This is a genomic window from Haloferax prahovense (assembly GCF_000723845.1).
Lineage (GTDB): Archaea > Halobacteriota > Halobacteria > Halobacteriales > Haloferacaceae > Haloferax > Haloferax prahovense.
In genome coordinates this window covers 2551908-2995841 of sequence record NZ_LK053000.1, presented here as the reverse complement: position 1 = coordinate 2995841, position 443934 = coordinate 2551908, and the positions used below count along the sequence as shown (strand labels likewise).

Below are 443934 nucleotides of genomic sequence, written 5' to 3'. Positions count from 1 at the left end.
AACACGCAGGCCGACCAAGGCCGGTTCCAACAGGCGTTCGAGAACCTGTTTCGGAACGCCGTCGAGCATGGCTCGACGGGCAACCAGACTACGTCTGGTGACGCTGTGGAACACGGTTCCACAGGCAACCGGACTGCGTCCGGTGACGCTGTCGAGCACGGCTCGACAGGCCGCCGGGATGCTCCCGGCGACGCCTCCGCAGACGGGGCGTCGAAGGACGCGACCGACGAACTGACCGTCCGCGTCGGCCCCACCGAGACCGGTTTCTACGTCGCCGACGACGGCCCCGGCATCCCGACCGACGAGCGCGACACCGTCTTCGAACACGGCCACACGACCTCCGAGTCCGGGACGGGTTTCGGGCTCTCTATCGTCGAGAGCATCGTCGAGGCCCACGGCTGGGACATCGAGGCCACCGCGCCCGAACCCGACCTCGGCGGCGCGCGATTCGAGTTCGACATCGGCGGCGTCCGCTCCGAGGTCGAACCGCGCTTCTCGCTCAGCGACGACTGAACCGTCGGCGCGTCCGACTGCCCGTCTCTATTCTTCTTCCAACAGCCGCTTCGTCTCGGCGTGGCGCGCGCGGAACATCCCCTCGAAGCCGACGCCGCCGAAGACGCCCGCGAGGTCGCCGAGCGGGCCGAACGGCAACTCGTACTCCACGCGGTCTTCGAGAATCGTCTCGTCGCCGTCGGCGACGAAGCGGTGGGTGTGGACCCACCGCGAGAAGGGGCCGCCAACCATGTCGTCACGGAACCACGCCGTTCCCTCGCCCGACTCGCGGTCGAGGATGCGCGAGGTCCATCGCTGGCGCGGGCCGACGCCGAACGGTCGCATCGACATCTCGATTTCCGTCCCGGAAACGAGTTCGTCGGGGTCCTCCTCGCCGTCGGGGCCGCGGACCGACTCGATTTCGAGGTTCATCCACGCCGGGGTGAGCGCCTCCAGTCCGGACACCGCGGAGTGGAACTCCCAGACGCGTTCGAGCGGGGCGGCGATTCGGGTTCGACGCTGGTAGACCGGCATACCCGACCGTTAGGCTGGAGACGGAAAAGCGGTGCTGGCGGAATCGGTCGAAAACGGAAGCAAATCGCCGACCGCGAGAGTCGGTGGCCGGTCGCCTCGCGCCGCCTCAGAGGGTGAAGCGCGAGACGGTCGTGCCGGCTTTCGTCAGGTCTTCGTGGGTCGCCGCGGCGACCGTCACCTGGTTCTCGCCGTACTCGATGGCGACTTCGACTTCGAACGTCCCGTCGTCGGGTTCGACGAGTCGGGTCTCGCCGGGCGTCTTGACCGCGACGACGGCGGCGTCGGTCTGTCCGGTGACGACGAGTTTGTCGCCTTTGAAGCGCGTGCTCACGCGGAGCGACGGCCCGTTCGGGCGGTCGGACTCGGCGTATCGCTCGCGGAGGAACGCGGGCGTCTCGACGGGTTCGCCGGCCTCGACGCCGTGGGCGAGGCGGATGAACTGGGCCATCGACCACGCCAGCGGCGTCGCGCTGCCGGTTCCCTCGCCGAACTCCCAGTTGTAGTCGGTCGCGTGTTCGCGGTCCCAGACCTGCTCTGCGAGCATGCGGCCGGAGTTGGCGAAGGCGGCCATCGTCCGCAGCAGGTTGTCCGGCGCAAGGTCGCCCTCCTCGGTCCCGGCGAGCAGTTCGTACTCGCCGCGCTCGCCGGTGAAGATGGGCCAGAGCCGACCTTTCCCTTTGGCGTCGACGGACCACGGCGCGCCCTCTTCGTCGCGCTCGCGCTCGCCGTAGCCGTCGCCATTGTACCGGTAGAACGCCGGCCCGTGGGGCGTGTCGACGCGGATGGTCTCGTCGACTTCCTTCACGGAGTTCCGGATTATCTCGTCGTCGGCGGACTTGATGCCGAGGCGGGTGAGTTCGAGGAAGCCGGCGTCGATTATCTCGCGCTCGTCGAGCGTCGGCCCGTTGTTCGCGAGCGTCCGCAGGTGCCCGGCGTCGGGCTCGCCGTCGCGGGTGACGCGAACGTAGTACGGCGTGTGCGTGTTGCGGTCGGTGCCGGTCCGCGTCGCGGTCCAGTCGTCGACGCGCTCTGTCCAGTCGTCGGCCAGCGCCAGCCAGACGAGCGCGTCCTCGGTGTGGCCCTCGTCCAGCGCGATTGACGCCGCGCAGCCGAGGCCGGCGATTTCGGCCGCGATGGACGACGGCGAGTAACCGGCTTCCTCCTCCCAGCGCTCCTGTGCGGTCGGCGGCCCGTTCCGCGCGACGTAGTCGGCGGAGTACTTGACGTTCTCGTAGTCGTAGGCCACGTCGTCGAAGGCGACGCCGCGTTCTTTGAGCATGTACGCCATCACCTGCGGGAACGAGATGTTGTCCATCTGCTCGCCGCCCCAGCGGGTCCGCCCGTTGAGGTAGGTGTTCTGCGGGATGAAGCCGCGGTCGTCCTGCTGGTAGGTGTAGATGTACTCCAGCGCGTCGATGGCCGTCTCGACGTCGCCGACGGCCTCGAAGACGGTGAAGACCTGGTAGAGGTCGCGCGACCAGACGAAGTTGTAGCCGTACCCCTTGGCCTCCTCGGCGGGGACGGCCTCGCCCCACGGCACCGACGGCGAGGCGAGCCCCGCGCCGAGGTAGGTCTTGTCCTCGACCGCCCGCAGGCTCATGAGCGAGGTCTTGTACTGCGCGGCGAGTTCGCCGTCGTCGTCGACCGAGCCGGGGAGCTCCTTGTCGGCGAGGAACTCGGCCCACGAGTCGGTGTAGGCCGCCCGGGCCGTCTCGTAGCCGCGGGTGAGCGCGCCGGCCGCCTCGCCCAGCGCGGCGGCGGTGTCGGCGTGTTCGGCGAAGCCGAGCGCCAGCGTCTCGCCGAGTTCGTCGCCCGTGCCGATGCGTCCGACGAGCACGACGTTCTCGTCGTCGACGCGCTCTTGGGCGCTCGGGAGTTCGCCCTTCGAGAAGAAGTCCGCGAGGTACCGCGAGCCGGCGACGCCGACGGTGGCCCACTCGAACCGGCCGGCGGCGGTGAGCGCGATGGCGACGCTGTACTCCCTGCCGTCTTGGTCGATGAGAAGCGGTTCGTGGCCGTCGCCGGCGTCGAACGCGCCCGCGTCGCGGGCGACGAGGTGATAGCTCCCGAGTTGGCCGAGGCGGATGCCGCGGTCTTTCGTCCCGGTGTTCGCCAGCGCCGTGTCGGCGATGGTGTACAGCTCGTAGTCGTCGCCGTCGATTGACTCGAACTGCACGTCCGCGAGCATCGCGTCGTGTTCGGGGTCGATGACGTACTCGACGGTGAGCTCCCACTCGTGGCCGCGACCGTCGCCCGTCTCGGTGACGACGTGGCGGAAGACGAGCGCGTCGTCGTCGACGATTTCGGCCCGGCGTTTGACCGTGTCCGCGTGGTCGTCCCGCCGGGTCTCGTTGTGAGTGCGCGCCGTGTACTCGTCGTCGGGGTCGGCGTCGACGACGAGGAAGTCGAGCGTTCGGAGGTTCATCAGGTCGACCCGCGGGAAGCGGACCTCGGTCAGCGCGCCCTCGGTCAGGGTGAACCAGACGCGCGAGGGGTCTTCGGCGTAGTGGTCGGCGACGGTGCCGATGCCGTACTTCTCGCCGGTCGTCCACCGCGGTCGGTTCTCCGGACCGGTCGGCGCGGGCTTCGGCGCTGGGAGCGCGTCGATGTCGGCGAGGATGGCCGTCGTCTCCATTCGGATGGCGTGGGGCCATCCGAGCGGCGTCGCGCTGTCGAAGCTCCCGTCGTCGAACACCTGTTCGGCGAGGTAGCCCGCCTCGGTCGTGAGGGGGCCGTCGGGTTGGAGCAGTTCGTAGAGATTCGTCGCGCGCTCGACGAACCGGCGGCCGTCCTTGCCGATGCGGTCACAGAGGACGCCGAACTTCGCGGCGGCGTTCGCGCCCCACGCGGTCGAGACGGACCAGACCTTCTCGCCGTCCTGTCCGTCGGCGCGCCAGTAGTCGTCCTCGAACCGGACCAGCCCGGCGACGTCGCCGCGGGGGTTGCGGTAGAGGCCCTTGAGCGTCGCAGCCATGTGTTTGACGAGCCGGTTCGCGGTCTTCGATTCGACCTCCTCGATGTCCGCGTAGGCGTCGATGGCGTCGACGAGGGCGAACGTGGCCGAATCGAGGCGGTCGTCGAGTTCGCCGTTCCGATCGATGCGGAGGGCGTAGACTTCGCGCTCTTCGGACCACAGTTCGTCGAGTCCCTCGTACACCGCGGTCGCCTGCTCGGCGGCGTGCTCGCGGAGGTCGTCGTTCACGGGCGCGGTGGCGACCGTGGCGTACGCTTGGAGGAACGTCGCGGCCGTGTGCGTGAACCGGCCGCTCATGTTCTCCCACGCGTTCTGACAGGGTTTCGGGAGTCCGTCGGATTCGAGACTGCTGTCGAGCCCCGAGACGCCAGCCGCGACGGTCGAACGGATGCGCCCGACGAGTTCGTCGTCGAGTTCGTCGCGGCGGTCGGCGAGGAGCGACGCGAGCGCGGCGACGACGCTCGCGGTCTGGTCGGCCTGGTACTCCTCGTCACCGGAGCCTTCGACGCGGCCGTGGGCCCAGCCGGGGGCGACGGTCCCGTCGACGGCCCAGACGCGGTGAGGCCAGGTGCCGTCTTCGAGCTGCGTCTTGCAGTAGAACTCGGCGCTCGTTCCGAGGCGGTCGCCGAGGCCGAGACTGAAGGCGTCGTCGGCGTGCGCGAGCGCCTGCGTGACCTCGGCGTCGTCGCGGAACCACGTGTAGCCGTAGCCGCCGGAGTGGGCGTAGAACGGGTCGAACTCCGGCCCGGCGATGCGCGCGCCGCTGGGCGCGGTCAGAAGCGACAGCGCCCGGAGGTCGGCGCGGACGATTCGCTCGCGCGGCGTCCCGTCGGGGACGAACACCTCGGCCTGCTCGCGGGCGGCTTCTCGGAGCGCGTCGGCGGTCGCGTGCTGGACCGAACAGTATCTGAGGTCGGCGAGGGCGTCGGTCCGAGCCATCTCGTTGTGGTCCGAAAGCTGGGTGACGAGGGTCGTCCGAGCGGCGCGGCCCTCCTGTTCGAGCGGGGCGCTGACGACGACGTCACCCGAGAGGTGGGTGTCCTCGTAGCGGTCGAGGACGGCTTCTCGCGGGAAGTCGAAACTGTCGTCGGAGAGAATCTCGTCGAACCGCTCGGGTATCTGGCCGCGAACGTCGGTGAGGCCGGTCGACGCGGTGACGTAGTCGTGTTCGTTTCGGTGGAACACCTCGACCGCTTGGGTGTCGTTCGGGCCGCCGGCCTCGTGGATGAGACGGCCGACCCGCGTCTCTCGACCTTCGGGGGCGAAGGTGAGAAAGGCGGTCAGGTGGGCGTCGGTGGGAATCGCGCCGCGAAGCTCGACGTGAGTCACGTGGGCGCGACCGAGCGTCAGGTCGTACTGGTGGACGGTGTACTCCCCGGCGTCGTACTCGGTCTCGACGAGGCTCGTCTCCCGGTAGTAGTGCTGCCGCACGGACTCCAACTCGTCGAACCAGTGTGTCTCGCCGTCCGCCTCGATGCCGAACCGAGAGCGGTCGATACCGTAGAGGCCCGAAAGCGAAGCAGAGTAATCCCGGAGAGACCCATCGAGGCCGACGTAGACGAGCCGGTCCCCGTGACCGGAGAACGCCCCGTCCGAGGTCCGACACTCCTCTGGGAAGCGTCCGCCCCGGTCGCGTTTGTATTCGTTTAAGGCGGTCCGAAGTCGCATAGAGGTAGACGAGGGTCTCGAACCATAAGTATTGGCCGCCCATCTTCCATCATTTATGCCTGCAAACCGACGAATTCGGGGGACGCCGAGGCGACTCGGTAGAACCCGTCTCCAACCGGAACCTCGGGTCCATCAGGGGTAAACTCAAAGTCACCCGGCACGTTGATTGTGAGTATGCAACACCCAGGACCGCCGCAGTTCATGGCTGTCGGCGAGTCAGTACAACTCGCACCTCGCGACCCCGACCCCGACGCCGACTACTCGTGGCGGGTTCGGAGCGCGCCGGTCGCCAGCAGTCTCGAACTCGACGAAGACACCGCAGTCGTACAGTTCACGCCCGACGCGGCCGGCCGCTACGTCGTCGAACTCGACGCGCCCGACGCGACGCACACGCTCACCGTCCGGGTCTTCCCCGGTTCCTACCTGCCCGCCGGCTCCGTCAGGAGCGGCGCGAGCGGGATGAGCGGGATGAGCGGCTACAGCGGACAGAGCGGCTCCGCACGCCCGACTGGGTTCAGCGGCGGCGCGTCCGGCTCCGGAAGCGGTGCCGGCGACGCCCAGCGGGGACGGGGAGGTCGGCCGCGCATCAGGCTCGACGCGACCGTCGAAGACGGCGTCGTCGTCGTCCGCGCGGACCCGCAACCGAACCCCGACAGCGACACCGGCCGCGACGACCTCGTGGTCGAGTTCGTCGTCGACGACCGCGACGAGATCGACGACGCGGCCGTCGAGACCGACGGCTGGGAACTCCGGGTCCCGCTTTCGGCGGTCGGCGACCGACTCCGCGTCCACGCGGTCGCCCTCGACGAGACGTACAGCGTGCCCGACACCGTCACCGTCGAGCGCGAGGCCGTCGCCGACGGCGGATTCGCCGAGACGGAGACAGAAGCGGTCCAGACCGACGTAACCGGCCACGCAGACGGCTCCGGTGCGGGAAGCGCGTCCGTCTCCCGCCCCAACGACCCGCCGCAGTGGGCACAGGAGGTGACGCTCTACGAAATTTACGTCCGCGGCTACGCCTCCGATGTCGAGGGCGTCGACAACACCTTCGAGGCGCTCGAAACCAGACTCGACTACCTCGAATCGCTCGGCGTCGACTGCCTGTGGCTCACGCCCGTCCTCCAGAACGACCACGCGCCCCACGGCTACAACATCGTTGACTTCTACGACATTGCGGAGGACCTCGGCACCCGCGAGGACTACGAACAGTTCGTCGAGGCCGCTCACGACCGCGGCATGAAGGTGCTTTTCGACCTCGTGCTCAACCACTCCGCCCGCGCCCACCCGTTCTTCGAAGACGCCTACAAGAACCCCGACTCGGAGTACTACGACTGGTACGAGTGGCAGGAGAGCGGCGAGCCGGGCACCTACTTCGACTGGGAGTACATCGCCAACTTCGACCACCGGAACCTCGAAGTCCGGCGCTACCTGCTCGACGCGGTGGACATGTGGGCCGAGGTGGTCGACGGCTTTCGCTGCGACATGGCGTGGGCCGTCCCCGACACGTTCTGGCAGGAGATTCGCGACCGCGTGAAGGCGAAAGACCCCGAGTTCCTGCTTCTGGACGAGACCATCCCGTACATCGCCGACTTCCACGAGGGCATGTTCGACATGCACTTCGACACGACGCTGTACTTCACGCTCCGGCAGGTCGGCCGCGGCGACGAGCCCGCCGAACGGATTCTCGATGCCATCGAACAGCGCACGCAGGTCGGCTTCCCCGACCACGCGGCGTTCATGCTCTACCTCGAAAACCACGACGAGACGCGCTACATCGTCGAGTGCGGCGAGGACGAGGCGCTGGCCGCCGCGGGCGCGCTCTTTACGCTCCCCGGCGTGCCGATGGTCTACGGCGGACAGGAAATCGGCCAGCGCGGCCGTCGGGACGCCCTCGCGTGGGACCACGCCCGCGACGACATCCGCGAGCACTACGAGCGACTCATCGAACTCCGCGACGAGACGCCCGCGCTCCGGTACGACGGGACGTTCCGCCGCATCGACTACGAGGCCGACTCCGACCGCGCGGTCGCGTTCGTCCGCGACCACGACGACGGCTCGTACCTCTGTGCGCTCAACTTCGCACCCGGTTCGACCACGGTCGACGTCGGCGACCTCGCGGTCGACGCGACCGACGTCATCTCCGGTGACTCCGTCGCCGCCGAGGGCGGTATCCGCGTCGATGACGTGGTCGTCTGCCCGCTCGCGTAACGTCTCTCGCCCCGTTTTTCGACCGTCTCGAATCCCGGATTTCCCATCTCGCGTCCCGGTTCCCGCCCATCGTTCGGTCGCCGCTCCCGCTTCAACTCCACCTCTGCCTCCGTTCGGCCCGACCAGCCCGATTCACCATGAGCACGAACTCCCCCACCCCGACCCTGCACGCCGACCGAACCGACGTCCTCGCCTCGTGGCACGAGGCGGTCGTCGAGAGCAACGACGACGACTTCTCGGCCGCCAAGGCGCTGACGACGAAACTCGGCGCGCACGTTCACGACGGTGTCGTCGAGTTCGGTTTCTGGACGCCGGACCTCGTCGAGGCCGGCGTCTCCGAGGCCGCGGTCGAACTGGAACTCCTGACGCCGCCGGCCGACCTCGACCCCGGCGAGACCGACCAGCGGCGCGTGGCGTTCGACCGCCACCGCGTCCCGATGCGCCGGGTCGGCGAGTACCACTGGGCGGCCGTCGAGGGCGTTCGCGCCGGCACTCGCGACACCCTCGGCGCGCTCTACCGACTCGTCTACGAGGGCGACGACGGCGAGGAGCGAACGGTTCAGGACCCCGTCGCGTACTCGGTCCCGTTCGGGGCGTTCGCGCCCGCCGAGGTGTACGACCTCGACAGGCTGGACGAGACCCGCGCCGACCGCGACTACTTCGAGGCGCTCGGGACCGACGACGAGCGGGTCGCCACGACCGAGGACAGCGGCCTCCCGCGCATCGACCCCGCGACGAGCATGCTCGAAATTCACCCTGGAACCGCCACGGCGCGCGGGTCGCTCGCCGGCCTCGCCGAGGTGTACGAGGGAATCGCCGCGAAACAGCGCGCCGGCGACGACCTCGTCCCGTGGGAGCGCGCCTTCGCCGGCTACGACGGGATTCAGCTGATGCCCGTCGAGCCGCTGACCGAGAACGAGGAGGAACACGACTTCTGGAGCGTCGCCGACGACTCGGCCGCCGAGGCGACGGTCGACGTCGCCCGTCCCGAACTGATAAACTGGGGCTACGACATCGTCGTCAGCGCCTTTTCCGCGCCGAACCCGGCGGTCCTCGAGACCGGCCGTCCGGACGAACTGGTTGACTTCATCGCCGCGTGCCACGACCTCCCGCGACCGATAAAGGTCGTCTTCGACATCGCGCTCGGGCACGCCGACAACCGCGGCGCGGAACTCCTCTCGGACCGGTACGTCCTCGGTCCGGGGATGTACGGCAAGCACCTCGACTACACGGAACCGACCGCGCGCGCCGTCTTCTTGGAGATGCAGCGGCGCAAGATGGACTTCGGTGCCGACGGCATCCGCGTCGACGGCGCGCAGGACTTCACCTCCCACGACCCTGAGACGGGCGAAATGTACCACGACGACGACTTCCTCGCGGAGATGGACCGCGTGACCCAGGAGGTCGCCGGCACGGAGTACCGGCCGTGGATGATTTACGAGGACGGGCGGCCGTGGCCGCGGGAGGACTGGGAACTCGCCTCCTCGTACCGCGCGCTCATCGAGCAACATCCCCACTCGTTCCAGTGGTCGCCCATCACCTTCGCGCACAACACCCCCGCGCTCCTCACCTTCTGGGCGACGAAGTGGTGGCGCGTCCGCGAGGTCGGCGAGTTCGGCGGCAACTGGCTGACGGGCGTCGCCAACCACGACACCGTCCGCCGCGGGACCCAAATCGACCCGACGGTCGAGTTCAACCAGTCGCCGGTCAACCCCTACCTCGGCGACGATTACCCGGAGACGCTGGACGAGGCGTACGACAACGCCGCGTCGTCGATGCTGTTTCACTGCTTCCTGCCGGGCGTCCCGATGGACTTCGTCCACGCGAACATGCGCGCACCGTGGGGCTTCGTCCGCGACACCGACCCGACGTGGAACGTCAAGGTCGTCTCCGACGAGTCGAAGTTCTGCTACTGGCAGGTGCGCGACGAGGACTTCGAGGACGACCGCTTCTTCCGGCGCGTGAAGGGCCTCGGCTTCGATTCCCGCGAGGAACTGTTGACCTTCATGAACGCCCTCTCCTCGGCGGTCGGCGCGACCGACTACGACCTCGACGTGATGGCGGCTATGCTCTCGGCGATGGACCAACCGCTCGGCGACGACCTCTCGGCCGCGGACCTCGAAGCATACGGCGACGCGTGGATGCGCGACGTGCACGACTTCGCGAACCTCGACCACTGGCGCGACGAACAGGACGACGAGCGGACCGCCTTCCGCCTCGAAACCCGCGAGTTCCGCCACGACCGCCCGTGGCTCATCGCCGACCTCGACGACGACGACTACTTCGCCTACCGCCACCCGACCGACGGGACGGTCCTCTACTACGGCTTCCGGACCGCCCCGGACGAGGGTGATAGAGAGCAGTTGCTCTTCGCCGCCAATATGGAGGGCGTCCCCGTCGAGGTGTCGCCAGCGAGGCTCGCCGACGACGCCGCCGAAGACGAGAACGCGCCCGCGATTCCGACCGACGGCTGGGAGCCGGCGTTAGTCGCTCCCGGCGTCGAGGAACCCGACGACTCGACCGCCCCGTCCGACCCGCTCGCGGTCGCACTCGCCAACGGGGCGGCCGTCGTCTGGCGTCGCGACCCGTAACGACCGACGAGAACTCACCACCAGATTCATATTCTCAGAGTGTTTTTGGACGTATGTCCACAGTACAACTCGGTATATTATCGAATAATATTGGTAATATTGTTTCTATCTGGTCCAGTTCTCTAAACATTCGATAAGTGTTTATGGGACATTGTGGGCAGAGTTTTTCAATTAGAACTCTGTGCTATCCGCTACATGATGTCCAAATCAATGCAAGAAAAAGGTAGAATAATACACGATTGTGCTACTGTGTCGGGGGTGGGCGTATGGGTCTCGTAAAGATGACCAAGTGGCGGACGCTGCTTCTCGCCACTATCGGGTTCAACTTCTCCTTCCTCATCTGGTTCTCGTTCGCGCCCTTCACGGGGCCGATGGCGGAGGAGTTCGGGCTCTCGCTCGCGGAAATCGGTATCTTGGCGAGCGCGGCAATCTGGCTCGCGCCCTTCGGCCGCATCCTCACCGGCTGGCTCTCCGATAAGTTCGGCGCGCCGGTGGTGTTCGCTATCGTCCTCGGCTACGTCGGGGTGTTCTCGATGGCGAGCGCCTTCGCCGAGAGCTACACCGTGTTCTTCATCGAACGCCTCATCGTCGCCACGGCGGGCATCACGTTCGTCATCGGCATCCAGCACGTCTCCGAGTGGTTCGAAGAGGAGAACCTCGGCATGGCCGAGGGAATCTACGCCGGCGTCGGGAACGCCGGTGCCGCCGGCGGTGCGCTCATCCTGCCCCGCGTGTTCGGCGCGGACTGGAGCGGGCCGCTCTTCCAGAGCAACTGGCGGGCGGCGTTCTTCTACACCGGTATCGTCTCGATTCTGCTCGCGGTCGCCTACTACGTCCTCGGCGAGGCCGCGGCGACCGACGAGCGTCGGCAGGCGACCGCCGACAACGCGACGCTCAAGCAGTGGGTCCACACGGCCACCCGGTACGGGACCGTCGCGCTCGCGCTCGCTTACGTCATGAGCTTCGGCCTCGAACTCTCGATGAACGGCTGGCTCGCCACCTACTACCGCGAGGCGTTCAACACGAACAACCTCGTGCTCGCGAGCACGTTCGCGGCCACGTTCTCCATCGCGGCCGGCCTGCTCCGTCCCATCGGCGGCTACGTCAGCGACGTGCTGGCGCGCAGGGAGATGGACATCCTGCCCGTGTTCAAGGGCCGCTACCGCGAGCAGTGGACGTTCGTGTCGCTCTCGTTCATCATCGTCTCCATGCTCGCCATGACGCTCGCCGGTCTCTCCGGAGCCGTCCTCATCGCGGTGGCCGCCGGCTTCATGGTCGGCATGGCCTGCGCGTTCGCGGAAGGTGCCATCTTCGCACAGGTTCCGGCGATGTTCCCCAACAGCTCCGGGGCCGTCGCGGGCGTCGTCGGTGGTGTCGGTACCATCGGCGGCATCGCTTACCCGCTCGTCTACTCGTCGGTGCTCCTGCCGAACCTGCACGTCGGCTACGCGCTCGTCGCGGCGACGATGGTTCCCATCGTCCTCCTGAACGCGTGGGTCTACCGCCCGCACATCGCGAAGCGCGCGACTATCGACGGCTTCCTCGGCTCGTCGGGCGCGACCGGCCCGGCGGACGATTGAGTCGCCGACTGCGACGACCGCGACACGTCTGTCCGCGGCACCGACCGCGGACGAACCGAACGAACTCGAACCGAATCACGGTTTCATTTTTCACCCGACGCCAAGCGCCCGAGAGCCCCCGGCTCTCGCTCAGGCGACGCGCGCGTCAGTCTCGACCGAGACGCCGTCGAGGTAGTCGCCGTCGGGACCGACCCACTCGCCTTCGGTCCCACAGTCGGTGGTCAGCCGGCAGACGCGGGTCTCCGGCGGCCAGACGACGCGAACCTCGTCGCCGGAGCGCTCGACCGTCACGGTCTGTCGGTACGTGACCGTCTCGCCGAAGTCGCCGACGTAGGTCACCGCGAGGTCGACCTCGCTCGCGCCCGGCGGAATCGACAGCTGCTGGGGGCCGGCGGCGAGCGGGCGGTTCGTCACGGCCACGCCGTCGGGCGAGAACGACCACTCGACGGTCAGGCTCTCGGCCATCGCCGCGTCGTAGCGGGCGTAGCCCTCGTCGGTCTCGACGCGAATCGACACCGTGTTCGTCCCCTCGGGCGCGCCGAGCGTCGTCGTCGCGTCGACCCGCTCGCCCGACAGCACGTCGAGTCGGGTCAGTTCCGGCTCGACGGCGTCCACCGCTCCGGTCCACGTCCCTCGATAGGTGAACCGGTACGGGGTCCGATTCGTCGCGTCGAGGACCGCGAAGTCCTGTTCGGCCCCGTCGTCGATGGCGTACACCACCGGGCCGTCGAAGCCGGGGTCGTTGCGGAGTGTCTGGAAGGGATGAGCCGACCAGTCGCCGTAGGGGTCGGGGTGGAAGACGAGCGCCTTCGTCTCGTTGCCCGTCGCGGCCGAGTCACCACCGAGTCCGATGCCGCCACCGCTCCCGAGACCGCCGGTACCGACGCTTGGAACCGACGGCGTCAGCGGCGGGTGTTCGAAGCCGGCGTCGAGGAGCGGTTCGTAGGTCGCCGCAAGGTTCTCGGTTCGGAGTCGGTTCTCGTCGTAGGGCTCCCCGACCGCCCCGACCGTCACGCCGCCGGCGACGAGCGCCGAGACGAGGAGCACCGAGAAGACGACGCCCCGGGCCTCCGAGGCCGAAAAGCGGCGGTGGGCCAGCCGGCGGAGGAGGCGAGCGCCGGCGACGATTCCGGCCGCGCCGAACACCGCGAGCGGGACGAGCGCGTCGAAGTGATAGAACGGCCCGAGGAGGTCGATGAGACCGTTTCGAAGGCCGTTGTGCGTCCCCCAGAAGGCGGCGTTGCCGACGAACACCGAGGCGAACACGCCCGCGACGACGCAGGCGAGGGCGTCGTCTGAGAGTTCGGTGAAGGCGCGGTCGCGGCCGCCGAGGCCGTGGTGTCGTCGTCTCGCGCTCCCGCGGAGGTTCCGGCCGGTCTTGTGACCCCACCAGCGGTGGGTCGTGACGCCGAGGCCGAACATCGCGGCGACGGAGCCAAGCCAGCCCATCGGTCCCCAGCGCGTCACGAGCAGGTCGAGCGCTTCGATTGCGGTCTCAACCCCTCGTTCGGGCGTGTAGAAGACCTCGTAGCCGAGGATGGCCCGCTCGCCGAAGCCGATGCCGTCCCGCGGGGCGAAGGCGATGTAGGGGAACGTGAGCGGGTCGCCCGTCACGACGGCGTTGTAGGCGAGCGTCAGGCCGACGAACGCGAGTCCGGGGAGCGCGATGGCGGCGTACCGGCGGAAGACGACCCAGCCAGTCCCCGCGCGGCGGGCTGTCGCGAGCGCCCACAGCGAGTGGGCGATGAACGGCAGGGCGAACAGCACGGCGGTGTAGGGGCGGGCGAAGAACGCCGCGCCGACGAGCGCACCGGCGACGACGGCGTAGCCCGAGGAGTCGCGACGAGCGGCCCGGACGTAGCAGACGGCGAAGCCGAGGTTGAGCATCGTCGTCGGCGCGTACGCGAGGAACGTCGACGAAGTGAGCAGAAACAGCGGCGAGAGCCCGAGCAGCCCCGCCGCGACGACTCCGGTCGTCCGGTCGAACGCGTCGGCGGCGAGCGCGTAGACCAACGCGGCGGACATCGCGGCGATGGCTCCCAACACGAGGTTCGGAAGCCCGACCGCGAGACCGACCGCGAACAGCGCCGGCACGGCCGGCGAGTACTTCGAGTAGAGCTGGACGCCGCCGGGGGCGCTCGGCGTCTCCTGCACCACGAAGAACCACGGTCTGACGGCCTCCGTCAGCGGGCCGGGATAGAGGAACAGCTTGCCTTCGAGGAGCATCGCGGCCTGCGTGAGATAGACGCCCTCGTCGTCGTTGACGGTGTGGTACGGAAAGAGGTCGACCGCGAACCACGTCACGACGAGTCCGACGAGAAGCGAGACGCAGAGCGCTGCGAGTCGTCGACGCGTTCGCGTCCGGTCGATGTCGATGGTGAAGTCGACGTCGAACGCGAGCCCGCGGACCGCGGCTCGCATGCGCCCGACCAGCGGGAGGGAATCGCCCGTGTTCGAGTCTCGTCGACCCATCCTCAGTCCGAGTAGGGGCCGGTTTCGGGGCGCTGTTCGCGCGGGAACCACGAGAGCTCGTGGCCGGCGTCGAGCGTCACCTCGACGCAGCCGTCGGTCGGGACGGTCTCGTCGTGGTTGTGCATACACAGGAGGGTGTCGCCGCCGTGGAGTTCGACCTCGTAGAGGATGGTCGGCCCGAGGTAGCGCTTCCCGACGACTTTGCCGTGACCCTCGCCGCCGTCGCCGCAGGGGTGGGCCGACACGTCGTCCGGGCGGACGAGGATGTCGATGTCGGTGTCGTCGTACTCGGGCGCGAGGCCGTGTATCTGGTCGCGCGCGACCGACCCGAGTTCGGTCTCGACCACGCCGCCGGCGATGCGTCCCGGCAGGAACCCGGCGTAGCCGAGGAAGCCGGCGACGAAACGCGATTCGGGGTGCTGGAACACCTGTTCGGGCTCGCCCACCTGTTCGAGGTCGCCGTCGTTCATCACGGCCACGCGGTCGGAGATGGACATCGCCTCCTCCTGGTCGTGGGTGACGGAGACGGCCGTCACGCCGGCTTCCTTGAGGATGCGACGGACCTCCTCGCGCATCTGGACGCGGAGGTCCACGTCGAGGTTCGAGAAGGGCTCGTCGAGAAGCAGGATGGCGGGCTCCGGCGCGAGCGATCGGGCGAGGGCGACCCGCTGTTGCTGGCCGCCGGAGAGCTCGTCGGGGTAGCTGTCGCCTTGGGTTTCCAGTCCCACGAGGTCGAGGAGGTCGCGGACGCGCTCGTCGCGCTCGGCCTCGTCGAGGTCCTTCAGGCCGAAGGCGATGTTCTCGGCCGCGGTGAGGTGCGGGAACAGCGCGAACTCCTGGAAGACGACGCCGACGCCGCGCTCTTCGGGCGCGCGGAAGGTGCCGCCGCCGGAGACGACGTTTCCGTTCAGTCGGACCTCGCCGCCGTCGGGGCGGTCGAGCCCGGCGATGAGCCGGAGCGTCGTCGTCTTGCCGCACCCCGAGGGGCCGAGAAGCGTGAGGATTTCGCCCTCCTCGACGCCGAGCGAGAGGTCGGTGATGACCGACTCGGTCCCGTAGGACTTCGAGACGCCGTCGAGTTCGAGGACGCCGCCGGCGTCCGCGTCCTCGGCCTCGGAGCCGGTGGATTCTGTGCGGTTCGAGCGGTCGGTGGTCGTGAGTGTGCTATTTGACATCGTATCCCTCTTGGGTGATGATGACGAGCATCGAGAGCCCGGAGACGAAAAGCAGGATGAACGCGGGCACGACGGCCTGGCCGAAGTAGCCCTGCTCGTAGGCCGTCCAGATGTGCGTCACGAGCGTGCTGAACCCCGAGGGGCGCAGCAGGAGCGTCGCGGGCAGTTCCTTCATCGTGGTCAGGAAGACGAGCGCCGCGCCGCCGAACAGGCCGGGCGCGACGAGGGGAAGCGTCACGTGACGGAACGCTCCCGACGGGGTCTCCCCGAGCGTCCGCGCCGCCTCGGGGAGCGCGGGGTCGACCCGGAGGAACGACGCCCGGAGCGACCCGATGGCCTGCGGGAGAAAACGGATGACGTACGCGAACACGAGGAGATAGAGCGTCTGGTAGATGGGCGTCGCGTACGAGCTACCGAAGTAGACGAGCGCCAGCCCGAGGACGACGCCCGGCACCGCGTAGCCGACGTAGGTCGCGCGCTCGAAGACGGAACTGAGCCGCGAGGGGTGCCGGGCGGCGAGGTAGGCGACCGGCAGGCCGGCGAGCGTCGCCGCGCCCGCGGTCGCGGCCGCGACGAGGACCGAGTTGAGCGCGTACTCGGGCTGGAACGCGAGCGAGCCACTCGTCGCGGCGACCCCCTGCGCGAGCCACGTAAAGAGGATGCCGAGCGGGACGAGGAGCGCGACGGTGGCGACGAGCGCCGCGAAGCCGAGCGCCGGGTACTTCCACTTCCCGAGCGGCATCGGGCTTCCCGAGCGGCCGCCGGTCGTCGTGCGCTCGTCGCCGCGAATCTGCGATTCGAGGGTCAAGATGAGGAGCGTCACGGCGATGAGCTGGAGCGACAGGAGCGTCGCGGTGTCGCGGCCGAACGTCCCGAACTCCACGTAGATGACGCGGGTGAACGCGTCGAACTTCATGATGGCCGGCGTGCCGAAGTCCGAGAGGACGTACAGCGCCGTCAGGAGCGAGCCGGCGGCCACCGCCGGGCGAATCTGCGGGACCGTCACCCGTTTGAACGACTCCCAGCGGGTGTGGTTCAGGGTCCGCGCGGCGTCGATGAGCGTGGTGTCCATCGACTTGAGCGCGGCCCGGGTGGTGATGAACACGTACGGGTACGTGTAGAGCGTCAGCACCAAAACGGCACCGGGTAGTCCGTAGATTTCCGGGAGCGACTCGACGCCGAGCGGGGCCAAGAGCCGCTGGAACGCGCCCCGCGGGCCGAACGCCGAGACGAACGCGAACGCGCCGATGTAACTCGGGATGACGAGCGGCAGCGAGACGACGACGGTCCAAAAGCGTCTGAACGGCAGGTCTGTCCGGACGGTCAGGTACGCCAGCGGGACGCCCAGACCGATGCACGCGGCGGTGACGAGCGTGACGAGGACGGCGCTGTTCAGGAACACCTCGACGGTCGTCGGCCGAGTGACGAGCGCCAGCGCCTCGGCGAACCCCACCTCGAGCGCGGTCTTGACGAGCCACAACAGCGGGACGACGACGGCGGCGGCGACGGCCCCGCTGGCGACGGTCAGGCCGAGCGGTTGCTCGTCGTCTCCCCCACCGGTCCCCGTCTGCTGTTCGGTCGCCATGAGTGAGCTACCTCAGAGAACGCCCACCTCACGCAAGAGTTCCACGGTTCCTTCGAGGTCCGAAAGCTGCGTCAGGTCGAGGCCCTCCGGCGGGCTGAGTTCGTCGATGCCCGGCAGCTCGCCGATGGGGTCGACGCCCGAGACGAGGGGGTACTCGAAGGTCGTCCGCGCGAAGTAGTCCTGCGCTTCGGCCGACAGCAGGTGGCGAACGAAGTTGCTCGCCAGTTCGGAGTCGTCGGCGGTGTCGAGGACGAGCGCGCCCGCGACGTTGAAAATCGAGCCGGCGTCGCCCGCGGTGAAGGCGGTCGAAAGCGGCGCGTTCGGCCGCCCGGCGAGGATGCGCTGGATGTAGTAGTGGTTCGCGAAGCCCGCGCCGATTTCGCCGTCGGCGACGGCCTGCGAGACGAGGAACTCGTCGTTGTACTCCGTGACGCCGAGGTCCTGCATCCCCTGCAGCCACTCTCTCGTGGCCTCCTCGCCTTCGAGGACGCGCATCGCCGTGATGAACGCCTGGAACGAGGAGTACGTGGGTGCCCAGCCGATGTTGTCGCGGAACGCCTCCGTGTCCGGGAAGGCCATGATGTCGTCGGGAATCCCCGATTCGTCGAACTGGTCGGTGTTGAACGGGACGGTCCGGGCGCGACCGGAGGTTCCGGTCCACTGCCCGTCGGGGTCGTGGAACTCGTCGCGGACGAGGTCGAGCACCTCGCTCGGGAGGTCCTGGGTTCGACCGGCGTCCTTCAGCGCGCCGAGCGACCCGGCGTTGACCGAGAAGAACACGTCCGCGGGACTGTTCTGTCCCTCGGTCTGAATCTGGTTGACTAACTCGGTCGCCGAGTTGTACCGCGGGCGGATGGTGAAGTCGTCGTAGTACTCCTCGAAAAAGGAGATAAGTTCGCCGACGAGCGCCTTACCGCGGCCCGAGTAGAGCGTGAGTTCACCCGACAGGTCCGGCATCTCGGCAACGGACACGCCGCCGCTTATGTCGCGGTCGCCGAACGGGGAGCGCCCGGAACCGATCTGTTCGACCTCCCCGCCGGTACCGGACTCGGTCGTCGTCTCCGTCTCTTCGTCGCCGCCGGTACAGCCGGCGAGCGCGCCGACCCCGAGGGCCGCCGTCGTCGCGATGAACCGGCGACGACTGTGGCCGCGAAGCTCTCGGTCGCGTTCTTGCATACATTGATTTAGGTCTCCCTAAACCATTTATACCTGCCGATTCGTCGGGAAAATCGAGCAAATCGCCGGACAAAGAGACGATGGTCGGTCCGGCGACGCGCGGCGGCCGGTCAGCAGTCGGCCGGTTGGTCAGCCGTCGGTCAATCAGTCGTCAGCCGGCGCGGCGGCCCGCGGCGCGGCGAGGGCGTCGAGGCAGTCCAGCCAGTCGCGCATGTGCTCGCCGACGTAATTGAAGAAGTCGCCGTTGCGGTAGTCGGACCAGTCGCCGTCGGCGAGGGCGTCGGCCATCGCCTCGAAGACGCCGGCGTAGCTGTCGGCGTCGTCGCCGACCGCGTCGACGACCTCCCAGAGGTGCTCGTTGAGTTCGAGGCCCGGCACCTCGTTGTTGAGGTCGTCGAACGTCGGGCGGGCGGCCTTGTTGTGCTCGCAGAGCGGGTAGCCGGTGAGCACGTCCTTGCCGAGCACGTCGGCGGCGCGCTTGAGGAACACGCCCGACCAGATGTCGTCGAAGCGGCCGACCTCCCACTCGTTGTCGTCCATCGGGAGCTGGTAGAACGCCGGGATGACCTCGCGCTCGAACGCGAGGTTCATCGAGCAGACGGTGAGGTACTGCCCCTGTTCGGCCACGAAGTCGCCGTCGAAGTCGTCGAAGTCGGTCCGGGTCTGGGCCTGTCCCTCGAGGTCGCCGTCCATCAGGATGCGGACCGCGTCGAGGTCGGGGACGTTCGTCCACAGCCCCTGCGAGGCGACCACGTCGCGGAGTTCTCGCGTCCCGGTCTCGACCGTCTCGTCCATCGCCGAGTAGGGGTACCCGCGGGGGTACAGCCCGTGCTCGTCGGCGTTCTGGTAGAGGACGTTCACCCAGCGCTCGTCGCTCGACACCGACTCCACCTCGTCGGTGCGGTCGAGGTTCGCCATGTGGCGGCCGAAGAAGTCCCACTCGTCGTGCGGGAGGGTGTCGTCGTCGATGAAGACGCCGTAGTCGAACTCGGGGTGCGCCCACATGTACAGCAGGCCGAAACTCGTCTGGGCGTGGCTGGCCGCCGGGACGAGATGCGAGTACTCCGAGACGTCGTGTTCGTCGTACCACTCCTCGCGGGCGGCCCCGTCGAAGACCGCGCCCGAAACGCCCTCGTCGTCCAGCATCGACTCCATTCCCTCGGCGTCGCAGAAGTCCTCCGTGACGAGGAGGACGAAGAGCCGGTCGAGGTCGAACCCGTGTTCGCGCGCGTTGTCGAAGTACGACCGCATGCACTCGTACTCCCGAATGGTCGGGACGACCACGCAGATGTCCGCGTTCATTGCTCCTATGAATTTAGGCTTCCCAAAAATAGCTGTTGGTTCCGAATAGCGGGCCTGAAATGGCGATGTAGTGATAATTAGTTCGGCGGGTCGGCGAGGGCGGGCGATTCACGCCCGTCTCGCTGCTTCAGGCCCGCGTTCCCGCCAGCGACTCCAACAGCAGGACCGCCGTATCCTTCGCCAGCGGGTCGTTCGCGTTCCCGCACTGCGGCGACTGCACGCAGGAGGGACAGCCGTCCTCGCAGTCACAGTCGGAAATCAGTTCGGCGGTCTGTCGCATCAGTCCCTCGGCGATGTCGTAGCCGGCGCGCGTGATACCGACCCCGCCGGGGTGGCCGTCGTAGATGAAGATTGTCGATTGGTCGGTGTGGCTGTGGTACGGCGTCGAGAGCCCGCCGATGTCGCCGCGGTCACAGAGGAGCCGGAGCGGAAACAGCGAAATCATCCCGTGTTCCGCGGCGTGGATGCCGCCGTTGAAGCCGTAGTCGCGCCCCTCCGCGCGGTCGCTCGATAGCTCCCGCATCTCCGCTTCCACGTCGCCGGGGACGGTGAAATACAGCGCCTTCGTTCGCAGGCTCGTCTCCGGCAGGTCGAGCAGTTGCTGGCCGATGGTCGTCCCGCGCTTCGGGTCGCGACGCTCGAACCCCGTAATCTGCTTGCGCATCGTCACCTCGGCGAACCGGACCTCCACGTCGGACCGCGTCGACAGCGGCTTCGACAGGATGTCCCGTTCGACCGTGATGTGCTTGTCGTGGAGGACGCGGGTGTAGTAGTCCGCCCACGTCGGCTGGAGTCGTGCCACGTCGCGGTCCAAATCGAGCTCCGCGACCTCGTACGTCTGTCCCTGATGGTGGTAGACCGCGCCGGGATGGGCGTCTCGAAGCGCGTCGTCGAACGCCAGCGTGGCGATGGTCTCGTCGTTCCGCGAGTCCATCAGTTGGACCTCGCGGTCGGTGATGGTCCGGAGGCTCATCGCGTGCTGCGGGCTCTCGCTTCCGTCGTGGGTCCACCGGAGCCCCTCGTCCGTCTCCCGGCGCGCCAGCGTTCCGTCGGCTTCGAGGCCCGAGACGACGCCGGGGAACGACCCGCCGAAGTACGACTCGTCGCCGGTCGAGAGCCAGTTCTCGGCGGCGGCGCAGGCGACGTGCGAGGGGAGCAGGTGGTCGTTTTCCGGGTCCGAGACGGCCCGCTCGGGGTCGCCGTCGAAGAACTCCGCGGGGTGGTTCAGCAGGTACTGGTCGAGTTGGTCTTCGCCGCCGACGAGGACGACCAAGGCGGGCCTATCGCCGCGACCCGCCCGTCCGGCCTGTTGCCACGCGGACATCCGCGTGCCGGGGTAGCCGTCGATGAGCACCACGTCGAGCCCGCCCACGTCGACGCCGAGTTCGAGCGCGTTGGTGCTCCAGACGCCCGTGATGTCGCCGTCGTGCAGGCCGGCTTCTATCTCCCGCCGCCGGTCGTGAGTCAGGGAGGCCTGATACGCCGCGATTTCCCCCGCGAGCGCGTGTTCGCCGCGGCTTCTGAGGTCGCTCGCGCTCTCGGAGGCGTACCGTTCGGCCGCCTGTCGGGCGCGGGTGAACGCCAGCGTCTGGTGGCCGCGGGCGACGAGGTCGACGAAGAGGTTCTTGGTCTCGACGTGGCCCGAGCGCCGCCGCCCCGACCCGCCGGCCTCGGGGTTCTCGTACTCCGGCGGGTTCCACAGGAGCCAGTTGGTCTCGCCGGTCCCGCTCGTGTCCTCGTCGACGAGCGCGAAGGTGTCCTCCCGCTCGCCCGTGATGCGCGCGGCGTGCTCGACGGGGTTGCCGATAGTGGCCGAACAGCAGACGAACTGCGGGTCGGAGCCGAACCGCTCGCAGACGCGCTTGAGCCGACGGAGGAGCAGCGCGACGTGGCTCCCGAACACCCCGCGATAGCCGTGGACCTCGTCGATGACGACCGTCTCCAGCGAGGAGAAGAACCACTCCCACAGCCGACGGGCGTGCGGGAGAAGCGCGTAGTGAACCATGTCGGGATTCGAAAGTAGGACCGTCGGCATCCGCTTTCTGACCTCGCGCTTTTCGGACTTCGACAGCCGGCCGGTGTACTGGTCGACCGAGACGCGGCTGCCGAAGCCGAGGCCGCGAGCGAGGTCCGACAGCGTGTCGAGTTGGTCGGCGACGAGCGCGTTCTGCGGGCCGAGATAGAGCGTCCGGCCGCCGTGGTCCATCGCCCGCTCGAACGCCGGCACCGTGTACGCGAGGCTCTTGCCGCTGGCGGTCCGCGTCGCCAAGACGACGTTGTTCCCGTCGCGGACCGCCTCGACCGCCTCGGCCTGATGGCGGTAGAGTCGGTCGATGCCGCGGTCTTCGAGGGTCGACGCCAGTCGCGGTTCGAGGTCCACGTCGACGAAGGCGGGCTCGCGCGCTTCGAACCGGCGGTGAGACCGAATCTGCCCCTCGTAGTACGGTCTGGTCCGGAGCCACTCGATGAGGTCGTCCACACGCCTACTGCGGACGTGGCCGCCCTAACGCTGTCGCAGTTCTGAGGTGGTAGCACGAGCCACGGTAGCCGCGCCGTTTTTGTTCTTCGCGTCCCGACGGAAGCGCATGAACGAATCCGCGGACGCCGTCCTCATCTACGACGGTGAGTGCGCCTACTGCTCGGTCGCCGCGTCGGCGCTGAAGCGCCTCGACGACGTGGAAGCGATTTCGTGGTACGACGACGCGGCGCAGGCGTTCCTCGACGCCCAGTTCGCGGACGTGCCGTTCGCCATGGTCCTCGTCGACCGGCGGGAGAGCCGCGTCTACGCCGGCCGCGCCGCCGCGAAGGAACTCACCGACCGGGCCGGGATGCCCGGCCTCCTCGGCAGTCTCGTCCGCGACAACTACGACAGAATAGCGAAGGTCGTCGGCGCCGCCAGCGGTCGCGGCCGCGACCCCGACGACGTCCACAGCGTCTACGACCTCGACGCCGACGCGGCCGAGCTGTTTTCGTCCCTCCTCGACAACGCCGAACCGCGACCCGCCGAGCTTTCGTAGTCGGGGCGACGCACTCCGACCGATGACCGGCCCGAAGAACTCGACCGACGACGACCCGAGGAACTCGACCGACGACGACCCGAGGAACTCGACCGACGACGACCCGAGGAACTCGACCGACGACGACCCGAGGAACTCGACCGACGACGACCCGAGGAACTCGACCGACGAGAATCCGACAGTCCACACGCTCGACCCCGCCGTCCTCGGCACCGACGACGACCCGCTGGCCCTCGGTTCTCGGTCGCCCGCCGGAACGTACGCGCTGGTCTTCGACGCGCCCGCGGCGACCATCGACGTCGGCGCGTTGGGCGAGCACCGCGTTTCCGCCGGTGCCTACGTCTACGTCGGGAGCGCGTTCGGAACGGGCGGATTGCGACGCGTCCTCCGCCATCGGCGCGTCGCGGCCGGCGACCACGACGCTCGCCATTGGCACGTCGACTACCTCGGCGGCCATCCGGCCGTCGAACTCGCGCGCGTCGTCTGCGTTACCGACCGCGACGTGGAGTGCGCGGTCGCGACCGAACTCGCGTCCTCGCTCGGTTCGACCCCAATCGAGGGCTTCGGCTCGTCGGACTGTTCGTGCGACGCGCACCTCGCGCGCGGTGACTCGGTCGAGACGGCGACACCGCTCGTCGAAGCAGCATTTCGAAGCAAAATGTGAAGGGGGATGTCTCCCCCCTCTGACGCCCGAACCGGACCGGGCACCCCGGTTCGGACGAAAAGCCGGTTGTCAGAGGCACCCCGGCATACCCTCATACTGCTGCTACACGCTTTACTTCACCCATCGCATCACTCAGTCATACCGTGACTTGGCATATATAAATACGATGTTTCTTTATATTCTTGTGGCCGATTCTCCTGTTCTTTAAGTAGTACGACGTTCATGTAGCTCGACATGGTTCGGTCCGAGGCTGACGAGGTGTTCGACGTGCTCGCGTCGCGGGCTGACGTGCTCGAGGCCGTCGTTCGCCAGCCTCGGACCACCGCGGAACTCGTGAGCGGGCTCCCAGTGTCGCGCTCGACCGTCGACCGCGGCCTCCGCGAGTTAGAGCGCGCGGGCTTCGTCGAGACGAGCGACCGCGTCCACCGCCCGACGCTCGCCGGGCGAATGGCGCTCGACACGTACTCGAACTTCGTCGAGTGTTTGGACGACATCGACGCGGCCGCCGCAGTGCTCGACTCGCTCGATTCGGACGCGCCGCTCGCGCCGGTCTTCCTCGACGGCTGCGAGGTCGTCGCCACCGATGACGGCCTCGGCCCCGTGCTCTCGAAGCTCACGTCCTTCGTCGAGGGCTCGACGTCGATACGCGGCCTCGTCCGCGGGGCGCTTCCCTCGCAGGTCGACGCCTACCACCGGGCGGTCGTCGAAGACGGCACCCCGGTCGACCTCGTCGCCACCGACGACGTGGTCCAACGGCTCGTCACCGCCTATCGGCCGCAGCTCGCCGAGGCGTGGTCGGTCAGCTCCTTTTCGCTCCGGTCGGTCGAATCGCTTCCCTACAGTCTCGTCGTCTCCGACCTCCCGGACGGCCCCGTCGCGTTCCTGGTCGCGTACTCCGAACGCGGCCTCGCGGGCGTCGTCTACAACGATTCGCCCGCGGCGGTCGCGTGGGCCAGAGAGCGCATCGAAGACTGTCGGGCGGACGCCTCGTCGCTCCCCCGACCGCCGGTCGACGGGGGCTGACGACCCCGCGGCCGCGGCCGATGTCCGCGAGACCCCAACGACTTACGGGAGCCACCGCGAAGGAGTCCCAATGACGACGACGTTCCCCGAAATCCCCTATCTGGAGTGGATTGTCGACCGGGCGGACGAGGCCGCCCACGACCTCGCGACGAGCGACCTCGGGTCGTCCCGGCGCGGCGACGACCTCGTCCCGCCGGTTCTCTCCGGTCGCTCGGACCCCGAGGACGCGACGCTCGCCGGCCAGCTCGCGGCGCGCTACGGCGTCTCCGAGTCGTCGGTCCTCGTCACCGCGGGCGCGACGAACGCGAACTTCCTCGCCGCCTGCGCGCTCCTCGGCCTCGCGACCGGCGAGGAAGACGCCGAAGAAGAAGACGACGAGCCTGACGCCTCGCGCCCGCAGGTGCTCGTCGAAAAGCCCGGCTACCAGCCGCTCGTGGCTACGTCCGAAGCGCTCGGCGCGCGCGTCGACCGCTTCGTCCGCCCGCCCGAGTACGACTACGAACTCGAACCCCACCGCCTCGACGGGGCCTCGACCGACGCCTTCGCCTACGCCATCGTCACCAACCGCCACAACCCGTCCGGCAAACTCACGCCGCGCGCCGAACTCGCCGAGGTCGCGTCGGCCGCGGCCGACGCCGGTGGCTACCTCCTCGTCGACGAGGTGTACGCGCCCTTCGTCGACCCGGCCGCCGACGGTCCCTTCGGAGGTATCACGGCGTCGGGCCTCGACAACACCGTCGTCACCGGGTCGCTGACGAAGTTCTACGGCCTCGGTGGGCTCCGAGTCGGCTGGATTATCGGCCCCGAAGAAGTCGTCTCCCGCGCCCGCTCGGCGTCGATGTACCTCCCCGCGGTCGCCGAGCCGAGCACTACACTCGCCCGGCGCGCGCTCCACCACGGCGACGAGATAGAGGCCGCCGCCCGCGAACACCTCTCGGCGAACCACGACCTCCTCGCCACGTTCGTCGCCGAGCGCGACGAACTCGACGGCCGCATCCACGCCGGCGGGACGTTCGCCTTCCTCGACCACGTCTCCGCCGACGGCGACGCGGTCGCCGACGCCGCGTGGGACCGCGGCGTGCTCGTCGTCCCCGGTCGCTTCTTCGACGCGCCGGAGTCGTTCCGCATCTCCCTCGGCGGCGACCCCGAGGCGATGGAAGCCGGACTCGCCGCCTTCGGCGACGCGCTCGACGACCTCGCCGAGTAACTCGGCCACCGCTCCGACTCGTACCTCCCGGCGGCGCTTCCGGTCTACTGCTCGGTCTTCTCGATGAGCGGGTGCTGGAGGTAGTCGTTGACCTCCACGTCCGCGAGCGACTGGAGGCCCCCGACGCGGGCCATCCTCCGCAGGCCCAGTTCGTCGACCTCTTCCGGGGAGACCGAAAGGACGTGCGCGAGCATCCGGTCGATATCGAGGCGTCTCGCCGCCATCGCCCGGTGGTGGCCGTCGACGAGGAGCGTCTCGGCTCCGTGGGAGACGACGATGAGCGGCTCCGCGAGACCGTTCTGGAGTTCGTACTTCCGGCCTTCGAGTTCGTCGCCGTACACCTCTCGCTGAGTCGGAATCAGCGAGTCCACCTCGACTTCGCGCTCGGCGACACTGATTGACGCGTCGTGGGTCCGTTCGAGCATCTCGCGGGTGCTCTGGACCTTGGAGGGCGTCGTCCGCTCGATTTGGCTCCGCACCGCGTCGCCGTTCGAAAAGAGGCCGAGCAGCACCCGGTCGTCGTCGACAACGGGGAGGAACTGGTGGCCGGTGCGGAAGATGACGCGCGCGGCGTTCTTCACCGTCATCTCCGGGCGGACGACCACGAGGTCGCGGCTCATCACCGACTCGACCCGCACGTCGCCGTTGACCTCCAAGAGGTCTATCGCGCCGACGAACCCGAGGAGGTGGTCGTCGCCGTCGACGACCGGGAGGCCGCCGTACTGCGGGCCGGCCTTGAGTCGGTCGACCACGTCGGTGACCCACGCGTCGGGCCCGACGGTCTCCACGTCGGTCGTCATGTACGCGTCGACGCGAACGTCGTCGAGTTCCATCGGTGTCATTGGTGGTTCACTCGCATCTCGGTCGTCCCGCGGTTGACCGCGGAGCGCCCTAAACGTATCTGCGACGAAAAACGAGGTGGGACGACGACCGGCGTCGCGTCCGAGTCGGGCCCGCGATGCGCGCCGTCGGAGCGCCGCCGCGGCGTCCGCGTTACGCGTCGATGGCGCGCGCGAGCACCTCGACCGGGTGCGGCGGATCGTCGTCCGCGCCGTCCATGTCTTCGAGTTGGGTCCGGCAGGACGCGCCGGGGGCGACGACCACGTCGCCGGGACTCTCGGCCACTTGGCCTTCGAGGATGTTCCCGATGGCCTTCGACATGGAGTAGTGTTCGGCCTCGTAGCCGAACGAGCCGGACATCCCGCAGCACGTCGAGTCCAGCGGGTCCACCTCGAAACCGGCGCGGCGGAGGACGCCCACCGCGTGGTGGTCCTTCTTCGTGGACTTCTGGTGACAGTGGCCGTGGTACGTCAGGTACTCATCCTGCGGGAGGAACGACAGCGACTCGTCGAGCCGGAACGCGTCGACGTACTCCATGACGCCGTAGGCGTTGGTCGCGACGGTCTCCACGTCGTCGCCGGAGAGCAAGTCGAGGTAGTCCGACTGGAACATCACCGCATCGGAGGGTTCACAGAGGACGATATCCCATCCCTCTTCGACGTAGGGCGCGAGGACCTCGACGTTCTGCTCGGCGTCGGCGCGGGCCTTGTCGAGAAAGCCCTTCGAGTGCGGCGGCCGACCGGAGCCGGCGACGCCCTCCGGAATCCGAACGTGGACGTTCGCGGCCTCCAGCGCCTTCACGGCGGCCTTGCCGACCTCGGGGTGGTTGTAGTTCGTGTAGGTGTCGGGGAACAACAGCACCTTGCGGTCGGCCTGCGCCTCGGTGATGTCGGCCGACCCGCGGCTCTCGAACCAGTCCACGAAACTCGTCGAGTGGAATCTCGGGAGTGAGCGCTCCTTGGCGATACCGACGGTCTTCTCCATGACCGTCCGCGCGCCCGGCACCTTCGTCGCCGCGTTGGCGAGCGGGGCGAACGCCGACCCGAGCTTCGACAGCGAGTCGATGTTTGCAAAGAGCTTGTCGCGGAGGCTGGAGCCGTTGCGCTGGTGGTACTCGTGGACGACCTCTGCTTTCATCTTCGCCATGTCGACCTCGCTCGGACAGTCCTTCGAACAGCCCTTACAGCCGACACAGAGGTCGAGCACCTCGTCGACGAACTCGTCGGTGAACATCTCGTCTTCGGGGAGCCCGCCGCTCATGGCCTGCCGGAGCATGTTGGCGCGGCCGCGGGTCGCCTGAATCTCCTCTTCGGCGGCGCGGAACGTCGGGCACATGACGCCGCCGACCGTGGACTGCTGGCCGCGACAGCCCGCACAGCCGTGACAGAGTTCGACCATGCCCTCGAACCCGTTGTCGTTGTCCCAGTTCAGCGCCGGTTCGAAGCCGGCCTCGAACTCGTAGTCGGGCGAGAATCGGAGGTTCTCGGTCATGTCGTAGTCGCCGCAGATGTTCCCCGGGTTCAGGAGCCAGTCGGGGTCGAACGCTGTCTTGAGGTCGCGGAAGACGTTCCAGAGGTGGTCGCCGTACAGTTTGCGATTCCACTGGGTCCGCGCGCGGCCGTCCCCGTGTTCGCCCGAGACGGAGCCGCCGTACTTGACGACCAAGTCCGTCACCTCGTCGGCGATGGCCTCGAACGTCTCGACGCCCTCGACCGTCTTCGTGTTGACGAGCGGGCGGATGTGCAGGACGCCCGGCCCCGCGTGGGCGTAGTACGAGGCGAAGGTGTCGTGTTCGTCGAGGATGGCCTGGAAGTCCGAAACGTACGCCGGGAGGTTCTCCGCCGGGATGGCGGTGTCCTCGATGTACGCGATGTGCTTTTCGTCGGTCGTCCGACCGAGGAGAATCGGGAGCCCCGACTTGCGCATCTTCCAGAACTTCGCGCGGGTGTCGGCGTCGTGGGCCTCCATGAAGTCGGTTGCGCGGCGCTCCGTTTCGGTCACCGAGGCCGAGCCCTCGTCGGGGTCGAACTCGGTGCCGGCGGGGTCGATGACGCGGTCTTCGATGAGGTTCGCCACCTTCTGTTTGCCGTCCTCGTCGGAGTCGGCGTAGAACTCCACGAGGAGCGTCGAGTCCGTGCCCTCGGGGAGCATGCCGACCACGTCCGCGAACTCGGCGGTGTCGCGAGCGAGGTCGAGCAGCACGTCGTCCATGACCTCGACGGCCGCCGGCTCGTGTTCGAGAATGGGCGCGACGTCGTGCATCGCGTCGATGACGTCGTCGTAGGTGAGAAGCGCCACCGACGCGGTGTTCGGAATCTCCTCCAGCGAGACGGTCGCCTTCGTCACGATTCCGAGGGTACCCTCGCTCCCGGCGATGAGCCGACCGAGATTGACGCGGCCGGCCTCCCAGTCCTCGTCGATGCCGGTATCGTCCGGCGTGCGGCGCTCGCCGCGCATCTCGTCGACGAGCATGTCGAGGTTGTAGCCCGAGACGTTGCGCTTCAGGTCGGGGAAGCGCTCGGAAATCTCGTCGGCCTCCTCGTCGAGTATCCGCGCGACCTCCGCGTGGACGCGCGCTTCGAGGTCGCCGTCGGGGTCGCCGGACTCGCGGAGTTCGTCGACGCTCACCTCGCCGAACGTCGTCACCGTGCCGTCCGCGAGAACGATTTCCAGCTCTTCGATGTAGTAGTCGGTCTTGCCGTACTTCAGCGAGTGCGAGCCGGTGGAGTTGTTGCCGATTGCGCCGCCGAGCGCGGAGCGGTCGCCCCACGCCGGGTCGGGCGCGAACTTCAGACCGTGGGGGGCGAGTTCCTCGTTGAGTTCGCCGAGGCGGACGCCCGCTTCGGCCGTGGCCGTCCGCGCCTCTGGGTCGATTTCCTCGACGCCGCCCATGTGGCGGACGAGGTCGAGGACGACCGCCTCGTTGACGGTCTGGCCGGCGAGGCTCGTGCCGCCGCCCCGGGGGAGGACGGGAATTTCGCGGTCGGCGCAGTACTCCATCACCGCCGCCACGTCGGCGGTCGAGGTCGGCATGACGACGCCGATGGGGACTTGCTCGTACGCCGATGCGTCGGTCGCGTACAGTGTTCTCGTGTAGGTGTCGAAGCGCACGTCGCCCTCGACGAGGGACTCGAGGTCTTCGACCAGCCCCGGCCGCTCGACGTCGTCGCTGACGTAGTCGTAATCGCCAGCGAGCGCGGGGTCGGTGGCCGGTTCGTGCGTGTTGGATGCCATTGATTAGCTCTGTCGTATGTCGGTTTGCGTGAACGGATAAAGACACCCGGTGACGGGTGTCGGTCCGGGTCGCGCGCGGTTGGTTTGCGCGTCGATTCGCGACCCGAACCGAGTCGGTTCGGTCCGGTTCGAGTCGGGCCGGGACAATTCAGGTCGGTCCTGTCGGGACCCCCGTCCGGTCAGAACACGCCCGGGAACAGCACGTAGCTGAACAGGAGCGTGAGGACGCCGGTCGCGGTCCCGTAGTACAGAAGCGGGATGAGTTCGAGGCGGATGACGCGACCCTCCTCGCCGACGAGGCCGACGACCGCGAGCGCGGCGACGACGTTGTGGACGGCGATGAGGTTGCCGATGGCCCCGCCGACCGCCTGCGCGCCCAGCATGACGGTCTTCGGCGTGCCGATTTGGTCGGCGACGCCGTACTGGAAGGTGCCGAACAGGATGTCGGAGACGGTGTTCGACCCCGCGAGGAACGCGCCGAACGCGCCCACGAAGGCGGCGAAGAACGGGTAGGCACCGCCCGCGATGCCGGCCATCCCCTCCGAGAGGACGATGAGCATGCTGTCGGTGCCCGTCGCGTTACCCGACTGGAGCATTATCTGGACGGTCGCCACGGCGAACAGCAGCGCGATGACCGCCGGCGTGACTTTCTCGATGGTCTCGGCCCACGTCGCTTTGACCGCCGCCGTGTCCATGTCGTGGAGGCCGATAGTGACGAGATGGACCGCGAGGAACACCGCACCGGGCAGGTAGAGCAACTGGAAGTCGCCGGTCAGGTCCGTGCCCCAGATGTTGGCGTACTCGAACACGAGATTCGACGTGAGGAAGCTCGTCAGCGGGTCGAACACGCGGGTGACGACGAGCAGGGCCGCGACGAGGACGTACGGCGTCCACGCCTTCCAGAGCGACATCTGCTGGACGACGCCGCCGTCGGCGGCGACCGCGCCGCCGCGCTCGCTCGTCTCGCCGGGCTGGATGTCGCCGACCCAGTGGTCGGGCCACTCGGTCTGCGGCGCGAAGTCCCACTCCTCGTCGGGGTGGAAGAAGCCGGCCTTGAGCGCGGAGACGGTGAGCAGCAGTCCGACCATCGCGCCGACGAGGCCGGGGAACACCGGTCCGAGGAAGTAGGCGGTCAGGAAGTACGGCACCGAAAAGGACGCCCACGCGAACAGCGTGAGGGGGAGGACTTCGAGCGCCGGCTTGATGGAGCGCTCCTCGCCGAAGAAGCGCGTCATCATGGCGACGCCGATAAAGGGGAGCACGACGCCGACGACGACGTGGTTCATCGCCGCGAAGACGGCGATTTCGGACACCCACTGTTCGACGCCCATGCCCTGCGCGTCGAGCGCGTTCGTGATGACCGGCACGTCGTCGAAGATGTCTATCATCCCGATGATGAGCGGCGTGCCGACCGCGCCGAAGGTGATGGCCATGAGGTTCCCCGTGAGCGCGACCACGACGGCCGCGAGCGGCGGGAAGCCGAGGCCCACGAGGAGCGGGCCGACGATTGCCGCGGGCGTGCCGAAGCCGGCGGCCGCCTCGATGAACGAGCCCATGAGGAACACGAGCAGGACGACCTGCACGCGGCGGTCCTCGCTGATGGAGGCGAAGCCGTTGTTGATGGCGTCGAAGGCGCCCGTCTGCTTGAGCGTGTACAGGAGCAAGATGGCCCCGAAGACGATGTACAGGATGTTCGAGGCGGTGATGAAGCCGTTGATGGTCGACGCGATAACCCACTGCGGCGTCATGCCCCAGCCGAGGACGCCGGCCCCGATTGCGACGAGCCACGCGACGGGCATCGCCCGCGTCGCGGGCCAGTACCGCCCGACCATCAGATAGGCGATGGTGATGAGCGGGAGCAGAGCGATGAGCGCGTCGGTCGCGTTAACCATGCCGCACACCCCCACAGTTCGTTCCAGCCTGTGCCGTTCCAGATTCGTGCCTGATGCGGTGCATCGTGGAATCCGCTACACAACTTTTGTGATAAATATCTATCGTTCGTCGCTATTTATGACATATCTGGTTTCGGTCGTCTTCCCCGGAGTACACAACCCAGTACACTCGTGGATACTGCGCCAAATACGCGGTTAAACGCCGATTTACGGTCTTACATGGTCTATTCTGTCTGTTCGGGTTCGGAGCCGAAATCGAACCCTCGACTCTCGAAACGACCACTTCACACGTGTTTCTCGGCCATAACACACGAATGAATCGGAAGTACACTCGTGTGCAAAGGCTTATGCAGTCGTGTGAAAAGGACATCTCATGGACGATGAGTCTCGCGCGCGCTCCCGAAACGAGCACGGACAGTACGTGGGACGCATCTCGCTGGACGCCGTCTTGGAGGTGTTCGAGGCGCGCGACGACGCGGCCCGTCCGCTGACCGCCACCGACGTGATGGAGGCGCTCGACTGCTCGCGGCGCACCGCGCACAACAAACTGAACGAACTCGAAGAACGCGGCGACCTCGCCACTCGAAAGGTCGGCGCTCGGAGTCGCGTGTTCTGGATTCCGATGGCCGCCGACGCGGACTCGACTGTGGGACGGGCCGCGGGTTCGACCGACCCGGGCTCTTCCCCTGAAACCGCGGTTGCGGGCGAGGCCGACGACCCCGACGGCCTCGACCACCCGCCCGCCGTCTCGTCCGCCATCGAGCGCGCCGACCTGCCGGGGAGCGGCCCGATGCTGGACGCCCGCCGCGAGGCGCTGTCGGCGGCGTACCAGTACCTCACGGACCACCCGGAGGCGAAGAAGGCCGACTTCCTGCGGGACGTGTACCGAGACTACCCCGCCGGCTTCGAGTCCGCCGAGGGTTGGTGGAACGCGATTCAGCCGGCGCTCAAGCAACTGCCCGGCGTCGACCCGCCGGAAGAGCGCGGCCACATCTGGCACTTCCTCGGCGGGTAGTCCGGTTTTCGAACGCGACAGCCACCCTACGAATTTATACACCATCGGGCCACAATCCCGGCAAACGCATCGATGTCAAGGGATTCGCCGTCCGATAGTGCCGTTCCGGGGTGTCTCGTCTCGTGAGCGACGGTCGCCCCGGTTCAGACGCGGACGCGTCCGCGCGGTCGGACGCCCCCGCCGATTCGGACGATTCAAACGGGGAACCCCCGGAGTCCGCCTCCTCGACGGAACCGAGCGTCGCCGGCGGCGACGACGTCTACGCCTCCGAGGTCGAGGGAAAGCAGTACCGCGGCACCTGGTATCTCCCGCTTCGCTACGAGGAGTTGGAGGAGTCAGACGACTCGGAGGACTACCCCGAATCGGGTGAGGGCGGGTCGTTCCGCCTCGCCGACCTCCCGCGGGTCCCTCGCGTCGGACACGTCGTCGGCCCCTCGGCCATCATGCTCGGGGCGTCGCTCGGCAGCGGCGAGACGCTCTTTTGGCCCGTGTTGACTGCGCAGTACGGTTGGGGGGTCTTCTGGGCGTTCGTCGTCGGCGTCTTCACGCAGTTCCTCATCAACACGGAGCTTCAGCGCTGGACGCTCGCCACCGGCGAAAGCATCTTCCGCGCGTTCGCACGCGTGGGGTCGTACTGGCCGTGGGCGTTCCTCGTCGGCGGCCTCATCAGCCTCGGCTGGCCCGGCTGGGCCGCCGGCGCGGCGCAGGTCGCCACGACGGCGCTCGGACTGGACGGGTCGGTCGCACTCTTCGGCGCGTCGCTCGCGACGTGGAAGCTCGTCGCCGCCGTCCTGATGGGCGTCATCTGGCTGTCGTATCAGGTGTCGTCGGTCATGTACAACGCCGTCGAGGTGTTCCAGATCGGCCTCCTGTTCGTCGCCATCGGCGCGGCTCTGCTGCTCGTCGCCGTCACCGGCTCGTGGGTCGAGTTCGCCGACCTCCCCGCGGCCGCGGGCTCGGTCGGGACGCTCCCCGAGGGGCTCGACATCGCGGTCTTCCTCGGCGGCCTCGCCTTCGCCGGCGCGGGCGGCTACCTGAACCTCTCGCAGAGCCTCTGGATGCGGGAGAAGGGCTACGGTATGGGCAACTATCAGGGGCGCGTGAAGAACCCGCTCCGCGGCGACGACCCCGAACCCATCGAGCGCGACGGGTTCGCGTTCCGTCCGACTCTGACGAATCTCCGTCGGTGGCGCGGCTGGTGGCGCGTCGTCCAACTCGAACACCTGCTCACGTTCGTCCTCGGCTTGCTCCTCGTCGCCCCCGCGCTGATGAGCGTCGCCATCCGCTACGCGTCGGGGTCGACCGCCAACGCCATCCAGATGTGGCTCGGAGACGTCGTCCCGCTGCTCGGCCCGGTCGGCTCCGTTCTCGTCTTCGCCGTCCTCTTCGTCGCGCTGTTCACCACCGAGTACGCCATCGTCGAGTCGTTCGTCCGCAACAGCGCCGACGCCCTCTACGAGTCCTACGGCCGGGAGGCCGGCTGGGACCTCCCGAAGCTGTTCTGGCGGCTCCTCACCGCCTTCTGCGTCTGGGGCGTCGTCATCATCCTGCTTTTCTCCTCGCCGTTCGAGGGTCAAGAGCCGTTTTTCTTCCTCGTCGTCGGGGCCGCGATGTCCGGCGTGATGATGTGGCCCTACACCGCGCTCGTCCTCGTGATGAACACGACTCGGCTCCCCGAACACGTCCAACCCGGCTGGGCGCGCGTCGTCGGTATGTGGTGGGCGACGGGCTTCTACGGCTACTTCAGTGTCCTCCTCATCGGGACGTGGCTGACCACCGTCGGTCTCGAGACGTTCCGGACGGTTCCGACGGTCCTCGGGAGCGGCACCGGCGGCTACCTCCTCTGGGCTGGCTACTTCGTCGTGCAAACGTACGCGGTGACGAAGTCCACCGCCGGTAAGCGCGAGGCGGCCGGAACGGTCGCCGACGCGGACGAGGCGGCCGGCCGGTTCCCCTAACTCTCATCCTTCATAATTAACCGACAGCGAGGTGTCTGAACCCGAAGAACGATTATGTAGAACGCGCTAGCTCAACGTATGTCAACCGGCACGGTTGCGACGTTCGAGGACTCGCTCGAACGACTCGAAGTAGGCTGGACACACGCGTCTTCCGATAGGCTGGCGGACGTGCTCGAAGGACTCTGTTCGGACCCGACTATCGGCGTGGAACTTCCGTACGACGGCGTCGAGCTCCCCGGCTGGGTGAACACCGACCCGACCCCCGCGGACCTCCGCGAGGCGAACGCCGGTATCACGGCCGCGGGACTGGGCATCGCGGACTACGGGAGCGTCGTCGTGCAGGGCACGCCCGACGGCATCGAGCCGGTGAGTCTGTTCGGCGACCTCCACGTCGCCGTCCTCCGACGGTCGGATATCGTCCCCGGCATGCCCGAGGCGTTCGACTGGCTGGGCGAGGAGTTCCGCACGGGACACTCCTCGGCCATTATCGCCACCGGCCCCAGCGCCACCGCCGACATGGGCGCGCTGGTGAAAGGAGCGCACGGTCCGAAGGAAGTCCACGTGGTGATTCTCGATGAGTAAGGCGCGCGAGGCCAAGGCGGCGAAGATTCGACAGTTGATGGAGACCGAGGGCGACGCCGTCGGCACGAGCACCCGCGGGTTCAACGAGGGTCGCTACCAGTCGGTCCAGACGCTCGACGACTACGAGGGGCTGAAGTCCGAAGCGCGGGCCATCAAGGAAGACGCCATCGAGCGCCTCCCCGAACTCATCGACCAACTGCGCGAGACCGTCGAGTCCAACGGCGGCACGCTCTACATCGCCGACGACGCGGCCGACGCGAACCAGTACATCCGCGAGGTCTGCGAGGACAAGGAGGCCGAACGCGTCGTCAAGTCGAAGTCGATGACCTCCGAGGAGATAGAGGTCAACGAGGACCTCGAAGCCGCCGACATCGACGTGGTCGAGACCGACCTCGGCGAGTGGGTTTTGCAGGTCGCAGACGAGTCCCCGTCGCACATCGTCGCGCCCGCCATCCACAAGTCGCGGGAGGCCATCGCCGACCTGTTCAACGAGACGTTCGACCCCGACGAACCCCTCGAGACCGCGGAGGAACTCACGATGTTCGCCCGCGAACAACTCGGCGAACTCATCGAGGGCGCGGACGTGGGGATGACCGGCGCGAACTTCATCACCGCCGACACCGGGACGATGGCGCTCGTCACCTCCGAGGGTAACGCCCGGAAGACGGCCGTCGTGCCCGATACACACGTCGCGGTCGCCGGCGTCGAGAAAGTTATCCCGACCGTCGAGGACCTCCGTCCCTTCGTCGAACTCATCGGCAAGTCGGGAACGGGACAGGACATCACCTCCTACATCTCGCTTCTGACCCCGCCGGTCGAGTCGCCGACCGTCGACTTCGACGCCCCCGACACGCCGCTTTCGGAGACCGAGACGGACCGCGATTTCCACCTCGTTCTCATCGACAACGGGCGGTTCGACATGCGCGAGGACGACCAACTGCGCGAGACGCTCTACTGCATCCGGTGTTCGGCGTGTTCCAACGTCTGCGCCAACTTCCAGCACGTCGGCGGCCACGCCTTCGGCGGCGAGACCTACTCCGGCGGCATCGGCACCGGCTGGGAGGCCGGCGTCGAGGGCCTCGACAGCGCCGCGGAGTTCAACGACCTCTGTACCGGCTGTAGCCGGTGTACCACCGCCTGCCCGGTCGAAATCGATATCCCGTGGATAAACACGGTCGTCCGCGACCGGGTCAACCGCGGCGAGGTCTCCGAACTCGACTGGCTCGTCGAGGGGCTCACCCCCGACGAGGAACCCGGCGGCGTCAGCCTCCAGAAACGCTTCTTCGGCAACTTCGAGACGGCCGCGAAGGTCGGGAGCTTCTTCGCGCCCGCCTCTAACTGGGCCGCCGGACTCGGCGTCTCCCGCGACATCATGGAGCGGTTCCTCGGCATCGACGCCCGCCGCGAACTCCCCGCCTTCCAGCGCGAGACGCTGAAAGACTGGTTCGAGAACCGGACCTCGCGGGTCGACGACCCGGTCCGGACCGCCGTGCTCTATCCCGACGTGTACACGAACCACGTGCAGGTCGAACGCGGGAAGGCCGCGGTCCGCACGCTCGAAGCCCTCGGTGTCGACGTAATCGTCCCCGACGTTCGCTCGTCGGGCCGCGCCCCGCTCTCGCAGGGCATGATTTCGACCGCGGAAGACCACGCCCACGACGTGTACGCCGGCCTCGCGGAGCACATCGACGACGGCCGCGACATCGTCGTCATCGAGCCGTCTGACCTCGCGATGTTCCGAACCGAGTACGAGAAGTTCCTGCCCGAGAAGTCCTTCGAGCGCATCTCGGAGGTCAGCTACGAGGTCATGGAGTACGTCTTCGGCCTACTGGAACACGGCGCGGACGCCGACGCGCTCTCGACGAGCGAGGGAGAGGGCGTCGCCTACCACAGCCACTGCCAACAGCGCACCCTCGGCCTCGAAGGCCACACCGAAGCGGTCCTGTCGGACCTCGGCTACGACGTCGCCACCTCCGACGTGGAGTGTTGCGGCATGGCTGGCTCGTTCGGTTACAAGTCCGAGTACTACGAACTCAGCGTCGACGTCGGCTCCGAGCTACAGGGGCAGTTCCAGACCGACGAGAACAGAGACCGCACGGTCGTCGCCAGCGGCACCTCCTGTCTGGAACAGCTCGATTCGCTCCTCAGCCGGCCGACGCAACACCCGATTCAGCTGGTCGCGCCGCGGCGGTAACGCGCCCCCGTTTCGGTCCCCGCCTCGGCCGTCGCCCGCGACGCGAGGAACGCCATCTTCTCAACCGAACAACACGTCTTTGTCCGGCGATTTCTCGCCGGCGTCGGACGCCCGTCTGCCGCGTGTCTGCGCCCCGAGCCGTGGGCTACGAACAATTAAGACCCGGCATCCCATGTTGGCGGATATGGACGGGACGCCCGAAGAGATTACGACGCTCGTAGGCCGGGAGGTCTACTCGAACAACGGTGTGTTCGTCGGCGAAGTCGAAGACGTCCGCCTCGACTTGGACCACGAGACGGTCACCGGTCTCGCGTTGACGGCGCTGAACGACGAACTGTTCCGCAATCAAATCGAACCCGGAAAGGGCGTTCTCATCCCGTATCGGTGGGTCCGCGCCGTCGGTGACGTCATCCTCATCAACGACGTCATCGAGCGCCTGAAGAATCCCGAAGAAGACGAAGAGTCGCTCGTCGTCTGACGTTCTAGCTTCCGTTTCCGCTCTCGCCGCCCTCCACGCCCATCGCACGGAAGAGCTTGCGCTTTACCGCTTCCTCGGTGAGTTGGAGGAGCGTGTCGCGGTTGTCGTCGTTGGATTCGATGCCCGTGAAGATGCCGAGTGGAATCTCGACGGACCCCTGCGTGGAGTGGCCGCCGGCCTCGCCGATGCCGGTGAAGGCGTCGCTCAGAATCTTCCCGATGTTCATGCGGATGTCCTTCGACCGCGCCGCGAGATAGATGGTGTCGTCGGCGATGCCGAAGACGGCGGTCGTGGTGATGCCCTCCAGGTTGAGGAGGTGCTGGGCCGCCTGCGTCAGCGCGTCGCGGTCGCGGATGAACCCCGCGTTCGAGACGAGGTGCGAGCCCTGCACGTCGCGGTTCTGGATGGCCTCGGCGAGCACGTCCAGCGTCTCGGGCGACATCGACGGCGACTCGACCTTCTCCAGCGTGTCGTGGTCGGCGAAGGGGTAGAGGTACGCCGCGGCGGTCAGGTCCGCGGGCGTCGTATCGCGCTTGAAGTCGAGCGTCTCGGCGCGGATGCCGTAGAGGAGCGCCGTGGCGACCGCCTGCGACGGGCTGAGGTCGAACTCCTGGATGTACTTCGTGAGAATCGTCGAGGTCGAAGAGACGTTCGGCCGCACGTCGGTAAAGCGGGCGTCGATGCCGTCGTCGGGCTCGAAGTGGTCGATGAACACCGTGATGTCGGCGTCACCGAGGTCGGGCATCCCCGACTTCATGTGGTCGACGAGCGCGACCGCGCCGTACTCTTCGAGCGGCTTCGAGTCGGCCCGCGGGGTGAGTTCGATGCCGAGGATGTTCACGAACGCCCGGTTCTCCTGGTGTCCCATGTCGCCCGAATAGAGGATGTCGGCTTCGACGTCGTACTCGCGGGCGATGGCCTGTAAGGCGACCGCCGACGCGAGCGAGTCGGGGTCGGGGTTGTCGTGGGTGAGGATGGCCATCCCGTGGTCGGTGTCGCGCAGGAGGTCGGCCAGTTGGCGGGCTTTGTATTCGAGTTCGCCGGACTCGACGCTCCGAAGTGCCGAGTCGGCGATGACCTCGGAGGGATTGATGACCACGTCGGCACCGAGTTTCGTCAGTTCGTCCTCGGAGACGGGGTCCGACGCGCGGACGACGATGAACTGGTCTTCGCCGCGGTCGCGGATGGTCGAGACGGCGGCCTTGTTGGCCTCGACGTCCGACGAGAGGATGAGAATCACGTCGCGACCGGTGACGGCGCCGGCCAGTTCCGGGTCGGTGATGTCCGTCGTCTGCGCGTTCAAGTCCTGGTCGCGCAAGGCTTCGACGCGGCTTTCGTCCTTGTCGAGGATGAGGACGTCTTTTCCCTCGTCTGTCAGTTCCTCGGCGACCGCGTGCCCGACGCTCCCACAGCCGAGTATCGCGTACGTAGACATCGAGGAAATGCTGACCCCTGCGCTCATCGTTGCCCGCTACTCCGGTCGGCCGCCACTTAACACCCACCGTTTGTTCGTTGTTTCGTGCGTGTGCGTCCCTGCCGTCGTCGTACAGAAAGGAAAGTCATTTTACCTACCGGCAGTTACGAGAGATTGCAAGGGCCGGTAGCTCAGTTAGGCAGAGCGTCTGACTCTTAATCAGACGGTCGCGTGTTCAAATCGCGTCCGGCCCATTCCTTCATCTCAGACCAACTTCGGCAGTCGGGACTCCGGCTCGGTCGTTCGTGTCGGATAACCGACTCGGTCGCCACCCTCGGGTGTTTTATGTCCCGCTCCGAACGCTACCGAGTATGAACCAGAGCGACAGGACCGAAGTGGTCCTCGTCTTCATCACGCTTCTCGTCGCCGTCGTCTTCGGGCTGGCTACAGGCGTCGGGGAGCGCTTCGACCCCGACCGGTTCGTCGCCGCGCTCACCCCGGACTTCGGGGTGTTGTTCGGGGCCGACGTCGTCGCCGGTGCGGTGCTCGTGACGCTCTTCGGCGGCCTCGCGGTCGGCGCAAAACTCCTGTTCGATTCCTGACTCAGCGCCCGAGCACGACCCACGAGTTCCCGCGGCCCGGCGAGGGCGCGAGTCGAAGCGGGAACTCCGACCCCACCGTCGCCGAGGCCAGGCGAGCCCGAAGGTCGGAGGTCGCACACGCCACCACGGTGCGGAGCTCTCCGGTTTCGGCCACGCGGACGGTCATCGCCCCGTGGTCGTTCATCTCTCGCTCGACTCGGATGAGGCGCGTCTCCACACCTCTCGCCACCGTTTCACCATCCACCAGTTCCATGGTAACATGTCTCTTTTCGTGAGGGATAAAGCTCACCACCGTTATCCGGGGGCTTTAGGTCATCTTCGTCGACGGCCGGTTCCGGAACTTCTTTTCACCGGTTAGCCGCACACAGCCCATGGACCGCACCCGTCTCAGGTTTTGGACGCTGTATCTCACTCGGTTCGCCGGCGGTTTCGGCTTCATCACGCTCGTCACCCTGCTCCCGAAGTACATCAACGAACTCGACCCGGGTGCGGTCGCCGTCCCCGAACTCGCGCTCGGCGGGCTCGCGCTCGGCGGGTTCTCCCTCTCTCGCGGCTTCGTCATCGGCATGTTCACCACCGGCTTCACGCTCGCCCAGACTATCGCCGTCGTGCCGCTGTCGTGGGCCGGCGACCGGTACGATAAACGCCTCGTGCTTGCGGGGACGGTCGGCCTCGGTGCGGTCGTCTACGCCGCGTTCCCGCTCGTCGACTCCAGTCTCTCGTTTATTCTCGTGCGGGCCGCACAGGGGGTCGCCGTCACCGGCGCGGGGCTGATGTCGCTCGCGCTCGTCGGCGAACTCGCCCGCGAGGGGACGCGCGCGAACCACATCGGGAAGGCGAACGCCGCCCGCTTTGCGGCCTCCATCCTCGGAAGCATCAGCGCCGGTATCCTCTACGACCTGTTCGGCTTCACGCCCATCTTCATCGTCATCACGATTCTCCTGACCATCGCCGTCGTCGCCATCTGGGTGTTTCTCCCGCCGGACGAGACCCCGCGTCCACGGCTTTCCGTTCACGGACCTCGCGCTCAACGAGCGCATCCTGACGATGGCGACGTTCCGCGTCCAGTACGCCGTCGCGGTCACCCTCGTCCGGACGTGGGTGCCCATCTACGCCGGGGTCTCCGCGGCCTCCGGCGGCCTCGAATACGGCGGCATCGCCGTCGCCGCCACGGTCGTCGCCGAGAAGTTCACCAACATGCTCTGTCAGCCGTACACCGGGCGCATCTCCGATTCGTACGGCCGGGCGCGGTTCGTCTTCGTCGGCGGCGGCCTCTACGGCCTCATCGCGCTCGCCGTCCCCTTCTCGCCCGCGGTCGGCGAGGCGCTCGCGCTCCCTGCCGCCGTCCCCTTCCTCGGTCCGCTTTCGCCCGCGTTCCTCCCGCTCGTCGGCCTCGCCGGCCTCCTCGGCGTCGCAGACAGCCTCCGCGAACCGGCCAGCATGGCGCTGTTCGCCGACGAGGGCTCCGGCGGCGCGGGGGTCGCCAGTAGCTTCGGCATCCGCGAACTCCTCTGGCGGCCCGGCAGCGTCGTCGCGCCCCTCCTCGGCGGCTACCTCATGGCCGAAGTCGGCATGGAGTGGGTGTTCTTCGTCGGCGGCGCGTCGGCCATCACCGGCGTCCTCGCCTTCCTCGCCGCCCTGACGTGGTCCCACGGGACCGACGCGCTCACGACGTGGTAGGGCTCCGCGTTTAATCTCTCGCGTCCCTTCTTTCTCTCATGTCCGACGACGCGCCGCCCGCGACGACCCGCGACCGCCCGATGACCGAACCGAGTTACGGCATCCCCGAATCGGAAGAGGGGCTCTTGGAGTGGCACCTCGTCGAGACCGCGTTCGCCGACGGCGAGGTGTTCTGGGCCACGACGACCCGCCCCGACGGCCGACCGCACGCCCGCCCGGTCTGGGGCGTCTGGGTCGACGGCGCGTTCCACTGCGGCGGCGGCGAGCGGACTAGATGAGTCAGAAACCTCGCGCACGACCCGCGCCTCTCGGTTCACACCGAAAGCGGAACCGACGTGGTCATCCTCGAAGGCGCCGCCGAGCGACTGGACGCGGAGACCGCCGACGAGACCACGCTCGCCCGCATCGACGACGCCTACGAGGCGAAGTACGGGATTCGCCACGGGACGCCGGTGTTTCGGATTCGACCCGAGCGCGTGCTGGCGTGGTCCGGCTTTCCCGCCGACGCGACGCGGTGGCGGTTCGAGTCGGCCTGAGCGCCGTCGTCTCGTTCCGCTTCGATTCGTCTGTTTTCCCCGCGAATCGGATTTCATATCGCGCTATTTAATTTATTAGTTCGAGAGGCCGGTCCCGGTACCACTCCGCCCGTTCTCACGCTCCGACACGCGGGCCTAGGGTCATTATCGTGTCACTCGTATCACACGGCATGGACCATCTCGAAACCCCGGCGGTACACCGGTTGTTGACCTCGCCCGCCGGCCGACTGCTGACCTCGCGACCGTTCGAGGCGTTCAAAACTCGCTCGCTCCCCCGCGAGTTCGGCGTCGCCCGCGCTCGCGCCGCGGCCGACGTGGCGCTCTCGGACGGGCCGGAAGCGTACCTCCGCGAGGTCGGTTCGCCGCCGGCACCGCACCTCCACGACCGAATCGAACGCGCCCTCGCGCGGTACGCCCGCCTCCGCGGCGCGTACGACGAGACGATGGAGCGCTGGGACAGCGTCTTCTGGGGCGACGACGAGTCGACGCCCGACGAGCGCGTCGCCGTCGAGCGCGAGCGCCGCGAGGTGTCGGAACGGCGGGCCAAGCCGACCGGCATCTTCGGCTTCCTCCCGAAGGAACACCTCGTGCCGCCGGTGAAGTTCGAGACGCCCTCGCCCGAGGACGCGCGAACCCGCTGGCACCACGAACTCGCCGAACCCGAGCGACTGTACGGCTTCGCCGAGTCCAGCGCGGCCGAGGAGTTCCCTCGAGTCGAGCGTTCTGCGACGGTTCGAGGGCCGGGAACCGTCGAGTATCTGCTTCGCTTCCGGTCGCCCTCGCCGCACCTCAGCGACCGGGCGTCTGCGCGGGTGTACGAACCCGTCGACGCCGCCGACGACCTGCCCACGCTCGTCTTCCACTCCGGCTGGGGGATGTTCGACGACCAACTCACCTACTGGCCCGAAGAGGAGTACGTCGCCCGCGCGCTCGCCCCCGAGGGGTACCGGGTCGTCCTCCCCGACGCGCCGTGGCACGGCCGGCGCGAGCTACTCGGTCGATACAGCGGCGAGCCCTACATCGCCCGCGCGCCCGTCGGCCTGTTCACGCTCTACTCGGCGGCTGCGCTGGAGACCGCCGTCCTCACCGACTGGGCGCGGACCGAGGGCGCGCCGGCCGTCGGCGTCGGCGGCGTCAGCCTCGGCGGAACCGTCGCGCTCCACGTCGGGGGCCGGTGCGGCGACTGGCCCGAGTCGATGCGCCCCGACCTGCTGTTCCCCGCGGGGATGCCCGGCGCAATCGACCAGACGCTCCTCGCGGGGGGACTCACGAAACTGCTCGACATCGACGCCGCCCTCGACGCGGCAGGCTGGGCCGGCGAGGCGCTCCACGAGTTCGCGCCGCTGTTGAACCCGCCCAAAGACCCGTGTCTCGCGCCCGAACGCGTCTTCCCGTTCGTCGGGGCTCGCGACGAGATGGCTCCCGCGTCCACGGCTCGCGCGCTCCTCGACGAGTGGGGCGTCCCGAGGCCGAACCGCCGCGAGTGGGACTGCGGACATTTCGGCGTGCTCGCGAACCTCATCAGAGACGAGTCGTTCCGAACGACGGTCCGGCGAGAGTTGGACGCGGCGGCGCGGAACCGCCGGAACAGAGAATCAGTTACTGCCTGAGTCGGTCGCGTTCCTCACTCCGCGTCGGCGAGGAAGTCGGGTTCGGGGCGCTTTTCGTCGTACTCGCTCCGGAGGTGGTCCCGGAACGCCTCGACGCTCACGTCCTTGGCCTCGCGTTCCTTGCGGTCGCGGACGGAGATGGTCCCGTCTTCTTCCTCGTCGCCGCCGACGATGACCATGTACGGGACGCGGTCGGTCTGGGCCTCGCGAATCTTCCGGCCGAGCGTCCACGAGCGGTCCTCGATGTCGACCCGGAAGTCACCGAGTTCGTACTGGAGCTGCTTCGCGTAGCCCATCTGGTCGTCCGAGATGGGCAGGATGCGGACCTGCTCGGGCGCGAGCCAGAACGGGAACTTGCCGTTGAAGTGCTCGATGAGCACCATGAAGAAGCGCTCGTAGCTGCCGTAGAGCGCGCGGTGAATCATCACCGGCTGGTGGTCCTCGTTGTCCTCGCCCGTGTAGGTGAGGTCGAAGCGGTCGGGCATGTTGAAGTCGAGTTGGACCGTCGGGCCGTCCCACTTGCGACCGAGGGCGTCCTTGAACGCGAAGTCGATTTTCGGGCCGTAGAACGCGCCGTCGCCGGCCTCGATGCCGTAGTCGATGCCGCTGTCGTCTAAGACGGCGCGGAGTTGCGTCTCGGCCTGCTCCCAGATTTCGTCGCTTCCGACGGACTTCTCGGGGCGCGTGGCGAGCGCGACCTCGGCGTCCAGTCCGAACGTGTCGAACACCGACAGGATGTTGTCGATGATGAGGTTGATCTCGTCTTCTATCTGGTCGGGGCGGACGAACAGGTGGCCGTCGTCGATGGTGAACGACCAGACGCGAGAGAGCCCCGATAGCTCGCCGCGCTGTTCTTTGCGGTAGACCTTCCCGTCTTCGAAGTAGCGCACCGGCAGGTCGCGGTAGGACCACGACTGCTGGTCGAAGATGGTCGCGTGGCCGGGGCAGTTCATCGGCTTCAGGCCGTACTCCTCGTCGTTCACGTCGAGGAGGAACATGTCGTCGACGTAGTTCTCGTAGTGGCCCGACTTCTTCCACAGCTCCGTCCGGAACAGGTGGGGCGTCTCGACGGGGTCGTAGCCCGCGTCGAGGTTGAGCTGTTTCGCGTAGTCCGCGAGTTCGTCGAGGATGCGCTTGCCGTTCGGCTGGTACAGCGGCAGGCCCGGCCCCGTCGTCTCGTCGATGGCGAACAGGTTGAGTTCCTGTCCGAGCTTCCGGTGGTCGCGCTCCTTGGCCTCCTCGCGCATGTCGAGGAACGCTTCGAGGTCGGACTCGGACTCGAACGCCGTGCCGTAGACCCGCGTCAGCGTGTCGTTTTCCTCGTCGCCGCGCCAGTAGGCCGCGGAGATGTTCAGGAGCTTGACCGCGCCGATTTCGCCCGTCGATTCGACGTGCGGGCCCTTACAGAGGTCCTCGAACTCGCCCTGCTGGTAGAACGACAGTTCGTCGTCGCCGGCGGCCTCCGTTTCGAGGATGTCGCGCTTGTAGGGGTTGTCGGCGTACTTTTCGAGGGCCTCCTCGCGGTCGACGAGGGCGCGCTCGATGTCGAGGTCCTCCTCGATGATGTCGCGCATCTCGTCTTCGATGGCTTCGAGTTCCTCCTGTTCGAGGTCGACGCTCGTCACGTCGTAGTAGAAGCCGTCGTCCGTCCACGGGCCGATGGTCAGTTTGGCCTCGGGGTGGAGCCGCTGGAGGGCCTGCGCGAAGACGTGGGCCGCCGAGTGGCGGAGCACGTCGAGATACTCGTCGGACTGGTCGGTGACGATGACGAGGTCCGCGCCGTCGTGGAGCGGCGTCTCCTTGTCCACGAGTTCGCCATCGACGACGCCGGCGACGGTGTCCTTGCCGAGGCCGGGGCCGATTGCGAACGCGGCGTCTCGCACCGTCGCACCCTCCTCGACGGAGAGTTCCGTTCCGTCGGGGAGGATGACAGCGATATCACTCATACGCGCACGGAACGGACGGGGGAGAATAAGTGTTGTTGAGACGAGCGCGAGCGACGCCCGCTCGCGACCGATTTCGTGCGGGTTGCTAGCACGACAGAGGGTGGGGTCGACGGTCCGACGTGGCCCCGTCGACGCGCTCGCCGCCTCGCCTTCGGTCCCGCCGTTTCGACCCAAAGTACCAATTGGGTCGCACGCGGACCCTGTGGGTATGCGACTTTCTCGACAGAGCGGGGTGTTCATGCACGTCACCTCGGTCCCGGGGCCTCACGGCATCGGCGACCTCGGCGACGGCGCGCGCGCCTTCGTTGACTTCCTCTCCGACGCCGAACAGTCGATGTGGCAGTTCTGCCCCCTCGGGCCGACCGAGCCGGCCATGGCGAACTCGCCGTATCAATCGTCCTCCTCGTTCGCCGGCAATCCGCTTCTCATCGACCTCACGGACCTCGTAGAGCGCGGATGGCTCACCGACGACGACCTCGAACCCGTTCCCGACTTCGACCCTCACGCCGTCGATTACGAACGCGTCGGCGAGTACAAGCGCTCGCGGCTCCGCACCGCCTTCGACCGCTTCGAGGCCGAGGCCGCCGAGGACGACCGCGCCGCCCTCGACGCCTTCCGCGAGCGCGAGGCCGGCTGGCTCGAAGATTACGCGCTGTTCGCCGCCCTGAAAGACGAGTTCCAACGAGCGTGGATAGACTGGCCGACCGAGTTGAAGACCCGCGACCCCGACGCGCTCGCCGACGCCCGCGAGGAGTACGCCGACGAGATTCGCTACCGCGAGTTCGTCCAGTTCTGCTTCGACGAGCAGTGGCGCGCCCTCGCCGACTACGCCGACGAGAAGGGCGTCACCCTCGTCGGCGACCTCCCCATCTACGTCGCCCTCGACAGCGCCGACGTGTGGGCCGCCCCGGAGGCATTCGACCTCACCGAATCGAACGAACCGGCCGTGGTCGCCGGCGTCCCGCCGAACCCGAACGACTCCGGCCAGCGCTGGGGCAACCCGCTGTACGACTGGGAGACGCTCCGCGAGAACGGCTACGGCTGGTGGCTCGACCGCCTCCGCCGCCTGTTCGACCTCGTGGACGTGACCCGCATCGACCACTTCAAGGGGTTCGACGAGTTCTGGGCCATCGACGCCGACTCCGACGACCCCGGCGACGGCGAGTGGCGCGACGCCCCCGGCCACGACTTCTTCGAGACGGTCGAGCGCGAACTGGGCGACCTCCCCTTCATCGTCGAGGACCTCGGCTTCCTCGACGCCTCGCTGGTCGACCTCCGCGACCGGTTCGCCTTCCCCGGCATGCGCGTCCCGCAGTACGCCGACTGGTGCAGCGAGGGCGACATGTACCAGCCGATGCACTACCCGGAGAACTCGGTCGCCTACACCTCGACCCACGACACCGACACGTTCGTCGGCTACTACCGCGACCTCGACGATCGCACCCGCGACTGCCTCCACTACAACATCGGCGCGGACGGCTCGGAGATTCACTGGTCCATCATCGACGCCGTCTGGAACTCCGCGTCCGTCCTCGCGTTCACGACGACGCAGGACCTCCTCGGTCTCGGCTCCGAGACCCGCTTCAACACCCCCGGCACGCAGACCGGCAACTGGGAGTGGCGCGTCACCCGCAAGGGCCTCGACGACGGCGTCGCCGACCGCCTCGCGAACCTCACGGACCTCCACATCCGCAACTGAGGCCGCCGCCCCTCGCCTCGGTTCGACTACACCTTTTTCAGTCGCCCACCCGACGGCAACGGTATGTCTCGCCGCCTCGGCCTCGGCGCGTTCGCCGCCGGGCTCATCGCCGCGGTTCTCTCGGCGCTCGTCCGCGCGACGACCCCCCTTTCGGACTTCGACGTGCCCAACGCCGACTTGCTCCTCTCGAAGGGGCTGTCCGCCGCCGCGGTCGCGCTCGTCGCCTACGGCGTCTACCGGTTTCTCGCCGCGTTCTTCGTCGGGCGCATCGCCGACCGCCGCCGGGCCCACGACGTTCGGAACGTCCTCCGACTCACGCTCGGCGGGGTCGCGCTCGTCGGCGTCCTCGGGGCGTTCACGGAGCAGTGGCTCGGCCTGTTGGTCTCGTTCGGCGTCATCGGCTTCGCCGTCACCTTCGCGCTCCAACAGCCGATTCTCTCCTTCATCGGCTGGTTCTACATCCTCGCGAAGCGACCGTACGCGGTCGGCGACCGCGTCAACATCGGCTCGGTCTCCGGCGACGTGGCCGAGGTTGACTTCCTCGTCACGACGCTCTGGGAGACCGGCGGCACCCTCGCGTCGAACCAGCCGTCCGGTCGGACCGTCACCGTCCCGAACTCGCTCGTCCTCTCGTCCGAGGTCGTCAACTACGGCGCGCTGTTCGACCGCGTCTGGACCGAGGTACCCGTGCAGGTGTCCTACGAGACGGACCTCCCGTTCGTCCGCCAACTCCTCTTGGACGTGGCCGACGAGGAACTCGGCGACGACATGGACGCCGCGATGAAACGCTACCGGGCGAGGCTCGCCGAGTCGCCGCTGGACCTCGACGTGGCCGGCGGCCCGACCGTCAACGTCGCACAGGAGGAGTCGTGGGTCGTCTTCCGACTCCGCGTGCTCGTCCCGCCGACTCGCGCCCAGCGCGTCAAAAACCGGCTCTACGAGCGCATTCTCGACCGACTGGGCGACCACCCGGACCGCGTCAGCTTCCCGGTGAGCCGCAACCGCTGAGCGCGACGTGGGTCGCCGTGACCCGCCTCGCCGCCGCCCCGTCTCGATTTGTCGCCGTCTCGACCCGTCGTCCCGTCTCGTCCGCCGGCATCGAAACCCGCAAATCCCCCGCGCCCAACGTCGAAGCGATGGAGACGGGTGTCATCGACCTCGCGAGCCTCGACGGAGCGTTCGACCTCCAATCGACGCTGGAGAGCGGCCAGTCGTACCTCTGGGACCGCCCCGACGGCCGGATGTACGAGCGCGACGCGGCCCACGGCGGCGACGCGTGGTACCAGACGGTCGTCCCGCCGCTCGACGGCGTCTCCGACGAGTCCGCCGTCGTCAGGGTCCGCCAGACCGACGGCGCGCTGGAGTGGGAGTCGAACCTCGACGCCGTCCCGCTTCTCACCCACCTGCTTCGCCTCGACGACGACCTCGACGCCATCGTCTCGGAGATGCCCGACGAACCGCTCGTCCGGCGGGCCTACGAGGCGTACCCGGGCATGCGACTCGTCCGAGACCCGCCGTTCGGCTGTCTCGTCTCGTTCATCTGCTCGGCGCAGATGCGCGTCTCGCGCATCTTCGGGATGCAGTCGCGGCTCAGAGAGTCCTACGGCGAGCGGGTCGAGTTCGACGGCGAGACGTACTTCGCGTACCCGACGCCCGAGCGTCTGGCCGAGGCCACCGAAGACGAACTCCGCGACCTCAGCCTCGGCTATCGCGCGCCCTACGTCCGGCGGACGGCCGAGATGGTCGCCACGGGCGAGGCGACGCCCGCCGAGGCCCGCGGCCGCGACTACGAGGACGCCCGCGACTTCCTGACGACGTTCGTCGGCGTCGGCGACAAGGTCGCGGACTGCGTCCTGCTGTTTTCGCTCGACTACCTCGAAGCCGTCCCGCTCGACACGTGGATTCGGTCGGCCATCGAGGAGCACTACCCCGACTGCGACCGGGGGAACTACGCCGACACCTCGCGGGCCATTCGCGAGCGCCTCGGCGGTCGCTACGCCGGCTACACCCAGACGTACGTCTTCCACTACCTCCGCTCTGGCGGGGAGTGAGCGGGCGGGAGACAGAGTGGCAAGAAGGTTGATACCCTTCGGCACACAACCTCATCGTAACCATGGACTGCAGAGTCGTCGTCGAGGCCGCGGTCCCGGTGTACGACGTGGAAACCGTCGACGAGGCGGTCCGAATCGCCATCTCGAAGACCGGCGAGATGCTCAATCCCGACCTGAAGTACGTCGAGATTAACATGGGCTCTCGGAGCTCGCCCGGCGGCGAGGAACTCCCTCCCGCGTTCATCGCCGCGGACGAGGCGCTCGTCGCCCTCGAACTGGAGATGACCGTCTTCAACGTCGAACAGGAGGAACACGCCTCGCGCATCGCCCGCAAGGAGATCGGCCAACGCCTCGAAAATATCCCGCTGAAGGTGCTGTCGGTCGAACGAGTCGACGACGATTCGGTCGAGACGGACGGCGAGGGGGACACCCGCGCCGAGACCGGCGCTTCGGACGACGACGACGCGCTCGTCGACTTCGACGACCTCGTCGACGACCGCTGAAGCACGGCTTATCGTCGTCGCGGAGGGGACGTCCCAGCGCCATCGAAAGCCCGTGACGACGCCTCACCTCCGTCAAAACGTTATTTCTGCCCGCGAGCGGAACTCATCCATCGGTTCGGCACGGCGGTCGCTCGGGAGCGTCGTCGCGCGAGAGAGCGGCGCGGTCGCTCTCGGATGTAGGGTCGTAGAGGAGAACGCGTTTCTTTTCTCGGTTCAGTCGGCTTGCGGTGCGAGCGGCTCTGGTTCGGCCTCGTGCATCGCTCCGGTGATTCCCTTCGCCAGTTTAAACACGGCTGCTTTGTGGTCCGTCTTGGACTTGTGGATGGATGTCGGTCGTACGCCGAGTTCGTTGTACTCGACGAGACTGATTTCCTCGTCCTCCCAGGCCTCAATCTGGGTGTGGACTTCTGCGAGCAGACCGTGCAGGTGGATGAGTTCCTGCTTCTTCATGAGCAACCACGGCTTGAGACCGGAGGGATATAGTATTATCTTGAGTCACGTTAGCATCCGACTCCCTTAAACCGCCGATTATGGGGGTCTCAGCGGAAATTTCGTGTTCGAACGTTTTCAATTCGTTTGTTGTTTCGCCCCCTCGATAGCGAGCGTCGGCGGAATCTCACGAGTGGTTTATATAGCTATGTAGGGCGCGCGCCGAGCGCCGGTCGCGCGCGCCGGGGGTCGTGAGAATTTTACCCCGGCGTACGCGTACTGTCGCGCATGGACTACGACGACCAACTGGACCGCGCGCTCTCGGAGTCGCCGGACGTCGCGGAAGGCGGCGACCGCTTCAGCGTTCCGGAGCCGACGGTCCGCCAGGAGGGGAACGTCACGGTCTACGAGAACTTCGCGGCGACCCACGACCGCCTCGCGCGCGAGGCGATGCACGTCCTGAAGTTCTTCCAGACGGAGTTGGGAACGAGCGCCCAAATCGACGACAGAGGTCGCGCGCGGTTCACCGGTGAGTTCCGCCAGCGCCGCATCGCCGACGCGCTCGACGAGTACGTCGAGTCGTTCGTCCTGTGCAGCGAGTGCGGGTCGCCGGACACGAAGTTCGTCACGCAACAAGGTGCCGACGTGCTGAAGTGCGACGCGTGCGGCGCGCTCTCGTCGATTCCCGACATCTAAAAAACGGACGCCAGCCGGGACCGCCCCGGTCGTGAGACGACCCTCTCTCGCTCCTCGCTACTCGAACTGTTTGAGCGTCTGGAGGTCGCGCTCCGTCCGCATGAACTCGGCCGTGCGCCGCGTCGCGCCGCATCCCTGACACGAGTAGTTGTCGCGGTGAGCGGGGAGATCGGTCGGATTCGTCTCCCAGTCCTTTCCACATTCGGGGCACAAGAGTCGGACGAACGCTTCAACCATACCCCGTATATGCTTCGGGGGTGCGGATAAATGTTGTTACGGTTTAGCACGACCGAGAAAAGTGCGGGCCACCGAGCCCACCGAGCGGTTACGCGAACAGGGTACCGTCTTGGACTTCGAGCAGCTCCTTGTAGCGGTTGCGGATGGTGACTTCGGAGATGTCTGCGACCGTCGAGACCTCGCTTTGGGTCACCTTCTCGTTGGTGAGGAGGGCGGCGGCGTAGACGGCGGCGGCGGCGAGACCGACCGGCGACTTGCCGGAGTGGATACCCGTCTCCTTCGCGTCGCGGAGGAGCTGGCGGGCCTGCCGCTCGGCCTCGTCGGAGAGGCCGAGTTCGCTGGCGAACCGCGGGACGTACTGCTCGGGGTCTGCGGGCTTGATTTCGAGCTTCAGCTCGCGGACGACGTAGCGGTACGTCCGGGTGAGTTCCATCTTATCGACGCGCGAGACCTTCTCCAGTTCGTCGAGCGAGCGGGGAGTGCCCGCCATCCGGGCCGACGCGTACAGCGCCGCGGTGGCGACGCCCTCGATGGAGCGGCCGGGGAGCAGGTCGTCGTTGAGCGCGCGGCGGTAGATGACCGAGGCGGTCTCGCGGACGTTCTCCGGGAGACCGAGGGCCGAGGCCATGCGGTCGATTTCGCCGAGCGCCTGCTTGAGGTTGCGCTCCTTGGAGTCACGGGTGCGGAACCGCTCGTTCCACGTGCGGAGTCGCTGCATCTGCTCGCGCTGGCGGGGCGAGAGGGACTTGCCGTAGGCGTCCTTGTTCTGCCAGCCGATGTTGGTCGACAGCCCCTTGTCGTGCATCATCTTCGTCGTCGGCGCGCCGACGCGGGACTTGCTGTCGCGCTCGGCGGAGTCGAACGCGCGCCACTCGGGGCCGCGGTCGACCACGGTTTCCTCGACGACGAGGCCGCACTCCTCGCAAATCGTCTCGCCGTGTTCCTCGTCGGTGACGAGGTGGCCGCTACACTCGGGGCAGACCTGCGCTTCGTCCTGCTGTTTTTCGTCTCGCTCCGACTCGCGGGGACGGACGTCCCTGGCCTTTGCGTCGGTACTGTAGGTTCGGGTGGTTGTGGTGTCGCTCATGGTGGGGTGGAAGGCGCGGATACGTCTCGGCCGGGAAGACCACAGAAGACGAAAGAATAATCCGGCTTGGACTGGCCTTACCATCAGTAAGTCCGAAAAGCATATAAACCTTTCGCCGAGGTTATGCGGGTCAATCGCACGATGTGGGGGGATTTGTCGCCATCTCGCCGACGCGAACCGAGCGCCAGACGTGAGCAATCGGGTAGTATATCTCTTTCGTCGCTTAGAGCCAGCTCTCCCGTCGGAAGTAGACGAGCAGGACGGCGGAGACGAGCGCCATGCCGAGCATCGTCGCCGGGTAGCCGTAGGCCCAGCCGAGTTCGGGCATGTTGAACGCCGACGCGCCGGGGTCGAAGTTCATACCGTAGATGCCGACGACGAGCGTGAGCGGGAGGATGATGGTGGCGACGACGGTGAGCGTCTTCATCACCTCGTTCGTCGACTGCGAGAGCGTGTTGAGGTAGATGTCCCGCGCGCCGCGCGCGAGGTCGCGGTACGTCTCCGTGAGGTCGACCAACTCGACGAGGTGGTCGTACACGTCGCGGTAGTACTTCTCCGTCGACTCGCGGACGTAGTCGGGGTCGCCGCGCGCGAGCACGCCGACGGCCTCCCGCGTCGGCCACACGGTTTTCCGGAACGACAGCAGGTCGCGCCGGACCGCGTTCAGCCCCTCGAGCACCTCCGGGTCGGGACCCTCGAGGATGATGTCCTCGATGAGTTCTATCTCCTCGCCGACCTCGTCCAACAGCCCGAAGTACTCGTCGACGATGCGGTCGATGACGCGGTAGGCCACGAAGTCCGGCCCGAACCGGAGCATCCGGGGCTCCTCCCGCTCGATGGCGTTCCATACGTAGTTTATCGGTTCCAGTTCCCGGCGCGTCAGCGTCACGAGCCAGTCGTCGCCGAAGCAGAGCCCCACGGGTCTGGTCTGGACCTCCTCTTCGAACACCTGTTCGCCGGCGCGGAGCGTCGCCACCCGGACGACGACGAACGTGTACTCGTCGTACTCCTCGGCCTTCGGGCGGGCGTCGTTCCGAACGTCCTCGACCGAAAGCGGGTGGACGCCGAACGCCTCGGCGACGCGCTCGAACTCCTCCGCGGCGGTCGTGCGAACCCACGTGGTCCCGTCGGCGTCGCGCGCGGCGTCCAACGCGGTCTCCTCGTAGGCCGACACGCCGTCGTCGCCGTAGACGAGCGCCGAAATCACCGCACGTCACCCCCGATGGCCCAGAGCGTGATGCCGACCATGACGGCCGTCACCGAGAACGCCCGGCCCGGGTAGGCAACGAGCGACCCGACGCCGTAGCCGACGACGCCGAGCGCCGTCACCGCGATACCTGCGGTCCGTACGCGAGTCATGAAACCATCGACCCGCGGCGACGAGAAAAAGGCTCGCCCGAGGCGGCTTACGCTTCAGACGGGTGTTCGACCGACCGAATCAGTTCGAGGACGTTCTCCTCCTCGCCGTCGAGCTGTTGGGGGTACAGCCCGATTGCGATGACGAAGTCCTCGTTGTGCTGGACTTTCGTCACGTGGACGTACACGTCGACTTCCTGCCCGCCGAACCGCGCGGTGGCGCTGTACTTCGTGACGTTAGTCGTCTCGCCGAGCATCTGGACGTTCCGCGAACTGACCTGCTGGACGTCGCTGAGGCCCTGATACCGGTTGTCGACGAGGCGGATGAGGTCGTCGTTCGAGTAGTCGCCGATGGGGTTCCGGGGCTGGCCGGCGACCTCGACCGCGGGCGTCGAGATGACGCTGAACGAGCCGAGTTTGGCCTCGCCGAAGAAGCCGAGGTCCAGCGTCTTCTCGTACGTCGTGATGTGGTTGCTGGCGGCGATTTTACGCTCCTGCCCGCCGAACGAGAGCGTGCGATTCACCGCGAACGTCTCGGTCCCGTTCGTCTCGTAGCCGGCGTTCTCGGCGACGGTCGCGTCCGTCGTGGCCGGTTCGGATTCGAACGTCAGCGTCTCCTCGCCCGTCAGAAAGCCGATACAGCCGCTGGTGAGCACGAGCGCGGCGAGCGCGAGCACCGCGACTACGCGTCTGGAAGTCATTGCCCCGCCATTTCCCCTCGCCGGGCATAAGTTCGGTGGCCGGGCCGCCGCACCCTCGGCTCGGCCTCGCGGAGCAGTCCGCGGGTTTCTGCCTCAGTCATCGAGGTTCCGCGACTCGTTTTCGCGGCGAATCACGCGGCCGCTGTAGAGGTAGTAGGCGGGCGCGACGAACGGGAGCGCGAACGCCGCGCCGAACCAGAGGTGCCGCGACGCGCCCCAGTCGATGCCCTGCCCGCGGAGCGACTTGATGTCGGCGCGGACGAGTCCCGCGTAGAAGACGTGGGTGACGAGGTAGACTGCGAACGCCGGCTCCGGCCCGATGTACAGCGAGACGCCGGTGAACATGACGAACCCGATGGCGTAGATGACCGGCAACACCCCGCGGTAGCGGCCGCGCGCCGGGCGCTGTTTCTGCTGACGCTCGCGCTCGACCGCCGTCCCGCGGCGGTACTCGTCGGTGCTCATGTCGCTACGGTGTGCCCCGCGGGGAAAAAGTGGTTCGCTCAGCCGAGGTACTTGACGTCGACCTCGTGGGGACCGTCGTCCGTCGGGAGCGCGACGGCCTCGCGGAGGTGGTCGCGGACGGCAGAGCGCCACGCTCGGACCGTCTCCGTGTGGCGCTCGTGGTGAGCTTCGACCTCGTACGGCTCCGGCCGCGTCTCGTCGGGTTCGGGGTACGCGGGGGCGTCGTCGCCGACGAAGACCCGCGGGTCGAGGTGTATCGGCTCGGGGTCGGCGTAGTCCGAGGCTTCGCCGCCGGTTCGGTGAATTCGCGCCCGCATCCGCCCGTAGAACGGCGGGGTGACGCGGAGGACGACGGGGTCGTCGCCCCGGCGGTTCGCCTCGAGGGCGGTCACGAGGTCGTCGGTCGTGACTGCGAGCGAGCGGACGGCGCTCGGGTCGGACGACCCGCGCGCGTCGTTCAATCTCCGGCGCGTCGGCGGCTCGTCACGGACCTAGGCCGCAGTTCGCCGCTACACTCCGGACAAGTCGAGCGGTACGACGCGGCGCTCACGGTCGTTTGACACTCACGACAGACGTACGAAGCGCGTTCCATCGAGCATTCGTACGAGACATGGTGTGTTAAAACTTACCACGGCGTACCATGAGCACCGAACCGCGCCCGCGGGTCCGTGTCCTTTTACCCGAACGGGGCGCAATCCGCCAGTATGACAGACGCATGGTTCGCCGGCGCGGACCCCGACGACCCCGAATCTGGGGCGACGCGAGTCCGAACGGGCCGCGCCTCCGCCCCCGCCGACTGGCCGGCCGAGGCCGTCGACGCCGGGTTCGCCGCCGACGAGACCGACTACTACGCCAAACTCCGCTCGGCGACGCTCGCCGCCGCCAGTGAGGCCGTCGCGGAGCGCGAGCGCGCCGACGACGTGCAACTCGCCCACGCCGTGCGCGCGATGGACGACGCCGAACGGACCGCGAACGAACTCGCCGAGCGGGTCGTCGAGTGGGCCGGCACGCTCTACGAGACCGTCCCGCGCGGCCTCGACGGCGTCCGCGACATCGCCGCCCGCGACCCGAAGACCGCCGCCGAAGAGCGCGTCGTCTCCTACGCAACCCGCGCGGTGGACCTGCTCGACGAGCGCGACGACCTCCGGGCGTTCATCGAAGAGCGCGCGCCCACGACCGCGCCGAACCTCGCCGAGATGGCCGGCCCGGTCCTCGCGGCGCGGCTCATCGCGCTTGCGGGCGGCCTCGAAAGCCTCGCCAAGAAACCGAGCGGAACGGTCCAAGTACTCGGGGCCGAAGACGCCCTCTTCGCGCACCTGAAGGGCCGCGCCACGTCGCCCAAACACGGCGTCATCTTCACTCACGAGTACGTCCGCGGGACGCGCCCGCAGGACCGCGGGTCGGCCGCCCGCGCGCTCGCCGGGAAGCTCTCTATCGCCGCGCGCATCGACCACTACTCGGGCGACTACCGGCCGGACCTGCACGCCGAACTCGCCGACCGGATGGCGACGATTCGCGCCCGCGCCGACGAGGAGGCCGACGAATGAGCGACGATTCCGCCGCCGGGGCCGAGGCCGACCTCCCCGAAGGCGTCGAGCGCCGGACGTTCGGCGGCCGCGAGCGCCTCTCGACCCGGGGCGCGCAGGTCTACGGCGAACCCGTGGACGCCGACGGCTGGCGCGCGTGGGACGCCGGGCGCTCGAAGCTCGGCGCGATGCTCGAACTCGGGATGGACACGGGTCTCGTCGGCGACGAGTCGGTCCTCTACCTCGGGGCCGCCTCGGGAACGACCGTCTCGCACGTCGCCGACTTCGCCGGGCCGACCTACGCCGTGGAGTTCGCGCCGCGCCCCGTCCGCGACCTCGTCGGCGTCGCCGAGGACCGCACCAATCTCTTCCCGCTCCTGAAGGACGCGCGCGACCCCGAATCCTACGCGCACGTGGTCGAATCCGGCATCGATTGCCTCGTCATGGACGTGGCGACCCGCGGGCAGGCGACCGTCGCCGTCCGCAACCGACAGTTCCTCGCGGACGACGGTCGGCTCCTGATGGCCGTCAAGGCGCGGAGCGAGGACGTGACCGCCGAGCCGGACGACGTGTTCGACGACGTGGTCGCCGAACTGGAATCCGCTTACGAAATCCTCGACACAGCCCGTCTCGACCGCTTCCACGCCGACCACCTCGGAATCGTCGCCCGGCCGAAGTAGACGGGCGGCGGCGTCACCGTCATCGCTCCGTCTGACGACCGTTCCGAGAGACCTGATTTTCGCCCGTCACTATCGTCCGATTCGCTTGCCCGCGGTCGTGCGACGCGTTCGCCGGCTCCCACGGTGTTTTTAATTCGGCGCAACTTACGCCGTTGCGATGGAACTAGGGTCGGCGGACGCCTTCGACCGAATGGGGACGCTCGGCGTCGAAGAGGAATTCTACATCGTCGATGCCGACGGCCGCCCCACCTCGGGTATCGACGACTTAGTCTACGGACCGGAGCCTCCGGAACCGCTCGCCGGACGACTCGACCACGAGCTGTTCAAGTTCACTATCGAGACGCAGACGCCGCTCATCGAGGCCCCCGACGAGGCCGGCGCGGCCGTCGAGACGGTCCGCGAGGCGCTCGTCGACCACGCCGCTGACCACGGCTACCGCATCGCCGCGGCTGGGCTCCACCCCGCCGCCAAGTGGCGCGAACTCGACCACGCGACGAAGCCCCGGTATCAGGCGCAACTCGACCGGATTCAGTACCCGCAACACCGGAATACGACCGCCGGCCTGCACGTCCACGTCGGCGTCGACGACGCCGACAAGGCCGTCTGGGTCGCCAACGAACTCCGCTGGTACCTCGCGCCCCTGCTCGCGCTCTCCGCGAACTCCCCCTTCTGGAACGGCTTCGACACCGGCCTCGCCTCCGCCCGCGCCAAGGTGTTCGAGAACCTCCCGAACACCGGCATGCCGACCGCCTTCAACGACTTCGAGGACTTCCTGCGCTTCGAGCGCCGGATGGTCGAGTACGGCTCGATAGACGACCGAGGCGAACTCTGGTACGACGTGCGCCCCCACACGGGCCACGGGACGGTCGAAATTCGCACCCCCGACGCCCAGACCGACCCCGAGCGCGTCGCCGACTTCGTCGAGTACGTCCACGCGCTCGTCTTGGACCTCGCCGACCGCTACGAGTCCGGCGAATCGGGAACGACGGTCCGCCGGGAACTCCTCGACGAGAACAAGTGGCGCGCGACCCGCTACGGGCGAGACACCGACTTCGTCGCCCCGGATTCCGAGGGCGTCGTGAGCCTCGAATCGTTCGTCGAAAGCGAGTCCGACCGCCTCGGCGTCGACGGCCTCCGGTCGCTTCTCGACGCCGAATCCGGCACCGCCGTCCAGCGACGGATTCACGGGGAGTCCGGGCTCGACGCCCTGTGCGAACACTTGACGCTGGACTGAGTCGCACGCCGACGACCGACAGGAAACATTTTTTAGCGCCCCAGTTTTGACCTTTGCCGTAGCACAAATGTCTGCGGACCAGAGCACAGAGGGGAGCGCGGAGTCGACGGACGAAGAACACTCGGGCGGCGCGGCCGACTGCGCCGTCTCCGAGTTCGACGATGGGTTGGTGGACCTGCTCGCGTGGATTCTCGACACGGAGACCCGCGCGCGAATCTACGTCTACCTCCGACAGCACCCCCACTCGACGAGCGAGGAAGTCGCGGAGGGGACCGGCCTCTACCCCAGTACGGTTCGGGAGGCGCTGGCCGAACTCACCGACGACGAGACGGTCGAGCGCCGCAAGCGGAAGAGTTCCGGCGCGGGCAACAACCCCTACGAGTACGTCGCAATCGCGCCGAGCGACCTCGTGAAGGGCGTCTCCGGACAGGTGCAAGAGCAGTTGAACGCCGTGTTCAACCTCGACCGCCACCTCGGTACCGACCGCACCGACGAGACCGAACCGGTCACGATTACGGTCCGCGAGGAGTAGCTCCGCAGTCTGCCGGCTGCTGCGGTGACTCGCTCGATTTCGGGGGCCCTTCGCTCGCCGCGGGTGCTCGTCCGTTAGGCTAACCCGACCCGCTTAAGTCGCGCCGCACCCACCGCGAGAGTATGCACGTCGCGCTGGGCGGGACGTTCGACCCTGTCCACGATGGACACCTCGCGCTGTTCGAGCGAGCGTTCGAATTGGGTGATGTCACGGTCGGACTCACGAGCGACGAACTCGCACCGAAGACGCGACACGTCGACCGCTACGTCCGGCCCTTCGACGACCGCAAGGCCGACCTCGAAGCCGAACTCCGACCGCTCGCCGAGGAGTACGACCGCGAGTTCGAGGTCCGCGAACTCGACAAACCGACCGGCATCGCGACCGAGGAGGGCTTCGACGTCCTCATCGTCTCGCCCGAGACGCGGGGCGGCGGCGAGCGCGTCAACGAGATTCGAGAGGAGAAAGGTCTCAAACCCCTCCGTATCGAGGTCGTCGAGCACGTCCCCGCCGAAGACGGCGAGCGCATCTCCTCGACCCGCATCGTCTCCGGGGAGATAGACCGCCACGGCAACCTCACGCCCGACCGCGAGGGTCGCGGTCGGACGCCCCCGAGCGACGAATAGTTTTCACGCTCACGGTCGTATCGTCGCCCATGCGACACCCGCTTTTCGCCAGCTTCGCCGTCGGCGTCGTCGCCGCGGTCCTCGTCGGCATCGCCGTCACCGAGCTGGCCGCTCGGTGGATTTTCTTCTCGCTCTTCGTCGGTATCCCGGCCGGCCTCGTCGCCGGGATCCTCGCCGTCGCGGTGACCTACGCGGTCTTGACCCGGCGGATGGCACCGACGCGCTCCTCGGAGTGACCGGCTACCAACTCGGAGGTCGGAAGCCGGCCTCCCGCAGGAGGTCCTTCCAGCGCTGTTGGATGCTGAGCCGCGACACATCCATGGCCTCGGCGACGGCGGTCTGCGAGCGCTCCTCGCCGGCGATGAGCGCGCCGGCGTAGAGGCTGGCGGCGGCGACGGCCTTCTTCGAGCGGTCCTCGTCGGGCAACTGCGTGAGAAACATGTCCGAGGCGTACGAGCGGGCCTCGCTACCGAGTTCGAGGCCGTCGGCGGCGGCGTCGATGCGGGCCAGCCACTCCTGATTGTCTCGCTGGTCTCGGGCGCTGTACATGGTCGTCGTTGCGGCCGCGGGAGCATAATCCCCGCGGCGAGCCCTCGTGACGTTTATATATCGGTGCGGGAAATGTCAGGCCGAAGGGCGAGCGTCGCCCGATTGCGCGCGGGTAGCCAAGTGGCCAAAGGCGCAGCGCTTAGGACGCTGTGGTGTAGACCTTCGCAGGTTCGAACCCTGTCCCGCGCATACCGTCTCGAACACCGTGAGAGACGTGTATGCAAGCAGAAGGGTTCGACCCCTACGAGACGAGCGCGGCGAGTCTCGGTCCGGTTCGAACCCTGTCCCGCGCGCTTTCTGTTGAAACTCGTCGTCGCTGATAGCGTTGAGACCGTGGCGAGTGGGGGGAGTGGGGAGTTCGAAAACAGCAGATAGACCGCCACTCCGGGGCCCGAGCCTTCGTCATCGAATTGTGTGCTCGCGGACCTCGATACTCCCGTTTTCAAGGACGGTGAGTTCGAACGACTCCGTGGTACCGACCGGCCGTTCCCACTGCACCGTTCCGTTCACCGCGACGGAGACCGTCTGGCGGGTCGGCTGCAACTGGTCGGTCAGGTCGAGGCCGCCGTTTCCACCGTCGTCGGAGAGCGTCTCATTGAACACCTCTTCACCGCCGGCTGCGACAGCAACGCGCCCTGTAAACCCGGCCTCTGGATAGAGTGACAGTCGGGTCTCGGGTGTCCGGTCGGTGAGCGCCCCCGTCCGCTCGGGCGTCGAGGTCGACTCAGTCGGAGACTGTGTGGTCGCCGCGGACGGAGACGTCGTTTCGGCTGTCGTCGTGTCGCGGGCCCCGATTCCCGAGCACCCCGCGAGAATAATCAGAAGAGTCGTTAGCACGACAGAGGTCGAGTTACGCATCTCTCTAATCACCAACATCACAACAGGCTGTCAAACCTCTTGTGGGGCCACCCAGACGCGGGGGATTCAAACAGAACGCCCTCTCATCCCGCCGCAGTCCCGTACTCCACGCTTAAACACCCCGAATACGTTCGGAGGAAATATTACCACCGAGCCGTCCAACTCCCCGACGAATGCCTGCGCAGTCACTCTACGCTCGCCTCGGCGGCCACGAGGCCGTCGAAGCAGTCGTCTCGGACTTCTACGACCGCGTCCTCGCCGACGACTCGGTCGCGCACTACTTCGACGACATCGACATGGTCGAACAGCGCGCCCATCAGGTCAAGTTCATCAGCGCCGTCGCGGGCGGTCCCGTCGAGTACGACGGGGCCGACATGCGGGCGGCCCACGACCACCTCGACCTCTCGGGCGAGGACTTCGACGCCATCGCCGAACACCTCGCGGCCGCGCTCGACGAAAACGGCGTCGCCCCGGAAGACGCCGATGCGATTCTCGACGAAGTCGCCGCGCTCAGAGCCCCGATTCTGGGGCAGTAAGCTCCGTTCGGCTCCATTCGGGGAGAATCAGTCGCCGGTTTCGACCGGCCGAATCGCGCACGCCACGCGTCAGACGCGACACAACCCTTTTTCTCACCCGGTGTGTCTCTCCACCAATGGCGGCGTTATCCGAGTTATTGGGCGACCTCGTGGCGGACGTCGATGGGCTGTTTCTGTTCACGCCGAGTCACTCCCACTACGAGCAGTTCGCTGAGACGGACGTTCCGACGGTGGTCATCGCGCCGGAGAACACGGTCGAAGCCGAGACGTTCGTGGAGCTGCCCCTCCAGTTCCAGAACGTCAAGGACCGCATCCGCTTCGGCGTCGAGGGCGCGATGGAACAGAGTATCGTCGAAGCGGGAGATACCATCGCCTGCAACGTCGGTGTCTTCGGCGGCGACCTCGACTCGCTCGTCCGGGTTCGCGTCGAGGAGAACATGCGGTCGGGCATCTACGACCTCTTTGCGAACTCCAGGGCGGACCCCGGCGTCATCCGCGACGTGTTCGAGGTAGCCATCGAACTGGGTAAGAAGGGGCAGAAGGGCGAACCCGTCGGCGCGTTGTTCATCGTCGGCGACGCGGGGAAGGTGATGAACAAGTCGCGGCCGCTTTCGTACAACCCCTTCGAGAAGTCCCACGTCTACGTCGGCGACCCCATCGTCAACGTGATGCTCAAGGAGTTCTCGCGGCTCGACGGCGCGTTCGTCATCTCCGACTCGGGGAAAATCGTCTCGGCGTACCGCTACCTCGAACCCTCGGCGGAGGGCGTCGACATCCCGAAGGGGCTGGGCGCGCGGCACATGGCCGGCGGCGCCATCACCCGCGACACCAACGCCACCGCCATCGTTCTCTCGGAGTCCGACGGACTCGTCCGGGCGTTCAAAGGCGGCAAGATGATTCTCGAAATCGACCCGGAGGCGTACTGAGATGCCGGGGCCCGTTTCGGCGTCCCTCGTCCACTCGTCGGCCGGTCCCGAGCCAGCGTCCACAGCAGCATCCGCGTCCGCGCCCGTATTCACGTTCGAGTCTGCCGCCCCGCTTCAGACGGTCGGCGGCGCCGTCGACGACATCGTCCGGATAGTCGGGCTCCGGTTTCTCGGCGTGCTCGCTATCCTGTTTCTCGGGTTGGTGCTCGCGTACGTCGCGGGGACGCTCGTCCGTCGACTCCTCATCAGCGTCGGCGTCCCCGAGGCCATCGAGGGAACCGCCTTCGAGCGGACCGCCCGCGACTTCGAGACATCGACGGTCGAAATCCTGTCGTGGCTGACGCGGTATTTCGTCCTCGGCATCAGCGTCTTCGCCGCTCTCTCGTTCGCCGGGGTCAACTACGCAGACCGCTTCTGGGGGCTCGTTATCGCCATCCTGCCGCAACTGTTCATCGCCATCTTGGTCCTCATCATCGGCGTCGTCGTCGGCGACAAGGTCGAACTCCTCGTCGCCGAGCGGTTCCGCGCGGTCAAACTCCCGCAGGTGAACGTCCTCCCGTCGCTCGCCAAATACACCGTCTTCTTTCTCGCCACGCTGGTCGCGCTCTCGCAGGTCGGCGTCGCCACGCTCGCGCTCATCGTCCTCCTCGCGTCGTACATGCTGGGGCTCATCGTGCTCAGTGCCGTCGCGTTCCGCGACCTACTCCGCTCGGGCGCGGCGGGGACGTACCTCCTTTTCACCCAACCGTACAGCATCGGCGATGAAATCGTCGTCGGCGAGGTCAGCGGCGTCGTTCAGGAACTCGATATGTTCGTCACCCACGTCGAATCCGAGGACACTGAGTTCGTCATCCCGAATGCCCGTGTCCTCGACAAGGGCGTCGGCCGTGTTCGATAGGTAAACAATCTCGACGACTGATGTTTTCGGAAATTTTGTCATACCGTTACCATAACAGTTTAGAAGTGGTCCGAAGATTGTCTCATATCGGCTCCCCCTGAAGACGATGACGGAGAACCTCCCCACCCTCGACGTTACTGCCCCCTCAACCCGAGCGTTTGAGGTTGCAGAGACGCTACTTCGAGGGTTTCACTTTCAGGATATGCGGGAGACACATCTTCTCAGCTGCGACTTCGACGCCGCGATGACCGCCGCGGAGCGTGCGGTACATCATATGTCCGAGGCGTTCGTCGCCGAGTTTCCCGACGTTCCCGCCGAGCGCGCCGAGCGCGCCGGCGAACTGTTCATGCGCGCGCTCTTCCTCCAGGACGAAATCGAAAACCGAGACGCCTTCGAGGCCTGCTTCGAACACGACGTCCCACCCGGAGCGTTCGTCTCGTCCGTTCCCGCCGACTCCGAACCGGACGCGATAAACGACGACCCGCGGTGGCGGGACGTTCGAGAACTCCTCGGTACCGTCTGTGACGAACTCGACATAAACCCGGAATACGCGACGCTCCACACCCGATTTTGGCGACTCCACGGACAGGAGGTCGACGGCTGGGAGACCGTCGCTCGGCGGGCCCACCGCATCAAAGTCGCACGGATGGCCCCCTCGGCCGACGGCGAAACCGTCGATAACCTCGCACAGTATTTCGTCGTCGGCGTCACCCGTCACGACGAGTGGGTCCGAGAGAGCCCCGAGCGCGATGTTTCTTCCGCAATCGACATCGTCGCACACTATTACCAACGGCTGTTCGACCTCAGAGACGAGTCATAAAGGGGTCATAAACCAGGCATAAACGAACACCGTTAGTGAAATACAACTGATACATTTTCGGTGGTGAAACGACCGCCGAAAATAAGTATTGGTGGTAGAATTATCTCTGCAGACCGAACATGGAGGATACCGACCCGGAACTGTATCGCGAGGCTTTCCGAAGTGCGGATATCCCCATGTTGATTGCGGATACGAATTTCGCTTTTCGTGACATTAACGACGCCGGATTGGAGTTCCTCGGCTACGACTACGACGACATCGTCGGCGAGTCGGTCGGACTCATCGCCGCCGACGAGGAGATATACTACGAAATCGTCGAGCAGATGATCGCCGGCGAGACGTGGTCCGGGGAGTTCATGGCGCGGCGGAAAGACCAGCAGGTCGTCTACGGACAGGGGTTCGCCAGCCCGATGGTCGTCGACGGCGACGTGGAGGGGTTTCTCGCCTTCTTCGTCGACACGACCAAACAGCGCCGCTACGAGAACGCCTCGGAGGTGCTCAACCGCCTCCTCCGGCACGACCTCCGGAACGAACTCAACGTCGTCTACGGCTACACCCAGCAGGTCGCCAGCCGAATCGACGACGAGCAGGCGCTGGAGGAACTCGACCTCGTCCAGGAGAAGGTCCTCGAAATCGTCCATAAGTCCGAGCGCGCCCGCGACCTCCGCGAGCACCTCGAACGCTCCCACGACGTGTCCAACCACCCGGTCCGCCTCGACGTGGTGTTGAACAACAAAATCGTCGACGCCATGATAGAGTTCCCGGACGCCGAGTTCGAGTTCGGGTCGTTCCCCGAGGTCGAGGTCATCGGCGACGACCTCCTCGGCGAGGCCATCGAGTGTCTGCTCGAAAACGCGGTCATGCACAACGACAAGGAGACGCCGCGGGTCGAAGTCTCGGCCGACCGCGACGGCGGCTTCGTCATCGTCCGCGTCGCCGACAATGGCCCGGGGGTCCCCGAGGAGCACCGGGACCTCATCTTCGGCCGCGAGGAGTACGACCAACTGCACCACGGCACGGGTATCAGCCTCTTTTTCGCCGACAACGTCATCTCGTCGTACAACGGCACCATCTGGGTCGAAGACCGCGAGGACGGCGAGGGCGCGGTCTTCTGCGTCCGTCTGCAGGAACAGTCCACGGTGGACGACTGACCGCGGGCCGCGGGCCGCGACGACGACCGATTACGCTCCGTCAGTCTCGTCGCCGGACATGGGTCTCGCGGGCACGCCGGCGACCGTCTCTCCCGCGGGCACGTCACGCGTGACGAGCGAGTTCGCCGCGACCTGCGCGCCTTCGCCGATGCGGACGCCCGGCAGGATGGTCGCCTTCGCGCCTATCATGGCGCGCTCGCCGACGACGACCTCGCCGGTCCGGTACTCGTCCTGCAGGAACTCGTGACAGAGGATGACCGAGTCGTAGCCGATGATTGCGTCGTCTTCGATGGTGATGAGTTCCGGCCAGAACACGTCGGGGGTCGCTTCGAGGCCCCACGAGACGCCCGCCCCGACGGTGACGCCGATGCGCCGGAGCGCCCAGTTTCTGACCCGGAGCGACGGCGCGATGCGGGCGACGAGGACGAACACGTAGTTGAGCATCACGCGCCAGACGGGCTTGGCGTCGGTCCAGTACTGCAGCGAGTTCCGCGGGCCGGGCGTCGGGTGGTGCTGGATTCGGTCGTGTCGGCGGGCGTCGCTGTCCGCCGGTGCGGCATCGTCGTCGGTCACGTCCGTCGATTGGGCCGCGGAGGTAAAAGCGCCCTCGCCGCGGCGGCGACGAGAGAACTAGAACATCGGTCTCGCCGGGTCGGTTGCCGCTTACTCGCCGCGGAGTTCGGCCATGTGGTCGATGCGGCGCTGGACGAGCGCCGCCGTGCCGATGTCGTGGCGGATGTGGAAGCCCTCGCCGGCGTCGGCGAGCGCATCCTCCGCGAGCTCCTCCGCTTCGGCGATGCTGTCGGCGACGCCGACCACGGCGAACGACCGGGAGGTCGTCGTGTAGAGGCCGTCCTCGCGGTCGTCGACGCTCGCGTAGAACAGCAGCGCGCCAGCGTCCTCGTCCACTTCGACCGTGATTTCCGCGCCGGCTTCGGGGTCCGTCGGGTAGCCCTCGGGGACGGCGTACTTACAGACCGTCGCGGCCTCGGCGAAGTCGAGTTCGGGTAGTGATTCGCCCTCGCGGGCGGCCGTGAGTACGTCGATGAAGGGCGTTTCGAGGACCGGCAGGGTGTTCATCGCCTCGGGGTCGCCGAAGCGGGCGTTGAACTCGATGACCTTCGGGCCCTCGGTCGTGAGCATGAACTGGCCGTAGAGGATACCCTTGTAGTCGGGGAGCGCCTCGACGACGGCCTCGATGACCTCGACGGCGGCCTCGTAGTCGCCGTCGGCCATGAACGGCAGGGACGGCGTCACGTCGGTGTAGCTTCCCATGCCGCCGGTGTTCGGCCCCTCGTCGCCCTCGTAGGCGCGCTTGTGGTCCTGCACGGCGGGGCTGACGCGGAACTCGCCGTTGGCGACGAACGCCTGAATCGTGAACTCCTCGCCGACGAGGCGCTCTTCGAGGACGACGCGCTCGTAGTCCGAGTCGCGGAGGTACGCCTTCGCCTCCTCGGGCGTCACCTGGTCGCCGATGACCTTCACGCCCTTGCCGCCGGTGAGGCCCGCGGGCTTGACCGCGAGGTCGCCGTCGTAGTCGTCGATGTAGTCGCAGGCGGCCTCCATGTCGTCGAAGGTGGCGAAGTCGGGGTTGCCCGGAATCTCCTCGTCGCGCATGAACTGCCGCTGGAACGCCTTGTCCGTCTCGATGCGCGCTTCGGCCGCCTGCGGGCCGAACGTGTAGACGCCGGCGTCGTCGAGGGCGTCGGAGACGCCCGCCGCAAGGCCGGACTCGGGGCCGACGACCGCGAGCGTCGCGCCGACCGACTCGGCGTAGGCGACGATGTCCTCGGCGGCGGTCTCCGAAATCGTCTCGAAGTCCTCGGCGAGGGCGGCGATGCCGGGGTTTCGGTTGCTGGCGCAGGCGTACAGGTCGCAGTCGGGGGCCAGCGCGCGGGCAATCGCGTGCTCGCGGCCGCCGCCGCCGACGAGAAGGACGGTCTCGCTCATGGTCGCATACCCTGCGCACGGGAGTGTAAAGATTGCTCTTTATCGGCGGCGAAATAGGCACGATTGTGGTTATTCACGGTCGCCAACGAGGGAGACCCGCTGTCCCACCCGCACCCCGAGTCGGCCGCGTCGGCCGTCTCCACGCCGCTTTAGTTCCCGGAGCGCCGACTGCGACGCATGTCCGACCCGGTGGGACGCAACCGACTCGACGAGGAGCAGAGCCCGTACCTCCGCCAGCACGCGGACAATCCGGTCAACTGGCAACCGTGGGACGAGACGGCGCTCGACGCCGCCCGCGAGGCGGACAAGCCCATCTTCCTCTCGGTCGGCTACTCGGCGTGCCACTGGTGTCACGTCATGGCCGACGAGAGCTTCTCGGACCCAGACATCGCCGAGGTGCTCAACGAGCACTTCGTCCCCGTGAAAGTCGACCGCGAGGAGCGCCCCGACCTCGACCGCATCTACCAGACCATCTGTCAACTCGTCACCGGCGGCGGCGGCTGGCCGCTTTCCGTCTGGCTCACGCCCGAGGGCAAGCCCTTCTTCGTCGGCACGTACTTCCCGCCGGAGCCCCGCCGCGGCGCGCCCGGCTTCCGCGACCTCGTCGAGAGTTTCGCCGAGTCGTGGCGGACCGACCGCGACGAGATAGCAAACCGCGCCGAGCAGTGGACGAGCGCCATCACCGACCGACTGGAGGAGACGCCCGACGTACCCGGCGAAGCCCCCGGCTCGGAAGTCCTCGACAGCACTGTGCAGGCGGCTCTCCGCGGTGCGGACCGCGACCACGGCGGCTTCGGTGGCGACGGGCCGAAGTTCCCCCAACCCGGACGTATCGACGCTCTACTCCGCGGCTACGCCGTCTCCGGTCGCCGCGAAGCGCTCGACGTGGCGCGGCAGAGCCTCGACGCGATGGCCAACGGCGGCCTCCGCGACCACCTCGGCGGCGGCTTCCACCGCTACTGCGTCGACCGCGAGTGGACCGTCCCGCACTTCGAGAAGATGTTGTACGACCAGGCCGGCCTCGCCTCGCGGTACCTCGACGCCGCCCGACTCACCGGCAACGAGTCCTATGCGACCGTCGCCGCCGAGACGTTCGAGTTCGTCCGCCGCGAACTCACCCACGACGACGGCGGCTTCTTCGCCACCCTCGACGCCCAGTCCGGCGGCGAGGAGGGCACCTTCTACGTCTGGACGCCCGACGACGTGCGCGACCTCCTCCCCGAACTCGACGCCGACCTCTTTTGCGACCGCTACGGCGTCACGCCCGGCGGCAACTTCGAGAACAAGACGACCGTCCTGAACGTCTCGGCGACGACCGCCGAACTCGCCGACGAGTACGACCTCGACGAATCCGAGGTGGAAGACCGCCTCGAAAAGGCCCGGAAAGCCCTGTTCGCCGCCCGGGAGGGGCGCGAGCGCCCCGCCCGCGACGAGAAGGTGCTCGCCGGCTGGAACGGCCTGATGATTTCGGCGTTCGCGCAGGGGTCGGTCGTCCTCGAAGACGACTCGCTCGCTTCCGACGCCCGCCGCGCCCTCGACTTCGTGCGCGAGCGCCTCTGGGACGACGAGACCGAGACGCTCTCGCGGCGCGTGATGAACGGCGAGGTGAAAGGCGACGGCTACCTCGAAGACTACGCCTTCCTCGCGCGCGGCGCGTTCGACCTCTATCAGGCCACCGGCGACCTCGCCCCGCTCTCGTTCGCGCTCGACCTCGCGCGGGCGACCCGCCGCGAGTTCTACGACGCCGACGCGGGCACGCTCTACTTCACCCCCGAGAGCGGCGAGTCGCTCGTCACCCGGCCGCAGGAGCCGACCGACCAGTCCACGCCGTCGAGCCTCGGCGTCGCCACGTCGCTGTTCTTGGACCTCGAACAGTTCGCGCCGGACGCCGACTTCGGCGACGTCGCGGACGCGGTCCTCGGCTCGTTCGCCAACCGCGTCCGCGGCAGTCCGCTCGAACACGTCTCGCTCGCGCTCGCCGCCGAGAAGGCCGCCAGCGGCGTCCCCGAACTCACCATCGCGGCCGACGAGGTCTCCGACGAGTGGCGCGAGACGCTCGCCTCGCGGTACCTCCCCGGCCTCGTCGTCTCCCGTCGCCCCGGCACCGACGAGGAACTCGACGCGTGGCTGGACGAACTCGGACTTGACGAGGCCCCGCCAATCTGGGCCGGCCGCGAGATGGCCGACGGCGAACCCACCGTCTACGCCTGCGAGAACTTCACCTGCTCCGCGCCGACCCACGACCTCGACGAGGCGCTGGCGTGGTTCACGGCGGGCGAACCCGCAGGTGCGGCCGAAGACGACTGAGACGGCGCTTCCGACTCAGAGCCGCGTTCCGTCGTACCGCCGCCGCAACGACCGAACCGTTTTTGCGACTCGCTCGGCGCGCTCGCGGGTCACGCACGGGACGACTTTCTCACCCGTCGGCGTGTCGAAGACGAGCGTCGTTTCGTCGACGATGTCGAGACGCCGCGCCGAGAGCGCGGAACAGTGGGTCCGACTCCGCCGCCCGTCCAGCGTCGATTGCACGATTGCCGTGGTGTCGAAGCGGTAGGCGTGGTCGTCGGTCTCCCAGCGCTCGTGGACCAGCGACGCCACGAACACACCGACCCGGTCGGCGAGCAGTTCCTGAATCGACGCCACGACCGCCTCGGGGAGCGGCGGCGACTCGCCCCAGAGCATCGACTCGTGGGGAATCGTCGTGAGCAGGTCGTCGCCGCGGTCGTCGAGGAGCGCGAGGCGAAACACGAAGTGCTCTCCGACCATCGTCGTCGCGGCGTCGAGAAGCGCGAACAGCGCATCCTCGCCGTCGCGGTCGAGAGAGAAGACGCGGGTTCCGCCGTCCGGGCGCTCGGGGTCGAGCGCGTCGACTGCCGCGAGCGCACTGGAGCATCGCTCGATGCCGTCTTCTCCGTACTCCCCGTTGAGGCATCTCTCGTCGAGTTCCGCCCGAACCGCGCTTGCGACGGGGACGGCCTCGGCGAACACCGGGACGAGGTCGCGGCGGTAGTCGTCGCTGTCGAGGTGATAGCGCCGTGATTCTTCCCCGTTGTCCGGGCGCTCACCGCGGTCTCCGCTGCGCTTCTCAGACATCTGTTGACTCCCGAGACAGCTGCGCTCGTCGCATCGCATCGCCGTACCCGCGGGTGTCCTATCACGGTTTCGGCGGGATTCGATTGACTCGGGGGATTCGACTGCGTGGGCGAATTGGGTGAGTTCGAGAAAACGAAGAACCGGAACAGACGCTCAGTTCGAGAGCCGCTCTGCGAGGTAGGCCGCAATCGGAACGTCTTCTTCCTCCACGAAGCGGGCGACCTCTTCGCCGTCGAGTTCGACGACGACCGTCGGGATGAGTTCGATGTCGTACTCCTCGACGAGCGGGCCGACTTTCGAGCCGTCGTCGGCCTTTTCGACGGGGTAGTGGTCGATTCGCTCGGCGGGGACGCCGGCGGCGTCGAGGGCCGCCGCGAAGTCGGGAAGCTGTCCGCGGCAGTCGCCGCACCAGTCGCCGCCCCAGACCTTGAACGTGTACTCTTCGGCCGCGAGGGCGTCGACCACGTCGGGGTAAGAGGCCGCGTCCCACGCGGGGTTCGGTTGCATCGTTTCGAGCGTCTCGGCTTCGGCCATGCGCCGGTGTACCGGGCGAGCGGATTTAACGGGTGCGCTCGCGGCGGGGCTCGCCGCCCGCGCTCGGCGGTGGCGCGACGGTTCGGTGGACGGTCCCGTACGCCCCCGAGACGGTGGCCGTATCGTCCGCCTCCGCCAGTCGTTTAGTGTCGCACCGTCAACGGAGGGTCGATGGACGACAGTATCCTCGACGCTATCGGGTCGCCGCTGGTCCGCGTCGACTCTCCCGAGGGGTCGACAATCGCGGCGAAGATAGAGTCGAAGAACCCGGGCGGGTCGGCGAAGGACCGCCCCGCGCTGGCGATGGTCGAGGCGGCCGAGGAGGCGGGCGACATCTCGCCGGGCGACCACCTCGTCGAACCCACGTCCGGGAACACCGGTATCGGACTCGCCGTCGTCGCGGCGGCGAAGGGCTACGACCTGACTATCGTCATGCCGGACTCGATGTCGCCCGAGCGCCGCGAAATCATGCGCGCCTACGGGGCGACCATCGAACTCGTCGAGGGCGATATCTCCGCCGCGAAGGACCGCGCCGACGAACTCGAAGCCGAGGGCATGTACCAGCTCCGGCAGTTCGAGAACCCGGCGAACCCGGAGGCGCACTACCGAACGACCGCCGAGGAGATTCTCGAACAGGTGGGCGACCGCCGCATCGACGCCCTCGTCGCCGGCATCGGCACCGGCGGCACGATTTCGGGCAACGGCCGCCGCCTCGTCGAGGAGTTCCCCTCGATGCGCGTCGTCGGCGTCGAACCCGCCGAGAGCGCCGTCCTCTCGGGCCACGAGGTCGGAAACAACGACTTCCAGGGGATGGGGCCGGGCTTCGTCAGCCCCAACCTCGACACCGACCTCATCGACGACGTGGAAATCGTCGAACTCGCCGAGGCCGAGGCCGAGTGTCGTCGCCTCGCCCGCGAGGAAGGCATCCTCGTCGGTCAGTCGTCGGGCGCGTCGCTCCTCGCGGCCAAGCGCGTCGCCGAGCGACTCGCCGACCCCGACGCGGACGAGGAAGACCGACCGCTCGTCGTGACGGTCTTCTGGGACTCCGGCGAGCGCTACATGTCGACCGGGATGTTCGACGCCGAGGAATAGCGGTCTCTCGACGGCCGGCTCTCACCGACCGAACTCGTCTTCCGCGACTCTGACGACGAGCGTCCGCTCCACGTCTCTGAGGTCGTAGTCGGGAACCGAGCCGTCGACGCGCGTCACGTACATCGGCTCGACGAGGCGACCGTCTTCGACGCCGTAGATGGCGAGGTGGTCGCCGGTGTCTTCCGGCTGGACCTTCCCGTCTCGAATCTGTCGGGCGAGGTCGCGAGAGAGCCACTCGTCGGCCGAGACGGAGGGCTCGCGGACCAGCGAGAAGTCGGCGAACCGGACGAGATACCAGTTGAGATCGTTGAGAAGCGAGACGGCTGCGCCGAGACTGACCGTATCGACCGAAAGCGAGTTGTCGAACGGTTCTGCGATGTCGTAGGTCGAAAGCGCCGCGCGGGCGGTGTCGCGCGACAGCAGTTCGTACTGGAGGTGGACGTCCTCCGCGCCGACGATACAGACCTGCGTCACGTCGAGAGGGAGGGTCCGGACTCGGTAAAGCGGTTCCGGTACTCAGGCGGTCGATTCCCACTCGGCGGCGCAGGACTCGTCGCAAAAGACGACGCGCTCGCGTTCGAGGGTTATCTTACCGGGCTGATCGATGTCTCGCTCGAGGAGGACCTGGTAGTGGGCTTCGCTCATGTCGACGCGGGCGCGGCAGGCCGCGCACCGTTCGACGGTGTCGCTCCAGTCGGTCCGCGACGCCCGGTGGCTGACGCGCCACTCGGGGCCGGGATGGCCGTGACCGGGATGCGATGTTTTCGACATGAGAGAACCCTAGCGCTCACGGTAAATAAAGCCATTTTTGTGCAATTGTTCATTCGAAACGAATCTAAACGTTTGAAGAATCGTGACTATGTTGGTCGTTTGCACGGTCCGTTTGTGCGTCGGTATCGTGTCTCGGTGAGGCTGGTGACAACCGGGTTCAGAATGTGCGCTCGGCCTCCACTCCGCGCTCCCGCGCTCACTCGCCGTCGGGCGACACGACGACCCGCTCGCGGGCGGCCTCGACCGCGAGGTCGAACAGGTCGTCGGGCTCCGCGGCCTCGACGGCCGACAGCGAGGCGTTCGTCTCGGGGAAACTTGGGGCGACGCGCTCGCAACCGACCGGGAGCGTCGAGTCGTCGTAGGTGCCGAGGTCGCGGGCGGCCGCGACGATATCGGTCTTGTCGCGGGTCAAAAGCGGGCGGTGGATGGGGTAGTCGACCGCGGCCTCGGTGACGGCGAGGTTCTCGCCGGTCTGGCTCGATTTCTGACCGAGCGACTCCCCGGTCACGATTGAGTGGGCGTGCTCGTCGGTGGCGACCTCGGCGGCGACGGCGAGCATCGCGCGCCGAAGCGAGAGCATCCGGGTGTCCTCGACGGTCTCCATCAGTCGCTCGACCACGTCGCCGGCGGGGACGACGTGGACCCGCATGTCCGTGTTCGGGGCGCGGCGGGCGATGGTCCGCACCGTCTCGATGGCTCGCGCGCGGTGGTCCGCACCGCCGTAGTCGCCCAGGTCGACGTAGACGGGGACGATTTCGCAGCCGCGGCGCATCAGCTCCCACGTCGCCACCGGCGAGTCGATGCCGCCGGAGACGAGGGAGACGGCTCGCCCCTGCGTCCCGAGCGGGAGTCCGCCGGGCCCGTCGAACCGCCGCACGGAGAGATAGGCCGTCTCCTCGCGGCACTCGATTCGGTAGGTTCGGTCGGGGTCGTCGAGGTCGACGGGCGCGCCGGTCGCGTCGACGACGGCGCTCCCGGCCTCGCGTTCGAGGTCGGAACTTGTGAACTCGTGTTGGTCGGCGTCGCCGACGCGGTCGGCGTCGACGGCGAAACTCGCCCCGTCGGGGTGGTCGGACGCGAGGGTTCGGCAGACCGTGACGATGTCGTCGAGAGTGGGGTCGCAGGCGACGCAGGGCCGCGCCCAGACGACGCCCGGCACCTCGGCGCAGGCGGCCGCGACGGCGTCGGCGTCGGCCGCGTCGCGGACGAGCAGGCGGGACCACTCCCGCTCGACGCGGCCCGAGAGCGAGCGGTCGTCGAGGACCGCTTGGAGGTTCGTCCGCAGTTTAGCCTCCATCTTCGCCCGGACGCTCGAACTCTTCGTGCCCACCTCGCCGTAGCCGACGAGGACGACGTGCGCCGTCTGATTCACGGTCGACGTTCTCCGCGGGAACCCTTCAGCGTCTCGTTTCGCGGGGCGTCCGCGCCCGACTCGACGCGACTCCCTCCGGCGCTATTAGTGTTATATATCTGTACATAGTACAATTTACTGAACCGTAGACAGACGGCGAAACAATATAAACCGCTTAATAGATTTCACCCCGTTTCCCTCTCGTACAACCGCCGACCGCCCCGCGGCCGCTCTCGACGAACAACTGCCGCCACTTCGATGCCCATTCGATGCCAATGACCGACGAGTCGCCAGCCGATATCGACCTCGCAGCCCCGCAGTACTATCTTAACCGCGAGCTGAGCGAACTGGAGTTCCAGTCCCGCGTGCTCAACGAAGCGCTCGACGAACGGAACCCGCTTCTCGAACGGGTCCGCTTTCTCTCCATCTTCACGAAGAACTTAGACGAGTTCTTCATGAAGCGCGTCGGCGGGCTGAAACAGCAGATAGACGCCGGCGTGACGGAGCGGACGACCGACGGCCGGACGCCCCGCGAGCAGTGGGAGGAGGCCATCGACAAGGCCCGCCCCATGTTCGAGCGACAGGCGGCGTGCTACCGCGAGGAGATTCGGCCGGCGCTCGCCGACGCGGGAATCCGCGTCTGCGACTACGACGAGCTGACGCCCGACCAGCGGGCGGAGATGCGCGACTACTTCGAACTCTCGGTGTTGCCGACGCTCACCCCGCTGTCGTTCGACCCGGCGCACCCCTTCCCGTTCATCTCGAACCTCTCGCTTTCGCTCGCGGTCGTCACCCGCGACGACGACGGCGACCAGACGTTCACGCGCGTGAAGATTCCGCAGAACCGCCCGCGACTCGTCGAAGTCGAGACCGACGGCGACGAGCTTCGGTACGTCCTCTTAGAGGAGGTCATCCGCGCCAACCTCGACCTCCTGTTCCCGAACGTCGAGGTCGTCGACACCGCGGTGTTCAAGCTGACCCGGAACGCCGAGGTTCGCCGGAACGAGGAGGTCGCGGAGGACCTCATCGACATGATAGAGGAGGTGCTCGAACAGCGCCGCTTCGCCACCGTCGTCCGCCTCGAAATCGAGGCCGACGCGCCCGACGCCGCGCGGGACCTCCTCGTCGAGCAGTTGGACCTCGACGACCGCGAGGTGTTCGAACTCCGCGGGCCGCTCGACTACCGCGAGCTGATGGACCTCACGGACCTCGACCGCCCGGACCTCTCGCTGGAGTCGTGGACGCCGCAGCCGCACCCGCGGTTTTCGGACCTCGACGCGACCGACGCGGGCATCGGCTCGGGCGCGTCTCCCCCCGAGACAGCCGCCGAGGACGGCGATACCATCTTCGACGAGATTCGCCGCAAGGACGTGCTGTTGCACCATCCGTACCACTCGTTCGGCGACACCGTCCAAGAGTTCCTCGACGAGGCCGCCAACGACCCCAACGTGCTGGCCATCAAGGCCGCAATCTACCGGACGGCGTCGGACTCGAAAATCATCGAGGCGCTCATCGACGCCGCCGACAACGGCAAGCAGGTCGCGGCGATGGTCGAACTCAAAGCGCGGTTCGACGAGCAGAACAACCTCGAATGGGTCCGCCGCCTCGAAGAGGAAGGCATCCACGTCGCCTACGGCACCATCGGGCTGAAGACGCACACGAAGACGGCGCTCGTCGTCCGCGAGGAGGAAGACGGCGTCCGCCTCTACTCCCACGTCGCCACCGGCAACTACCACTCCGGGACCGCGAAGGGCTACGTCGACCTCGGCGTCCTCACCGCCGACCGCGACATCGGACAGGACCTCGTGAAGGTGTTCAACTTCTTCACCGGCCCCTCGTTGGACGAGGAGTTCCGGAAGCTCCTCATCGCGCCCGTGACGATGCGAAACGAGTTCACGAAGTGCATCCGCCGGGAGGCCGAACACGCCCGCGCCGGCCGCGACGCCCGCATCGTCGCCAAGATGAACGCGCTCGAAGACCCCGGCATCGTCGAGGAACTGTACGAGGCCTCGATGGCCGGCGTCGACATCGACCTGCTCGTCCGCGACATCTGTCGGCTCCGCCCCGGTCTGGAGGGCGTCTCGGAGACCGTCACGGTCCGGAGCGTCGTGGACCGCTTCCTCGAACACTCCCGCATCTTCTACTTCGAGAACGCGGGCGACCCGGACTACTACATCGGCTCCGCCGACTGGATGACCCGCAACCTCGACAAGCGCGTCGAGGCCGTCGCGCCCGTCGAGGACACCGATATCCGCGAGCAGTTGCGGTTCATCCTGGAACTCGGCTTCGCCGACAACCGGAAGGCGTGGGAGATGCACGCCGACGGCACCTACGACCAGCGCGACCCGGGCGACGGCCACGAGATTAGCATGCAGAAGATTCTGATGGAGCAGACGCTCGCGGCGTCGAACACGCCCGGCGTCCACCGCGGTATCTCGGCGTCCCACCCCGACGTGCCCGAGACGCTCCTCGTGGAGTCCGACCCGTCGGTGATGGCTCCCCGAGACGGCGCGGCGACTGAGGATGCGGACGAGGATGAGGGCGAGGACACCGAACCCGTCGTCGAGGCGGGCGCGGGCGCGCCGAAGAACGGCGACCCGCAGCACGTCCTCGACGACTTCCCCGAGAAGTGGTACGTGCCGAGCAGTCGGCACTACGAGTACGCGGTTCGGACGCCGGACGGCGACCGCGACTACCGGAAGACGGCCGAGGCGGCCGCGCGACTGGTCGAGAAGTACTACGGCGAGGAGTAATCGCACCGCCCTCGTGGGCGAAGCGGTGTTCTGTTTTCGCGCCCTTGCGAGTCGCGCCGATTAGAACGTGCTGAGTTCGCCTTCGATGGTCCGACGGGTGATGTCGGTCACGTTCGCGAGTTCGCGGTCGACGATGGCGACGACCTCGTCTTCGATGTCGGCGACGGTGACGCCCTCGTCCGTGATGACTTTCGCGTCGGCGACGTGCGGCTCGTCGATGGGGCGGCCGATCTGCGAGAGCAGGCGGACCTGCAGGTCGCGGATGCCGTCGACCTCGGCGACGACCGTCTCGGCGATGTGGGTCGAAAGCAGGTTGTAAATCTTCCCGATGTGGTTGACGGGGTTCTTGCCGGAGGTCGCTTCCATGCTCATCGGGCGGTTCGGCGTGATGAGGCCGTTGGCGCGGTTGCCGCGGCCGACGGAGCCGTCGTCGCCCTGTTCGGCGGACGTGCCGGTCGTGGTGAGGTAGATAGAGCCTTCCTCGTAGTCGTCGGCGGTGTTGACCTCGACGTTGACCTCGCGGTCGGTGTAGTCGGTGGCGAGGTCGGAGACGAACTCGCGGACGCCGTCGACGGCGGCGACGTAGTCGTCGATGTCCTCGATGTGTTTGTCGACCATGGCGGCGGCGACGGTCACGTCGATGACGTCGCCCTCGCGCTTGCCCATGAGCTTGATGTCCTGTCCGAGTTCGGGGTGGTCGTCGCCGTAGGCCGCGCCGTTGAGGGCGCGCTCGGCTTCGAGGACGATCTGTTCCGTCTCGGTCAGGGGGGCGTGGCCGACGCCGAAGCTCGTGTCGTTCGCCATGGGGACCTGTTGGGTCTCCTCGCCGAACACGTCCTGGAGGTCGCCGGAGCCCTCGCCGAGCTTCACGTCGACGATGATGTCCGTGCCCACGTCGAGCCCGGGGATGTTCTCGTTGAGGTACTCGCGGGCGGCCCGGAGCGCCGTCGAATCGACGGGAATCTTCTCGCCGTCGTACTCCTTCGTGGCGCGGCCGACGATGAGGAGATAGATGGGTTCGATGACCTCGCCGCCGCCGAAGGCGGGCGCGGCCGTGCCGGCGACGAGCTGGGTCTCGTCGGTGTTGTAGTGAAGCACCTTACCGACGCGGTCGAGATAGAGGTTCGAGAGGGCGCGGGAGACGCTCTCGGCGATACCGTCGGAGATGGAGTCAGGGTGCCCGATGCCCTTTCGCTCGACGATTTCGACCTCCTGGTCCTCGACCGCGCGCTTGTCGGCGGATTCGAGGCGGATATTTCGGTCGCTCATTGGCGGGACGTACCCGGCGGGCGGTTCTATAACTTGCGGAAACCTTTGGCCACACTCGTATTACCTGAGAGTATGCTCGGGCAGTATCTGCCGAGAGAACGGACGCCTGCGGGAGCCGACGACCCGACTACTCCTCGGGCGCGCCCAGCAGCATCCCGAGGTAGGAGGTCCGAATCTGGTCGTCGGGGTCGAGACCGAGGTCGCGGAGGACGGCGAACGCCCCCTCGCGGGCGTCGTCGAGGCCGGATTCGACCTCGACTTCGACTTCCACGAACTCGCCGAGTCCCGCCACCGAATCGAGCGAGACGGTGTAGCCGTCGAGGGCGAACCGCTCGCGGTCCTTCTCGACGGTCGCGGCGGGGTCGAAGCCGACGGCCTCGCAGATGGCGTCCATCGTCTCGCCGTCCTCGACGCCCGTCTCGTACTCCCGGCGGGTCTTCGACGACTCGTCGACGAGCGGTCCCTTGTAGGTGACGACGGTCTCCTCGTCGGCGAGGTCGCCGCCCTCGTAGCGCGACTCGCGCCGGAGTCGAAGCGCCTCGTCGGTCTCGGCGAAGTCCCTGTGCGGGGCGTCGTAGTAGGTGTCCGTCTGGGCGACGCGGTTGACCTGCTCGGCTTCGGTCGCGTCGAGTCGCTCGCGAACCGCGTCGTGGTCCGCGCGGACCTTGACCTCGACTTCGTACATGCTTCGACCGGCGCGTCCGGGGGGCAAAAACCTCGGTGACTCGCGGCGGCGACCCCTCAGTATCGAGGTATTTGTTACCTTTTATCATGCAAGACCGCGTAGTACGACGGGAGTATGAGCCAAGAGACGCCGAACCCGGCCACCGCAGTAGAACAGCGCGTCGGCGAGGCCGCCGACTACGAAATCACGGGTCGCGTCATCCTCACTGCGATGGCGAGCGGGTTCGTCGGGACGGTGTTGATGCTGCCCGTCCTCGTCGCCATCCCCGAACTGCTCGGTCTCTTCACGACCGAGCCGATTACGCGATTCGCCGGGATGGCGGCGTTCTTCGGCTACGAACCGACGCTCGCTCTCGGGGCCTTCCTCTTCGGCATCGGCGGGGTCATCGTCCTCCCGGTGACGTTCGTCGTCGTCGGGGCGTTCCTCCCGCCGGAGTCGCCGGAGTACCTCCGCGGCGTGTCGTTCGCGACGCTCTACTGGGTCGGGTTCGTCCCGGCGTTTTGGCCGCAGGCCGACGCGTTCGTCATCCTCTCGTTCCTCGTGTTCTCGCTTCTGGCCCACTGGGTGTACGGCCTCTCGCTCGGCTACCTCCTCGACCTGTTCGCGGGAATCCCGCAACACGAGGTCTGAACGGGCGTCACCGGCGGTCGGGTCATCGTGGGCTGTCGTCGCCCGCTGTCGACCGCGCACCGAACTCCACCTGTTTTGTTCTTACTGCCTTTCCCCGTGAGCGACCGGAAACGTCCGCTCGAGGCCGGTCACCACTGACTTCTCCGAAACAATAATCATCACGAACGTTAATTATACTATTTGGGTGGTGTTATCAATGGTCACGGAACTCGTACCGGCGGCCGCGTTCCCGCTCCAGTCGGGGTTAGTCCCGCGAGGGACGCGCACGTTCGTCTTCGAAAGCATCTTCGAGGTGTTCCTGCTCTTGGGGACGCTCGTCGGGGTCGTCGTCGTGGGGTACATGCTCTACAACGCGTACAAGTATCGCTCCGGCTCCGGAAACGGTCACATCGACGACGAGGACCGCCTCGTCCTCGGGGAACTCCCGTCGGGGAGCGGCGGCGGGCGAAAGCTGTTCACTTCGTTTTTCATGAGCATGATAATCGTCGTCTCGCTGGTCTCGTGGACGTACCTGACGCTCCTGTACGTCGAGGAGGGCCCCTCCGACGCCGAGTCGCTCGACGTCGAGGTCGAGGGCTACCAGTTCGGCTGGCGCTTTACCTATCCGAACGGCCACACCACCGACGGCGTGCTCCGGGTCCCCGCTGACCGGCCTGTCCAACTGACGATTACCACCGCGGACGTGTTCCACAACTTCGGCATCACGGAGTTACGCGTCAAGTCCGACGCCATCCCCGGTCAGGAGACCGAGACGTGGTTCACCGCCGACGAGCCCGGAACCTACACCGCCCAGTGTTACGAACTCTGCGGGGCGGGCCACTCCTACATGTCCGCCGAGGTCGTCGTGATGCCACCCGACGAGTACGAGGCGTGGTACGCGAACACGACCGCGGATAACGCGACCGCGAGCGAGTCGAGCACTGACGAATCGGTCGCCGCGAAATCGAGTCTCCGGCCGGCGGTGGTCCCATGAGCGACGCGTCTCCCGGAGGGGACGCCGCGGCCGACGGGGGCCACGAGGTCGCCCGCGGCGGCGACGACCACGGTCACGACTTCCCCGGCACGGGGAGCATCAAGCGCTGGTTCGTCACGACGAACCACAAGGACGTCGGCATCCTCTACATCGTCACGTCGCTTTTCTTCCTCGTGCTCGGCGGCGTCCTCGCGTGGCTGATGCGCATCCAACTGCTCGCCCCGCGGGCGCTCGGCGAGGGGATTCTCGCGCCTGTCGCGTACAACCAGGCCGTCTCGGCCCACGGGCTGTTGATGGTGTTCTGGTTCCTCTCGCCGTTCGCGTTCGGCTTCGCCAACTACGTCGTCCCGCTCCAACTCGGCGCGAAGGACCTCGCGTTCCCGCGGCTCAACGCGCTGTCGTACTGGCTCTATCTGTTTTCGGGCATCCTGTTCGGCGTCTCGTTCTTCCAAGGAGGGACGTTCTCCGGCGGGTGGACGATGTACGCCCCGCTGAACGTCCCGACGTTCACGCCGGACGTGGGGGCGTCGACGGCCGTCTTGGCGCTCGTGCTGTTCGTCGCCTCGGTCACCGTCTCGTCGGTCAACTTCCTGACGACGATGCACCGAATGCGCGCCGAGGGGCTGACGCTCCGGAACGTCCCGCTGTTTAGCTGGACGATTCTCCTGACGGCGTGGATGATGCTGTTCGCCTTCGCGGCGCTTCTGGCGGCGCTCTTGGTGCTCTCGTCGGACCGCCTGCTCGGGACGACCTACTTCGCCATGGAGTCGCCGGCGGGGGCGCTCCTGTGGACGCACCTGTTTTGGTTCTTCGGCCACCCCGAGGTGTACATCGTCTTCTTCCCGGCGCTCGGCGTCATGGCGGAGGTGTTCCAGACGTTCACCGGCCGCCGCATCGTCGGCCGCAAGTGGTTCATCCTCGCGATGGTGCTCGTCGCCATCCAGAGCTTCGCCGTCTGGATGCACCACATGTTCCTGACGAGCATCAACCTCCAAGTCAAGACCTTGTTCATGATCACCACCATCGGCATCTCCCTGCCGTTCGACCTGATGGTGTTCGCGCTCATCTACACGATGCTGAAGGGGAAGATACGCTTCACGACGCCGTTCCTGTTCGTCTTCGGGGCGCTCCTGTTGTTCATCATCGGCGGCATCACCGGCGTCTTCCTCGGCGCGGTCGTCCTCGACTACGAGTTCCGCGGCACCTACTGGGTCGTCGCCCACTTCCACTACGTGATGGTCGGCGGGGTGACGGCCCTCGTCGGCGGCCTCTACTACTGGTTCCCGAAGATGACCGGCCGGATGTACGACGAGTTCCTCGGCAAACTCCACTTCGCCGTCTACTTCGTCGGCTTCAACCTGCTGTACTTCCCGCTTTTCGTCGCGTGGGAGACGCCCCGACGCGTGTTCGACTACGCACCCGAACTCGCGCCGTGGCACCAGCTCGCCACCGTGGGCGGGTTCGTCCTCGGGCTGTCGTTCCTCATCATGTTCTACAACCTGTTCAAGAGCGCCTTCGTCGGCGACCCCGCGCCCGACAACCCGTGGGAGTACGCGACCACAGCCGAGTGGGCCGTCCCGTCGCCGCCGCCGCTTGAGAACTTCGACGGGACGCCGACCTACCGCGACGGTCACCTCGAATTCATCGACGACGGCGAGGTCGCGCCGAGCGAGGAGCGTTCCGGCGGGCCGACCGGTGCGGCCGTCTCCGACGGCGGCGTCACCGCGTCGGCGACGAGAGCGGTCACGGCGGACGCGGAACTGCCGACTGCCGATGCGACCGAAGTCGAGGGTCCGAGTCACGCGAGCATCTGGCCGTTCGTCCTCTCGGCCGGCGCGTTCCTCGTCCTCCTCGGCCTCTCGCCGCTCCAAGACGCCGCGTTCCCCGAGGGGATGGTCGGGGCCGCCTACGCGACCACGACGGTCGCGGGCGGCGTCGTCACCCTCGGGTCGCTCGTCGCCATGGGGCTCGAACCGTTCCGCGGGCCGGTCTTCGAGGAGGGCGAGGCGTGGCCCTTCGCCGGCATCGACAACGGCAAGGTCGGGATGTGGATATTCCTCGCATCCGACGTGGTGCTGTTCGGGGGCTTCCTCGGGGCCTACGTGTTCACCCGGGTCGCCTTCGGCTGGACCGGCTGGGAGCCGATTCCGTCCGACCCGATTCCGGGGCTCGTGAACACCTACATCCTGCTCACGAGCAGTTTCACGGTCGTACTCGCGCTCGTCGCGGCCGAGAAGAAACACAAGTGGGGCCTCGTGACGAGCCTCGGGGCCACGTTCGTCCTCGGCATCGGCTTCCTCGTCAACAAGGGGCTGGAGTGGCAGCACCTGTTCCACGAGGGGCTGTGGCTCTCGACGAACGTCCGCGCCTCGACGTTCTTCCTCACGACGGGCCTCCACGCCGCTCACGTCATCGCGGGGCTCGTCGTCGCACTGTACCTGACCGCGCGCGCCTGGCGGGGCGCGTACCTCGAAGACAGCCGCTCGGTGGAGTACTTCGGCCTCTACTGGCACTTCGTCGACATCGTCTGGCTGTTCCTGTTCCCGCTGTTCTACATCCTGTGAGGTGACAGCAATGGTATCAACGAAACTCTACACGGTGATTTACGTGGTGTTGTTCGTCTCGGCGACCGTCCAGGTGCTGGTCGAGTTCGCCGGGCTGAGTTACTGGCTGGCCTTCGGCGTCATCATGGTCCTGTCGGCCGCGAAGGCGGTGCTGGTCGCGGCGTACTTCCAGCACCTCCGGTTCGAGCCGCGCTCGCTGACGTATCTGGTCGGCATCGGCCTCGTGGCCGCGCTGGCGCTCACGCTCGCGGCGTCGTACTCGCTCCTGTGACCGTGCGAGCCGACTCCCACCCCCGCTGGCGCTCCCGCGAAACCCTCGTCGCGGTCGGCTACGCGCTTCTGTTTTCGGTCCCCGTCGGCGTCGGCGTGACCGTCATGATGACCCGCGTCACCCCCGGCAGACTCACCGACCCGCTCGTCGTCGGTCCCGGTCTCGCGCTCGCGGTGGCCGTCTTCGCGCTCGTCGTCGCCGCCGCAACGACCGGCGAGAACGCGGCCTGACTGGGCGCTATTCGTCTCTTTCTGTGGCTCTGTCGAACTCGTTAGAAACTGATAGAACCCGTGTGACACAGACAGAGGGTGAGTTCAGCACATCAGCTTCATTTCTTTCACACTGAGGAAAACAAACCAGCGTGTCAGTACGTGTTCAAAGTGAACACGGAGCCCTACTGTGGCCCGAGAATTACTTCGGGAGCGAAGATAGTGAGACTGAGTAACCCAATCAACACGAGAATCGCGACGACACGCAATCCGCCTGCCATGTGTCGGCGCTCCGTTGGGAGGGACTCAGCAAGTCCAGACAGAGCGAATCCAACCGCCATAACAAGCGAACTGATGTCGGGAACACCGCGTAGAATATTATAGTAGATATAGATACTTAACATAACGAGCGAGCTAGCAAACAATACGAACGCCTGTGTCCTTCCAGACGGCTCACTGAACACAGTTTGGTCGATGATGGAGGGCATCGGGCGTGTAGTTTCCCGCGAAGGATAAATACGGACTGCATTCTCCCACCTGCAGCAGGGATTTTCATATCTGTGCCGAGCGAACGGTGTCGATGGCTCTGACCGATTCGCGCTCTGTATTCAGCACGGCCGCAGAAAACTATCAGTAACTGAGGACTCCAACAGCGTCTCTTTACCTCCGCCGAACTCGCACGTACCTTCTTTGACTTCGGTGTGGTAACAGTACACATGAATCGGACTACTGTCGCACTCGTGGCCGCCTTCGGGGCCGTCGTTCTCGGTCTCACGGTCCTCCTCGTCTCCGAGGCCGTCGGCGCGAGCGAATCGTTCGTCGTGGTCGGCGGCGTCGTCGCGCTGGCGGGCGTCGGCGTGCTCACCGGCGTCGTGATGCGCCTTCCCGACCCCAACGAGGGAGAACACGGCAGCGGCGACCACGCCTGACCCACTCGCGCCCCGTCACAGGCTGAAACCGACGACCGCGAGCAGGAACAGCGCCGTGAAGACCACGCCGAGTGCGCCCGCGACCTTCAGGTGATAGACGAACAGGTCTTCGTCCTCCGCCTCGACCGCGGCCTCGTACGCCGCGGTTTCGTCGTCGCTCAGCCCTTCGTGGGCGTCGCCGACGTGCAGGTCCCGAAGTCGTTTCCGTCGGAACGGGCGGTCACAGTAGGGACACGTCGCCGCCGCGGTCTCGTCGTCGGGGACGGCGGTTTCGGGGACGACGACCGATTCTCTGCGACCCATGCCGCGACTCACTCTGCGACTCACCCCGCGACACCTCCGACCGTCGGTTGGGCGACGACCCACAGGCTCGCCATCGTGTAGCAGACCGTGACGGCGACGAAGGGGTACTCGCTCCGGAGCGGTTGCAGGCGACCCGGAAAGAGGTCGAACGCGCGGGCGTGGGCCACCCACACCGAAAGCAGGTGACCGAGGACGACGAACGCCAACTGGAGGCCGCCGAACCACGCCGGAACGGCCAGCACCGAGGGGTTCGCAGGCGGCGACAGCGGCGAGGCCGCGACCGCGACCAGCGCGGGCGCGAGTCCGACGACGTAGCCGAGGAAGTGCGCGAGGTGGTAGCCGGCGGCGATGGGGACCAACGCGGGCGCGAACCAACCGGCGACGAAGCCGACGGTCACGTACGTGTCGGCGGTTCGGCGGGCGGCCCGCGCCGCCAGCCGGTAGCCGCCGAGGAAGACCAGAAAGCCGGCGACGATTCCGACGAGGTTTGCGAGCCACGCGGGGGCCGGGCCCGCGGCGTCGAGGACGCGGGCCCACGGGACGGTGACCACGAGGCCGTCGAACGTCGTCACCCAGAGGAGCGCGACGACGAACGCCACGTCGTCGGCTCCCAGTCGCTCGCGGGTACGCGCCAGCCCCGCGCCGGGAACCGAAACCGAGAGGCCGCCGTCGTCGCCCCGCTGGACCGGAGCGAGCAGGCCGTACAGCCGGAACACCCGAGCGACGGGGTCGGCTCGGCGGAACCACGCGTCGCCGTAGACGACCGCGCCGCCGACAGTAAGCAGGCTGTACGCGACGACTACGGTCGCGAGCGCCTGCGGGTCCGCCGCGAGCGGGCTGACGACCTCCAGCCAGACGAGTCCGAGCAGGCCGGCCACGCTCGGCCACGACCCGAGTCGGTTGGGGTACGACCGCGGTAGCCCCCACGTCTCCCCGAATCGACCTCGAAGCGCCGCGCCGAGCGTCCGCCACGGGTTCACCAGCGGCCACGCGTTCCCGACGAGGTAGGTGACCATCGTGAATCCGGCCCACCAGCCGACCCAGACGAGCAGGACGCCGAGGTTGGCGATGCCGACGGGCGGCCCGAACAGCCCGAAGGCGACGACGAGGACGAGCGCGGCGACGCCGAGTAGTTTGAATGCGACCGCCGCGGTTGGGACGCCCCCGGCGAGTCCTCCGATTCGGACGCCGACCCGCTCGAAGGCGTTGAGCGTCTCGTCGTCGGTGACGAACGCCGACAGCAGAAACGAGACGCAGACGACGCCGCCGCCGGAGACGACGACGAGCCAGAACGGGGCCGGAACCGAGCGGAGCGACCCGGCCAGCGAGCCGGCGTGCGCGAGCGCGGGAGCCGAAAAGATGAGCGACGCGACCGCCAGCGCGACTGTCCAGACGGCACCGCGTCGACCCGCGACACCGACCCCAGGGCCGTCGCGCTCGCTCATCGTCGCGCCCGCTCCGCAAGCGACGGTCCGAACGCGAGCAGGGCCGCGGCGGCGACGAACACCAGCGTCGAGATGTCGACCGAGAGCGCCCGGAGCGCGCTCACGACGCCGGTGCCGCCGGCCGCGCCCGCAACGAGACCGCCGACGAGCGGGAAGGTACAGCCGACGCACGAGACGACCCCGAGCGCCCCGGAGAGCGCGCTCTTCGCCGCGTCGAGGACGGCGGCGTAGACGAGGTACGCGAGCGCGAGGTAGCCGGCGACGCGGTACGGGACGAACGTCGCGGAGACGACCTCGCCGGCGTAGCCGACCCGCGGCCCCCACCCCGGCGCGGCGAGCGAGAACTGCCAGCCGGTCGGGTGGTGCGCGGTCGCGGCGTGTCCGTGGCTCCCGCCGAGGAGCGCGGCGAAGTCAACGGACACCAACCCGGCCAGCGACGCGAGGACGAAGAAGTAGGCGACGGCGACCGCGCCGGCGACGAGCCGCGCCCGGCCGCTCGCCCGCGGTGGGTCGGTCCAGAGAACGGCCGCCGCGCCGACGGTTATCCAGACGAACGGGTAGAACAGGTACCGGAGACTCTCGACGCGTTCCGGCGCGGCGTAGAAGTACGCCCCGAGGGCGAGCGCCTCGGCCCAGCAGAGCGTCGCGAGCCACCACAACCGGGGCACGTGTCGGGGGTCGAGCCGCCCCGCGTACGAGGTCGCCATCTCAGAGGAGGCCCACCAGCCTGAGCGCGACGCCGACGACGAACAGCAGGCCGAGCACCCACGACCCGAGGAGCGTCGCCTGCGACCGCGTCAGTCCGCGCCCCCGCGCGGCGTGGTACGTCCCGTAGAAGAGGTACGCGACGACGACGGTGAGCGTCCCGGCGACGAGGACCGGCCCCGCGGCGCTCGTCACGCTCTCGGGGATGGCGCTTCCGCCGACGAAGAGGACCGCCACCGCGCCGAAGCCGAGCGCCGCGAGGAGAAACACGAGCGACAGGACCGTCGGGTCGTCCGCCCAGCGACGGGCGGTGCTCTCGCTCGTGCCTCCCGACGACCGGCCGCCGGTCGGCACCGGTACGTTCGTGACGGAGTAGTGTCGCCAGCCGCGACCGGTCAGAAACACGGTGAGCGCCAGCAGTACGACGCCGAGGACGAACCCGAGGAACAAGCCAGTCTGTGCCATGTGAACACGCCTCGTTTTCTATAACTATTGACAATGATATAAGCGATTCGACCCCACAGCGGCCCTCGGGGTCGAGTTCCCGGGTGTCGGCCGCCTCGAACGCGTCGCGGCGGCGAAACGTGATTCTTAAGGGTCGCACGAGTCACGTAGCGTGTATGAGCGACGAACAGCAGGCGGAGGCCGAGCAGGTCGATGAAGAGGTCGAGTCCGGTATTCAGGACGGCGACTTCGTCCGCCTCGCGTACACGGTGCGAACGATCGAGGACGGCGACGTCGTCGACACGACGGACAAAGAAGTGGCCGAAGAGGCCGAGATCGACGTCGAGGGCTACGAGTTCGAGCCCCGCGTCGTCATCGTCGGTGCCGGTCACGTCTTCCCCGAGGTTGACGACGCTCTCATCGGTGCCGAGGCAGGCGATGAAGGCACCGTCGAGATTCCGTCGGCCGACGCCTTCGGCGAGTACGACGAGGACGAAGTGCGCACGGTCAGCGCCAACAAGATCGACGAGGACGACCGCTACCCCGGCGCACAGGTCACCATCGACGGCGACCAGGGCCGTCTGGAGACCATCATCGGCGGTCGCGCCCGCGTCAACTTCAACCACCCCCTCGCCGGCGAGGACCTCGAATACGAGTACGAAGTGCTCGAACTCGTCGACGACCGCGAGGAGCAGGCCTCCGGCCTCCTCGGCATGTACCTCCAGCAGGCCCCCGAAGTCTGGATTCAGACGGACGAGGTCGAAGAGGAGCAGGTCGTCGAGTCCGACGACGACGAGGATGAGGACGCCGAGCCCGAGACGGAGACCGTCACCGTCGAGAAGGACACGCTCTACATCGAGGCGACGCCCCAGATGACGATGAACCAGCAGTGGATGTTCTCCAAGCAGCAGATTGCGCAGGACATCATGCAGCGGCTGGACATCGACCGCGTCATCGTTCAGGAGACCATCGAGGGCGGCATGGGCGGCATGGGCGGCCTCGGCGGTATGATGGGCGGCGCGGGCGGCGCCGACATCGAAGAGGCCATCGAGGACGTCGACATCGACGCCGACGAACTCGCCGCAGAACTCGACGCCGACGAAGAGTAAGCGAGTCCGCCGCCCTCGCCGTCTCGGCGAATCGGCGGCTTCTTGATACTCGCCTTCCGACCGCCTCGTAGCTATGGCTTCGTCAGACGACGACGCGACGGCCGAGTTCCGCGACCTCACAGACGTGAAAGTCGCACTTGTCGCCGGGCTCTGTACCGTCGCATTGACGCTCTCGCTCAAGTACGGCGCCGGAATCGAGGTGCCGTTCGTCTACCGTCTCTCCCCGCTCGCACCGTACTTCGCCTACGTCTTTTCCCGTGGCGCGGCGCTGTCCGCCCGGACGTGGATGTCGCTCATCGCGGCCGTCACGCTCGGCACGTTCGGGTTCTTCGCGCTCTGAGCGGCGACTCGAGCTCGCTCAGGCGATGTCGCGGCTGGTGTCGACGGTGACGCGCTCCGCCAGCCGGAGCTTGATGGTCTCGTTGAGCGCGCGGCCGCCGCGGAACTTGGGGACTGCGAGCCGGTTGACGATTTCCGAGCCGTCTATCTTCGTGTCCAGGTCGAACACCACGTCGGCCATGTGTTCGGTCAGGTCGCGGTTGTCCGGGACCGACTCGCCTTTCAGCCCGTGGAGGACGGTCAGTCCGCGGGTGTTGACCATGTGCGTCTGCAGGTCGTTGAGGAACTTCCGGTAGCGAGCGCCCTCGCTTCGTTCGAGCACGTCCACCACGTCGATGACGAGGTTCGCGCCCTCCGGGAGGTCGCGGACCAGACTGCTCGCCGTGTCGAGCGGCGCGTCGCCGCCCACGTCGCGCACGGTGGGGTTTCCGGTCGGACCGGAGTTCCGTTCGAGCGCGTCGGTGACGGCCTCGGCCGAACGAATCGTCGTCAGCCACAGCGTCCCCCGCGTGGTCGTCAGTTCGTGTAAGAACAGTTCGGACTGGCTGGCCGGGTCGGCGGCGAGGAGAACGATGCTCCCCGCGGGAATGCCCCCGCCGAGTTGGCGGTCGAGCACGTCGATTCCCGTCGCCAGTCGAGACATACCCCAGTGTAAGGAAGTCGCTCATATTACTTCTTCCCCGGTATCCTGTCGGCGATTCGACGGTACGCGGCCCGAACTGTCGGACGGGTGAGAACTGGCGACGACTCCTCCGGAACGGTCCCGAGCACCGGCGCGCCCACGAGGTCGGACACCGCCTCTGGAGCCATTCGTGACCGCGAGATGACACACCCGACGACGGGGGTGCCGAGCGCCCGCGCCATCGCGGCCGTCTTGGCGGCGTCGCGGAGCGCCGGCGCGCACAGCGGCGACACGATGACCACGGCGTCGGCGACGCGGAGCGGGACGGCGGCGTCGGGACCAGCACCCGCTGGGCAGTCGACGACCGCGCGACGTTCGTCGTCCGCGGCGGTCCGAAGCCACCGCTCGAAGGCCTCGTCGTCGGTTCCGGTGGGTGCCGGGAGCACGGAAACGGTCGAGTCGGTCGGATGCGACCGAACCGAGGGTTCGCACACCGATTTGCCCGAGACGGCGTCCACTCGGCGCTCCACGCCGGCCATCGCGTGGAGGTTCGGCATGTCCCTGTCGGCGTCGACGGCGAGCACCGGGCCGTCGAGCGCGCTCGCCAGTCCGAGGGTCGTGGTGGTCTTGCCGCTGCCGCCCTTGCCGCCCGCGATTGCCAACATAGCCGGGGCTGGCCCCGGCTTGGTACTTGAACCTGCGGCGAAAACGAGCCGCGTCGAGTTGGCCTCAGTCGTTACAGCAGCCGCCGGCCTCGCCGCCGAAGTCGACCGCAAGCGGCTCCGAGATGGCCTCGTTAATCTTCTCCAACTCGCCGACGAGTTCGGCCTGCGCGAGGAGGTACTCCTCCATCACGGGCTCGGAGTGGAGTTCTTCTTGGGCCGCTTGGACCTTCCGGAGCCCCTCCTGGGTCGCTTCGCCCATCTGTCGGGCCACGTTGAACTCCTCGCGGAGCTGGTTGAACTCCGTGATGAGTTCCTGCACGTCGTCGTCGGCTTCGACGGCGGCCTTCGCCTCCTCGTAGGCTTCGTACTTCGGATGGTCGGCGATGGCCTCGCCGAGTTCGCGCCCGAGTTCTTCGAGCCGCGTCGTCTGCGTGCTCATAGCCGCGCGTTGGGGTGCGAGCGGTTTCAACCTGCCGAACGGGGAAGGAGAGGTGGCAAGCGGTCGGCCCTTCGGAGGGCTCAGACGTGGGACTCGACGAACGCGACCACGTCCTGCAGTTCGTCCGGGCTGACGCCGTGGGGCGCGCCGTAGAGGTTCGCGGTCACGTCCACGCCGAGCTCGCGGAGGCGCTCGGCCGCGCGTTCGACCCGCGAGGACGGGATGATTTGATCCATCGATCCGCCGCCGACGAACACCGGCTTGCCGGCGATGCCGTCGGGTTCGAGGTCGGCGTGGGAATCCGCGAGGTAGCCGTGGAGCGCGACGACCCACGCGTAGTCGTCGGGGTCGTCGAGGAGGAGCGAGAGGCTGGTAATCGCGCCCTGGCTGAACCCGAGGAGGCCGATTCGGTCGGGGTCGATGTCGTACGCCTCGACCGCCCCGGCGATAGCCTCGCGGACGAGGTTTCGCGAGCGCTCGAACTGCTCGGCGTGGGGCTGGCTCTGGTGGAGGCCGCCCTCTGAGAGGTCGAGTTCGTACCACGTGTAGCCGCCCTGCAGGCGGTCGGGCGCGCGGAGACTCACGACGTGGACGTGGTCGGGGAACTCCTGTGCGATAGAGAGGAGGTCCTGTTCGTTCGAGCCGCGGCCGTGGAGCAGGACGACGGCGGGAGCCGGGCCGTCGCCCGGTTCCGACGGTTCGACGTGGACGTGTTCGAGGGGGATGTCGGACATGGACGGCGGTAGGCCGCGGCGAGTCTTGAATCCCCGAGTGACAACGGGGTAACCGGGTGACGCCGCCGTCGACGCCGCGGTTCGATTCAGCGTGCGTGCGGGTGTGTGACGCTCATTCGTGGGGAAGCGCGGTGGTTAAACGGCTCCGTCCGCAACGATGGGGCAATGAGTCAGGACGCCACCTCGGAGGGAGACCTTCGAAACACCGGGATGTCGCTCAAGCACGACCGGGAGTGGGACTACGAGCTCGAACAGATCGTCGAAGCCATCGAGGAGCGCGACGCCAAGCGCGTCGGCCTCCAGTTCCCCGAGGGACTGAAGCGCCGCGGCCCGGCGGTCGCCGACGACCTCCGACAGCTCTGCGACGACGACGTGACGTTCATGCTCTCCGGCCAGCCGTGTTACGGCGCGTGCGACCTCGACACCTACCTCATGCGGCGGACCGACGTGTTCGTCCACTTCGGCCACTCGCCGATGAAGGAGTCGGACAAAATCATCTACGTCCCGCTGTTCTCCAACGTCGACCCCTTCCCCATCATGGAGGACGCGCTCGACGACATCGAGGGCGACGAGGTCGGTCTCGTCACCACCGCCCAGCACATGAACCGCTTCGAGGACATGTGCGACTGGCTCGAAGAGCGCGGCTACACCGTCCAGACCCGCAAGGGCGACGACCGCCTCACCTACGAGGGACAGGTCCTCGGCTGCAACTACGCCTCCGCGGACATCCCGGCGGACGACGTGCTCTACGTCGGCGGCGGCAAGTTCCACCCGCTCGGCCTCGCGATGGAACACCCCGACAAGAATGTCGTCATCGCCGACCCCGTGAACAACGTCGTCACCATCGCCGACACGCGGAAGTTCATGAAACAGCGGTACGCCTCGGTCCACAAGGCGATGGACGCCGAGAAGTGGGGCGTCATCTTCTGTACGAAAATCGGCCAGGGTCGCATGGAAATCGCCGAGAAGATTCTGGAGGACAACGAGAACGCCTACCTCATCACGATGGACGAGGTGACGCCCGACAGGCTCCGGAACTTCGACATGGACGCGTTCGTCAACACCGGCTGTCCGCGCATCACAACCGACGACGGCCCGCGGTTCCACAAGCCGATGCTGACGCCGCAGGAGTACCGCATCGCCGTCGGCGACGAACCGCTCGACTCCCTGGAGTTCGACACGTTCCACGGCACCTGGTAGCCCGAGACTCCCGGTGAGCGCCCCGCCCCCGCGTGGCTCTCGCGACGCCGCCGAGACGAGCGTCCTGTTTCGACTCTTCCACCTCGCTTCGGACGTATCCGATCTCCTGACAGTCCGTCCAGAATACCTATACGGGTCGCCATTCCACGGATACGTATGGTCCCTCCACGAACGTCACGAACCGCCCTCCTGAGCCTGCTCGGCGTCCTCGCGCTCGCGGGAACCGCCGCCGCGCAGAACCTCGAGTCCGCACAGCAGCTTTCGCCGGTGTTCCGTGCTGGCGTGAGCTTCCTCATCGACCTCGTCGTCGGCGGCATCCTCGTCGCCGCGGCCCCGGCGTACACCAGAGACGCCATCGCCGAGATTCGGGACGACCCCGGCGGGTCGTTCCTCTGGGGCCTCGGCATCGGCATCGGCGGCCTCATCGTCCTCGTCCTCCTCGCAATCACCATCATCGGCCTCCTCGTGGCGATTCCGGGGTTCCTCGCGTTCATCCTCCTCGGCATCGTCGGCGGTGCGCTCGCGACCGTCCTCCTCGGCTCGCTCGTGACTGGCACCGCCTCCGGCGGGTCGCCCCCGCTCGGCGTCTCGGTCGCGGTCGGCGCGCTCATCGCGGCGGTCCTGTCGCTCGTCCCCATCATCGGCGGCGTCATCCTGTTCGTCGTCGACACGCTCGGGCTCGGCGTCGTCGGGCGCAACCTCATCCGCTCGTGGGTCTGACGCCGCGCCGGCGCTTCTGATTCTGACAGGCGGCTCTCAGGAGCCACCACAACATTGAGGGTACCGGTAGCGAATGGGTCAGACAGATGCCGACGACCCACCTCTCCGTCCTCGGACTCGACGTGCAGCGGGTCGTCACCCCGCTCGAAGCAGGCGACGTCGACGCCGACCGGGTTCGTCTGGTCCGCGACGAGGCCGACCCCGAGCAGGGTCGCGACCCGGACGACTGCGCGCCCGGCGCGCCGCGAGCGAGCGCACACGCCGCGAAAGTCGTCAGCGAACGGCTCGCCGGTCGGGGAACGCTCGACGAAGCACGGCTCCCCTTCACCGGCTCTTTCGCGGAGCTGTACGCCGCGACGACCGACCTGCTCCGCGAGGCCGCCGTGGACGGCGACGTGCGGGTGAACCTCGCCGGCGCGCCCCCGCAGGTCGCCGCCGCCTTCTACGCCGCGCGAACCGCCCTCGTCGACGGCGGCGAGCTCGACCGCGGGACCGTCTCGCTTCTGACCGTCCCCGCGACCGACCGTCCCGACCTCGCCGCCATCGACGACCTCCGGACTCTCGTTTCCGACGTCGAGGCCGCGTCCGACGCGTTCGACGAGTTCCGCCGCGTCGCCGACGGCCCCGCGGCCGCCGCCGTCGCCCGACAGCTCCGAATCGCCCTGTCGGACCTGCGGGACGCGCTCGCCGAGGCCAGCGGCGAGTCCCGACGGTCACGTCCGAACTCCCGCGCCGGCCGAACCGCGGGCGCTCGCGGGGCGCGCTCCAACGGTGACTCGCCGCTCGGCGCGATGAGTTCCTACGTCGGGCGCGCTCGCGAGCAGCTCGCGGACCTCGTCGAGTCCGAGGCACCCCGTCCGGACCCCGAGGACACGCGCGACCCGAACGCAGTGCTCGATGCGCTCGACGCGTGGCTCGACGACGAGAGCCGCCTGCTCGCGGCGGTCGAGGAGAACCCCAGCGAACTGGTCGCCCGCTTCCGAACGAGCTGTGAGGCGCGCTTCGGGAAGTTCGAAGACCGGGCGACCATCGAGCTGTTCGCGTCGCTCGACCGCTTCGAGGCGCACCTCGACGCCTATCTGGACGCCCGGGCGCAGCTCTCGGCCGCCGCCGGCCCGGTCGCCGAGCGGACGACGGCCCTCACCGAACGGGCCGCCGAGGCCGCGACGGGCCTCTCGGAACTCGACGAGGCGGGCCACGCGACGGGCGAGTCAACCCTCGAACTCGACGGCCACGCGCTCTCGCCGCTGGGCGACCTCGAAGCCACAATTCTGTCTGTCCTCGCCGGCGGACCGCCGCGCTCCCGCCAGCGGACGCGTCGCGCGGTCGCCGCCGAACTCCGCGAGCGCGCCGAACACCACGGTATCGTCGCCGGCGCGCGCGACGAGGAGACGTGGTCGGCCTTCGATTCGTTCTGCGTGGGCGTCGCTCGGGATAGCGTGACCGGCGACCGATTCGAAAAGCGGCTCTCGAACGCGCTCGCCCCGCGCCTCGACGTGGCCGTCGAGGGACTCACCGCGAACGGGTTCGTCACGACGCGCGAGCGCGAACGCGGCCGCGACGCGCTTGAACCCACGGACGCGGGTCGGCTCTGGACGTCGACGACCGACTGGGAGTCGTTCCGAGAGAGCGTCGTCGACGACCTGCTCCGCGATTGCGTCGAACGCGACGAGGGCGTCGCGGACGCGTAGCGCGGCGCGACCGGGCTCTCAGACCGCGTCTTCGATGAACGCCACGGCATCCTCCGGCGAGTCGCACGGTTCGAACCCGCCGAGCGAGCCGACCTGCTGGGTTCTGAGCCCGGCCGTGGGGCGGTCGAAGACGTTGGCGTAGCCGATTTCCGAGAGGGTTCCGCCGCCGCCGTCGATGGCGATGACGGCGTCTCCGTTCATGGCGACGAGCGCGTTTCTCGCGTGGCCGAGACCGGTCGCGACGGCGATATCGACGTAGGGGTTTGCCTCGTCACGGTCCTCGCCCGGGAGGACGCCGATGGTCGTGCCGCCGGCGTCTTTTGCGCCGCGGCAAGCTGCCTCCATGACGCCGCCGAGACCGCCGCAGACGACCGTGTGGCCGCGCTGGGCGAGCAGGCGGCCCACGTCTTCGGCGATAGTTTCGACCGGGTCGGGGACGACGCTGCCGCCGACGACGCTCACGCGCACGGCGAACCCTCCGCTCCGCGCTCTGCGGTGTTCGCTCGGCGCCCGTCGTGGTGACTGATTGCTGTGGGCATGGGGTATCGGACCGCGTCGAAGAAGATAAGTGCGGGGCCGCGTCGCCCGACCGGGCCGAACGCGGAGTGTTCGGTCGCGTCAGAACTCGTCTGTTCGCCGTGCGTCGTCGTCCAGCGGGGAAACCGCTTCCCACGCACCGCACGCGCGCATCGTCCGAGCCATCGACGAGAAATCCGCCGTTTGTTTGTGAGTTCTTGACATGGTAATTGATGCCATGTGTGCCTACACTAAATATCTTGTCGGGGTACTACCTTATACACCACATACACCACCCGATTCTATTGCGTTCTACGGTATTTTCACACATATTGCGGAAATTGCGCCGAATTCCGGGACGCGACGGCGGCGGTGTCACGGAACGCGAGGCGGCTCTCGCGGCGCGCCGAACGCGAGAGAGCGCAACGCTTAGTCCCCCCGCGCGAGGACACGTGTCTATGACAGTCAGCGACTGGAGCGACTGGCTCCCACGCGCGGTCGAGTCGGCCGACCCCGAGACGGTGGCCATCTGGTATCTGGGATGCAACGGGTTCGTCATCAAGGGCAGCGAGGGCACGACGCTGTTCGTCGACCCGTACGTCGGCATCGGCGACCCGCCGCGAACGGTCCGCATGATTCCCGTCCCGTTCGACCCCGAGGACGTGGCCGAGGCCGACGCGGTCCTCGCAACGCACGAGCACACGGACCACGTCCACGGCCCGAGTCAGGCCCCCATCCTCGAGAACACGGGCGCGACGTTCGTCGCCCCCGACGACTCGCTCGCCGTCGCCTACGACGACGAGGCGTGGTTCGACGACTACGACCTCTCCGACGACCAATTCGAGGAGGTCACCGAGGGCGACAGCGTCGAAATCGGCGAGTTCACGGTCCACGTCGAGCCCGCCTACGACCCCGACGCGAGCCACCCGGTCGCCTACGTCTTCGAACACGAGTCCGGCACGTTCATCCACGGGGGCGACACCAAGCCCGCCGAGGAGTTCGCCGACATCGGCGAGCGCTACGACCTCGACCTCGGCATCCTCGCGTTCGGGACCATCGGCAACATCCCCGACAAGGAGACGGGCGAGCCGATTCGAACGAAGTGGTACAACGACGAGAACCAGATTATCGAGGCCGCCAGCGACCTCGACCTCGACCGCCTCGTGCCGACCCACTGGGACATGTGGAAGGGCATGACCGCCGACCCGAAGGTGCTGCACCACCACGCAAAGAGCTTCGAGGCCCCGCGCTCGCTCGACCTCGTCGAAATCGGCGACCGCGTCGACCTCTGAGGCCGCGTCCAGAACCGCGTTTCCCGCGACGGCCCTTTTAGCGACGGTCGACACAGACGGACAGTCACCGCGTCGAAACGGTCGAATCGAGAGACTGCGGCGGGGCAGCTCCACGGCCCCCGGTTGTTTTATAATGGATGTCGGGAAAGTGGCGGCCATGAGCCGCGAGTCCGAAGGGGTTACATCGGTTTCCGACGGCGAGGTTACGGTCGAAAAGACCTTCGCCGCCGACGAGTTTCCCGTTCCTGCCATCAAGTTCGTCATCAGTTCGACGCGAGACGAGGCGACCCGAATCCGGGTCATCGACCGCATTCCGGAGTCGTTTCCGATGGAGAGCGTCGGGTTCCACCCCGAGTTCGAGAGCGACAACTGGACGGCCTACAAGGACCACCGCGTCGAGTACGAGCGGACGCTCGAGCCCGGCGAGGAACTCGTGACGGTCTACGGTATCCGCATCACCGACGGCCACGACCAGACGGATTTCCTCGAAGAGCCGACGCTCGAACGCATCCCCGTCGACGGCGGTATCGACCCCGACGACATCGACGACATCCTCGGCGAGGACCGCAGTCAGCTCGTTCGAGACGTGCTCGCGGGGAACCGCGAACCGCTCCACGACGACGAGGTGGCCGACGCGGACGGTGAGGACGAAAGGGAAGTCGTCCTCGAAGAACCCGCCGCCGACGCCGTAGAGGCCGAAGCCGCCGTCGAAGCCGAGGCGGCCCCTGAGGCGTCCGACGGCGCGGAAGTCTTCGACGACGAGCCGACCGACGACGACCTCGCGGCCGCCTTCGAGGGCGGAGACGGCGAGGAAGACGTGGCCGACGAGACCGACGTGGCCGACGAGGTCAGCCAAGCCGACGCCGACGTTCTCGACGCCGACGCGGAAGCCGACGACCCCGCCGAGCCGACCGGCCCGCGCGCGGTCGCCACCGATACCGCGCCGGCCGTGACCGCGCACCTCGAACAGCCCGATGTCGATACCGAGGTCGAGGTTGAGGCCGCCGAAGACGTCGATACCGACGCCGAACCGCCGGTCGGCGAGCCGGGTGAGGTCGACGACGTGGACGCGGCCGGAAGCGCGCCAGCGACCGACGCGGACACCCTCGTCGGCGCGCTCGCCGCCGAGATTCGGTCGGGGTCGGCCGACGAGGAGGACATCGAAGTCCTGCGCGAGGCGGTCGACGCCGAGACGCGCCGGAGCACCGACGTTCGCATCCGCCGCCTCCAGTCGCAGATGGAGGACCTCGCGGCGTACTCCGACGCGCTCGCGGAGTTCATCGACGAGGAGGGAACCGGAAGCGAACTCGTCTCCGAGTTCCGCGCCGAGATGACCGCGTTCCGCGAGGACCTCGACGCCCTCGACTCGATGGTCGACGGCGCGGTCGAGTCGGTCGACGACGCGACCTCTCGGCTCGACGCGGCCGAGGAGACCATCGCCGCGGTCGACGACCGCTCCGACCGCGTCGCCACGCGAGTCGCGGACGCCGAAGGTCGCCTCGACGACCACGACGGCCGGCTCGAAGGCCTCGCGTCCGACCTCGAAACCGCGGACGACACGCTCGACGACCACCACGGCTGGCTCGAATCCCACAACGAGCAGTTCGAGGCCGTCGAGGGTCGACTGGACGACCACGACGGTCGGTTCGAGGACCACGACGAGCGGCTCGAAACCGCCTCGCGGAACATCGACGCCGGCTCCGCACGCCTCGACAGCGTCGAGGAGACGCTCGCCAAGCGCGAGGAGGAACTCGTGACGGTCCGCGAGCGCCTCGACGACATCGCCGGTCGGTTAGACGAGACCGTCGAGCGGCTCGAAGGGGCCGAAAACAGCGCCGCGGAAGCGACCGAACAGGCCTCGACGCTCCACGCCGAGGTCGGCGACATCCGCGAGGACATCGCCGAACTCGACGGGGACATCGTGGAGACGCGCGAGGCCCTCGACGACCGCCTCGCGGACGTTCAATCGCGGGTCGAAGACGCCGCGGCCGACGAGGAAATCGAGGCCCTGCGCGACGACATCCAAGAGTTGAACGACACCGTCGCCGAACTCGAAACCTTCCGCGAGCGCCTCGCGGGAGCCTTCGGGACCGGCATGGGCGGCGGTCCGGCCGCCGGCGACGACGACGCCGGCGACGAATCGGAGTAGCCCCGCCGAGCTCTCTCCCGAGAGACGTTTTCCCGAAGCGCAACCTGTTTAGCGGGCCGTCCCGACGTTCCGATGATGACAGAGACGGTGCGCGTCGCTGTTCCGCGAAAGGGTCGCCCCCTCGAAGCGGTGCTCGAGCGGTTCGCCACGACCGAGAGCATCGCCGAGGTGGCGGACGAAATCACCTCGACGCTCCGATACGAGAAGTCGGTCACGAAGGGCCATACCCAGCCGGAACACGACGTGTACGAGCGACTCGCGGACTACAGCGACCTCTCGGACCCGGCCGCGCCGGAGTACACGCTCCTGCGCGACGACCGAGACGGGATGCCGCGGCGCATCGTCTTCGACAGCGTCGTCCTCGAAATCGACGGAGTCGACATTCACCTCGTCGGGCGCGAGGAGCCGTTCCGCGCCCTGCGGACCCACGAGTTCGGCCTCGGCTTCGACAGCGCCGACCTCGTCCTCGAAGAGGTCGTCAAACTCCGCCCCGACGGTCTCGGGAGCATCGAGGACGTGAACGCCCGCATCGACCCGATGGACACCGACGTTCGGGTCGTCTCCGGCCTCGGCGACACGGTTTACCACACGCTCATGGCCGACCCCGAACTCCTCCCGCCGGGCTCCGAACTCGACCGCGACTTCGTCGCGGATTACGCGGGCGACCTGTGTATCTCGCCGCGCTACGAGCGCCTCGTGGAGGCGGTCCTCGGCACGCGGTGTCTCGACGACGTGACGTTCGCGTACCCGGACGACGCGCCCGAAGAAGAGGCCGCCATCGCGGAGACCGGTATCGGCGTCTACCTCACGATGACCGGGTCGACCGCGCGCGAACACGGCCTCGTCCTCGGCGAACACCTGTTCCCGAGCGAGACGGTCCTGATGGAGAACGTCGCGGAGGCGACGCCGGCCGCCGAAACCGTCAAGCGGGCCATCGCGTCGCCCGAGTTAGAGACCGAACTGAAGGTCTAACTGCCGAGTGACGCCGACGACTCGTTTTTCGCGTCCGCGTCGCCGCAGAACATCAGCGTCGAGAGCGTCCGCACCTCGAAGCCGCCGTCGTCGGTAAGCGAGACGGTCGTGTTCGACGCGTTGCAGTCGAACTGCGATTCTTCGATGGTGACCGTCTCGGTCGTCTCTTCGCCCGACTCGTTCCGCCGAGCGACGCGGAGCGTGACCTCGCGGGCTTCGGTCAGCGACGCGCCGACCCGCGCGCCGGGTTCGAGGCGGTACGCGCCGCCGAAGGCCACCGCGCCCGCGGGCGTCTCGTAGGCGAACTCGACGACTTCGGCCGAGTCGGTCGGGTTCGTGACGGCGAGGCCGTGGGGTTTGGTCGCGTCGGTGGGAAGCGACCCGTCGCCGAGCGCGACCGTGACCGCGTCGTCGGCCGCGAGCACGTGGGGTCCGCAGGCCATCCGGGTGGACGCCCCGGAGACCGAGACACCGCCGTCGCCGGGCGAAAACGCCGTCCACGAGCGGTTACAGTCGAAGTCCTCGGGACCGACCGACTCGGCCGACACGGCGTCCGAGGTGATGTCGGTGACCGTCAGTTCGTAGTCGGCAGGGATGCGAAGCGCGACGTTCACCGTCGCGTCGGTGTCGAGTTCGTAGGTCTCTCTGTGGCCTGCGCCGAGCGGGCGCGACACGTCGATACGGGCGGTCCACGGCTCGTCGGTCGGGTTTTCGAGGCGGACGTGGTGGGGTTTCAGCGCCCCGTCGTCGCTGGCGGGACCGTCGCCGACGACCGTCGTGAGGCGCTCGCCGGTCGCGACCGAGACGGCGTCCACCGGTTCGGGCGTCGGCGTCGGGTCGGGGGTCGATTCGGTCGTCGAGTTCCCGTCGTCCGAGTCGTCTGCACCGTCGCCGGCACTTGCGATACAGCCTGTCAGCGCCGCCGCGAGGCCGGTTCCGGCCGCGGCGAGGAGGGTTCGTCGTTGCACACCTCTCCCAACGCGTCGGGGTCACTTCCCCCTGTGTGTGGCTCAAACGCGCCTTTGAGTCCAGACCGCGCCGAGGCTCACGAGGACGACGCCGACGAGGAGAACGAGTGCGCCGGGTCCGGCGAGGTAGGAGGCGACGAACTCCGCGACGCTCGGTTCGGGGGCGGTCGGAGCCGGCGCGGCGTACCGGACCTGCGGTCGCCGCGCGGTCCACAGCGCCTGCACGGCGACGCTTCCGACCAGCGTGACGCCCACGCCGGCGACTAGCGTCCGGAGGCCAGAGGAGAGCTTCGATTCGGTCCGTTCCGCGCCCGCGAAGAGGACGACGGCCGAGCGGGTCGGGCCGTAGACGGCCATCTCGCGGCCCTGCGCGGAGACCCACGTCGTCACGGGTTCTATCAACTCGGCGTCGACCAGTCGCTCGATGTGGTAGCCGACGGTCTGGAGCGTCGTGTCGAGTTCGTCGGCCAGTTCCGAGGCGGGGCGCGGGTCGTCGTAGACGGCGGCCAGGAGTCGCCTCGCGGTGGTCGACGAGAGCGCCGACAGAACCTCGTCCGCGTCGTCGTCGTCGAGCTCGACGAGAAGCGGCGTCAGGGCTCGGTCTCGAATCGATGCGGCGGCGGGTTTCAACGGGAGCAACGAACTCACGGTCTCGGCCGTCGTTCTCGCTCCGCGGATAAAGAGACCGGCATGAGTCAAGCATCCGTTTGACCCTCTGATTCACCGCGTGAGAATCTCTCTCCCGAAGTTAGTACATGCTAGCGATACGTCGATGGCCGCTCGCGGGGTAGTACGACCGTGAACCAGATTCGAACGAATCCCGCGGAGGTGCGGATATGAACGGCGATGCGGCCCGATACGAGGGCGACCACTTCAAGGCGACTGCCGGCTACGGCGCTCGAAAGCGGAACCTGCAACTCGTCTTCTTCGACGCGCAGTACCCCGACCCGGAGCAGACGGCGGACGGTCACCAGTCGGTCGAGAGTCAGACGGTAAACGCGCTCGAACGCGTAGAAGCGGCCGTCGGACGCTCTGATCTCGACTTAGACGACGTGCTCCGGACCACGGTCTACACGACCGACCTCGACCGAATCGACGCCATCGAGTCGGCCTACGACGCCTACTTCGACGACCGGAGACCGGCGATGACCGTCGTCGGCGTCTCCGAACTCCCGAACGACGTCGCCGTCCAAATCGAGGCGACGGGCGTCAAACGATAAACCTCGACCATCGGATTCAGTATAGCGATATACAGTTTACAAGTAGCGCTTCGAACAGCTCGCAAGCCGCTCAGCGAAGCGAGTAGATATTCGATTCGTACGTCTCACGCACTCTATCGCCCCAGTTGTGGGTGTACGTGTCGATGATGTCGCCGGCAACGTCGCCGCGGAGGTACTTGACGATGCCGCGGTCACCGGTCCGGTCCCGGAGGTGGGTGGTGAAGAAGTGCCTGAAGTAGTGCGGCGTGACGTTCTCCTCGCGGTCGCCGCCCGCCCGGTACCACCCGGCGTCGGCGGCGTGAGCGGTGACGACGTGGTGGACGGCGTCGGGTTCCAGTCGTTGGCCCCAGCCCGATGCGGTGCCGACGAAAAGCGGCTCCGCCGGCGACGGCGAATCCGGTCGAATCGCCAGCCAGCGCAGGAGGACGCCTTCCAACTCCTCGTCGACCGGGACCACCGTCGACCGCTTTCGCTTGTTCGAGGCGGTCCGCGCTTCGCCGTTGGTGACGCTTCCGACGCTCGGGTCGGCGGCGACGTATATCGACGGCCCGCGTCCGTCGAGAGCGGCGCGGGTCGATACACCGGAAAGCGGTGTATCCGCCGCCAGCGACACGTCTCGAAGGTCGAGATTGCACAGTTCGCCGACGCGCATCCCGGTCTTGAGGAGGGTGACCACCAGCGCGTGGTCCAGCGGATGGGCGATTTCGTGGACGAACCCCCGCATCTGCGGGACCGAAAGCTCCCGGCGAGCGGGGTTGGTGTCGATGCGCTCGTCCATCTCCTCCATCACGAGACTCATCGGATTGGAGTCGAACGCGCCGACCTGCGCCATGTAGGCGTAAAATCGGTGGAGGTAGGAGGCGTACGTCGCCACCGTGCTCGGTGCGACGTCGCGGTTTCGCAGGGTGTGTATCCACGCCATGCAGTCGCGGTGGGTCGCGTCGTCGACCGACCGAGCGGTCCCGGAGGGGTTCCGCGAGGGGTCACCGAGGAACGATTCGAACGCTCGGAGGACCCGTTCGTAGGCGTCGCGGGTCCGGTCGGTCTTCCCGTGGTAAGTCATATCCTGCAGGAAGTACCCGACCGGGTCCTCCGCGTCGGCGGGGCGCTCAGCGGCCATCGCGCTCCGCCAGCGTGTAGCCGCCGTGTCGCCCGCTGTACACGACTCGGCCGCTCGATTGCAGTTCCTGCAGCGTCGATTCGAGGCGGTCTTCGATGTCGTCGGTCAGCGCCGAAACGAGGTCGTCCCACGACCGGTGAGTATCGTCCGCGAGCGCCTCGACGATTCGGGCCTCGAACTGGCCGTTATTTTCGTCCTCCTCGTCTTGATTTGAACCGCCGTTCTGGAGCCCCCTTTCTCCCCCGTCAACCCCTGGGGTTGTGGCCGTCTCATCGCCTCTCGTCGGAACGTCGAAATCGCGCCGACCGGCCTGTACCATCGTTCTGACAAATTCGCTCTGGCTCATCCCGAGTCGGTCCGCGTGGTCCTTCCAGATGGCCTTCTGGTGGGCCGGGAGGTAGGTTTGCACCGTCGCGCGGTCGGCCTCGTCGCTCATGGACGGATCGACACGGGGGTCGATATTCAATCTACCGGCACAGTCCAGAATAAGAGATGTTATCCTGAGAAGCACATGTGGATTTCCCGCGGTGGAGTTGAATTATCCTGAATTATGCAACCGTATTTTCGGCGGTTTGCATGTAGTATTCAGGATATTTAGTTGCTCTGGAGAGTCCCGATTTCAGGCGTTTCGAGCGGATCTGAGACTCGGCCAAAATTTGTTGCTTCTGAGAGGTCATAGAACTGCCGATAATATCTCATTTATGCTAAGGAACCCAAATATTAGATGGCATTTCTCGGATTGTTTACCCCCGGAGTGACGTTTCGAGGATGCGGTTCCACGCCGTTCGTTATTTCAATCCAAACCTAACTGAATTATTATAAATCTCCCGAATGACGATGATTCGTCTCCGTTTTATTCTTCAAATTTAGGACCGAATTATTCAAAGAATTTTCTTTATATTATAGTGTGGAATTTACCCGCTCACCGACGCGTCAGACTCGCTCTCTCGAACAAATATATTGCAACATAGATTCATTTGATATTTTCATAGATTATCTCATCTTTCTTCTCCCGAATATATGTCGTCTGTCGCCGATTAATTTCAGAATGGATATTTTGTTATTATACTGGGGTCGCCACGCAGAGCCTCTTCGAATGTTGTTCGATTTGGACACGCAACCCGCCGTCGACGATGATTGTTGAACCATCCGAGAGCGACCCGGACCGATGTCTCCGACGGCCCGATTCGTTCGCGTTTGACGCCGCTACAGCCCTCCATCTTCGAGGCGAGAACGGGAACCCTACTTTCCTTCCACCTCACGCCGAAGCGGCTCTCAAGCGCGCTGTGCCGTTCTCCGGGATCGCTCGAATCGCAGTCTCGGTGACTCGTCAATACGCTCGAATTCGACGGGGGCTGCTCTCTCGACGGCGACGACCCGGTCGAGTGAGCTGTCTCGGATTTCGACTGTGACTCATCGGTTCGTCCGCACGACCCATGCGACCGGCGCAAACCGAACCCCTGGCTGCGATACGAACGCTCGAGCCGCGGGCACGACTTGCCTCTCGCTCTGCGTCGCTGACGGTCAGTACTGTCGACCGTCGGTCTTCCCGATTCTCTCCGTCAGCGTGGCTCGTTCGTTAGCTCGTAGGTTACGGTCTCTCTACGGGTTGCCGATTGTCCGATTCGAGACCTGTATATCTCATATCGCTATATGAAATCCAGATTCTCGGGTTCGACCGATTCCGGAACATTCGGGATTCCATCGAACCCAGCCGATTCGCGTCGGAGGTGTCGGGACAGCCGTACGCTGGCGGCTTTCTCCCAGCGTGCTACGCCTCGACTCGCTCTATCAGTTCGGGGCCGTCGTTAGCGGGGCTGTTCACCCGCGTCGAGACGGGGTACGCCCCGAGTTCGTCGTCGGGGTAGGTGTCGAGGAGCGCCGCCGCCTCGCCGGGGTCGCCGTGGAGCCACGTCTCTTCTTCCTCGGGGTCGAGGACGACGGCCATCCGGTGATGGAGCTCGGAGATGAGGTCGTTCGGCTCGGTCGTGACGACGGTGAACGTCTCAAGCGGCTCCTGCTCGCGCGAGGGGCCGCCGCTTCCGAAGTCGCCGAGGCCGGTCTGTTTCGTCGGCGGCGTCCACCGCTCCCAGAGGCCGGCCATGGCGAACGGGCGGTCGTCCTCGAAGGCGACGCGGTAGGGCTGTTTTCGCCCGCCGCGGTCGACCCACTCGTAGAAGCCGTCGGACGGGACGAGACACCGGCGGGCCTCGTAGGCGTCGGCGAAGCTCCGCTTCTCGCGGACGGTCTCCGCGCGGGCGTTGATTCGGTCGTTGCCGACGCTGGCGCTGTCGGCCCACGAGGGGACGAGTCCCCACTTGAGAAAGCGGAACTCGTCGTCCGCTTCGTTGGTCACGACCGGGAGTTCCTGGCCGGGCGCGCAGTTGTACCGCGCCGAAAGCGGGCGCGTCGGCGTCGCGTCGAACCGCACTTCGAGTTCCTCGGGCGGGGTGAACAGCGTGTAGCGGCCGCACATACCCTCGGCTTCGCGCCCTGCGGGTAAAACGCCCGCGGCGGGGACGTCCCGGGAGCGCGGCCGCCGACCCACGACGACGCATTTAGGGTCGCCGACGCCCCCCTGTCGGACATGCGAATCGAGAACAGCTTCATCCCCGTCCGCGGCGTGGGCGAGCGGACGGAGCGAAACCTCTGGCGGGCCGGGTCGACCCACTGGGACGAGTTCGACGCCTCGCTCGTCGGCGCGAAGACGGGCGACCGAATCGAGACGTTCATCGCGGACGCGTACGCCCACCTCGACGACGGCAACTCGTGGTTCTTCGACGACTGCTTCCCCTCGGGCGAGCGCTGGCGACTGTACGAGAACTTCCGCGACGAGACGTGCTTTTTCGACATCGAGACGACCGGCCTCTCGCCCGAGCGCGACTCGGTGACGACCGTCTCGTTCTATCAGGACGGCGAGACGACGACGCTCGTCAGCGGGGAGGACCTGACCGCCGACGCCCTCCGCGAGCAGTTCGCCGACGCGAAACTCATCGCGACGTTCAACGGCGCGCGTTTCGACGTGCCGTTCCTCGAGACCTCGTTCGACGTCTCCATCGACGTGCCGCACGTCGACTTGATGTATCCGTGCCGGACGCTCGACCTCACCGGCGGGCTGAAACAAATCGAGAAAGACGTCGGCATCGACCGCGACCGCCCGGACATCTCCGGCCGCGACGCCGTCCGCCTCTGGCGCGAGTACGAGCGCGGCGACCAGTCGTCGCTCGATACGCTCGTGTCGTACAACCGCGAGGACGCGGTCAACCTCGAACGCCTCATGGAGACGGTCACCGGTCGCCTCCACGACCGCGCCTGCGAGGGACTCGACGCGGACCTCGCCTGAATCGGTCGCAGAGGCGTGTTTGCGACCGTATTCGGTGAGGGTCGGCGACCCGCGAGCGCGTGCCGGAACCCCGCGCTTTTTTCATCCCCCGAAGCGACGCGCCGCACATGACCGACGACCCCGACGCCGACCCCGAGGCGGACGACCCCGCCGATTCGACCCCGCCGTCCGACGATGCGACCGAATCGACAGACGGCGACGAGCCGGTCGACGCCGACGCGACCGTCGAAGCGGCGGACGGCGGCACAGACGAGCGCGACAACGGCAACGGCGACGAGACCGTCCCCCACGTCGAACTCGACCTCTACGAACTCTCCGTCCGCGTCAGCGGGCAGTCGAACGACGAACTCGACGACGTGGAAGCGTCGGCGACCCGCCTCATGGACTACCTCGTCGACCACGCGAAAGAACTGGAAGACCAGCCCGATAGCCGCGGACTGAGCTAACACCGGCCCTCGCACGCCACGGTTTTGGCAAACCTAAAAGTTCAAGAGCGACCGTCAATAACCCCGTCCAATGACCGAGTACACCTTCGACGACCTCGCGGTCGTGATGGGGACGTACAACGAAGAACAGGCCATCGGGTCGGTTCTGGCGGACATCGACCGAATCACCGACGGGCGCGCCGAAGTCGTCTGCGTGGATGGTTCCGACGACCGAACGCCCGAAATCGCCCGCAAGATGGGCGCGCGCGTCATCGAACAGGAACCGCAGGGGTACGGCGTCGCGGTCGAGGCCGCGGTGCTCGCGCCCGACCGGCCGGTCGTCGTCACCACCGACTGCGACGACACCTATCCGATGGAGTATCTCCCGAAGTTCCTCGACCTCATCAACGACGGCTACGACGTGGTCTCCGGGGACCGAATCACGAAGGGCGCGGAGACGATGCCCCGACTCAACCGCGCGGGGAACATCGCGTTCGCCCGCCTCGCTAGCTTCCTCATGGGCGCGACCGTCCACGACACGACCACCGGAATGCGCGCGTACCGCCGGGAACTCCTCCACGACATCGAGTGGACCGAGAACACGGGGCTGTCGGCCGAACTCCTCATCCGCCCCGCGATGCGCGGCTACAACATCGCCGAGGTGCCCATCCCCTACCGCGAGCGCGCAGGCGAGACGAAACTCGACCCCTTCGCCGGCGGCGCGGCCATCGGGAAGTCCATCGTCAAAGTCTGTCTGGAAGAGCGACTTCGGTTCTGAGCGGCCGCTTCGCTCGTTTTCTCCCTTCAGGCCCGACTCCGAACTGACGACCCCGCGACGGTCGTGCGCATCGATACCTAACCGCACATTTCTCATAGGCGACTCGGTCGAATATCGGGCATGGATTCGACAACGAACCGACGCCGGGTTCTCGCCGCACTCGGTGCCGGTGTCGCTCTGTCAGGCTGTCTCGGAAGTGACCCGCCGGTCGCGGGCGACGACGCGGGAGCCGATGACGCGTCCGAGCCCGCCGAAACAACCGATTCTACCGCGGGCGAGTACTCGGGCCCGTTCGAGCTTCCGGTCCCCGAGGACGAACTCCGCCGGGGCGCGTCGAAAGACGCTATCCCGGCCATCACCGCCCCCGTCTTCGCGGCCGACTGGAGCGGGTTCGACGAGGTGGACGCGACGCTCGACGACGGCGACGAGGTGGTCGGCGTCGAACTCGACGGGATCGCCCGCGCTTACCCGCTCGCTGTCCTGAACTGGCACGAGATCGTCAACGACGGCTTCGACGGCCGGCCCGTGGTCGTGACCTACTGTCCGCTGTGCGGGAGCGCCGTCGTCGCCGACAGACTCGCCGGCGGCGAGCCGACGTACTTCGGCGTCTCGGGCCTGCTCTGGATGTCCGACCTCGTGATGTACGACGACCGGACGAACTCGCTGTGGAGCCAGGTGCTCGCGACCGCGATTCGCGGGGAACTGACCGGCGAGACGCTGTCGCTCCTCCCCTCGACCAGCTCCACGTGGGGCGAGTGGCGAGCGGCCCACCCCGAGACCGAGGTGTTGGTTCCGCCGCCCGTCTCGGGGACGATTCGCGGGCGGCAGACCCGCCAGTACGACGTGAACCCCTACGCGAGCTATCAGCAGTCGAGCGCCATCGGCATCGGCTTCAACGACGCGGCGGACGACCGATTGCACCCGAAAACGTCGGTCGTCGGCGTCGCCGCCGATGGTGTCGCCCGCGCTTACCCGCTCGACGCGGTGGAGCGCGCGGGCGTCGTCAACGACACCGTCGGCGACCTCCCGGTCGTCGTGGCGGCCTCCGCCGAGGGAACCCTCGTCGCCTACGTCCGCCGGGTCGACGGCGAGGCCGTCGCGTTCGAACGCGACGGGTCGGTTCTCGTCGCCGCCGGGTCGCGGTGGAACCTCCTCACCGGCCGGGCGCTCGACGGTCCCCACGAGGGGTCGGTCCTGACGCGGGCCAACGACCGCTCGCCGATGTTCTGGTTCGCGTGGGCAGACTTCAACCCGGAGACGGAGATTTACGGGGTGAAGAACGCGACCGGCGAGGAGGAGTAGTCGTTCGCGCGGCGAGCGCGCGTGATTCGAGGGCGATACGCGGAGAATCGGAGTTTCGGCCGTTCGGGCGGCGGCTACGACGAGTTCAGGATGTCGCGGACGCGCCGGGGCTCGCCGGAGAGGGAGGGCTCCTTCTCGACGATTTTCAGCACCTCGTGGTCGGTCACGTCGGGGTAGGACTTCCCGATGGCCTCCTCGATGAGGGCCTTTTCGAGGCGGAACTCCGTTCCCTCGTAGACCACGTCTACGCCGTCGTCGTCGAAAGAGAGAATCGTCATACCTGTCTTTGTTTTCCGCGAGTAGTTAAATACGCGTCGTCGTCGCGAAACCGGCGGCCCCCGTCGTGTCTGACGGTCGTCTTGCGGACGGTTTATTATGGCACGGGTGTTGGTTCGGAGCGTGTCACTGGGTACGGACCCGCTCGATGCGCTCGAAATTCCCGACGGGACGACGGTCGAGGAACACGACCTCGTCACCGACGGCGACGTGGTCGTCGGCGGGCAGAGCACCGTCGAGTTCGGCGTCCGCGGACAGAACGTCCTCGCGGGCGAGCGCGTCACCTTCGGCGGCGACATCGAGGCCGAGGCCGACTGCCGACTCGACATGCTCGACGACGTGGCCGGAAACGTCCTCGTCGGCAACGACGCCTACCTCGGCGAGCGCGTCCACATCGCCGGCCGCCTGATGGTCTCGGGCGACCTCGACATCGGCGACGACGTCGACATCGAAGAGGGGTTCGAGGCCAACGGCTGGATCGTCATCCGCAACCCAATCCCGACGCTCGTATTCTACTTCATCGTCCTCTCGCAACTTCTCCGACTCGGCGAGGACGAGGCGGCCGACGAACTCGCCGAAACCCTCTCGGGCGAGTCGCCGCACGACCCGCTCGTGATTCCCCGGAACGCCACCGTCTCAGACGACGCGTGGCGCGTCTCGACGCCCGCACACGTCGGGTCAGACTGCCGAATCCACGGCAACATCCGCGCGAAGTCCATCGACCTCGCCGAGGACAACAACGTCTTCGGGAGCCTCCGCGCCCGCGACGACATCGTCGTCGGGAGCGGGACGCGCATCCACGGCGACGTGACCACCCGAAGCGGCGAGGTCCGCATCCACGAGGACGCGCGCGTCCTCGGCGACGTGTCCTGTAACGACCTCGTGCTCGAAGCCGGCGCGCACGTCGACGGCACGATGCGCGCCCGCGGCGAGATGCGCATTCACCGCGATAACCTCCCCCGCGAGGCCGAGTAACCGAATTCGAGACCGACCGAGCGACCGCGGCTCCCCGTGCGCCGCGATAGCAACAGTCGTCGTTTGTGCTTACCCAACGATTAATCCCTCAGGTGGAGAGTGTCGTCTATGGACAATCGACTGAAACTTCTCTCGGTCGCCCTCCTCGTCCTCCTCGCCGGGTGTACCGGCGGCGCGGCGGACGGTGGCGCTGGCGGCGCGGAGAGCGTCTCGCTCGCCGCCGACACGGCCGCCTCCACCGACGCCGAACAGACGGGCGGCGACGACCTCCCGCAGGCCCAGCGGCGGGCGGTCATCAAGAACGGCCGGATAGAACTAACCGTCGACGAGTTCAACGAGTCGCGCGACGCGGTCGAAGCGACCGCCGAGTCCTACGGCGGTTACATCAGCGACTCCAACGAGTACGTCAACCGCCGGAGCGGCGGCACCTACCGCTCGGGTCAACTCGTCGTGCGCGTCCCCTCCGAGGACTTCTCGGCGTTCATGGCCGACATGAAGGACCTCGGCGAAGTCGAGCGCGTCGAGACGAACTCGCAGGACGTGACCGACCAACTGGTCGATATCGAAGCGCGGTTGAGCAACCTCCGAGCGCAGCGTGACCGCCTCCGCGAACTCTACGAGGCGGCTAACACGACCGAAGACGTGCTCGCGGTCGAAGAGCGCCTGACCGAGGTCCAGACCGAAATCGAGCGGCTCGAAGCCCAGAAGCAGTCGCTCGAAGACCGGGTCGCCCTCTCGACCGTCCGCGTCTCGCTGTCCGAGCGGCCGCCCGGCCCGGCGCAGTGGTACGACACGCCGGTCTTACAGGCGTTCTCCGAGTCGGTCAACGGCGCGTTCGTCGCCCTTCGGGCGCTCGTCGTCGCCGTCGCCTACGCGGTCCCGTACCTCGTCGTCTTCGGCGGCCTCCTCGCGATTCTCGGGAGCGGGGTGGTGCTCGCCGGCCGCGCCGCCTACAGGCGACTGACGGACTGACCGCTCGCCGGTCTCTGTTCGTCGCTCGCGCGTCCTCGCACGCGAGCGTTTTTCCGCGTCCGCGACCATCGTCGAGCCATGCTCTCTCTCGCGTTAGCCGGCAAGCCGAACGCCGGCAAATCGACGTTCTACACGGCCTCGACGCTCGCCGAGGTCGACGTGGCGAACTACCCCTTCACGACTATCGACGCGAACCGCGGCGTCACGCACGCTCGCACCCGCTGTCCTTGTCTCGACCGCGACGAGCGCTGTGGCAACTGCGAGGACGGTATCCGCTACGTCGCCGTCGAACTCGTCGACGTGGCCGGGCTCGTTCCCGGCGCGCACGAGGGCCGCGGCCTCGGTAACCAGTTCCTCGACGAGCTGACGAACGCGGACGCCATCGTCAACGTCGTCGACGCCTCCGGCGGGACGAACGCCGAGGGTGAACCCGTCGAGGTGGGGAGCTTCGACCCCGTCGAGGAGGTCGACTTCATCGAGGAGGAACTCGAACAGTGGCTCGCCGGCATCGTCCACAAGAACTGGGAGTCCGTGGTCCGCAAGTCGCGGTCGCCCGACTTCGACATGGACGACGCCCTCTCGGACCTCCTGACGGGCGTCGGCGCGAGCGAGTACGATATCGCCGCCGTCCTGCGCGACCTCGACTACTCGCCGAATCCCCAAGATTGGGACGACGAGGACCGCGTGGAACTCGCCCGCGCGATTCGCCGGCGGACCAAGCCCATCGTCCTCGTGGCCAACAAGGTCGACATCGCGCCCCCGGAGAACCTCGAACGACTCGCCGAGACCGGAAAGCCCGTCATCGCGGCCACCGCGGACGGCGAACTCGCGCTCCGGCGGGCCCGCGAGGCGGGCATCATCGACTACCACCCCGGCGACGACGACTTCGAACTCGTCGGCGACGTGAGCGGCGCACAGGAGAAGGGCCTCGAACGAATCCGCGACCTGATGGGCGAACACGGCGGCACCGGCACGCAGGAGGCCATCGACACCGCGGTCTACGACGTGCTCGACCGAATCACGGTCTACCCGGTCCAAAACGAGTCGAAGTGGACCGACGGCACGGGTAACGTCCTCCCCGACGCCTTCCTCCTTCCGCGGGGGTCGACGCCGCGGGACCTCGCGTACGCGGTCCACTCCGACATCGGCGACGGCTACCTCCACGCGGTCGACGCGCGAGCGAAACGCCGCATCGCCGAAGACCAAGAACTCGAAGAGGGTGACGTCATCAAAATCGTCTCGACGGCGAAGTAACTGTCGTCGATTCGTCTTTTCTGCGGATTTTGTCGCTCTTCTTGGGTCAGTACTCCGTCCGCCACGCCACAGATAAATCAAATGACGCTATATGGAATTGGAGTTCAGCAGCTCACCGACGTACGACAGTCGAGAGTATCGTTCACCGGGGCGTGGCGGTCGCTCGTCCGGGTTTACGCGATAAAAATGGAATCACCGGTTCCTAACCGACTGCGGCTTAGAGGTCTTTGGCGACGCGAAGTTCCGTATCGGTGACCGTCTCCACCGACGCGGCGGGTACTTCGATGTCGTCGCCGTCGGCGTCGCCGAAGCCGAGGCCCTGTACGACTGCCTCGGCGATGTCTGGGTCGGGTTCGACGTACGCGATTTGGGCGTCCGTGTCGACTTCGGTCACGATTCCGATCTGTTCGGCTTCCTCGTCCATGAGGAACTTCCCTTCGTCGGCGGTCGAGAGAACTGACATCCGCCCAATCGTTACTTCCGAATGACATAATAACCTACGGCCCCGTACGAACGCTGATACTTCTCGCCCGCGTACGGAACGCATGACAATCGGTTCACAGGTCTCCGAGGCCGACGCTCGTCGGCTCCCGCTGTCCGAGACGCGGGTGCTTCTCGGCGTCGGACTGGCGATTGCCCTCGTCGCCGGCCTCGTCTTCCGCGTCGTCGGCCAGCTCGTGTTAGTTCCCTCCCGTCCGTTGGTCACGGCTGCGGTGTTCGCGTTGACGGTGCCCGCGATGTGGGCGCTCGCGGTCGGGGTCTTCCGGTGGCGCGGGCTCTCCGGCGGCGCGAAACGGGAGGCCGCGGCGCTGCTCGTCGTCCCGGGCATGCTCGTCGACGCGGTCTCGACGGCGCTGTTCTCGCTCGTCTACCCGAACATGGGGCTCGAAGCTGCGGGGCTCTTCGGCGGGCTGTTGCTCCTGGCGTACGCGACGGTTTTGGTCTCGGGGTTCGTCGGTCGGTGACCCGATTCGGGCCGACGCTTCCATCGTCGAGCCGCCGCTCGGCGACAGTGCGGCTCTCCTCTCTTCTGCTCAGTCACGCGCGACGACGCGAAAAATAGGGCGCGAAGCGGCGGTCCGATTCGGACTCGTCAGTCCGACTCCGACGAGGAGCCGAAGGCGGTCGGGACGCTCACGTCGGCGTGTTGCGAGAGGTAGTACGCGAGCGCGAACAGCGCGACGACGCCGATGCCGAGAAGCGCCAGCGAGCCCACGCCGTAGCCGCTCGCGAGGAACAGCCCCGTCGCGACGGCTCCGCAGAGGACGGCGTACGGAATCTGCGTGTTCACGTGGTCGACGTGGTCCGCGCCGGCGAACATCGACGAGAGGACCGTCGTGTCGCTGATGGGCGAACAGTGGTCACCGAACAGCGAGCCGGTGAGGATAGCGCCGATTGCGCCCGGCAGCGGCGCGCCGAGCTGGTAGGCAAGCGGCACCGCGACGGGGAACATGATACTCATCGTTCCCCACGACGTACCTATCGAGAACGAAATGATGGCCGCGGCGAGGAAGACGACCGCGGGCAGGATTTCTGGCGTGATGACGCCCTCGGCGATGCTGACGACGAACGCACCGACGCCGAGCGCCTGGCTGACGCCGCCGATGGTCCACGCCAGCGAGAGGACGGCCACGGGGAACATGACCATCTTGAACCCCTCGAAGATGGCGTCGCTGACGGCCTCGAGTTCGACGCGGGCGTGGCCGACGAGGATAGCGAGCAGTAGCGCGCACGCCGAGAAGACGCCCCAGAGGATGGCGTCGGCGGTGGCCGCCTCCTTCAGCGCCTCGACGGGTGCAAGCCCGGGCCAGCCGCCGGAGTACAGCAGACCGAAGCCGGTGACGGCGACGAGCGTGACGATGGGCGCGGCGAAGTACCACCAGCGCGAATCGACGTGGTCGGGCGTGACGATGTCCTCCTCGCGCGTCTCGATGAGGGGGTCGGCGTCGTCGCCGAGGACCTTCCCCTCTTCTTTCGCGCGGCGTTCGGCGCGCTTCATCGGCCCGAAGTCCCAGTCCATCACGACGAGGATGAACACGAGCGCGACCGCGAGCAGGCTGTAGAAGCGGAACGGAATGCTCTGGAGGAACACCACGAAGGCGCTCTGGTCGATGCCGAGCGAGGCGAACTGCTCGCGGATGAGTCCGACCTCGAAGCCGACCCACGTCGAGACGACGGCGACGCTCACCACGGGCGAGGTGGTCGAATCGAGCAGGTACGCCAGCTTCTCGCGGCTGATGTCGAACTTGTCGGTGATGGGCCGCATCACCGAGCCCGTGATCATCGTGCTCGCGTAGGAGTCGACGAAGATGAGCATCCCGAGGACGCTCGTCCCCAACGCGGCCTGTTTCCGGGTCTTGATGCGGGCGATGATGCGCTGTGCGAGCGCGTTCATCCCGCCCGAGAGGAATATCATCCCGAGCATCGCGCCCGAGAGGAAGGTAAACAGGAGGAGTTTGCTGTTGAACGACTCGGTCACGTTGTTGATGACCAACTGGAGGGAGTACGCCGCCCCGCCGATGGGGTTCCATCCCACCAGGATGGTCGCACCGATCCAGATGCCGGTGAAAAGCGAGAGGAGCACCTGCCGACTGAGCAGCGTCAGCACGATTGCGAAGAGCGCCGGCAGCAGGCTGATGACTCCCTGCGTCTCTGCGGGCATGACAAACGTTTCGTCACCAGCTCCCGAAGTTAAGGGTTTTCACTTCGAACGCCGAGAATAAGACGTATCGGATGCCGTCCGTTGCCGTGGTGCGGTCGACGAATCGGGCGGTTACGGACGTGCGAGATTCTCAGACGACCGCGTCGTACGCCTCGCCCATTATCTCGATGGCCTCGCGGAGCGACTCGGTGTCGGTCGCGTACGACAGGCGGGCGTAGCCGTGGCCGTGCTCGCCGAACGCCTCGCCGGGGACGATAATCACGCCGCGGTCGATGCACTCGTCGACGAAGCCCTCGGGAACCTCGGGCATGACGTAGAACGCGCCGCCCGGCGACGGGACGGTGAGGCCGATGTCCTCCAGCCCCTCGACGACGAGGTCGCGGCGCTCGCGGAACGTCTCGGTCATCTCCTCGATTCGGTCCTGCGGGCCGCTGAGCGCGGCTTCGGCCGCAAACTGCGCCGGCGCGGAGGCGCACGCCTGCACGTACTGGTGGACGCGGAGCATGCGCTCGACCCGGCGGGGAGAGCCGTACACCCAACCCAGCCGCCAGCCGGTCATCGAAAAGAGCTTCGAGGCCGAGTTGACGACGACGACGTTGTCGGTCTCGGCGAACTCGATGGGCGAGCGGTGTTCGCCCTCGAAGACGGTGTACTCGTACACCTCGTCGGAGATGCAGAGCACGTCGTGCTCGTCGGCGATGCGGGCGAACTCGGCGATGTCGTCGGGCGGCGACACCGCGCCCGTCGGGTTGCCGGGGCTGTTGACGACGAACGCCGCGGTGTCGTCGGTGATGGCCTCTTCGACCGCCTCGGGGTCGAGCGTCAGGTCGTCGCGGAGGGGGACCGGCACCGGTTCGCCGCCGGCGAGTTTGGTGAGCGCGTCGTAGGAGACGAAGCCCGGGTCGGGGATGATGACCTCGTCGCCTTCGTTCACGTGCGCCTCGATGGCGATGTGGAGCGCCTCGCTTCCACCGGCCGTGGCGATGACGTCGCCGGGGTCGAGGTCGACGCCCTGGTCGCGGCGGTGCTTCTCGGCGATAGCCTCGCGCAGGCTCGGGAGTCCCTTGTTCCCCGTGTAGCCGTCCGCCTCGCCGGCCTCGATGGCCTCGACGGCCGCCCGTCGCGCGTGGTCCGGGGCCGGGAAGTCTGGCTGGCCCAGCCCGAGGTTGATAGCGTCTTCGCCAGCCGCCTCGAACACCTTGCGAATGCCGCTGATGGAGATTCGCTCCACTCGGTCGGAGAAGTGCGTCATATCCTATCCCGCGTCGCGGTTCGGGATAGTTCTTCCCACGCACGGTCGCGGTCGACCCGTCGACCCCGTGACATGACCGACGGACAGTAACGGATTTTACTGCCGCTATCTTGGAGGAGGCAATTCAGGAGGACAGACTGTTTCAACCCCGGATACGGTCGTGAACCGGATTTCCATCGGTTCTCGCGCGTCATCTACCGCGTCTATCGTTACCGCGTACGCGCCCGGAATAAGGCGCTGATTCGTAACGATGGCAATGACAGAGGCACCACGCTCGACTTCACTCAGCCGTAGACGATTCCTGCAGGGCTCCGGCCTCGCCGCGACCGCCGGCCTCGCGGGCTGTCTCGGCGGGTCCGGCGGGAGCGGGCTGGACGAACTCAACGTCGCCTACATGCCCATCTACCCGGACATGCAGTACTTCGTGATGGAAGAAGAGGGGCTGTTCGACCAGCTTTCGGTCCCGGTGGCTGGCAAGAAATTCTCCGACGGCCCGAGCATCGTGCAGGCGTCGGCGACGGGCGACTTCGACGTGATGATGTTCGGTATCGTCCCGGCGATGATTGTCATGGACAAGGGCATCCCCGCGAAGATCACCGCGGCGAACATCAAGAACGCGATGCAGATTCTCGCCACCGACGACTTCGCCGCCCTCTGGGAGGAACACGGCAAGGACGCCTTCGCCGAGTTCGAAGCCCGAGAGGGCCGGAAGTTCACCTTCGGCACCTTTCCGCCGGGGTCGGTTCCGGACATCCTGCTCCGCTACTGGATTCAGAACACGCTCGGGCTCGACCCCGAGGAGGACGTGAACATCAAGGGCCTCGGCGGCGCGGCCGCGGTCCAGCAGGCGCTCCTCTCGAACAACATCGACGGCACGAGCATCATGGAGCCCGTGCCGACGGTCATCGAGGCCAACGACGCGCCGTTCCAGCCCATCGCGTGGGCGGGCGACTTCATGCCCGGCCAGCCCGCGGCGGTCACGCTCATGCACGACCGCCTCCGGCAGGACAACCGCGACCTCGCCACGGAGTTCGTCGAACTCCACCAGCAGGCGACGAACTTCGTCGCCGACAACCCCGACACGGCCGCCCAGCACGCGAGTTCGGTCATCGGAGAGAGCGCGCTCCCGGTCGAGACCGCTCGCGCGGCGCTCGACTCTCCCGCGTCGGACTTCATCACCGACCCCCACGATATCGAAGGCGGCGCTGAAATCTTCGCGGACTACGCCCAGACGCTCGGGAAGACGGAAGCCCAGTTGACCGTCGACGAGATGTTCGACTACGGTATCTACGACTCGCTATGAGCAACGACGAAGTCGGCAGCGGCGTCGCCCTCTCGGAGACCGACGCGGACGAGCGACTGCTCGACCGGCTCGCGGGGTTCTCCTCGGAACAGACGGGGCTCGCGGTCGCCGGCTTCGCGGGCTTTCTCGCCGTCTGGTACGTCGCCGCGCTGTTCCAGCCCACGTATCTCCTCCCCTCGCCCGTCGAGGTGCTAGCGGCGTTCGTCGTCGAACTCACCGCGCCGGCGTCGCTGTCGATTCCCTTTACGGGCGCGGAACTCCCGGCGACTCGACTGGTGGTCAAACTGATTCAGAGCCTCTACCACTACGTGCCGGGCCTGCTCATCGGGACTTCGCTCGGCGTCTTCGCGGGCGTCGCCATGGGTTGGAACACTCGCGTCGACAGCGTCTTCACGCCCGTCACGCGTCTCCTCCGGCCGATTCCGCCCCTGGCGTGGATCGGCTTCGCCGTCATCTGGCTCGGCGTCAACCACCAGGGCGCGACGTTCATCGTCGCCATCGGCTCCTTCTGGATTAACTTCTACAGCGCCTACGGCGGCGTCGAGGGGGTCTCGGAGGACCTCAAGGAGGTCGCCGCGACCCTCGGCGTCGACGACGACTGGACGATGATTCGGAAGGTCGTCCTCCCGGCGGCCAGCCCCTCCATCATGACCGGTATCCGGACGAGCATCGGCCAGTGTTGGATGATCGTCGTCGCGGCCGAACTCATCGTCGGCGTCGGCGTCGGCTACGAGATTCTCAACACGGCGCAGAACCTCGCCATGGACGTGTCGGTCGCCTACATGCTCGTCATCAGTATCGTCTTCCTCGTGAGCGACGGCCTGTTCCGCCGGGTCGAACGGCGGGCGCTGGAGTGGAGAGCATGAGCGGAGACGCGAACGCGGGAGCCGACACGACCGCGACCGGCCCCGACGAGACCGCGACGGTCCGGGTCGACTCGCTCGGCAAGACCTACGCCTCCGACCGCCGGACGGTCGAGGCGCTGTCGGACGTTGAGTTCGCGGTCGAGGACGGCGAGTTCGTCTGTATCGTCGGTCCCTCGGGATGCGGCAAGACGACGCTGTTCCGCATCATCGCCGGCCTCGAAGACGCCACGTCGGGCGCGGTCACCCTCGACGGCTCGCCCGTCACCGGCCCCGGCACCGACCGCGGCATGGTGTTTCAGGAGTACGGGCTGTTTCCGTGGCGGACCGTCGCCGAGAACGTCGCCTTCGGGCTCGAGGAACAGGGCGTCGAGGAGCCGGCGCGCTCGGAACGCGTGACGGAGATGCTCGAACTCGTCGGACTCGACGGCTTCGCCGACGCCTATCCCAAAGAGCTGTCCGGCGGGATGAAACAGCGCGTGGGCATCGCCCGCGCGCTCGCGGTCGACCCCGAACTGCTCCTCATGGACGAGCCGTTCGGCGCGGTCGACGCCCAGACCCGCGACATGCTCCACGGCGAACTGCTCGACATCTGGGCGGAGACGGACAAGACGGTGCTGTTCGTCACCCACGACGTAGAGGAGGCCGTCACGCTCGCCGACCGCGTGGTCGTCATGGCCGCCAACCCGGGTCGCGTCCGCGAAATCGTCTCGGTCGATATCGACCGCCCGCGCGAGCGGACCGAAAGCGAGTTCGCGGAATACGTCGAGCGGATTCGCGGACTCATCGGGGAGTAATCCGGGCCTCTACGTCCCGGTTCTCGCGTCTCTACTTCCGCGCCTCGCGCAACTCGTCGATGTGCGCGTCGATGACCGACAGCGTCGCGTCGGCGTCGACGTAGCCCTTCTCGTACTCCTTCATCGCGCTGTTGTAGTCGCTGAGGAACTGTGCGACCGCGTCGTCGAGGTCGTCGCTCATACACGTCCGTAGCCCCGCCATCGGATTTGAACCTTCGGCCCGCGGACGGCGGGACCGGAAGCGCACGGGACTCCGGTCCGACGGCCGCACCGCGGGACCGTCGATTTATCACCGCGCCCCGCCAACGCGCCGGTAGTGACGACCCTCCGCTTCGAGGACGGAACCGTTCACGTCGGCACCGACCTCGATATCTCAATTCCCGGCGTCGAGTCCGACCCCCGAAGCGGCGGCTATCGTGCCCCAGCGATGCGGTACGCCGCGATTCGGGATGCGCTCGACGCGGCCGGCGTCGACTACGACGACCGGGTCACGGCCGCTCTCGACGCCCCCCTCTCGCTTTCGACGACCTACGACCTCCGCGACTACCAGCGGGCCGCTCTCGACGCGTGGCTCGACGCGGGCGGTCGCGGCGTCGTGGAACTGCCGACCGGCGCGGGTAAGACGGTGCTCGCGGTCGCCGCGATGGTCGCCCGCTCGGTACCGACGCTCGTCGTCGTTCCGACCATCGATTTACAGGACCAGTGGATACGAGAACTCGAAACCGAGTTCGACGTGCCAGTCGGTCGGTTCGGCGGCGGCGAGCAGACCCAAGAGGCCATCACGGTCTCGACGTACGACTCGGCGTACCTCCGCGCCGACGACGTGGGCGGCGACTTCGGCCTCGTCGTCTTCGACGAGGTCCACCACCTCGGGGGCGAGGGCTATCAGGACATTCCGCGCTTTCTCGCCGCACCTTCCCGCCTCGGCCTGACGGCGACGTTCGAGCGCCCCGACGGCGCACACGAGCGCGTGGAGGAACTCGTCGGCCCGCGGGTGTACCGCCTCGACGTGGACGACTTGGCGGGCGACCACCTCGCCGACTACGAGGTCCGCCGAATCGAGGTGGAACTCACCGCCGACGAGCGCGAGACGTACGACGAGGCACAGGAGACGTTCGTGAACTACCTGCGCACCTCGGGGCTGTCGATGCAGTCGGGCAGCGACTACCAGAAACTCGTGATGCGCTCCGGGAACGACCCGAGAGCGCGGGAGGCGCTCCTCGCCAAGCAGCGCGCCCGCGACGTGATGATGAACTCCGAGGCGAAGGTGGACAAACTGGCCCGGTTGCTCGCGCGACACCGCGAGGACCGCGTCATCGTCTTCACCGCCTCGACCGACCTCGTCTACCGCATCTCGCGGCGCTTTCTCGTCCCGCCGATAACCAACGAGACCGGCACGAAAGAGCGCCGCGAAATCCTCGCCCGCTTCCGCGACGGCACCTACGACACCGTCGTCGCGGCCAACGTGCTCGACGAGGGCGTGGACGTGCCCGACGCGAACGTCGGCATCCTCCTCTCGGGGTCGGGGTCGGAACGCGAGTTCACCCAGCGCCTCGGTCGCATCCTCCGACCGAAGGCCGACGGTTCGACCGCGACGCTCTACGAACTCGTGAGCGTCGAGACGGCGGAAGAACGGGTCGCGGCCCGGCGTCGGTGACGCGGACGCGGGTCGGCGCGGGTCGGCACCGGCGGGAAAGCGGTCGCCTTCGGAGTCAGGCCAGCGAGACGTTCAAATCGCCGTTGTTGCGGAAGGCGTCGAACTCGAACTCGAACTCGATTGCGAAGTCGGCGCTCCCGGCGGCCGGGACGGCGAGCTCCTGCGACCGAGTCGACTCCTCGTCGCGGACGCTGACACGGGCTTCCACCGTGGCGATTCGCTCCGCTCCGCTGTCGTTGACGACCGTCCCGAAGACGCGGAGGCGGCCGTCGTCGGTCGCCTCGAAGTCGACCTCGGAGATGCGAACCGGCGGTACCTCCGGGGTGTCTCGGGGCTCCCCTGCCGGTGCATCGGGCGGGTTTCGCGGGCCCGTCGCGCCCGGAAGCGACCCGAGACAGCCGGACGACAGGCCGACCGCGACCAGTCCGAGGAGGCGTCGTCGCTCCATACGATGGCGTCCGCCGCGGGCGCAATGAACCTTGTCGTCCGCGTTGTCGCTCACTTCTCGCCCCGCCGCCCGAGTCGTTTTTGTCCCGCGGTCCCGTCGTGGCGAGCGTGCTGACGAAGGACCTGCTTCGCGTGTCGCGGGCGGGCGGCGGCTACCACCCGCAGTTCGCTGACCGGGGAGACCGCCCGCTGGCTGCGAAGGCCATCGGCGTCTTCCGGCGACACGTCGGCGACGCGCGGGCCGACCTCGACGACGCCCTCGCCGACCTCGAAGCCGAGGCCGACGACTTCAAACTCGCCCGCGGCTTCGCGTCGCTGCTCGACCGCGAGGCGGTGTTCGAGACGGCGGCTCCCCTGCCACCGGTCCGTGCCCGCCGCGCCGCGTTCGAGGCCGCGATGGCGGCCGGCGGCGTGACGACGCCCGAGGAGCGGGCCGCGGCGCTCGACCGCGCGGCGTCCTCGCTCGGGTCGTCGCCCGAGGCGGTCGACGAGTCGCTCACGGCCGACCGCGAGGTCGAACAGGTGCTTTCCGAGTTCGACCCGCGGTGGACGCCCGACGAACTGCTCGCGCAGTACAACCTTTCGCTCGCCCAGACCGCCCTGTTCGACGCGACCGAGGTTCGGGTCCGAAGCTCCGACCCGAAGGCCGTCGTCTCGGCGGTCAAGCGCCTCCGTCTCATGTACGAGGTCCGGAAGACCGACGCCGGGCGCGAGGTCGTCGTCACCGGCCCCGACGCGCTCTTTCAGCGAACCAGACGCTACGGAACCGCCTTCGCTCGCCTGCTTCGGTCGGTCGCAACCGCCGGCGACTGGCGACTCGTAGCGACCATCGACGACCGCGGGACGGAACGCGAACTGACGCTCACGAGCGACGACGTGTCAGTCCCCGGCGTCGAGCCGATGGCCGAACCCGGCTTCGACAGCGGCGTGGAGGCCGACTTCGCCGCCCGCTTCCGCGGCCTCGACTTCGACTGGTCGCTCGTCCGGGAGCCGGAACCCCTCGACACAGGGACGAGCGTGATGATTCCGGACTTCGCGTTCGACTACGCGCACGCCGACTTCCGCGTCTTCTTCGAGATTATGGGCTTTTGGACGCCCGAGTACGTCGAAAAGAAGCTGGGCCAACTCGCCGACGTGGAGGACGTGGAACTCGTCGTCGCCGTGGACGAGTCGCTCGGCGTCGGCGAGGACATCGCCGCCCGCGACCACCGTGCCGTCCCCTACTCCGGCTCCGTGCGCGTGAAGGACGTGGTGGACGTGCTGCGCGACTACGAGTCCGACCTCGTCGCCGACGCGGCCTCGTCGCTCCCCGCCGAACTCGCGCCGGACGACGACGTGGTCACCCTGTCCGACCTCGCGGCCGCCCGCGGCGTCTCCGTTGACGCGCTCGACGACGTGGCCTTCCCGGAACACGAACTCGTCGGGCGGACCCTGGTCCGGCCCGCCGTCCTCGACGCGCTCGCCGGGGAAGTCGAGGCGGGGATGTCGCTGTCGACGGTCGAGTCCGTCCTCGACGACCGCGGCCTCGACGACGCGAGCGCGGTCCTCTCGCGACTCGGCTACCGGGTCGAGTGGGCGGGGCTGACCGGCGGGACAGTCAAAGAGAAGTAGCGGTGCGCCGCACCGCGCCCCGGTCGCTGCTGGCTATTTCGGTTTGACGAGCTCTTCTTGCCGACCCTTCGGGACCGTCGAGCGGAGTTCCCCGTGGAGGTAGAGCCCGACGCCGAGGGGTTCGAGCTCGCCGGCGATTTCGTGGGCGGCGGTGAGGTAGCCCCAGTCACCCTCCCACCGGTCGAGCTGTTGGTCGTGGCCGTCGACGAACGCCTTCGCCTCGCCGGGGCTCAGTTCGATGACGTTCTTCGTCGCGTCGCCGCAGAACCGCTGGACCGCGTTGGTCGAGGGCTTCCAGTGGCGCTGACGGGTCCGCAGGATGCGCATTCCGAGCCCTTCGACTTTGATGGGGTCGACGACCTCTCCGTGGAACGCCCAAATCTTGCCCGCGCCCTTCTCCCAGAACGTGTAGCCGTCGAAGACTGCCGGGGCGACGCCGAACCGCTCTTCCCACCAGTCGACGACCTCCTCGCGGGAGGGCCGCCCCTCGACGACGCGGTCGTCGGCCGTCGGCGGCAGGCGGTCGAACTGCTGGCCCCAGTTCTCGTCGGGGGCGGTGTCGTCGCTCATGCGTTCACCTCCAGTTTGGCAGTGAAGAAGCCGCCCGTGTCGTTGTGGTGCGGGTAGACGCGGCGGGCCTTGGTCACCGACGGGTCGTACTCGTCGCCCTCCCACTCGGTGATGCCGGGCGCGGTCTCGAAGCCGTCGGGGACGTCCCACTCGACGACCTCGCAGTCCTCCCGTTCGAGGACGAAGTCGAGGATGGCCTCGTTCTCCTCGGGCGCGAAGGTACACGTGGAGTAGATGACGGTGCCGCCGGCTTTCGTCACCTGCACGGCGCGCCGGAGAATGCCCTTCTGGATGCCGGCGACGCTTTTGACGTGGTTCATCGTCCACTCGTCGAGCACGTCGGGGTTCTTCCGGCAGGTGCCCTCGCAGGAACACGGGGCGTCGACGAGGACGCGGTCGAACTGCTCGAACGACCCGGACTTCTCCGGGGTCCGCTCGCCGAAGGGCTTCATCGAGAAGTTGCGGGCGTCCTGATTCGACACGACGAGGTTGGTCACGCCGAGGCGTTCGGCGTTGTGGCGGAGCGCCGACAGCCGCCCGAGGTTGTTGTCGTTGCCGACGAGGACGCCCTCGTCGTCCATCATGGCGGCAATCTGGGTCGTCTTCGACCCCGGTGCGGCGCAGGTGTCCCAGACGCGCTCGCCCGGTTGCGGGTCGAGGGCGATAGCCGGGAGCGCCGACACCTCCTCTTGGCCGTGGAGCCAGCCGTGGAAGTACGGCCAGTTCGTCCCCGGGCTGCTGTCTTCGAGCTTCAGGATGCCGGGGTGCCAGTCGGTCGGTTCGTAGGCGACGCCCTCGTCGTCGAGCGCCTCGCGGGCGCGCGTCACCGTCGTCTTGATGGTGTTGACGCGGACGACGGAGGGAAGCGGCCGCTCGCAGGCCGCGAAAAAGGCCTCCTCGTCGTCCACGAGCGGCGCGTACCGCTGGAGCGGGTTCATGACACTCGATTCCGCGGGGGCGCGCTTGTCGGTTTCGGAGTCGTCGGGTGACGGGTCCGGGGCCGACGGGAGGCGACGCCGGACGGTTCACGGACGCGGGCCAGTCGGCCGATGACGACGCAGTCACCCGTCGGATTTACCTCGCCCCGGCGACCATGTTCACGTATGGCACGCATTCGCGTCCTCGCGGAGGAACTCACCGACGAACTGGAGTCGCCGACGCTGGTCGAAGGACTGCCGGGCGTCGGGTTGGTCGGCAAAATTGCGGCCGACCACTTGGTGGAGGCGTTCGACATGACCCACTACGCGGACGTGTTCTGCGAGGGCGTCCCGAAGGTTGCGGTCTACATGAAGGACGACCCGACACTCCACCCGCCGGTCAGGCTCTACGCCGACGCGGAGCGGAACCTGCTCGTCCTCCAGAGCGACATCCCCATCCGGCCCGACGCGGCGACCGGACTCGCCAGCTGTCTCGGCCCGTGGTTCGAAGAACTCGGCGTGCTCCCCGTGTTCCTCTCGGGCATCGCCCACGAGAAGTCCGAGGACGTGCCCGCGCTCTACGGCGTCGGCACCGACGGCGCGACGTCGCGGCTCGAAGACGCCGGCATCGACCGTCCGACGGAGACCGGCCTCGTCTCGGGACCGACGGGCGCGCTCCTGAGCAACGCCGTCTCGGTCGGCCGCCCGGCGCTCGCGTTGGTCGTCGAGTCGGACCCGCAGTTCCCTGACCCCGAGGCGGCCCGGGTCATCATCAAACGGGGCATCGAACCGCTCGTCGGCGTCGAGGTCCCCGTGGACGACCTCGTGGACAGCGCCACCGAGATACGGCAGGCGAAAGAGCAGTTGGCCCGTCGGATGCAGCAGTCCGACGAAGAGAGCACGCAGGCCCGGCCGCTCGGGATGTACCAGTAAGGTCGCTGTCGGTCGATGGCGGCGGGTATCGATCCGCGCGGCCGCCCCACGGTGAGAAACGTTTCGGCCGGCCCGCAGTCTACACGTTTAAGCCGCGCCGGCCACTTCTCCCGCCCATGAGCGACGACCCTGCCGAGTCGGCCACGGACGCGAACGCAGAATCCGAGCCCGACGCGGCACCCGACGCAGCGGCGCAGGCGGCCGAAGACGCGGCGACGGACGCCGAGGGCGAGGCGTCGAGCGGCGAGTCGGCGGCCGCGGACCCCGACGCGACGGGTGACGGGCCGGCCGTCTCCGACCGCGTCGCCGAGTACGACGACGACCTCGCGGCCGAGGTCGCGACGCTCGAAGCCCGCGTCGCCGACCTCGAAGCCGAGCGCGACGACGCCGAAGCGACGGCCGAGGAACTCCAGTCTCGCCTCAAGCGCACGCAGGCGGACTTCCAGAACTACAAGAAGCGCGCGAAGAAGCGACAGGACCAGATAAAAGAGCGCGCCACCGAGGACTTCGTCGAGCGCGTCGTCACCGTCCGCGACAACCTCGTCCGCGCGCTCGACCAGGACGAGGACGCCGACATCCGCGGCGGCCTCGAATCGACGCTCAAGGAGTTCGACCGCATCCTCGAAGACGAGAACGTCGAAATCATCGACCCCGAACCGGGGACGGACGTGGACCCCAACCGCCACGAGGTGATGATGCGCGTCGACAGCAACGAGCCGGCGGACACCGTCGCCGACGTGTTCCAGCCCGGTTACGAGATGGCCGACAAGGTCATCCGCGCCGCGCAGATCACGGTCAGTAAGGGCGAGTAGTCGCGAGCGACACAGCTGTCTCCCCGCGACCGGCCACGGTGACCTGACGCGCCGCCGATCCGGGGAGGACTTTTGTTCTCACCTCGCAATCACTACGGCATGCGACTTCGTTCCCGTCGGCGGCGGCCGACCGTGCGCGTCACCCAACACGGTGACCCCGGCGACGACGACCTGCTTTTCGTCCTCGGATGGGGCAACAAGCCGGGTCACCGGAGCGTCGAGTGGCTCCTCGACCGCCTCACTTACGAGGGCTACCACGTCCACGCCGTCGAACTCCCGACGAACGGCTGGGAGTTCGAGGGCCAGTACGTGAGCCCGGTGCGGGCGTACGCGGTCGACCGCGACATCGACCTCGTCCTCAGCCACAGCACCGGCGGCCTCGTCGCCGCCCACCTCGACCTCGCGGTCCGGAACGTCTTTTTGAGCCCGTGGTGGGGGACCGCGACAGCCGGCCTCGATGGCCTGCTGCTCCCCGTCGTCAGGCGGTTGCCGACGACGCGCCCGCTCGTCCCCGCGGGCATCTCTCGTACGGACCTCGGCGAACTGAAACTCGCCGCCGAACTGGCCGACGGCCCGGACAACGCCTCGCCCGCCTTCCTCCGCATGATTCACGGCGCGCAGGAGTCGCTGCCGCCGTTCCGTCCCGACGACGTGGTCTTCGTCTCGCTGTCGGACCGGGTCGTCGACGTCCGCGCAATCGGTGACCGGACCCCCGCGTCGAACCTCGTTCCGTACGACGGCGGCCACGAGTTCTTCGCCAGCGAGGGCAGGGAGCGGACGCTCTCGGTGGTACTCGACGCCCTCGACGGGGTGGACCCGTCGTCGCTCCGACTCGGCGGTGCGGGCGCGCCCGGCTCCGACGACTCGACCGACGGGACGGAGCGACCGCAGTCGATGGACTGAGACGCCGCCGCCCCCGACGGCGACTCTGCCGGACGCGACGCTGGCGACGCGGTCGGCGGTTCTACATAAATCGACCGACCTGTTTCGACGCGAGAACGCAAAATCGCAAGACAGCGTCGGCCTCGGTGCGCGCCGTGTGTCGCAGTATCTAGTAACCTTTAACCGGCAAAAGACGGTATTTGCGGGCAAGATGGCGAGCAACAAGATTCTGGGTATCGACCTCGGCACCACGAACAGCGCGTTCGCGGTGATGGAGGGCGGCGACCCGGAGATTATCGTGAACGCAGAAGGCGACCGAACCACCCCCTCCGTCGTCGCGTTCACCGACGACGGTGAGCGGTTGGTCGGCAAGCCGGCGAAGAACCAGGCCATCCAGAACCCCGAGCGCACGATTCGGTCCATCAAGCGCCACATGGGCGAGGACGGCTACACCGTCGACATCGAGGGCGAGGAGTACACGCCGGAGCAGATTTCGGCGATGATTCTCCAGAAAATCAAGCGCGACGCCGAGGACTACCTCGGCGACGAACTGAAGAAGGCCGTCATCACCGTCCCCGCGTACTTCAACGACAAACAGCGTCAGGCGACGAAGGACGCCGGCGAAATCGCGGGTCTCGAGGTCGAGCGCATCGTCAACGAGCCGACCGCGGCTTCCATGGCCTACGGCCTCGACGACGAGTCGAACCAGACCGTGCTCGTCTACGACCTCGGGGGCGGCACCTTCGACGTGTCCGTCCTCGACCTCGGGGGCGGCGTCTACGAAGTGGTCGCCACGAACGGGGACAACGACCTCGGCGGCGACGACTGGGACGAGGCCATCATCGACTGGCTCGCCACCGAGTTCAAGAACGACCACGGTATCGACCTGCGCGAGGACCGACAGGCCCTCCAGCGCCTCAAGGACGCGGCCGAGGAAGCCAAAATCGAGCTCTCCTCGCGCAAGGAGACGACCATCAACCTCCCGTTCATCACGGCGACCGACTCCGGGCCGGTCCACCTCGAATACGACCTGACCCGCGCGAAGTTCGAGTCGCTCACGTCGGACCTCATCGACCGGACGGTCGAGCCGACCGAGCAGGCGCTCGAAGACGCCGGCTACGACAAGGGAGACATCGACGACGTCATCCTCGTCGGCGGCTCCACCCGGATGCCGCAGGTCCTCGCCAAGGTCGAAGAACTGCTCGGCTCCGAGCCGAAGAAGTCCGTCAACCCCGACGAGGCCGTCGCGCTCGGCGCGGCTATTCAGGGCGGCGTCCTCGGCGGCGAGGTCGACGACATCGTCCTCCTCGACGTGACGCCGCTGTCGCTCGGTATCGAGGTCAAAGGCGGCCTCTTCGAGCGCCTCATCGAGAAGAACACGACGATTCCGACCGAGGAGTCGAAGATATTCACCACCGCGGCCGACAACCAGACGACGGTGCAGGTCCGCGTCTTCCAGGGCGAACGCGAGATGGCCGAGGACAACGAACTCCTCGGGGAGTTCACGCTCTCCGGCATCCCGCCGGCCCCCGCGGGCACCCCGCAGATCGAAGTCGGCTTCAACATCGACGAGAACGGCATCGTCAACGTCTCCGCCGAGGACAAGGGCTCCGGCAACGCCGAGTCCATCACCATCGAGGGCGGTGCGGGCCTCTCCGACGACGAGATCGACCGCATGCAGCAGGAGGCCGAACAGCACGCCGAAGAGGACAAAGAGCGTCGCCGCGCCGTCGAGGCCCGCAACGAGGCCGAGGGCGCGGTCCAGCGCGCCGAGACCCTCCTCGAAGAGAACGAAGAGAACGTCGACGACGAGCTCCGCGCCGACATCGAGGCGGCCATCGAGGACGTCGAAGCGGTCCTCGAAGACGACGACGCCTCCACGGACGAACTCGAAGACGTGACCGAGGACCTCTCGAAGGAACTGCAGGAAATCGGCAAGCGCATGTACCAACAGCAGGCGCAGGCCGGCGGTGCCGGCGGCGCTGGCGCTGGTGCGGGCGCGGCCGGCGGTCCCGGCGGTGCGGACCCCGAGGACTTCGTCGACGCCGACGCGGACTTCGACGAGGAAGACGAGGACAAGTAATCGACTGACCGACTCTCGGGTCGCCGAGAGACCCGATGCCGGCGGTCGAATCCGGTCGAAACCCCGGGTTTGACGGCGCTCGCACTCGCCGCGATACGAGAGACGGACTTTTCAAATACCTTCACCGGCTACAAGAGAGCAACTGATGAGCGAGGACTTCTACGACGTACTCGGGGTCTCGCGGGACGCCTCGAAAGACGAGATCAAGAACGCGTACCGCAAGAAGGCCGCGAAGTACCACCCCGACGTTTCCGACGAGGACGACGCCGAGGAGAAGTTCAAGAAGGTCCAGAAGGCAAAGGAGGTGCTCACGGACGACGAGAAGCGGCAGATGTACGACCAAGTCGGCCACGAGCGCTTCCAGCAGTCCCAGAAACGCGGCGGCGGTGGCGGCGGCCGCGGGGGAGGCAATCCCTTCGGCGGCGGCGGCAACCCGTTCGGCGGGATGGGCGGCGGCGGTGGCGGCTTCGAGGACATCTTCAACAACCTCTTCAACGGCGGCGCGGGCGGCCAACAGCGAAACCGGCCCCAGCAAGGCCGCGACGTGGCCCAGCGCATCTCCATCGACCTCGAAGACGCCTACCACGGCGTCGAGCGCGACGTGACGATTCGCCGCCGCGAGGTCTGTCCCGAGTGCGACGGCGAGGGCCACCCCGAGGACGCCGACGTGAACACGTGTTCGGAGTGTAACGGCTCGGGCCAGCAGACGACGGTCCAGCAGACGCCCTTCGGCCGCGTCCAGCAGACGACGACCTGCCGCGCCTGCGGCGGCGAGGGCGAGACCTACAGCGAGGACTGCTCGGAGTGTCGCGGCAGCGGGCGCGTCCGCCGCACTCGCGACGTGACCATCACCATCCCCGCCGGCTTCCGCGACGGCCAGCGCCTCCGCTACCGCGGCGAGGGCGAACCCGGCGAGAACGGCGGCCCCAACGGCGACCTGTTCGTCGAGGTCAACGTCCGCGACCACGAGGAGTTCGAGCGCGACGGCGACGACCTCCGCTACACCCACCCCATCTCCTTCCCGCAGGCCGTCTTCGGCGCGACCGTCGAGGTGCCGACGCTCGACGGCGAGGAGGAACTGAAAGTGCCCGCGGGCACCCAAAGCGGGTCGACGTTCACCGTCTCCGGCGCGGGGATGCCGCACCTCGACCGCCGGGGTAACGGCGACCTGCACGTCGAGGTCCACGTCGTCACGCCCGAGGACCTCAACAAGGAACAGCGCGAGGCGCTCAAAGAGTTCGCCGAGGCCGGCGGCGAGGAGGTCAAAGAGGGCCTCTTCCAGAAGCTGAAGAACTCGCTGTAACGGATTTCCGGCACCACCACGCTCTCTTGTCCGGCGGCCGTCAGTTCAGGCGATGTCATACACGAAAGCGAACTACGAGGACGTAGACGCGGTCGGCGGCGGCCTCCATTTCTTGCGAGACGAACTCGACTGCGTCGAACTCGGCTTCAGCGTGTTAGAGACCGACCCCGACTGGTCCGGCAAGCCGCACGACCACGCCGAACAGGGCCACGAGGAAGTGTACTACCTCGTCTCCGGCGAGGCGACGCTCGTCGTCGAAGACAAGAAAGTCGACCTCGAACCCGGTGATGCCGTGCGCGTCTCGCCCGAGGACACCCGCGAACTCCGAAACGGTCCCGAAGAGAGCACGTTCGTCATCGCGGGCGCGCCCTGATCCGTCGCGCTGGCGTCGTCTCGGCGTCGCTCGCCCAGACACCCGCCGCGTTCTCGGACCGCGAGAGCGCCTCGGGGCCTTTTTTCGCGCCGACTCCCTACGACCGGCCATGGACGTTATCGGCGACCTCATGGCCCGCGACCGGCGGAGCGACCGACTCGCCCTCCGGGTCGACGGCCCCGGCCGGACCTACACGTACCACGACCTCATCACGACCTCGTACAAGGCCGGGAACGTCCTCCGCTACCTCGGCGTCCGCAAGGGCGCTCGCGTCGCGGTCGACCCGGTCTCGCTCCCCGAACCGCTGTTGACGTTCCTCGGGGCGGCCCAACTCGGCGCAGTGACCGCGTTCGACCCGGCGGTCGAGGCGCGAGCGACCGTCGTCGCCGTCGACCGCGAGACGGAGTTCGCCGACCTGCCGCCGGGACAGAAACTCGCCGTGTTCGGTGGTCCGCCGAGTTCGCCCGCGACGACGCACTGGGAACAGGAGGTCTGGAGCGAGAACCCGGCAGTTCACCCGGAAGTCGTCGCGCCCGACGACCCGGCGCTCGTCGCCGACGACCGCGAGTTCACACACGGCGACCTGCTCGACGCGGCCCGCGAGGTCGTCGCCGACTTCGACCTCGGCGTGGACGACACGGTCGCGGTCCGGTCGTCACTCAGCCACCCGGGAACCGTCGTCGCCGGCGTGCTCGCCCCGCTTCTCGCCGGTGGGACGATTCGAATCCCCGCGGGCGACGAGGCCGTCGAAGCCGCGCTCGCAGTCGGCGACGGGGTTCCCGAGTCGGTCGCGCTCGCCCCCGACGACGCGTGCTGACGACGGCGTCTGGGATGGAAAGTACTCATCGAATACTCCAACTATTGTCTCATATTTGAGCTTGAATTCTACCTCAGTGTTATATTCAGAATTCTCACCGCTATATTTATATTCTGGCTGTATAGTTAGTGCAAACACGTTACATGTCACAGTCTGGCATCGTGTCACTCTGGAACCGGTATCGTTCGGTTGGCATCGTCTACCGAATCGGGGTCGCGTTCGTCCTCGGGTCGCTCGTCGGCCTCGTCGTCGGCGAGCCGGCGACGGCCCTGAAACCGGTCGGCGACCTGTTCGTCCGACTGCTGAAGATGCTCATCGTCCCTATCGTGGTGTTCACGCTCCTGATGGGCGTTCGACAGCTCTCGCCGTCGTCGCTCGGTCGCGTCGGTGCGCAGGTAGTCGGGCTGTACGCGCTCACGTCCGCGTTTGCGGTCGCCATCGGACTCGGCGTGAGCAACCTTGTCTCCCCCGGCTCCCGCGGGCTCGAAGAGCTGCTCACCGGTGCTGAAGCCCAGAGTGCGGAGGCCCCGGACGCCATCGAGGTCATCCTCAACATCGTTCCGACGAACCCCGTCGGCGCGATGGCCGAGGGCAGCGTGCTCCCGACCATCTTCTTCGTCGTCGTGTTCGGTCTCGGCCTCACGCTGGCGTGGGAAGAGACGGACGACGAGGAGGTCAAACGGGGAATCGAGACGTTCTTCGACCTCGCCGACGCGGGCGCAGAAGCGATGTACAAGGTCGTCTGGGGGGCGATGGAGTTCGGCGTCCTCGGCGTCTTCGCGCTCATGGCGAACGTCTTTGGCACCGCCGGCGTCAACGCTATTCTGCCCTTCGCGCTCCTCATCGGAACGATGCTCCTCGCGGCCGTCGTCCACATCGGGGTCGTCTACCTCGGCGCGTTCGTCGTCGGGGTCGCGGGGCGGTCGCCGGTCGCGTTCCTCTCCGGTGCGCGCGACGCGATGGTGACCGCGCTGAGCATCCGGTCGTCGTCCGGAACGCTCCCGGTGACGATGTCCGACGCGGACGACAACCTCGGCATCGAAGAACGCATCTACGGCTTCACCCTCCCGCTCGGTGCGACCATCAACATGGACGGCACGGCGATGTATCAGGGCGTCGCGGCCATCTTCGCGGCGAACATCGTCGGCGTGAACCTCTCTCTGGCCGACCAGTTCGCGGTCGTCGCGGTCGCCGTGCTGGCGAGCATCGGGACCGCCGGCGTGCCCGGGTCGGGTCTCATCATGCTCACGCTCGTCTTGACCCAACTCGGCCTGCCGCTCGAAATCGTCGGTCTCGTCGCCGGCGTCGACCCTATCCTCGACCGCATCCGGACGATGGTGAACGTGACTGGCGACCTCGCGGTGACGACCGTCGTCGCCACGTGGAACGACGCGGTCGACTTCACCGCCGACGCGTGGAACGACGGCGTCGGCGCGGCGCTGTCCGACTGAACGAAGGCGAAGAAACCCGTCTCAGGACGCCTGCTCTATCTTTTCGAGCGCCTCGGGGTTCTCGATACTGCTCATGTCGCCGAGGTCCTCGCCCGCGTAAATCGAGGCGATGGCGCGGCGGATAATCTTCCCCGACTGCGTCTTCGGGAACTCGTCGACGAACAGGATTTCGCGCGGGCGGAACGGCTTGCCCAACTCGTCGCCGACGACGCCGCGAAGCGCCTCGCGGAGGTCGTCGCTCTCCTCGACGCCGTCTTCGAGGACGACGTAGGCGACGACGGCGGTCCCGGTGGTGTCGTCGGGGACGCCGACGGCGGCGGCCTGATTCACCGCGTCGTGTTCGATGAGTGCGCCTTCGACCTCGGCGGGGCCGACCTTGCGGCCGGCCACGTTGAGGGCGTCGTCGGCGCGGCCGTGGAGGAACCAGAAGCCGTCTTCGTCTTTCTGCGCCCAGTCGCCGTGGTCCCAGAGGCCGTCCCACGACGACCAGTAGGTGTCGAGGTAGCGCTCGTCGCCCTCCCAGAGGCTCTTTGTCATCGACGGGCAGGAGTCGCGGGCGACGAGGAAGCCCCGTTCGTGGGTGTCGGCGATGGACTCGCCCGAGGAATCCACGATGTCGATGTCCATCCCGAGGCCGGGGCCGCCGAGCGAGCAGGGCTTGAGCGGTTGGGTCGGCATCGGCATGAGGAAACAGCCGCAGATTTCGGTGCCGCCGGAGATGTTGATGATGGGTGCCTCGCCGCCGCCGACGCGCTCGTAGAACCACATCCACGACTCGGGGTCCCACGGCTCGCCGGTCGACCCGAGCAGGCGGAGGCTCGACAGGTCGTGTCTCTCGACCTCCTCGTCGCCGTACTTCCGCAGGGCGCGGATGGCCGTCGGCGAGATGCCGAAGGTGGTGATTCGGTGGCGCTCTATCATGTCCCAGAAGCGGTCCGGGTTCGGGTAGTCGGGCGCGCCCTCGTACATGAAGATGGTGCCGGCGAACGTGTGGTTCCCGATGAGCGTCCACGGTCCCATCATCCAGCCGATGTCGGAGACCCAGAAAAAGCGGTCTTCGGGCTTCTGGTCGAAGCCGAAGTGAATCTCCTTCGCGGTCTGCATCTGGACGCCCGCGTGGGTGTGGACGATGCCTTTCGGCTTGCCGGTCGTCCCCGAGGAGTACAGGAGCATCGACTCGGCGTCCGACGGCAGGCGCTTCGTCTCGTACTCCGGTTCGGCCTCGCCGACGGTGTCTTCCCACCACTCGTCACGGCCCTCGGTCCACGGCACGTCGTCGCTATCCCCGCTTTCGTCACCGAACCGCCGGTAGACGACGACGTTCTCGACACAGCCCGCTTCGTCCATCGCCTCGTCGGCGGTCGTCTTCAGTCGGACCTCCGAGCCGCGACGGTAGAAGCCGTCGGCGGTGAAAAGCACCGAGCACTCGGGGTCTTCGAGGCGGGTCGCGGTGGCGTCGACGCCGAACCCGGAGAAGATGGGGACGGCTATCGCGCCGACCTTGAAACAGCCGTAGAGGATGGAGATGACTTCGGGGACCATCGGCATGTAGAGGCCGACGGTGTCGCCGGTTTCGACGCCGTACGATTCGAGGACGTTGGCGACGCGGTTGGCCTCGCGGTAGAGGTCGTGGTAGGTCCGCTGGACGACCTCGCCGTCTTCGCCCTCCCAGATGCAGGCGACGCGGTTCCGGTTCCCGGAGTCGACCGCGGCGTGGCGGTCGAGGGTGTTGTGGGCGACGTTGATTTCGCCGCCGGGATACCAGCGGGAGAACTGCGGCCCCTCCGAGTCGTCGCGAACCGCGTCGTATGCCTCGTAGAAGTCGATGTCGAGGTAGTCGACGAGCTCGTCCCAGAACCACTCGACGCCCGAGGCACCGACGCCCGGAACCTCGGTCGTCGTCCGCTCGATGAGTTCGTCGTAGTCCTCGATGTCGTGTTCCCGCATGAATCGGGTGACGTTGGCGTCCTCGACGAACGCCGGGTCCGGTTCGTGCACCACGGTGTCGGTGTCGGGTACGTCCATGAATCGAGGTACCGCGACCGCGACTATGAATCTTTAGTGTTCTTTCGTTGAGTTCGCCGGACGCGGCGGGAATCGTCGTATCGGCCCGAGTCGTTTTTGTCGGCCGGTGTGCTACGAGTACGCATGTACGTCCGAGACGCGAAGAACCGAGACGAGGTCTGGCTGCTCGACTCGCTGGAGGAACTCGGACTCGACGACGGCTCCTTCCGCTCCCGCGACTACGTCATCGCGCTCGACGAGGAGTCCGGCGAGAAGGCGGGGTTCGGACGAATCCGGGTCCACAAGACCGACGAGCCGTTCTGCGAGGTCACCTGCGTCGGCGTCTCGGAGCGGTGGCGCGGACAGGGCGTCGGCGCACACGTCGTCGAGCGACTGGTCGACCGCGCCGCGGCCGAGGAGTTCGAGACAGTTTACGGCTTCACCTCGGACCACGGCTACTGCGCGCAGTTCGGCTTCGAGGCGGTCGACGCCGAGGACCTGCCGGCGGGACCGCGTCAGCGACTCGACCGGGTTAGAGAAGTCGACGGCGACGCCATCGCGCTCCGACTCGACCGCGAGGCGTTCTCGATGCCCGAGCGCTTCCGCGAGCGGTTCAAAGTCGCCGCGCCCGCGAGCGCCGGGGACGCCGAACCGGAGCTGACCGCCGAGGACTTCGGCTACGACGAGGAGACGCCGACCAAGTACTCCACGAACCTGCGGCGCTGAGCCGGGACCGAGTCAGGTCCGGTCGTCGAGGAAGTCGGTGCTGAAGACGATCCAGGTCAGCACGCTACAGAACAGAATCGGCGGGAGGATGGCGAACCCCCAGAGCGGTTCGAGCCCCTGCAGGAGGATGAGCACCACGTCGGCCAGCCCGAGCGCGAGGAACGGCGCGGTCGCCAGCGCGGCGCGCTTTCGGTTCTTGCCGCCCGTGTCCTCCGGGAGCGGGCCGGGCGAGGCGTCGCCGGCCGAGGCGTCCGAGGTCGAGGTCGACGAGGGCGCGTCCATGCGGGTTCGTCGGGGCCGGACGAGCAAAAACGGTCCGCCTTTCGGTCGGAGTTCCCCGGCCGATACGCCTTCGCCGCCCGGTCCGAGAGCCGCCGTCTTATCGGGCGTTCTCGACGCGCGAGACGTACTCGACGAGCGCGAACAGCGCCCCGAGGATGACGGCCGAGAACACCATCCCGTAGAGGCTGAACGCGAGCGGGGTGGTCGGAAGCGAGAGGAAGCCGAACAGCGATATCTCGGCGGCGACTTGGCCGCCGTTCTCGCCGATAAAGACGCCGAGGATGCCCGAGATGGCCACGACGCTCGCGCCGACGAGGAGCAGGATTCGTCGTCCGCCGGATGTGTCGTTCACGACGCCGCGTTAGGGCCGAGCCGTATAGTCGCTTGCGGGACGACGCGACGGGCGAGCGGCCCCGTAATCTCGCCCGTGTCCGTCGGCCGACACGACAGTCTCGGGGAGCCGAACGAACTAAGCCACCCCACGCGAATGAGCGCCCAATGCCCGAAGCACTCGTCGAACGCGCCCGCGAAGCGCTCGACAACGCCTACGTTCCCTACTCGGAGTACACCGTCGGAGCGGCGCTCAGGACCGCCGACGGCGAGGTTTACGTCGGCTGCAACATCGAGAACGCGAACTACTCGAACAGCCTCCACGCCGAGGAGGTCGCCGTCGCGGAGGCGGTAAAGAACGGCCACACGGAGTTCGACCGCCTCGTCGTCACCTCGGGTGCGCGCGACGGCGTGACGCCCTGCGGGATGTGCCGCCAGACGCTCGCGGAGTTCTGCGACGAGGACCTCCCGGTCGTCTGCGACCTCGGCGGCGACGACGTCGCCGAGTACACGCTCGGCGAACTCCTCCCGAACACCATCTCGCTGGACACGCTGGAGGCCGCCGCGGCGAAGCGCGACGCCGAGCCCGACGAGTAACGTGTCCCTCGCCGTCGGCCGCGGAACCGCCGCCCTCGCGCTCGCCTTTCTCGTGGTACTCTCTGGGTGCACGTCTCTGTCACCCGCCCCGCCGGTCGTAGACGCGGCCCTCGGAGCCCCGTCGGCCGACGCGACCGACGGCGACGACGGAGTCGTCTCGGCCGCCCGCGGCGGAACCGGCTCGTCGGCGGTGCCGGAGACGCGACCCGCGGACAACCCGTGGCGTCGCGCGCCCATCGTCGTCGGCATCGACGCGCCCGCGGACGGCCGCGACTACGCCTCGTTCGTCGAATCGGCGGTCGACTACTGGCGAGCGAACGCGTCGGCGACCGCCTACGACCCGGCGTTCGTCGTGGTGCCGAACGCCTCGACTCCGGACGTGACCGTCTCGATCGTCGAGCGAATCGACGCCTGCGGCGACTACGACGGCACCGACGCGGTCGGCTGTGCGCCCCTCTTGGACGGCGACGACCCGACCGCGCCCAGCGAACCGGTGTCGGTGGTCGTCGCCGCCGGCTACGACGACCAGACGACCCAGACGGTCCTGCGCCACGAGTTCGGCCACCTCCTCGGGCTGACCCACGACGACGCCGGCGACTTCGCCGTGCTGTCGGAGCGCATCGAGACGACGCGACTGCCCGAACCGGACGCCGCCGACCGGGAGACGCCCTTCCGCGAGCGGACCGTCGCGGTCCACGTCGACCTCTCGAACGTCTCGCCCGACGACCGAGCGACCTACGAGGCGGAACTCGACCACGCGCTGTCGTACTACGAGGCCGGGGCCGACGGCGTCGCCCCCGCCAACCTCTCGTTCGAGCGCGTTTCCGACCCCACGATGGCGGACGTGACGCTCTCGGTGTCGGCGTTCGGCGACGGCGACTCGGGCGTGCGCTGGCGTCGGACCGGTGTCGACGCCGACGACGACGAGGCGCTGGAGTGGTACACCGGCGGCGACCTCGTCGTCGACGCCGGCCTCGACCCGTCGCTCGTCGACTGGTACGTCGGCGCGGGACTCGGCTACCTGCTGGCGGCCGACGAGCGCGCCGACCTCCCGCCGCCGTTCCGCGACGGCGACCGCTCCGACGATCCGGCGTGGCGCGGAGTCGCGGGCGAGGCGACGGTCGACGCGACGGTCGAGAGACCGACAGGGAACGCGACGACGCCTCCGGAGAACGCAAGAATTTCCACCGCTGGCCCGCGAGTAGAGCCATGAACGATAGCGAGGACCCGAACGACGAGGTTCAGTACCACCTCGAAGTCGGTCCCGAGGACCTCGCCGACGCGGTGTTGCTCCCCGGGAACCCCGAGCGCGTGGACAAGGTGACGGCGCTGTGGGACGACCACGAGGAGAAGGCCTACCACCGCGAGTACCGGACCGCGACCGGGAGCTACGACGGAACGCCGATTTCGGTCACCTCGACGGGTATCGGTAGTCCCTCGGCGGCCATCGCGGTCGAGGAACTCGCCCGCGTCGGCGCGGACACCTTCATCCGCGTCGGTTCCTGCGGCGCGATTCAACCCGAGATGGACGTGGGCGACCTCGTCATCACCTCGGGCGCGGTCCGACAGGAGGGCACTTCCAAGGAGTACGTCCGCGAGGACTACCCTGCTGTCGCCGACCACGAGGTCGTCTCGGCGCTCGTTGCGGCCGCGGAACGCCTCGGCTACGACTACCACGTCGGCCTCACGATGAGCGCCGACTCCTTCTACGCGGGGCAGGGACGCCCCGGCTTCGAGGGCTTCCGTGCCGCCGGCTCCGACTCGCTGGTCGAGGAACTCCGCGAGGCGAACGTGAAGAACATCGAGATGGAGGCCGCGGCGCTCCTGACCATCGCCAACGTCTACGGCCTCCGCGCGGGTGCCGTCTGCTCGGTCTACGCGAACCGGGTCACGGGCGAGTTCCGCACCGAAGGCGAGTCGCGCGCGGCGGAGACCGCCAGTCTCGCGGTCCACCTCCTCGCCAAGATGGACGCGGCCAAGCGAGACGCGGGCGTCGACCGCTGGCACGCGGGTCTCAGCCTCGATTAATCCGACAACCGTCGAACCCGGATTTCGACGCTCTGGGGCCGTGGAGGCCAAAATTACCACAGTCGTGGAGACGGTTTCAAAGCCCCTTTATCGGATGACTGCACAGACGACGACATGAGCACGCAGGTCGTCGTTCTCGGCTCGGGGTACGCCGGGGCCGGCGCGGTCAAAACCCTCGAAGAAGAGCTCGGTCACGACGCACAACTCACGTGGGTCGCCGAACACGACTACCACCTCGTCCTCCACGAGGTCCACCGCTGTATCCGCGACCCGAGCGTCGAGTCCAGCATCGCCATCCCCGTCGACGATGTCAAGGAGGACTCGACCGACTTCGTCAAGGGCCGCGCGTCCGACGTGAACGTCGACGACCGGGTCGTCGAACTCGAAGGCGGCGACACCGTCGACTACGACTATCTGCTGGTCGCCATCGGCTCTTCGACCGCCTTCTTCGGCATCGAGGGCCTCGAGGAGTTCGCCCACCAGCTCAAGGGTCTCGACGACGCCCGCGAGATTCACCAGGACATCAAGGAGGCGGCCGCCGACGCCTCCCGCGACGACCCCGCGCAGGTCGTCATCGGCGGCGCGGGCCTCTCGGGTATCCAGACGGCCGCCGAGGTCGCCGAGTACCGCGACACGAACCGCGCGCCCATCGACATCAAACTGGTCGAGGGGATGGACGAAATCTTCCCCGGCAACGACCCCGAACTGCAGGGCGCGCTCCGGCGTCGCGTCGAAGACCTCGACATCGACATCCTCACCGGCGACTTCATCTCGAAGGTCGACGAGGAGACCGTCTTCATCGGCGGCGGCGAGGACGAAGCGCCCGAGGAGCTCGCCTACGACGTGCTCGTCTGGACCGGCGGCATCACCGGCCAGCCCGAGGCGTCCGACGTCGAACTCGAACAGGACGAGCGTTCCCACCGCTTCTTCGCCGAGGAGGACTTCCAGACCAGTAACGACCGCGTCTTCGCGGTCGGCGACTGCGCCCTCGTCGAGCAGGGTCCCGACAGCGTCGCGCCGCCGACGGCGCAGGCCGCCTGGGACGCCGCGGACGTGGCTGGCGAGAACATCGCCCGCGCCATCGCCGGCAAGCCGCTCAAGCGCTGGACGTTCACCGACAAGGGGACGGTCATCTCCATCGGTCACGACGCCGTCGCCCACGGCGTGAAGTTCCCCGTCTTCGGCGAGTTCCCCGTCAACGTCTTCGGCGGCCCGCTCGCGCGGACGCTGAAGAAGGGTATCGCCGCGAACTGGATTGCGGACGTGACGTCGCCGAAGCGCGCGCTCTCCGCCTGGAACGACCTGTAACTCGGTCGCCGCGCCCGGCCGCCGGGTGACGCGACGCCCGACGCTCGCCGACTCGGTTTCGATTTCTCCGACGCCGCAATCCCCGAGTGTCGATGGCGCTCACGGAGTAAGGAACTCAACAGCGACCCCTCGTTCTGATTCGTGTGAGAAAATACGTGCTGCCGCGCAGCGGTGGTCTCTCGATGCCTCGGTGTCCTCAGAAGGGGGACGACTCAGCGGTTCGGAGATTCTCGGAGAGCCGAACCAGGGCCGTTCCAAGGAGAACGACCGCGACTCCGGTCAGTGCGACCACTGCCATCGTTTCGGGGTCTCCACCGGCCATCAAAGCGAGCGACGCCGCCCCGATAAGCAGGGTTACGGTGAAGAGAAACGCTGTCACGTCGGCGTTCAGCTCCTCCCACGTTGATGGGATGCCGAACGCGCTCTGCTGATTGTACGCCATGGGGGTACTGGTTCCTCGATTCAGATAAAACTGTTCCCAATTCTACATTAAAACTTGACATTATTGCGGTCCGAGCCCCACTGTTCGGGTTGGCCGGCGTCCGAACGCCGGACCCGTCGGTCGGAGCGCGCGGAGAGTGTCCGGAAAAAGACGAAGAGAGGAGCGTGGTTAGTGCTGGGGTTCGCCGACGGGTGCCTTCATGTCGTCGATACGGAGGATGAGGATGTTGCTCGTGTCGTCCTTGCCGTCGAGCGTGCCGTCGATGACGAGCTTCGAGAGTGGCGTCGGGCCGACGCGAATCTTGTCACCCTCGTGGAACTCGCGGACCGAGCCCTGGACGTGAATCTCGGCGCGGCACAGCTCGGGGTGGTGGACGCTGGAGAGGTCGATTTCGTCCACGTTGACGCCTTCGACTTCCTCGTCGTTGTGGAACAGGGGGACGAACGCGGGCTCGTCCATCTTGTCCACGTCGAGCGCCTCGTAGGCGTTCGCGGTCGGCTTGTAGCCGCCCTTCGGACCGGGTACGCCCTCGACCAACTGGAGCGCCTTCAGGCTCTGCATCTGGTTTCGGATGGTGCCGGGGTTTCGGTTGACTTCGGTCGCGATATCCTCGCCCTTGACGGCGTCCTCGGAGTCCCGATAGAGGTTGATGAGGGCGGTCAAGATAGTTTTCTGACTCGAAGTGAGCTCGATTGATGACATGGAGAGTGGTTCGCTACATACGTCCTTAAATCCGATGGATGACGCCTCGAATCTGCCGTTCGTCTACTTTGTAACCACGACACGCTCATGAATGTTCATTTTGAACCCTAATTCGGCCTCGATGCTGTCGATAGCACTATACGCCTCACGAGAGTTCGGTAGCACATGCATGGGAAACGAGTCCTCGTCACCGGCGGTGCCGGCTTCATCGGCTCGAACCTCGCGAACCATCTCGCGGCGGAAAACGAGGTCGTCGCGGTCGACGACCTCTACCTCGGAACGCCCGATAATCTCGACGACGCGGTCGAATTCCACGACGCGAGCGTCCTCGACGACGACCTCCCGACCGAGGGCGTCGACGTGGTGTTCCACTTGGCGGCGCTGTCGTCGTACAAGATGCACGAAGAGAACCCGACGAAAGGCGCGCGCGTCAACGTCGAAGGCTTCGTGAACACGGTCGAACAGGCCCGGAAGGACGGCTGCGACACCGTCGTCTACGCCTCCACCTCCTCGATTTACGGCTCTCGGACGGAGCCCTCGCCGGAGGACATGCCGGTCGAAGCGCGCACGGGCTACGAGGCGTCGAAACTCGCCCGCGAGCGCTACGCGGAGTACTTCCACCACCACTACGACATGCGGACGGCCGGGCTCCGGTTCTTCTCGGTGTATCAGGGCTTCGGCGGCGCGGAAGCACACAAAGGCGAGTTCGCGAATACGGTCGCGCAGTTCGCCGACCAGATTGCCAACGGCGAGTCGCCGGAGCTGTTCGGCGACGGCACTCAGACGCGTGACTTCACGCACGTCGACGACATCGTCCGCGGCATCGAACTCGCCGCCGACCACCGGCTTCAGGGTATCTACAACCTCGGGACTGCCGAGAGCTACTCGTTCAACGAGATGGTCGGGATGATAAACGAGGCCCTCGGAACCGACGTCGACCCGGTCTACATCGAAAACCCCCTCGACGTGTACGTCCACGACACGATGGCCGACTGCACGAAGATACGCGAGGCGACCGGCTGGGAGCCCCAGATCTCCTTCGAGGAGGGTGTCCGACGCGTCTGCGAACCGTATCTCGACGAGTAGCTCTTCGTTCGGTCTCCGGACGCTCGTCTCCGCTTTCAGTCGGTCACGACGGCCCCGACCGACTCCGCTGTTCGAAGTTCACAGTCACGACGACGTCCCTCCCCGTCGCCTCGCGTATTCGGTCCCCGATTCGCGACGACAACTGCGGGTACTGACGACCGACCGGGTGTTGGACCGCGACCGTCACCCGTCGCGGGCCGTCGTCGAGTCCGGCGGTTCCGAACTCGACGCCGACCGACAGCAGTTCGAGCGAGTCGTACTCCGAGTCGTCGAGAACGGTTTGCACGGCCCCGGTCGAACGGTTCTCGAACGCGATTTGCGAGGTGAGAAGCGACCCCGGTCCGAGCACGGTGAGCCCGAGGAGGGCGAGCGCCACCCACGTCGCTCTGGTCCCGAAGAACGAGCGAAGCCGCCGTCGCGTCGACCCCGGTGAGTCCCAGTAACTCGGTCGGTATCCGAGGTACCAGAGCGCGAGCGTCCCCGCGAGGACGATGCTCGCCACGTTGACCGCGAGGAGCGTGAGCGCGCCGACGGCGACCGCCGGAATCGCCCACGCGACGCCGATACCGACGGCCGCGGCCGCGGGGACGGTCGCGGCCGCGACCGCGACGCCGACGATTGAGACGGGGAGTTCAGTCGCCAAGCCGACGCCCCCGGCCGCGCCCGCACAGAGTGCGACGACGAGCGTCAACAGCCCCGGCGACGACCGACTCGCAATCTGCTGGACCGTGGTCACGTTCAGTCCCGACGGGACGAACTGCGCCGTCTTAAGCCACCACCCCAGCGCCGCGGCGGCGACGATGGCCACGGCGAGGCCGACGACCGTCGAGCGAACCCCGTCGGTGAACATCGCGTCCTCGCCGAGCGCCGCGCCGACGCTGGCCATGAGCGCCGCGCCGATCTGCGGGGCGATGACCATCGACCCGACGACGAGGGCGGGCGAGTCGAGCAACAGCCCCGCCGTGGCGACGAGCGCGCTCAGCACCGTCATCCCGTAGTACGCCGTCGGCTGGGGGTTGAGGTCGTGCGCCTTCGTCAGAATCTCCTCGTTCGAGACGCGCTCTTCTTCCTCGTCGCCCTCGACGTACCGCTCGACGAGTCGGTCGTAGTGCGGCGTCGTCGCCGACTCGATGTTACCGATGACGAGGTAGCGTTCCTCGAACCCCGCCTCGGAGAGCGTCTCTCTGATTCTGTCGACCGCCTCCGTCGGCAGCGGGAACTCGATGAGGTACGACCGAGCGTCGGCGTCGGACTCGCCGACCGGGAGGACGACCGGGTCGACGTCCTCGCCTCGGAGCGCATCGACGACCGCGTCGAGTTCCCCCGCCTCGACGCGAATCTGTAAGTGCCGCATGGCACTCGATACGACGCGGCCGTGGAAAAGCGAGACGGCCTTGCGACAGGCCGGAGTCCACGTCGCCACACGGCGGCCTCCCGGGAGGCGACGGAGGGCATTATCAATAAGGGTATTTTTCCGATGCCACTAAACACCCCGGCCGAGTTGGTTCACTATGGAACGGAACGTCAGGATTCTCGGTGCACCGACGGACTACGGTGCCAATCGACGCGGGGTGGACATGGGTCCCTCCGCGATTCGATACGCCGGACTCGCGGGGCAACTCGAGTCCGCCGGCGTCTCGCCGACGGACGCGGGCGACCTCGCGGTCCCGCACCACGCGACACGGGACGCGGACGCCGGGCCGGCGAACGCGAAACACGTCCAGGAGGTCGAAGAGGTGACGACGAGCCTCGCCGACGCCGTCTCGACCGCGCTCGCCGAGGGGACGACCCCGCTCGCGCTCGGCGGCGACCACTCCATCGCCATCGGCTCGCTGGTCGGGAGCGCCCGCGACGCCGACATCGGCGTCATCTGGTTCGACGCCCACGGCGACTTCAACACGCCGAGCACCTCGCCGTCCGGAAACGTCCACGGCATGCCGCTGGCGGCCGCGCTCGGTATCGGCGACTTCGAGGGCGTCGAGTGGGCGAATGCCGCCGGTCTCGAAGCGGAGAACGTCGCCATCGTCGGCCTGCGCTCCGTCGACGGCCCGGAGGCCGAGGCGATTCGCGACACCGACGTCACAGTCTACACGATGTCGGACATCGACGAGCGCGGCATCACCGACGTGACGAACGACGCCCTCGACGTGGCGACCGACGGGACCGACGGCGTCCACATCAGCCTCGACCTCGACTGGCTCGACCCCCGCGAGGCCCCCGGGGTCGGGACGCCCGTCCGCGGCGGCGTGACCTACCGCGAAGCCCACGCGGCGATGGAACTCGTCGCCCGCTCGGAGGCCATGCGCTCGTTCGAACTCGTGGAGGTCAACCCCATCCTCGACGAGCACAACGAGACTGCGACGCTCGCGACCGAACTCGCCGCAAGCGCCTTCGGCAAGCGCATCCTCTGATGTCGACGCCGAGAGAAGCCCCCGCTCCGCACGACCTGGCCGCCGGCGTCGTCGTCCTGCGGGAGAACTCGGTGCTCGCGGTCTACGAGAAGGACCGCTGGGGACTGCCGAAAGGCGGCTCCGAACCCGGCGAGTTCTTCTTCGAGACCGCCGCCCGCGAGGCCGCAGAGGAGACCGGCGTCGAGGTCGAAATCCAGTCGCTGGCCTTCACGAGCGAGATTCGCGCGCCCGACCACCGCATCTATCTCCAGCGGTTCTATCACGCGACGCCCGTCGCCGACGACCCGACCCCGTCGCCGAGCGACCCCGACGACGAAATCGAGGCGGCGAAGTTCCTCCCGCTCACCGCGCTCGGGTCGACGCTCACCTACCGGCCGCGGGTCGAACCGCTCCGCGACTGGCTCCGGGACCGCAAGCCGCGACACTACACCTACGACCTGACGAGAGAGCCGTCGGACGTAGAGAAATAGGAGCTACGTCGCGCTGTCGCTGGTTTTTGTCGCTCTCAGGACTCGAACGACGTACCCGACACCCGCCCCGAGACCGCCGAGCCCGAGTGAAAGCACCGCGCCGGCGACGAACGGATACCCGAGCCACAGCGGCGACTCCATCGTCGATACCGGGACGAACAGGTTGACCGCGAACGCGAAACACGGACCGAAGGCGAGCACGATACCCTCGCCGGCCCGTTCACCGACGCGCTCGCCTCGGGCGACGTGAGACGCGACGCCGGCGACGACGAGCACCGCGCCCGCGTCGACGACGAGCGACTGCACGTGTGTCGGCGGTTCGAGGTTCCACGCCCGAAGCGCGGTCAAGCCGCCGAGAACGACGACGAATGCGAGCGCCGAGACGCCGACGACTCTCGAACGCGACGCGTCTCTCATACCGGGAGGACCCGTCGGCCGGGGTAAATGCCTTCGGGGAGTGACGGTCGGAACCGCGGCTCCCCGGTGGGGTCCGCAAAAAGAAATCCGTCGTCGGGGAGAGCCGACTTATTCGTCGTCCGCGTCAGTTTCCGCGTCGGTTTCCGCGTCGGTTTCCGCGTCGGTTTCCGCGTCCCCTTCCACGTCGTCCAGTTCCTCGTCTTCGGTCGTCATCGCGGCCGGAATCACGTCGACGGAGGCCACGTCGTCGCCGTCGTCGAGGTCCATCACGATGACACCCATCGTGTTGCGGCCGACCGTCGAGATGTCCTCGACGGGCGTCCGGAGAATCTGTCCCTCGTCGGACATGACGACGAGGTGGTCTCCCTCGCCGACGGTGTTGATGGCGCAGACCGGACCGTTCCGCTCGTTGGTCTTGATGTCGATGAGCCCCTTGCCGTTTCTGGACTGCTTGCGGTAGGCGTCGAGGTCCGTGCGCTTCCCGTAGCCGTTCTCGGTGACGGTGAGAATCCAGCTGTGGTGGGCCTCGTCGATGGCGGCCACGCCGGCGACGACGTCGTCGCCGGTCAGTTTGACGCCGCGGACGCCGCGGGCCGAGCGTCCCATCGCGCGCACCTCGTCCTCGTCGAAGCGGATGGACATGCCCTGTTCGGTGCCGATGACGAGGTCGCTTTCGCCGTCTGTGACCTCCACGTCGACGAGTTCGTCGCCCTCGTTGAGTTTGGTGGCGATGATGCCCGTCGAGAGGATGTTCTGGAACCGGTCGGTGCCGGTCCGCTTGATGTAGCCGTTCTGGGTCACCATCGTCAGGTAGCCCTCGATATCTTCGAGGTTGTCGCAGTTGACGACGGCCGTAATCTCCTCGCCGTCGTCGAAGTCGAGCAGGTTGACCGCCGACTTCCCGCGAGCGGTCCGCGACATCTCTGGCACCTGGTAGGCCTTGAGTTGGTAGACCTGTCCGTGGTTGGTGAAACAGAGCAGGTCGTCGTGGGTGTTCGTGACGAACACCGACGAGACGTTGTCGCCCTCCTTGAGGTCAGTCCCGATGATGCCCTTGCCGCCGCGGTGCTGGGCGCGGAACCGGGAGACCGGCATCCGCTTGATGTAGTCGTCCTCGCTGACGACGACGACCACGTCTTCCTCGGGAATGAGGTCGGCGCGGGTGACCTCGCCGGTGTTGGCGACGAACGAGGTCCGCCGGTCGTCGGCGTACTCGTCTTTGATGTCGAGCAGCTCGGACTCGATGACCGCGTCGAGTTCCGACCGGTCGCCGAGGATGGTTTCGAGGCGCTCGATGGTCGCCTGCACGTCCTCGTACTCGTCTTCGATTTCGGCCGCCTCCATCGAGGTGAGCGAGCCGAGTTGCATCGAGACGATGTGGTTGGCCTGTTCTTCGGAGAAGTCGAACGTCGGCAGCGGTTCGCCGTCGACTTCGACTTCGACCTCGCCGCGGAGCGCGGCTTTCGCGTCGTCGCGGCTCTCGGAGTTCCGGATGGTCTCGACCACGTCGTCGATGTTGTCGAGGGCCTTCAGGCGGCCTTCGAGGATGTGCGCGCGGTCTTCGGCCTCTGCGAGTTCGTACTCGGAGCGCCGGCGGACCACGTCGCGGCGGTGGTCGAGGTAGTGTTCGAGCGTCTCCTTGAGCGTCAGCACCTGCGGCTGGCCGTCGACGAGCGCGAGGTTGATGACGCCGAACGTGGATTCGAGGTGGTTGTCGAGCAGCTGGTTCTTGACGACCTCGGCCATCGCGCCGCGCTTGAGTTCGATGACGACGCGAATGCCGTCGCGGTCGGACTCGTCGCGGATGTCGCGGATGCCCTCGATTTTCCCCTCGTTCACGTCGTCGGCGATGCGCTCGATGAGGCGGGCCTTGTTCTCCTGATACGGGAGTTCGTTGATGACGATGCGGCCTTCCTCTTCGAACACGTCGTAGTCGGCGCGGACGCGGACGCGGCCGCGACCGGTCTTGTACGCCTTGTGGACCGCGTTTCGGCCGACGATGTTCGCGCCGGTCGGGAAGTCCGGGCCCTTGATGTGTTCCATCAGGTCCGGGATGGTCGCCTCGGGGTTCTCGATGAGTTCGACCGTGGCGTCGATGACCTCGCCGAGGTTGTGCGGCGGGATGTTCGTGGACATCCCGACCGCGATGCCGGACGAGCCGTTGACGAGCAGGTTCGGGAACGACGACGGGAGGACCGTCGGCTCCTGCTTGCGGTCGTCGTAGTTCGACTGGAAGTCGACGGTGTCCTTGTCGATGTCGTCGAGGAGTTCCTCGGCGATGGGGGACATCCGCGCCTCTGTGTAGCGCATCGCGGCCGGCGGGTCGCCGTCGACGGAGCCGAAGTTCCCCTGGCCGTCGACGAGCGGGTAGCGCATGGAGAAGTCCTGCGCCATGCGCGCGAGGGTGTCGTAGATGGCGGAGTCGCCGTGGGGGTGGTAGTCACCCATCGTCTCGCCCACGATGGACGAGGACTTGCGGTGCGACGAGTTGGAGGTCACGCCGGCCTGGTGCATCGCGTAGAGGATGCGCCGGTGGACCGGCTTGAGGCCGTCGCGCACGTCGGGCAGCGCCCGCCCCGCGATGACCGACATCGCGTAGTCGATGTACGACTGCTCCATCTCGTCTTCGATGCGCGCGTTCTTGACTTCGGCCGCGATACCCGCGCCCGGTTCGAAGGAATCTGGTGCGTCAGAACTCATGTTAGATGTCCACCCACTCGGCGTCGTTCGCGTGGTCCTTGATGAACTGCTTTCGCGGCCCGACGGCGTCGCCCATCAGGATGTTGAACATCCGGTCGGCGGCGGCGGCGTCCTCGACGGTGATGCGCTTGAGGACGCGGTTCTCGGGGTTCATCGTCGTGTCCCACAGCTGGTCGGGGTTCATCTCGCCGAGTCCCTTGAACCGCTGGACCTGCGTGGGGTTGCCATTGCACTCTTCTTCGATGATGCGGTCCCGTTCGGCCTCGTCCATCGCGTCGTAGGTGTTGCCGCGGTAGCGAACGCGGTACAGCGGCGGTTGGGCCGCATACACGTAGCCGGCCTCGATGAGCGGGCGCATGTGGCGGTACAGGAGCGTGAGAAGCAGCGTCCGGATGTGCGCGCCGTCGACGTCGGCGTCGGTCATCAGGATGAGCCGCTGGTAGCGCGCCTTCTCGATGTCGAACTCGTCGCCGACGCCGCCGCCGATGGCGGTGATGAGCGCCCGTATCTCGTCGTTTTCGAGGATGCGGTCGAGACGGTGTTTCTCGACGTTCAGAATCTTCCCCTTGAGGGGTAAAATCGCCTGGAATTTGCGGTCGCGGCCCTGCTTGGCCGAGCCGCCCGCGGAGTCGCCCTCCACGATGAACAGCTCGGACTCGGCGGGGTCGCGGCTCTGACAGTCCGCGAGCTTCCCCGGCAGCGAGGTGGATTCGAGCGCGGACTTGCGGCGGGTGAGCTCCTCGGCCTGCTTCGCGGCCTTGCGGGCGCGGGCGGCCTCGACGGCTTTCGAGATGATGGCCGTCGTCGTGTCCGGGTTCTCCTCGAAGAACGTCCCGAGCTGCTGGTGGGTGACGCTCTCGACGATGCCGCGGACCTCGGAGTTACCGAGTTTGGTCTTCGTCTGGCCCTCGAACTGCGGGTCGGGGTGTTTGATGGAGATGACGGCGGTGAGCCCCTCGCGCACGTCCTCGCCGCGGAGGTTGTCGCCGTCGAGGTCGTCCAGCATGTCGTGGGTGTTCGCGTAGTCGTTGACGACGCGGGTGAGCGCCGTCTTGAACCCGGTCAGGTGCGTGCCGCCCTCGCGGGTGTTGATGTTGTTGGCGAAGGCGTGAATCGACCCCTGCAGTTCGTCGGTCGCCTGCATGGCGATTTCGACCTCGATGCCCTCCGACTCGTCGTCGTAGTAGATGATGTCGTCGTGGAGGGCCGTCTTGGTCTCGTTGAGGTACTCGACGAACTCGCGGATGCCGCCCTCGAAGAGGAACGTGCTCGACTCGCCGGTCCGCTCGTCGCCGAGCGAAATCTCGACGCCGGAGTTGAGGAACGCGAGTTCGCGCAGGCGGTTTTCGAGCGTCTTGAAGTCGAACTCGGTCGTCTCGAAGATACCGTCGTCTGGCCAAAACCGGATGGTCGTCCCGGTGTCCTCGTCGGGTTCGAGGTCGCGCACGCGCTCGAACTCGTCGACCTGCGGTTCGCCGAACTCGAAGCGGTGTGTCCACACCGCGCCGTCGCGTTTGACCTCGACTTCGAGCTTGCCCGATAGCGCGTTGACGACGGAGACGCCGACGCCGTGGAGGCCGCCGGAGACCTGGTAGGACTTGTTGTCGAACTTCCCGCCGGCGTGGAGGACGGTCATGATGACCTCCAGCGCGGGTCGGTCGTACTGTTCGTGCGTATCTACCGGAATCCCGCGGCCGTTGTCGGTGACGCTGACAGAGCCGTCCTCGTGGAGGGCGACCTCGATGGCGTCGCAGTGGCCCGCGAGCGCCTCGTCGATGGAGTTGTCGACGACTTCGTAGACGAGGTGGTGGAGTCCGCGAGAATCGGTGGACCCGATGTACATCGCCGGACGCTTTCGAACGGCTTCGAGCCCTTCGAGGACCTGAATCTGTCCGGCCCCGTACTCGTTATCCTGTGACATCTGAACTGGCCTAGGATAGCCCGTCCCTTAAAGCCTCGCACGCGCGGGCGCGTACTACTTACTGGAGTCCCGCGTAGCGGTTTCCGGGCCGGCGATTTCGATTGATTGACCGAAGTTCGTGAGTGACTCTGTGTAACACGACTCGCGGTTCCGGCGCGAATCGGCCTCGAAGCGCGTCAACCTCCCGTGTTCACTTTCACTCCGTTGCCGGTGAGTACTTAACGCGGGACTGGGTAGATGCGCATCAGGAAATGACCTCGTTCCAGTCGACACTCGGTGACGAGCCGGGGATCGCAGAGGAGCTGGCGAAGGGCCAGCGGGAGATCTCCATCGCCGAGTTCTTCGAGAAGAACAAGCACATGTTGGGCTTCGACAGCGGAGCCCGCGGGTTGGTCACCGCCGTCAAGGAGGCGGTGGACAACGCGCTCGACGCCACGGAGGAGGCGGGCATCCAGCCCGACATCTACGTGGAAATCGCCGAGGCGGGCGACTACTACCGCCTCGTCATCGAGGACAACGGGCCGGGCATCACGAAAGAGCAGGTGCCCAAAGTGTTCGGGAAGCTCCTCTACGGCTCTCGCTTCCACGCGCGCGAACAGTCCCGCGGTCAGCAGGGTATCGGTATCTCCGCGGCGGTCCTCTACTCGCAGCTGACGAGCGGGAAGCCCGCCAAGGTGACGAGCCGGACGCAGGGCTCGGAGGACGCCGAGTACTTCGAACTCGTCATCAACACGGACCAGAACGAACCCGAGATTCGCACCGAGAAGACGACTTCGTGGGACCGCCCCCACGGCACGCGCATCGAGTTGGAGATGGAAGCCAACATGCGCGCCCGCCAGCAGCTCCACGACTACATCCTCCACACGGCGGTCGTCAACCCCCACGCACGCATCGAACTCCGGGAACCCGGCCTCGACGAGCCGATGAAGTTCGAGCGGGCGACCGACCAGCTTCCGAAACAGACGAAGGAGATCCGTCCCCACCCCCACGGCGTCGAACTCGGGACGCTCCTGAAGATGCTCGCGGCGACCGAGTCGTACTCCGTCTCCGGCTTCCTCCAAGAGGAGTTCACCCGTGTCGGCGCGAAGACCTCCGACAAGATTCACGACGCCTTCCGCGACCGGCACTTCGGCCGCGAGATGACGTGGCGGACGCCCGACGCGACCGAGGCGGACGAACTCGTCGCCGTCGTCGAGGACGCCGTCGCCAACAAGGGCAAGGAGGCGACCGCGACGTTCGCGGACGAACTGGTCGATATCGTCGTCGGCAAGGACCGCATCGCCCACGGCGAACTCGTCACCATCGTCGAAAACGTCGCCGAGACGGTCGGTGAGGAGACCGACACCTCGTTCGGCGAGACGGTCCGGGAGAACGTCGTCGAGGCGCTGTGGCCCGTCCTCACCGACGACCGCGAGGGCGACGTGTACGCCATCGTCGACGACGTGACGACCACGCAGAAAGACGACGCCGGCAAGGTGTCGATGGCGCGCTCCATCGCCACGCAGTTCGCCGAGACGACCGGCCCGGCCGACCGCGCCACCCGCGACGACGTGGCCGAGTTCGTCGCGTGGGCCGCCGAGCGAACCAAAGAACGCGAGGACGAGACCTACGGCGAGACGGCACAGGAGAACGTCGCCGACGCCATCTGGTCGCGGATGCGCACCGTTTCCGACGAGGTGCCGAAGGTCCGCGAGGTCGCCGACGACCGCGACGTGGCCCGCGACCTGCTCGACGCGATGCGCCAGACGGACATCCTCGCGCCGCCGACCGACTGTCTCTCTCCCATCTCCGCGGACCTCGTGGAAGCCGGCCTGAAAAAGGAGTTCGACGCCGACTTCTACGCCGCGGCGACCCGCGACGCCGAGGTCCACGGCGGCGACCCGTTCATCGTCGAGGCCGGCATCGCCTACGGCGGCGAACTGAAGTCCGAGGGGAAAATCGACCTGCTCCGCTTCGCCAACCGCGTCCCGCTCGTCTACCAGCAGGGCGCGTGTACCATCACCCACGTCGTCAAAGACATCGGCTGGCGGAACTACGGCCTCGACCAACCGGGCGGCAGCGGCATGCCGAACGGTCCCGCCGTCCTCATGGTCCACGTCGCCTCCACGAACGTCCCGTTCACGAGTGAGTCGAAGGACGCGCTCGCGGACGTGCCGGCGATTCAAGACGAGGTCGAACTCGCCATCCGCGAGGCGGCCCGCGAACTCAAGTCCTACCTCTCGAAGCGGCGGTCGCTCCAGAAGCGCCGCAAGAAACAGGACGTGCTCGGTCGCATCCTCCCGCAGATGGCGACGAAGCTCTCGGAGGTCACCGGGCGACCCGAGCCCAACATCGACGGCGCGCTCGGCCGCATCATGAACAACCTGACCGTCGAGCGAGCCGTCGAAGACGGCGAGGTGACGCTCACGGTGAAGAACTACTCCAACACGAACGAGTCGCCAGACATCACGGACATCGTCTCGGCGGAGCCGGCCGGCCTCGACGGCGAGGCGACGGTCGTCGACCTTGACGGGGAGTGGTTCGTCAAGTGGAACCCCGAGGTGTCGTCCGGTGAGACGGCGACGCTCACGTACTCGGTCGCACAGGACGCGTCGTTCGACATCAACGTCGACGGCGTCGAGACGGAGAAACTCACGGTGAACGTATAATGGCACCTGAACCGAACACATCCGAGGAACGCGCCCGCGAGCGTCTCATCGACCTCGCGGCGGAGTTCTACGACCAGTTCGACGCGGGGGAGATTCCGCACATGACGCTCCCGACGCGGACGAAAAGCAACATCGAGTACGACGAGAACTCGAACGTCTGGGTGTACGGCGACCGGACCTCAACGCGCTCTGCGAACAGCGTCCGGGGGGCGCGAAAGCTCCTGAAGGCCGCCTACACCATCGAGTTCCTCGCGCGGCAGTTAGAGGAGGACCGCTCGTCCACCCTGCGTGAGCTGTACTACATCTCCGAGTCGTGGGACGCCGAAGAGGCGCACTTCTCCGACCAGGACGAGTCGAACCAGCTCATCGAGGACCTCGAAATCGTCTCCGAGGTCACCCGCGAGGACTTCCACATGCGGCCCGAGGAGTCGGGGGCGACCCTTATGGGCCCGCTCGAACTCCGCGAGCAGACCCGCCGCGGCGAGCGCGATATCCACTGCCAACTCGACGTGGGCGAGGGCGGCTACCAGATTCCGAACAACCCCGACACCATCGAGTTCCTCGACCACGACATCGATTTCGTCCTCTGCGTGGAGACCGGTGGTATGCGCGACCGCCTCGTCGAAAACGGCTTCGACGACGAGTACAACGTGCTCATCGTCCACCTGAAGGGCCAGCCCGCGCGGGCGACCCGGCGCATCACGAAGCGCCTGCACAACGAACTCGACCTACCGGTCGTGGTCTTCACCGACGGCGACCCGTGGTCCTACCGCATCTTCGGCTCCGTCGCTTACGGCTCCATCAAGTCCGCGCACCTCTCGGAACACCTCGCGACGCCGGAAGCGAGGTTCGTCGGCATCCAGCCGCAGGATATCGTGGACTACGATCTCCCGACCGACCCGCTCGCGGACTCCGACATCAACGCGCTCCAGTCCGAACTGGAGGACCCGCGGTTCATGAGCGACTACTGGACCGAACAGATCGAGCTGCAACTCGACATCGGCAAGAAGGCCGAACAGCAGGCGCTCGCCTCCCGCGGTCTCGACTTCGTGACCGACGAGTACCTGCCGACGCGGCTCGACGAGATGGGCGTCATCTAACCCCGGTCACCCCGGCCGCCGCTTTTCTAGCGCACCGTCCCGGACCGGTTGAACAGCGCCACGATAGTGTAGCCGCCGTAGAAGCCGAGGGTGTCGGGTTCCTCCCACGGCTGAAGCCGAGGGCTTCCTCCTTACACCTCTGTCGACGAAACAGACGAGGAGTCGGCAGCCGCTGAAAAGCGGGCTCGACCGGAGGGCGTCGCGCATGGCGGTTCGACGGCCGCCCGGCGTATGAGCCTGGTGCCGCGGGGAGGGTTCGAGGCCCTCGCCGCTCGCGGTGCGCGATTACGGATACAGCCCGTCGCCGCGGAACCCGTCGAAGTAGCGCCTGACGACACCGTTCAGCGTTCGCGGCTCGCCGGTCGCGAGGTTGTGACCCGCTCCGGAGAACAGCGCGAGCGTCGCGTCCGCGATGCCGTCTTTGAGTTCTCGAATCCGCGGTTCGGGAAAGAGTCGGTCGGCCTTCCCGGCGGCGACGAGCGTCGGCGCGTCGATGTCGCCGAGTATCTCCCGGGAGTCGTGTTCGAGACAGGCCGTACAGGAGACGACGGCGTCGGCGGGGACGGCGGGCCGAAAGTCGACGACTCGACCGGCCGCCTCGATGAGCGGCGGGGCGACGGTCGCTTCGAGGCCCGTCGCCGCCTCCCGCTCCGCGTCGGCGGCGACCTCGGCCCAGCGACCTTTACCCGCCAGCGAGCGCCAGCGCGTTACGACGTTCTCGCCGTGGCCGCCGAGTCGCGTCCCGGCGGAGACGACGGCCAGCGAGTCCACGTAGTCGCCGTAGTCGGCGGCGAGGTACTGGGCGGCGAGTCCGCCCATCGAGACGCCGATAACGTCGGCCGGCCACAGGTCCTGTTCGTCGATGACGCCGGCGTAGCCCGCGGCCATGTCTCGCGTGGTCGACCCGACCGGGAGGTGTCGCGGCCGGCCGACGACCCACACGTCGCGGTCGTCGAACTCGCGGAACAGGCCGGCGAGCGCCGCCGCAGTCGCGCGGTTCGGGTCGGTGCGCTGGAAGGCGTCCGAGAGGCCGGGAAGCACCACGAGCGGGTCGGCGTCGGCGTCGCCGAAGCGGTAGTAGGGCCGCCGGCCGCCGAGCATGCCGTAGTCGAGGTCCATACGCGAACGGACGGCCCGGCGCGGCAAAATCGTTCTGTCCGTTTCGTCGTCGCGGTCTCAGACCTGGTCGGGGTCGTCGAGAACGACTGGAATGCCGCGGTTCGCCACGTCGACGACGAAGGCGTCCGGGTCGGTTTCGAGAAGCGGAATCGTGTCGTAGTGAATCGGGAGCACGAGGTCGGGGTCGAGCGTCTCCGCGAGGTCGGCGGCCTCGTGGCGGTCCATCACGACCGAACCGCCGATGTTGGCGAGAAACAGCGAGACCTCGAGGTGTTTGTGGCCTTCGAGCACGTCGGAGTCGCCGGGCCAGAAGACGGTCCGGTCGGCAATCGAGATGTGGTAGCCGCAACCGAAGCCCTGCGGGTGGACCACGTCGCCGTCGCGGAGATGCGGCCCGTCGGGGTCGTTGAACGCCGGGAGCGACCACACGTCGACTTCACCGACGGTGAGGTGGTCCGCCTCGTCGACGCGGACCGTCTCGTAGGGGAGTTCCTCGACCGGTACCACGTCGCGGTCGATGGTCGCGGCGTCGACGCCCTCGAAGGCGACGACGGTCGCGTCGGCGTCGGCGACCTGCTCGATGGCGTCGGAGTCGTAGTGGTGGTTGTGTGTGACCAAAATCAGGTCGCCGTCGCGGGCGTAGTAGTCGTCGAGGACGCCGTAGCGGCCGGGGTCGAAGTAGACGACGAAGCCGTCGGGCGACTCGATTCTGACGGTCGCGTAGCCGAGCCAGGACACGTCGAGGCCGTCGTGTTTGATGGTCATACGCGACACCTCGAACCGAGGGGTAAAAAACGCGGCTCTCGGGGCGAGGCGGCCGGTGTGGGCGGGCGACGAGTGGCGGATGCGCGGCCCCGACTCAGACGAGCGTGTCGCGCAGGACGCCGAACACGACGAGGCTCCACAGGAACAACCCGGCCCCGTAGAACAGGAGGGTGAGGCGAAGCGAGGTGTCCGTCTCGACGGGCGACCACAGCCCCGCGTTCGAGACGACCCTGTTCGTCCCTCCCTTCTCGCCCGCGTGTTCGACGTTACTTGGACCCATCTGACCCGCGGCCCCGCCGCCGAGTACGACGAGGAGTACGCCGGCTCCTATCAATCCGAGCATGTACAGTCCCGAGTGCGTGGCGAAATACACCCCGCCGACCGTGAGAAGACCGAGGAGCCCCGTATAGAGGAGAACCGGCTTCAGGAGGGCGTCAAGGTTCACGTGTAGTCACCGTGACAACACGTCGAATCACCGATAGTATATCTCTTTGGGCGCGACCCGCGACGGACGCGTGCCTCGCTTACTGCGACTCGGCCAGTCGCTCGACGCGCTCCAGCGAGTCGGCCGTCTCGGCGGTCTTGTCCTCGCGGACGGTGACAAACCGCGGGAACCGGAGCGCGTAGCCCGAGGAGTACGTCGGCGACGCCTGAATCTCCTCGTAGCCGACCTCGAAGACGACCGACGGGCGGATGTCGACCTCCTTGCCGGACTCCCGTTCGATTTCGGGTTCGAGGAGGTCGGTCAACTCGGCCAACTCCTCGTCCGTGATACCCGTGGCGACCTTGCCGATGGTCTCGAAGGCGTCGTCGCCGGACTCGGCTTCGACGCGGGCCGAAAGCAGGAACGTCCCGAGGAACTCCGCGCGTCGGCCCTCGCCCCACTCCGCGCCGGTGACGACGAGGTCCAGCGTCTCCACGTCGGGCTTGCGTTTCAGCCAGTTCTTCCCGCGGTCGCCCGGCGAGTACGGCGCGTCGGGGTTCTTCAGCATGATTCCCTCGTGGCCGGCGTCGAGGGCGTCGGCCTCGGAGGCGGCGATTTCGTCGGCGTCGTCGGTCAGGAGGAGGTCGGAGACGGCCGCCGAGTCGTCGCCGAGGACCGCGGCCAGTCGGTCGTGTCGGTCGGACAGCGGGTCGGTCAGGAGGTCGTCGCCGCCGGCGTGCAGGCAGTCGAACGCCCGGAGTTCGACCCGGACCTCCTCGCGCATCCGGCCCACGTCGTGCTTGCGGCGGAAGCGCCGGAGAATCTCCTGAAACGGGAGGGGTTCGCCGTCGTCGTCCATCGCCACGACCTCGCCGTCGAGGATGGCGGGCTCGTCGACCGCGTCCGCGACGAACTCGACCACCTCGGGGAGCGCGCCGGTCACGTCCTCCATGTTGCGCGAAAACAGCGAGACCTCGCCGTCGGCGTCGCGGTGGACCTGTACGCGCGCACCGTCGAACTTGGTTTCGACCGCGGCGGCGTCCCACTCGTCGAGCGCGTCGGCGGCGGTGCCGGCCTGCGCCAGCATCGCCTGTACGGGGCGCCCGACCTCGAGGCGGACGCCGTCGAGGCCGGCCTCGCCCTCGTCGCGGGCGAGTTCGGCGACCATGCCGTAGTCGTTCGACACCTGCAGGGCGCGGGCGACGGCGGCGACGGCCTCGTTCCGGCGGTCGCGGGCGACGGCTTCGGTCTCCGCGTCGGCGTCGTCGTCGCGGATGGCGGCGGCGTCCGCGGGGTCGACCAAGAACGCCTCCGCGACGGCGTCGCGGACGGCCCCCTCGCCGACGCCGATGCGCATCTCCGAGAGGACGAGCCGTGCGAGGATGCGCGCCTCGTCGGGGTCGGTCCGATTGAACAGGCCGTAGAGCGTCTTGAGCTTCGTCTCCTCGCTCCCCGAACCGGAGGCGGCCGCGAGCGCCCGGAGTTCCGAATCGACTTCGGCGACCGTCAGCCCCGCTCGGCCGCCCGAACCGAAGGCGGCGAGGCCGCGCTGGCCGCCGAAGTCGTAGCTCGCGGCGACCGCGCCGATTTCGCCGCGGTCGGCGAGGCGGTCTTCCACGTCGTCGGCCGAGACGTTCGGGCCGGCCGCGCGGGCGATGGCCTCGTGGCAGAGCCGCGGGCCGATGTCGAGCGTGGTCGAGTCCCACGCCGGAAAGACGCGACCTTGGACGAACCGGGCGACCGTCGGGAGGTCGCCGCCGGCGTCCGAAAAGAGGTCGGAGAGGAGCGAGACGACCGCGAGGTCCGCTGGCTCGGCTTCTATCTCGGCGGCGCGGGCGGCGAACTCGGCGAACTGCATCGTCCGTGGGTATCGCCGCGCGGGGCAAAAGCGTCTCGACAGTCGTCGGGGATGTGATTCGCTGCCGAACGACCGCGGTGCCGGGAAGTTGAAGGCGTTCGACGCCGGAACGCCGGGTATGAGCGACGACCTCGCAGAGCGCGTCGAAGACGTGCTCGCGGTCGACGCGGCCGAGTTCGAAGCGCAAGCGAAAGCCGACGCCGAGGTACTCAAGCGCGAACTGCGCGAGGGGACCTTCGACAACCACCAGTCCATCGTCGGCTTGGAGTACGAGTTCTACGCCGTCTCCGACGGTCGCTGGTCCGCGAGCGAAGACGACGTGCACGCGCTCATGCGGGTCCCGCGCCGGCTGCTCGGCCTCATGGGCTTCGAGAAGGAACTCGGGCTCCACAACGCCGAGATGACCACGAGCCCCCAGCCGCTGAATCCACACGGGCTCCGCGCGCAGGAGTCCGAGGTCCGCGCCCGACTCGACGCCGCGCTCGACTGCGCTGCCGCCGAGGGGATGCGCCTCGTCTCCGACGGGATGTGGAGCATCCCGCCGGCCGGCGAGAGCGCCCGCGAGTACCTGACAGACTCCGTCACCGACGGTGGCGTCCGCCTCGCGACGAACATGAGCAACTCCGTGCGGTACCACGCGATGGCCAACGGGCCGACCGCCCCGGAGTCGTTCACGCTCGACGCGCCGCACGTCTCGCTCGAAGCGGACACCGTGATGCCCGAGGCGCTCATCACGTCCATCCAGCCGCACTATCAGGTCCCGCACGCGGCCGACCTGCCGTACCACTTCAACTACGCGCTGCGGGTCGCCGGGCCGCTTCTCGCGCTCGGCGTCAACTCGCCGTTTTTCCCAGCCGACCTCTACGACGATGGCGTGACGGCCGACGAGATTCTCGCCGACGGCTGGGACGAAAACCGCATCGCGGTGTTCGAGTCGGTGCTCAACTCCGGCGACCACGAGAAGGTCGCCTTCCCCGGCGACCTCGATACCGTCGAAGACGCCGTCGACCGCGTCGTCGAGGACTCCACGATGGTTCCCATGTCGGTCGAACGCGGCGACCGCTTCGACGACGACTTCGCCACGCTCCGCCGGAAACACGGCACCTACTGGCGGTGGGTCCGCCCGGTGTTCGACGGCGCGTCCCGCTCGTCGGCCAACGCCCGCATCGAGTTCCGCCCCATCGCGGGCCAGCCCACCGTCCGCGACTCCGTGGCGTTCCAGGCCGCCTTCGCGGGACTCATGGAGCGACTCCCCCGACTGGACCACCCCGTCATCGACCTCGACTGGGAGACCGCGGAGGAGAACTTCTACACCGCGATGCGTGAGGGACCGCACGGCGACCTGCGCTGGATAGACGTCGACGGCGACGACGTGGTCGGCGCTGACCTCTACGAGGACCTGCTCGTCCACGCCCGCGACGGGCTTCGGCTCGCGGGCTGTTCCGAGGAGGAGGCCAACTACTACCTCGAACCCCTTCGCAAGCGCGTCGAGACGGGCGTCACGCCGGCCGACTGGAAGCGCGCCCGCGTCCGCGACGCCCTCGGCGACGCCGACGACTTCGAGACGGCGCTCCGCGAGATGCAACGCGAGTACGTCGAGCGCCAGTCCGACTCGCTGCTCGAAGGCGCGTTCGCCGACTGGTTCTGAGCCGGCGGGTGCAGTCGGCTCCGCGACAGCCTCGACGACGGCGGGTCGGCCTCGGCTTCACACATTCTTGTCTGAGAAATAACTATTATCGCGCCGCTCGAACGTCGTGTATGGTCTCCCGCCGGACGAAAGCCGTCGCCGAATTCGGTCTCGCGCTTCTCACCGCGCTCTGGATGGTGTCGATGCGCCGTCTGCTCCGCTCCAGCGACGACGAGTCGTACGAGCCGACGCCGCTGTCGCCGGGTGGTATCGCCGTCGGCGGTGCGTGGGGAATCGGACAGGTGTGGGCGTACGACCGCGATAGCTGGAAGGTTCGGACGCGTCGGCGTCGTGGGCTAGTCGTCAGCCTCCTCGGTATCGCGGTCGAGCGTCGACTGCTCCCCCGAACCGAGTCGTTCCGGTACAGCCTCGGACTCGGGCGCGTTCTCGGCGTGCTCGGCTACCGGGCGTGGTACGGGCTCTTGCGGCCGCTTCCGGGCGACGAGTGAGTACGATGTACGCGCGAGTCCAGCCGGTAGCGACCCGTTAAAACGAAGAGAAACCGCCGACTGCGGGCGACTTATTCGAGGCCTTCGAAGTTCTGGTGGCGCTGGATGTCGACGCCGTCCTCGGTGACGACGGCGATGTTGATGCCGTTACCCGAGGCGAGGTCGCGCTCGACCGCCGAGCGGATGGCCTTCGTGGCGACCTGCTTCGCCTCCTCGATGCTGAGGCCGTCTTTGAACTCCTGTTCGAGCACACCGAGGGCGTACTGGCTGCCGGAGCCGGTGACGGTGTACTCCTCTTCGAGGATGGAGCCGGCGGGGTCGATGCTGTAGATGTGGGGGCCGGTCTCGTCGACGCCGCCGAGGATGGGCTGGACGACGTAGAACCCGCCCGAGCGGAGGAAGTTGCCGACGAGCGTCGACAGCGCCTGCATGCTCATGTCCTCGCCGCGGCGGGCCTCGTAGAGGCGGACCTCCGCGCGGAGGGAACTGATGAGCGACTGGGCGGCCGAGACGGAGCCGGCGATGGTCAGCGCGCCCGTCGGGTGAATCTCTTCGACCTTCTGGACGTCCTTCGAGGAGACCATGTAGCCCATGCTCGCGCGCATGTCGGTCGCGAGGACGACGCCCTCTTCGGTCTTGATACCGACGGTGGTCGTTCCGGTCTTCGTCTCTTTGTCTCCGAGCGAGTCGGCGCGACGCTCGGCGTGCGGGAACTCGCCGAGCTCGGGACCGAACACGTTCGAGCGGTCGCCGTTCAGCGAGTCGAGACGGCCGGAGAACTCGTCGTGAGTCGGGGTACGCATTGTCAGCGATTGCACTTCGGCGCTGATAAATGCAACCCTTCACCTCGCCGTTGCCGGTGCCAAAGCGTCAGACGCGCGTCGGCGGCGGCCGCGCGATGCGATCGCTCGCGGGAAGTACCGTCGGGAGGAGGGAGGGCGCGGGAGTCGACTTAGCGACCCGCGGCGCGTTCGTAGGCGGTTCCGGTCGTTTCCACGAGCCGGCGAATCGGGAGGGTCACACCCATCCGGCGAGCGGCGAGCGCGACGGGGAGCAGCGCGATGCCCATCGCGACCGATAGCTGGTAGGCGGCGAACAGGACGTACTTCGTTAGGCGGGGTATCATCACCGTGTCCTCAGTCGAGGGTCGGGAGGTGCCAGTATATAAACCTTCTCTCAGCCGGCCGCACGACACCCCGGCGCTGTCTATCGATTAAAGCACACTTGTCTCTACTCCAACTAGACCGACTATTCGGCGTGAGACGCGCGTGACCCGCGGAGCGCTTTTCCATAAGTTATAGCGATAATCCCCGTGGCATGCGCGGGTCGTGCGCGCTCCGGCCGAGGGACGGGAGTGTCGTGGATTCGAACGCGTCGCGGTCGGTTCGCGGCCCGGGTGTGTGAATCCCACGCGCCCCGGCGCTCGAACCACAAGACACGAAACCCCACCGGCGCGTAACGTGTGTATGAGCAACTATCTCGTCGCGATGGAGGCGGCCTGGTTGGTCCGGGACGTAGAAGACATCGACGACGCCATCGGCGTCGCGGTCAGCGAGGCCGGCAAGCGACTCAACCAGAAGGACAAGGAGTACGTCGAGGTCGAAGTCGGCGCGACGCCCTGTCCCGCCTGTGGCGAACCGTTCGACTCCGCGTTCATCGCGGCCAACACCGCCCTCGTCGGCCTGCTCCTCGAAATCAAGATTTTCAACGCGGACGGCGAGAAGCACGCCTCCCGAATCGCCAAAAGCGAGGTCGGCGGCGCGCTCCGCGATGTCCCCCTCGACGTCATCGACATCCGCGAGTTCGACTCCGACGAAGACCAGTAATCCCGCGCCGTCGCGCCCGGCCGCGTCGGGTCGTGCCAAACCGCACCGACCGGTGTACTTGGGGCGACCGCCCGACACGAGCGAGCGATTTTCGCGGCGCCTGCGAACCCATGCCCCGATGAGCGACCGGAACACTTTTTCATAACCACGGGTTATCACTCCGGCATGGAACTCCCCACGCCGCAGGACCTCAGGGAACGGCGGAACTCCCTGGAGTTGACGCAGAGCAAACTCGCCGACATGGCCGGGGTCTCCCAGCCGCTCATCGCCCGCATCGAAGGCGGCGACGTCGACCCGCGTCTCTCGACGCTCCGGCGAATCGTCGAGGCGCTGGACGAGGCCGAGGGTCGCATCGTGCGCGCGGAAGACATCATGAACACGACCGTCCGGAGCGTCGCCCCCGACAACTCAGTCCGCGAGGCGCGCGACATCATGCTCGACGCCGGGTTCTCCCAACTGCCAGTCATCGAGAACGGCCGCCCGCTCGGCATCATCTCGAACGCCGACATCCGCCACGTCCAGGAGGACGACGTGACCGACCGCCCGGTCAACGAGGTCATGTCCGAGGGCGTCACGACCGTCGAACCCGAGACGACGCTGGACGAAATCGGCGTCTACCTCGACCACAACTCGGCCATCATCGTCGTCGAGGGCGGCGAGACGGTCGGCATCATCACCGAAGCTGACATCGCTGCCCACATCTGAGGTCGAGTCCGGCGACCGGCGAGACGCCGGAGGCGGTCCGCCGTCCGAAACGCCGAAACGCCGAAACGCCGACACTCCCACGCGACGGACTCAGCGCCGGCGGACGACGAGCGGCGTTTCGCCCTTCGGTTGGGTCGTCATCTCGGGCGCGATTTCTAACTCTCCGTCGCCGCCCCAGCCGAGGTCGAAGTCGCGGAGGACGGTCGCGAGTACGATTTTCGCCTCCGTGAGCGCGAACGCCCGCCCGAGACAGCTCCGCGGCCCGGCCCCGAAGGGGAGATAGGCGTAGGCGGGACGGTCGGTCTCTCCGTCCCAGCGCTCGGGCCGGAACGCGAGCGGGTCGTCGTACCACCGCTCGTCGCGGTGGATGCGGATGACAGAGAGGTGGATGTCCGCGCCCGCCGGAATGACTCGGTCGCCGGTCGGAAACGGCTTCGCCGTCTCCCGCGGGAGCGTGTGAACCGGCGGGTAGAGCCTGAGTGTCTCTTTGATGACGCGTTCGAGCACCGGGAGTTCCCCGGTCGCCTCGGCGGACACGGGGCCATCGCCGACGACGCGGTCGACCTCGTCGGTGGCGCGCTCGCGGACATCGGGGTGCGTCGCGAGCAGGTACAGCGCGTAGGTGAGCGCGAGCGCCGTCGTCTCGTGGCCGGCGAAAATCATGCCCACGAGCTGGTTCTCCAGTGACTCGACGGCCGCCGGGTAGTCGGCGTCGGTCCCGAGCGCGTCGGCGAGTCGGCGCGTGAGACTCTCTTCGTCGGCGGTCTCGACCAGTTTTCTGACCTCCTCGCGGAGGACTCGGTCGGCCCGGTCGAACCGACGCCTGCTCGGCGTCGGCACCCACGAGGGCAACACCCACGACGCGGGCGCGAAGCGGCCGTTGAGGCCGTCGGCGGCCGAGCGAACTCGGTCGTCGCCGTCGAGGTCGAGTTCCCGCCCGAGGATGGTGGCGAAGATGATGTCCAGGGTGACGGACTTCATCTCGGCTTCGAGCGACAGCGTCCCCGAGTCGGGCCACGTCCGCAGGCGGCGCTCGACCTGTCGGCGCATCACGGACGCGTACTCGTCGACCCGCTCCCAGCCGAAGAAGGGCTCTAGCTCGTCGCGCTGTCGCCGCCACTCGTCCCCCTCGGCGGCGATGACGGCGTCGCCGAAGGCGGCCTCGAACTCGCCGCCCTTGACGATAGTATCGCGGTCGGTCACGAACGCCCGCTCGAAGTGGTCGGGGTGAGCGAGGACGTACAGGTCGCCCATACCCACCACGTCGAGTCCGACCGCGTCCTCGACGCCGTGGTCCGCGAGGAGGTCGGCGACGAAGCCGAACGGGTCGGCCGCGAAGCCGACGGTGTGGCCCACGAGCGGGAGGCCGTTCGGTGTCGGTGGCGGTGAAGTCACACCTCCACTATGGCGAACGTCGATAAAATAGTGCTTCTAATCGAACAGTTCGATTCGACAAGCTGTCCGCGTTCAGAGGTCGAGGCCGCGAATCGAGACGCCGTCGCCCGATTCGACGCGGCCGATGATGCGGCCGTCGGTCGCCTCGACCAACGCCTCGGCGTTCGCCTCGGGGACGGCCGCGACGAAGCCGGTGCCCATGTTGAACGTCGTGTGCATCTCCTCGTCGGAGACGCCGCCGCGCTCCTGGACGAACTCGAACACCGGCTGGGGCTCGAAGGCGTCGTCGACGACGTAGCGGAACTCGCCCATGCGTTCGAGGTTGGTCCAGCCGCCGCCGGTGACGTGGGCCGCGGCGTTGGTCTCGGCGGCGCGCAGGTCGTCCAACAGGTAGGTGTAGAGCCGCGTCGGTTCGAGGAGCGCCTCGCCGACGGTGTCGTAGTCGTCGCCGTCCCACGCGTCGTCGTAGTCGCCGTCGGCCGTGGCGGCCTTGCGGGCGAGCGTGAGGCCGTTCGAGTGGATGCCGGACGACGGGAAGCCGACGAGCGCGTCGCCTTCCTCGGCCTCGCCGGGGAAGATAGCGTCCTTCTTCGCCAGTCCGGCGCAGGTGCCCGCGAGGTCGAGGCCGTTGATGACCTCGGGCATGACCGCCGTCTCGCCGCCGACGAGTTCGATGTCCGCCTCCTCGGCACCCGCGGCGAGGCCCTGTCCGACCTGCTCGGCGAACGTCTCGTCGGGCGCGTCGACCGCGAGGTAGTCCACGAACGCGACGGGCCGGACGCCGGCCGCGACGAGGTCGTTGGCGTTCATGGCGATGCAGTCGATGCCGACCGTCGAGTAGTCGCCGAGCGCCTCGGCGACGAGCAGTTTGGTGCCGACGCCGTCGGTGGCGAGTCCGAGGTAGCGGTCGCCGATGTCGAGCAGGCCGGCGTAGTCGCCCGACCCGCCGCCGACCTGCGCGACGAGCGCCGCGGTCGCGGCCTCGCTCGCCTCGATGTCGACGCCCGCATCGGCGTAGGTCATCCCTTCGGAGTCGTCGTTCGTCATGTTCGTGTACGAGATAGGCCGAAATATAAAATCACAGGGTACGAATCATACACGTTCTCGCATAGGTGAGTGTTCGCCGCCGCTCGGTCGTTGTCGTGTCGTCGTCGCCCTTCCGGTTACGCGCGTCCTGCCGGTCGCGCGCGCGCTCCGACGACCCCGCTACGAGCCTCCTAATCGACGGTTCTCCGAGCCGATTGTGTTGAATAATCTATAGCTTTTGCAATATTTGCGAAAAAGCTCTAGAGAGCATTATAAAATTTCTCGTCGGCTTTAACACCTTCATAAAACGTTACGAAAGAAGAATGTTCGCCCTAAGCCGGGTCTGAACAGTCGAAAAAGAAGCGAATTCACGGTAACGCTCGGCCCCTTATATGATGGTCCCCGTCGTATGCAGGAGTGACGATGTCCGGAATCCCCTCCACGAACGACTCGCTCGCCCTCGACTTCGCATCGACCATCGGCCGCCTCGCGTACGCCCCCCTCGAAACCGTCGCGTTTTGGTCGGCAGTCGCGCTGCCCCTCGCGTACCTGCCCGTCCTCAGCGGCGGTCTCTCAACCGGCGAACTCCCCCTCTTCGCCGGGCTCATCGCCGTCCACGCCGTCGCGCTCGTTCTCGGGCGCGACCACGGCCAGCAGTAACGCGGTCCCCGACGCGTACGACCAACCCGGATTCGTCTCGGTTCCCCGCCGACGCTTTCCCCTCCCACGGCGCGCGTCTGCCCCTGCCCGACCGCGAACCGCCCGCAAACCAGCCCACCTGACACCCACTCCAACCCGAACACCAACCGCAGCTAACCCCCGNACCCACACCCGACACAGCCCAACCCAACCTCGCGTCCCGAACTGCACTCCACAGCCGCAACCTGCCCCGAATCCCGACCTCGGCGGCCCGACCGGTCCCTGCCGCACTCGTGCGGTCCCCTTCTCCCTCCATTCGTCCCTGTCGCGCCCCGAGTACCGTCTGTGCGTCCCGAGCCCTCCGAGTGCTCTCCGCTCTCCGTCCCGCGTCTCGACTCTAGCGTCGCTCGCGACTTCGAGACCGAGACGTGCCAGAAATAGAGCGATTGGAGTCGTCCGAAACCCCCGTCGGTCGGGTCAGAACCCGACGAACAGGAACAGACCGACCGTGAGGAGAACCGACAGGACGAGGACGCCGGCGAACGCCGGCGTGCTCCACGCCTTGACCGTCTTGCCGTCCAAGGAGCCGAACGGGAGCATGTTGAACGCCGCGAGGAAGGCGTTGATGATGAGTCCGCGAGAGCCGACGAGTTGGACCACGTCAGAGCCGACGAGGACGCCGACGACGAACACCGGCGCGAAGGCGACGAGGAGCAGCAGGTTCGTCACCGGGCCCGCGAGGGCGATGAGGCCGTGTTCTCGCTCCGTGAGCACGCCGCGGTGGTAGACCGCGCCGGGCGCGGCGAAAATGAACCCGACGAGCGCGCTCATGATGGCGACTGCGAGCATGCCGTAGTCGGCGCGGAACTCGGCGACCTGATTGAACCTGACGGCGACGACCTTGTGTGCGACCTCGTGGAGGAGAAAGCCCACGCCGGCCGTCAGCAGGCTCACGACGAGCGCGAGGCCGAACGACCCGCTCGTCAGCAGTTGGATGGTTCGGTTGCCGCCGCCGGCGAAGAAGATGGCGAAGGCGAGGCCGAGTGCGACCCACGCGACGAGCAGGTCGCGGAGTTCGCGCGAGGAAAAGGAGACGTTCACGTCAGAGACCTCCAGATGAGGTCGGCGCTGTTGCGCGCGCCCTCGAACATCAGGTTCGCCACGCCCGCGACGCCGCCGAGGTCCGAGGCGATGACGGGGATGACGTAGGTGACGAAGAGGAAGCTCGCGATGATGCTCCCGATGTTCGTCATGGCGACGACCATGATGAGCTTGAACAGCGGCACGTCGAACATCTGACCGACGAGGTCGACGATGGGCGTCTCCTCGTCGGAGAGCAGTTCGTTCAGTTTGCCGATGTCGCCGACGTTGACCGGCGTGTGTCGGAGTTCGACGTAGCCGGTGAACCAGCCGGGCGCGAGAAGCGGGTTGATGGAGGTCATCCACGCGACGAGGCCGCCGACGAGGGCGGAGGTCCACCGCGCGCCGGCGACCTTGGCGAGCGCGGCGGCGAACACGCCGTTGATGAGGAACCACGCGCCGAAGATGGTCAGAAGCCGTTCGTTGCCGACGCCGGCCATCGCGAGGAGGACGAAGAAGGCGATGAACACGGCGGTGACGCCGAAGCCGAGCAGTTTCCCCCACGGGAAGCCGTCCTTCTCCGCGACGCCGACGAGCGACTCCATCGGCGGGAGCGTCTCGGGGTGTGCGAGGTAGTTCTCGATGCCCTCGCGGTGGCCCGCGCCGACGATGGCGACGACGTGCCGACCGGACTGCCGGAGCGCGACGAGCTGGTGGGCGATGTAGGCGTCGCGCTCGTCGATGAGCGCCTCAGCGCCGCCGGGGCTGAACCGGCGGAACTCCTCCATCATGGCCGAGACCACGTCGCCGTCGGTCAGTTCGGCCATGTCGAACTCCTCGTAGTCGGCGTCGCTCTCGGCGGGCGCGAACAGGCCGAAGGCGTTCAGGACCGCGCCGGCGGTGACGCCCACGACGACGCCCGCGAGGACGCCGATGACGAGGCTCCCGACGATGGCGGTGCCGAGGCTCCCGAGGATTCCGGAGACGAGGCCGGTGCCGAGCCCGAGACCGAAGCCGACGACGATACCGATTGCCGCGCCGCCGCCGAGGCCCGCGAGAACCGCGTCGTCGCCGTCGAGAGAGAACGAGGCGACGGTGTAGAGCAGGTACGCGGACGCGGCCCCGAGGACCGCGGCGGTGGCGGTGCGCGTCAACAGGAGGTCGGTGACGCCGACCGCGCCCCCGAACAGGCCGACGAGCGGCCCGAGGAAGACGCCGACGGCGATGCCCAACACCGCGCCGACCCCGCGGGCGTCGGCGACGCCGAACAGGAGGTCGCCGGCCATGCGCATCTTTTCGAGCGTGCCCATCCGCCGCCAGAAGCGCTGGATGGTTACTTGGATGTCGCGGTCGACGAGCGCCACGTCGAGGCCCTCGTCTTCGGCGGTCTCGACCGCCGCGAGCATGTCCGCGCCGGGCTTCACGTCGAACTTGTCTCCCATCCGCGACTGAACGTACGAGAGCATCCAGTAGGCGATAAACTGGAAGACGGTGTTGCCGCGAAGCAGGTCGCGCGCTTCGATGTCGTCGGGCGTTCCGCCCTTCATCTGCCGGTAGCGACCCTCGTCGAGTTCGACCGCGACGACGTCGGGACGCTCTTCCCTGACGGTCTCTTCGACCTCTCTGACGCTGTCGGCCGAGACGTGGGCCGTGCCGACGACGCGGACGTGACCCTCGCCGGGCGACGAATCGTTCATCGCCGGGTTTACCGCCCCACGGTTTTTATCCGTGTCGGCATCTCCCACGAACTATGCAGGATTTCGACGCGCGAACCCCGACGCCCGCCCACGAGACGGCCATCGACTGCCTGCAGGCCGGCGTCGAGGCCGTCCTACCCGACCGCGTCGTCCGCGAGTCGGTGTCGCTCGACGGCGACACCCTGACCGTCGCGGACGAGACCTACGACCTGACCGCCTACGACCGAATCCTCGTCGTCGGCGGGGGCAAAGCCGGCGACGGCGTCGCAGACGCCCTCGAAGCCGTCCTCGGCGACCGCATCGACGACGGCGTCGTCGTGACGCCCGACCCGACGCCGAGCCCCGACGGGCGTATCGAGCGACTCCCCGGCGACCACCCGGTCCCCTCCGCGCGCGGCGTCGAGAGCACCCGGCGGCTCGTGGACCTCATCTCCGACCTCGACGACCGCACGCTCGTCCTCGCCGCCATCACCGGCGGTGCGAGCGCGGTTCTCCCGTCACCCGCCGAGGGCATCTCGCTCGCCGAGTTGCAGGAGACGACCGACAGCCTGCTCGAAAGCGGCGCGGAGATTCACGACCTCAACGCGGTCAGAAAGCACGTTTCGACGCTGAAGGGCGGCGGTCTCGCACGCCTCGCCGCGCCCGCGACGGTCGTCGGCCTCGTCCTCTCGGACGTGGTCGGAAACGACCTCGGCGTCATCGCCTCCGGCCCGACCGCACCCGACGAGACGACCTACGACGACGCCCTCGACGTGCTGGACCGCTTCGACCTCGACGTGCCGAAATCGGTCCGCACGCGCCTCGCTCGCGGCTCTGCCGGCGACATTCCGGAGACACCGAAGCCCGGCGACTCGGTGTTCGACCGGGTGACGAACCACGTTCTCGCGGACACGTTCACCGCGCTCGACGCCGCCCGCGAGGTGGCTGCGGACCGCGGCTACGACCCGCTCGTCCTCTCGTCTCGCGTGCGCGGCGAGGCGCGCGAGGCCGCGAAGACCCACGTCGCCGTCGCGGAGGAGTCGCTCGCGACCGGGAACCCGATTTCCGCGCCTGCCGTGGTCCTCTCGGGCGGCGAGTGCACCGTGACGGTCCGCGGCGACGGCGACGGCGGGCCGAACCTCGAATTCTGCCTCGCGGCCGCCGCCGAACTCCCCGAGGAGACCGTCCTCGCCAGCATCGACAGCGACGGGAAAGACGGCGGGACGGAGGTCGCGGGCGCGGTCGTGGACTCGTCGACCGTCGACGCCGGCGACGCCCACGACGCGCTGGCGAGAAACGACGCGCTCCCGGTGCTTCGGGAGGCCGGCGCGCTCGTCGAGTCCGGCGCGACGGGGACGAACGTCAACGACCTGCGCGTCGTCGTCGTCGGCGAGGGCGTCTGAGCGCCGACAGTTCCGCGGGCGACGGACAACAGGTTTGTATCCTCCGGCGGAGTACTCACCCCCATGGCCGGTTTGTTGCCCTCCACTCCCGACACCTCCGCCGCGGACGAATCCTCCCCGCGGGTCATCGGACTCGACGACGACGAGGCGTCGGACCTCCTCTCGGCGCTCTCGTCGGAGACGGCCCGCCGCGTGCTCGCCGCGCTCCACGAAACGCCGACGAACGCCGCGGACCTCGCAGAGCGCGTCGACACGTCGCTTCAGAACGTCCAGTACCACCTCCGAAAGCTCGACGACGCGGGCCTCGTCGAAGTGGTCGACACCGTCTACTCCGAGAAGGGCCGCGAGATGAAGGTGTACGCCCCCGCCGACAGGCCGCTGGTCGTCGTCGCCGCCGGCGAGGAGACGCGGACGGGACTGGCGTCCATGCTGACGAGCCTGCTCGGCGGCGTCGCCGTCTTGGGCCTGCTCTCGGCGTTCGTCCAGTGGGTCGCGTCGCGGGGCCTCGGCGTTCTCGGCGGGGCTGGTGGAGCGGCTGAGTCTGCCGACGCCGGGACGGTCTCGACGATGGCCGCGGAGGCCGCGCCCGCGGCGGCGCAGGGAATCCCGCCGGGGCTCGCCTTCTTCGCCGGCGGCCTCGCCATCCTGCTCGTCATCGCGGCCGTTCAGTTCGCCCGACGCTGAGCGCTCGCGGGGAGCGACGGCGACCGGGTCGGCGACTCGTTCTGGGGTAACTATTCGTACCCCGGCCAACTACAGGATAGCATGAAACACCGTGCCGTGGTCCGCGGTATCGGGGTCGGCGTCGGCGAAGACGGCTCGAACGTGCCGGCGGTGGTCCTCGAAGCGCGCGACGAGTTCCTGCCCATCGTCATCACGTCGGACCAGGCTCAGGCCATCCAGCTCGGGCTCTCCGGCGAGCAGTTCGAGCGCCCGCTGACCCACGACCTCCTGGTCGAGATGGTGACCGAGTTCGGCGGGGCCATCGACAGCATCCGTATCGACGACCTCTCGAACGGCACGTTCCTCGCCAAGGTCGACGCCGAGCGGTACCACGACGGCGAGGCGCGGACGTTCGTCTTCGACGCGCGCCCGAGCGACGCCATCGCGCTTGCCATCCGCGTGGACTGTCCGATTCTCATCTCCGACGAGGTGCTCGACGCCGCCGGGCAGTCGCCCGAGGCGTTCGACGCCGACTTCGACGAGTGAGTTGGGGCCGTCGCCGCCGCGCCCCACGATTTCAAGCCCCCTCGGCGTGACCCTGCTCGCATGAGCGAATCCACCGCGACGCTCGACGAGTCGCGCACCGAGATGACCGAACTCCTCCTGCCGAACGACACCAACAACCTCGGGCGAGCCCTCGGTGGGGCGGTCCTCCACTGGATGGACATCTGCGGGGCCATCGCAGCGATGCGCTTTTCGAACCGCCAGTGTGTCACCGCGTCGATGGACCACGTCGACTTCATCAGCCCCATCGACCTCGGCGAAGTCGCCGTGATGGAGGCGTACGTGTTCAACGTCGGCCGGACCAGCGTGGACGTGAAAGTCGACGTGCACGCCGAGAACCCGAAGACCGACGAACTCCGGAAGACGACCACCTCGTTCCTGACGTTCGTCGCGCTCGACGACGACGGGAAGCCGACGCCGGTCCCCCGACTCGTCTGCGAGACCGACGAGGAAGCGGAGCTCCGGGCCGAGGCGGTCGCCGCCCGCGCCGAACAGCTCGAATCCGTTATCGAGCGCATGGAGAACTGAGGAAACCAGCGCCGAACTCTTTTCCCGGACGGCGACCGACTGGCGACCATGCTCGACGTTCCCGTCCCGGACCCGCCGTCGCTCCCGACCGTGGACCCGAACCAGTACGAGGACGCACAGGTGGCCGCCGACGCCGACTTCAAGCGCGCCGAGTTGGAGGCGTTCCTCGAAGCCGGCGCGTGGGCCGACGCCTTCGAGGCGTGGGCCGCGGAGACGCCCGTCACCGAGGCGCAGTGGGAAATCGTCCTCGACCTCGACCTCCTCTCCCACTTCGACTTCTTCTGGGACGACTTCGCCGACCGCGTCGGCTACCACGCGCCGGGCATCCCCGAGGACTGGAAGGAGCGCGAACTCCACCCCGACCTGACCTCGTGGGGCGAGGTGTCGTCTATCAACGCCGGTCTCACCGAACTCGGACAGGACGTGTGCGACGTGCTCAAAGACGACTACATCGACTGGGAGTCCGAGTACGAAGCGCCCGACGACCTGCCCGACTTCTGAGGCGGGTCCCCCCTCCCTTCTTAGCTTCTGTGCCCACTCCGACGCCGGTTGGAGCTCGGTTCCGAACGTTCACAAAATAACGGCGTTATCTACTGACATTCTCGCAAAAAAGACATATTTCTGGAACCATTGTGGCCGAATTTGGGAAAACGGTGATATTCCAATCGACGCTCTCATCTCTCGTCGCTATGACGAACATGAAACGCCGCGACGTACTCCGTGGATTCGGTGGCGTCGCCATCGCGGGCGGGCTCGCAGGTTGTATGGGCGGCGGCGGGACCGACAACGAGACGGAGACGACCACGACGGCGACTCCGACTCCCACCCCGACACCGACGCCGGAACCCGAGATGGCGATGCTCCGCGTCGCTCACCTCTCTCCCGACGCGCCGAACGTCGACGTGTACGTCGACGGCTCGGTAGCCCTCTCTGACGTGCCGTTCGGCGCGGTCAGCGACTACCGCTCGGTTCCCGTCGGAACCCGGACGGTGAAAGTCACCGCCGCCGGCGACGAGTCCACGGTCGCTTTCGAGGGCGACCTCGACGTCGCCGAGGCGACCTACACCGTCGCCGCGGTCGGCGAACTCACGGCGGAGACGTTCGAACCGCTCGTCCTCGAAGACGACGTGTCGCTCCCGGACGACGACACGGCCCGGGTCCGCGTGGTCCACGCCTCGCCCGATGCCCCCGCGGTCGACGTGACCGCCGGCGACACGGTGCTCTTCGACGGCGTGTCGTTCACCCAGTCCGGCAGCGTCGAGGTGCCGGCCGACACCTACGCGCTCCAGGTCAGGGGCGACACGGAGTCGAACGACGGCGACGCAGTCGCCGAGTTCGACGTCGAACTCGCCGGCGGCACCGTCTACACGGTGTTCGCGGCGGGCTACCTGACGCCCGACGACGAGCCGACCGACGAGGCGTTCCGGCCCGTCGCGGTCGTCGACGCCGGGTCGGGCGGCGGCGGGCTCGTCCAGCGCGACGTGTCCCTCCGCGCCGCGCACCTCTCGCCGGACGCGCCGAACGTCGACGTGCTCGTCGACGGCTCGGTAGCCCTCTCGGACGTGCCGTTCGGCGCGGTCAGCGACTACCTCGCGCTGACCGCCGGGTCCCACCAGGTGACGATTCGCGCGACCGACGCGCCCGACACGGTCGTCTTCGACGAGACGCTCGACCTCGCGGCCGGTGCGTACACCGCCGCGGCGCTCGGCGAACTCGACTCGGCGGCCGAGAACGGCTTCGCCGTCTCCCTCCTCGAAGACGACCGCTCGGCCCCCGCCGACGACGCGGCCCGCGTCCGAGTGCTACACGCCTCGCCGGACGCGCCCGCGGTCGACGTGACCGTCGCGGGCTCTGGGGACGCTCTCGTCGACGGCACGGCCTTCGGCGACGCCGCGACCGTCGAGGTCCCTGCCGGGGACTACACGCTCCAGATTCGGGGCGATACGGAGTCGAACGACGGCGACGTGGTCGCCGAGTTCGACGTCACCGTCGAGGGCGGTCGCGCGTACACCGCCATCGCGCTCGGTTACCTGACGCCCGACGACGAGCCGGCGGACGCCGCGTTCGACCTCAGCGTCGTCGCGGACAACTGACCCGGAGCGAGCCGCCCACTCGCCCTGCCGCCGCCCCCGCTCCGATACCGCCTTCGAGCGAACCACCTCCCGAACGAATGACGCCGACGCGAACCCGACGACGTGAACCGCCTCGCGCCCAGCGGCGGCCATGAGCGTCTTGGTCGACGCCGCGCGGTTCGCGCTCGGCGCGAGCGCGGTGTTCCTCGTCGTCCTGCTCGGAATCTGGGGGCGGAACTACCTGCTGTTCCGGTCGAAACACGCGCTCGGTCTCGTCGTCTTCGGCGTCTTTCTGCTCGCGCAGAGCCTCTTCGCGCTGTACTATTACCTGGTCGACCCGACGCTGTCGGTCTGGTTCGCCACCGCCGTTCCCGCCGCGGCGTGGCGGGTGCTGATGGGCGTCCACGTCCTCCAGGCGGTGGCGCTGGCGGTCCTCCTGTGGATTACGTGGGATTAAACCGATAGCCGCCGTCAGCGTCGGACATGCACCGTCGAGCCCTCCTTTCGAGCGCGGCCGCGCTCTCGTTGGCAGGCCTCTCGGGCTGTCTCGCCGACGCCCGACGGACCGCCAGCGGTCGAATCCGCGCCGACACCGGCCACTCGAAACTCCACCCAGCAGACGAGCAGTACGTGGACGGGTCGTTCCCCGACGACGCCGACTTCCGCGGGTGGCTGTTCGCCGACCCGCCGGACGACCAGACGGACGTGTTCACCGACCGCGCGATGCAGGGGGAGTACTCGAACGACCTGCTGTGGGCCGAAGGCGACTCGTTCGCCCTCCTGTTCGAGGTTCGGATGTCCCGCGAGGACGCCGCGTTCTACAACGTCGCGCAGTCCCCGTCGTGGACCGGGTGGCGCGACGCCGAACTCCCGATTCGCCGGTCGCCGCCGTCCGACCTCGAACCGTTCGACGCGGACACGCTCGTCTGCACTCACCTCTCGAAGTTCGACGTGGCGAGAGGTGCCGCGCCGACGAACGCCACGCTCCGGGTGTTCGAGCGCGACGACGAATCCGGAACCACGCACGGGTCGGACTCTGAGTCGGTCGTCGCGACCCACCGCGTCGGTCGCTGGTCGGACCGATAGCGTCGATGCCGGCGTTGATGTCGATGTCGTCGCCGGAGTAAGCGTTATGACGCTTCCGAGACTTCGTTCGGATAGCATGCGACGACACCGGAGCCTCTCTCGCTCACCCGCGGTCGGCCAGTCCCGACCGTCGGTCGTCGCTCCGTCGCTCATTATTGCGGGGCAGTAGCCTCGCATATCCCTCATCCTCGACACCCGTCCGTATCGACCTCCGAGCGACTGCAGTCTCTTCCGGTGTGACACACCGGAACCCCCCATGGAGCGACACACGCACCACACCCGACAGGCGTATCGACAGCGACCAACAGACCGCCGACAGCGGAGGGTCTCCCGTGTCTGAGTCGGACCCGACGGAACGCCCGACCGACGCGGACCAGACCCGCCGTTTTGATATATATCCGCGAGAAGGACGGGGTATGGAAGACATCGCAGACCAGTACACGCCGTCGGACGTGGAGTCCGTCGTCGGCGAGTACTGGGACGAGAACGACGCGTACGAGGCGACGAAGGAGGCACACGCCGACGACCCGTCGTTCTTCTTCGTCGACGGCCCGCCGTACACGTCCGGCCAGATGCACCTCGGCACGGCGTGGAACAAGACGCTGAAGGACGCCGTCATCCGGCACAAGCGCATGACGGGGCATCAGGTCACGGACCGCCCCGGCTACGACATGCACGGCCTCCCCATCGAGGTCAAAGTCGAAGAGGAACTCGGCTTCACCTCGAAGCGCGACATCGAGGAGTTCGGCATGGAGCAGTTCATCCAGAAGTGCAAGGAGTTCGCCGTCCGCAACCGCGAGGCGATGGACGAGGACTTCCAGTCCATCGGCGCGTGGATGGACTGGGACAACCCCTATCAGACGCTGTCGCCCGAGTACATGGAGTCCGCGTGGTGGGCCTTCTCGAAGGTCGCCGAAAACGGACTGGTCGAACAGGGCAAGCGGAGCGTCAACTACTGCCCACGCTGTCAGACCGCCATCGCGGCCAACGAGGTCGAGTACGACGAAATCACCTCGCCGTCCATCTACGTCAAGTTCCCGCTGAAGGGCCGCGAGGGCAACCTCGTCATCTGGACGACGACGCCGTGGACCATCCCCGCGAACACGTTCGTCGCCGTCGACGGCGAGATGACGTACCAGGAGGTCCGCGCCGAGAAGGACGGCGAGAGCGAGGTGCTCTACCTCGCGGAACCCTGTGTCGAGGAGGTCCTGAAGAAGGGCCGCTACGAGGACTACGAGGTCCTCTCCGAGGTCACGGGCGAGGAGATGGTCGGCTGGGAGTACGACCACCCGCTCGACGGCGTCGTCGCCGAGTACGCCGACTTCGAGGGCGCGGGACAGGTGTACACCGCCGACTACGTCGAGGCCGACCGCACCGGACTCGTCCACTCCGCGCCCGGTCACGGGCAGGAGGACTTCGCCCGCGGGCAGGAACTCGGTTTGGACGTGTTCGTCCCCGTCGACGACAAAGGCGAGTTCACGGAGCAGGGCGGCGACTACGCGGGCACCTTCGTCCGCGACGCCAACCCCGAAGTCATCGAGGACCTCGACGAACTCGGCCACCTGCTCCACGCCGGCGAGCACGACCACCGCTACGGCCACTGTTGGCGCTGTGACACGGACATCATCTTCCTCGCCACCGACCAGTGGTTCATCACGGTCACGGACGTGAAAGAACAGCTTCTCGACAACATCGAGGAGTCCGAGTGGCACCCGCAGTGGGCCCGCGACAACCGCTTCCGCGACTTCGTGAGCGACGCGCCCGACTGGAACGTCTCCCGCCAGCGCTACTGGGGCATCCCGCTTCCCATCTGGGTCCCGCAGGACGCCGACGCCGAGGGCGCACAGGAGATGATTGTCGTCGGCACCCGCGAGGAACTCGCAGAGCGCGCCGACCAAGACGTCGACCCCGAGACGGTGGACCTCCACCGGCCCTCTGTCGACCCCATCACCATCACCGAAGACGGCGTGACCTACGAGCGCGTCCCCGACGTGTTCGACGTGTGGATAGACTCCTCCGTCGCCACGTGGGGCACGCTCGACTTCCCCGGCGAGACCGAGGCCTACGACGAGCTATGGCCCGCCGACCTCATCATCGAGGCGCACGACCAGACCCGCGGGTGGTTCTGGTCGCAACTCGGCATGGGCACCGCCGCGACCGGCGAATCGCCGTACAAGGAGGTCATCATGCACGGCTTCGCCAACGACAAGGACGGCCGCAAGATGTCGAAGTCCGTCGGCAACATCGTGACGCCCGAGGAGGCCATCGACCGCGCCGGCCGCGACCCGCTTCGCGCCTACCTCCTCAGCCACGACCAGCAGGGCGTGGACCTCTCGTTCGAGTGGGACGGCCTCGTCGACACCCAATCGACGCTCAACATCTTCTGGAACGTCTTCCGGTTCCCGCTTCCGTACATGGACCTCGACGGCTACGACCCCGCCGAGGCCGACCTCTCGGAGGGCGAACTCACCGTCGTCGACGAGTGGGTGCTCTCGCGGCTCCAGACCGTCGAAGCCGAGATGGCCGACGCGTGGGACGACTACGAGGTCTCCACCGCGCTCAACACGCTTCTGGACTTCATCACGCAGGACGTTTCGCGGTTCTACGTGAAGGCCATCCGCGAACGCATGTGGGACGAAGAGGACTCGGCGTCGAAGCTCGGTGCGTACGCCACGCTCTCGACGGTGCTCTCGGAGTCTCTCCGGCTCATCGCGCCCTACGCGCCCTACATGGCCGAACGGATGTACCAGCGGCTCGACGGCTCGGAGACGACCGTCCACATGCTGTCGTACCCCGAGGCCGACGAGGAACGCCGCGACGAGGACCTCGAAGCCAACATGGCCGTCCTCCGCGACGTGGAGGAGGCCGCGGCGCACGCCCGCCAGCTCGGCGGTCGCAAGCTCCGCTGGCCCGTCTCGCGCATCGTCGTCGAGTCCGAAGACGCCGAGGTCGCCGACGCGGTCGAAGCCCTCTCGGACCTCCTCGCGGAGCGCGTGAACACCCGCGACGTGCAGGTCGTCGAGGTCTTCGACGAACTCGTCGAGACGGCCGAACCGCAGATGAGCGTCATCGGGCCGGAGTTCGGCGCTGACGCCCAGGAAATCATGGAGGCCGTCGAGGGGCTCTCGCGCGCCGAGGTCGAGTCCGGCGTCGAGGTCGACGGCGAGACGTACGACCTCACAGACGAGATGGTCTCGTACCGCGCCGAACCCCCGGAACACGTCACCGGAGCCGACTTCGAGGGCGGCACGGTCTACGTCGACACCGAGCTCACCGACGACATCGAGTCCGAGGGCTACGCCCGCGACGTCATCCGCCGCATCCAGGAGATGCGCAAACAGCTCGACCTCGACGTCGAGGCCGAAATCGACGTGTCGCTCGCGGTCGACGACGACCGCGTCGCCGGCTTCGTCGAGGAGAACCGCGACCTCATCGCCGAGGAGGTCCGCGCCCGCGAGCTCGACCTCGGTGACGCCGAGGGCGAGACGGTCGAGACGTGGGACGTCGAGGACGTGACGGTGACCATCGCGGTCACGCAACTCGACTGAGGCGGCCCCGCGCGGTCTCCGGCCGCTGGCGGCGGTCGGCTGGCGTTCGGCCGGCGTTCGATCGCGGCCCGGCCGTCGCCGACCACCCGCGAAATAGTGGGTGACGTAACCCGATTTTTCGCAGACGACGCCGGCTTCGACTTCCGGCTGACCAACACTTTTGGCCTTATCGACCGTGAGGGACTGTGAGTCATGAAGAAACTCATCAACGAACCCGGAGCGGTCGTAGACGAGATGCTCGACGGGATGGTCGCGGCGCACCCCGAACTGCGCCGGCTCGACGGCACGAACGTCCTCGTCCGCGGCGACGCGCCGGTCGATGGGAAGGTCGCGGTCGTCTCCGGCGGCGGGTCGGGCCACGAGCCGACGCACGCGGGCTATCTCGGCGAGGGGATGCTCGACGGCGCGGCGGCGGGTGAGGTCTTCACCTCGCCGACGGCCGACCAGTTGAACGAGATGATTCAGGCCACGGACGCGGGCGAGGGCGTCCTCTGCGTCGTCAAGAACTACGAGGGCGACGTGATGAACTTCGACACCGCCGCCGAGATGGCCGCCATGGAGGGCGTCGAGGTCGAGCAGGTCGTCGTCAACGACGACGTGGCCGTCGAGGACTCGCTGTACACGTCGGGTCGTCGCGGCGTCGCGGGCACCATCTTCGTCCACAAGTGCGCCGGCGCGAAGGCCGCCGCGGGCGGCGACCTCGAAGCGGTCACAGCCGTCGCCGAGAAGGTCGTCGACAACGTGCGCACGATGGGGATGGCCCTCACCTCCTGTGTCACGCCGGAGAAGGGCGAACCGACGTTCGACCTCGGCGAGGACGAAATCGAACTCGGTATCGGCATCCACGGCGAGCCGGGAACCGAGCGCGCCGACATCATGAGCGCCGACGAGATAACCGAACACCTGACCGAGAACGTCCTCGACGACCTCGAACTCGACGAGGGCGAGGAGGTCGTGACGATGGTCAACGGCATGGGCGGCACGCCGCTGTCGGAGCTGTACATCGTCAACCGTAAGCTCCAGTCCATCCTCGACGACCGCGGCATCGAGACGTGGGACGCGTGGGTCGGCGACTACATGACCTCGCTCGACATGATGGGTTGTTCGGTCTCCGTACTCCGCGTCGACGACGAGCTGAAGGAACTGCTCGGCGCGCCCGCGGAGACGCCCGGCCTGACCGTCACCGAGTAAGCGGCGACGCTCGCCGAGCACGCTCGGGGACGACTCCCGACGCGTCCACCGATTTTTCGCGGCAGAACAGTCCCGCGGGACAAGGGATTAACGACAGGCCGACGAAGGACAGCCATGGCTGACGCAGAGACACAACGCGAAGCGGTGCTGGACGCGCTCGACAACGTCGCCGAGCGCCTCGCCGAGGAGAAGGAGTACCTCACGGACCTCGACTCCGCCATCGGCGACGCCGACCACGGCGCGAACATGGAGCGCGGCTTCGGCAAGGCCGCCGACAAGCGCGACGAGTTCGCCGAGATGGAGCCGAACGAGGTCGTCAAGAACGTCGGGACGACGCTCATCTCGAACGTCGGCGGGGCCTCCGGCCCTCTCTACGGCGGCTCTATCATGTTCGCCAGTCAGGAACTCGAAGGCGGCATCACCGCCGAGACTTCGGTGGCGTTCGCGGAGGCGTACCTCGACAAGGTCAAGGACCGCGGCGGCGCGCAGGTCGGCGCGAAGACGATGGTCGACGCGCTCGTCCCCGCCGTCCACACCTACAAGAAGTCCATCGAGCAGGACGACCTCCCGCCGCTCGAAGCCCTCGCCAAGGCCGTCGACGCGGCCGAGCGCGGTGTCGCCTTCACAGTCCCCATCAAGGCGATGAAGGGCCGCGCGTCGTTCCTCGACTGGCGCTCGGTCGGCCATCAGGACCCCGGCGCGACGAGCACGTTGTTCATCCTCGAAGAGCTGCTTGAGACGGCCGAGGAGTACCTCGACGGCGAGGTCGACCGCGACGCTCGGGCCGAAGACGCTGTCGGGAGAGCGGAATGATTGGCCTCGTCGTCGTCTCGCACAGCGCAAAGGCGGCCGAGGGAATCGCTGAGGTCGCCGCGCAGATGGGCGGCGGCAACGCCCGAATCGTTCCCGCTGGCGGCGACGAGGACGGCATCGGAACCTCGCCGGACCGCATCCGCGAGGGCATCGAGGAGGCCGACGACGGCGACGGCGTCGTCGTCCTCGTGGACCTCGGCAGCGCCGTGATGAACGCGGAACTCGCCATCGAGATGGCGACGGACTCCGAGGCGGTCATCGCCGACGCGCCGATTCTGGAGGGGACGCTCAACGCGGCCGTCGAGACGACGAGCAAGAAGGCGACGCTCGACTCGGTCGTCGAGCGCGCCGAGGACGCCCGCGACTACCGGAAGCTGAACTGAGCGGCCGGCTGGCGACCCGGCCGCAGTCGGCGACGCGTGCGGAAAAAGACACCGCCGCGGGGCGGACCCGGACCGGCGTTTCCTATTCTTCGTCGCCGGCTTCGGGCGTCGAGAGCACTGCTTCGAGGGCGTCGAGCGCCGCTTCCGCGTCGTCGCCCTCTGCGACGAGGCGAATCTCCTCGCCGTGACCGACGCCGAGGCCGGTGACCGCGAGCATGCTGGCGGCGGGGACGAGGTCGTCCTCGTCGGCGCGGCCGAGCTGTACGTCGGCGTCGAAGGAGTTCGCGGTCTCGACGAACTGGGAGGCGGGACGGGCGTGGAGGCCGTCTTTCGGGACGACGGCGACGATGCGTTCCATACGTTCGGTATCGACCGGGGAGCGTTATCGCTACCGGTTGCGGAACGCGTCGCAGAAAAATTGTGAACGACGTGTGCGGGGCCGGGGGCGTCCGGGGCGGTTAGAGCCCGAGGTACGCCGAGTTGGGGATGGCCCCGAGCAGGAACAGCACGCCGATGAGCAGCGAGTAGATGGTAATCGACATCGCCGGTGGGTCCACGTGCGTTCCGGAGTGCGCGTAGGCCACGCGCTGGGTGACCTCGCCGAGCAGCGCGCCGATGAGACCACCGACCGCGGCGGCGACGATGATGAGCGGTTCGCTCCCGCCGACCATCGGGGCGGCGACGGCTCCGAACGCCGACCCACCGAGAGTGATGTGGTGGGTGACGGGTATCTTCTCGACGCCGAGGTTCAAGAACAGCAGGCTGGCCGCGGAGATACCGTAGGCGAGGAAGAAGCTCTCCGTGATGAGCCACGTCCAGCCGCCGAGGATACCGGCTCCGAGACCGATGACAACGATGTTGACCCACTTGTACTGGTGGGGGAGCCACGGTTCGGTCGCGGGCCGGCCGCTCCCGTCGCCGCGCATCGTTCCCTTCTCGAACGGCGACATGTCGAGGAGGCCGCTGCCGGCGGGCGAGCCGATGAGCGGGTAGCCGAAGGCGATACGCGCGATGAACGCCGTCGTCATGACGGACAGTGCGACGCTGTCGAGCGGGAGGCCGATACCGCCGGCGACGCGGGAGATGAGGAGCCCGAGGACGCCGAAGAGGCCGCCGACTGCGAGGATGTCGGGCTGCGTGCCGAACGCGTACGTGATGTCCTTACCGAAGTGGTAGCCGCCCTCGCTGGGGTCCATGTCCGCGTACCGCTTGCCCGCGTAGGCGCTGGCGGCGACGCCGCCGGCGAAGGCGATGTGCGGGCCGACGAACGGGCCGAACCCGATACTGCCGGTGATACCCGTGCCGAGTTCACCTGCGGTGATGAGGTCGGCTCCTTCGAACTGTCGGATGACGATGCCCGCCGTCTCGCCGAGCAGCACGACGAAGCCGGTGAAGATGAACGACGGCAGTGCGCCGATGGCCGCGCCGAACATACCGCCCGCGAACGCCGCGAGCAGGAGGACGACGAATCGTTCGGCGCTGACGCCGATGACCGGAATCTGGAGTGCGAATGTTTCGAACACGAGTTACTCCTCCCGGGCCCAGTCGAGCGAGCGGTCGACGGCCTCTTTCCAGCGGCCGTAGCGCGCTTCGACGTTCTGTGGGTCTTTCGGGGCGAACTCGCGGTCGACCTGCCAGTTCTCGCGGAGTTCGTCGAGCGTCTCCCAGTAGCCGACGGCGAGGCCGGCGGCGTAGGCCGCGCCGAGGGCGGTCGTCTCGTCGACCTGCGGGCGGACGATCTCCGTGTCGAGGATGTTCGACTGGAGCTGACAGAGGAAGTTGTTCTTGACCGCGCCGCCGTCGACGCGGAGGCTGGAGAGGTCGATGTCGCTGTCGGACTCCATCGCCTCGGCCACGTCGCGCGTCTGGAACGCGATGGACTCGAGCGTCGCGCGGACGATGTGCTCGCGGCGGGTGCCGCGGGTCATGCCGACGATGGTGCCGCGGGCGCGCTGGTCCCAGTGGGGCGCGCCGAGGCCCGTGAACGCGGGGACGAAGTAGACGCCGTCGGTGGACTCGACCGACCGAGCGAGCTTCTCGGACTCGGCGGCGTTGTCGATGAGCGTCATGTCTTCGAGCCACTCGATTGCCGCGCCGGTGATGAAGATGGAGCCTTCGAGGGCGTACTGGACCGGCTCACCGGAGCGCTGGAAGCCGACGGTGGTGAGGAGGCCGTGTTCGGACATGACCGCCTCTTCGCCGGTGTTCATCAGCATGAACGAACCGGTACCGTAGGTGTTCTTCGCGTCGCCGGCGTCGAAACAGGTCTGGCCGAACAGCGCGGCCTGCTGGTCGCCGAGCGCGCCGGCGACGGGGACTTCCGCGCCGAGGAAGCTGTCCGCGTCGGTCTCGCCGTAGTGGTCGTCGTCGGACGACGGGCGGACCTCGGGGAGAAGTTCGCGCGGGACGTTGAATTCCTCTAAGAGTTCGTCGTCCCACTCCATGTCGTGGATGTTGAACAGCATGGTCCGCGACGCGTTCGTCACGTCCGTGATGTGGTTCCCCGTCAGATTGTAGATGAGCCACGTGTCGATGGTCCCGAAGGCGAGTTCGCCGTCGGCGGCGCGGTCTCGGATATCTTCGGGTCGGGAGCGCTGGAGCTTGATGGGGTCGGAGTTGTCCAGCAGCCACTCGGCTTTCGTCGCGGAGAAGTACGCGTCGGGCTCGAGACCCGTCTTCGCGCGTACGTCGTCGGTCTTGCCGTCCGCCTCGAGCGTCTCGATGCGGTCGGTCGTCCGACGGTCCTGCCAGACGATGGCGTTGTGAATCGGCTGTCCGGTCTCACGGTCCCAGATGAGCGTCGTCTCGCGCTGGTTCGTGATACCGATGGCTTCCAACTGCTCGGCGTCGAGTCCGGCGCTTCCGAGCGCCGCATCGATGACTTTCTTCGTGTTCTCCCAAATCTCGTTCGCGTCGTGTTCGACCCAACCGGGCTCTGGGTAGATCTGTTCGTGCTTCTCGTAGGCGTTGGCGACCACCTTGCCGTCGTGGTCGAACACCATGAACCGCGTGCCTGTGGTACCCTGGTCGATGGCACCGACGTAAGTTTCTCCTGACATTTCTAACCAACCTCGATACGAACTCTCGGTGTGAGAGTCCTACCACTACAAACGTGTACAAATTATATGATAAATGTTTCTTTACTACTGGCCTGTATATTGTGGAGAATGAAATTGCATTACAAGGTCTGAAACACCAGAATATGGCGTCTACTATTTCACACGGGCACTATTTCACCCGTTTTAATCGAGGACAGAATCGGGCGGACAAAACGGACGATTCGGTCGAACGACGGACAAATCCGGTGATTAACAAGCAACAATCACCGGAAAGTCCCCGTCGAATCGGCGCGCGCGCCGAGCGCGACGGCGTTCGAGTGGTCCGGCGCTCGAACGAAGTCGTTCGTCAGCCGTGCGCGCGTGTCAGACCAACGCCTCTTCGAGGAGCTGGAGCGGGTGTTTGATGTCGTAGCCCGTTCCGTGCTCCATCTGCATCGAGCAGGTGGGGCACTCGGTCATGCCGACGTTCCCCTGCGCGTGCTCCATGTGGTCGAACATGTCCGCGCCGATCTGCATCGACTTGTCGTACTTCTCTTCCTTCCAGCCGTAGGTACCGGAGATGCCGGAACAGGAGTCGCCCACGTCCTCGATGTCGACACCGTCGAGCTGGCGGAACAGCTCGACCGCCTGCCGGTCGAGACCCTGATTGCGGCCGTGACACGGCGCGTGGTACGCGAACGACTGGTCCTCGACGGACGCTTCTCGAATCTCGCTTTCGAGGTCCTCGTGGATGCGCAGGTACTCGAGCGCCTCGTAGGTGTGCGCCGAGAGGTCCTCGATGCCGTCGATGTCGAACAGCTCGGGGTACTCCTGGCGGAGCGACATCGAACAGGAGGTACACGACGCGATGATGTCGTAGCCCTCGGGGATGAGCCCCGCGAAGTTCTCGACGTTGATGCCGGCGGCGCGCTTTGCGTCGTCGAGCATGCCGTTTGCGAACATCGGCGTCCCCGAACAGCGCTGTTTGGGGACGACGACCTCGTAGCCGAACGACTCGAAGAGGCGGACCATCGCCTTGCCCACCTCGGGTGTGTTGTAGTTGGAGTAACAGCCGTGGAAGTAGGCGACGCGCTTCTCCTCGGAGCGGACCTGCGGGCCGCCGCGTTCGTTCCACCACTCGCGGAACGTCTGGGTGGCGAACTCGGGGAAGTCGCGCTCGGCCGTGATGCCGAGCACCTTCTCGTTTATCTGCTGGACGACCGAGTTGCCCATGACGGCGTTCGCCAGCCGGGGGAACATGCTGCCCAACTGGGCGAGCGTGCCGTAGTTGGCGAGGATGCGGTTGCGGATGTACTCCCGCGAGAGCTTGTCCATCTCCTCGTCGACGTACTCGCCGCGGGCCGTGTTGTGCATCTGGCTGAGCGGGACGCCCGAGGGACAGGCGTCGTCACAGCGCATGCAGTTCGAACACGACATGATGGAGTCGTCGACGGCCTCGTCTTCCTTGCGCTTGAGCCGCCATTGCTCCGGGCCCTGGAACTTCGGCCCGGGGAACTCGTCGTCGACTTCCGCGACCGGGCAGGACACGTCGCAGGCGGTGCACTTGTAACAGTTGTCCGCGCCCGGTCGGAGGTCCATGTCGGTGCTGTCGGGGAACACCTCGACGGCCTCGAAGTCGTCTGTCTGTGCGTCGGGGGTCAGCGTCGGGTTGCCTGGGGATTCTGCGTCACTCATCTGGTTGCCTCCTCGCCCGCGAGTCGGCCGGCGACGGCACCCGTCGCCAAGGAGACGCCGCTCGCGGATTTCTCGCGCGCCACGTCGGCACCGCCGACGACGCCGCCCGCGGCGCGCAGGTTCTCGAAGTGCGGTTCGCCGTCTTCGTCGGTCGGTCGAAGTTCGGCGTCGGGGACGACGCCGAAGCGCGCGAACGCGTGGTCGCCGAACGCCTCGGGTTCGGACCAGTCGTAGCGGTCCTCGGGGTGCGGGACGTGACAGCCGAAGACGGGCTCAGTGACCGACTCTCGGTCGGAGTCGAGGCCCTTGCCGACGAGGCCGCCCGTGGCGAGGACGACCTGGTCGGCCGAGTAGGGTGTCGGCCGGCTCTTCTGGTCGACGATGACCGTCTCGACGCGGCCGTCTTCGGCCTCGAAGTCGACCGCCGGGTTGCCCGCCGAGATGCGGACGCCCGCCTCGTCGAGCGCGTCGAACAGCATGTCTTCGAGCTTGAGCCCGAGCAGGCTCGGCGGGCCGGTCGGCACCTCGAAGACGGGGACGCCGAGGCGGTCCGAAAGCTCCGCGCGGACGTCCTCGTCGTGGTCGTCGCCGAGCATCGCGGGGAAGCCGACGCGCGACTCGCCGTCCAGTTTCTCGGCGACCGTGTCGGCGACGACGGAGCGGACCGTGCCGCCGTCGACTTCCTCGTCGCGGTCGAGTGCCTTGGCGAACCGCGTCACCTTGGCGTCGGCGCGGAACCGCTTGGGGAACTCGACGGTGACGCCGCGGGCAGAAAACGGCACGCCGGCGGCCGTCAGGTGGTCGGCCGCGACGGGCGCGTCGAAGTCCGTGAGGCCCGCAAAGCCGACCAAGAGCATGTCGCCGGACGAACTGGCGAGACCGGGCGCGACCGACTCGGGGTAGCGCGCGGTCGGCTTCACCGCGCCGCCGTGGGTCATCACGAGCGCGTTCGAGTCCGTGTGGCCGCCGCGGTAGGCGTCGCCGACCGCCTCGTCGAAGATGCGGAGGCCGGCGCGGACGCCGTCCTCGCCGACGACGTGGTAGGGGTGACCCTCCGGGAGCGCGTCGAGGCCGGCGGAGGGGTCCGAGAGTGGACCGTCGCCGCCGGCGTAGCCGAGCACGTCGACGAGGCCGCTGGCCTGCCGGAGCGTGCTCTTCTTGTGGGCGAGCAGGCGCACGCGAGCGCTCGTCTCCGCGGCCGAGAGCGCGGCCGTGCAGGCGGCGATGCCGCCGCCGATGACGAGCACGTTGTCAGTTATCGCCATCGGCACCTCTGAGCGCGTCGTCGCCCGCGCGGTCGGTTCGCTCGCGGCCGCCGTCCGCGACCGCGCCGCCGGACGCGACGCCCGAGGCGTCGCCCTCCGAGGCACCGCCGTCGTCGAAGGCGGCGAAGTCGATGTCGGCGTCGGCCGCCGCGGGGTCCTCGTCGCGGTTCATCGTCGTCGCGTGGAGCATGTGCTTCAGCGCGGTCTGTGAGAGCTGCGTGCCCCACATCGCGTGGCGCTCTCCCTTCCAGCGCTCTTGGTAGAGGTCGTCGAGGGACGCGCGAATGGTCTCCTCGTCGTACTCGGGGGCGAGTTCGTTCGCCATCCGGTGACAGCAAATCGCGCCCTGACAGTTGCCCATCGAGGCGCGCGTCTGGATGCGCACGGAGTTGAGCTCCGTACCCGCGGTGTCGAGAGAGTCCTGAATCTCGGCGCGGGTGACGGCCTCGCACTCGCAGACGACCGGGTTGGGGTCGACGCTGTTGAGCACCTCGTCGGCGCGCGAGCCGAGCCGCTGGGCCGACCGGCGGCCGATGGGCGACCGCAGGCCGAAGTCGTCCATGTAGTCGCGGAGGACGGTGAAGTCCTCGCTGCCCGGCAGCGGCACGTCGGCGGTGCGGCACTCGGCCTCCACGTCGAGCTTCTCGCAGACGTGGTCCGAAATCTGCTCGGCCATCATCCGGTAGGTCGTGAGCTTGCCGCCGACGATACTCGTCATGCCCGGCAGGTCGTCGCGGTCGTCGTGGTCGAGCAGGAAGAACTCGCGGGTGATGTCCGTCGGGTCCTCCGTGCCGGTGCCCGGCGGCTCGTACAGCGGACGGACGCCCCAGAAGGAGCGAATCGTCCGCGCCTCGGCCAGCATGGGCACGAGCTCCGACAGCGTCTCTATCATCAGGTCGACCTCCCAGCCCTCCTCGGGGTAGTCCTCCGGGTCCTCGACCTCCTCGTCGGTCGTCCCGAGGATGCACGTCGTCTCGTGCGGGACGATGATGTCGGCGTCGCCCTTCGGCCGACAGCGGTTGACGACCGTGTCGACCTGCCGGGTGTTCATGATGGTCATGACGCCCTTCGACGGGCGGACTTCCACGTCGACGCCGGCGAGGTCACCGATTTGGCCGGCCCACGCGCCCGTCGCGTTGACGACGTAGTCGGCGCGGATTTCCTCGACTTCTCCGGGTTCGCCGTGGACGTAGGGCCCGGTGCCGGTCTGGTGGGTGACCTCGACGCCGACGACCTCGCCGTCCTCGACGAGCACGTCCGTGACCTCTGAGTGCGTCTCGATGCGCGCGCCGTGTTCGACGGCGCTCGCGGCGTTCGCCACGCAGAGGCGGAACGGGTCGACCGCGCCGTCCGGAACCTTGATGGCGCGCTTGATGTCCTTCGCGAGGTACGGCTCTATCTCGCGCGCCTCCTCGGCGGACAGCACCTCGGCGGGGATGCCGCACTCGCGACAGCCCTCCAGCTTCTTCTCGAAGTACTCGTCGGAGTCCTCGGGGCGCTGGACGAACAGCCCGCCCGTCATCTCGACGCAGTGGCCGGCGATTCGCCGCAGGACCCGGTTTTCCTCGATACACTCCTTGGCGGACGGCTGGTCCGACACCGCGTACCGGCCCCCGCTGTGGAGGAGTCCGTGCATCCGCCCCGTCGTCCCGTGTGTGAGATTCCCCTTCTCGACGAGGGTCACGTCCAGCCCGCGCATCGCGAGGTCGCGCGCGATGCCCGTGCCGGTCGACCCCCCGCCAATGACGAGGACGCTCGGCGATTTTTTCATCTGTCTTTCGTGAGGTAGGACCGACGGCACTTTATTTTACCTTCACTCGTCTCGCCCCCCGTTCGTCTCACGGAACGGACCACTTCGGCGACCGGATTGCCATCGTACTGGCCGTAGAATACCGTAGCTCGGCGTTTCTACGCCTATTCGAAACGACGACAATAATTCAAAATTATTGTTCTTATTAGTTACGTCCGGTGTGGGAATCCCGCCGGCAACGAACCTCTCAACTGGCTTTGAAGCGCCCCGGACGGCCGATTTTCGTGTTTCATGTTCTCATTTCTCAGGGGAGATGTCGGTAGTGGTCGATTTTTACGCGTGCGCCGGATACCGTCTGCTACGGACTTTCCACGCCATGCGCCTCGAAGACAGAATCACCAGGCGACGCCGCCGCGGCGGGACGAGACGGCGGCTCGTCCGGGACCTGAACGCGCTCGACCCGACGGTCCACCCCGACGAGCCGACCGGCCGCGGGCCGACGCTCGAACGCATCCTCGACCACCTCGACCCGGTGTTCGACGGCGACCTGCCGTCCGACGCCCACGTCCACGGACCGAAGGGAGCCGGGAAGTCGGCGGTCGTCGCGACGCTCTTCGGGCACCTCTCCAGCGCGCTCCCCTCTCAGCGGTCGGTCATCCACACCGCCACGCGCACCGCCGCCACACCGACGACCTCCTTCGCCTACGTCGACTCCCGCGACGCCTCGACCGAGTTCGCGCTTCTCCACGCGGCGCTCGACGCGCTCTGCGAGGAGCCGGTGCCATCGCAGGGCGTCGGCGTCGAGGCGCTTCGCGAGCGGCTCACAGACCGGGTCGCCCACGACGAACACGCGGTCGTCGCCGTCGACCACGTCGACGAACCGGAGACCTACCCCGCGGCGACGGCGGTCGAGACGCTCTCGTCGGTATCGCCGCACGTCTCGGTGCTCACCGTCGGCCGCGACCCTCGAAGCGACGCGAGCGAGCGCGACGACGGGGACGGAGCGACCGACGCCACCGACGCGGCGTCCATCGCGGTGCCGGCCTACGAGCGCCACAGCCTCGTGGATATCCTCGTCGCGCGCGCCTCGGACGGCGTCACCCGAAACGCGCTCCCGCACGAGGCGACGCGCGAGGTGGCCGAGTGGGCCGACGGCGACGCCCACGACGCGCTCTCGGCGCTCTACGGGGCGGCGACGCTCGCCGCCGCCGACGGCGGGGACGCCCTCGACACCGAGTACGTCTGCGCCGGCATCGACGCCGTCCCCGACGACGGCTGTTCGCTCGGCCGCGTGTTCGCGCTCCCCGAGAGTCGCCGGCGCGTCCTCCGGGCGTTCGTCGCGCTCGACGACGAAGAGACGGCCTCCGTCTCGGCGGCGACCGAGAACATCGCCGCGTCGCCGCGGGTGTCGCTGTCGCCCGCGACCATTCGGCGCGTCCTCTACGAGCTTTCTGACCTCGGCATCGTCCGCCGCGTCTCGGACTGCGACTCCACCGACGGGCCGGGCCGGCCGGCGACGCGGCCCATCCCGAACTTCTCGACGCTGGCGTTCCGCGGACTGGACGACGCCGAACGCTGAGCCGAGGGGGTGACGACCTGCGTGACCTTCGAGAACGGGACCTGCGTGACCCGCGAGAGCGACGACCCGCTCGGGCCGTCCTGCGGCGCGCTTCTCCCCGACCGCTGAATCTTTTTCCCCCGTCTCCCAACTCCGGGTATGGTTCCGCCGCTCGTACTCGACATCGACGGGACGCTCACCGACGCGCAGGGCCGCCTCGACCCGCGCGCGTTCGAGGTGCTCCCGACGTGGGACGCGCCCGTCATCCTCGCCACCGGCAAGGCGTTTCCCTACCCGGTCTCGCTGTGTCACTACCTCGGCCTCCCGCAGACCGTCATCGCGGAGAACGGCGGGGTCGTCCTCGCCGACGGCGAGGTGACGTTCACCGGTGACCGCGAGGCCGCGCAGGCCGCCGCCGACGAGTTCGTCGCGCGCGGCGGCGACCTCGGGTGGGACGCCGCTGACACCGCGAACCGCTGGCGCGAGACCGAACTCATCGCTCGTCTCGACGCCGACGAGGCGCTCCTCCGGGAAGTCGCAGACGAGTTCGACCTCGAAGTCATCGACACCGGCTTCGCCTACCACATCAAGACGCCGGGAGTGGAGAAGGGCGTCGGCCTCGAACGCGTCTGCGAGACGATTGACTACGACCCGGCGGACTTCGTCGCCGTCGGCGACAGCGTCAACGACGCCTCGACGTTCGCCGTCGTCGGCCGGTCGTTCGCCGTCGCCAACGCGGACGACGTGGCCAAGGACGCCGCCGACACCGTACTCGAACAGTCGTACATGGACGGCACGCTCTCGGTACTCGAATCGCTCCGGGAAGAAGACGCGGCGTAGCCGCCGGCCGCGCGCGCAGTTCGTCGGCGTCTCAGGCCGGCTCTTCGAAGGGAGCGAAGCGGCCGTTGATGTCCCACTCGTGGATGCAGTAGGGGCTTCCGACCCGTTTCTCGCCGTCCTCTTCGGCGACGACCCACGTCGCGGTGTCGTCGTCCCAGCGTTCCACCCGACCGCAGCGCTCGCAGACGCGTCGCGTCGGTCGTCGAAGTTGGGGTTCCATACGTGTGAGACTGACTGCCGGGCAAAAAAGCCCATCGCCGTCGGCAGTTTCGCGGTCGACCCGTCCGGTCCGCACCGCTCGCCACCGGAGCGAACCCACCGGGTCGGTTGTGCACACGACGAACACGCGTCTTCCGGAACCGATGGGACTTACGGGTCGGGGTGCGGAGTGATTCACATGGGCTTTCACACCTTCGACGCCGACAGGGCGGCGAAACTCGACGACCCCTCGCGGTTCCGATTCGTCTCCCGGGAGGAACTGCTCTCGCACCTCGGCGTCGCTCCCGACCGGGTCGTCGCCGACCTCGGCAGCGGCACCGGCTTTTTCACCGACGAGGTCGCGCCCCACGTCGGCACGCTCTACGCCGTGGACGTACAGGAGGTCATGCACGACTACTACCGCGAGAAGGGCGCGCCAGACAACGTCGAGTTCGTCACGGCCGACGTGGCGTCCCTGCCGTTCGACGACGACCACCTCGACGCCGCGTTCTCGACGATGACCTACCACGAGTTCGCCACCGACGACGCGCTCGCCGAACTCGCCCGCGTCGTTCGCCCCGGCGGCACCGTGGTCGTGGTCGATTGGTCCACATCCGGCTCGGGCGAGGACGGGCCGCCGCTCGACGAGCGGTTCGGCCTCGGCGACGCCGTCGACGCGCTCGAATCGGTCGGCTTCACGGTCACCCATGGCGAGACCCGACGCGAGACGTTTGTCTGCGTCGCCCGGCGCTGACGCGGCGGGGTCGGTGAAGCGCCACCGTCCTCCGAAATCCGGCAGAACTGAACAGTACGGTGTTCTGATGCGGATTCTATTTTCGGTCGGATCTCTTCTACGGCGTAGAATATTAACATACTAGAGTAATTTGGGGAATATCAGGACAATGCTTACCACGAAAACCATGGTAAAATATACCATGGCATTGCATAACTCAGTCATCGACGACTATCACCCGACAGAGGGGTACTACGAGTGTCGCTCCTGTCGCACGCGGACGGTCAGCGCGACCCACCTGTCGAAATGTCCCGACTGCGGGGGGTCGGTTCGTAACATCGCCGTCGCCCGCGAGTGAGATTCGCCGCCGCCCGCACGACTCCGTGAACGTATCGGTCCGAACAGACAGCCGACTTCCTTCTCACCGGGTCGCCGTGGCCACCCGCCGCGACGGCCCGCTCAGGATTCGATGATGCCCGTGTACCGGTCGACGAGTAGGACGACCGCCGCGCCGACGACCGCGGCCACGGCGAACGCGGCGTAGAGTTCGGTCGACCACGACCGGCCCGCGTCGACGAGCGCGTTGGTGCTCTCGACGACAGGGGCGCGGAGCGCCCCGACGATGAGGCTCACGAGGAACGCCAACGTCGCCCGTCGGTGGTGTTCGAGCGCCCAGCGGACGACGTGCGCGATGCTGAACAGGCCGACGACCGCCCCGAGCATGAACGTGATGACGACCGTCCCCGGTTCGACGATGACCGACAGCGATGCGCCGCCGGCGATGTCGATGAGGCGGTCGATGAACGTGTTGAGCGCCGCGTTCATGTACTCGTACTGGCCGAGAATCAACAGGAGAAGCGACCCCGAGACGCCGGGGAGAATCATCGCGCTGACGGCGATGCCGCCGGCGACCGCAATCGCCGGGAGCGAGTGCCCGAATGCGCCGCCGCTCCCGCCGGAGGCGACGAAGGCGATGACGAACCCGGTGACGGCGGCCGCGATTTGCCGCGGGCCGTCGAGCGAGACCTGCGCGTACAGGACGACCGCCGACGCGGCGATGAGCCCGAAGAAGAAGCCGTAGGTGGGGACCGGCGCGTCGTTGAGCGCGATGTGCAGCACGCGCATCACGGTCACGATGGCGGTGGCGATGCCCGCGCCGAGCGCGAGCAGGAAGCCGACATCGACCTCGCGCATCGCCGCGATTGCGTCGGCCCGGCGTCCCGGGACGACGACGCCGAGAGCGCGCTTGATTCGGCCGGGCGTGATGGCCGTCACCGCGCTGATGAGCCGTTCGTAGATGCCCGTGATGAGCGCGATGGTGCCGCCCGAGACGCCCGGCACGGCGTCGGCGGCACCCATACAGACGCCCTTCAGGTAGATGAGAAGCCACGAGAAACGGGATGTCGTCCCGTCTGAGTTCCTCGACATTTCGTTGTCGGATGCTCTCTCGGGAAGGATATCAGTCCACCGCTCTGCCGGTCGGCGGCGAGAAGAGAAACGCGTCGAAACGGCGATCAGCGACCGGGCGGCAGCCCGGCCCGGTTCGAAACCTTACGCGGCGACCGAAACCGCGCTGGCGTCGACTGACGCCGAGGTAGATGCCGACTCGTTCGTCTGCGAGTCGTCTGAATCGGAGTTCTCCGTCAGGTTGAACTCCTGTTCGTTCCGTTCGAGAGTGACCTCTACGGCACCGTCTTCAGCACCGTTGACGAGGCCTTCCTCGACGGCGACGTTCTGCGCCTGGTAGCTGACGACGGTGTTGTTCCCGGCGAAGGTCGTCGGCCCGGTGAACGTGTAGTCGCCCGTCGCGCGGACGTCGACGTTCGTGTAGCCGTTGTCCGGACCGTACTCGTCGTAGCCGGTCGTGGAGTACGGGAGCGTCATCGTGAACTCACCGTCGGCGTCGGTCTGCGCCTGCTGCGTGTACGTGAAGTTCGTACCAGTTGTCTGGTCGCGCATCTGGACGCGAGCGGTCACCGTCGCGTTGGCCGGGGCACCGCTGCCTTCGACCGTCGCGCCGGGGACGCGCTCGAACGTCTTGACCCACGAGGGGTTGTTGGGAACGAGCGCCTGCGCTTGGATGCCGTAGGTGTTGCCCGCGCGGATGAGCGAGTTCTGGTAGGACCCCGAACGGAGCGCCGAGTTGTTCGAGGACTTCACGAGGCGGTAGTGTTCGAGGGCGGCGACGCGTTCCTCGGGGAACGTGCCGATGCCACCGATCTGCGAGGTCGGGTCGTTCGCGACGTACTCCTCGGCGGCGGTCATATTGTCGAACACTCTGACCGCCTGCCCGTCAGACGGCGTCACCTTGAACGTGGTCTCCCCGTCGGCGGACGTTCGTTCTTCCCAGTCGACGACGATGGGCGACGCCTCACGGGCGCTGCCGTGGTACGCGTAGAGCCGGACCATCAGGCTCTCGTAGTACCGCTGGTCTTTGAGGCTCGACACAGCGGCGACTCTCGTCTGTCCCTCCTGCTCCTGCAGGCGGTACATCGTACTGTAGAAGTCGGACGTGGAGACGTTCGACTCGTCGTAGAAGACGGTCGGCGCACCGAACTTCGAGTCGGTCGAGGCCATCTGCCAGTCGACCATGACGTAGCGGGTCTCGTTACCCTCCTCGCTCATGTCGGCGAGGACGTCGGAGGCCTGCTCCTCGTTCGGCGCGAGGAGGAAGTTCGCGGCCTCGGTCGCGCCCTGCTGGAACGGATTGGCGTTCGGGATGCGCTCGCCGAGGACCGTTATCCAGTGACCGTAGTCCCACCACGACATGACGCCGTACGTTCCCTCGGCGTAGTTGAAGTCGTCGGTTCGTTCGTAGGTTCCGTAGTAGTCCATCTCGTTGGATGCGCCGCCGAACTGCCCCTCTTCGGGCGTGCTGTTCTGCATCCACTCGAAGCTGTCCTGCCACTGCGTCACCGTGCCCGGTCCGGTCTGGGACGACTGGAGGGCGTTGCTGCTGGTGCCGGCGTTGCCGAGTTGAATCGGCACGACGAGCACCGGGGTGAGGACGAGAAGCAGGGCGATGGCGACGACCGCGACCGTCCCGTACGACACGTCGTCGAGGCGGTCGGTGCCGGCGAGGTCGATGATACCGAGCGAGAGAATCTCGCGGAGGAGGTACGCGTTCATCACCGCGACCACGACCGCGAGGTAGTAGTTGAAGCGGACCTGCGTGAAGGCGGCCGAGGTGATGATGGCCGCCCAGACGAGGACGAACAGGTGTTCGCTCTCGTAGTCGGCCTGCAGCACCGCACCGACGATGAGGGCGCTCGCGATGGCGAGGCTGACGAGCGAGGATTCGAGGCCGAGGAGCTCGCCGATGCCGGCCGGGATGGCCGGAATCAGGAAGATAACGCCGAAGACGGCGAGACTGCCGGCGACGTAGCCAATTTTCCGAGTGTCGCCGTCGCGGACGAGCGGCTTGCCGACGAGCCAGATAGCACCGACGAGGCCGGTGAAGAACGTGAAGCCGTACTCGGACATGATGCGCTCGGTCGCGGTCATGCCGCTGTTCTGCAGGACGCTCGCGGCGATGAAGGGCTGTGCCTCGCCGATGGTCCGCGTCGCCGCACCGGCGCTGAAGCCGACGGTGCGGAGGAAGTTGACGCTCACCTGACGGAAGGCGTCGGGGAGGACGACGGCCGTACCGATGACGGCGACGAGGCCGAGGGCGGCGACCGCAACCGGGTAGCCGCGGTCGTCGACGTCGTTAGACTCCCACCACCGGGCCAGCGCGGCGAGGAACACCGCGCCCGCGCCGATACCGAAGGCGAACACGGGTTGGAGGAGGCTGAAGTTCGTCACGCTGAACGAGAAGTCGGTGAGGGGGACGAACATCAGGAGGCCGGTGACGAGCATCGAGACTGCACCGACGAATGCGACGTGTTCCGGGGACTGACCGCGGACGTAGTCCGCGACCATCTGGAGGACCAGGTACAGGCCGAAGATGCCGACCAGGAGGATGCCCGGCGGCCACGCCCACATATAGAGCGTCATTCCCACGCCCGCGAGCGCGGACCAGATGAGCGTGGAGCGGAGGGCGTCGAAGTCGCGGGCGGCGACGAGTTCCCAGACGGGCTTCTCGCGGTTCGCCACCGAGAGAGCAATCATGATGGCGACGACCGCGAAGCCCTGGAAGAACGGCTCTGCGATGTTGTGGTCGGCGAAGCCGACGAGGCCGCGCTGGAGGAACGTCCCGGGGAGTAGCGCGAGGATGACGACCCCGAAGACACCGCCAAGCCGACCGCCGAGGCGGCGACCGATGAGGAACGTCGGGATAGCGACCAGTGCCCCGAAGACTGCCGGCGCGACGAGGAGGGCCTTGGCCACGAGGTCGGGCGACGGGCTACCGAGTCCGACGACGAGGGCGGCCGTGGCGATAATCTGGTCGTAAATCGTCCCGAACTGGCCGACGCTCGTCCCGTACGGGAAGTACGTCCACGGGTCGAACGGCATCGTCGACGGCCAGTTTTGGACGGTGTACGTCACCTCTCGGAGGTGATACCAGGCGTCGTTCCCGGAGAAGAGGACATCACCGTCCCTGATGAAAGTACTATACGACCGAAGGCGGACGGCCAACATGGCGACCAGTATCACGAGGAGGGCGGGAACGTGATACCAGTCTTTAGCGAGTTCGAGGACCGACTTCGAGTCGGGGTCCTCGATACGCTCTGTGTCTGCGCTCATCGCTTCGATGGACTGGGAAAACCCGCATAAGCCTTATGACTCGGTTTCACCGCCGACACGGGCTATTTCCGGGAGAGACTCGATTCTGCGTGGGTTCGCGGCCGTCTCGTCGCTGTTTCGCGGCCGAGCGAGGCCGACCCGCGCGAACGACACTCTTTATACGGGACCTTCTGATAGCACTCAGTATGGCCGACGGGGATACGGAAGACAGGAGCCACGAGGGTGCGCCGTACCGCGACGACACGGCGCGGGCGCTCGACGTGACCGCCACGCTCTCCAACGCGTCGCTCGTCGTCGCGAGCAACCGAGAGCGATGTTACTCCAGTGAGACCGCCCCGGAGTGGCTCGACGTCGTCGTCCGCACCGACAAGGGCCGCAACTACGCGCGAAACAGAGCCATCGAGGAGGCCGAAAACGAGTGGATAATCGTCGCCGACGACGACATCACCTTCCCCACTCGGCTCGCGGCACACCTCGTCGACTCGATGCACGAGTTCCAGGTCGTCGGGCTGGAGGACTTCTGGCCCATGCGGTGGACGCTCACTCGATTCATGATATTTCACCGAAGCCTGTGGGAACGCGTCGGCGGCTTCGACGAGCACCGTGAACACGGCGGCGATACCGACTTCGCGATTCGTGCCGAGAAGGCCGGCGCGGAGGTTCACCGCCTGCCCCGTCGCATCGTCCCGCACCACGATACCGAGTCGGACTTCGACGTGGGGACCCACCTCGAATGGCTGTTTTACCTGTTCAAGCGCCACCCGAAGCAGGTCGCGGTCCCCGCGCTCAAACTGGCGCTCGCGAAGGTGAACGTCATCTCCCCGTCGAAAATCGAGTACGACGCGTCGTGGGCCGGTGACGTTTTCTCGCTCAGCGACGCCGACGACGCACCGCTCGAACACTGAGTTTCAGACCTCCGAATCATGAATATCCTACTCCTCATCATGGACAGCGTCCGTGCGAGCAACACTAGCCTGCACGGCCACGAACACCGGACGACCCCGTTCTTGGAATCGCTCGCCGACGAGGCCACGGTCTACGAGACCGGTATCAGCCCCGGCTCGTGGAGCCTGCCGAGCCACACCAGCATCTTCACCGGCTACCACGTCGCCGAACACGGCGTCACCGGCGCGAAAAACAAGCTCGAACCCGGACACACCATTTTCGAGCGGCTCGCCGACGAGGAGGGCTACTCGACCGGCATCTTCTCCGAGAACACGTGGGTCACCGAGATGGACGTGGGACTGAAAGAGACCTTCCAGACCGTCGAGGGCGCGCGGAACATCCCGTACGTCGAGGGTCTCGACCCGAGCAACTTCGTGCTCACCGAGGGACAGGGCAACTACGCCGGCTACCTCAAGCGGTGTCTGTCCCACGACCACCCGGCGAAATCGCTCGCAAATGGGGTCGTCACGAAGCTCGCGTGGGACTACCCGCAGTACCTCCCCGACTCGCTGAAGGCGACTACACCCGCGGACGTGTACGTCGACCTCTTTCTGGACTGGGAGGAGACGCGGAACGACTCGTGGGCCGCCTGCATCAACCTCATGGACGGCCACATGCCGTACGAACCCCGCCCGGAACACGACAACTGGGGCGGGAAACGCCTCCAGAAGCTCCAACAGGACGTCGACGACCAAGTGTGGGAGTACCTCGGTGGCCACCGACCCTGGTGGGAGAAACGCGCCATGGAGGGGCTGTACGACGGAACCATCCGACAGATGGACGCCCAAATCGAACGCCTCGTCTCGACGCTCAAAGAACGCGGCGAGTACGAGGACACGCTCATCGTCGTCACCGGCGACCACGGCGAGGGCTTCGGTGAGAAGAGTCAGGTCAAGCCCGATGTGCGACTCGCCGGCCACGGCAAGGACGTACACGAGGCGGTCCTCCACGTCCCGCTCGTCGTCAAGTTCCCCGGGCAGGCGGACTCCGAGACGGTCTCCGCGGCGGCCTCGCTCACCGAGTTCCCGCGCGTGGTCGACGCTGTCCTCGACGGCGAGTGGGACTGCGACGCGTTCGTCCCCGACGACGGGGCGGTCGTCGCCTCGACCCACGGCCTCGACGAACCCTCACAGGCGCTCGCCGAGGAGTTCTGCGGGTCCGTCATGCCCTACGGAGGCGTCTCACGGACCGTTTACGAGACGACCGACGAGGGCGTGGTGCAGTATCAGGCCTGGGAGGACGCCGCCAGCACGGTTCGCATCTTCGACGCGAAGACCGCGTGGAAGGCCGCCGATACCGACGACGGCGTCGTCTCGGAGACGTTCGGCGCGTTCGACGACCTCGGCGTCCGCGAGGAGAGCGAGGGTATCGATGCCGCCGAGGGCGCAACGAAAGAGCGCCTGAAGGACTTAGGGTACCTGTAGCGGGGCGTCTGCGGTTATAGGGTCGCTCTCAAGTCCGACCCGTCGACGAAAGCGGATACCCGGGTAGCGGGGCGTCTACGGTTATGGGGTCGCTGTGACGGCGGGTCGCCGTCGCGGCCCGTCCTGTTCCGAAGCCATAGAAAGTTTTTCTTTGGTCGGTTGGGTCCGGTCCTCTATGTCGAACGCATTCGACCGGATCAAATACGGCCTCTCGCAGATCGCCGAGAACGGCCGGAGTTTGAACTGGTGGCGGGGGACGCTGATGCGGCGGGGAAACGGGGCGATTCAGACGAAACTGTATCCGGGCAGGCGCGGAATCGACGTGGTCGACGCGGATTGGGACACGCTCGTCGTCCTTGACGCGTGCCGGGCCGACCTCTTCGAGGAGTTCGTCGACCTCGACCAGTTCGACGACTACCGCGCGGAGACCAGTCGAGCGAGCGCGACTCCCGAGTGGCTCCCGGTCTCGTTCCCCGACGAGTACGGCGACATCGTCTACGTCTCGGGCAACCCGCAGGTCTCGAAGAAGGTGCCGGACAAGTGGCACAAGCTCTTCGAAGTGTGGCAGGACGCCTACGACGACGACGTGGAGGCGATTCTCCCCGGACCCATCATCGACGCCGCGATTCGAGCGCGCGAAGAGTACCCGGACAAGCGGCTCATCGTCCACTTGATGCAACCGCACGTCCCGTTCGTCGGCCGCCCGGACCTCCACTTCTGTACCTACCAACTGTTCGAGGACTTGGACATGGACGGCGACGACCGCGCCGGAAACGTCTTCGAGGCCGCGGCCAAGGGCATCGTCGACGAAGAAGAGATGTGGCAGGCGTACGGCGAGAACCTGACCTACGCGATGGACGAGGTCCAACGGCTCATCGACGCGTTCGACGAGCGCATCGTCCTCACGTCCGACCACGGCAACGTGGTCGAAGCAAAGTCGTGGCCGCTGCCATTCACCTACCACCAACACCTGCCGTACCACCGCCACCCCGGCCTCGTGACGGTCCCGTGGGCGGTCCTCGACGGCGAGCGGCCGACTATCACCGACGACGGCGTCGAGTCCAGCAGCCGCGCCACCTCCGCGGAGGTCACGGAGCGCCTGGAGAATCTCGGCTACAAGTAATCAGCCGGGGTTCCGATTCGAATTCGTCCGGCAGTCTCACCCGAGCACGTCGGAGACGCTCTCGATGCTCGTGAGGTCCGTCTCGAAGAACTGCCTGTTCTCTGCTACCTTCTCCTCCGACCAGTTCCACCACGCCGTGTCGAGCAGTTCCTCTCGGATGTGTTCGTCGAACCGCCACTTCTTTCGTTCGGCGGGGACGCCCGCGACAACCGCGTAGGGCTCTACGTCGCTCGTCACGACGGCCCCCGCGCCGACGATTGCGCCGTGGCCGATAGAGACTCCCGAGAGGACGGTCGCGTTCGAACCGATCCACACGTCACTCCCGACGTCGATGTCTCCTTTCGAGGTCCACGCCAACTCGTCGCCGGTGACCTGTCGGTACAGTTTCAACTGCAGCGTCGGGTTCGCGGTCGTGTGGTTCTGCGACCGGAACTCCGCGCCGGGGGCAACGGCACAGTATCGTCCGATATCGACGGTCCCTCTGAGTGTGTTCCGACCGTTGAGATTCGTCCCCCGTCCGAGACCTACCGTCCCGTTGAGTACGCAGTCGGGACCGACGTGCACGTCGTCACCGAGTGAGATATCTCCTCGCATCGAACAGCCGGATTCGATGCCGACGTTCCGCCCCCGTGAGAAGTTCGTCTCCGCGGGCGACTTGTCGATGAGCGTCGTGGCAATCTCGGGGTAACCAAGCCGCGAAACCACGGATTCGACAGTCGTCTTTACGCTCCGCATTGTACGGAGTCTCCGCGTGGTGCTATATCAGCCTTGCCCCCCAGTTATCAATGTTGATAGAGAATACGATGAGCACGCGACTGCGATGACGACCGGACAGTTGATTTTTAACCTCGTGTGGGGCACTCTGAGTATGCCCAGTTCCCCTCGCTACTCCATCGCGGTCTGTAACTACAACATGGCCGAGACCATCGAGGAGTCGCTTCGGAGCATGGTTGAGCAGGTCGACGAGGAGCTGTACGAGGTCGTCGTCGTCGACGGCGGTTCGACCGACGGTAGCCGCGATATCCTCCGCGAGCTGGAGGCCGAATTCGACAACTTGCGGGCGGTCCTTGACCGGTCGGACGAGTGCGACTGGCTCGGCGGGGACCGAAACATCTCCTTCGAGGAGTCCCGCGGCGAGTACGTCCTCGAATCGCTCGACACGGACGACTACTACCACGAGGGGGTCATCGAGGACTTCGTCGAGATATTCCACGCGCTGGAGGCGCAGGTCGACCGTCCCTTCTTCCTCAGCGGGCGCGGGATGAACATCGCCCCCCGCGGACTCCTGCTCGACGTGCCGTACTACGACGTGGGCGGCGCAGAGGACCGCGACCACTGGCGACGGCTGTACGCCCGCGACGCGCTCATCTGGCTGGACCACGGTCACGTCTCGGACTCGCTGGGCTACGACTTCGACCTGCGCGGCGAAATCAGCCGCGACATCCACGGGAAGATAACCGACTTCCAGTCGGGTGTCTCCTTCTGGAGCGCGATTCGGTGGACGCTCCACCACGAACACCACTACATCTTCGAGCGACCGCGGAGCCTCCCCCGCGAGGTCCTAAAGCGCCTCTACGACCTCGCGACGTTCCCGTACGCCTACCTGAAATCGCTCCCGCTCGAACGACACGAGGCCCCGGCGGAGTTCCAGCGGAAGGGCGCGCTCGAAGCGCGCATCGCAGCGACGCGGATGACGCTCCCCGAGATGGAAGCCCACTACGGCTTCCAGGTCGACTGCGACGAGTTCAGCCAGGCGGGCAGGAAGGCGTTCTGCGAATACGCCGACACGTGACCGTCGCTGGTCTCACACCGACCGGTAGGATACCCGGTTCCTAATTATCAAACTGTATTTCTGTGGAGAAACGTTCAAACCCCCCTGAAAGGAGTGTACCCTATGGGGCTTGGCGATTGGGTATCTAACGCACGGTGGTACTATCAGAATCTGAATCTCGGGACCGCGGCGAAAGTCAGCGCCGCGGAGCTACTGGGGGGCGCGGTTCGGCGGGCGTATTCACGCGCTCCACGACTTGGGAGACCGATATACGAGCGGGACTGGGACGCGCTGATTATTTTGGACACGTGCCGTCCCGACGCCCTCGAAGCGGTCGCATCGGGGTACGATTTCCTCCCCAACGGTCGCGTCCCGACGGCCACCTCGCTCGGGTCGAACTCCCGCGAGTTCATGCGGTACAACTTCACCGAAGAGTATCGCGAGGAGATGGATCAGACGGCGTTCGTCACGTTCAACCCGAACTCTGACGCCATGCTCGACCCCAACGACTGGTTGCTGTTGGACGAGGTGTGGCGGGACGCCTGGGAGGCCGACATCGGGAGCGTCCGGCCGCGGACGGTGACGAACCGCTCGATAGCGGCTCACCGCGAACTCGATCCAGCGCGAACGATTATCCAGTACCAACAGCCGCACACGCCGTACCCGCACTTCGAGAAGCACGACTGCGGGGCGCTCGCCATCGAGGACGACGCGAACGACCGGTCCGGGATATTCGGCGCGATTCTCGACGGAAAGATAACTCGTGAGGAGGCGTGGGAGGGCTACCTAGACAACCTACGCTGGGCGCTCGACGACCTCGAACTCCTCCTCTCGAACCTCGATTCGGAGCGGGTGATAATCACGTCGGACCACGGCGAGTGTTTCGGCGAGTGGGGGCTGTACGGCCACCACAAATCGACCCCAGTCCCGGAACTCATTCGCGTTCCGTGGGTCGTCACCGAGGCGACTGACGAGGGAACCCACGAGCCGCCCGCCGCATCCACCGATCCCGACGATGTCGGGCTCGACAGCAAGCTCTCTTCGCTCGGCTACCTGTAGCGTCCCGTCGTAGCGGGACGACACCACGCTATCGCCGCTGGCGACGTCTCCTCGCGGTCAATCCATATATCCGAGTTCTTCGAGCCGCTTCTGTACGTCCTCGCTCACGTCGTCGGCCTCCGGGACGCCCTCGGTCGTCTCGCGCAGCAGGTGCGGCGGAATCTCCGACCGGAACGAGGCACAGCGGTCGGGGTGGTCGGCCGCGACGTTCTCGCGCTCTTTCGGGTCGGCGCGGAGGTCGTACAGTTCGTCTTCCTCGCCGTCGACCGCGATGTACTTCCAGCCGTCCTCGCGGACGCCGACGACGGGGCCGGCGTCGCTGAACGATCCGGTCGAGACGGCCCGCCGGGGACCGCCCTCGAAGAGGTCGGTTCCGCGGAACGCGCTCGGTGGTTCGACGCCGTGGTTTCGCGCTACCGTGGGCGCGAGGTCGAGCAGTTCGCGCTGTTCGTCGACGACCCCGCCGTCGCCCCGGTTGGACTTCACCACGAGCGGGACGTGCGTCAGTTCGTCGTAGGGGCGGTTCCGGTGGTAGTAGTTCCCGTGGTCGGCGAACTCCTCGCCGTGGTCGGCGGTGAGGATGATATCCGTCTCGTCGTAGCGGCCGAGCGACTGCAACCCGTCGAGGAAGCGGTCGATGTGGTCGGACGTGTACCGGATATCAGAGTCGTAGAGGTCGACGATTCGCCGACGCTCCGCTTCGGTCACGTCTTCGGGGTGGATTCCCGCCTTGGACATGAGACGGCGAATCTCCGACTCGTCGGCGGGCTCGCCGTACGCCGGGTCCTCGAGGTCGATGCCGTAGGGGCGGTGTGGGTCCATGTAGTGGACCCACAGGAAGAAGTCGCCGTCGACGCCGTCGAGCCACTCCAGGGCCCGGTCGGTCGTCTTCTCGGCGTTCTCGTACACCGTCTGCTCCATGATGAGCGACGCTGGGAAGACGGCCTCCTGAATCCGTTCGGCGAGGGGACGTATCCCGAGCGACTCGACCGTCGGACGGACGAGGTCCATCGTCCGCCGAAACAGCCTGTGGGCCGCTGACGGCGACCCCGAGTCCTCGGAGTCCATGATGCCGAAGTCGTCGAAGTGGTCGAAGTCGGCCGGGCGGGGGACGCGGCTCGCGAAATAGGTGTTCGAATGGATGCCGGCGGTCGATACCTCGTCGGGGAGCGGAGAGGCGATGTTTGGCCCGTCGCGAGCGTGCTCGTCCCCGCGGTACCGGGAGGTGAGAAGCGACGGAACCGAAATTCCCGTGTTGGTCCCGTTGGCGAAGGCGGCGGTGAACAGCGTCGAGTCGTCGTCGAGCAGGCGGTCGAGGACCGGAAGCGTGTCCCGCTGGTAGCCGTACTGGCCGACGTGGCCGGCCCGGAGCGCGTCGACGGTGATCAACACGGTGTTCATTGCTTCGGTGGTGTGGCAGGTGCGTTCAAATATCTGTTGCTCAGCGGTCGGCGCACTCGAAGGTGCTATAACCTCCGGCGAAGAATCGCCGACAACCCGAAATGAGAAACGTCGTCCTCATCTGCCTCGACACCGTCCGGAAGGACTACTTCGACCGGTTCGCCGAGCGGTTGCGCGAGCGGGCCGACGCCTCTTTCGACCAGTGTCGGGCTGCGAGTGGCTGGAGCGTTCCGAGCCACGCGAGCATGATGACCGGGAAACTACCGCACCAACACGGGATTCACGTGTACAACCGGGATTTCTCAGGGCTCCGTCGGGAAGACACGTTTCTCGCTGACCTCCCGGACCATCGGGCGTTCGGGTCGAGCGCGAACGTCTACGCCAGCGACGCGTTCGGCTTCGACCTGCTTTTCGACGACTTTACCAGCGTCTCGCCCGACCGGCGGTTCCCCGATGGCATCGACGCCGAAAAGTTCGGACAGGAGTGTGAGGAGACGGGGCTCGCCCGCTACCTCGCCTTCCTGAAAGCCTCGCTCGCCAGCGACCACCCGGTCCAGAGCCTCGCCAACGGCGCGCTCGTCGAGTTCGACCGACAGTTCGCCGAGCTCCCCGTGCCGAAGCCGCTCGACGACGGGGCAAACATCGTCGCGCGCGAGGCGGTGAAGCTCGTCCGCGAACACGGCGACGCAGACCCGTTTTTCATGTTCACGAACTTCATGGACGCCCACGGTCCGCTCACCCACGTCCGCGGCTACGACTCAGACCTCCACGACGCGCCGTACTCGTGGACGACGGGCGAATACAGCACCCACGAGGTCAACGTCTCCGGCAAACTCGAAGAGAACCGGGAGCACATCGAACACACCCGCGGGCTCTACGGCGCGGCCATCGACTACCTCGACCGCAAGGTGTGTTCGTTCGTCGACCGCGTGCAGGCTGAGACGGACCGAGAGACGACGTTCGTCATCACCGCCGACCACGGCGAGAACCTCGCGTTCGAGGCCGACGGCGGCCTCCTCGCCCACAAGGGCGTCCTCACGGAGGGGCTGCTCCACGTCCCGCTTCTCGTCGTCAACGCGCCCGAGGGCTACGACGACAGCGAGACCGGCTACTTCTCGCACGTCGACCTCGGTCGCTTGCTCGTCGGACTCGCCCGCGGGGAGACGCCCGACGTGTTCGAAGCGCGCATCGCCGCCGAGCGAATCGGCTCCAACATGGCCGCCGACGCGTCCGAGGCGGAGCGCCGCGAGTGGGACCGCATGATCCGCGTCGTCTACGACGGGGTCGACAAGTACGAGTGGGATTCCAACGGGACTCGGCTTCGCCACCGACTCGACCCGGATCGACCGAACTGGCAGGAACTCGCGGCGGAGGACGTCGACGTCAGCGACCTCGACGAGGCGTTCTTCGACGTTCCGCTCGACGAGTACAAGCGCGAGGCCGTCACCGCGAGCACCGACCACGACGTGGACCAGACGACGAAGGCGCGCCTGAGCGACCTCGGCTACATCTGAACAGCTGACGCGCCGGTCGGCGACCGCTTCCTCCCGATTTCGGGCGGTTTCGGCGGCGATTTCGGTCCCGAAGAACCTTTCTATGGCCGCCACATCACCCACCTGTACCGACGTATGAGAAATGTCGTCCTTATCTGTCTCGATACTGTCCGAAAGGACTTCTTCGATTCCTTCTCCTCGCGGCTCCAGGAGCGGGCGGACATCGTCTACGACCAGTGCCGAACCGCCAGCACCTGGAGCGCCCCGAGCCACGCGAGCATGTTCACGGGGACGCTCCCCCACGAACACGGCGTTCACGCCTATCACCGCGACTTCTCGGGTATCGGTCGCGACGACACGTTTCTCGCCGAGCTTCCGGACCACCGCGCGCTCGGCGTGAGCGCCAACGTCTGGGCCGGGTCGTCGTTCGGATTCGACGGCTTCTTCGACGAGTTCTCCAACATCTCTCCCGACCGGCGTTTTCCCGAGGGCATCGACGTGGCCCGGTTCGGCCAGTCCTGCGAGAAGACCGGCCTCGGGAAACAACTCGAGTTTCTCAGGCGCGCGCTCGAACACGACAAGCCGGTCCAGAGCCTCCTCAACGGCGCGGCAGTCCAGGTCGACAACACGCTTGCGACCGCGCCGGTTCCGAAGCCGATGGACGACGGCGCGAAGACGCTCATCGGGCAGGCAAACCGCCTCGTCGGCGCGTCCGACGAGCCGTTTTTCCTCTTTACGAACTTCATGGACGCCCACGGTCCCCTACGGCACATCCTCGGCTACGACGGGAGTCTCCACGACGCGCCGAACTCGTGGAGCTCCGAGCGCCTCGACTGGTCGCGAATCGTCGCCGAGGGCGACGAGACCGAGATGACGCGCTACCGCGACCTCTACGGCGCGGCCATCGACTACCTCGACCGCAAGGTGTGTTCGTTCATCGATGAGGTGCGGGCGGCGACCGACGAGGAGACGACGTTCGTCGTCACCTCCGACCACGGCGACAACCTCGCGTTCGAGGCCGACGGCGGCCTGTGGGGTCACACCGAAAGCAGCCTCAACGAAGCGCTGACGCACGTCCCACTCGTGGTCGTGAACGCGCCCGGTGAGGGGACCGACGTCGTCGACGGATACGTCTCGCACCTTCGGCTCGGCGACCTCCTCGTCGGCCTCGCCCGCGGGGAGCGCCCCGACGTGACCGGCGCGCGGATTCCCGTCGAGCGAATCGGCCACAGCGGCAAACAGCACAAGCTCGCCGAACAGGCGCGGGACACGAACCGGATGCTCCGCGCCGTCTACGACGGTGACCGCAAGTTCGTCTGGGCCGACGACGGGAGTCGAGAGTCCTACCGTCTCGACGCCGACCGCCCGTGCTGGCAGGCCGAGACCGACGAACCGTTCGACGCCGAGTCGCTCGACGTCTCGTTCTTCGAGACGCCCGTCGCCGACTACGCGGAGCGCGCCCGGTCCGCCGAAGACGAACTCGGCGTCGACGGCGCGACGGCGGACCGCCTCCGCGAACTCGGCTATCTCTGACCCAGCCGTGACTGACTACTCCCTCGCACGCCGGTCGTTCAGCCTCCCATGAAAAAGACAGACAGCCTCTCCATCGGCCGCGAGGCGTTCCTTTCCCTGTTTTCGAAGGTCCTCACCGCCGGTACCGGTTTCGCCGGCGTCGTCATCTTTGCGAACCTCCTCGGCGACGTCGGCTGGGGAACGTACCGGACCGTCCTCGCCGCCGCATTCGTCCTCACGCAGGTTCCGAGCGGTATCGGTGCGGCGGTGAAAAAGCGGGTGAGCGAGGTCGGCGTCGAGCCCGGCTCCTTTTTCGGGACGGCGCTCCTCGCGCACCTCGCGTTCTCGCTCGTCGTCGCCGGCGCGTACGTACTCCTCGAACCCTACGCAGTCGACTACTTCGGAACCCGCGAACTGGCCGTCGGCGTGGTGCTCGTGGTGGTGTCGCTCGGACTGTTCAACATCGCGAACAAGCTCTACGCCGGCACGGGTCACCCGGCGGTCTCCTCGTGGGTCGACGGCATCCGGAGCCTCCTGACCATCGCGCTCCAGCTGCTCTTTTACTGGCTCGGCTTCGAGGCGTTCGGGCTCGTTCTCGGCCTGGCCATCGCGACGGTCGGAACGGCCGTCCTCGCCGCAGTCCTCTCGCGCGTTCTCCCCGCGCGCCCGACGAAACGGGTCGCAGAGCGAATCTACGACTTCGCCCGGTGGAGCGTTCCGACCTCGATGCTGTCGAATTTCTACTCTAGCGCCGACGTGCTCATCATCCAGGCGTTCGTCGGCCCGGCCTCGGTCGCGTACTACTCGGTCTCGATTCAGCTCGCCCAGCCCGGGGCGATGTTCGCGACGACCATCGGAAACGTGCTGAACGTCAAGTCGAGCGGCGTCGACTCCGTCGGCGGCGACGTGCGGTTCGACCTGATAAACTCCATCTCCTACGCGGGGCTCATCGCGATTCCGGTCTTCTTCGGCGCGGCCGCGATGCCGAAGGAGTTGGTGACGACGCTGTTCGGTAGCGACTTCGCCAACACGCCGGTACTCGTGGTCGTCGGGATGACCCTGTTCCAGATCGGCAATGCCTACCGCCACCCCTTCGAGGCCGTCCTACAGGGCACCGACCGCCCGGAGCTCGTCTTCCGGGTGAACAGCTTCATCGTCCTCCTGCACCTCCCGGCCGCGGTCGTGCTCGGGAGCGTCTACGGGCTCGTCGGCGTCGTCGCCAGCACGGTCGCCGCGGAGGTCGTTCGACACGCCGTCTTCCAGTACGTCGCCCACCGCGAGTTCGGCGGCGTCGTGTTCACGCGTCCGATGCTCGAACAGACAGTCGCCGGCGCGGTCATGTTTGCCCTCGTCTGGTCGGTCCTCGAATACGCCGTCTCGATTACCGGGTGGGTCTCGCTGCTGCTCGTCGTCGGGTTCGGTGCCGTCGCATACTTCACGGCGCTCCTCGGACTGAGCAGCCACTTCCGCGAGACGGTCAGAAACACGGTCCCCGGGCTCTCGGGCGAGTAAGCGAGCGACGCCGGCGTCGAGGGCCGCCGCATCGACTCAGCCCGACCCGACCCGACCCGGTTCTCAGTGCGCCGCGTTCCAGCCGCCCCGACAGACCGTGTCGTAGACCGCGGTCGTCCGCTCGACCACGGACTCCCACGCCGGAAGCGGTTCCGCCGGCGCGTCGAGGTCGACCGCGCGCTCGATGCCCGAAACGAGAGCCGCGGGGTCGACGCCGACGCAGTCGTCGCGGTCCGCCCAGTCGACGAGCGCCCCCGCGTTGCGGACGACGCACGGCGTTCCCGAGGCGAGCGCCTCGGCGACGGTCATCCCGTAGGCCTCGAACTCGGACATCGTCACAAAGGCCGCCGCGCCGGCGTACAGCCCCGGTAGATCCTCGTCGGCGACGAAGCCGAGGAAGTGAACGCGGTCTTCGACGCCGACCTCGCGGGCGAGTCGCTTCAGCTCCGGGCCGTAGTCGCCGGAGCCGGCGACCACGAGGTCACAGCCGAGGTTGGGGAGGGCTCGAATCACGTGCTGAACGCCTTTGTACTCCTCTAACCGGCCGACTGAGAGGAGGTAGGTTCGGTCCGCCCACTCGGGGTCGGGCGACGCCTCGGCGAACCGCGCCACGTCGAGACCGTTCGGAATCACCGTCGCCTCGACCCCGAAATCGTCTGCGAGTCGGCGGCGCTCCCAGTCGCTCACGGCGATGCGGGCGTCGGCGCGGCGGAGCGCCCACCCGCCCGGGGCTCGGTAGACGGACAGCAGTTTGTCCCGCAGGTCGGAGGCGCTCCCGCCGTGGTAGTGCGGCGTGGCGACGAAGGGGGTCTCAGCGACGCCGAGCGACGCGAACAGGAGCGGAAGCGAGTGGTAGTTGTGGGCGTGGACGAGGTCGGCACCGCGGGCGAGGCGGCGCACGGTCGCCAGTATCTCCGGGGCGACGTGGAACGCGCCGCCGGGGGCGACGCCGGGGTGTCGAATCACCCGGACGCCGTCTCGGTACTCCGCCGAGCGGGTGAGTCCCTCGGCGTCGGCGGTCAGGACCGTCACGTCGTGTCCCGCCACTGCGAGCCGGGTCGCGAGCTCGGCGACGTGTGCCTCGACGCCGCCGGTGTGCGGAGGATACCGCGTCGTGACGTAGAGGACGTTCATTCGAAGTACTCCCTCGACTCGCGGTCGAGTTCCCACGTGCCGTCGCCCTCGTCGCGGAGGAGTTCGACCGCGGCGACGAGCAGCGACACCTGCGAGTCGAAGACGGCGTACAGTGGCTGGAGCGGACCGAGGCGTTCGGACTGGCCGGCCCACGCGAAGGCGGCGACGGCACCCGGCACGGCGAGGCCGAGCGGCCCCGCGAGGAGGACGCCGGAAGCGGTCGCCAGCACGACGGTCGCCGCGAGCAGCCACGGCGAGACGACCATGAACCACCAGTTGAACGGGAGGACGACGGTCCCGTAGAACCCGTAGCGGCCGAGCATGTCTCGGTTCTGGACGAGGAGTTTGAGCAGGCCCATCGCCCGGCGGTCCTTGCGCTGTCGGCGCTTCGAGAACTTAGAGACGCCGGACTCGGTGAACGCCATCGCGGGGTCCATCACGACGCGCTTACCGGCCCGGCGGATGCGAAGCGCGAGTTCGGTGTCATCGGCGAGGGAGTCGGGGGCGATGGGGACGAAGTCCTCGGCGCGGAACGCGAAGCAGGGGCCGTGGAAGATGAACGTCGAGTCGAGGTGGGATTCGAGGCCCTGAATCTTCGTGAGGATACCGCGGTAATCCGATTCGACCTCGCTGTCGCCGAGGACTTCGGACTGTTGGCCCGTCACCGCGCCGATGGTCGGGTCCGAGAGGTTCCCCGCCGCCTGCCGGAGCACGTCCGGTGCGAGCTTCGAGTCGGCGTCGGTTCGGAAGACCAGTTCGTTGCTCGCCGCCGCGAACGCCTCGTTGAGGGCGGGTGCGACTCCCCGGCGCTCGTCGTCGTGGAGGAGCGTCAGTTCGGGTGCGTCGCGTCCAGCGAAGAAGTCGCGGACGACCGCGGGCGTGTCGTCGTCGCTCGCGTCCGCGACGACCACCTCGACTTTCTCCATCGGGTAGTCGAGCGCGAGGATGTCTTCGAGCTTCGCCTCGATGATGCTCGCCTCGTTGTAGGTCGGGAGGACGATGCTCACGGTCGGTTCGTCCGGGGACTTCCGGGCGGGCGACCCCGAGGTGTCGACGACCCGGAGCAACGCGAGGTAGACGAGGTAGGGTACCCCCGTCAGAGAGAGGAGTCCGAACGTCGCGACGAGGAGGCGACGGAGGCGTGCGCGCATGGAATGTGGTTTTCCCACCAAGAATAAAAGTGCTGTAGGTTGCTCTCGCCCCGCGGATTCGCGGGGACACATCCAGAAGTCCTTTTATACTGTCCGCTGGATGTCCCGCTGATGGACTACGCGGACGTTTGCGTCCTCGTCCCAACCTACAACGAGGCGGAGACTATCGCCGAGGTCGTCGCCAGCTACCGAGACGAGGGGTTCCACAACGTCCTCGTCATCGACGGCGACTCCACAGACGGGACGCGGGAACTCGCCGAGGAGGCCGGCGCGCACGTCGTCGTACAGCGCGGGAGCGGGAAGGGACAGGCGGTCAGGGAGGCGGTCGAAGAGCACGTCGAAGCGACGTACGTCCTGATGCTCGACGGCGACGGAACCTACGAGGCGGGCGACGCGACGAAGATGCTCGACCCGCTCACCGAGGGGTACGAACACGTCATCGGCGACCGCTTCGCCGACATGCGGCCGGGCGCGATGACGCGGCTGAACAAGGTCGGAAACCGCATCATCAACCGGGCGTTCGCGTTCATCCACGGGCAGGACTTCCGCGACATCCTCAGCGGCTACCGCGCGTTCACCCGCGAGTCGTTCCTCGACATGACCCTCACCTCCGACGGCTTCGGCATCGAGACGGAGATGGCCGTCGAGTGTGCGAAACGCGGCATCGAGACGACGGTCGTCCCCACGACGTACTACCCTCGACCGAACGGGTCGGACACGAACCTCAACCCGGTCCGCGACGGCGGTATCATCTTCCTCGAACTGTACCGCCGCGCCAAGACCAACAACCCGCTTTTCTACTTCGGGAGCGTCGGGCTCACGTCGACCGCGACCGGGGTCGGCCTCGCCGGCTACGTCGCCTACGAGTGGTTCGTCCGCGCTATCTCCCACGAGGTCATCGCCGTCGTCTCCGCGGCGGGCATCCTCTTCGGCGTGCAACTACTGATGTTCGGCGTGCTCTCGGACCTCATCCTCTCGTTACACCGCGAGCAGATGAAACGAATCGAAGAACTGGAGTGAGCGTCGGCGTCGGCTCGCGCCGGGCCGTCGGAACCGGGTGAATCGACCGAGACCGCCTTCAGAACGGGACGAGCGAACGGAGCCGACCCATCAGACTCTTCGACGCCTTGGCGCGGAACTCCTCGAACACGGGGTGGAGCGTCTCCAAGAGGTCGCGGCGGGAGTCGAACCGGTCTTTCGGCGCGGCGGCGAGGGCGTCGCTTATCGCGACCGTGTTGCCCGCGGCGTCTATCGGCACGGCGACGTCGTCGAGCGCCCGCGCAATCTCTCTTGCGTCTGCCGGGTAGTCGATGTCTGCGGCGTCGACGTCGGCGGCGAGCGCAGCAATACCGAATTCGATTGAGTCCGGCTCTGACGTATCGTTTTGGGGCGGTCTCGCGGCCATCGAACGTGTATAGGATGTCCCGCATGGAAAAACCCCCGACCTTCGGTGATACCGCCGGTGAGCGCCGAAAAACCGCGACGGGCGTTTGGTTCGTGACCCACCGTTGGGGTTAACCCCGCCCGGAGCCACGTTCGAGCCATGACCGAGTACACGACGGTCTCGATACCGAAGGAGTTGGCTGCTCGCGTCGACGACACACTCGAAGGAACCACGTTCTCGAGTACGAGCGACCTCGTCCGGTTCCTCCTGCGCAGCATCGTCATCCAACACGAGCGCTCCGGCGGCGACCTCTCTGAGTCGGAGTTCCAGGAGATAGCGGAACAGCTGACCGACCTCGGCTATCTGCGGTAGTCGGCCGAGGCGAGCGGCCGCTACCCGCGGGCCGGCAGCGCCGGCCGGCCGAACGGGGTCGGCTCAGTCGAGTTCTTCCCGCGGCGGTTCGGCGTCGAGCACGACGAGTTTCAACTTCCGCCCGGCGCGGTCGAAGGCGGCCAGCGTCCGCCCCTCCCACGGGGGAACGGCGAGGAGCACCACGGCCGCGAGGTCGTCGCGCTCCGTGAGTTCGAACGGCCCCTGCGGGTGGGTGAGAAAGCGGGCGCGGCCGCGGCCGGCCGGCGTCCCGAGGTCCATCCCGAAGACGGCGCTCACGGACTGGCCGGCCTCGGCCATGTAGAAGTGGGTGAGAACCGGCGTCTCCGGGTCGAGACCGAGGTCGTCGTCGAATTCGCCGGCGGGCGTCGGCGCGAGAACGAGGTTCATGGACGCCGGCTCGGCCTCCTCGGCCATATCGAGCAGCACGTCGACGAGCCCTCGCGTGACGTGGACTCGCTGTCGCTCCGACTCGTCGACCGCTCTATCGGTCGCCCGGTCAGACTCAGTCTCGGTGCCGGGCGTGGTCTCGTTGCCGACGGCGGTTGTGTCGTCTGACATCAGTTCGAGAGCATCGAGGTGAGCGACCGGAGGTAGGCGCTCGGGAGGTTTCGTCGGGCGTTGCCGAGTGCGGTCCGGAGTTCGTCGCCCGCGTTCACGGGTACGCCCGCGCCGTGGCCGACGAGTAGCCGCTCGGGGTCGTACCGGGAGAGCACGCGCCGCGGTGGGAACGGCCGGAGCATCGGGTGGACGCCGAGGTGCTCGCCGCGGGCGCAGAAGTAGCCGACCGTGCCGACCGATTCGGGGACGACGAGCAGGTCGTACCCGTCGTGATAGAAGCCGACCTCCTGCCACGGCGGGACGGAGCGGTCGACGAGACGGAACGCCTCGAAGCCGGAGTCGGCGAGGTCGGCCCCGAAGCGTTCGACGGTCGCGTCGAGTTCGTCGGCGACGCCGGTCATCCACGAGGCGACGTAGACCGGTACTTCGTGGCGGTTGGCGATGGCCGCCGAGTCGCGTTTGTGTCGGTCGAGTCCGACCACGACGCCGGCCACGTCGCCGAATTCGGCGAACAGGTCGTCGACGCCGGGGGCATCGACGGGGTCGAACAGCCACACGTCGCCGTCGACTTCGACGGCGTGACTGGCCCGCTGCATCGTCTCGTCGGGGTACGCGAGCCATCCGACGCCGTGGTCCCATCGGTCGATTTCGCGGAGGTCGGAGGTACCGCGACCTTTCATCGGCATGCCAGTATCGTGGGGCGCGCGGCGCATAAGAACTCTCCCCGCGGCCGATGCGCCCGGTTCTGGTCGGTTCGTTCCGTTCGTCGGGACCGCGGAGACCGCGAAGCGGGCCGCCCGGTCAGAGGTCGTCCGTGTTGATGTCCACGCCCGGCGGGGAGACGACGAGGAACTTCCGGAAGTGCATCAGCTGGCCGCCCATATCCTTGATGTCGCGTGCGAAGCCCGACGCGAGCTTGTTGAGGTCGCCCTCGATGGCGAGAAAGAGGACGTTTCCGCGGGCGACGGACTGGACCCACTCCTCGGACGGGGTCGACCCGTCGAGGACGCCGAGGACCACGTCACCCTCGGCGTCGTCCTCGTCGAGGTGTTCTTCGGCCGTCTGCAAGTTGAGATTGAAATCGCCCATACCCGCTCGGTTGTCGAGCGACGAGAAAAGGGTTCGGTCGAGCAGTGAACGGCCTCGACGGCACGAACACGCACATTGGTATCACGTTTCACACGACAGTCGCAGTTTGCTCCACGTTTGTCCAGTCGAGAGTGCGCGCACCGGGTGCTAAATTTTGTTTCTAAACTCTATTTAGTTATATTATTACTCAGAAGCTATCGAACGACGAGCGGACATATCAAGTCAACATATGTCATGATATCATATAAGGACGTTTAGGTACAGCGATTAGCCCCGAGAGTGGTTGTCACGCAACACCCGCTGAACGTTCGTGATACTGTCGGGGAGAAACGTTTAAATATGAGTTCGGGCACGTCACTGACACGATGTCTCACAACGACACGGAGGATTCGTCGGGTTCCCCGGCGGGTCGAGTTCTTCCAGGGCACATTAGCCCAACAATCTGAAATCGAAGACGTACGAATCTTCGACACGACACTCCGCGACGGCGAACAGTCACCGCGAACCTCGTTCAGTTACGAGGAAAAGCGCGACATCGCCGAAACCCTCGACGACATGGGTACCCACGTCATCGAGGCCGGGTTCCCGGTGAACTCGGAAGCGGAGTTCGAAGCAGTCGCAGATATCGCTGCTTCGACGGACGCGACGACGTGCGGGTTGGCCCGCGTCGTCGACAAGGATATCGAAGCCGCGCTGGATTCCGGCGTGGACATGGTGCACACGTTCGTGAGCACCAGCGACGTCCAGTTGGCCGACTCGATGCACGCTTCCCGCGAGGAAGCCGTCGAGCGGGCCGTCCGCAGTGTCGAACACGTCCGCGACGCGGGCGTTGAAGTAATGTTCTCACCGATGGACGCCACCCGAACGGACGAGGACTTCCTCATCGAAGTCGTCGAGGCCGTCTCCGAGGCGGGCGTCGATTGGATCAACCTGCCGGACACCTGCGGCGTGGCGACGCCGACTCGCTTCGCCCGCATGGTGGCGACGGTCAGAGAGCACACCGACGCGAGAATCGACGTGCACGCGCACGACGACTTCGGACTGGCGTCGGCGAACGCGATGGCCGGCTTCGAAGCCGGCGCCGCACAAGCGCAGGTGTCGGTCAACGGCATCGGCGAGCGCGCCGGTAACGCCGCCTACGAGGAGGTCGTCATGGCCGCCGAATCCCTCTACGGCGTCGACACCGGCATCGACACGACGAAGATAACCGAGCTGGCTCGCGTCGTCGAGGCGGCGTCCGACATCCCGGTCCCGGCGAACAAGCCGGTCGTCGGCCGCAACGCCTTCTCCCACGAGAGCGGTATTCACGCCGCCGGCGTCATCGAGAACGCCGACACCTTCGAACCGGGCGTCATGACCCCGGAGATGGTCGGCGCGACCCGCGAGTTCGTACTCGGCAAGCACACGGGGACGCACTCGGTACGCAAGCGCCTCGCAGATATCGGGTTCGAACCCTCGGACGCCGAGGTCCGGGAGGTCACCCGCCGCGTCAAAGACCACGGCGCGGAGAAAGAACGCGTCGACGACGCGACGCTCGAGGTGTTCGCCCGCGACGTGGGTATCACCCACGAGGACGACACGGAGGAGGAGGTCCGCGCCTGATGGCGCCGGGCTGTGGCCCTACGGGGCGACCGCCCTGCTCGCGTCCGACCTCCCGCGCGGCGTGCAATCGTTGCCCGCCGCGAAAGCATTATTACGGCCGGGACGGACGTGTGGCATACGATGACCTCGCACGACGAACACGCGGTTCGCGCGACCTCGGAAGCCGGGGCCAGCGCCGCCGCCGTCGGTGCGATTCGGTCGCTCATTATTGTAGGGGCATAGCCCCCTACCACACCATCTCTCCGTCCCGCGTATTCGCACCGTTTTCAGACACGTCCGCAGTCCCCACAATGGCGCACCAGCACCACACGCAGTCACCAGACAGTCCGTATCGACGACCGACCACACACCACGGAGCCCACACATGAGCGAACGAACCGCAGCCACGACCGACCCCGACGCGACCGACGGGGCAGACGATTCGACCGAGACGCCGACCGAGATTACCTCGGGTTCGACGTCAGTCGTCCGCGCCCTCGAAAACGCCGGCGTCGAGACCGCCTTCGGCGTGCAGGGCGGGGCGATAATGCCCATCTACGACGCGTTGTACCACTCTGACATCCGTCACGTGACGATGGCCCACGAGCAGGGCGCGGCGCACGCGGCCGACGCGTACGGCGTCGTTCGCGGCGACCCCGGCGTCTGCCTCGCCACGTCCGGTCCGGGCGCGACGAACCTCGTGACCGGCATCGCCGACGCGAACATGGACTCCGACGCGGTGCTCGCGCTCACGGGACAGGTCCCGTCCGACATGGTCGGCTCCGACGCGTTCCAGGAGACCGACACCACGGGCGTCACCGCGCCCATCACGAAGCACAACTACTTCGCCTCGTCGCCCGACACCGTCGGCGACACCGTCGGCGAAGCGTTCGCGCTCGCCGCGGAGGGACGACCCGGCCCGACGCTCGTCGACCTCCCGAAGGACGTCTCGCTCAACGAGACCGACCGCGAGCCCGGTCCGGCGCAGGCACCCGAAACGTGTCGCGCCCGCACCGACCCGGCCGACTCGCAGGTCGAGGCCGCCGCGCGCGCAATCGAGCGCGCGGAGAAGCCCCTCCTGCTGTTCGGTGGCGGCGTCGTCAAGGCCGACGCGACCGAGGTCGCCCGGCAGTTCGCGACCGAACACCGGATTCCGGTCGTCACCACGATGCCCGGAATCGGCGCGATGCCGGAAGACCACGAACTCTGCCTGTCGTGGGCGGGGATGCACGGCACCGGCTACGCCAACATGGCCATCACGCACACCGACTGCCTCATCGCGGTCGGCACGCGGTTCGACGACCGCCTGACCGGCGGTATCGACACGTTCGCGCCCGAGGCCGAAATCGTCCACATCGACATCGACCCGGCGGAAATCTCGAAGAACGTCCACGCGGACTACCCGGTCGTCGGCGACGCCGGTCGCGCCATCGAGCGCGTCGACGCCGAACTGGGCGAGAGTCCCGACGCGCGCGAGTGGGTCGAACAGTGTCTCACCTGGAAGGAGGAGTACCCGATGGACTACGCGGCCCCGGACAACGAGCCGCTGAAGCCGCAGTTCGTCGTCGAGGCGCTCGACGAGGCCACGCCCGACGAGACCATCGTCACGAGCGGCGTCGGTCAACACCAGATGTGGGCCGCCCAGTACTGGACGTTCACCGAGCCGCGGCGGTGGGTTTCGTCCCACGGTCTCGGCACGATGGGCTACGGCTTGCCCGCCGCAATCGGCGCGCGGGTCGCGGCCGACGACGACGAGACGGTCGTCTGCGTCGACGGCGACGCCTCGTTCCTGATGACGATTCAGGAGCTGTCGGTCGCCGTCCGCGAGAATCTCGACATCACCGTCGCCATCCTGAACAACGAGTACATCGGGATGGTTCGCCAGTGGCAGGACGCCTTCTTCGAGGGCCGACGCATGGCCGCCGGCTACGACTGGTGTCCCCAGTTCGACAAGCTCGCCGAGGCGTTCGGCGCGCGCGGCTGGACCGTCGACTCCTACGAGGAGGTCCCCGGCGCCATCGAGGAAGCGCTCGCGTACGACGGCCCCTCGGTCATCGACTTCCACGTCGACCCGGCGGAGAACGTCTACCCGATGGTCTCCTCGGGCGGCGCGAACGGCAAATTTGCACTCTCGGAGGACCAGTTATGAGCGACAATCGGACAGGACTGCAAGGCCCCGCGCCCGACGAGCGGCCACACCCCGACGGCCGACGCAACGCGCAGGGCATCCGCATCGACCCCGAAGCGGAATCGGAACACGAACCGCGGCGAACGGTCTTTTCGGCCATCGTCGAGGACGAACCCGGCGTGCTCTCGCGCGTCGCCGGCCTCGCCGCCCGCCGCCAGTTCAACATCGAGAGCCTCACCGTGGGCCCGACGACCGTCGAGGGCCACTCCCGTATCACGATGGTCGTCGAGGAGCCCGAACCGGGCATCGACCAGATCGAAAAACAGCTTGCGAAGCTCAAGCCCGTCATCTCCGTCGGCGAGCTGGACGACGACGCCGTCCGCGCGGAACTCGTCCTCCTGAAAGTCCGCGGCGAGGACCCTGACAAGGTCCACGCCATCACGGAGATGTACGACGGCCGCACCCTCGACGCCGGCCCCGAGACCATCACGGTCCAACTCTCCGGCGACGAGCGCAAGATAGACGACGCCGTGGACGCGTTCCGGCGGTTCGGCATCATCGAAATCGCTCGGACCGGACAGACCGCGCTCGCCCACGGCTCGAAGAAGACCGTCCCCGGAGAGGAACCCGGAACCTCCGGCGAACCCACCAAACCAAACACGAACACGCAATGACAGAACTCACCACGGAAGTTTACTACGACGACGACGCCGACCGCTCCCAGATCGACGACAAGACCGTAGCCGTCATCGGCTACGGCAGTCAGGGCCACGCCCACGCGCAGAACCTCGCCGACAGCGGGGTCGACGTGGTCGTCGGCCTCCGCGCGAACTCCTCGTCCCGCGACGCCGCGGAAGCCGACGGCCTCCGCGTCAAAGAGCCGGCCGAGGCGGCCGCCGAGGGCGACATCGTCTCCGTGCTCGTCCCCGACACCGTCCAGCCGGCGGTGTTCGAGGAGATTCGAGACTCCCTTGAGGCCGGCGACACGCTCCAGTTCGCCCACGGCTTCAACATCCACTACAACCAGATTCGGCCCCCGGAGAACGTCGACGTGACGATGGTCGCACCGAAGTCGCCGGGCCACCTCGTCCGCCGCAACTACGAGGCGAACGAGGGGACGCCGGGTCTCATCGCCGTCTACCAGGACGTGACGGGCGACGCCAAGGAGGAGGCGCTGGCCTACGCGCACGGCCTCGGCTGCACCCGTGCGGGCGTCATCGAGACGACGTTCCAAGAAGAGACCGAGACCGACCTGTTCGGCGAGCAGGCCGTCCTCTGCGGCGGCGTCACCTCGCTGGTCAAGCAGGGCTACGAGACGCTCGTCGACGCGGGCTACTCCCCCGAGATGGCGTACTTCGAGTGCCTGAACGAACTGAAGCTCATCGTCGACCTGATGTACGAAGGCGGACTCGGCGAGATGTGGGACTCCGTCTCTGACACCGCCGAGTTCGGCGGGCTGACCCGCGGCGACCGCGTCGTCGACGAGCACGCCCGCGAGAACATGGAAGAGATTCTGGAGGAGGTCCAAGACGGCACCTTCGCCCGCGAGTGGATTCTGGAGAACCAGGCGGGCCGGCCGTCGTACTCCCAGCTCAAGGACGCAGAAGAGAACCACCACATCGAACAGGTCGGCGCGCCGCTGCGCGACCTGTTCGCGTGGGCCGACGACGAAGAAGAAGCGGACGCGGAGAAAGCCGAAGCACCGGCGGACGACTGAACACGACACCAATGACACGCGACGACACGACCGACCGAATGCGAGACATCAGCCACACGAACCCCTATACGGGCGAGACGTTCACCACGGTCTACGAGCGCGGCCCGGCCGTCACCGACGGCGGTCGGAGCGACGCGACGCCCGCGACGACGGACACGGACGCGACCGAGACCGAGACGATGGGCGACGTGGATCACACGCCCCGCAACGGCGAGGGCGCGAACCATGTCTGGGAACGCGGCCGCGACGACCGCGTCGTACCGGGTGACGGACATGAGTGAGGGAACGCTGTACGACAAGGTCTGGGAGGAACACACGGTCTCGGAGCTTCCGACCGGCCAGACCCAGCTGTTCTGCGGCCTGCACCTCATCCACGAGGTGACGAGCCCGCAGGCGTTCGGCATGCTGCAGGAACGCGACCTCGAAGTCGCCTACCCGAACCGGACGCACGCGACGGTCGACCACATCGTACCCACGTCGGACCAGTCGCGGCCGTTCCGCGACGACGCCGCAGAGGAGATGATGGCCGAACTCGAACAGAACGTCCGCGACGCGGGCATCAACTTCTCGGACCCGACCTCGGGCGAACAGGGTATCGTCCACGTCATCGGGCCCGAGAAGGGACTCACCCAACCCGGCATGACTATCGTCTGCGGCGACAGCCACACCTCGACCCACGGGGCGTTCGGCGCGCTCGCGTTCGGTATCGGTACGAGCCAGATTCGCGACGTGCTGGCGACTCAGACGGTCGCGATGGAGAAAAAGAAGGTCCGGAAGATAGAGGTCACGGGCGAACTCGGCCCCGGCGTCGAGGCCAAGGACGTCATCCTCGAAATCATCCGTCGCCTCGGGACCGAAGGCGGCGTCGGCTACGTCTACGAGTACGCCGGCGAGGCCATCGAGAACCTCGACATGGAGGGTCGGATGAGCATCTGTAACATGTCCATCGAGGGCGGTGCTCGCGCGGGCTACGTCAACCCCGACGAGACCACCTACGACTGGCTGAAAGAGACCGAGTACTTCCAGGAGAACCCCGAGCGATTCGACGAACTCAAGCCGTACTGGGAGTCCATCCGCTCCGACGAGGACGCCGAGTACGACGACGTCGTCACCATCGACGGCTCCGAACTCGAACCCGTCGTCACGTGGGGGACCACGCCCGGACAGGGCGTCGGCATCACCCAGCCCATTCCGGCCCCCGAGGAGCTGCCCGAGGAGAAGCAGGACACCGCCCGGATGGCGCAGGAACACATGGGCGTCACGCCCGGCGAGACCATGGAGGGCTACGAAATCGACGTGGCGTTCCTCGGCTCGTGTACGAACGCCCGAATGCCCGACCTCCGCCGCGCGGCGGGAGTCGTCGAGGGACGACAGGTCGCCGACGACGTCCGCGCGATGGTCGTCCCCGGCAGTCAGCGCGTCAAGGCCGCCGCGGAGGCGGAGGGCCTCGACGAGATATTCACGGAAGCCGGCTTCGAGTGGCGCGAGGCGGGCTGTTCGATGTGTCTCGGCATGAACGAGGACCAGCTGGAGGGCGACGAGGCCTCGGCGTCCTCGTCGAACCGCAACTTCATCGGTCGGCAGGGGTCGAAAGACGGCCGCACCGTCCTGATGAACCCGCGGATGGTCGCCGCCGCGGCCGTCACCGGGCACGTGACTGACGTGCGCGAACTGAAGGAGGTGAGCGTCGCATGACCGACGAGATTCCCGAAATCGACTCGGCGTCCGGCTCCGGCGTTCCCATCCGCGGCAACGACATCGACACGGACCAGATAATCCCGGCGCGGTTCATGAAGGTCGTCACGTTCGACGGCCTCGGCGAGTTCGCGTTCTTCGACCAGCGTTACGACGAGAACGACGAACCCAAAGAGCACCCGATGAACGAGCCGCAGTTCCAGGACGCCGCCATCATGGTCGTCAACGCCAACTTCGGCTGTGGCTCCTCTCGGGAGCACGCCCCGCAGGCGCTCATGCGCTGGGGCATCGACGCCATCATCGGCGAGTCGTTCGCCGAGATTTTCGCGGGCAACTGCCTCGCGCTCGGCATCCCGACGGTCACCGCGGACCACGAGACGGTCACCGAACTGCAGGACTGGGTCGACGAGCACCCGGACGCAGACATCGACGTGGACGTGGAAAACGAGACGGTCACCTACGGCGAGACGACCGTGGACGTGACCGTCGACGACGCACAGCGAAAGGCGCTCACCGAGGGCGTCTGGGACACGACGGCGCTCATGAAGTCGAACGCCGACGCGGTCGCCGAGAAAGCCGCTTCCCTGCCCTACGTCGATGACTGAGGAAATCGTCGTCATCCCCGGCGACGGCATCGGCGCGGAGGTCATCCCGGCGGCGGTTGACGTGCTGAAGGCCGTCGGCGACTTCGAGTTCGTCGAGGCCGACGCGGGCGACCACGTGAAAGAAGCCACGGGGGAGGCGCTCCCGCAGGAGACCTACGACCTCGCCGCAGAGGCCGACGCGACGCTGTTCGGCGCGGCCGGCGAGACCGCGGCGGACGTCATCCTGCCGCTTCGGACCGCGGTGGACTCGTTCGTCAACGTCCGCCCGGCGAAGGCCTACCCCGGCGTCGACGCGCTCCGCCCGGAGACGGACCTCGTCTTCCTCCGGGAGAATACCGAGGGCGTCTACGCCGGTCACGAGGACTGCCTCTCCGAGGACCTCTCGACGCTCACGCGCGTGGTCACCACCTCGGCGTCCGAGCGACTCGCCGAGTACGCCTGCGACTACGTCGGCGGCGAGGGCGGCAGTTTCCAGGTCGCCCACAAGGCGAACGTGATGCGCGAGACGGACGGTCGCTTCCGCGACGCCGTCGTCTCCGTCGCCGACGACCGCGGCGTCGAGACCGAGGAAGTCCTGATGGACGCCTTCGCGACGCGCGTCTGTCTCGACCCCACGCAGTTCGACACCATCGTCTGTCCGAACCTCGCGGGCGACGTGCTGTCCGACCTCGCCGCCGGCCTCGTCGGCGGCCTCGGACTGCTCCCCTCGGCGAACATCGGCCCGGACGCCGCGCTGTTCGAACCGGTCCACGGCTCCGCGCCCGACATCGCCGGCGAGGGCATCGCCAACCCGGCCGCGACGATTCTGTCCGCGGCGATGCTGCTCGACTACCTCGACTACGAGGAAGAAGCCGACCGCGTCCGGTCGGCCGTCGAAGGCGTCCTCGCCGACGGGCCGCGCACGCCCGACCTCGGCGGCGACGCCTCCACGGAGGACGTGACCGCCGCGATTCTCGACCGACTCTGAGCGTCGGCGGCCCACCGAATCGACGGTTCGACGTTCGTTTCGAGCGTTCTCGTTTTCGTTTTTGATCGTTTTCTCACCGTCGAGCACCCCGTGTTCGTTCTTGTGTGAGATTCGGCTGTTTCGAGCATATACGGTCGGAATCCAACATAAACAATTAACACTACTCCCCGACCTACCTTCCACCTAACGAGGAATCGCTACCGATGTTACCAGCAGAGCGCAAACGCCGCATCGTCGAACTCGTCTCCGACTCGGACGGCCGGTCGGTCGAGTCGCTGTCCGACCACCTCGGCTATTCGAAGGCGACGATACGCCGTGACCTGCGCGAACTCGAAGACCGTGGGCTCATCGAGCGGTCGCACGGCGGAGCCGTCCCCGTGACCTCCGTCGGGCGCGAGCAGACCTACGGGCAGAAGGAAGTACAGAATCTCGAAGGGAAACGCGCGATTGCGGACCGCGCGGTCGAAGAACTGGCCGAGGGACAGGTCGTGTTCTTCGACGCGGGGACGACCACGATGGAGGTGGCCCGGAAGGTCCCCAAGGACGGGACGATACTCGGCGTCACCAACTCGCCGCGGCTCGCCATCGAACTGAACGAGGAGGACAACGAGGTCAAACTCACCGGCGGGACGCTCCGGCGGCGGACGAAGGCGCTCGTGGGGCCGACCGCGGAGTCGTTCATGGAGCGGACGAACTTCGACCTGCTGTTCCTCGGTACGAACGGGCTGGACGTGGACTCCGGCCTCACGACCCCGAACGAGGACGAGGCGCGGATGAAGGAGCTGATGGTCGAGAAGGCCGCGAAGGTCGTTCTCGTCGCGGACCTCTCGAAGCTCGGCCGACGGAGCTTCGTCCAGTTCGCATCGCTCGAAGATATCGACCTGATTATCACCGACGGAACGCTCGACGCCGACTCGCGCGAGGAGATAGAGAACGCGGGCGTCACCGTCGTCGACGGAGTTGCACGATGATTCTCACAGTCACCCCGAACCCAGCAGTAGACCACACGATTCACTTCGACGAACCGCTTCAGCCCGGCGTCGTCCACCGGACCGACGACGCGGTGTTCACCGCGGGCGGCAAGGGCATCAACGTCGCCAAGTACGTCTCGGCGCTCGACGCCGACGCGACCGCCTCGGGCTTTCTCGGCGGCCACTTCGGGAAGTTCGTCCGCGACCGACTCGACGCCGACGGCATCGCCTCGGACTTCGTCACCGTCGACGCGGACACGCGCCTGAACACGACCGTGCTCGCGGAAGACGGCGAGTACAAACTCAATCACAACGGCCCGCAGATTCGTGCAGCCGACGTGGACGAACTCGTCGAAACCGCGCAGGCGAACGAGCCCGACACGCTCCTCGTCGGCGGCAGTCTCCCGCCGGGGATGTCCCTCGACGACGTCGATAGACTCGCCCGCGCGGGCGACTGGCAGATTGCGGTGGACATGGGCGGCGAGTACCTCGCCGAACTGGACGCCGACTACTACGTCTGCAAACCCAATCGTTCCGAACTCGCGGCGGCGACGGGCCGAACGGTCGAGACCGAAGCCGACGCCATCGCGGCCGCCGAGGAACTTCACGCGCGCGGGTTCGAGTACGTGTTGGCCTCGCTCGGCGCGGACGGCGCGCTCCTCGTCACCGACAGCGAAGTCCTCTCCGCGCCCGCGCTCGACGTGGATGTCGTCGACACGGTCGGCGCGGGCGACGCCGTCATGTCCGGGTTCCTCGCCGCGCGCGAACACGGCCTTTCGGACGCCGACGCCCTCCGAATGGGCGTTCTGACCGCGTCCCGCGTCGTCGGGGTCGCGGGCACCCGCGTCCCGAACCTCGAAGACGTGCTGACGAACGAAACGCACGTCGAGGTGACGACCGTCCGGAGCCGATGATTCTCAGATGAACGTTTGTTAACGACTGAAACGCTCAGTAACGTTCATATTCGAAAGGGTTTTTGAGCACATTTGCGTATGTTCTTTCGTAGGGGTGGCAACACTATGGCAAACGACGCAGAAGACGCGGTTCGGTCCTACCTCACTTCGGTGAAGGAGGACCTCATGACTGGGGTATCGTTCATGATTCCGTTCGTGACTATCGGCGGAATCTTCCTGGCGCTGGGCTACGCCGTAGCCTCGCTTTCGAACAACGTACAAGACGTATTCAACAGCACGGGGACCGCCGGCTGGTTCCTCGCGCAGATCGGCGTCGCTGGGCTGACGCTTATGGTTCCGGTGCTCGGCGCGTACATCGCGTACGCTATCGCCGACCGTCCGGGCCTCGCACCGGGCTTCATCCTGTCGTACATCATCCAGCAGGGTAACGTCCTGCAGGCGGCCGGTGACGTCATCGGTCTCCAGGGCGGCTCCGCCGGCGCGGGCTACCTCGGCGCTATCGTCGCCGGGTTCCTCGCCGGCATCGTCGCGCGCTGGTTCAAGCAGCGCGACGTGCCCGAGTTCATCGCACCGATGATGCCCGTGCTCCTCATCCCGGTCGCGACGACCGCGGTGCTCACGCCCATCATGCTGTTCGTGCTGGGCGTCCCGATTTCCATCGCGAACGCGGGACTCACGAACTTCCTGAGCAACATGCAGGGCGGCGGACAGGCGATTCTCCTCGGGGGCATCCTCGGGGCGATGATGGCGGCCGACATGGGCGGCCCTATCAACAAGGTCGCCTACGTGTTCTCCGTCGGCCTCATCTCCGAGGGCGTCACCGCACCGATGGCCGCGGTCATGATCGCGGGTATGGTCCCGCCGATCGGCCTCGCGCTGTCGAACTTCATCGCGCCGCAGAAGTACGCGGCCGAGATGTACGAGAACGCCAAGAGCGGCGTGCTCCTCGGCTTCTCCTTTATCACTGAGGGCGCGATTCCGTACGCAGCGGCCGACCCGGCCCGCGTCATCCCGAGCGTCGTCGCCGGCAGCGCCGTCGCCGGCGCGGCCTCGATGGCGCTCGGCGTGAACATGCCGGCTCCGCACGGCGGCATCTTCGTGGTCCCGCTGTCGAACCAGCCGTTCATGTTCATCGCGTGCATCCTGCTGGGCTCCATCGTGACCGCCGTCATCGCGACGGCCATCAAGCCGAACTTCGACGCCAAGGTGGCCGCCCAGAGCTCCGACGACTGACCACACCGAACTAATCTTTCCAGACCCGAACGAAGTACAATACAATGGACGTCACTGACATCAGCACCATCACACCGCTCGAACTGATATCGCTCGAAGAGCCGCCGGCGACGAAGGAGGGAGCCATCGAGTTCCTCCTCGACCTCGCGGTCGACGCCGGCCGCGTCGACGACCGAGACGCCGCGCTCGACGCCCTCCTCGAACGCGAGGAGGAGGCGACGACCGGCGTCGGCTTCGGCATCGGCATCCCGCACGCGAAGACCGACGCCGTCTCGAAGCCGACGGTCGCCTTCGCTCGCTCGACCGAGGGCATCGACTTCGACGCCATGGACGACAAGCCGGCGAAGCTCCTCTTTATGATTCTCGTCCCCGCGGCGGGCGGCGAGGACCACCTGCAGATTCTGAGCGCCCTCTCGCGGTCGCTCATGCACGAGGACGTGCGCGAGAAGCTCCTCGAAGCCGAGAGCAAGCAGACCGTCCAGGACGTGCTCGCCGAGGTGGTCGAGTGATGGAGCGGACCGTCACGGTCGTCCCCGAAGACGGGCTTCACGCCCGTCCGGCCTCACAGTTCGTCGAGACCGCGAACGAGTTCGACGCCGACATCCAGCTCGGGCGCGCCGACGAGGACGACCTCGTCCCCGCCGCCAGCATGCTCGCGGTCACCGGCCTCGGCGTCGGCCACGACGAGTCCGTCCGACTCGTCGCCGAGGGCGACGACGCGGAAGCGGCACTCGACGCCCTAGAGGACATCCTTTCGACGCCCGAAGCCAAACAGTAAGCTATGACCGAACGAACCCTCTCTGGCATCGGCGTGACACCGCTTTCGGGCGTCGGCACCGTCGTCTGGTACCGACCGGACGCCGACCTCCCCGAGCCGCCGGCACCGGAAGACGTGGACGAAGACGCCGAACTGGCGCGCTTCGAGGACGCCCGCGCGGCCGCCGAAGACGAACTCGAAGCCGAGCGCGAGCGGACCGCCGAACGCGTCGGCGAGGAGGAGGCCGCGGTGTTCGACGCGCACGTCCAGTTCCTCAACGACCCGCAGATAACCGACGGCGTCACCGACGCCATCGAGGGCGGACTCCCGGCCGAACACGCCGTTCAGGAGACGTTCTCCGAGTTCGTCGAGCAGTTCGAGAACATGGGCGGTCGCATGGGCGAGCGCGCCGACGACCTCCGCGACGTGCGCGACCGGCTCGTGCGCGTCCTCTCGGACGGCGAGCGGGTCGACCTCTCGTCGCTGCCGGAGGGGAGCGTCGTCGTCGCCGAGCGCCTCACGCCGAGCGACACGGCGCAGCTCGACCCCGAGCGCGTCGCGGGCTTCGTCACGGTGACGGGCGGCCGCACCTCCCACGCGGCCATCTTCGCGCGCTCGCTCGCCCTGCCGGCCATCGTCGGCGTTGGCGAGGAACTCCAATCCGTCGAGGACGGCACCGAAGTCGTCGTCGACGGCGAGTCGGGCGACCTCGTGGTCGACCCGACCGACGAGCGCAAGGAGGCCGCCGCGGCCGCCGCCGAGGTGGATATTCGACACGAGTCGGTCGAGACCGCCGACGGCGTCGACATCGAGGTCGCGGCCAACATCGGCACGCTGGCGGACCTCGGGCCGGCCGTCGACCGCGGGGCCGACGGCGTCGGCCTGTTCCGCACCGAGTTCCTCTTCCTCGACCGCGAGTCGCCGCCGGACGAAGACGAGCAGTACGAGGCGTACGTCGAGGCGCTCGAATCGTTCGAGGACGGCCGCGTCGTCGTCCGCACGCTCGACATCGGCGGCGACAAGCCGGTCCCGTACCTCGACCTGCCGGACGAGGAGAACCCGTTCCTCGGCGAGCGCGGCATCCGTCGGTCGCTCGGCCCGGACGCGGACCTCTTCGAGACGCAGGTACGCGCGCTTCTGCGCGCGGCGGCCAGCGCCGACGGGGCGAACCTGTCGGTGATGCTCCCGCTCGTCTCGACGGTCGAGGAGCTTCGCGCCGGCCGAGAGCGGTTCGAGTCGGTCGCAGCCGACCTCGACTCCGAGGGCGTCGAAAACGAACTGCCCGAGTTCGGCATCATGGTCGAGACGCCCGCCGCGGCGTTCATGGCCGACCGGTTCGCGCCGCACGTCGACTTCTTCAGCATCGGGACGAACGACCTCGCGCAGTACGTGATGGCCGCAGAGCGCGGCAACGAGCGCGTCTCCGACCTCGGCGACTACCGACAGCCGGCGGTCCTCCGCGCCATCGACGCCACCGTCTCGGCGACCGAGGGCGAGGACTGCTGGGTCGGCATGTGCGGCGAGATGGCCGGCGACCCGGACCTCACCGAACTGCTCGTCGGGCTCGGCCTCGACGAACTGAGCATGAGCGCCGTGACGGTGCCGCAGGTCAAGGCGGCCGTCGCGGAGACCGACACCGCGGACGCCCGTGAACTCGCGGAGCGCGTCCTGCAGGCCGACACCAAGGCTGAAGTCGCGGAAATCCTTACACTAGACCAATGAAACTCGTCGCAGTCACATCCTGTCCGACCGGAATCGCACACAGCCAGATGGCGGCCGAGAACCTCCTGCAGGCCGGCGAGCGCCTCGGCCACGACATCGACGTCGAGGTCCAGGGCGCGATGGGCACGCAGGACGAACTGTCCTCGGACGCCATCGCCGAGGCCGACGCGGTCATCATCACCTCGGACACGTCGGTCAGCCGCGACCGCTTCGACGGCAAACTCGTCGTCAAGGGGACGGTCAAAGACGGCGTCAACAACGCCGAGGCCGTCGTGAAGAAAGCGGTCGAACTCGCCGAGGCCGGCAAGACCGGTTCGGTCACGTTCGGAAGCGGCGACGACGGCGAGGACGCCGACGCCGACGCCGGCACCGACGACTCGTCCGGCGACGCCGCGGAATCGGACGAACCCGTGCGCCGCGGCGGCGACCCCGAAAAGGGGCTGTTCGCCCGGCTGAAGAAGCTGTTCTCGTAACGCCGCCGCCGGCTCTTCGTTTTTCGCTCGCCCGTCAGCGGCGGCGCTCCGCCCGCCGCCGAAAATTAACTCGAACGCGAACAAACGAAAACGTGCAGAATCGAAACTCGCTTCCCATACATTATTAGTCTCGCAGTCGTTGACGAAACCGAGGTGAACGCATAATGCCGTTCTACGGCGGGGAGGAACTCGCCACAGTGTACGACGAGGCGCTCGACGAAGGATTCGGCCTCATCGCGAGTAACATCGCGGAGCCGAACATTATGATGGGTCTCATGGAGGGGGCCGACCGGATGGACTCGGACCTCCTGTTGCAGATGAGCGGCGGGGCCTGTCGGTTCGCCGGTGACGGCGACGCCGTCGCGGGCCTGAAAGCCATGGGGAACTACATCGAGACCGTCGCCGAGCGGTACGACATCGGCGTCTTCCTCAACATGGACCACCAGACTGACCTCGAGTTCATCGAGCAGCAGATCGAACTTGACATCCCGTCGTCCATCATGATCGACGCCTCCCACGAGCCGTTCGACGAGAACGTCGCGACGAGCCGCGAGGTCGTCGAGATGGTCGAGGCCGCGGACTCCGACGTCCTCATCGAGGCCGAACTCGGCCAGATAAAGGGCGTCGAGGACGAAATCGAGGCCGAAGAGGCGTTCTACACGGACCCCGAGCAGGCCGTCGAGTTCGTCGACAAGACGGGCGCGGACCTGCTCGCCATCTCCGTCGGGACGCAGCACGGCGTCGCCAAGGGCAAGGACCTCGAACTCCGCCCGGACCTCGCAAACGACATCCGACAGGCCCTGCGCGACCACGGCCTCGACACGCCGCTCGTCCTCCACGGCTCTTCGGGCGTCCAGCCCGACCAACTGCAGGAGATGCTCAAACACGGCATCTGCAAGGTCAACAAGGACACCCGCTACCAGTACGAGTACACGCGCACCGCCTACGACCTCTACAGCGAGGACCCCAACGCCATCGTCCCGCCGGAGGGCGTCGAGGACGCCCGCGACACGTTCTTCAACGAAACGGAGTGGTCGCCGAACAAGGACGTGTTCGACCCCCGCGTCGTCGGTCGCGACATCCGCGAGCGCATCGCCGACGTGCACGCCGGTCTGACCGAGGTCTCCGGCAGCGCCGGCCAGTCCCTGTTCAAGTAACCCGCGCGGGCGGTGATTCGTTCACCGTCGAGCGTTCGCCGCGCCCGCACGGCGGACCGGAACCCGGTTGTCGTCTCCGCCCGGCACTCCGCCGGCTCTTCGTTTCGATACGCTTCTCGCCCAGCGGCGGCGCTCTCGGGGTTCGACGGCAGTCGAATTCGATGCCCCACGTCGCTTAAGGTGTCACGTGGCGTGAGTGTAGGTATGCCGCAGATTCACCTCGACGACGAGACGGTCGCCCGACTCGACGCGCTCCGCGAGGACGACGAGGAGTACGACGACCTCATCAACGAACTGATGAACATCTACGAGGCGAGCGAGCGGACGCTGTTCCACGCCGGCGACGAGTACTGAGCCGTCGCCGCCGACGCTCGGCCGTCCGACCGGTTCGTGGTCGCTCGCGGTGGTCCGTTACGAACCGAGCCACCGCGCGAGCGCTCCCGCGAGGAGCACCAGTGCGCCGGCGATAAACGTGCCGGGAATCGGAAGCACGAACAGGAGTCCACCGAACGCGAAGATCAGCGTTGACGGTCTCATCTAGCAGCGACGTTGCGCCCGCGCCTGTTACGAATTGTGGCCCTCGAACGGAATGTCGACACCGGGACCGGGTGAGCGCTCCCGTCGCGGCCGGTCGCCCGGCCCGCTATTCGAGGTAGCTGACGCGGACCTGATTCCACTTGCCCTTCTTTTCGAGGTGGTCTTGGAGCGCGTCCGCGTACTCTTGTGTGAGTCGTTCCGCGTCCTCAAGTTTCTCCTGTTCGCCCTTCTTGCCGCCGCCGCCCATGCCGAGCGCGCCCTTGATGGAGTCGACGATGCCGCCGCCGCCGGACGACGAGTCGCCTCCGCCGCCGCCGCCCATCGCGCCCATCTGGCTGCGGATGTTGTCGAGTTCGGGGATAATCTGCGGGACTTTCTCCGTGTCGGCGACGATGCGCGCCTCCTCGGGGTCGTCCGCGTTCTCGATTTCGAACTCCGTCGCCGTCATGATGAGACCCCACTCCTGACTGTTGAACCGGGAGTTCATCACCTGCTCGTTGAACTCGCGGTCCACCGTCATCCGGTCGCCGACGATGCTGTCGGTCCAATGTGCCATGTGCACACGTCGTCGGCCGGTCGGTATCAGAGTTGCGGGGCCGACCGGCTCCGGAGGCGACCGACCGCGGAGGCGACCGCGTCCCAGTCAGCCGACGAGACGCCGGGACGGATTGCCTCCCACGCGGGTTTAATGCGGTTGGGTGACGACCCCGAATCATGGAGCGGTACGACCTCCTGTACAGACTGTACGGGAACTTCGACGCGGACGCGGTCCGGGACGCACAGGACTTCGTCGACCTCTTGCCGCCGCTCGGCTCGCCGGTGGCGCTGTCGCACTGGCAGGCGGTCGACGACGAACTCACGGCGAAGAAAGACCGCATCCGCCGGGCGCTCTCCGACGGCGACCGCTACGCCGAACTCGCCGCGCGCGCGACGCGGGGCCAGGCCTTCACCGCCCTCGACCTTTACACGAAGTACGGCCGGGCCGTGAACGCGCTCGTCCTCGACGTGGACGAGACGCTGCGCTCTGCGGGACAGACCGACAACGAGATTCCGCGCGAGGTGCTGCACCTCCTCACCCAGTTCCACGAGGAGGGCGTCCCCATCGTCATCTGCACCGGCCAGACCTTGGAGAACGTCAAGGGCTTCGCCATTCAGGGATTGGGCAACGAACTCGTCCACTCGGGGAACGTGAGCATCGTCTACGAGGCGGGCACCGGCGTCTTCACGCCCGGCCACGGCTCGGATACGAAGCGCCTTCTCTACGAGACGCTCGACGACCCGGTGCAGTCGGTCTTCGAGTCGGTTCGCGGGCGCGTCATCAGCGACCTCCCCGACGCGCTCCGCGGTGGCGTTCACCTGCAGGGCAACGAGTTCAACGTCACGCTCAAGCCGAACTTCGAGACCGGCAGCGACGACGCCGAGGAAGTCATCGACGGCGCGCTCGTCTATCTGCTGGACCTCCTCGGCGAGGCGCTCACCGACGACCCCGCCGGCCCCGACTGGGCGCGGGCGTACTTCGCGGAGCGCGACCCTGAGATAGCGGGCGTGCTCGACGACCGCGACGCGCTTCCCACCTCGGAGGCGGCGGAGATTCCCGATGACGTGAGGCGGACGCTGGAGCGCGTGACGGTCGCGTACTACCACGCCGACGCCGCGGAACTCTCCGCGGTCGACCTGAACAAGGCGGCGGGCGTCCGCGCCGCGCTCGACGTGCTCGGAGTGGACGACCCGTTCGTCCTCGTGATGGGAGATTCGAAGTCCGACCTCGACGTGATGAGTTGGGCCGCCGAAAACGAGTGCGGGCTCGCGGCCGCCCCCGAGCACTCTTCTCCGGGTGTGCTCGAACACGTTCGCGAGACCGACGAACTGGTGTTTCCCCGCGGCGACGCCGCCTCGGTGCTCCGGACGGCCTACGCGCTCAACCTCTTGGTCGACTGAGGGTGGGGCGCCGCACGGTGTCTCAGCTCACACCGTGCACATTCCGATGTCGTCACCCGAGTCGTCGTCGGTCGAATCGTCCGAAGACGAGCCGCTGTCGTCGGTGTTCGAACCGTCGTCGTTCGAGTTGTCGTCGGTGTTGTCATCGTTCGAACTGTCGTCGGACGAACTGTCGTCGGTGTTGTCATCGTTCGAACTGTCGTCGGACGAACTGTCGTCGGTGTTGTCATCGTTCGAACTGTCGTCACTCGAGTCGTCGTTCGAGTCGTCGCTGTTATCGTTCGATCTCGAACTGCTGCGTTTCTTCGAGGACTTCTTCGTCGTCGAGTCGGTGTCGTCGTCGGCAGCGTCGGTTTCGACCGTCTCGAACGCGCCGGTCGCGTTCTCGGAGTCGTCCGCGGACGAGCCGCCGTCGGTATCGTCGGCGTCACCCGAGTCGTCGCCGACGACGGGCTCTTTTTGGATTTCGATGTCCTCGTCCGGCGCGTCGTCGGCGGGGTCGGTCACGTCGGCGCCGATACTTCTGTCGGCGTCGTCGGCGGGAGCGGGCGTCTCGGGCGTATTCACGCCGCCGGAGAGGAGGGCGAACACGACGATGACGAGGACGACGGCACCGACGCCGAGTTGGCCGAGGTTCATCGCGCGGCCTCCCGGGAGTCGAAGTCGGGACCCTGTGTCGGTACATCGGTGGCAGTCAGAGACATGGTTCGTCCCGTTATTTGCGTCCCGAGGCTTTCGTTACGAATCGTCTACCCCGGACACCGCAGTAGTTCGGGATTCCGTCGGTCTGAGAGCGCGCCCCGCGACGAGGCCCCGACGCGAAGTCGTCGCGGGACGCGAAAATTCGCGTTCCTAACCCGTGTTAATCCGCGAATACCGCGCTGGTCTGAGTGTCTATTTTCGATTGACTCTCTCTGTGAACTGAATGTCTGGAAATCCTGTGGTTATCGCCCGACTACGGAGTGTTTGACGGACGGTGTCTGGGCCGACACTCCCCGCCGGTCCGACTTCGCAGTTATCTCCTCGGAACGCGTACATTCACCGAATGACTACCTCCATCGACAGAATCGTCTCACGGGTCTCGCGGTGGCCCGGCGTCGAGACCGCGCCGCACCGCTTCGGGGGAACGGAGTTCCTCGTCGCCGGCCGGGAGATCGGCCACGTCCACGACGCGGGCGTCGTCGACCTCGCGCTCACGAAACGCGCCCGCGACGTGCTCCTCACCGACGGCCTCGCGGACCCCCACCACGTGCTCCCCGACTCGGCGTGGGTGACCTACCGCGTCCGGAGCGCCGCCGACGTGCCGGGCGCGATGCGCCTGCTCAGGCTCGCGTACCTCTGGCGACTGCTCGCGCTCCGCCGCCGCGGCGTCGACCTCGATCCGGCGATTGACCCCGACACCGACCTCCGGCGACTCGGACTCCCCGCCGACCTCGACGCGCTCGTCCGAGAGACGTTCCGCGACACGCTCGACCGACGTGCGCCGGTCTAACTCCGTCCCCGCGGGTCACCGAGCGACGGCTGTCTCGGTCGGAAAACTTTACTAATCTACGAGTAAACCTCTCCACATGGGTAAGAACTACGCGGAGTTACACGATCCGAACGCGGAGTACACGATGCGAGAGCTGTCGGCGGAGACGATGGGCGTGACGGCCAAGCGCGGCGGCGGCCGCGACGTCGAAATCACCGACGTGCAGACGACGATGGTCGACGGGAACTTCCCGTGGACGCTCGTCCGCATCTACACCGACGCGGGCGTCGTCGGCACCGGCGAGGCCTACTGGGGCGCGGGCGTACCCGAACTCATCGAGCGCATGAAGCCGTTCGTCATCGGCGAGAACCCCCTCGACATCGACCGCCTCTACGAGCACCTCGTCCAGAAGATGTCCGGTGAGGGCTCCGTCGAGGGCGTCACGGTCACTGCCATCGCAGGTATCGAAATCGCGCTCCACGACCTCGCGGGCAAGATTCTCGACATCCCCGCGTACCAGCTTCTCGGCGGGAAATACCGCGACAAGGTCCGCGTCTACTGCGACTGCCACACCGAAGAGGAGGCCGACCCCGAAGCGTGCGCCGACGAGGCGGAGCGCGTGGTCGACGAACTCGGCTACGACGCACTGAAGTTCGACCTCGACGTGCCGTCGGGCTTCGAGAAGGACCGCGCGAACCGCCACCTGCGCCCCGGCGAGATTCGGCACAAGGCCGAAATCGTCGAGAAGGTGACAGAGCGCGTCAAGGACAAGGCCGACGTGGCGTTCGACTGCCACTGGACGTTCTCGGGCGGCAGCGCCAAGCGCCTCGCCGCCGCGCTCGAAGACTACGACGTGTGGTGGCTCGAAGACCCCGTGCCGCCGGAGAACCTCGACGTGCAGGAGGAGGTCACGAAGTCCACGCTCACGCCCATCACGGTCGGCGAGAACCGCTACCGCGTGACGGAGCTTCGTCGGCTCATCGAGAAGCAGGCCGTGGACATCGTCGCGCCCGACATGCCGAAGGTCGGCGGGATGCGCGAGACGCAGAAAATCGCGGACGTGGCGAACCAGTACTACGTGCCGGTCGCGATGCACAACGTCTCGTCGCCGGTGGCGACGATGGCCTCCGCGCACGTCGGCACGGCGATTCCGAACTCGCTGGCGGTCGAGTACCACTCCTACGAGCTGGGTTGGTGGGGCGACCTCGTCGAGGAGACGGTCATCGAGGACGGCTACATCGAGATTCCGGAGAAGCCGGGCCTCGGCGTGACGCTGGACATGGACACCGTCGAAGAACACATGGTCGACGGCGAGACGCTGTTTGACGAGGCGTAAGCCGAAGTCGAATCAGTCGAGCTTCGCTCGACGCGATTCGACGAGGAGTGAAACGACTCGTCGAGCCAACAGACGCGTAGCGTCTGTTATGTTCGACGAAGCGTAAGCTTCGGCGAGCCGGCGAATCTCCGATTCGCCTCGTTCGACGAGGCGTAACCGAAGTCGAACTCGCGGACCCGCGTTCGATTTTTTCCGAGGCTCAACGCGGAGCCGTCGGCTCGTCTCCTCACTCCTCGTCGACCAGCCGAACGCCACCGGAGGGGCGACAGGCGAACACGTTGGCGTCGGGGCCGACGCGCTCGGGGACCGCGTCTCGAATCGTGCGCGCCGCCCGGTCGAGCGCGTCGGCGTCGACCAGCGCGACCGCGCTCCCGCCGAAGCCGCCGCCGGTCATCCGCGCGCCGTAGACGCCCGGCGTTTCGGCGGCGAGTTCGACCGCCGCGTCGAGCTCCGGACAGCTCACTTCGTAGTCGTCACGCAGGCTCTCGTGGGCCGCGAGCATCGCGTCGCCGACGCGGTCGAGGTCGCCGGCGGCGAGCGCGTCGCGGGCGCGGCGGACGCGCTCGTTTTCCGTCACGACGTGTCGAACCCGGCGGCGGTGTACCGGCTCCAGCGCGTCGGCGTGGGCGTCGAGGAGGTCGCGGTCCACGTCCCGGAGGGAGTCGAGGTCGCGGTCGGCGCACTCCCGGAGGCGGTCGAGCGCCGCCGCGCACTCGCGGACGCGGTCGTTGTAGCCCGACTCGGTCAGTTCGTGGGAGACGCCGGTGTCGATGACGAGGACGCCGACGTCGTCGCCGACCGGCACCGACTCGAACTCGCGGGTTCGGCAGTCGAGAAAGAGCGCCGAGTCGGCTTCGCACAGCGCCGCGGAGAACTGGTCGAGGATGCCGCACTCGACGCCGACGCCCTCGCGCTCGGCCCGCCAGCACGCCAGCGCGAGGTCGGCGGTCGGGAGGTCGCGCCCGGAGACTGCGAGAAGCACGCGGCCGACTGCGAGTTCGAGCGCGGCCGACGAGGAGAGGCCCGCGCCCGTGGGCACGTCGGAGGCGATGGCGAGGTCCGCGCCGCCGACGGGGCCGTCCTCGCGGAGGACGCGCGCGACCGCGGCGACGTAGGCGGCCCACCCATCGGGGTCGTCGTCGGGGGCGAGTTCGGCCGTCTCGTCGAAGTCGGCGGCGCGGACGCGGAGGCGGTCGTCGTCTCGTGGACGGGCCGCGACCGCGACGTGGCGGTCGACGGCCATCGGGAGGCAGAGGCCGTCGTTGTAGTCGGTGTGGCCGCCGACGAGGTTCACGCGACCGGGGGCGACGGCGACGACTGGGTTCGCAGGCTCGGTCGGCTCCGGGGGCGAAGTCGAATCGGAGGCGTCGCCGTCGGCGCTGAGCGCCGCGAGAGCAGCCTTCGCGCGTTCGACCGGGGTTCCGGCGGTCGCGTCGTCAGCATCGTCGTCGCCGGTCATACGTGGCCGTCCCCGTGCGGTTCCTCGGCACTCGTCCCGCCTTCGTCGGCCGCGACGGCCTCGCCGCCGAGTCGTTGGGCTATCTGCCGACCCAGTTCGCGTGGGTTCGCCTCGGTCACGCGGAGGTCGTCGCCGACGGCGACCCGGCCGGGCGAAAGCACGTCCGCGCAGATGCCGCCGCGGGACTCGCGGAGGGCGTCGCCTACGTCGTCGCCGACGAGGTCCGCGAGGTGCGCGCAGGGCGGTCTGCGCTTCGTTCCGCGGAGTTCGGCCCCGCCGAGTTCGAACGTCGCGTCGAGCAGAGCGCCGAGGTCGACGCCGCGGACGACGACGTTCCGGCGGTGCTCGCCGGCCGAGAGGTCGAGGTCGTACTCGCGCTTCGCGTCGTCCAGCACCGCGGCGTCGACGAGCGTCACCTGACAGCCGTCGGTCGCCGAGTAGAAGCCGTCGCCGTCGAAGTAGCGGTCGCTCTCGATACCGGCCTCGGCGACCGCGACGGTCTCGTGGGAGACCATCGGTTCGCCCTTCGACGGCGCGGTGTACAGCGCCTCGACGCGTCCGCGGACCTCGGAAGTCATACCTCCGGCTACCACTCCGGGACACGAATAGGTTGGGTCGGTGAGGCGAGGTGGTGCAGTCCGGGGTCCGAAGCGCCGAGCCGACTCAGCAGAGCGGCTTCGGGTCGACGCCGAGTTCGGCGAGGCCGTCGGCGTAGTCGTCGTACGCCAGCTGGACAACGTACTCGGCGACCATCCGGGCGCGCTCCCAGTCGTCGTCGGTCTCACAGTGGTCGGCGAGGAGGTCCAGCCCGGTCGCAAGCGTCTCTTCGGTCTCGGCTTTCAGCTCGCGGAAGAGGTCGGCGCGGGGCTCGTCGGCCTCGTTGACGAAGAAGCCGATGACCTGCGTGTGGGTCCGAACCGAGACGAGGCCGCGGCCGACCATCCCGGCGGCGGCCCGCTCGACCGTGTCTTCGCGCCCGCGGAGGTACGCGTGCATTACGCCCGGTTCCTCCGGGAGATCGACCTCCTCGTCGAGCGCGTCGAGGACGCGGTCGAGGTGCTCGGCTTCTTGGGCCGCGGTGGCCTCGAAGGCGGCTCTCGCGTCGTCGTCGGGCTCGTCGTCGGCCCACGCCTCGAACGTCCCGCGGGCCGCGTGCTCGGAGTACGCGGCGGCGCGGAGCACCGCCGGTTCGGAGAGGTCCGCATCGGTCAGCGCCAACAGGAGCTTCGACGAGCCGAGTCGGTCGAGTTGCGTCCGTTTCGCCGCCTCGACTGACTCGCGGAACGAATCGGCGTCCATACCGCCCATCGGTCCGCCAGTCACCTGAACATTCGGACCGGTCCACGAATGCGGGGCTCTCACGGCAATCAGCACCGGTATCATTCGTGATACTCCGCGGTGAGACTTGAAATACTGGAACCTATTGGGAACGGGTATGACGAACTCCTCGGCACCAGTCGACGCCAACGCGCGAGCGCGTGTCGACGGGGATGCGCTACTCTCAGAACTGGACATCGATGCGGTGGAAATCGACCGCCGGAAGTCGTTCGTCCGCCTCTCGGCGGCGGACGAGCGACGATTGAGCGACCTCCAACCGCTCTTCGACGAGTTCGCGGACGAGTTCGCCGCGGAGTTCTACGACCACCTCGGCGAGCACGCGGCGGCGACGACGTTCTTCGGTCGCTCGACGAAGAACACGGAGATGCTGCAGGCCGACCAGGCGACGTACCTCCGCGAACTCGGCCGCGGGGAGTACGGCGAGGACTACTTCGCGAAGCGGGCGCGAATCGGGAAGTTACACGACATGATAGACCTCGGGCCGAAGTTCTACCTCGGCGCGTACTCGGTCTACTACGAGGGCATTCTCGGTGCCGTCGCGGACGAGGTGAAAGCCGAGTTCACCGGCGGCGGGCGGACGGTCGGCGACGAGTTCGGCGCAGACGGCGACGGTGCGGGCGACGCTGAGGACGGTGGCGGTCTGCTTTCCGGGCTCTTCGGCGGCGCGGCCGGCGTCTCAGGTGGGCTCCGCGGCGGCGACGACCGGGTCGAAGACGCCGTCGACGAGGTCGTCGCGCGCATCCTCCCCGTGCTGAAGCTCCTGTCTCTCGACCAGCAGGTGGCGATGGAGACGTACATCCACTCGTACAGTCAGGCAGCGCGGGAGGCGGCCGAGCGCCGACGCGCCCTCGCAAACGAGGTCGAAGCCGACGTGAGCGAGCCGGTCGAGTCGCTCCTGCGGACCTCCGAGGAGGTCACGGAGCGAACCGACGATATCGAGACCACGGCGCGGGCGCAGGCCGACGACATGGCGACGGTCGCCGCCGAGGTGTCGGACATGAGCGCGACCGTCGAGGAGATTGCGGCGACCGCGGAGGAGGTCGAGCGGACCAGCGCCGACGCCGCCACGCGCGCCGCCGAGGGCGAGGACGCGGCCGACGAGGCCATCGACGTGATGCGCGACGTGAGCGAGGCCGCCGAGACGGCCTCCGAGGACGTCCAGCAACTCCACGACCAAATCGCGGAGATAGACGAGGTGCTCGACGCCATCAACGACATCGCGGAGCAGACGAACCTGCTCGCACTCAACGCCTCCATCGAGGCCGCCCGCGCCGGCGACGCGGGCGAGGGGTTCGCCGTCGTCGCCAGCGAGGTCAAGAACCTCGCGGAGGAGTCGCAGGCCCGGGCCGCCGAGGTCGAGGGCACGGTGGGCAACATCCAGTCCGAGGCGCGGGAGACCATCGAGAGCCTCTCGCAGACGACCGGCCGACTCTACGACGGCATCGACCGCGGCGAGGACGTGATGCGCAGTCTCTCGGACATCTCGGCGGCGGTCGAGCAGGCGACCGTCGGCGTCGGCGAGGTCGCCTCGGCGACCGACGACCAGGCCGAGAGCGCCGAGCAAATCGCCGGCATGGTCGACGACGCGACGGAGCGCGCGACCGCGGTGTCGGACCAAATCGGCGAAATCGCCGACGCCAACCGCTCGCAGACCGAACAGGTGCTCTCGATTCGCGACGCGGCCGCGCGACTCGGCGGCGGCGAAACGGGCGGCGCTGGCGGGGCGGGAACGCCCCTCGAACCGAACTCCGACACTCCGACAACCGGTGGTGTCGACGGCCCGCCGGCCGGCGTCCGCGACGAATCCGGCTTCGACGAACCGCCATCGAGACGCCTGAGCAACGACGGCGGAACGTCGGAGTAGCGCGTCACTGTTCTCTCTTCGGTCCGCGTAGCGTTCTTGCGGCCGGCGCGCGTACCGTGTGCGTATGACTCCCGAGGAACTCGCGACCCGACTCGCCCGCGGCGACCCGACGGCGATTCTCGACGTGCGCGACCGCGACGAGTTCGAGGCGTGGCGCGTCGACGGCGCGGCCGTGACCGCGACGCAGATTCCGGCGATTCGCTTCACGCAGGCCGAGATTCGCGGGACGGTCTCCGAGCTCGCGGCGGCGTTCGAGGACGCTCCCTCGCCCGTGGTCGTCGTCTGCGCGGAGGGCCGGTCGAGCGCGCACGTCGCCGACGTGCTCTCCGAGGCCGGCGTCCCCGCGGAGAATCTCGAAACGGGAATGGACGGCTGGGCGCGCGTCTACCGCGCCCGCGAACTCCCCGTCGGAACCGCGGACGCGACGGTTCTCCAGTACGACCGCCCCTCCAGCGGCTGTCTCGCCTATCTCGTCGTCGCCGGCGACGAGGCCGTCGTCATCGACCCGCTTCGGGCGTTCGCAGGGCGGTACGTCGAAGACGCACGCGAGTGCGGCGCTGAGGTCGTCGCCGCCGTCGACACCCACGTCCACGCCGACCACGTCAGCGGCGTCAGCGCCGTCGCCGAGCGCACCGGAGCGACCGTCGTCCTCCCGGCGGGCGCGACAGACCGCGGCCTCGACTTCGACGCGCGACTCGTCGCGGACGGCGAGACCATCAGCGTCGGTGACGCGGAACTCGTCGCGGTCCACGCGCCGGGACACACGACCGAGATGACGGCGTTCCGACTCGGCGACCTGCTCTTTGCGGGCGACAGCCTCCTCCTAGAGAGCGTCGCGCGCCCGGACCTCGAAGACGGCGACGAGGGCGCGCCCGCCGCCGCGAGGCGGCTCCACGCGACGCTCACGGAGCGGTACGGCGAGTTCGCGGACGACACGCTGGTCGCGCCCGCCCACTACGGCCCGCGGACGGTCCCGGACGAAAACGGCGCGTACGTCGCGGAAATCGGGACGCTCCGGGACCGACTCGGGGCGCTCTCGATGGACGAGGCGACGTTCGTCTCGTTCGTCTGTTCGGACATGCCGCCGCGGCCGGCAAACTACGAGCGAATCATCGAGACGAACCTCGGTCGGGACTCGCTGTCGGACGAGGAGGCGTTCGAAGTCGAGTTGGGGCCGAACAACTGCGCGGCGACGAGCGAGGCGTGAGGCGCGGTCCGCGGGCCGAGCGAGTGCGTCGGTCCGACGCGTCAGCTCGGCGACTCGGTTCGAAACGGAGAAACGCGGGCCGGCGCGCCGGCCCCGGAGAGTACCCGTCGTCAGTCGTCGTCCGCGGCGGTGCCGGCGGTCGCGGCGTCGCCTTCGATGCTCGGCGGGTAGACGCCGCGGTCGAGTTTGAGGTCGCTCTGCGGGCGGGCCATGCAGGTGAGGGCGAACCGCTCTGCCTCCTCGTCGGTCAGCCCGCGGGCGGCGGGCTGGGTGACGTCGCCTTCGAGAATCTCGGCGGAGCAGGCGAGGCACATCCCGACGCGGCAGGAGTACTCCTGTGCGATTCCTTCCTCGATGCAGGCCTTGAGGATGGTCTGCTTGTCGGAGACGGTGATGGTTTCGCCCGTGCCGACGAACTCGACGGTGTACTCGGTCATACCGCGGCGTATGAGCGACCGCACCAAAACTGTTTATCAAAGTCGCGGCGACCTCGTCGCCGACCGCGCGGTCGAAGCAGGCTGCCGAGCAAGGCGGGAACGTGCGACCCGTGCCCGCGCCCGAGTTCGGACTCCGACGTGGTCGAGTTACTCCTCGGCCTCGGCCTCGGCGTCCGTCTCTTCGTCCGCGGCGTCATCCTCGTCTTCGTCGTCCAACCGGATGGTGAGCACCGGGACCGGCGAAGTGCGGACGACGCGTTCGGTGACGCTCCCGAGGAGGTAGTGACTCAGCCCCGTGCGCCCGTGGGTACCCATGACGACGAGGTCGATGTCGTGGTCGTCGATGTACTCCCGGATGGAGCGGTAGGCGGTCCCGGTGACGACCTCGGCCTGCACGTCGATACCGGCCTCCTCACCGGCCTCGCGGACGTGTCGGGTCGCGGCGTCGCCCTCCCGTTCGAGGGCGTCGATGACCACGTCCGCGCCGGCGTCGAGCGAGGTGTAGATGCTGGTGTCGACGACGTACAGCGCGTGAATCCGCGCGTCGTAGGTCTTCGCGAGGTCGAGCGCATGGTCGATGGCGCGTTCGGCGGCCCTGCTTCCGTCGGTCGGGACGAGGATTTCGCGGTACATGACAAATTATACTTAGTTCGGAACGCGGTTAATACTACTCCTCGTTCCCGTCGTCTCGGAACGACAGAATGGCCTCCTCGCACGCCTGCAGTCCGTCGATTCGCTCGGTCTCCTCGTCGAGTTCGACCGTCTCGACGACCGACCAGCCGGCGTCGTCCTCGTAGGCGGCGGCCTTGACCCACGCCTCGGTGGCGAAAAGCAGGCTTCGGGCGGGGCTGTCGTCCTCGACGGCGACGACGAGTTCGAACGCGTCGGCGCGGTTCAAAGACGTCAGCTCCTGCGGTTCGAGGGGGCGAGCGGGTAGCGACTCGATGAGCGACATATCCGAGTGCTACCGGTCGGCGGGGATGACGCTTTCGAAGGGGCGGGCCGCCGGCCTTCCAAGTCGTAACCTTTCTGCCGTCCGGCGCGCCACGTCATCCCATGATTCCCTCCCGCGTCGGGCGGCGACCCGACCGAACGACGCTCGCCGTCGTCGCGCTCGCCGCCGCGGCGCTCGTCGTCCGCCTCGTCGGACTCGGCGACCGGCCGCTCCACTGGGACGAGGCCCGCGTCGGCTACTGGAGCCTCCGGTCGCTCGAAACCGGCTTCTTCTCGTACCGCCCCGTCGCCGGCGGGCCGCTCGTCTACCACCTCTCGCGGCCGTCGCTCGCGCTGTTCGGCGCGACCGACTTCGCGCTCCGCCTCCCCTTTGCGCTCTTCGGCGCGGCCCTCCCGCTCGCCGCGCTCCTCTTCCGCGGCCGCCTCGCCGACGACGAGACACTCGGGTTCGCGGCCGTCCTCGCGGCGAACCCGATTCTCGTCTACTACGGCCGGTTCGCCCGCGGCGACGTGCTCGCGGTCGGCTTCGCGCTCGTCGCCTTCGGCTTCGCGGTCCGTCTCGTCGACGGCGCGGGGCGGCGAAACGCCTACGGACTCGCCGCGGCCGTCGCGCTCGCCGTCGCCTCGTCGGGGCTCGGTCTCGTCGCGCTCGGCTGTCTCGCCGTCGCCGGGCTCTTGGTGTTCGACCACGCGGCGCTCCTCTCGTCGGCGCGCCCGGCCGCGATGCGCCTCGGCGAGTACGCCGCCCGACTCCGCGGCGCGGCGACCCCCGCGGCCCGCGCGCTCCTCGTCTTCGTCGCGCTCCACGTCTTCGCGTTCGCCCCGCGCGCGGGCGACACCGACGGCGCGGGCCTCTACGCGCCGGGGACGATTCTCGGCGCAATCGACGCGGCGCTGTTCGACTCGGTTCGCCGCTTCGTCGGCGTCCGCGTCGTCGACCGCTACCCGGAGGGGACCCACGAGTATCTCCCGTACTTCGGCGACCTCCTCGGCGCGCTCGCGCTCGCGGCGCTCCCGGTCGTCCTCCTCGGTGCGGCGGTCTTCCTCGTCGACCGCTACACGGCCGGCGGGCCGCGGTCGGAGGTGTCGGCGGCGGTCTACTGGGCCGGCGCGTCGCTGGTGTTCGTCCCCATGCTGACCGAGGTGTCCGCGCCGTGGCTCGGCGTCTACGTCGTCGTCCCGCTCGCGCTCCCGGCGGGTATCGGCCTCGCGGCGCTCGTCCGCTGGGGTCGCAGCGCGTTCGACTCGCGGGACGTGCCCCGCGTCGCGGCCGCGGTCATCGTCCTACTCGCGCTCGTCGCCCAGACCGGCGCGGTGGCGACGACCGAGGTGTACGGCCCGAGCGACCGCGACACCGAACTCGCGCACTTCGCACAGCCGTCCAGCGAGTTCTCGTCGTTCCGTGACAACCTTTCGGCGTGGGTCGGCCCGACCGACGACGAGGGGCCTGACGTGCTCTACTACGGGAGTTCGATGTACGTCGCCGACGGCGCGGCCGACTATCCGCCGGTCCCCGACTCGTGGGGCGAACAGCTCCCGATGGCGTGGTACGTCGAGCGAATCGGCGCCGACTCGACGTCGGCGGCGACGCCCGAGGCGCTCGAAGCCCGGTCGTCGATTCCGCCGGTGGTCATCGCGCCCGCCGACGAGCGCGGGACGGTCGCGCCGCTCCTCGACGGCTACGTCGCACACCAGTACGACACCGGCCTCTGGGGACGGCCGGTCGTGGTGTTCGTGAAAAACTGAGTGTCGTCGACGTCGTCAGTCGGTGATGGTGAGCCGGGGCGGCGGGCCGACGCTCAGCGGAAGCCCATCGCTTCGATCTGTTCTTGGTAGCGGTTCCGGATGGTGACTTCCGTCACCTGCGCGACGTCGGCGACTTCGCGCTGGGTCTTCTTCTCGTTGCAGAGAAGCGAGGCGGCGTAGATTGCGGCGGCGGCGAAGCCGGTCGGCGACTTGCCCGACAGCAGGCCCTGCTCGGCGGATACGTCGATGATCTCGGTCGCCTTCGCCTGTACCTCCTCGGAGAGGTCGAGCGCGGAGGCGAACCGCGGGACGAACTGCTTGGGGTCGACGGGCTTGAGTTCGAGGCCGAGTTCCTGCGAGATGTAGCGATACGTGCGACCGATTTCTTTCTGCGGGACGCGCGACACTTCCGCGACCTCGTCGAGCGAGCGCGGGATACCTTCCTGACGGCAGGCGGCGTAGAGCGCCGAGGTGGCGACGCCCTCGATGGAGCGCCCGCGAATCAGGTCCTCGTTGAGCGCGCGGCGGTAGATGACCGAAGCGACCTCGCGGACCGACCGCGGGACGCCGAGCGCCGAGGCCATGCGGTCGATTTCGCTGAGGGCGAACTGGAGGTTGCGCTCGCCGGCGTCCTTGGTCCGGATGCGCTCTTGCCACTTGCGCAGGCGGTGCATCTGCGAGCGTTTCTCGGACGAAAGCGAGCGACCGTAGGCGTCCTTGTCCTTCCAGTCGATGGTCGTCGTCAGCCCCCGGTCGTGCATCGTCTCCGTGATAGGCGCACCGACGCGCGACTTCGACTGCCGCTCGGAGTGGTTGAACGCCCGCCACTCCGGGCCGCGGTCGATCTGTCGCTCGTCGAGGACGAGTCCGCAGTCGTCACACACCAGCTCCCCCTGGTCTGCGTCCGTGACGATCTGGTCAGAGCCACACTCCGGACAGTTGACTTGCTCGTCCTCTTGTGCCGTTGCCTCCTCCTCTCGCTGACGCTGCCGGCTCGGACGTTCCATTAAAAGGTTTCTGGTGGAGCGTGAATTTAAACCTTTGTAACAGAAATATGATAAAGGCCGCTGTCTGGCGATTCGACGAGCTCGGATTCGGGGGATTCGGACGCAGCTACTTATACAGTTCCCTGACTAACGGTGAATCGAATGGTCAGACGTGCTACCGCGACACTCGTTGTCGTCGTTCTCGCGGTCCTCGCGGGCTGTCTCGGTGGAGGCGGCGCGGGGGCGGCGGCGACGGTCGAATCGACCGCGACAGAGACGGCATCGCCGACGGCGCAGTCGGGGTCGCCGACGACCGCGGCCGCCGAAGGCGACGTGACAGTCGAGGTGGTCGAGGTGGTCGACGGCGACACCATCAAGGTCGTCATGCCGGACGGCGCGCGCGAGACGGTTCGGCTCCTCGGCGTCGACACGCCGGAGGTCCACGCCGAGAACACGCCCGACGAGTTCGAGGGCGTCCCCGAGACCGAGGCCGGGCGGACCTGCCTCCGCGCGGCCGGCGAGGACGCGAGCGCCTACGCGAAGTCCCGGCTCGCCGACCGGACCGTCGAACTCCGGTACGACGAGAAGGCGGGCGAGCGCGGCTACTACGGCCGGCTCCTCGCGTACGTCGTCGTCGACGGCGCGGAGTTCAACTACGACCTCATCGCCGAGGGCCACGCCCGGTTCTACGAGAGTTCGTTCGAGGAACGCGAGCGCTACGAGCGCGCCGAGCGCGACGCCAGAGAGCGCGGGGTCGGCCTCTGGTCCTGCGCGACCGAGGGCGCGGCCGCGGGCGGTGCGGACGCGACCACCGACGACGGCCTCTCCGTCTCGGTCGTCGCCGACGCGCCCGGCAACGACAACGACAACCTGAACGAGGAGTACGTCACGCTCCGGAACGACGGCGACGACCCCGTCGACCTCTCGGGGTGGACCGTCTCCGACGCGGCGGGCGCGACCTACACGTTCGCCGAGGGGACCGCACTCGACCCCGGCGCGTCGCTGACGCTCCACACGGGCTCGGGAACCGACACCGATGAAGACGTCTACTGGGGTCGCGGCGGCGCGGTGTGGAACAACGGCGGCGACACGGTCACGATTCGGGACGCCGCCGGAACCGAAGTGCTCGCGTACACGTACGAGTAGAGTCGCCGGCTCCGGGCGGAACCGCCCCGCGGGGTCAGGGAGAATGGGGGTGGAGCGTGTGCCCCCACGAGCAGTACGGTACCAACGGACATTACTCTCTAGGCTGTCATATCTGCGCGGCGAACCCCCGTGCCATCAGCGGATTTCACGCACAGAAATTACTACTAGGTATTTACAAAGATATATACATAACCAAAGGAAATGTGTGTGCAACATGAGCACGCTCGAATCCTCGTCCGTCGAAGCCGGACTCGTCGCCGGCCGTCCCGCCGACCTGACCCCCGTCGTCCTCGACGCCGCGGGTCTGGAGTCGACCGCTCCCGCGCACCTCCGCGACCTGAAGACCGAACTCGCCGAGGAGGGGTACCTCCCCGCCGAACTCACCGTCGAAGCCCGCTTCTGCGAGGACGACCCCCTCGCGGTGCAGTCGGAGTCCGACCGCCTCCGCGAGTACGTCCGCGCCGCCGCGTTCCTCGGCGTCGGGCGCGTCGCCGTTGACGTCGCGGAGTGCTGTCGCCCCGACGACGCCGAGTCCGCGCTCGCGGCGCTCGGCGAGCGCGCCCGGCGCGAGGGTGTCGCTTTTGAGCTTCGAGGTTCCATCGACGGCTGATGGCAACCAAGGCCGCGCTGGAGGCGCAGTTGGCGGTGGTCGCCGGCTTCGAGAACCCGAAGGTCTCGCTCGAACAGTACCCGACGCCGCCGGACCTCGCCGCGCACCTCGTCCACCTCGCGGACCTCCGCGGCGACATCGAGGGCGCGACGGTCCTCGATTTGGGCTCCGGAACCGGCATGCTCGGACTCGGCGCGGCGCTCCGCTCGCCCGCCCGCGTCGTCGGCGTCGAACTCGACGACGCGGCGCTCGACACCGCGACCGATAACGCTCGCCGCGTCGGCGCGAGCGCCCCCATCGACTGGATTCGCGCCGACGCGACCCGCCTGCCGCTTTGTCTCCCCGACGACCGGCAGGTCACGGTGCTCATGAACCCGCCGTTCGGCGCGCAGCGGGGCAACGAACACGCCGACCGCGCGTTCCTCGAATCGGTCGCGTCGGTCGCCGACGTGTCCTACTCGGTCCACAACGAGGGGAGCAAGGAGTTCGTCGAGTCGTTCGTCGCCGACGCGGGCGGCGACCTCACCGACGCCTTCCGGGCGACGTTCGACCTCGACCGCCAGTTCGACTTCCACGACGAGGACCGCCGACAGCTCGACGCCGAAGTGTTCCGCATCGAGTGGTGAGGCGGCCGTGACCGCGCCGTCGTCAGCGCGCGCGTCGACCCCCGACCCAGCCTAATTGTACGTCTCTTGTCGCGCGATGCGGACTTTCGTCCCCCGCGACTCGGCGAAGACGAACGACTTCTCGCGGACGAATCGAATGCCGTCGAGCGTCGTGCTCGCATTCTTCGTCGGCATCGGTCCCCTGACGGTCCCGCTGTCCGACGACACCTGTATGTCGTAGCCCGCCGCCGTCGGCACGACCGAGATGTTCCGCCGGGCGACGACCGGTTCGGCTCGGACCGGCCCGGTCTCGTAGGCCAGTCGCGCCTCGCCGTCGGCGACGAGGAACACCCGGTAGGCGGTTCCCGCGCCCGAGACGACGTAGCCGTCGCGGACCGCCGTTACCTGGTCGCGCCAGCCGAGGCCGCCGAGCCTGACCGCCGACTCCCCGTCGAACGCCAGCCGACTCGTGGAGACGGCCGTCGTCCAGATACCGCGCCGCTCGCTTCTGACGATGACCCCGGAGGTGTTGGTCGTCGTCGACTCGCCGAACAGTTCGATGTCGAAGACGGCGGTCAGCCCGTTCGGCACGTCCTCGGCGTAGGTCACGTCGTAGTCCCTGACCGAGACGCTCTCGCCCGGCAGATCGTCGCCGCTCGCGGTGAACGTGTTGTACAGCATCGCCGGTCCCGACAGGGCCGCGACGACGACGAGGAGAACGGCGAGGCCGGCCTGCCAGCGGCGGGCCGAAAATACCGAGTTGTCGGGCGCGTACTCGCGGAGCGGCTTGTCGGAGGCCGCGACGGTCAGCGCGACGATGGTCGCGAGCGCGACGACGAGCGCGAAGCCGACGGCGCGAAACAGCACGTAGGTCTCGCCGCCGCGGTACCAGTACACCGCCCACAGCGACTCGCTCACGGAAAACAGGAGGACGCCGGCGAAGCTCCGGAGGGCGGGCGGGTTCGACCCCTCGCGGCGGTGGCTGAGCCACACGCCGAGGAGGACGCCGAACAGGAAGCCGATGGCGTGGCCCTGAATGGCGATTTGGGACCACCACGGCGTCGAGAAGATGGGGCGGGCCGACGAGACGACTTCGGGCGACAGCATCGCGTTGTAAAACAGGCTGACGACGCGCCCGGAGACGAACGCCAAGATGGTCGACAGCGGCCGGAAGACGAGCGCGAAGCCGGCGAACGCGAACACGACGCCGGAGAAGCCGACGACCGGGCCGAGTGCGAAGACGGAGGTCAGAAGCCCCACGCCGGCGACGGCCGCGGGGAAGACGACGAGCGACCGGACGTAGGGGTTCTCGCGGGCCGACCCGAACGAGGTGGACCCGCGGCGCGTCGGGTAGTGTCCCCACGCGTACTCCGCGACCGGCGCGAGCGTGAGCGTGCCGACGAGGTTGCCGACGAGGTGGCCGGCGCTGGAGTGGGCGAACGCGGCGGTCAGCATCCCGGTCGGGTAGAAGTACGACCACGCCCGGAACGGGATGACGACGGGCCGGTACCACGACGACCAGCCGTCCTGCACGACGAGATAGACGAGGAGGACGCCGCCGACGCTGACGAGCGTTCCGAGCGGGAGGCCGAACAGGAAGCGCCGCCGGAGAGCCACCGAGAGGCGAGTCGGCCTGTCGACGACGGCGAGCGCGGCGGCGGCCGCGAGGAGCGCGAGGAGCGCGGCGAGCCGCTGGAACGGTATCCAGCCCGGTATCTCTAGCATTAGCTACCTGTGTCGTGCGAACGGGTGATAAAGAAACCCGCGGAGAACTGCTTGAGAAGTGCTAGCGGGCGACACGAATCCGACGGCGGGTGACGGCTCAGCGTCGGGCGGTCGGTCGCGGGGCGCGCTGCGGCGGACGGCCGCTCAGATTTTCCCTTCGGCGTCGTCGGCCAGTTCCTCCATGCGCTTGCCGACGCGGCCCGCGCTGGAGAACTCGTCGTCACTCATCGCGGTCGCGAGGGCGTTCCCCAGCACGAACACGGCGTGTTTGTGCTCGCTTTTCGATTTGTGGACGTGGGAGGGCTCGACGGCGAGCTCGTCGTAGGGGTCGAACAGGCTCGAATCGACGTGGTCGCGGGCCGAGAAGTGGTCCTTGATGATAACCATCTGTTCGTGCAGCTCCAGCAGTTCGTCCTTGTGCATGAGCGTTGGTTAGGCGCGAGGGCGGTTTAAGCGTTATTGGGGGATACTGTCACTCGGCTCAGAAGACGTACTCGTCTTCGTGGCCCATCATTCCGTCGTCTTCGTACGCGCGGTCCTCGTCGGACATCGGACCGCTGGTCTTGTACGCGCGGATACCGGTCGACAGCAGGTCCTCGATGGCCTCGTCGCGGTTGACGAACTCGCCCTGTTCGACGAGTTGGACGATCTGCATCTCCAGGTGTTCCGGCACGGTAATCTCTACTTTGGGCATCTGAACGTCCGTCGCTTTGGAAGGGCCGTATATAACTCTACCGGGGAAATAATCGGGTTTTCCGAAGGTCGTTCCGGCGAACGCGAATCTCCGTTTACGTTCGGTTAGTGCGGCTGCCGCCCCTGTCGCCGACGGGTGTCCGGAGTCGTTAGTGATAGGTGCGTCGGGCCGAAGATTCGACCATGGCCAACGACGTGACCCACCTCTACGAGGAGTTCGGCGACGACCGACTCCCGCCGGGCCAACGCGAGACCCAGCGGTTTCCCGTGCTCTCCAAGAGCGGCACGCCCTCGTGGGACCCCGAGACGTGGTCGTTCGAGGCGTGGGGCGCGGTCGAGACCGAACTCGATCTCTCGTTCGACGAGTTCCGAGACCTCCCCTCCGAGACGCAGGTACAGGACTTCCACTGCGTCACCGGCTGGAGCAAGTTCGACTGCGAGTTCGAGGGCGTCACGTTCCCGACGCTCGCAGACGCGGTCGGTGTCGACGACGACGCGGTCCACGTGATGTTCCACGCCATGGACGGCTACACCACGAACCTGCCCCTCGACCAGTGCATGCGCGACGAGGTCATGTTCGTCTGGGGCTACGACGGCGAGGACCTGCCAGCCGACCACGGCGGCCCCCTTCGGGTCGTCACCCCGCACAAGTACGCCTACAAGGGCGCGAAGTGGGTCTCGGGCGTCGAATTCCTCACCGAGCCCGAACGCGGCTACTGGGAGAAACGCGGGTACTCGAACACGGCGAACCCGTGGAACGAAGAGCGGTACAGCTGAGCTGATTTCCAGCGTTTTCGGCGGTCGCTTCGCGTCCGAGCCACCAGCGTTGTCGTTCGGTGGACAGATGTGCGCGTTCCGCCGACTCCCCGGGGCGGCGCGCGGGACAGAAGGGAGAGTTTCAAGCGTCCCCGGTCCTGACCCACGGTCGATGGAACCGTTGCGGACAGACGAGATGGGGACCCATCTCGTCAGCAGGTCGGTTCGACTGTCTGCGCCGCCCGTCTCGGCGTCGCTCGCGACGATGCGCCGCCCGCGGGCGCTGTGGACCGCCCCCGACGAGCCGACAGTCGTCGGCGGCGGCGTCGCCGTGGCCGTCGAGGCCGACGGCCCCGAGCGACTCGCGCGCGTCCGCGAGTCGGCCACGTCGCTGTTCGACGGCGCTGACGTTGACGCCCCCGACGTCGCCCACCCGCGATTTTTCGGCGGCCTCGCCTTCCACGAGGAGGCGACCGGCCGCGACCCGTGGGCCGACTTCCCGGCCGCGCGCTTCGTCGTCCCCGAGGTGCAGGTCGCCTTCGACGGCGACGACGCGTGGCTCACGGTCACCGCCGTCGGCGCGGACGCCGACCCCGAGGCCGTCGGCGACCGACTCGACGAGGTCCGCGAGACGCTCGAATCGCTCGACGACGCTCCCCCCGAGGGACCGCCGGGCGTCTCGAACCGCCACCGGACGACCTCGGTCGAGGCGTGGCACGAGAGCGTCGACGCCGCGGTCTCTCGCATCCGCGCCGGCGACCTTCAGAAGGTCGTCCTCGCGCAGGCGCTCGAAGTCGAACTCGACCGCCCCGCCGCCGCGCCCGACCTGCTCGCCCGCCTCGGTCGGACGTACCCCGACTGCCACCGCTTCCTCGTCGAGCCGAACGGCGGGGCGAGCTTCCTCGGCGCGACGCCCGAGCGACTCGTCTCGCTCCGCGGTCGCGAGGTCGAGACCGGCGCGCTCGCCGGGACGACCGGCCGCGGCGACACCGACGACGAAGACGAGTGGCTCGCGAACGAACTGCTCGGAAGCGAGAAGGACAACCACGAACACGAACTCGTCGCGGAGACGATTCGGGAACAGCTCGCCCCGCTTTCGGCCGAGATTCGCGTCGGCGACCGCGGGATTCGGAAGCTGGCGACCGTCCAGCACCTCTGGACGCCCATCGACGCGACGCTCGAACGCGATGAACACGTCCTCTCGCTCGTGGACGCGCTCCACCCGACGCCCGCGGTCGGCGGCCTCCCGCCGGAAGCCGCCCTCGACGTGATTCGCGACACCGAACCGTTCGACCGCGGCTGGTACGCCGCGCCGGTCGGCTGGTTCGACGCCGACGGCGACGGCAGTTTCGCGGTCGCCCTCCGCTCGGCCATCGTCGAGGAGACGCTGGCGACGCTCTTTGCGGGCGTCGGCCTCGTCGCCGACTCCGACCCCGACGCGGAGTGGGACGAGGTGCAACTGAAGTACCGACCCATCCTCGACGAACTCGAACGCGACGACTGACGCCGTAGCCGGCGACCGACATCGTAGCTGACGACCGACTTCGACTCGACTCGATTCAATCCGATTTGACGACCCAGACGAGATGACAGCACCGAACCGAAACGCCCTCTGGGCACGGACCTTCGCCGACGAACTGGCACGCACCGGCATCGACGCGGTGTGCATCGCACCCGGCAGTCGCTCGACGCCCCTCACGGAGGCGTTCGACCGCCACGACGACATCGAGACGTTCTCGCACCTCGACGAGCGCTCGGCGGCCTACTTCGCGCTCGGCCGCGCCCGGCGCACGGGCGAGGTGACGCCCATTCTCTGCACTTCGGGCACCGCCGCCGCCAACTTCCACCCCGCGGTCATCGAGGCGTCGCAGGCCCGCGTGCCGATGCTCGTCCTCACGGCCGACCGACCGCCGGAACTCCGCGACAGCGGAGCCAACCAGACCGTCGACCAAGAGAAGCTCTACGGCGACGCCGTCCGCTGGTACAAGGACATGCCCGAACCGGAGGCCACGGACAGGAAGCTCCGGAGCCTCCGAACCACCGCCGGCCGCGCGGTCTCCGAGGCAACCGGCGTCGACGCCGGTCCCGTCCACCTCAACTTCCCCTTCAGAAAGCCGCTCGAACCGACGTACGTCGAGGGCGACGTGCCCGCCGACCTCGACCCCGAGGCGCTCGACGGCCGGAGCGGGAGCCGACCCTACGTCAAGACGACCGCGGGCGCGCCGGAACTCTCCGAGGACCACCTCCGAAAGCTCGCCGACGACCTCGCGGTCGACCGCGGACTCATCGTCGCCGGTCCCGCCGACCCGCCGGGATTCAACGCCGAGGCCGTCGCCGCGTTCGCCCACGCGACCGGCTTCCCCGTCGTCGCCGACCCGCTTTCGGGGCTCCGATTCGGCGGTCACACCCGGACGACGACCGTCCTCGGCGGCTACGACGCCTACCTCGACGAGCGCGTCACCGCCGACTGGCCCGACCCCGAAGTTGTCGTCCGCATCGGCGCGTCGCCGACCTCGAAGGCGCTCCGGAAGTACCTCGCGCGCACCGACGCCCGGCAGTACCTCGTCGACCCGACGGGCCGCTGGCGCGAGGCCGAGTTCGGCGCGACTGACCTCGTTGAGGCCGAGCCCTCGGTGCTCGCGTGGCGGCTCTCGCAACTCATCCGCAACCGCCCGGACGAGGGCTGGAACGCGCGGTGGACCGACGCGGAGGACGCCTACTGGAGCTTCGTCGACGACGAGACCGACGCCTTCGAGGGCCGGCTCGCGGCCGACGTGGCCGACCTCGCGCCCGAGCCCTCGACGCTGTTCGTCTCGAACTCCATGCCCGTCCGCGACCTCGACCGCTTCGCGCGACCCTCGACGAAGTCCCGGACGGTCCTCGGCAACCGCGGCGCGTCCGGCATCGACGGCATCGTCTCCTCGGCGCTCGGGGCCGGCTCCGCGGCGACCGACCACCTGACGCTCCTGACCGGCGACCTCGCGTACTACCACGACATGAACGGCCTGCTCGCGCTCGGTCGCCTCGGCGTGGACGCGACCATCGTCCTCGTCAACAACGACGGCGGCGGCATCTTCCACATGCTCCCCATCGAGGAGTACGAACCGCCCTTCACGGACCAGTTCAAGACGCCCCACGGCCTCGACTTCGCGGCCACCGAGGACCTCTACGACCTCTCGTTCGCGTCGGTCGACCCGGACGACTTCCGCGACGCCTACGCCGAGTCGGTCGCCACCGACGGCACCGACGTTATCGAAGTCCGTACCGACGCCGAGGACTCGCACCGCGTACGCGAGCGTATCGCCGAGCGCGCCAGAGAGCGACTGTCCGACTGACCGACCGAACCAGTCGACCGACTGACTTTTCTCCCGCGCTCCGAATCGTGGCGACATGTCCTCCGCACTCTTCCGCCAGTACCGCGGCAGCGTCTACGCCGTCGCCGGGTTCCTCGGCGTTCTCGCGTTCGCCTACGCGACCGTCGTCGCGTACGAACCCCTCGCCGGGGTCTTCGCGGGCGCGACCGTCGTCTTCGGCGTGGTGCTTCTCTCGGACCTCGCCGAGCGCGGCTATCCCCCGGCGCTCGGCCGCCGCGGGACGCTCGCGCTCGTCGCGGTCGTGGTCGCCTTTCCCGTCCTCTGGTTCGTCGTCCAGCGGCCCCTGACGGGCCTCGGCCTCGCGCCGCTCGTCGCCGTGGTGGCGTGGGGGCTCGCGCGGTTCAAAGCCGGCGGCTACCCCGAGTCGATGGGTCGCCGCCGGTCGCTCGCGACCGCGGTCGTCGGGACGGGGCTCGTCGCCTACGGCTCCGTGGCCGGAACGACCGCCTTTCTCGTCGGCATCGCGGCCGCGGTACTCGTCGGACTGGCGTCGTGGTTGACGAGTCCGCGCGGTCCGCTTCGAGACTAGCCCCCCGCGTCGGAAGCGTCGTCCGAGACATCTGACTTCGCCCACGGCCCGACGAGTCGCCCGGCGGCCCAGTAACAGCCGGCGTCGAGGACGACAGACAGGCCGCCGATGACGCCGCCGACGACGCTCGCGGCCGCGACGCCGATGAGCGCGATGAACGCCAACGAGAGGAGCGGGGCTCCGTTCAGAATCGCGCCGACGAGGAGCACCCCGAGGAGGAACGCCGCCCCGATGAGCGCGCCTGCCGCGAACCCGCGGAGGACGAGTCGCCACAGTCCGCGGAGGCCGTCCTGCAGGTCGGCCAGCCCGCCGCCCGCCAGCGCCCACCGGGTCACGGCCGCGGTGAGGAGCCACAGGTAGGCGAAGGCGGCGACGCCCGGAAGCGTCCCGAAGTTGGCGAGTTCGCCTTCCAGCGCGCCGCTCGCGTGGGCCGCGAGGAGTCCGACGAGACTCAGGACGACGAGATTGAACGACGAGACGACCCACGCCTCGAAGCGGCCGGCGGCGGTCTCAGCCATGCGCCAACACCTCCGCGAGCGCGACGAGGACGAGAAGCGCGGCGGCGGTCGCGCCGTAGCTCTTCGCGAGGAGCGAGCGCCCGGCACCCACCGGGTGGTCTCGTCGGAGCCTGAGCGCGACGAGCGTCCGGACGAACGACCCGAGGACGAACGCGGTCACCGCGAGGAGCTTCACCGTCAGTATCGTTCCCCAGCGGCCGGACGGGCCGGGCGGACCGAGCGCGCCGAGGTTGCCGACGCCGGTGACGACCATCGCGCCCATCGCCGCCCAGAAAACCCACTCGTAGGTGGTCGCGAGAGTCGACGGGTCGCCGACGACCCCGGCCGAGTCACCCGCGCCCTCGGTCCCGGAACCGGGCGCTCTGAGCGTCGTCCACGCGAACACTGCGCCACCGAAGACGAGCGCCATCCCGACGATGTGGACGAATCTGACGAGAAGGCTGGTCGCGGCCGACATGCGCGAGAGTAGTTCGCCGACTGACAAATAGTTCCGGGCCGAGCGGAGAACGCGGCGGGACTCGGCCCCGAACCATCGCCGCAAGCGAATCTTTTTGCGCCGCCCGCGCCGCCACTCGGTATGGTCTCGGAGATTTTCGACCCCGACCGCTGGGAGCCCGTCCCGGGGTCCGACGAGTTCGACGACATCACCTACCACCGCGCCGTCGACGTGCCGGCGGTCCGTATCGCGTTCGACCGCCCCGAGGTCCGAAACGCCTTCCGACCCGGAACCGTGGACGAACTCTACGCCGCGCTCGACGACGCCAGAAAGCGCGCGAACGTCGGGTGCGTCCTCCTGACCGGCAACGGTCCCTCCGAGAAGGACGGCGGCTGGGCGTTCTGTTCCGGCGGCGACCAGTCGGTCCGCGGCGGCTCGGGCTACGAGTACCGCGACGACGACGAGGCCGACGCCTCCGACGACCCGCTCGTCCGCGAGGCGAAAGCCGGTCGCCTGCACATCCTCGAAGTCCAGCGGCTCATTCGCTTCATGCCCAAACCCGTCGTCGCCGTCGTGCCGGGGTGGGCCGTCGGCGGCGGCCACTCCCTGCACGTCGTCTGCGACATGACGCTCGCCTCCGAGGAGCACGCGAAGTTCCTCCAGACCGACCCCGACGTGGCCTCCTTCGACGGCGGCTTCGGCTCCGCGTATCTCGCAAAGCAGGTCGGCCAGAAGAAGGCCCGCGAGGTGTTCTTCATGGGCAAGACCTACTCCGCCGAGGAGGCCGTGGACATGGGCATGGCGAACGAGGCGATTCCCCACGAGGAGCTAGAGGACGTGGCGCTGGAGTGGGCCGACGAGATGACGAAGAAGTCGCCGACGGCCATGCGCATGCTCAAGTACGCCTTCAACATGACCGACGACGGCATGGTCGGCCAGCAGGTGTTCGCCGGCGAGGCGACCCGGCTCGCCTACATGACCGAGGAGGCCCAAGAGGGCCGCGACGCCTTCCTGGAAAAGCGCGAACCCCGCTTCCGCGACTACCCGTGGCACTACTGAGGGCCTGACCCCGGCTCTCGCCGGACGCCGGACCCGCAACCGCGATGCGGCCCCTCCCGTCGGGCCGAAACACGTCGCCTCGCCAAGGTTTAGGCCGGCCGAAAAATAGGAACGCTCTTATACATTTAGGTTAGCCTAAATCCCATGGAAGAGAAATCCACCGGGCAGGAGGGACTCACGCGACGCAACTACATTCGGTACGGCGGCACGGCTCTCGGTGCCGGGATGCTGGCCGGTTGTACGTCGGACTCGTCGGGGAGTGACGAGACGACCACGGCGGCCGAGACGACGACCGAGGCAGCCACCGAAACGAGCGCCGAGACGGAGACCCAGACGACCGAGGCGGACTCCTCGTACTCGGTGACGATGGAGCCGATGGGCGAGGTCACGTTCGACTCGGTTCCCGAGTCGTGGGCCGCCTACGACGGCGGCTACGCGGACATGGCCGTCGCGCTCGGCGTCGGCGACGGGCTGACCGGCGTCGGCGGCGCGGGCCGGTACTACACCTACGTCTACGACGAACTCCCCGGCGTGAGCGTCGACCGCGAGCAAATCGAGGCGTACCCCGAGGTCCGGACGAAAGAGGAGTTCTACGAACTCGACAACGACGTCCACCTCTACGACCCGAACATGCTCATCAACTGGTTCGACTGGGACCAAGCCGACGTGGACGAAATCGCGGAGAACGTCGCCCCGTTCGTCGGCAACCTCGTCTTCCGCCGGTCGGACGGCTGGCACGACTACCGCTACTACACGCTCTACGAGGCGTTCGAGAAGGTCGCGCAGGTGTTCCAGCGCGAGGACCGTTACGAGGCGTTCGAGGCGTTCCACGACGAGTTCATCGCGGAGATACAGGCGGAACTGCCGCCCGCGGACGAGCGCCCGAACGTCTTTCTCACCTTCGAAGGGACGACCGAACCCGAGACGTTCTCGCCGTACCGCCTCAACGACAAGGGCACGAGCAAAAAGCAGTGGAACGACCTCGGCGTCACCGACGCGCTCTCGGGGACCGACATCGAGAACCTCAGCACGACCAACCGCGGCGAACTCGACTACGAGAACCTCCTCGAAATCGACCCCGACGTGATTCTCGTCCGCGGCCACAAGCGCAAGACGCCCGAGGAGTTCCGCGACACCGTCCTCGCGTACATGGAGGACCACCCCGTCGGCGGCGAACTGGCGGCCGTCCAGAACGGTCGGGTCTACCGCGGCGGCTACCTGTTCCAGGGGCCGATTCACAACCTGTTCCTGACCGAGCGCGCCGCGAAGCAGTTGTACCCCGACGTGTTCGGCGACGTGACGGACGACGCCGAACTGTTCGACCGCCAGCGCGTCGCGGACATCGTCAACGGGGAGTTCTGAGATGGCGGACGCCGAGCGCTCGGAGGGGACGGCGACGACGACAGCGACCGACCCCGAAACGGCGGCGTTCGACTACGACGTAGCCATCGTCGGCGGCGGGCCGACGGGCTGCTCGGCGGGCGTCTTCACCGGTCGGTACGGTCTCGACACCGTCGTCTTCGACCGCGGCCGGTCGTCGCTCCAGCGCTGTGCCTATCTGGAGAACTACCTCGGCTTCCCCGGCGGCGTCGACGTCGAGACGTTCTACGGACTCATCCACGACCACGTCGAGGCGGCCGGCTGCGACCTCGTTCCGGAGCTCGTCGAGGCGGTCGAACCCGCCGGCGGCGACGGGACCGAGACCGCGGACGCTGCCGGGCCGGGCTTCGAGGTCACGACGCAGGACGGCGAGACCGTCACGGCGAGGCGGGTCATCGCGGCCGCCCGCTACGGCGGCGACTTCCTCGAACCGCTCGACGACGACGAGATGTTCGTCACCTACGAGTACGACGGCGAGACGCGGACGAAGTTCGACCGCGACTACGCCGACATCGAGGGCCGGACAGCCATCGACGGGCTGTACGTCGCCGCGCCGGTGAGCGAGGTCAACGTGCAGGCCATCATGTCGGCCGGGCAGGGCGCGCGCGTCGGCCGGTCGGTCATCACCGACCACCGCCTCGAACGGGGGTATCCCGAGGCCCTCGCGCATCACTGGGACTGGATACGTCCCGAATCGGAACTCGCCGGCGAGGAGACCGCCCGCGACGACTGGCGCGAGCGGTTCGACAGCCGAGTCCCCGACGACTGCGACCTCGCCGAGGAGCGACTCCGCGAACTCCGCGAGGCCGACGTGGAGCGTCAGCGCGAGATGTACATCTCCGAGGAAGCGGTCGAAGCTCGGGCCGAGCGCGGTCGCGAGCGACTCGCCGACCATCTCGGCGTCGCCGCCGATTCCGGTCCCGCCGCTGATTCCGCTTCCGACTCCGAATAGCGAGTCATCGACACCCCACCGTCGGCGACGGCGATGACCACGTCGTCGCCGACGTCGGGGCGCTCTCCCTCGTCGGGGCCGACGCGCACGCCGGGGGGCCGCCGTCTCCCACCCACCGCCTCGGCGTCGCGCGCTTTCGGATAGGAACTTACTCACTGCTTCGGCCCTCGTATGCAGACAATGAGCACGCAGGACATCTCTCGCAGGCGGGCGTGGGTGATGGCGTCGCGGCCGCAGACGCTCCCGGCGGCCGCCGCGCCGGTCGTCGTCGGCACCGCGGTCGCGGTCCACGCCGACCTGTTCGCCCCGCTCCCCGCGCTCGCGGCGCTCGTGGGCGCGCTTCTCATCCAAGTCGGGACCAACTTCGCCAACGACTACTACGACGCGGTGCAGGGCGCGGACACCGAGGCCCGCGAGGGGTTCACCCGCGTCACCGCGGGCGGGCTCATCCCGCCGGCCGAGGTCAAGCGGGCGATGTACCTCACCTTCGCCGCCGCCGTCCTCCTCGGCACCTCCCTCGTCTACGTCGGCGGCGTGCCCATCCTCGTCATCGGCCTGCTTTCGGTCGCCTCGGGCATCGCCTACACCGGCGGCCCGTACCCCCTCGGCTACCACGGTCTCGGCGACCTGTTCGTCTTCGTCTTCTTCGGCCTCGTCGCCGTCGTCGGAACCTTCTACGTGCAGGCCGCGAGCGTCCTCGCCGCCCCGCTCACCGTCGGTATTCCGGAGGGGACCGTCACGGTCGTCGCCGTCCTCGCCAGCCTCCCCATCGCGGCCATCTCCACGAACATCCTCGTCGTGAACAACGTCCGCGACAAGGAGGAAGACGCGACCACGGGCAAGCGGACCCTCGCGGTCCGGTTCGGCTACGGTTTCGCCCGCGCCGAGTACGTCGCCATGCTCGCGCTCGCCTACGTCGTCCCCGCCTACCTGTGGACCCGCGCGGGCTTCGACTGGTTCGTCCTCCTGCCCATGTTCTCGATGCCCGTCGCGGCCCGCATCGCGCGGACCGTCGTGACCGAGACGAAAGGCGAGAAGCTCAACCCCGCGCTCGAAGACACGGGCAAACTCCTCGCCCTCTACGCCGTCCTCTTCTCGGTCGGCCTCGTCCTCGCGTGACGATGCGTCTCCGCGAGTTCGCCGTCGACCTCGAAACGCCGCTTTCGACCGCCAAGGGCGACATCGAGCGCCGCGAGGGACTTCTCGTCGCGGTCGACGTTGCGGGCGAGACTGGCGTCGGCGAGGCGACGCCGCTTCCGGGCTGGACCGAGTCGCTCGCCGACTGCCGCGACGCGCTCGCCGACCTCGCCGAAGGCGACGCCGTGGCCGACGCCAATCCCGAGTCCGCACTGGAAGACGGGACACTCGCAGACGCGCCCGCCGCGAGACACGCCGTCTCGCTCGCCGTCTCCGACGCCCGCGCTCGCGCCGCCGACCGACCGCTCGCCGCGTCCCTAGCCACCGACTCGCACACCTCGCTTCCGGTGAACGCGACCCTCGGCGACGACGGTCCCGAGGCGACCGTCGAGGCCGCCGAGACCGCCGTCGAATCGGGGTACGACTGCCTCAAACTGAAGGTCGGCGCGCGCGACCCGACCGACGATGTGGCGCGTCTCCGGGCCGTCCGCGAGGCGGTCGGTCCCGACGTGTCGCTGCGGGCCGACGCGAACGCCGCGTGGGACCGCTGGACCGCCGACCGCTTTCTCGACTCGGTCGAGGAACGTGACCTCGACCTCGACTACCTCGAACAGCCGCTCCCGGCCGACGAACTCGACGGCCACGCCGTCCTCCGGCGGCTCCACGACACGCCCATCGCGCTCGACGAGTCGCTGGCGGCGGTCCCGCCGCAACGCGCGCTCGCCTCGAACGCGGCGGACGTGCTCGTCTGCAAGCCGATGGCGCTCGGGGGCCCGGACCGCGTCCGCGACCTCGCGGCTCGCGCCCGCGACGCCGGCGTCGACGTCGTCGTCACGACCACCATCGACGCCGTCGTCGCCCGACTCGGCGCGCTCCACGTCGCGGCGTCGCTCCCCGGCGACCGGGCCCACGGGCTGGCGACCGCCTCGCTCCTCGACTCCGACCTCGCGGTCGACCCGGCACCCGTGCGCGAGGGCCGGATGCGCGTCCCCGAGGCCCCGGGGCTCGGTATCGACGTGTCCGCGCTGTTCTCCTGAGCCGGTCAGCGACGATTCAACTCTCCACGGTCCAAACGTTTTTCACGGTTCTGCACGTCGAACCGGGAGATGACCGAGGTCGAACTCGACTCCGACGCGGTACGGCTCGCGCTCGACGACGGCGTGGCGACGGTGACGCTGGACGCCCCGGCGGTTCGGAACGCGCTGACGGTCGAAGTCACCGCCGGCGTGCGCGAGGCGCTGGGCTCGCTCCCCGACGAGGCGCGCTGTGTCGTCCTCCGCGGGAGCGACGAGGCGGGCGCGTTCTGTGCCGGCGGCGACGTGAACGCCATGCTGGAGCTACAGGCCGACGCCATGACGCTCCCAGAGGCGGTCGACCACGTCGTCCGCGACACCGCCGACTGCGTGCGCCGCGTCTACGAGTGCGACCTGCCGACGGTCGCGGCCATCGACGGCCCGGCCGTGGGCGCGGGCGGCGCGCTCGCCATCGCCTGCGACCTCCAACTCCTCCGCGAAGACGCCTCCGTCGGCTTCGGTTTCCGCCGGGTCGGCCTCGCGGTCGATTCCGGGCTGTCGTACCTCCTTCCCAGACTCGTCGGGCGCAACGTCGCCATGGAACTCGTCTACACGGGCGAGAAACTCGGCCCCGAGCGGGCGCTGGAACTCGGCGTCGTGAACCGCGTCGCCGACGAGGACGAGTTCGAGGCGGAACTCGACGCCCTCACGGAGCGCATCGCCGGCGGCCCGACGAAGGCGCTCACCGCCTCCAAGCGCCTGCTGCGCCGCCCCGACGACTCCATCGAGGCGGCCATCGAACACGAGGCGTCGGCGCAGGCGGTCATGTTCGGAACCGACGACCACGCCGAGGGCGTGGAGTCGTTCATGAGCCGGCGGGAACCGGAGTTCGAAGGCAAGTAGCCGACTCGGCGGGGGACCGCCACGGGCCGCCCTCGCCCTCGCCTTCGGCGCATTTCGCTGTCGGTGCATACTTGTCGCCGCCCGGCGACGGCGGGAGTATGGTCACCGTCACCGTCTGGAACGAGTACCGACACGAGAAGGAAAACGACGAGGTCGCCGAAATCTACCCCGACGGTATCCACGCGACGATAGCCGAGGGGCTCCGCGAGGCGGGTTACGACGTGCAGACCGCCACGCTGGACGAACCGGAACACGGCCTCACCGAGTCGGTTCTCGACGACACCGACGTGCTGGCGTGGTGGGGACACAAGGCCCACGACGAGGTGGACGACGCAATCGTCGACCGCGTGGTCGACCGCGTCCGCGACGGGATGGGACTGCTCGTGCTCCACTCGGGACACTACTCCAAGCCGTTCAAGCGCCTGATGGGGACGACCTGCTCGCTGAAGTGGCGCGAGTCGGGCGAGAAAGAGCGCGTCTGGGTCGTCGAGCCCGGCCACCCCATCGCCGACGGCCTCCCCGAGTCGTTCGAGGTCCCCCGCGCCGAGATGTACGGCGAGCGGTTCGACATCCCCGCGCCGGACGAACTCGTCTTCACGTCGTGGTTCGAGGGCGGCGAGGTGTTCCGCTCCGGCTGTTGTTACACCCGCGGCAAGGGCCGCGTCTTCTACTTCCGGCCGGGCCACGAGACCTACCCCATCTACGAGCAGGAGGAGGTTCGGACCGTCCTCGACAACGCCGTCGACTGGGCGGCCCCCGGTGACGGGCCCGACCCGTACTTCGGCAACGCGGAGCCCATCGAAGACCTCGACTGAGCCGTCGGTCGGAGAGAGCGGACGAAACACTATTTTCTCGGCCGCGAGAGCGTCACGCGTCCCTGAAGAGGCGTTATTTCCGAGTGACACCTACTGGCACGCACGACCGCGCAGCCCACGCGGCCGGCGGGTCGTGGTGATATCATGAAGGGAATCGATGGGAAAGTCGCGCTCGTCACGGGCGCGGCGTCGGGTATCGGTCGGGCGACCGCGCTCCGGTTCGCCGAGGAGGGCGCGATGGTCGCGCTCTCGGACGTGCAGGTGGACGCCGGCGAGCAGGTCGTCCGAGAGATAGAAAGCGAGGGCGGCGACGCCGCCTTCTTCGAGGCCGATAGCTCGAAGGAAAGCGACGTGGCGAGCCTCGTCGACAGGGCGGTAAGCGAGTTCGGCGGCCTCGACTTCGCGCACAACAACGCGGGCATCGAGGGGACGCCGGGGCCCATCGCCGAGCTGTCCATCGAGGACTTCCAGCGGGTCATCGACATCAACCTGACCGGCGTGTTCCTCGGCCTGAAGTACGAGATTCCGCGCCTCGTCGAGAACGGCGGGGGCGCTATCGTCAACACGTCTTCCGTGGCGGGACTGACCGGCGGCGCGAACCTCGCGCACTACTACGCCGCCAAACACGGCGTCATCGGGCTGACCCGCTCTGCCGCGCTCGAAGTGGCGACCGAGAACGTCCGCGTCAACGCGGTCTGTCCGGGCGTCATCGAGACGCCGATGATAGAGCGATTCACCGCCGGCAACGACGAGGCGAGGGCCGGACTGGTCGAAGACGAGCCAATCGGCCGCCTCGGCAAACCCGAGGAGATAGCCAGCGCGGTCGTCTACCTCTGTTCCGACGACGCCTCGTTCGTCACCGGCCACCCGATGGTCGTCGACGGCGGCTACGTCGTCCCGTAGCCGACCCGCGCAGAGCCCCGTTTTTTCGCCGCCGGAGTCCGCCCGCCCGGACGGGACCGTCCGGAGCGCCGACTATCATAAGTGGGTGCGGTCCGGAGAACGCCCATGGCACAACCGACGAGCGGACAGCGGCGACTCATGTTCGCCCTGTTCGCGTTCGCGGCGCTCGTCTTCCTCCTCGGCATCGTCGTCATCGGCTACCTCGCCGGCGCGTTCTGAACACTCCCGAGGGCACCCGTGACCGTCCCCGCGGCTCGGGACGGCGAACAGCGGCCGGCTCAGCGGGTCGCGTCTTCGGGGTGGTAGGTCTTCCCGCGAGAGCCGTCGGCGGTCATCCGGCGGAGCGTCGCGGCGGCGTTGCTCGCGTCGTAGCCGAACAGCACGTCCTTCGCGTACTCGTCTGCGACCTCGATGGCGTGGATGAGGTCGTCCACGTCCACGTTCACGGCGTACAGTTCGAGCGAGAAGTCGACGTCGTAGGGCTCCAAAAGCGAGACGAAGCCGCGGGCGATGGTTTCGAGCCAGTAGGTCGTCCCGTAGTTGGTGTCGTAAAGCGGGACGACGAACTCGTCGACGTGCGCCGAGAGCGCCTCGACGTCGAGGCCGGCGCGGCGGTAGAGGTGGCCCGGATAGGGGTCGGGATAGAGCGTGAGATACAGGCGACCGGGGACGCGCTCGGCCGCGTCGGCGACGAAGTCGGTGATGACCTCGGCGCGCCACTCGAACCAGGCGTCCTCGTCGTCGGCGTCGCGGCCGCGGTCGGCGGCCCACGCCTCGAACTGCGAGGTACACCGGTCACACCGGCAGTACTCGTCGCGCGGGAAGCCAACGTCGTCGAGGCGAACGTCGCCGTTGGCCGCGGCGGCGTCCTCGACGATTTCGAGCAGACCGGCGCGGTACTTCTCGTTCGTCGGGCAGATGTACGCCCAGTCGAAGTACGTTCGGTCCCGCGTCGCCGGGTTCCCCTCGCCGTCGACGGGGACCAACTCGGGGCTCTCGTTGGCGGCGGCGTTGTCGCCGAAACACGATATCATGTTGACGGCGTTCGACAGCGGTTCGGCCGCCCGGCCGGTGACGTCCTTGACCTCGTAGAAGCCGCGGTCGAACTCCGGCCAGTCGACTTCCTCTTCGTTGCGCGTGACGACCCCGTACATGGCTCCGCCTTCGCGCGGGCGGCGGGTAAGTCGTTCGCTCTCGGCCGTGCACGCCCTCTTCGGGCGTCGTCACTGACCGGCCGCGAATGAGGCGAACCCGGCCGAACGCGGCCGAGCACGCGAAAAAGTGGTTACTCTTCGATTTCGACTTCGACGGTGTCTCCGCTCCCGGAGAACACGGTGTAGAGGACCGCCACGAGCGCCAGTACCAGAACCAGTTTGGCCTTCTTGGACATACCGAATACTTCGACTGCACCGCACTAAGTGATTACGACACCGGGGCAACTGCGGCGAGCGATTTAAAAACTGGATGCACGTTCCGAACTGTCGTTAATTAAATGACAGAACGCGCAGAAAAGTTATCTTATCTGAGAGCATTCCGTTACTCGTTCAGTTTCCTCTGCTCCGCCCGATGCAATTCGATACTCCGCTCCGCGTCCTCTCCGCCGACGGCGACCGCGCGATTACCCGCGCCGTCCAGCGGACGGTCTCGAACGCCGTCGTCGAGTCGGCCGAGACGCTCGCCGCCGCTCGCCGCGCCCTCGACGGCGACGACGCGTACGACTGTCTCGTTCTCGGTTCGGCGTTTCCCGACGGTGACGGGGTCTCCCTGCTCCGCGAGATTCGCGCGGCCGGCGGCGACCTCCCGGTCGTCTTCCTCGCGCCCGGTGACGCCGACCACTCCGTGACCGAACTGGTCGATTTAGCTATCGACGCGTACCTCGCCCGCGAGGAAGTCCTCGCGCGGGCGACGGCGACCGCCGACGACGCCGGTGGTGCCGACGACGCCGAAGACCCGCTCGGCTCGCGGGTCCAGCGACTCGCCCGCGAGCGCCGCAGGACGCGGGCCACCCGCGGGACGGCCGAACGGGTCGAGGAGGCAGTCGACACGGAATGGTTCATCGAAGACGCGCTCGACGCGCTCGACGACGTGTTCTACGTCTACGACCGCGAGGGGAAACTCGTCTCGTGGAACGAGCGACTCTCGGAGCTCACCGGCCTGTCGGACGCCGAACTCACCGGCATGTCGGCCGACGCGTTCTTCCACGAGGCCGACCGACCGGCGGTCGAGCGCGCCGTCGAGGAGGTGATGCGGACGGGGACGACCGTCGTCGAAGCGCGACTCCCGACCGACGACGAGACGCTGTTGTTCCAACTCACCGGCCGCCGGCTCACGGGGCCTGACGGGGAGGTCGTCGGCTTCTGCGGCGTCGGTCGCGACATCACGACCCGCCGGCAGCACGAAGAGCAGCTCGCACAGCAAAACGAGCGACTCGGGGAGTTCGCCCGGGTCCTCTCGCACGACCTCCGAAACCCGCTTTCCATCTCGATGGGCTTTCTCGACCTCGAACGAGAGGCCAACGACTCCGAACATCTCGAACGGGTCGCGACCTCGCTGACCCGCATCAGCGACATCGTCAACGACGTGTTGACCGCGGCCCGAAGCGGAAGGGCGGTCATCGATTTCGCGCCCGTCTCGCTCGAAGCGGTCGCCCGCCGGGCGTGGAACACGGTCGAGACGGGCGACGCGACGCTCGTCGTCGAGTCCTCGGCGACGGTTCACGCCGACCCCGGTCGGCTCCAGCGGCTGTTCGAGAACCTGTTTCGGAACTCGGTGGAACACGGTTCCACGGGCGGTCGAACCCCGCCGCTGACCGTCCGCGTCACCGCGTCGCCGGCCGAGGTGACGTTCGCGGTCGAAGACGACGGTTCCGGCATCGACGCCGCCGTCGCAGCGCGGGTGTTCGAACGCGGCTTCACCACCTCGGCCGAGGGGACGGGCTTCGGCCTCGACATCGTCCGGTCGCTCGCGGAGGCCCACGGCTGGACCGTCTCCGTCGGGTCGGCGGCGACCGGCGGCGCGCGCTTCGAGTTCGACGGCGTCGAGTTCGCCGACGAGGACCACCGCTGTCAGGCGAGCGCCGCGCGAAAAAGGTCGTCGAACGAGTGCTAAAACGGTCAGTTCACGTCGAGGTTGGCCGCGACTTCGTCCTCGCGGACGATGGTCTCGCAGTAGTCGCAGCGCACGCCGTCCGAGAGGACGGTAAAGCGGGACCGGATGGGTTCGTCGGCGTTTGAGATGCAGTTCCTGTTCGGACACGAGATGATGCTCGCGACGGCGTCGGGGCGGACGACGCGGTTCTTCTCGACCACGTCGTAGTCGCGGACGATGTTGATGCTCGCGGCGGGCGCGATGAGCGACAGCACGTCCACCTCGGACTGGCTCAGTTCGCGGCCTTCGACCTTCACGATGTCCTTGCGTCCGAGGCGGTCGGAGGGGACGTTCATCCCGACCGAGACCGCCTCCCCGCTGGTGCCGTCGATGCCGAGGATGGCGAGGACGTTGAGCGCCTGTCCCGCGGCGACGTGGTCGATGACGGTGCCGTTTCGAATCTTCGAGACGCGGAGTTGGTGGTCGTCTGTCATCGGTCTTGGGAGAGGAGGATGTCCAACAGCGCCATCCGGACCGGGATGCCGTTGTGAGCCTGTTCGAAGTACGTCGCGTGGTCGGTGTCGTCGATGTCCGGCGAAATCTCGTCCACGCGGGGGAGCGGGTGCATGACGGTGAGGTCGTCCGCCGCCGACTCCAGCGTCTCAGAGTCGATTTGGTACTGTCCCGCGACTTTTCGGTACTCGTTTTCGTCGGGGAAGCGCTCGCGCTGGATGCGCGTCACGTAGAGCACGTCGAGTTCGGGGAGCACCTCGTCGAGTTCGGTGTGTTCTCTGACCTGCGCGCCCGAGGCGTGGAGGTCGTAGCGGACGTTCCGGGGGAGCCGCAGGCTCTCGGGGCTGACGAAGTGCTGGCTGGCGTCGAAGTTCGTCAGCGCCTCGGCCAGCGAGTGGACCGTCCGCCCGTACTTCAGGTCGCCCATGATACCGATGGTGAGGTCGTCGAGGCCGGCGTTCTCCCGGATGGTGTAGAGGTCGAGGAGGGTTTGGCTCGGGTGCTGGCCCGCGCCGTCGCCCGCGTTGACGAGCGGCACGTCGACGAACTCGGAGGCCATCGTGGCCGCGCCCTCGCTGGGGTGTCGGAGCACGAGCGCGTCCGCGTAGCCCTCGACCACGCGGACGGTGTCGGCGAGCGTCTCGCCCTTCTTGACCGACGACGACTCGACCGGTCCCATATCGACGGTCTGGCCGCCGAGGCGTTTCATCGCGGAGTCGAAGCTCATCCGAGTTCGCGTGCTCGGCTCGAAGAAACAGAGCCCGAGAACCTTTCCGGCGTGTCGCTGCCGGAACGCGGCCGGGTCGTCGTCGATGTCGGCCGCGCGGTCGAGCACCGCCTCGATGTCCTCCCGCGAGAGGTGCGACGCGGAGATGAGGTGGTCCTGACGCATCGATGAATGACGCGACCTACACCGACTTGAATCCCCCGGCATCGGACGCTTCGCGTGATATTCACCACCATGCACAGAATCACCGACACCGCCGACCGCGGCGGAAACAGAAACTCGGTCGAAACGGTCGGAAAACGAGGCGACGACCGACGCCGAACCGACTCGACCTTACGGCCAGTTACCGGCGGAGTCGTAGGAGTCGACGACGCGCCGGATGGCGACGACGTAGGCCGCGGTGCGGAAGTTCGGCAGGTCGTGGGTCTCGTAGGCGTCGACGAGTTCCTCGAAGGCGTCGACGATGACGCGCTCCAGTTCGTCGTTGACGCGGTCTTCGGTCCAGTAGAACCGCTGGCGGTTCTGGACCCACTCGAAGTACGAGACGGTGACGCCGCCGGCGTTGGCGAGGATGTCGGGGAAGACGTGGACCTCGCGCTCGGTGAGCACGTCGTCGGCGTCCGGCGTGAGCGGGCCGTTCGCGGCCTCGACGACCACGTCCGCGTTCACGTCGTGAGCGAGTTCGCCGTCGATGGCGTTCTCCAGCGCGGCGGGGACGAGCAGGTCCACGTCCAGGGTGAGCAGTTCCTCGTTGGAGATGGCCTCCGTTCCCTCGTAGTCCGAGACGGTGCCGGTCTTGTTTTTGAACTGCTTGACCGCGCGGGTGTCGAGGCCGTCGGGGTCGTAGATGCCGCCGGAGGAGTCGGAGACGGCGACGACCGACGCGCCGAGGTCGTCGATGAGCTTCGCGGCGACGGAGCCGGCGTTCCCGTAGCCCTGGACGGCGACGGTCGCGCCCTCGATGTCGCGGCCGAGGTAGTCGAACGCCTCGCGGGCGGTGAGCATCGTCGAGCGACCGGTCGCCTCGACGCGGCCCTCGCTCCCGCCGTTCGAGAGCGCCTTCCCCGTGATGACGCCCGGAGCGGTGGTGTTTTCGAGGGTCTCGTAGGTGTCCTTAATCCAGTTCATCTCGCGCTGGCCGGTGTTCACGTCGGGCGCGGGGATGTCGCGGTTCTCGCCGATGAGTGGGCGAAGCTCCTTGGCGAACGACCGGGTGATGCGTTCGAGTTCGGACTCGGAGTACGCCTTGGGGTCGATGACGATACCGCCCTTGCCGCCGCCGTAGGGGATGTCGACGACGGCGCATTTGTACACCATCCAGCCCGAAAGCGCCTTCACCTCGTCTCGGCTGACGTTCGGGTGGTAGCGAATCCCGCCTTTGTACGGGCCGCGGTCGCCGTTGAACTGCGACCGGTAGGCGCGAAACAGTTCGACGTCGCCGTCGTCCATCTCGACGGCGAGGTTCGTTTCGAGGACTCGCTCGGGGTTTTTCAGCCGCTCGATAACGTCGTCGCGCACGTCGAGGTAGGCGGCCGCGTCGTCGATTTGCTCCTGTAGACTCTCGAAGGGATTCGCCTCTTGTGCCATGTCCTAATACGCTCCGGGCATCCGGTTAAGCGTAGCGGGGATTTTAGCATACCACAATATTGAGACACATACTCATCGATAAAAGGTAACAGCCAACGGCGGTTGGTTCGACGGGCGGCCGCGCCGGCCCGAGCGCGCTCAGTACGACTCGCCGGCGCGGTCGAGGATGTTTTCGGCCTGCTTGACGAGCGGGGCGTCTATCATCTCGCCGTCGACGCCGAAGACGCCTCGACCCTCTCGTGCGGCCTCGTCGCGGGCGCGGAGCACTTTCTTAGCCCACGCGACATCCTCGTCGTCGGGCGAGAACGCCTCGTTGATGACGGGCACCTGCGCGGGGTGGATGGCGAGTTTCCCGTCGTAGCCGAGCCGTCGACCGAACGCGGCGTCCTCGCGGAGCCCCGCTTCGTCCTGATAGTCGACGTGAAGGGTGTCGATGGCGTCGACGCCGGCGGCCGCGGCCGCGACGACGACGCGCTCGCGAGCGTAGAGCACCTCGGTCCCGTCGTCGCTCCGGGTCGCGCCCACGTCGGCGGCGAAGTCCTCCGCGCCGAAGACGACGGCGGCGGTGTCGGGCGCGGCCGCGACCTCGGGAGCGGTGAGGACGCCCGCCGCGCTCTCGACGATTGCGATGACGGGACAGTCCGCACCGGCCTCGCGGGCCGCGACGGCGACGCTCGTCACGTCGTCCGCGCTCGTCGCCTTCGGGACCACGAGCGCGTCCGGTGGGTGGGCGGCGCAGACGGCGGCGATGTCGTCGCGGCCGGCCTCGCCGGGGTTGACGCGGACCGCGACCTCGGCGTCGGGGTCGAAGTCGGGGTCCGAGAGGACCGCGGCGACGGTCTCCCGAGCCTCGGCTTTCCTGTCGGGCGAGACGGCGTCTTCGAGGTCGAAGACGAGCACGTCCGCGCCCGCACCGGGGGCTTTCCGCAGCAGTTCGGGTCGGTCGCCGGGGGAGAACAGGACGCTTCGTCGGGGCATGGTGTGTGTATCGAGGTGGGTTGTGAAATACCGACCCGTCGCCGACCCGGCTCAGGGCCAGAGGCCGCGGTGTTCGTGGGCCTCGGAGACGCGTTCGAGCGCGACCATGTAGGCGGCGTCGCGCCACGTCACGTCGTGTTCCTCGACGCGCTCGCGGACGGCGGTCCACGCGCGGAGCATCTCGGTCTCCAGTTCGTCGTGGACGCGTTCGAGCGACCACGAGCGGTGGTTGAGGTCCTGCAGCCACTCGAAGTACGAGACGGTGACGCCGCCGGCGTTGGCGAGGATGTCGGGGACGACCGGAAGCTCGCGCGCCTCGAAGATTTCGCCCGCGGCCGACGTGGTCGGGCCGTTCGCGCCCTCGACGATGAGGTTCGCCTGCACGTCGCGGGCGTTCTCGGCGGTCAGGACGTTACCGACGGCGGCCGGAATGAGCACGTCCACGTCGAGTTCGAGCAGTTCCTCGTTCGAGAGCTTCCGCGGCGCGTCGTACTTCATGACCGCCTCGGGCTCTTCCTCGTGGGTCGGCACGTCGCGGGTGTCGAGGCCGTCGGGGTCGTAGATGGCCCCGTTCACGTCGGAGACGGCGACGACCGTCGCGCCCTCGTCGTCGAGGAGTCGCGCGGCGGGCGCGCCGACGGACCCGAACCCTTGGACCGCGACGGTGGTGTCTTCGATGTCCCAGCCGAGGTAGTCGATGGCCTCGCGGGCGATGATGGCGACGGAGCGGCCGGGCGCGGTGTCGCGGCCCTTGCTCCCGCCGACCACAGGCGGCTTCCCCGTGACGACGCCGGGCGTCGTCTCGCCTTCCTGCATCGAGTAGGCGTCCATGAACCACGCCATCGTCTGGGCGTCGGTGCCCATGTCGGGCGCGGGGATGTCCTTCGTGGGGCCGATGAAGGGGCGAAGCTCTTCTGCGAACCGGCGGGTGAGCCGCTCTTTCTCGTCGGTCGAGAGGTCCTTGGGGTCGACGACGATGCCGCCTTTCCCGCCGCCGAACGGGAGGTCCATCACGGCGCACTTCCAGGTCATCCACATCGAGAGCCCGATGCACTCGGCTTCGGTCACGCCGGGGTGGAACCGGAGGCCGCCCTTGTACGGCCCGCGGACGCTGTCGTGCTGGGCGCGGTAGCCGGTGTAGACCGCGGTCGAGCCGTCGTCGCGTTCGAGGGGCACCGAGACGCGGTGGACCTGATTCGGGTATCGGAGCCGCTCGATGACGCCGGGGTCGACGTCGAGGTGCGCCGCCGCGCGTTCGAGCTGCCGGCGGGCCGTCTCGAGGGCTGTCTCTTCCGTCGGTTCGTCGTCCGTCGCGGTGGATGGTGCTGCGGATGCCATGATGGTTCGTGCCGGGCGGATGCCGGCTGAGCCGGGAGACAGACGCGCTGTCCCGCGCCCGTCGGGGCCGACGAATCGGCCGCCATCGGGCGCTTTCGCAATCCTCTATTGTGGATAATTATAATGGTTGTTATCTAGTTTCGCTCGGGGCAATAGTTGTCACACTGGAGTGCCGACCGGCACGATTTTATCACGGTCTATCACACGATTTGCCATGACCGGGCTGTACTACGAGGAGTTCGAGGTCGGTCAGACCATCGAACACGAGAAACGACGCACCGTCTCGGAGTCGGACAACCAGCGCTTCTGCGACATGACGATGAACCAGCAGCCGCTCCACCTCGACGCCGAGTTCGCGGGCGACTCGCAGTTCGGCGAGCGACTGGTCAACGGCCTCTACACGATGAGCCTCGCGGTCGGTCTCTCGGTTCCCGACACGACAGACGGGACCATCGTGGCGAACCTCAGCTACGACGACGTGTCCCACCCGAACCCGGTGTTCCACGGCGACACGCTCCGCGCGCAGACGACCGTCCTCGACAAGCGTGAGACCTCCGACGGCGAGCGCGGCGTGGTGACGATGAAAGTCGAGGCGTTCAATCAGGACGACGACCTCGTCTGCGAGTTCGAGCGGACGGCGCTGTCGCTGAAACGCGAGTTCGCCGCCGACGCGGACGACGCCTGAGCTGGGCCGGGTCGGGTTGGGCCGAGCCACGGCGCGTCGCCCCGCGTCTCCGTAACCCACCCACACCGTTTTCTCCCCGGCGTCGCTAGCCGGGACATGGATTTCGACGGCCTCTCCGCGCGCGACACGTCAGTCGCCGACTGGGCCGCCTCGGTCGCCGCCCGCGCCCCCGAACCGACGACCGTCGCCCGGGTCGGCCTTGGCGCGATGGTGTTCGCCGCGGGCGTCCACAAGCTTCTGGACCCGCTTTCGTGGTCGGCCTACGTCGTCCCGTGGCTCGCGCCGTTGCTCGTCGTCTCGCCGGTGACGTTCATGCTCGCAAACGGCGTCCTCGAAGTCGGGTTCGGCGCGGCCATCGTCGCCGACCGCTACACTGCCCTCGCGAGCGCCGTCGCGGCCGTCTCGCTGTCGGCGACGTGTCTCTACCTCGCGGTCGTCTTCGTCGCGGAGGGCGGCCTGTTCGGCGACGTGCTCGCCCGCGACATCGGGTTGGCGGGGCTCGCGTGGGCCGTCTTGGTCGAGTCGCTCCGGCGGCCTACCCGAACACCGTGACGAGGATGAGTTGGGTGTTCATCAACCCGGCGACACCCCACGGGACGGCCACGCCGATGGGAATCGCGCCGCGGTAGCGACTGGGGAGAACGCGCCACGCGACGACCGCGACCGCGAGGACGACGAGTTTCAGCGAAATGAGCGCGCCCACCGGGCCGAACGCCGGGATGAGCGCGAGGACGACGGGGTTCAGTTCGGCGAGGCCCCGGCCGAGCCCGTAGAGCGTCGTCAACACGTCGAGGACGAACGCCAGCATCGTCACGGTCCAGAGGACGTGCTCGTCGCTTATCGCGTGTGCGAGTGCCGCTCGGGGCGTCTCGGGAAGGGGAACTTCGTGGCTCATGGCGGGCTATCGGCAGGCGACGGCCCCGAAGCCGGGACGTGACAGGTCGGGTGGGACCGAGTGGGACGGAACGGGAGTCGGCCGACGATGAGGTCCGTAGCATCCCGACCGTCCTCAGTACGAGCCGCTTAGGTCAGTTACCGTGAGATTACCTGCCGGAAAAACGGAGCATTAACCGCCGAGACCGGCTCAGAGAACCGTTCCGTGCTTCTTGTCCGGGAGCGACTTGTCCACGTCGGCGTAGAACTCGAAGCGGGCGACGAGTTCGTCCCGGAGGCTCGACGGCGGGACGATTTCGTCGATGACGACCTCGCTCGCCATCCGGTGGGCGTCGATGTCCTCGCGGTACTCCTCGCGGAGTTCGTCTTCCATCCGCGCCCGCTCTTCGGGGTCGTCGATGTCGGCGAGCTTGTTCGCGTAGACCGCGTTGATGGCGGCTTCGGGACCCATGATGCCGATTTCGCCCGAAGGGAGCGCGATGACGCTCTCCGGGTCGTAGGCGGGGCCGCCCATGGCGTAGATGCCCGCGCCGTAGGCCTTCCGCACGATGACGGTCTGTTTGGGGACCGTCGCCGACGACGTGGCGTAGATGAACTTCTTGCCCTTCTCCAGGATGGCGTCCTTTTCGACCTGCGAGCCGGCCATGAAGCCGGGGGTGTCGCAGAGGTAGAGAAGCGGAATCTCGTAGGCGTCGCAGGTCCAGATGAACTCCGCGGCCTTCTCGGCGGCGTCGGGGAAGATGGCTCCCGACCGCTCTGTGGGTTGGTTGGCGACGATGCCGACCGGCCGGCCGTCGATGCGGGCGAACGCGGTGACGATTTCCTTCCCGTAGTCGGGCTTCAGTTCGAACACCGACTCGGCGTCGACGACGCGCTCGATGAGGTCGTGGGCGTCGTAGGGGCGGTTCGGCGATTCGGGGATGAGTTCGTCGATGCCGTCGGGCGAGTACCGTGGCGGTTTCGACTCGGAGCGCGGCGGCTTCTCGCCGGCCTTGTCGGGGAGGTAGGTGACGAGCTGCGAGACGAGTTCGCGGGCGTGCGCCTCGTCGCGGGCGACGAGGTCGGCGCTGCCGGACTCCTCGGCGTGCATCCGCGCGCCGCCGAGGTCCTGCATGGATATCTCCTCGCCGGTGACCATCTTCACCATGCGCGGCGAGGCGATGGCCATCGCGGACATCCCCTCGACCATGATGGTGAAGTCGGCGAAGACGGGCGTGTAGGCCGCGCCGGCGATACACGGCCCGTAGAGGACGCATATCTGCGGGACGTACCCCGAGAGCATCGAGTGGTTGTAGTAGTACTTCCCGATGCCCTCGCGGTTGGCGAAGAAGCCGGTCTGCTGGTCGATGCGGCCGCCCGAGGAGTCCATCAGGTAGAGCACCGGCTTGCCCGTCTTGAGCGCCCGCTGCTGCATGCGGAGGAACTTCTCGACGCCGCGGCGGGCCATCGACCCGGCCTTGACGGTGAAGTCGTTGGCCATGAAGTGGAGGTCCCGGCCCTCGAACTCGGCGGCACCCGTGAGGAGACCGTCGCCGGGCAGCCGGGTGTTCGGGTCCGCCTCGTCGACCTCGGGGGAGTTCTCGTGCCACGAGTCGAAGTTGGCGAATTTGCCGTCTTCGAACTTCAGTCCCTCCGGGAACCAGAGGTCGAGGCGGTCGCGAACGAACAGTTTGCCGGACTCCGGCAATCGCTGTTTGTACTTCTCGGGGCCGCCGCCGAGGATGTCCGCTATCTCCTCGCGGAGTTTCTCCTCGCGCTCGGTCGGTCCCAAGTCGTCGTCGAGCGGGAAGGTGTCCGCGGGCGGTTCGGCGTCCGCGACGGCCTCCTCGCCGTCGCCGACGAAGACGTTCACGTCCGTCCCGAGGTGTCGCGCCAGCGCGCTGGCGATGGCCTCGGCCTCGTCGCCGGTCGCGCCGTCGCCGATTCTGACCTTCATACTCGGTGATGCACCACCGTATTCAAAATGGTTTTCCATGCACGATTTGCCGGTCGGGCGAATGGAGGCCGACGACTATCTGGCCGGAGACCGCCCGCTGTCGACGACGGAGTCCGCGGAAAACGAGTGTGCCCGGTCGTTTCGGTTCGCTCGGTGCGGTCGGTGCGGTCGGCGGACTAGTCCCGCCAATAGACGGGCTGGCCGCGCGTCAGTCCAGCGCCGCTTCGAGCTTCGCCACGAGGTCGGTGTTGCCGACGTACATCGGGGTCCGCGCGTGGAGGTCGTCCTTGTCCACGTCGAGGAGCGACTTCGCGCCGTCGGAGGTCGCGCCGCCGGCCGTCTCGATGACGTAGCCGATGGGGTAGCCCTCGAACTGGACGCGGAGTTTGCCCTCGGGAGCGGACTCCAGCGTGGGGTACGCGAAGATGCCGCCGTAGGTGAGAATCTGGTTCACGTCGCCGATCATCGAGCCGCCGTAGCGGAGCTTGCGCGAGGCGTCCTGTTCGACCTCGCGGGCGAACGCCTCGAAGTCGTCGGTCCAGTCGGGGACGCGGCCGCCGAAGCCGTAGACCGAGCCCTCGTCGGGGAGTGTGACGTCCTCGCGGACGAGTTCGTAGCTCGCGTCGTCGTGGATGACGTACTCGTCGACGGTGCCGTTGCGGGCGACGACCATCGTCATGACGGGGCCGTAGAGGACGTAACCCGCGGCGACGAGGTCGCGGCCGTGGGCCGGAAGCGGGCCCTCGTACACCGCGAAGATGGTCCCCATCGTGTTGTTCGGCTTCAGGTTCGACGAGCCGTCGAGGGGGTCGACCGCGACCGACAGCCGACCGGTGCCCACGTCGACGGACTCGGGGCGCTCTTCGCTGGCGTACTCACCGACGCCCTCGAGCGCGCCGATGCGCTCGCAGAGGAGGTCGTCGGCGAACACGTCGGCGGCCATCTGCGTCTCGCCGCTCGGGTTCTCGTCCTCGGCGGTGACGCGGCGGCCGGGAAGACCGGTTCGAATCTCGGGCGCGGTGCTCGCGATGACGTCGACCACCCCATCGATGGTCCGCACGTCGCGGGCGGTGTCGGCGGTGTTGATGTCCGTCGTCGCCATCAGGCCCACCCCTCGGAGCGTCGGCGAGTCGGGCGTGAATCGTCGGCGAGTCGGGAGCGTTCCCCGAGCGTCGTCGGGGCGGGAGATACCGTCTGCGGGGAGTCGACGGCCGTGTCGGAGCCGGGCATCATCTGATTCAAAGTGGTGTAACTACCTATATAAAATCTGCGTCTAATGTGGTTTAGGAGATATTGCCGAATTCCTCCGTTATGGGGTTCGTAACGAAATATTACGGCAGATGATTCTCCGAATGAAAATTACTACTCAGATAGTAAAAATTCGGATGTGGCGGCGGGAGCGCTCACTCCATCGCGTCGCGCGCCTGCGCCTTCCACGCGCTGACGACGGTCGGGTCGATTCGGAGGGCATCGGCGACGTGTTCCGGGTCTGCGGTGGCGAGTCGCCTGACGGAGCGGACGCCCGCCTCGGCGAGCAGTTCGGCGTCGTCCTCGTCGACGCCGGCGAGCGTCGTCAGCGGCTTCGGCTTCGACCGCTCGCGCCACGCCGCCTCGGCCGCGAGCGCGTCTCCCGAGCCGTCGGCCGACGCGTCGTTCGTCTCCCGCCCGCTGGGTGTCCAATCACCCGACTCGGTCGTCTTCGAGGGCGCATCCGCGTCGTCGCTCGCTCCCGACGGCGTCCAGTCGCCGTCCCGTGCTGGCCCGCTCGAACCCGCCGCTTCGCTCCGGCCGCTGGGGGTCCAATCGCCGGCGTCGCGCTCGTCGTCACCGGTGTCTGCCTCGTCGGTCGCATCCCAATCGCCCGAACTCGCGGCGACCCACGCGCGCTCGTCGTCGCCCAGTCCGCGAACCTGCGAGGAGCGTCGGTCGAGGTCGTCGCCGGAGTTGAACGACCACGAAAGCGAGTGCCATCGCCGAATCTTCGCCGCGACGCCGGGGTTCGTGCCCGCGGCGACGAGGTCGCGGTAGCACACCTCGCCGTCGACGATAGCGTCCACGTCGATGTTCGACTCGGCGAGGGATTCGGCCGTCGCCGGGCCGACGTACTTCAGGTCCTGTAGCTCGGTCGGCACGGCGTCGCTCGCGCGGGCACCTCGCGGTCTGAGCAGGTGTGTCAGCGCCTCGTCGGGGTTCGACGGCCCCTCGTCCGCCTCGTTTGCCCGGTTCGTGCCCTCGCCGTCGCTCCGGCGCGCGTCCGAGACGGCTTCCCCTCCGTCCCCGCCCGCGTCGTCTTCGTCGTATCTGCCGGCGTCGTTCACCCCAGTCACCGTTGCATATCCCCATTCTTGCGCCCGACTTGAGTCTTCCCGTGGTAGTCACGAGTCTGTCACTATTCCGAACACATCGGCAAGTTTTACCTCCCCACCTCGCGCAGACCCGGACATGTACGATACCGAAGATATCGACACGGTGGGCGTCGTCGGCGCGGGAACGATGGGCAACGGCATCGCGCAGGTGGCCGCGATGGCCGGCTACGACGTGGTCATGCGCGACCTCGAAGCGGAGTACGTCGAACGCGGGCTGTCGGCCATCGACGACAGCCTCTCGCGGTTCGTCTCGAAGGAGAAACTGACCGCGTCGGCGGCCGACGCGACCAAGGGGCGTATCTCGGGGACGACCGAACTCTCGGACCTCGCCGACTGCGACCTCGTGGTCGAGGCGGCCGTCGAGAACATGGACGTGAAACGCGACATCTTCGCCGACCTCGACGACATCGTCCCCGAGGGCGTCGTGCTGGCGACCAACACCAGCACGCTCTCTATCACGACCATCGCGGCCGCGACCGAGCGCCCCGAACTCGTCGTCGGCCTCCACTTCATGAACCCCGTCCCGATTATGAAGGGCGTCGAGGTCGTCCGCGGCGAGAAGACCGACGACGAGGTCGTCGCCTTCGCCCACGACTTCTCCGAAGACCTCGGCAAGGAGACGTGGGAGTCCGACGACAAGCCCGGCTTCGTCACCAACCGCATCCTCATGCCGTGGCTCAACGAGGGCATCCGCGCCTACGACGAAGGCGTCGCCTCCAAGGAGGACATCGACCGCGGCATGACTCTCGGCACGAACGTCCCGATGGGCCCGCTCACCCTCGCGGACCACATCGGCCTCGACATCTGTCTGGACGCCTCCGAGACGCTGTTCGAGGAGCTCGGCGACCGCTACAAGCCAGCGTACCTGCTCAAGCGCAAGGTCGCAGCGGGCGACCTCGGCAAGAAGACGGGCAAGGGCTTCTACGAGTACGACTAACGGCGCTCTCCGGTCGGCGCTGTCTTCGACCCCGAACCCGAACCGCGGCGATAGCGCATTACACCGGCACCGACCGCCCCCGCGACCAGAAACAGCCCGCCCAGCCCCGCCAGCGCCACCGCCAACCCTTCGACGGTCTGTGACCCAGCGGCGGCGACGAAGGCGATGAGCGCGCCGAAGAGGAACACGGCGGCGACGAATCCGCCGACGAAGAGGACGAACGACGGCGAGAGGAAGTCGTCTGCGGGCATACTCTCACCTTGACCGCGAGGAGACGAAACTGTTGCCCCGCGAAGGAGAAGGCTATCAAACCTGAAATCCCGCGCGAACCCTTTTATCCCGTCCCGCGTGAAGGTCTCTCAATGATTACGGTCGAGAACCTGCGGAAGACCTACGGCGACTTCCCCGCCGTCGTGGGAAGCGATTTCTCGGTCGAGTCGGGCGAGGTGTTCGGCATCGTCGGCCCCAACGGCGCGGGGAAGACGACGACGCTGAAGATGCTCGCCGGGCTCGTCGAACCGACCGGCGGGTCGGCGTCGGTGCTCGGATACGACCCCGAGGAGCCGGCGATGCGGCGCAAACTCGGGTTTCTCCCCGAGGAGTCGCCGCTGTACGAGGACATGACCGCGCGGTCGTACCTCCGATTCTTCGCCGACCTCTACGACGTCCCCCGCGACGTGGCCGACGAGCGAACCGGCGCGGTGCTCGACCGCCTCGACCTCGAATACCGCGACCGCCGACTCGGCGACATGTCGAAGGGGATGAAGCGCAAGGTCGCCATCGCCCGGTCGCTCGTCAACGACCCCGACCTGCTCATCTACGACGAACCGGCCAGCGGCCTCGACCCCCTGACGACGAACGTCGTCTTGGAGTTCGTCCGCGAGCTCCGCGACGAGGACAAGACGGTCGTCTTCAGCGCGCACAACCTCTTTCACGTCGAGTCCATCTGCGACCGCGTGGTCATCATGAACCGCGGCGAAATCATCGCCCGCGGGACGGTCCCCGAGATTCGCGCGGAACACGGCGAGACGACCTACCGCGTGTTCACGACCGTGCCGCTCCCGGAGACCCTGCCCGCGGACGACGAGGTCGGAGTCGAAGGCGAGGAGCGCCACGTCGCCGTCGTCGACGAGATGGCGGCCGTCGAGTCGCTCCGCGAGGCGGCCGAGGCCGCCGGCGGCCGCGTCGCCGACATCCGAACCCACGAGGCGTCCTTAGAGGACATCTTCCTCCGACTCGCTCGCGAAGCACCGACGACGAGCGAAGCCGAGGGCGGCCGCGGCCAGGCCGCTGACGGCGAGCGCGAGTACGCCGACGACGAGCGCGAACAGCGCGTCGCCGGAGGTCGCGGGCAGTCGTGACCGACCTCCGAACCCGACTCGTCGCGCACGCCCGGACTATCCTCCGCATCGCCCGCTGGGAGGTGTCGCGCTCGGCGGGGACGCTCGACCGCCGGACCGCCGTTATCGGACTGGTCGCCGTCCTCGTCGCCGGCGGCATCGCGGCCGGCGCGGCCGGTGGCGGGGTCGCGCTCGACCGCGACCTCTACCGCGTCGGCATCGCCAGCGACAGCCCCTACTACGACGCGGTCGACCAGTCGTCGACGCTCGACCCGCGACCCGTCTCGGACCCGAACGTCGAACTCGTCGTCAGCGAGACGCACATCTCGGTCGCCGACACGCAGACCGGCCGGGCCGCCTACAGCGCGTTCCGCGACGCGGTCCAGTCGTACAACGAGCGGCAGATGGCCCGCGAGGAGAACCAGTCGGCCGCGTTCCCGGTCGTCGTCGACCTCCAGTACCGCGAGCGCGCCGCGCTTGTCCCGGCCGGGAGCCGCGTCGACGGCGGCGCGGGCGGAGGCGGCGGCGAAGCCGGAACCGGCGACGGGGGCGGAACCGACGCTGGAACCGGAAGCGGAACCTCCGGCGACGCCGACGGTGCGGGCGGGACAGCGACCGACGGCCCGGCCGCGTCCGACGCCGCGGCGGCCGACGACGGCGGCGTCGACGCCCCGTCGCTCGGTGGGATGGCGAGCCTCTTCGGCGGCGACACCAGCGGGTCGCCGGCGAGCATCAGCCCGCCGTTCCCCTTCGCCTCGCTCGTCCTCGCCTTCGCCTTCCTCGTGCCGATGAACTTCGTGATTCAGGCCTACGGGTCGAGCGTCCTCAACGAGCGCATCAACCGCCGCGGCGAGCTGCTCCTCGTCGCGCCCATCTCGCCGGGCGACATCGTCGCCGGCAAGACGCTCCCGTACCTGCTCGGCACGGTCGCGATAACTATCGCCATCGCGGCGGCGGTCGGCGGCGGCGTCGTCTCGGTGGCGGCGGTCGTCCCCATCGGCCTCCTGTTTCTCGCGTCGACGTTCGTCGGCGCGATGTTCGCCCGCTCGTTCAAGGAACTCACGTTCGTCACGGTGACGGTGTCGGTGTTCCTGACGACGTACACGTTCGTCCCGGCCATCTTCACGAACGTCACGCCCATCGCGCTCATCTCGCCGCTGACGCTCGTCGTCCGCGACCTCGCCGGCGAGTCGATTCCGCTCGGCGAGTTCCTGTTTTCGGTCGGGCCGATTCTCCTCGCCGCGGGCGTGCTGTTTCTCCTCGGCGTCGGCGTCTACCGCGAGGAGGACATGTTCACCCAGCGGCCGGTCCCGCTGAAGTTTCTCGACGCGCTCGACAGCCGAATCTCGCGGGCGCGCTCCGTGGCGACCCTGTCGGCGCTGTCGATTCCGTTCGTCTTCATCGCCGAACTGCTGGCCATCGCGGTGCTGTTCGTCCTCCCGGTGGACCTGACCGTCCCGATGATTCTCCTCGCGGTCGCGGTCATCGAGGAGTTGGCCAAGAGCCTCCACGTCCTCGCGGCCTTCGAGAAGGCGCGGTTCTCCCGGACGCTCCGGTCGTCGCTCGTCCTCGGCGGGCTCTCGGGGCTCGGCTTTTTCGTCGGCGAGAAGTTCACCGCCATCGCCCAACTCGCCGGGTTGCAGTCGCTCACACTCGGGCAGACCGCCTTCGCGCCCTCCGGCGTCGGTATCGGCGACGGGACCGGCGTGAGCGCTATCGTCGTTCTCGGCTTGTTCCTCGCGCCGCTGGCGCTCCACGCGGTGACGGCCAGCGTGACCGCCTTCGGGGCGAGCCGGGGTCGCTCGGCCTACGGCGTCGCGCTCGCGGGCGCAATCGCGATTCACCTCGTCTACAATCTCCAGGTGGTGAGCGCCCTTGGGTAGCCCGCGACTCGCCATCGCCCGGCGCGAACTCGGCAGTCTCCGCAAGGAAAAGACCATCGTGCTGGCGCTGGCCATCCAGCTGTTCGTCGCGGCGTTCTCGTCGTTCCTCGTCGTCGGGCTCGTCTCGCTGTACGACCCCGGCGCGGCGAGCTATCAGGTCGACGTGGCCGTCGCGGGCGACGAGGAGGCAGTCGAGGACCTGCTCCGCGCCGTCGGGACCGAAGACGGTCTCAGCGGGCGGCCGTACTCGTCCACGTCGGCCGCGATGACGGCGTTCCAAGAACGGCAGGTCGATGCCGTCTTAGAGGCGTCAACGGGCGAGGACGGCAGGATACGAGTCGCGGCGGTCGCGCCCGATACGGGCGTGGAGACGACGGCGGTCGTCGTCCGCCTCCGCGACGCGCTCCGCGAACTGGAGCGTAACGAACGCGCGGAGCGGAGCGCGTTCCTCGCCACGGACCCGCTGTCACTCCCGCCGGCGGCGGAGTCGAGCCCGTACTTCGGCTTTACCTACACGGTGCTCGTCCCGCTGTTGTTGTTCCTGCCCGTGTTCATCTCCGGGTCGCTGGTGGTCGATTCGCTCACGGAGGAGGTGGCCCGCGGGACGCTCGAACTCCTGCGGGTCGCGCCCGTGAGCTTCGCGGCCGTCGTGGACGGAAAGCTCCTCGCGGCCGGCGGGCTGGCACCCGTGCAGGCGGTGGCGTGGATGCTCCTCCTCCAACTGAACGGGTCGACTATCGAGAGCGTCCCGTGGCTGTTCGGCATGGTCGCCGGGCTCTCGGCCGTCGTCGTCACTCTCGGCGCGGCGGTGGCGATTACCTCGCCCGACCGCCGGGTCGCCCAACTCCTGTACTCCATCGGCGTGCTTCTCGTCTTCGCGGGTACGTCGCTCCTTCCATTGAGCCCCGCGAACACGGCCGCGCGGCTGGCGCTCGGGACGGCGGGGGTCGGCGCGAAAGTCGCCGTCGCGGGGCTCGTCTTCGTCGGCGTCGTCGCGCTCGTCGGCCTCCGGTTCGTCGTCGACCGGGTGGACCCGAACGAACTCGGCTGAGGCTCCGTCTCTCAGTTCCGCTCTCGGCGGTCGCGTCCGACTCCGCTCCGACACCGCACCGGAAGTCGTACAAGCCCCGAGTCCGAGAGGCGACACATGGCACTCGGAGGCACCGCGAAGAAGCTCCAGAAGGTCGCAGAGATGGCCGAAGACGTGTACAAGAAGCTCAACGAACTGCGCGAGCAGGTCGTCGAGGTCCGCGAGACGGTCAACGAGACGAAGTCGCGCGTCGACCGGCTCGAAGCCGAGAACGCCGAACAGCGGGCGATTCTCGAAGCCATCGCCGAAGAACAGGGCGTCGACCTCGACGCCGCCATCGCGCAGGCGCACATCTCCGAAGCCGAGGAAGGCTCGGCCGGCGGCGACACCGAGGCGACCACGGACGCGTCTGGCGCCGATGCCGACGCATCGAGCGACACCACCGACGAAGCGTAATCCGACCCGCCCCTCCGTCTCTCTCCGTTCTCTTTCGACATCCCGTCCCCGCCACAGCCTCGCTGCCAGTCCCGAAGACGACGCTTTGCTTTCGGCCGGCGTCAGTCGCTCCGGTCGCGAGTCGACCGCCGACGAGGGACGAACCGGGATGAAAACGTTCAGGGCCAGGGGCAACTTTTGCCCACGTATGACCACGCACCGCGACCCCCTCGACTCGGTGCTCGACGCCGTCGGCGAGACGCCGCTCGTCAGAGTCCACGCGTCGCCCGACGAGGTGCCCGTCTACGCGAAGCTCGAATCGTTCAACCCGGGCGCGAGCGTCAAGGACCGCATCGGGACGTACATGCTCGAACGGATGCTCGAATCGGGCGAACTCCCCGAGGGCGGCACCATCGTCGAGCCGACCGCCGGCAACACAGGCATCGGCTTCGCCGTCGCGGCCGGACAGCTCGGCATCCGCGCGGTGTTCGTCGTCCCCGAGCGGTTCAGCGTGGAAAAACAGACGCTCATGCGCGCGCTCGGTGCCGACGTGGTGAACACGCCCACCGAAGACGGGATGGGCGGCGCTATCGACCGCGCTCACAAGCTCGCCGACGAACTCGACGACGCCGTCGTCCCCCAGCAGTTCTCAAACCCGCTCAACCCCGAGGCGCACTACGAGACGACCGCGCCCGAGATTTACGACGCCCTCGACGGCGAGGTCGGCGCGCTCGTCGCCGGCTGCGGCACCGCGGGCACGCTCATGGGCATGGCGCGGTACGGCCGCGAGCACCACGAGGACACGTTCGTCACCGCGGTGGAACCCGAGGGCTCGCTCTACGCCCGGCTCCACGGCCGCGACGTGGCGGAGGCGTCGTACAAGACCGAGGGCATCGGGACGCACGACCCCGCGACGAACGAGCTGTTCGACCCCGAACTGGTGGACGAAATCGTCCAAATCGCCGACCGCGACACCCACGACGAGATGCAGCGCCTCGCCGCCGAGGAGGGCCACCTCGTCGCGTCGAGCGCCGCCGCCAACTCGCTGGCCGCCGTCGACGTGGCCGAGCGCGCCGCCGCCGGCGACCTCGACCTCCCGTACGACGCCGTCGTCACCGTCTTCCCCGACTCCTCGGAGCGATACCTCTCGAAGGGCGTCTACGGCGACTTCGAGTCGTGGGAAGGGTGAAAACGGCGGTTCAGCGGCCGACACCGGCCGACTCGTCGCTCCGTCGTCCGCTCAGGCGAGCCGCGAGTGTTCGACCTTGAAGCACTTGTCCTGGACGAACGAGAGCCCCGCCTCCTCGGCGCGGGCGGCCGCGTCGTCGTCGCTGATGCCGAGTTGGAGCCAGACGGCCGCCACGTCGCCGCGGGCGTCGGCGCGCTCGATTGCGGCGTCGACGATGCCGCCAGCCTCCTCGGACGGCCGGAACACGTCCACGAGGTCGATGTCCTCGTCCACGTCGGCGAGCGAGTCGTACGCCGTCTCGCCGAGGATTTCGTCGTGGAAAGGGTTGACCGGGACGACGCGATAGCCGTGGCGCTGCATGTACGCCGGGACGTCGTGGGCGGGCTTTCCGGGCGTGGCCGAACAGCCGACGACCGCGATGGTCTCGGCGTCGAGCAGCGTGCGGATGTCGTCGTCGCTGGTGATGGGCATACCTACGACGTGGCCGGCTGCGGATAAAAATCTCGGGCGGCTGTGCGGTCTGCTCGCCGTTCCAGTAAGTCAGAAGACCCGTCGATTTTGCCGTCGTCGCCGACGCGGTCGCCGCTGAAACTCCCCGATTAGTGGTCCGCGATGCGGATGTCCGGCGGCGCGTCCTCGTGAGTCGTGATGATGCCGTCGAAGAGCTGTTTGATGGTGTTCATCGTCCGGTCGTCGTGGGCGTCGGCGTCGATGGTGAACAGGCCGAGGCCGCCGACGCTCTGGATGCGGCCGGTGAACACGTGGAGGAACCGGAAGACGGTCTGGAGGTCGGCGTACATCAGGAGCGTCGACAGCGAGTGGAGCATGATGCGGTTCTCCGGCAGGCCGCGGTCTTGGTAGTACTCCTGGAGAATCTCCGAGAGCTTGATTCCGATTCCGGTCATGTCGACCGGCGACGACGTGTATCGGATTCGCTCGTCGTCGCGGACCTCGCCGACGCCCTGCTGTTTCGTGACGCAGTCGACGACCGCGACGGGTTTGCCCTCGTAGTCGAGTCGCTTGCCGAAGTCGTTGAGGATGCGGTCCGCGCCGTCTTTGGTCGTGACGATAACCGCGCCCTCGCCGTTTCGGGTGCCCTCGGCGAGAATGTCGAGCGCCAGCGAGCGCTTGCCGGTCAGCGGCGGCCCGACGAGAAGGAGGTTCGTGCCCGGTTCGACCTCGACGTCGAGGTCAGCGCCTAACTTATACATGCGGGTACCTCGGTTCGACGGTATCGACTCCGAGGAACGCAATCGCGTGACGCTTCCGCTCGCCGAGGGTCATCGGATAGTACGACCATGCGGTGAGCCGGTAATATTCTTTTTGATTGGCGGATAGAACGCTCCCCGTTCGTCGGCGCGTTCCCCGGAATCCGACCGATTGTTCGTCCGCATACATTTATATGGTTCCTCCAGTCTGCGCCGTCGCCCGTCCGACGATGAAGGCGAACGCCGCTAAAAACATCCCGTATTTGAGTCGGCGCTGCGCCGCGGCCGGGTCTGCGAACGACCGAACCGCGGCCGCGAGCATGACCGCGTCGGCGGGGGCGACGATTCCGAGGTACGCCAGCCCGAACCCGCCCCAGACGAACGGCACCGCGCTCGCGGCGACGGCCACGACCAAGACGACCGCGCCGAGCCACAGCGACGCCTCCTCGCCGACGACGATGGGAAGCGTCCGCAGTCCCTCTTCCCTGTCGCCGCCGATGTCCTCCACGTCTTTGACGATTTCGCGGGTCAGCGTCGCCAGCGCGGCGAGTACACAGAGGACGACCGCGCCCAACGGCTCGCCGATGGCCGCGCCGCCGAAGAGGAACGTCGAGCCAGTGAGCGCGGCGACGACGACGTTGCCGACGCCCGGGAGGCCCTTGAAGAACTCCGTGTACGCGAGGAGCGCGACGAGGTTGACGACGGCGATGGCGATGGCGACGACCGGGAGGACGAACGCCGAGACGACCGCCCCGCCGAACAGCGCGATGCTGAACCACTTCGCCTCGGCCGCGGTCACCGCACCGCGCGGAATCGGCCGGTCAGGGCGGTTGATGCGGTCGATATCGCGGTCGAAGTAGTCGTTGATGGCGTTACCCGCCCCCGTGGCGAACACGGTGGCGAGCATCGCCGCGACGACGACGAGCGCGTCGCTCGGGGACGCCCCGGCGACGAACGCCCCGGTGAACGTGAGGACGCCGGCGGCGACGGCGTTTCCCGGTCGGGTGAGTTCGGCGAACCCGCGCGCTCGCGTACCGAGAGACATACCCCGTACTGTTCGGAGGTCGCGTATAAATCGCGCGGAGTCGCCGCCTCGAATCAATCCATTTAAAACAATCCACGACAGACGAAGTCATGTAGGGCGCTTAGCTCAGTCTGGACAGAGTGCTTGGCTTCGGACCAAGTTGCCGTGGGTTCAAATCCTGCAGCGCCCATCCAAAATTTAGGTCCTTCGGGGCCGAAATTAAAAAGCCGCGAGACGGCTCTACACCGTCGATATCGGCCAAATCGGCATTTTCTCAAAATCACCGAGAGAATTATTCCCTCAGCTCCCATGCAACGGGTCGCCGCTGTCGGGCGAAATTAGAAGCCAAGAGGGGTGCATGATAGATGTCTCACGTTCGTCGCGAGAGACATCTATGGCGGCACGTCCGCTACCACTGCCGGAGCTGCAACGCCTGGTGCCTCGTCGACCAGGCTGAGCGCGCGGCGAAGATGCGCGAGTGCCGAGACTGCGCGCGCATCCCCGCCATCGAGGACGAGATTCGGGACCACCGACTCACCTCGCTCCTGTGGGCACACCAGCTGGCCGCAGAAACCACCGCAAGGACCGGAACAGCGGAGGGCGGGTCCCAGTCCGCCCGGAGCGGCCGGAAGCAGGGGCTTGCCCCTGACCCGGAAGGCGGTCCGCATGAGGCCGGCGGCCGCCGGCCGAAAACGAGCGGCGGTAAGGCCCAGTGCCGTCTGAGCGATTTCATCCGCACAGACGGAGGTAGCAGTGAGTAGCGAGGGCACCCCCGCCCCCGGCGGTCGCGACTCACCAGCCGACGGTGTGGCCTCTCGGCCTTCCAAGGAGACTAACTCTGTAGAGCCCTCTACCACCGATTCTCCAGCAGAGGACAACTACGACGAACGAGTCCACGAACGCGTACTGGAGTTCACCGAGAAATACCCCGAACTGGCCGAAACGCCGGTGTGCGAAACACACGGTCGAAAACTCCGGCGCATCGTGACCGAATCGGACTGGCGCGATACGTACGTTGAAGCAGAGAGCCCGATGGAAAACGGGTTCTACGTGACGGAGTTAGAGAAACGCCGCGCAGCGACGTGGGCGGACGCCCTGAGCGCGTTTCTCACCTCGCACGTCGATTACAAAGGACTGCTCGCGCGCTTCGCGAACGACGACGGCGATGAGTTCGAACTTCCGCTGACCGACGCCTGGGGCGAGACGTACTCGCGCAAGCAGTACGCTCGTGCGCTCGCGCTCCAGCGGCAGATGGGCGGCGGCGAACGCCCGTCCGGCGGCGAAGCAGTCGCGGCGTGGGGTTCGCCCGCGACCGCGATGCTCACGTTCACCGCCTCGTCCGTGCCGAACGGGGAGCGACTGCCGCCGGTCGAACACACCGACGCGCTCCACGACGCGTTTTCGTACGACGGCGTGCGCGACACGCTGCGCAACACGATGGAATATCATCTCGGCCTCGAGGCCGACGAATGGGGATACTGGCTCCAAGCAGAACCGCACGGAATGGGCGGCGACGGCAGCGGGATGAACGCGTGCTACTCGCACCTGCACGTGGGCGTCTACTTCGACGCGGCCGACCTCGACCTCGAAGTGGTCGGCCCGGAGTTCGAACGCGTGATAGACAAACACGTCGAAGAGTGCGAATACGCCTCGTTCAGTGCCCACGACTACAGAAACACGGACTACCTGAACGATTCGGACGGCTGCATCTCGCTGAACGCCGGCGTCGAAAACATGGGTTCGTACCTCGCGGCGTACATGGGCGGCTACACAGAGGAGCTGCTGGACAAGCCGGTCGAATACCTCGCGTGGGGCGCAATCTACTGGTCGGCTGCTCGACGCCGAACCTCGCGGTCAAAAATCGTCACGGAAGCCATCAAAGCGGACGCGTGCGAACAGCGCGCGGAGTCCAGCGAGTCGAACCAGACCGACGCGCACGGCGAGGCCGTCGTGTGGAACGACGGGCGCGGCCCCGACGTAGTGTGCGCGTGCTGTAACGCCGGCTGGGCCATCGACCAGGAACGGCTCGACGAACCGGTTCCTGACGACGACCTCGCCGAAGCCCTCGCGGATGGTGGCGAGTCGGCCGCCTCGAGTTCGGAACGCTCGCTGGCTGAACGCTGGCCGAACGCCAAAGCAGCGGCGAGTGTCGGTGAATCGCCGATAAAGACGCGGATACGGAAGCGCGTAGAAACAGAGCTGAAGTACAGCGACGAGACGCCTTCGGTGGCGTCGATGCTCGGGCGGAACATGATTGACCCGAAACACGCCGAGTTCGTCGAATCGGTGATGAACGGGGAGGACGACTCCGAACCAGAATCGTTCCGCCGTGCATCGCTCTCGTCTGAGTGGCGACTGGAAGCGATTATCGACCGCGACGGCGAAGAGCACCTGCCCGGAGGTGGCGGCGTCGATATGGCTCCGCTGAAGCTCCCCGTCCAGCGGGTGCTACAAGAGACGCGACTTCAGTACACCCTACAGAAAGGCGAGATGTGGCGCTGTTCCGAGTGTAACGTCGGTATCTACCAGACTGAGTGGATGGCTCGCCACTTGGTCGAACAGCACGGCCTCGACCGACCGGAGAGTGCCGACCACGTGTTGCACGTTGAGGACTATTTCGACAAAGACCGCGAGTGCATGCGACACCCGGCGAGAGAGGTGGAATAAGCGGTTTCAGCTTCACTTTCACCCGAGCGGTCGTGCTAGCTAGTACCCGACACTCCGATACCTAGTTGCATGGCATCTGAACCAATGTCGTTCGACGACTTCGAAGAAACGCAAGTCGAAGACGACTATGACGACGGTGTAGAGGAAATCAAGTTCGAAGTGGACGAGCCGGTCATCGGCGTTATCGTCGACATCGACCACGACGTGGGACCGAACGAAAACGACGTGATTCACCTCGCCCGCGGCGGCGACCTCGGCGACCGGGTGAAGTTCTGGTCGAACGGCCAGATTCGCCGGACCATCGACAAGAAGGGCCTCTCGAACGGGAGCTGGCTCGCGGTCAAGAAGACTGCCGAGACGCGGACGTACGAACTCGAGAACGACGACGGCTCGACGGAAGAACGCGAGTACCACGTGTTCGACGTGAGGGGCGAGTAATGGCGTCGCGCTACTCGCAGGGTCTCAGCGGCCTCGCGTCCGATTACGCGATGCTGCGGACTATCCCGGCGCTGCTGTCGGTCGTGTTCGTCGCGACGGGCCTGTACGCCTTCGGCGGCATCTCCGACATCACCATCACGTGGCTGTCGAACTACACGCTGACGAGCGAGCACGCGACGCTCGGCGGGATTCTCGTGTACGCTGTGGCGTTCATGTCCAGCGAGACGAAGTCGCTCGAGCACTACGAGCCGTGGGAAATGGCGTTCATCGTCGCGTCGCCTGCTGTCATCCTCGGATGGCAGTACGTGACCGAACTGAAAGACCTCCTGCTCGGACTGGGCGACCCGCTGGGCGCGCAAGTCGCGTTCCTGATTACGGTCGTCGGCTGGGCGGTCGCCGTGAGGTAACCAGACCATGACCCTTCCTTTCGGCCTCACCAGACTCGAAGCGACTGCGACGCTCGGCTACCTCGCCGCGTGTCTCGGTGCAGCTGCGTTCATCATCACCGGAGGCCTCTGATGCGCGAGTTCGCTCGACGTGGATTCGCGTTCATCTTCGCGTTCCTGCTGGTCGCGACCGCGTCGACCAGCGGCGTCGTGCCGGGCGCGTCTCCGGTCGGTGACGCGCAGGCGGTCGAAGTCTTCCAAGACTGTGGCATCGAGGATTCGATTACCTTCGCTATCCTGAGTGGCTTCCTCTCCCCGAATGACGAGGGGATGTGTCGGTTCAATCCCGCTGACTCGACCGAGTACGAGAACGTGAGTAAGACCGACGCGTTCGCTAGCTACAAGAGTCACAACGAGTCGCTGGCGGTGTTCGTCGACACGACGAGCAACTTCCAGCAGGACGCGAAAACGGTCGCGTGGACGAAAGCCAAGATGACCCTTATCAACGAGTTGAACAACGGGTCTTCTAAGGCGCAGGCTGTTGCTGCGGCCAACCAGACGGTCGAAGACTACTACGCTCGTCACGAGCGGCAGACCATGGTCGGCTGGAACGTCTTCGCTAGTCACCTCTGGTACATCCAGAACAGTACACCCCTCACTATCGAGATTGGTGGCGGCTACAGCGGGACGTTCGACAGTAAGACGACCAAGACGAAGACGCTCGTCAACGGCTCGGACGTGGTTGTCTACGAACTCACCGACACTGGGGGCACTACTTCGTTCTCCCCGTGGGACGTTTACCAAAACCCGCTGAAGGCCGAGAATCCTGACACGCTTTCGAATGAGAAAGCTATCGACACGGAGCGGGTTCGCAACTTGTGGGTCAACTACCGTACCCAAACGGACCAAGTCAAATCGAACGTCGACGCGTACGCTGACGGCTTGTTCGCTGAGTACGAGTCTGGTGAACTCAATTCGACAGACATCGCTCGGCTGAACCCGACGATGATTGCCTCCGAGGCGGCGACGGAACACAACTCGACTGGCTACATGTCCTTCGCAGCGATTCAACTCGCGGCGATGGGCTACTCTGGTGACCTGAACGCTTCGCACACTGTCACGGTCAATGGAACCACTCTCAACGGGACGTTGTTCTACACTGGCAATGACAGTTCCACCGGTTGGGAAACCGGTCAGACCTACGAGATGGGTCAGTACAACGGAACGTTCTACATGGCTTACCAGCCTGACGACACTAACCAGTCGTCGGATATCGTGGACCTCTCGACCTACGGAACCAACTTCACTATCGAGAGTGCGGTCAACACGAATACCGGCGAGTCGGTCAACACGACCCAACCGCAGCAGTACGTGTACGCCTCGACGAACGTCTCTGACCTCGATGAGGAACTTGACCAACTCGCAAAGCTCCGTCAGGAGTACGAAGACTCGCTGAACGGCGGCGGTTCGTCCGGTGGACTGAACACGCAAGTTATCGGCGGCGCGCTGCTGGTCGGCGCGGCGGCGGTGTTGCTCATCCAGCGGGAGGGCAACAAGTAGGATGTTCGTCTTCCTGCTGAAGCAGCTACCCATCGGGCTCATCCTCGGTGTGGTCATCATCGCCGCTGGGCTCCAGTTCATCGGCGTCGACCTCATCGGGATGGGTTCGGACCTGCTGCTCGACCTGCTCGGCGTGCCCGACTGGTCGGGCGACTGGCTCGGGTCGCTGCTGTAACGCTCGCCAACCTCCCTGCCCCACCCCTACCCGTATGACTCGAATGCACACCATCATACTCGTCAGTTGCATCGCTCTGCTGCTCACCCTGCCCGGCTCAGTCGTCGCTCAGGAGACCGCGACCGCGTCTGCTCCGACAGAGACGACGACAGCCGCGGCTCCGACCACGGCTTCGGAGTCGTCGAACGAGAACGAGACGACGTACTTCGGCGACGTAGCCGGCGACCCGCTGCTGCGTATCGTCGACGCTGAATACCGCGATGGCACCGCCATCATCACGCTCGAAGCGGACGCCCCGCGGCTGGTGACGGTGACCGCGCCGACCGGCTCGACCTCGGCCGGCGTCGCCTCGGGGAACATCGTCCGTCGCTCCGTGCCCAAAGGACGCTCGACGATTCGCGTCGCCTCACCCGAACCGCGGGTGACGCTGACGACCTCGACCAGCATCAGAAACGAACAGTACACGGAAATCCGGTTCGAGGACGGCTCGGCGCTCATCGCCGGCCCGTTCACCGGGACGGACGTGCGAGACGCGGCTATCGGCGGCGCGTTCGGCACGTCGTTCGGTGCGCTCCTGATAATCGTCCGGCGGCGCTTCGGCCTCCACCGTGGCATGGAGCGTGTCGCATGAGCGACGACGCCGAAAGCGGAGCTGCGCCTCAGCGGGAAACTCCCGACGAACCAGACATGGGCGCGGCCTCGACGACGGTCGCGCCGGACCGCGACGCGGGACGGCTCGTAACGGCGTTCGTGTGGGTGATGCGCTACGGCGTTCACCTCGCCGTGGCTGGCTCGCTGCTACTCGTCGGCCTCGTGCTCGTCTTCGACGTGCGCGTGCCTCGCTCGCTCCAAATCATCGGCCTCACGGCTGGTCTCTCGGCGGTCATCGCCGGGCGCTGGGTCGGCGGGCAGGCCGTCGACCTGATGGGCGGTCCACAGATGATGTGGCTCGTTGACCTCGACCTGCTCGAGCGCGACGGCGCGGGTGTCTACACCTGCCCGACGCCGCGGTGGTCCGAGTGGACTGTCGTCGACGGCCAACTGTGGTGGGCGACGCCGAACCTCGCGTTCGGCCGTGGCGTCGACCTCGACGCGCGGGAAGTCGCCGGGACGTGGGTCGGCTCGCTGCCGGACCCGGTGCTGGCGCGGGCGCTCGAATACCTCCGGTACAACCGCAAGCAGTTGGAACCGAAGGCCCGGAAAGGCGAATCGCTCGAAATCAACTCCTTCGCTATCGTCCGGGCGGCGGCGGTCAAGACCGTGAAACACGTCGTGCGGACGTTCGAGAAAGGCGCGCTGCCGGACGACGGCGACGCGCTGCACGCAGAGATTGATAGCGTGCTCGAAGACTTCGACCTGGACGGCTCGGATTCCATCTTCGACGAGGACCCGACCGAGTGGGCACCAGGTGACGGCGACCCGGCACCCGACCCGCTGGCCGACCTCGACCAGCGACGGAAGCAACACGCGGCCAACGGTGAATCAGAATGAAACTCGAACTCGAACTTTCGACGCGCGAACAGTATATAATCGCCCTCTCGCTGTCGGTCGGTATCGTCGCTGGCCTGTGGTTCGGTATCCTGATGATACCGCCGCGGGCGCTCGACGTGCCGATGCGGTTCCTCGACGACGGCGCGGTGTCGGCGTCGTACTACCCGGTGACGAATATGCACGTGTTCATCTCGGCGGCGCTGCCGCTGGCGACCGCGTACATCGTGCGGAACCACGCGCGGGACGACGAGACGGACGAACTCACGCCTGACCGCTCCGACGGTGACGGAGATGGGCGCGACTGCGCTCACGACCTCGACGGCAGTTCGACCCGCGAGTTCGGCCCGCATCCCCTCGACGGAGGTGAATCCGCGTGACCAACCCTGATACCACCGCCGAGTGCGACTACTGCGGACGGCCGATGTTCCCCCGAAACCCCACGGCGAAAGGGCACCTCTGCCGGCGTTGCCTCCACAACATTCAGGTGGGTGACCGGCTGTGACCGACGAACGACTGCTGACGGCGGCGAAGTTGTACGAACAAGTACGCGGGCGCATCGACGGCGACCACCGGCTGCTCGACCACGCAGGACTACCGGTCTCGAAGGGCGACCACGCGAACCTGTCGTTCCTGAACTCGCTCGACCTCACCGAGGACGACGAGCTGGCCGACTCGTTCGCCGAGACCTCGCTGGGCAGGCTCGTCGATTCGTCGCTGCGGACCCAAGCCGCGACCCGCGCGGTGCAGTCGTCGCACGCGACCGCGCTTTCGTACCTCGTCGGCGTGACTCAACAGGACCTCGACGCCAGTTCGCTGACGCTGCCGCTTCGGCTCGTCGACGAACTCGAAAACGGCGGTGGTCTCACGACGATCACCGGCGCGGGGAACCCGAACACGGGAAAGACGAATACGATGTTCCTGCTGAACGGCGACCTCGCGCGGGCGCACTTCGGCGATGACCTGCTGGTCATCTCGAACGTGGGGACGTGGGACGGCGCGGACATCGTGGTGCGGTCGATGTACGACCTGATGGACGTACTGCTGACCCACCGCGAACGCCCGAAGACCGTCACTATCGACGAAGGCTCGACGCACTTCGACGCCCGGACGTTCAGCCGCGAAGTGGCGTCCCAGTGGACGCCCGCGATTAAGCGGTTCTCGAAGCTCGGCGTCGAATCGGTCGGCGTGGTGAGTCACACCGGGAAGGACGTGCATCCCGAACAGAAACGGCTCTCGACGCTGTCGTTCTACAAAGAGGCGCAGGACGAAGTGACGTTCTACCGCGACTGGGACGCCGATTCAGACTCGCCCGATGGTGAGCTGTTCGGCGGCTCGCTCGTAAACCTCGAACCGACGCTGGAAAAGTACGATCCCGACGACGCCGCGCCGTGGGCGTGGAACCTGCCGAGTGATCTGTTTCAGGAACAGTTCGAGGATTGGACAGAGTTTCATGATATATTGCTGTCGATGGGTGATACAATTTAATTTGAGATATCTTGATGTGTCAGTAGACGGTAAAAATCTCCATGGTGTATCTGACTACTAAAAAGGCGGTTGTGATTTTACTCATCTTGATTTTGTCATCTGCTGGTTTTTACTTGTTTGATTGTATCTTAACAAAGTCGTGTACTATTTCGGTGACTTTATCATTCATTTCAATTTTTTATAGCTTAATTGGAACAATTGTGATTGCTACACCGTCAATATTGACTAGTCTTGGAAAGAATGAACATCTCAAAGATGGAAGAGAAATCCAGCAGTCAATATATGATGGTTACACGGCACTATCTAACGGAGATGATCTATCTCCGGATGATGCTGGATACAATGTGATTCGTAATTATATACGAAGCGAGTCAGATTATATGGGCGAGCCATCAATAATATCTACCGAGAGTGATGACATTGGAATAACTTTTCTCTCCGTAGATGGTGATACATTGGATATGACACTTACTGCTGTAGCTATTGAATCGGGTAAATTTGAGGAGAGTGTTGATAATTATGCTGAGTTTCAAGAAGACTCACAAGAGCGCATTTTCGTGGTTCTCGGCTGTCTAATCTATGGTTTTGCAATCCTGCTTCAATCGCTCTCGACGCTTCTGTCAAATTCAGAAGTGATACTTATTTGACACTACTACACGTTTACCCACCCATCCACCCGCCCCCTTTACGGGTAAGGGTGGTGGGTGCTTGCTCACTCGCTGTTCTCTAACTCGGCGGCGTCGATCTCCCCGGCGAGGTACTGCTCACCGAGTTCGGTGATGGAGTAGACACCGTTCCCAAGATTCTGAGCGAGTCCGTACGGGACCAAGTAATCCCGACATCGAACGCCGATGTACTGTCTCCCGAACCTGACTCGACCGTCATCGGCCATCTTCTTCGGTGGGTGAGGACCCTCCTCTGAAAGGAACTCTAAGATTCGGTCGTCGGCGCGAGTCATCCAATCCGCGTCCAGTCGCATTACTCGTTGTTTATCTCTGGTACTGGTATAATTCACGCAGAATAATCTCCGAAACAATTGAAACTGTTCATCGGCAATTCTGAGTTAACTATTAGTAACTCAAAGAATACGGTAGAACATCGAGAGCTACACGCGACGCTGACTGTTGCTCAGTCGGCGTCAGAAAGCGGACCCGGTGCGGACACACCGGCCCGCGGTGGCTCCCGTAACCAAGGTACGGAAGCATGTTCACCTACACGACTCGGGCTCTTGAAGCCCCACGACAGACGGCTGTTGACAGACTGACAGAAATCGGTTTCACTTTCGCTCAAACGTACACTTTCACTCCGCGGCTATGGCTCAGGACTTTAAGTAGACCTCTCGAATGGATTACCCGGCTGACGGTCCCTTTCGAGGGCGCTCACCCTACCAAAGTTAGCACCCTCGACCCGGACCGCGGCCTCACAATGGAAGCCATGATTGAGTTAACGCACCCCGGTTGTAAGCGTAGCGAATGGGCTGGAAGTGAATCCGGTTCGGAGGTGATTCGATGAGCAAGCGACTCGAATCGCTCGAACCTGCTCGCGCGGTCCGAATGTACCTGGAGGCCCGCCAGGACGAACTCGCGGACTGGACGTTGAAGTCCCACAAGTACCGACTCCGCGCGTTCGTCGAGTGGTGCGAAGAAGCGGGCGTCGACGACCTGACCGAGCTCGACGGCCGGGACCTCTACGAGTTCCGCGTCTGGAGGCGCGAAGGGAACTTCGGCGCGGAGGACGGCGAGACGCCGGAGGAGATCGCGCCGGTCACGCTCAAATCACAGCTCACCACGCTTCGGGCGTTCCTCCGGTTCGCGGCGAACATCCACGCGGTTCCCGAGGACTTCTACGAGCGGGTGCCGCTGCCGAAGCTGTCCGGGACGGACGACGTGAGTGATTCGACGCTCGAACCGGACCGCGCGACTGACATCCTCGAATACCTCCACCGCTACCACTACGCTTCCCGGCGACACGTCGAATTCGCGTTGCTGTGGGAGACGGGCGCGCGGATGGGTGCGATTCGTGGCCTCGACCTGCGTGACCTCGACCTCGACGGCCGGACGCCGGTCGTCCAGTACAAGCACCGGCCCGACCAGGGCACGCCCATCAAGAACGGTGAGAAAGGAGAGCGGTTCAACTCGGTGTCTGACCGGGTGGGCACGATGCTACAGGCGTACATCGACGGCCCACGCGTCGACGCGACCGACGAGTTCGGTCGGAAGCCGCTGCTGACGACTTCTCACGGACGGGTGTCGGCGAGTACGATTCGGCAGGACGTGTACGTGGTTACTCGCCCGTGCTGGCTGAACCAGGGTTGCCCGCACAATCGAGACATCGAGACGTGCGAGGCGGTGGAGCTGAATCACGTCAGTACGTGTCCGTCTTCTCGGTCTCCCCACGACGTTCGGAAGGGCGTGGTTACGCTCTATCGGCGGGAGGAAGTGCCGCGTCGGGTGGTGTCTGACCGCCTCGACGCGAGCGACTTGGTGCTCGATAAGCACTATGACCGCCGTGGAGAGCGTGAGCGGGCCGAACAGCGGCGGAATCACCTCCCGTGGTAGAACAATGAGTGTTCGACATATCCGAACGCGAGAGGTGGTTTATATACCCCGTTCACGGAACCCCTGCAGCGCCCATGATTCTCTCGCAAACAACGTGAACTGAGAGTCGTCTTCCGCGGGAACTGGAACTCTGTGGCCGGGGCGGCAGACAGCCTCTCCCGCCAGTCACCGCCGTCCGCGTCGCCTCTTCTCACGGAACGCCACGGAACGAACCGCGGTAAGGGTCATGCGTCGGGGGGAGGCCCCACGCGAAGGTAACCCTCTAGGGTCGGGAGAGAATCCCCCGCCGTCGCACGCATCACGCTCCTTCCGTGGGGCGTCGGAGCCGTCGTACCGACGCTCGGCTTTCCGCTCTAAACTCGACGGCTGACTCGACTTCACAACCCAAACTTGCGCCGCGCCGAAACCCCGATTCTCCTAGGCACAATCCAGTTAGGGACGGCTCCCCTCATATCCAACCACATGGACCGGACCGAATACGCGATACTCACGGTCATCGCACTCGCGACGGTCGGCATCGGCGTGTTCACGACCACGGAGCCGCTGGGAACGTTCCTCGTCGAGAGCGCCCGAGAGGCGCTTTCGACGACCGCGGCCATGGCGTGGGTGACGTGGTGGGCGCTCGTCGTCGGCTTCGCAATCGCCGGCGGCGTGGAGGCGTGGACCTCGGGCGAGGAGGTCTCGGAGCTTCTGGAGGGCCACGGTCCGAGAGAAATCGGCTACGGCTCGCTGTTCGGCTTCGTCTCGTCGTCGTGTTCCTACAGCGCTATCGCCACGGCGAAGAACCTGTTCAAGAAGGGCGGGTCGGCGGCGGCGACCCTCGGGGCGTTCATGTTCGCCTCGACCAACCTCGTCATCGAAATCGGCGCAGTCATCTGGATTCTGCTCGGCTGGCAGTTCCTCGTGGCCGACATCCTCGGCGGGTTCATCCTCATCGGGCTGATGGCGTTCGGCTTCGCCTACCTCGTGCCCGACGAGGTGGTCGAACAGGCCCGACAGAACGTCCAAGACGAGGGTTCGGAGACCGTCCGCGACCCGGTCTGCGGGATGGAAGTCGACCCCGACGAGACCGAGTACTCGGTCGAACACGACGGGCGGACGTTCTACTTCTGCTCGACGTCGTGCAAGGAGAGCTTCGACCCCGAGGAGGCCAACACGACGGTCCGCGAACAGGCGACGTCGCTGTCGGGGTGGAAGGCGCTCGCCGACAAGCAGTGGAAGGAGTGGGGGATGCTCTGGGACGAAATCGCCATCGGGTTCGTCTTCGCCGGCCTCATCGCCGGGTTCATCCCCGAGTCGGTGTGGACCTCGGTGTTCTCGGGACCGACGTTCGGCGTTCCCGTGTACGTGTTTTGGACCGCGGTCCTCGGGGCCGTCATCGGCGTCGCCACCTTCGTCTGCTCGGTGGGGAACGTCCCGTTCGGGGCGGTCCTGTTCTCGAACGGCCTGCCGTTCGGGAGCGTCCTGAGCTACATCTACGCGGACCTCATCGTCCCGCCCATCATGGACGCCTACCGCGAGTACTACGGGACGAAGTTCGCGGCGATTCTCTCGGGGATGATATTCGTCGCGGCGGTCCTGACGGGCGTGGTCGTCCACTTCGTCTTCCTCGGCGCGGGGCTCATCCCGTCGCCTGAGAGCGTCCAAATCGCCGAAGTGAGCATCGAGGCGGATTACAAACTCGCGTTGAACGTGTTCGCCACCGGCCTGTTCGGCGTCCTCTACTGGCTCCACCGCTCGGAGTCGGTCGGCAACGAGGGCCGCGGCGGCCACGGTGAGGCGGCGAACGCCGGCGGCTAAGCCGCCGACTCGACACGTAACCCACGAACCGCAAAAAAACGAAGTCGGGGTTTTCCGGCCCGGCCGAATCCCCGGTTCACGTCTATCGGTGCTCGATGCCCTGCTTCGAGACGTTCGCTCGGGTGACGTAGTCGTCCATCCACTCGGGGTCGTCGTCGCCTTTCTCCTCGGTCCACGCCCACCCCTCGTAGACGTGGACCCGGTCGGTCCCGCGCTCGCGGAGCCTGAGCGTCGCTTTCCCGTCGATGTCGTCGGGACTCGGGGCGGGGTGGAGCCGCCGAGCGGCCTTCAGCGCCGCCTGCCGGGGATACGTTCCGCTGAACACGCTCGTCTCCTCGCCGTCTTCGACGAGGACGAAGTTTCGCTTGCCGTCTTCTCGTACCATGATTGTCCCTACCACGCACTCCGAATTAGTAGTTCGTGTCGCCGCGGGGCACGGCACGGCTTCGAATGGAGCCGACGGCACCGACTCCGAGCGGGGTTACAACAGCGCGTCGAGCCGGGTCAGGTGGAAGTCGACCGCCGCCGCCCCGGTTCGCTCGGGATAGCCGGGACGGGTGACGTCTCCCGTCGAATCGACCGCCGAGCGGACGACGGCGGCGACCCGATAGGCGCGTGGTACCGACGGGTGCGGCCGGACCGACTCGTAGCCCGCGCGGAACGCCCGGCGGAGCGGCGCGCCGTCTTCGACGTACCAGTCGGCGACGAGGTGTTCGACCTTGGCGACGGCGAGCCCCGGCGCGGCGGCCATCGGCTGGCCCCAGTCGAGGACGGCGGTCACGCGGCCGTCGGCGATGAGCGCGTTCCCGGGTCTGAAATCCCACGGATAGAGGTTCGACGGCGGGTTCGTGGGGAGTGACACGGCCGCGGCGACCTCTTCCAGCCGGCTTCGAACCCCGTCGAACGCCGGCGGGAGCGCCGCGATTCCTTCCCGGACGTATGCGGAGAACCACGCCTCCCAGTCGGCGTCGGCGGCGCTCACGGCGTCGAATCCGCGGTCGGTCGGCGAGTCGGAAGCATCGCCGCCGTCGGCCCGCGGTCTCCCGGGAGCCGACCGTCCGAGTCGACCGTACCCTCCGAAAGAGAACGCTTCGTGAAGCTGACCGAGGCCGACGCCGAACGACCGTGCCACGCGGCGTTGGGTCGCCGAATCGAGCGAGACGAACCGCTCGTGGAGTTCGTCGCCGGCGGCGCGCGCGACGACGACGTACCCGAACCCGTCGACCGCGCCCGACGCGAGGACGCGAGGAACCGGAATCGTCGTGCGCTCGCGGACCGCCCGGGAGAGGGCGGCTTCGAGGGCCAACGCCGCGGCGTCGGCCGCCGTCTGGACGACAACCTCGCCGCCGTCGGCGAACGTCGCGACTGCGGTCCGCTTGTTGTTCCCGTTCGGAACGCGGGCCGTCGCCGCGAGGCGTCGCTCGGGGAACTCGCGGGCGAGCACGGTTGCGACGGGGTCCATAGAGCCACTCTAGGGGCGACGCGAACAAAGGTGCAGCGGACGGCTCCCGCGCGGCCGACCGCAGGGGGTCGTCACGGTCCGTCGTCGAGAATCGCCGAGAACTCAGAGAGCGACCGGAGGACGTACGCCGGGGCGTGCGACTCGGCGTCGGGACCGGCCACGTCAGCGACCTCGGTCTCGACCGGGCACCACGCGGCGTCGAGGCCGGCGCGGTGCGCACCGTCCACGTCGAACTCCAGCGAGTCGCCGACGTGGAGACTCGCGTCCGCCTCGGCGTCGAGGGCGTCGAGCGCTCGGTCGAACGGGTCGGGGTGAGGCTTTCGCCGCGGCATGTCGCCCGCAAAGACGACCGCGTCGAACGCGTCGGCGATGCCGAGCGCGTCGAGCTTGACGGACTGCCGTCGCTCGGGCCCGTTGGTGACGAGGCCGACCGACGCGTGGTCGCGGGCGGCGGCGAGCGCGGCCTCGGCACCCGGTCGGAACGAGACGGCCGAGTAGTCGACCGTCTCGACGAACCCGCGGGCCAGCGCTCGGACGTCGACCGCTTCGTGGTCGTGCTTCGCCGCGACGCGCTCGAAGCCGTCGGCGAGGTAGGCCTCGTGGTCGTCGTGGTCCGGCGGGCCGTCGAGGGCGGCCCAGAGGTCCGACGGCTCGCCGAAGCGGTCGATGCCGGCGGCGTCGAACGCGCCGGCGTAGATGGTCTCGCCGCTCTGGTCGTTCGTACAGAGCGTGTTGTCGAGGTCGAAGAGAATCGCGTCGAACGGTGCCACACTCTCCCTTGGTGCGGCGGCGATAAAACTTCGTCCACGATCGACGCCGTCCGCGGCGACGACGAACCGCGGCGGGACGGCGGAGGCAGACGACGGGGCGATGGTTCGCCGCTAGCGGGCCTCAGATGCCCTTCCCGAGCAGTTCGCGGGCGATGATGTTCTTCTGAATCTCCGTGGTCCCCTCGTAAATCTGCGTGATTTTCGCGTCGCGGTAGAGCCGTTCGACGTCGTGGTCGTTGACGAAGCCGGCCCCGCCGTGAATCTGGACGGCCTCGTCGGCCACGTCGGTGGCGACGTTCGAGGCGAACTCCTTGGCCATCGACGCGAGCGCGGTCAGTTGGCCCTCGTCGTTGTCGACGCTCCACGCCGACTTGTAGGTCAACTGCCGGGCGGCCTCGGTCGCGGTGTGCATCTCAGCGAGCTTGTGTTGAATCGCCTGAAAGTCGCCGATGGGGCGTCCGAACTGCTCGCGCTCTTTGGCGTAGTCGAGCGCCCGGTCGCAGGCCCCCTTCGCGATGCCGACCGCCTGCGCGGCCACCGCGGTCCGCGTCTCGTCGAAAAACTGCATGAGCTGGAGGAAGCCCATTCCCTCGGTGCCGACGAGGTTCTCCTCGGGCACGCGCACGTCGTCGAAGACGAGTTCGGCCGTGTCGCTGGCGCGGATACCCATCTTCCCCGTTATCTTGTCGGCGGAGAAGCCGTCGCGGTCGGCCTCGACGATGAGCTGTGAGAAGCCCGCGTAGCGGTCGTCCGCGTCGGGGTCGGTCTGGCACATGACGACGAAGTAGTCGCCGACGCTCCCGTTCGTTATCCACATCTTGGTGCCGTTTATCACCCACTCGTCGCCGTCCTTCTCGGCGCGGGTGCGAACCGAGGTCACGTCGGAACCCGCCTGCGGTTCGCTGATGGCCGCGCCCATGACGGACTCGCCCTCCGTAATCGGCGGCAGGAAGCGCTCTTTCTGGTCGTCGGTGCCGAAGCTGATGATGGCCTCCGCGCCGAACCCGGCGCTCGTGATGCAGAGCCCGATACCGGGGTCGACCGCGAACAGTTCCTCTGTCACGAGGGCGTTCTCCAGCGAGGAGTAGCCGACGCCGCCGTACTCGACGGGGAAGTGCGCCCCCGTCAGTCCCATCTCCGACGCCTTGCGGACGACCTCCGCGGGATACGTCTCCGCCTCGTCGTACTCGCCCGCAACCGGTGCGACCTCGTTTTCGGCGAACCGTCGGACCTCCTCGCGGATGGCCCGCTGTTCGTCCGAGAGCGAATAGTCCATGATTGTTAATCACATACATGGCCGATAACAGTTGTCACACAGCGGGAAACGTGTGGCGAGTTGATTCGACGGGCGTGGCGTCGGCCGCGACCGGGTCGCTCAGTCCGCGGCTTCGACGGTCGCGAGCGGGAGGTCGATGACGAAGACGCTTCCACGCGGTTCGTTGTCCTCGATATGCACGGTGCCGCCGAAGTTCGTGACGATGGTCTCGACGAGGTACAGTCCCGTTCCGGTGCCGGGGCTCTCTACCCCTTTCGCGCCCTTCCCGAAGACGACCGACTTCCGCTCGTCGGAGATGCCGGGGCCGTCGTCGGCGATGCGGACGGTGACGCGCCCGTCGTCCGCCGCCGCCGAGACGTCGACCGACGGCTCGTCGCGGTCGCTGTGGACGACCGCGTTCTTCAGGACGTTCACGAACACGGAGTCGAGCAGGTCGTTGGCGGAGACCGTCGCGGACGGGAGGTCGGCGACCGCGAACGTCGCGTTCGGGTGCCCCTCGCGAACGTCTTCGACGGCCTCTCGGAGCGTGGCCCCGACGTCGAGGTGACGACGGCGCTCGTCGTCGTTCGTCGCGCGCATCAACTGTCCGAGCACGTCGGTGAGGTCGACGGTGTTGAGCGCCCGCCGGAGCGCGGTCTCCAGCTGCGACCGCGCCTCGTCGGACAGCGGCTCGTGTTCGAGGACGATGTCGATGTACGCCGTCACGAGCTGCATGTCGTTTCGGATGTCGTGGCGGACGATGCGGTTCAGCACCTCCAGCTCGTCGTTTCTCGACTCCAAGGCGAGCTCGTAGTGCTTCCGGGGCGTCACGTCGCGGACCGAGACCACCCACCCGAGGGGGTCGCCGGCGCGGTCGAGCGGGATGCGCGTCAGTTCGACGTAGCGCTCGCCCTCGACGAGCACGTCGCACGACGAGTGCTCGCCGTCGAGGTCGCCGTAGTTCGGGAGGGCCTCGCTCGCCGGACGACCGAGGAGGGGGTCGCCGGTTCCCAACAGCGGCCGGACGTGGTCGTTGACGTGGACGACGACCTCGTCGGCGTCGAGGACGACGAGGCCGTCAGCCGAGTGCGCGCCGGCGGTCGCGTAGGCGAGCGGGAGGATGTCGAGGAGCTTGTAGCGGTAGACGGCGATGCCGAACGTCACCGATGGGACCGCGAGCGAGGCGGGGATGAGGTTGACACCCCCGGCGAGCGGCGGGGTGTCGGTGAGTTCGAGCGCGGCGACGACCGACGGAACGAGCATCCCGACGATGAGGAGCGTCGCCTGCGTCCGGTAGGGGCGGTCGAGTTCGAGCGCGTACTGACCGATGATGCCGAGTCCGAGAAACAGCAGGACGAATCCGTAGACGAGGCCGAACACGCTCACCGGGCCGTCGGCGACGGAGAGGACGGTCACGCCGTCGACGGTCGACAGTTCCCAGCCGGTGTAACCCAGTTCCAGCGGGTTGACAAAGAGGACCGCGAGGAACACCGCGGGGACGACGTACAGCGACGCCACCACGTGGCGGTCGAGCAGCTCCCGGCGGTCGGTGTACGCGAGGGCGAAGACGAAGAACGTCGGCGCGGCCGCCATCGCCCCGACGTGGAGGAGCTTGTACGCGACCAGTTTCGCGTCGGGGTCGACGAGAAACAGCTTGACCGCCGTCGTCGCGGTCCAGAAGGCGACGGCGGCCGTCAGCACGGCGAACGAGACGACGGTCGGGTTCCGCCCGCGGCGGCGGACGAACTGGACCGCGTAGGCGGAGAGGACGCCGGCGACCACCGCCGCGAAGACCATCGGGTAGGCGTAGGCGGTGTGCTGCCAGTTCATCGAGCGCCTCGCTCGTCAGTCACGGTTCGAGTGGTGCCCTCGGAGGCGTCGTCTCGGAGATGGTGCCCGGCATCGTTGACTATGGACGGCGATACTCCGCCATCGGATAAAGAACTTCTCAGGGGAATCGCCGGACTGCGGGAGCGCTTCCGCTGGGGGCGGCGTCAGGCGTGCAGTTCCTCGTCGACGAGGTCGACCGCCCGCGAAATCGCGCCGACCGAGGTGAGATGGCCCGCTCCGACGGTGGCTTTCATCGCCTTCGCGGCCTTCCCGCGGAAGATGCTCGGGCCGACCTGTGCGACCGCGCCGTCGCCGACCGAGACGATCCAGCCGGGGACTTCGAACCGGTAGGGGTCGGGCCGCGGCGCGAAGTCGTTCCCGTCGCCGTCGAGTTCGAACTCGACCTGCGCCGCGACGTTGCGGGCGACGGTTTTCGCCTCCCGGAGGGCCGCGGAGGCGCTCGCGGGGACCGGCTCGCCGTCGGCGTCGACCGCGCGGGCCGCGTCGCCGACGACGAAGGTCCGCCGGTCGAGTCGGAGGTCGGCCCTGACGGGGGGTCGCTCGCCGCCCATCGCGTCGTCGCCGGCGATGCCGCCGGTCCAGACCAGCAGGTCGTAGTCGAGGTCGCCGGTGTCGGTCGCGACGGTCGCGTCCGTCACCGACTCGACGGTCGTCTCGGTTCGAATCTCGACGCCCCTGTCGAGGAGTTCGTCGCGGACCGCCCGCTGGAACGACTCGTCGAACGACGGCGCGACGGCGTCCAGTTGCTCCACGAGGACGATGTCGGCGTGCGCGCCCTCCTCGTCGCGGAGCGCGGCGAGTTCGCCCGCGACCTGCACGCCCGACAGCCCCGCGCCGCCGACGACGACGGTGCCGCCCTCGTCGCAGTCGTCGAAGAACCGCTTGCGGATGGTTTCGGCGTCGGCGACGCGCTTCAGCGGGACCGAGTTGGCTTCGAGGCCGGGGATGCCGTAGTAGGCGGTCTCAGCGCCCAGACAGACCGCGCAGTAGTCGTAGTCGAGCGCGTCGCCCTCGGCCAGTTCGACGGTCCGCGCGTCGCGGTCGACGCCCGTCACGCGGTCGACGACGACCTCGGCGCGGTCGAGCGCCTCGTCGAGGGGGACCTGAATCGCGTCGGCGACCGCCGGCCGTCGAATCGCGCGGTGGACTTCGTGTTGGACGAGGTGGTGCGGGGAGTCGTTCACCACGGTCAGGTCGGCGTCGACGGGGAGTCGGCGTTCGAGGTCGCGGGCGAGCGTGAGGCCCGCGTACCCGGCACCGAGAACCAGGACACGCATGGCTGTCTCGTCGGGCGCGAGCAAAAAGAGGGTGACGGCGGTCGCGGTACGCGGCGGTCGGCCGGACGCTCAGAACAGCGCCTCGGAGTCGTCGAGCACCTCGGCGGGGCCGCCGACGCCCCACACGTCGGTTTCGACGCCGCAGTCGGCGACGGCTTCCTCGACGCGGTCGACGTGTTCCTCGGTGGTGTTGACGTAGACGCTCGCGCCGGTGTCGGTCGAGAAGTAGACCGGCACGTCCTCTTCGTTCCGGAGCCTGCGGACGGCGTTGAAGACGGCGATGGTGCGCGGCTGCCAGTAGACCCAGCCGGCGGGGCCGGTCATCGTCGTCGCCGCGAGCGACAGCGAGTCGTGCTCGGCGAGTTCGAAGGCGGCGTCGAAGTCGGCGTCGTACAGCGCGTCGCGCATGTCGTCTATCTGGGCGTGGATGTGGGCCATCCGCGCCTGGAACATGTGGCTGTCGGCGGCCTCGGCGTGGGCCTGTTCGGTCTCCTTGTAGGCGGGGACGTGCGCGGCGACGATGCGCAGGTCGTCTTCGAGGTCGGTCTCGATGCGCTCGGAGCGACAGTCGGTGTCGTTCATCCCCGAGTAGAGGTGCGAGACCGCGCCCGTGACGGCGCGGGCAGCGGACGCCGACCCGCGGCGAGCGATGGTCGAGACTTCGGGATGCGTCATATCGAGGCCGGCCGCCTCGGCGAGCGCCATCGCGGCCGCGGCGAACCCGGACGCCGACGACCCGAACCCGATGTTCGAGGGGAAGGAGTTCTCGCTTTCGAGGCGGACGCGGTGGTCGAAGTCGGCCAGCTCGCGGACCCGGTCGACGACGGCTTGGATGCGCTCCGCGCCGCGGCCCTCGACTTCCTCGCCGCCGATGACGTAGGTGTCCTCGTCGGCGTCGGGGAGGAACTCGACGGTCGTCTTCGTGTGGCTCGGGGCCGTGCAGACGCTGATGCTGTCGTGGTACGGCATTCGGCGCTCCGTGTCTCGCATCCCGTGATACTTCACGAGGCCCTGAATCGGGTGGGCCTTGGCGGTGGCCTTCATGTTCGAACGCCCGTCGGACTCGGGGTTAAACGTCCCGATAGGTGTCGACACCGGCGGGTAACGAGTATAGTCGGTCGGAAATCGAGTGCGCGCCGGCGGGAGGGCCGGCGCGGGTCGGTCGCAACGGTGCGCAGGAAGGACGCACGTTCTCCCTCTCCAGCGGGAGGCGGTCGAGTTCGATGCAATCGGTCGCCGTTCGGTTACGTGGGTCGTCGTATCGTATTGGCTGTCTCGTGGTTGATTCGCTGGGTCCGCTTCGATTGGTTGGCTGGTTTGGTCGAGTTCGGTGCGGTCGGTTCGTTACGGTGCGGTCGGTTCGTTACGGTGCGGTCGGTTCGTTACGGTGCGGTCGGTTCGTTACGGTGCGGTCGGTTCGTTGCTGTTCGGTCGGTCCGTTACGGTTCGATTGGTTGGCTGGTCGTTCGAGTTCGATGCGTGTGGTTCGTTGCTGTTCGTCGTCGTGCGATTGGTTCTGCCCGGCTATTCTGTGGACTCGGATTCGTGTCCTCGCTCCCAGACGTTCGTAACGCTCTCCCCTGTCGGCGGTGTGTGGCTGACGTCTCGCATCGTCTCGTTCGGGCGGTCACTTGTGTTGCTCATGTGTTGCCTTGGTAGTTGCTACCACGATTCGTGGATAAAGATTTCGGCGATATTATATTACGACTTATTAGCATACTAGGAGATATGAGGGGCGAGTCGAACCGGACCCGAACGCGTGTGGAACGAACACCGGACGGGCGGCGACTGGCCGTCTCCCGGCGGATTTCGGCTCCCGCGGACGCGGCGTGGGGCGTGTTAGTGTCGGTCGCCGACTGGCCCGACTGGGGGCCGAGCGTGTCGGCCGTCCGCGGCGTCGACGGACGCATCGAGGCGGGAAGTCGCGGGGAGGTTCGCGTCGCCGGCGTCTGGGTCCCGTTCAGCATCGAGACGTGCGACGACGAGTCCCGTCGGTGGACGTGGCACGTGGCCGGGATTCCGGCGACGGGACACCGCGTGGAGTCGGTCGGGGCCGACCGCTGCGAGGTGGCGTTCGAAGTGCCGGTGCTCGCGGGGCCGTACGCCGCGGTCTGTGCGCTCGCGCTGCGGAGAATCGAGCGGCTCGCAAAGCGGCGACCCACAGACGAGGCGAGCCGGGACCGAAGTGAGTGAGTGGGTGAGTGAGTCAGCGGGCCGAGGGTGTATCTCCACGCGACGGCTCAGAACGGACCGAACAGTACGACCGCCGCCGCGACCGCCGCGATGACCACGGCCGCGACGAGGAGTGCGAGCGCGCGACCGGAGCCAGCGTCTTCGGCGGCGTCCGCCTCGGCCGCGGCGCGGGCTTCCTCGGCGTCGATCTCGTCGACGATGTCCTCGAACTCCGGTTCGTGCGGCTCGTGATACTCGTCGATGATAGCCTCGTCGAGGTCGGCGTCTTCGAGCGCCTCCACGAGACCGGGGAGCGCCACGAGTTCGATGGGCCGTTCGACCTCCTCGGGGTCCACGACGAGGGCGCGGTCGCCGTCCTCGTCGGGTTCGTCGAGCTGTTCGTCGGCGGCGAACGCGAGCGCGAGCGTCTCCGCGGCCTGTTCCTCGTCGCCGGTCGTCAGGAGCGTTCCGTCGATGCCGCGGTCGTCGCAACGCTCGGCGAACGCCTCGACGCTCCGGGCGTCGAACGCGGCTTCGACGTCTATCCAGACGACCTCGGTCGGTTGTGGCTCCCCTTCGGGGGCCGCAAAGAGGAACGTCCGCCCGTCGCGGACGGTCCGTTTCGTCCGCTCCCCGCGGGCTGAGCGGACCCGCTCGACGACGGTCGCCGCGTCGTCGGTATCGAGAAACGAGAGCACACTCGACAACGACACGTCGCTCATTGTTCGGACAGACTTCGCATCCCGCGATAAACCTTCGCGCCCCATTATCAATCTGTGATAACGGGCGGGTCGTCGGCGCAGCCTCGTCGGGACGTTAGTCGGGACGGACGAGTTCGAACCGGTCGCCGGTCGTCGCGTACTCGTTGCCCGCGAGTCGGCCGACCGCGTCGAGTTTCCTCGTGTCGAGTTTGCCGTCGGTCAACACCTCGTCGGCGACGTGCGCGTGGACGACCTCGCCGAGGACGAGCGTCGAGGAGCCGACCTCCACGCTGTCGTAGAGTGTGCACTCGAAGGCGACTTTAGCGTCGGCGACGCGGGGGGCGTCGACCCGGACGGACTCGGCCTTCTCGATGCCGGCGTGTTCGAACTCGTCGACGCCGGGCGGGACCGTCGCGGCGGTCTCGTTCATCGCCTCGACGAGGTCTCGGGTGACGACGTTGACGACGAACTCGCCGCGGGAGATGGCGTTTCGCGGCGTGTCCTTCAGCGACGGGCCGCGGCCGACCGGCGCGAAGACGACGACCGGCGGGTCGACGCTGGCGACGGTGGAGAAACTGTACGGCGCGAGGTTGTCGGCGTCGTCGCCGCGGGTGCTCACCCACGCGATGGGACGAGGGACCACGGCCCCCGAGAGCAGGCGGTACGGGGAGCCGAACTCGTCGGGCGCACCGTCCATCAGCGACCCGCCTCCGCGGGCGGACGGGGTCGGCTATGCGGCGGGAGACGTGCGCGTGTCAAGCCCGGTATTGCGTCGGTCATGAATGGGTGAATGGGTGTGTGGTGGGTTCGGACGCCGATGAATCTGTGGGGCGGTGGCGGGTCGAGAGTCTCGTCGTCGTCGCTTCGGAGCCGCCTCGGCGCGGTTAGAGCAGCGTCAGGCCGACGGCGTAGGACCACGTCGTCCCGCTGAGTGCGAGGAAGACGAGCGCGCCGCCGAGCATGACGACGTTCTTCAGGAAGCTTGTCATCTCGGACTCCTGTTGCTCCTCGGGAACCGCCCAGAAGTCGTGGAACACCGGCGTTCCGACGACGAGGAAGACGGCGACGGCACCGGCGGCGAGCGCGGGCAGGACGCCGAGGGCGATACCGAGACCGCCGAACACGAGCATCCCGCCGGAGACGACGACGCCGAGACGGGCCGCCGGCAGGCCCTTCATCTCCGCGTAGCCGGTCATGTGGTCGAGGTTCAGGAAGTGGTTGAGTCCCATGAACGCGAGCACCGCGCCGAAGAGGACGCGCGCGAGGAGGAACGCGATGTCCGCGCCGGGAGAGGCGAACTGGAGCGCGACGCTCATCTCGGTACCTCCGTCGCGGCGGTGGTTCTGTGACGGTCCGTCGTCGGGTGTAGTACTATCATTACGTTACCTGGTACGAGACGGAACCGATATATGTGTTTGCTGACATACATGTCACCGGGTAACCGTGCAGGTATCCGGTTACGCCAGCGTCACTCCAAGTCGGTAACGTCCACGAAGAGTCCGGACGTTCGGTGGTAGAATCGGCACACTCTGGACGAGTAAGTGAGAGAACGTTTCGTTCTTAACCAATATATGGTACGTATATGGTAGTATTGTTCGACCCTCGAAAGATATACCCCGCTTGGCAGTGCATATCAATACGGGACGTGTCAACCATGATGAAAACAACCAGCGGAGAGTCTCATTTATGACCGAGACGTGGGATTCCGCGGGCTATATCGCGAGTTCTCGGTACCGACTGGACGTGTGTCGGTACCTCTCAGAGCACGGTTCGGGACTTCCATCTCGAATCGCCGCGGAGACCGACCTCGCACAGCCGCACGTGTCTCGGGCGCTCTCCGAACTGCGGGAGCGGGGCATCGTCGAGCTGTTGGTACCGGAGTCACAGCAGAAAGGGCGACTCTACGGACTGACGGACCTCGGCGAACTCGCCTACGAACGGGTCGCACTCGACCGGGAGGCGGACATCACCGTCGTCGACGACGGCGGGTTCCCCGCGCCCGAACTATCCTCGGATTTACAGAAAGCGTACGGGGGCGCGCTCCGAGCAATCGCGTGGTGTGAGCCGATTCAGACGCGGATTCGCTTCTTCGAGCAGTCGCTCATCGAACGCTACGACGAAGACACCGTCAAGACGCTCGTCGCGACGCTCACGAACGAGGAGGCCATCGACCAACCCCTCGAAGACCTGCCAATCGGAGGGCCGGAACTCGTCGCGTTCGCCATCGACGACGCGCTCATCGTCAGGGTGCCCCTCGAGGACGACGTGAAACTGCTCGTCTCGCTCGACGCGACTGTCGACGTGACGCTCAACGAACTCCGCGACTCCTGCCGGCAGATGACGGCTACGGCCCTCGACTCCTAACTCCGACGCTTTTGTCTCCCAGCCCCGTACTGCGAGCCGTGCCACAGCGATGCACCGTCGTCGGTGTCGACGGCTGTCGGTCGGGCTGGGTGTGTGCCGTCGCCGCCGACGGCCTCTCCGTGAGAGTCGTCTCTGACTTCGCCGCCGTCTGGGACCTCGCCCGCGAGCGTGACGCTGAGCGGGTGCTCGTGGACATCCCTATCGGTCTTCCCGAGTCCGACCGCCGCGCGTGCGACCGCGAGGCCCGCGAACTGCTCGGCGCTCGGGCCGCCACCGTCTTCTTCGCGCCCGTCCGGGCCGTCCTCGACGCCGACTCCCACGAGGCGGCAAGCGCGACGAACCGCGAACACACCGGGGCGGGGCTCTCGATTCAGGCGTGGCACCTCGTGCCCAAAATCCGCGAGGTCGACGCCGCTCTTCGGGAGACACAGCGCGCCCGACAGCGCGTGTTCGAATCCCATCCCGAACTCGCGTTCGCCGCGTTCGCCGGCGAACCGCTCTCGGAATCGAAAGCGACAGCCGAGGGCCGCGCTCGCCGCCTCGACGTGCTCAAGACGGCGTTCGCCGGCGACGGGGTCGGCGACGACAGTTCGAATGCCGGCGCGACGGACGCGTCGAAGTTCGACGCCGAGCGCGCCTACCGCGAGACGCTGGCCCGGACGCTCCGACGCGACGTGGCTCGCGACGACGTGCTCGACGCGCTCGCGCTCGCGGCCGCAGCCCGGCGACCGCTCGAAACGCTCCCGAGCGACCCGTCGCGGGACGCCGCCGGACTGGAGTTGGCGATTCGCGTCCCGACGGGGGCTCTCGGGACGAATACAGAAGTTTGACAATCACTAGCATCTATCCGTAAAATCTTGAAACACACGAGTATATAGTCAACAATAGTGTTGGGTATTCTTCGGGGAGAAGATATTTATGCACGGTGTTCAATCGGATAGATGGCGCGGCCACTGTCGCCACCACAGAATACCCAGCCCAGCCCAATGCGTGATTCAGTGCCAGCACGCAGTCGGTCGCGCCTCCCGCTGCCTCTACGCGGGTTCGACGTCCCCGCCCCGGACTCGAACCCGACCGTTTCAACGCCCTGAGCGCCCGCTACGGTCGGCCTAACGCCCTGTTATCGCCCGAATCCGGCCCTGTGTCCCCGGCCCGAAGCTACATCTACAACCCATCCTAACCCCGCGTATGTACACCGGCAGGACGGACCGGCCCTGCTGTCTCTGCGACGACCCGAAGACGGTCGCCCGCATCGCGGTCCCCCCGCGAGCGGTGACGCTCATGGAGAACGCCGCCCCCATCGCGTGGCGCGACATCGTCGGCGACGTGACGCTCCAATTCTGCGAGAGCGACTGGGAACTCGTCACCGAGTTGGTCTTGGACCTCGGCATGCACCCTCTCTCTCGGTGCAACGTCGCCCGCGCGGACTTCAGTATCCGCGAGGACTTCGAGGCGCTCCTGAACAGCACCCGCGAGGAACCCGACCAGACCGAACAAGAAGACCGCATGCTCGCCGAGGCCCGCGCCGTCATCGACGACGCCGACGACCCGATGGTCGAAGTGCGCGACCTCGTGGAGGCCCACGTCGTGGTCCGCGCGATGGCCGAACTCGGCGTCGACAGACCCGCGTGAGTCGCGTTCGCTGAGCCTCCCGGAAGCGACGACTTCGATTTTCTCGCCCGGCTGACTGTCCCGAGCAGGGCGAATATCGTATTTCCCCGCAGAGGACGTATCAGCGACTAGTTGGGTCGGTCCGTCGCCGCCCCCGCGCCGATGTCCGCGGACCCGGACGCCGTCGGTGCCGCCCGCCGGGACCTCACGATGAAGAGTCACACCGCTATCTTGGTCGCCGTACTGCTCGTCCTCGCCGCGCTCCCGACACCCGTCGCCGGCCAGCAGGCCGAACCGAACAACGTCCCCGTCTTCCGCGCCTACGTGGTCGACCCGGTGGTCGAACCCGGCGTCGAGACGACGGTACGAGTGGTCTTCGCCAACGACCCGGTGGACACCGAAGACGTGGCCAAGCCCGCGGAGAACGTCCGCGTTAGGCTCTCCCCGCGAAACACCCCCTTCACCGTCAGGACCGGCGACCTGTTCGTCGGCACGATGAACGACAGCGACACCCGAGAGGTCGCCTTCCGGGTCGAGGCCCCCGAGAACGTCGCGGCCGGCGAGTACAAACTCCGTCTCGACGTGTTCTACGAGTTCGACAACGCCCACCGCCGCGTCTACCGCCTCGACGTGCCCATCAGAATCGAAGAGCGCGTGCGGTTCGCCGTCGTCGGCGCGGACTCGTCGGTCCCCGTCGGCGGGAGCGGCGCGGTCGCGTTGACCCTGCAGAACACGGGCGAACTCGACGCGCGGAACGCCGTCGTCGCGGTGACCGCCCAGTCGGCCGACGTGAGCTTCGACGGCGCGCAGACCGCGAGCAGTTTCGCCGCCGACTGGCCCGCCGGCGAGAATCGGACCTTCGTCTACGACACCGCGCTCGATTCCGAGGCGTCCGTCCGCGGCTACGTCCTCGGCGTCGCCGTCGCCTACGAGGACCCCGACGGCGCGCGCCGACAGTCCCCCGACCTCGCCGCCGGGTTCGTCCCCTCGCCCAAGCAGTCGTTCTCCGTCGCGGACGTGACGAGCACGCTCCGCGTCGGCGACGAGGGCCGAATCGAGGGCGTCGTCGTCAACGACGGAGCGACCCTCGCGCGCAACGCGGTCGTGACGCTCTCGCTCCCCGAGGGGAGCGCGACGGCGACCGAGACCGAGTTCGCCCTCGGCGACCTCGAACCCGGCGAGCGCGTCCCGTTCTCGTTCGACGTGGGAATCTCGGACGACGCGGACGCCGGCCCCCGGCAGTTCACCGCGACCGTCGCCTACCGCGACGCCGAGGGTGACCGGCGCACCGGCGACGACATCGACCTCCGGGTCGCCGTCGCCGCCGCGACCCCCGAGTTCGGCGTGACCGTCGACGAGGGCACCGTCGCGCCGGGTCGGAGCGGACAACTCCGCGTGACGGTCGTCAACGACCGCGACGAGACGCTCACCGACATCTCCGCGAAGATATACCTCGAAGACCCCCTGTCGTCTGCCGACTCCGAGGCGTTCGTGGACGAACTCGCGCCCGGCGAGTCGGCGACGCTCGTGTTCGACGTGTCGGCCGCCCGCGGCGCGCTGGAGAAGGACTACCCGGCCGAACTCGACTTCCGCTACGACGACGGCGCGGGCGAGACGACAATCTCGGACGCCTACCGCGTGCCCGTCCGCGTCGAGGCATCCGAAGACAGTGGCGGCCTCCCGTTCGGCCTCTCGGCCCCGCTCGTCGGCGCGGTCGTCCTCCTCGCGGCGGTCGGCGGCGCGGGCTTCCTCGTCGTCCGCCGGCGGGGGCGGCGCTGAGCCGTGGCCCGACTGGAGTTCCAGCGGTTCGTCGACTGGGTCGACCACCGCATCGTCAACCGCTCGCGGCGCGTCATCCTCGTCTTCCTCGTCGTCACGCTGGTGTTCGGGGCGGGACTGAGCGCCGTCTCGACCGAGGCGGGGACCGAGCAGTTCGCCGAGGAAGTACCGGAAGAGGAGGCGTTTTCGCGCGTCACCGAGGAGTTCTCACCGCGCTTCGAGGCTGGGACCGGTAGCACGCAGCTCATCCAGCGCGCACCGAACGTCCTGACGAGGCGCGAACTCCTGCGGATGCTGGAGGCCCAAAAGCGCCTCTCGGACCGCGACGACCTCCGCGTCGTCGGCACCGCCAGCGCCGCCTCGGTCGTCGCGGAGACGCTCGACCCCGACGCCGACGGCCTCGCCGAGCAGATTTCGGCGCTCGAACGCGCGACCGACAGCGAGGTCGCCGCCGCGGTCCGCGAGAACGCCGACAACGAGCGCTTTACCGGTCTCCTCGCCGACGACTTCAACCCGACCGCGGCGAGCGCCTCGGCGACGATTGCGGTCGTCACCCACTCGATTCCGCTGGCCGACGAGGCCGGTGCGGGACAGGGCGGCGACAGCCCGCTCACCCCGATTCAGCGGACCGCCGGGCGCGTCGTCGCCACCGTCGGCGGCGACATCTCCGTCTTCGGCTCGGGCGTCATCGCCGACGAGTTCGGGACCGTCATCGCCGACTCGCTCATCCTCGTCGTGCCCGCGGCCGTCGTCTTCATCCTCTTCTTCCTCGTCGTCGCCTACCGCGACCTCGTGGACCTGCTGTTGGGGACCGCCGCGCTCGGGATGGCCATCGTCTGGACGTTCGGCTTCCTCGGACTCGCGGGCATCCCGTTCAACCAGATTATGATCGCCGTGCCGCCGCTGCTCCTCGCGGTCGGCATCGACTTCGGCATCCACGCGATCAACCGCTACCGCGAGGACCGCGCCGAGGGGCTTCCCGTCGGCGATGCGATGCGAAAGGCGACGGACCAGCTCCTCGTGGCGTTCTTCATCGTCACCGCGACCACCGTCATCGGCTTCCTCTCGAACCTCGTGAGCAACCTCACGCCGATTCGGGACTTCGGCGTCGTCGCGGCCATCGGTATCGTCTTCACCTTCCTCGTGTTCGGCGTGTTCCTCCCGGCGACGAAAGTCGAGGTGGACAGGCTCCGCGAGCGCTACCCGATTCCGACGTTCAGCCAGTCGCCGCTCGGCCGCGAGGGGAGTTCGCTCGGGAGGGTCCTCCGGCTCGGCGTCGCGCCCGCCCTCCGCGCCCCCGCTGTCGTCCTCGTCGTCGCGCTCGTCCTCGCGGGGTCTGCGATGTGGTACGCCACGGGCGTCGACACCGAGTTCGGACAGGAGGACTTCCTGCCGCCCGCGGAGGCCCCGGCGTACCTGAAATCCCTCCCCGAGCCCTTCGCGCCGAGCGACTACAGCGTCGTCACCGACATCGAGTTCCTCGAAGAGCGCTTTTCGTCCTCCCAGAGCGGGGTCGTGACGGTGTACCTCGAGGGGCGACCGACCGACGACGCCTACCTCGAAACGCTCGACCGGGTCGCACAGGACCCGCCGGACACGTTCATCGTCGAGGACCGCCGGGCCGACTCGACGAGCGTCCTCACCGTCATCGACGCCGAGGCCCGGGAGAACCCCGAGTTCGCCGCGGTCGTCGCGCGACACGACCGCGACGGCGACGGCGTCCCCGACCGGAACCTCGCCGAGGTGTACGACGCGCTGTTCGCCACCGACTCGGCCGCCCGCGCCGGAGAGTACCTCGCCGACGACTACCGGAGTTCGCGGGTCGACTACCGCGTCCGGGCCGACGCGGACGACGACGCGGTCGTCGCCGACGCCCGCGAGGTCGCCGCGCGCTTCCGCGGTCCGAGCACGGCCACCGGCGCGGTCGTCGTCTTCTCGGCTATCTCGGACCTCATCCTCGACTCCGCGGTGCAGAGTCTCGCCATCTCGATGGCCGGCACCGGCGCGTTCCTCGTGTTCGTCTACTGGTGGCTCGAACGCCGCCCCTCGCTCGCGCTCGCCAACCTCGTGCCCATCCTCGTCGCGGTCACGTTCGTCGCCGGGACGATGCGACTCGCCGGCATCTCGTTCAACGCCTTCACCGCGACGGTGCTCGCGCTGACTATCGGCCTCGGCGTGGACTACTCGGTCCACGTCGTCCACCGCTTCGTCGACGAGCGCGCCGACCACGACCTCGAAACCGCGCTCGACCGGACGGTCCGCGGCACCGGCGGTGCGCTCGCGGGCAGCATGCTCACGACCGTCTTCGGCCTCGGCGTGCTCGTCCTCGCGGTGCTCTCGGTCCTCGGCCAGTTCGGCTTGCTCACCGCCGCGAGCATCGTCTACTCGTTCCTCGCGTCGATGCTCGTGTTGCCCTCGGCGCTGGTCCTCTGGGACCGGTTCAGCGGCAACGACCCGCTCGTCCCCCTCGGCGGCGTCGAACGCGAGTCCGGCGCGGCGGCGACCGCCGACTGAGATTCGCGTCCCCGCTCACGAACCTGCTCGTATTCGCGTTCCCACTTACGCGCCGCTCGTATTCGCGTACCTACTCACGCGCCGGTTCCCACGCCGAACAGCCGCGTCGACCCCCACGAGAGGACGACGATGCCGACGATGAACACCGCGAGCGCGGCCATCATCGGAAACGGGTCGAGCGACGGCCCGCCGAGGAACGGCCCGCGGACGATGAGAAACGAGGTGCCCATCGAGAGGCCGAGTCCGACGCTCGTGACGAGCGTGAAAAACAGTTTTGCGACGCCGATTCCCCGCGTGTCGTTCCGGAAGCGCATGGGGACACGTCCCCCGAACCCCGCTTGAACGATTTGGCCGTCTCGTTGATGTTATCGGGCGGTTGTCGGGTTCTCGGTCAGCGCTCGACGCGGAATCCGGTCTCGCCGTCCGGCTCCTCGTAGGTGACATCCACGTCCTCGACGGACGCCATCGGACTCCCCTCGTGGCACCACTCGACCATCGCCTCCACGTCGTCGCGGGGGCCCTCGAAGACGGCCTCGACGCGGCCGTCCGAGAGGTTCTTCACCCAGCCGTCGACGCCGCGGTCGCGGGCGGTGTCGCGGGTCGTCGCCCGGTAGTAGACGCCCTGTACGTGTCCCGAGACGTAGACGTGCGCGCGGGTTCGACCGTGTTCGCTCATGGCACCCGATTCGTCATCCGTCGTCAAAGGCGTGCTGCCTCGGGCGGTCGGTTCGGCGGTCCGTCCGACGCCGGCGTCGCCGTCTCCCCGCCCGTCGCCGCGACCGCGCCGGCCGCCCCGTGCCCCCGACCCGCACGCATCCGGCGAACCGTCAGCATCTAAGTACGACCCACCCAACGCTGGACTATGGAACTCTTCGGCACCGCCGGTATCCGCGGGAGCGCGACGGAGCGAGTCACGCCGGAACTCGCCCTCAGCGTCGGCCGCGCCGCCGGCCTCGCCGCGCTCGAATCGGACGCGCCCGCCGAGTTCGTCGTCGGCCGCGACGGACGGACGACCGGGCAGGGCCTCGCCGCCGCCGTCGAGGCCGGTCTGCTCTCCGCCGGCGCGGACGTGACCCGCGTGGGCGTCGTCCCGACGCCGGCGCTTGCGTTCGCCTCGCGGGGTCGACGCGGCGTCATGCTCACCGCCTCGCACAACCCCCCGACGGACAACGGCATCAAGATGTTCGTCGACGGGCAGGAGTACGACCGCGACCTCGAACGCGACATCGAGACGCGGGTCGAGGCGGGTGCGTCCCCGACCGACTGGGACGACTGGGGTGCGACGGGGACGAGCGGCGTCCTCGACGCCTACCGAAGCGCTATCGTCGAGTTCGCCAGCCAGCACGGGGCGGACCTCGACGGCCTCAACGTCGCCGTCGACTGCGGCAACGGGATGTCCGCGCTCGGCACGCCGCAGGTCCTCCGCGACCTCGGCGCGCGCGTCGTCACGCTCAACGGGCAGATAGACGGCCACTTCCCCGGCCGCGAGTCGAAGCCGACGCCCGAGACGCTCGCGGACCTCATCGCCTTCGTCGCCGACGGCGACTTCGACTTCGGCATCGGCCACGACGGCGACGCCGACCGCATCGTCATCATCGACGGGAACGGCGAGGTCGTCCACGAGGACACCGTCATCGCCATCGTCGCCGAGCACTACGTCCGCGTCTCCGACGCCGACGACCCCGTCGTCGTCACGACGCCGAACGCCTCGGGCCGCATCGACGAGCGGGTCCGCGAGGCCGGCGGTCGGGTCGAGCGCGTCCGCCTCGGCGCGCTCCACGAGGGCATCGCCAGCGCCCGCGCCGGCGGCGGCGACGTGGTGTTCGCGGCCGAGCCGTGGAAGCACATCCACCCGTCGCTCGGCGGCTGGATAGACGGCGTCGCGTCGGCGGCGCTCGTGGCCCGCCTCGCGGCGGAGTCCGGCATGGCCGGCCTGCGCGAACCGGTCACGGAGCGCCCGTACCGCAAGGTGAGCGTCCCGTGTCCCGACGAGAAGAAGCGGGCGGCGATGGCGGCGCTCGAAACCTCGCTTCCCGACGCGATGGGCCCCGAGTCGGTCGACACCGAGTACGGCGTCCGACTGGAGTTCGCCGACGCGTCGTGGACGCTGGTCCGCCCGTCCGGCACGGAACCCTACATCCGCGTGTACGCGGAGGCCGACGACGTGGACCACCTCGTCGACGAGGTGACGGGCGTCGTCGAGGGCGAAATCGAGGACGCCTGAGCGGGGCTCCGGGGGAATCGGTCCGGACGCGCGACCCGGCGAGGCGCGAACACGACGCCCGCGGACGTGAACCGCGGACCCGTTCTCGGCGATTTGCAAACGTGGTGATGCGACGCCGCTGAAACCGCGAAACGACACCTTTATGCAATTTTCGCGGCCCCTGTCTCAATAGGAGTTCATAGATATGGACAGACGTTCTTTTGTCAAAGCGGCAGGGGTCGCGGGTATCGCTGGCCTCGCAGGTTGTACGGGCGGACCGTCCGAGGGGAGCGAAGACACGACGGCGGCGACGACGACCGAGTCGTCCGGCGGCGATGAGACCACGACGGCCGAGCAGACGACCGAGGAGTCCGGTCCGTCGGCCAACGTCGGCATGGTCTACGCGCTCGGCGGTCTCGGTGACAAGTCGTTCAACGACGCCGCGAAGCGCGGCATCGAGCAGGCGGAATCGGAACTCGGCATCGCCTACGACGAGGCCCAGCCCTCGGCGGCGGAGGAGTTCCCGCAGTTCCAGCGCCGGTTCGCGCAGTCGTCGAGCCCGGACTACGACCTCGTGTCGTGTATCGGCTACGCGCAGAAGTCCGCGCTCTCCGAAACCGCGCCGAGTTTCTCGGACCAGAAGTTCATGATCGTCGACGACGTGGTCGACGAGGACAACGTGGCGAGCTACCTGTTCCGCGAGGAGCAGGGCTCGTTCCAGGTCGGCTACCTCGCCGGCCTCATCACGACCCAGGAGTTCTCCGCTGGCTCCGGCTCGACGACGGCCGACTCGAAGAGCGTCGGCTTCGTCGGCGGCACCGAGACCGAGCTCATCCGCAAGTTCCAGGCCGGCTACGAGGCCGGCGTGGCGCACGCGGACGATGAAATTTCCGTCGACGTGGCCTACGTCGGGTCGTTCTCCGACTCCGCGAAGGGCAAGGAGATTGCCACCTCGATGTACGACAACGGCGCTGACGTCGTCTACCACGCGGCCGGCGGCAGCGGCCTCGGCGTCTTCCAGGCGGCCAAAGAACAGGGCAAGTTCGCCATTGGCGTCGACTCCGACCAGTCGCAGACCGAACCGAACTACGCCGACGTCATTCTCGCCTCGATGGTCAAGCGCGTCGAGTCGGCGGTGTACACCTCCGTCGAGAACGTCGTCAACGACGAGTTCAACGGCGGTTCCACCACGACGCTCGGCCTCGAAGAGGACGGCGTCGCCGCCGTCTACGGCGCGGAACTCGGTTCCGAAATCCCGCAGGACGTGAAGGATTCGCTCTCGGAGTCCCGCGAGGCTATCATCGCCGGCGACATCGAAATCCCGACGACGACCGAGTAACGCCGCACTCGACACTCGCATTTCTTTCGACACCGCGCGCCGAGCGACAGTATTCCCGAATATTGGAGTCAATGTTGCCGCTTTCACACAGCAGCCGGCCGAACATGCTCGCGGGTTGAACGGTTCGAACTCCCCGAGAACCGCCGCGACGCTCCGTGTGGACCACTCCCGCGCCGACGCGAATCCCACGAGTTTAAGCGAACCCCCCCGAAAAAAGGGTCAAGATGAGCACCGCTGTTCATCTCGACGAAATCACAAAACGGTTCCCCGGCGTCGTGGCGAACGACGACGTGGACCTGACCGTCGAGCGCGGCACGGTGCACGCACTTCTGGGAGAAAACGGGGCCGGCAAGACGACGTTGATGAACATCCTCTACGGGCTCTATGAACCCACGGAGGGGACCGTCCACGTGGACGGGGAACCGCGGGACTTCGATTCGCCCGCGGACGCCATCGACGCCGGAATCGGTATGATTCACCAGCACTTCATGTTGGTCGACCCCATGACGGTCGCCGAGAACATCGTCCTCGGCAACGAACCCCGCAAGTGGTTCGGCACGACCGTCGACCGGGAGCGCGCGCGCCAAGAGGTCATCGACCTCTCGAACCGATACGGATTCGACGTGACCCCCGACGACGCCATTGAGGACGTGAGCGTCGGCGTTCAACAGCGCGTCGAGATTCTGAAAGCACTCTACCGCGGGGCCGACATCCTGATTCTGGACGAGCCCACCGCGGTCCTCACCCCGCAGGAGGTCGAAGAGCTGTTCCGCGTCTTCGAGGAGCTGACCGCCCAGGGCAAGACGATTATCTTCATCAGCCACAAGCTCGGGGAGGCGATGCACGCCGCCGACGACATCACCGTCCTCCGAAACGGGAAGAACGTCGGCACCGTCAAGGCTGACGAGACCTCCAACGAGGAGCTCGCCGAACTGATGGTTGGCCGCGAAGTTCTCCTCGAACCGAAGGCCGAACCGCAGGAACCGGGCGACGAGGTGCTCTCGGTGCAGAACCTCTCCGCAAAGGACAACCGCGGCATCCCCGCCGTCTCCGACGTGTCGTTCGACATCCGCGAGGGCGAGGTGTTCGGCATCGCCGGCGTCGACGGCAACGGCCAGTCGCAGTTGGTCGAGGCCATCACCGGCCTGCGGACGCCGACCGGGGGGGCGATTTCCTACAAGGGCCGGGACGTCACCAACGCCTCGCGTCGCTCCCGCATCGCCGACGGGATGGCGTACATCCCAGAGGACCGCCACGAACGCGGGCTCGTAATGGACTTCGACCTCGTCCAGAACGGCATCCTCGGCAGCCAGCACAGCGCGACGTTCGCCGCCGACGGCCGGATAAACTGGGCCGACGCGCGCGACCACGCCGAGCGAATCATCGACGAATACGACGTTCGACCGCCCCACGCCGACGCCGACGCCGAGTCCTTCTCCGGCGGCAACCAACAGAAGTTCATCGTCGGCCGCGAGTTCGAACGCGAACCGGACCTCGTCGTCGCCACCCACCCGACCCGCGGCGTGGACATCGGCGCGATGGAGTTCATCCACGAGCGGCTCTTGGACCTCCGAGCCGAGGGGAAAGCGGTCCTTCTCGTCTCCTCGAAACTCGACGAGGTGCAGGGCCTCTCGGACCGCCTCGGCGTCATGCACGACGGCGAACTCATGGATATCGTAGACCCACGCAACACCACCGAAGAAGAGATTGGCCTGCTCATGGCCGGCGAACGCCCCGACACCGCCGAGACCGACGCGGAACCGCCCGTGGGTGACGCCAAATGAGCGCGACCGAGAACGCGAAGGCCGTCCTCCGGGGGCTGACGGCCGCCTCCGCGACCGAGCGCATCCTCATCAGCTTCGCCGCACTCATCATGGCCGTGCTCGTCGGCGCGGTCATCATCCTCGTCTCCGGCCGCATCACGACGTGTCAGACCGCGGCGACGACGCTGTTCGGCACCGGCTTCTGTTACGACCCCGTCGAGGTGTACCTCGTGTTGTTCAACGGGGCGCTCGGCGAGCCGTTCCTCCTGAACGACCCCGCGCTGTTTAACCCCAACTGGAACCCGCTGAACTTCGGGTTCGCGCTCACGCTCAAGGAGACGACGCTTCTCATCTTCACCGGCCTCTCGGTCGCCGTCTCCTTCCGCGCGGGCCTGTTCAACATCGGGACGCAGGGCCAACTCGTCCTCGGCGGCCTCGCGACGGCGCTGTTCTCGTTTTTCGTCGCGCCGCTGCTCCCGTCGGGGCTCGTCGGCGGCCTCATCCTGATTCCGCTCGCCGTCGTCGTCGGCGCGCTCGTCGGCGGCCTCTACGGCGCGATTCCGGGCGCGCTCAAGGCCTACGCCGACGCCAACGAGGTCATCACGACCATCATGCTGAACTTCATCGCGGCGCAGATCGCGTTCGTCCTCGTCAGCGAGTTCTTCGGGAACCCCGACTCGCAGGTCGTCGAGACGACGCCGCTTCCCGATTGGGCGACGCTCCTCCCGGTGGCGTTCCCGCAGGGCGGCGACTTCTCGATTCTCGCGCTCGCGTTCGGCCTCGCACTCGTCGTCGCCGTCTGGTTCCTGCTCGAACAGACCTCGTTCGGGTACGACCTCCGGACGAGCGGCGAACAGCCGGAAGCCGCCGAGTACGGCGGCGTCGACGCCAAGCGCACGACCGTCACGAGCATGTTCCTCTCCGGCGCGCTCGGTGGCATGGGCGGCGCTATCTGGGTGCTCATGGTCATGGGCAAGTGGCAGGCCGGCGTCCCCGCGCTCGGGTTCGACGGCATCACCGTCTCCATCCTCGCGGGGAACAACCCGTTCGGTGTCGTCCCGGCGGCGCTCCTGTTCGGGACGCTCAAATCCGGCTCACTCGCGGTTCAGTTCGGGACCGGCGTCCCGAAACAGCTCGTCGGCGTCCTCCGCGGCCTCATCATCCTGTTCGTCGCGATGCCCGAGTTCTTCCGCATGCTCGGCTCCACTATCGACCTCGAACCGGACCGCGAGACCGTCGCCACGGACGGCGGCTCCCTCGGAGGTGACGACGAATGAGTACAACCACCATCGACCGACTCCGCGACACGGAACTATCTTACAGAGCGACCCTCGCCGGCGGGGCGCTGAGCGTCTTCCTGTTCATCGCGCTCCTCGGCCTCGCGTTCCCGAGCAGTATCTGGGGCAACTTCCTCGCCATCCTCACGAGTCGGAGCACGCTCTCGTCAGCGCTTCGGCTCTCGGTGCCAATCACCTTTGCCGCGCTCGGCGGCATCTTCTCCGAGAAGGCCGGCGTGGTGAACATCGGGCTGGAAGGGCTACTCATCATCTCGGCGTTCACCGCGGTCATCACGACGGCCGTCGTCGGCCCCGAGATGACCGTCCTCGGTCTCCCGGCCATCTGGATCGGCTTCTTCGCCGGCATCCTCTCGTCGGTGCTGTTCTCGGCGCTGTTCGCGGTGGTCTGCATCCGATTCAAGGCTGACCAGATTATCGCCGGCCTCGCCGTCTGGCTCATCGCGCTCGGTCTCGCGCCGTTCGCGGCGACGGTCTACTACGGCGGCGTCAACACCGACAACCTCGGGACGACCCTCGGGACGTGGACGATTCCCGTCCTCTCGGACATCCCGTTTTTCGGCGCGTTCTTCGACGCCGACCCCGCGGTGTACATGATGCTCGTCGCGGTCCCGGCGTCGTGGTACGTCCTGAACCGCACGGCGTTCGGCCGCCACGTCCGCGCGTCCGGCGAGAACCCGAAGGCGCTCGACACCGTCGGCGTCGACGTGAGCCGCGTCCGCTACGCGGGCGTCCTCCTCTCGGGCTTCCTCGCCGGTGTCGGCGGCTCCGCGCTGTCGCTCGGCCTCGGTCAGTTCGTCGGTAACAACCAGACGATGGTCAACGGGAAGGGCTTCATCGCCATCGTGGCGTATCTCTTCGGGAACTACAACCCCGTCGGCGCGTTCGGCGCGTCGTTCCTCTTCGCGGGGCTGGAGGCCGCCCAGATTCGCCTCCAGCAGGTACCCGGCTACGCCATCCCCGACTCGCTCATCCAGACGATTCCGTACGTGACTGTCCTCGTCGTCCTCGCGCTCGTCGGCCGCACCCGCATCCCGGAGGCGGCAGGCGAGCACTACGACACCGGCGACGACAACCGCTGAGCGACCCGGAATCCTCGTTTCCCCCGTCTTTTTCGTTCCCCTGTTCTCCGTTCTCGACCGTTCGAGCGCCGCATCTCGGCCGGGCCGTCTCCGTCGAACCCCTCCCGAACGGTCGGTGCGGGAGTAAAGAGTTTTCAGCCCGCGATATGGAGGTGATACCATGTCCACAGACGAGAACGACACCGCCGAGGAGTCCTCGGCGAGCCCACGGACCCAGTCCGTGGACGTGGTGGTCGTCGGCGCGGGAACCTCCGGCTGTTACGCCGCCGCCACCATCGCGAACGCGGGCTACGACGTGACCATCGTCGAGCGAAAGTCCGCGGAGGAAGCGGGACACATCGCCTGCGGGGACGCCCTGAAGGGCGCTGACGCCTTCCCCGAGGCGATTCCGAAGTCGAAAATCGAGCCCGCGTTCACCAACACCGAGGTCGACCACGGCCGCTTCGAGATTCCGCAGGAGGACACCGTCCTCGATATCCCGGTCCCCGGCGAACTCGCCGTCATCGACCGCTGGGAGTACGGCCGCCTCATCATCGAGGGCGCGGACGAGGCCGGTGTCGAACTCCACTACGACACGGTCGTCCAGGACGTGAAACAGGACGACGACGGCACCGTCACCGGCATCGTCGGCAAACACGACGGCGAGGTCGTCGAGTACGACGCCGACATCGTCATCGACGGCGCGGGCTCGCTGTCGCTCCTCCAGGACAAGGTGGACTTCTCCGACGCCACCTTCGACACGAACGTCTCCTACCAGCACTTCTCGTCGGCGTACCGCGAGGTCGTCGAGGTTCCCGAACCCGTCGAGTGGTCCGACGCGCTCGTGTTCAAGCCGGCCGAGGTCGCCGCGGGCTACGTCTGGTACTTCCCGCGGACCGAGACCGAAATCAACGCCGGCCTCGGCTTCCAGATGACGGAGGAGCCGATGAAGCTCGTCGACGACCTGAAGAAGGACCTCCGCGAGCGCCCCGAGTTCGAGGGCGCGGAGGTCATCGACAAACTCGGTGCCGCGCTCCCGACCCGCCGACCCTACGACTCGGCGACCGCGCCGGGGTACATGGCCGTCGGCGACGCCGCGGCCCACGTCAACCCGACGACCGGCGGCGGCATCGCCGGCGCGGCCTACGCCGGCAAGTACGCCGGCGAGCAGGCCGCCATCGCGCTCGACGCGGGCGACGTGAGCGAGGAGATGCTCTGGCGCTACAACCAGCGCGTCATGGACCACTTCGGCGGCCGCTACGCCAGCCTCGACGTGTACAACATCCTCTCGACCGCCGTCGACGTCGACGACCTGATGGGCCTCATCGCCTCCATCCCCGGCGAGAAACTCGCCGAGGCGCTCTACTCCGGAACGACCTCGTTCGGCCCCGTCCTCCTCGCGCAGACCGCGGCGTCGAGCTACGGTCACTGGAGCCAGATTTACGAGTTCTTCAAAATCAAGCGCCTCGCCGACGAACTGCTGGCCCACTACGGCCGCTACCCGACCCGACCGAGCGCCCTCGAGGGCTGGAAGGTCGAGCGGGACCGCATCATGGACGACATCTACGAACTCACGGGCGCGGACCCGAAGTACTGACCTCGGACCCCGCCGCGAACGAGACGTTTCGGAACTCGAACCGGGCACCGCCGTTTTCGCCGTCCGTCGCCGTCACCTCCCAGCCGTGCGCGTCGGCGACGCCGGAGACGATAGCGAGGCCCAGGCCGGTCCCCCGCGAATCGGTGCTGTAGCCCGACTCGAAGATGCGCTCCCGTTCTTCCGGTGGGATACCGGGGCCGTCGTCCTCGACGAAGAAGCCGTCGTCCAGCGGGCCGACCCGGACGTTGACGCCGGGCGTTCCCCCGTCGGTGGCGTCCGGAACCGGTCGTCTGACCCCCGGATTCGGTGCCTCGTCGGGTGACGGTGGACCACCTGCCGCGCCGCGCTCGACGGAGTCAGACGCGGTCTGGTTGCCTGTCGAACTGCGTTCTACAGCGTCACCGGACACAGTCCGGTTGCCTGTGGAACCGTGTTCCACAGCGTCGTCGGATGAAATCCGACTGCCCGTGGAACCCTGTTCCACAGTGTCGCCGGGACCCTCCCGACGGCCTGTAGAACCGTGTTCCACCGAGTTCCGAAACAGGTTCTCGAAGACGGCGGTGAGCCGTCCCCTGTCGGCGAGGAGTTCCGCGTCGGCCTCGACGGTCAGGCCCGACGCGCCGAGACTGGTGTTCGTCACCGCGTCCGCGGCCACGGTGGCGAGGCTGACGCGCTCGACCTCGCCGACCGACTCGCCGGCTCGGGCGAGCTGTAACACGTCTTGGATGAGCGCCTCCATCCGGTCGTGGGCGTCGGCGACCGTCGAGAGGTGCTCCGTCCCGTGGCCGTCGCGGGCGAGTTCGAGCCGCATCTGGGCGACGTTCAGCGGGTTTCTGAGGTCGTGCGTGATGACCGACGCGAACTGGTCGAGCCGGTCGTTGCGGCGGCGGAGGTCCGTCTCGCGGGCGTCGCGGTGGGTCGACCACCGGACCGCGCCGACCGCGAGCGCGGCGGACCCGACGAGAAGCGCTCCGTCCTCGAAGACGAGCGTGAACGCCTCGGGCTGGACGACGACCTCGTCGACCGCGTCGCTGACGGCGTAGACGGCGACCAGCGCGGTCCCGACGTACAACGGCCGCCAAATCGTCTGCACATCGCGGACGCTCCCGACGACGAACGCGCCGGCGAGCGGAATCGGAACCAAGAGGAGTTCCACGGCGAACCGGAGCCAGTGAACCTCGGGGCTGTCGGGGAAGACGGCGACTTGGACGACCGCGACGCCGACGGCGATGCCGACGACTGCGAGACCCGGACGCAGGTCTGCGTCTTCGGTCGATTCATCTCCGAGGAACCCCATCGCTGGCGGCTATGCACGGGGGGGACAAATAACCGCTGGCGGTTCGTCGCGGGCGATCCGGTCGAGCGCGAGTCAGCTCCGACGAGCCGAGGTGGCCGTAAATCGCTCAAGCGGCGCTCTCGGCGCGACTCAGCGTTTCTTCGCTCGACTCAGGGCCGGCCAGCGGCGATTCGTTCGACGCTGCCGGCGAGCACGTCCACGGCGATGCGGATGGTTTCCTCGTCCACGTCGAACGTTCGGGTGTGGTGGCCGCCGGGGTGGTCGGTGCCGACGCCGACGTAGGCCGCGAGACCGCCGCGGTCCTGGACGTACTGCATGAGGTAGGTCGCGTCCTCGCTACCGCCGAGGTCGTCGCTTTCGAGAATCGAGGTGACGCCCTCGACCCCCTCGCTCACGCCGCCGACGATGGCCGCGAGCGCGTCGTCGCTCCGGGCGCTCGGGGCCTTCCCCTCGACCCCGATTTCGACCTCGCAGTCGTGCATCGCGGCCGCCGACTCGATGACGGTGTGGGCGCGGTCTTCCATGTACTCCATGAGCTCCGTCGTCGCGCCGCGCACCTCGCCTTCGATGAACGCCTCCTCGGCGACGATGTTCGTGGCCGTGCCGCCGCCCATCAGGCCGACGTTGACGCGGGTCGGTCCGTCGGAGTGCCGGGAGATACCGTAGAGGTTCTGCGTGGCCGCCGCGGCCGCGAGGTTCGCGTTCTTTCCCTCCTCGGGCTTCGCGCCCGCGTGGGCCGGCGCGCCGGTGAACTCGGCGCGGAAGTGCGACACCGCGAGGAAACCGCCGACGCCGCAGACGACCTCGCCGGTCGGGTGGTCGAGACCGACGTGAAGCGCGAGCAGGTAGTCAACGTCGTCGAGGTGGCCGCCCTCGGCGACGGCCTTCCCGCCGGCGACCTGTTCTTCGCTCGGCTGGAAGAACACCTTGAACGTCCCCTCGAAGTCGGACTCGACGACGGCGTCGAGGACGCCGATACCGATTGTCGCGTGGGCGTCGTGGCCGCAGGCGTGCATGAAGCCCTCGTTCTCGGAGCGGAAGCCCTCGGCGGCCGGGAGGTGGTCGCCGTCCTCGGATTCGGTGATTGGGAGCGCGTCGATGTCGACGCGGAGCCCGACGGTCGGGCCCTCGCCGCGTTCGACGACCGCGACCGCGCCGGTGTAGCCGCCGACGAGGCGGTCGAGAACGTCCTCGCGCGCGCCGGCCTCGCGGGCCCGCTCGAACCACGCGTCGAGTTCGGCGTCGTCGGGGACGGCCATGCGCTCGTCGGCGTCGAGTATCTCCGGGCCGACGTAGAGCGCGTCGAGGTCGCGCGTCTCCAGTTCGTCGACGAGGCGGGCGGTGGTGTAGAACTCGCGCCACGCGGGTTCGGGGTGGCGGTGCAGGTCGCGGCGAAGCGAGACGAGGTCGTCCATCGTCGCTCGGTGGCTCATGTCCGGACTCTTTTCTCCCGGCGATGATAAACGCTCCCGACGGTTCGTGGCCGAGAAACTCAAGTTTGGAAGAAATAGTTGGAGGAAATTCGTGCCTATTATATATCACAGTCAATCTCTGACAAACGATGCCAGAAGAACCGGACATCGAGCTCAGTTTCCGTGGCGGGCGCCTCGTGAGCGCCCTGCCCATCGCCCTGTTCATCGCGTGGGCGATTTTCCAGAGTGGTATCCTCGGTATCGGCGATACGACCGGCCTCGTCGCGGGGATGCTGACAGGACTCATCGTGGGACTGCTGTTCGTCCGGGGAGATTGGAAGGACTACGCGGACGTCGTCTTCGCCGGCATGACCCGCCGGGTCGCCGCGACGGCGGTCGTCGCGTGGCTCTGGGCGGGCATGTTCGCCGAGACCATCCAGGTCGGCGGCTTCGTCGACGGCCTCGTCTGGGCGGCCACGGTCCTGAACGTCGGCCCGGGGCTGTTCCCGGCCGTGACGTTCCTGCTCGCGGCGCTGTTGGCGACCGGTATCGGCACCGGCTACGGCACCGCAATCGCCTTCACGAGTCTCGTCTTCCCGGCGGGGCTCCTCCTCGGTGCGAACCCCGTGTTGCTGTTCGGCGCGATTCTCTCCGGCGCGGTGTTCGGGGACAACCTCGCGCCCGTCAGTGACACCACCATCGTCTCCGCGGTCACGCAGGACGCCGATATCGGTGGCGTCGTCGCCTCGCGGGTGAAGTACGCCGTCGTCGCGGCGACGCTCGCAATCGCGGCGTACCTCGTCGCCGGATTCGGAATCCCCGGCGTCTGGGGCGGCATGCCGTACGTCGACGTGGCCGGCGAAGTCTCCGCGTCCGTGTCGCCGTGGGGACTCGTCCACCTGCTCGACATCGCCGTGGTCATCGCGCTCGCCGTCCGCGGCCGACACATCATCGAGGCCGTCTCGTGGGGACTGCTCCTCGCGGCGGCGTTCAACGTCGCGCTCGGCGCGGCGAACTTGGTGGACGTTTCGGTCGGAAGCATGCTCCTGTTCAGCGCGCCGCAGAACGGACTCACGCAGGCGGTCGAGGCGCTCCCGCTCCTCGGGGCCGTCGTCGAGACCGTCCCCGCGGGGCAGGTCGGCGTCGGCGGGAGCGTCTACTCCGGCGCGGCCGGCTTCTTCCCGCTCATCGTCCTGACGCTGCTGCTCGTCGCGGGCGCGGAAGTCATGCGCGCCGGCGGCGGCTTCGACGCGATTCAGGAACTCGTCATCGACCGCGTCGCCACGACGGTCCGCCGCGCGGAGACCACGATGGTCGTCGGGACGGCGCTCGTCAACGCGACGGTCACCATCAACACGGCGGCCGAAATCGCCATCGCGCCCTACGTCGCCACGCTCGGCAAGCGCTTCAACATCAACGGCTACCGCCGCGCCAACATCCTCGACGCCAACACCTCGGCGCTGGGGTACATCTTCCCGTGGGGCGGCGGCCTACTCGCGGGCTACGGGGCCATGCAGGGCCTCGTCGGCGGCGAGGCGACGCCGTGGTTCACGGCGGAGATGCTCGTGAACCCCGCGTCGGTCTTCCCCTACGTGTTCCACGGCTGGTTCCTCGTGGCGGTGTTCCTGTTCGCCGCGTGGACCGGCTACGGCCGCGAGTACGTCTCCGACCGCACGAGCGAGGAGGTGAGCCGCGTATGAGCCGCCTCGATAAGCTCTTGGCCGGCTGGACGTTCCGTACCGCGACGCCGACATTCGAACCCGGCGAGGTCATCACGGCCTACGTCAGCGAGCGCAACGGCGACGGTCTCACCGTCCGCATCGGCGACTCGATCATCCGGGTCGAAGACGGCCGAGGCGCGGCCGTCGAGGACAAGATTCGGCTGGAGGTCACGTCGTTCGACGCCACCAACCACGTCGGTACCGGCGAAGTGGTCGAAGTCCTCGGGCCGGACGCCTGAGCGGTCGAAAAAGCAGACAAAAAGCGCAGACCCGCGTCTTCTTTCGCGCTCCGTGGCCGCCGTCAGCGACGGTGACCGAGCGGTTTCTTCTGTTCGACTTCGATTTCGAGGTGGACGCTGTCGGGGAACTCCTTGAGGCCGACTTCGCGGGCGATCTGGTCCGCGCCGTGGATTTCGAGCCGACGGGTGTACACGGGGTAGGTCCACGACGAGAACTGGTCGCCGGGCTGGAGCGTCCGATACTGCGGGACGCTCACCTGCTTCGGCTGGTCGGAGTGGGGGCCGCGGCACTCCGCGCCCTTCCGCTCGACGAACTGCTTGAGGTCGTCGACCACTCGGTCGAGGACCGCCTTATCACCGCTTTGAAAGGTGAGTTTTGTGACGAAGGCCATAGCTGGGTACTACTCCTTGTTGCACGCTCCGACGGTAAAAGCGCATCTACACGAACCGGGGACCCCGGGCTTCCGCCACCCGAATCCCGAACGAACGACCGTGCGAACACGCTACAGCCTCCGATACCCTCTTAAAGGGTGGCACGTTTATTTCGGGTAATGGCAGTCGAAGCGGTTAGCGCTGGAGCCATTCTCTTCCGCGACACCCGCGGCCGGAGGGAGTACTTACTCCTGAAGAGCCGTCCCGGGGACTGGGAGTTCCCGAAGGGCGGGGTCGAAGGGGACGAGGAGCTTCAGCAAACGGCAATCAGGGAGGTCAAAGAGGAGGCGGGAATCGCAGATTTCCGTCTCATCGACGGCTTCCGCGAGGACTACAGCTACGTCTTCGAGGCGAACGGTACGACGATTCACAAGACGGTCCACCTCTTCATCGCGCGCTCGTTCGAGGCGTCCGCGGAGCTCTCGACGGAGCACCGCGACCTCCAGTGGCGCGACTACGAGCAGGCCATCAACACCATCACGCAGGACGGCCCCCGCGAGATATTCGAGCGCGCACACGAGTTCCTCGACGAACTCGCCGAGAGGAACGAGGGCGAGCACAAGTACCTGAAGTAGCGTCGGCCGGACCGGCCGACGCCCGAGACGCGACGAGAGCGAGCGGCAGCGCCGCGATTCGACGCGTGCGACGACATTCGCGGCGTCGGGCCGCGCGCCGAGACTCCACCGAAACGCCTTCGGCTCCCCGCTCCGACTCCCGGTCGTGAGCGACGCCGCCGACCGCGACCCCGAGTTCGCCTTCGAGCTGCGGGTCTGCCGCTGGGCCGAGCGCGCGTGGCACCCCGACGGTTCGCGCCCCGCGTTCGTCGCCCGACAGCTCGGCACCCGAGAGCGCCGCTGGGACACCGTCGTCGTGGAGGTCGACCCCGAGGCGTTCGCCGCCCGGCGCGCCCTCTCGACCGACGGCTTCGACTCGGACCTGTTGCGCGTCGTCCGCCACGCGCCCGCCGAGTGGGCGTGGTACCGAGACGCCGTCCCCGAACCCGACTTCCCGTGGCGACACGTCGTGCCGGCGGTCCACCGCGCCGCGGGGCTCGGACTGGTCGAGAAGCGCCGCGGTTCGCGGAACCGCGTCGAGTACCGGCGGACCGCCCCGTACCCCGACTGGGTCGAGCGCGTCGTCGCCATCGAGAACAAGCCGGACCTCGACGCCAGCGCCGCCCGCGCGCTCGCGGACCAACTCGAACACGACGTGTCGCGGGCGCTCGCCGACGAGGTCTGGGTCGCCACCGAGGTGACGGGCCGGCGGGTCGAACCCGCACTGTTGGAGGACCTGCCGGTCGAAGTCGGCATCCTCGGCGTCGACGACGACTCGGCGGAGGTGCTGTGGCACCCGAGTTCGCTCTCGCCCGACCCGGAAGACGCCCGGCGGCGACTCGTCCTCGCCGAGCGGGCCTACGACCGCGGCTGGCGGAACTACGTGGACACGATGCGGCCCGACTGCCGGCACTTCGAACTCGACCGTCGCGGCCGGGCGCTCGTCCCTCGGTGCGCCGCGAAAGGCTGTTATCAGAGCCAGCGCGAGTGCGCCCACTCCTGTCCGTCGTTCGAGCCGGAGCCCCCGGCGTGGCGGATGAAGGGCTGGCCTATCGAGGGTGGCCCCGGCAAGGGCGTGCGCCGGATTCTGGACGCGCGGCGCGAGCGCGCCAGAGACCGTGCCGAACGCGGTAGTGAGAACGCCTAAATTCGTGCCCCTCTGACCGGGCGGTATGGAGCGATTCCAGAACACGAGCCTGCCGGACTGGGACTGGTGGGGAAAGCTCTGGCCGACGCCGGGCGAGACGCTTCGGGAACTCGGGCTGTCGACCGGCGACACCGTCGTCGAAATCGGCTGCGGAAACGGCTACTTCGCGCTCCCAGCGGCGCGAATCGTCGCCCCGGCTCCCGTCTACGCGGTCGACCTCGACGACGGACTGCTCGCGGAACTCGAACAGCTCGCCGACCAGCAGCGCATCGACAACGTGGCGACGGTTCGCGGCGACGCTCGCGAGCTATCGGCGCACGTGTCCGACCCCGTCGACGTGGCGCTCTTCGCGAACGCGTTCCACGGGGTCGACGACCGCGACGAGTTCCTGACCGAAGTCGACTCGGTCCTCGCGGACGGCGGCCGGTTCGTCGTCGTCAACTGGCGACCGCTCCCCCGGTCGGAGACGACCGTGGGCGGTGAGCCCCGCGGTCCGCCGACGGACCTGCGCCTCGCCCCCGAGGAGACCGCGGCGATAGTCGAAGACGCGGTCGGCCTCGCGGTGACGGCGGAAATCGACATCCCGCCGTACCACTACGCGCTGGTGTTCGAGCGGCGAGCGTAGCGACCGCTGAAACGGGCGATTAGACGACTTCCACGTCGACCTCGTCGCGGGCGACGGCGAGGCGGAACGTGGGGACGGTCCGGTAGACGACCTCGATGACGCCCTTGCGGCGGAGGCTCTGGAGCGCCCGGCGCACGTCGTCCACGTCGGGGTCGATGTCGAACTCCTCTCGGAGCTTGTTGAGGACGCTGACGACGCTCTCGGAGCGATCGTCGGGGCCGGCGACGACCTCGAAGACGCGGGCTTCGAGCGAGGGAACCCGGATGACGCTCGGTACGGACTCGGCCTCGTCGTCGCCCTCGACGCCGGGTTCGACGCCGACGAGTTCGGCGGCCTCGGCCGTCGCGCGGATGAGGCTGTTGTCGTCGCGGTAGTAGTAGTCTTTGAGCTCGGACTCGAGGTAGCGGTGGACTTCGCTCCCGCTTTCGAGGTCCCAGCGGTTCTGTAACTCCTTGTTCTTCGTCGGCTGGAGCCGGACGATGTCGGCGAGGTGTTCTTTCGCCTCGTCGGAGAGCGTCATATCGGTGGATTCGACGGAGGGGGTATAACGTTGTTCTGGATTCTTCAGCGCGACCGCGGAACGTTAATTATTATCCCTGTCCCTTGCGTCGGCTCGACTATGAGCTGGGACACCCTCCGACTCGACTGGGACGGCGACGTGGCGACCATCACCATCGACCGCCCCGAGCAGATGAACGCGCTCAACGCGGACACGCTCGACGCGCTCGAAGACGCGCTCGACGAGGCCGAAGACGGCGGCGCGCGGGTGGTCGTCCTCACCGGCGCGGGCGAGAAGGCGTTCATCGCGGGCGCGGACATCGGCTACATGAAGGACATCGGGTCGCCCGCCGCGCAGGCGTACGCCGAGCAGGGCCACCGCATCGCGACGCGCTTGGAGGAGTTCCCCGCCCCGACTATCGCGGCCATCAACGGCTACGCCTTCGGCGGCGGCATGGAGTTCGCGCTGGCGTGTGACCTCCGAGTCGCCTCCGAGCGCGCGCTGCTCGGCCAGACCGAAATCGACCTCGGCATCATGCCCGGGTGGGGCGGGAGCGTCCGCCTGCCGGCGCTCGTCGGCGACGAAGTCGCCCGCCGACTCATCTTCTTCGGCGAGCGCATCGACGCCAGCGACGCCCACGAGTACGGCATCGTCGGCGAGGTCGTGGCCCACGACCAACTCGACTCGCACGTCGAGGACCTCGCCGCGGACCTCGCGTCGAAGCCGCGACACGCCCTCGCGGGCGCGAAAGCCGCCATCAACATGTCCCACGACGCCCCGCGGGACGCCGCGCTCGACTTCGAGGCCCGCGTCTGGAGCGGCCTGTTCGGCACCCACGACCAGCGCGAGGGGATGGACGCCTTCCTCGACAAGCGCGACCCCGACTTCGAATAGGAACGGGCGGGAGACACCTTTTCGACGGCGCACTCGGTTGATTACCTCCCTCAGTCCTCCGAGAGAGCCGTGCTAGCACGGCTCCTACAACTGCTAAGGCGCTGCATGTATAATGAATAATCGTGCAAGATTCCATCACGCTCGGCCGCGTCGAATCCCTTCTCGAAGACCTCTCGTACCCGGTCTCGCGCCGGGACGCCGCGGCCTCCCTCGACGGTGTGACGGTGCTCATGGCCGACGGGAACGCCGACCTCGGCGAGTTGGTCGCGAACTGCCTCACGGCCGAGTTCGCCGACGCGAAGGACCTGTACTACGAACTGAACAACGCGATGCCCATCGAGGCGCTCGGCGAACCGGGGCAGTCCGACGGCGACGCCTGAGCCGCCCGTTCGACATCGGCTTTTTCAGTGCTCACCCCGCGAGCGGGGCGCAATCCTGACGCTTAAGTCCCTCAAGCGGTAGGACGTACTATCATGGAGTTTTGCGACGACTGCGGGTCCCTGATGACGCCGCAAGACGGCGTCTGGGTCTGTCCGAACGGCCACGAGAAAGCGCGCGACAGCGAAAAGGAGAAGTCGATGGTCACGACCGAAGGCCAAGAGTCCAGCGAGGTCGTCGACATGTCCGACGTGGACAACGCCGACATCGGTCCGACGACGAAGACCATCTGCCCGAAGTGCGGCCACGACGTGGCGCGCTACGAGATGAAGCAGATTCGCTCGGCCGACGAGTCCGAGACGCGTTTCTTCACCTGCGTCGAGTGCGACCACAAGTGGCGCGAAGACGACCACTGAGCGACTCGCCTTTTTCAGCCCTCCGTCCGTAACGCGGGGTATGCCCGACGCGCTCGCCCCGCCGACGCTCCCGCCGCTCGAGGGGTGGGTCCGCGTCGACGACGCGACCGACCGGCCGTTCGAACTCGGCCCCGTCAGCGTCGTCGCCCGGACCGTCGTCTACGAGGACGCCGCCATCCGCGAGCGCGTCCCGGCGACCGCCGACGGCCCGTGGCGCTTCCTGTTCGCCAGCCGCCTCGAAATTCGGCCGCACACGCCCCCGTCGAAGGCGCTGACGAAACTGGTCGGCAAGCGCGCGAGCGCCGGTTTCGAATCGCGCCTCGGAGCGCGCGGCTTCTCGGACGTTCGGCGCGTCGAGTCGCGGACGCTTCGGGTGCGAGTCGGCGGCGGCGGCGACGAGACTGATTCCGCCAGCGACGGCGGGACCGAAGCCGAGGCTGACGTGGTTCGGTACGCCGCGACCGTCGAACTCGCGGGGGTCGAACTCGCGGCCGACGCCTACCTCGCGGTGACGCCAGTCGACGGCGAGTTCCTCCTGACCGGCGGCGCGTACCCCCGCGAGGTTCGCGGCGGCGACGCGGAGACGGCGGCGGCGCTCCGCGAGGTAATCGAGCCGGAGCGGTTCAGAGAAGAGCTGTTTCGCGTGATTCGCGGCGTCGGGTGAGGCGACGCCGGCGGGCCGAAAGCGGGGCTGGCTCGGCGGCGTCGGCGTCGTTCACTCGTTGCGGGCGAAGACGAGGTAGCCGGTGTGGCCGACGCCGGCGGTCGAGGGGCGCGACCCGCGGTCGTTGAAGTCCATGTGCCGCTGAATCGTCTCGAACGTCTCCACGTCCGACAGGCCCGCCTCTCTGGCGGCTTCGACGGCCGCGCGCGTGCCCTCCACGAACGGGGAGTAGACGGCGACGTAGCCGCCCGTCACGAGGAGGTCCGGCGCGTGGCGGACGACCTCGGGCGCGTTCTCGGTGTCGAGGGTGAGCACGTCGAACGCCGACTCCGAGAGGTCGTCGACCTCGTCGGTGATGTCGCCGGTGCGAACGTCGACGCGTTCTTCCACGCCGGCGAGTTGCATGTTCTCGCGGGCGACGTCGGCGAACTCGGCGTCGCGTTCGAACGTCGTCACGTCGACGCCGAGGCGACCGAGGTACGCCGAGAGGACGCCCGTGCCGGTGCCCGCGTCGAGGACGCGTTCGCCGGCCGCGACGCCGGTGTGGCCGACGATGAGGCCGATGTCGCGCGGCATCATCGGCGCGCCGGTGCGCTCGAAGTGGTTGAAGAGGTCCGGGCCGCGCGGCTCGCGGACGAGGAACTCCTCGCCGATGTGGGTCTCGAGCGTCTGGCCGGCGTCGACGTCCTCGGGGACGGTGAGCATCCCGAGGTCGGTGTGCAGCTCGTCGCCGGGCGCCCGGAGGTACTCCCGGTCGCCGTGGACGAGGAGTATCACTCCAGTCGCGAGATGGCCGCGGCGAGGTCGCCGTCTTCGGCCTCCAGCGCTTCGCGGGCCTCGTCTTCGGGGACGCCGGCGCGCTGGGCCACGATGGCCACGTCGTCTGCCGGGATGGCGTCGGCGGCCTCCGCGGCCTCGTCGTCGCCGTCGCCGTCGTCACCGGCACCGAGTTCGCGCGTCTCGGGCTCGCCGACGATTTGGTAGGTCTCCTGGCCCTGCGCGTCCATGCGCGTGACCTGCGCGTCAGAGAAGACGAGTTCCTCGTCGGCCGTCTTGATGACGACTTCCTCGGCATCGAGCTCCGTCACGTCGATGCCCATCTGCTTCATCATCTGCTTCATCTTTCGCGGGTTCATCCCGCCGCCTCCAAACATACCCGAAGGGTCGGGGTGGGCGCTCAAAAGCGTGGCGAACGTCGGTGCGCGGCGGGCCGAGCCCGGGCCGACGGTCGCGCGCTCACTCGACCCGCGTGCTGACCGCGAGACCACTGCCGACCGGGAGAACGATGGTCTCGTACCGCGGATCGGCCCGCACCGCGTCGAGGAACGCCGCGATGCCGCGGGTGTCGGCGTCGGCCCCGTCCAGCGCCTCAGCCTTCCCTTCGCTCCAGTCGGTGAGCGCGCCGAAATCGACGGGGCCGCGCATCACGTTGTCGGCGACGACGACGCCGCCTTCCGTGACGCGGTCGGCGACGAGGTCGAACGCCTCGGCGTAGCGGTGTTTCTGGTGGTCCAAGAGCACGAGGTCGAACTCGCCGTCGACGCCCTCGAACAGGTCGAGCGCGTCGCCTTCGAGGAAGGTCGTCCGGTCGGCGAGGCCGGCGCGGTCGAGAAAGTCCCGCGCCATGTCGAGTTCGTGGGCGTCGTGTTCCGTCAGGTAGAGTTCGGCGTCGTCCGCCATCCCCTCGGCGAACCACGTCGCGGAGTAGCCGAAGCCGGACCCGAACTCGAACAGCCGCTTCGCGTCCGCGAGGTGCGCGAGGACGCGGAGCACGCCGCCCGCTTCGGGGCCGATAATCGGAAAGCCATGCTCGTCGGCGTACGCGGCCATCTCGGCCTGCACCGCGTCGTGTTCGGGCGCGGTCGCCGCGAGGAACCGCCGCGTCTCGTCGGTCAGGATGTCCATGGCGAAGCAGGGCGCGCGAGCGACATAAAATCGGTCGCAGCGGCCGGATTCGTGGGTTCCGTCGCGGGCGCGTTTGCGCTCCGCCTTCACCGCGTCCGCCGCCGTCGGTCTCGCGGTCTCGCGCCCGTCCTCGTCGCACCCGCAGTCGGTGGCGGCACCGCGATTCGCCGACCCGCGTACGCTTAAGTAGGGACAAACCACATCTTCGACCATGTTTGATCCCGACGAGCTCGAAGAGATTCGGGAGGCGAAAGCCGAGTGGGAAGAGGAGACGCTGGGGCCGACGCTCGACCGCTTCGGGGAGCGGAAAGAGGAGTTCACGACGGACACGGGCGGCAACGTCGTCGAGCGGCTCTACACGCCCGACGACGCCGACGTGGACTACGACGAGGACGTGGGCTTCCCGGGCGAAAAGCCCTACACGCGCGGGGTCTACCCGACGATGCACCGCGGGCGGCTCTGGACGATGCGGCAGTACGCCGGCTTCGGGACGGCCGCCGAGACGAACGAGCGGTTCCGCTACCTCATCGACAACGGCTCGTCGGGGCTGTCGCTCGCGTTCGACCTGCCGACGCAGATGGGCTACGACTCCGACGCGATGATGGCCGCCGGCGAGGTCGGGAAGTCGGGCGTCGCCATCGACAGCCTCCACGACATGGAGACGGTGTTCGACGGCATCGACCTCGGCGAGGTCTCCACGTCGATGACCATCAACGCCCCGGCGGCCGTGTTGCTGGCGATGTACGTCGCGCTCGGCGACAAGCAGGGCGTCCCCCGCGAGGAGCTCCGCGGCACCATCCAGAACGACATCATGAAGGAGTACATCGCGCGGAACCTCTACATCTTCCCGCCGGAGCCGTCGATGCGGCTCATCACGGACATATTCGAGTTCTGCGCGGAGGAGACGCCGAAGTTCAACACCATCTCCATCTCCGGTTACCACATCCGCGAGGCCGGCTCGACCGCCGCCCAAGAGGTCGCGTTCACCCTCGGCAACGGCATCCAGTACGTGCAGGCCGCGGTCGACGCCGGCCTCGACGTGGACGAGTTCGCCCCCCAGTTGTCCTTCTTCTTCAACGCCCACAACAACATCCTCGAAGAGGTGTCGAAGTTCCGCGCCGCCCGGCGGATGTGGGCGAAAATTATGGAAGAGCGCTTCGGCGCGGAGAACCCGAAGTCGATGCAGTTGAAGTTCCACACCCAGACCGGCGGGTCGACGCTCACCGCCCAGCAGGTCGAGAACAACGTCGTCCGAGTCGCCTATCAGGCGCTGGCGGCCGTCCTCGGCGGCACGCAGTCGCTACACACCAACGGGAAGGACGAGGCGCTGTCGCTGCCGACCGAGAAGTCGGTCCGCACGGCGCTTCGGACCCAGCAGATTCTCGCCCACGAGTCGGGCGCGGCGGACACCATCGACCCGCTGGCGGGGAGCTACTACGTCGAGGCGCTGACCGACGACATCGAAGACGAGGCGTTCGACCTGCTCGACGAGGTCGACGACCGCGGCGGCATGCTCGACGCCGTGAAGAACCAGTGGGTCCAGCGGGAGATTCAGGACGTGGCCTACGAGCGCCAACGCGAGATTGAGGAGGGCGAGCGCGTCATCGTCGGCGTCAACGAGTATCAGGTGGACGAGGAGCCGACCGTCGAGGTCCAGGAGGTCGCCGAGGAAGATGAGAGCAAGCAGGTCGAGTCGCTCGAATCCCGGAAGGACGACCGCGACGAGGCGGCCGTCGAGGCCGCCCTGGAGGACATCCGCGCCGCCGCGAACGGCGACGAGAACCTCCTCCCGCTCATCGTCACGGCGGTCAAGGCCTACGCGACGGTCGGCGAGATATGCGGCGTCCTCCGCGAGGAGTTCGGCGAGTACGAACCCGGTATGGCCTGAGTCACCTCCGAGACTCGGGGCGCGACCACCGACCCCGACCCGGCGGCCACGTGCTGCTCCCCTCCAGTCCGACCGCCCAGTCCGTCTCGGCCCGTGCCAACTAGTCACTCGAATTATACATTCACCCGGCTAACGAGTTTTATTATCACCCCCCGAGTGGAGACAATCGAGGCTTATGATGCCGCTTATCGCATTCTAAACCCGTCACACGCCCGGCCGCCGTCTGTCGGCGCGAGGTTCGCGCCACCAGTCGCTCGACGTTCGAGCGGCGGCCGTCGCGTTGCGGGGCTCTTCGACCCGAGAGCCCCCGGTATCGCATCCGATTGTCCACCTCACCAGACGAATGTCACGAAGACGCTCCCGAGACAGTCGTACCGTCTCCGATTATCGCCCCTCGCATCACCGCCCCGCGCCCTCGCTGGCGACGCAGGCCGTCCTGCTCGCCTCGATGGCCGCGGTCGTCGCGGTCGTCACCTACCCCGTGGCGTCGCTCGCGGTCGCCGTCACCGTCGCGGCCATCGTCGCCGTCGCCCGCGCCGTCGTCACCCGGGCCGACCGCTCGATGCTGACGGTCGACGTGCCCGGCGTCCCCGTCGAGGTCACGGTCGCCCGGACCGCCCGCGACTGAGGACCGACCGACCGCCGTGAGTTCCACACCGCCCCCGCTCGCGTCCCTCACACCTCGCACACGCCACGCCTCTCACGACCACCACACCCCCCACGGCCGTCACGACTCCCGCGTCCCGCTCTTGACGCGCGCTTCCGCGCTCATTTTCGTCCCCGCTCTCGACGCGTGTCCCGCTTTCGCGTCACTCACCGACCCCGACGAGTCGGGTTCGGAGCACCCGGCCGACCGCCACGACGACCATCGCTTCGAGGTAGCCGAAGACGGCGAGCGCCGGATAGAACGTCGCCGTCTCGCGGACGCCGAACTCGTTGGCGGCGAGCGTGTCGAAGAAGAAGGCGGCAACCAGCGCGGGGAAGTCGACGACCCAAATCTCCTTCGGCAACACGCCGAAGAAACCGACCGCCCACGCGGCCGCGAGCACGGCGAAGACGGCGACTGTGGTCAGGTCTGTGGCGAGTCGAGCGAACCCGCGTGCGAGCCGCCGCGGGTCGCGGACGGCGCGCCGAGACGTCGGCGTCACCGTCGGCTCACGCCACGTCGGCGTTCGACGCGGACGCCGATTCCGCGTCGTCGTCGGCGTCGGCGTCACCGACGAGTTTGACAGCGGTCCCGTAGGCCAGAATCTCGGCCGCGCCCTGCGTTACCTCGGCGGTCACGTACCGGACGCCGACGACGGCGTCGGCACCCATCGCCTCCGCCTCGGCAACCATCCGGTCTCTCGCCTCGTCGCGCGCCTCGGCCATCAGCCCGGTGTAGGACTTGAGTTCGCCGCCGACGATGTTTCGGAGCCCCTGCGTGATGTCGCGGCCGACGTTCCGAGCGCGAATCGTGTTCCCGCGGACGGCACCCAGCGTCACCTCGATGTCGCGGCCGACGACCGACTCAGTTGTGGTTACTATCATGACATGAGTATCGAACCGTCTGGGTTTATCCGTTGCGCCCGACGAACTGGTGACATGCACTTCGACCACGTCGGAATCGCCACGCCCGACGCCGCCGGACTGGCCGCGCTGTTCGCGGAGCTGTTCGACGCGCCCGTGGCCCACGAGGAGACGTTCGACGGCATGTCGGTCGTCTTCCTCGAACTCGAAAACGGCTACTTCGAACTGCTCGAACCCCACGAGGGGGGTGCCATCTCGAAGTTCCTCGACAAGCGCGGCGGCGGCATCCACCACGTCGCCATCGAGACCGACGACATCGAGGCCGCGCTCCGGACCGCCGAGGCCGCCGGCGTCGACCGAATCGACGAGGAACCGCGCCCCGGCGCGTGGGGCCACGAGGTTGCCTTCCTCCATCCCAAGTCCACGGGCGGCGTCCTCGTCGAGTTCGTCTCGCACTGAGCGATGACGGGAGATTACCCCGACGACGCGCCTGCGGACTCAACCGACGACGACGCAACCGCCACCGGCAGTTCAGACGGTGGCGATGAGGGCTCCGCCGCTGACGGTTCCGCACCCGGCGGCGAGGGACGCGGGTTCGCCGGACCGATGCGCGACTGGCTCTCCCACCGGGTCGCCGCGACGCCCGACCGAGAGGCGCTCATCCACGCCGCGACCGGCGACTCGTGGACCTTCCGCGAACTCGACGCGCTCGTGGACGAGACGGCCGGCCAACTCGCCGCGCTCGGCGTCGAGGCCGGCGACCACCTCGGCGTCGTTCTCGACCCCGGCGTGGACTACGTCCGACTCATCCACGCCGCGACGCGGCTCGGGGCGGTGCTCGTCCCCCTCAGCGACCGACTCACCCCCGACGAGGTCGGCCGCAACGTCGAACTCGCAGACGTGACGACGCTCGTCTGCGGCGAGTCCACCGAGTCGACGGCGGTCGAGGCCACGACCGACGTGCCTGTCGTCTCCGTGGACGACCCGCGCTGGGAAGGCGTCATCAACCTCTCGTCTATCGCGCCGAAACGGGTCGAACCCGCGGGCTGGTCGCTCTCGGAGACGATGCTCCTGCTTTTTACTTCGGGGACGACCGGGACGCCGAAGGCCGTGAAACTCACGATGGGCAATCTGCTCGCCAACGCCGTCGCCGGGGCGTTCCGACTCGGCGTCTCGCCCGACGACCGGTGGCTCGTCACGCTCTCGCTGCACCACATGGGCGGCATCGGCCCGATTCTCCGCGGCCCGCTGTACGGGACGACCGTCGTCCTCCGCGAGGGCTTCGACGCCGGCGGCGCGGCCGACGACATCGGCAAGTACGACGCGACGGGGGTCTCGCTCGTACCGACGATGCTCAAGCGGATGCTCGACAGCAGGGGCACGCTCTCCGATTCGCTCCGCGTGGTGCTCCTCGGCGGCGCGCCCGCCCCCGACGACCTCGTCGAGCGCTGTCGGAACTACTCGGTGCCGGTCTACCCGACCTACGGCATGACCGAGACGGCCTCGCAGGTCGCCACCGCGACCCCGGACGAGGCGTTCGCCGACGTGGGGACCGTCGGGCGACCGCTCTTTTTCACCGACCTCTGGGTCGTCGACGAGGACGGCACCGCCGTCGAACCCGGGACGCCGGGCGAACTCGTCGTCTCTGGACCGACCGTCTCGCCCGGCTATTACCGGAACCCGGAGGCGACCGCCGACGCCTTCACCGACGCGGGCCTCCGGACCGGCGACATCGGCTACCGCGACGACGACGGCCTCCTGTACGTCCTGAACCGGAAGGACGACCGCATCATCACCGGCGGCGAGAACGTCGACCCCGGCGAGGTCGCGGCGGTCCTGCGGGACCACCCCGACGTGGACGACGCCGTCGTGCTCGGCGTCCCCGACGCCGAGTGGGGCGAGCGCGTCGCCGCGCTCGTCGTCCCCGCCGACCCGGAGAACCCTCCGGACGACGAGGACCTCGACGACTTCTGCCGCGAGCGACTCGCCGGGTTCAAATGTCCGCGACTGGTCGAGACCGCGGAGGAACTCCCGCGGACCGTCTCGGGGACCATCGACCGCGAGGCGGTCCGCGAGCGACTGGTCGCGGCCAAGCCCGTCGCGGAGGCCGAACCGGAGCGCGCGGCGGCCGAGGAAAGCGACGAAGCGCGCGCGACCGAGAGCGGGTGCGAAGCCGACGAATCCGAGGCCGAAGTCGACGAGGCGACGCCCGCGAGCGACGCCGATAGGGCCGCCATCGACGACGCCGAGGCCGACCCGGCGGTCGCAGACGCGGAACGTGACGGAGACGACGGTGGCGAGGCGATAGGAGACGACGACGGTGAGGCGATAGCCGACGAAGATGAACGCGATGACGTCGAGAGCGGGGAGGGCGACATCGGCGGCGGCGACGACGGACCCGCTCCCGACCGCGACGAGGAGTGAACGCGCCCGCGAGTGAAGCGAAATCCACAGCCCGCGTCTCGCCGGGTTGTGTCCAAACAATCATTACGTTTTACCGCAAGAGGACAGTATGGTAGGTGCTACCAACCAGACGCTTCGGCCGTTCCTGTGGCGCGCGGGCAAGCTCTTTCCGGACCGCGAAATCGTCTCTCGGACCGCCGAAGGGCTGGAACGCTACACGTACGCGGAGTACGAGGGACGCGTGGCACGGCTCGCGGGGGCGCTTTCGGACGCCGGCATCGGGGACGGCGACCGGGTGGCGACCTTCTGCTGGAACCACAACCGACACTTCGAGACGTACTTCGGCGTGCCGTCGATGGGCGCGCAGTTGCACACCATCAACCCGCTTCTCCCCGACCACCACATCCAGTACATCGTCGAGAACGCGGCAGACCGCATCATCTTCGTGGACCCGTCGCTCGCGCCGAAACTCGCGGGCGCGGTCGACGAGGACGCGTTCGCCTCCGTCGAGCAGTTCGTCGTGATGGCCTCGGACGTCCCCGAGGACGTGGGACTGTCCCCGGTGACGGACTACGAGTCGTTCATCGCCGACTACCCCGACGAGTACGACTGGCCTGACCTCCCGGAGGACCAACCGGCGGGGATGTGCTACACGTCGGGGACGACCGGGGAGCCGAAGGGCGTCGAGTACTCCCAGCAGATGCTGTGGGCGCACACGATGGCGACGCTCCCCAAGTCCGGTCTCGACATCGGCGCGGAGGACGTCATCATGCCGGTCGTGCCGATGTTCCACGTCAACGCGTGGGGCCTGCCGTTTTCGACGACCGCGGCGGGCGCGAAACACGTCTATCCCGGCCCATCGCCGACGCCCGAGGACCTCGCGAAACTCATCGAGGAGGAGGGTGTGACGATGACCGCGGGCGTGCCCACGGTGTGGCTCGGCCTGCTCGACTACCTCGACGAGCACGACGCGGACATCTCGTCGCTCGAACGCATCATCATCGGCGGGTCCGCCGCGCCCAAGTCGGTCATCCGCCGGTTCGACGAGGAGTACGACGTGGACGTGCTCCACGCGTGGGGGATGACGGAGATGTCGCCGGTCGGCACCGTCGCGCATCTCAAGCCGGGGATGGAGGACCTTCCCGCGGAAGAACAGTACGAAAAGCGCGCCAAGCAGGGGCTGCTCGCGCCGGGGCTGGAGATGCGCGTCGTCGACGACGACGGGAACGAGGTCCCGTGGAACGGCGAGGACTTCGGCGAACTCTGGGTGCGCGGCCCGTGGGTGACGACCGAGTACTTCGAGCGCCCCGACGCGAACGCGGAGGACTACGAGGGCAACTGGCTGAAGACGGGCGACGTGGTCACGGTGGACGAAGACGGCTACGTCCAAATCGTCGACCGGGCGAAAGACGTCATCAAGTCCGGCGGCGAGTGGATTTCGTCGCTCGAACTGGAAAACAGCATCATGGCCCACGACGACGTGGCGGAGGCGACCGTCATCGGCGTGCCCCACGAGCGCTGGCAGGAGCGCCCCGTGGCCTTCATCGTCCCGAAGGCGGGCGCGGACGAAGCGGCGCTCAAGGCCGAACTCGTCGCGCTCGTCGAAGACGAGTTCCCGAAGTGGTGGGCCCCCGACGAGGTCGTGTTCATCGAGGAGGTCCCGAAGACCGCGACCGGTAAGTTCGACAAGAAGGTGCTCCGAGACCGGTACGACGACTCCTCGCTCATCGAGGGCAAGACGCCCGACGCGGAGGCTCCGTCGGACGAGTGAACGCCGGGTCGGTCGTGGGTTCTAACGAAGAACTAGTTTGAAGTTTAGACTGGTTCCATACACTATTTTTACTGTACAATCCTATGTCGGGACATGGAACTTCTCGACGACTCCATCGTGCCCGAACACGCCCGCGAACTCAAGCAGGAGGCCCGCGAGTTCGCCAAAGAGCACATCGAACCGGTCGCGGAGGAATACTACGAGTCCGGCGAGTACCCCCACGAGGTCCTCCAGGCGGGGATGGACGCGGGACTCGTCGCGCAGGACATCTCTGAGGAGTACGGAGGCAAGGGCTTCGACCTCCAGCAGATTCTCGCTATCTCCGAGGAGTTCTACCGCGCCGACGCCGGCATCGCGCTGACGCTCCAACTCGCCTCGTTCGGCTGCGAGATTATGGAGGACTACGGCAGCGAAGAACAGAAGGAGAAGTGGCTCCGCCCGGTCGCCGAAAACGAGCAGATTTCGGGGCTCGCGGTCTCCGAGCCGCAGACCGGCTCCGACATGGCCGGCATGGAGACGACCGCCGAGAAGACCGACGACGGCTACGTCCTCAACGGCGAGAAGTACTGGGTCGGCAACGCCGTCGAGGCCGACTGGCTGACGGTGTACGCCAAGACCGCCGACACCGACGACCGCTACTCGAACTACTCGATGTTCATCGTGCCGACGGACACCCCCGGCTACGAGGCCGAGCACATCCCCGAGAAGATGGGCATGCGCGCGTCCAAGCAGGGCCACATCGTCTTCGACGACTGCGAGGTTCCCGAGGAGAACCTCATCGGCACCGAGGGCGGCGGCTTCTACATGCTCGCGGACTTCTTCAACCACGGTCGCATCATCGTCGGCGGCCACAGCCTCGGCCTCGCCGCCGCCGCCATCGAGGAGGCGTGGGAGTTCGTCCACGAGCGGCGGGCGTTCGGCCGCAACGTCTCGGAGTTCCAGGCGGTCCAGCACATCCTCGCCGACATGCGCATGGAGTTCGAGGCGGCCCGCGCGCTCAACTGGCGCGCCGCCGAGAAGGTCGAAAACAACGAGGACGCCGGCTTCTGGGCGGCCGCCGCCAAGACGAAGTCGACCGAGACGGCGGTCGACGTGGCCGAACGCGGCATGCAGCTCCACGGCGGTCGGTCGGTCCTCAACGAGTACAAGATTTCGCGGGTCTACCGCGACGTTCGCATCCCGGTCATCTACGAGGGTGCGAACGAGATTCAGCGCAACCTCATCTACCGGCAGGGCGCGCTGTAAGGCGACCCTGGGCCGGGGGTGGAACTGACAACTCGTTTTCCGGTTTGGCATCGCTTGACCGGAACGCAGTTACTATCTGAGCGTCGTACCTTGACTCAGCACAAATGGTACGCACGAGCGTTATCGGCTGCGGAAACATGGGGAGCGCCCTCCTCACCGGGCTCTGGAAGGCGGGCGGTCACTCGGTCGTCGCCTGCGACCTCGACCCCGACGCCCTCGCCGCGGTCGCCGACTACTGTGAAGCGACGACGGACGACGTGTCGCGCGCCGCCGACGCCGACGTGGTGTTCGTCGCGGTCAAGCCCGACATCGTCGAGGCCGTCCTCTCGGAACTCGACCTGTCTCCCGACCAGACTCTCGTCACTATCGCCGCGGGCGTCCCGACCTCGTTCGTCGAGGCGCGCACCGACGCCCGCGTCGTCCGCATCATGCCGAACCTCGCCGCCGAGACCCGCGACATGGCCGCGGCGGCGACCGGTGACCTGACCGACGAGGTCCGCGAACTCCTCTCCGACGTGGGCGAGTTCGTCGAGGTCGAGGAGTCGCAGATGGACATCGCCACCGCGGTCAACGGCAGCGGCCCGGCCTTCGTCTTCTATCTCATCGAGGCCGTCACGCAGGCCGGCGTCGCGGGCGGGCTCTCCGAGGAAGACGCCGAAATCCTCGCCGCCCAGACGTTCAAGGGCGCGGCCGAGACCGTCGTGCAGGACGACCGCAGCGCCGACGAACTCATCGACGCGGTCTGCTCGCCGAACGGGACGACCATCGAGGGGATGGAGGTTCTCTGGGACAGCGCCGCCGACGAGGCCGTCACCGAGGCGGTCGTCGCCGCCGAGCGCCGGTCGAAGGAGCTCGCGGAGGAGTTCGCCGATGAGTGAGGTGAGCGAGACGACGGAGACCTCCGAGGTCGCTGAGCCCGACCCCGACGCGGTCGCCGCCGCCCTCGACGCCGCCGCCGAGGCGAAGCGCGTCATCGTCAAGGCCGGCACGAACTCGCTGACCGACGAGGACTCCAACCTCGACGACGACAAGCTCGACAAGCTCGTCGACGACATCGAATCGCTCCTCTCGCGCGGCAAGGAGGTGCTTCTCGTCTCCTCGGGCGCGGTCGGTGCCGGCATCGGCCGCCTCGACCATCCCACGGCGGACCGCGACACCCTCGAAGCGTCGCAGGCGCTGTCGACGGTCGGCCAGAGCCTCTTGATGCACCGCTACACCGAGAGCTTCGAGCGCTACGACCGGAAGGTCGCCCAGATACTCATCACCCAGCACGACCTGGAGAACCCCGAACGGTTCACCAACTTCCGGAACACGGTCGAGACGCTTCTGGAGTGGGGCGTCGTGCCCATCATCAACGAGAACGACGCGGTCGCCACGGAGGAACTCCAGATCGGCGACAACGACATGATTTCGTCGAACATCGCGGTCGGCATCGGCGTCGACCTGCTCGTGACGCTCACCGACGTGGGCGGCGTCTACACCGGGAACCCGAAGGAGGACCCCGACGCCGAGCGCATCGAGGTCGTCGGCGACAACTACAGCGACGTCGAGGACATCGTCACCGCGAGTTCGACCGGCGGCTTCGGCGGCATCCAGACGAAGGTCCGCGGCGCGCGCGACGCCGCCGAGTACGGCATCCCCGCCGTCATCGCGCAGTCGACCGAGCCCGACGTGCTGGCGAAGATCGCCGAGCGCGAATCGGTGGGAACAATGTTCCTCCCCCTCGATGGTGAACTCGATGACTGAGCGAGACACGACCGCGCAGGTCGAACAGGCACAGTCGGCGGCGCTGCGCCTCGCCAACGTCGACGCGGCCGACCGCGACGCCGCGCTCGGAGCCATCGCGGACGCCATCCGCGACAACAGCGAGGCGATTCTCGCGGCCAACCGCGAGGACGTCGAGGAGGCCGAGGCGATGCTCGAAGCGGGCGAGTACACGCAGGCGCTCGTCGACCGCCTCAAACTCGACGAGGCGAAACTCGACGACATCGCCGGAATGGTCGAGTCCGTCGCCGAGCAGGACGACCCCCTCGGCGAGACGCTGGAAGCGCGCGAACTGGACGAGGCCCTCGAACTGTACAAGCTCTCGGTCCCCATCGGCGTCGTGGCGACCATCTTCGAGTCGCGGCCCGACGCGCTCGTCCAAATCGCCGCGCTGGCGCTGAAGTCCGGCAACGCCGTCATCCTCAAGGGCGGTAGCGAGGCGAGCGAGTCGAACCGAGTGCTGTACGAGACGATTCTGTCGGCCACCGAGGACCTCCCGGACGGTTGGGCGACGCTCATCGAGGCCCACGAGGAGGTCGACCGCCTGCTCGAACTCGACGACATGGTCGACCTCGTGATGCCTCGCGGCTCCTCGGAGTTCGTCAGCTACATCCAGGACAACACCCAGATTCCCGTCCTCGGCCACACCGAGGGCATCTGCCACGTCTACGTCGACGAGTCGGCCGACCTCGACATGGCCGAAGACATCGCCCTCGACGCGAAGGTGCAGTACCCCGCGGTCTGCAACGCCGTCGAGACGCTCCTGGTCGACGAGGCCGTCGCCGCCGACTTCCTGCCGGCGGTCGTCGCGCGCTACCGCGACGAGGGCGTCGTCCTCCGGGGCGACGAGGCGACCCGCGAGTACGTCGATATCGACCCCGCGACCGACGACGACTGGGACACCGAGTACGGCGACCTCGAACTCTCCCTCAAGGTCGTCTCGGACCTGTACGGCGCAGTCGACCACATCAACGCCCACGGCTCGAAGCACACGGAGTCCATCGTCACCGACGACGCCGAGCGCGCCGAGACGTTCATGACCGGCGTCGACGCCGCCAGCGTCTTCCACAACGCCTCGACCCGGTTCGCCGACGGCTACCGCTACGGCCTCGGCGCCGAAGTGGGCATCTCGACGGGCAAGATTCACGCCCGCGGCCCGGTCGGCCTCGAAGGGCTGACGACCTACAAGTACTACCTCGAAGGCGACGGCCAGTTGGTCGCCACCTACGCCGGCGAGGACGCCGTCCCCTTCACCCACGAGGCGCTCGACGCCGAGTGGAACCCCGGCCACCGAAGTCGGCGAGACTGAGCGCGGCGGACGCCCTTCGGTCGTCACTCCGCACATCGAGTTCTCGCGGCACATAGAACTATATCCCTGACAGTCGCCTCTCCGGTAGAGTCGTCTCCGCTGCGACTCGGTGACTCCAATGGATTTAGACGAATTCGTCAGCACGCACGCACCGTCCGAAGGCGGCGAAGCCTTCGAACTCGAAAACTCGAAACTGCTCGACGTGGCTCTCGACGGGAGCGTCATGGCCAAGGCCGGGTCGATGGTCGGCTACACCGGCGACATCTCCTTCGAGCGGAAGTCCGCCGGCGGCCTGAAAGGGATGCTCAAGAAGAAAGCCACGGGCGAAGGCGACGTCATGATGCAGGCGACCGGCACCGGGCACCTCTATCTTGCAGACCAGGCCAAGGAGGTCCAGATTCTCGAACTCGACGCGGGCGAGGAGCTGAGCGTCAACGGTAACGACGTGCTCGCGTTCGAGTCGAGCGTGAACTGGGACATCAAGATGCTGACAAGCATCGCCGGGGCGTCCTCCGGCGGCCTGTTCAACGTCTTCCTCGAAGGCCCCGGCCACGTCGCCATCACGACCCACGGCGAGCCCATCGTCCTCCAGACGCCGGCCAAGACCGACCCCAACGCGACCGTCGCGTGGAGCGGTAACGTCTCGCCGTCGTCGAACCGCGACATCAACATCAAGGGCCTGCTCGGCCGCTCGTCGGGCGAGTCCTACCAGCTCGAATTCGCGGGCGAAGGCGGTTTCGTCATCGTCCAGCCGTTCGAGGAAGTCGGCCCCGGCGAGTAGTCGCCCGGCGCGACTCCGACTCCAGTTTTGCGCTCAGCGGCCGTTTTTCGGCCGTTTTCGTCGTTACTCGGACCGAACGGGCCGAGACGGCGCGTATCTCTCGTGCCCGGCGGACATATATTGTCTGCCTGAACTGTTATGCCGGCTCCGTCCTAATCCCGGCGTATGGGTGACATCAGCGTCCATCTGGTCGACCGCGGTCGCGTTCTCACGGATATGGGGTACGTCCTCGACGGGTACACCATGGGAAGCGCGTCGAACCGAAGCCCCGACCACGAAACGGCCGAGTTCGTCGTCTGGAACGCCGTCATCGACGGCCCCGACCGGACGGTGCTGTGGGACACCGGAGCGAACCCCAAGGCGGGCGACGGCTACTGGCCCGCCCCGCTGTACGAGGCGTTCGAGTACGTCGACGCCGCGGAACACACGCTCGAAGGCGACCTCGATTCGGTCGGCTACGACCTCGGCGACATCGACGCCGTGGTGATGAGCCACCTGCACCTCGACCACGCGGGCGGCCTCGCCGAGTTCGCCGGGACGGACGTGCCGATATACGTCCACGAGGAGGAACTGAAGTTCGCGTACTACTCGGCGAAGACAACCGAGGGCTCCATCGCGTACCTCGCGTCGGACTTCGACCGCGATTTGAACTGGAACGTCGTCCACGGCGACGAACACACGCTGTTCGACGGCTTCCGGCTCGTCCACCTGCCGGGTCACACCCCCGGCGTGCTGGGCGCGCACATCGAGACGCCCGTCGGCGACGTGCTCGTCGCGGGCGACGAGTGCTACGTCGAGGGCAACTACACGGACGAGGTGCCGCTCGGCCCCGGCCTGCTCTGGAGCGAGCGCGACTGGTTCGAGAGCCTCCAGAAAGTGAAGGAACTCGAACGCCGGACCGGCGGCGACGTGCTGTTCGGCCACGACCTCGACCGGTTCGAGTCGTTCGGCGACGGCTGGAACGTCTGAGACGGGCGACGGCGCGCTCGACGGGCTCTGATTTTCACGCGTCAACCGCAGAACAGCGGACAGACGCAGCTCTCATCGCGTCCGAAGAACGGTCAAAAGGGAACCGCAGGGATTGGTTGGGTGGTGGGTTGGGGTGGAGTGGGGGATTGAATGGCTGGTGGAGACGACGAGCCGGCCTAAATCATGAGTTGCACGTCGGCGTCGGCCATGTGCTGGAGGGCCGTCGCCGCGCCGACGCCGGTGGTGACGCCGTCGTAGAACTCGGCTTCGTCGTAGCCCATCAGCTCGATGGTCATCTGGCAGGCCTGGAGGTCCACGCCCATGTCGAGGGAGGTCTCGATGAGTTCCTCGACGGTCGCGGTCCCGTTTTCCTGAATCTTCTTTTCCATCATGCTCGTGGCGACGCTGTCCATGAAGGGCAACGCGGCCACGGCGTTCGGCATCGGCATGCTCGGGTTGCCGACCGCGCTGAGCTTCAGGTTCTTCGACTTCTTCTCGTGGAGGATGTCGAGTCCCCAGAACGTGTGGAAGACCACGACGTCCCAGCCGAAGGCGGCCGCCGTACTGGCGAGGATGAGCGGCGGGTACGCCATGTCGAGGGTGCCTTTGGTCGCGATGATGGTCATCGACTTCTGTCCGTCGTCGTCGGTGGCCTCCCGGAGGTCGGAGACCTCCTCCTGCAGGGCTTGGACCTGCGCGCGGAGGTCTTCGACGGAGGCGGCTCCCGCGTCGACGGGCGCGTCGGCGTCCGAGCTCATTCCTTCTGGATGAGGTGGCGGAAGACCGCGTCGCCGTCTTCCTCGGCCTCTTCCTGGTCGAGCATGGAGACGCCGTCGGTGGAGTCGGCCCAGCCCTTCAGGTCGCTCATACTACCGGAGTCGGTCGCGACGACCTGCAGAATCTCGCCGCTTTCGAGGTCGTCGACCGCGCCGCGGGTCTTGACGACGGGCATCGGGCAGGACAGTCCTTTCACGTCGAGGGTTTCGGTGGGTTCGTATGTACTCATTTTTCGAGGTCACCTGTGTTGGGTGTATTCCACAATATAGGTGTGCTTCGTAAAAGTGTGTCGGTTCTTGGGTAGGCTACACAATACTTAGGGTCCACCGACGTCACTGCCTGAATTGGGACGTTTCGAGGCACTAAGAATCATAACGCGCACTCACGAGTGCGAAATCACACTACAATCTGTCGGTCCTGCCGGGATTAGTATTGCAAGAAAATCAAACTACCATCCGAAAGCTTAAGTCGAATCATCCGATAGTGGGTGATGCATACATGACCGTTCCAGACCTGCCGGAACTCGAAGTCGACGTGCCAGTCATCGAGCCCGAGACGCTGAAAGCCCGCATCGACGAGGGCGAGCCGCTCACCATCCTCGACAATCGCGTGCCGTCTGAGCACGAGGATTGGCGCATCGACGGCGAGAACGTCTCGCACGTCAACATCCCCTACTTCGAGTTCCTCGACGAGGAGCTCGACGAGTCGCTGTTCGAGGACCTGCCCGAAGACGAGGAGTTCGTCGTCCTCTGTGCGAAGGGCCACTCCTCGGAGTACGTCGCCGGGCTCCTGATTCAGGAGGGCTACGACGCCGTGGCGCTCGAACGCGGGATGAACGGCTGGGCGAGCATCTACGAGTACACCGAACTGGAGACCGACGGCGACGCGCTCGTCGCGCAGTACCAGCGCCCCTCCAGCGGCTGTCTGGCGTACCTCGTCGTCGACGGCGACGAGGCGGCCGTCGTCGACCCACTCCGCTACTTCGCCGACGAGTACGTCGCCGACGCGAAGGCCCTCGGCGCTGAACTGAAGTACGCCGTCGACACGCACATCCACGCCGACCACATCAGCGGGGTCCGCACGCTGGTCGAAGAACACGGCGTCACGGGCGTCATCCCCGAGGCCGCCGAAGACCGCGGCGTCGACTACGACACGCCCTACGAGACCATCGCGGACGGCGAGACGCTCACCGTCGGCGACACCGACATCGAAGCAATCCACACGCCCGGTCACACGACCGGAATGACGACCTACAAGGTCGATAACGTGCTGTTCACGGGCGACGGCCTGTTCATCGAGTCGGTCGCTCGCCCCGACCTCGAAGACGGCGACGAGGGCGCGCCCGACGCGGCCGGAATGCTCTACGACTCGCTGCAGGAGCGCGTCCTCTCGCACGACGACGACGCTATCGTCGCCTCCGCGCACTTCAGCGACGCGGCAATCCCCGCCGACGACGGCAGTTACACCGCCACGCTCGGGGAACTGAAGGACACGATGGACGCACTTTCGATGCCCAAAGACGAGTTCGTGGAGTTCATCCTCTCGGACATGCCGCCGCGGCCGGCCAACTACGTCGACATCATCGAGACGAACCTCGGCGTGCAGGTGTCGGACGACGACCGCGCCTTCGAGCTCGAACTCGGGCCGAACAACTGCGCGGCCAGCAACGAAGCCCTCACGAACTAAATGTCGGGTCTGACGCCGCTCCTCGTCGAAGGGCTCTTTCCGAACGGTATCGCGCACTACGCGCTCGGCGGCCTCCTCATCGGCCTCGGGACCGCCGTCATCTACCTCGGGACGGGCATCATCGCCGGTGCGAGCACCTTCCTCGAATCGACGCTGTCGTACGTCTCCGACCTCCCGCGGTTCAACAAGGCGAAGTACGTCGCCTCGCGGGACTGGCGGGTCGTGTTCACGCTGAGCATCGTCGCCGGGGCCGCGCTCTACACCGTCCTGTTCGGTGACGGCTGGTGGGTCTCCGACGTACAGCCGTGGCGCTTCGCCGTCGGCGGCGTGCTCGTCGGCGTCGGCACCCGCATCGGGAAGGGCTGTACGTCCGGTCACGGGGTCTGCGGCGTCGGCTCGCGCTCGCGGACCTCGCTCGTCAACGTCGCCACCTTCATGCTCGTCGCCATCGGGGTCGCACAGCTCCTGAGCGCGCTGGGGGTGTCGCCGTGAGCGACGACGAACGCGGACTCGGGTTCATGCTGGTCGTCATCGCGGGCGGCCTGATATTCGGGTTCGGCCTCGCCGTCAGCAACATGGCCCGCCCGGAGGTCGTCCTCGACTTCCTCCAGTTCGACGACCTCGGTCTCGTCTTCGTGATGGGCGGGGCCGCGGTCGTCACTGGCACCGTCTTCGCGCTCGCCGAGGCGTTCGGCGACCGCGCGCCACTCACCGGGCGCGACTACGGCCGCCGGCTGAAGTCGTTCGACAAGAACGTCGTCGTCGGCGGGGTCGTCTTCGGAGCCGGCTGGGGTATCTCCGGCATCTGTCCCGGCGCGGCCTACGCCAGTCTCGGCGTCGGCAACTACCCCATCCTCATCGCCATCGGTGGGATGTTCGTCGGCGCGTACCTGCAGGGACTCTGGCGCGCCCGCCGTACCGAGAGCGCCGCGACCGGCACCTCCGCCGACTGAGCCGCCGTCGGCGAATTCGATTTCGTTCTTTTCCCGTCCGTCGTCCCCGGAGCGACGGCGACGAAGTTCTCGCCCCCTGTCGGTGAACCGCCGCCGATGGACCGCGGCTCGCGCGCGCTGCCGAACAGTCGGTGGTGGTTTTCTCCCGCGAGTCGACGTTCGACGCTCGCCGCCGATGCTCGAGAACGCCGCCGTGAGTGCCTCTCGACCGAATCCTCTCGGTTGATGTTCAGTCAAATATAGTATTGCACAATAAGAAAACAACTATTTTGTCATAGATAGCGGATAAATATGTTCGTAACGTCGCGTGATACAAAATATGGCCCGGTTCGGTGGTATTTCTATGTCCATTCTATAACTTATGCGTATGCAATAACGATATGGTCTTGTACAGTATTCCCAAAAGCGTTATATCCTCACTCCGGTTAGCCAGCGGTGTACAAGAAAGTATGATGAGTGCAATACACTCCGGGCACCCCGAGGGGTGCTGGTAAGATGTTCGGAATCGAGACGTTGGGCGGGAACGCACAGGCCGCCGCGCTCGTCGGCGTCGTCCTCGTCGAGGCGATGGTGCTGTACGTCGGGTACGGCGCGCTGACCGCCGCACTCGGACCGACCGTTCGGAAGGCCATCGGTGGTGAGTGAGCGTGTTCGAACTACTCGGCATGTCTGCCGGGATGCTGGCCCTCTTCGTCGCGTTCGGGGTTCTCATCGGCGTCCTGTTCGGCTTCTTCGGCATGGGCGGGTCGTTCCTCGTGACGCCCGCGCTGCTCGTCATGGGCTACCCCTCGCGCGTGGCCGTCGGCTCCGGGCTCGCGTTCGTCTTCGGGACCTCCGTCATCGCGACGCTGAAGCACCGCGACCTCGGACAGGTCGACTACAAACTCGGCATCTCGATGATTATCGGGACCACGGTCGGCCTCGAAGTCGGGAAGGAAATCGTCCTCTACCTCGAAGAGCTCGGACTCGCCGGTAACATCATCAGCGTCACGTACGTGCTGCTTCTCGGCGGTATCGGGCTGTTCGTCACCTACGAGGCGCTGAAGGGCGGCGACGGCGGCGGCGTCAGCCACGACGTGGACGGCGACGCCGACATCGACGCCGACGACATCCCCGAGTTAGCCAAGAAGATTCAGAGCTACTCGCTCCCCCCGATGATAACCCTCCGCGGCGGCGTCAAGGTCTCGCTGTGGATGATTCTCTTGGTCGCGTTCGCCACGGGGCTCCTCTCGGGTTTCCTCGGCGTCGGCGGCGGCTTCATCCGCATGCCCGCGCTGTTCTACCTCATCGGCGTTCCGGTGCCCATCGCGGTCGGGACCGACCTGTTCGAAATCATGTTCTCGGGCGGCATCGGCTCGTTCCTCTACGCGCAGTCCGGCGGCGTCGACCTCTCTATCGTCGCGCCGCTCCTCGCCGGGTCGGCTCTCGGCGCGCGCGTCGGCTCCGCCGCGACCTCCATCGTCAACGAGGACGAGATCAAGATTTACTTCGGCCTGATGCTGCTCCTCGGCGCGCTCGCCGTCGCCGTGCGGCAGGCCGGGAACTACCTCGGCATGGGCGTCCTCGACTACGTCAGTCTCGCGCTCATCCTCGGGTCGGCGCTCATGGTCTCCAGCGCGGTGCTCTACAGCGCCGTGAAGTCCATGCGCGCGCCCTCGACCACCGGGGGTTCCACCGCCGACTGAGGGCGACGGCTCGCACGCGAACCGCACTCGCATCGAACGCGAATCCACGACACCGGGACGCCGTTTCTCGCCCGGTGTTGTGCAAACTATACAAACCCTTTTGAGGGCTGACCACGTAGCCCGAACCGATAATGGCTAGCTCGATGGTCGAATACCTGCAATCGGACATGGAGTGTGAGGGACTCCTCGAGTGTCTCCACGGACTGAAGCAACTCGACCGACGGTGTTTCGAGGTGCTCGTCGAGACCGACGAACACCTGACCGTCGACGAGGTCGCCGAGGCGGTCGAGCGGGAACGTTCGACCGCGTACCGCTCCATCCAGCGGCTCCTGCAGGCGGGGCTCATCCAGAAAGAACAGGTGAACTACGAACACGGCGGCTACTACCACGTCTACCATCCGACCGACCCCAACGAGGTCGCGGACGACATGCAGCGCATGCTCAACGACTGGTACGCCCAGATGGGCACGCTCATCCAAGAGTTCCGCGACAAGTACGACGAGAAAATCGTCCCCGCGGAGTAGTTTCCTTCGACCGACGAGCGGCCGCCGCCTCTCGATTGGTCGTGTCCCAAATCGATTAGGTTCCGTATTCAACGGCGCGCAGTCCATAGCTACTGCTACGACCACTCTATGTCGAAGAGTAAAAGCAGTCCCCGAAACAACGAGTTCGTCGAAGAGTGCCAGTCGTGTGAGTCCCGGACGCCGCACGACGTCTCCATCGAAATCAAGACCGAGAGCCGGAAACGCGAGAACCGCGAGTTCTCCCGCGAGCCGTACCGTGTCACGCGCTGTACGCGCTGCGGGAACACGCGGTCCCAGCGAATGAACGACGCGTGAGCGATACCCCCGCCGACCGCCGGCCACCCTCGGCAGACCACGCCCGACCCCGACCGACCGCCTCCGCCACACCGACGTAGCCACGGTCCGAGCCATGACACAGCCACCCACACCAGACGCGCCGACTGTCCTCCTCGTCGACGACGAGGCCGCCCTCGCCGATAGCCTCGCGCTGTGGCTCGAACGCCGCTACCGCGTCCGAGTCGCGTACTCCGGGCGTGAGGCCCTCCAGACGTTCGACGAGAGCGTCGACCTCGTCTTCCTCGACCACAACCTCCCCGGTCTCTCCGGCGAGTCCGTCCTCGAAGAACTCTCCCGACGGGTCGACCCGTCGTCGTTCGCGGTCGTCATGCTCAGCGCCGCGCCCGGCGACGAACTCGCCGACCTCCCCGTTGACGCCGTGCTCACGAAGCCAGTCACCAAACGCGACGTCTTCGACGCCGCCGACCGATTCGTCGGCGACGCGCCCGAAGCCAAACTCGACTAATCTCCTTCCGACGGTCCGTGGCCGCCCGCTTCAGTCGTCCGCCGACGCGGGGTTCAGCTCGTCGAAATACGTCTCGATGAGCTTCCGCTCCGCCGTCCGGAGGTGTTCGTGGAGCGTCGGCGGCGAGATGCCGAGCGAGTCGGCGACCTCTTCTGCCGTGCTCCCGCGGGGCCACTCGAAGTAGCCGGAGACGAGTGACGTTTCGAGGACCGTCTTCTGCCGGTCTGTCAGTTTCGAGTCGAGCGTCCGCCGGAAGGAGTCGGCCGACTGGACGGAGCGCTCCACCTCGCGCTTTGCGACGACCGAGACGCCGGCCGCGGCCGTCGTCACCGCCTCCACGAGCGCGCCGTGGTCGGCGTCGGCCGCGACGTGGAGCGCGAGGGTGCCGCTCCCCTCGGAGAGCGTCAACCGCTCCACGCTCGCGCCGTGGTCGATGGCGGTCGACAGCACCGCCTCGGCGTCGGTGCGGAGTTCGACGACGGACTCCTCGTCGCCGTCGGCGACGACGCGGGCCTGCGAGACGTCGGCGGCATCGATAGCGGCCGCGACCGCGTCGCACCCCGACGCGCCGGCGACGCTGACGAAACAGGTAAGCTCGTCGCCGGCGCGGGTGACGCCGTCCAGCGAGAGTCGGCAGTCGAGCGTCGCCGAGAGACCGGCGAGCACGCCGGCGTCACCCGCGCCGGCGACCTGAAACTCCAGTTCGACGACGCTGTCGCCGTTGAGAAGCTGCTTGCTCTGGGTTGCGTTGATACCGTTGCCGACGGTCGCGCCGAGGTCGGAAAACAGGCCCGCGGACTCCTCGTCGAAGCCGTCGGTCTCGTCGTAGACGACGAGCGCGCCGTACGCCGTCTCGCGGTAGTCGATGGCGACACAGAGCGCCGACACCGCGTCGAGGTCGGCGGCGTCGTCGCCGAAGACCGCCGCGCGGTGCGCCTCGGAGATGTCCTCGAAGGCGAAGCCGTCTTCGACCGTTCCGTCGATGTCGAACGCCTCGTCGACGAAGTCGAGGTCGACGCCCGCGGGGTCGAGTCCGTAGCCCGCCGCGGCGGTACACCGGAGCGTGCCGGCGGCGGTGCGTCTGAGAACGAACGCGGCCTCGTGGGCGCTCGCGACCGCGTCGCAGACGGTCTGCTCGATTTCGTCGCGGCTCCGCGCGTCGATTATCGCCCGGTCGATGTCGCGGAGGAGCTCGTTGGTCCGGTTCAGGCGGTCGAGCTGCGCCTCGCGGTTACGAATCGCCGCCTCGTGTTCGGCTCGGACCGCCTCCAGTCGACCGCGGAGGTCCGACAGCGCCTCGGGCTCGCGGAGCTCTTCCACGTCGCGGCTGTCGAGCGCCGCCTCGGTGGATTCGAGCGCGAAGTACTCGCGGACCTCGGACTCGAAGCCCGACCGCACGAGCAGCTCTTCGACCGTCTCTTTGACCTCCGACTCCGAGACGGGCTTGACGAGGTAGGCGTCGAACGGCATGTCGACGATGTCGGTGTCCGGCTCGACCGCGGTCATCATCGCCACGCGGCAGTCGAGGCCGCGCTCGCGAATCTCGTCGAGCACGTCGTCGCCCGTGACGTTCGGCATTCGGCGGTCGAGGAGGACGACGTCGACGGTGTCGTCGAGTCGGTGGAGGGCTTCTTCACCGCCGTAGGCGGTCTCGACGGCGAACCGCTCGCCGTCGAGCCAGTACCGGCAGGTGTCTGCGAGGTCCTCGTCGTCGTCGACCACGAGAACGACCTGCTCGGCGGCCCGCTGTTCGGGGCTCTCGCGCGCCGAGCGTTCGGTGACCATCGTATCGAACACACAGTAACGGCGAACAGTAATATATCTGCCCATCACAGCAGGTGGAATTTAGGCGGTTCAGTGACCCGATTCGGTCGTCTCCGACGGACGGGGAACTCCCGCGACCGACTGCGACCCGACCCGCGGGCCGAACTCACGCTCGCGGGAGCGTGACGACGAACGTGGCTCCGCCGCGGTCGTTGTCCTCGATTGCGACCGTCCCGCCGTAGCTCTCGACGATTTCGCGGACCAGAAACAGCCCGAACCCGTTGCCCGGATTCGACAGGTCCTCGATGCGCTGGTCGACGATGCGGTGTTTCTCCTCGTCCGGGACGCCCGGGCCGTTGTCGGAGACGCGGAGTTCGACCGCGTCGTCGCCGGCCCCAACCTCGACTTCGACCGCCGGGTTCGGCTTGTCGTTGTGCTGGACGGCGTTTTTCAGCAGGTGCTCGATGACCTCGTCCAGCAGGTCGTCGGCGACGACCGAGACGTCGGGGAGTCGTCCGACTTCGACGCTCGCGGCCTCGGTCTCGCTCCGCAGCGACTCCGCGCCGTGGTCGACCGCCTCGTCGATTCGACGCGGCCGGAACTCGTGGGACTCGCGCTCGACGATGACCTTCATGAACGTCCGCATCGTCCCGACGAGTTCGGTCATCTCGCGGACGCGTCCCTGTATCGTTTCGAGGTGCGTCAGCCCCGCGTCGTCCACGAAGTCCTCGACGATGTCTGCCCGCGCGCCGACCACGTTGAGCCCGTTGAGGAGGTTGTGGCGGATGATGCGGTTCACGAACTCCAGTCGCTCCTGTTCGCGCCGCAACTCCCGCTCTCGCTCCTTGCGGGCGGTGATATCGTGGCCCTCGAGGACCAGAAGCGACACCTCGCCGTCGTCGTCGTGGACCGGGGTGACGGAGAAGTCGATGACGACTGGCCGGTCCGTGTTCACCCGGTCTATCTCGACCTCGTAGCGGACGAACTCGCCGTCGGCCGCGCGGTCGAGCGCGGCCCGGAGGTCGGCGATTCGCTCGTCGTCGCCGCGCCACCACGGCGTCTCCCACGCCCGCAGTCCGACGATGTCGTCGCGGTCGCCGTCCACGAGGTCGAGGGCGGCGTCGTTCACCCGGAGGACAGTTCCGTCGGGCTCGACCAGCCCGATGTACTGGAAGGTGCTGTTGAACACCGCGTCCAACTGTCGCTCGCGGCGCTTCCGGTCGGTCATGTCGCGAGTCACCTTGGCGAAGCCGATGACCTCACCGGTGTCGTCGGTCAGAGCGGTGATGGTCACAGACGCCCAAAAGCGAGTACCGTCGGCACGGACGCGCCACCCCTCGTTTTCGGCCCGGCCCTCGGTCCGCGCTCGGTCGAGAAGGCGCTCGGGCAGGCCGTCTTCGGCGTCCTCGTCGGTGTAGAACGTCTCGATGTGCTCGCCGAGTATCTCTTCCGTATCGTAGCCCTTGATGGCCGCCGCGCCGCGGTTCCAACTCTCGACGCGACCCGAGGCGTCGAGGCGGAACAGCGCGTACTCCTCGATGTTCTCGACGATGCGCGAAAACGCCTGCTCGCGGCGTTCGAGTTCGCGCTCGCGCTCCCGTCGGACGTGGGTGTCGATGCCGTGGGCGACGGCGTGGCCGAGATTCGAAATCGGCTCGGCGAGCTCCGCCGTGAACGCCCGCTCGTGTTCGGCGTACATCGTGAGTACGCCGTAGCGCGCGTCGTCGTAGACGAGGGGCACCGACGCCGCCGAGCGGTAGCCGCGTTCGAGCGCCGGTTCGCGGAACGGCCCGAACGCCGGTTCGTCGGCGATGCTGTGGGTCGCCTGCACCGCGTTCGACCGGACCGCGCGGCCGACCGGGCCGTTTCCCTCGGGGCGCTCTGCCGACACCGACACGTCTATCTCGTCGAGGTACCCGTCCTCGACGCCGGCCCACGCGGTCGGTTCCACGTCGCCGGTCGTCTCGTCGACGACGCCGACCCACGCGAACCGGAGTTCGTCGGTCTGGACGAGTCGCTCGCAGACCTGCCGTTCGATGTCCGCGCGCCCGCCGGCGTCGACGATGGTCTCGTTCACGTCCGCGACGACCTCGTTGAACGTCGCGAGGATGTCGAGTCGCTGGCGCAGTTCGCGCTCCGTCGCAGACGGGTCGTCGACCGACTGCGGAGACCCGTCGGTCATCCGTCTCGACCCCCCCTCGAACCGGCGTCCCGTCGTGCGTGCATACCCCGACTCTAACCCCCACTGACTTGTGCGTTTCTCGGTCGGTCCGAGCCAGCCCTAACCACGTAGGGCCGTGAATTACTACCGACCGCGCCATTCGACTATATGGCCACAGTGACCTGCCCGGGTCACTCGTCGTGCCCGCACGACCCTACGGCGGAATCGACAACCTACCCCCTCTCTCCGCCCTGGGGACGTGTCCCTGCCCAAACCCCAACTCCCTTTCCGCGAAACCGACCGACGAGCCACGGGTGTTTCGTTCGTGTCCCCGGTGCGTACATTCATTTCTAGCCGAGGCAGATACAAGACCAAAAGCACGCACCACCGCGCCATTTACGCCGGATGAGCACATACGTGCAACCCATGAAGAAAAACGAGCTCATTCACGTGCATTCGCTGCTCGTGGAAATCGCTACAGACTACCTCGACCGCGGGGTGCTCACGAGCGCCGACCTCGAACCGTACCACCGTCTTGGAATCGGCCCGATGGCTCTCCGGGACTGCCGGGCCGACCACGAGCACGCCGTCCGGACGCTCACGACCGCGCTCGCGGTCGGTGCCGCCCGCGAGCTCGACCGCGACGCGGAGTCGGTGCCCGGCCGACACCTGCTCCGTCCCGACGAGGCGACCGACGCCGACGCCGACCCCGACACCGACCAGCGCGTCACGTCACACTGATATTTTCTTCGCGGACTCCCCCTCGAACAGCGGCGGCACCGGCCGACGGATGGACCTAAGAGCGCCCGGTGAGACGCCCCCGGTATGCGACTCGAAGACTACTGGGGAGTCGGCCCGAAGACCTCGGACCGACTGGAATCGGCTCTCGGCAGGGAGGGGGCGGTCGCCGCTATCGAGTCGGCCGACGTGCGGGCGCTCGTCGACGCCGGCGTCACCCGCGGGCGGGCGGTTCGCATCCTCCGCCGCGCCGACGGACAGGCCGGCATCGACGTGCTGTCGACCCGCGACGCCCGCGACGTGTACGACGACCTCCTGTCGCTCGCGAGCGACCGCGCGCTGACCGAACACGCCGCCGACCGAATCCGCGTGCTGACGCCGCTCCCGACCGTCGGAGACCGACGCGACCGCCTCGACCGCGTCCTCGCGGCGCGGGAGGCGTGGGCCGACCTCGACGACGACGCCCGCGACGCCGTCGAAGCGACGTTCCGCGACTACGACGAGGCCGGCGAGACCGAGCGCGCCGCCGTTCGCGCCGCGCTCGAACTCCGGGAGGCCGGCCTCCGCGGCGAGCCGTTCGACGCGCTGGAGGAGGCCGACCCGGGCGCCCTCCGCGACGCCCTCGGCGCGCTCGGCTACGTCGACAAGGACGGCTCGGTCGCCGCGGGTGCCGACGACCGCCTCGACAGCCTGCGGAGCCGGCTCGAAACCGCGAACGAACTCCAATCCGGCTCGTTCGACGTGCTCGAAACCATCCAGTCGCGGGGCGTCCGCTCGCTGGACGACTTCCGCGCCGCGTTCGTCCAGTACGTCGCACAGGAGACCGACCTCTCGCGCGGCGAGGTCGAGGCGGTCGCCGCCGAGGACGCCCGCGACGCGACCGACTTCGTGAGCGCGTCGCTCCGGGCGCTCGTCGAGGACCTCGAAGCCGACGTCGCCGCGCGCGAAGAGACCGTCGCCGAGGAGCTACGCGACCGCATCTGGGCCGCCCGCGACGACGTGGACCTCGCGGTCGAGGCCGTCGACGTGGTCGCGCTGTCGCTGTCGCTCGCGCGGTTCGCCGACGAGTACGACCTGACGCGACCGGACATCGCCGAGACGGGGCTGGCGGTCTGCGGGGCCCGAAACCTCTTCATCGACGACCCACAGCCCGTCTCCTACGCCGTCGGCGACCACGAACTCGCGTGCGCGTCGGGGCCGACGCCGCCGGTCGGCGACCGCGTGTCGGTCCTCACCGGGGCCAACAGCGGCGGGAAGACGACGCTTCTGGAGACGCTCTCGCAGGTCGCCATCCTCGCGTCGATGGGGCTTCCGGTCCCCGCCGAGTCGGCGGTCGTCGGCCGATTCGACTCGGTCGTGTTCCACCGCCGGCACGCGAGCTTCAACGCGGGCGTGCTCGAATCGACGCTTAAGTCCATCGTGCCGCCGCTTTCGGGCGACGGGCGGACGCTGATGCTCGTCGACGAGTTCGAGGCCATCACCGAGCCGGGTCGCGCGGCCGACCTGCTCAACGGTCTCGTGAACCTTACCGTCGAGCGCAACGCGTTCGGCGTCTACGTCACGCACCTCGCGGACGAACTGAGCCCGCTCCCACCCGAGGCGCGCATCGACGGCATCTTCGCCGAGGGGCTGACCGACGAGTTGGAACTGCGCGTGGACTACCAGCCGCGGTTCGGGACGGTCGGCAAGTCCACGCCGGAGTTCATCGTCTCGCGGCTGGTGGCGAACGCCCGCGACCGCGCCGAGCGCGCCGGCTTCGAGGCGTTGGCTGCGGCGGTGGGCGAAGAGGCGGTACAAAAGACACTGTCCGACGCCGAGTTCGTCGGCTGAGCCGACGCGGCGGCGCGGGGAGCTATCGGCGACGTGCGCTCTCGTCGGCTGCGCGGCGACCGCGGCGGCGACGACTCAGCACATCTCGTCGAGCGAGATGAACGCGTCGGCGTCGGCGGTCAGCCACGCCTCCATTCGGTCGCAGCAGCTGTCGCGCCGGGGGTAGACGGTGACCTGGTCCGGGCTCCCTCGATAGGTGACGACGACGCTATGGAGGAAGCAATCCCCGGTGGTATCCGCGCCGGTGCGGTCAGCGGTCCCTGCAACCGAGTCCTGAGAGGCGGGCACTTCTGACATTCGCCGTCACCTATACACACGCGACGGCGATTACATAACCTTCACTAAGTGTGGTAGTGATTGACAATACCCGTTGGTTACAAAACGTTGCACCAAGTGGGAGTACGGAGTGATACATAGCTTCGGTTTCCCTCGCGCGGGTGTGGATTCCACAGTTCCGCGGGAGAATCCGCCCCGCCGGGCGACTTCTGCCGGCGGAGACGGGTTGAAGTGCCCGGGACCGCCATCTGGCTGTCGATGGTCGATCCCACGTCCGATTTGGAAGAGAACGTAGACCCCGAAGACGCCCCGACCTGTGCGACGTGCGGGGAGCCGGTTGCCAACAATCCGACGCACCGCGTCGTCACGTGGGTCGAAGACGGCGCCGTGCAGGCGCGGCACTTCTGCGACGACGACTGCCGGGACGCGTGGGACGACGAACGCTGACGCTCTCCTGACGACACGTCTGGCCCTCGACACGCCGGCGGCGGCGCGGCGCGTCCGCGACTACTCGACTGACGACCAGAACCGGTCGAGACCGAAGCCGAGCATGTCGGGACTGACCGGTCTGAACTCCTCGCGCTCCTGTTCCGGCAGGTAGTCGCGGACGCCGTTCCACGAGTCGCGGGCGTACCGGGCGTCAACGAAGACGCGGACGCCGACCTCGTCGGTCCCGCGGATGACGCGGCCGATAGCCTGCCGCGCCTTTCTGACCGCGGGCACCGTGAGCGCCGTCTCGAATCCGTTTCCGAACTCGCGGTCGTAGGCCGTCTTCACCGCGCGGGTCCGCGGTGACGACGTGTTGATGAGCGGGACGCCGCAGACGACGGCGGCCGAGAGCTTGTCGCCGCTGTAGTCGACGCCCTCGGTGAGCGTGCCACGGAGGCTCGTCACGAGCACCTTCCCGTCGCCGCCGAAGAAGTCCCGTTTGAGTCGCTCGGTGGCCCCGTCGTCGGACGACTCGTCGAGGAGGACGGGCTTGTCGACGCGGGCTTCGAGCGCGCCCGCCATCCACTCGGCCTCGGCGTAGTTCGGCATCCCGACGAGGACGTTGCCCGGCGAGCGCTCGCACACCTCGACGGCGGCGTCGGTGTACGCGAGTCGCGTCTCGTTTTCCTCGCCGGGCGGCCCGCGGTTGCTGTGGGTGAACTTCGGCACGTCGACGGCGAAGCTCGCGCGGTTCGACTCGGGGAAGCCGAGGCCGAACGTCCGCTCGGCGACCGGGCGGCCGTCGTCGGCGAGGGCGTCGAGGCCGGTCACGCGACGGAACACGTCGATGGGTTCGAGCGTCGCACTCATGAGGACGCCGCCACCGAAGTCGCCGAGGCGCTCGGCGATGGCCTCGCCGGGGACGCAGTTGTGGACCGACAGCCGGACGTTGTACGCGCGACGCCACGACTCCGGCGGCTCCATCTCGTCCCACGTCCGTTCGAGCTCGATTTCGCGGAAGTGCTTTTCGTGGTCCGCGTAGGCCCACGTCGCCAGCGCCCGCCCCGCCGCGGGCGCGGCCCGGCGCTTGTCGTCTTCCTCCACCGAGTCGAGGATGCGGGCGACCGCCGAGCCGGTCGCCTCGGCGCGGACCCACGTCCCCTCGTCGTGGCCGTTCGCCTCGGCCCACTCGGTGAGTTCGTCGACGCCGGGCTCCTCGGGGTCGCGCAGGGGGAGTTCCTCGTCTTCGAGTTCGGTGAGGTCGGCGCGCCAGCCGACGTACTCGCGGTCGAGGTGCGCGGTCACGCGCCGGTCGAGCTCCTCCCGGAGGTCGCGGATGAAGTCCCGGGTCTCCTCCAGTTCGCGGAGCGTCACGTCGGCCTCCTGTAGCTCCCCGCGGACGAGTTCGGCGTCGACAGTCGACTTGCCGGCGTCGTCGAACTTCACCGGCTGGATGACGCGGGTGAACTCGCTTTCGGCGTCGCGGAGCGTCCGGTCGCCGACGCCGACCGAGACGAGGTCGCGGACGCGGGGTTCGAGCATGTGCGCCTCGTCGCAGATGACGAACGTCGAGTCGTCGACGAGCGCGCCGGTGAACGTGCCGACGGTCGTCGGGTCGAACGCGTGGTAGTAGTTGCCGACGACGACCTCGACGTTGGGCAACAGCGCGCCCATCACGGAGTGCGGACACGACCCCGCGCCCGCGGCCAGCGAGACGAGGTCTTCGGTCGTGATGAGTCCCTTGTCGTCGAACTCGAAGGGGACGGCCTCGATTGGGTCGCCGTCTTCGGGGAGGTCCGCGAGGAAGTTCGCGTAGAACGGGCAGTACTCCACGTCCTCGTAGTCCGGCATCGACTTGGGGTACGGCGTCGGGTCGCCGGCAGTTTCGAGGTAGGAGGGGCCCGCGCTCGTCGAACCGGTGTCGAGGAGGCCGGTCTGTTGCTCGCGGGCGTCTTTGGCGAGCGCCTCGGCGCTGGTCCGGCCGCCGTCGCCGACGAGCCCGCGGGTCCGGTCGCGGAGGCCCTCACAGCGGTCGTAGACGGTCGAGTCGTCGATGCCGCCGCAGCCCTCGCGGCTGTAGGGACACACGTCCGATTTGCCGACGAGCGTGAGCCCCGAGACGGGTTTCCAGTCGGTCGGGAGGTTCTCGTTGATGGTTCGGAGGTCGGCCTCGAACTGCCGGAGCTGTTGTTTGACGCTCGTGAGGACGAAGACGCGCTCGTAGTCGGAGTCGGGGTCGCGGACGAGGTCGATGCCGGCGGTGAGCGCGAGCATCGTCTTGCCGGTCCCGCACGCGCCCTCAACGACGGCAAATCCATCGTCTCGGGCGGTCTGTATCGCGGTCTCGATTCCGTCGGCCTGCTCCGGGTACGCCTCCGGGTGGCCGAACACCTCCTGCCAGGTCACGCTCTGTGGTCCAGTTGCGACGGCCATAGGGGTGTCGGTGACTGGCCGCGGACTCGTACTTGAACGTTCGCGCGAGGGGTGGCGTCCGGGTTGGCGACGCTATTCGAGAAAGGAGGCGATGGCCTCGGCGAACGCCTCACGGTCGCCGTCGTCACCGCCGACGCAGACGACGAACGGCGCGCCGGCGGCGGCGTACACCTTCATCTCGCGGCCCTTCTCGGAGTAGCGGGTGCCGGCGACGCGGACGAGGTCGGCGTCGATGAGGTTCCCGAGGTGGTGACGTGCGTTCTGGACGGATGTCTCGACTCGCGCCGAGAGTTCGGTCGCCGTCGCCGGCGAGTCCTGCAGGCACGAAAGGAGGTCGCGGGCGGTGTCACAAGAGAGGCTTCCGAGGAGTTGCTCCGTCTCGTCGTCGTCGAGCCAATGGACGCGCGGGGCGGTCTCGTCGCTGGTATCGACGGTTCCGTCGGACGGGAGCAACCCTGACATACAATCGACATTTCGGTGCGGGAAGTAAACCGTTTCGGGAGGTCAGGCGCTCGACGGTTCGGTCCGGTCGACGCCCGGCAGTCGGTTCACCGCGTAGAGGACGGCGAGCGCGGCGACGAACACCGCGAGCCCCCCGGCGAGTGTTCGGAAGACCGACTCGAATGCGTAGTTCGCCTCGGTCAGGAAGCCGACCGCGCCGCTCCCGTTGGCCTCCAAGAGGAGCGCCGCGCCGCTGAAGACGGCGTAGGCGCTCCCGCGGGCGTCGCTCGGCAGCGACGAGAGCATGAACGTGTCGAGCGCGGGAAACAGGCTGTGGATGACGTAGCCGAGCACCGCGACGACGACGGCGACGGCGACGAAGCCCTGCGCGTACGTCAGGGCGACGAGCGCGCCGATAAAGGCGACGAGCAGGCCGAAAATGTAGGGGACGTGCGGGAGTTTGTCGGCGAGTCGTCCCGACAGCGAGAACGCGGGGACGCCGGCCGCGAAGACGATGGTGAGCATCGTGCTCGCCGTGGCGGGGTCGAACGCCTTCGCCTGCGTCATGTACGACACGAGGAAGTTGAACAGGCCCTGCCAGACGAACCCCGCGGGCGCGATGAGGAGGATGCCCGTGAGGATGAGTTTCCAGTGGCCGAGCGCGGCCGAGAAGTCGCGGTCGGCGCCCGTGCCGGCCCCCGCGCTCCCGTCGCGGGAGACGGCGTAGAGGAGGAGCGTCACGAGCGCGCCGGCGGCGGCCAGGACCCAGAACGTCTCGCGCCACGTGTACGACGCGAGGATGAAGACGACGACGGGCGCGGCGACGACGGCGGCGACCTGGCTGGCCGCGCCGTGGATGCCGACCATGCGGCCGACGCGCTCGGGGAACAGTTCGCCGACGAGCGGGGTCGCGGAGACGAAGTACGCGCCCGAGGCGAGGCCGAGGCCGAACGCGCCGATTTGGAGGGTCAGCACCGACGTCGCGCTCGCGGTGAACGCCGCGGCGACGACGAGCAGCGTGCCCGACCCGAGGACGACCTTCGACCGCGAGACGCGCGTGAGCAGGTAGCCGACGGGGATTCGCGGGATGGCGGTTCCGAGCCAGACGAGGCTCGTCACGACGCCGATGGTCGCCGGACCGACCGAGAACTGCGTCTGGAGCGTCTCGACGAGCGGCGGGAACGCGACGCGGCCGAAGTTGACGAGGAAGACGAGTCCGCAGAGAGTTCCGAAGAGGCGGCGAGTCACTACCCCGGATTCAGTCGCCGCCGTGTCAAGCGTTGCGAATCCGACCCGCGACCACATGTGTTAACGCGGCCCCGGGCCAACGGGGGCGTATGATTACGAGTCGACGCATGGCCGCGGTCGACCTGAACGCCGAGGCGCTCGGCGTGCCGCGGAAACAGCTCATGGAGTCGAGCGGGAACGCCGTCGCGCGGGCCTGCCGCGACCTCGCGGACCCCGGCGCGTCGGTCGCAATCGTCGCCGGACGCGGCAACAACGGCGGCGACGCGCTCGTCGCCGCACGGTTCCTGAAGGCGTACGACGTGACCGTCCACCTGCTCGGCCGCCCGGAGACGATTTCGACCGACATCGCCCGCGAGAACTGGGACGCCCTCGTCGCGGGCGAGGCCGACCGGCGGACCGTTACCGACTCGGTCGCCTTCGACCTCGGCGACCCGGACCTCGTCGTGGACGCGATGCTCGGAACCGGCGTCACAGGCGCGCTCCGCGAACCCGAGGCGACGGCCGCGCGCGCCATCAACGAATCGTCTGCGACTGTCCTCGCGGTCGACGTTCCCTCCGGCCTCGACGCTGACACCGGCGACGCGGCGGGGCTTGCGGTTGACGCGGACCGGGTCGTCACCTTCCACGACGACAAACCCGGCCTCGTGGACCTCGACTGCGAGGTCGTCGTCGCCGACATCGGCATTCCCGAGGCGGCCGAACTGTTCACCGGCCCCGGCGACCTCCTCGCGCTCGACCGCGACGCGCAGAGCCACAAGGGCGACCACGGCGACGTGCTCGTCGTCGGCGGCGGCCCGTACACCGGCGCGCCCGCGCTCGCCGCGCAGTCGGCCCTCAGAGCCGGCGCGGACCTCGCCCGCGTCGCCTGCCCCGAAGGCGTCGCCCGCGAGGTGCAGGGCTACTCCGAGAACCTCATCGTCCGCGGCTTCTCGGGCGACCGGCTCGCGCCCGAGCACGTCCCCGACCTCCTCGATTTCGCCGCCGACCGCGACGTCGTCGTCTTCGGCCCCGGCCTCGGCGACGCCGACGAGTCGCTCGACGCGGTCCGCGAGTTCCTCGCCGCCTACGACGGGACCGCCGTCGTCGACGCCGACGCCCTGCAGGTCGTCCCCGAGGTGGAGACCGAGGCGACCCTGATTTGCACGCCCCATCAGGGCGAGTTGCGGAAGATGGGTGGCGAGACCGACGCCGACTGGGAGACGCGACGCGACCTCGTCCGCGAGTTCGCCGCCGACCTCGGCCACACGCTCCTCGTGAAAGGCGCGTACGACGTGGTCTCCGACGGCGACGCCGTCCGCGTCAACCGGACCGGGAACCCCGGCATGACCGTCGGTGGAACCGGGGACGTGCTCGCGGGCGCGACCGGCGCGCTCGCGGCCGTCTTGCCCCCGCTCGACGCGGCCGCCGTCGCGGCCTACGCGAACGGCCGCGCGGGCGACTTCGCCGCCGAGGAGTTCGGCGGCGGCCTCGTCGCGACCGACCTACTCGAACGACTGCCCGTCGGCCTCCGAGGTGACGGAGAGTGAGCGACGAGCGCGCCGGGACAGCGTCGAACGACTCGGACGACCGCGACCTGACCCACGTCGACGAGGAGGGCAACGTGCAGATGGTCGACGTGGGCGCGAAACCGGACACCCGCCGCCGCGCGGTCGCCCGCGGGACCATCCACCTCAGCGCCGACACCGTTCGGGCCATCCGCGACGACGAAATCGGGAAAGGCGACGTGTTGGCGACGGCCCGAATCGGCGCGATTCAGGCCGTCAAACACACGTGGGAGACGATTCCGATGTGCCACCAGATACCCATCACGAACGTCGACACCGAGTTCGAGGTGGCCGACGAGTCGGTCACGCTCTCCGTGACGGTCGGCACGACCGGCAAGACGGGCTGTGAGATGGAGGCGTTAGAGGGCGTGACGACCGGCCTCAACGTCGTCTGGGACATGGTGAAAGCCGCGGAGAAAAACGACGACGGCCAGTATCCGGGGACGCGCATCTCGGACGTCGAAGTCGTCACGAAGGAAAAAGAGACGCTCGACTGAGTCGGGTCGGCGGTCCGACTTCCGCCGTCCGCGCCGAGGCGGGCGGCTCCGACGGTTCGACTCAGGCCGAGTCGGCCGGCGCGGAGAGGTCGGCGGCCTTCGCCCGCGCCTTCTCGACGATTGCGGGGCGCGCCTCGAACTCGACGTGGACCTGTTCGCCCTCGTACTCCTCGGCCTCGACGTGGGCGTGGTCGTAGAGCCACGAGACGAGGCTCATCGTGTCGTCGGCCATCGGCAACAGCAGTCGCTCGCGCTTCCACGCGGGCAGTTCGCCCTCGACGCGGTCGGCCAGTTCCTCGACGTTCTCGCCGGTCAGCCCCGAGACGGCGACCGGATTGGGCGCGAGCGCCGACAGCGCCGCGCGCTTTTCCTCGAGTTCCTCGGCCTCGACCTTGTCCACCTTGTTGAACACGGTCACGATGGGCGCTTCGTTGCGCTCGTAGAGCGTGTCGTGGCTGGTGACGAGCTTCTCGCGCATCTCCTCGATGGGCTCGGAGGCGTCCACGACGAGCAACACGAGGTCGGCGCGGTAGACCGAATCGAGCGTGGACTTGAACGACTCCACGAGCCAGTGGGGGAGGTCCGAGACGAACCCGACGGTGTCGGTGAGAAGCACGTCGCGCTTGCCCGTCTCGGCGCGGCGCGTGGTCGTCCCGAGGGTGGTAAACAGCTTGTCTTGGGACTCCGCGGTCGGGTCGAGGTCCGGGTGAAGGTCGTCGTTCTGGCCGACTTCGAGGTCGGCGGCGAGCCGCTGCATCAGCGTCGACTTCCCGGCGTTCGTGTAGCCCGCGAGGGCCACGAGGTCGAAGCCGGACTCGCGGCGCTGTTCGCGCCGGGTCTCCTCTTTGTCCGCGATGGCGTCCAGTTCGTTCTTGATGCGCGAAATCTGGGCCTTGATGTCCTGCTCGCGGCTCTCGTCGTACTCGCCGAGGCCCATGAACCCGGGGCGCTCGTCGCGCTTCGCCAGCGACGCCTTCGCCTCGGCGCGCGGCAGTTCGTAGCGTAGCTCCGCGAGTTCGACCTGTAGCTGCGCCTTGCGGGTGTTGGCCCGCTGGCCGAAGATTTCGAGGATGAGCGTGAAGCGGTCGATGACCTCCGCGTCGTCCGGGAGCTTCTGGGCGATGTTGTACGTCTGGTAGGGGCCCAGTCGGTTGTCGAAGACGACGGCGGCGGCGTCCTCACGCGCGACGAGCGACGCTAACTCGCCGACCTTCCCTTCGCCGAAGTGGAACGCGGCGTCCTCCTCTCGGGTCTGGGTGAGTTCGCCGACCACCTCGTAGCCCGCCGCGCGGGCGAGGTCGGAAATCTCCGTGAGGTCGGCGTCGCCGCGGTCGACGCGCTTCGCGACGACGACGCGACTCATCGCCGCACCTCGAGTGTGGGGTACGTAGCCTGCACTGTGTCAGTCGGTACTAGCCGCCGGAGGCACTTAAGCCCCGCTCGGCCGGGGTCACGCGTCGAGATGGCGTCCCGTCACCTCCCGTTCCATGGCCGCGTTTGGACGCCGGGACTCTTGTAGGTTGCCCGGACGCGACCTGACAGTTCGGTGACTGCGACAGTCTCCCCACAAATCACTTATACCAACGGGCGGGATGTTCGCCGTATGGACCCCTTGCAACTGAGCATCGACCCGCAGCAGCTCGGCATCGAGTTCGGGAGCGGGGCCGTCATCGGCGGTATCATCGGCTTCGCGGCCAAGAAAATCGCGAAGCTCATCGCCGTCATCGTCGGCCTCGAACTCGCCGTGTTCAAGTTCCTCGAATCGCGGGGCATCATCACCGTCGACTGGGAGCGCCTCACCGGCGGCCTCGTGAGCGCCACGCAGGACGCCGCGACCGGCGCGCCGCCGGACTGGATTTCGACGGTGCTCTCGACCCTGTCTATCTCCGCCGGCTTCTCCGGCGGTTTCCTCGTCGGCTTCAAGAAGGGGTAGTTCGCGTTCGAGACTCGCCGACGCGCCTCAGAGTTCGTCTTCGTCCTTGACGATGCGCGTCTCGGCCGTGCCGCTCGTGATGTTGTTCACCTTGTCGTAGAAGTCGTTTTGCATCCCCGCGGGGAACGTGATGACGCCGACCCACGAGCCGTCGTTCTGCCACTCCTCGCGTTCGAGGTCGCCGTAGCTCCGAATCTGTGCCTGTCCGCTGCCGGCGTACTCGGCCGGGAGTTGGACGGCGACGGTGACTTCGGCGAACTTGATTGGCAACACGGGTCGGAGCGCGTCGAGCGCGTCGTCGACCTGCGACTCGACCGGCTCCATCGGGTCGATTTTGAACCCGGCCTCTTCGAGCGCGCGCTCGATTCGCTCCGGCGGGTGCGGCGAGTCGTTCATCTGCGGGTTGACCGCGTTGCGGGCGATGCGGTTGATGAGCGACTTGCGCTTCTGTTCTTGCATCTCGCGGCGCTGTTCGGCCGTGATCTGAATCTCCCCTTTCTTGACGACCTCGGGGATTATCTGGAGCGGGTCGGTCGTTCCGAACACCTTCTCGAGGTCGTTCTCGGCGGGGCGGTCGCCGCGGGAGGCGTCCTCGAACACGTCTTCGGCGGCGATGACCTCTTCGAGGTCGCCGTCGAACTCACCGCGCTTTATCGAGAGCGCCGCGTCGGGGTCGATGAGCACCTCGAACCGCGCGCCGTGAGATTCCAGGCGGGCCGTGACTGCCTCGTCGAGTGAAATCATAGGTTCCGATACTCTCTCCGTGGTAAAAAGCCCTCGCCGACCGACTCCCCCGACAGCGTCTCGCGAAATTCGCCGCGACCCGTTCGGAGCAATCGTTATGCTCGCCCGCACCCCACCTCTCGGTATGAGTTCGCAGACGTCGGAGAAGTCCCTCGAAGAACGGCTCGACCTGTTCATGCGGCGGAACTTCCCCCAAATCGAGATGCACGGCGGCGACGCGGGTATCGAGGCAATCGACGAGGAGACCGGCGAGGTGTGGATTTCACTCACCGGCGCGTGTTCCGGATGCGGCATCTCGCCGATGACGATTCAGGCGCTGAAGGCGCGCATGGTCGCCGAGTTCGAGGAGATAGACGCGGTCCACGCCTCGACCGGCGGCTTCTACGACGACGAACCGGGCGCGGGGTTCGAACCCGACGTGTCCGACGCGCCCTTCTGAGCGGCCTCTGACATCGCTTTTCGACCGAACCGTCCCGACGAGCGACGCCGCCCCGAGCGCGCGCCGCGCCGTCGCTCGCCGTGGGAGAAAACTGAGGAACCGAGTCGAGTCGAGTCGAGTCGAGCGGACGCCGAGTTACGCGGCGGCTTCGATGATGTCGACGAGGTCCTCTTTGCTCTGGACGCCGATGACCTCTTTGACCTGCTCGCCGCCGGCGTAGAACTGCAGGGTCGGGACGCTGCGAATTCCTTTCTCGCGGGCTAGTTCTTGGAGTTCGTCGATGTCGACCTTGGCGACGACGGCGTCGGTCTCCTCGGCGATTTCCTCCACGGTGGGTTCGAGCATCTTACACGGGCCGCACCACTCGGCGTGGTAGTCCACGAGGACGACCGCGTTGTCGGCGATGAGTTCGTCGAGGTGGTCCGAACTCTCGACGTGGACGGGTGCATCGGTTGTCTTCGGAGTGCTCATACCTCCACGTATCGGCGCGACACTCTTACCCATTGCGCCTGTTTGCGTGCCGACGCACGACCGCGAAACTCCGTGTTCGCGGCGAAATCGGCCGGATTCAGGGAGCGATCCTCAGCAGTCGTAGGTCAGGAGCACGCCGTCGTCGACGCGCTCCACGTCGCGGAGCGATAGCTTGGGAAAGTCGGCGACGAAGCCCTCGCCGTCGGCGAGGGTCGGCGCGTCGCGGCCCCCGATGACCATCGAGCCGACGTAGAGGGTGAGTTCGTCGACGAGACCGGCCTCGAACAGCGAGAAGATGAGTTCCCCGCCGCCTTCGACCATGAGCCGGTCGACGCCGCGCGATTCGAGCGCGTCGAAGGCGTCGGGGAGCGACACTCGCTCCGCGCCCGCGACGACGAGTTCCGCGCCGGCGGATTCGAGCGCCTCGCGGCGGTCGGCGGGCGCGGCCTCGGAGACGAGCACGTAGGTCGTCGCCGCGTCGTCCAGAATCCGGGCGTCGGTCGGAGTTCGAGCGCGCGAGTCGGCGACGACGCGGGCGGGATGCGGCGGGTCGCCTCGTTCTTCGCGGGCCGCGACGAGGTCGGGGTCGTCGAGCGTGAGGTGCGGATCGTCGGCGAGGACGGTTCCGACGCCGACGGCGACGGCGTCTGCGGCCGCGCGAATCTCGTCCACGCGGGCGAAGTCGTCGTCGCCGCTTATCATCACCTGCTCGCGGCGGCGAGACGAGAGCTTGCCGTCGAGGCTGGCGGCGGCGTTGACGTGGACGTGCATACTCGCGGGTCGTCGCCGCGGCGAAAACGCCTTTCGGTGGGGTGCCGTCGCAGTATTGCCGGACAGGAATTAAATAGGCCTCTGTGGTACATTGTGGCATCTATGACTGCCAAGGTCCTGATGCTGGGGTGGGGGTTTCCGCCGAACGTCAGCGGCGGGCTCGACACGCACGTCGGCGAAATGTTCGAGCGACTCGAAGACCGGGATGACGTGGACATCGAACTCGTGCTTCCCGCCGAGTACGCGCCGGACCGCGAGGGAATCGTCGGGGTCCCGACGGGCGAAGGGGACATCATCACCCGAATCGGACGGCTGGGGTCGACGTTCGCGGAGCGCGCCGCCGAGGCCGACATCGTCCACACCCACGACTGGTTCGGCTACGGGCCGGGGTCGCGCGCGAAGTCGAACAACGAGGACGTGGAGTGGGTGACCACGTTCCACTCGCTTTCGTCCGACCGCAACATCGACCCGCCGCAGCGGGAAGTCGAGACCGAGCGCCGAATCGCCGAGCGCTGTGACCACCTGCTCGCGGTGAGCGAACTCCTCGCCGACAAGGTCAAACGGGAGTACGGCGGCGACTGCCACGTCATCTACAACGGCTTTTCGGAGTGCGAGACGACGGGCCGTGACCTCAAAGAGGAACTCGGCATCGACGGGAAGATGCTGTTTTTCGTCGGCCGGCACACCGACCAGAAGGGCATCTCGCATCTCGTCTACGCGATGGAGAAACTCGCCCGCGACGACGTGACGCTCGTCATGGGCGGGTCGGGTCACCTCACCGCCCAACTCAAGCGCTTCGCCGAACTGCTCGGCGTCGAAGACCGCATCAAATGGGCCGGCTACGTCCCCGAGGAGGCCCTCGGCGACTACTACGCCTCGGCGGACCTGTTCGTCTCGCCGTCGCTGTCCGAGCCGTTCGGCATCACCATCGTCGAAGCGCTCTCGACCGGCACGCGCGTCGTCGCCACCGAGAGCGGCGCGGCGGAGGTCCTCCCCGAGGACTGCGTCATCGAGGTCGAACCCGACTCGCGCTCTATCGCCGACGGTATCGAGTACGGCCTCTCGCTGGAGGGAGAACCGGAGTACGAACCGTACACGTGGGACCGCGTCGTCGACGAGACGGTGGAGTACTACCACAGCATCCTCGACGGGGACACCGACGTCTCTGCCGGGGCGGAAAACGAAGTCGAAGCCAGCGATGCGGACGCCGACGAGGCGGACGCGAACTGAGCGGGCGACCCCCGTTCAGCGGAGGAGGCGCACGTCGGTCACCGGCTCGGGGTGGCGAATCCGGTAGCCGCCGCGGGTCGGCACCATCCCTTCTCGCGGCATCGTGCCGCGGGCTGACTGATACGGCGAGTCGTCGGTCTGGACCGACTGGTACGGCGAGTCGTACGCCGACTGGTAGGGGCTGTCCGACGACTGGTACGCGCTGTCGGTGGCCGCCTCGGCGTCGAACCCCTCCGGCGGGAGGTAGATTCGCTCGCCGGACGCCGAGCGGACGACGACCGCGCTGTCCTTGTCGCCCTCCATCACGATGGTCGTCCAGCCGTCCTCGATGGTCACAGAGAAGGAGACCTCCTCGTCGGCGGCGTCGGCGTCCGGGGTCTCGTCGTTCGACATACGACTCCAACTGACACGCGAGCACTTAGTGATTCGCCCGCCGGTCGCCGCCCGCACGCCCGGCAACACTTTTTATCCGACGGGGGCGAATCCCGACTCGATGGAACTCGACCAGCACGCCGAGGAGCTTGCCTCCGCCCTCGGTGTCGACAAAGAGGAGGTCAAATCCGACCTGCAGAACCTCCTGCAGTACAGCGTCCCGCTCGACGAGGCGAAACAGAGCGTCCGCCGCAAACACGGCGGCGGAAGCTCCGGCGGCAGCGACGGCGCGCCGTCCACGAAGCGAATCGCCGACATCGACCCCGACGGCGGCAACGTCTCCGTGACGGTCCGCGTGCTCACCGTGGGCACCCGCTCTATCGTCTATCAGGGCGACGAACAGACCATCCGCGAGGGAGAACTCGCCGACGAGTCCGGCGTCATCTCCTACACCGCGTGGCAGGACTTCGGCTTCGAACCGGGCGACTCCGTCGTCATCGGTAACGCCGGCGTCCGCGAGTGGGACGGCAAGCCCGAACTGAACATCGGCGCGTCCTCGACGGTCGGCGTGGAGTCCGAGACGGTCGAGACGCCCTACGACGACCGCATCGGCGGCGAGGCCGACCTCATCGACCTGCAGGCCGGCGACCGCGGCCGAACCGTCGAGGTCCGCGTCCTCGAAGTCGACTCGCGCACCATCGACGGCCGAAACGGTGAGACGACAATCCTCTCGGGCGTCGTCGCCGACGAGACCGGCCGGCTCCCCTTCACCGACTGGGCACCGCGCCCCGACGTGAAAGAGGGCGCGAGCGTCCGTCTCTCGGACGTGTACGTCCGGGAGTTCCGCGGCGTGCCGCAGGTGAACCTCTCGGAGTTCACGACGCTCGAGGTCCTCGACGACCCCGTCGCCGTGACCGACTCCGCGCCCCGCCTGAAAATCGGCGAGGCCGTCGACGCCGGCGGGATGTTCGACGTGGAAGTGCTCGGCAACGTCCTCGAAGTGCGCGACGGCTCCGGGCTCATCGAGCGCTGTCCCAAATGCAGTCGCGTCGTCCAGAACGGTCAGTGCCGACAGCACGGCGAGGTCGACGGCGAGGACGACATGCGCGTGAAGGCGATTCTCGACGACGGCACCGGCACGGTGACCGCCATCCTCGACCGCGACCTCACAGAGGAAATCTACGGCGGGACGATGGCCGACGCGATGGAGGCCGCCCGCGAGGCGATGGACAAGGAGGTCGTCGCCGACGACATCGCCGACACGCTCGTCGGCCGCGAGTACCGCGTCCGCGGGAACCTCTCCGTGGACGAGTACGGCGCGAACCTCGAAGCCGACGAGTTCGAGGAGACGGACGACGACCCGGCCGAACGCGCGGCCGCCCTCCTCACGGAGGTGCGCGCATGAGCGCCTCGCCGGTCGTCGGCACGCGGGAAATCGCCTACCGCGTCTTCGCCGCCGAGTTCGACGACGCGTCGCTTTCGTACTCCGAGAGCGACGAGGAGCGCGCGCCGAACTACGTGGTCACGCCCACCGGCGCACGGCTGAACCGGACGTTCGTCGCGGGCGTGCTCACCGAGGTCGAACACGTCAACGACGAGGTGCTCCGCGGGCGCATCGCGGACCCGACGGGCGCGTTCGTCACCTACGCCGGGCAGTACCAGCCAGAGCCGATGGCCTCCCTCGACGCGGCGACGCCCCCGGCGTTCGTCTCGCTCGCGGGCAAGGCCCGGACGTACGAACCGGACGACGCCGACGTGGTTTACTCCTCGGTCCGCCCCGAGAGCGTCAACACCGTCGACGCCGACGTGCGCGACCGCTGGATCGTCTCGGCCGCCGAGGCGACGCTCCGCCGCATCGCGGTGTTCGACGAGGCGCTGTCGATGTCCTACCGCGGCGACGACCTGACTCGCGCGCTCGAAGCGCGCGGCGTGGACTCGACGCTCGCGGCGGGCGTCCCCCGCGCCATCGACCACTACGGGACGACCCGGACCTACCTCGAGGCCCTGCGCGAAGTCGCCGTGCAGGCGCTCGAACTCGTCGCGGGCGACCGCGACCAAGTCGACCCCCTCGACGTCGCCCCCGGCGACGGCGGGGACGCGGTCCTCGGCTCGCTCCCCGAACTCGACCTCGAACCGGCCGCGAGCGTCGATATCGAGGTCGGCGAGGCGGACGCGGACGACGGCGACGACCTCGACAACTCGGAGCCCGACGCGGGCGAGTTCGACGCCGAACCGGACGCCGAGACGGTCGCTGACGCCGACACGGAACCGGAACCGGAACTCGACGCCGGAGGCGAGCCCGAACCCGCCGCGGAAGCCGAGCCTGAACCGGAACCCGAGTCGGAGCCAGCATCCGACTCGGAACCCGTCGCCGCCGAAGCGACCACCGCGACCGAAAGCCAGCCGGCGTCCGAGTCAGAACCGGAGACCGCACCGTCCACGACAGCTGACGCAGAGCCGAAACCCGCGGCGGACCCCGAACCTGACGCAGAGCCGGAACCTGCTGCGGAACCTGATCTCACGTCCGAACCCGACCTCGCGTCCGACTCGCTCGACGCCGACTCGGAGCCCGACTTCGACGCCGGCTCGGACGACGGCGCGCTCGGCGATTTCGAGGACGACGCCACCGACGCGGATACGGCCGAATCGGACACCTTCGGCGGCTCCGACGACGGCACGCTCGGCGACTTCGAGGACGGTTTCGACGACCCCGAACCCGAGGCGGACGCGTCGGCCGCCGCGGCCGACGAGTCGTCAACCGACGCGGCGACCGACTCCGCGACCACCGACGCCGACGACTCGGTCGACCCCGACGGGATGTACGAACTCGACGAAGACGAGCGGGCCGAAATCGAGTCCGAGTTCGGTACGGAGTTCACCTCCGGCGCGGACGTCGACCCCGCCGGCGAGGCGGACATCGACGTGCCCGACGCGGACGACCTCACCGAACAACTCGAAGACGAACCCGCCGACTCCGAACCGGTAGCAGAGCCGGAAGCGGACCCCGCGGCCGACGCCGCCTCGGAACCCGAACCGGCGGTCGACGCCGAACCGGAATCCGAACCCGAGCCGACGCTCGACGCCGGGTCGGACGACGCCGAGACCGAGGCCGACGCCGACGAAGCCGCCGAGGACATCGACCTCGAATCGGTCGTCGTGGACGCCATGGACGACCTCGACGACGGCGACGGCGCGTCCCACGACGAGGTCGTCGCGGCCGTCGTCGACGAGTACGGCGCGGACCCCGGCGCGGTCGAAGACGCCATCCAAGAGGCGCTCCTCGGCGGCCGGTGTTACGAGCCGCAGGACGGCGTGCTGAAGGCCATCTGAGGCCGTGTCGGGACCGCTCGTCGAACCGATACCCGGCCACCCAGCCGCGGTGGCGCGGACGAGCAGACGCGGGTTCCCCGAGCGCTCGCTCGTCGTCGCCGACTACCACGCCGGCATCGAGGCCGGCCTGCGGTACGAACGCGGGGTGGAACTCCCGTCGAAGGCCGCGGTCCGCCGCGAGCGCCTGCTGTCGCTTCTCGATCGGACGGACGCCGACCGACTGGTCGTCCTCGGCGACCTCGGTCACCGCATCGGCGACCCGGAGGGAGACGAGGCCGAGGAACTGCGCGACCTCGCGGACGCCGTGGCCGACCGCGCCGAACTGACGGTCGTCCCCGGCAACCACGACGGCGGCCTCGCGGCATTTTTCGGCGACGACGTGGAGGTGACAGACCCCGCGGGCGTCCGCCTCGGCGACGTGGGATTCTGCCACGGCCACACGTGGCCCTCGCGGGAGGTGCTCGCCGCCGACGTGGTCTGTTCGGCTCACGAGCACCCGGCGGTCAGGCTGGAGGACGAGGTCGGCGGCGCGCGGAAAGAGCGCGTCTGGCTCCGCGGCGCTCTCGCTCCCGAAGTGTTCGCGGAGCACTACGAGGTCGACCCCGCGGAGGTGACGCGAGCCGACGCCGAACTCGTGGTGTTCCCGGCGTTCAACGACACCTCGGGCGGGACGTGGGTCAACGTCCCCGGTCAGGGATTTCTCTCGCCGTTCCTGCCCGACGGCCTCGCGGACGGGGAGGCCTACCTGCTCGACGGCACGCGATTGGGCGACTACCGGAACGTCTGAGGGGCCGAAGTCGTCGCGGTCGTCAAACGCGACTTCCCGTTTTTCCGACCCGCTACGCGAAGACGAACGTGAGAGTGCCGATGACGAACACGGAGGTGGCCGCCACGTTGGCGAGTCGTTGCCAACCGGTCCACTCGCGGAAGAACTCCGGGACGCCCTTTTCTCGTTCTCGAACGGCGTAGCCGACGAACCAGAGGGTCGAAAGCGCCAGCACCGCCGCGAAGACCAGTTGCCACGCCGCGAGGTCGCCCCGCTGGTTGCCGAGAACGATGAACAGGTTCCCGCCGGTGAAGCCGGCCTGCGACAGCCAGAACGACCGTTCGGGAGTCACATCACCACCGAGTACAGTTGGAGGGCGACGCCGAACGTGTAGAGCGCCGCGCCGACGATGACGAGGTAGACGAGCGGGCCCCAGTCCGACGGGACCCGAGCGCGGTCGGGGTCGCGGAGGGCGACGACCGACGCGTAGCCGACCACGACGACGCCCGCGGCCGCTGCGGCGGTGTTGATACCCACGTCTCCCGCGGAAACGTCGAGCGCGATATCGACGGCGGCACAGAGACCGAAGACGAGGAACGCGGACCAGTAGACTCGTTTCGGGGACACGCCCGAAATTGATTCACTGACGACATGAATCTCCCGGTCGGGACCGCCCCGAGCGGTGCGCTTAATCGCTTCGAACCGTAACCTCGGGCGATGCCAGACGGCGAGGCCGCCGCCGGAATGGACGCCTTCGCGACGCTCTCGTCGCCCGTTCGAAACGCGCTCTCGGAGCGCGGATTCACGACGCCCACCGAGCCGCAGCGCCGGGCGATTCCCCCGCTGACCGACGGGAAACACGGCCTCATCATCGCGCCCACGGGCACCGGAAAGACGGAGACGGCGATGCTGCCGGTCTTTTCGGCCATCGCCGACGCCGAGGGTCGGTTCGGTATCTCGGCGCTCTACATCACCCCGCTTCGGGCGCTGAACCGCGACATGCGCCAGCGGCTCGACTGGTGGGGCGAACAGCTCGACGTCGACATCGACGTTCGCCACGGCGACACCACGCAGTACCAGCGACAGAAGCAGGCCAACGACCCGCCGGACGTGCTGGTGACGACGCCCGAGACGCTGCAGGCGATGCTCACCGGGAAGAAGTTGCGGACGGCGCTGTCGGACGTGCACCACGTCGTCGTCGACGAGGTCCACGAACTCGCGTCGGCGAAGCGCGGCGCGCAGTTGACAATCGGGTTAGAGCGCCTCCGCGAGTTGGCCGGGCCGTTCCAGCGAATCGGGCTCTCGGCGACGGTCGGGTCGCCCGAGGAGGTCGGGAAGTTCCTGACCGGCGACCGACCGTTCGAGGTCATCGAGGTCGACGTGGACAACCGCGTCGAGTTCGAAGTCGTCCGCCCCGAGGTGACGAACGAGGACGAGGCGCTGGCGGGCAAACTCGCCACCGACCCCGAGATAGCGAGCCACGTCCGGACGGTTCGAGATATCGTCCGCGACCACGAGTCCGTGCTCGTCTTCGTCAACACCAGACAGACCGCGGAGGCGCTCGGCTCGCGGTTCAAGGCGCTCGGCGACCCAATCGAGGTCCACCACGGCTCGCTGTCGAAGGACGTTCGCATCGACGTGGAAGACCGCTTCAAGGCCGGCGAGTTGGACGCGCTCATCTGCACGTCGTCGATGGAACTCGGCATCGACGTGGGCCGGGTGGACCACGTCGTCCAGTACAACAGCCCCCGCGAGGTGTCGCGGCTCCTCCAGCGGGTCGGCCGGGCGGGCCACCGCTTGGGCGTCGTCTCCCGCGGGACCGTCGTCACCGACCACCCCGATGACACGCTCGAAGCGCTCGCCATCGCCCGGCGGGCCGTCTCCGGCGAGGTCGAACCCGCCCGCGTCCACCACGGGAGCCTCGACACCGTCGCCAACCAAATCGTCGGCGTCGTCATGGACTACGGTGACGTGTCGGCCCGCCGCGCCTACGAGATTATCACGCGGGCGTACCCCTTCCGCGACCTCGACGAGGACGACTTTCGGGCGGTCGTCCGCGAACTCTCGGGGAACCGCCTCCTCTGGCTCGACGAGGACAAAGACCTCCTCGAAAAGTCCGGCGGCACGTGGCAGTACTTCTACGCCAACCTCTCGATGATTCCCGACGAGGAGACCTACGACGTTCACGACATCTCCTCGCGCCGGCAGATAGGGACGCTCGACGAGAAGTTCGTCCTCAACTTCGCCGCGCCGGGCGCGACGTTCATCCAGCGCGGCGAGATGTGGCGCGTCAACGACGTGGACGAGGAGGAGGCGCAAGTGAACGTCTCGCCCATCGAGGACCCCGGCGGCGAGGTGCCGTCGTGGGTCGGCTCGGAGATTCCGGTGCCCGCGCCGGTCGCCGGTGAGGTGGGCGAACTCCGCGACGTGGCCGCGCCGCAGTTCGAGTCCGGAGCCGACCGCGAGGCCGTCGCCCGCGACATCGCCATGCGCTACCCGACCGACGAGGCCACGGTCCGCTCGGCGCTCGGCCCCATCGAGAAACAGGTCGAAGCCGACGCGCCGATTCCGACGGCGAACAGGCTCGTCCTCGAAGGCTCGCCTCGGAAGGTGACGCTGAACTCGCCGTACGGCCACCGGGTGAACGAGACGCTCGGTCGGCTCCTCTCGGCGCTCATCGGCCAGCGGACCGGCTCGTCGGTCGGGATGGAGGTCGACCCCTACCGCATCGAGTTCGACGTGCCGGGGAAGGTCCGCCCGACGACGTTCGCCGAGGTGCTCCGCGAGACCGACCCCGACCACGTCGAGGCCCTGCTCGAACTCGCGCTCAAGCGGTCGGACTCGCTGAAGTTCACGCTCGCACAGGTGGCCGCGAAGTTCGGCGCGCTCAAGCGCTATCAGGGGAAGGGTCGCTTCGGCGGCGACCGCCTCCTCGCCGCGCTGGAGGACACGCCCGTCTACGACGAGGCCGTCCGCGAGGTGTTCCATACGGACCTCGCCGTCGAGGAGACGGTTGAACTGCTCCGCCGCGTCCGCGAGGGCGACGTGGAACTCGCCGTCGCCCGCGAACCGACCGCCATCGGCACCGGCGGCCGCGGGTCGGGAACCGACCTGCTCGTCCCCGAGAACGCCGACGCGAGCGTCATCGAGACGGTCCGCGACCGGATTCAGAACGACCGCGTGCTGTTGGCGTGTCTCCACTGCAAAGACTGGACTCGAAAGACGAAGGTAAAGCGCGTCCGCGACCCCGTGGCGTGCCCCGAGTGCGGCGCGACCCGCGTCGCCGCGCTCAATCCGTGGGACGAGGAGACGGTGAAAGCGGTCCGCACGCCGGAGAAAGACGACGAACAGGAGCGACTGACGAAGCGGGCCTACCGCTCGGCGAGTCTCGTGCAGGCCCACGGCAAGCGGGCGGTCGTCGCGCTCGCGGCCCGCGGGGTCGGCCCGCACAACGCCGCGCGCATCATCAACAAGCTCCGCGAGGACGAAGACGACTTCTACCGCGACATCCTCGAACGGGAGCGCGAGTACGCCCGAACCCAGTCGTTCTGGGACTGACGGGGTGGATTCCGGTTCGCCCGCTTACTCCTCGATGGCCCACTCGTCGAGAATCTCGGTCGTCGCGGCCGCCAGCGCCTCGAAGTCCTGCATCGAGATGCCGTCGGTGGTGACGAAGACGCCAAAGTCCTCGACGGTGATGCGAACGAGGTAGCCGTTTTCGAACACGCGAATCGTGTACTCGTAGTCGCCGAGTTCGGAGCCGCGGTAGGCGTCCTGGGTCATCTTGAAGTCGTGCCACTCGTTGCCGATAAAGGAGTTCAGGTCGGCCTCCTGTTCGAGGTCCTCGCGGAGGTACACCTGCACGTAGTCGAAGCGGCTGAAGTACGTGAGCGACCGGAGGCTGTCGCCGACGGCCGTGCGGCAGACGGTGACGAGCTTTTCTTTTGCTTCCTCGGGGAGGAGATTGGACATCGCTTCAGCCTGCGCGAGCGAGCGCCAAATAGGCGGCGGCTTCGGCAGCGGGCGGGTGGGAGCTGAGACGCGGCGGTCGTCCGTGACGCCGCTACTCCGACGCGTAGACGTCCCGGTAGTCGCGCTCGCGCCGGATGAGCTCCTCGACGCCGTGTTCGAGGATGTCGGAGCCGAGCGACGTGGCGCGATAGTACGAAAACAGGCCCTCGTCGTCGGCTTGCGACCGTTTTCGCTTCTCGACTAACCCGGCGTCGACGAGTTTACCGAGGTGGTAGTGGAGCGTGTTCGCCTGCACGTCGAGCGCCTCGGCCAGCGCTTTCGGACTTCGCTCGCCGAAGTGGACCAGTCGGTACAGCAGGGTAAAGCGCGTCCGGTCGCCGAGTGCCGCCTGCATGTCGAGGTACTCGTCCAGCGTGAGGACGCTCGTCGGCGGCAGCAACTCGGCGGGGTCCTCGGGCAGCCCGTCCGAATCGACCGGGTCGTTCGTCGCCATCTCGGTTCGCTAGATGGAGCGTATCGAGTTAACGGTTCTTGAGTCGAACTTCGCTGAAAAATCCGAATTTTATATACTAACGTGCGGTACGTGTGCCCATGACGGACGCCATCTCGCGCGACGAGATACGGGCGGCGCTCGGGCGAACGACCTACGACCGGTTTCTCGTCTACGTGATGGGTCCGTACAAGTCGTTCAACCTCAACTACGTCCTTTCGGAGGAGGAACTCGCCGCCATCGACATCGAGGACCTCCCCGGACCGATTCGGAAGCTGTTCGCCGCGCGGGACGAGGTCGACGACGCGCTCGCGCTCCTCCGACGGGTGCAAGGAAGTCTCCGCGCGGACCCGGGTGTCAACGCCTTTCTCGCCGTCGACGTGGACCTCAGCACCGACGAGGTGGACGCCGCCACGCAGTCGCTCGCGTTTGCCGAGGCGAGCAACGCGACCGTGTTCGTGCTGCCGTTTCTCGGCCACAACTTCGGCGTCGGCGAGGAGGCGGGGTCGATACTCGAGCGACTCTCCGAGACGCACGGCGACAGAATCGTCTTCGTCCACGAAGCGACGGTCACGAGCGAGATGATTCGCGCGGCGCGCGCCCGCTGGGACCTCCGCGTCGAGACCTACGACACCGAAGCGGAGCTACGCAAGCGCATCCGACTGTTCGTCGCGGACGTGATGAACCGCGAACTACACGGCGACTTGGGCCGACTGGACTGACGCTTCCGCCGCACCATGTTGATTGCTACCTAGCAGCACATTAAATATAGTTTACACGAGAGCGACGAACGACACGTCATGCCCGACGACGCCCTCGGACTGGCGATGTTGGACCGGGTTCGCGGCTGTCTGCGCGCCCCGTGCGTCTACCGCGCCGGCGACGACGCCCGTGGTACCGCCGGCGACGCGCACATCTACGAGAACTATCTCGTCCCGTCGCAGCGGTGGCCCGCCGCGAAGCGCGAGTTCGTCGACTCGCTTCGGACGCCCGTCCTCGACGTGGGATGCGGCGCGGGCCAGCACGCTCTCGCCGGACAGGAGCGCGGCGAGGTCGTCGCCTTCGACGTGAGCCCGAACGCGGTTCGCGCGGCCCGCGAGCGCGGCGTCGAGGCGGCGGTCGTCGGTGATATGTTCGACCCGCCGGTCGGGGCGAGTCGGTCAGAGCCGTCGGCGGGAGGCTTCGAGACGGTCCTCGCCAACGGGACGCAGGTCGGACTCGCGGGCTCGCTGGACCGACTCGCCGACCTGCTCGCGTCGTTTGCCGACCTCGTTTCGTCCACCGGCGAAGTCGTCGTCGACTCGTACGACCCGACGCGCGTCGACCCCGAGCGCTTTTTCGGCTACCGGCCGGACCCGCGGGAAGGCGTCGCCCGACGGTCGTTCCGCGTCGAGTACGGCGACCTCCGCGGGCCGATGCTCGACTTCGTTCTCGTCTCGCCGGCCCGACTCCGGGCGGTCGCTACCGAGGCGGGCCTCGACGTGCGCGGGGTGACTGTCCCGAACGCCGAGTCGAGTTACTACCGAGCGCGACTAGCGTGAACCGCGCGGTCCCTGCGGCACTTCGCGGTGGCACTTCGGGGCGAGGTCGTCGCCGGCCGTCTCTTCCCACGCGCTACGGCCTACTCCCAGCGATTGGTCGCCTCGTTGCGCCGTGGAAGGAACGGGAGGAACAGCGCGACGGCGAAGACGATACCCGCGATGGCGAGGTACTCGGGCGACCCGAGGACGACCGCGACGAGCGAGAACACCGATGCCTCGCCGTCGGCGACGGCCGAGACCGCGTCCGCGTCGTTGTTCAACAACACGAGGAACATGAATGTGGCCTCGGCGAACGCGACTCGAAGGCCGGCTTTCGTGACCCACCACGTCGCGGAGAGCGGGCCGCCGGTGAGCGCGTCCCACTCTCGGCGGACCTTCCGCCGCCACGCCGCGTTCACGACACACCTCTGTTGCGAGTGAACATGAGACACAGTACGCGGCGAAACGAGATAATCTCGCAGGTGAGCGGGAACGGAGGTTCTCCGGCGGTCGGCCCCGTCAGACCTGTGTCGGCGAGACAGATTCCAGCGCCGCATCGAAGTGCGCGCGGGTGATGCGCACCTCGTCGGCGTGGTCGTTCGCCTCGGTGCCCTCGTAGGCGTCGGCCACGTCCTGAATCGCACGGAGCGCCGCCTCGCGGCAGACCGCGGCCACGTCGGCCCCGGTGTAGCCGTCCATGTGAGCGGCCACGTCGCCGAGGTCCACGTCGGTGCCGAGCGGCTTGTCGCGGACGTGCACGTCGAGGATGGCCCGGCGTGCCTCGATGTCCGGGGCGGGAACCTCGACGTGGGTCTCCAGCCGGCCGGGTCGGAGGAGCGCGGGGTCGAGCGCGTCCCGGCGGTTCGTCGCCGCGAGGACGACGAGGTTCGGGTTGTCGGCGGCGTTGTCCATCTCCGTCAGGAGTTGGGAGACGACGCGCTCGGTGACGCCCGAGTCCGACCCGGCGCTGTCGCGGTCGGTGGCGATAGCGTCTATCTCGTCGAAGAAGACGATGCTCGGGGCGGCTTGTCGGGCGCGGTCGAACACCTCGCGGACGGACTTCTCGGACTCGCCGACGTAGCGGTCCAGCAGTTCGGGGCCGGCGACGTGGATGAAGTTGACGCCACTTTCGGCCGCGATGGCGCGGGCGAGCATCGTCTTGCCGGTCCCCGGTGGCCCGTGTAAGAGCAGGCCGGTCGGCGGGTCGGTCGAGGCCGCCTCGAACAGCGGCGCGTAGGTCAGCGGCCACGTCACCGCCCGTTCGAGCGTCCGCTTCACGTCGTCGAGACCGCCGACGCCCTCGAAGCCCTCGGTCGGCTGTTCGGCGACGTACTCGCGCATCGCCGAGGGTTCGACCGTCGCCATCGCCGACTCGAAGTCGGCGCGCGTGACGGTCATGTCCGCGACGGCGACCTTCCCGCCACCGTCCCCGCTTCCGCCCCCGCCCTCGCGGCGGACGCGCCGGAGCGCGGTCATCGCGGCCTCCTTGGCCAGCGATTCGAGGTCGGCACCGACGAAGCCGTGGGTTCGGGAGGCCAGTCGGTCGATGTCCACGCCCTCGGCGAGTGGCATCCGCCGGGTGTGCACGTCGAGAATCTCGCGGCGGCCCGCCTCGTTCGGGACGCCGATTTCGATTTCGCGGTCGAAGCGACCGCCCCGACGGAGCGCCGGGTCGAGGCTGTCGACGCGGTTCGTCGCGCCGATGACGACCACGTCGCCGCGGGCGTCCAACCCGTCCATGAGCGACAGCAGTTGGCCGACGACGCGGTTTTCGAGGTCGCCGCCGTCGTCGCGCTTCGACGCGATGGAGTCTATCTCGTCGAAGAAGATGATGGCCGGCGCGTTCTCGCGGGCCGACTGGAACACCTCGCGAAGCTTCTCCTCGGACTCGCCTTTGTACTTCGAGAGCACCTCCGGGCCCGAAATCGTGGTGAAACTCGCGTCGACCTCGTTGGCGACGGCCTTCGCGATGAGGGTCTTCCCGGTGCCCGGTGGGCCGTGTAAGAGGACGCCCTTCGGCGGCTCGATGCCGAGATGGGCGAACACCTCGGGTTCGGACAGCGGGAGCTCTATCATCTCGCGGACGAGGTCGAGTTCGTCGTCGAGGCCGCCGATGTCCTCGTAGGTGACGCCCGTCGCCCGGCCGCGGCTCCCGGCGTCGCCGCCGTCGCCGCCGGTCACGCTCTTGACGGCGTCGCGGACGGTCTCGCTCGCGCCCTTCGAACTCGTAGCCGTCACGGAGACCGCCGTCGCGTCGGTGACGCGGACCACGCCCTCCGGTTTCGTCTCGCTGACGACGAGGGCGGCCCCGCCGAGTCGCTCGACGCGGACGCGGTCGCCCTCGCGGAGCGGCCGGTTCCGAAGCTCCGCCTTCACGACCTCCTCGATGGTCTCGCGGTCCACGCTGGTCCGCTCGAAGGCGCTGGGTCCGGCGAGCGTCACCGAGCGCGCGTCCTCGACGGCTATCTTCCTGACGCGGACGCTGTCGCCGATTTTCACGCCGGCGTTGGCCCGCGTGTCGGCGTCGACGAGCATCTCGCCCGCCGCCGCGCCGGGGCGGGCGGGCCACATCTTCGCGACCGTCTCTCGGGACCCCTCGATGACGACCGTCTCGCCGCTGAGCACGCCGAGTTCACGGCGGGCGGCCTCGGGGAGGCGGGCGATGCCGCGGCCCGCGTCGCGTTTCTCCGCGGCGCGGACGACGAGCGTCACCCCATCTTCTGACATACCCTCCGATTCGGTCGCTCGACCCTTGAGGGTTCGCCCGGAGTAACCGTTTTCCGGGACGGCGCGGTAACAGTACGCATGGTTGCCACGACGGAGAAAGACGGTGTGACGTGGTACCGATGCGAAGAGTGCGGGATGCTGTTCGACGTGGAGACCGACGCCGAGGCCCACGAGGAGAACTGCGACACGGACAGTCCGTCGTACTTGCAGTAGCGGCGCGCGGCGGGTGCGAGGGCGGCTACACCGGGTCGAGTTCGTCTGCGAGTCGCTCGGCGTGGTCCAGCGATGTCGCACGCTCCCAGCGGACGCGCTCGGCGTCGCCATAGGCGAGCGCCTCCTTCAGTTCGTCGCGGAGGACGCCCACGCCGCGGCCGACGAGGTCGCCGTCCGCGTCGCCGAGTTCGTAGTAGCCGTAGGCTTCCGGGGCCTTTCCGATGGTCCGCTTTTCCAGCGGCTCCCAGCGCTTCCGGAGCATCACTCGGCGACGAACTCGTAGGAGTGCTCGGCCCAGTCGTCCTCGACGAAGACGAACACGCGGCCGCGGGCGACCGCGGGGTCGGCCTCGATTTCGAATCGGTGGCCGGGCACACGCCGGACGAGGACGCCGGGGAACAGCTCTTCTTCTTCGCCCTCGCCGAGGATGACGCGGCCGACGCCGCTCGATTCGAGCACGTCGTCGTGGCTCTTGAGGTCGTTGACGTACATCATGACGCCCTCGGTCTCGGTGGGGTCGGTGACGAGAACGTGGACCTCCTTGCCGGGAGCGGTGGCGAGTGTGCCCGTGACCGCTTCGGGGACGCCCCGGTAGACCGTGGTTCGGTTGTCGATGTACTCCACTTCGACGCCGTAGTCGTGGAGTTCGACGCCGAGTGTGCTCGGGGCGATGTCGCTGCGGGCGCTCATGGCTCATCGTTGCCGCGGGGACGGCAAAAACGTCGCGTCTCGGGACGGCTCTCGAGCGGCGGTCTCGAACGCGAAGCCGCCGCGCCGGTCTCCGAACCTACGGGCGAAAACGGCACGGACCGCCACACATAACACGATGTGCCGACCTCCGGCAAGTATGCACGGCCGAGCCACCGCCCTCGGGGCGGGCACCGTCTTGAACGCCCTCGCGACGGCGACCGGCTCCGCGTTCGCCATCGACGCGGAGACCACCGCGTCGGTCGAACTGGACGATTCCGGCGCGGTCCGCGGCAGCATCGCGGAGGCCCCGGACGCCGACACGCGGCTCATCGAGCGCTGCGTCGAGCTTGTGGTCGAGGCGTTCGGCGACGGCGAGGGCGGCACCGTCGAGACCGAAAGCGACCTGCCGATGGCCGCCGGCCTCAAGAGTTCCAGCGCCGCGGCCAACGCGACGGTGCTGGCGACGCTCTCCGCGCTCGGTCGCTCGGTCGGCCCCGGCCCGGACGCCGACATCTCCCGGCTCGACGCCTGCCGGATGGGCGTCCGCGCCGCCCGCGAGGTCGGCGTCACGGCGACCGGTGCGTTCGACGACGCCTCGGCCTCCATGGTCGGCGGCGTCGTCGTCACCGACAACACCGAGGACGAACTCATCGTCCGCGACGAGGTCGACTGGGACGTGCTCGTGTGGACGCCCCCCGAGCGCGCCTACAGCGCCGACGCCGACGTGAGTCGCTGCGAGAACGTCGCCCCGATGGCCGACCTCGTCGCCGACCTCGCGCTCGAAGGCCGCTACGCCGAGGCGATGACCGTCAACGGCCTCGCCTTCTCGGCCGCCCTGGACTTCCCGACCGACCCCGCCGTCGAGGCGATGCCCATCGCCGACGGCGTCTCGCTGTCCGGGACCGGCCCGAGCGTCGTCGCCGTCGGCGACCGCGCCGACCTCGAACGCGTCAGAGAACTATGGGACGCCCGCGACGGAGAGACCCGACTGACGACCACCCGAACCGACGGAGCACGAATCCAATGACAGACGACACCGACACCGCAGCCGAACCGTTCCAGGACATGTCGCTCGACGAACTCCGCGAGGAGATAGAGGATATCGACCGCGGCATCGTCGAACTCATCGCCCGCCGGACCTACGTCGCCGACACCGTCGCGCAGGTCAAAGCCGAGAAGGACCTGCCGACGACCGACGAGTCCCAAGAAGAGCGCGTGATGGAGCGCGCCGGGCAGAACGCGGCCCACTTCGAGGTCGACTCGAACCTCGTGAAGGCGATTTTCCGGCTGCTCATCGAGATGAACAAGGCCGAACAGCGGCAGAATCGGTAGCCGATTTCGGGGTTCTAAGGCCGCACATCGGAGTTTTGTTAGTTGACTCTTCTTTGGGCGGCTGTTCTGTTGTTCCTCGGTCGTTCACGAGGACACGGTACCCACGGACCTCACTCGCGAGTCACCAACTCGGGAAGTGAGATTCGCTTCGGCGAGTCCGGGACGAGCCACGCCGGGACGACTCGCGTGAGAGTGACCATCCCGACCAGTTCGACGAGCGTCTGCGTCACGACGACCGCAGGTACCAGTCGGTACCCCGCCGGAAGCGCAAGTGCAAGTGGGAGGACGACCAGCGAGTTACGGGTGACCGACGTGAACACGAGCGCCCTGCCCTCCCCGGCATCCATCTGCAAGACTCCCGCCGCGAGTCGTCCGAGTATCGACATGACGACGAGGAAGGCGACGTACACCGGAATGACGACTGCAATCTGCTCGATCGAACTCTGCACCCGGGGAAGCTGTGACGCGATGACGACGAACAACGTCGCGCCCATCATCGGAACCGGTAACCACCCCATCGTCTCCTGCCACGCGTCGCCCCTCGACGACCGTTCCGCCCACGCTTCGGTAAGCCACGCGAGCGTCAACGGGAGCGCGATGAGTACCAGAAACGCCTCGACGAACGGCCCCGGTTCGATGACCGCTGCGACCGTCGAACCCATGAACAGCCACAGGTACAACGGGAGCAACAACAGTTGGACGAGCATCAGGGCCGGGGTCGTCGCTGTAACCTGCTCGGCGTCGCCGCCTGCGAGTTCGGTGAAGGTGATTACGTAGTCGATACACGGCGTCAGAAGCACCATGAACGCACCCACGAGGATGACTGGTCGCTGGGGGAGGAACCGAGTGAGTCCCCAGACGACGACGGGGACGACCAAGAAGTTCATACCCAGTGCCGCCGCGACAAACCGCCCGTTCCGAAACGCGCGACGGAGTCGAACGAACGGAATTTCGAGGAACGTGACGTAGAGCAGGGCGGCCAGTACCGGGTCGATGAGCGACTCGGAGAGCGGGGCCGAGTTCGGAAGATAGACGCCGACTCCGACGGCCAAGAGAACGAAGCCTGCATAGACGGCAACTTGATGCCGTTGGAGCCACCGCTTCGAGTTCATCTACTGGCTGATTCGTTCGTCGCCGGTAAACCATCGTCGCTCCCCCGTGTCAGACAGGAAGCGGCGAAGTAGACGGAATCTATCACACCAAGTGGGGACTTGACAGGCCGAACAGCGGCAGAATCGGTAGCTCGGCGCGCCGCGGCCAACCCACTCGAACTCGGCACCGACAGCGCGCGGCGTTCGAACCGAGACTAATCCGAGGCGAGACGCGACGCCGCGTCACTCCCGGATAACCATCACCTTCACCCGGCGGACCGCGTCGAAGTCCCGGAGTCGGTACGTTAGCTCTCGGACGCGCTCCGCGGGGCCGCGGCAGAACAGCGATTCGAGACACCACTCGCCTTGGTGGGTGTGGCTCGTGTTGAGGATGACGTCCTGAAACTCGTGTTGCGCCCCGTGCAGCTCGCGAATCACGTCGTGGTGGCGGTAGTCGAAGCCGACGAGCGCGACGACCTCGCCGGACACGTCTTCGAGCCGGGCGTGGGACTCGATGAACTCCTGCATGGCCTCTCGAACCGCCCGCGACCGGTTTTCGATGCCCTCGTCGCGCCACGCCCGGTCGAACTCCTCGACCAGTTCGTCGGGGATGTTGAAACTCGTCCGCATCGGTTCGAACTGACGTGCGCAGCTACAAGAGTTCCCGTTATGACGACACCCCCGGTTCGGTATTAACAACCCCTATACCCCTCGTTTTCCACGAATACGGTAGTACATGGCCTCGAACGAACTGCTCGGACTCGTCGTCGGCGCGGTGGCTCTCGGGGCCATCCACGGCGTCGAACCGGGTCACGGCTGGCCCGTCGCGGCCTCGTACGCGCTCGACCAAGCGAACAAGTGGGTGTACGGGTTCGCAGCGAGTTTCATCCTCGGAATCGGCCACCTCATCAGCAGTATCGCGATGGTGGGCGTGTTCTTCTACGCGAAGGAGTACTTCGACCTCACGCAGGTCAACGAGCCGATTACGATACTCGGCGGCGTCCAAATCGGTGGACAGGTCAGCCTCGTGGCCGGCGTCTTACTCATCGCACTCGGTGTCCGCGAGTACTACCACGGACACGCTCACGGGACTCACGGGCACGACGACGGAGAGGAGCACGCTCACGACCACGACCACTCACACGAGGGCAGTCACTCGCACGACGATGGCCATTCGCACGACCGCGGGCACTCACATGACCACGATGACCACAGCCACGACGGCCACACTCACGGTCACGATGACGGCGGGTTGTTCTCCCGCCTGAAAGCGTTCGTGCCCTTCGTCGGCGGGCACTCCCACTCTCACTCACACGGCGACCTCGACGAAGCCGCGGACCGCGGCCTCCTCGGCATCGCGTGGTTCGCGTTCGTCCTCGGGTTCGCCCACGAGGAGGAGTTCGAGATTATCGCGCTCTGTGCCGGGTCGAACTACTGCCTCGAACTGATGAGCGCTTACGCCATCACCGTCGTCGTCGGCATCGTCGGACTGACGATGTTGCTGATCGCCGGCTACCAGCAGTACGAAGACGAGGTCGAGAAGTACACGCCGTATCTTCCGGCGTTCTCCGCGGCCGTGTTGGTCCTGATGGGTCTCGGCTTCATCACAGGGCTGCTCTAATCGGTGACGGGTAGTCGGCACCAACGTTGATTGCGCCGGCGGGCCATTCAGGACGGGCGATAGACGTATCACCCGGCGACGCATCGAAGCGACCACGAGGTGATGTCTATTAACCACGACAATCGGAATCTTCGTCCGCGGACTCGTTCTCGGCGTCTCGATAGCCGCGCCGGTCGGACCAATCGGCGTCCTGTGCATCCAGCGAACGCTTTCTAAGGGCCGTCTCTCGGGCTTCGTCAGCGGACTCGGAGCGGCGTCCGCGGACGCGGTCTACGGAGCCATCGCGGGGTTCGGCCTCGCCGCGCTCTCGTCGGTCCTGCTCGGACACCGCAACGGAATCGCCCTCGCTGGCGGGGGAATCCTCCTGTACATCGGCTTCCAGTCGATTCGAGGCGACCCCGAGTCGGTCGAGTCGGCACCGACGGCGGACTCGTCTTCTGTAAGTACGCCGGCCAGCGACGCCCGGACACTCGTCGCCGACTTCGGGTCGACGTTCCTCCTGACGCTGACGAACCCGGTGACGATACTCGCCTTCGTGGGCATCTTCGCCGGCTTGGGCGTCGGCGTCTCGGGCGACTACCTCGCGGCGGCGGTCCTCGTCGCGGGCGTCTTCGCCGGGTCGGCGCTCTGGTGGTTCGTCCTGAGCGCCGCCGTCGACCGCGTCCGGGAGCGAGTCACCCCGGCGGTCCTCCGGCGGGTGAACCAACTCGCGGGCGTCGTCATCGTCGGGTTCGGGGTCGCCGCGCTCTGGAGCGGCCTGTAGCGCGCCGCCTCAATCTCTACTCCGCGCCCGCCGGCCGCCTCGAACGCGCCGTTCGCCGTCATCTCCATATCGTTGGCGACCGTAGGCGTGCGTGAGATGCCCACGCACAAAGCTGAGACGACGTGGACCGGTGGCAAAGACGGCAGCGGCGAGTTCTCGACGGAGAGCGGGACCGTCGAGGGGACGTTCACGTTCCCGACGCGGTTCGAGGACGAACCCGGGTCGAACCCCGAGGAACTCATCGGCGCGGCCCACTCCGGCTGTTTCTCGATGCAGTTGACCGCGTTCCTCGAAGGTGAGGGCTACGCGCCGACGAGCCTCCACACCGCGGCCGACGTGCACCTCGACCCGGCCGACGGCGGCGGCTTCGAAATCTCTCGCATCGACCTGACGCTCGACGCCGACGTGCCCGACATCGACGAGGAGACGTTCGCCGAACTCGCCCAGCGCGCGAAGGAGAGCTGTCCGGTGTCGAAGGCGCTCGCCGGGCCGGAAATCACGCTGACCGCGACGCTCGCCTGAGCGGACGCGTCGAATCCGGCATCGCGTCCGGCGTCGCGAACCGACCGAGTCGACCGCGCCCTCGGCTCAGCGGTTCGACTCGAACCAGTCTTCGGCGAAGTCGACCAGCGCGGGCTGGTCGAGGAGCGTCGCCTGCGCGGCCGCGACCGACCCGTCTGTCGCGCCGACGGCCGTCTCGAACGCCTCGCCGACTTCCTCGAAGTCGTCGGTCTCGACTTCGATGTCCTCGTACTCGACGACGACGCGCTCGCCGTCTCGGAGCAGCGGCGCGCGCTCCGTCGTCCGCGTCTTTTCGAAGTCCGCGCGGTGTTCGGCGAGGTGGAGCGAGGTGTCGTTCCCGTGGCCGACGCCGAGCAGGAGCACGTCGCCGCCGCGGTCGTACACCCGAGCCAGCGGTGACCCGTCGCCGAGGCCGTAATCGAGTTCGTGGTCAGCGGCTATCGCTTCGGCAGCCGCGCCCCACGCCGCGAAGGAGACCGTCGGATGCTCGCTGCGGACGACGCCGGGGTAGTTGCGGAAGCACTCGGGTATCGCGCCCATTCCGCGGGTGGGCGTCACGTCGGGGCGGAACGGCGGCATCGACTCGCCGATGGTTTCCACCCAGTCGTCGGGGACCGGCGGGTTCTCCCACACCGACGGGTCGGTGTACTGGCCCGTGTGGGTCGGCATGACCAGCGTCCCGTCGTCGGTCAGCACCGTCTGGAGGGCGTCCACGACCGCTTGCGGGCCGCCGGCGACCCAGCCGAGCGAACTGAGCGACGAGTGCACGAGGAGGGTGTCGCCGGCCGCGACGCCGAGCGAGCGGAGGTCCGCGGCGAGCGACTCGACGGTTCCCGGCTCGTCGACGCGCTCGACCGCATCTGCTTCGGACATACGCGTCCGTCGGCCGGCCCGGGATTCAATCTTTGGTGTCGGCCGACCGAAAGGACCAGGTTCGCCCCCGGCGACGCGTTCGACATGTCACGCGTCTCCGCCCGCGACGCCCTCCGCTACGCGACCGAAGACGACGCCATCGCGCTGTTTGCCGTCATCGCCGGCGGCTGGGTGTTGCTAGCCGTCGGCAGTTTCGCCCTCGCAGGCTACGGGTTCGGGCTGATGTTCGCTCTCGGAATCGTCGCCTCACTCGCCGGGGCGCTCGCGATGTTCGCCGGGGGCGTCGGCCTCGCGTACAAACTGCTGGTGGACAGTCGCTGGGCGGCGGAGTGAGAAATCAGTTCACCGCCCGAGAGAAGCCGACGAAGGCCACGTAACAGAGCCCGCCCATCACGAGAAAGCCGAACTGGTAGCCGGTGTTCGAGACGATGTCGGCGACCGACTGCGCCGGGCGGAGCAGTTTCAGCCACAGAACCATGCCCGCGCCGAGCATTCCGACAAGCCAGAGACCTCCCAAGAGCGGCCGCTGTTTCAGATAGTCGTTGAGCTCGTCACGGTTCATGACATTCAAATGACAGTAATCATATAAAAAGGCGACGGTGAGGCTCGGGCCGCATGCGTGGCGCATCGCGCGAGTCGCCGCGGTCGACAAGACCCTCCGAAGGGCGGACCTCAGAAGAACTGTTCGAACAGCCGTCCGAGGAGGAGGATGACGAGCGGGATGCTAAACAGCACCGCGATAGTGACGAGAAAGCCGGTGACGCTGCCCGACTCGGCGGCTTGGAGAAACGGGGTCATCGGTCTCGTCGGCGTTTCAGGACCCTCGGATATACGCTTTGTTGCCACCGGACGACGCTCGACGCTCGGCCTACTCCAGATACGTCTCGGCGAGCGCGTCCAGCGCCTCGTGGCGGTGGGTCGTGTGCGGCGCGGTCAGCGGCGAGACCGACACGCGGCCCTCGACGACGGCCCGGCGGTCGGTGCCGTCGGGGTCCGGGATGTCGCCGGTTCGCATCCGCTCCCAGACGCGGTCGTGGAGCTTCACGGTCCCGTTTTCGAACTCCGCGGTCATGTCGTACAGCTCCGAGGGAACCGTCACCTGCATGTCCGCGGGGTCGCCGCTGGGGTCGCGCATGGGCGCGTTGACGTTGAGGTAGTCGCACTGGTCGAAGACGCCGGCCGGCTCGGCGTGTTTGACGAGGTACGAGGCCGCGTGGGTCGCCTCGCGGAAGTCCCGCGGGTCGGTCGCCTTCTCGTGCCACGGCAGGTCGCCGCCGGCGGGGACGTACAGCGAGAGGGCGATGGCGGGCACGTCGAAGAACGCGGCCTCGACGGCGGCGCTGACGGTTCCCGACCGGCCGAGGACGTACGCGCCGATGTTGGCTCCCTTGTTGATGCCGGAAACGACCATGTCCACGTCGGGACACAGCGCCTCCAGGCCGGCGACCGTGCAGTCGGCTGGCGTCCCCTCCAGCGCGTAGCCGAGTTCGTGCTCGGTGACGACCGCGTCGGTGGACATCTTCCGGCCGACCGCGCTCTGGTCCGTCGCGGGCGCGACCGCCGTCACGTCGGCGAACTCCGAGAGGGCGTCGTAGAGCGCGCGGAAGCCGACGCTCTCGATGCCGTCGTCGTTGGTGAGGAGGATGCTGGGTTCGCTCATGGTCCGACTGGGGACGGAGCGCGCAAAAAGCCACCCGTCGGACGCAACGTGTCCCGAGGAACGGCGGCGGCCGACGCGCCCCGCTCAGGCGACGCGGTCGACGAGCGTCTCGTCGTCGACGACGAGGTTGTACGCCTCTTCGTCGTCGTTCCAGAGCGCGAGGACGTTCTCGAAGACGAGCACGTCGCCGTAGTCGGCGTCGGCCACATCGGCGTTCAGGACGGTCTCGCGCGTGCGGACGGCGTAGTGGTCGACCGCCTCGCTGCCGTCGCCGATTTTGAACACCTGGTTGTTGCCCTCCGAGAGGTCGTGGCTCAGTTTGACCGCGAGGAGGTCGATGCGGTTCGTGACGTGGCGCTCCATCTCGGCCATCTTGGCGAACCGCGCGGGGTTCCCGCGAACGTCGAGGCGGCGCTCGCCGTCGGTCCGGAGGACGCTGTAGGAGTACTGCACGTCCACGTTGACGAAGGTTCCCTCGTCCTCGTCGCCGTCGCGACCCTCGTCGAGGCGGCGCTGGAACCCCGGCACGTCGAGGTCGGGCTTCACGTCGAACGACCAGCCCCGGTCCGAGGGCGCGTAGCCGTCCCAGAGACGGAGCGTCGGCGAGTACACGGTCACGTCGCCGTCGGCGGGCGCGACCTCACGTTCGACCTCGCGGAGACCGATGCTCGTGTTTCTGTCCGCCGGCGCGATGGCGACGATTGCGCCGTCGTCGGCGAGGGCGTCGAGGTACTTCTCGACGACCGCGACGGGGTCGTCGAGCTCGCTCAGGACGCTGGCGAAGAGGACGATATCGTACTCGCCGTCGGGGTCGAACGCCTCGGCGGTCTCGCGGTGGACGGTCGTCCGGAAGTTCCGGCGCGTCTCGCCGAGCATCCGGTCGAGCACGTCGGCGGAGGCGCTCGGTTCGACCGCGTGGTAGTCGACGACGGCGTCGTCGGGGAGGTAGTCGTGCAGACCGAGCGCGGGGCCGCCGGTTCCGGCACCCACGTCGAGCACGCGAGGGTTACGGGGGAGTAGGCTCCGTTCAGCGAGGTCCGAGAGGACGTAGCCGACGGCGGCGTAGTAGTCCGGGAGGTGGTAGATCCCGTAGCCGAGCGCGGCGTCCTCGTCGTACTCGACGGGGGTGCCCCGGTAGTAGTCCTCCTTGAGCTGGCGGACGCGCTCCCGGAGGCGGTCGCCGGAGTCGCCGACGTGCCAGTTCGCGCCGTAGCGCCCGATGAGCAGGTCTTCGAGGGCGAAGGAGTAGTCGTCGGGGAAAGCCGCGGGCGACCAGTGCTGAACCGGCGCGGGGTCGTCGTTCGCGGGGACGAACGTGCCGTCGTCGCGCTCGAAGAGGCCGAGGTCGTGGGCCTCCTCGCGGAGCGTCTGTTTCACCACGGCGGGGTGCGGCGCGCCCTCGATGTACTCGGCTATCTCGTCGGGGTCGATGGGGCGGACGTTTCTGAGGTACTTCGCGTTGTCGCGGACGGCGTCTCTGTCTATCATCGGTGGGCTGTGGAGCGAGTCGCCGCCGCCCGCGCGGCGGGAATCGGGCCCGCGGCGGGGCGTCGGCGTCGGTGTCTCCCTTCACTCGTCACTCGATAGGGTCGTGCTTGTCGGTCTGGTCGCGGGTGCGGTCGTCGGCGACGCGGTCGGCTCCCGCGCCGACTCCGGTGTCGCCGCGGGAGACGCGCCGGTAGAGGTCGGCGAACGCCTCGTCGTCGGCCGCGGCGAGCGCGCGGGCCGCGTCGGCGACGCGGTCGGCCCCGCCGCCGAACGAAGATTGGATGTCCGCGTACACGCGCGGGGTGCCGCCGGACACCGAGGCGACGAGTTCGTCGAGCGCGGCGGAAATCGGCGTGGCGAACTCCTCGCGCACGTCGTCGGCGGCGAGCCCGAACGCGAGGACGGCGGCGTGGGCGGCCGCCTGCACCGTCTCCATCGCCGCGTCGTGTTCCTCGGGCGTCGTCTCGAAGACGCGGTTGCCGGCCGCGTCGAGGTCGGCGAGCAGGGCGTCCGTCTTCGGCCCCGATTCGTCGGCGACGGCGGCGACGTTGCCGGGGGCGTTGTGCGGGGCGAAAAGCGGGTGGAGGCTGAGTCGCTCGCGGTCGGGGAGGTGGTCGCGCATCGCCGCCACCGGCGGTTTCATCGCGCCGGTCACGTCGCACATCGCGGCGTCCGCGCGGTGGGCGTTGTCGGCGACGGCGTCGGCCGCGAGTCGCATCGGAACTGCGAGACAGACCACGTCGAACCGCTCGTCGCCGTCCAGCGGGACCGCCCGGCCACCCAGCGCGTCCGCTGCGGCGACCGCGCTCTCGGGGTCCGCGTCGGCGAACGCGAGGTCGGCGTCGACGGTGCGGCCGAACCAGCGTCCCATTGCGCCCGCGCCGACGATGAGCACGTCCATCGGTACGGGTGTGGAGGTGCAGCGGCCAAAAGGGAATCGGTGGCGGCGGGTGTGGCGAGACGCCCACCTGCACCCGACCCGCAAACCACGTTCAACCGACGCCCGGTGTACGAACCATCAAGTGGTCGATGACCGATAAGAAACTATGGCATTCGATGATGTGGATTTCGAGGGTCGGACGGCCTTCATCACGGGAACCAGTCGCGGCATCGGGAAGGCCATCGCGCTCGACTTGGCCGACCGGGGCGCAAACGTCGTCTCCACGGGCAAGACCGTCGACGGGCGCGAGGACCTCCCCGGGACCATCGTCGAGACGACGGAGGAGATACGCGAGCGCGGCGGCGACTCCATCTGGTGTCAACTCGACGTGCGTGACGACGCCTCCGTGCAGACCGCAATCGACGAGACGGTCGACGCCTTCGGCGGCATCGACTTCGTCGTCAACAACGCGGGCGCGATTCACATCGCGGGCTTCGAGGACACGCCGCCGAAGCGGTTCGACCTCCTCATGGACGTGAACGCCCGCGGGGCGTACGCGACGACGCACGCCGCGCTCCCGCACCTCCGCGAGAGCGACCACGCCCACGTGGTCACCTTCTCGCCGCCGATGCCCGCTCGCCCCGCCCCGGGCAAGGTCGCCTACGCGCTCTCGAAGTACGGCATGACGTTCATCGCGCAGTCGCTCGCGGGCGAACTCGACGCCGACGACATCGGCGTGAACGCGCTGTGGCCGGTCTCCGCCATCGAGTCCGAGGCGACGCGACACTTCGGGATGGGCACGCCCGAGGACTGGCGCACCCCGCAGATACTGTGCGACGCCGTCGCCGAGTTGTTCTCGCGCGACCCGACTGACTGCACCGGTAACGCGTTCTACGACGAGGAACTGCTGTCCGAGGCGGGCGTCGACGACCTCTCTTCGTACGCCGTCGTCGAGGGAAGCGAACCGGGACCGATGTCGGCCCAACTGTTCGACCCCGAATACGAACGCTGACCCCGATTATCGGCGCTGAGTCTCGGGAGCGGACGTTTATAACGAATAAACTCGAAACCACTCGCGATGAGTTCATACGTCGTCGCAGCTAGAGAGACAGTCCTCTCGACGCGACGGTTTGTCGAATCGGCAATTAGACTTATCTACTGGTGGAGAATCGCCTAGCCCATGGAGTTCCCTCGCCTCCCGACACGAGATACGAGCGGCCAGAAAGTCGTCCTGCCGGACGACTTAGAGGGTGAACAGACGCTCGTGCTCATCAGTTTCGACCGCCGCCAGCAGTCGCTGGTCGGGTCGTGGCGCGGGTTCGCAAAGGAGTTGTGCGAGACGTACGGACACTTCGAGTACTACGAACTGCTCGTCCTCGGCGGACGGAGCGGGATGATGCCACCGATGTCCGGCGGCGGAATGTCGCCGGGTGCCGCTCGGAGCCGCACCCACGACAACGCGCTCATCGCGCGGGTGGACAAGACCGCGCTCCAGCGCCGTCTCGGACTGCTCGGCGAGGGCAACATCTACGCGCTCTTCATCGAGGACGGGACGGTCGTCCGGCAGGCAGCGGGCGTACTCACGCCCGAGACGGGCGATGCGCTGGAAGACCTGCTAAAACAGTGGCGCGAGGCCAACTCCGGCTGGACCGACGCGCCCGCCGCTTGCGGCTCGACCGGCGACAACGCCCTCGATAGCTGATTTTCTCCGCCGACGCCGATTCGGATTCGGATTCGGCGCTCGTTCCGATTCCGCGCTCTCGCGCCGGCTACTCGACGACGAGTTCGACCGGGTACTCAGTCAGGTTCTCGTAGCCGTCTTCGGTGACGACGACGAGGTCTTCGATTCTGACGCCGCCGATTTCGGGGTCGTACAGCCCCGGCTCGATGGTGATGACGTGACCGGGGCGAAGCTCCTCGCCGCTCGGGCTCAGCGACGGGAGTTCGTGCACGTCGAGGCCGACGCCGTGACCCGTGCTGTGGATGAATCCGGTCTCGGCCGAGGGGTCGGCGCGGAGCGTACTCTCGCCGGCTGCCTCGTACACGTCGCAGACGGCATCGTGTACGTCCTTACCGGTCGCGCCCGGCTCGACGGCGTCGAGAGCGGCCTCGAACGCCTCCTCGGTGAGGTCGAACCACTCGCGTATCTCGGGCGACGGCTCGCCTTTCACGAACGTCCGGGTCATGTCGCCGTTGTACTTCGTCTCCTTGTCGCGCGGGAAGATGTCGATGATGACGGCCTCGTCGGCGTGCAGCGGGCCGCCCCCGCGGTCGTGCGGGTCGGCGGCGTCAGCCCCGCAGGCGACGATGGTCTCGTCGAGGGCGCAGCCGTGTCGCAGGAGCGTCACCTCGATTTCCTCCCTGACGCGCTCGCTCGTCAACGGGTCGCTCTCGTAGGTGAGCGTGCCGTCCTCGGCCACGTCGGCGGCGCGGATGAGGCCCTCGGCGGCCCGCATCGCGGCCTCGTTGGCGTCCTGTGCGGCGTGGATGTGCTCGACTTCCTCGTCGGACTTCACCGCGCGGATGTTCGTGAGCACGTCGTCGGCCTCGGCCTCGACTGTGACGCCCTCCTCGCGCAGGGCGTCGGCGGTGCCGAGCGGGAAGTCCGCGGGGACCGCGAGCGACCCGACCCCGTAGTCGGCGAGGAACGCCGCGACCGTCTTCGCCTTCCCGACGACTGCCCCGTGTTCGGCGTGCTTGTCGCGGTAGTCGTAGTCGGAGAGCCGCGAGACGGTGTCGGCGCGGCTCTCTTTCTTCGCGCGGCCGAACTCCAGCGTCGAGACGAGGAGGTGGATTCCCTCCGGCGTGTAGAGCGTCACGTACGGGTCCGGCGCGTCGAACCCAGAGAGGTACAGCTGGTTGGAGTCGCTCCCGTCGGCCGAGATGAGATAGCCGTCGAACTCGTCGCCGAGGAACTCGGCCAGCGGTGAGAAATCGGGTTCCATACTCCGGGGTTCGCCCGGCCGGTAGTAAAGCTCTCGCGTCGCGGTCGGCGGGTTCCGGTATCGACTCCGCGACACGCCTCTTCGGGCGGGAGACGCGCCGCGAATCGGCCGCCGGAACTCGTCGCGCGCGGGGTGCGGCGGAACGCCGCGGCCCGCGGCGCTCATCCCGAACACAGTACGCTCGCCCGCGATATATGTTTGTTGGCAAACAAGAAACCGAGTGACCGCGCCTCCGTCGCCGTCCGGGAGAACGTCGCCGCGTCCGGTACCCTGATACCGGACCCTGCCGACCCCTCGCGTATGGACGCGCACGTCTCCCCGTCTCGGGTCGCCGGACGCACCCGAGCGCCGCCGTCGAAGAGTTACACCCACAGAGCCGTCCTCGCCGCGGGCTACAGCGACGAGGCGGTCGTCCGCGACGCGCTCGTCAGCGCCGACACCAAGGCGACCATGCGCGCGGTCGAGGCCTTCGGTGGGTCGGTCGACCGCGACGGCCAGACGGTCGAGGTCGCCGGCTTCGGCGGTCGCCCGGGCACGCCCGGCGACGTAGTCAACTGCGAGAACTCGGGGACGACGATGCGCCTCGTCACCGGCTGTGCGGCCCTCGGCGACGGTCTGACGGTCCTCACGGGCGACGCCTCGCTCCGGTCGCGCCCCCACGGCCCGCTTCTCGACGCCGTCTTCGACCTCGACGGCCGCGCCGAGAGCACGCGCCGAAACGGGCAGGCCCCGCTCGTCGTCGGCGACGGCATGACCGGCGGCACGGTCGAGATTCCCGGCGACGTGTCCTCGCAGTTCATCACCGCGCTCCTCATGGCCGGCGCGGTCACAGAGGAGGGCATCGACGTCGAACTCACGACCGAACTCAAGTCCTCGCCGTACGTCGATATCACGCTCGAACTCCTCGCCGACTTCGGCGTGGAAGCGACCCGGACCGACGACGGCTTTTCCGTTCCCGGCGGCCAGTCGTACGCCCCCGAGGGCGGCGCGTACAGCGTCCCCGGCGACTTCTCGTCTATCTCCTACCTGCTCGCGGCCGGCGCGGTCGCGGGCGCTGAGGGCGAAGACGTTGTCATCGAGGGCGCGCGCCCGTCCGCACAGGGCGACAGCGCCATCGTCGACATCGTCCGCGACATGGGCGCGACGGTGGACTGGGACGAGGACGCGGGCGAACTGACCGTCTCCGCGGCCGACCTGACCGGCACGACCGTGGACGTGGGCGACACGCCCGACCTGCTCCCGACCATCGCGGTCCTCGGGGCTATCGCCGACGGCGACACGGTCATCGAGAACTGCGAGCACGTCCGGTACAAGGAGACCGACCGCGTGAGCGCGATGGCTGAGGAACTCGCGAAGATGGGCGCGAACGTCACCGAACAACAAGACAGGCTCACGGTTCACGGTGGCGAGACCAACCTCGTCGGCGCGGCGGTCGACGGCCGCGGCGACCACCGCATCGTCATGTCGCTCGCGGTCGCCGGCCTCGTCGCGGACGGCGAGACGACGATTGCGGGCAGCGAGCACGTCGACGTGTCGTTCCCGAACTTCTTCGAGGCGATGTCCGACCTCGGCGCCGAGATGACCGAGAACTGACCGGGGCGCACCGCCCACCTCGGCTGGCCAGAGCGGCACCGAGCCCCCGGCCGACGAAATCTTTTTCGCCCGCCCGGACGCCGACCGTGGTATGTTCGACGCCGACGCGCAGGCGCTCCGCGAGCGACAGTCGGACGGCGACTATCTCCTGCCGGCCTACGACGACTGGTGTTTCTCGCGGATTCCGGGGACCGTCGCCGACCTGCTCGGCGCGGACGTCGGACCGCGGCTCCCCGCCGAAGCCACCGCGGGTTACGACGACGTGTCACGGGTGATCGTCTTCCTCGTCGACGGCTTCGGCCTCGCCCAGTGGGACGGCGAGCGCGATCGGATTCCCTTCCTCCGGGAGTTCGAGCGCGCGGGCCGCGTCACCCCGCTCACCACCGTCTTCCCGTCGGAGACGGCCGCCGCGATGAACACGTTCCACTCGGGAGCGTTGCCGTCGGAGCACGGCGTCGTCGGCTGGAACGTCTACGACCCCGACGCCGACGAGATGTTCGAGGCGCTGCCCTTCCTCCGGAAGGACGGCACCCAGCCGGAGCGAATCGACCGCGCCGACGTGGCCGACTGCGAGAGCGTCTATCCCGACCTCGCCGCCGCGGGCGTCGAGACGCACCACGTGACGCCGTTCCCGTCCGAGGAGACGGTCCCGCACACCTACGACCCGGAGGACCTCTCGACGTTCTCGGACGCCTTCGAGGAGGCGGTCGAGTCGGCCGTGGACCCGTCCTACGTCTTCGCGTACCTCCCGCAGACCGACGCCGTGGCGCACACTGAGGGCGTCGACTCCGAGGCGTACCGCGAGACGGTCGACGAGACCTTCGACCGCGTGGAGAACGCGATAGCGACGCTCGCGGAAGCGACCGACGAAGACGACGCGGGCGAGACGCTCGTCTGTCTCACCGCCGACCACGGCCTCGTCGACACCGACCCCGAGCGCAACCCCGACCTCTCGGAGCCGCCGTTCGACCTCGTCTCCGACCTGCGGACGCTCACGGACGGGACGCCGATTCGGTTCTCGGGGAGCCCGCGGAACGTCCACCTCCATCTGAGAGACGACCGAATCGAACCGGTCTACGACCTGCTCACGACCGAGTTGGACGCGCGGGTGTTCCGGAAGCGCGAGGTGCTGGAGCGGGAACTGTTCGGCCCCGTCCCCTCGCCGACGTTCGAGCGACGACTCGGCGACCTCGTGGTCGTCCACCGGAACCTCGGCGTCTGGTACGGCGACGAGGAGCCGGGGAACCTCGGCTTCGTCGGCATGCACGGCGGACTCCACCCCGACGAGATGCTGATTCCGTTTGCCACGGCGACACTGGACTCACTCCGGTGACTTCGCTTCCTCGGGGCCGTGGCCCGTCACGCCCGTCTCTCGCACGACGGCGTCGACCCACCAGAGCTTGAGGACCATCACGCCGAGCGTACCGAGGAGCGTGCCGACCGGGTTGCGCTGAATCGCCGAGACGAAGGCGTAGAGCGTGACCGGGACGTTGAGGACGTTGAGCACGTTCGGGTAGTCGAGGCCCATCGTCCCGCGCTCGGCGTCGAGCCACTCGCGCTCGGCGAGGACGATTCGGCTGAGGTAGTTGTCCGTGCGCGCGGGCCGCGGGAACAACACCGGGTTGACCGCGGTGAACGCGACGGCGGCGAGAAAGAGCCGGCGGTTCCGTCGGTAGACCGCGTACATCAACACGGGATAGACGAGGATTCGCGTGCCGGCGCTCCACGGGTTGGCGTGGCGCTCCCAGAACGCCGCTTCGAAGCGGCCGCGGAGTCCGGACGCGGCGTCGGAGTCGGAGTCGAGGTCGGAGGCGGCGGGGCCGGTGGGGGGCGTCGGTTCCATACGGCGGATTCGTCGTCGTCGACCATGAACGTGGGGTCGCCGAACCACCGCCCACGATTGCACCTTTCTACAAACACTAAATGGGCGGCCACCCGAGGGGCGGGTAATGAACGGCAACGAATTCGGTCGTCTCTTTCGGATGACCACCTACGGCGAGAGCCACGGCGACGCGATGGGCGTCACGGTGTCCGGCTGTCCCGCCGGCGTGGAGCTCTCGGTCGAAGACGTGCAGCACGAACTGGACCGACGGAAGCCGGGCCAGTCGATGATTACGACGAGCCGCGGCGAACCGGACGCCGTCGTCGTCAACTCCGGCGTGCAGGACGGCTACACGACGGGCACGCCTATCGGGATGGTCGTCCAGAACAAGGACGCCCGCTCGGGCAAGTACGAACCCTACGTGACCGCGCCGCGGCCCTCGCACGGCGACTTCACGTACTCGGCGAAGTTCGGCACGCGCAACTGGGGCGGCGGCGGGCGCTCGTCCGCGCGCGAGACGGTGAACTGGGTCGCCGCCGGCGCGGTGGCGAAGCAGGTCATCGAGCAGAGCGACTACGACATCGAGGTGAAGGCGCACGTGAACCAGATCGGCGACGTGGAAGCGCCGGAGGTCTCCTTCGACGACCTGCGCGAGCACACGGAGGAAAACGACGTGCGCTGTGCGCACCCCGAGACCGCGGCGGAGATGCAGGAACTCATCGAGGAGTACCAGAAGGAAGGCGACTCCATCGGCGGCTCGATATACTTCGAGGCGCAGGGCGTCCCGCGCGGCCTCGGCGCGCCGCGGTTCGACTCTTTCTCGGCGCGGCTCGGACAGGCGCTCATGTCGGTGCCGGCGGCGACGGCGTTCGAGTTCGGCCTCGGCCGCGAGGCCCGCGAGTGGACCGGCCACGACCGCAACGAGAACTGGGAATTTAGTGAAGAGGGCGACCCCCGACCCGTCGGCAACAAACACGGCGGCATCCAGGGCGGCATCACGACCGGCGAACCGGTGTACGGCGAACTGACGCTCCACGCGCCCACGTCCATCCCGAAGAAACAGCGGACCGTGGACTGGGAGACCGGCGAGGAAAAGGAGATTCAGGTCGTCGGCCGGCACGACCCCGTCCTCCCGCCCCGCGGCGTCCCGGTCGTCGAGGCGATGCTCTACGTGACCATCCTCGACTTCATGCTCCTCGGCGGACGCATCAATCCCGACCGCCTCGACGGACAGGCCGGCGAGTACGACACCCCGTACCACCCGTCGAGTCCCGACAACGAGTAGCGACCCCCGATTCCGAGTTATCGTTCACTCTATTCCGCGGGCGTGATAGCCCGTTCGTCCACTTTCGACGGTGGGAGGGTGAGTCAGTTTAACAATATTAAGTCCTTCATTATCTTTCCTTGTTAATCCATAGCAAAGTCTTTAATCGGACCCTCCCCAACTTTTCAGGTAGCGCCCCAGCGGGGCCGTGAGCTCAACATATGACTGACCACGAACTTATCTGGCGGATCGCAGGGGGTTCCGGTGACGGTATCGCCTCGACGAGCCAGAACTTCGCCAAAGCCCTGATGCGAGCGGGGCTACACGTTTTCACGCATCGCCACTATCCATCGCGCATCCGCGGTGGCCACACGTACACCGAAGTGCGCGTGAGCGCAGACCCCGTCAAGTCTCGCGGCGACGGGTACAACTTCCTCCTCGCGCTCGGTGACTCCTTCGCCCGCAACCCGAGCGAGGGTGCCTACTACGGCAACGAGGAGATCAAGCCGCTCTCGGAGAACCTCGACGAACTCGACGAAGGCGGAGTCATCGTCTACGACTCCGGTCTGCTCGACGCCTCCGAGATCGAGGACTTCGACGAGCGCGTCGAGGAGAACGACTGGCACGTCTACGACATCGACCTGCGCACCATCGCCCGCGAACACGGTCGCGAGGTCATGCGCAACACCGCCGGTGTCGCCGTCACGTGCGCCATCGCCGGCATCGAACCCGACGTCATCAAGAGCCTGATGTCGGACGCGATGCCCGACAAGATTCTCGAACCGAACCTGACCGTCTTCGACGACGCCTACGAGATGGTCCAAGAGGAGTACGACGTCGAGGCTCCCGACGTGTCCGCGCCGACCGGCGAACACGACGAAGAGCAGGTGCTTCTCTCCGGCTCCGACGCCATCGCGTACGGAGCCATCGACGAAGGCTGCCGCTTCATCGCGGGCTACCCGATGACCCCGTGGACGGAAGTCTTCACCATCATGACCCAGAACCTCCCCGAACTCGGCGGCATCTCCGAGCAGGTGGAGGACGAAATCGCCGCGGCCGCGCTGGCAATCGGTGCCTCCCACGCGGGCGTCAAGGCGATGTCTGGCTCTTCCGGTGGCGGCTTTTCGCTCATGTCCGAGCCGCTCGGTCTCGCGGAGATTACCGAGACGCCGCTCGTCCTCGTCGAGGCCATGCGCGCCGGTCCTTCGACGGGCATGCCGACGAAGCCCGAGCAGTCCGACCTCGAACACGTCCTGTACACCTCGCAGGGTGACTCCCACCGCATCGTCTTCGCGCCCGGGACCGCCGCCGAGGCGTACTACCAGACGCGTAAGGCGTTCCAGATCGCCTACGAGTACCAGATTCCGTCCATCGTCCTCTACGACCAGAAGCTCGGGGGCGAACTCTCGAACGTCCCGGCTTCGGTCTTCGACGAGGAGCCCAACGCCGACCTCGGTTCGGTCCTGACGGAAGCGGAACTCGAAGACGCGCCGCACGACGACTCCGGCAAGTACCAGCGCTTCCAGCACGACACCGAAAACGGCGTCTCGCCGCGTTCGCTGCCGGGCCAGAAGGGCGGTCGCTACCTCGCCACGGGTAACGAGCACATGCCCGCGGGTCACATCTCGGAGTCCCCCGAGAACCGCGTCGCGCAGATGAACCGCCGCATGCAGAAGGTCGACAACATCCGCGCCGAACTCGACGCCGACGGCGAGTTCAACACGGTCCACGGCGACGAAGACGCCGACCTCGGCCTCATCACCTTCGGCAGCCAGCAGGGCACCGTCGAAGAGGCCGCCGACGTTCTCAACGAGAAGGGCCACTCGGTCAAGGTCCTCGGCGTCTCCGAGATGATGCCGTTCCCGAAACAGGAGGTCGCGGACTTCCTCGACAGCGTCGACGAGGCGCTCGTCGTCGAGATGACCGCCTCCGCCCAGTTCCGCGGACTCATCTCCAAGGAACTCGGCGGCTACGGCGACCAGATGTCGAGTCTCCTCAAGTACAACGGCAACCCGTTCGAGCCCGCCGACATCGTCGAGGGCTTCGAGACGGCGCTCCTCGAAGGTGAGGAGCTCCCAGACAACCGCACGAAGTTCGTCCCCAAGGTGGGTGAATAAATCATGAGTGCATTCAGCGCAATCGGTGAAGAAACGGAGCAGGACCAAAACGAGTTCACCCCCGGACTCGAACCCCAGCCGACGTGGTGTCCGGGCTGCGGTGACTTCGGTGTCCTCAAGGCGCTCAAGGGCGCGGCGGCCGAACTCGGCCTCTCGCCCGACGAGATGATGGTGACGACCGGTATCGGCTGTTCCGGCAAGCTCAACAGCTACTTCAACAGCTACGGGTTCCACACCATCCACGGCCGCTCGCTGCCCATCGCCCGCGCCGCGAAGCTGGCGAACCCCGGTCTGACCGTGGTCGCCGCCGGCGGCGACGGCGACGGCTACGGCATCGGTGGCAACCACTTCATGCACACCGCTCGTGAGAACCACGATATCACCTACATCGTGTTCAACAACGAGATCTTCGGCCTCACGAAGGGCCAGACCTCGCCCACCTCGCCGATGGGTCACAAGTCGAAGACCCAACCCCACGGCTCGGCCAAGACGCCGCTCCGCCCGCTCTCGATGTCCCTGAACTCCGGGGCGTCGTACGTCGCGCGGACGGCCGCCGTCAACCCGAACCAGGCGAAGGACATCATCGTGGAAGCCATCCAGCACGACGGCTTCTCCCACGTCGACTTCCTCACGCAGTGTCCGACGTGGAACAAGGACGCCCGTCAGTACGTCCCGTACATCGACATCAACGACTCCGACGACTACGAGTTCGACAACACGAACCGCTCGGAGGCCTCGGAGATGATGTTCGAGACGGAGAACGCCCTCCACGAGGGCACCGTCCTCACCGGCCGGTACTACGTCGACGAAGACCGCCCGTCCTACCAGCAGGAGAAACAGCGCATCGGCGAGATGCCCGAAGAGCCGCTCGCGGAGCGCTACTTCGACGACTCCTACGAGTGGGAGCGGACGTTCGACAACTTCCTCGACAAGCACAAGTAACGCCGACGACGCGGTAGTCGGCGCTCGGTTCACGGCCGGCGGCCGCGCCGGTTCGATGTGACCGAGAACCCTTTTCGGATTCGCAAGATATTTTTCTCCCGTCGGAAAACCAACGGGCATGGAAACCACGTCCACGGAAGGACGCATCCTCGCGGTCTTGGAGGAAGACGCGAAGGCGTCGTATGCCCAGATCGCAGACAGGGCGGACGTGTCGAAGCCGACGGTTCGGAAGTACATCCGAAAGCTCGAAGACGACGGCGTCATCATCGGTTACTCGGCCGACATCGACCCGAAGAAACTCGCCGGGCAGTCTATCGCCATGGTCGGCATCGACGCGACGAGCGAGCGCTACGTCGAGGTCACGCGCATCCTCAAGGAACTCGACTCGGTGGAGGCGCTGTACACGTCCTCCGGCGACCACATGCTGATGGCCGAGGTCCGCGCCGTCGACGGCGACTCCCTCGGCGACGTCATCTCCGACGAGATTCTGTCTATCGACGGCGTCACGGCCGCACACCCGTCGTTCCTACAGGAGCGACTGAAGTAACGCGGCCGATCTCGCCCGCCGCGACCGACCCGCCGCGTCCTTCCCCTTCGCTTTACTTTCGCCGCGCTATCTGAAGCTTCAGGTGCGTTGCGCCCGTCACCTCGACCATGGCGGAGGAGACGCTGCCGGGCACGACCGCCGACGACGCCCCCGACAGCATCGTCCTTCACGTCGACATGGACTGTTTTTACGCCGCCTGCGAGCGCCTCCGCGAACCCGAACTCGAAGGTGAGCCGGTGGTCGTCGGCATGGGCTACGAACCCGGCGAGGGCCACGGCGCGGTCGCCACGGCGAGCTACGAGGCCCGCGAGTTCGGCGTCGAGAGCGCCCAGCCGATTTCGACCGCGCTCGAACGCCTCCCGCGAACCGAGGGCCTCGGCCCCGACGACGACCCCGCGGCGGCGGGCCACTACCGCACCGTCGACCTCGAGTTCTACAAGGAGGTCGCCGCCGACGTGAAGGCGATTCTCCACGACTGCGCCGACGTGGTCCGCGAGGTGAGCATCGACGAGGCCTACCTCGACGTGACCGACCGGACTGCGTGGGACCTCGCGGCCTCGGGCGACCGGACGCTGGCGGAGGGCTTCGCCCGCTACGTGAAACAGCGCATCGCCCGCGAGGTCGGCGTCGCGGCCTCCATCGGCGTCGCGCCGAACATGTCGACCGCGAAAATCGCCTCCGACTTCGACAAGCCCGACGGGCTGGTCGTCGTCCGTCCCGGCGAGGTTCGGTCCTTTCTCGCACCCATCCCGGTCGAGGAGGTCCACGGCGTCGGCCCCGTGACGGCCCGAAAGCTCGGCTCGCTCGGCGTCGAGACGGCGGGCGACCTCGCCGAGGCCGACGCCTCGGTCCTCGAAGCCGAGTTCGGCTCCCGCGGCCGCGAACTCCACGAGCGAGCCCGCGGCTACGACGACCGGACGGTCACGCCGACGGGCCGACCCAAGAGCCTCTCGCGGGAGTCTGCGTTCACCGAGCCGACCGACGACATCGAGGACAAGCGGGAGGTCGTTCGCGCCCTCGCGGCCGACGTGGCCGACCGCGCGAACTCCCGCGGGGCGATGTACCGGACCATCGGCATCAAGGTGGTCGTCCCGCCGTTCGACATCAACACGCGGGCGACGTCGCTTTCCGGGCCCGTGGACGACCCAGAACTCGTCGAATCGGTCGCGCTCGACTTACTCGACGCCGAGTTCGAAGAGACGACCGTCCGAAAGCTCGGCGTCCGCGTCTCGAAGCTCTCGTTCGCGGACGCCGACCAGTCGAGCCTCGACGGGTGGGAGTCGACCGGGTCCGGCGGCGACGACATTTCAGACGACCGCGTCGGCGACGACACCAGCGACGACGCCGGCGACGACGAGCCCCCGAACGCCGGCGGTGGAACCCGCTCGCACGAGGGCCAGTCGTCGCTCGTCGAGTTCGACTGACTCCGCGGGACCGACGGGGCGAGGGGGAGGAACTATGGCCTCCGAGGGAGTCGACCAAACCGGATGACGGATTCGGACACGGAAACCATCTCGGTCGCCGAGATCAGCGACGGTCCAGGGGGAGAGGGAGCCGAAGAGCCGGGGACGACGGTCGACCTGCCGGTGGTCGACATCCTCACCGGTCGGGGGTTCGTCACCGGCAAGTCCGGGTCGGGCAAGTCGAACACGGCGTCGGTCATCATCGAGAACCTGCTGTCGGCCAACTTCCCGGTGCTCATCGTCGACACGGACGGCGAGTACTACGGCCTCAAACAGGAGTTCGAACTGCTCCACGCCGGGGCCGACGAGGAGTGCGACATCCAGGTGAGCCCCGAGCACGCGGAGCGACTCGCCACGCTCGCGCTCGAACAGAACGTTCCTATCATCCTCGACGTGTCCGGCTACCTCGACGACGCGGCCTCCGACGAACTGGTGACGGAGGTCGCGAAACACCTCTTTGCGAAGGAGAAGAAGCTCAAGAAGCCGTTTTTGATGCTCATCGAGGAGTGCCACGAGTACATCCCCGAGAAGGGCGGGATGGACGAGGCGGGTAAGATGCTCATCAAAATCGGAAAGCGCGGCCGCAAACACGGCCTCGGGGTCGTCGGCATCTCCCAGCGCCCCGCCGACGTCAAAAAGGACTTCATCACCCAGTGCGACTGGCTCGTCTGGCACCGCCTCACGTGGCGCAACGACACCAAGGTCGTCGGGCGAATCCTCGGGTCGGAGTACGCCGACGCCATCGAGGACATGGGCAACGGCGAGGGATTCCTCGTCACCGACTGGTCCGAGTCGATTCGGCGCGTGCAGTTCCACAAGAAGCAGACGTTCGACGCGGGCGCGACGCCGGGCCTCGACGACTTCGAGCGCCCGGACCTGAAGTCCGTCGACGGCGACCTCGTCTCCGACCTCAAGGAGATTTCCGACGAGAAGGCAAGACAGGAGAGCCGCATCGCCGACCTCAGACAGGAGATAGACAAGAAGGACGCGAAGATTCGACAGCTCGAACGGGAGCTAGAGGAGGCGCGAGACCTCTCGCGGATGGCCGACCAGTTCGCGCAGGCGATGTTCCAGAAGGCGGAGTCGCCCTACCGCGGCGGCGACGGTCGCAACCTCAACCGCCCCACCGAAAAGCAGGCCGCGCTCGGCGAGTACAACGAGGCCACCGATGGTGACGTGGCGAACGCGGCAGCCGACGCCGCCGCTGAGGGCGGCGACGGGATCGAGAACACCGGCGACACACCGCCCCGACGACCGCTCGAAGCGCCGTCCGGGCCGCCGTGGCCGACGCACGGACTGCTCTCCGAGAGCGACGAGGCGGGGGCTGACGGCGCCGATGGCACGGGCGACGCGGCCCCTGCGGCCGCGCCGGCCGACGACGAGTCGTGGATGGCGGCCGCCGAGATGGGCGACTTCGAGCCAGCGGAACTCCACCCCGCGCCGGGTGCCGAGAGCCGCCGCGACGTGGTCGACCGCATGACGGCCATCGTGAACGCGCTGGGCGACGTCCACCACGGAATGCTCGCGCACTACCGCGAGCGCGGCATCTCCGACCCGTTGGCGGCCCACGTCGCCGCGGGCGAGACCGGCGACCAGCACCTCGCCTACGGCCGGAACCGCTCGCTCCGTCGGGCGGGCTTCATCCGCCACGCCGGCCGCGGGAAGTACGAGTACGCGCTGCCGGACCTCGTGAGCGACGAGTACGCGGACCTCTTGGGCGACGACGAACTCCGGGAGACGGTCGCGGCTATCGAGGCGTCGTTCGTCGAAGAAGAAGCCGACGGCGAGTAGACGTCGAGACGCGGGCCGTCGGTCGGAAGGAGAATTTTGGCGCGCTTACAGGCCGGAGACGAGGTCTTCGAGCGCCGCGCGCGGGTCGTCCGCCTTGGCGACGCCGGAGGCGAGCAGGATGCCGGACGCGCCGAGTTCCTCAGCGGTCACCACGTCGTCGCCGGTCGAGATGCCCGCGCCGCAGTAGACAGCAACGTCGTCGTCCACGTTGGCCGCGGCGTCGACGGCGTCGGTGACGATGCCGGGGTCGGCGGTCGCGACGGAGACGTCGCCGCCGATGAGTTCCGGCGGCTCGACGGCGACCGAGTCGGGGCCCAGCGCGGCGACCGCGCCGATTTGGGCGGGGTTGTTGGCGCAGACGCAGGTTTCGAGGTCCGCTCGCTCGGCGGCCTGTACGGAGCCGTCGATGTCGGCGAGCTTCAGGCGCTTTTCGGAGTGGTTGATGAGCGTGCCGACCGCGCCGGCCTCGGCGACGGCCTCGGCGAGGGTGCTGCCGGTGTGGCTGCCGTGGCCGTTCGGGTCGACGTGCTGGGCCCACGTCTCGACGCCGGTGTCGGCGACGCGGGAGATGTCGGCCGCCTGTGGGGAGACGGCGATGCGGACGCCGGACTCCTCGGCCACGTCGCGCGCGGCGGTGGCGACTTCGATCGGGTCACACGGGTACGCTTTGAGGTTGACTAGGATGAACACAGTCGAAGTCGCGTCCGGCGAGACTAATAAATTGGTTTTCGGGGCCGCGATTGCCACGAGACGGCGTCTCGCGGGCGGAAAATCGTGATAAACGGTGCGGAGAAACCGACCGCGTCGTTTCCGCGATGGGTCGTCGGCGTCGGTCGCCGGCTCGCGTCAGTCTTTGCGCTTGACCACGTCGCCGAGGGTGGTCGTCGTGGAGCCGCCGCCGGACCACTCGGAGTCGTCGTCGCTCTCGCCTTCGACCAGCGAGATGTCGAGCTTGCGCTCGATTTTCTTCCGGACGGAGTCCGGCGGCATGATGTCGCCGCGTTCGAGCTTGCGGATGAGGCTCGCCTTCTCGTTGAGCGACTGGGCGAGTTCCTCTTGGCTCATTCCGCGGGACTCCCGCGCCTGCCGGATGCGGTCGTCGTAGTCGGTCGCGATTTCGTCCATGTCGTCGAACATGTCGCGGCGGCGGCGCTTCGACGACGAGGAGGAAGACGACCCCGAGGAGCGAGAGGAGTTCGAGCCCGACGAGGAGGACGTGGAGTACTTCGTGCTCGCGCTGGAAGTCGACTCGGTGCGGACCTCCGTGCCGAACTCGGCGCAGTCGTCACACAGCTGCAGTTCTGCGCCTTCGACCTTCACAGTCTTCAGAGAGGCTTGGTCGGAGCCGCACATCTCGCACTGAGGCATACACTCACGTACCCGCCCGCCGCGTATAAAAGGCACGCCACCGGCCACTAACCCGACGCGCCCGAGGCGCAACTGACGCGACCGAAACGCGACCGTCCGCGTCACTCGCGCACGATGCGCGCTCGAATCTGGCGACGGACGGGTCGCGTGACGACGCGGTGGCCTCGCCGATAGACGACGACGTACGAGACCGGCAGGAGCGCGACGAACGCGACGATGAGCCAGCGACCCTGCGTGAACGGGTCGGGCGGGAGCGTGAACGCGCCGGCGACGTACGAGGCGACACCGGCGAGCATCACGGCGAGCGCGGCGCGTTCGGTCCTCGACGGCGGTCGCCGCCTCGACGACCCGCTGACGAAAAACAAAAGGTACGCGACCAGTCCGACCGGAACGAAGGCGACGAGCGCCCCGAGGAGGTTCGGGAACCCGTGGCCGCGGGCGGCGGCGTTCTGCGAGACCCAAAGCGACGTGGCGACGAGGACGACGACCGGGACGAAAAACAGCGTCGCCTCCGCGGGCGACGGAACGATGGAGGGCACGAATCGTCGTCGTTCGTGTCACCACATAGTAGTTTTGGCGAGGTTCTGGGACAGTCAGCACCGCGCCTCGTCCGCCAGCGGAAGCGCCAGTTGGACGGTGCTCCACCCGTCGCGTCGGTCGTAGTCGACTCGGCCGCCCGCGGACTCGACAACCCATTTGACGACCCACAGCCCCAGCCCCGAGCCGTGGCTGAGTTGCGTGATGTCCTCGTCGCCGAAGACGGCGGCCCACTCGATTTCGGGGATACCGTCGCCGTCGTCGCTGATGCGGAGGGTCGCGTCGTTCTCGCACGCCGCCGCCTCGATGCGGACCGTCACGTCCTCGGGGGTGTGTTCCAGCGCGTTCTCCACGACGTTGGCGAGCGCCTGCGCGAGTTTCGGCCCGACGGAGACCGGGAGCGACGGGGGAAGGTCGAGGTCGAACGTCGCCGCGGGGTATCGGGTTCGCCGCGACTCGACGACGGCGCGGACCGTCGCGGTCGCGTCGACCACCTCGTCGGGTCGTTGGTCGTCGAGGACGGCGGCGGCGGTTCGTGCCTTCTCGCTGACCCGCAGGAGCGTTTTGGTGTGCTCGGCGATTCGCGCGGCCGCGTGGTCGACGCGCGAGTCCGCCGTCGCCTCGCGTATCTCCTCGGCCATGCCGAGGACGACGTTCATCTCGTTTCGGAGGTTGTGCCGGAGGACGCGCTGGAGCACCTGTAAGTGCTCTCTGGCACGGCGCTGACCGGTGATGTCCGAATAGATGGAAAAGCCGTACCGCCTTCCGTCGCCGCGGCTGTAGGGGATGCCGCGATAGAGGAACTCCCGTCTCCCCCACGCGGTCTGGCGGGTGACGATGGCGTGGTTGGCCTTCCCGTCGGCGGTCCGTTGGTCGAAGTCGACCGCCTCGTCGTCGGCGTTCGGCGGGACGATGAAGTCGTTGAGCGACTCGCCGCGCACCTCGGCCGCGCCGTAGCCGAAGACGGCCTCGAACCCCGGATTGACCGTCCGGATAATCGGTTCGACGCCGACGATTTCGAACTCGATGACCGCGTCGTCGACGAGGTCGAACAGGTGGTCGAACCGGTCGCGCTCTGTGTGCAGTCGCGCGGCCGCCGGCTCCGGCAGTTCGCGACAGACCGCGCCGACGACCCGGCCCGCGCCGGTGGCGTCCGAGTCGCCGTCGCGGTCGGCGTCTCCGCTTCCGTCACCGGCTCCGCCACTGCCGACTTCGACACCGGGGGACGGGGCGAACTCGATTTCGACCGCGACGGCTCCGGCTGCCCCGCCGCCGACTCCCGAGAGCCGACAGTGGCACCGACGGCTCTCCCACCCGCTCGCCGCTCGCACGGCGGCAGCGGCCTCGCGAACCTCCGGCCAGTCCCCGTCGGCGAGGAGGTCCGAAAACGGTCGCCCGCGGAGCGCCGCGGTGTCCGCCCCGAGGTGTGCCGCGAATTCCTCTCCCGCGTGGACGACGACGCCCGACGCGTCGAGGACGAACATCACTCGGCGAGGGCCGAGCACCGCGGGCGCTCACTCTCGGTGCGAGAAAACAGATACCGTGGGGTCCGGTGGCGAAATTGCGCGAGTATGTGAGTATGTGATGCGCGGCTGTGTCTCATTCGATTCGTTCTCTGGTGATAATCTGAAACATATAAATCCGCGGTAGCGGGCAACATCCTCGGGCAGTCGGCCGGGTTACGTCAGGTCGCTCCACGCGCCCCAGAAGCGCTGGACGGCGGTGAGATGGCCGACGACGGCGAAGAACACGAGCAGCCAGCCGACGAGCGTGAACCCGCCGAGCGTGCCGGTGTAGACGGCGGACGCGAGGCCGACGAGGCCCATGAGCGCCAGTCGGTCGGCGCGTCCGACGAGGCCGCCGTAGGCGCGTCCGAGGCCGACCGCCTGAATCTGCGTGCCGAGATAGGAGGTCATGAGGACGCCCGTGACGGCGGCGAGACCCAGCGCGAACGAGTCGATACCGGCGGCGAGGCCGACGAGGACGACGATGTCGGCGTAGCGGTCGAGCACGTGGTCCAGCAGGTCGCCGGCCTTCGAGGAGACGCCCTGCTCGCGGGCGAGCGCGCCGTCGACGAGGTCGAGCCAGCCGTTACAGAAGACGAACACCGCGCCGAGGCCGTACCAAAGCGGGTCGGCGAGGCCGAAGGCGACGCCGGCGGCGACGGCGAACCCGAAGGCGACGACGCTCACGCCGTTCGGCGAGAGGCCGGCGGCGTCGGCGACCGAGACGAACGGGGCGAGCAGTTTGTCGGCGGTGTCGCGGTACTGGTCGAGCGTCATAGGTAGTCGATGAAGTCGACGGTCCCCGCCGAGGGTTCTCGCTCGCCCGCGACGACCGCCGCGATGTCGTCGGCGACGGCGTCGGGGTCGCGGTCGGTCGTGTCTATCTCGTACACCGACTCCTCGCCGTGGAACTCGACGGCCTCGCCGAGAATCACGTCCAGCGCCTCCGATTCGCGGTTCTCGCGCGCCTTGGCCTCGGCCTCGCCGCGGTCGAGCAGGCGCTGTTCGAGGATGTCGGGGCGACACCGAAGCACGACCACGCGGTCGGCCTCGAAGTGGTGTGCGAGGTGGCTCTCGACGAGTCCGTCCCAGTCGCCGAGTTCGTCGCGGGCGGCGTCGAGGTCGACGACGAGCGTGTCGCGCTCCTCGTCGCGTTCGCTCCAGAGACCCTCGTCCTTCACGAGTCGGTTGAGGTGGACCACGTCGAGGTCGAGGTCGTCGGCGACGCGCTCGGTGGCGGTGGTCTTGCCGGTGCCGGGCGTGCCGGTGACGACGACTCTCACGCCGTCGGCACCTCCGAGACGATTCGGTTGAGCACGTCCACGGCGCGCTTCGTCTGGGCCTCGGTGCCGCAGGAGACGCGGATGCACTCCGGGAGACCGAAACTCCCGCAGTCGCGGACGATGACGCCCTCGCGCTGGGCCGCCTCGGTGACGGCGGTCGCGTCGCCGACCTCGACGAGGACGAAGTTGCCCTCGCTTTCCCACGTCGGCGCGTCGAGGTGCTCGCGGAGGTACTCGCGGGACCACCGTGCCGACTCGACGGATTTCTCGACGTGTTCCTCGTCGTCGAGCGCGGCGAGCGCGGCGCGGCAGGCGACCTCGCTGGCGGCGAACGGCGTGTTCACGCGGGCGTAGGCGTCGGCCCACGCCTCGGGCACGCAGGCGTAGCCGATGCGGAGGCCGGCAAGCCCGTACGCCTTCGAGAACGTCCGCAGGACCGCGACGTTGTCGTACTCCGAGAGCAGGTCGATGGCCGAGGGCACGTCGGCGAACTCGCCGTAGGCCTCGTCGACGACGAGGAGCGTGTGGTCCTCGACGGACTCGGCGAGTTCGACGAGTTCGTCCCGGGGGAGCACGGAGCCAGTCGGGTTGTGCGGCGTCGTGAGGTAGACCATGCGCTCGCCGTCGTAGGCGTCGAGGACGAGGTCGGCGGTCTGCTCGAAGTCGTCGCCCTTCGACACCTCGTACTGGACGGCGTCGCCGTGGTGGTATCGGGCGCTCATCGAGTAGTACGAAAAGCCGGGCGACGGTTCGAGAATCCGGTCGTCCGGTTCGAGCATCGCGCGGGTCAGGTAGTCGATAGAGCCGTCCGCGCCGGGCGACACCCACACCTGTTCGGCTTCGAGGCCCCACTTGTCGGCGAGGCGCTCGGTCAGGTCCGTGTGGGCGGTCTTCGGGTAGACGCTCACGGTCGGCGCGGCGTCCTCGATGGCGGCGACCGCCTTCGGACTCGGGCCGTGGGGGTTCTCGTTCGAGGAGAGTTTCGTCAGGTCCTCGGGGTCCATCCCGAGTTCGCGGGCGACCTCCTCTGTCCCGCGGCCGGGTACGTAGGGAGCGTGCGCGGAGAGGTCCCGTGGTTGCATGGTCGGAAAATGCGGGTCGCGGTTCTTAAGCGTGCGTACTCCGGGACGGGAGTGGTGAGACGGGAGCGACGGGATTGGGAGGTCAGGGGACGGTGGTGAGAAGCGCCCCCGACGGGCACTACCCGAGTTGCGCCTGAAGCGACTCGGCGAGTCGAAGCGAGAGCGCCGCGATGGTGAGCGTCGGGTTCATCGCCCCGCCGGTCGGGAAGACGCTCGACCCCGAAATCCAGAGGTTGTCGAGGTCGTGCGCGCGACACTCGGCGTCGACGACGCTCGATTCGGGGTCGTCGCCCATCCGCGTCGTCCCCATGTGGTGGTACGCGGGGCCAGTTTCGTCCGGGCCGACGGTCCAGCGGTCCTCGACGCCGAGTTCGTCAAGCACGCGCGCCTGAATCTCGTTGGCCCGCGAGAGCGCGGCCTCCGTTTGTTCATCGACGGACCAGTGTATCTCGGGGACGGGGTCGCCGAGGTCGTCGGTCGTCTCCCGGTCGAGGCCGACGTAGTTGTCCTCGCGGGGGAGCTGTTCGACCAGCGCGCCCATGGACACGTGCGTGCCGTAGCTCTCGTCCAACTGGTCGAGCAGGTCGTCGCCCCACGTGTCGGCGTGGAGGGCGTCGATGACCGGCGACGGCCCGGCGTAGTTGAGAAACTCCAGTTTGAGGCCGTTGACCGGGTCGGCATCGTCGTAGAACTGGTGGCACTCGCTGGTGTTGAAGCCGACGTGGTTCTGACGCGTGGGGCGGTCGAGGCGGCCGCCCATCCCGGCGAACAGGTGGTCCATGAAGTACCGACCGACCGCACCCGAGGAGTTGGCGAGGCCGTCGGGGTAGCGGTCGGAGTCGGACAGCAACAGCAGTCTGACGTTCTCGACGCCGCCGCAGGCGAGGACGAACTGGGTCGCCTCCTGTCTGTGGGTCTCGCCGTCGGGGGTCGTGTAGGCGGCCGCGACGACGCGCTCGCCGACCGCGTCGTGTTCGAGCCGTCGGACCCGCGCCCGGTCGATGACCCGCGCGCCCGCGGCCTCGGCCTTCTCGACGTGGGACTCGGCGGTGTACTTCGCGCCGGAGGGACAGACCGGTTTGCACGTCCCGTAGCCGACGCAGGGCGACCGGTCGTCGTACGGTTCGGAGTTGCGGGCGTTGCCCACCGAGTGCATGTCGATGCCGAGGCGCTCGCAGGCCTCGGCGAAGATGGAGTCCGAGTGCGACGGCCGGAAGGCTGGAAGCGGGTAGGGCTCGTCCCGCGGCGGCGCGTAGGGGTTGTCGGCCGCGCCCGCGACGCCAAATTCGCGCTCCGCGGCGGCGTAGTACGGCCGGAGGTCGCCGTAGCCGACGGGCCAGTCGGCCCCGACGCCGTGTCTGGTGTCGAGTTCGAAGTCGCGCTCGTGGAGGCGCATCACCATCCCCTGCCAGTGGAGCGTCGACCCGCCGACGCCCTTCACGCGGGCGGCGTTCAGCGGGTAGAACGACTCGCCCGAGGAGGAAAACGCGTCCCGCGGGCCGCCCATCTCCCACGGGCCGTCGAGGCCGGGGCGGACGTGCTGTTCCAGTTGCTCCCGCCTGTCGCCGTCGAACCGCGGCCCGGCTTCGAGGACGACGACCGCCGCGCCCGACTCGGCGAGCCGATGGGCCACGAGACCGCCGGCGGGGCCGGCACCGACGATACACACGTCGGCGTCGGCGACGGGTGTCCTATCCATCGGTCTCGCCCCCGGAGTCGGTCGTTTCGGGTTCGTCCATCGTCGCCCGCCGGTAGCTCTCGGCCCCGCCGGGGTGGCCGATGGGGTTCTCGATGCCGACGAGGCGGCCGCCGGTCGGCGAGGCGTAGAACGCGTAGAGCAGTTCGTTCACGACGTGAAACCGGAGGCGCTCGGAGAGCGTGCCGTCCGGAATCGGGTCGGCCGCGTCGACGCCGAGTTCGCGGAGCAGGCGGTCGCGGTCGGCCGCGGGGAGGTCGGCGAAGGCCGCGCCCTCCCAGTCGCGGGCGACGTCGTCCAACTCGGTCGCGGCATCGGCCATCGCGGCCCGACGCGAGTCGTCTCGCGCGCGCCCGACGACGTAGGCCTCGACGAACTCCGAGACGCCCTCGGCCGCGCTCGGGTAGACCGCCTCGGCGGCGGCGACCATCGTGTCGCGCACCGCGGTCGGCGGGGTGTCGTCGCCGCCCGATCCGTCCTCGCCAGTCGACCCACCTTCGTTGCCGGTCGAATCGGCGGTCGGCGGGTCAAACTGCGTCAGCGACACGGCCCCGCCGGTGACGCCGAGACCGGCGAGCACGGCCAGCGCGTCCCGTCGAGTCAGTCGCATTCGGCGGGAATTAGGCCAGCCTAATTATAGGGTTTGTCCTCTCACCCCGCGCGGTCGAGGACGACGGCGACGACGCCGAACGTGACGACGACGGGGACGACCGCGACGAACATATCGAATCGCGCACCGAGGTTGTGCGCGAGGACGAGCGCCTGCACGTACGCGAGGAACGTCGCCAGTATCGTATCGAAGACGGGCGGAACGCTGGTTCCGCGTCCCGTCGCTCCCGCGAGTCGGGTGACGGCGAGCGCGCCGACGCCGACTACCGGGATGAGAAGCACGCCGAGCGGGGCGGCGACGAACGAGTCGGGGTCGCCGCCGGTTCCGAAGTGAACCGCGACCGAGGAGGGGAGTACGGGAAGGAGCGCGACGCCCGCGACGGCAGTGAGTGCGAGCATCGCGACGCCGACGAGTGTCAGCCGGGGAACACGCATACGGTCGGGTCGTGGCTCGACGATGAAAAAACGGACCGTCGGTCGGGGTCAGTCCTGTCTGACGCGGTGTTCGAGGACGCCGACGCCCTCGACTTCGACCTCGACACGGTCGCCGTCTTCCAGCGGGCCGACGCCCTCGGGCGTGCCGGTCGAGATGACGTCGCCGGCTTCGAGCGTCATGTAGGACGTGATTTCGGCGACGAGGTCGGGAATCGAGAAGATGAGGTGTTCGATGCTGGAGTCCTGTCGCGTCTCGCCGTTCACGCGGAGCGAGATGCTCGCGTCCTCGGGGAGGTGGTCGGGGTCGGCGAGGGCCGGTCCGAGGGGCGCGGAGCCGTCGAACGCCTTCCCGCGGACCCAGTTCGTCTCGATATCCTGGTCGTCGCGGTTCGACACGTCGTTCATGACCGTGTAGCCTGCAATGACCGCCTCGGCGTCCTCGGGCGCGACGTTTCGGCACTGCTCGCCGATGACGACGGCGAGTTCGGCCTCGTGTTCGACGTTCTCCTTGCCCGCGGGGAGCGTCACGGTGTCGCCGTGGCCGGCGACCGCGTTCGGCGGCTTGAGGAACAAAAGCGGCCGGTCGGGAACCTCCTCGTCGCGCTCCTCGGCGTGCTTGGCGTAGTTGCGGCCGATGCAGACGATTTTCGACGGCTCGCACGGCGGGAGCACGTCGACCTCGTCGAGGTCGTAGTTCTCGCCGCCGAAGGAGACCGAATCGCCGTGCCACTCGCCGGTTCGAACCGCGCCCGCGGGGTCGCGGAATCGGACGTGATGCATGCCCCACGCGTCGGCGGGGGGCGTGATAGGCTTTTACATCGCGCGAGTCTCTCGGTGACGTGGGACATTCTTGCACGATTCTCATCGCTTTTGTGGCCCTGGGGTGACGGACGTGTATCGGCCGTCCCGGACAGTTCGTTCGAGTGGACTCGGGCGGCCGATTCTGCTGTCGAATTCGAGACGAGAGCGGCGGGACCGTCTCCTCGAACGTCGCCGGAACTCCCGGAACATCGCTACGAACTCCCGACGAGCGCGTCCGCCGAAAAGCGGTCACACCGCCCCCTGCGAATAGCTTTTTGTGTATTTCGCGTGTAACGTTCGGGTGCTATGGAACTCACCTGGCACGGTCACTCGACGTGGTACGTCACGGTCGGAGACACCTCGCTTCTCATCGACCCGTTCTTCGACAACCCCGCCACGTCTCTCGACCCGAGCGACCTGGAGACTCCGGACTACGTGCTTCTCACTCACGGGCACGCGGACCACATCGCCCACGCAGGCGAGTTCGACGGCGCGACGGTCGTCGGCACGCCCGAACTCACCGGCTACGTCGAAGCCGAGATGGGCGTCGACGACACCATCGGCATGAACATCGGCGGGACGGTCGAACTCGGCGACGCGTTCGTCACGATGGTCCGCGCCGACCACACCAACGGCATCAACACCGGCTACGAGCACGAGGCCGGGATGCCCGGCGGCTACATGATCAGCGATACGCTGCCGACACAGGAGTTCGACGCCGACTCCACGACGTTCTACCACGCCGGCGACACGGGACTCATGACCGACATGCGCGAGATTTTCGGCGCGTACTTCGAACCCGACGCGGCCGCGCTCCCGGTCGGCGACCACTACACGATGGGCCCGTGGCAGGGCGCTGTCGCCGCCGACTGGCTCGGCGTCGACCACGTCTTCCCGATGCACTACAACACGTTCCCGGCCATCGAAATCGACGTGCGCGACTTCGAGCGCGAGGTGAAGGCCGCCGGCAGTCAGGCCGAGGTCCACGCCCTCGACGGCGACGAGTCGTTCACGCTCCACTAACCCCTCGCCTCGCTCGGCGACGGCCCGTCTCGGGTCGTCGCTTGTGCACACCGTTGTCCTATTGAGGAACTTTTAGGGTCGGTCGCTCCGTTCCTCGGAACGAATGTCCGACATCCAGACCTCTACTGTCAGCGAAGAAGGTTTCGCATGCACGAGCCAGGTCGGCGACTTCGACCTCCAGATCGACGCGACCGACGAGACGGGCCCGAACCCGAACGCCGCGCTCGTCGCGACGTACGCCTCCTGTTTCCTCCCCGCGTTCCGCGTCGGCGGTCAGAAGACGGGCTTCGACGACCTCGGTAAGGTCCAGATCGACGCCGACGCCGACCTCGACGACGGCGACGACCTCGAGCGCATCAGCTTCGACGTCTACGTGGAGTCCAACCTCTCGGACGACGAGTTCGACGAAATCGCGGAACTCGCCGAGGACATCTGCCACGTCCACGACGCGCTCCGCGGCGAACTGCAGGCCGACGTGACCGTCGTCGGCGACGCGTTCTAAGCGTCGCTCGCCGCTCGGGCCGATACGCATTCTTTTCGCAGAAGTCGAAGCCGCCAGCGACGGGTGTCGCGGCGGGTTCGGAGACGCCCCGCCGGGTCAGTAGCGGCGCTTCTTATAGCTTCGAAGACTCATAGCCTCGCCTTCCACGATGATAACCTCGCGGTCTTGGGGGTCCGATTCGACGACGTCGTCGACCTGTTCGCGGAAGTATGGGCTGTTCGGCTCTTCCATACCACTCCCTTCGTCGCACCTAATAAAAATCTTTGTCAGACATTCTCACGCGCGATACCGCGTGAGCGCCGCGGCGAATCAGTCGTCAGCGGCCGCGGCGGCCGGTTCGTGGCTGATTTCGGTGCCGAGCACGTCGAGGAACGCCGCCAACCACTCGGGGTGGTCCGGCCACGCCTGCCCGGTGACGAGGTTGCCGTCGACGGTCACCTCGTCGACCCACGAACAGCCCGCGCGCTCGACTTCCGCGCGAACGGCCGGGTAGGCGGTCATCTCGTAGCCGTCGAGGACGCCCGCGGCGGCGAGAATCTGCGGGCCGTGGCAGATTGCGGCGACCGGCTTCCCCTCGTCGAAGAAGTGCCGGACGGCGTCGAGCACCTCGTCGTAGCCGCGGAGGTACTCGGGCGCGCGCCCGCCGGGGACGACGAGCGCGTCGTAGTCCGCGGGGTCGATATCGGCGAACGTCGCGTTCAGCGCGAAGTCGTGGCCGCGGGTCTCCAGATACGTCTGGTCGCCGCGGAAGTCGTGGACGGCGGTCTTACACCGGTCGCCGTCCTCCTTTTCGGGACACACTGCGTGGACCTCGTGACCCACCATCTGCAGCGCCTGGAACGGTACCATAATCTCGTAGTCCTCGACGAAGTCGCCAGCGAGGAGCAGAATCTTCTTTCCGGACATGGGCATCACCCACGCGGTAGTTGTCGCGTCAGAACGATAATGATTGTGCAGGTGGAGATGGCGGCGGCTCGGGAGTCGAGGTCTGGCCGCGAGAGCGACTGAAGCCGGTTATTTCGAGACGATGCGCCCGATGTCGCCGAGGCCGTCGAGGACGTAGTCGGGTTCGTACTCACTTGCCGCGAGCACCGCGTCGTCGGTCACGCCGGTTCGGACGAGTGCGGTTCCCATGCCCGCGTCGATGCCGAACGCGATGTCGGTGTCGAGGCGGTCGCCGACGATAAGGACTTCCTCGGGCGGCAGGCCCAACTTGTCGAGGACGTACTCCTGTGCGACCCGCGAGGGCTTGCCGAGAATCGCGTCGGGGTCGCGCTCGGCGACGCCCGCGACGGCGTTGATAATCGCGCCCGACCCGGGGATGTCGCCGTCCGCGGTCGGGATGATAACGTCGGGGTCGGTGCCGTAGAAGGCGGCCCCGGACCGGAGCGCGCTGTTGGCGTCGCGGAGGTCGTCGTAGTCGAACTCGCGGTCGACGGAGACGACGACGACCTCGGGGTCGTCGCCGGCACGGACGAGTTCGAGGCCGGCGTCACGGAGTTGGTCGCGGAAGCCCGCCTCGCCGATACAGAACGTCCGCGCGCCGGGATGTCTGTCGGCGAGGTACACCGTCGTCGTCGTGCCGGAGGTGACGACCTCGTCGGCGGTCGCGTCGATGCCGGCCCGGCGGAGTCGCGCCTCGTAGGCGACGGGGGCCTTCGTCGGGTTGTTCGAGACGAACAGTCGGTCGAGTCCGGCGGCGTCGACGGCGGCGAGTCCGTCGAGCGCGCCGGGTATCGCTTCGTCGCCGCGGACGACCGTTCCGTCAACGTCGAAAACCACGCCTCGGTAGTCCATCGTCCTCGGTAGGGAGGCGGAGCTGTTGAACGTTCGCCCGAGAGAACTATTATGTTCATTGGTGACATATGTCGTTATATGGGTGTCTCTTCGAAGCGGTTGGTCGGGTGGCTGCGCGGGCCGGCGACCGGCAACAGCGCCATGGGCGTTTACGGGCTCGTGACGGCGATGGTCGCGCTGTTTTTGACCTACTCCATCGTGGCCACGTTTTCCGTCGTCGTCCCGCTGTTGTCGACGACGGCAATCGTCCTCACGGCGCTCGTCGTGTGGGTGCTGACGTGGGCGGTCCTCGACGTGGTCGCCAGCCGGACGATTCGCGAGTCGTCGGCCTGAGGGGCTCTCCCTCACCATCGCGCGCCTCGTCGCCGTCAACGAGCGCGGCGTGGCGCGCTCGCGTCGGCGGTGAGCGCGCCGCGAGCGTCGGGTGCGTCGGGTTCGACGTAGCGGCGGAACCGTCACAGAACCAAAGACCAATATGCGCGTCGCCCTACTCGTCTACCGTGACGAACACGCAGCTGACACTCGTCCAAATCGACAACTACGGGCCGTGGACGGTCACCCCGGACCCGCGGCGGGAGATGGACCTCCAGACGCTCCAGTCGCGGCTCTTCGCCGACTTGGCCCAGTTCGTCGGCTCTCGCGACGGGTACGCGTTTTTCACCCGGTTCGACAACATGGTCGCGGTCACGAACGGGCTCGACCGCGACGACCACGAACTGCTGCAGGAATCTATCGGAAATCGCTATCCCGTAACGCTCAGTCTCGGTGTCGGCGTCGACCGCTCACCCGCGGTCGCACTCGAACGCGCCACCGACCGCATCCAGCGCGCCGGAAGCGCACAGGACGGCGACCGCCGCGAGGTGCTCTCCGGGGAGACGCTCCCCGAGGCCGACCGCTCGGCGACCGACCTCCAAATCGCGCACTTCGACGTGAACGACGCGACGGGCAAGTACACCGACCGCCTCAACGAGTTCGACACGTTCATCCACATCGAACAGGGTTACGCGTCGCTCATGCGCTATCTGCGTGAGGAACACGGCGCGCTGTCGTTCTTCGTCGGCGGCGACAACATCATCTCGGTCACGCCCGACCTCACCGAAGACCAGTACCGCGCCGCCATCGACCACGTCGAGGCCGAGGCGGACGTGGAACTCAAAGTCGGCGTCGGCACGGCGTCGAACGCCCACGAGGCCGGCTTCGCGGCGAAGCACGCGCTCGAAGACTGCCGCCACCGCGGCACGACCGTCGAGTTCGCCGACGCCGCGGTCGAGACTGCAGACGACTGAACGATGGAGGGTCGCGCGGTCTACTTCGTGGCCCCCGAACGCGTCGAGGTCCGCGACCGCGACGTTCCCGCCCCCGGACCGGAGGAGGTCCGCGTCCGAACCCTGACCTCCGCCGTGAGCTCCGGGACCGAGCGACTCGTCTACCGCGGCGAGGCCCCGACCGACCTCGCCGCCGACGAGTCCATCGCGGCGCTCGAGGGCGATCTCTCGTTTCCGCTCCGCTACGGCTACGCCGCCGTCGGAGAAATCGAGGCCGTCGGCGACGACGTGCCCGACTCGCGGCTCGGAAGCCGCGTCTTCGCGTTCAACCCTCACGAGAGCCGATTTCTGGCGTCTCCCTCGGAACTCATCTCCGTCCCCGACGACGTGACCGACGAGCGCGCCGCGCTCCTGCCGACGATGGAGACCGCGCTCAACTTCGTGATGGACGGTCGGCCGCTCATCGGCGAACACGTCGTCGTCTTCGGACAGGGCGTCGTCGGCCTCGTGACCACCGCACTCCTCGCGCAGTTCCCGGTCGGGAGCCTGACCGCGGTCGACTGCGTGGCCGAGCGCAGGGCAATCGCCGAGGGACTCGGCGCGGACGAGGTGGTTCACCCCGAATCGCTGGACGCGCCAGCCGACGGGGCCGACCTGACGCTCGAACTCTCGGGCGACCCCGACGCGCTCGACGACGCCCTGTCGGTGACGCGGTACGACGGTCGGGTCGTCGTCGGGTCGTGGTACGGCACCAAGCCCGCCACGCTCGACCTCGGCGGGCGGTTCCACCGCTCGCGAATCAGCGTCGAGAGCAGTCAGGTCAGCACCATCGACCCCGACCTCCGGGGGCGCTGGGACGCCGACCGCCGCTTTTCCTTGGCGTGGGACCACCTCGAAGACCTCCCGCTGGACCCGCTCGTGACCCACCGAATCGACGTCGAGTCCGCCGAGCGCGCCTACCGACTCCTCGAAGACGCCCCCGACGAGGCCGTCCAAATCCTCTTTACCTACCGGAACGCTTGACAGTTCATGTACCGCGTCTCGGTTCGCAGGGACCTCATCGCCCAGCACTACCTGACGGTTCCGAACCCCGGACCAGAGGGTGAGCTCCACTCCCACGCATTCACCGTCGAGGTCGAGCTGTCGGGACCGGAACTCGACGAGTACGGCTATCTCGTCGACATCGACGACGTGAAGGCCGCGTTGGACGCGACGCTGTCTCGCTACCGCGACGAGACGATGAACGAACTCGTCGAGTTCGCCGGGCAGAACCCGAGCGTCGAGCGGTTCGCCCGCGAGGTGTGCGAACAGTTCGTCGAGGCGGCGTCACCCGAGGCGCCCCAACACGTCTCCGTTCGCATCTGGGAGGACGACACCGCGAGCGCGACCTACGAGACCCCGCTCTGACGTGCGGGTCGGAATCGTCGTCTACGGCCCGCTCGACGACCGCTCAGGCGGCTATCGCTACGACCTAGAACTCGTCGATGGGCTCCGCGCCGCCGGCGACGACGTGACCGTCGTCTCACTCCCCGAGCGGTCGTACCGAAAGCGACTCCGAGACAACGTCACCGCCGCGCGTCGCCTCCGCGGCCTCGACGTGGATGTGCTCTTGCAAGACGAACTGTGTCACCCCTCGCTCGCCGGCGCGAACGCCGCGCTCGACGACGACATCCCGGTCGTCTCGGTCGTCCACCACCTCAACTCGCTGGAGCAGTTCCGGGCGTGGCGACGACACGCCAGGCGCGCCGTCGAGACTCGGTATCTCCGCTCCGCGGACGCGTTCGTGTTCAACAGCGAGACGACGAAGGGGACGGTCGCGGCCGTCACCGACCCCGAACCGAGCGTCGTGGCGCGCCCGGCCGGCGACCGTTTTTCGTCGTTCGGCGCGCCCCTCGGTGACGACGAGATACGGACCCGCGCCACCGACGGGCCACTCCGGGCCGTCACGGTCTGTAACCTCGAACCGCGGAAGAACGTCGACGGCCTGCTCCGCGGCCTCTCCCGCGTCCGCGGCGACTGGGAGCTGACGGTCGTCGGCGCGGCGGTCGACGCCGACTACGCCGACTCGCTTTCGGACCTCGCCGCCGACAGTGGCATCGACGACCGCGTGACCTTCGCGGGCCGGCTGTCGGACGCCGACCTCGCCGCGACGCTCCGGGAGTCCCACCTGTTCGCGCTCCCCTCCCACTACGAGGGGTTCGGCATCGCGGCGGTCGAGGCGATGGGGTTCGGCCTGCCGGCGCTCGTCTCGTCGGCCGGCGGCGCGAGCGAACTCGTCACCCACCGACAGGACGGCTTCGTCGTTGACCCGACCGATTCGGCCGAAATCACCGACGCCGTGGCTCCGTTGTGTCGGAACCGTCGGCGACTGCTGTCGCTCTCGCTTTCGGCCCGCGACCGCTTTCTCGCACACCCGACGTGGGACGAGACGGCGGCGGAGATTCGCTCCTTTCTGTTAGACCTTGTCGACGGCGACGACGCGGGGTCGCACGGGGCCCACGAGTAGCCGCCACGGGCGCAGAAACGCACAGTGGGCGCGCTCGGAGGCGACTGGTACGTCTCAGTCGCGGTCGACGCGGACCCACTCTTGGAGCGTGAAGCCTTCGTAGTCGGTTTCGTCGTCGAGTTCCCACTCGTCGTCGTCCCACTCGGGGTAGAACGTGTCGCCCTCGTACTCGCCGGGGACGCGGCTCAGCACCATCCGGTCGAGGTGCGGTTGGAACAGCGCGTAGATGGCGGCCCCGCCGATGACGTAGGCCGTCTCCGCACCCAGCGACTCCGCGATGTCGACCGCGTCCTCGACGCTCGCCGCGCGGTGAGCGGTGTCGACCGAAAACGACCGCTCGCTTCGGCTCATGACGATTTGGGCGCTCCCCGGCAGGTCGTCGAGCATCGACTCGAACGTCGTCCGACCGAGCACCACCGGGTCGTCGGCGATGCGGGCGCGGTACTGCTCCTTGTCGGCGGGGATGCTCGGCCACGGGAGTTCGCCGTCGCGGCCGATGACGCGGTTCTCGGCGAGCGCGGCGACAGAGACGAGTTCCATCACTCTCACGTCGGGCGCGTGAGAGAAAATCGTTGTGCAGCGCCGGCGTCGCCCCGGGTCCGTCCCGGCGTCGTCGGACCTTCGACGACCAACGGACCGACGCTCAGCCGCTCCGGTCGACGATTCGCCGACAGTCCTCGATGAACTGGAGGAGGTCCGTCCCGGCGTCGGTCCCGATGCTGATGATGATTCGCTCCGCCTCGGAGAAGGGAAACTGCAGGACGAACGCGTTCTCGTAGTAGTGGACGACGGCGCGGCGCTCGCCGATGGGATGGGTGTCGATTCCGGGGGTCGAAAACGGCGTCTCGACGCGGAGGTCGGAGACGACTTCAGTCAACGTCCCTTTCGTGTATCGCTCCGAGAGGTCGTCGCGGAGATACTCCAGTTCGTACCCGTCGTCGTCGGCGATGACCACCGTCCGGAGTCCGTCGCCGATGCGCCTGTTCAGATATTCGGCGAGTCGCCGCGCTGTGTCCCGTACCATACCGCGCCGTCGCTCCAAGCGCCTATAGTTCATCGGTATCTTTGTGGTATCGACACCGAACCGAACGCCAATCGTTTTCAAACGAGCGACAACAACTGCGGGGCATGGAGAAGCAGCCGCGGGACCTCCGGCGCGACGGCGCGTTAGTCCTCATCGGACTCGCGGGGTTGGTCGCGCTTCAGGTGTTGGTTCCCACGGACTCGGTCACGGGCGTCGCCGAGATATTTCGGGGAGGTCTCTTCGGCGGGTCCGTTTCGGTGATGGCGGCGGGCGTCTTCCGCGTGCCCGACGAGCAGGCGGTTCGGTTGACGGCCGCGGTGGCCGCGGGGTTCGCGCTGGGCTCCCTGTCGTTTCTACTGTGAGGGCGGCTTCGTGGCTCTCGTGGAAACCCTGTGTTGACTGGACCACCGAGCTGTTAATCCTTCTCCGTCGGCAGCGCTCTTTTCTGGTGGAGAATCGCTCACGGAGAACGCACCTCCCGAGTGGGAGAGAACCCATGCGAGAGCGCCGCTGCTCCTTGTTAAAACCCTGCGTTAGAATTAAGGTTAGAGTGGGGCCGGAGGGATTTGAACCCCCGATCGACTGATATCTCCGGTGGGCACCTCGGAACTCCAGAGGGTCGTCAACACGACCGATGATCAGTCGGCCGCTCAGTATATCAGCTGGAGTGTCGTCCCGGGCGCCAAGCCTCTGGAGTCAGTCGCCATGCCGGGCTTGGCCACAGCCCCGATTCGTGCTGTCTGCACTCTCTCGTATGGCGATTTTTCTTAAAGGGGTTTCGATTCTACTCGTCGCGGTCGTCGTCGGCCCAGTCGCACTCCTGGCACTTGTAGGCCGTCACGAACTCCGTCACGCTCGGCATGTAGCCCACCTGGATGACGTTCTCGCCGCACTCCGGGCAGTCGAAGTCGGCGTCCTGAATCGGCTCGGCGTCCATCGGGCGCTCGCCCTCGACGAGTTCGGCGAGCGTCTCGGGCGTGACCATCCGTCCTTGTACGACGCGGTTGCTCATACCCGTGCAACCGTCCCGAAGTAAGTAAGCCCTCCGCCAGCGGTTGGAGTCCACGTCGCCGCGGGCGTCCGCGCGGCCGCACCCCGGTCCGGTTCACGGCATCGCAACCGTCACGGTCCGGGTGCGCGGGCCGTCGCACTCCACGAGGAGGACGGACTGCCATCGGCCGAGGTCGAGGCCGCCGTCGGCGACCGGTATCGAGACGCCGTTGCCGACGAGGAGCGCCCGGAGGTGCGAGTCGGCGTTGCCGTCGAGTTCGTCGTGGTCCCAGCCGTCGTCGGGGACCGCCTCGGCGAGCATCGACTCGATATCACCAAGCAGTCGCGGTTCGGCCTCGTTGACGCAGACGCCGGCGGTGGTGTGTTTCGAGAAAACCGTACAGACGCCGTCGTAACTCGCGGGCACCGCGTCGGCGACTTCGTCCGTTACGTCGATGACCTGAAGCCGGCGCTCGGTTCGAACGTCGAAGGTCCGTCGCATGCGACGGGGTTCGTCGGCCGGGAGAAAAAGTCGCCCGGCGGACTACAGCCAGGGCGCGCGGGACTCCTCTTCGCCGGGGTAGCCGTACCCCGGTTCGGAGTCGTCGTCGGTCTCGTCCGCGTTGTCGACCAACGCCTCGTAGTCCTCTGACGACTCGACGTCGTCGCCGCCGTCTGCGACCGGCCCGGCCGCGGCCGCGCCGTTCGCGTTCGGCGTGGCCGATTCGGAGTCGGACGCGTCGTCGACGAACTCGTCGAGGTCCGCACCGTCGGAGCCGGGGTCGAACGCGAACAGCGCGGTGACGCCGAGGACGCCGAGAGCGACGGGGGCCTGCGTCGGCATCAGGCCGAGCACGTCGAGCGCCAGCATGCCGAGGGCGACCGAGCTACCGAAGCGGAAGAGGTCGATGTCGACGTTGCCGCGGAGCCGCGGGGCGAACAGCGCGATGGCACCGGCGAAGCCGACGCCCGTGCCGGCCGCCGCGCCGGCGCTGAGCAGGCGCATCGGGTCGGGGTTGACGATGAGTTCGAACCCGGCGGGATTGAAGCTCGCAACGAGGCCGAGACCGATGATGATGCTCGGCGACGGGAGATACTCGCCGACCTTCGAGGAGGCCGTCTTCGCCGCCACGGCCAGGATGACGAGGCCGGCGAAGCGGTGGAACACCTCGAAGTTCAGGAGCGTCTCGATGGTCTCCGCGACGGCGGCCTCGGCGACCGCGACCGGGATGAGCAACGCGCCGAGCAGGAGGATGGACGTGAGCTGTTCGCGGCGCGTGCCGTCCATCTCGGCGAGGATGACCGCGACCGTCGCCGACCCACCGAAGATGAGCAGGCCGGTCTGGAGGATGCCTGCGACCGAGGGGTCGCCTGCGGCGGTCGTCAGCGCCCCCGCGATGATGAGCGCGGGGAAGATGCCGTCGACGAGGGGAAGCCCCATGACGGTTGCGAGCAGACGGGTGGCACCCCCTACCTGTTGCTCGAGGCGAAGGGCGACCGGGTGGCGTGAGACACTCATTCGATGTTACTGGCCTTCACCATGGCCCAAGCGGCGATACGAACGCAATTCGGACAGGGGCGTGCTGGCGCTCTGCACGCGAAGCCCATTTCGTCCGAAATTGAACTCCTGTTTAAATGTCTGCCACATCGATGTAAAGAGAATGCCGGAGTCGGAGGTCGTTTGACCGGCAATGCGCGATGCGGCGGGACACGTGGAGTCCATACAAGATTACATTAGGACAGGAGTATTAAACGTTGTGTGGGATACGACCGCATGGACCATAGGTATCTCTGCCCACCTTATAAAAAGGACTGAAGATTCGTCGGATATAGATTGATATCTCGAAGATACTGTGGTACAAGTTCATGAATATGGTGATTATTCACGATGGTCTTGTGATTCGGTACACCGTGACGAGGGGACGAACACCCCGAGCAGTCGCGGCCGCGGCGTCCGTCGCTCGCGGGTCTCGTCGCGTGTTCTGGTGGTCGTCTCAGTCCGCCGGCGATGTGAAGAATACTCATGAATGTGCATATATCACCGAACTGGTTTGCGATACATCGACACGCCCGTGCTATCTCGCAACCCTTTTGTCGTCGCCGCAACCACGCTTGATATGGCGAACGACGTTCCTGACCGAGAACCCTTCACCGAGAAGCTACGGGTACCCGAATCCCTCACATTCGACGACGTGCTGCTCCGCCCGATGGAGAGCCGCGTCGAACCCGACGACGCCGACGTGTCGACGCGCGTCTCGAAGAACGTCGAACTCAACATTCCCATCCTCTCCGCGGCGATGGACACCGTCACCGAGAGCGGGATGGCTATCGGGATGGCCCGCGAGGGAGGTCTCGGCGTGCTCCACCGCAACATGAACGCCGAGCAGATGGTCCGCGAAATCGAGCGCGTCAAGCGCGCCGACGAACTCGTCATCCGCCGCGAAGACGTGGTCACGGCCAACCCCGGCCAGACCATCAGCGAGGTCGACGAGATGATGGAGCGCGCCGGCGTCTCGGGCGCGCCCGTCGTCGACGACGACGACGTGGTCCTCGGCATCATCTCCGGCACCGACATCCGCCCGTACCTCGAAGTCGGCGAGTCCGACGAGGTCGGCGAGGCCATGACTGACGAGGTCATCACGGCCGAGCGCGAGGTCACCGCCCGCGACGCGCTCGAACTCATGTACGACCACAAGATTGAGCGCGTCCCCATCGTCGACGACGACAGCCGCCTCGTCGGCCTCGTCACGATGCAGGGCATCCTCCAGCGACGCGAACACGAGAACGCCGCCCGCGACGACGACGGTCGCCTCGTCTGCGGCGTCGCCGTCGGTCCGTTCGACGACGAGCGCGCGCAGATGGCCGACGACGCCGGCGTCGACGTCATCTTCATCGACTGCGCCCACGCGCACAACCTCAACGTCATCGACACCGCCCGCGAAATCAAGGAGTCCGTCGAGGCGGACGTCGTCGTCGGGAACGTCGGCACGCGCGAGGCCGCGGCCGAACTCGTCGACTTCGCGGACGGAATCAAGGTCGGCATCGGACCCGGTTCCATCTGTACGACCCGCGTCGTCTCCGGTTCCGGCATGCCCCAGATTTCGGCCGTCGCGGAGGTTGCCGACGTCGCCGCCGAGTACGATATCCCGGTCATCGCCGACGGCGGCATCCGCTACTCCGGCGACGCCATCAAGGCGGTCGCCGCCGGAGCCGACGCCGTCATGCTCGGTTCCTACTTCGCCGGCACCGACGAGGCCCCCGGCCGCGTCATCACGATGAACGGCAAGAAGTACAAGCAGTACCGCGGCATGGGCTCCGTCGGCGCGATGCAGTCCGGCGGTGCCGACCGCTACCTCAAGGAGGACAACGAGGACGAGGAGTACGTCCCCGAGGGCGTCGAGGCCGCGACGCCGTACAAGGGCTCGCTCGCGTCCGAGCTCCACCAGCTCGTCGGCGGCATGCAGTCCGGCATGGGCTACGTCGGCGCCGAGACCATTCCCGAGGTCAAAGAGCGCGCCCGCTTCGTCCGCGTCTCCGCCGCCGGCCAGACCGAAGGCCACCCCCACGACGTGATGATTACCGACGAAGCGCCGAACTACAGCCCGAGCGAGTAACGCGCTCTCCCGCTCCCCGGTTTCGTCGCGCCCGAATCATTCCCCGACGTGCCCCGTTTTGCCGGTCGCCGCTCCGCTGTTCTTTCTCTCGCCGCACGCTTCGACGTCGTCTGCGGCCACTTCCTGTCACGCGGACGAGACGAAGACATGGGATAATTAATACGGATGTATGTCGTGCCTCTACAAGCGATGGATACCGCGGAGCTACGGACCGCACTTCGGAACGCCGGGTTGTCACAGTATCAAGCGGAGGCTTACGTCGCGCTTCTGCAACTCGGCGCGGCGAGTGCGACCGAACTCGCCGACGCCTGCGCCGTACCGACTGCCCGTATCTACGATGTTCTCCGCGACCTTGAGGCCAAAGGCTACATCGAGACCTACGAACAGGACAGTTTGCACGCGCGGGCGTGCGACCCAAAGTCGGTGATGGAGGACCTCAAGAGCCGCGCCGTCCAACTCGACGAGGCCGCCTCCGAGATAGAGACGCGCTGGCAGCAGCCCGCGGTCGACCGACACATGCTGAGCATCGTCAAGCGCTTCGAGACGGTGTTCAACCGAGCGGAGGAGATGATTCGGGAGGCGGACGGCGAGGTGCAGCTGTCCGTCACCCCCGAGCAGTTCGACGAACTCAAGCCGGCGCTCTCGGAGGCGTACGAGAACGGCGCGCTGGTGAAGGTCGTGTTGCATCCCGAACGGACCGACGAACTCGAACCGCTCGCAGAACAGGAGTACGACGGGGTCGCCACGGAGGTCAGACACCGCACCCTCCCGACGCCGTTCGTCGCTATCGTGGACCGGACGGGCGCGTGCTTCGCGCCGCACGACAGCTCCATGAACCAGTACGGCGTCCTCGTCGACGACTACACGCTGGCGTACGTCTTCCACTGGTACTTCCAGACGGCGCTGTGGGAGGTCTGGGAAGTCGTCTACGACGCACAGACGGACGAACCTCCGTTCGTGTATTCAGACATCAGACACTTCGTGCAGGACACGGAGCCGCTCATCCGCGACGGGAAACGTATCATCACCCACATCAAGGGTTACGAGACCGACAAGCGCGACCCGATAGAGTTCACCGGCGAAGTAACCGACGTGTACTACACGGCGGTCTCCGCGCCGACCGACACGCTGTCGTTTTCCGAACTCGCGGGACAGGTCTGTCTGACCGTCGAGACCGACGAGGGGACCTACACCGTCGGCGGGTGGGGCGCGGTCTTGGAGGATGTCGAGGCGAACCGAATCACCGTCGAGGAGATCTCAGAGACATCTGACAGGTGAAATCTGTTCGATTCGCCGGAATGTATAACAACTCCGGGGGGCAATTAGTGCGCACAAGCGCAGTTTCGGACGGCGTTAGACAAGAGGTATTTTGATATACCACTGCACGACATTGAGTTTCGTGAGCGTCCCCGGAACACCCCTACACTACCAATGAGCGCAGAACAGCCACTGGTGCTCATCGTTGAAGATGAGCCTGACCTCGCCGATCTGTACGCAACCTGGCTTAGGAACGACTACAGCGTTCGTGTCGCCTACGGCGGCCGCGAAGCGCTCGATAAGCTCGACGACGAGGTTGACGTTGTTCTCCTCGACCGTCGAATGCCCGACCTCTCGGGCGACGAAGCGCTCTCGGAGATTCGGGACCGTGGCTTCGAGTGCCGCGTCGCGATGGTGACCGCGGTCGAGCCCGACTTCGATATCATCGCCATGGGCTTCGACGACTACCTCGTCAAGCCCGTCTCGCGCGAAGCGCTGACTGACACCGTCTCTAACCTCATCCTGCGAAACGCTTACGACGTAGGGATTCAGGACCTGTTTTCCCTCGCGTCGAAGAAGGCGCTCTTAGAGTCCGAAAAGGACGAAGCGGCGCTCGAAGAAAACGAAGAGTATCAACAGCTCACCGCCCGGTTGACCGAACTCCGGCGCGAACTCGACGAGACGCTCGGCCAACTCGACGAGACCGAGGGAATCTCCGCAGTCTACCGAGACATCGGCGGCGAAGTCGACATCGACAGCTCCTAATCGGGTGCGGGCGTTCCGGTCGCCGACCCCTTTCACCCCTCTTTCCCGCTTTCGAGCGCCTACAGCGCTGTTTGCGACGTCGACGATTACTTGCGACACGTGTTCACTTAATTAAGTTATTTTCATATCAGATATACACGAAAAATTATATTTCGCGCTCGCTCCTTGGGGTAAGTGCACATGTCCGACGACAGCAACCAGATGGTCGCGTACCTCCGTCAGAACCCCCGCATGATGGGCGTCCTGTTCACGCTCACGCTCCTGCTCTCACAGGCGGGAAGCGTGGCAGCCGGCAACACTGGAGTCATCTACGGCCCGTAATCACGAGAGGAATTCGCAGTCCCAGTAGACCGTATCGTCGTAGACGACCGGAATCTGTTCTAACGCGAGGAAGTTTCGAAGCTCCGCCTCCGTGAGCCTGATGTCGGAGAGGCCCTGCGAGGAGAGATAGTATTCGTTCGTCTCGGGTAAGGCGGGTATGATAAGCGACCCGGGTCCGCATCGAGACGTCGGATACGAGTTGTACGAGAGACTGTACTCGTCGTCTGGTAGCTGTGCGACCTCACAGAGTACGGCGACTCCACTTTCGGTCTGAACGACCGATAGCCCACCGTCCCCGACCACGCCGTACTGGTGGGCGATGTCGCTGTCGGTTCGGACCACGTCGAGGGACGCCTGCAGCGGGAATCCCCCGTTAAGCAGTCGGGCCAGCGTGCGCCCCACGCCGACCGCCTGACTGTTGATGACCTCGCTGAACGTGACGATGCCGCCGATAGCGCCGGCCTCGACGAGCGCGAGCCCCTGGTCGTACGACTGGCAGGCGTTGAGGAAGAACGCCCCCGTCCCGACGTGGTCGAGCGTCTCGGCGTCGACCCTGCCGTCGCGACACTGGAAGCCGTCGTCGTCGATGTGGCCGATGTAGTGGAGGAAGTCCGTCGGCTCGGCGAGTATCTCTCGAAGCTCCGCCCGGCTGAGGTCGTAGTGGGCGTCGACGTCGAACGACAGCCCGTCGCGCGAGCCGTAGACGTCGTCGACGATGTCCGTTTCTGCGAGCATCTCGGGGTCGTTGCAGACGACCGTGATACCGATGTCCCCCTGCGTCGGCTTGCGCTGAAGCCGGTTCCGGTAGGCGGCGGGAGTGGTCTTGCTCGCGCCGACCGGCGTTCCGTCGCTTATCCACGCCTGCTCGACCGAGTCGGTCGAACTGGGCTTGACGTACGTCTCGTTCGGGGTCGTCGCGCCCGCGCTCCTGACGATGTCGTCGCGGAGGAAATCGTTGACGACGGCGGCTTGCACCTCCGAGTGGGGGACTTCGGTCCCCGTCGGCGTTCTGACGACCGCGAGGTCGTTCGTGATGAACGGCAGGAGTTCGATGTTGTCGGTCTGCGGCGCGACGTGCGTCGTCAGCTTCCACTCCGGAACGAGGTCGGCGATGTGCTCGTAGGGTATCTCGAAGTACGCCGAGAGCTGCTCGCCGAGCGACGCGTCGTACAGCCGCTCGACGTCGATGTCCGTCCGCGACTCGACCGTCTGGCGCTCGTGGAGCGGCACGTCGTAGATGCCCTCCGTCCGAACGACGCAGTCGAGGAAGAACGTCCGTTTGAGTGCTCGCGCGACCGACTCCTCGAATCCGTGGGGGCCGTCGAAGTCGTGGACGAACCCGTCTTCGGCGACGAGTCGGGGGGCGTCACCGGGGACGAGCCTCGCGCCGAGATAGTACGCCAGCGGCGTCGCCACGAAGATGTGACTCAGCGTCGGCGGGAGTTCGATTCGGACGCCGGTCTCGGGGACGTGAATCCCCTCCGGGATGTCGAGTTCGTCGCCCAACTCGAGAAGCGGCGGGTGACCTCGGAGCGTGGGGTACGACCGCTCGACGCTCGTGGTCTTGAGCGCGGAGCTGAACGCCGAGACGGCCTCCATCACGTCCAGCGGGTCGTCGGTCGTCGTGACCGTCGTCGCGGGGCTCTCGTGCGACGACCGCGCACCGACGTACACCGTCTGCGGCTCCTCGAACGAGAGGACGGTTTCGAGCGGCTTCGCGTCGACGGTCAGCGGTCCCTCGACTCGGAGGTACGTCTTGACCGCACCGAAGAGTTCGATGCTGTAGGTTGCCGCGTCGAGTTCCTCGTGTCCCTGCTGGTCGACCTGCGCGAGCATCGACCCCGCCTCGTCGCGGACGCAGACGACAGTGTTCGCCGCCAACCCGATACGGTCGGTCTCGATGCGGACCGCCGCGTCCGTCGGGAGCGAGAACCGACGCCGGTCGGCCGGTTCGGGCGCGACAGGCGACGGCGTGCGAAGCATGAACTGGTGGCGTTCGACGTTATCCCGAACGACCAACCCCGCGCCTTCCGAAGGGAGCGAAAAGCCGACTTCCAGCGTGGAAGACGCGTCAGCCCGCTTGCCCTGCCCGGACGATTCCATTGAGTCTATGTGACACGATTAGGGTAAAAAACGTATTGGTCGCGAGGACGTCACGGCTCCAAGGGAAACCAGCCGGACGAGACCCCCTTCCGCCGGAGGTGCCAGCGTTGGCGGACCTCCGCGCCCTCGACGTCGAGTTCGACGACGGCGTCGAACAGCGGTTCGAGCATCCGATTGATCTCGTCCTCGCGGCCGCCGGGAGACCA

At 67.5% G+C, this 443934-nt stretch carries 449 protein-coding genes, 4 tRNA genes and 2 pseudogenes (2 of these 455 running past the window's edge); 258 read left to right on the top strand and 197 right to left on the bottom strand.

What is annotated here, in order from left to right:
• A protein-coding gene (locus BN984_RS15065) for a hybrid sensor histidine kinase/response regulator (RefSeq protein ID WP_049968551.1) crosses the window boundary here: on the top strand, positions 1 to 513 show its final stretch. 1626 nt of this gene lie to the left of the window's left edge; only the last 513 of its 2139 coding nucleotides appear in the window; its start codon lies beyond the left edge, outside the window; it ends in the stop codon at positions 511 to 513.
• 27 nt (positions 514 to 540) lie between these two features.
• Here the strand turns inward: BN984_RS15065 and BN984_RS15060 are convergent, their stop codons facing one another.
• Together BN984_RS15060 and BN984_RS15055 are read right to left on the bottom strand one after the other, a co-directional pair.
• Complete coding sequence (locus BN984_RS15060) at positions 541 to 1026, bottom strand: SRPBCC family protein (protein ID WP_049968550.1); 486 nt, start codon at positions 1024 to 1026, stop codon at positions 541 to 543.
• Positions 1027 to 1132: 106 nt separating this feature from the next.
• Positions 1133 to 5668, bottom strand: coding sequence for a glycoside hydrolase family 15 protein (locus BN984_RS15055; RefSeq protein WP_049968549.1), 4536 nt, complete (start codon positions 5666 to 5668; stop codon positions 1133 to 1135).
• A gap of 174 nt (positions 5669 to 5842) precedes the next feature.
• Between BN984_RS15055 and malA the strand changes: the two genes are divergently transcribed.
• From malA to BN984_RS15040, 3 genes are all read left to right on the top strand, one after another.
• Positions 5843 to 7876, top strand: a complete 2034-nt coding sequence (gene malA / locus BN984_RS15050; protein ID WP_275039352.1) for an alpha-amylase MalA — start codon at positions 5843 to 5845, stop codon at positions 7874 to 7876.
• A gap of 137 nt (positions 7877 to 8013) precedes the next feature.
• Positions 8014 to 10467, top strand: a complete 2454-nt coding sequence (gene gghA / locus BN984_RS15045) for a glucosylglycerol hydrolase (RefSeq protein WP_049968548.1) — start codon at positions 8014 to 8016, stop codon at positions 10465 to 10467.
• Between the two features lie 281 nt (positions 10468 to 10748).
• Positions 10749 to 12047, top strand: coding sequence for an MFS transporter (locus BN984_RS15040; RefSeq protein WP_008093705.1), 1299 nt, complete (start codon positions 10749 to 10751; stop codon positions 12045 to 12047).
• 129 nt (positions 12048 to 12176) lie between these two features.
• On the opposite strand, the gene BN984_RS15035 is transcribed toward BN984_RS15040, so the two are convergent.
• The 6 genes from BN984_RS15035 to BN984_RS15010 all read right to left on the bottom strand — a co-directional run bounded on the left by BN984_RS15035 (position 12177) and on the right by BN984_RS15010 (position 22236).
• Positions 12177 to 14519: a DUF7846 domain-containing protein gene (locus BN984_RS15035; RefSeq protein ID WP_049968547.1), complete on the bottom strand. Its 2343-nt coding sequence runs from the start codon at positions 14517 to 14519 to the stop codon at positions 12177 to 12179.
• Positions 14520 to 14521: 2 nt separating this feature from the next.
• A complete protein-coding gene (locus BN984_RS15030; RefSeq protein ID WP_049968546.1) occupies positions 14522 to 15694 on the bottom strand; it encodes an ABC transporter ATP-binding protein in 1173 nt (390 codons plus the stop codon).
• On the bottom strand, positions 15684 to 17279 hold the full coding sequence (locus BN984_RS15025; protein WP_008093702.1) for an ABC transporter permease: 1596 nt from the start codon (positions 17277 to 17279) through the stop codon (positions 15684 to 15686). The genes BN984_RS15030 and BN984_RS15025 overlap by 11 nt, the downstream gene beginning before the upstream one ends.
• A 12-nt stretch (positions 17280 to 17291) precedes the next feature.
• Positions 17292 to 18455: an iron ABC transporter substrate-binding protein gene (locus BN984_RS15020; RefSeq protein ID WP_008093701.1), complete on the bottom strand. Its 1164-nt coding sequence runs from the start codon at positions 18453 to 18455 to the stop codon at positions 17292 to 17294.
• Positions 18456 to 18599: 144 nt separating this feature from the next.
• The gene (locus BN984_RS15015) at positions 18600 to 19757 is read right to left on the bottom strand and encodes a hypothetical protein (RefSeq protein WP_008093700.1); all 1158 of its coding nucleotides are present in this window, start codon (positions 19755 to 19757) and stop codon (positions 18600 to 18602) included.
• A gap of 127 nt (positions 19758 to 19884) precedes the next feature.
• A complete protein-coding gene (locus BN984_RS15010) occupies positions 19885 to 22236 on the bottom strand; it encodes a DEAD/DEAH box helicase (protein ID WP_049968545.1) in 2352 nt (783 codons plus the stop codon).
• 106 nt (positions 22237 to 22342) lie between these two features.
• On the opposite strand from BN984_RS15010, the gene BN984_RS15005 reads away from it, so the two are divergent.
• The 4 genes from BN984_RS15005 to BN984_RS14990 all read left to right on the top strand — a co-directional run bounded on the left by BN984_RS15005 (position 22343) and on the right by BN984_RS14990 (position 25668).
• Complete coding sequence (locus BN984_RS15005; RefSeq protein WP_008093698.1) at positions 22343 to 22774, top strand: DCC1-like thiol-disulfide oxidoreductase family protein; 432 nt, start codon at positions 22343 to 22345, stop codon at positions 22772 to 22774.
• A gap of 226 nt (positions 22775 to 23000) precedes the next feature.
• Entirely contained in the window at positions 23001 to 23438 is a 438-nt protein-coding gene (locus BN984_RS15000; RefSeq protein WP_049968638.1) for a GIY-YIG nuclease family protein, read from the top strand.
• Positions 23439 to 23672: 234 nt separating this feature from the next.
• Complete coding sequence (locus BN984_RS14995; RefSeq protein WP_008093695.1) at positions 23673 to 24461, top strand: helix-turn-helix transcriptional regulator; 789 nt, start codon at positions 23673 to 23675, stop codon at positions 24459 to 24461.
• 70 nt (positions 24462 to 24531) lie between these two features.
• Entirely contained in the window at positions 24532 to 25668 is a 1137-nt protein-coding gene (locus BN984_RS14990) for a pyridoxal phosphate-dependent aminotransferase (RefSeq protein WP_008093693.1), read from the top strand.
• 44 nt (positions 25669 to 25712) lie between these two features.
• On the opposite strand, the gene BN984_RS14985 is transcribed toward BN984_RS14990, so the two are convergent.
• The 3 genes from BN984_RS14985 to BN984_RS14975 all read right to left on the bottom strand — a co-directional run bounded on the left by BN984_RS14985 (position 25713) and on the right by BN984_RS14975 (position 31634).
• Positions 25713 to 26501 (bottom strand): CBS domain-containing protein, encoded by a 789-nt coding sequence (locus BN984_RS14985; protein WP_008093691.1) that lies wholly within the window; start codon positions 26499 to 26501, stop codon positions 25713 to 25715.
• Positions 26502 to 26661: 160 nt separating this feature from the next.
• Complete coding sequence (locus BN984_RS14980; protein WP_008093689.1) at positions 26662 to 29742, bottom strand: FAD-binding and (Fe-S)-binding domain-containing protein; 3081 nt, start codon at positions 29740 to 29742, stop codon at positions 26662 to 26664.
• Positions 29743 to 29921: 179 nt separating this feature from the next.
• The gene (locus tag BN984_RS14975) at positions 29922 to 31634 is read right to left on the bottom strand and encodes an L-lactate permease (protein WP_049968544.1); all 1713 of its coding nucleotides are present in this window, start codon (positions 31632 to 31634) and stop codon (positions 29922 to 29924) included.
• Between the two features lie 373 nt (positions 31635 to 32007).
• Between BN984_RS14975 and BN984_RS14970 the strand changes: the two genes are divergently transcribed.
• The 5 genes from BN984_RS14970 to BN984_RS14950 all read left to right on the top strand — a co-directional run bounded on the left by BN984_RS14970 (position 32008) and on the right by BN984_RS14950 (position 37861).
• Positions 32008 to 32649 (top strand): HTH domain-containing protein, encoded by a 642-nt coding sequence (locus tag BN984_RS14970; protein WP_008093685.1) that lies wholly within the window; start codon positions 32008 to 32010, stop codon positions 32647 to 32649.
• A gap of 122 nt (positions 32650 to 32771) precedes the next feature.
• Positions 32772 to 34607, top strand: a complete 1836-nt coding sequence (locus BN984_RS14965; protein WP_008093683.1) for an Nramp family divalent metal transporter — start codon at positions 32772 to 32774, stop codon at positions 34605 to 34607.
• A gap of 78 nt (positions 34608 to 34685) precedes the next feature.
• Positions 34686 to 35189, top strand: a complete 504-nt coding sequence (locus tag BN984_RS14960; RefSeq protein WP_008093681.1) for a LutC/YkgG family protein — start codon at positions 34686 to 34688, stop codon at positions 35187 to 35189.
• Entirely contained in the window at positions 35182 to 37383 is a 2202-nt protein-coding gene (locus BN984_RS14955; RefSeq protein WP_049968543.1) for an LUD domain-containing protein, read from the top strand. Before BN984_RS14960 ends, BN984_RS14955 begins: the two co-directional genes overlap by 8 nt.
• 184 nt (positions 37384 to 37567) lie before the next feature.
• Positions 37568 to 37861 (top strand): PRC-barrel domain-containing protein, encoded by a 294-nt coding sequence (locus BN984_RS14950; protein ID WP_007274456.1) that lies wholly within the window; start codon positions 37568 to 37570, stop codon positions 37859 to 37861.
• A 4-nt stretch (positions 37862 to 37865) separates the two neighbouring features.
• Here the strand turns inward: BN984_RS14950 and BN984_RS14945 are convergent, their stop codons facing one another.
• Entirely contained in the window at positions 37866 to 39323 is a 1458-nt protein-coding gene (locus BN984_RS14945) for a DHH family phosphoesterase (protein ID WP_004976579.1), read from the bottom strand.
• A 132-nt stretch (positions 39324 to 39455) separates the two neighbouring features.
• Here BN984_RS14945 and BN984_RS14940 point away from each other — a divergent pair.
• Positions 39456 to 39529, top strand: a tRNA-Lys gene (locus tag BN984_RS14940).
• A 117-nt stretch (positions 39530 to 39646) separates the two neighbouring features.
• Positions 39647 to 39877, top strand: coding sequence for a hypothetical protein (locus BN984_RS14935; RefSeq protein ID WP_008093673.1), 231 nt, complete (start codon positions 39647 to 39649; stop codon positions 39875 to 39877).
• A gap of 1 nt (position 39878) precedes the next feature.
• Here the strand turns inward: BN984_RS14935 and BN984_RS14930 are convergent, their stop codons facing one another.
• Positions 39879 to 40130, bottom strand: a complete 252-nt coding sequence (locus BN984_RS14930) for a hypothetical protein (RefSeq protein WP_049913456.1) — start codon at positions 40128 to 40130, stop codon at positions 39879 to 39881.
• Between the two features lie 118 nt (positions 40131 to 40248).
• Here BN984_RS14930 and BN984_RS14925 point away from each other — a divergent pair.
• The 3 genes and pseudogenes from BN984_RS14925 (at position 40249) to BN984_RS14915 (ending at position 43703) form a co-directional block, all read left to right on the top strand.
• Positions 40249 to 41557, top strand: a pseudogene (locus BN984_RS14925) (MFS transporter).
• Between the two features lie 38 nt (positions 41558 to 41595).
• Positions 41596 to 42093: pseudogene (locus BN984_RS20140) on the top strand (pyridoxamine 5'-phosphate oxidase family protein).
• Positions 42094 to 42263: 170 nt separating this feature from the next.
• Positions 42264 to 43703 (top strand): alpha/beta hydrolase family protein, encoded by a 1440-nt coding sequence (locus tag BN984_RS14915; RefSeq protein ID WP_049968542.1) that lies wholly within the window; start codon positions 42264 to 42266, stop codon positions 43701 to 43703.
• Between the two features lie 14 nt (positions 43704 to 43717).
• Here BN984_RS14915 and thrS read toward each other — a convergent pair whose 3' ends face one another.
• Positions 43718 to 45649, bottom strand: coding sequence for a threonine--tRNA ligase (gene thrS / locus BN984_RS14910; RefSeq protein WP_049968541.1), 1932 nt, complete (start codon positions 45647 to 45649; stop codon positions 43718 to 43720).
• 208 nt (positions 45650 to 45857) lie between these two features.
• Between thrS and malQ the strand changes: the two genes are divergently transcribed.
• The 4 genes from malQ to BN984_RS14890 all read left to right on the top strand — a co-directional run bounded on the left by malQ (position 45858) and on the right by BN984_RS14890 (position 49902).
• A complete protein-coding gene (malQ, locus tag BN984_RS14905; protein ID WP_049913455.1) occupies positions 45858 to 47348 on the top strand; it encodes a 4-alpha-glucanotransferase in 1491 nt (496 codons plus the stop codon).
• A 63-nt stretch (positions 47349 to 47411) separates the two neighbouring features.
• Positions 47412 to 48356, top strand: coding sequence for a mechanosensitive ion channel family protein (locus BN984_RS14900; RefSeq protein ID WP_008093663.1), 945 nt, complete (start codon positions 47412 to 47414; stop codon positions 48354 to 48356).
• Positions 48357 to 48484: 128 nt separating this feature from the next.
• Complete coding sequence (locus BN984_RS14895; RefSeq protein ID WP_008093662.1) at positions 48485 to 49399, top strand: DNA-3-methyladenine glycosylase family protein; 915 nt, start codon at positions 48485 to 48487, stop codon at positions 49397 to 49399.
• 62 nt (positions 49400 to 49461) lie between these two features.
• Positions 49462 to 49902, top strand: coding sequence for a DUF555 domain-containing protein (locus BN984_RS14890; protein WP_008093661.1), 441 nt, complete (start codon positions 49462 to 49464; stop codon positions 49900 to 49902).
• A 213-nt stretch (positions 49903 to 50115) separates the two neighbouring features.
• Here BN984_RS14890 and BN984_RS14885 read toward each other — a convergent pair whose 3' ends face one another.
• Positions 50116 to 50352 carry a UPF0058 family protein gene (locus BN984_RS14885; RefSeq protein WP_008093660.1) on the bottom strand — a complete coding sequence of 79 codons (237 nt, stop codon included), beginning with the start codon at positions 50350 to 50352 and terminating at the stop codon, positions 50116 to 50118.
• 267 nt (positions 50353 to 50619) lie between these two features.
• Between BN984_RS14885 and BN984_RS14880 the strand changes: the two genes are divergently transcribed.
• On the top strand, positions 50620 to 51027 hold the full coding sequence (locus tag BN984_RS14880; RefSeq protein ID WP_049968540.1) for a translation initiation factor IF-2 subunit beta: 408 nt from the start codon (positions 50620 to 50622) through the stop codon (positions 51025 to 51027).
• Positions 51028 to 51084: 57 nt separating this feature from the next.
• Here the strand turns inward: BN984_RS14880 and BN984_RS14875 are convergent, their stop codons facing one another.
• From BN984_RS14875 to BN984_RS20135, 8 genes are all read right to left on the bottom strand, one after another.
• Entirely contained in the window at positions 51085 to 51264 is a 180-nt protein-coding gene (locus tag BN984_RS14875; RefSeq protein ID WP_004976607.1) for a DUF7836 family putative zinc-binding protein, read from the bottom strand.
• Positions 51265 to 51352: 88 nt separating this feature from the next.
• On the bottom strand, positions 51353 to 52351 hold the full coding sequence (locus BN984_RS14870; RefSeq protein ID WP_008093657.1) for a transcription initiation factor IIB: 999 nt from the start codon (positions 52349 to 52351) through the stop codon (positions 51353 to 51355).
• A 223-nt stretch (positions 52352 to 52574) separates the two neighbouring features.
• Positions 52575 to 53558 carry a magnesium/cobalt transporter CorA gene (corA, locus tag BN984_RS14865; RefSeq protein ID WP_008093655.1) on the bottom strand — a complete coding sequence of 328 codons (984 nt, stop codon included), beginning with the start codon at positions 53556 to 53558 and terminating at the stop codon, positions 52575 to 52577.
• Positions 53555 to 53710, bottom strand: coding sequence for a hypothetical protein (locus BN984_RS19820; protein WP_004976613.1), 156 nt, complete (start codon positions 53708 to 53710; stop codon positions 53555 to 53557). The genes corA and BN984_RS19820 overlap by 4 nt, the downstream gene beginning before the upstream one ends.
• A 47-nt stretch (positions 53711 to 53757) precedes the next feature.
• Positions 53758 to 54384 carry a DUF6517 family protein gene (locus tag BN984_RS14860; protein ID WP_008093654.1) on the bottom strand — a complete coding sequence of 209 codons (627 nt, stop codon included), beginning with the start codon at positions 54382 to 54384 and terminating at the stop codon, positions 53758 to 53760.
• Between the two features lie 117 nt (positions 54385 to 54501).
• Positions 54502 to 54873: a hypothetical protein gene (locus BN984_RS14855; RefSeq protein ID WP_049968539.1), complete on the bottom strand. Its 372-nt coding sequence runs from the start codon at positions 54871 to 54873 to the stop codon at positions 54502 to 54504.
• 38 nt (positions 54874 to 54911) lie between these two features.
• A complete protein-coding gene (locus BN984_RS14850) occupies positions 54912 to 55334 on the bottom strand; it encodes a hypothetical protein (RefSeq protein ID WP_049968538.1) in 423 nt (140 codons plus the stop codon).
• Positions 55331 to 55465, bottom strand: coding sequence for a rubrerythrin-like domain-containing protein (locus BN984_RS20135; RefSeq protein WP_115819275.1), 135 nt, complete (start codon positions 55463 to 55465; stop codon positions 55331 to 55333). Before BN984_RS20135 ends, BN984_RS14850 begins: the two co-directional genes overlap by 4 nt.
• Positions 55466 to 55577: 112 nt before the next feature.
• Between BN984_RS20135 and BN984_RS14845 the strand changes: the two genes are divergently transcribed.
• The 6 genes from BN984_RS14845 (at position 55578) to BN984_RS14820 (ending at position 59704) form a co-directional block, all read left to right on the top strand.
• Entirely contained in the window at positions 55578 to 56420 is an 843-nt protein-coding gene (locus BN984_RS14845) for an NOP5/NOP56 family protein (protein ID WP_008093651.1), read from the top strand.
• Positions 56417 to 57079, top strand: coding sequence for a fibrillarin-like rRNA/tRNA 2'-O-methyltransferase (locus BN984_RS14840; protein ID WP_049968537.1), 663 nt, complete (start codon positions 56417 to 56419; stop codon positions 57077 to 57079). The genes BN984_RS14845 and BN984_RS14840 overlap by 4 nt, the downstream gene beginning before the upstream one ends.
• A 157-nt stretch (positions 57080 to 57236) precedes the next feature.
• Positions 57237 to 58313 carry a glutamate--cysteine ligase gene (locus BN984_RS14835; protein WP_049968536.1) on the top strand — a complete coding sequence of 359 codons (1077 nt, stop codon included), beginning with the start codon at positions 57237 to 57239 and terminating at the stop codon, positions 58311 to 58313.
• 67 nt (positions 58314 to 58380) lie between these two features.
• Complete coding sequence (locus BN984_RS14830; protein WP_004976627.1) at positions 58381 to 58845, top strand: winged helix-turn-helix domain-containing protein; 465 nt, start codon at positions 58381 to 58383, stop codon at positions 58843 to 58845.
• A gap of 122 nt (positions 58846 to 58967) precedes the next feature.
• Positions 58968 to 59468: a phosphopantetheine adenylyltransferase gene (locus BN984_RS14825; RefSeq protein ID WP_008093648.1), complete on the top strand. Its 501-nt coding sequence runs from the start codon at positions 58968 to 58970 to the stop codon at positions 59466 to 59468.
• A 29-nt stretch (positions 59469 to 59497) separates the two neighbouring features.
• Positions 59498 to 59704 (top strand): hypothetical protein, encoded by a 207-nt coding sequence (locus BN984_RS14820; protein WP_008093647.1) that lies wholly within the window; start codon positions 59498 to 59500, stop codon positions 59702 to 59704.
• Between the two features lie 4 nt (positions 59705 to 59708).
• On the opposite strand, the gene BN984_RS14815 is transcribed toward BN984_RS14820, so the two are convergent.
• Positions 59709 to 60017: a cyclin family protein gene (locus tag BN984_RS14815; RefSeq protein WP_004976640.1), complete on the bottom strand. Its 309-nt coding sequence runs from the start codon at positions 60015 to 60017 to the stop codon at positions 59709 to 59711.
• Positions 60018 to 60123: 106 nt separating this feature from the next.
• Between BN984_RS14815 and BN984_RS14810 the strand changes: the two genes are divergently transcribed.
• Positions 60124 to 60206 (top strand) — tRNA-Leu (locus BN984_RS14810).
• 213 nt (positions 60207 to 60419) lie between these two features.
• Here BN984_RS14810 and BN984_RS14805 read toward each other — a convergent pair.
• A complete protein-coding gene (locus BN984_RS14805) occupies positions 60420 to 60620 on the bottom strand; it encodes a hypothetical protein (protein WP_008093646.1) in 201 nt (66 codons plus the stop codon).
• Between the two features lie 428 nt (positions 60621 to 61048).
• On the opposite strand from BN984_RS14805, the gene BN984_RS14800 reads away from it, so the two are divergent.
• The 5 genes from BN984_RS14800 (at position 61049) to BN984_RS14780 (ending at position 65206) form a co-directional block, all read left to right on the top strand.
• Complete coding sequence (locus BN984_RS14800; protein ID WP_049968535.1) at positions 61049 to 61411, top strand: group I truncated hemoglobin; 363 nt, start codon at positions 61049 to 61051, stop codon at positions 61409 to 61411.
• Between the two features lie 116 nt (positions 61412 to 61527).
• The gene (gene dacZ / locus BN984_RS14795; RefSeq protein ID WP_008093643.1) at positions 61528 to 62337 is read left to right on the top strand and encodes a diadenylate cyclase; all 810 of its coding nucleotides are present in this window, start codon (positions 61528 to 61530) and stop codon (positions 62335 to 62337) included.
• 1 nt (position 62338) lies between these two features.
• A complete protein-coding gene (locus BN984_RS14790) occupies positions 62339 to 63235 on the top strand; it encodes a mechanosensitive ion channel family protein (RefSeq protein WP_008093641.1) in 897 nt (298 codons plus the stop codon).
• Between the two features lie 274 nt (positions 63236 to 63509).
• A complete protein-coding gene (locus tag BN984_RS14785; RefSeq protein ID WP_181950701.1) occupies positions 63510 to 64055 on the top strand; it encodes a hypothetical protein in 546 nt (181 codons plus the stop codon).
• 119 nt (positions 64056 to 64174) lie between these two features.
• Positions 64175 to 65206: a sensor histidine kinase gene (locus tag BN984_RS14780; protein ID WP_049913452.1), complete on the top strand. Its 1032-nt coding sequence runs from the start codon at positions 64175 to 64177 to the stop codon at positions 65204 to 65206.
• Between the two features lie 30 nt (positions 65207 to 65236).
• Here BN984_RS14780 and BN984_RS14775 read toward each other — a convergent pair whose 3' ends face one another.
• Together BN984_RS14775 and purD are read right to left on the bottom strand one after the other, a co-directional pair.
• Complete coding sequence (locus tag BN984_RS14775; RefSeq protein ID WP_049968533.1) at positions 65237 to 65779, bottom strand: acyltransferase; 543 nt, start codon at positions 65777 to 65779, stop codon at positions 65237 to 65239.
• Between the two features lie 90 nt (positions 65780 to 65869).
• The gene (purD, locus tag BN984_RS14770) at positions 65870 to 67156 is read right to left on the bottom strand and encodes a phosphoribosylamine--glycine ligase (protein ID WP_004976657.1); all 1287 of its coding nucleotides are present in this window, start codon (positions 67154 to 67156) and stop codon (positions 65870 to 65872) included.
• Between the two features lie 177 nt (positions 67157 to 67333).
• Here purD and BN984_RS14765 point away from each other — a divergent pair, with 177 nt between their 5' ends.
• Complete coding sequence (locus BN984_RS14765) at positions 67334 to 69463, top strand: thioredoxin domain-containing protein (protein WP_049968532.1); 2130 nt, start codon at positions 67334 to 67336, stop codon at positions 69461 to 69463.
• Positions 69464 to 69478: 15 nt separating this feature from the next.
• Here the strand turns inward: BN984_RS14765 and BN984_RS14760 are convergent, their stop codons facing one another.
• Positions 69479 to 70249: a hypothetical protein gene (locus BN984_RS14760; RefSeq protein ID WP_049968531.1), complete on the bottom strand. Its 771-nt coding sequence runs from the start codon at positions 70247 to 70249 to the stop codon at positions 69479 to 69481.
• Between the two features lie 153 nt (positions 70250 to 70402).
• On the bottom strand, positions 70403 to 70783 hold the full coding sequence (locus BN984_RS14755) for a thioredoxin family protein (RefSeq protein WP_049968530.1): 381 nt from the start codon (positions 70781 to 70783) through the stop codon (positions 70403 to 70405).
• Positions 70784 to 70954: 171 nt separating this feature from the next.
• On the opposite strand from BN984_RS14755, the gene BN984_RS14750 reads away from it, so the two are divergent.
• Positions 70955 to 71875: a PLP-dependent cysteine synthase family protein gene (locus tag BN984_RS14750; RefSeq protein ID WP_049968529.1), complete on the top strand. Its 921-nt coding sequence runs from the start codon at positions 70955 to 70957 to the stop codon at positions 71873 to 71875.
• A gap of 21 nt (positions 71876 to 71896) precedes the next feature.
• Here BN984_RS14750 and BN984_RS14745 read toward each other — a convergent pair whose 3' ends face one another.
• The 3 genes from BN984_RS14745 to thiI form a co-directional block, all read right to left on the bottom strand.
• The gene (locus BN984_RS14745) at positions 71897 to 72349 is read right to left on the bottom strand and encodes a DUF5804 family protein (protein WP_008093626.1); all 453 of its coding nucleotides are present in this window, start codon (positions 72347 to 72349) and stop codon (positions 71897 to 71899) included.
• A gap of 42 nt (positions 72350 to 72391) precedes the next feature.
• Positions 72392 to 72646, bottom strand: coding sequence for a hypothetical protein (locus BN984_RS14740; RefSeq protein WP_008093625.1), 255 nt, complete (start codon positions 72644 to 72646; stop codon positions 72392 to 72394).
• A 196-nt stretch (positions 72647 to 72842) separates the two neighbouring features.
• Entirely contained in the window at positions 72843 to 74018 is a 1176-nt protein-coding gene (gene thiI / locus BN984_RS14735) for a tRNA uracil 4-sulfurtransferase ThiI (RefSeq protein ID WP_049968528.1), read from the bottom strand.
• 254 nt (positions 74019 to 74272) lie between these two features.
• On the opposite strand from thiI, the gene ppk1 reads away from it, so the two are divergent.
• Complete coding sequence (ppk1, locus tag BN984_RS14730; RefSeq protein ID WP_049968527.1) at positions 74273 to 76750, top strand: polyphosphate kinase 1; 2478 nt, start codon at positions 74273 to 74275, stop codon at positions 76748 to 76750.
• 60 nt (positions 76751 to 76810) lie between these two features.
• Here the strand turns inward: ppk1 and BN984_RS14725 are convergent, their stop codons facing one another.
• Positions 76811 to 78019, bottom strand: coding sequence for a methionine adenosyltransferase (locus tag BN984_RS14725; protein ID WP_008093619.1), 1209 nt, complete (start codon positions 78017 to 78019; stop codon positions 76811 to 76813).
• Positions 78020 to 78146: 127 nt separating this feature from the next.
• Positions 78147 to 78704 carry a class IV adenylate cyclase gene (gene cyaB / locus BN984_RS14720; RefSeq protein ID WP_008093618.1) on the bottom strand — a complete coding sequence of 186 codons (558 nt, stop codon included), beginning with the start codon at positions 78702 to 78704 and terminating at the stop codon, positions 78147 to 78149.
• 114 nt (positions 78705 to 78818) lie between these two features.
• On the opposite strand from cyaB, the gene BN984_RS14715 reads away from it, so the two are divergent.
• The 6 genes from BN984_RS14715 to BN984_RS14685 all read left to right on the top strand — a co-directional run bounded on the left by BN984_RS14715 (position 78819) and on the right by BN984_RS14685 (position 84280).
• On the top strand, positions 78819 to 79334 hold the full coding sequence (locus BN984_RS14715) for a DUF6789 family protein (RefSeq protein WP_008093617.1): 516 nt from the start codon (positions 78819 to 78821) through the stop codon (positions 79332 to 79334).
• A gap of 196 nt (positions 79335 to 79530) precedes the next feature.
• A complete protein-coding gene (coxB, locus tag BN984_RS14710; protein ID WP_008093616.1) occupies positions 79531 to 80307 on the top strand; it encodes a cytochrome c oxidase subunit II in 777 nt (258 codons plus the stop codon).
• A complete protein-coding gene (locus BN984_RS14705) occupies positions 80304 to 82871 on the top strand; it encodes a cbb3-type cytochrome c oxidase subunit I (RefSeq protein WP_049968526.1) in 2568 nt (855 codons plus the stop codon). The genes coxB and BN984_RS14705 overlap by 4 nt, the downstream gene beginning before the upstream one ends.
• A gap of 10 nt (positions 82872 to 82881) precedes the next feature.
• Complete coding sequence (locus BN984_RS14700) at positions 82882 to 83142, top strand: cytochrome C oxidase subunit IV family protein (RefSeq protein WP_049968525.1); 261 nt, start codon at positions 82882 to 82884, stop codon at positions 83140 to 83142.
• Complete coding sequence (locus BN984_RS14695; protein WP_049968524.1) at positions 83139 to 83372, top strand: hypothetical protein; 234 nt, start codon at positions 83139 to 83141, stop codon at positions 83370 to 83372. The genes BN984_RS14700 and BN984_RS14695 overlap by 4 nt, the downstream gene beginning before the upstream one ends.
• Positions 83373 to 84067: 695 nt before the next feature.
• Positions 84068 to 84280: a hypothetical protein gene (locus tag BN984_RS14685; protein WP_049968523.1), complete on the top strand. Its 213-nt coding sequence runs from the start codon at positions 84068 to 84070 to the stop codon at positions 84278 to 84280.
• Between the two features lie 15 nt (positions 84281 to 84295).
• Here the strand turns inward: BN984_RS14685 and BN984_RS14680 are convergent, their stop codons facing one another.
• The 4 genes from BN984_RS14680 to BN984_RS14665 are packed head-to-tail and all read right to left on the bottom strand — an operon-like array spanning position 84296 to position 87198.
• On the bottom strand, positions 84296 to 84583 hold the full coding sequence (locus BN984_RS14680; protein WP_049968522.1) for a DUF7410 domain-containing protein: 288 nt from the start codon (positions 84581 to 84583) through the stop codon (positions 84296 to 84298).
• 20 nt (positions 84584 to 84603) lie between these two features.
• Entirely contained in the window at positions 84604 to 86028 is a 1425-nt protein-coding gene (locus BN984_RS14675) for a hypothetical protein (protein WP_049968521.1), read from the bottom strand.
• On the bottom strand, positions 86025 to 86735 hold the full coding sequence (locus BN984_RS14670; protein WP_049968520.1) for a DUF7546 family protein: 711 nt from the start codon (positions 86733 to 86735) through the stop codon (positions 86025 to 86027). Before BN984_RS14670 ends, BN984_RS14675 begins: the two co-directional genes overlap by 4 nt.
• A gap of 1 nt (position 86736) precedes the next feature.
• Positions 86737 to 87198: a hypothetical protein gene (locus BN984_RS14665; RefSeq protein WP_008093600.1), complete on the bottom strand. Its 462-nt coding sequence runs from the start codon at positions 87196 to 87198 to the stop codon at positions 86737 to 86739.
• 155 nt (positions 87199 to 87353) lie between these two features.
• On the opposite strand from BN984_RS14665, the gene BN984_RS14660 reads away from it, so the two are divergent.
• Positions 87354 to 88286: an FKBP-type peptidyl-prolyl cis-trans isomerase gene (locus BN984_RS14660; RefSeq protein WP_008093599.1), complete on the top strand. Its 933-nt coding sequence runs from the start codon at positions 87354 to 87356 to the stop codon at positions 88284 to 88286.
• A 73-nt stretch (positions 88287 to 88359) separates the two neighbouring features.
• Positions 88360 to 88626 (top strand): hypothetical protein, encoded by a 267-nt coding sequence (locus BN984_RS14655; RefSeq protein ID WP_008093598.1) that lies wholly within the window; start codon positions 88360 to 88362, stop codon positions 88624 to 88626.
• A gap of 18 nt (positions 88627 to 88644) precedes the next feature.
• Here BN984_RS14655 and BN984_RS14650 read toward each other — a convergent pair whose 3' ends face one another.
• From BN984_RS14650 to BN984_RS14635, 4 genes are all read right to left on the bottom strand, one after another.
• Positions 88645 to 89268, bottom strand: a complete 624-nt coding sequence (locus BN984_RS14650) for an RAD55 family ATPase (protein WP_008093597.1) — start codon at positions 89266 to 89268, stop codon at positions 88645 to 88647.
• Between the two features lie 26 nt (positions 89269 to 89294).
• Positions 89295 to 89912 (bottom strand): MinD/ParA family ATP-binding protein, encoded by a 618-nt coding sequence (locus tag BN984_RS14645; RefSeq protein WP_008093595.1) that lies wholly within the window; start codon positions 89910 to 89912, stop codon positions 89295 to 89297.
• Positions 89913 to 89976: 64 nt separating this feature from the next.
• Complete coding sequence (locus BN984_RS14640; RefSeq protein ID WP_004976728.1) at positions 89977 to 90351, bottom strand: YlbF family regulator; 375 nt, start codon at positions 90349 to 90351, stop codon at positions 89977 to 89979.
• Between the two features lie 80 nt (positions 90352 to 90431).
• Complete coding sequence (locus tag BN984_RS14635) at positions 90432 to 91085, bottom strand: alpha/beta hydrolase (RefSeq protein ID WP_008093591.1); 654 nt, start codon at positions 91083 to 91085, stop codon at positions 90432 to 90434.
• Positions 91086 to 91250: 165 nt separating this feature from the next.
• Between BN984_RS14635 and dph2 the strand changes: the two genes are divergently transcribed.
• The 3 genes from dph2 to BN984_RS14620 all read left to right on the top strand — a co-directional run bounded on the left by dph2 (position 91251) and on the right by BN984_RS14620 (position 94696).
• Positions 91251 to 92285, top strand: a complete 1035-nt coding sequence (gene dph2, locus BN984_RS14630; protein ID WP_004976731.1) for a diphthamide biosynthesis enzyme Dph2 — start codon at positions 91251 to 91253, stop codon at positions 92283 to 92285.
• Positions 92286 to 92441: 156 nt separating this feature from the next.
• The gene (locus BN984_RS14625) at positions 92442 to 93005 is read left to right on the top strand and encodes a hypothetical protein (protein ID WP_008093588.1); all 564 of its coding nucleotides are present in this window, start codon (positions 92442 to 92444) and stop codon (positions 93003 to 93005) included.
• Positions 93006 to 93091: 86 nt separating this feature from the next.
• Entirely contained in the window at positions 93092 to 94696 is a 1605-nt protein-coding gene (locus BN984_RS14620) for a hypothetical protein (RefSeq protein ID WP_049968518.1), read from the top strand.
• A gap of 18 nt (positions 94697 to 94714) precedes the next feature.
• Here the strand turns inward: BN984_RS14620 and BN984_RS14615 are convergent, their stop codons facing one another.
• Positions 94715 to 95164: a TIGR00725 family protein gene (locus BN984_RS14615; protein ID WP_008093584.1), complete on the bottom strand. Its 450-nt coding sequence runs from the start codon at positions 95162 to 95164 to the stop codon at positions 94715 to 94717.
• Positions 95165 to 95670: 506 nt separating this feature from the next.
• Between BN984_RS14615 and BN984_RS14605 the strand changes: the two genes are divergently transcribed.
• The 3 genes from BN984_RS14605 (at position 95671) to BN984_RS14595 (ending at position 99625) form a co-directional block, all read left to right on the top strand.
• Complete coding sequence (locus BN984_RS14605) at positions 95671 to 96504, top strand: MBL fold metallo-hydrolase (RefSeq protein WP_008093582.1); 834 nt, start codon at positions 95671 to 95673, stop codon at positions 96502 to 96504.
• Between the two features lie 157 nt (positions 96505 to 96661).
• Positions 96662 to 98653: a hypothetical protein gene (locus BN984_RS14600; RefSeq protein WP_049968517.1), complete on the top strand. Its 1992-nt coding sequence runs from the start codon at positions 96662 to 96664 to the stop codon at positions 98651 to 98653.
• 75 nt (positions 98654 to 98728) lie between these two features.
• Positions 98729 to 99625 carry a hypothetical protein gene (locus tag BN984_RS14595; protein ID WP_049968516.1) on the top strand — a complete coding sequence of 299 codons (897 nt, stop codon included), beginning with the start codon at positions 98729 to 98731 and terminating at the stop codon, positions 99623 to 99625.
• Here BN984_RS14595 and BN984_RS14590 read toward each other — a convergent pair.
• Entirely contained in the window at positions 99622 to 100593 is a 972-nt protein-coding gene (locus tag BN984_RS14590; protein WP_008093579.1) for an META domain-containing protein, read from the bottom strand. The genes BN984_RS14595 and BN984_RS14590 overlap by 4 nt on opposite strands.
• Positions 100594 to 100635: 42 nt before the next feature.
• Complete coding sequence (locus BN984_RS14585) at positions 100636 to 101241, bottom strand: ArsR/SmtB family transcription factor (RefSeq protein ID WP_049968515.1); 606 nt, start codon at positions 101239 to 101241, stop codon at positions 100636 to 100638.
• A 188-nt stretch (positions 101242 to 101429) separates the two neighbouring features.
• On the opposite strand from BN984_RS14585, the gene BN984_RS14580 reads away from it, so the two are divergent.
• On the top strand, positions 101430 to 101813 hold the full coding sequence (locus BN984_RS14580) for a RidA family protein (RefSeq protein ID WP_008093576.1): 384 nt from the start codon (positions 101430 to 101432) through the stop codon (positions 101811 to 101813).
• A 70-nt stretch (positions 101814 to 101883) separates the two neighbouring features.
• Here the strand turns inward: BN984_RS14580 and BN984_RS14575 are convergent, their stop codons facing one another.
• The 3 genes from BN984_RS14575 to BN984_RS14565 form a co-directional block, all read right to left on the bottom strand.
• Complete coding sequence (locus tag BN984_RS14575; protein ID WP_049968514.1) at positions 101884 to 102933, bottom strand: tyrosine-type recombinase/integrase; 1050 nt, start codon at positions 102931 to 102933, stop codon at positions 101884 to 101886.
• Positions 102923 to 103369: a DUF5805 domain-containing protein gene (locus BN984_RS14570; RefSeq protein WP_049968513.1), complete on the bottom strand. Its 447-nt coding sequence runs from the start codon at positions 103367 to 103369 to the stop codon at positions 102923 to 102925. Before BN984_RS14570 ends, BN984_RS14575 begins: the two co-directional genes overlap by 11 nt.
• Positions 103370 to 104704: 1335 nt before the next feature.
• The gene (locus tag BN984_RS14565; RefSeq protein WP_049968511.1) at positions 104705 to 105409 is read right to left on the bottom strand and encodes an SOS response-associated peptidase; all 705 of its coding nucleotides are present in this window, start codon (positions 105407 to 105409) and stop codon (positions 104705 to 104707) included.
• A gap of 111 nt (positions 105410 to 105520) precedes the next feature.
• Between BN984_RS14565 and BN984_RS14560 the strand changes: the two genes are divergently transcribed.
• The 4 genes from BN984_RS14560 (at position 105521) to BN984_RS14545 (ending at position 108781) form a co-directional block, all read left to right on the top strand.
• Positions 105521 to 106276: a ribonuclease H-like domain-containing protein gene (locus BN984_RS14560; RefSeq protein WP_008093569.1), complete on the top strand. Its 756-nt coding sequence runs from the start codon at positions 105521 to 105523 to the stop codon at positions 106274 to 106276.
• Positions 106277 to 106383: 107 nt separating this feature from the next.
• Positions 106384 to 106722 carry a hypothetical protein gene (locus tag BN984_RS14555; protein WP_008093567.1) on the top strand — a complete coding sequence of 113 codons (339 nt, stop codon included), beginning with the start codon at positions 106384 to 106386 and terminating at the stop codon, positions 106720 to 106722.
• Between the two features lie 70 nt (positions 106723 to 106792).
• A complete protein-coding gene (locus tag BN984_RS14550) occupies positions 106793 to 107479 on the top strand; it encodes a dolichyl-phosphate hexose transferase (RefSeq protein ID WP_049968510.1) in 687 nt (228 codons plus the stop codon).
• A gap of 120 nt (positions 107480 to 107599) precedes the next feature.
• Positions 107600 to 108781, top strand: coding sequence for a DUF3179 domain-containing protein (locus BN984_RS14545; protein ID WP_049968509.1), 1182 nt, complete (start codon positions 107600 to 107602; stop codon positions 108779 to 108781).
• A 74-nt stretch (positions 108782 to 108855) separates the two neighbouring features.
• Here the strand turns inward: BN984_RS14545 and BN984_RS14540 are convergent, their stop codons facing one another.
• On the bottom strand, positions 108856 to 109059 hold the full coding sequence (locus BN984_RS14540) for a DUF5800 family protein (protein WP_004976775.1): 204 nt from the start codon (positions 109057 to 109059) through the stop codon (positions 108856 to 108858).
• A gap of 121 nt (positions 109060 to 109180) precedes the next feature.
• Between BN984_RS14540 and BN984_RS14535 the strand changes: the two genes are divergently transcribed.
• The 3 genes from BN984_RS14535 (at position 109181) to BN984_RS14525 (ending at position 112258) form a co-directional block, all read left to right on the top strand.
• Positions 109181 to 110032: a polymer-forming cytoskeletal protein gene (locus BN984_RS14535; RefSeq protein ID WP_049968508.1), complete on the top strand. Its 852-nt coding sequence runs from the start codon at positions 109181 to 109183 to the stop codon at positions 110030 to 110032.
• A 108-nt stretch (positions 110033 to 110140) separates the two neighbouring features.
• Positions 110141 to 111004: a DUF4349 domain-containing protein gene (locus BN984_RS14530; RefSeq protein ID WP_049968507.1), complete on the top strand. Its 864-nt coding sequence runs from the start codon at positions 110141 to 110143 to the stop codon at positions 111002 to 111004.
• 78 nt (positions 111005 to 111082) lie between these two features.
• Entirely contained in the window at positions 111083 to 112258 is a 1176-nt protein-coding gene (locus BN984_RS14525; protein ID WP_008093559.1) for a redox-regulated ATPase YchF, read from the top strand.
• A gap of 217 nt (positions 112259 to 112475) precedes the next feature.
• Here the strand turns inward: BN984_RS14525 and BN984_RS14520 are convergent, their stop codons facing one another.
• On the bottom strand, positions 112476 to 112721 hold the full coding sequence (locus tag BN984_RS14520) for a hypothetical protein (protein WP_008093558.1): 246 nt from the start codon (positions 112719 to 112721) through the stop codon (positions 112476 to 112478).
• Between the two features lie 82 nt (positions 112722 to 112803).
• On the opposite strand from BN984_RS14520, the gene BN984_RS14515 reads away from it, so the two are divergent.
• A complete protein-coding gene (locus BN984_RS14515) occupies positions 112804 to 113223 on the top strand; it encodes a DUF5367 family protein (protein WP_008093557.1) in 420 nt (139 codons plus the stop codon).
• A 128-nt stretch (positions 113224 to 113351) separates the two neighbouring features.
• On the opposite strand, the gene BN984_RS14510 is transcribed toward BN984_RS14515, so the two are convergent.
• Both BN984_RS14510 and BN984_RS14505 read right to left on the bottom strand, forming a co-directional pair.
• Entirely contained in the window at positions 113352 to 114920 is a 1569-nt protein-coding gene (locus BN984_RS14510) for a Na+/H+ antiporter NhaC family protein (RefSeq protein ID WP_049968506.1), read from the bottom strand.
• Positions 114921 to 115050: 130 nt separating this feature from the next.
• Positions 115051 to 116172 (bottom strand): pyridoxal phosphate-dependent aminotransferase, encoded by a 1122-nt coding sequence (locus tag BN984_RS14505; RefSeq protein ID WP_008093555.1) that lies wholly within the window; start codon positions 116170 to 116172, stop codon positions 115051 to 115053.
• 256 nt (positions 116173 to 116428) lie between these two features.
• Between BN984_RS14505 and BN984_RS14500 the strand changes: the two genes are divergently transcribed.
• From BN984_RS14500 to BN984_RS14490, 3 genes are read left to right on the top strand one after another with little or no spacing between them, the layout of a single operon-like run.
• Positions 116429 to 117475, top strand: coding sequence for an ABC transporter substrate-binding protein (locus BN984_RS14500; RefSeq protein ID WP_049968505.1), 1047 nt, complete (start codon positions 116429 to 116431; stop codon positions 117473 to 117475).
• Complete coding sequence (locus BN984_RS14495; protein WP_008093552.1) at positions 117472 to 118341, top strand: ABC transporter permease; 870 nt, start codon at positions 117472 to 117474, stop codon at positions 118339 to 118341. Before BN984_RS14500 ends, BN984_RS14495 begins: the two co-directional genes overlap by 4 nt.
• Complete coding sequence (locus BN984_RS14490) at positions 118329 to 119135, top strand: ABC transporter ATP-binding protein (protein ID WP_008093550.1); 807 nt, start codon at positions 118329 to 118331, stop codon at positions 119133 to 119135. The genes BN984_RS14495 and BN984_RS14490 overlap by 13 nt, the downstream gene beginning before the upstream one ends.
• 31 nt (positions 119136 to 119166) lie before the next feature.
• Here BN984_RS14490 and BN984_RS19815 read toward each other — a convergent pair whose 3' ends face one another.
• Positions 119167 to 119316 carry a hypothetical protein gene (locus BN984_RS19815; RefSeq protein ID WP_008093548.1) on the bottom strand — a complete coding sequence of 50 codons (150 nt, stop codon included), beginning with the start codon at positions 119314 to 119316 and terminating at the stop codon, positions 119167 to 119169.
• A gap of 135 nt (positions 119317 to 119451) precedes the next feature.
• Here BN984_RS19815 and BN984_RS14485 point away from each other — a divergent pair, with 135 nt between their 5' ends.
• Positions 119452 to 120792, top strand: coding sequence for a DEAD/DEAH box helicase family protein (locus BN984_RS14485; RefSeq protein ID WP_049968503.1), 1341 nt, complete (start codon positions 119452 to 119454; stop codon positions 120790 to 120792).
• Positions 120793 to 120847: 55 nt separating this feature from the next.
• On the opposite strand, the gene BN984_RS14480 is transcribed toward BN984_RS14485, so the two are convergent.
• Positions 120848 to 121240 carry a hypothetical protein gene (locus BN984_RS14480; RefSeq protein WP_049968502.1) on the bottom strand — a complete coding sequence of 131 codons (393 nt, stop codon included), beginning with the start codon at positions 121238 to 121240 and terminating at the stop codon, positions 120848 to 120850.
• A gap of 107 nt (positions 121241 to 121347) precedes the next feature.
• On the opposite strand from BN984_RS14480, the gene BN984_RS14475 reads away from it, so the two are divergent.
• Positions 121348 to 122850: a DUF790 family protein gene (locus BN984_RS14475; protein WP_049968501.1), complete on the top strand. Its 1503-nt coding sequence runs from the start codon at positions 121348 to 121350 to the stop codon at positions 122848 to 122850.
• A 33-nt stretch (positions 122851 to 122883) separates the two neighbouring features.
• On the opposite strand, the gene BN984_RS14470 is transcribed toward BN984_RS14475, so the two are convergent.
• Together BN984_RS14470 and BN984_RS14465 are read right to left on the bottom strand one after the other, a co-directional pair.
• Positions 122884 to 123420 (bottom strand): DUF7122 family protein, encoded by a 537-nt coding sequence (locus BN984_RS14470; protein ID WP_008093541.1) that lies wholly within the window; start codon positions 123418 to 123420, stop codon positions 122884 to 122886.
• A complete protein-coding gene (locus BN984_RS14465) occupies positions 123417 to 124358 on the bottom strand; it encodes an RsmB/NOP family class I SAM-dependent RNA methyltransferase (RefSeq protein WP_049968500.1) in 942 nt (313 codons plus the stop codon). The genes BN984_RS14470 and BN984_RS14465 overlap by 4 nt, the downstream gene beginning before the upstream one ends.
• A gap of 165 nt (positions 124359 to 124523) precedes the next feature.
• On the opposite strand from BN984_RS14465, the gene BN984_RS14460 reads away from it, so the two are divergent.
• The 8 genes from BN984_RS14460 to BN984_RS14425 all read left to right on the top strand — a co-directional run bounded on the left by BN984_RS14460 (position 124524) and on the right by BN984_RS14425 (position 132991).
• Positions 124524 to 125270: a proteasome assembly chaperone family protein gene (locus tag BN984_RS14460; RefSeq protein WP_049968499.1), complete on the top strand. Its 747-nt coding sequence runs from the start codon at positions 124524 to 124526 to the stop codon at positions 125268 to 125270.
• 116 nt (positions 125271 to 125386) lie between these two features.
• The gene (grpE, locus tag BN984_RS14455; protein WP_049968498.1) at positions 125387 to 126082 is read left to right on the top strand and encodes a nucleotide exchange factor GrpE; all 696 of its coding nucleotides are present in this window, start codon (positions 125387 to 125389) and stop codon (positions 126080 to 126082) included.
• A 132-nt stretch (positions 126083 to 126214) separates the two neighbouring features.
• Positions 126215 to 126985, top strand: coding sequence for an alpha/beta hydrolase (locus BN984_RS14450; RefSeq protein WP_181950713.1), 771 nt, complete (start codon positions 126215 to 126217; stop codon positions 126983 to 126985).
• A gap of 190 nt (positions 126986 to 127175) precedes the next feature.
• Positions 127176 to 129047, top strand: coding sequence for a molecular chaperone DnaK (dnaK, locus tag BN984_RS14445; RefSeq protein ID WP_008093531.1), 1872 nt, complete (start codon positions 127176 to 127178; stop codon positions 129045 to 129047).
• A 145-nt stretch (positions 129048 to 129192) separates the two neighbouring features.
• Positions 129193 to 130350: a molecular chaperone DnaJ gene (gene dnaJ, locus BN984_RS14440; protein ID WP_008093529.1), complete on the top strand. Its 1158-nt coding sequence runs from the start codon at positions 129193 to 129195 to the stop codon at positions 130348 to 130350.
• Positions 130351 to 130402: 52 nt separating this feature from the next.
• Positions 130403 to 130723 (top strand): cupin domain-containing protein, encoded by a 321-nt coding sequence (locus BN984_RS14435; RefSeq protein ID WP_008093527.1) that lies wholly within the window; start codon positions 130403 to 130405, stop codon positions 130721 to 130723.
• Between the two features lie 109 nt (positions 130724 to 130832).
• Complete coding sequence (locus BN984_RS14430; protein ID WP_008093524.1) at positions 130833 to 131540, top strand: AMP-binding protein; 708 nt, start codon at positions 130833 to 130835, stop codon at positions 131538 to 131540.
• A gap of 143 nt (positions 131541 to 131683) precedes the next feature.
• Positions 131684 to 132991: a dicarboxylate/amino acid:cation symporter gene (locus BN984_RS14425; protein WP_008093522.1), complete on the top strand. Its 1308-nt coding sequence runs from the start codon at positions 131684 to 131686 to the stop codon at positions 132989 to 132991.
• Between the two features lie 21 nt (positions 132992 to 133012).
• On the opposite strand, the gene BN984_RS14420 is transcribed toward BN984_RS14425, so the two are convergent.
• Entirely contained in the window at positions 133013 to 135016 is a 2004-nt protein-coding gene (locus BN984_RS14420; protein WP_049968496.1) for an AMP-binding protein, read from the bottom strand.
• Between the two features lie 123 nt (positions 135017 to 135139).
• On the opposite strand from BN984_RS14420, the gene BN984_RS14415 reads away from it, so the two are divergent.
• A complete protein-coding gene (locus BN984_RS14415) occupies positions 135140 to 135721 on the top strand; it encodes a GNAT family N-acetyltransferase (RefSeq protein ID WP_049968495.1) in 582 nt (193 codons plus the stop codon).
• Between the two features lie 12 nt (positions 135722 to 135733).
• Here BN984_RS14415 and BN984_RS14410 read toward each other — a convergent pair whose 3' ends face one another.
• Both BN984_RS14410 and BN984_RS14405 read right to left on the bottom strand, forming a co-directional pair.
• On the bottom strand, positions 135734 to 136003 hold the full coding sequence (locus BN984_RS14410; protein WP_004976836.1) for a hypothetical protein: 270 nt from the start codon (positions 136001 to 136003) through the stop codon (positions 135734 to 135736).
• Between the two features lie 97 nt (positions 136004 to 136100).
• A complete protein-coding gene (locus BN984_RS14405) occupies positions 136101 to 136355 on the bottom strand; it encodes a DUF7520 family protein (RefSeq protein WP_008093515.1) in 255 nt (84 codons plus the stop codon).
• 146 nt (positions 136356 to 136501) lie between these two features.
• Here BN984_RS14405 and cdd point away from each other — a divergent pair, with 146 nt between their 5' ends.
• The 4 genes from cdd (at position 136502) to BN984_RS14385 (ending at position 140266) form a co-directional block, all read left to right on the top strand.
• Positions 136502 to 136930, top strand: coding sequence for a cytidine deaminase (gene cdd, locus BN984_RS14400; protein ID WP_008093514.1), 429 nt, complete (start codon positions 136502 to 136504; stop codon positions 136928 to 136930).
• A 1-nt stretch (position 136931) separates the two neighbouring features.
• Positions 136932 to 138143 (top strand): zinc metalloprotease, encoded by a 1212-nt coding sequence (locus BN984_RS14395; protein WP_049968494.1) that lies wholly within the window; start codon positions 136932 to 136934, stop codon positions 138141 to 138143.
• Positions 138140 to 138958, top strand: coding sequence for a nucleoside phosphorylase (locus BN984_RS14390; protein ID WP_008093512.1), 819 nt, complete (start codon positions 138140 to 138142; stop codon positions 138956 to 138958). The genes BN984_RS14395 and BN984_RS14390 overlap by 4 nt, the downstream gene beginning before the upstream one ends.
• A gap of 114 nt (positions 138959 to 139072) precedes the next feature.
• The gene (locus tag BN984_RS14385; RefSeq protein ID WP_008093511.1) at positions 139073 to 140266 is read left to right on the top strand and encodes an NAD(P)/FAD-dependent oxidoreductase; all 1194 of its coding nucleotides are present in this window, start codon (positions 139073 to 139075) and stop codon (positions 140264 to 140266) included.
• Between the two features lie 196 nt (positions 140267 to 140462).
• Here the strand turns inward: BN984_RS14385 and BN984_RS14380 are convergent, their stop codons facing one another.
• Positions 140463 to 140708 carry a hypothetical protein gene (locus tag BN984_RS14380; RefSeq protein ID WP_004976847.1) on the bottom strand — a complete coding sequence of 82 codons (246 nt, stop codon included), beginning with the start codon at positions 140706 to 140708 and terminating at the stop codon, positions 140463 to 140465.
• A gap of 168 nt (positions 140709 to 140876) precedes the next feature.
• The gene (locus tag BN984_RS14375; RefSeq protein ID WP_004976849.1) at positions 140877 to 141410 is read right to left on the bottom strand and encodes an Rrf2 family transcriptional regulator; all 534 of its coding nucleotides are present in this window, start codon (positions 141408 to 141410) and stop codon (positions 140877 to 140879) included.
• A gap of 165 nt (positions 141411 to 141575) precedes the next feature.
• Between BN984_RS14375 and BN984_RS14370 the strand changes: the two genes are divergently transcribed.
• A complete protein-coding gene (locus BN984_RS14370) occupies positions 141576 to 142496 on the top strand; it encodes an NAD-dependent epimerase/dehydratase family protein (protein ID WP_008093510.1) in 921 nt (306 codons plus the stop codon).
• A gap of 43 nt (positions 142497 to 142539) precedes the next feature.
• On the opposite strand, the gene BN984_RS14365 is transcribed toward BN984_RS14370, so the two are convergent.
• Complete coding sequence (locus BN984_RS14365) at positions 142540 to 143919, bottom strand: TIGR00341 family protein (protein WP_233514189.1); 1380 nt, start codon at positions 143917 to 143919, stop codon at positions 142540 to 142542.
• A gap of 88 nt (positions 143920 to 144007) precedes the next feature.
• Here BN984_RS14365 and rocF point away from each other — a divergent pair, with 88 nt between their 5' ends.
• Both rocF and BN984_RS14355 read left to right on the top strand, forming a co-directional pair.
• Positions 144008 to 144907, top strand: coding sequence for an arginase (gene rocF / locus BN984_RS14360; RefSeq protein ID WP_049913445.1), 900 nt, complete (start codon positions 144008 to 144010; stop codon positions 144905 to 144907).
• On the top strand, positions 144907 to 145377 hold the full coding sequence (locus BN984_RS14355) for an NUDIX domain-containing protein (protein ID WP_004041454.1): 471 nt from the start codon (positions 144907 to 144909) through the stop codon (positions 145375 to 145377). Before rocF ends, BN984_RS14355 begins: the two co-directional genes overlap by 1 nt.
• 3 nt (positions 145378 to 145380) lie before the next feature.
• On the opposite strand, the gene BN984_RS14350 is transcribed toward BN984_RS14355, so the two are convergent.
• The 3 genes from BN984_RS14350 to gyrB form a co-directional block, all read right to left on the bottom strand.
• Positions 145381 to 145794 carry a hypothetical protein gene (locus BN984_RS14350; protein ID WP_049968492.1) on the bottom strand — a complete coding sequence of 138 codons (414 nt, stop codon included), beginning with the start codon at positions 145792 to 145794 and terminating at the stop codon, positions 145381 to 145383.
• 108 nt (positions 145795 to 145902) lie between these two features.
• Complete coding sequence (gene gyrA, locus BN984_RS14345) at positions 145903 to 148494, bottom strand: DNA gyrase subunit A (RefSeq protein WP_049968491.1); 2592 nt, start codon at positions 148492 to 148494, stop codon at positions 145903 to 145905.
• 1 nt (position 148495) lies between these two features.
• Entirely contained in the window at positions 148496 to 150415 is a 1920-nt protein-coding gene (gene gyrB / locus BN984_RS14340; RefSeq protein WP_049968490.1) for a DNA topoisomerase (ATP-hydrolyzing) subunit B, read from the bottom strand.
• Positions 150416 to 150666: 251 nt separating this feature from the next.
• Here gyrB and BN984_RS14335 point away from each other — a divergent pair, with 251 nt between their 5' ends.
• Positions 150667 to 153063: a DNA topoisomerase VI subunit B gene (locus BN984_RS14335; RefSeq protein ID WP_049968489.1), complete on the top strand. Its 2397-nt coding sequence runs from the start codon at positions 150667 to 150669 to the stop codon at positions 153061 to 153063.
• Positions 153063 to 154163 (top strand): DNA topoisomerase IV subunit A, encoded by a 1101-nt coding sequence (locus BN984_RS14330; RefSeq protein ID WP_004976866.1) that lies wholly within the window; start codon positions 153063 to 153065, stop codon positions 154161 to 154163. Before BN984_RS14335 ends, BN984_RS14330 begins: the two co-directional genes overlap by 1 nt.
• Before the next feature lie 285 nt (positions 154164 to 154448).
• Here BN984_RS14330 and BN984_RS14325 read toward each other — a convergent pair whose 3' ends face one another.
• The 4 genes from BN984_RS14325 to ligA form a co-directional block, all read right to left on the bottom strand.
• Positions 154449 to 155282, bottom strand: a complete 834-nt coding sequence (locus tag BN984_RS14325) for an alpha/beta fold hydrolase (protein ID WP_049968488.1) — start codon at positions 155280 to 155282, stop codon at positions 154449 to 154451.
• Positions 155283 to 155339: 57 nt separating this feature from the next.
• Positions 155340 to 156047 carry an MBL fold metallo-hydrolase gene (locus tag BN984_RS14320; protein WP_049968487.1) on the bottom strand — a complete coding sequence of 236 codons (708 nt, stop codon included), beginning with the start codon at positions 156045 to 156047 and terminating at the stop codon, positions 155340 to 155342.
• Positions 156048 to 156141: 94 nt separating this feature from the next.
• A complete protein-coding gene (locus BN984_RS14315; RefSeq protein WP_008093469.1) occupies positions 156142 to 156492 on the bottom strand; it encodes a hypothetical protein in 351 nt (116 codons plus the stop codon).
• 79 nt (positions 156493 to 156571) lie between these two features.
• A complete protein-coding gene (ligA, locus tag BN984_RS14310; RefSeq protein WP_049968486.1) occupies positions 156572 to 158329 on the bottom strand; it encodes an ATP-dependent DNA ligase LigA in 1758 nt (585 codons plus the stop codon).
• 118 nt (positions 158330 to 158447) lie between these two features.
• Between ligA and BN984_RS14305 the strand changes: the two genes are divergently transcribed.
• Both BN984_RS14305 and BN984_RS14300 read left to right on the top strand, forming a co-directional pair.
• Positions 158448 to 159977 carry a hypothetical protein gene (locus BN984_RS14305; RefSeq protein WP_049913442.1) on the top strand — a complete coding sequence of 510 codons (1530 nt, stop codon included), beginning with the start codon at positions 158448 to 158450 and terminating at the stop codon, positions 159975 to 159977.
• Positions 159978 to 160087: 110 nt separating this feature from the next.
• The gene (locus BN984_RS14300; RefSeq protein WP_008093466.1) at positions 160088 to 160465 is read left to right on the top strand and encodes a hypothetical protein; all 378 of its coding nucleotides are present in this window, start codon (positions 160088 to 160090) and stop codon (positions 160463 to 160465) included.
• Between the two features lie 71 nt (positions 160466 to 160536).
• Here BN984_RS14300 and psmB read toward each other — a convergent pair whose 3' ends face one another.
• Both psmB and BN984_RS19810 read right to left on the bottom strand, forming a co-directional pair.
• On the bottom strand, positions 160537 to 161268 hold the full coding sequence (psmB, locus tag BN984_RS14295; protein ID WP_008093465.1) for a proteasome endopeptidase complex subunit beta: 732 nt from the start codon (positions 161266 to 161268) through the stop codon (positions 160537 to 160539).
• Between the two features lie 149 nt (positions 161269 to 161417).
• Entirely contained in the window at positions 161418 to 161591 is a 174-nt protein-coding gene (locus tag BN984_RS19810; protein ID WP_004041439.1) for a hypothetical protein, read from the bottom strand.
• A 340-nt stretch (positions 161592 to 161931) separates the two neighbouring features.
• On the opposite strand from BN984_RS19810, the gene BN984_RS14290 reads away from it, so the two are divergent.
• Together BN984_RS14290 and BN984_RS14285 are read left to right on the top strand one after the other, a co-directional pair.
• Positions 161932 to 162291 (top strand): DUF555 domain-containing protein, encoded by a 360-nt coding sequence (locus BN984_RS14290; protein WP_004970698.1) that lies wholly within the window; start codon positions 161932 to 161934, stop codon positions 162289 to 162291.
• Between the two features lie 165 nt (positions 162292 to 162456).
• Entirely contained in the window at positions 162457 to 162996 is a 540-nt protein-coding gene (locus BN984_RS14285) for a CBS domain-containing protein (RefSeq protein ID WP_004976886.1), read from the top strand.
• 90 nt (positions 162997 to 163086) lie between these two features.
• Here the strand turns inward: BN984_RS14285 and BN984_RS14280 are convergent, their stop codons facing one another.
• Both BN984_RS14280 and purM read right to left on the bottom strand, forming a co-directional pair.
• The gene (locus BN984_RS14280; RefSeq protein WP_081909209.1) at positions 163087 to 164391 is read right to left on the bottom strand and encodes a cytochrome P450; all 1305 of its coding nucleotides are present in this window, start codon (positions 164389 to 164391) and stop codon (positions 163087 to 163089) included.
• A 72-nt stretch (positions 164392 to 164463) separates the two neighbouring features.
• The gene (gene purM / locus BN984_RS14275) at positions 164464 to 165438 is read right to left on the bottom strand and encodes a phosphoribosylformylglycinamidine cyclo-ligase (protein ID WP_008093458.1); all 975 of its coding nucleotides are present in this window, start codon (positions 165436 to 165438) and stop codon (positions 164464 to 164466) included.
• A gap of 402 nt (positions 165439 to 165840) precedes the next feature.
• Here purM and BN984_RS14270 point away from each other — a divergent pair, with 402 nt between their 5' ends.
• On the top strand, positions 165841 to 166077 hold the full coding sequence (locus BN984_RS14270) for a hypothetical protein (protein ID WP_049968485.1): 237 nt from the start codon (positions 165841 to 165843) through the stop codon (positions 166075 to 166077).
• Between the two features lie 456 nt (positions 166078 to 166533).
• On the opposite strand, the gene BN984_RS14265 is transcribed toward BN984_RS14270, so the two are convergent.
• Positions 166534 to 167157 (bottom strand): zinc metalloprotease, encoded by a 624-nt coding sequence (locus BN984_RS14265; protein WP_008093455.1) that lies wholly within the window; start codon positions 167155 to 167157, stop codon positions 166534 to 166536.
• Positions 167154 to 168833 carry a TraB/GumN family protein gene (locus BN984_RS14260; protein WP_008093452.1) on the bottom strand — a complete coding sequence of 560 codons (1680 nt, stop codon included), beginning with the start codon at positions 168831 to 168833 and terminating at the stop codon, positions 167154 to 167156. The genes BN984_RS14265 and BN984_RS14260 overlap by 4 nt, the downstream gene beginning before the upstream one ends.
• A 53-nt stretch (positions 168834 to 168886) precedes the next feature.
• Here BN984_RS14260 and BN984_RS14255 point away from each other — a divergent pair, with 53 nt between their 5' ends.
• From BN984_RS14255 to dhaM, 12 genes are all read left to right on the top strand, one after another.
• Positions 168887 to 170215, top strand: a complete 1329-nt coding sequence (locus BN984_RS14255) for a glycerate kinase type-2 family protein (protein ID WP_008093450.1) — start codon at positions 168887 to 168889, stop codon at positions 170213 to 170215.
• A gap of 63 nt (positions 170216 to 170278) precedes the next feature.
• Positions 170279 to 170899: an ArsR/SmtB family transcription factor gene (locus BN984_RS14250; protein ID WP_008093448.1), complete on the top strand. Its 621-nt coding sequence runs from the start codon at positions 170279 to 170281 to the stop codon at positions 170897 to 170899.
• A gap of 81 nt (positions 170900 to 170980) precedes the next feature.
• A complete protein-coding gene (locus BN984_RS14245) occupies positions 170981 to 171424 on the top strand; it encodes a bifunctional nuclease family protein (protein WP_008093446.1) in 444 nt (147 codons plus the stop codon).
• 60 nt (positions 171425 to 171484) lie between these two features.
• Positions 171485 to 171970: an acyl-CoA thioesterase gene (locus BN984_RS14240; RefSeq protein WP_004976908.1), complete on the top strand. Its 486-nt coding sequence runs from the start codon at positions 171485 to 171487 to the stop codon at positions 171968 to 171970.
• Between the two features lie 48 nt (positions 171971 to 172018).
• Positions 172019 to 172471 carry a hypothetical protein gene (locus tag BN984_RS14235; protein ID WP_008093444.1) on the top strand — a complete coding sequence of 151 codons (453 nt, stop codon included), beginning with the start codon at positions 172019 to 172021 and terminating at the stop codon, positions 172469 to 172471.
• Positions 172472 to 172659: 188 nt separating this feature from the next.
• Complete coding sequence (locus tag BN984_RS14230) at positions 172660 to 174063, top strand: DUF4397 domain-containing protein (protein ID WP_049968484.1); 1404 nt, start codon at positions 172660 to 172662, stop codon at positions 174061 to 174063.
• Between the two features lie 130 nt (positions 174064 to 174193).
• Positions 174194 to 174499, top strand: a complete 306-nt coding sequence (locus BN984_RS14225) for a hypothetical protein (RefSeq protein ID WP_008093441.1) — start codon at positions 174194 to 174196, stop codon at positions 174497 to 174499.
• Between the two features lie 26 nt (positions 174500 to 174525).
• The gene (locus BN984_RS14220) at positions 174526 to 175128 is read left to right on the top strand and encodes a hypothetical protein (RefSeq protein ID WP_049968483.1); all 603 of its coding nucleotides are present in this window, start codon (positions 174526 to 174528) and stop codon (positions 175126 to 175128) included.
• Positions 175129 to 175544: 416 nt separating this feature from the next.
• Positions 175545 to 178676, top strand: coding sequence for an isoleucine--tRNA ligase (gene ileS / locus BN984_RS14215; RefSeq protein WP_049968482.1), 3132 nt, complete (start codon positions 175545 to 175547; stop codon positions 178674 to 178676).
• A 192-nt stretch (positions 178677 to 178868) separates the two neighbouring features.
• Complete coding sequence (gene dhaK / locus BN984_RS14210) at positions 178869 to 179867, top strand: dihydroxyacetone kinase subunit DhaK (protein WP_004976917.1); 999 nt, start codon at positions 178869 to 178871, stop codon at positions 179865 to 179867.
• Positions 179868 to 179981: 114 nt separating this feature from the next.
• Positions 179982 to 180680 carry a dihydroxyacetone kinase subunit DhaL gene (dhaL, locus tag BN984_RS14205; RefSeq protein ID WP_008093436.1) on the top strand — a complete coding sequence of 233 codons (699 nt, stop codon included), beginning with the start codon at positions 179982 to 179984 and terminating at the stop codon, positions 180678 to 180680.
• Positions 180677 to 181063 (top strand): dihydroxyacetone kinase phosphoryl donor subunit DhaM, encoded by a 387-nt coding sequence (gene dhaM / locus BN984_RS14200; RefSeq protein WP_004976921.1) that lies wholly within the window; start codon positions 180677 to 180679, stop codon positions 181061 to 181063. The genes dhaL and dhaM overlap by 4 nt, the downstream gene beginning before the upstream one ends.
• Before the next feature lie 82 nt (positions 181064 to 181145).
• Here the strand turns inward: dhaM and ptsH1 (BN984_RS14195) are convergent, their stop codons facing one another.
• The 6 genes from ptsH1 (BN984_RS14195) to glpA all read right to left on the bottom strand — a co-directional run bounded on the left by ptsH1 (BN984_RS14195) (position 181146) and on the right by glpA (position 188832).
• Positions 181146 to 181421 carry a phosphocarrier protein HPr gene (gene ptsH1 / locus BN984_RS14195; RefSeq protein WP_004976923.1) on the bottom strand — a complete coding sequence of 92 codons (276 nt, stop codon included), beginning with the start codon at positions 181419 to 181421 and terminating at the stop codon, positions 181146 to 181148.
• Positions 181422 to 181521: 100 nt separating this feature from the next.
• Positions 181522 to 182586 (bottom strand): hypothetical protein, encoded by a 1065-nt coding sequence (locus BN984_RS14190; RefSeq protein WP_049968481.1) that lies wholly within the window; start codon positions 182584 to 182586, stop codon positions 181522 to 181524.
• A 3-nt stretch (positions 182587 to 182589) separates the two neighbouring features.
• Positions 182590 to 184122, bottom strand: a complete 1533-nt coding sequence (glpK, locus tag BN984_RS14185; protein ID WP_008093431.1) for a glycerol kinase GlpK — start codon at positions 184120 to 184122, stop codon at positions 182590 to 182592.
• A 363-nt stretch (positions 184123 to 184485) separates the two neighbouring features.
• Positions 184486 to 185796, bottom strand: coding sequence for an anaerobic glycerol-3-phosphate dehydrogenase subunit C (locus tag BN984_RS14180; RefSeq protein WP_008093429.1), 1311 nt, complete (start codon positions 185794 to 185796; stop codon positions 184486 to 184488).
• Positions 185793 to 187061, bottom strand: coding sequence for a glycerol-3-phosphate dehydrogenase subunit GlpB (glpB, locus tag BN984_RS14175; RefSeq protein WP_049968637.1), 1269 nt, complete (start codon positions 187059 to 187061; stop codon positions 185793 to 185795). Before glpB ends, BN984_RS14180 begins: the two co-directional genes overlap by 4 nt.
• Positions 187048 to 188832, bottom strand: a complete 1785-nt coding sequence (gene glpA, locus BN984_RS14170) for an anaerobic glycerol-3-phosphate dehydrogenase subunit GlpA (protein ID WP_049968480.1) — start codon at positions 188830 to 188832, stop codon at positions 187048 to 187050. The genes glpB and glpA overlap by 14 nt, the downstream gene beginning before the upstream one ends.
• Before the next feature lie 355 nt (positions 188833 to 189187).
• Here glpA and BN984_RS14165 point away from each other — a divergent pair, with 355 nt between their 5' ends.
• Entirely contained in the window at positions 189188 to 190390 is a 1203-nt protein-coding gene (locus tag BN984_RS14165; RefSeq protein WP_008093424.1) for a Cdc6/Cdc18 family protein, read from the top strand.
• Between the two features lie 138 nt (positions 190391 to 190528).
• Entirely contained in the window at positions 190529 to 191209 is a 681-nt protein-coding gene (locus BN984_RS14160) for a phosphoglycolate phosphatase (protein ID WP_049968479.1), read from the top strand.
• A 31-nt stretch (positions 191210 to 191240) separates the two neighbouring features.
• Here the strand turns inward: BN984_RS14160 and BN984_RS14155 are convergent, their stop codons facing one another.
• The gene (locus BN984_RS14155) at positions 191241 to 191429 is read right to left on the bottom strand and encodes an HEWD family protein (protein WP_008093420.1); all 189 of its coding nucleotides are present in this window, start codon (positions 191427 to 191429) and stop codon (positions 191241 to 191243) included.
• Between the two features lie 177 nt (positions 191430 to 191606).
• On the opposite strand from BN984_RS14155, the gene BN984_RS14150 reads away from it, so the two are divergent.
• Together BN984_RS14150 and BN984_RS19125 are read left to right on the top strand one after the other, a co-directional pair.
• Positions 191607 to 192161 (top strand): class I SAM-dependent methyltransferase, encoded by a 555-nt coding sequence (locus BN984_RS14150; protein ID WP_049968478.1) that lies wholly within the window; start codon positions 191607 to 191609, stop codon positions 192159 to 192161.
• 181 nt (positions 192162 to 192342) lie between these two features.
• On the top strand, positions 192343 to 192498 hold the full coding sequence (locus BN984_RS19125) for a rubrerythrin-like domain-containing protein (protein WP_008093418.1): 156 nt from the start codon (positions 192343 to 192345) through the stop codon (positions 192496 to 192498).
• A gap of 101 nt (positions 192499 to 192599) precedes the next feature.
• Here BN984_RS19125 and BN984_RS14145 read toward each other — a convergent pair whose 3' ends face one another.
• Positions 192600 to 193568, bottom strand: a complete 969-nt coding sequence (locus BN984_RS14145) for a DUF368 domain-containing protein (RefSeq protein ID WP_008093417.1) — start codon at positions 193566 to 193568, stop codon at positions 192600 to 192602.
• A gap of 123 nt (positions 193569 to 193691) precedes the next feature.
• The gene (locus BN984_RS14140) at positions 193692 to 196826 is read right to left on the bottom strand and encodes an oligosaccharyl transferase, archaeosortase A system-associated (RefSeq protein WP_049968477.1); all 3135 of its coding nucleotides are present in this window, start codon (positions 196824 to 196826) and stop codon (positions 193692 to 193694) included.
• 185 nt (positions 196827 to 197011) lie between these two features.
• Between BN984_RS14140 and BN984_RS14135 the strand changes: the two genes are divergently transcribed.
• The 3 genes from BN984_RS14135 (at position 197012) to BN984_RS14125 (ending at position 200318) form a co-directional block, all read left to right on the top strand.
• A complete protein-coding gene (locus tag BN984_RS14135) occupies positions 197012 to 197731 on the top strand; it encodes a glycosyltransferase family 2 protein (protein WP_008093415.1) in 720 nt (239 codons plus the stop codon).
• 18 nt (positions 197732 to 197749) lie between these two features.
• On the top strand, positions 197750 to 199195 hold the full coding sequence (locus BN984_RS14130) for a sulfatase (RefSeq protein ID WP_049968476.1): 1446 nt from the start codon (positions 197750 to 197752) through the stop codon (positions 199193 to 199195).
• 175 nt (positions 199196 to 199370) lie between these two features.
• On the top strand, positions 199371 to 200318 hold the full coding sequence (locus tag BN984_RS14125; protein WP_008093414.1) for an alkaline phosphatase family protein: 948 nt from the start codon (positions 199371 to 199373) through the stop codon (positions 200316 to 200318).
• A gap of 36 nt (positions 200319 to 200354) precedes the next feature.
• On the opposite strand, the gene BN984_RS14120 is transcribed toward BN984_RS14125, so the two are convergent.
• On the bottom strand, positions 200355 to 201053 hold the full coding sequence (locus BN984_RS14120) for a CatB-related O-acetyltransferase (protein ID WP_049905203.1): 699 nt from the start codon (positions 201051 to 201053) through the stop codon (positions 200355 to 200357).
• Positions 201054 to 201186: 133 nt separating this feature from the next.
• Between BN984_RS14120 and BN984_RS14115 the strand changes: the two genes are divergently transcribed.
• Positions 201187 to 202110, top strand: a complete 924-nt coding sequence (locus BN984_RS14115; RefSeq protein WP_081909207.1) for a glycosyltransferase family 2 protein — start codon at positions 201187 to 201189, stop codon at positions 202108 to 202110.
• Between the two features lie 279 nt (positions 202111 to 202389).
• On the top strand, positions 202390 to 203148 hold the full coding sequence (locus BN984_RS14110) for an alkaline phosphatase family protein (protein ID WP_008093412.1): 759 nt from the start codon (positions 202390 to 202392) through the stop codon (positions 203146 to 203148).
• 57 nt (positions 203149 to 203205) lie between these two features.
• Here BN984_RS14110 and BN984_RS14105 read toward each other — a convergent pair whose 3' ends face one another.
• Positions 203206 to 204549: a sulfatase-like hydrolase/transferase gene (locus BN984_RS14105; protein ID WP_049968475.1), complete on the bottom strand. Its 1344-nt coding sequence runs from the start codon at positions 204547 to 204549 to the stop codon at positions 203206 to 203208.
• 101 nt (positions 204550 to 204650) lie between these two features.
• Between BN984_RS14105 and BN984_RS14100 the strand changes: the two genes are divergently transcribed.
• The 3 genes from BN984_RS14100 (at position 204651) to BN984_RS14090 (ending at position 209066) form a co-directional block, all read left to right on the top strand.
• Positions 204651 to 206063, top strand: a complete 1413-nt coding sequence (locus BN984_RS14100; RefSeq protein ID WP_049968474.1) for a sulfatase-like hydrolase/transferase — start codon at positions 204651 to 204653, stop codon at positions 206061 to 206063.
• Positions 206064 to 206177: 114 nt separating this feature from the next.
• Entirely contained in the window at positions 206178 to 207575 is a 1398-nt protein-coding gene (locus BN984_RS14095; protein ID WP_049968473.1) for a sulfatase-like hydrolase/transferase, read from the top strand.
• 48 nt (positions 207576 to 207623) lie between these two features.
• Positions 207624 to 209066, top strand: a complete 1443-nt coding sequence (locus BN984_RS14090; RefSeq protein WP_049968472.1) for a lipopolysaccharide biosynthesis protein — start codon at positions 207624 to 207626, stop codon at positions 209064 to 209066.
• A 63-nt stretch (positions 209067 to 209129) separates the two neighbouring features.
• Here BN984_RS14090 and BN984_RS14085 read toward each other — a convergent pair whose 3' ends face one another.
• Both BN984_RS14085 and BN984_RS14080 read right to left on the bottom strand, forming a co-directional pair.
• Entirely contained in the window at positions 209130 to 210200 is a 1071-nt protein-coding gene (locus tag BN984_RS14085; RefSeq protein ID WP_049968471.1) for a glycosyltransferase family 4 protein, read from the bottom strand.
• Positions 210197 to 211351 (bottom strand): glycosyltransferase, encoded by a 1155-nt coding sequence (locus BN984_RS14080; RefSeq protein ID WP_049968470.1) that lies wholly within the window; start codon positions 211349 to 211351, stop codon positions 210197 to 210199. Before BN984_RS14080 ends, BN984_RS14085 begins: the two co-directional genes overlap by 4 nt.
• A gap of 111 nt (positions 211352 to 211462) precedes the next feature.
• Here BN984_RS14080 and aglJ point away from each other — a divergent pair, with 111 nt between their 5' ends.
• Positions 211463 to 212371, top strand: a complete 909-nt coding sequence (gene aglJ, locus BN984_RS14075) for an S-layer glycoprotein N-glycosyltransferase AglJ (RefSeq protein WP_008093398.1) — start codon at positions 211463 to 211465, stop codon at positions 212369 to 212371.
• Positions 212372 to 212429: 58 nt separating this feature from the next.
• Here aglJ and BN984_RS14070 read toward each other — a convergent pair whose 3' ends face one another.
• Complete coding sequence (locus BN984_RS14070; RefSeq protein ID WP_008093396.1) at positions 212430 to 212756, bottom strand: hypothetical protein; 327 nt, start codon at positions 212754 to 212756, stop codon at positions 212430 to 212432.
• Between the two features lie 138 nt (positions 212757 to 212894).
• Here BN984_RS14070 and BN984_RS14065 point away from each other — a divergent pair, with 138 nt between their 5' ends.
• Positions 212895 to 213107, top strand: coding sequence for a ribbon-helix-helix domain-containing protein (locus BN984_RS14065; RefSeq protein ID WP_004976972.1), 213 nt, complete (start codon positions 212895 to 212897; stop codon positions 213105 to 213107).
• A gap of 63 nt (positions 213108 to 213170) precedes the next feature.
• Here the strand turns inward: BN984_RS14065 and BN984_RS14060 are convergent, their stop codons facing one another.
• From BN984_RS14060 to BN984_RS14050, 3 genes are all read right to left on the bottom strand, one after another.
• On the bottom strand, positions 213171 to 213686 hold the full coding sequence (locus BN984_RS14060; RefSeq protein ID WP_008093392.1) for a hypothetical protein: 516 nt from the start codon (positions 213684 to 213686) through the stop codon (positions 213171 to 213173).
• Positions 213686 to 214372 carry a hypothetical protein gene (locus BN984_RS14055; protein WP_008093390.1) on the bottom strand — a complete coding sequence of 229 codons (687 nt, stop codon included), beginning with the start codon at positions 214370 to 214372 and terminating at the stop codon, positions 213686 to 213688. Before BN984_RS14055 ends, BN984_RS14060 begins: the two co-directional genes overlap by 1 nt.
• A 115-nt stretch (positions 214373 to 214487) precedes the next feature.
• The gene (locus BN984_RS14050) at positions 214488 to 214775 is read right to left on the bottom strand and encodes a DUF5779 family protein (RefSeq protein ID WP_008093389.1); all 288 of its coding nucleotides are present in this window, start codon (positions 214773 to 214775) and stop codon (positions 214488 to 214490) included.
• A 339-nt stretch (positions 214776 to 215114) separates the two neighbouring features.
• Here BN984_RS14050 and BN984_RS14045 point away from each other — a divergent pair, with 339 nt between their 5' ends.
• From BN984_RS14045 to BN984_RS19805, 17 genes are all read left to right on the top strand, one after another.
• Positions 215115 to 216377 carry a LeuA family protein gene (locus tag BN984_RS14045; protein ID WP_008093387.1) on the top strand — a complete coding sequence of 421 codons (1263 nt, stop codon included), beginning with the start codon at positions 215115 to 215117 and terminating at the stop codon, positions 216375 to 216377.
• 364 nt (positions 216378 to 216741) lie between these two features.
• Complete coding sequence (ilvB, locus tag BN984_RS14040; RefSeq protein ID WP_008093385.1) at positions 216742 to 218505, top strand: biosynthetic-type acetolactate synthase large subunit; 1764 nt, start codon at positions 216742 to 216744, stop codon at positions 218503 to 218505.
• Positions 218502 to 219158 carry an acetolactate synthase small subunit gene (gene ilvN / locus BN984_RS14035; RefSeq protein ID WP_008093383.1) on the top strand — a complete coding sequence of 219 codons (657 nt, stop codon included), beginning with the start codon at positions 218502 to 218504 and terminating at the stop codon, positions 219156 to 219158. Before ilvB ends, ilvN begins: the two co-directional genes overlap by 4 nt.
• The gene (ilvC, locus tag BN984_RS14030; protein WP_008093381.1) at positions 219155 to 220201 is read left to right on the top strand and encodes a ketol-acid reductoisomerase; all 1047 of its coding nucleotides are present in this window, start codon (positions 219155 to 219157) and stop codon (positions 220199 to 220201) included. Before ilvN ends, ilvC begins: the two co-directional genes overlap by 4 nt.
• 11 nt (positions 220202 to 220212) lie before the next feature.
• On the top strand, positions 220213 to 220482 hold the full coding sequence (locus BN984_RS14025; RefSeq protein ID WP_049968469.1) for a hypothetical protein: 270 nt from the start codon (positions 220213 to 220215) through the stop codon (positions 220480 to 220482).
• Positions 220475 to 221896: a 3-isopropylmalate dehydratase large subunit gene (leuC, locus tag BN984_RS14020; protein ID WP_049968468.1), complete on the top strand. Its 1422-nt coding sequence runs from the start codon at positions 220475 to 220477 to the stop codon at positions 221894 to 221896. The genes BN984_RS14025 and leuC overlap by 8 nt, the downstream gene beginning before the upstream one ends.
• The gene (gene leuD / locus BN984_RS14015) at positions 221893 to 222501 is read left to right on the top strand and encodes a 3-isopropylmalate dehydratase small subunit (protein ID WP_008093374.1); all 609 of its coding nucleotides are present in this window, start codon (positions 221893 to 221895) and stop codon (positions 222499 to 222501) included. The genes leuC and leuD overlap by 4 nt, the downstream gene beginning before the upstream one ends.
• Positions 222494 to 223468 (top strand): 3-isopropylmalate dehydrogenase, encoded by a 975-nt coding sequence (gene leuB, locus BN984_RS14010; RefSeq protein WP_008093373.1) that lies wholly within the window; start codon positions 222494 to 222496, stop codon positions 223466 to 223468. Before leuD ends, leuB begins: the two co-directional genes overlap by 8 nt.
• Positions 223469 to 223671: 203 nt before the next feature.
• A complete protein-coding gene (gene glpR, locus BN984_RS14005) occupies positions 223672 to 224439 on the top strand; it encodes an HTH-type transcriptional regulator GlpR (protein WP_008093371.1) in 768 nt (255 codons plus the stop codon).
• Positions 224436 to 225353, top strand: a complete 918-nt coding sequence (gene pfkB / locus BN984_RS14000; protein WP_008093369.1) for a 1-phosphofructokinase — start codon at positions 224436 to 224438, stop codon at positions 225351 to 225353. The genes glpR and pfkB overlap by 4 nt, the downstream gene beginning before the upstream one ends.
• Positions 225354 to 225458: 105 nt before the next feature.
• On the top strand, positions 225459 to 226586 hold the full coding sequence (ptfC, locus tag BN984_RS13995) for a fructose PTS transporter subunit IIC (protein WP_004977002.1): 1128 nt from the start codon (positions 225459 to 225461) through the stop codon (positions 226584 to 226586).
• Positions 226587 to 226630: 44 nt separating this feature from the next.
• Positions 226631 to 227095, top strand: a complete 465-nt coding sequence (gene ptfA / locus BN984_RS13990; RefSeq protein WP_004970773.1) for a fructose PTS transporter subunit IIA — start codon at positions 226631 to 226633, stop codon at positions 227093 to 227095.
• Positions 227095 to 227364 (top strand): phosphocarrier protein HPr, encoded by a 270-nt coding sequence (ptsH1, locus tag BN984_RS13985; RefSeq protein ID WP_008093366.1) that lies wholly within the window; start codon positions 227095 to 227097, stop codon positions 227362 to 227364. Before ptfA ends, ptsH1 (BN984_RS13985) begins: the two co-directional genes overlap by 1 nt.
• A gap of 3 nt (positions 227365 to 227367) precedes the next feature.
• Positions 227368 to 229065 carry a phosphoenolpyruvate--protein phosphotransferase gene (gene ptsP / locus BN984_RS13980; protein ID WP_049968467.1) on the top strand — a complete coding sequence of 566 codons (1698 nt, stop codon included), beginning with the start codon at positions 227368 to 227370 and terminating at the stop codon, positions 229063 to 229065.
• The gene (ptfB, locus tag BN984_RS13975; RefSeq protein WP_049913440.1) at positions 229062 to 229538 is read left to right on the top strand and encodes a fructose PTS transporter subunit IIB; all 477 of its coding nucleotides are present in this window, start codon (positions 229062 to 229064) and stop codon (positions 229536 to 229538) included. The genes ptsP and ptfB overlap by 4 nt, the downstream gene beginning before the upstream one ends.
• Positions 229539 to 229702: 164 nt before the next feature.
• On the top strand, positions 229703 to 230695 hold the full coding sequence (gene fba / locus BN984_RS13970; protein ID WP_008093360.1) for a class II fructose-bisphosphate aldolase: 993 nt from the start codon (positions 229703 to 229705) through the stop codon (positions 230693 to 230695).
• Positions 230696 to 230899: 204 nt separating this feature from the next.
• Positions 230900 to 231049 (top strand): DUF7557 family protein, encoded by a 150-nt coding sequence (locus BN984_RS19805; protein ID WP_004043442.1) that lies wholly within the window; start codon positions 230900 to 230902, stop codon positions 231047 to 231049.
• A gap of 57 nt (positions 231050 to 231106) precedes the next feature.
• Here the strand turns inward: BN984_RS19805 and BN984_RS20090 are convergent, their stop codons facing one another.
• Both BN984_RS20090 and BN984_RS13965 read right to left on the bottom strand, forming a co-directional pair.
• On the bottom strand, positions 231107 to 231232 hold the full coding sequence (locus BN984_RS20090) for a hypothetical protein (RefSeq protein WP_255409903.1): 126 nt from the start codon (positions 231230 to 231232) through the stop codon (positions 231107 to 231109).
• Positions 231233 to 231338: 106 nt separating this feature from the next.
• Positions 231339 to 231788, bottom strand: coding sequence for a DUF5799 family protein (locus BN984_RS13965; RefSeq protein WP_049968466.1), 450 nt, complete (start codon positions 231786 to 231788; stop codon positions 231339 to 231341).
• Between the two features lie 158 nt (positions 231789 to 231946).
• On the opposite strand from BN984_RS13965, the gene BN984_RS13960 reads away from it, so the two are divergent.
• Complete coding sequence (locus BN984_RS13960) at positions 231947 to 233170, top strand: HAD family hydrolase (RefSeq protein WP_049968465.1); 1224 nt, start codon at positions 231947 to 231949, stop codon at positions 233168 to 233170.
• Between the two features lie 27 nt (positions 233171 to 233197).
• On the opposite strand, the gene BN984_RS13955 is transcribed toward BN984_RS13960, so the two are convergent.
• Positions 233198 to 233809 carry a hypothetical protein gene (locus tag BN984_RS13955; protein WP_049968464.1) on the bottom strand — a complete coding sequence of 204 codons (612 nt, stop codon included), beginning with the start codon at positions 233807 to 233809 and terminating at the stop codon, positions 233198 to 233200.
• 406 nt (positions 233810 to 234215) lie between these two features.
• On the opposite strand from BN984_RS13955, the gene BN984_RS13950 reads away from it, so the two are divergent.
• Both BN984_RS13950 and BN984_RS13945 read left to right on the top strand, forming a co-directional pair.
• Complete coding sequence (locus tag BN984_RS13950) at positions 234216 to 234662, top strand: luciferase domain-containing protein (RefSeq protein ID WP_008093355.1); 447 nt, start codon at positions 234216 to 234218, stop codon at positions 234660 to 234662.
• A 76-nt stretch (positions 234663 to 234738) separates the two neighbouring features.
• Complete coding sequence (locus BN984_RS13945; RefSeq protein WP_004977018.1) at positions 234739 to 235977, top strand: mandelate racemase/muconate lactonizing enzyme family protein; 1239 nt, start codon at positions 234739 to 234741, stop codon at positions 235975 to 235977.
• 226 nt (positions 235978 to 236203) lie between these two features.
• Here BN984_RS13945 and galK read toward each other — a convergent pair whose 3' ends face one another.
• The 3 genes from galK to BN984_RS13930 all read right to left on the bottom strand — a co-directional run bounded on the left by galK (position 236204) and on the right by BN984_RS13930 (position 238735).
• A complete protein-coding gene (gene galK / locus BN984_RS13940; RefSeq protein ID WP_049968463.1) occupies positions 236204 to 237436 on the bottom strand; it encodes a galactokinase in 1233 nt (410 codons plus the stop codon).
• Positions 237433 to 238014, bottom strand: a complete 582-nt coding sequence (locus BN984_RS13935; protein ID WP_049968462.1) for an MOSC domain-containing protein — start codon at positions 238012 to 238014, stop codon at positions 237433 to 237435. Before BN984_RS13935 ends, galK begins: the two co-directional genes overlap by 4 nt.
• An 85-nt stretch (positions 238015 to 238099) precedes the next feature.
• A complete protein-coding gene (locus BN984_RS13930; RefSeq protein WP_049968461.1) occupies positions 238100 to 238735 on the bottom strand; it encodes a hypothetical protein in 636 nt (211 codons plus the stop codon).
• A gap of 136 nt (positions 238736 to 238871) precedes the next feature.
• Between BN984_RS13930 and BN984_RS13925 the strand changes: the two genes are divergently transcribed.
• Complete coding sequence (locus tag BN984_RS13925) at positions 238872 to 240638, top strand: globin-coupled sensor protein (protein WP_049968460.1); 1767 nt, start codon at positions 238872 to 238874, stop codon at positions 240636 to 240638.
• A gap of 64 nt (positions 240639 to 240702) precedes the next feature.
• Positions 240703 to 241845 (top strand): MBL fold metallo-hydrolase, encoded by a 1143-nt coding sequence (locus BN984_RS13920; protein ID WP_049968459.1) that lies wholly within the window; start codon positions 240703 to 240705, stop codon positions 241843 to 241845.
• A 110-nt stretch (positions 241846 to 241955) separates the two neighbouring features.
• Here BN984_RS13920 and BN984_RS13915 read toward each other — a convergent pair whose 3' ends face one another.
• The 3 genes from BN984_RS13915 to BN984_RS13905 form a co-directional block, all read right to left on the bottom strand.
• A complete protein-coding gene (locus BN984_RS13915; protein ID WP_049968458.1) occupies positions 241956 to 242282 on the bottom strand; it encodes a 2Fe-2S iron-sulfur cluster-binding protein in 327 nt (108 codons plus the stop codon).
• Between the two features lie 147 nt (positions 242283 to 242429).
• Complete coding sequence (locus BN984_RS13910) at positions 242430 to 242915, bottom strand: universal stress protein (RefSeq protein WP_008093343.1); 486 nt, start codon at positions 242913 to 242915, stop codon at positions 242430 to 242432.
• 34 nt (positions 242916 to 242949) lie between these two features.
• Complete coding sequence (locus BN984_RS13905; protein WP_008093341.1) at positions 242950 to 243237, bottom strand: hypothetical protein; 288 nt, start codon at positions 243235 to 243237, stop codon at positions 242950 to 242952.
• Positions 243238 to 243338: 101 nt separating this feature from the next.
• On the opposite strand from BN984_RS13905, the gene BN984_RS13900 reads away from it, so the two are divergent.
• Positions 243339 to 244982 (top strand): flippase activity-associated protein Agl23, encoded by a 1644-nt coding sequence (locus tag BN984_RS13900; protein ID WP_049968457.1) that lies wholly within the window; start codon positions 243339 to 243341, stop codon positions 244980 to 244982.
• A 53-nt stretch (positions 244983 to 245035) separates the two neighbouring features.
• Here BN984_RS13900 and BN984_RS13895 read toward each other — a convergent pair whose 3' ends face one another.
• Positions 245036 to 245989: a transcription initiation factor IIB gene (locus tag BN984_RS13895; RefSeq protein ID WP_004043457.1), complete on the bottom strand. Its 954-nt coding sequence runs from the start codon at positions 245987 to 245989 to the stop codon at positions 245036 to 245038.
• A 141-nt stretch (positions 245990 to 246130) separates the two neighbouring features.
• Here BN984_RS13895 and BN984_RS13890 point away from each other — a divergent pair, with 141 nt between their 5' ends.
• The 3 genes from BN984_RS13890 (at position 246131) to BN984_RS13880 (ending at position 248350) form a co-directional block, all read left to right on the top strand.
• Positions 246131 to 247114, top strand: coding sequence for a lamin tail domain-containing protein (locus tag BN984_RS13890; protein WP_008093335.1), 984 nt, complete (start codon positions 246131 to 246133; stop codon positions 247112 to 247114).
• A gap of 214 nt (positions 247115 to 247328) precedes the next feature.
• Complete coding sequence (locus BN984_RS13885; RefSeq protein WP_008093333.1) at positions 247329 to 247724, top strand: hypothetical protein; 396 nt, start codon at positions 247329 to 247331, stop codon at positions 247722 to 247724.
• Positions 247724 to 248350, top strand: a complete 627-nt coding sequence (locus BN984_RS13880; protein ID WP_008093331.1) for an METTL5 family protein — start codon at positions 247724 to 247726, stop codon at positions 248348 to 248350. Before BN984_RS13885 ends, BN984_RS13880 begins: the two co-directional genes overlap by 1 nt.
• A 51-nt stretch (positions 248351 to 248401) precedes the next feature.
• Here the strand turns inward: BN984_RS13880 and BN984_RS13875 are convergent, their stop codons facing one another.
• The 3 genes from BN984_RS13875 to BN984_RS13865 form a co-directional block, all read right to left on the bottom strand.
• Entirely contained in the window at positions 248402 to 250054 is a 1653-nt protein-coding gene (locus BN984_RS13875; RefSeq protein ID WP_049968456.1) for a rhomboid family intramembrane serine protease, read from the bottom strand.
• A gap of 144 nt (positions 250055 to 250198) precedes the next feature.
• Complete coding sequence (locus BN984_RS13870; protein ID WP_004977032.1) at positions 250199 to 250477, bottom strand: UPF0058 family protein; 279 nt, start codon at positions 250475 to 250477, stop codon at positions 250199 to 250201.
• Positions 250478 to 250535: 58 nt separating this feature from the next.
• On the bottom strand, positions 250536 to 250748 hold the full coding sequence (locus BN984_RS13865) for a ribbon-helix-helix domain-containing protein (RefSeq protein ID WP_004043463.1): 213 nt from the start codon (positions 250746 to 250748) through the stop codon (positions 250536 to 250538).
• Between the two features lie 182 nt (positions 250749 to 250930).
• Between BN984_RS13865 and BN984_RS13860 the strand changes: the two genes are divergently transcribed.
• The 4 genes from BN984_RS13860 to BN984_RS13845 all read left to right on the top strand — a co-directional run bounded on the left by BN984_RS13860 (position 250931) and on the right by BN984_RS13845 (position 255406).
• Complete coding sequence (locus BN984_RS13860) at positions 250931 to 251524, top strand: sulfite oxidase-like oxidoreductase (protein ID WP_008093322.1); 594 nt, start codon at positions 250931 to 250933, stop codon at positions 251522 to 251524.
• Between the two features lie 151 nt (positions 251525 to 251675).
• Positions 251676 to 253007, top strand: coding sequence for an isochorismate synthase (locus BN984_RS13855; RefSeq protein WP_049968455.1), 1332 nt, complete (start codon positions 251676 to 251678; stop codon positions 253005 to 253007).
• An 82-nt stretch (positions 253008 to 253089) separates the two neighbouring features.
• Positions 253090 to 254838: a 2-succinyl-5-enolpyruvyl-6-hydroxy-3-cyclohexene-1-carboxylic-acid synthase gene (menD, locus tag BN984_RS13850; RefSeq protein ID WP_049968454.1), complete on the top strand. Its 1749-nt coding sequence runs from the start codon at positions 253090 to 253092 to the stop codon at positions 254836 to 254838.
• A gap of 55 nt (positions 254839 to 254893) precedes the next feature.
• Complete coding sequence (locus BN984_RS13845; protein ID WP_049968453.1) at positions 254894 to 255406, top strand: hypothetical protein; 513 nt, start codon at positions 254894 to 254896, stop codon at positions 255404 to 255406.
• On the opposite strand, the gene BN984_RS13840 is transcribed toward BN984_RS13845, so the two are convergent.
• Positions 255403 to 255924, bottom strand: a complete 522-nt coding sequence (locus BN984_RS13840) for a hypothetical protein (RefSeq protein WP_049968452.1) — start codon at positions 255922 to 255924, stop codon at positions 255403 to 255405. The genes BN984_RS13845 and BN984_RS13840 overlap by 4 nt on opposite strands.
• Entirely contained in the window at positions 255917 to 256381 is a 465-nt protein-coding gene (locus BN984_RS13835) for a hypothetical protein (protein WP_049968451.1), read from the bottom strand. The genes BN984_RS13840 and BN984_RS13835 overlap by 8 nt, the downstream gene beginning before the upstream one ends.
• Positions 256382 to 256501: 120 nt before the next feature.
• Between BN984_RS13835 and BN984_RS13830 the strand changes: the two genes are divergently transcribed.
• From BN984_RS13830 to BN984_RS13795, 8 genes are all read left to right on the top strand, one after another.
• Positions 256502 to 257419: a 1,4-dihydroxy-2-naphthoyl-CoA synthase gene (locus tag BN984_RS13830; RefSeq protein WP_004043470.1), complete on the top strand. Its 918-nt coding sequence runs from the start codon at positions 256502 to 256504 to the stop codon at positions 257417 to 257419.
• 144 nt (positions 257420 to 257563) lie between these two features.
• Complete coding sequence (locus tag BN984_RS13825; RefSeq protein WP_049968450.1) at positions 257564 to 258781, top strand: ABC transporter substrate-binding protein; 1218 nt, start codon at positions 257564 to 257566, stop codon at positions 258779 to 258781.
• Position 258782: 1 nt separating this feature from the next.
• Positions 258783 to 259751 carry an NAD(P)/FAD-dependent oxidoreductase gene (locus BN984_RS13820; RefSeq protein ID WP_049968449.1) on the top strand — a complete coding sequence of 323 codons (969 nt, stop codon included), beginning with the start codon at positions 258783 to 258785 and terminating at the stop codon, positions 259749 to 259751.
• Positions 259752 to 259931: 180 nt separating this feature from the next.
• Positions 259932 to 260870: a 1,4-dihydroxy-2-naphthoate polyprenyltransferase gene (locus BN984_RS13815; RefSeq protein ID WP_049913439.1), complete on the top strand. Its 939-nt coding sequence runs from the start codon at positions 259932 to 259934 to the stop codon at positions 260868 to 260870.
• Between the two features lie 2 nt (positions 260871 to 260872).
• A complete protein-coding gene (menC, locus tag BN984_RS13810) occupies positions 260873 to 261925 on the top strand; it encodes an o-succinylbenzoate synthase (RefSeq protein WP_008093304.1) in 1053 nt (350 codons plus the stop codon).
• Between the two features lie 69 nt (positions 261926 to 261994).
• Complete coding sequence (locus BN984_RS13805; RefSeq protein WP_004977043.1) at positions 261995 to 262804, top strand: enoyl-CoA hydratase/isomerase family protein; 810 nt, start codon at positions 261995 to 261997, stop codon at positions 262802 to 262804.
• Between the two features lie 98 nt (positions 262805 to 262902).
• Positions 262903 to 263619, top strand: a complete 717-nt coding sequence (locus BN984_RS13800; RefSeq protein ID WP_004977044.1) for a ThuA domain-containing protein — start codon at positions 262903 to 262905, stop codon at positions 263617 to 263619.
• A gap of 144 nt (positions 263620 to 263763) precedes the next feature.
• Positions 263764 to 264522, top strand: a complete 759-nt coding sequence (locus BN984_RS13795) for a glucose 1-dehydrogenase (RefSeq protein WP_008093301.1) — start codon at positions 263764 to 263766, stop codon at positions 264520 to 264522.
• A 278-nt stretch (positions 264523 to 264800) separates the two neighbouring features.
• On the opposite strand, the gene BN984_RS13790 is transcribed toward BN984_RS13795, so the two are convergent.
• A complete protein-coding gene (locus BN984_RS13790; RefSeq protein ID WP_049968448.1) occupies positions 264801 to 265676 on the bottom strand; it encodes a hypothetical protein in 876 nt (291 codons plus the stop codon).
• A 412-nt stretch (positions 265677 to 266088) separates the two neighbouring features.
• Here BN984_RS13790 and BN984_RS13785 point away from each other — a divergent pair, with 412 nt between their 5' ends.
• Entirely contained in the window at positions 266089 to 267630 is a 1542-nt protein-coding gene (locus tag BN984_RS13785) for an ATP-binding response regulator (protein WP_049968447.1), read from the top strand.
• A gap of 5 nt (positions 267631 to 267635) precedes the next feature.
• Here BN984_RS13785 and pyrI read toward each other — a convergent pair whose 3' ends face one another.
• From pyrI to gdhB, 5 genes are all read right to left on the bottom strand, one after another.
• Complete coding sequence (gene pyrI, locus BN984_RS13780) at positions 267636 to 268103, bottom strand: aspartate carbamoyltransferase regulatory subunit (protein ID WP_004977049.1); 468 nt, start codon at positions 268101 to 268103, stop codon at positions 267636 to 267638.
• The gene (pyrB, locus tag BN984_RS13775) at positions 268100 to 269014 is read right to left on the bottom strand and encodes an aspartate carbamoyltransferase (protein WP_008093297.1); all 915 of its coding nucleotides are present in this window, start codon (positions 269012 to 269014) and stop codon (positions 268100 to 268102) included. Before pyrB ends, pyrI begins: the two co-directional genes overlap by 4 nt.
• A gap of 168 nt (positions 269015 to 269182) precedes the next feature.
• Positions 269183 to 270436: a Glu/Leu/Phe/Val family dehydrogenase gene (locus BN984_RS13770; RefSeq protein ID WP_049968446.1), complete on the bottom strand. Its 1254-nt coding sequence runs from the start codon at positions 270434 to 270436 to the stop codon at positions 269183 to 269185.
• A gap of 138 nt (positions 270437 to 270574) precedes the next feature.
• Positions 270575 to 271414, bottom strand: a complete 840-nt coding sequence (locus tag BN984_RS13765; RefSeq protein WP_008093294.1) for an HpcH/HpaI aldolase/citrate lyase family protein — start codon at positions 271412 to 271414, stop codon at positions 270575 to 270577.
• Between the two features lie 51 nt (positions 271415 to 271465).
• Positions 271466 to 272752 carry a glutamate dehydrogenase GdhB gene (gdhB, locus tag BN984_RS13760; protein ID WP_049968445.1) on the bottom strand — a complete coding sequence of 429 codons (1287 nt, stop codon included), beginning with the start codon at positions 272750 to 272752 and terminating at the stop codon, positions 271466 to 271468.
• 184 nt (positions 272753 to 272936) lie between these two features.
• Here gdhB and BN984_RS13755 point away from each other — a divergent pair, with 184 nt between their 5' ends.
• A complete protein-coding gene (locus BN984_RS13755) occupies positions 272937 to 273437 on the top strand; it encodes a MaoC family dehydratase (RefSeq protein WP_338036217.1) in 501 nt (166 codons plus the stop codon).
• A gap of 96 nt (positions 273438 to 273533) precedes the next feature.
• On the top strand, positions 273534 to 273989 hold the full coding sequence (locus tag BN984_RS13750) for a DoxX family membrane protein (protein WP_081909206.1): 456 nt from the start codon (positions 273534 to 273536) through the stop codon (positions 273987 to 273989).
• Here BN984_RS13750 and BN984_RS13745 read toward each other — a convergent pair.
• The 4 genes from BN984_RS13745 to BN984_RS13730 form a co-directional block, all read right to left on the bottom strand.
• Positions 273973 to 274332 carry a DUF5658 family protein gene (locus BN984_RS13745; RefSeq protein WP_008093287.1) on the bottom strand — a complete coding sequence of 120 codons (360 nt, stop codon included), beginning with the start codon at positions 274330 to 274332 and terminating at the stop codon, positions 273973 to 273975. The genes BN984_RS13750 and BN984_RS13745 overlap by 17 nt on opposite strands.
• A gap of 189 nt (positions 274333 to 274521) precedes the next feature.
• Positions 274522 to 276267 (bottom strand): acyl-CoA carboxylase subunit beta, encoded by a 1746-nt coding sequence (locus BN984_RS13740; RefSeq protein ID WP_008093285.1) that lies wholly within the window; start codon positions 276265 to 276267, stop codon positions 274522 to 274524.
• A 208-nt stretch (positions 276268 to 276475) separates the two neighbouring features.
• The gene (locus tag BN984_RS13735; RefSeq protein ID WP_008093281.1) at positions 276476 to 277369 is read right to left on the bottom strand and encodes a class 1 fructose-bisphosphatase; all 894 of its coding nucleotides are present in this window, start codon (positions 277367 to 277369) and stop codon (positions 276476 to 276478) included.
• A 301-nt stretch (positions 277370 to 277670) separates the two neighbouring features.
• Positions 277671 to 278585 carry a helix-hairpin-helix domain-containing protein gene (locus BN984_RS13730; RefSeq protein WP_008093279.1) on the bottom strand — a complete coding sequence of 305 codons (915 nt, stop codon included), beginning with the start codon at positions 278583 to 278585 and terminating at the stop codon, positions 277671 to 277673.
• Positions 278586 to 278709: 124 nt separating this feature from the next.
• Between BN984_RS13730 and BN984_RS13725 the strand changes: the two genes are divergently transcribed.
• On the top strand, positions 278710 to 279570 hold the full coding sequence (locus tag BN984_RS13725; protein WP_049968444.1) for a 3-hydroxyacyl-CoA dehydrogenase family protein: 861 nt from the start codon (positions 278710 to 278712) through the stop codon (positions 279568 to 279570).
• On the opposite strand, the gene BN984_RS13720 is transcribed toward BN984_RS13725, so the two are convergent.
• Positions 279567 to 279821: a hypothetical protein gene (locus BN984_RS13720; RefSeq protein ID WP_008093276.1), complete on the bottom strand. Its 255-nt coding sequence runs from the start codon at positions 279819 to 279821 to the stop codon at positions 279567 to 279569. The two genes, BN984_RS13725 and BN984_RS13720, sit on opposite strands and share 4 nt — an antisense overlap.
• Positions 279822 to 279932: 111 nt before the next feature.
• Between BN984_RS13720 and BN984_RS13715 the strand changes: the two genes are divergently transcribed.
• The 5 genes from BN984_RS13715 (at position 279933) to BN984_RS13695 (ending at position 285447) form a co-directional block, all read left to right on the top strand.
• On the top strand, positions 279933 to 280931 hold the full coding sequence (locus BN984_RS13715; RefSeq protein WP_049968443.1) for an ABC transporter ATP-binding protein: 999 nt from the start codon (positions 279933 to 279935) through the stop codon (positions 280929 to 280931).
• Positions 280928 to 282793 (top strand): ABC transporter permease family protein, encoded by a 1866-nt coding sequence (locus BN984_RS13710; protein WP_049968442.1) that lies wholly within the window; start codon positions 280928 to 280930, stop codon positions 282791 to 282793. The genes BN984_RS13715 and BN984_RS13710 overlap by 4 nt, the downstream gene beginning before the upstream one ends.
• The gene (locus BN984_RS13705; RefSeq protein WP_008093271.1) at positions 282786 to 283844 is read left to right on the top strand and encodes an ABC transporter permease; all 1059 of its coding nucleotides are present in this window, start codon (positions 282786 to 282788) and stop codon (positions 283842 to 283844) included. Before BN984_RS13710 ends, BN984_RS13705 begins: the two co-directional genes overlap by 8 nt.
• Before the next feature lie 96 nt (positions 283845 to 283940).
• The gene (locus tag BN984_RS13700) at positions 283941 to 284279 is read left to right on the top strand and encodes a DUF5798 family protein (RefSeq protein WP_049968441.1); all 339 of its coding nucleotides are present in this window, start codon (positions 283941 to 283943) and stop codon (positions 284277 to 284279) included.
• A 187-nt stretch (positions 284280 to 284466) separates the two neighbouring features.
• Positions 284467 to 285447, top strand: coding sequence for a PLP-dependent cysteine synthase family protein (locus tag BN984_RS13695; protein WP_008093267.1), 981 nt, complete (start codon positions 284467 to 284469; stop codon positions 285445 to 285447).
• 51 nt (positions 285448 to 285498) lie between these two features.
• On the opposite strand, the gene BN984_RS13690 is transcribed toward BN984_RS13695, so the two are convergent.
• The 3 genes from BN984_RS13690 to BN984_RS13680 all read right to left on the bottom strand — a co-directional run bounded on the left by BN984_RS13690 (position 285499) and on the right by BN984_RS13680 (position 287700).
• On the bottom strand, positions 285499 to 285918 hold the full coding sequence (locus BN984_RS13690) for a CoA-binding protein (protein ID WP_049968440.1): 420 nt from the start codon (positions 285916 to 285918) through the stop codon (positions 285499 to 285501).
• Positions 285919 to 286046: 128 nt separating this feature from the next.
• The gene (locus BN984_RS13685; RefSeq protein WP_004977073.1) at positions 286047 to 286658 is read right to left on the bottom strand and encodes an RAD55 family ATPase; all 612 of its coding nucleotides are present in this window, start codon (positions 286656 to 286658) and stop codon (positions 286047 to 286049) included.
• 187 nt (positions 286659 to 286845) lie between these two features.
• Complete coding sequence (locus BN984_RS13680; RefSeq protein ID WP_008093262.1) at positions 286846 to 287700, bottom strand: geranylgeranylglycerol-phosphate geranylgeranyltransferase; 855 nt, start codon at positions 287698 to 287700, stop codon at positions 286846 to 286848.
• 94 nt (positions 287701 to 287794) lie between these two features.
• Between BN984_RS13680 and BN984_RS13675 the strand changes: the two genes are divergently transcribed.
• From BN984_RS13675 to BN984_RS19480, 11 genes are all read left to right on the top strand, one after another.
• Positions 287795 to 287869, top strand: a tRNA-Arg gene (locus tag BN984_RS13675).
• A gap of 794 nt (positions 287870 to 288663) precedes the next feature.
• On the top strand, positions 288664 to 290346 hold the full coding sequence (locus BN984_RS19120) for a hypothetical protein (protein WP_244877469.1): 1683 nt from the start codon (positions 288664 to 288666) through the stop codon (positions 290344 to 290346).
• Between the two features lie 69 nt (positions 290347 to 290415).
• Positions 290416 to 290784, top strand: a complete 369-nt coding sequence (locus BN984_RS13660; RefSeq protein WP_233510298.1) for a hypothetical protein — start codon at positions 290416 to 290418, stop codon at positions 290782 to 290784.
• Positions 290784 to 291191: a hypothetical protein gene (locus BN984_RS13655; protein WP_004977079.1), complete on the top strand. Its 408-nt coding sequence runs from the start codon at positions 290784 to 290786 to the stop codon at positions 291189 to 291191. Before BN984_RS13660 ends, BN984_RS13655 begins: the two co-directional genes overlap by 1 nt.
• A 111-nt stretch (positions 291192 to 291302) precedes the next feature.
• Positions 291303 to 292730 (top strand): hypothetical protein, encoded by a 1428-nt coding sequence (locus BN984_RS13650; RefSeq protein ID WP_049968438.1) that lies wholly within the window; start codon positions 291303 to 291305, stop codon positions 292728 to 292730.
• 1 nt (position 292731) lies between these two features.
• Complete coding sequence (locus tag BN984_RS19800) at positions 292732 to 292905, top strand: hypothetical protein (protein ID WP_004977081.1); 174 nt, start codon at positions 292732 to 292734, stop codon at positions 292903 to 292905.
• Positions 292906 to 292948: 43 nt separating this feature from the next.
• Positions 292949 to 293536 (top strand): hypothetical protein, encoded by a 588-nt coding sequence (locus BN984_RS13645; RefSeq protein WP_244877468.1) that lies wholly within the window; start codon positions 292949 to 292951, stop codon positions 293534 to 293536.
• Positions 293533 to 294396, top strand: a complete 864-nt coding sequence (locus BN984_RS13640) for a hypothetical protein (protein ID WP_244877467.1) — start codon at positions 293533 to 293535, stop codon at positions 294394 to 294396. Before BN984_RS13645 ends, BN984_RS13640 begins: the two co-directional genes overlap by 4 nt.
• Positions 294393 to 294773, top strand: a complete 381-nt coding sequence (locus BN984_RS13635; RefSeq protein WP_049968435.1) for a hypothetical protein — start codon at positions 294393 to 294395, stop codon at positions 294771 to 294773. Before BN984_RS13640 ends, BN984_RS13635 begins: the two co-directional genes overlap by 4 nt.
• A gap of 121 nt (positions 294774 to 294894) precedes the next feature.
• Positions 294895 to 295881, top strand: coding sequence for a hypothetical protein (locus BN984_RS13630; RefSeq protein WP_049968434.1), 987 nt, complete (start codon positions 294895 to 294897; stop codon positions 295879 to 295881).
• 200 nt (positions 295882 to 296081) lie between these two features.
• A complete protein-coding gene (locus tag BN984_RS19480; RefSeq protein WP_156037896.1) occupies positions 296082 to 296528 on the top strand; it encodes a hypothetical protein in 447 nt (148 codons plus the stop codon).
• Between the two features lie 65 nt (positions 296529 to 296593).
• On the opposite strand, the gene BN984_RS13625 is transcribed toward BN984_RS19480, so the two are convergent.
• Positions 296594 to 296860, bottom strand: coding sequence for a PhiH1 repressor (locus BN984_RS13625; protein ID WP_049968433.1), 267 nt, complete (start codon positions 296858 to 296860; stop codon positions 296594 to 296596).
• Between the two features lie 529 nt (positions 296861 to 297389).
• Here BN984_RS13625 and BN984_RS13620 point away from each other — a divergent pair.
• Both BN984_RS13620 and BN984_RS13615 read left to right on the top strand, forming a co-directional pair.
• Positions 297390 to 298439, top strand: coding sequence for a tyrosine-type recombinase/integrase (locus BN984_RS13620; protein WP_181950700.1), 1050 nt, complete (start codon positions 297390 to 297392; stop codon positions 298437 to 298439).
• Between the two features lie 462 nt (positions 298440 to 298901).
• The gene (locus BN984_RS13615; protein ID WP_049968432.1) at positions 298902 to 300239 is read left to right on the top strand and encodes a permease; all 1338 of its coding nucleotides are present in this window, start codon (positions 298902 to 298904) and stop codon (positions 300237 to 300239) included.
• An 82-nt stretch (positions 300240 to 300321) separates the two neighbouring features.
• Here BN984_RS13615 and BN984_RS13610 read toward each other — a convergent pair whose 3' ends face one another.
• From BN984_RS13610 to mvaD, 7 genes are all read right to left on the bottom strand, one after another.
• Positions 300322 to 300624 carry a non-histone chromosomal MC1 family protein gene (locus BN984_RS13610; protein WP_049968431.1) on the bottom strand — a complete coding sequence of 101 codons (303 nt, stop codon included), beginning with the start codon at positions 300622 to 300624 and terminating at the stop codon, positions 300322 to 300324.
• Between the two features lie 96 nt (positions 300625 to 300720).
• Complete coding sequence (locus BN984_RS13605) at positions 300721 to 301701, bottom strand: phosphotransferase family protein (protein ID WP_049968430.1); 981 nt, start codon at positions 301699 to 301701, stop codon at positions 300721 to 300723.
• 71 nt (positions 301702 to 301772) lie between these two features.
• Complete coding sequence (locus BN984_RS13600; RefSeq protein WP_049968429.1) at positions 301773 to 302471, bottom strand: HAD family hydrolase; 699 nt, start codon at positions 302469 to 302471, stop codon at positions 301773 to 301775.
• A 121-nt stretch (positions 302472 to 302592) separates the two neighbouring features.
• Positions 302593 to 303747: an acyl-CoA dehydrogenase family protein gene (locus tag BN984_RS13595; protein WP_049968428.1), complete on the bottom strand. Its 1155-nt coding sequence runs from the start codon at positions 303745 to 303747 to the stop codon at positions 302593 to 302595.
• Between the two features lie 99 nt (positions 303748 to 303846).
• Positions 303847 to 305556 (bottom strand): histidine kinase N-terminal 7TM domain-containing protein, encoded by a 1710-nt coding sequence (locus tag BN984_RS13590; protein WP_008093243.1) that lies wholly within the window; start codon positions 305554 to 305556, stop codon positions 303847 to 303849.
• A 164-nt stretch (positions 305557 to 305720) separates the two neighbouring features.
• The gene (locus BN984_RS13585) at positions 305721 to 306854 is read right to left on the bottom strand and encodes an NAD(P)/FAD-dependent oxidoreductase (RefSeq protein WP_008093242.1); all 1134 of its coding nucleotides are present in this window, start codon (positions 306852 to 306854) and stop codon (positions 305721 to 305723) included.
• Between the two features lie 69 nt (positions 306855 to 306923).
• Positions 306924 to 307898, bottom strand: a complete 975-nt coding sequence (gene mvaD / locus BN984_RS13580) for a phosphomevalonate decarboxylase MvaD (RefSeq protein ID WP_008093241.1) — start codon at positions 307896 to 307898, stop codon at positions 306924 to 306926.
• A gap of 684 nt (positions 307899 to 308582) precedes the next feature.
• Here mvaD and BN984_RS13575 point away from each other — a divergent pair.
• Positions 308583 to 309047 (top strand): SRPBCC family protein, encoded by a 465-nt coding sequence (locus BN984_RS13575; RefSeq protein ID WP_233517275.1) that lies wholly within the window; start codon positions 308583 to 308585, stop codon positions 309045 to 309047.
• A 47-nt stretch (positions 309048 to 309094) separates the two neighbouring features.
• Here BN984_RS13575 and BN984_RS13570 read toward each other — a convergent pair whose 3' ends face one another.
• The 3 genes from BN984_RS13570 to BN984_RS13560 form a co-directional block, all read right to left on the bottom strand.
• Entirely contained in the window at positions 309095 to 309748 is a 654-nt protein-coding gene (locus tag BN984_RS13570) for a hypothetical protein (protein ID WP_008093239.1), read from the bottom strand.
• Between the two features lie 94 nt (positions 309749 to 309842).
• A complete protein-coding gene (locus BN984_RS13565; RefSeq protein ID WP_049968427.1) occupies positions 309843 to 310424 on the bottom strand; it encodes a flavin reductase family protein in 582 nt (193 codons plus the stop codon).
• A 187-nt stretch (positions 310425 to 310611) separates the two neighbouring features.
• Positions 310612 to 311043: a DoxX family protein gene (locus tag BN984_RS13560; RefSeq protein ID WP_008093237.1), complete on the bottom strand. Its 432-nt coding sequence runs from the start codon at positions 311041 to 311043 to the stop codon at positions 310612 to 310614.
• A gap of 370 nt (positions 311044 to 311413) precedes the next feature.
• Between BN984_RS13560 and BN984_RS13555 the strand changes: the two genes are divergently transcribed.
• From BN984_RS13555 to BN984_RS13535, 5 genes are all read left to right on the top strand, one after another.
• Complete coding sequence (locus BN984_RS13555) at positions 311414 to 312091, top strand: winged helix-turn-helix domain-containing protein (protein WP_008093236.1); 678 nt, start codon at positions 311414 to 311416, stop codon at positions 312089 to 312091.
• Positions 312092 to 312129: 38 nt separating this feature from the next.
• A complete protein-coding gene (locus tag BN984_RS13550; protein ID WP_049968426.1) occupies positions 312130 to 312921 on the top strand; it encodes a DUF429 domain-containing protein in 792 nt (263 codons plus the stop codon).
• A 358-nt stretch (positions 312922 to 313279) separates the two neighbouring features.
• Positions 313280 to 313723: a hypothetical protein gene (locus tag BN984_RS13545; RefSeq protein ID WP_008093234.1), complete on the top strand. Its 444-nt coding sequence runs from the start codon at positions 313280 to 313282 to the stop codon at positions 313721 to 313723.
• Positions 313724 to 313864: 141 nt separating this feature from the next.
• Complete coding sequence (locus BN984_RS13540; RefSeq protein WP_244877466.1) at positions 313865 to 315481, top strand: COG1361 S-layer family protein; 1617 nt, start codon at positions 313865 to 313867, stop codon at positions 315479 to 315481.
• 3 nt (positions 315482 to 315484) lie between these two features.
• Positions 315485 to 317995 (top strand): efflux RND transporter permease subunit, encoded by a 2511-nt coding sequence (locus BN984_RS13535; RefSeq protein WP_049968425.1) that lies wholly within the window; start codon positions 315485 to 315487, stop codon positions 317993 to 317995.
• 74 nt (positions 317996 to 318069) lie between these two features.
• Here the strand turns inward: BN984_RS13535 and BN984_RS13530 are convergent, their stop codons facing one another.
• Positions 318070 to 318309, bottom strand: coding sequence for a hypothetical protein (locus BN984_RS13530; RefSeq protein WP_004977111.1), 240 nt, complete (start codon positions 318307 to 318309; stop codon positions 318070 to 318072).
• 77 nt (positions 318310 to 318386) lie between these two features.
• Entirely contained in the window at positions 318387 to 318671 is a 285-nt protein-coding gene (locus BN984_RS13525; protein ID WP_004977112.1) for an acylphosphatase, read from the bottom strand.
• A 186-nt stretch (positions 318672 to 318857) separates the two neighbouring features.
• Between BN984_RS13525 and BN984_RS13520 the strand changes: the two genes are divergently transcribed.
• The 6 genes from BN984_RS13520 to BN984_RS13495 all read left to right on the top strand — a co-directional run bounded on the left by BN984_RS13520 (position 318858) and on the right by BN984_RS13495 (position 327253).
• Complete coding sequence (locus tag BN984_RS13520; protein ID WP_008093227.1) at positions 318858 to 320219, top strand: phosphopentomutase/phosphoglucosamine mutase; 1362 nt, start codon at positions 318858 to 318860, stop codon at positions 320217 to 320219.
• 184 nt (positions 320220 to 320403) lie between these two features.
• On the top strand, positions 320404 to 321537 hold the full coding sequence (locus BN984_RS13515) for a BMP family lipoprotein (RefSeq protein WP_008093225.1): 1134 nt from the start codon (positions 320404 to 320406) through the stop codon (positions 321535 to 321537).
• A gap of 224 nt (positions 321538 to 321761) precedes the next feature.
• A complete protein-coding gene (locus BN984_RS13510; RefSeq protein WP_008093223.1) occupies positions 321762 to 323321 on the top strand; it encodes an ABC transporter ATP-binding protein in 1560 nt (519 codons plus the stop codon).
• Positions 323318 to 324577, top strand: coding sequence for an ABC transporter permease (locus BN984_RS13505; protein WP_049968424.1), 1260 nt, complete (start codon positions 323318 to 323320; stop codon positions 324575 to 324577). The genes BN984_RS13510 and BN984_RS13505 overlap by 4 nt, the downstream gene beginning before the upstream one ends.
• Positions 324574 to 325677, top strand: a complete 1104-nt coding sequence (locus BN984_RS13500) for an ABC transporter permease (RefSeq protein ID WP_008093217.1) — start codon at positions 324574 to 324576, stop codon at positions 325675 to 325677. Before BN984_RS13505 ends, BN984_RS13500 begins: the two co-directional genes overlap by 4 nt.
• A gap of 160 nt (positions 325678 to 325837) precedes the next feature.
• On the top strand, positions 325838 to 327253 hold the full coding sequence (locus BN984_RS13495) for a geranylgeranyl reductase family protein (RefSeq protein ID WP_004977119.1): 1416 nt from the start codon (positions 325838 to 325840) through the stop codon (positions 327251 to 327253).
• Here the strand turns inward: BN984_RS13495 and BN984_RS13490 are convergent.
• Positions 327228 to 328550: a sensor histidine kinase gene (locus tag BN984_RS13490; RefSeq protein WP_049968423.1), complete on the bottom strand. Its 1323-nt coding sequence runs from the start codon at positions 328548 to 328550 to the stop codon at positions 327228 to 327230. The two genes, BN984_RS13495 and BN984_RS13490, sit on opposite strands and share 26 nt — an antisense overlap.
• 149 nt (positions 328551 to 328699) lie before the next feature.
• The gene (locus BN984_RS13485) at positions 328700 to 329983 is read right to left on the bottom strand and encodes an amidohydrolase (protein ID WP_049905216.1); all 1284 of its coding nucleotides are present in this window, start codon (positions 329981 to 329983) and stop codon (positions 328700 to 328702) included.
• Between the two features lie 128 nt (positions 329984 to 330111).
• On the opposite strand from BN984_RS13485, the gene BN984_RS13480 reads away from it, so the two are divergent.
• Complete coding sequence (locus BN984_RS13480; RefSeq protein ID WP_008093210.1) at positions 330112 to 331662, top strand: Na+/H+ antiporter NhaC family protein; 1551 nt, start codon at positions 330112 to 330114, stop codon at positions 331660 to 331662.
• Positions 331659 to 331922, top strand: coding sequence for a DUF7513 family protein (locus BN984_RS13475; protein WP_008093208.1), 264 nt, complete (start codon positions 331659 to 331661; stop codon positions 331920 to 331922). Before BN984_RS13480 ends, BN984_RS13475 begins: the two co-directional genes overlap by 4 nt.
• Before the next feature lie 62 nt (positions 331923 to 331984).
• On the opposite strand, the gene BN984_RS13470 is transcribed toward BN984_RS13475, so the two are convergent.
• Entirely contained in the window at positions 331985 to 332314 is a 330-nt protein-coding gene (locus tag BN984_RS13470) for an uS10/mL48 family ribosomal protein (protein ID WP_008093206.1), read from the bottom strand.
• Positions 332315 to 332473: 159 nt separating this feature from the next.
• Here BN984_RS13470 and BN984_RS13465 point away from each other — a divergent pair, with 159 nt between their 5' ends.
• The 3 genes from BN984_RS13465 (at position 332474) to BN984_RS13455 (ending at position 334680) form a co-directional block, all read left to right on the top strand.
• A complete protein-coding gene (locus BN984_RS13465) occupies positions 332474 to 332929 on the top strand; it encodes a bis(5'-nucleosyl)-tetraphosphatase (RefSeq protein ID WP_008093204.1) in 456 nt (151 codons plus the stop codon).
• Positions 332930 to 333074: 145 nt separating this feature from the next.
• A complete protein-coding gene (locus BN984_RS13460) occupies positions 333075 to 334055 on the top strand; it encodes a DUF5787 family protein (protein WP_008093201.1) in 981 nt (326 codons plus the stop codon).
• A gap of 25 nt (positions 334056 to 334080) precedes the next feature.
• Entirely contained in the window at positions 334081 to 334680 is a 600-nt protein-coding gene (locus BN984_RS13455) for a class I SAM-dependent methyltransferase (RefSeq protein ID WP_049968422.1), read from the top strand.
• A gap of 19 nt (positions 334681 to 334699) precedes the next feature.
• Here the strand turns inward: BN984_RS13455 and BN984_RS13450 are convergent, their stop codons facing one another.
• A complete protein-coding gene (locus BN984_RS13450) occupies positions 334700 to 335200 on the bottom strand; it encodes a DUF5797 family protein (protein WP_049968421.1) in 501 nt (166 codons plus the stop codon).
• Positions 335201 to 335299: 99 nt separating this feature from the next.
• Here BN984_RS13450 and BN984_RS13445 point away from each other — a divergent pair, with 99 nt between their 5' ends.
• The 4 genes from BN984_RS13445 to BN984_RS13430 all read left to right on the top strand — a co-directional run bounded on the left by BN984_RS13445 (position 335300) and on the right by BN984_RS13430 (position 337531).
• Positions 335300 to 336073, top strand: a complete 774-nt coding sequence (locus BN984_RS13445) for an enoyl-CoA hydratase/isomerase family protein (RefSeq protein ID WP_004977135.1) — start codon at positions 335300 to 335302, stop codon at positions 336071 to 336073.
• Between the two features lie 122 nt (positions 336074 to 336195).
• Positions 336196 to 336453, top strand: a complete 258-nt coding sequence (locus tag BN984_RS13440; RefSeq protein ID WP_008093196.1) for a DUF5789 family protein — start codon at positions 336196 to 336198, stop codon at positions 336451 to 336453.
• Positions 336454 to 336546: 93 nt separating this feature from the next.
• The gene (locus BN984_RS13435; protein WP_049905217.1) at positions 336547 to 336867 is read left to right on the top strand and encodes a transcription factor S; all 321 of its coding nucleotides are present in this window, start codon (positions 336547 to 336549) and stop codon (positions 336865 to 336867) included.
• Positions 336868 to 336907: 40 nt separating this feature from the next.
• Positions 336908 to 337531 carry a DUF6517 family protein gene (locus BN984_RS13430; RefSeq protein WP_049968420.1) on the top strand — a complete coding sequence of 208 codons (624 nt, stop codon included), beginning with the start codon at positions 336908 to 336910 and terminating at the stop codon, positions 337529 to 337531.
• Positions 337532 to 337582: 51 nt separating this feature from the next.
• Here the strand turns inward: BN984_RS13430 and BN984_RS13425 are convergent, their stop codons facing one another.
• From BN984_RS13425 to BN984_RS13415, 3 genes are all read right to left on the bottom strand, one after another.
• Positions 337583 to 338308, bottom strand: coding sequence for a methyltransferase domain-containing protein (locus BN984_RS13425; RefSeq protein WP_008093192.1), 726 nt, complete (start codon positions 338306 to 338308; stop codon positions 337583 to 337585).
• A complete protein-coding gene (locus BN984_RS13420) occupies positions 338305 to 338685 on the bottom strand; it encodes a nascent polypeptide-associated complex protein (protein WP_081909204.1) in 381 nt (126 codons plus the stop codon). Before BN984_RS13420 ends, BN984_RS13425 begins: the two co-directional genes overlap by 4 nt.
• A gap of 82 nt (positions 338686 to 338767) precedes the next feature.
• Positions 338768 to 339436, bottom strand: coding sequence for an O-methyltransferase (locus tag BN984_RS13415; protein ID WP_049968419.1), 669 nt, complete (start codon positions 339434 to 339436; stop codon positions 338768 to 338770).
• Positions 339437 to 339647: 211 nt separating this feature from the next.
• On the opposite strand from BN984_RS13415, the gene BN984_RS13410 reads away from it, so the two are divergent.
• Positions 339648 to 341324 (top strand): acyl-CoA mutase large subunit family protein, encoded by a 1677-nt coding sequence (locus BN984_RS13410; protein WP_008093188.1) that lies wholly within the window; start codon positions 339648 to 339650, stop codon positions 341322 to 341324.
• Positions 341325 to 341667: 343 nt separating this feature from the next.
• On the top strand, positions 341668 to 341952 hold the full coding sequence (locus tag BN984_RS19980; RefSeq protein ID WP_233514186.1) for a hypothetical protein: 285 nt from the start codon (positions 341668 to 341670) through the stop codon (positions 341950 to 341952).
• Between the two features lie 181 nt (positions 341953 to 342133).
• Here the strand turns inward: BN984_RS19980 and BN984_RS13400 are convergent, their stop codons facing one another.
• Positions 342134 to 342472 carry a hypothetical protein gene (locus BN984_RS13400; RefSeq protein ID WP_008093186.1) on the bottom strand — a complete coding sequence of 113 codons (339 nt, stop codon included), beginning with the start codon at positions 342470 to 342472 and terminating at the stop codon, positions 342134 to 342136.
• A gap of 7 nt (positions 342473 to 342479) precedes the next feature.
• Positions 342480 to 342854 (bottom strand): YbjQ family protein, encoded by a 375-nt coding sequence (locus tag BN984_RS13395; RefSeq protein ID WP_049968418.1) that lies wholly within the window; start codon positions 342852 to 342854, stop codon positions 342480 to 342482.
• Positions 342855 to 342908: 54 nt separating this feature from the next.
• Between BN984_RS13395 and mce the strand changes: the two genes are divergently transcribed.
• The 9 genes from mce to BN984_RS13350 all read left to right on the top strand — a co-directional run bounded on the left by mce (position 342909) and on the right by BN984_RS13350 (position 353075).
• Positions 342909 to 343292, top strand: a complete 384-nt coding sequence (gene mce / locus BN984_RS13390; RefSeq protein ID WP_008093184.1) for a methylmalonyl-CoA epimerase — start codon at positions 342909 to 342911, stop codon at positions 343290 to 343292.
• A 3-nt stretch (positions 343293 to 343295) separates the two neighbouring features.
• Positions 343296 to 345257: an o-succinylbenzoate--CoA ligase gene (gene menE, locus BN984_RS13385; RefSeq protein ID WP_049968417.1), complete on the top strand. Its 1962-nt coding sequence runs from the start codon at positions 343296 to 343298 to the stop codon at positions 345255 to 345257.
• A gap of 88 nt (positions 345258 to 345345) precedes the next feature.
• Complete coding sequence (locus BN984_RS13380; protein WP_008093182.1) at positions 345346 to 347007, top strand: long-chain fatty acid--CoA ligase; 1662 nt, start codon at positions 345346 to 345348, stop codon at positions 347005 to 347007.
• Between the two features lie 93 nt (positions 347008 to 347100).
• Complete coding sequence (locus BN984_RS13375; protein ID WP_008093181.1) at positions 347101 to 348252, top strand: acyl-CoA dehydrogenase family protein; 1152 nt, start codon at positions 347101 to 347103, stop codon at positions 348250 to 348252.
• A 104-nt stretch (positions 348253 to 348356) separates the two neighbouring features.
• Entirely contained in the window at positions 348357 to 349130 is a 774-nt protein-coding gene (gene proC, locus BN984_RS13370; RefSeq protein ID WP_081909203.1) for a pyrroline-5-carboxylate reductase, read from the top strand.
• Positions 349123 to 349998 carry a glutamate 5-kinase gene (proB, locus tag BN984_RS13365; RefSeq protein WP_049968416.1) on the top strand — a complete coding sequence of 292 codons (876 nt, stop codon included), beginning with the start codon at positions 349123 to 349125 and terminating at the stop codon, positions 349996 to 349998. The genes proC and proB overlap by 8 nt, the downstream gene beginning before the upstream one ends.
• The gene (locus BN984_RS13360; RefSeq protein ID WP_049968415.1) at positions 349991 to 351325 is read left to right on the top strand and encodes a glutamate-5-semialdehyde dehydrogenase; all 1335 of its coding nucleotides are present in this window, start codon (positions 349991 to 349993) and stop codon (positions 351323 to 351325) included. The genes proB and BN984_RS13360 overlap by 8 nt, the downstream gene beginning before the upstream one ends.
• Before the next feature lie 118 nt (positions 351326 to 351443).
• Positions 351444 to 352106 carry an AIM24 family protein gene (locus BN984_RS13355; RefSeq protein ID WP_049968414.1) on the top strand — a complete coding sequence of 221 codons (663 nt, stop codon included), beginning with the start codon at positions 351444 to 351446 and terminating at the stop codon, positions 352104 to 352106.
• Positions 352107 to 352271: 165 nt separating this feature from the next.
• Positions 352272 to 353075, top strand: a complete 804-nt coding sequence (locus BN984_RS13350) for an N-acyl homoserine lactonase family protein (RefSeq protein ID WP_008093171.1) — start codon at positions 352272 to 352274, stop codon at positions 353073 to 353075.
• Positions 353076 to 353251: 176 nt separating this feature from the next.
• On the opposite strand, the gene BN984_RS13345 is transcribed toward BN984_RS13350, so the two are convergent.
• Together BN984_RS13345 and BN984_RS13340 are read right to left on the bottom strand one after the other, a co-directional pair.
• Entirely contained in the window at positions 353252 to 353833 is a 582-nt protein-coding gene (locus tag BN984_RS13345) for a DsrE/DsrF/DrsH-like family protein (RefSeq protein WP_008093170.1), read from the bottom strand.
• Positions 353830 to 354081 (bottom strand): sulfurtransferase TusA family protein, encoded by a 252-nt coding sequence (locus BN984_RS13340; RefSeq protein ID WP_049905219.1) that lies wholly within the window; start codon positions 354079 to 354081, stop codon positions 353830 to 353832. The genes BN984_RS13345 and BN984_RS13340 overlap by 4 nt, the downstream gene beginning before the upstream one ends.
• Positions 354082 to 354350: 269 nt before the next feature.
• On the opposite strand from BN984_RS13340, the gene BN984_RS13335 reads away from it, so the two are divergent.
• The 8 genes from BN984_RS13335 (at position 354351) to BN984_RS13305 (ending at position 359502) form a co-directional block, all read left to right on the top strand.
• Positions 354351 to 355538: an MBL fold metallo-hydrolase gene (locus tag BN984_RS13335; RefSeq protein WP_008093168.1), complete on the top strand. Its 1188-nt coding sequence runs from the start codon at positions 354351 to 354353 to the stop codon at positions 355536 to 355538.
• A complete protein-coding gene (locus tag BN984_RS13330; protein ID WP_008093165.1) occupies positions 355539 to 356030 on the top strand; it encodes a YeeE/YedE family protein in 492 nt (163 codons plus the stop codon).
• Complete coding sequence (locus BN984_RS13325; protein WP_004043576.1) at positions 356027 to 356491, top strand: DUF6691 family protein; 465 nt, start codon at positions 356027 to 356029, stop codon at positions 356489 to 356491. Before BN984_RS13330 ends, BN984_RS13325 begins: the two co-directional genes overlap by 4 nt.
• Positions 356492 to 356986: 495 nt before the next feature.
• Positions 356987 to 357136, top strand: coding sequence for a DUF7512 family protein (locus BN984_RS19795; protein WP_004043577.1), 150 nt, complete (start codon positions 356987 to 356989; stop codon positions 357134 to 357136).
• The gene (locus tag BN984_RS13320) at positions 357133 to 358176 is read left to right on the top strand and encodes a sulfite exporter TauE/SafE family protein (protein ID WP_008093162.1); all 1044 of its coding nucleotides are present in this window, start codon (positions 357133 to 357135) and stop codon (positions 358174 to 358176) included. Before BN984_RS19795 ends, BN984_RS13320 begins: the two co-directional genes overlap by 4 nt.
• A 143-nt stretch (positions 358177 to 358319) precedes the next feature.
• Positions 358320 to 358700, top strand: a complete 381-nt coding sequence (locus BN984_RS13315) for a helix-turn-helix domain-containing protein (RefSeq protein WP_004977164.1) — start codon at positions 358320 to 358322, stop codon at positions 358698 to 358700.
• A 108-nt stretch (positions 358701 to 358808) separates the two neighbouring features.
• Positions 358809 to 359015: a DUF7835 family putative zinc beta-ribbon protein gene (locus tag BN984_RS13310; protein WP_004977165.1), complete on the top strand. Its 207-nt coding sequence runs from the start codon at positions 358809 to 358811 to the stop codon at positions 359013 to 359015.
• Between the two features lie 94 nt (positions 359016 to 359109).
• Positions 359110 to 359502, top strand: coding sequence for a response regulator transcription factor (locus BN984_RS13305; protein ID WP_008093156.1), 393 nt, complete (start codon positions 359110 to 359112; stop codon positions 359500 to 359502).
• Positions 359503 to 359532: 30 nt separating this feature from the next.
• Here the strand turns inward: BN984_RS13305 and BN984_RS13300 are convergent, their stop codons facing one another.
• The gene (locus BN984_RS13300; protein ID WP_049968413.1) at positions 359533 to 361287 is read right to left on the bottom strand and encodes a bacterio-opsin activator domain-containing protein; all 1755 of its coding nucleotides are present in this window, start codon (positions 361285 to 361287) and stop codon (positions 359533 to 359535) included.
• A gap of 145 nt (positions 361288 to 361432) precedes the next feature.
• Positions 361433 to 363448 carry a sensor histidine kinase gene (locus tag BN984_RS13295; protein ID WP_008093152.1) on the bottom strand — a complete coding sequence of 672 codons (2016 nt, stop codon included), beginning with the start codon at positions 363446 to 363448 and terminating at the stop codon, positions 361433 to 361435.
• A gap of 405 nt (positions 363449 to 363853) precedes the next feature.
• Here BN984_RS13295 and BN984_RS13290 point away from each other — a divergent pair, with 405 nt between their 5' ends.
• Together BN984_RS13290 and BN984_RS13285 are read left to right on the top strand one after the other, a co-directional pair.
• Positions 363854 to 364168 carry a UPF0058 family protein gene (locus BN984_RS13290; RefSeq protein WP_008093150.1) on the top strand — a complete coding sequence of 105 codons (315 nt, stop codon included), beginning with the start codon at positions 363854 to 363856 and terminating at the stop codon, positions 364166 to 364168.
• A gap of 84 nt (positions 364169 to 364252) precedes the next feature.
• The gene (locus tag BN984_RS13285) at positions 364253 to 365995 is read left to right on the top strand and encodes a DNA mismatch repair protein (RefSeq protein ID WP_049968412.1); all 1743 of its coding nucleotides are present in this window, start codon (positions 364253 to 364255) and stop codon (positions 365993 to 365995) included.
• 75 nt (positions 365996 to 366070) lie between these two features.
• On the opposite strand, the gene BN984_RS13280 is transcribed toward BN984_RS13285, so the two are convergent.
• Complete coding sequence (locus BN984_RS13280) at positions 366071 to 366292, bottom strand: DUF7511 domain-containing protein (RefSeq protein WP_008093146.1); 222 nt, start codon at positions 366290 to 366292, stop codon at positions 366071 to 366073.
• A gap of 237 nt (positions 366293 to 366529) precedes the next feature.
• On the opposite strand from BN984_RS13280, the gene BN984_RS13275 reads away from it, so the two are divergent.
• Entirely contained in the window at positions 366530 to 366718 is a 189-nt protein-coding gene (locus tag BN984_RS13275) for a DUF7576 family protein (RefSeq protein WP_049913423.1), read from the top strand.
• A 60-nt stretch (positions 366719 to 366778) separates the two neighbouring features.
• Here BN984_RS13275 and BN984_RS13270 read toward each other — a convergent pair whose 3' ends face one another.
• The 3 genes from BN984_RS13270 to BN984_RS13260 form a co-directional block, all read right to left on the bottom strand.
• Positions 366779 to 369133 carry an ATP-dependent DNA helicase gene (locus tag BN984_RS13270; protein ID WP_049968411.1) on the bottom strand — a complete coding sequence of 785 codons (2355 nt, stop codon included), beginning with the start codon at positions 369131 to 369133 and terminating at the stop codon, positions 366779 to 366781.
• Between the two features lie 72 nt (positions 369134 to 369205).
• Positions 369206 to 369595: an ArsR/SmtB family transcription factor gene (locus BN984_RS13265; protein ID WP_049913422.1), complete on the bottom strand. Its 390-nt coding sequence runs from the start codon at positions 369593 to 369595 to the stop codon at positions 369206 to 369208.
• 42 nt (positions 369596 to 369637) lie between these two features.
• Positions 369638 to 370822: an MFS transporter gene (locus tag BN984_RS13260; RefSeq protein ID WP_008093138.1), complete on the bottom strand. Its 1185-nt coding sequence runs from the start codon at positions 370820 to 370822 to the stop codon at positions 369638 to 369640.
• An 89-nt stretch (positions 370823 to 370911) separates the two neighbouring features.
• Here BN984_RS13260 and BN984_RS13255 point away from each other — a divergent pair, with 89 nt between their 5' ends.
• Positions 370912 to 372348 (top strand): NAD(P)H-hydrate dehydratase, encoded by a 1437-nt coding sequence (locus BN984_RS13255; RefSeq protein WP_255409902.1) that lies wholly within the window; start codon positions 370912 to 370914, stop codon positions 372346 to 372348.
• The gene (gene moaC, locus BN984_RS13250) at positions 372345 to 372863 is read left to right on the top strand and encodes a cyclic pyranopterin monophosphate synthase MoaC (protein ID WP_008093135.1); all 519 of its coding nucleotides are present in this window, start codon (positions 372345 to 372347) and stop codon (positions 372861 to 372863) included. The genes BN984_RS13255 and moaC overlap by 4 nt, the downstream gene beginning before the upstream one ends.
• Positions 372864 to 372924: 61 nt before the next feature.
• Here the strand turns inward: moaC and hflX are convergent, their stop codons facing one another.
• Positions 372925 to 374226: a GTPase HflX gene (gene hflX / locus BN984_RS13245; protein ID WP_008093134.1), complete on the bottom strand. Its 1302-nt coding sequence runs from the start codon at positions 374224 to 374226 to the stop codon at positions 372925 to 372927.
• Positions 374227 to 374466: 240 nt separating this feature from the next.
• Here hflX and BN984_RS13240 point away from each other — a divergent pair, with 240 nt between their 5' ends.
• Positions 374467 to 374796, top strand: coding sequence for an FUN14 domain-containing protein (locus BN984_RS13240; protein WP_004043593.1), 330 nt, complete (start codon positions 374467 to 374469; stop codon positions 374794 to 374796).
• Between the two features lie 27 nt (positions 374797 to 374823).
• Here BN984_RS13240 and BN984_RS13235 read toward each other — a convergent pair whose 3' ends face one another.
• Complete coding sequence (locus BN984_RS13235) at positions 374824 to 375540, bottom strand: ribosome assembly factor SBDS (RefSeq protein WP_004043594.1); 717 nt, start codon at positions 375538 to 375540, stop codon at positions 374824 to 374826.
• Positions 375541 to 375664: 124 nt separating this feature from the next.
• On the opposite strand from BN984_RS13235, the gene BN984_RS13230 reads away from it, so the two are divergent.
• Complete coding sequence (locus tag BN984_RS13230; RefSeq protein WP_004043595.1) at positions 375665 to 375979, top strand: NifU family protein; 315 nt, start codon at positions 375665 to 375667, stop codon at positions 375977 to 375979.
• Between the two features lie 135 nt (positions 375980 to 376114).
• Here the strand turns inward: BN984_RS13230 and trxA are convergent, their stop codons facing one another.
• Together trxA and BN984_RS13220 are read right to left on the bottom strand one after the other, a co-directional pair.
• On the bottom strand, positions 376115 to 376450 hold the full coding sequence (gene trxA / locus BN984_RS13225) for a thioredoxin (protein ID WP_008093133.1): 336 nt from the start codon (positions 376448 to 376450) through the stop codon (positions 376115 to 376117).
• Between the two features lie 111 nt (positions 376451 to 376561).
• Complete coding sequence (locus BN984_RS13220; protein ID WP_008093132.1) at positions 376562 to 377221, bottom strand: 2,5-diamino-6-(ribosylamino)-4(3H)-pyrimidinone 5'-phosphate reductase; 660 nt, start codon at positions 377219 to 377221, stop codon at positions 376562 to 376564.
• A gap of 120 nt (positions 377222 to 377341) precedes the next feature.
• On the opposite strand from BN984_RS13220, the gene BN984_RS13215 reads away from it, so the two are divergent.
• Entirely contained in the window at positions 377342 to 378451 is a 1110-nt protein-coding gene (locus BN984_RS13215; protein WP_008093131.1) for a glycosyltransferase family 4 protein, read from the top strand.
• A gap of 15 nt (positions 378452 to 378466) precedes the next feature.
• On the opposite strand, the gene BN984_RS13210 is transcribed toward BN984_RS13215, so the two are convergent.
• Positions 378467 to 378844 carry a DUF7510 family protein gene (locus BN984_RS13210; protein WP_008093129.1) on the bottom strand — a complete coding sequence of 126 codons (378 nt, stop codon included), beginning with the start codon at positions 378842 to 378844 and terminating at the stop codon, positions 378467 to 378469.
• 100 nt (positions 378845 to 378944) lie between these two features.
• On the opposite strand from BN984_RS13210, the gene BN984_RS13205 reads away from it, so the two are divergent.
• From BN984_RS13205 to BN984_RS13195, 3 genes are read left to right on the top strand one after another with little or no spacing between them, the layout of a single operon-like run.
• Positions 378945 to 380228 carry a Single-stranded DNA binding protein gene (locus BN984_RS13205; protein ID WP_008093128.1) on the top strand — a complete coding sequence of 428 codons (1284 nt, stop codon included), beginning with the start codon at positions 378945 to 378947 and terminating at the stop codon, positions 380226 to 380228.
• Positions 380225 to 382153: a rpa-associated protein gene (locus tag BN984_RS13200; RefSeq protein WP_049968410.1), complete on the top strand. Its 1929-nt coding sequence runs from the start codon at positions 380225 to 380227 to the stop codon at positions 382151 to 382153. The genes BN984_RS13205 and BN984_RS13200 overlap by 4 nt, the downstream gene beginning before the upstream one ends.
• A 4-nt stretch (positions 382154 to 382157) precedes the next feature.
• Positions 382158 to 382940 (top strand): metallophosphoesterase, encoded by a 783-nt coding sequence (locus tag BN984_RS13195; RefSeq protein ID WP_049913421.1) that lies wholly within the window; start codon positions 382158 to 382160, stop codon positions 382938 to 382940.
• Between the two features lie 52 nt (positions 382941 to 382992).
• Here BN984_RS13195 and BN984_RS13190 read toward each other — a convergent pair whose 3' ends face one another.
• Positions 382993 to 383271 (bottom strand): hypothetical protein, encoded by a 279-nt coding sequence (locus BN984_RS13190; RefSeq protein WP_049968409.1) that lies wholly within the window; start codon positions 383269 to 383271, stop codon positions 382993 to 382995.
• Entirely contained in the window at positions 383268 to 383546 is a 279-nt protein-coding gene (locus BN984_RS13185) for a hypothetical protein (protein WP_049968408.1), read from the bottom strand. Before BN984_RS13185 ends, BN984_RS13190 begins: the two co-directional genes overlap by 4 nt.
• Positions 383547 to 383636: 90 nt before the next feature.
• Between BN984_RS13185 and BN984_RS13180 the strand changes: the two genes are divergently transcribed.
• Complete coding sequence (locus BN984_RS13180) at positions 383637 to 386477, top strand: DEAD/DEAH box helicase (protein ID WP_008093118.1); 2841 nt, start codon at positions 383637 to 383639, stop codon at positions 386475 to 386477.
• Positions 386478 to 386501: 24 nt separating this feature from the next.
• Here the strand turns inward: BN984_RS13180 and BN984_RS13175 are convergent, their stop codons facing one another.
• Positions 386502 to 386891: a DUF7522 family protein gene (locus BN984_RS13175; RefSeq protein WP_004977200.1), complete on the bottom strand. Its 390-nt coding sequence runs from the start codon at positions 386889 to 386891 to the stop codon at positions 386502 to 386504.
• A 91-nt stretch (positions 386892 to 386982) separates the two neighbouring features.
• On the bottom strand, positions 386983 to 387384 hold the full coding sequence (locus tag BN984_RS13170) for an ArsR/SmtB family transcription factor (protein ID WP_008093115.1): 402 nt from the start codon (positions 387382 to 387384) through the stop codon (positions 386983 to 386985).
• Positions 387385 to 387482: 98 nt separating this feature from the next.
• Here BN984_RS13170 and BN984_RS13165 point away from each other — a divergent pair, with 98 nt between their 5' ends.
• On the top strand, positions 387483 to 388103 hold the full coding sequence (locus BN984_RS13165; RefSeq protein ID WP_008093113.1) for a DUF7509 family protein: 621 nt from the start codon (positions 387483 to 387485) through the stop codon (positions 388101 to 388103).
• Positions 388104 to 388181: 78 nt separating this feature from the next.
• Positions 388182 to 388922, top strand: coding sequence for a class I SAM-dependent methyltransferase (locus BN984_RS13160; protein ID WP_008093111.1), 741 nt, complete (start codon positions 388182 to 388184; stop codon positions 388920 to 388922).
• Positions 388923 to 389002: 80 nt separating this feature from the next.
• On the opposite strand, the gene BN984_RS13155 is transcribed toward BN984_RS13160, so the two are convergent.
• Both BN984_RS13155 and BN984_RS13150 read right to left on the bottom strand, forming a co-directional pair.
• Positions 389003 to 389320, bottom strand: coding sequence for a hypothetical protein (locus BN984_RS13155; RefSeq protein ID WP_049968407.1), 318 nt, complete (start codon positions 389318 to 389320; stop codon positions 389003 to 389005).
• 100 nt (positions 389321 to 389420) lie between these two features.
• Entirely contained in the window at positions 389421 to 391628 is a 2208-nt protein-coding gene (locus tag BN984_RS13150; RefSeq protein WP_008093108.1) for a CDC48 family AAA ATPase, read from the bottom strand.
• Between the two features lie 78 nt (positions 391629 to 391706).
• Here BN984_RS13150 and BN984_RS20085 point away from each other — a divergent pair, with 78 nt between their 5' ends.
• On the top strand, positions 391707 to 391841 hold the full coding sequence (locus BN984_RS20085) for a DUF7128 family protein (RefSeq protein WP_008093105.1): 135 nt from the start codon (positions 391707 to 391709) through the stop codon (positions 391839 to 391841).
• A gap of 25 nt (positions 391842 to 391866) precedes the next feature.
• Here the strand turns inward: BN984_RS20085 and BN984_RS13140 are convergent, their stop codons facing one another.
• Positions 391867 to 392103, bottom strand: a complete 237-nt coding sequence (locus tag BN984_RS13140) for a DUF7508 domain-containing protein (protein ID WP_049968406.1) — start codon at positions 392101 to 392103, stop codon at positions 391867 to 391869.
• Complete coding sequence (locus BN984_RS13135; protein ID WP_008093101.1) at positions 392103 to 392531, bottom strand: DUF5796 family protein; 429 nt, start codon at positions 392529 to 392531, stop codon at positions 392103 to 392105. The genes BN984_RS13140 and BN984_RS13135 overlap by 1 nt, the downstream gene beginning before the upstream one ends.
• A 157-nt stretch (positions 392532 to 392688) precedes the next feature.
• On the opposite strand from BN984_RS13135, the gene BN984_RS13130 reads away from it, so the two are divergent.
• Positions 392689 to 393558: a shikimate kinase gene (locus BN984_RS13130; RefSeq protein ID WP_008093099.1), complete on the top strand. Its 870-nt coding sequence runs from the start codon at positions 392689 to 392691 to the stop codon at positions 393556 to 393558.
• A complete protein-coding gene (locus BN984_RS13125) occupies positions 393555 to 393863 on the top strand; it encodes a chorismate mutase (RefSeq protein ID WP_004977216.1) in 309 nt (102 codons plus the stop codon). Before BN984_RS13130 ends, BN984_RS13125 begins: the two co-directional genes overlap by 4 nt.
• Before the next feature lie 110 nt (positions 393864 to 393973).
• Here the strand turns inward: BN984_RS13125 and BN984_RS13120 are convergent, their stop codons facing one another.
• A complete protein-coding gene (locus BN984_RS13120) occupies positions 393974 to 394975 on the bottom strand; it encodes an arsenic resistance protein (RefSeq protein ID WP_049913420.1) in 1002 nt (333 codons plus the stop codon).
• Positions 394976 to 395197: 222 nt separating this feature from the next.
• Positions 395198 to 395584 (bottom strand): CopG family ribbon-helix-helix protein, encoded by a 387-nt coding sequence (locus BN984_RS13115; RefSeq protein ID WP_004977218.1) that lies wholly within the window; start codon positions 395582 to 395584, stop codon positions 395198 to 395200.
• 106 nt (positions 395585 to 395690) lie between these two features.
• On the opposite strand from BN984_RS13115, the gene BN984_RS13110 reads away from it, so the two are divergent.
• From BN984_RS13110 to BN984_RS13100, 3 genes are all read left to right on the top strand, one after another.
• Complete coding sequence (locus BN984_RS13110) at positions 395691 to 396575, top strand: sulfite exporter TauE/SafE family protein (protein ID WP_008093093.1); 885 nt, start codon at positions 395691 to 395693, stop codon at positions 396573 to 396575.
• A 121-nt stretch (positions 396576 to 396696) separates the two neighbouring features.
• Positions 396697 to 397338 carry a LysE family translocator gene (locus tag BN984_RS13105; protein WP_338036216.1) on the top strand — a complete coding sequence of 214 codons (642 nt, stop codon included), beginning with the start codon at positions 396697 to 396699 and terminating at the stop codon, positions 397336 to 397338.
• 96 nt (positions 397339 to 397434) lie between these two features.
• A complete protein-coding gene (locus tag BN984_RS13100) occupies positions 397435 to 397860 on the top strand; it encodes an OsmC family protein (protein ID WP_008093087.1) in 426 nt (141 codons plus the stop codon).
• 66 nt (positions 397861 to 397926) lie between these two features.
• On the opposite strand, the gene BN984_RS13095 is transcribed toward BN984_RS13100, so the two are convergent.
• Complete coding sequence (locus tag BN984_RS13095) at positions 397927 to 398733, bottom strand: aminoglycoside N(3)-acetyltransferase (RefSeq protein ID WP_049968405.1); 807 nt, start codon at positions 398731 to 398733, stop codon at positions 397927 to 397929.
• An 84-nt stretch (positions 398734 to 398817) separates the two neighbouring features.
• Between BN984_RS13095 and BN984_RS19975 the strand changes: the two genes are divergently transcribed.
• Positions 398818 to 399066 (top strand): hypothetical protein, encoded by a 249-nt coding sequence (locus BN984_RS19975; protein ID WP_008093083.1) that lies wholly within the window; start codon positions 398818 to 398820, stop codon positions 399064 to 399066.
• Between the two features lie 4 nt (positions 399067 to 399070).
• Here the strand turns inward: BN984_RS19975 and BN984_RS13085 are convergent, their stop codons facing one another.
• From BN984_RS13085 to BN984_RS13070, 5 genes are all read right to left on the bottom strand, one after another.
• Positions 399071 to 399295 (bottom strand): hypothetical protein, encoded by a 225-nt coding sequence (locus tag BN984_RS13085; RefSeq protein ID WP_049968404.1) that lies wholly within the window; start codon positions 399293 to 399295, stop codon positions 399071 to 399073.
• A 110-nt stretch (positions 399296 to 399405) separates the two neighbouring features.
• Positions 399406 to 399531, bottom strand: a complete 126-nt coding sequence (locus BN984_RS20080; protein WP_255409901.1) for a hypothetical protein — start codon at positions 399529 to 399531, stop codon at positions 399406 to 399408.
• Positions 399532 to 399601: 70 nt separating this feature from the next.
• A complete protein-coding gene (gene surE / locus BN984_RS13080) occupies positions 399602 to 400393 on the bottom strand; it encodes a 5'/3'-nucleotidase SurE (RefSeq protein WP_008093078.1) in 792 nt (263 codons plus the stop codon).
• Positions 400394 to 400477: 84 nt separating this feature from the next.
• A complete protein-coding gene (locus BN984_RS13075) occupies positions 400478 to 401881 on the bottom strand; it encodes a small ribosomal subunit Rsm22 family protein (protein ID WP_049968403.1) in 1404 nt (467 codons plus the stop codon).
• Between the two features lie 88 nt (positions 401882 to 401969).
• Positions 401970 to 402782: a prephenate dehydrogenase/arogenate dehydrogenase family protein gene (locus BN984_RS13070; protein WP_049968402.1), complete on the bottom strand. Its 813-nt coding sequence runs from the start codon at positions 402780 to 402782 to the stop codon at positions 401970 to 401972.
• Positions 402783 to 402927: 145 nt separating this feature from the next.
• Here BN984_RS13070 and BN984_RS13065 point away from each other — a divergent pair, with 145 nt between their 5' ends.
• Both BN984_RS13065 and BN984_RS13060 read left to right on the top strand, forming a co-directional pair.
• Positions 402928 to 403773, top strand: a complete 846-nt coding sequence (locus BN984_RS13065; RefSeq protein WP_049913418.1) for an SDR family oxidoreductase — start codon at positions 402928 to 402930, stop codon at positions 403771 to 403773.
• 168 nt (positions 403774 to 403941) lie between these two features.
• A complete protein-coding gene (locus BN984_RS13060; RefSeq protein ID WP_008093070.1) occupies positions 403942 to 404463 on the top strand; it encodes a hypothetical protein in 522 nt (173 codons plus the stop codon).
• 67 nt (positions 404464 to 404530) lie between these two features.
• Here BN984_RS13060 and BN984_RS13055 read toward each other — a convergent pair whose 3' ends face one another.
• Complete coding sequence (locus BN984_RS13055) at positions 404531 to 405706, bottom strand: M24 family metallopeptidase (protein ID WP_049968632.1); 1176 nt, start codon at positions 405704 to 405706, stop codon at positions 404531 to 404533.
• A 300-nt stretch (positions 405707 to 406006) separates the two neighbouring features.
• Here BN984_RS13055 and aroA point away from each other — a divergent pair, with 300 nt between their 5' ends.
• Positions 406007 to 407299: a 3-phosphoshikimate 1-carboxyvinyltransferase gene (gene aroA / locus BN984_RS13050; protein WP_049968631.1), complete on the top strand. Its 1293-nt coding sequence runs from the start codon at positions 406007 to 406009 to the stop codon at positions 407297 to 407299.
• Between the two features lie 91 nt (positions 407300 to 407390).
• Positions 407391 to 408632 (top strand): alkaline phosphatase family protein, encoded by a 1242-nt coding sequence (locus BN984_RS13045; protein WP_049968401.1) that lies wholly within the window; start codon positions 407391 to 407393, stop codon positions 408630 to 408632.
• On the opposite strand, the gene BN984_RS13040 is transcribed toward BN984_RS13045, so the two are convergent.
• On the bottom strand, positions 408621 to 409142 hold the full coding sequence (locus BN984_RS13040; RefSeq protein WP_049968400.1) for a DUF6653 family protein: 522 nt from the start codon (positions 409140 to 409142) through the stop codon (positions 408621 to 408623). The two genes, BN984_RS13045 and BN984_RS13040, sit on opposite strands and share 12 nt — an antisense overlap.
• 106 nt (positions 409143 to 409248) lie before the next feature.
• Between BN984_RS13040 and aroC the strand changes: the two genes are divergently transcribed.
• From aroC to BN984_RS13010, 6 genes are all read left to right on the top strand, one after another.
• A complete protein-coding gene (gene aroC / locus BN984_RS13035; RefSeq protein ID WP_008093059.1) occupies positions 409249 to 410406 on the top strand; it encodes a chorismate synthase in 1158 nt (385 codons plus the stop codon).
• A gap of 200 nt (positions 410407 to 410606) precedes the next feature.
• On the top strand, positions 410607 to 412502 hold the full coding sequence (locus BN984_RS13030) for a 2-oxoacid:acceptor oxidoreductase subunit alpha (RefSeq protein WP_049968399.1): 1896 nt from the start codon (positions 410607 to 410609) through the stop codon (positions 412500 to 412502).
• 3 nt (positions 412503 to 412505) lie between these two features.
• Complete coding sequence (locus BN984_RS13025; RefSeq protein ID WP_008093056.1) at positions 412506 to 413444, top strand: thiamine pyrophosphate-dependent enzyme; 939 nt, start codon at positions 412506 to 412508, stop codon at positions 413442 to 413444.
• Positions 413445 to 413562: 118 nt separating this feature from the next.
• Positions 413563 to 413991 (top strand): HTH-type transcriptional regulator LrpA1, encoded by a 429-nt coding sequence (gene lrpA1, locus BN984_RS13020; RefSeq protein ID WP_004043634.1) that lies wholly within the window; start codon positions 413563 to 413565, stop codon positions 413989 to 413991.
• Between the two features lie 107 nt (positions 413992 to 414098).
• Positions 414099 to 415415: a DNA polymerase IV gene (gene dinB, locus BN984_RS13015; protein ID WP_008093051.1), complete on the top strand. Its 1317-nt coding sequence runs from the start codon at positions 414099 to 414101 to the stop codon at positions 415413 to 415415.
• Positions 415416 to 415478: 63 nt separating this feature from the next.
• Complete coding sequence (locus BN984_RS13010) at positions 415479 to 417245, top strand: helicase HerA domain-containing protein (protein WP_049968398.1); 1767 nt, start codon at positions 415479 to 415481, stop codon at positions 417243 to 417245.
• 45 nt (positions 417246 to 417290) lie between these two features.
• Here BN984_RS13010 and tpiA read toward each other — a convergent pair whose 3' ends face one another.
• The 11 genes from tpiA to BN984_RS12950 all read right to left on the bottom strand — a co-directional run bounded on the left by tpiA (position 417291) and on the right by BN984_RS12950 (position 426540).
• Positions 417291 to 417935: a triose-phosphate isomerase gene (gene tpiA, locus BN984_RS13005; protein WP_008093049.1), complete on the bottom strand. Its 645-nt coding sequence runs from the start codon at positions 417933 to 417935 to the stop codon at positions 417291 to 417293.
• 156 nt (positions 417936 to 418091) lie between these two features.
• Positions 418092 to 418613 carry a multiprotein bridging factor aMBF1 gene (locus tag BN984_RS19115; RefSeq protein WP_081909201.1) on the bottom strand — a complete coding sequence of 174 codons (522 nt, stop codon included), beginning with the start codon at positions 418611 to 418613 and terminating at the stop codon, positions 418092 to 418094.
• Positions 418614 to 418714: 101 nt separating this feature from the next.
• Positions 418715 to 419152, bottom strand: a complete 438-nt coding sequence (locus tag BN984_RS12990) for a hypothetical protein (protein WP_049968397.1) — start codon at positions 419150 to 419152, stop codon at positions 418715 to 418717.
• Between the two features lie 54 nt (positions 419153 to 419206).
• The gene (locus BN984_RS12985) at positions 419207 to 420634 is read right to left on the bottom strand and encodes a PAS domain-containing sensor histidine kinase (RefSeq protein ID WP_049968630.1); all 1428 of its coding nucleotides are present in this window, start codon (positions 420632 to 420634) and stop codon (positions 419207 to 419209) included.
• 195 nt (positions 420635 to 420829) lie between these two features.
• Positions 420830 to 421432 (bottom strand): CDP-alcohol phosphatidyltransferase family protein, encoded by a 603-nt coding sequence (locus BN984_RS12980; RefSeq protein ID WP_049968396.1) that lies wholly within the window; start codon positions 421430 to 421432, stop codon positions 420830 to 420832.
• On the bottom strand, positions 421429 to 421938 hold the full coding sequence (locus BN984_RS12975; protein ID WP_049968395.1) for an adenylate kinase family protein: 510 nt from the start codon (positions 421936 to 421938) through the stop codon (positions 421429 to 421431). The genes BN984_RS12980 and BN984_RS12975 overlap by 4 nt, the downstream gene beginning before the upstream one ends.
• Positions 421935 to 423020, bottom strand: coding sequence for a histidinol-phosphate transaminase (hisC, locus tag BN984_RS12970; RefSeq protein WP_008093044.1), 1086 nt, complete (start codon positions 423018 to 423020; stop codon positions 421935 to 421937). The genes BN984_RS12975 and hisC overlap by 4 nt, the downstream gene beginning before the upstream one ends.
• Before the next feature lie 118 nt (positions 423021 to 423138).
• Entirely contained in the window at positions 423139 to 424719 is a 1581-nt protein-coding gene (locus BN984_RS12965) for a GMC family oxidoreductase (RefSeq protein ID WP_049968394.1), read from the bottom strand.
• Positions 424712 to 425326, bottom strand: a complete 615-nt coding sequence (locus tag BN984_RS12960; protein WP_049968393.1) for a gluconate 2-dehydrogenase subunit 3 family protein — start codon at positions 425324 to 425326, stop codon at positions 424712 to 424714. The genes BN984_RS12965 and BN984_RS12960 overlap by 8 nt, the downstream gene beginning before the upstream one ends.
• A gap of 41 nt (positions 425327 to 425367) precedes the next feature.
• On the bottom strand, positions 425368 to 425745 hold the full coding sequence (locus BN984_RS12955) for a DUF1648 domain-containing protein (protein WP_081909234.1): 378 nt from the start codon (positions 425743 to 425745) through the stop codon (positions 425368 to 425370).
• A gap of 63 nt (positions 425746 to 425808) precedes the next feature.
• Positions 425809 to 426540, bottom strand: a complete 732-nt coding sequence (locus tag BN984_RS12950; RefSeq protein ID WP_008093036.1) for a fumarylacetoacetate hydrolase family protein — start codon at positions 426538 to 426540, stop codon at positions 425809 to 425811.
• 327 nt (positions 426541 to 426867) lie between these two features.
• Here BN984_RS12950 and BN984_RS12945 point away from each other — a divergent pair, with 327 nt between their 5' ends.
• Together BN984_RS12945 and BN984_RS12940 are read left to right on the top strand one after the other, a co-directional pair.
• Positions 426868 to 427584: a metal-dependent hydrolase gene (locus BN984_RS12945; protein WP_008093034.1), complete on the top strand. Its 717-nt coding sequence runs from the start codon at positions 426868 to 426870 to the stop codon at positions 427582 to 427584.
• 103 nt (positions 427585 to 427687) lie between these two features.
• Complete coding sequence (locus tag BN984_RS12940; protein WP_049968391.1) at positions 427688 to 428086, top strand: OsmC family protein; 399 nt, start codon at positions 427688 to 427690, stop codon at positions 428084 to 428086.
• A 96-nt stretch (positions 428087 to 428182) separates the two neighbouring features.
• Here BN984_RS12940 and BN984_RS20075 read toward each other — a convergent pair whose 3' ends face one another.
• The 3 genes from BN984_RS20075 to BN984_RS12930 all read right to left on the bottom strand — a co-directional run bounded on the left by BN984_RS20075 (position 428183) and on the right by BN984_RS12930 (position 429883).
• Positions 428183 to 428317, bottom strand: a complete 135-nt coding sequence (locus BN984_RS20075; protein WP_004968055.1) for a hypothetical protein — start codon at positions 428315 to 428317, stop codon at positions 428183 to 428185.
• A gap of 78 nt (positions 428318 to 428395) precedes the next feature.
• On the bottom strand, positions 428396 to 428992 hold the full coding sequence (locus BN984_RS12935; protein ID WP_004063616.1) for a DJ-1/PfpI family protein: 597 nt from the start codon (positions 428990 to 428992) through the stop codon (positions 428396 to 428398).
• 108 nt (positions 428993 to 429100) lie between these two features.
• Positions 429101 to 429883, bottom strand: a complete 783-nt coding sequence (locus BN984_RS12930) for an HAD-IIA family hydrolase (RefSeq protein ID WP_049968390.1) — start codon at positions 429881 to 429883, stop codon at positions 429101 to 429103.
• A 78-nt stretch (positions 429884 to 429961) separates the two neighbouring features.
• Between BN984_RS12930 and BN984_RS12925 the strand changes: the two genes are divergently transcribed.
• The 5 genes from BN984_RS12925 to BN984_RS12905 all read left to right on the top strand — a co-directional run bounded on the left by BN984_RS12925 (position 429962) and on the right by BN984_RS12905 (position 433654).
• On the top strand, positions 429962 to 430216 hold the full coding sequence (locus BN984_RS12925; RefSeq protein WP_049913415.1) for a hypothetical protein: 255 nt from the start codon (positions 429962 to 429964) through the stop codon (positions 430214 to 430216).
• A 167-nt stretch (positions 430217 to 430383) separates the two neighbouring features.
• Positions 430384 to 431169, top strand: a complete 786-nt coding sequence (locus BN984_RS12920) for a GTP cyclohydrolase III (protein WP_049968389.1) — start codon at positions 430384 to 430386, stop codon at positions 431167 to 431169.
• 3 nt (positions 431170 to 431172) lie between these two features.
• Positions 431173 to 432171 (top strand): zinc-binding dehydrogenase, encoded by a 999-nt coding sequence (locus tag BN984_RS12915; protein WP_049968388.1) that lies wholly within the window; start codon positions 431173 to 431175, stop codon positions 432169 to 432171.
• A 6-nt stretch (positions 432172 to 432177) separates the two neighbouring features.
• Entirely contained in the window at positions 432178 to 432555 is a 378-nt protein-coding gene (locus tag BN984_RS12910; RefSeq protein WP_049968387.1) for a 6-pyruvoyl trahydropterin synthase family protein, read from the top strand.
• Position 432556: 1 nt separating this feature from the next.
• Positions 432557 to 433654, top strand: a complete 1098-nt coding sequence (locus BN984_RS12905; protein WP_008093023.1) for a glycosyltransferase family 4 protein — start codon at positions 432557 to 432559, stop codon at positions 433652 to 433654.
• A gap of 54 nt (positions 433655 to 433708) precedes the next feature.
• On the opposite strand, the gene hdrA is transcribed toward BN984_RS12905, so the two are convergent.
• Together hdrA and BN984_RS12895 are read right to left on the bottom strand one after the other, a co-directional pair.
• Positions 433709 to 434194, bottom strand: a complete 486-nt coding sequence (gene hdrA, locus BN984_RS12900) for a dihydrofolate reductase HdrA (protein WP_008093022.1) — start codon at positions 434192 to 434194, stop codon at positions 433709 to 433711.
• A 103-nt stretch (positions 434195 to 434297) separates the two neighbouring features.
• Positions 434298 to 434678, bottom strand: coding sequence for a hypothetical protein (locus BN984_RS12895; protein WP_008093021.1), 381 nt, complete (start codon positions 434676 to 434678; stop codon positions 434298 to 434300).
• Positions 434679 to 434782: 104 nt separating this feature from the next.
• Between BN984_RS12895 and BN984_RS12890 the strand changes: the two genes are divergently transcribed.
• Positions 434783 to 435040 carry a hypothetical protein gene (locus BN984_RS12890; RefSeq protein WP_008093020.1) on the top strand — a complete coding sequence of 86 codons (258 nt, stop codon included), beginning with the start codon at positions 434783 to 434785 and terminating at the stop codon, positions 435038 to 435040.
• A 189-nt stretch (positions 435041 to 435229) separates the two neighbouring features.
• On the opposite strand, the gene BN984_RS19475 is transcribed toward BN984_RS12890, so the two are convergent.
• From BN984_RS19475 to BN984_RS19110, 5 genes are all read right to left on the bottom strand, one after another.
• Positions 435230 to 435406 (bottom strand) — tRNA-Trp (locus tag BN984_RS19475).
• Between the two features lie 56 nt (positions 435407 to 435462).
• Complete coding sequence (locus BN984_RS12885) at positions 435463 to 435690, bottom strand: DUF5795 family protein (RefSeq protein ID WP_013035372.1); 228 nt, start codon at positions 435688 to 435690, stop codon at positions 435463 to 435465.
• 93 nt (positions 435691 to 435783) lie between these two features.
• The gene (locus BN984_RS12880) at positions 435784 to 436170 is read right to left on the bottom strand and encodes a secondary thiamine-phosphate synthase enzyme YjbQ (protein WP_049968386.1); all 387 of its coding nucleotides are present in this window, start codon (positions 436168 to 436170) and stop codon (positions 435784 to 435786) included.
• 42 nt (positions 436171 to 436212) lie between these two features.
• Complete coding sequence (locus BN984_RS12875; protein WP_008093013.1) at positions 436213 to 437109, bottom strand: DUF5794 domain-containing protein; 897 nt, start codon at positions 437107 to 437109, stop codon at positions 436213 to 436215.
• A gap of 84 nt (positions 437110 to 437193) precedes the next feature.
• Positions 437194 to 437391, bottom strand: a complete 198-nt coding sequence (locus tag BN984_RS19110; protein WP_081909200.1) for a hypothetical protein — start codon at positions 437389 to 437391, stop codon at positions 437194 to 437196.
• Positions 437392 to 437785: 394 nt separating this feature from the next.
• On the opposite strand from BN984_RS19110, the gene guaB reads away from it, so the two are divergent.
• From guaB to BN984_RS19790, 4 genes are all read left to right on the top strand, one after another.
• Complete coding sequence (gene guaB / locus BN984_RS12870) at positions 437786 to 439282, top strand: IMP dehydrogenase (RefSeq protein WP_008093012.1); 1497 nt, start codon at positions 437786 to 437788, stop codon at positions 439280 to 439282.
• A gap of 189 nt (positions 439283 to 439471) precedes the next feature.
• Entirely contained in the window at positions 439472 to 440560 is a 1089-nt protein-coding gene (locus tag BN984_RS12865; RefSeq protein ID WP_049968385.1) for a TrmB family transcriptional regulator, read from the top strand.
• A gap of 153 nt (positions 440561 to 440713) precedes the next feature.
• The gene (locus BN984_RS12860; protein ID WP_004977278.1) at positions 440714 to 441304 is read left to right on the top strand and encodes a HalX domain-containing protein; all 591 of its coding nucleotides are present in this window, start codon (positions 440714 to 440716) and stop codon (positions 441302 to 441304) included.
• A gap of 180 nt (positions 441305 to 441484) precedes the next feature.
• On the top strand, positions 441485 to 441625 hold the full coding sequence (locus BN984_RS19790; protein WP_008093006.1) for a DUF7503 family protein: 141 nt from the start codon (positions 441485 to 441487) through the stop codon (positions 441623 to 441625).
• Here the strand turns inward: BN984_RS19790 and BN984_RS12855 are convergent, their stop codons facing one another.
• Both BN984_RS12855 and BN984_RS12850 read right to left on the bottom strand, forming a co-directional pair.
• Positions 441626 to 443644 carry a hypothetical protein gene (locus BN984_RS12855; protein ID WP_049968629.1) on the bottom strand — a complete coding sequence of 673 codons (2019 nt, stop codon included), beginning with the start codon at positions 443642 to 443644 and terminating at the stop codon, positions 441626 to 441628.
• Between the two features lie 134 nt (positions 443645 to 443778).
• Positions 443779 to 443934: the end of a DUF7504 family protein gene (locus BN984_RS12850; protein WP_008093002.1), read on the bottom strand. The gene runs 561 nt beyond the window's last position; only the last 156 of its 717 coding nucleotides appear in the window; its start codon lies off the right edge, out of view; its stop codon occupies positions 443779 to 443781.

What these genes read in the sequence shown, in the direction of transcription:
- lrpA1 (WP_004043634.1), top strand. Translation starts at nt 413,563, where the DNA reads ATGGAAACCACGTCCACGGAAGGACGCATCCTCGCGGTCTTGGAGGAA.
- BN984_RS13910 (WP_008093343.1), bottom strand. Translation starts at nt 242,915, where the DNA reads ATGTACCGCGAAATCCTCGTCCCGACCGACGGAAGCAGGGCCGCCGAA.
- gdhB (WP_049968445.1), bottom strand. Translation starts at nt 272,752, where the DNA reads ATGGCATCCGCAGCACCATCCACCGCGACGGACGACGAACCGACGGAA.
- BN984_RS14375 (WP_004976849.1), bottom strand. Translation starts at nt 141,410, where the DNA reads ATGTCATCAATCGAGCTCACTTCGAGTCAGAAAACTATCTTGACCGCC.
- BN984_RS13360 (WP_049968415.1), top strand. Translation starts at nt 349,991, where the DNA reads ATGACTGAGCGAGACACGACCGCGCAGGTCGAACAGGCACAGTCGGCG.
- BN984_RS14915 (WP_049968542.1), top strand. Translation starts at nt 42,264, where the DNA reads ATGGACCATCTCGAAACCCCGGCGGTACACCGGTTGTTGACCTCGCCC.
- BN984_RS14815 (WP_004976640.1), bottom strand. Translation starts at nt 60,017, where the DNA reads ATGTACAGCGCCCGAGACCAGCGAGACAATCAGGAGTGGCTGGCCCGC.
- BN984_RS14565 (WP_049968511.1), bottom strand. Translation starts at nt 105,409, where the DNA reads ATGTGCGGCCGCTACACGCTGTTCACCCCGCCCGAGGAACTCGAAGTG.
- BN984_RS13930 (WP_049968461.1), bottom strand. Translation starts at nt 238,735, where the DNA reads ATGGACGCCGATTCGTTCCGCGAGTCAGTCGAGGCGGCGAAACGGACG.
- gghA (WP_049968548.1), top strand. Translation starts at nt 8,014, where the DNA reads ATGAGCACGAACTCCCCCACCCCGACCCTGCACGCCGACCGAACCGAC.
- BN984_RS14990 (WP_008093693.1), top strand. Translation starts at nt 24,532, where the DNA reads ATGACGACGACGTTCCCCGAAATCCCCTATCTGGAGTGGATTGTCGAC.
- BN984_RS13620 (WP_181950700.1), top strand. Translation starts at nt 297,390, where the DNA reads ATGAGCAAGCGACTCGAATCGCTCGAACCTGCTCGCGCGGTCCGAATG.
- BN984_RS14465 (WP_049968500.1), bottom strand. Translation starts at nt 124,358, where the DNA reads ATGAACCCGCTCCAGCGGTACGCGCCGCTCGTGGACGACGAGGAGGCC.
- BN984_RS13835 (WP_049968451.1), bottom strand. Translation starts at nt 256,381, where the DNA reads ATGTCGGCCGCGACCAGCCTTCTCGTCAGATTCGTCCACATCGTCGGG.
- BN984_RS14605 (WP_008093582.1), top strand. Translation starts at nt 95,671, where the DNA reads ATGACAGTCAGCGACTGGAGCGACTGGCTCCCACGCGCGGTCGAGTCG.
- leuC (WP_049968468.1), top strand. Translation starts at nt 220,475, where the DNA reads ATGAGTGAGGGAACGCTGTACGACAAGGTCTGGGAGGAACACACGGTC.
- BN984_RS14495 (WP_008093552.1), top strand. Translation starts at nt 117,472, where the DNA reads ATGAGCAACGACGAAGTCGGCAGCGGCGTCGCCCTCTCGGAGACCGAC.
- BN984_RS14145 (WP_008093417.1), bottom strand. Translation starts at nt 193,568, where the DNA reads ATGTCGAGGAACTCAGACGGGACGACATCCCGTTTCTCGTGGCTTCTC.
- malQ (WP_049913455.1), top strand. Translation starts at nt 45,858, where the DNA reads ATGCGACTTTCTCGACAGAGCGGGGTGTTCATGCACGTCACCTCGGTC.
- BN984_RS19810 (WP_004041439.1), bottom strand. Translation starts at nt 161,591, where the DNA reads ATGATACCCCGCCTAACGAAGTACGTCCTGTTCGCCGCCTACCAGCTA.
- BN984_RS14425 (WP_008093522.1), top strand. Translation starts at nt 131,684, where the DNA reads ATGTCACAGTCTGGCATCGTGTCACTCTGGAACCGGTATCGTTCGGTT.
- ligA (WP_049968486.1), bottom strand. Translation starts at nt 158,329, where the DNA reads ATGCAGTTCGCCGAGTTCGCCGCCCGCGCCGCCGAGATAGAAGCCGAG.
- BN984_RS14945 (WP_004976579.1), bottom strand. Translation starts at nt 39,323, where the DNA reads ATGAGCGCAGGGGTCAGCATTTCCTCGATGTCTACGTACGCGATACTC.
- proB (WP_049968416.1), top strand. Translation starts at nt 349,123, where the DNA reads ATGAGTGAGGTGAGCGAGACGACGGAGACCTCCGAGGTCGCTGAGCCC.
- BN984_RS13660 (WP_233510298.1), top strand. Translation starts at nt 290,416, where the DNA reads ATGGCATCTGAACCAATGTCGTTCGACGACTTCGAAGAAACGCAAGTC.
- purD (WP_004976657.1), bottom strand. Translation starts at nt 67,156, where the DNA reads ATGAGCGAGACCGTCCTTCTCGTCGGCGGCGGCGGCCGCGAGCACGCG.
- BN984_RS19975 (WP_008093083.1), top strand. Translation starts at nt 398,818, where the DNA reads ATGTCACGCGTCTCCGCCCGCGACGCCCTCCGCTACGCGACCGAAGAC.
- BN984_RS14120 (WP_049905203.1), bottom strand. Translation starts at nt 201,053, where the DNA reads ATGCGGAGCGTAAAGACGACTGTCGAATCCGTGGTTTCGCGGCTTGGT.
- BN984_RS14660 (WP_008093599.1), top strand. Translation starts at nt 87,354, where the DNA reads ATGAGCGACGAACAGCAGGCGGAGGCCGAGCAGGTCGATGAAGAGGTC.
- BN984_RS13430 (WP_049968420.1), top strand. Translation starts at nt 336,908, where the DNA reads ATGCCCGACGCGCTCGCCCCGCCGACGCTCCCGCCGCTCGAGGGGTGG.
- BN984_RS14830 (WP_004976627.1), top strand. Translation starts at nt 58,381, where the DNA reads ATGTCTGCGGACCAGAGCACAGAGGGGAGCGCGGAGTCGACGGACGAA.
- BN984_RS13825 (WP_049968450.1), top strand. Translation starts at nt 257,564, where the DNA reads ATGGAAGAGAAATCCACCGGGCAGGAGGGACTCACGCGACGCAACTAC.
- BN984_RS13765 (WP_008093294.1), bottom strand. Translation starts at nt 271,414, where the DNA reads ATGCCCCGACGAAGCGTCCTGTTCTCCCCCGGCGACCGACCCGAACTG.
- BN984_RS13840 (WP_049968452.1), bottom strand. Translation starts at nt 255,924, where the DNA reads ATGGCTGAGACCGCCGCCGGCCGCTTCGAGGCGTGGGTCGTCTCGTCG.
- BN984_RS13110 (WP_008093093.1), top strand. Translation starts at nt 395,691, where the DNA reads ATGGCCTCGAACGAACTGCTCGGACTCGTCGTCGGCGCGGTGGCTCTC.
- BN984_RS13115 (WP_004977218.1), bottom strand. Translation starts at nt 395,584, where the DNA reads ATGCGGACGAGTTTCAACATCCCCGACGAACTGGTCGAGGAGTTCGAC.
- ptsP (WP_049968467.1), top strand. Translation starts at nt 227,368, where the DNA reads ATGACCGAACGAACCCTCTCTGGCATCGGCGTGACACCGCTTTCGGGC.
- BN984_RS14870 (WP_008093657.1), bottom strand. Translation starts at nt 52,351, where the DNA reads ATGAGCGACACCACAACCACCCGAACCTACAGTACCGACGCAAAGGCC.
- BN984_RS12875 (WP_008093013.1), bottom strand. Translation starts at nt 437,109, where the DNA reads ATGGGGCTTCCCCTCGTCGACGGCATCTTCCCCGCGCTCATCATCGCG.
- BN984_RS13330 (WP_008093165.1), top strand. Translation starts at nt 355,539, where the DNA reads ATGTCGGGTCTGACGCCGCTCCTCGTCGAAGGGCTCTTTCCGAACGGT.
- BN984_RS13890 (WP_008093335.1), top strand. Translation starts at nt 246,131, where the DNA reads ATGGTCAGACGTGCTACCGCGACACTCGTTGTCGTCGTTCTCGCGGTC.
- BN984_RS14325 (WP_049968488.1), bottom strand. Translation starts at nt 155,282, where the DNA reads ATGGACCTCGACTACGGCATGCTCGGCGGCCGGCGGCCCTACTACCGC.
- BN984_RS13310 (WP_004977165.1), top strand. Translation starts at nt 358,809, where the DNA reads ATGTCGAAGAGTAAAAGCAGTCCCCGAAACAACGAGTTCGTCGAAGAG.
- BN984_RS12925 (WP_049913415.1), top strand. Translation starts at nt 429,962, where the DNA reads ATGGGTGTCTCTTCGAAGCGGTTGGTCGGGTGGCTGCGCGGGCCGGCG.
- BN984_RS14555 (WP_008093567.1), top strand. Translation starts at nt 106,384, where the DNA reads ATGACCGACGACCCCGACGCCGACCCCGAGGCGGACGACCCCGCCGAT.
- BN984_RS13750 (WP_081909206.1), top strand. Translation starts at nt 273,534, where the DNA reads ATGGATTTCGACGGCCTCTCCGCGCGCGACACGTCAGTCGCCGACTGG.
- BN984_RS13935 (WP_049968462.1), bottom strand. Translation starts at nt 238,014, where the DNA reads ATGACTTCCGAGGTCCGCGGACGCGTCGAGGCGCTGTACACCGCGCCG.
- BN984_RS13095 (WP_049968405.1), bottom strand. Translation starts at nt 398,733, where the DNA reads ATGTCCGAAGCAGATGCGGTCGAGCGCGTCGACGAGCCGGGAACCGTC.
- BN984_RS13220 (WP_008093132.1), bottom strand. Translation starts at nt 377,221, where the DNA reads ATGCACGTCCACGTCAACGCCGCCGCCAGCCTCGACGGCAAGCTCTCG.
- BN984_RS13735 (WP_008093281.1), bottom strand. Translation starts at nt 277,369, where the DNA reads ATGGCGACGACGGACATCAACACCGCCGACACCGCCCGCGACGTGCGG.
- BN984_RS13715 (WP_049968443.1), top strand. Translation starts at nt 279,933, where the DNA reads ATGATTACGGTCGAGAACCTGCGGAAGACCTACGGCGACTTCCCCGCC.
- BN984_RS14285 (WP_004976886.1), top strand. Translation starts at nt 162,457, where the DNA reads ATGGAACTCCCCACGCCGCAGGACCTCAGGGAACGGCGGAACTCCCTG.
- leuB (WP_008093373.1), top strand. Translation starts at nt 222,494, where the DNA reads ATGACTGAGGAAATCGTCGTCATCCCCGGCGACGGCATCGGCGCGGAG.
- BN984_RS14130 (WP_049968476.1), top strand. Translation starts at nt 197,750, where the DNA reads ATGAATATCCTACTCCTCATCATGGACAGCGTCCGTGCGAGCAACACT.
- BN984_RS12860 (WP_004977278.1), top strand. Translation starts at nt 440,714, where the DNA reads ATGAGCGCAGAACAGCCACTGGTGCTCATCGTTGAAGATGAGCCTGAC.
- BN984_RS15025 (WP_008093702.1), bottom strand. Translation starts at nt 17,279, where the DNA reads ATGGCGACCGAACAGCAGACGGGGACCGGTGGGGGAGACGACGAGCAA.
- BN984_RS13885 (WP_008093333.1), top strand. Translation starts at nt 247,329, where the DNA reads ATGAGCACGCTCGAATCCTCGTCCGTCGAAGCCGGACTCGTCGCCGGC.
- mce (WP_008093184.1), top strand. Translation starts at nt 342,909, where the DNA reads ATGCACTTCGACCACGTCGGAATCGCCACGCCCGACGCCGCCGGACTG.
- BN984_RS14600 (WP_049968517.1), top strand. Translation starts at nt 96,662, where the DNA reads ATGAGCCGCGAGTCCGAAGGGGTTACATCGGTTTCCGACGGCGAGGTT.
- BN984_RS14045 (WP_008093387.1), top strand. Translation starts at nt 215,115, where the DNA reads ATGAGTTCGGGCACGTCACTGACACGATGTCTCACAACGACACGGAGG.
- psmB (WP_008093465.1), bottom strand. Translation starts at nt 161,268, where the DNA reads ATGCGTACCCCGACTCACGACGAGTTCTCCGGCCGTCTCGACTCGCTG.
- BN984_RS14715 (WP_008093617.1), top strand. Translation starts at nt 78,819, where the DNA reads ATGAGCCAAGAGACGCCGAACCCGGCCACCGCAGTAGAACAGCGCGTC.
- BN984_RS19115 (WP_081909201.1), bottom strand. Translation starts at nt 418,613, where the DNA reads ATGCCTCAGTGCGAGATGTGCGGCTCCGACCAAGCCTCTCTGAAGACT.
- BN984_RS13470 (WP_008093206.1), bottom strand. Translation starts at nt 332,314, where the DNA reads ATGGCCTTCGTCACAAAACTCACCTTTCAAAGCGGTGATAAGGCGGTC.
- dhaM (WP_004976921.1), top strand. Translation starts at nt 180,677, where the DNA reads ATGATTGGCCTCGTCGTCGTCTCGCACAGCGCAAAGGCGGCCGAGGGA.
- BN984_RS13690 (WP_049968440.1), bottom strand. Translation starts at nt 285,918, where the DNA reads ATGCCCATCACCAGCGACGACGACATCCGCACGCTGCTCGACGCCGAG.
- BN984_RS13685 (WP_004977073.1), bottom strand. Translation starts at nt 286,658, where the DNA reads ATGTATAAGTTAGGCGCTGACCTCGACGTCGAGGTCGAACCGGGCACG.
- dhaL (WP_008093436.1), top strand. Translation starts at nt 179,982, where the DNA reads ATGGCTGACGCAGAGACACAACGCGAAGCGGTGCTGGACGCGCTCGAC.
- BN984_RS13170 (WP_008093115.1), bottom strand. Translation starts at nt 387,384, where the DNA reads ATGGCGACGAACGACCCGGTCGATTCGGACGGGCTGCCCGAGGACCCC.
- BN984_RS13905 (WP_008093341.1), bottom strand. Translation starts at nt 243,237, where the DNA reads ATGTCGCTCATCGAGTCGCTACCCGCTCGCCCCCTCGAACCGCAGGAG.
- BN984_RS14950 (WP_007274456.1), top strand. Translation starts at nt 37,568, where the DNA reads ATGGACGGGACGCCCGAAGAGATTACGACGCTCGTAGGCCGGGAGGTC.
- BN984_RS14380 (WP_004976847.1), bottom strand. Translation starts at nt 140,708, where the DNA reads ATGGCGTACAATCAGCAGAGCGCGTTCGGCATCCCATCAACGTGGGAG.
- BN984_RS14740 (WP_008093625.1), bottom strand. Translation starts at nt 72,646, where the DNA reads ATGTCGAAAACATCGCATCCCGGTCACGGCCATCCCGGCCCCGAGTGG.
- BN984_RS13770 (WP_049968446.1), bottom strand. Translation starts at nt 270,436, where the DNA reads ATGGCACAAGAGGCGAATCCCTTCGAGAGTCTACAGGAGCAAATCGAC.
- BN984_RS14780 (WP_049913452.1), top strand. Translation starts at nt 64,175, where the DNA reads ATGGAGGATACCGACCCGGAACTGTATCGCGAGGCTTTCCGAAGTGCG.
- dhaK (WP_004976917.1), top strand. Translation starts at nt 178,869, where the DNA reads ATGAAGAAACTCATCAACGAACCCGGAGCGGTCGTAGACGAGATGCTC.
- BN984_RS13445 (WP_004977135.1), top strand. Translation starts at nt 335,300, where the DNA reads ATGAGCTGGGACACCCTCCGACTCGACTGGGACGGCGACGTGGCGACC.
- BN984_RS14840 (WP_049968537.1), top strand. Translation starts at nt 56,417, where the DNA reads ATGAGCGACGATTCCGCCGCCGGGGCCGAGGCCGACCTCCCCGAAGGC.
- BN984_RS13555 (WP_008093236.1), top strand. Translation starts at nt 311,414, where the DNA reads ATGACCGAGACGTGGGATTCCGCGGGCTATATCGCGAGTTCTCGGTAC.
- coxB (WP_008093616.1), top strand. Translation starts at nt 79,531, where the DNA reads ATGGTCACGGAACTCGTACCGGCGGCCGCGTTCCCGCTCCAGTCGGGG.
- BN984_RS14505 (WP_008093555.1), bottom strand. Translation starts at nt 116,172, where the DNA reads ATGACGCACTTCTCCGACCGAGTGGAGCGAATCTCCATCAGCGGCATT.
- BN984_RS14385 (WP_008093511.1), top strand. Translation starts at nt 139,073, where the DNA reads ATGAGCACGCAGGTCGTCGTTCTCGGCTCGGGGTACGCCGGGGCCGGC.
- BN984_RS14995 (WP_008093695.1), top strand. Translation starts at nt 23,673, where the DNA reads ATGGTTCGGTCCGAGGCTGACGAGGTGTTCGACGTGCTCGCGTCGCGG.
- BN984_RS14525 (WP_008093559.1), top strand. Translation starts at nt 111,083, where the DNA reads ATGCTCTCTCTCGCGTTAGCCGGCAAGCCGAACGCCGGCAAATCGACG.
- BN984_RS13915 (WP_049968458.1), bottom strand. Translation starts at nt 242,282, where the DNA reads ATGACCGAGTACACCGTCGAGTTCGTCGGCACGGGCGAAACCATCACC.
- BN984_RS12980 (WP_049968396.1), bottom strand. Translation starts at nt 421,432, where the DNA reads ATGACGCTCGACCAGTACCGCGACACCGCCGACAAACTGCTCGCCCCG.
- BN984_RS14150 (WP_049968478.1), top strand. Translation starts at nt 191,607, where the DNA reads ATGGGCTTTCACACCTTCGACGCCGACAGGGCGGCGAAACTCGACGAC.
- ilvN (WP_008093383.1), top strand. Translation starts at nt 218,502, where the DNA reads ATGAGCGACAATCGGACAGGACTGCAAGGCCCCGCGCCCGACGAGCGG.
- ptfC (WP_004977002.1), top strand. Translation starts at nt 225,459, where the DNA reads ATGGCAAACGACGCAGAAGACGCGGTTCGGTCCTACCTCACTTCGGTG.
- BN984_RS14855 (WP_049968539.1), bottom strand. Translation starts at nt 54,873, where the DNA reads ATGAGCACCGACGAGTACCGCCGCGGGACGGCGGTCGAGCGCGAGCGT.
- BN984_RS13010 (WP_049968398.1), top strand. Translation starts at nt 415,479, where the DNA reads ATGACGGATTCGGACACGGAAACCATCTCGGTCGCCGAGATCAGCGAC.
- hdrA (WP_008093022.1), bottom strand. Translation starts at nt 434,194, where the DNA reads ATGGAACTCGTCTCTGTCGCCGCGCTCGCCGAGAACCGCGTCATCGGC.
- BN984_RS14890 (WP_008093661.1), top strand. Translation starts at nt 49,462, where the DNA reads ATGGACTGCAGAGTCGTCGTCGAGGCCGCGGTCCCGGTGTACGACGTG.
- BN984_RS13230 (WP_004043595.1), top strand. Translation starts at nt 375,665, where the DNA reads ATGAGTTCGCAGACGTCGGAGAAGTCCCTCGAAGAACGGCTCGACCTG.
- menE (WP_049968417.1), top strand. Translation starts at nt 343,296, where the DNA reads ATGACGGGAGATTACCCCGACGACGCGCCTGCGGACTCAACCGACGAC.
- BN984_RS13135 (WP_008093101.1), bottom strand. Translation starts at nt 392,531, where the DNA reads ATGAGCGCCCGCAGCGACATCGCCCCGAGCACACTCGGCGTCGAACTC.
- BN984_RS13415 (WP_049968419.1), bottom strand. Translation starts at nt 339,436, where the DNA reads ATGGACATCCTGACCGACGAGACGCGGCGGTTCCTCGCGGCGACCGCG.
- ptfA (WP_004970773.1), top strand. Translation starts at nt 226,631, where the DNA reads ATGGACGTCACTGACATCAGCACCATCACACCGCTCGAACTGATATCG.
- BN984_RS13280 (WP_008093146.1), bottom strand. Translation starts at nt 366,292, where the DNA reads ATGTCAGAAGTGCCCGCCTCTCAGGACTCGGTTGCAGGGACCGCTGAC.
- BN984_RS12940 (WP_049968391.1), top strand. Translation starts at nt 427,688, where the DNA reads ATGTCCGACATCCAGACCTCTACTGTCAGCGAAGAAGGTTTCGCATGC.
- BN984_RS15035 (WP_049968547.1), bottom strand. Translation starts at nt 14,519, where the DNA reads ATGGGTCGACGAGACTCGAACACGGGCGATTCCCTCCCGCTGGTCGGG.
- BN984_RS14435 (WP_008093527.1), top strand. Translation starts at nt 130,403, where the DNA reads ATGTCATACACGAAAGCGAACTACGAGGACGTAGACGCGGTCGGCGGC.
- BN984_RS14645 (WP_008093595.1), bottom strand. Translation starts at nt 89,912, where the DNA reads ATGTTGGCAATCGCGGGCGGCAAGGGCGGCAGCGGCAAGACCACCACG.
- BN984_RS13520 (WP_008093227.1), top strand. Translation starts at nt 318,858, where the DNA reads ATGGAACTCTTCGGCACCGCCGGTATCCGCGGGAGCGCGACGGAGCGA.
- dacZ (WP_008093643.1), top strand. Translation starts at nt 61,528, where the DNA reads ATGGCGGCGTTATCCGAGTTATTGGGCGACCTCGTGGCGGACGTCGAT.
- BN984_RS14670 (WP_049968520.1), bottom strand. Translation starts at nt 86,735, where the DNA reads ATGGCGACCTCGTACGCGGGGCGGCTCGACCCCCGACACGTGCCCCGG.
- BN984_RS13455 (WP_049968422.1), top strand. Translation starts at nt 334,081, where the DNA reads ATGGAGCGATTCCAGAACACGAGCCTGCCGGACTGGGACTGGTGGGGA.
- ptsH1 (WP_008093366.1), top strand. Translation starts at nt 227,095, where the DNA reads ATGGAGCGGACCGTCACGGTCGTCCCCGAAGACGGGCTTCACGCCCGT.
- BN984_RS20075 (WP_004968055.1), bottom strand. Translation starts at nt 428,317, where the DNA reads ATGGAAGAGCCGAACAGCCCATACTTCCGCGAACAGGTCGACGACGTC.
- BN984_RS14530 (WP_049968507.1), top strand. Translation starts at nt 110,141, where the DNA reads ATGGACAATCGACTGAAACTTCTCTCGGTCGCCCTCCTCGTCCTCCTC.
- BN984_RS14155 (WP_008093420.1), bottom strand. Translation starts at nt 191,429, where the DNA reads ATGGAACCCCAACTTCGACGACCGACGCGACGCGTCTGCGAGCGCTGC.
- BN984_RS13175 (WP_004977200.1), bottom strand. Translation starts at nt 386,891, where the DNA reads ATGTCCAATCTCCTCCCCGAGGAAGCAAAAGAAAAGCTCGTCACCGTC.
- aroC (WP_008093059.1), top strand. Translation starts at nt 409,249, where the DNA reads ATGAACGGCAACGAATTCGGTCGTCTCTTTCGGATGACCACCTACGGC.
- ptsH1 (WP_004976923.1), bottom strand. Translation starts at nt 181,421, where the DNA reads ATGGAACGCATCGTCGCCGTCGTCCCGAAAGACGGCCTCCACGCCCGT.
- BN984_RS13340 (WP_049905219.1), bottom strand. Translation starts at nt 354,081, where the DNA reads ATGAGTACATACGAACCCACCGAAACCCTCGACGTGAAAGGACTGTCC.
- BN984_RS13650 (WP_049968438.1), top strand. Translation starts at nt 291,303, where the DNA reads ATGCGCGAGTTCGCTCGACGTGGATTCGCGTTCATCTTCGCGTTCCTG.
- BN984_RS14330 (WP_004976866.1), top strand. Translation starts at nt 153,063, where the DNA reads ATGGCACCTGAACCGAACACATCCGAGGAACGCGCCCGCGAGCGTCTC.
- BN984_RS14985 (WP_008093691.1), bottom strand. Translation starts at nt 26,501, where the DNA reads ATGGAACTCGACGACGTTCGCGTCGACGCGTACATGACGACCGACGTG.
- grpE (WP_049968498.1), top strand. Translation starts at nt 125,387, where the DNA reads ATGAGCGACGACCCTGCCGAGTCGGCCACGGACGCGAACGCAGAATCC.
- BN984_RS13380 (WP_008093182.1), top strand. Translation starts at nt 345,346, where the DNA reads ATGGTAGGTGCTACCAACCAGACGCTTCGGCCGTTCCTGTGGCGCGCG.
- BN984_RS14980 (WP_008093689.1), bottom strand. Translation starts at nt 29,742, where the DNA reads ATGGCATCCAACACGCACGAACCGGCCACCGACCCCGCGCTCGCTGGC.
- BN984_RS12880 (WP_049968386.1), bottom strand. Translation starts at nt 436,170, where the DNA reads ATGCGACGGACCTTCGACGTTCGAACCGAGCGCCGGCTTCAGGTCATC.
- BN984_RS13875 (WP_049968456.1), bottom strand. Translation starts at nt 250,054, where the DNA reads ATGCTAGAGATACCGGGCTGGATACCGTTCCAGCGGCTCGCCGCGCTC.
- BN984_RS13150 (WP_008093108.1), bottom strand. Translation starts at nt 391,628, where the DNA reads ATGTCAGAAGATGGGGTGACGCTCGTCGTCCGCGCCGCGGAGAAACGC.
- BN984_RS14480 (WP_049968502.1), bottom strand. Translation starts at nt 121,240, where the DNA reads ATGGAGCGACGACGCCTCCTCGGACTGGTCGCGGTCGGCCTGTCGTCC.
- BN984_RS13345 (WP_008093170.1), bottom strand. Translation starts at nt 353,833, where the DNA reads ATGAGCTCGGACGCCGACGCGCCCGTCGACGCGGGAGCCGCCTCCGTC.
- BN984_RS13510 (WP_008093223.1), top strand. Translation starts at nt 321,762, where the DNA reads ATGAGCACCGCTGTTCATCTCGACGAAATCACAAAACGGTTCCCCGGC.
- purM (WP_008093458.1), bottom strand. Translation starts at nt 165,438, where the DNA reads ATGACGAACGACGACTCCGAAGGGATGACCTACGCCGATGCGGGCGTC.
- BN984_RS13625 (WP_049968433.1), bottom strand. Translation starts at nt 296,860, where the DNA reads ATGCGACTGGACGCGGATTGGATGACTCGCGCCGACGACCGAATCTTA.
- BN984_RS12965 (WP_049968394.1), bottom strand. Translation starts at nt 424,719, where the DNA reads ATGGATAGGACACCCGTCGCCGACGCCGACGTGTGTATCGTCGGTGCC.
- gyrB (WP_049968490.1), bottom strand. Translation starts at nt 150,415, where the DNA reads ATGTCACAGGATAACGAGTACGGGGCCGGACAGATTCAGGTCCTCGAA.
- glpA (WP_049968480.1), bottom strand. Translation starts at nt 188,832, where the DNA reads ATGAAAAAATCGCCGAGCGTCCTCGTCATTGGCGGGGGGTCGACCGGC.
- pfkB (WP_008093369.1), top strand. Translation starts at nt 224,436, where the DNA reads ATGATTCTCACAGTCACCCCGAACCCAGCAGTAGACCACACGATTCAC.
- BN984_RS14090 (WP_049968472.1), top strand. Translation starts at nt 207,624, where the DNA reads ATGAAAAAGACAGACAGCCTCTCCATCGGCCGCGAGGCGTTCCTTTCC.
- BN984_RS14935 (WP_008093673.1), top strand. Translation starts at nt 39,647, where the DNA reads ATGAACCAGAGCGACAGGACCGAAGTGGTCCTCGTCTTCATCACGCTT.
- BN984_RS13100 (WP_008093087.1), top strand. Translation starts at nt 397,435, where the DNA reads ATGCCCACGCACAAAGCTGAGACGACGTGGACCGGTGGCAAAGACGGC.
- BN984_RS13275 (WP_049913423.1), top strand. Translation starts at nt 366,530, where the DNA reads ATGGTCGATCCCACGTCCGATTTGGAAGAGAACGTAGACCCCGAAGAC.
- dnaJ (WP_008093529.1), top strand. Translation starts at nt 129,193, where the DNA reads ATGAGCGAGGACTTCTACGACGTACTCGGGGTCTCGCGGGACGCCTCG.
- BN984_RS14580 (WP_008093576.1), top strand. Translation starts at nt 101,430, where the DNA reads ATGAACGGCGATGCGGCCCGATACGAGGGCGACCACTTCAAGGCGACT.
- BN984_RS14135 (WP_008093415.1), top strand. Translation starts at nt 197,012, where the DNA reads ATGGCCGACGGGGATACGGAAGACAGGAGCCACGAGGGTGCGCCGTAC.
- BN984_RS14650 (WP_008093597.1), bottom strand. Translation starts at nt 89,268, where the DNA reads ATGTCTCGACTGGCGACGGGAATCGACGTGCTCGACCGCCAACTCGGC.
- BN984_RS13645 (WP_244877468.1), top strand. Translation starts at nt 292,949, where the DNA reads ATGCACACCATCATACTCGTCAGTTGCATCGCTCTGCTGCTCACCCTG.
- fba (WP_008093360.1), top strand. Translation starts at nt 229,703, where the DNA reads ATGCCGTTCTACGGCGGGGAGGAACTCGCCACAGTGTACGACGAGGCG.
- BN984_RS13880 (WP_008093331.1), top strand. Translation starts at nt 247,724, where the DNA reads ATGGCAACCAAGGCCGCGCTGGAGGCGCAGTTGGCGGTGGTCGCCGGC.
- BN984_RS13605 (WP_049968430.1), bottom strand. Translation starts at nt 301,701, where the DNA reads ATGGACCCCGTCGCAACCGTGCTCGCCCGCGAGTTCCCCGAGCGACGC.
- BN984_RS13085 (WP_049968404.1), bottom strand. Translation starts at nt 399,295, where the DNA reads ATGAACCGTGACGAGCTCAACGACTATCTGAAACAGCGGCCGCTCTTG.
- BN984_RS13120 (WP_049913420.1), bottom strand. Translation starts at nt 394,975, where the DNA reads ATGAACTCGAAGCGGTGGCTCCAACGGCATCAAGTTGCCGTCTATGCA.
- BN984_RS14515 (WP_008093557.1), top strand. Translation starts at nt 112,804, where the DNA reads ATGACAATCGGTTCACAGGTCTCCGAGGCCGACGCTCGTCGGCTCCCG.
- BN984_RS13860 (WP_008093322.1), top strand. Translation starts at nt 250,931, where the DNA reads ATGGCCAACGACGTGACCCACCTCTACGAGGAGTTCGGCGACGACCGA.
- BN984_RS13845 (WP_049968453.1), top strand. Translation starts at nt 254,894, where the DNA reads ATGTCCTCCGCACTCTTCCGCCAGTACCGCGGCAGCGTCTACGCCGTC.
- BN984_RS13465 (WP_008093204.1), top strand. Translation starts at nt 332,474, where the DNA reads ATGGCAGTCGAAGCGGTTAGCGCTGGAGCCATTCTCTTCCGCGACACC.
- BN984_RS14070 (WP_008093396.1), bottom strand. Translation starts at nt 212,756, where the DNA reads ATGGCCGCGAGACCGCCCCAAAACGATACGTCAGAGCCGGACTCAATC.
- BN984_RS12865 (WP_049968385.1), top strand. Translation starts at nt 439,472, where the DNA reads ATGGATACCGCGGAGCTACGGACCGCACTTCGGAACGCCGGGTTGTCA.
- BN984_RS14235 (WP_008093444.1), top strand. Translation starts at nt 172,019, where the DNA reads ATGCTCGACGTTCCCGTCCCGGACCCGCCGTCGCTCCCGACCGTGGAC.
- cyaB (WP_008093618.1), bottom strand. Translation starts at nt 78,704, where the DNA reads ATGTACGAAGTCGAGGTCAAGGTCCGCGCGGACCACGACGCGGTTCGC.
- BN984_RS14595 (WP_049968516.1), top strand. Translation starts at nt 98,729, where the DNA reads ATGACAGAGACGGTGCGCGTCGCTGTTCCGCGAAAGGGTCGCCCCCTC.
- BN984_RS13355 (WP_049968414.1), top strand. Translation starts at nt 351,444, where the DNA reads ATGGATTTAGACGAATTCGTCAGCACGCACGCACCGTCCGAAGGCGGC.
- BN984_RS14060 (WP_008093392.1), bottom strand. Translation starts at nt 213,686, where the DNA reads ATGTCAGACGACACAACCGCCGTCGGCAACGAGACCACGCCCGGCACC.
- BN984_RS19790 (WP_008093006.1), top strand. Translation starts at nt 441,485, where the DNA reads ATGTCCGACGACAGCAACCAGATGGTCGCGTACCTCCGTCAGAACCCC.
- BN984_RS13595 (WP_049968428.1), bottom strand. Translation starts at nt 303,747, where the DNA reads ATGGACTATTCGCTCTCGGACGAACAGCGGGCCATCCGCGAGGAGGTC.
- BN984_RS14420 (WP_049968496.1), bottom strand. Translation starts at nt 135,016, where the DNA reads ATGGACGTACCCGACACCGACACCGTGGTGCACGAACCGGACCCGGCG.
- BN984_RS13240 (WP_004043593.1), top strand. Translation starts at nt 374,467, where the DNA reads ATGGACCCCTTGCAACTGAGCATCGACCCGCAGCAGCTCGGCATCGAG.
- BN984_RS14160 (WP_049968479.1), top strand. Translation starts at nt 190,529, where the DNA reads ATGGTTCCGCCGCTCGTACTCGACATCGACGGGACGCTCACCGACGCG.
- BN984_RS14065 (WP_004976972.1), top strand. Translation starts at nt 212,895, where the DNA reads ATGACCGAGTACACGACGGTCTCGATACCGAAGGAGTTGGCTGCTCGC.
- BN984_RS14220 (WP_049968483.1), top strand. Translation starts at nt 174,526, where the DNA reads ATGCACCGTCGAGCCCTCCTTTCGAGCGCGGCCGCGCTCTCGTTGGCA.
- BN984_RS14430 (WP_008093524.1), top strand. Translation starts at nt 130,833, where the DNA reads ATGGACGTTATCGGCGACCTCATGGCCCGCGACCGGCGGAGCGACCGA.
- BN984_RS13920 (WP_049968459.1), top strand. Translation starts at nt 240,703, where the DNA reads ATGACTCCCGAGGAACTCGCGACCCGACTCGCCCGCGGCGACCCGACG.
- BN984_RS14085 (WP_049968471.1), bottom strand. Translation starts at nt 210,200, where the DNA reads ATGAACGTCCTCTACGTCACGACGCGGTATCCTCCGCACACCGGCGGC.
- BN984_RS14750 (WP_049968529.1), top strand. Translation starts at nt 70,955, where the DNA reads ATGGACGACAGTATCCTCGACGCTATCGGGTCGCCGCTGGTCCGCGTC.
- cdd (WP_008093514.1), top strand. Translation starts at nt 136,502, where the DNA reads ATGCCCGAAGCACTCGTCGAACGCGCCCGCGAAGCGCTCGACAACGCC.
- BN984_RS19800 (WP_004977081.1), top strand. Translation starts at nt 292,732, where the DNA reads ATGTTCGTCTTCCTGCTGAAGCAGCTACCCATCGGGCTCATCCTCGGT.
- proC (WP_081909203.1), top strand. Translation starts at nt 348,357, where the DNA reads ATGGTACGCACGAGCGTTATCGGCTGCGGAAACATGGGGAGCGCCCTC.
- BN984_RS14785 (WP_181950701.1), top strand. Translation starts at nt 63,510, where the DNA reads ATGTCCGAGGCGTTCGTCGCCGAGTTTCCCGACGTTCCCGCCGAGCGC.
- BN984_RS14140 (WP_049968477.1), bottom strand. Translation starts at nt 196,826, where the DNA reads ATGAGCGCAGACACAGAGCGTATCGAGGACCCCGACTCGAAGTCGGTC.
- BN984_RS13795 (WP_008093301.1), top strand. Translation starts at nt 263,764, where the DNA reads ATGAAGGGAATCGATGGGAAAGTCGCGCTCGTCACGGGCGCGGCGTCG.
- BN984_RS12960 (WP_049968393.1), bottom strand. Translation starts at nt 425,326, where the DNA reads ATGCGACTGACTCGACGGGACGCGCTGGCCGTGCTCGCCGGTCTCGGC.
- BN984_RS13375 (WP_008093181.1), top strand. Translation starts at nt 347,101, where the DNA reads ATGGAACTTCTCGACGACTCCATCGTGCCCGAACACGCCCGCGAACTC.
- BN984_RS19820 (WP_004976613.1), bottom strand. Translation starts at nt 53,710, where the DNA reads ATGACTCGCGTACGGACCGCAGGTATCGCGGTGACGGCGCTCGGCGTC.
- BN984_RS14790 (WP_008093641.1), top strand. Translation starts at nt 62,339, where the DNA reads ATGCCGGGGCCCGTTTCGGCGTCCCTCGTCCACTCGTCGGCCGGTCCC.
- dinB (WP_008093051.1), top strand. Translation starts at nt 414,099, where the DNA reads ATGGCGGAGGAGACGCTGCCGGGCACGACCGCCGACGACGCCCCCGAC.
- BN984_RS13235 (WP_004043594.1), bottom strand. Translation starts at nt 375,540, where the DNA reads ATGATTTCACTCGACGAGGCAGTCACGGCCCGCCTGGAATCTCACGGC.
- menD (WP_049968454.1), top strand. Translation starts at nt 253,090, where the DNA reads ATGACAGCACCGAACCGAAACGCCCTCTGGGCACGGACCTTCGCCGAC.
- BN984_RS13205 (WP_008093128.1), top strand. Translation starts at nt 378,945, where the DNA reads ATGGAACTCGACCAGCACGCCGAGGAGCTTGCCTCCGCCCTCGGTGTC.
- BN984_RS14665 (WP_008093600.1), bottom strand. Translation starts at nt 87,198, where the DNA reads ATGGCACAGACTGGCTTGTTCCTCGGGTTCGTCCTCGGCGTCGTACTG.
- BN984_RS13820 (WP_049968449.1), top strand. Translation starts at nt 258,783, where the DNA reads ATGGCGGACGCCGAGCGCTCGGAGGGGACGGCGACGACGACAGCGACC.
- BN984_RS15005 (WP_008093698.1), top strand. Translation starts at nt 22,343, where the DNA reads ATGAACGAATCCGCGGACGCCGTCCTCATCTACGACGGTGAGTGCGCC.
- BN984_RS13300 (WP_049968413.1), bottom strand. Translation starts at nt 361,287, where the DNA reads ATGGTCACCGAACGCTCGGCGCGCGAGAGCCCCGAACAGCGGGCCGCC.
- BN984_RS13895 (WP_004043457.1), bottom strand. Translation starts at nt 245,989, where the DNA reads ATGGAACGTCCGAGCCGGCAGCGTCAGCGAGAGGAGGAGGCAACGGCA.
- hflX (WP_008093134.1), bottom strand. Translation starts at nt 374,226, where the DNA reads ATGAGTCGCGTCGTCGTCGCGAAGCGCGTCGACCGCGGCGACGCCGAC.
- BN984_RS14955 (WP_049968543.1), top strand. Translation starts at nt 35,182, where the DNA reads ATGAGTAAGGCGCGCGAGGCCAAGGCGGCGAAGATTCGACAGTTGATG.
- BN984_RS14510 (WP_049968506.1), bottom strand. Translation starts at nt 114,920, where the DNA reads ATGCCCGCAGAGACGCAGGGAGTCATCAGCCTGCTGCCGGCGCTCTTC.
- BN984_RS13865 (WP_004043463.1), bottom strand. Translation starts at nt 250,748, where the DNA reads ATGCCCAAAGTAGAGATTACCGTGCCGGAACACCTGGAGATGCAGATC.
- BN984_RS13655 (WP_004977079.1), top strand. Translation starts at nt 290,784, where the DNA reads ATGGCGTCGCGCTACTCGCAGGGTCTCAGCGGCCTCGCGTCCGATTAC.
- BN984_RS14165 (WP_008093424.1), top strand. Translation starts at nt 189,188, where the DNA reads ATGCGCCTCGAAGACAGAATCACCAGGCGACGCCGCCGCGGCGGGACG.
- malA (WP_275039352.1), top strand. Translation starts at nt 5,843, where the DNA reads ATGCAACACCCAGGACCGCCGCAGTTCATGGCTGTCGGCGAGTCAGTA.
- BN984_RS15020 (WP_008093701.1), bottom strand. Translation starts at nt 18,455, where the DNA reads ATGCAAGAACGCGACCGAGAGCTTCGCGGCCACAGTCGTCGCCGGTTC.
- glpB (WP_049968637.1), bottom strand. Translation starts at nt 187,061, where the DNA reads ATGGCGATAACTGACAACGTGCTCGTCATCGGCGGCGGCATCGCCGCC.
- BN984_RS13725 (WP_049968444.1), top strand. Translation starts at nt 278,710, where the DNA reads ATGTACGATACCGAAGATATCGACACGGTGGGCGTCGTCGGCGCGGGA.
- BN984_RS14800 (WP_049968535.1), top strand. Translation starts at nt 61,049, where the DNA reads ATGCCTGCGCAGTCACTCTACGCTCGCCTCGGCGGCCACGAGGCCGTC.
- BN984_RS19125 (WP_008093418.1), top strand. Translation starts at nt 192,343, where the DNA reads ATGGCATTGCATAACTCAGTCATCGACGACTATCACCCGACAGAGGGG.
- BN984_RS13395 (WP_049968418.1), bottom strand. Translation starts at nt 342,854, where the DNA reads ATGATAGTAACCACAACTGAGTCGGTCGTCGGCCGCGACATCGAGGTG.
- BN984_RS15055 (WP_049968549.1), bottom strand. Translation starts at nt 5,668, where the DNA reads ATGCGACTTCGGACCGCCTTAAACGAATACAAACGCGACCGGGGCGGA.
- BN984_RS14025 (WP_049968469.1), top strand. Translation starts at nt 220,213, where the DNA reads ATGACACGCGACGACACGACCGACCGAATGCGAGACATCAGCCACACG.
- BN984_RS13610 (WP_049968431.1), bottom strand. Translation starts at nt 300,624, where the DNA reads ATGGTACGAGAAGACGGCAAGCGAAACTTCGTCCTCGTCGAAGACGGC.
- BN984_RS14845 (WP_008093651.1), top strand. Translation starts at nt 55,578, where the DNA reads ATGACAGACGCATGGTTCGCCGGCGCGGACCCCGACGACCCCGAATCT.
- BN984_RS12895 (WP_008093021.1), bottom strand. Translation starts at nt 434,678, where the DNA reads ATGGTACGGGACACAGCGCGGCGACTCGCCGAATATCTGAACAGGCGC.
- BN984_RS13945 (WP_004977018.1), top strand. Translation starts at nt 234,739, where the DNA reads ATGGGTAAGAACTACGCGGAGTTACACGATCCGAACGCGGAGTACACG.
- BN984_RS13065 (WP_049913418.1), top strand. Translation starts at nt 402,928, where the DNA reads ATGGCATTCGATGATGTGGATTTCGAGGGTCGGACGGCCTTCATCACG.
- BN984_RS15060 (WP_049968550.1), bottom strand. Translation starts at nt 1,026, where the DNA reads ATGCCGGTCTACCAGCGTCGAACCCGAATCGCCGCCCCGCTCGAACGC.
- BN984_RS14320 (WP_049968487.1), bottom strand. Translation starts at nt 156,047, where the DNA reads ATGACCATCAAACACGACGGCCTCGACGTGTCCTGGCTCGGCTACGCG.
- BN984_RS14575 (WP_049968514.1), bottom strand. Translation starts at nt 102,933, where the DNA reads ATGGCCGCTGAGCGCCCCGCCGACGCGGAGGACCCGGTCGGGTACTTC.
- BN984_RS14685 (WP_049968523.1), top strand. Translation starts at nt 84,068, where the DNA reads ATGAATCGGACTACTGTCGCACTCGTGGCCGCCTTCGGGGCCGTCGTT.
- BN984_RS13740 (WP_008093285.1), bottom strand. Translation starts at nt 276,267, where the DNA reads ATGAAGGTCAGAATCGGCGACGGCGCGACCGGCGACGAGGCCGAGGCC.
- hisC (WP_008093044.1), bottom strand. Translation starts at nt 423,020, where the DNA reads ATGCAACCACGGGACCTCTCCGCGCACGCTCCCTACGTACCCGGCCGC.
- BN984_RS13790 (WP_049968448.1), bottom strand. Translation starts at nt 265,676, where the DNA reads ATGTACGGGGTCGTCACGCGCAACGAAGAGGAAGTCGACTGGCCGGAG.
- BN984_RS13075 (WP_049968403.1), bottom strand. Translation starts at nt 401,881, where the DNA reads ATGATAGACAGAGACGCCGTCCGCGACAACGCGAAGTACCTCAGAAAC.
- BN984_RS13485 (WP_049905216.1), bottom strand. Translation starts at nt 329,983, where the DNA reads ATGAGCCACCGAGCGACGATGGACGACCTCGTCTCGCTTCGCCGCGAC.
- BN984_RS13055 (WP_049968632.1), bottom strand. Translation starts at nt 405,706, where the DNA reads ATGGAACCCGATTTCTCACCGCTGGCCGAGTTCCTCGGCGACGAGTTC.
- BN984_RS13515 (WP_008093225.1), top strand. Translation starts at nt 320,404, where the DNA reads ATGGACAGACGTTCTTTTGTCAAAGCGGCAGGGGTCGCGGGTATCGCT.
- ilvC (WP_008093381.1), top strand. Translation starts at nt 219,155, where the DNA reads ATGACAGAACTCACCACGGAAGTTTACTACGACGACGACGCCGACCGC.
- BN984_RS13720 (WP_008093276.1), bottom strand. Translation starts at nt 279,821, where the DNA reads ATGCCCGCAGACGACTTCCTCTCGCCGTCGTTCGTCCTCTTCGTCGGC.
- BN984_RS13475 (WP_008093208.1), top strand. Translation starts at nt 331,659, where the DNA reads ATGAGCCGCCTCGATAAGCTCTTGGCCGGCTGGACGTTCCGTACCGCG.
- aroA (WP_049968631.1), top strand. Translation starts at nt 406,007, where the DNA reads ATGGACGCGCACGTCTCCCCGTCTCGGGTCGCCGGACGCACCCGAGCG.
- BN984_RS14900 (WP_008093663.1), top strand. Translation starts at nt 47,412, where the DNA reads ATGTCTCGCCGCCTCGGCCTCGGCGCGTTCGCCGCCGGGCTCATCGCC.
- BN984_RS14825 (WP_008093648.1), top strand. Translation starts at nt 58,968, where the DNA reads ATGCACGTCGCGCTGGGCGGGACGTTCGACCCTGTCCACGATGGACAC.
- glpK (WP_008093431.1), bottom strand. Translation starts at nt 184,122, where the DNA reads ATGTCAGGAGAAACTTACGTCGGTGCCATCGACCAGGGTACCACAGGC.
- BN984_RS14260 (WP_008093452.1), bottom strand. Translation starts at nt 168,833, where the DNA reads ATGAACGATTCGTCGCCCGGCGAGGGTCACGTCCGCGTCGTCGGCACG.
- BN984_RS14930 (WP_049913456.1), bottom strand. Translation starts at nt 40,130, where the DNA reads ATGGAACTGGTGGATGGTGAAACGGTGGCGAGAGGTGTGGAGACGCGC.
- BN984_RS13500 (WP_008093217.1), top strand. Translation starts at nt 324,574, where the DNA reads ATGAGTACAACCACCATCGACCGACTCCGCGACACGGAACTATCTTAC.
- BN984_RS14470 (WP_008093541.1), bottom strand. Translation starts at nt 123,420, where the DNA reads ATGAGCGACGACACCGCCCCCGACGAGAACTGGGGCCAGCAGTTCGAC.
- BN984_RS14350 (WP_049968492.1), bottom strand. Translation starts at nt 145,794, where the DNA reads ATGAGAGACGCGTCGCGTTCGAGAGTCGTCGGCGTCTCGGCGCTCGCA.
- BN984_RS14055 (WP_008093390.1), bottom strand. Translation starts at nt 214,372, where the DNA reads ATGCCGATGAAAGGTCGCGGTACCTCCGACCTCCGCGAAATCGACCGA.
- BN984_RS14700 (WP_049968525.1), top strand. Translation starts at nt 82,882, where the DNA reads ATGGTATCAACGAAACTCTACACGGTGATTTACGTGGTGTTGTTCGTC.
- BN984_RS13315 (WP_004977164.1), top strand. Translation starts at nt 358,320, where the DNA reads ATGGTCGAATACCTGCAATCGGACATGGAGTGTGAGGGACTCCTCGAG.
- BN984_RS13270 (WP_049968411.1), bottom strand. Translation starts at nt 369,133, where the DNA reads ATGGCCGTCGCAACTGGACCACAGAGCGTGACCTGGCAGGAGGTGTTC.
- BN984_RS13870 (WP_004977032.1), bottom strand. Translation starts at nt 250,477, where the DNA reads ATGCACAAGGACGAACTGCTGGAGCTGCACGAACAGATGGTTATCATC.
- BN984_RS14635 (WP_008093591.1), bottom strand. Translation starts at nt 91,085, where the DNA reads ATGTCCGACATCCCCCTCGAACACGTCCACGTCGAACCGTCGGAACCG.
- BN984_RS14675 (WP_049968521.1), bottom strand. Translation starts at nt 86,028, where the DNA reads ATGAGCGAGCGCGACGGCCCTGGGGTCGGTGTCGCGGGTCGACGCGGT.
- BN984_RS13635 (WP_049968435.1), top strand. Translation starts at nt 294,393, where the DNA reads ATGAAACTCGAACTCGAACTTTCGACGCGCGAACAGTATATAATCGCC.
- rocF (WP_049913445.1), top strand. Translation starts at nt 144,008, where the DNA reads ATGGAACGGAACGTCAGGATTCTCGGTGCACCGACGGACTACGGTGCC.
- BN984_RS14095 (WP_049968473.1), top strand. Translation starts at nt 206,178, where the DNA reads ATGAGAAATGTCGTCCTTATCTGTCTCGATACTGTCCGAAAGGACTTC.
- galK (WP_049968463.1), bottom strand. Translation starts at nt 237,436, where the DNA reads ATGACCGGCGACGACGATGCTGACGACGCGACCGCCGGAACCCCGGTC.
- BN984_RS13420 (WP_081909204.1), bottom strand. Translation starts at nt 338,685, where the DNA reads ATGTTTGGAGGCGGCGGGATGAACCCGCGAAAGATGAAGCAGATGATG.
- guaB (WP_008093012.1), top strand. Translation starts at nt 437,786, where the DNA reads ATGGCGAACGACGTTCCTGACCGAGAACCCTTCACCGAGAAGCTACGG.
- BN984_RS14540 (WP_004976775.1), bottom strand. Translation starts at nt 109,059, where the DNA reads ATGACGATTCTCTCTTTCGACGACGACGGCGTAGACGTGGTCTACGAG.
- BN984_RS20080 (WP_255409901.1), bottom strand. Translation starts at nt 399,531, where the DNA reads ATGACCCCGTTTCTCCAAGCCGCCGAGTCGGGCAGCGTCACCGGCTTT.
- BN984_RS13745 (WP_008093287.1), bottom strand. Translation starts at nt 274,332, where the DNA reads ATGAGCCACGAAGTTCCCCTTCCCGAGACGCCCCGAGCGGCACTCGCA.
- BN984_RS13955 (WP_049968464.1), bottom strand. Translation starts at nt 233,809, where the DNA reads ATGAACCTCGGCCAACTCGGCGTCGGTGCCGTCGTCCTCGTCATCGTC.
- BN984_RS14755 (WP_049968530.1), bottom strand. Translation starts at nt 70,783, where the DNA reads ATGGCCGAAGCCGAGACGCTCGAAACGATGCAACCGAACCCCGCGTGG.
- BN984_RS13545 (WP_008093234.1), top strand. Translation starts at nt 313,280, where the DNA reads ATGTACACCGGCAGGACGGACCGGCCCTGCTGTCTCTGCGACGACCCG.
- BN984_RS14655 (WP_008093598.1), top strand. Translation starts at nt 88,360, where the DNA reads ATGGCTTCGTCAGACGACGACGCGACGGCCGAGTTCCGCGACCTCACA.
- BN984_RS13450 (WP_049968421.1), bottom strand. Translation starts at nt 335,200, where the DNA reads ATGACGCTCTCCGACGAGGCGAAAGAACACCTCGCCGACATCGTCCGG.
- BN984_RS13490 (WP_049968423.1), bottom strand. Translation starts at nt 328,550, where the DNA reads ATGGGGTTCCTCGGAGATGAATCGACCGAAGACGCAGACCTGCGTCCG.
- BN984_RS13505 (WP_049968424.1), top strand. Translation starts at nt 323,318, where the DNA reads ATGAGCGCGACCGAGAACGCGAAGGCCGTCCTCCGGGGGCTGACGGCC.
- BN984_RS14960 (WP_008093681.1), top strand. Translation starts at nt 34,686, where the DNA reads ATGTCAACCGGCACGGTTGCGACGTTCGAGGACTCGCTCGAACGACTC.
- BN984_RS13800 (WP_004977044.1), top strand. Translation starts at nt 262,903, where the DNA reads ATGGTCACCGTCACCGTCTGGAACGAGTACCGACACGAGAAGGAAAAC.
- BN984_RS13140 (WP_049968406.1), bottom strand. Translation starts at nt 392,103, where the DNA reads ATGCTCCGGAAGCGCTGGGAGCCGCTGGAAAAGCGGACCATCGGAAAG.
- BN984_RS19110 (WP_081909200.1), bottom strand. Translation starts at nt 437,391, where the DNA reads ATGGACTCCACGTGTCCCGCCGCATCGCGCATTGCCGGTCAAACGACC.
- BN984_RS13640 (WP_244877467.1), top strand. Translation starts at nt 293,533, where the DNA reads ATGAGCGACGACGCCGAAAGCGGAGCTGCGCCTCAGCGGGAAACTCCC.
- BN984_RS13585 (WP_008093242.1), bottom strand. Translation starts at nt 306,854, where the DNA reads ATGCGTGTCCTGGTTCTCGGTGCCGGGTACGCGGGCCTCACGCTCGCC.
- BN984_RS13495 (WP_004977119.1), top strand. Translation starts at nt 325,838, where the DNA reads ATGTCCACAGACGAGAACGACACCGCCGAGGAGTCCTCGGCGAGCCCA.
- BN984_RS14115 (WP_081909207.1), top strand. Translation starts at nt 201,187, where the DNA reads ATGCCCAGTTCCCCTCGCTACTCCATCGCGGTCTGTAACTACAACATG.
- BN984_RS13965 (WP_049968466.1), bottom strand. Translation starts at nt 231,788, where the DNA reads ATGGCACATTGGACCGACAGCATCGTCGGCGACCGGATGACGGTGGAC.
- BN984_RS14625 (WP_008093588.1), top strand. Translation starts at nt 92,442, where the DNA reads ATGGTCCCTCCACGAACGTCACGAACCGCCCTCCTGAGCCTGCTCGGC.
- BN984_RS13950 (WP_008093355.1), top strand. Translation starts at nt 234,216, where the DNA reads ATGACTACCTCCATCGACAGAATCGTCTCACGGGTCTCGCGGTGGCCC.
- BN984_RS14230 (WP_049968484.1), top strand. Translation starts at nt 172,660, where the DNA reads ATGACGAACATGAAACGCCGCGACGTACTCCGTGGATTCGGTGGCGTC.
- ptfB (WP_049913440.1), top strand. Translation starts at nt 229,062, where the DNA reads ATGAAACTCGTCGCAGTCACATCCTGTCCGACCGGAATCGCACACAGC.
- BN984_RS14305 (WP_049913442.1), top strand. Translation starts at nt 158,448, where the DNA reads ATGAGCGACGACCTCGCAGAGCGCGTCGAAGACGTGCTCGCGGTCGAC.
- BN984_RS14080 (WP_049968470.1), bottom strand. Translation starts at nt 211,351, where the DNA reads ATGCGCGCACGCCTCCGTCGCCTCCTCGTCGCGACGTTCGGACTCCTC.
- BN984_RS20085 (WP_008093105.1), top strand. Translation starts at nt 391,707, where the DNA reads ATGGTTGCCACGACGGAGAAAGACGGTGTGACGTGGTACCGATGCGAA.
- mvaD (WP_008093241.1), bottom strand. Translation starts at nt 307,898, where the DNA reads ATGAAGGCCACCGCCAAGGCCCACCCGATTCAGGGCCTCGTGAAGTAT.
- BN984_RS14300 (WP_008093466.1), top strand. Translation starts at nt 160,088, where the DNA reads ATGGTCTCCCGCCGGACGAAAGCCGTCGCCGAATTCGGTCTCGCGCTT.
- BN984_RS13410 (WP_008093188.1), top strand. Translation starts at nt 339,648, where the DNA reads ATGTTTGATCCCGACGAGCTCGAAGAGATTCGGGAGGCGAAAGCCGAG.
- menC (WP_008093304.1), top strand. Translation starts at nt 260,873, where the DNA reads ATGCGTCTCCGCGAGTTCGCCGTCGACCTCGAAACGCCGCTTTCGACC.
- dph2 (WP_004976731.1), top strand. Translation starts at nt 91,251, where the DNA reads ATGAGTCAGGACGCCACCTCGGAGGGAGACCTTCGAAACACCGGGATG.
- BN984_RS12945 (WP_008093034.1), top strand. Translation starts at nt 426,868, where the DNA reads ATGGAACTCACCTGGCACGGTCACTCGACGTGGTACGTCACGGTCGGA.
- BN984_RS14550 (WP_049968510.1), top strand. Translation starts at nt 106,793, where the DNA reads ATGACCGAGTACACCTTCGACGACCTCGCGGTCGTGATGGGGACGTAC.
- BN984_RS14835 (WP_049968536.1), top strand. Translation starts at nt 57,237, where the DNA reads ATGGAACTAGGGTCGGCGGACGCCTTCGACCGAATGGGGACGCTCGGC.
- BN984_RS14415 (WP_049968495.1), top strand. Translation starts at nt 135,140, where the DNA reads ATGTACGTCCGAGACGCGAAGAACCGAGACGAGGTCTGGCTGCTCGAC.
- BN984_RS19795 (WP_004043577.1), top strand. Translation starts at nt 356,987, where the DNA reads ATGTTCGGAATCGAGACGTTGGGCGGGAACGCACAGGCCGCCGCGCTC.
- BN984_RS13210 (WP_008093129.1), bottom strand. Translation starts at nt 378,844, where the DNA reads ATGTCGAACGACGAGACCCCGGACGCCGACGCCGCCGACGAGGAGGTC.
- BN984_RS14100 (WP_049968474.1), top strand. Translation starts at nt 204,651, where the DNA reads ATGAGAAACGTCGTCCTCATCTGCCTCGACACCGTCCGGAAGGACTAC.
- ilvB (WP_008093385.1), top strand. Translation starts at nt 216,742, where the DNA reads ATGAGCGAACGAACCGCAGCCACGACCGACCCCGACGCGACCGACGGG.
- ileS (WP_049968482.1), top strand. Translation starts at nt 175,545, where the DNA reads ATGGAAGACATCGCAGACCAGTACACGCCGTCGGACGTGGAGTCCGTC.
- BN984_RS12910 (WP_049968387.1), top strand. Translation starts at nt 432,178, where the DNA reads ATGTACCGCGTCTCGGTTCGCAGGGACCTCATCGCCCAGCACTACCTG.
- BN984_RS13700 (WP_049968441.1), top strand. Translation starts at nt 283,941, where the DNA reads ATGGCACTCGGAGGCACCGCGAAGAAGCTCCAGAAGGTCGCAGAGATG.
- BN984_RS12935 (WP_004063616.1), bottom strand. Translation starts at nt 428,992, where the DNA reads ATGTCCGGAAAGAAGATTCTGCTCCTCGCTGGCGACTTCGTCGAGGAC.
- ppk1 (WP_049968527.1), top strand. Translation starts at nt 74,273, where the DNA reads ATGACCGACGAGTCGCCAGCCGATATCGACCTCGCAGCCCCGCAGTAC.
- BN984_RS13030 (WP_049968399.1), top strand. Translation starts at nt 410,607, where the DNA reads ATGACTGACCACGAACTTATCTGGCGGATCGCAGGGGGTTCCGGTGAC.
- BN984_RS14460 (WP_049968499.1), top strand. Translation starts at nt 124,524, where the DNA reads ATGGCACGCATTCGCGTCCTCGCGGAGGAACTCACCGACGAACTGGAG.
- BN984_RS13815 (WP_049913439.1), top strand. Translation starts at nt 259,932, where the DNA reads ATGAGCACGCAGGACATCTCTCGCAGGCGGGCGTGGGTGATGGCGTCG.
- BN984_RS14705 (WP_049968526.1), top strand. Translation starts at nt 80,304, where the DNA reads ATGAGCGACGCGTCTCCCGGAGGGGACGCCGCGGCCGACGGGGGCCAC.
- BN984_RS13615 (WP_049968432.1), top strand. Translation starts at nt 298,902, where the DNA reads ATGGACCGGACCGAATACGCGATACTCACGGTCATCGCACTCGCGACG.
- BN984_RS14255 (WP_008093450.1), top strand. Translation starts at nt 168,887, where the DNA reads ATGCAGGATTTCGACGCGCGAACCCCGACGCCCGCCCACGAGACGGCC.
- BN984_RS14880 (WP_049968540.1), top strand. Translation starts at nt 50,620, where the DNA reads ATGGACTACGACGACCAACTGGACCGCGCGCTCTCGGAGTCGCCGGAC.
- BN984_RS13855 (WP_049968455.1), top strand. Translation starts at nt 251,676, where the DNA reads ATGGAACCGTTGCGGACAGACGAGATGGGGACCCATCTCGTCAGCAGG.
- pyrB (WP_008093297.1), bottom strand. Translation starts at nt 269,014, where the DNA reads ATGCGTCAGGACCACCTCATCTCCGCGTCGCACCTCTCGCGGGAGGAC.
- BN984_RS13255 (WP_255409902.1), top strand. Translation starts at nt 370,912, where the DNA reads ATGATTACGAGTCGACGCATGGCCGCGGTCGACCTGAACGCCGAGGCG.
- BN984_RS14410 (WP_004976836.1), bottom strand. Translation starts at nt 136,003, where the DNA reads ATGGACGCGCCCTCGTCGACCTCGACCTCGGACGCCTCGGCCGGCGAC.
- BN984_RS13125 (WP_004977216.1), top strand. Translation starts at nt 393,555, where the DNA reads ATGACAGACGACACCGACACCGCAGCCGAACCGTTCCAGGACATGTCG.
- BN984_RS15030 (WP_049968546.1), bottom strand. Translation starts at nt 15,694, where the DNA reads ATGTCAAATAGCACACTCACGACCACCGACCGCTCGAACCGCACAGAA.
- BN984_RS14680 (WP_049968522.1), bottom strand. Translation starts at nt 84,583, where the DNA reads ATGGGTCGCAGAGAATCGGTCGTCGTCCCCGAAACCGCCGTCCCCGAC.
- BN984_RS13290 (WP_008093150.1), top strand. Translation starts at nt 363,854, where the DNA reads ATGAAGAAAAACGAGCTCATTCACGTGCATTCGCTGCTCGTGGAAATC.
- BN984_RS13070 (WP_049968402.1), bottom strand. Translation starts at nt 402,782, where the DNA reads ATGGACGTGCTCATCGTCGGCGCGGGCGCAATGGGACGCTGGTTCGGC.
- BN984_RS13575 (WP_233517275.1), top strand. Translation starts at nt 308,583, where the DNA reads ATGAGGGGCGAGTCGAACCGGACCCGAACGCGTGTGGAACGAACACCG.
- BN984_RS14125 (WP_008093414.1), top strand. Translation starts at nt 199,371, where the DNA reads ATGTCGAACGCATTCGACCGGATCAAATACGGCCTCTCGCAGATCGCC.
- BN984_RS13525 (WP_004977112.1), bottom strand. Translation starts at nt 318,671, where the DNA reads ATGAGCGAACACGGTCGAACCCGCGCGCACGTCTACGTCTCGGGACAC.
- BN984_RS14975 (WP_049968544.1), bottom strand. Translation starts at nt 31,634, where the DNA reads ATGGTTAACGCGACCGACGCGCTCATCGCTCTGCTCCCGCTCATCACC.
- BN984_RS14885 (WP_008093660.1), bottom strand. Translation starts at nt 50,352, where the DNA reads ATGAAGAAGCAGGAACTCATCCACCTGCACGGTCTGCTCGCAGAAGTC.
- BN984_RS13060 (WP_008093070.1), top strand. Translation starts at nt 403,942, where the DNA reads ATGGAGTTCCCTCGCCTCCCGACACGAGATACGAGCGGCCAGAAAGTC.
- BN984_RS13265 (WP_049913422.1), bottom strand. Translation starts at nt 369,595, where the DNA reads ATGTCAGGGTTGCTCCCGTCCGACGGAACCGTCGATACCAGCGACGAG.
- BN984_RS12890 (WP_008093020.1), top strand. Translation starts at nt 434,783, where the DNA reads ATGGAGAAGCAGCCGCGGGACCTCCGGCGCGACGGCGCGTTAGTCCTC.
- BN984_RS12985 (WP_049968630.1), bottom strand. Translation starts at nt 420,634, where the DNA reads ATGTTCGTCCTCGACGCGTCGGGCGTCGTCGTCCACGCGGGAGAGGAA.
- BN984_RS19805 (WP_004043442.1), top strand. Translation starts at nt 230,900, where the DNA reads ATGCCGCAGATTCACCTCGACGACGAGACGGTCGCCCGACTCGACGCG.
- BN984_RS19815 (WP_008093548.1), bottom strand. Translation starts at nt 119,316, where the DNA reads ATGAGCGACGACCTCGACGACGCGGTCGCACAGTTCCTCAGCGACTAC.
- BN984_RS12950 (WP_008093036.1), bottom strand. Translation starts at nt 426,540, where the DNA reads ATGCATCACGTCCGATTCCGCGACCCCGCGGGCGCGGTTCGAACCGGC.
- BN984_RS15015 (WP_008093700.1), bottom strand. Translation starts at nt 19,757, where the DNA reads ATGAACGCGGACATCTGCGTGGTCGTCCCGACCATTCGGGAGTACGAG.
- BN984_RS14245 (WP_008093446.1), top strand. Translation starts at nt 170,981, where the DNA reads ATGAAACACCGTGCCGTGGTCCGCGGTATCGGGGTCGGCGTCGGCGAA.
- BN984_RS12930 (WP_049968390.1), bottom strand. Translation starts at nt 429,883, where the DNA reads ATGGACTACCGAGGCGTGGTTTTCGACGTTGACGGAACGGTCGTCCGC.
- BN984_RS12915 (WP_049968388.1), top strand. Translation starts at nt 431,173, where the DNA reads ATGGAGGGTCGCGCGGTCTACTTCGTGGCCCCCGAACGCGTCGAGGTC.
- BN984_RS13900 (WP_049968457.1), top strand. Translation starts at nt 243,339, where the DNA reads ATGATTCCCTCCCGCGTCGGGCGGCGACCCGACCGAACGACGCTCGCC.
- BN984_RS14050 (WP_008093389.1), bottom strand. Translation starts at nt 214,775, where the DNA reads ATGGGCGATTTCAATCTCAACTTGCAGACGGCCGAAGAACACCTCGAC.
- BN984_RS14560 (WP_008093569.1), top strand. Translation starts at nt 105,521, where the DNA reads ATGCGAATCGAGAACAGCTTCATCCCCGTCCGCGGCGTGGGCGAGCGG.
- BN984_RS14335 (WP_049968489.1), top strand. Translation starts at nt 150,667, where the DNA reads ATGACCTCGTTCCAGTCGACACTCGGTGACGAGCCGGGGATCGCAGAG.
- BN984_RS14225 (WP_008093441.1), top strand. Translation starts at nt 174,194, where the DNA reads ATGAGCGTCTTGGTCGACGCCGCGCGGTTCGCGCTCGGCGCGAGCGCG.
- BN984_RS14180 (WP_008093429.1), bottom strand. Translation starts at nt 185,796, where the DNA reads ATGAGTGACGCAGAATCCCCAGGCAACCCGACGCTGACCCCCGACGCA.
- BN984_RS14250 (WP_008093448.1), top strand. Translation starts at nt 170,279, where the DNA reads ATGGCCGGTTTGTTGCCCTCCACTCCCGACACCTCCGCCGCGGACGAA.
- BN984_RS14545 (WP_049968509.1), top strand. Translation starts at nt 107,600, where the DNA reads ATGGATTCGACAACGAACCGACGCCGGGTTCTCGCCGCACTCGGTGCC.
- BN984_RS13925 (WP_049968460.1), top strand. Translation starts at nt 238,872, where the DNA reads ATGACGAACTCCTCGGCACCAGTCGACGCCAACGCGCGAGCGCGTGTC.
- BN984_RS14390 (WP_008093512.1), top strand. Translation starts at nt 138,140, where the DNA reads ATGAACGATAGCGAGGACCCGAACGACGAGGTTCAGTACCACCTCGAA.
- BN984_RS14355 (WP_004041454.1), top strand. Translation starts at nt 144,907, where the DNA reads ATGTCGACGCCGAGAGAAGCCCCCGCTCCGCACGACCTGGCCGCCGGC.
- BN984_RS19980 (WP_233514186.1), top strand. Translation starts at nt 341,668, where the DNA reads ATGTCACGAAGACGCTCCCGAGACAGTCGTACCGTCTCCGATTATCGC.
- BN984_RS14820 (WP_008093647.1), top strand. Translation starts at nt 59,498, where the DNA reads ATGCGACACCCGCTTTTCGCCAGCTTCGCCGTCGGCGTCGTCGCCGCG.
- thrS (WP_049968541.1), bottom strand. Translation starts at nt 45,649, where the DNA reads ATGAGTGATATCGCTGTCATCCTCCCCGACGGAACGGAACTCTCCGTC.
- BN984_RS14760 (WP_049968531.1), bottom strand. Translation starts at nt 70,249, where the DNA reads ATGTCTGAGAAGCGCAGCGGAGACCGCGGTGAGCGCCCGGACAACGGG.
- BN984_RS13960 (WP_049968465.1), top strand. Translation starts at nt 231,947, where the DNA reads ATGGAGCGGTACGACCTCCTGTACAGACTGTACGGGAACTTCGACGCG.
- BN984_RS14105 (WP_049968475.1), bottom strand. Translation starts at nt 204,549, where the DNA reads ATGAACACCGTGTTGATCACCGTCGACGCGCTCCGGGCCGGCCACGTC.
- dnaK (WP_008093531.1), top strand. Translation starts at nt 127,176, where the DNA reads ATGGCGAGCAACAAGATTCTGGGTATCGACCTCGGCACCACGAACAGC.
- BN984_RS13785 (WP_049968447.1), top strand. Translation starts at nt 266,089, where the DNA reads ATGCAATTCGATACTCCGCTCCGCGTCCTCTCCGCCGACGGCGACCGC.
- BN984_RS14725 (WP_008093619.1), bottom strand. Translation starts at nt 78,019, where the DNA reads ATGAGCGACCGAAATATCCGCCTCGAATCCGCCGACAAGCGCGCGGTC.
- BN984_RS13200 (WP_049968410.1), top strand. Translation starts at nt 380,225, where the DNA reads ATGAGCGCCTCGCCGGTCGTCGGCACGCGGGAAATCGCCTACCGCGTC.
- BN984_RS13570 (WP_008093239.1), bottom strand. Translation starts at nt 309,748, where the DNA reads ATGAGCGACGTGTCGTTGTCGAGTGTGCTCTCGTTTCTCGATACCGAC.
- BN984_RS13560 (WP_008093237.1), bottom strand. Translation starts at nt 311,043, where the DNA reads ATGAGCGTCGCGCTCCAGTTCGCCTCTCCCGGCGCGGACATCGCGTTC.
- BN984_RS13285 (WP_049968412.1), top strand. Translation starts at nt 364,253, where the DNA reads ATGCGACTCGAAGACTACTGGGGAGTCGGCCCGAAGACCTCGGACCGA.
- BN984_RS13565 (WP_049968427.1), bottom strand. Translation starts at nt 310,424, where the DNA reads ATGGACGGTGCGCCCGACGAGTTCGGCTCCCCGTACCGCCTGCTCTCG.
- BN984_RS13180 (WP_008093118.1), top strand. Translation starts at nt 383,637, where the DNA reads ATGCCAGACGGCGAGGCCGCCGCCGGAATGGACGCCTTCGCGACGCTC.
- BN984_RS13040 (WP_049968400.1), bottom strand. Translation starts at nt 409,142, where the DNA reads ATGGAACCGACGCCCCCCACCGGCCCCGCCGCCTCCGACCTCGACTCC.
- BN984_RS13160 (WP_008093111.1), top strand. Translation starts at nt 388,182, where the DNA reads ATGCCCGACGACGCCCTCGGACTGGCGATGTTGGACCGGGTTCGCGGC.
- pyrI (WP_004977049.1), bottom strand. Translation starts at nt 268,103, where the DNA reads ATGACAGACGACCACCAACTCCGCGTCTCGAAGATTCGAAACGGCACC.
- BN984_RS14290 (WP_004970698.1), top strand. Translation starts at nt 161,932, where the DNA reads ATGAGCAACTATCTCGTCGCGATGGAGGCGGCCTGGTTGGTCCGGGAC.
- BN984_RS13805 (WP_004977043.1), top strand. Translation starts at nt 261,995, where the DNA reads ATGACCGAGGTCGAACTCGACTCCGACGCGGTACGGCTCGCGCTCGAC.
- glpR (WP_008093371.1), top strand. Translation starts at nt 223,672, where the DNA reads ATGTTACCAGCAGAGCGCAAACGCCGCATCGTCGAACTCGTCTCCGAC.
- BN984_RS13165 (WP_008093113.1), top strand. Translation starts at nt 387,483, where the DNA reads ATGACGGACGCCATCTCGCGCGACGAGATACGGGCGGCGCTCGGGCGA.
- BN984_RS13480 (WP_008093210.1), top strand. Translation starts at nt 330,112, where the DNA reads ATGCCAGAAGAACCGGACATCGAGCTCAGTTTCCGTGGCGGGCGCCTC.
- BN984_RS13335 (WP_008093168.1), top strand. Translation starts at nt 354,351, where the DNA reads ATGACCGTTCCAGACCTGCCGGAACTCGAAGTCGACGTGCCAGTCATC.
- BN984_RS13305 (WP_008093156.1), top strand. Translation starts at nt 359,110, where the DNA reads ATGACACAGCCACCCACACCAGACGCGCCGACTGTCCTCCTCGTCGAC.
- BN984_RS14620 (WP_049968518.1), top strand. Translation starts at nt 93,092, where the DNA reads ATGCCGACGACCCACCTCTCCGTCCTCGGACTCGACGTGCAGCGGGTC.
- BN984_RS20090 (WP_255409903.1), bottom strand. Translation starts at nt 231,232, where the DNA reads ATGAGACCGTCAACGCTGATCTTCGCGTTCGGTGGACTCCTGTTCGTG.
- BN984_RS13435 (WP_049905217.1), top strand. Translation starts at nt 336,547, where the DNA reads ATGGAGTTTTGCGACGACTGCGGGTCCCTGATGACGCCGCAAGACGGC.
- BN984_RS13680 (WP_008093262.1), bottom strand. Translation starts at nt 287,700, where the DNA reads ATGTCTCTCGGTACGCGAGCGCGCGGGTTCGCCGAACTCACCCGACCG.
- BN984_RS14570 (WP_049968513.1), bottom strand. Translation starts at nt 103,369, where the DNA reads ATGAGCGACGAGGCCGACCGCGCGACGGTGCAAACCTACCTCCCGGCC.
- BN984_RS13590 (WP_008093243.1), bottom strand. Translation starts at nt 305,556, where the DNA reads ATGAACTGGCAGCACACCGCCTACGCCTACCCGATGGTCTTCGCGGCG.
- BN984_RS14270 (WP_049968485.1), top strand. Translation starts at nt 165,841, where the DNA reads ATGTCCGGAATCCCCTCCACGAACGACTCGCTCGCCCTCGACTTCGCA.
- surE (WP_008093078.1), bottom strand. Translation starts at nt 400,393, where the DNA reads ATGAGCGAACCCAGCATCCTCCTCACCAACGACGACGGCATCGAGAGC.
- BN984_RS20135 (WP_115819275.1), bottom strand. Translation starts at nt 55,465, where the DNA reads ATGGAACGCGCTTCGTACGTCTGTCGTGAGTGTCAAACGACCGTGAGC.
- BN984_RS13530 (WP_004977111.1), bottom strand. Translation starts at nt 318,309, where the DNA reads ATGCGCTTCCGGAACGACACGCGGGGAATCGGCGTCGCAAAACTGTTT.
- BN984_RS14640 (WP_004976728.1), bottom strand. Translation starts at nt 90,351, where the DNA reads ATGAGCACGCAGACGACGCGGCTCGAAGAACTCGGGCGCGAACTCGGC.
- trxA (WP_008093133.1), bottom strand. Translation starts at nt 376,450, where the DNA reads ATGAGCACTCCGAAGACAACCGATGCACCCGTCCACGTCGAGAGTTCG.
- BN984_RS14875 (WP_004976607.1), bottom strand. Translation starts at nt 51,264, where the DNA reads ATGGTTGAAGCGTTCGTCCGACTCTTGTGCCCCGAATGTGGAAAGGAC.
- BN984_RS12885 (WP_013035372.1), bottom strand. Translation starts at nt 435,690, where the DNA reads ATGAGCAACCGCGTCGTACAAGGACGGATGGTCACGCCCGAGACGCTC.
- BN984_RS14895 (WP_008093662.1), top strand. Translation starts at nt 48,485, where the DNA reads ATGGAGACGGGTGTCATCGACCTCGCGAGCCTCGACGGAGCGTTCGAC.
- BN984_RS15040 (WP_008093705.1), top strand. Translation starts at nt 10,749, where the DNA reads ATGACCAAGTGGCGGACGCTGCTTCTCGCCACTATCGGGTTCAACTTC.
- BN984_RS13350 (WP_008093171.1), top strand. Translation starts at nt 352,272, where the DNA reads ATGGGTGACATCAGCGTCCATCTGGTCGACCGCGGTCGCGTTCTCACG.
- BN984_RS14970 (WP_008093685.1), top strand. Translation starts at nt 32,008, where the DNA reads ATGGACGATGAGTCTCGCGCGCGCTCCCGAAACGAGCACGGACAGTAC.
- gyrA (WP_049968491.1), bottom strand. Translation starts at nt 148,494, where the DNA reads ATGAGTTCTGACGCACCAGATTCCTTCGAACCGGGCGCGGGTATCGCG.
- BN984_RS14520 (WP_008093558.1), bottom strand. Translation starts at nt 112,721, where the DNA reads ATGTCAGTTCTCTCGACCGCCGACGAAGGGAAGTTCCTCATGGACGAG.
- BN984_RS13540 (WP_244877466.1), top strand. Translation starts at nt 313,865, where the DNA reads ATGTCCGCGGACCCGGACGCCGTCGGTGCCGCCCGCCGGGACCTCACG.
- BN984_RS13045 (WP_049968401.1), top strand. Translation starts at nt 407,391, where the DNA reads ATGTTCGACGCCGACGCGCAGGCGCTCCGCGAGCGACAGTCGGACGGC.
- leuD (WP_008093374.1), top strand. Translation starts at nt 221,893, where the DNA reads ATGACCGACGAGATTCCCGAAATCGACTCGGCGTCCGGCTCCGGCGTT.
- BN984_RS14765 (WP_049968532.1), top strand. Translation starts at nt 67,334, where the DNA reads ATGTCCGACCCGGTGGGACGCAACCGACTCGACGAGGAGCAGAGCCCG.
- BN984_RS13130 (WP_008093099.1), top strand. Translation starts at nt 392,689, where the DNA reads ATGCACGGCCGAGCCACCGCCCTCGGGGCGGGCACCGTCTTGAACGCC.
- BN984_RS13295 (WP_008093152.1), bottom strand. Translation starts at nt 363,448, where the DNA reads ATGACCGACGGGTCTCCGCAGTCGGTCGACGACCCGTCTGCGACGGAG.
- BN984_RS14370 (WP_008093510.1), top strand. Translation starts at nt 141,576, where the DNA reads ATGCATGGGAAACGAGTCCTCGTCACCGGCGGTGCCGGCTTCATCGGC.
- BN984_RS13215 (WP_008093131.1), top strand. Translation starts at nt 377,342, where the DNA reads ATGCTGGGGTGGGGGTTTCCGCCGAACGTCAGCGGCGGGCTCGACACG.
- BN984_RS13025 (WP_008093056.1), top strand. Translation starts at nt 412,506, where the DNA reads ATGAGTGCATTCAGCGCAATCGGTGAAGAAACGGAGCAGGACCAAAAC.
- BN984_RS13830 (WP_004043470.1), top strand. Translation starts at nt 256,502, where the DNA reads ATGGTCTCGGAGATTTTCGACCCCGACCGCTGGGAGCCCGTCCCGGGG.
- aglJ (WP_008093398.1), top strand. Translation starts at nt 211,463, where the DNA reads ATGGACTACGCGGACGTTTGCGTCCTCGTCCCAACCTACAACGAGGCG.
- BN984_RS14240 (WP_004976908.1), top strand. Translation starts at nt 171,485, where the DNA reads ATGAGCGAATCCACCGCGACGCTCGACGAGTCGCGCACCGAGATGACC.
- BN984_RS13695 (WP_008093267.1), top strand. Translation starts at nt 284,467, where the DNA reads ATGACCACGCACCGCGACCCCCTCGACTCGGTGCTCGACGCCGTCGGC.
- BN984_RS14500 (WP_049968505.1), top strand. Translation starts at nt 116,429, where the DNA reads ATGACAGAGGCACCACGCTCGACTTCACTCAGCCGTAGACGATTCCTG.